A 361,783-nucleotide genomic window follows, 5' to 3' on the forward strand; every position below is an offset into this window, starting at 1 on the left:
TTTTTCCTCCTCACACCCTACACAAAAATGGCACACGGCTTCTATCGGCTTGCTGCGCTGGTCCGAGACGCTCAACGAAAAAGAGATGTGTAAGAACTGATAACCAGAACACTTTGTTAGCATTTATCGCTCTGGAATGTGCGGGTTGATTGAAGCCGAGGAAATCTTCGATTCAAAGTCCATTGGTTTTGTCGCGATATATGCGCCCGACCGTCACTCTGTATCTGCCATCTGTCTGAGGTTTTGCCGCAAATTGGCAACGTAGCGCTGATGGTCGCGTCCTTCGGCGTAGGTAGCATAGTATCCGAATGGGAGGCGCAGGCTGTCTTGCCCCAACCGAACCAGTTTACGTTCCCCCAACTCGGTGCCGGCAAGATGCAGCGGTGCCAGAACAACCCCAGTTCCTTGAACGGCGAGTTCGATACCGATCCCTGTGCCTGCGACTCTTAATCCTTTGGAACAATCTGGGTGTCGTGAAACACCGAAATGACGAAACCAGGCAGCCCATGTTGGGTATGAGCTGTAGGATTCCCCCCAATCCACATGAATCAACTTTGAATCAGGGACTGTTGTTAAGTCCTCTGCGAATCCCGGGGCGCACAAGGGTGCAACGTAATCGCGCACCAACTGTTGGCTGGTAAATCCATGACTCTGAATCGGGTGAAAAGATATACGCAGATCCACAGGCGTGCGCCTTGGATCAAACGGATCCGAGTCAATCTGTATCGAAACACCGATTTTGGGGTGGTCTTGTCGAAACCGTGCCACTGCCGGAACGACCAATCGTTCTGACAAAGATTGGATTGTGCTGACCACCAAGTGCGAACGCATGTCCTGTTCCAGGAAGCGTTCAGTAATCTCGGACAGTTGGGTCAGAGCTTGCGCCACCTGAGGATACAACATCTGACCGGCATCAGTTAAAGTCAGAGAATTGTTACCCCGTAAGAATAGCTTCTTCCCCATAAAGGTTTCAGCCTTTGCCACCTGGAGGCTAACAGCGGCTGATGTAACGCCAAGTTCGGAAGCGGCGGCGGTAAAGCCACCGCAGCGTGCGGTCGCTTCAAAGGCTTTGATTGCATTCAAGGGTGGTAACTTCATTCAATGCACTTAGCACAAGTAAAACTTTTGCAAAAGCAAGCATTACTAGGATCACATTCGGTCGGTTTTCGCAGTAGGTTGCCCGGGCTAAGCAAGGGAAAAGCGCATGGCACAGATGACAATCGAATATCTTGGCAAACCAGAGATTGACGCTCTGGCGCTCACAAATGACGAAATCCTGAATGCGGTTGAACAAGGCCTTGTTGCTGCGGGCAAAGGTCAGACCGTGATCGAACCTCGGATGCACCTGACACCCGACCCCAGCTTTAACGGTCATTTCAATGTGCTGCGTGGTTATGTTGCACTGCTGGATTACGCCGGGGTCAAGATTGTGGGCGATTTCGTTGACAACTACAAACAAGGGCTGCCCAGCGAACTCGCGTTGCTCAATTTATTCTGCCCGCGGACCGGTGCGCCGCGCGCCGTGATCGACGCAGCAGGTATTACCGATATGCGCACGGGCGCCTTGACGGCCTTGGGGGCCAAATGGCTGGGTCCAAAGAAGCCAAAGGTTTTGGGCCATCTGGGCGCACGAGGTACCTCGTACTGGAATGTTGCGCTGCTGGATCATCTTTTCGACTTTGAGGAAATCCGTGTTCATTCGCGCCGTCCTGAAAGCCGTGAAGCCTTTGCCGATAAGTTAAGCAAGGATTTGGGCAAGAGAATCGTGGTGACCGAAGACTGGGAGTCGTGCCTCAAAGATGCAGATATCATGATTGAGGCAACGCGCTTGAACGAACCGACACCGATGTTCGATCGGTCTTGGGTCAATAAGGGCGCCTTGGTGGTGCCTTATGGCACGATGAGTACTCTGCCGTTAAACTTTGTCGAAGGCATCGACAAATTCGTGATGGATGATCTGGGTCAGATGCGCGCTGGCCATCTGGGTGCGTTGCGGCCGCACATAGATGCAGGATTGATCACGGAAGAAAGCTTCTATGCCGAGATTGGCGAAATTGCAGCCGGACTTAAACCGGGGCGCGAAAGCGATGATGAGACGATCCTATTCTGGCATCGCGGCATGTCGACCAGCGATATCGCACTAGGCGCGGCCATCCTGGAAAAAGCACGCACCAAGGGCATTGTGCAAGATCTGGTGTATCGGAACGAATGATGTCACCCCTGAATTTGACCGGGGCCGGACTGGACCTTGAGGAACTGGCGCAAGCAGCTCGCGGGGATCGGTCAGTGGCGCTGTGCCCGGAAGGATTGGCGCGTATGGCGCGGTCGCGGGACCTGGTGGATCAGGTTATTGCGGACGGCGTGCCCGTCTATGGTGTGACCACCGGGCTCGGAGCACGCTCAACCGAGGCGTTGGATGCCGAAACACTGCAGGCGTTCTCAGAGCAAACCTTGCGTGGCCGGGCACAAGCAATGGGGCCGCCAGAGGCACCCGTGGTCTTACGCGCAGCCATGATCGTTCGCGCCAATACAATGCTAACCGGTCACAGCGGGGCGCAGCCACAAGTGGCTGAACATATCGTTGCTTGTCTCAATGCAGGTCTAACCCCGGTCGTTGGTCAAGTGGGATCAATCGGTGCAGCAGATCTGGTCTTTAATGCCACCTTGGGTCTTGCGCTGATCGGCGATGGCCGGATGCAGGATCGTTCAGGACAGATCGGTGACAGCGCCGAGATGATGCTGACCCATGGCATCTCTCCGCTGCAACTGGGGCCGCGCGACGGGCTGGCACTGGCCAATCATACCAGTTTCGTCGTTGGGGCGGGGGCACTGGCTATTCAGGCCGCAGATCGCGCATTCGAGGCGCTACAAACTGCTACGGCCCTAACGATGGAGGCGTACCGCGCCAATCTGACTCCGCTGGATGCGCGTGTACTTGGGGTTAAACCTTTGCCTGGGCAGGCAATTGCCGCCGTTGCTCTGGTGTCAAGGCTTGAAGGCAGTGCTTTGTGGAACAGCGCTAATGCACGCCGGTTGCAAGATCCCCTCTCCATTCGCAACGCTGTACAGATTCACGGTGCTTTGGCTCAGGCGCTTTCGACGGCAAAAGCGCTTATCCGGATCGAGCTGAACGGCGTCAGCGATAACCCGGTTGCACTGGTTGACGAGTCCCGGATTATCTCTGGCGGCAACTATTATTCGAGCGAATTGTGCCATGTAGTTGAAGGCGTCAGCCGAGCCTTTGTGCCCGTGGCAATGGCACAGCTGGCGCGAATTTCAAAACTGCTGAATCCGGTTTTCAGCGATCTGCCTGCCTTTCTTGCGCAGGAAAACAGTGGCTCGAACGGCTTTGCACCAGTGATGAAGCCGGCCGAGGCCTGGGCGGCAAAGCTTGTTCACGCGGCGCAGCCGGTGCCTATCTGGCCCAGTATCAATGCCAATGGGATCGAAGATTGCCTACCAAATACCCCGGTTGCCATCCGCGGGCTTGAAGCTGTCGTTGAATGTAGCCGACACCTGAGCGCCATCGAGCTGTTGATTGCAGGACGTGGAGTTGAGTTGCGCGGTTGCAGAACCGAAATCGCACCATTTCTGCGTGACGTGCTGGATAGTTTGCATTCCGTCGCCCCAGCTATGACAGAGGACCGATCAGTAAGCACTGATGTCGAACGGCTGGTGGTCGAGATTGAATATGGCAGCAACCTAGCCTTTTCTCACGATGGTACTTAGAGAACTGTCATCAGATAAGTACCTTATCTAGCTCTGACGCAAAACAAGGACTGAAGTCGCGGGATAAACTTCAAATAATTCGAACCCCTGAACGCAGCTTTGTGTAGGTTTCATAACTGAGTTGGCAGGGAAATTGTCCAGGCGCAGCACATGTCAGGATCTTCTGCGCTATGGGCTCAAAGTCGGCGCGAAAGTGGGCGGTGCTTTTGACGCATATGATCCGCGCGTCTTGTGGTTCCAAATTGAACAATCGAATTTGCGCCAGATCCAGACATTGATTTCGAATGCTGGTGACGATGACACAGATTTGCGTTGCGACCAGCCTTAATGCGACCGAGCGGCCCAGCGTAGCGATGCCACCCCCGTACATTTCTCCTGTATAATAGCACTGGCCGTCGCTCAGGTGATGCACACTCACACGCGCGTTGAAGGGGGTGTCGCCGGGACCTTTCCCGCCAATCTCGGCCACGAACTCTTCACCTTCGCCCAGCTCGTGAGCTTTGGCCGCAAGCTGTGGGTCATGCAGTAGCCCTAGAATGGTCGATGGCGTATTCCGGCGCACCAATTCGCGCAGCAGACCTGTTGTGTCGGCTGTTGCACCGGCGCCCGGATTGTCCTGCACATCCGCTATCACAACTGGCCCAATGCCACCGGTGGCTAGGGCCGCATCAACAGCGTCTTTTGGGTTTGGTAATGTGGTATCGAATGCGGTCTCAACTGCTTGCAACTTTGCAAGCATATGGGCAGCCATAGCCTCGGCATCGGAGCTAGAGGAACCATACGCCAGAACCGAGGGTCCACAATCGGGCGTGTCCGATGCTGTGAATCCCAAGGCGAGTTCCACAAGCTGCGCGCTTGATCCGTCGAATGCATCGAGCGCGGAGTATAGCGTTTTGGCAGGGGCAACCTCTGTATACTGGCAATGTAACGGGATCAGATAGGAGCCTTGCCGCCAAGCCTTCGCTGGCGGTCCGTTTGCAATGATATTGCGCAACATCGGAAATGCTCGTGCGCCAGTTTCTGCCATGTCGAGATGAGGGTAGGTTCTGAAAATGGTTATCGCATCCGAAAGATCTACCATTCGTTTTGAAACATTTGCGTGCATATCCAGGCTTGCAACAAGTGGTAGATCCGGTCCGATGACCTTTCTGATCCGCGCTAGCAATTCACCTTCGCCATCATCCCAGGACTCGGTAACCATCGCGCCATGCAGGTCCAGATAGACCCCGTCTAGCGGCGCCATTGTGGCAAGCGCATTTGTGATGTGACCGGTAATGCTGTCATAAGCATGATCTGTGACTTTGCCGCTTGGCTCAGCCGCGCACCACAGAATGGGTACTATTTCAGCACCTGCCGCTTCAGCGGATTTTGCGAAACCCGCAATGGGTAGGTTCATACCCTGCGTCTTGTCCAAAACATCCTGACCCCACAGCAATTCCGGCCAGCTGTCGGCCTGTTCAAAATCACTCAGCGTCGTTGGAGTGTCGACGAAGGTATTGGTTTCATGCTGAAATCCAGCAATTGCTATTCTCATAATGTACAGTCGACTATCAGGTTTGAACCAACGTCGTGTTCAGGATTTCACGCAGCTTATCCGCGACGACTTCGGGTTTGTGGCGCGTCATTGAAACATGCCCAAGACCTGGAATCTCGTGGAAAGCGCCGTTCATGGCTAGGTCAGAAACCACCTTGCACATGACCGGTGCCGTTTGAACATCTTCTGAGAACGCTACCACATGCATCGGAACCGGGCAGGTCTTCAGGGCTTCGCGGCAATCGAAGTCCAGACAGGCTTCCCACTGATCGATTGTGGCCTGAGGGTCGCGATCGCTGAAGCGTTCGGTATAAGACGCCTTGAGCTGTTCCCATAGTTGGGGCTCGTGCAAGGCTTTGGCAGGAAAGGCATAAACAGCATAGTGCGGGGCCAGAAAGTAATCGGGCAGGGTGATGCCATCTTTGCGCAGGTCGATTTCGGCTTGCATCCAGTCGCGGGTGAATCCGTCGATATACGCTGAAGTGCCCATTGGAATGGCAATCCGCACCTTTTCTGGAAAATCGATGGCGGTTTGTTGTGTAACCAATCCCCCCAGCGACAGGCCGCATACAGCGGCTTCTCCATCGGCGAACGCATCAATTACCGCGGCACAATCGGCTGCATAATCACTCATCTTCCAAGGGGGCGGAGGGGAAACGGTTTTGCCTGCGCCTCGTGGATCGTAAGTGATGCATCGATAGGTATCGGACAGGCGCGCGAACTGTTCCGAGTAGGCCTCGGCAGTCTGATCACCACCCGGCACAAATACTATGGCTGCCCCTTCACCTTCGGTGACCACACGCATTGTCACACCTCCAACCGAAAGTTGGTGGGTCTCAGCCCGCGGACCGAACTGCAAGAACGCTGACATTACTTCTCTCCTGTGATCATTTGACTGGTACCAAAACCATGGCTCGATATTTGTTGGGTATTTGGCGACTACATTCCGTTGCGCGGAATGACATGTGTTTTTTCTTCTTCAAATATGAGCTCGTTTCCTGACCACGCTTTCAGACGCGATATCAGATGAAACTCGGTCGGGGTCGCCTTCTGCTCTGAGTATGTCCAGATCTTTGCGGACCAGTCTTCACGGTCAAAGCCTGCGGTTTGTTCCATCGTGGCAACGGCAGAAAGTGGATCACTTGGATGGATCGTGTAGCGCCGATCGGAAACGTCACTGAGCACTGTACTGATTTCATCAAGGCGGAAATCACCCACGGGGCCAAAAACACCGCCATCAAGGAAAAACCTATGAGTCATTTCACCATTGGTGAGGTCGGTATGAACAGATCGCTCCATCGAGCCTGCTCTGACCTTCGTTTTGCGGGGCTTCGCTGTGGGCCGGGAGGGTTCGGGCAGCGCACGAGGCTCCGTAGTGTTATCAGTCTGGCTGCGGATTGGTAGTTTCAACCGCGATGACCCCGGTTGCACTGTCAGCGTGACGGGTTCAGGCGATGGCCAGAGGATGGGCCAATAGGCCGAGGCGATTTGCAGAACGATGCGATGATCGGGCATCACGCGGTAACCGGTTCCGTAGAGCGGGACTGTCACGGTCATTTCCTCGCCGGGCGTGATCGCCTGGGGATTTGTATCGCTGGTCCGGTGGTTCAGATTACAGAAGCCCCGAGATATCAGTGTTTGTTTGCCGTCTGGGGCTTCGTCGATCAGCAGCGCGGCCACAAAGCCCTGTTCGCGATCAGCTGAGAGTGTGATGTCCACTGAGGGCTGTCCTAATATATCCGTAGCCTTTGCAAGCGGCGCGGCTTTGAACTGCAGCGCTCCTCCGGCCTCGATCCGACAGTCTTCAGCCATATCGCCGGGAATGGCGAATGAACACATGTCTCCAGCAGAAGCCCCAAATGTCTGCGGCGAACATATGGACAGCGTCGGACCTGATTTGGATTCTGTGTCCAGTTCCCCGTCATTAAGCCAAAGCGTATGATCTTGTACATTTGGTGAGGGCCAACTGGCCTCTTGGACCCAATGCCCGTCTCGGTGCAAATGTGTGCCGGAAGGTGCCGCACTGTCTTGCATATAGAACCGCAGTGGCGGCTCATCCATCAATCCTGTGTCGATGCCTTTCAGATGGTGATCCCAAAACCGCAGGACCTCACCGACGAAATCGGCTTTGGGGCCCGGTATGCCTTCATGCGGGTACAGATGGGCCCAAGGTCCCATCAGGATCTTAACCGGTCCGCTGAGGTGTTCTGCGATCCTGAACGGTGTGTCGCGATACAAATCCATCCATCCGCCGAAGAAATATACTGGAATTTCGACATCAGCGTAGTTTTCGCAGATCGAACCTCGCCGCCACATTTCGTCATGGGTTTGGTGTTCCAGCCACATGGCTGGCCAGAACTCGGCCCCTTCCAGCCGCTCGCGCCACATATCGATCCAGCGGTCTGCACCGACGATCTGCGGGTCAGGCGGCATGGCATTGTAGAGCTGCATGATCGAGCCCCACCAGAAGTTGTCGTTGGCGAGACAACCGCCGTAGAAGTGGATATCTTCGCGCCAGCGGTCATCGGTGCCCATGACCGGCGCAATGGCCTTCAATGCAGGGGGGCGCTTGGCTGCGACTTGGAACGCATTATACGCCCCCCAGCTTTTTCCGAACATACCCACATTTCCATCACACCAATCCTGATCCGCGATCCACTGAATGATGTCATGGCCATCCTGCGTCTCTTGATGCGAATACTCGTCCTCGGCCACACCTTCACTGTCGCCATAGCCCCGGATATCAACGCGAATCGAGGCATACCCGGCGGCGGCGAAATGCGGATGCATGCTTTCGTCGCGCATCCGCGTGCGATCCCGGCGTCGATATGGGATATATTCAAGAATACAGGGCATTGGGTTGGTCTTTGCCTCTTCAGGCAACCACAACCGCGCGGCAAGTTTGGTTCCGTCAGGCATGGGAATCCAAACGGTTTCGATGACCTCAATTGGGCTCATGATGCTGCTCTTTCATTTAGTTCGGGTGGGCGGGCCCCGGGTTCTAGCGGGTAATTGCACGCAACGGCGCGTCCATCTGTAATCTGACGGTTTGGAGCGTCAACACTACAACGCGACTGCGCCCAGGGGCAGCGGGTATGGAACTCGCACCCTGATGGCCGGGCCAGCAATGACGGCACCTCAGCAGGCAAGGTGATCCGGTCATGGGTTTTGTCCGGGTCGGGTTCTGGATTGGCCGACAGAAGCGCGGCAGTGTAAGGGTGTTGCGGTGCGCCAAAGACGTCCTCGGTGTTTCCGGCTTCGACGAACCGACCCAGATACATCACGGCAGTCCGGTCAGCCACATGATGTACCACGTGCAGATTGTGGGTAATGATCACCATTGCGAGCCCAAGCCGCTCGCGTAGATCGTTCAGCAGATTCAGTACCTCGCCCTGAACGGATACATCCAGTCCGGCTGTAGGCTCGTCCGCGATGATCAGGGCCGGGTCCAGCGCGATAGCACGTGCGACGCCGACACGACGGGCTTGTCCGCCCGATAGCTGATGCGGAAAGCGCGAAGCGAAACTTGTGGGAAGCCCGACCAGCGTTAGCAGTCGCTCGGCCTCATCCCGAAGATTGCGGCCCTCAATGCCGTGGATACGAAAAGGCTCGGTCACCAGATCGCCGATGGTCATGCGGGGAGAGAGCGATCCTACGGGGTCCTGGAACATCATCGACATGCGCTTGCGCACCGGCTTCATCGCCTTGCGGTCCAGTTCGTCGATACGCTGATCCTCGAACGTTATTGTCCCGGCGCTGATCTCTTGCAGGCCATTTACGGCACGTGCAAGCGTCGTTTTGCCAGAACCGCTTTCACCCACAAGGGCAAAGGTCTCACCCCGGTTGACCTCAAAGCTGACCCCGGCCACGCCAAGGATCGCGCTTTTTCGTCCTAGCCCCCCGACCGGAAAAGAGACCTGAACATCTTCGACCTTGAGAATGGGCTCACTGCTCATGCCATCGCTCCGGTTTCTGCTGGGGTCTCCGCGACAAAGCAGCGGGCAATGTGACCGTCCCCGATATCCTTTTCGGGTGGGGGCGCCGAACATAAGTCACTGACGCGGTCGCATCGATTGGCGAAAATGCAACCCGCGGGCCGCGCCCTTAGGTCAGGTATTTCGCCTGGGATTGTTGGTAGGTTGCGGGTACGTTCGCTCTGTCTTGCGGGATCGCATTCCAGCAGTCGCGCCGTATAAGGATGCCGTGGGTCCTGAAAGATTTGCCGGACCGTGCCGCGCTCGACCACTTCTCCTGCATACATGACCACAACGTCGTCACAAAGCTCGGCTATGACGCCGAGATGGTGTGAGATGAACATGACCGAACAGCCGATCTTTTGTTGCAGATCCTTGAGCAGTTCGATCGTCGTCACTTCCAACGTTGCATCCAGTGCGGTCGTCGGCTCATCCGCGATTAACAAGGCGGGCTCCATCATCAGAGCCATGGCGATGGCGATCCGCTGCTTCATCCCACCTGAAAACTGGTGCGGATATCGTGCCAGTGCCGCGCGGGCGTCGGGAATGCGAACTAGTTCCAGCATCTCGACCGCGCGTTCCATCTTCTCCTCTTTCGACAGAGAAGAGCGATACTGGATATTTAACATCTGTTTACCCACCGAAATCACCGGGTTCAGCGCTCCCATCGGGTCTTGAAACACGGTCGCGATGCGCGGACCGCGCAGGTCGCGCATCCGCGACGGGGATAGGGTGGTCAGATCATCCTGCCCCTCAAACAAGATTGAACCGCTGTCGATACTACCATTGTCAGCCAGTAGGCCAAGAATGGCATTGATCAGCGTGGACTTGCCGCAGCCAGATTCGCCGACGATGCCAACGAACCGGTTCTCAGGGACATCGAAGCTGACGTTTTTCAACGCGTGCAGCGGCCCGGCCTCGGTCGAGAAGCTGACATTCAGGTTGTCAATACGCAGAGTGGTCATCAGCGTCCTTTCAGCCGGGGGTCGAATACGTCCCGCAGCGTCTCACCGAGGAATGTAAAGCCCAGTGTTGTGATGATGATCGGCACGCCGCCTGCGATCGCAATCCAGGCGGTGTCGCGAATATTGGTGAACCCGTCATTCAGGATCGATCCCCAGCTAGGGGTGGGCGGACGAACGCCGAGGCCCAGAAAGCTCATTCCCGCTTCGATGCCGATGACGACAGGAATGTCCATCGACGCAAGGATAACGAGCGGTCCGATCACGTTGGGCAGAATATGTACCCGCAGGATTCGGGCCGAAGAGGCGCCCATGCTTTGTGCGGCAGTGACATATTCCGAGGTCTTCAGAGCGATGGTCTGAGTCCGAATGATCCGTGCGTATCCGGGCACTGTGACCAGGACGACCACGACCATGACGGCAGTCAGCGACGGCCCCATCAGAGTGACCAGCGCAAGGGCCAGCATCACGGTCGGAAAGCTTTTCATCGCGTCAAAGATCAGGATCATCAGGTTGTCCAGCCAACGCGGCCCATAGCCCGCGATCAAACCCAGGATGATACCAATCACCAGCGAGACGGCGGTCGAGACCAGCGCAACGAACAGCGCGATGCGTCCGCCATATAGAACACGCGCAAACAGGTCGCGCCCCAATTGGTCGGTGCCCATCAGATGCTCACCGCTTGGGCCTTGAAAGCGGTCACGCGGGTTGATTTTTGTTGGGTCCCAGCCGGTCAACAGATCGGCAAACAAGGCGCCGAAGATGACGAAGAGCACAAGGAACAATCCCAACGCGCCGAGAGGCTCGCGCAGGATTTTGCGGATCGGACGCCAAAGCTCGGCCATGCGCCCGGGGGCGGGGTTAGAAACTGCTTCTGACACGAGGATCCAAAGCTCCGATGATGAGGTCTGCCAACAGATTGAGCAGAACGAACAGAACGGTTGTGATAAGGACGGTGCCCGTCACGATGGGGAAGTTACGGGTCAGGATGGCGTCATAGACCAGCTTGCCAACGCCGGGGCGTGCAAAGACGATCTCGGCAAACACGGCCGAGGACAGCATCTGACCGATACCAACGCCCAGTAGGGTCACCGTGGGCAGGATCGCAATCGACAGCGCATAGCGATATGTGATTGTTCGATCCGGCAGGCCAAAGGCACGCGCGGTGCGGATGTGGCTGGCCTCAAGCACTTCGAGCATCGAGGCACGAACCATGCGGGCGATATATCCGACCCAACCCAAGCCAACGGCCAGAGACGGCAAGATCAAGTGTGTGAGTTGATCGCCGAGATTGCCGGGTTCCCCGGCACCAATTGCGGGCAGCCAACGCAGTTCAACGGCGAAGATCAATAGCGCATAGATTGCGATCACAAACGAGGGCACTGCGATCACGGCCACGGAAAGGATGCCAACGATCCGGTCAGCCCAGCTGCCCCGGCTGACAGCCGCCCAGCAACCCAGCGGAATGCCCAGGGCCACCGACCACGTGATGCCGCCGACGATCAGGGCCAACGTGTATGGCAGCTGTTCGAACACAACGGTTGTGACGGGCCGGCCCGACAGAACTTCGTCGCCCAGATCACCGGTCCAGGCGCCGATGTAGAAATTCCAGAACTGAACCAGAACCGGCTGGTTCAGCCCCATTTTCTCGCGCAGGGCGGCGCGCATTTCCTCGGTCGCCCGAGGCCCCAGCGCAACCGAAGCCGGGTCGCCGGGGATCAGATAGATCATGCAAAACAGCAGGAACATGGCGACTGACACGATCGCAGCGGCCAGCCCGAGCCGTTTGAAGAAATAGCTTATCATAAGCGCCCCCTATAGGTGTGCGGGCGGCGCGTCGTACACCGCCCGTTTGCGTGGATCAGGCGGGTTTGAACTTTGGGAATAGCGGATCACCGTTTGGCTGCAAGCCCGGGCTTACCGTATCCTTGTGGATCAGCCCAACGACCTCATGCGTTAGGAAGACATAGCAGCCGCTTTCATCCATGAGACCCTGCATCTTCTTGTAGATCTCGTCGCGCTTGGCCGGATCGCTTTCCTGCAGGCCTTCCTCGTGCAGGGCCTTGTATTCGGCGTTGTCAAAGCGTTCCCAGTTCCAAACGCCAACCTGTTCCGGCGTGAACCAGACCGTTGCCCAGCTGGGGTCGGGGTTCATCGAGAAACGGCTGAGTACCAGCTGCAGATCCATGAAATAGTCGCCGTCCTTCGAGCCCAAAGTCCAGAAGGTACCACTGTCATTCTGCTTGATCTCGCAGGTGATGCCGACCTCGGCAAGATTGGCCTGAATGACCTGAGCTGCCGTTAGTCGTTCGGACTGGTTGAGGATGTCCAAGGTGACCGTCATGCCTTCTGCACCCGCTTCGGCCAGCAATGCGCGCGCCTTGTCAGGATCATAATCATAGGTCACGCTGTCCCGGCTGCCGGGCAGGCCCGGAGCGATGATGCCATTGCCCACGGCTGCGGCGCCGAAATAGGCGGCGTCAACCACGGTTTGCCTGTCAATCGCGTGCTGAATGGCGCGGCGGATGCGCACGTCTTTCAGCGCTTCGTTATCCTGGTTCATGCCCAGCCAGACATAGGCGAGCGAGGGTTTTTCTTCGACAACCGAGCCCGCAGGCGGATTTTCCTTGAGACGCGGCAGCGACGAAACAGAGGTCCAAGTGTAGTCCAGATCGCCGGCTTCAAAGCCAAGTTCGGCTGTCGCCGGGTCTTCGATCGGCAGAATGTGGATCTCTTCATACCCACCCGGCTCATACGCCCAATCCGGGTTGCGTTTCAGAACGGTTCTTTGCTTGGGGACCCATTCGGTCAGTATATACTGACCGGATTGCGCCACCGGTTCAGCCCCGATTTTACCCCCGATTTCTTCAAACGCCTTGCGCGAAACGATACAAGAGGCAGGTGTCGGCAGAGTGGTTGTCCACAGCGGTACGAACTTGTTCTTCAGATGGATCAGGCCCGATAGGGTGTCCTTGACCTCAACCTCTTTCAGGGCGCTCCAGTCGCCTGCATAGGGGCTTTCATTGGCGGGATCTGCGATCCGCTCGATAGAAAACTTGACGTCATCGGCGGTCATCTGACCAAAGCCGTCGGTGAAGCCGATCTTGTCGCGCAATTTGAAGGCGACGGTCAGATCGTCCAGCTGCTCGATGCTTTCGACGGCAACCGGACTCCAACCCCAAGTATCCCCGGGCTGAGACGCCACCATCGGCGCGAAAATCGAGCTGATGATATGGTCTTCGGGCAAAGACAGCCGGAAGGCAGGATCGAGGATTTGAAGGTCGCTATAGGACCGAACGGTCAGTATCTTTCCATCCGCGCTGACGGCCATATGCGGAAACGCAAGACTGGCCGCGCCAAGCGCACCGGCACCGGCCAGAACCGAACGGCGTGATACGTCGCCTTTGAACATTGAACTCATGAGATGACTCCCTGTTGTCATTCTTGTCGGATTATCCCGACGAGGTTGAGCGCAGGCCCTAGGCCCGCAGATTTAGCCGCCAGCAGATGCGCTTTTCTTCTTTTCTTTCTGTGGCAACGTTTCAGTGGCATCGGATTCCACATATTTCGGAATGATGACCGGTGAATTCACCCAAATCAGTCGTGCAGGCTTGTCCGAGACGTTGTTGATTGTGTGAACGATATCGCCAGGGATGCTGAAGCTGTCACCAGATCGAAGGGTGATAGTTTCATCCTCCAGTTTAAGCTCCAATTCCCCATCAACAATGATGCCATGCAGCTCGCCATCGCGGGAGGCGTACCTTTCGACCGACTGTTCTGAGTGGGGCAGGTATTCAGAGATGCCCAGATAAAATGCGCCACCGATAGAGCTGGAAAGCAGTTGGTCAGAATACCCGCTTTTTTCAACGGATTCGTCATACAGCAGATTCAAATTTCGACGATTTGTGTGGCGTACAACATGGTTGCGTTCGAGCCGCCCAGTACCCAGACGCCTATTGAAGAACCATTCTTCAGGGACAGCCAATGCATCCGCTATTTGTGAGACTTTACGTAATGAGGCGCTGACGGTACCCCGTTCGATCGCGCTGAGATGGCTGACAGAAACACCACTGATGCGCGCCAGTTCCGCAAGCGTCATCTGCCGTGTTTTGCGCAATTGACGCACTTCGGACCCAAAGGCCGCAAGGCTTTCTTCGGTTGCAGATTGATCAGACTTTTTAGCTGGTCCCTTGTTCACGAATTCCCCCGCTCAATCACGTGGCATACGGGATCATTACGTCAAGTTTTGTTTTCTGCAAGAATTTTTAATCATTTTTCTCGTGATACTATAGATAACTGCTGGCCGTTGAGGGTGGAGTGGCGCTTTTCACCACCTGATTCCAAAGCGCAAAGCATCGTAGATCGCCGCATGCGTGTTGCGGCAAGATACGGCATCTCCGATCCGATAAAGATCAAAGCGGCCTTCAGGGTTTTTCTGGGGAAACAGCGTACCATCACCACTGACCAGTGAGTCTTGATCAACTGCACCTAGATTGCGTGACAGGGGTTTGAGATCAAAATACAGGTCGTCCAATGGCAACGTCCCTTGATTGACAACCACTTGATCATATTGCCTGTTCTCGGTCAGGTCAGAATAATCCGTACCAATTGTGGCCTGCAGCTGATTTCCTGAACGCTCCAAAGCTGTCAAAGTTCTGGCAACGGTGAAGACGGTGCGGGTTTTTTGCAAGGCGCGCATGTAAGGCACCAAGTTCATCCCCATCACCTCGGGTGCAAAGCTGCGGTCACGGGTCATGATTTCGACCCTTGCACCGGCGGTCGCGATGACCTCTGCAGCCATGAGAGCTGGATGGTCGCCAGCATCATCATAGATCAGCACATTTTCACCCGGTGGCACATCGCCTGATAGGATATCCCAAGCGGAAATCGCTAGTTCATTGCCCGAATCAAGGATTGTTGTTTCTGGCAGCCCACCTGTTGCGATCACGACCATATCAGGCGACAGGGCGGTCACGTCCTCGATATCCGCGAACGTATTGAAATGGAACTGCACGTCACGCGCGGCGCACTGTGCCATACGCCAATCAATGATCCCGATCATCTCGGCCCGGCGCTTGGATTGCGCCGTCAGGCGTACCTGCCCTCCAGGCTCGGGGGCAGCTTCCAGGACTGTCAACTCGTGCCCGCGCTCTGCCGCGACCCGGGCAGCTTCCAACCCGCCGGGGCCTGCGCCGACAATGACTGCGCGACGTCGGGTTTTGGCGACCGGTATGACATGAGGCATCGATAATTCGCGCCCCGTCGCGGGGTTGTGAATGCACAGGGCCTCGCCAGCCTGATAGATGCGATCAAGGCAGTAGGTCGCGCCAACGCAAGGGCGGATGTCGTCTTCCTTTCCGGAATTGATTTTGCTCACGATCAAGGGATCAGCCATGTGCGCGCGGGTCATGCCGACCATATCCAGCAGGCCAGAGGCCACTGCGTGCCTAGCCGTTGCAACGTCCGGGATGCGGGCTGCATGGAAGGTCGGCATTCCGATCTCGGCTCGCACACGTCCAGCGAAATCCAAGTGCGGTGCGCTTTTCATTCCTTGGACTGGTATGACATCCGTCATTGCCGGATCGGTATGAATGCGCCCTCGAATGACGTTCAGAAAGTCTATCTGACCGCTGTCGCGCAGCCTTCGCGCGATCTCGAGCCCTTCTTCCTCGGTTATACCGCCTTGTTCGGCTTCATCTGCGGTGAAACGAACCCCGACAATGAAACCCGGACCAACACGGTCGCGGATCGCATCCAAAACCATGGTTCCAAAGCGCAGTCGGTTGTCGAGGCTCCCTCCGAACGGAGCATCCATAGTGTTCGTCAGCGGGGACCAGAACTGATCAAGCAGATGACCATAGGCCTGCAATTCGATCCCATCCAGACCAGCCGCTTGCATCCGTTCTGCGGCATCGGCGTAATCAACCACGATGCGCTCGAGATCGAAATCTTCAACCTTCTTTGGAAAGGCCCGATGCGCCGGTTCGCGATAGTGCGAAGAGGATACCGAGGGCAGCCAATCCCCTTTATTCCAGCCTGTGCGCCGACCCAGATGGGTCAGTTGGATCATCACGGCGCAGCCATGGGTATGACAGGCATCGGTAAGCTCGCCCATCCAGCGCACTACCTCATCCTTATAGGCGAGAATATTGTTGAACACGGGCGGGCTGTCTCGGCTAACGGTGGCCGATCCTGCCGTCATCGTCAGGGCGACACCTGCTTTCGCGCGCATTTCATGATAGGCGCGGTAACGCTCTTTGGGCATTCCGTCTTCGGGGTAGGCGGGTTCATGACTGGTTGTCATGATCCTGTTTTTCAGGGTCAGGTGTTTCAGTTGATAGGGCTGTAAGAGGGCATCGCGGCTCATGTTGAAGCTTCCCGATCCGAAGTCTGAGGCGCAGCTACATCCTTGGGTATCACGACCGGAGACACCGCCCATATCAAACGGCAAACCTGATCGGTCCGGTTCCGCGCATGATGAGGTATGCGCGCGTCAAAGCTATAGCTGTCTCCGGTGCGAAGCGTGATGAATTCATCGCCAATCCGCATCTCGAGTTCACCTTCCAGGACTAACCCGTGCTCTTCGCCCTCGTGCTTTTGAAGTCGCTCTTCCGGGCGCTCGGAATGGGGCGCATAGACTGCGAGGCCCATATAGAATTGTCCGCCGATCGAGCTGGAAAGAAGTTGGTCAGTATATCCTAACTCAGACGCGTCCTGACCATACAGCGTGTTAAGCGCGCGCCGGTTCTGAGCCCGAACGACAAATGCCTGTTCCATTGGGCCGGGCCCGGCACGGCGGGCAAAGAACCAATCGGGCGTAACACTTAGTGCGCTGGCAATGGCCTGTAAGACGTCAACTGACGGTTTCGACACGCCGCGTTCGATCGCAGACACGTGGCTGAGTGATATTCCGGCCTCTTCGCTGAGCTGTTTCAGCGTAAGTTGGCGTACTTTGCGCAGCTGCCGAACCTCGCTGCCTAACGAGGAGATTGCGGAGGGTAATGCGACGACATTGTCAGAAGGCATATTGCTCTCAGAGTTTGGATGAGCGGATGTTTGGCGCGAATAATGAAATCAGACTAGAATTTTAATGTCAAATTCTAATACAGATCGAATATTCTGACCCTATTGCAAGTTTGATATGAATTTGCAGAAGTGAAGCAGGCATAAAGTGCAAATAGCGGATCAACATGACAGACCAAGCCGTCTATCCCTTTGAAGTATCAGAGACCGACCATTTGTGGATCGAGATGCCGGACGGCGTGCGACTTGCCGCTCGGCTCTGGCGTCCGGCCACGCAAATGCCCGTGCCGGCGATCCTGGAATACATACCCTATCGTAAGTCTGACATGGTCCGCGCGCGCGACGAGCGGAACCATCCCTTTTTTGCAGCCCATGGATATGCCTGCATCCGCGTTGATATGCGAGGTTCTGGCGACAGCGAAGGGCATATGCCTGACATGTATGCCAAAGCTGAACTTGATGACGCGCGGCATGTCATCGAGTGGCTGGCCGCGCAATCCTGGTGCACTGGGCGCATCGGAATGTTTGGAACTTCATGGGGCGGGACTGCTGCTCTTCAGGCAAGTGTCAACGCACCTGAATCGCTAAAGGCGACGATAGCCGTTTGCGCCACGCATGATCGGTTTGAGGATGACATCCACTACATGGGTGGGTGCGTGTTGTCTGACACATTCGAATGGGGTGCAACGCTGCCCTCGATCCTAGCCTCGCCGCCGACGCCGAATGTAGGGGCAGGTTGGCAATCTCTTTGGAAAGAGAGGATCGAGAACCTCACCTTCCCGCTTGAGAATTGGCTGCGTGAAAGACACCGAGGAGAGTATTGGCGACACGGTTCTGTCATACATAATGCAGATTCACTTACCGTTCCGATCTTGTCGGTTGGCGGGTGGAGCGATCGCTACTCAAACTCGGTGATGTCTTTGTCTGATGCCCGGCCCGACCTGGTGTGGGGGGTGGTTGGCCCTTGGGGCCATCACTACCCCGACCATGGTACACCAGGGCCTGCGATCGGGTTTCAAGCATTGGCGCTTGAATGGTGGGATTATTGGTTGAAGACGGACAGGTCAGAAGCACCAAAATGGCCACGTCTGCGAACGTGGATGCGTGAATTCGATATACCCGTTGACACTTTGGACGAAAGGTCGGGGAATTGGGTTCAAAGCAACCCAGCGCGCGAAGAAACGGTGGTGAAAGACCTATCTCTGTGCGCATTTGAAACAGTAAACACCGAGACGCCTTGGAAAATTCCTGCAGATGCGACGGTGGGGCAATGTGCAGGAGATACAGGATATTTTGGTCGTATGGGCGGATTGCCGCTGGATCAAAACCCGGACGATAGCCGTTCTTTGGTTTTTGAAACCGCTCCATTGACCGAAGACTTGATAATCTACGGCTCGATTGTTGTTCGATTGAGCGGAAACGTTGGCGACCAGCCGGGCCAAATTATCGCCAGGCTTAATGATGTGAACCCCGACGGCATCGCCGCGCGCATCAGTTATGGCATTCGAAATCTGTCGCTCGACGATAACTTGGATCGTACCGAAACAGCGGCTGACAACGGCGAATTCGCCGCCGATATCAAGCTTCACTCGACCGCCTATCGCGTTCGAAAGGGGCACAGGTTGCGCCTTGCGTTGTCTTCATCCTACTGGCCTTTGGTCCACACGATTGCACGCACCGAAGACATCCTGCTGGATGGCGGCGTGCTGTCCATACCAAGTATGCAGCGCGAGCCTTCCGATCTGAAGAAATTGCTACCTCCGGTGCAGGATCTGCCAGCGCAAAAAAATCATGCAACTACTGCTGTAGGCGAACTGGAGCGTTGGACAGAGGATCTTGGTGGAGTGATCGAGATGGGTTGGAAGCAACCGCGGCTCGAAACAACGTATATTCAGACACAGACGGTATTCAGCTATGAAACCAGCATTATACATTCATTGGATATTTCGGGTTCGAAAGCGCAGGAGACGCGGGTTAAACACAGAATGATGTTTGAGCGGCCTGACGGGATTGCTGAGGTTTCCGTTGCCTTGCATGGGTGTTCTGTGGCTGGGGGCGTTACGGCCGATGCCGAGCTTACTGTTCTTTGGAACAGCCATCATTTCGCGACTAGACGTTGGAGCGTGCCCCGAGAGCCGGAAACAATCTCGCGGTTTCTATGAAGCGGTTTGTTGAGGTCTTCAACAGGCGGTGAAACCTCGTCCAGATCGACTTGTGAGTTAAGGTCGTTGCCTTTGCAATTCCTGCTAAAAATACTATCTACACCAGCAGTCCTGCTACCGGTCCCCTTACGCCCGCTTCTGTTGCTGTTCTCACCGCTGTTGCTATAGTTTGCAGGGGCGCTATCATCGCCTTTGGTATTGCGATTACTGCTGTTACTGGCATTGGCAGGGTTAGGCCGAGTAGCATTCGATGTTTGTTGGGCGAAATTGGACCGTTTGGAATTTACGGTGCCGGTTCGGGCAATCACAATGACGCTGACGTTTCTTTCATCGGGTTTCATAACCAGAAGGCAATTGCAAACCAGATCTGACTGAACGACGCGCACATCGACATACGTGCCGCCGAATGCTCTCTGGACACTATTGATGACCTGTTTCAGCCGGATCGTGCCACCTGTCAGGGTCACATTGAGTAGTTCAAATTGCTTGATCTCACGTATTTGGCCGATCGTTACATTGACATTAGGTTTGCCGGGAGTCTCGCAGCTAAGCGGCGTTCAAAGTGTACAGACGCTAGATCGTAGTCTATTCAATAGGCTTGGAGTTGCGTGAATATCATCTGAATCCACCCTGATGGTCGCAAGATCCCAGCAGAATAGATTGTTGGCCTAATAAGGAAACGATGACAGTGTTAGGGTTGAAAGAGGAATTTGCATAATGAGATTGGTTTCGCGGACAGAAAGACACGAGTTTATTTTGATTTAGCGATATTGATAATGATCTCGGTGCTGCTGAGCGCAGCGTTCACGGCGGGTTTTGCGCCACTGCACCAGAAATGCAACGTCTGTTCGGCCTCTGGCGCTTCAGGCATTTTGCACTGTTTTTTGCGCTAGTTCTTGTTGTGAATTATTTGCTGCTAAAGGCATTCGGGAAAAGAGAGTAGCAGCTGACCTTCCTTGGCTCAGTCTTGATGTGTGGCGTTTTCTATGGACTTTATTGAGATTGTTGGTCAAATCGGCTTTTTCAGCTGGGATACAGTTTTTTAGGACCATCTAATGAGGCGGTAAGTATCTGAGCTTCATTCAGACCCCGAATGTGGACAAGAAAATAGCTTCCTTTTAGGGTCTTGTAGTCATTTGGGGTGTGTCAAGCGAGCCAATCGAGTTCGACAATAAAACAGACGCGCTAGGATTCAGAAACGACTTTGACCCGCCTACAGTCCGTGTGGTTCTGATCGGCGACAACTTCATTCATGGGCCAATTATATCGCAGGATGATCTGATCAATGTCGCCCTGAGCAAGAATTCTGACGCGGATGTTGCACAGGCTGCCTTGCTTGGGTTAGCGCCGTAAGCCGCACAAGATGTGTTCTTAGGCTCCGGCATATCTCCAAAATGAAAGGTGATTACTCATTTTATTTTTTGGGGCAACGATCTCTTCGATTCATATTTTTTCTGAAAATCGGTTGGTCAAAGCACCTGTGACAGATTCTAGTGATCTTGACGAAGAACAATACCCGCCCCTCGAGAAAACACTATGGAAAGGCCTTCCCATTCTCACGGATTGTCAGCAGGGCTTAGCCTGTTTGAATATTTGCGAAATAGATGCGCAGCCTTACGCATTTGCATGGCCGACAAGGTTTGTCAGTGGTTTTGAAACTCAGTCGAAGGTAATCCCTAGCTCACTTGATAGATTCGTTGAGCAGATCGAAGAACAGGTTGGTGAACTGCTGGTTGTTTAAATCACATCAAAAATTGGGGCCTTGGCGCCGTATTGTATCTATCCGAAAGACGTTAAGCCAAAAAGACGAAAATGCGCATACCACGCCTTTGCGTGGTGATGAGTTGAATACATGGATTCAAAGCAGCATTATTCCGTTTCTCGATTTGACTGATGCACAGCGCGCGTAAACAAAAAAGGGAAGAAGTCCCGTGGTTTTGGGGAGATACTCCCTGTATTGAGCTCGGACACCATGTCGCTGCTGATGAGATTGCGAACTGGGAACATTTTAACCTTGCAATTGATCGTGCCGAAACTTCTGCTGCTGCAGATTAAAGTTGGGTTCATTTAGGAAGCTTGGCGGTTCAGAATTTTCTTTCTCGTGGGTACTATAGGTATGCCGGTGCTAGGGAGTGAGTTGACAAAGGCCGAGGTATAAGTTCACCTTAACAGAAGGGCCGTATCTGACCTTTGATCTTAAGTTTTGTTGTTGTGTAAATTGATGTGAGGGACAATGTCAGAACATTCGTCCAATACCGAGCCGAAGATGGGCTCGGACCGTTCTTTCGGATTAGTCTTCGCCTTTGTTTTTGCTGTCATCGCATTTTGGCCAGTTATCTTTGGGACTGGTGGTGTGCGAACATGGGCGCTGGTGATTTGCGCCGTATTTTTAGTTCTGGCATTTGCATCACCCAAGTTGTTGGCGCCATTGAACCGGGTCTGGTTCAAATTCGGTCTGCTTCTGGGATCGATCGTGGCACCTATCGTTATGCTCTTGATTTTCTTTTTGACGGTTGTGCCAATTGGTTTGTTGCGGCGCATGAGGAACCCTGATCCTTTGAAGCAGCGCATTGAGCCAGAAAAGAGCAGTTATTGGGTAGACCGTTCGGGCGAACACCCGCAATCATCAATGTTTAAGCAATACTGAATGTATTGTTCCGAGGAGGCCATTTAATGTCATTTGTTGCGGAACTATGGGAATTTCTTAAGGTACGGCGCAAGTTCTGGATGATCCCGATACTTGTGATGATGGTAATTCTAGGCGGGCTGCTTGTCTTGACGCAAGGCTCAGCGATCGCTCCCTTTATCTATACATTATTCTGATCGCAACGATCGGCAGAAAGAGCACAATTATGAATGCGATCCTTGGAATTTCGTCGTTCTATCACGATAGCGCGGCGGCTATGCTGGTTGATGGACAGGTCGTGGCAGCCGCGCAGGAAGAGCGCTTTACGCGAAAAAAACATGATGCCGGCTTTCCTGTGAATGCCATTGAATATGTGTTGCAAGAAGCAGGCTTGAGTCTTGATGACGTTGAAGGCGTGGCTTTTTATGACAAACCCTTTCTAAAGTTCGAGCGACTGATTGAAACCTATGTAGGCAATGCGCCCAGAGGATTTCGGTCATTTGCAGTCGCTATGCCGGTTTGGATCAAGGAGAAGCTGTTCCAGAAAACCCTTCTTCTGAGAGAGCTCAAGAATATCGATCCGGACGCCAACTTGGCGGACAAATTGATGTTTGCCGAACACCATATGAGCCACGCAGCGAGCGCATATTATCCATCTCCATTCGACGAAGCTGTAGTCCTGACGCTTGATGGTGTGGGAGAGTGGGCAACTACTACCGTGGGAATTGGTCGCGGGAAAGAGCTGGATATTGTAAAGGAAATTCACTTCCCTCACTCGCTCGGGCTCCTGTATTCTGCAGTCACTTATTATACGGGTTTCAAGGTCAACAGCGGCGAATACAAAGTCATGGGGCTTGCCCCGTACGGTGTTCCCAAATTCAAAGACATTATGCTGAAAGAGCTCGTCGATCTTAAACCCGATGGTTCTTTCCGATTGAACCAGACCTATTTTAATTATGCGACCGGTCTGACCATGACAAACCGCAAGTTCTCGGAACTTTTTGGGCGTGACGTCCGAGAGCCCGAAAGCGAGCGGCTTGATCAGTTCCACATGGACATGGCGGCTTCGGTTCAAGCAGTGACAGAAGAAATCGTGCTGACGATCGTCCGTCAGTTGGCAAACGAGTATCAGATCCCCAATCTCTGTATGGCAGGAGGTGTCGCACTGAACTGCGTAGCAAACGGCAAGATACTTAGGGACGGTGCGTTCAAAGACATCTGGATCCAACCTGCCGCCGGGGACGCAGGTGGTGCACTCGGCGCGGCAATGGCTGCGTGGCATCAGGAGTTCGGGCATGAACGCGTTCGACCGGCCGGAAAGCTTGACGCGATGAAAGGTGCCTATCTGGGCCCTGTTTACGAGCAGGATGATATAGAAAAACGCCTTCTGTCGGCAGGTGCAAAGTTCGTCACCGAGACCGAGGATGACATGATCGAGACCACTGCAACAGCGCTCTCCGACGGCAAGGCCGTTGGGTGGTTTAATGGTCGGATGGAATTTGGTCCCCGAGCGTTGGGTGGCCGCTCAATTCTGGGTGATCCACGTTCGGAGACAATGCAAAAAACGTTGAATCTCAAAGTTAAGTTCCGCGAGAGTTTCCGCCCTTTTGCGCCATCCGTCTTACGAGAAGATGTCGCGGATTGGTTTAATCTGGATTACGACAGCCCATACATGCTGCTGGTGGACCATGTGCAGGAGGCCAAACAGCAGAAGATGACCGAAGAGGAGGAAAACCTGTTCGGAATTGATAAACTAAACGTTAAAAGATCGGAAATTCCTGCAATCACTCATGTTGATTACTCGGCGCGCATTCAGACAGTTCATGCGGAAACCAACCCGTTGTACCATCGATTGATTTCCGCATTTAAGGACAAGACCGGGTGCCCTGTTGTGGTGAATACTTCGTTCAATGTGCGGGGCGAGCCCATCGTATGCACCCCTGAGGACGCGTTTCGTTGCTTTATGGGTACGGATCTGGATCTGCTGGTGGTAGGCCAGGCAGTGCTGAGAAAAGAAGAACAGGACATGAGCTTGCGCGAAGACTACAAGAACAAGTACGAGTTGGATTAAACCGCAATGAGATCAGCCCGCTGATCTGGCGCCATACCCAAGAGATCGCCCATGCATGACGTGGAGTAGTTGCCGCGTCCTCTGACAACCTTACGAAAATCGATAGAAGGAAATACCGGCGACAAAACCGTCGAGCTCGGCTCGGCTCGCATAGTGGTAAAGATCTATTGTGCCGTTGATGAACCCCGCGCCTTGGAAATTCAACGATGTGTTACACAGAACCCCTACGCCGGACACATCTTTGAAGGCTTTCAGCAGATCATAAAGTTTAGGATTTTGAGCGCCGGATACCGTTTGCACCCTAGCAGAGCCATCAGCGTACCTGACCGCCTTTAAGCGAGGGTCCTTGACGTCCATAAAGTGCATCATGTGAGGAGACTGCCCAGACCACTCAAAATGTTCGGATACATCTTCTTCCAGGCATACCGGAGAAATTGGGGCGTTATCATCACGCCCCTTTGCCCTATTCAACCGGGTGCGAATGTCTTCGCTGAAAGGCGCTGCCAGAATGGACCTGTTTCCCAGTGCTCTGGGGCCAATTTCACAATTTCCGGTGGCCCATCCGATTACCATGCCCTCGTTCAGTGCTTGGGCAATCTCGCGGAGATTAAGGTCTTTCACCGATACGTCATCGCTGTCAATCGGTTCGTCCTTGAAAGGCGGCCCAGCATAGACGGACCAATCCAGTTTGGCATTACCGGTATAGTGGCGCATCGCATCAACCGCCGTCCCGATCGCACTACCAGAGTCGCTTGTGCAGGGAGGAACAAAGACATGATCAAACAAATCGCTTTCCGTCCAGCGCGAGTTCCAGTCGCAATTCAATCCGCATCCACCGGACACCAGCAAAGGATAACCTTTTCGTAGATTTGCCTTTGCAAAATCATAAAAAGAACTGAATATTTTGTCGGAGGCCGCCGCGGCAAGATTTTCAAACCGCGCTGTATCAGTTCCAATATTGTAATAGTTGGATCCGTCGTAATCCGACTTCAAGAGCGCCTCAGGGTCCTCTTTTGCGAGAACACTATTGATAAGTTTAAGTGCCTCTTGATCGGCCTTGGCCTCATCTCCACGAGCGTTCGCGGTCATCATGCCGCCAGCATTCTTCTTTCCAAACCCGTTCATATTATCTGGGTGTTTCGGATCTGCCAGAGCATGAAAAAACGAAAATCGTCGCCCCGGATGGGACATAACCTGGCCGATGTGGTGCAGCTGCAGATTGCGGTCAATCTCATAGAATCCGCCGACGATGCCTTCCCAAACTAGAACATAACAGGGTTCGCCCTGTGGATACGGCGACATCGCGTATGCAGCCCAAATATGGGACCGCTCGTGCGTAGATGAATAATAGTCCAGTGTTTTACCAAAAAACGTTGTCTTCGCGAAATTCTCGGATCCTTTGCCTACACCCAAATAACCGGCACCTGAAGAATGCTCACGGCCTGAAACCAAGGTTGACCACCCGCTTAGCGCGATGACATCGGGAAGATCGTTGAACCAGTTTCCAGCTTGAATAAACGTATCAGGTGTAATCGCCGAGTTACTGGGAAAGCCCCCTTTCTCAGCCTCATACGAGAAAAGCAGATTTTGTTGGTTCGCATCTACGCCGACAATCGACCCGTCATGCCCCGGTTTGAATGAGAGAATCTTCAACTCTTAGAACCCCTTACAATTTATGGAACCGAATAAAATAAGTCATTGCACCAGAAAAACTCTAGTCATTAAGCATTGACCACTCAAGTGCTGTCCCTATTCCATAATATCTCTTTCGGTTTGCACTGAGATTTTTCTCTAATTCGGGGAATTCAGCGGGATTGGGTTGTCATAGGAGACATTCAGCGGGCACCGCCGCGTGTTAATCGCGTGCGTATCACGTTTAGGTTCCGATAAGATTTCAAGTTTTCCCTTTAGTATTTGAAGAATTGGCTTTGACCACCCCAACGCGAGTGTGACATAGGGCGAAATGGGACAGGCCACTTAAAGGCTATAAATAAGTATAAAAGTGATTACCCTGCACCAGACCATGGTATTTTGTGGAGTTATAAAGTGTTGAGAGTGGTAGTAGTGAACGGCTTGTTGATCGGGCTCGTTCTGATTGTTGCAGAGCTTTTGTTTGGTACTTGGTTTTCTGAAAAACATGCTATGCTCAAGTTTACCAAAGTTCGAAATTACGAAAACATACAAGACAACCCAATTCACGTCGGCAAACCCAGTATTAAGTACACCCGCGACGAATATGGCTTTCGAGGCTTGGATGGGGATGTCTCCAACATAGATATTCTGACAGTTGGCGGCTCGACAACCGATCAGAGATGGGTCGATGATTCTGAGACTTATCAAGCCGTCATGCGTGATCTGTTTGTGGAAGAGGGTATTGAAGTCTCGATCGCCAATGCCGGTATTGATGGTCAGTCAACATTTGGGCATATCGCCAATTTCACATCATGGTTCAATGAAATACCCGATCTCAAAGCGCGTTACGTGCTGTACTACATAGGAATAAACGATCTGCTAAAGTCTCAGCCGAGGGCTGAGTTCGATGTTGTCGCGATGGAAGAAAGCACCTACAACGCTCTGAAAGCGACGATCAAGGACAAGTCGATTTTGTATCAATTGTATAGAGTTGCAAAAGGTGCGTTTTCAGAGGATCCCGCTCTGAACGAATTGAACAGAGACAACATTGCCGATCATGAACCTCTTACAACTGAGCCGCTAATTTCTGCTCCATTGTCGGACGTCTTTCAGGTTCCACTGGAAGGTTATGCCGAACGAATAACTGAGCTTGACCGACTGACCCGTGAATTTGGCGCAGAGCCGATCTTTGTCACCCAAAGAAGTGCCCGATGGGATCGTCGCGATGGAGAGATCGTTGGTATCGCCGAGTACAAACCGGATTTTTTTGAACGGATCCGTTTGCAATTGCCAGAAGACTATCAGACGTTGAACGGTGTCGATTTCTATCTGTTAGAGCGTACTCTGGCGGACGCACAAATGAAGGTGTGTGAGCAACTGGGAGCGATCTGTATTAACTTGTTAGAGGAAATCGATTTTGACTTGGAAATGGATTTCTACGACCCGATCCATACAACAGCGTTAGGTTCTCGGGCTATAGGTGAATACCTTTTTGTCAGGCTCCACGATCTTGGCCTAGAGGGGTTGTAATCCACCGACTTATATGGCCGAAGGTTACTGCGATTAGGGATATCTTGACCTGCAGCAATTGACGGCACTGACGCATGTTTGTTCGCTGTGGGTTGACTCTGGTTAGGGTATTCTCGCCGCTCAGAATACAAGCATCCAAAACCTGACATGGGGGCGGACGGGTATATTTTCAATCGTCGATGAAGCTTACGATGTGCTTCGATGACCTTGTTCGGCGGTGTGGTTTTGTGTTCTTCGATAGGGTGGTTTTGATGCAAACTAAGGCAGAGACTGTCCGAAGGCGATCAAAGCCCTGGGCATTTGTTGGAAAGCTGCAACCGATAGTGCTTTTTGCGTCAAAGTGCGGAACACCTCTATTTAGCGCTCAGGCAACAAAAAGGCATTGTTGCGAGCATTGTTTGAAAACTTCCTCAACTCAATTGTCCGAGTTGGCGGATTGACCGAACGAAAGCCCGATCTGCTTCCATCAGCCATCGAAGCCAATCAAGCTCTGTCGTTTCCATTGTTTCGATATGAGAAACCAAATTGCCACGATGAACTATATTTGATCGTTTAGCTCATGTTATCGTTTTACAAGCGCATGCCGTTTCTGATACTTTAATTAGCAAGTTAGATAGTACGAGTTTAAAGGGTTACAGGGGATGCTGAGAAAGGCTTTGGCAGTTGCATCAGCAGTGTTTGTTCTGACGACAGGCGCTCAAGCTACCACGATAAATTTGACTGGTTCAAATGGCGGTGACCTAAGCGGAACCGGCACGCGGACTGCGACGTTTAATGTGGATGGCGTATCTGGCTCTGTGAGAGCTGGGTCAACCTATAACCGAGGAAGAACTGCCGTCATTACCGATGATCGCCATGGCATCGGTGTGAATAATGGACGTTACGGCGATAGCGACGATATCGACGGCGCAAACGGTAGCGACTGGCTGACCTTCAGATTTGATACGGCGGTTCGTTTGGTTTCCATAAGCTTTGGTCATTTTCTTCCGTATTCATTGGACTTCGACTGGAGCCAGGGTTTTCATTTGGACGACAATGATGATGCGTGGATTAATGTTCGCGGCGATGACGCGGGCTATACCAGCACCGATCAGCGGACGTACTTCTTTGGTGACGTGTTAACGACCGGCTTCTCGGTTCGGGCGTTCCAACGTAACGATGATTTCGTTGTTGCCAACTTCACGGTGTCCGCAGTTCCGCTGCCAGCTTCTGCGTTTTTACTGATTGCTGGGTTGGCCGGGCTTGGCTTGATGAAACGTAAGCGAGCTGCCTGATTTGACAAATTGGAGCAACGTGTGCTGCGTTCCTATTCAGTTCATGTTGCTCTGGAACAGATTTCAAAACAACTGATCGAATACGAGTGATACTTCTTGTCTATTGATGCGTTCAATAGGGCGCCAGCGCAGACGTTCATTGTTACGTTTGGTCGTAACTAGTTTATGTGTAAAGTTCAGTGCCGAATTTAGAGGAGCTGAGGTTGTCACCCTTGCGAGTGCTTTTGCCCCCTTGCGCATGTATTGCTCATACCGGAAAAAAGCGTAGTCGGCGCACATTCTAATGGATAGTTTTCTACTATGGATTTTGTGGCTCTAACGATCCCCGAGGTTAAACTGATTATTCCCAGACGTTTCGGGGATCACCGTGGTTTTTTCGAAGAAACTTACAACTGGGATGTGTTTTCTGCTGAGGGCATAGAAACCACCTTCGTTCAGGACAATCACTCAATTTCGCGCACCAAAGGCACAGTGCGCGGGCTTCATTTTCAAGCGCCCCCAAAAGCGCAGGCTAAGCTTATCCGCTGCGGACGTGGTCGACTGTTTGATGTTGCGGTCGACATAAGAAAGGGTTCGTTGACCTATGGTCACTGGGTTGGTGAAGAACTTAGCTTTGAAAATGGTCGGATGATGTTGATCCCAGAGGGTTTTGCCCATGGTTTTGTCACTTTGGAGCCCGACACAGAGATCGTCTATAAATGTTCTGATACCTACGCACCGGAAACCGAAGGTGCGGTTCGTTGGGATGACCCGGACCTCATGATCGAATGGCCGTTGGGTACGGCTGAGGTTAAACTGTCTGAAAAAGACAAATCAGCACCATGTTTCAGGGATATTGACAGCCCGTTTGCCAGCGGTGCAGCGCAATGAAGTTACTGGTAACCGGCGGTGCAGGTTTTATTGGTTCGGCGGTCGTTCGCCAGGCTATTGCGGCTGGCCACTCTGTCGTGAATGTCGACGCTCTCACCTATGCAGCATGTCTTGGGAATGTTGCTTCGGTCACTGATGCGCCCGGATATGCCTTTGAGAAGGCGGACATCTGCGATGCCGAGGCGATGTCGGCGATCTTAGAAAAACATCAACCAGATGCAGTTATGCACCTAGCGGCTGAAAGTCACGTTGATCGGTCGATCGATGGTCCTGCCGCCTTCGTTCAAACCAACGTGGTTGGAACCTATGTTCTGTTGGAAGCTGTTCGCGCCTATTGGTCGAAGGCTGGTCAACCTGATCACTTTCGGTTTCATCATATCTCAACCGATGAAGTATTTGGATCTCTCGGAGAGACTGGGTTCTTTTCCGAAGACAGCCCATATCAGCCTAATTCACCATATTCGGCGACCAAAGCGGGGTCGGATCACCTTGTTCGTGCCTGGAGCGAAACCTATGGCCTGCCCGTAGTGTTGACCAATTGTTCGAATAACTATGGCCCCTACCAGTTTCCAGAGAAGCTGATCCCAGTAGTGATCCTGAAGGCACTGGCTGGTGAACCAATTCCGATTTACGGCGCGGGGGACAACGTTCGCGACTGGCTGCATGTAGATGATCATGCCGAGGCGCTGCTACTGGTTCTGGCAAAAGGTAAACTAGGCCGCAGCTACAACATCGGCGGTGAAAATGAGATGACTAATCTTGAACTGGTCAAAATGCTGTGCTCGATACTTGACCGTTTGAAACCGAATAAAACGCCTTATGCCGATCTGATCACCTTTGTTGCCGACCGCCCTGGCCATGATCGGCGTTATGCCATCGATCCAACTCGGATCCGAGATGAGTTGAACTGGCGTCCGTCCCATACACCAGAAACCGGTTTGGAGCAGACGGTTAGCTGGTATTTGGACAATGGTGAATGGTTGCATGCATTGCAGTCGCGCAATGGCGTGGGTGAACGCCTCGGGGTTGCGAAATGAAAGCTTTGGTATTCGGCTATAGCGGGCAAGTTGCAACAGAGTTGCGAAGGCGTGCAGAGTTTCATGATGTTGAACTTGAGGCTTTGAACCGCTCTCGAGCGGACCTGTCTGTCCCAACGGTTTGCGCCGATATCGTCCGGAATACTGATGCGGATGTGATCATCAATGCCGCCGCTTACACAGAAGTCGATAAGGCAGAAGAAGAACAAGATTTGGCCCAGTTGATCAATGGGGATGCACCTGGTGCCATGGCGCGCGCTGCTGCCGACCGAAATCTGCCTTTTCTGCATATCTCAACGGATTATGTTTTTGACGGATCAGGGGAGGCTCCCCGGACCCCAGAGGACCCAACCCAACCTTTGGGTGTTTATGGCCAAACAAAGTTGGATGGTGAACGACAGATTGCCGAGGCAGGGGGCTGGTACTTCATTTTGCGCACAAGCTGGGTGTTTTCTGCACATGGGCGGAATTTCGTGAAAACTATTCTGCGACTGGCAGAAACGCGTGAAAGCTTAACAGTAGTTGCCGATCAGGTTGGTGGTCCAACATCGGCTGCTGATATTGCTGATACTCTGCTAAGAATGACCAAATTAGCATCGTCAGCAGAGGGTGGGAGATTTCACTATGCAGGCGCGCCCGATGTGAGTTGGGCCAATTTCGCGCGCGAGATTCTGACGCGCTCGAAGTCCAGGGTCAGAATCGATGATATACCCACCAAAGATTACCCTACGCTCGCGCCGCGACCCCTCAACTCACGTATGGATTGTTCAAGGCTCGAACAGATCTATCAGATCCTTCGGCCTGATTGGAAAGCCAGCTTGGCCGACGTTTTAAAGGAACTGAGCTCAGCGACGAGTTGAGTTTTGAAAGGAGAAGGCATGCAACGCAAAGGTATTCTTCTCGCAGGTGGATCGGGAACCCGTCTGTATCCGATTACTATGGCGGTTTCTAAACAGTTGCTGCCTATCTACGACAAACCGATGATCTTTTACCCCCTGAGCGTTCTTATGCTGACGGGCATCCGGGAAATTGCGGTGATTACCACTCCGCAGGACCAGGCGCAGTTCAAGAACCTTTTGGGTGACGGCAGTCAATATGGTCTAGAGCTTACTTGGATAACTCAGCCTTCCCCCGATGGATTGGCACAGGCATACACTCTGGCCGAAGATTTTTTGGATGGTGCTCCCTCTGCAATGATTCTGGGAGACAACATCTACTTTGGCCATGGCCTGCCGGATCTTTTGTTGGAGGCAAACTCTCAGAATGAGGGGGGGACAGTGTTTGCCTATCGGGTCGCCGATCCTGAGCGGTATGGTGTTGTTGATTTCGACGGGAAAAAAGCACGCAGCATAATCGAGAAACCAAGCATACCGCCATCAAACTACGCTGTTACTGGGCTCTATTTTCTCGACGGTAAAGCCCCACAGCGCGCTAGGCAGGTCAAACCCTCTGAACGGGGTGAATTAGAGATAACCTCTTTGCTTGAAATGTATCTTGAAGAAGGTTCGCTTGATGTTCAGACAATGGGTCGGGGTTTCGCTTGGCTTGATACAGGAACGCACGGCTCTTTGCTGGACGCGGGCAATTTTGTACGCACGCTAACAGACCGGCAGGGCATGCAGACAGGAAGTCTTGACGAAATCGCATGGTCGCAGGGGTGGATAGACGACGACGCATTGCAAACGAGGGCGCGCTTGTTCGCAAAATCGACTTACGGTGAGTACCTGAAACAGTTAATCGGCTGAACAAAAGCAAAGCTCGGTTTGGAAATACACATAAAACGGCGGCAGCTTTTTTAGCGCCCCGGAACTCCTGTACGCTTGTTTTTTTGTACAACATCCCAGACGACTTCTTGCATCAAAAGTGCTAGTTCCGGTGTTGGGCTTTGGGCGCGTTTCCCATCGTCTCTCATAAGTCTGTGGGGCAGACCAACAGGAGACTTCTGATAAATCACGGCGTAATGAGTAAGTGCAACAAGGTATGCGCCGTAGTCATTTAGGTGGATTTCATCCGAATACAGACTGTTGCGATCTGTAATTTGTCCAACGCCACCGCGTTTTTCTACCTCACGTGCGAATTGCGCCAGAACCTGGCCGGCTGGGATTAGATAGATTGGCTGAGGCTGATCTTCATAGGCCAGAGCGCGCCGCAGGATTTCTTTTTCCCAGTATCGGGCCAAGTCCTTGTCGAGCCGATCTAGCCAACCCTCCTCATCATCAATATGGTGCCAAGTTTCGTAGAAGTAGACGCGGGTCTGCGGATTCGAAGCCCGGCTCAGCTGAACCCATTTGTGCAAGTATTTTGCGCTATCGAAATATTTGATAGCGTCTCGTATTTCGACCATTTCGGTAAAGACAACGGTGTCATATTGCCCTGAAGAGATCGCTTCCCGGGCGTTGCTTAAATTAGCCGCAGCATTGCGCAATTCGAAACCATTAATGGTTACGTCAGGCTCCCAATGGGCTTTCATAGGCGTGCCCCAACCGAGTTGGCTGCTAAAATTATGTTCTCTACCCGCTAACTGCTGCAACATTACTGGCATAACCGGGCCGACCAGGCTGTGCCCAAGGTGAAAGACGCGCAAAGGGGTGGAAGGGGCAGGGGCCGGGGTTTCATAGAGTGCTTCAAACGCGTCGATATCTAGTGGATCGGCTAATCCGCCGCGTATTTCACCGAAGATGGCGGCAATGGTCAGCAATGCAAATGCTTGCAGATATCTTTTGGTCATGTTCGACACCTGTTTTCTTGAAATAAGGCCGAGGGTAGCTTGGACATACCTGAACACGTGAAGACGAAATCGTTAAGCTCTAAAGTTTTATAGCTAATATCCAGCTTTATGGTTCCGTTCCATGAGTGATAGGTCGCGCGTGATTTCAGGCACAATGGGAATGACAGTTCTATTGCGTCGAAATCGACCAATTCTCGAGTAATTGGATACAACGCTTTGTAAATACTCTCTTTTGTGCAGAATATTTTTTTAACGAGGAGCCCGCGGTTTTCGGGCAATTGGGTATCCAACCACCCCCTTTCCGAGTTGGTGCATATGACCTGTTCAAGATCGGCCTCCAGCGGTGTGTTTGGCTCAACGTCAATTCCGATACCCATCGTCGTGCTTCGACGCGCTACAACCGCAACACAAATCTCATCGCAGTGTGTAATTGATCCAACGAGGCCTTCGGGCCATATCGGACTACGATCCGTGGCCATCGGGATAGCCATAGCGGTAATATCCAAATCTCGCATCGCTGAGCGCGCAGCAGCACGACCCGCAGCAAATTCCGATATACGTTTGTTCAGGGCGCGCGATACCGCGGGCCTTTCTTCGGGGAATAGCTCATTTCCTGATGACCTTGGGTTAGTTACACCAACCCCATAGTCAGCACCAAGCAATTGACGAAGCTCCGCCTTTATCGCTGCAAGCTCCGTCATCCGGATCGTCTGCGTGCTCGCATTTCTCGACGACGAGCCATGGCGTCACTTCGGCTTCTAGCTTTTTCTGGGGCAGGTTGAGCAGGCACTACCTCGGCCGGTTTAGAACCGGTTTTCTTCTCGACCGTCTCAGCCAGAGCCGCAAGGGTTGGGAATCTAAAGATGTCCGTAATGCTGAGGCTGGGAACGTTCAGATCTTTCCGAATTTCTCGGTGCGCCTGTACTGCCAATAGGGAGTGCCCGCCGAGATCAAAGAAATTGTCCCGACCGCTGATATCGGAAACCCCCAGTATTTGTGACCAGATTGCTGCAATCTTCTGCGTAGCAGAACCACCTGAAACAGGCTCGGTTGCAGGTGGCGCAACACGCGGTTTCTGAGCTGCAGGCGCAGGGAGGGCTTTCCGATCAACCTTCCGGTTCGGCGTTAGCGGAAAACTGTCCAGAGTTACGAAATGCGTAGGCACCATATACTCGGGCAGTCTAGCCGACAGGGTCTGACGCAGTGCTTTGTCATTCACTGGCTGGTCGACGGTCATATATGCGGCCAATTGCACCAAACCCGGCGTATCTTCGCGAGCGATGACAACCGACTGCCGCACATCAGATTGCGCGTCGATCAGGCTCTCGATCTCACCCAGTTCGATACGATAACCGCGTAGCTTGATCTGATGATCGGCCCGACCCAAGAAATCGAGCTTTCCATCCGTCCGCCAGCGTACCAGATCTCCGGTGCGATAAAGTCGGGCATCCGGCGCGTCCGAGTACGGGTCGGGGACAAATTGTTCGGCGGTCAATTCTTCGCGTTGCCAATAGCCGCGGGTGACACCGGCACCGCCGATATACAGCTCTCCGGCCATGCCAATGGGGACAGGGTTCCTGCGGTCATCCAGCACATAGACCTGAGTATTTGCGATCGGGGTTCCGACATTGACTATGCCATCCGTCGCAGTTGCGGTTTCAGTTGTTGACCAAATCGTGGTTTCAGTTGGTCCGTACATATTTTCGATATGCGCAGGCGATAGCTGGTTGATTTGCTTGACCAGCGAACCGGGCAGAGCCTCGCCACCGATCATCATGTGTTTGATCTTTGACAAGGCAAAGCGTGCCTCGTCGCTCATCAAGATCATCTGCGCCATGCTTGGGGTACACTGTAGGTGGCTGACCTTGTGGCGGATGACCTGGGCGGCGATGGAATAGTCGTCCTCGGTCAGTTCTGTATCCTGATTGGACAGGCGTAGCACCTCGGCCAAAGGCTTCAGCCCTTCCATCACCTGATCCACCGAAATGCCATAGTCGATCAAACAGGCAATCTCATCAACGCCGATGCGTTTCAGCTCTTCGACGCGGCTTAAGCAGTCTTCGACCGTCCCGAACAGGCCGGAATCCTCGAAGTATCGCAAGAAGGCGAAATCAAGAATACCTTCCAATTCTTCGTCAGACAGGCTGCCAAGATCCAATTGGAACGGGTTCGAGACACCTTTGGGTTTCTTGAAAGCCGGGAATGCCCAAGCATATTGCTTGATCAGCCCAGCCGCCGAGCGAAGATAATCTTTCATCGGTTCGCGCGCGACTTCGCGCACCTCTTCGCGGTCTTGTCCGACGTAAGTGTGCAACATCAAGGTCACCGTATGATCGTCCGGATCATGGCCGGCTTCGCGCAAGGCAGCGTGATAAATACCGATCTTGTCAGCGACCTCCTGAACGCTTTGGCCCAGAAGGTGGGTCAGAACATTGGCCCCTATGGCCCCGGCTTCGCGCCATGTATCCGGGTTTCCGGCAGTAGTGACCCAAACAGGCAGCTTTTTAGAGACCGGTCGCGGCTGTGTGACTACACCGTGCAAATCCCCTGACTTTGTAGGGAACTCGACCTTTTCACCGGCCCAAAGCCGACGCAGAGTGTCGATCGCTTCGAGCATTGCGGGTTTGTTTTCCGGCGGCGTGTTTTCGGGGCGCAGTACAAAATCATCTGGCTGCCAGCCAGATGCGATAGCAAGCCCCGCGCGACCGTTGGTCAGGTTGTCGATTACCGCCCATTCTTCGGCGATGCGCGCGGTGTGATGAAGTGGCGCAACGCAGCTGCCCGCGCGCACTCCGATATTCTCGGTCACTGCGGCCACGGCTGCGCCCGTGACCGACGGATTGGGGTAGGGGCCACCAAATGCATGGAAATGGCGCTCGGGCGTCCAGACAGCGCAGAACCCGTTCTGATCTCCGAACTTCGCACCCTCAAGCAGCAGCTTGTACTTGTCGCGTCCGACGCCATCGTCGTTACCCCAGTAGAATAGGCTAAACTCCATCCCTTTGCCGGTAATGGATTTTCCGGGGGCCGCATCGCCCGCGACCAAAGCGCGGTTTTCGTCGTCACTAAGGACGATCTTGAAACCTCGCGCCAAGGTCCAGAATAATTCTAGCACCGAGATGTCGAAGGACAGGCTGGTCACCGCCAACCAAACTCCGGCCGGATCGTGGCTGATGCGGTCATCCATACCGGTGAAAAAATTCGACACGTTGCGATGCTCGACCATGACACCTTTTGGGCGTCCGGTTGAGCCAGAAGTATAGATCAGATAGGCAAGATTGGCCGGTGCCACTCCGCTGTCGATATTGCTGGTTTCAGCGGTTTCCAGTCGTGGATCTGTATCCAGCAATAATGCTTGTGCACCATGATCGGCCAAACTATCTGCCAACGCAGACTCAGACAAGACAACCTTCGCGCCGCTGTCTTCAAGATAAAGCGCAGTCCGATCCGCAGGATAAGCCGGGTCCATCGGCACATAAGCTCCGCCTGCCTTCAGAATGCCCAGCGCACCAATCAGCAGCAGCGGAGAGCGCTTGACATGCAATCCCACAAGCGTATCCGGACCTACACCCATCTCGCGGAGCACATGTGCGACCTGATTGGCCAATGCGTTTAGCTCGGAATAAGAAAAACTGAGGTTCTCAAAGACGAGAGCCGGCGCATCCGGCGTACGTTCAACCTGCGCTTCGAATTGCTGATGGACACAGTTGATCTTGTCGTAATCGACGGATGTAGAGTTCCAGTCTTGTAGGAGCTGCGCACGTTCCGTGTTGGGCAGAATTGGAAGTTCCGTAACCGACAAGGCTGCTTTGGCGGGATCGACAAGCGCGGCAAAGAGGCTCTCTAGTCTGGCAGCAAACAGATGCAGGGCCGTTTCAGAGATATGTCCGCTGTCGGCAAACAATATCGCTTGTCCACCGGAAACAGCCAGGGTCAGACTGGTGCCCGGAATAAGCCCAGCTGGGGTATCATTGGACAATCCAACCACTGGCGTCTGTAGGGCCTTCGCACCGGGCAACCGTGCTGGAAGATCGCAGGCAAACGGACCTAGACCTTGGGCGTTTTCAATACTCTTATCAAAGCTTGCTTGCGCTTCCGAGAACGATCCTTCCGCAATGAAACGTACCGGCACCCAACTGTTAAGGTAAGAAGTTGCAATTTTGAGGCGCAGTGCCAGATCAAGGGTGGGTGTATCCCCGAGGCGCGCCATGAGCGCTGCCAGGGCCGCCTTGATTGTGCTTTCTTCGAGGCCCTCCGGTATACGCAGCGCTTGCGACCGAGGAGCACCAGAAGATCCGGCGGAATTGATCAGGGGAATCTCGACAGGCTGCAACGCCTGTAGACGGTCACGCCAATCCAGCTCAGCCGATAAAGCGTCAGCGACATGTTTGTTGATTGAGGCCACCTGTTCAGCAGTCATGTCGGGCAAAGCGCTGCCGCCCTTCAGAATGTCGTCAATCGGTACAGGTTCGCCCAAGCCGTTGCGCAGATCGCTGATCTCAAGCGCGCCATCTCCGGTCGCCACAGTCACGCCTTCAGTGCTGCTTGCAAGGAATGTGCCGGGGGTCGCGTCGGTTTGCTGGTCGCTTACTTTTGCCTCGCCGACGAGCCAAATTTGGCCGTCTTGCTCGACCTTTGGTCGGCACAGTGGGTTCCAATAGTCGCCGTGATCCAATGCACGGACCAGTGCGGCCAGTTCATGCGCCGGTTTTGTAAAATCCAGCCGCGCCGCTGCCTCGGGGCGGTCGTTCTTGGCGAAATAACTACGCTGCGACAAATCCTGTGAGGCGGGGGGCTGACCTGTCTCCAGCGCCCGGATCACATCGCCAAAGCTTTCGATTGCTGCGCCGTAACACTTGGTGTTCAGGGTCAGGGCGGTCTCAGAATCGCTGATATCGAACAGCTTCTGAGCCACGATACCGCCCTCATCCACTCCGCCCGAGATCATGTGCCAGGTTATCCCGTGATGCGACTCGCCATTCAGGATCGCCCAAACCGGAGCGTTAAGGCCTGCATATCGCGGCAGAGGGCCGTCGTGGAAATTGACTGCACCCTTCTGGGCTTTGTCTAACAGTGCCTGGGGTAGCAGATCGAGATTGGCGATGCTGAGCATCCAATCAAACGATACTCCTTCGATACGATCTGGCAAATCCTGTCCAGGCACATGAAGTGGCAATGAATGAGACTTGGCCCATGTTTCAACATCCGGATTGCGGGTCGCCACACCCTGGATGTTGTGCCCCGCATCCAGCAACATTTCCCCACATTGAATGACAAGGGATTCGTGACCGATGAGAAAGGTGCTGAAAGACATTACTACTCTCCGATAACTGGCTTGGACAGGCTGTCGTTCCCTGCATCACGCGCGCGCGGGCGAAAGCAAGCGGTCATGTCATGCCAAGCCAGGGTTCGCAAAAAATAGGGTGGAACATCACTGCGCTTGCGCGTGATTAGACAGCGCAACCAGTGCAGAAAGCCGCCCGCCAGATGTACGCATGTGGCGCAGGCGGCATAGAACGCACCGTGGTTCTTTACAAAGTAATGTAGTCGAGAATCGAACCAGTACGTTGGTACCCGATCCCAGGTTTTCATGCCGGTTGAAACCGAGCCGATATGCATAACCTCACTGGGGCGCACATAGTCGGTGCGATGGCCCGCCAGCGCAGCACGACGGCACAGGTCGGTTTCCTCGAAATACAGAAAGAACTCTTCATCGAAGAGGCCGACCTCTTCCAATACGCTATGCCGCATCATCAGACTGGCCCCCGCCAGCCAATCAACTGGGCGCGTTTCAGGTGGCAGTGGAATAGGAACGATACGGTTCGCAAGAAGGCGTGTTATGGGCCCGAATTTGATCGCGCCCTCGAATTCGCTGGATATCGAGGGAAAGCGAAAGCTTGTCTGATGCGGATCACCGTCTTCGCCATGAATGTAGCTTCCTGCAAGCCCTGCCTCGGGCGTTGCCTCCAGATGATCCAAGAGCATGCAAATGGCGTCTGGCGCAGGGAAGGCGTCGGAGTTCAAGATGTAGACGTAATCGGGGTGTGTGCCATCTGATAAGCCTGCTCGGATGCCGACGTTATTGCCAGCGCCAAAACCACCATTGTGCCCAGACTGGATAACCCTGACACGGTTGTTCTGATCCCACCCCTGGCTTTGAACATGTGTGGACATGGCCTGGAAAGATCCATCTTGCGAGTCGTTGTCTATGACAACGATCTCTCCTGATATTCCGACCATCGCCGCTTGCGCGGCGGCGACTGATCGCAGTGTCATTTCCGGGGTTCTATAGTTCAGGATAACTGTTAGTAGTTTGGGCTGCGTCATGACTTCTCCGTCATATGCAATTTTCTGGCTGGCGTGCATGAGTTCGGTTTCACGAGGGATTGAACGTTTCAGCCTGAGCTTTGGTTTCAGGGCGAGCGTCGTCTCTCGCATAAGCGATATTGGACCAAGCTTTGTCTAAATTAGAATCCACTCGAAACCGAACAGGCGCACCTTCTAACCAGTAGGCGCCGAACTTGACGGAATTGCACACTATTGAACCATCCACAAACAAACGAACAAACAATCGAACTGGGTTTACTTTACGCGGGTGCGCGAAAATTACCAAACGAAAGTACCATCTCTCTGAGGCAATTTGGTGCGACGTTCGGATCCCGATTGCAATTGAAGTGCGAATAATGCACTTGCGGGTGTGATTTGCGGGCCGTTCAGGCTCAGGTTGTTATATCTAAATGGTGCAAACGTGATTGTAAGCTGGGCTTGAACAATGAGCGCTGCTGGCCGCTATTGAGCTGCCCTGATGGAGAATTGGGAGACGGGTTAATAAAGATCGTACCTCGCCAGAATCAAAGATGGCTAGCGAAGAATGATGCTGGATAGCAATTGATGACTTTATCAGCGTTCGATTGTGTTTCTAGGTTTATGTCCTATGACACTATCACGTTGTTCAATATGCACCTTGATTGATGGCGCAAATCTTAGTCCCCGGTCAAGTGCAGCATGCGTTTCTCGAACTCGCTCACGAAATCATGCGCTTTGGCAAACTTCAATGCGTTGTCGCACCTCGCTATGACCTCTTCGCGATCTTTGTCGATTTGTTGAAGAACCTGAACAATGCCCTGCCGTGATCCCATCGGCGAAACCCACCCCGCACCAGAAGCGTCGTTCAATGAAGCCCACATCTGATTGCCAAATCCAACCACTGCAAGGCCGCAACCCATATTTTCAAGATAAGAGCAGGACGGATCCGATTGGCGATGACAGCACAGATAGATGTCACTATTTGCGCGAACAAATGGTACAAGTTCTGTTTCGAAGTCTATGGGCGCGTGTAGGGTGACATGGGTATCAAGCCCATCGCGCGTGATGTCATTAGAGATTGCCGAGCGCAGGCCACCATCGCCAAAAATATCAAGATGGAAATTTAATCCGCGCGACGCCAACATCTTAGCTATGGGCAACAAATCATGTGCGCCCTTCATACGCTCTAGGCGACCCGAGTAGACAAGGCGCAATGGTTCACCCGAGCATAATCGTTTTGTGCGCTCCGCTACCTCCGAGTCGGTTGCAAAAAGCTCGGGCGTCATTCGGTTGTCGAGGTACAGAAGTGGATTTGCGTTCATTGAGCCATATGCCAATGACGCAGGGTATCCATTTGTTTGCAGCCCGTCGGCCTTTGCAACAAAGCGGCGGCGCTTGGGTTCTTGCTTTAAAAGCCAAAGAATTGTTCGGATACGCTTAAATGCGTTTTCGCTGCTATTCAACCAAGCAGCCTGTAGACGCGTTCGCAGCGTATATTCAATTGTTGCGAAGATTCTGGGATGAGACGGCAAGTCAGTGTCCACAATCCCCAAGCTGCTCGCATCGTCAATGCCACAATAAATTAAGTCATAACCCTCCAGGTGCTCTGCAGCAATCTCCTCATCCTGCCGCAGCACTTTGAGCCCAAACGGAAGGTCTGATGATACTTCTTGTGCGCCGAATGGAATGCTCTGTGCGCCTTCACGCAGCAGGCAGTCCATCTGGCCTGGCCAGTACCGGCACTGAGTCTCCATGCCAGACGTGAACTTGTGGTCAAGCAAGTATCCGGTTTCGGTTCTGATCACTGGCGCAGGTGCGACCATCAAGAGTCGTTGCATTTAGTTCCTGCCCGCTGCTTGCAAACCAAACTAATACGACTCTGGTTGAGTCGTCCGGATAACTATCTAATTTACAGGTAAGGTAATTGTTCAGTTGAGGTCCAGCAATGTTGAAAGTGGTCATTGGAGTTCTAGTGATAGCAAGTCTTGCGGCTGGTTTATATTATTGGAGGTTTTCGCAACCCGCGCCGTTGGAGCAGGAACGTTTTGATGCACTTTATAAGTCACCCGCTATTTCCCCTGAAACTCCGCTGAGAATCTTTCACCTTGGACATAGTCTGGTTGGACGAGATATGCCCGCGATGTTGCAGCAACTCGCCACCGAAGGTCACAACTATGATAGCCAGCTTGGCTGGGGTGCGTTCCTGAAGGCGCATTGGGATCCAGACACACCGATCAACGGATTTGAGCAGGAAAATGATCATCCGCGGTATCGTGACGTGCATGAGGCGATGGCATCCGGCGAATATCAGGCATTCGTTTTGACTGAAGCTGTCGAAATTCGCGATGCGATCAAGTACATGGACAGCCCGAAGATGTTACATAGCCTCGCGAATGAGGTAGAGGCCAACAATCCCACAGCGAATGTATATTTGTATGAGACCTGGCATCCGCTGGATGATCCTGAGGGTTGGTTGGAGCGATTGGACCGTGATCTGGGGCGGTACTGGGAAAAGGAAATACTCCGGCGTGCACTCAATTACCAAGAGGGTCAAAAGCCCATTTACGTAATCCCTGGTGGGCAGGTGATGGCGCGCTTTGTGCGCGCCATAGAAGACATTGGCGGCGTCGGGGACATCAGGAGCAGGGAAGACCTGTTCTCAGACCAGATTCACTTCAACGACTATGGCGCTTATTTAATGGCGTTGACTCATTACGCGGTCCTTTATCAATCTTCTCCGGTCGGATTACCGCATACCTTGTTGCGCGCTGATGGATCTGTTGCTGACGATGTGGGCCCTGAAGCCGCGCTTTTGATGCAGCAGACGGTTTGGGATGTCGTCACGACTTACGATAAGACCGGAGTGCCACAACTGAACTAACGTGCAGCGAGTGGTGTACTGATCGCGATTGCCTTGGCGATTCCCTGTTTTTTAGTCCAAGGGCGCATTGAGAATTTGACCACTGCATCGATTGTCCCGAATATTACGATAAAAGTTTTCTCGAAATGGCCGGTTAATGTGTGCTGTATTTGCCGGAATCAGCAAGAATTTGCGCATTGGTTAGCAGCTTCACGCTGACCGGACTCGCGGGATCGGCAAACTAACTCCTAAAAAAATATAACAATAACAGTATTTTAACTGTGTTGCACGTATAGGGTGTGCCTTCTCGACGACACAATTCGGCCATACGGGTTGCATACTTTTCTGACGATCTGCTTTCTATAGCCACGCACATCAACTAGAGCGAAAACCGAAACAATGACGATCCTAAAGTTTGCCTTTGTTAGATGCCGCTTCAGTAAAGATGGGTCTGTTCGCGAGTGCCACGAGGCTTTGAAATAGCTTTGGGGATGAATGTTTCAAATGCATACCAGTTGACTACCACTCTGGGTACAGCCTGCAAAATTCAGGTTGATGCCCACCACTCACAAACGAACAAGGGACCGTACCCCTCATGTCCTCAAAACGCAAAAGCTATACCGCCTATCTAGACTTCTTTAAAGGGAGTTCTAAGGCGAAGTTTGGAATTAAATCGTTGACGTCAGACTCCTCTGACTCAGCTCTAAGCCGCGAATTTTCTGTTACCGATAGTCGACCTGCTCAATTTGAAAGCACATCCACTTCATTTTCGAATTTCCTCGCGAAAGAAGAAGCGGTAGCGCCGCGCACGTTCTTTTTGAAATCTGATTGGTTTGGCAGCAACAAGTCGAGCATTTTCGATCGCTTTAGCGCCTTCAACTCTCGTTTCGACCGGACTTCTAGATGGGATCGTGAAGTCGAAGCCCCTGAAGATGATCAGCCTTCGTCGGACGCATCTGTAGCCGCGTCGGAACCAACCCCTGCACCGGTGCCTCAGCCCAAGCCGGAACCGACTCCTGAGCCCGAGCCACAGCCTGAGCCAGAACCGACTCCCGAGCCCGAGCCTCAGCCCAAGCCGGAACCGACCCCTGAGCCTGAGCCTCAGCCCGAACCGGAACCAACTCCTGAGCCACAGCCTGAGCCAGAACCGACTCCTGAGCCCGAGCCGGAACCGACCCCTGAGCCTCAGCCCGAACCGGAACCGACTCCTGAGCCGGAGCCTCAGCCCAAGCCGGAACCGACTCCTGAGCCTGAGCCACAGCCCGAACCGGAACCGACTCCTGAGCCCGAGCCTCAGCCCAAGCCGGAACCGACTCCTGAGCCTGAGCCTCAACCCGAGCCGGAACCGACCCCTGAGCCGGAGCCTCAGCCCAAGCCGGAACCGACTCCTGAGCCTGAGCCACAGCCCGAACCGGAACCGACTCCTGAGCCCGAGCCACAGCCTGAACCGGAACCGACTCCTGAGCCCGAGCCTCAGCCTGAGCCGGAACCGACTCCTGAGCCGGAGCCTCAGCCTGAGCCGGAGCCTCAGCCCAAGCCGGAACCGACTCCTGAGCCTGAGCCACAGCCCGAACCGGAACCGACTCCTGAGCCCGAGCCACAGCCTGAACCGGAACCGACTCCTGAGCCCGAGCCACAGCCTGAACCGGAACCGACTCCTGAGCCCGAGCCAGAACCGACTCCCGAGCCCGAGCCTCAGCCCGAGCCGACGCCTCCTCAGCAAAATACAGACTCATCAGATGGTGGTTCGGTTTCGACGGTTTCGACTGCTTCAGGGAACTATTCGGTATCCGGAGGTCGTGTCTCGACTCTGGAGGTTGCCAACCTTGATCAGGTGGCGAGCATCAGCATTATCGATGGTCCGTCCGCAGGAAATCTGACGGTAAATCCCGATAACACGATGGCTCTGGTCATGAGCATGGACAACGACTTCAGTGGTTCCATGAACATTGCCTATGAGGTCACATACAATGATGGAACGACACGGTCCTTCAACGACACGGTGAACGTGCTGCCGAGCACGCAAGGCAACGGTTGGGGCCATGGCACTGTCTACGCTTTGGAAGAAAGTGCCGATGGCAGCTTTGTTGTCGAAACCGGTGACAATCACCGCGACATCTTTGTCTCGGGAAGTGATAGCGCCCTTAGCGTCGCAGACATTGCTGCAAGGGAGGGGATCAGCCCCGGTGCCATCAACGGCCAATGGCTTGCCGCCCATCCCGAGTATGGTGGCACAGAGGGCATGGCCCTCACTGATGATGCAGCCAAGATGTTGTGGGATACAATCGCAGGCCAAGGATCCGCGCCATCATCGAACTGGTTGTTGTTCGAAAGAGGTTATGAGTATGACCTTGGCAATACCTTTGATCTGCGTGGTGCTTCGGGAGAGGACGAACTGCACCCAGTACACATCACTTCGTATGGTGTCGGCGACAAGCCGATCTTGCATAGTTCACTGTTCGCGTTCGCACAGTCCGGTCAGAACGTTGTAATCAGCGATATCGCACTGCATAAAGGGGCGACTCTCCTAGAGGCCACTAACATAATCTTCGAAAACGTTGACATCACAAATGACGGCTTCGGATTGATTGTTCAGGCGTCTGAAAATGTCACTGTTCGTGACAGCCTTATCTACGACTCTTATCAGGCTGCGCCTGAGGGAGGGGGAGCCTACTGGGCTGGAAATGAGTTTGCCTCAGGCCTTTACGTTGCCGATGTCGATGGTTTGTTGGTCGAAGGGAACGTGTTCGATCACAATGGCTGGGCAGATGATTATCGTTACGACCTGTCAGCGGATGGTGGTCGTCCGCCAAACATGTTCAGCCACAACGTTTATATCGATGCCAACAACGAAGATGTAACATTCCGCGACAACATCACCATGCGTGCTTCGGCCACCGGTGCTCAGCTTCGCAGCGGCGCATTCATCGAGGACAACGTTTTCCTCGACAATAACGTCGCGGCGAACTTCCATGGCGGCGATAGCTTTGGTGCCGGTAATGTTGGCAACTTCTCTTTGTTCGCTGACAACGTCATCACTTCGGCGGGGCACAAAACTTCAAGCTCTGATGCGCAAGGCGCTCTTTCGTTTGGTGTCGATACCCGTGGTAATCAATCCACTTTGCTGGATAACATTATCGCGCATTTGGCAGATCCGAACAATCCGGATGAAATCGCTGAAAAGACCGATGGTCAGAATGCTCTGACTATCGTGAACGAAGCACATTATGACGATACCATCATTCATAATTGGCTCGCATCAAGCGGTTATGGCACGAACAATGTGAATACAGACGGCCTTGATGAAGGGGTGCTGAATGCGACCACAATCCAGAACTTTGCACAGCAGGTTCTGGGTGATCCTAATGCCTCGATTGCCGATCTGGCTGAATATTTGCGTGCGCAAGCAAGCGGACAATTGGACGGATATGTAGACGCTGACCTAATCATCGCATTCTTCCAAGCCGGGTTTGGCTTGTCCGTAGCAGACCGTATAACGCCTGAAACGCTGCGGTTTGTACCAAACGACCTAGGCGACGGGATTCGCTGGGACAATCGCTTGAATTGGGACAGCGGAGATCTGCCTGGCACAATCGACGGAGACAGTGTTGATCTTGGCGGTAACTGGGTCGTTTATGGCGGCACAACACGCCTCGAGAACCTGGATTTCGGGAGCGGCGGTACATTGAACGTTGACAACGGTTACTTGCAGGTCAACGGGCAGACAACCGCTGGAGCTAATGGTGCCAACCTCAACATCGATGCTGCTGGCCAGGTTTGGTTAAACGGCTACGGTGGACCGGGTCTTCTGAATATCGATGTTGATGGCGGTCGGTTCGCAAACACAGGTGTGTTCAACGGCGACGTGAATGCAGATGTGTCAGACGGTCAGTTCCTGCTGGCAGCGGATGATGCCGACTTCATCCTCGGGGATGGAAGCCGATTGGAAATTGTTGGTAACGAAGCCCGCGTTGGTTTTGATGGTCAGAATGGAGGTGCAGGCGTTCTGTTGCTTGACGACGACGCAACGCTAGCCTTTGACGTCGAAAATGGTCAGCTTGGCACGATCGAAGAGTTCCGGTCGGGCGCGCTTGGCGATAATGTCGACGTTCGATCTGGTGTGAATCTCGGAAACGCTACTCTGGAACTTGACCTAAGCGGCTGGACCGGGTCTGCAACCAGTCATACACTGATTGATGTTGATGAGCTGATTGGTAGCTTTGAGGATCTCAACATCACAGGATTGGCCGACAATCGCGATGCCGAGGTCATAATCAACTATGATGATGATACGGTTACCTTGAATGTCACCGCCGGCAGTGGATCGCATACGATCCGTACTATTGGTGACGAAGATGATGCACAGTCTGATTCCGAGCTCTGGTCTGCCTTGAATGACGGGTATGGCATCTATTCGGACATGGGCTAAATAAAGGAACAGCGGGCGCAGCTCGAATTCGAGCAGCGCCCGTACTTTTGGTTGAATTGGGATCGCTCGTGATCCAGTTCAGGCACCGTTGATTGGACGCCGCTAGGCCTAGTAAGAGTCTGAAAACGATCCGCGATGTGGACTCGTCCCGTTTTAGTGCCGCCCCAAGTGCTCGTTTAGGCCACTTTGCGTGCGAATGCGACGGGGCTTTTCCTACCCAGTGCTGAGTGACGGCGGCTTGGATTGTAGAAGCCGTTGATGTATTCGAAGATGGCCATTTCAATATCCCGCCGCGTCGGTAACTTGATTGGGTTTTTCAATCAGGCGTTCCCGCAGGATTGCACGTTGGTCCCTGGAAGAGCGCAGGGATTGGGCGCTGGATCCAAATGTGGGCCCCAAATTTTATGCGATGAAATGTGGTCTAGAGACGCAAGACAGCTGATTAACTAGCGCGTAGCCCAGACTATTTGTATTCGATTAACCCAGCTCTTTCGCCCAGGAATCTGTTCCACCAGTACTTCATAGCACCCTGTGCTTCGGGGAATTTTCCTAGAACCAAAAAAAAGGCCCGACGCCAATCCCGATCACGCAGACCGAGTCTGATCACCTGCAACGGCCAAGCCAAAAACAAAAGCAGAGCCATTGGAGATACAATCAGAGTACCGAAAACAGCGACTACCGGTAATGCTGCTCCCCAAAACAAGGCCGAACGTGTTTCGCGGACTCCGTGAAATTCAGGCGCGGCGCCATGTAGTGCCGCCCCTTCTGCATAAGCATGTCCCGCTCTTTGGTTTCGCCTCCACCACTGTGATAGCGAATTAAGGGCCGCATCGTGGAGGGTCATTTCTGCATCCAATCGCCAGATTTTCCAACCCAGCGCGCGCAATCGCACGCATAGCTCCGGTTCTTCTCCAGCGATCAGTTCGGGATTGAATCCCCCGACTTTATCAAGCGCATCTATCCTCATCAGCGCGTCTCCCCCACATGCGCGGGTCTCACCAGTCTCCGTGTCCCACTCTTGATCGATAAGGGCGTTATATACAGATGCCTCCGGGAAACGTTCTCGTCTGCGACCGCAGACAACTGCCGTGTCCATATGGTCATCCAGAAACGCAGCAGCTTGTGCGATCCAATCTGGCCGCAATTCGCAATCGCCATCAATAAATTGCACGTAAGACAAATCGGACGAACACTCCTTGAGGCGCTGTAATCCAGAATTCCTGGCCCTCGCTGCGGTAAATGGGCGATCCAAGTCTAATACGACGACATCCGCCCCCATCATTTCCGCCGTCGTCTGAGAACCATCCGTTGAGCCGCTGTCGACATAGACGAGATAAGAGGCCTGAGGTTTGGCAGAAGTCAGGCAGCGAACAAGGCGATCCCCTTCATTGCGGCCAATAATCACAACGCCTATTTGATCGATGCTCGTCATTGAAACTACACCCGTGCCCGTCGCTTCTTGATAGCTAGGACCTTTGTTTGAGCCGTCGATGGATCATTGCTGACCAATTGTTCATTGGTCTGCGTAACTCGTCCCAACTCGATCCGGCCCCAGATCGCACCCGTCACAAACCAAGTCAGCGGTGTAACAGAGGCGTTGGGTAAAAGATCGACCAGATTTGCAGTCAAGATCAACATCAAGCCTGCTGTTTCTATGCCAAATTGTGCTTTGCGAAGCTTCAGAAAGGCAATGATAGCTGGCATACATAACAATCCGAATTCTGCCAGATATCGAATCCAACCACCTTGGCCAACGATAATGACCCAATAGCCATCGGTTACAACGCTGCCAATGCCCCGTTCATCATACAGCATGTTGCGTCCAAATGCGCCCCAGCCAAACAGTGGTCTTTCAAATGCTTTGGCGAGCAGTATGTCCTCGTTCAACAATCGAAATGATAGTGACCTGGCTCTTTCTGGATCAATACTCTCTGCCCAAGCCAAAAGGGTTTCCACTGGGACCCATCCCGCACTCCGTAAAGCGGGGTAGGTCAGTACAATGACTGATAGAACAGCGCAAACCATCAGTTGCTGCCTAACGCCGGTAAAGAGAGCGACTGGCAACAATACCAATGTAATCGCGAGCGCACCCAGGGATTTCGAAAGAAATAGCGTAAGCAACAGCCATAAGGTCAAGGCGAGATATCTGCGTCGCTTATCAGCTTCAACAACACGCGAAAGGCTTGCCGCAGCCAGGACTGTTGCGGAGAAGAATATTGAAAGTACCAGCCCGTGGCTAAGGAAAACCAGCGGTCTGAAACCGTCGCCACGTATGTGCTGAATAAACGCGTGGGGAAAGAAGCCATAGACCATATTGTTGAGCTGCGGCGACATCCGCACTTCAAACAGTGCCAGGAAGGAGTACACAAATCCTCCGACCACTAAGATGGTCAATAGCATCTTTTGTTGTTCGGGATGAGCCAGGCATCTCCGCCCCAATAAGAATGGTAGCAAACCTACGAGTATCGCAAGAATGGATGAAAGAGCATCATAAGGTCGCAATCCAGGCAGATAGAGGGGCCCAAACTGCAAGGGATCCCCATTGGTCATAACCGTCATAAATGCGCTGGCGATCAAAATAATAATCAAGATGCGCGGCAAGAGGCCTTGGGGAAACCAACCGGGTAACACGAAGTCACCGGGCTTTTTGGATGCAAAAAGCACCAATAGGAAAGCCGATAGTGCAGGGATCGAATGTTTTTCCAGTGTTGGGATAACGGGCAGATTGAAATACACGCGCTCGGGTAAAAATAGGTAACCGAAGATCAGTGTGATCGCGACAGCGCGCGCAAGACCAAACTTGGCAAATAATACCGCTACGACAACTGGGTAGATAAACAGAACGGTATTTGCGACTATCATGCCAGAAGGCTTTCAAAAATACCCCTTACAAGCAATGGCTTATCCAGTGTAGCTTGTGCCATTTCAAAATGCATTTGTCATAAGTGACAAGGCTGCCGGATTGGCCCATAGTGCGAAAACGATTATCGCGGAACCGACGATCAACAACGCTAAATCCAGCCAAGGGTACCATCCTCTGTATGGGCGAATGAAGTATACCAACAAGGGATAAAACAGCAATTCCACCAAAAACGGGGCGAGTATCGCACCGAGGATCGAGTACTTCTGAATCATGATTATGAGGAGGATAATCTTTGCGCCGGCGGCAAGAACAGTAAGAATGGTAAAGTCGCGAGAATTTCCGTTTGCGATCAGGATGTTTTTGTAGCCATCAAAGATCAGTGTCGGAATGAATGACAATGCAAGCAGAACAATCATTGGCCCTGCGGCATAGTAGCGTGGGTCATAGAGAAAAACGATAAGCGGCTCTCCGATGAGCGCCATTGCAGTAGTGACGGCCATAAAAACAGCGATCAACCCGAGGCGTGCCTGGCCTATACGCCGATAGTTGCTGTCACTATCGAGTGGGGGTCGTTGTTTGAACAAAGGTAAGAGAACTCGTGCGTTTACTTGCCCGTTCAACATCAATGGGAGACTTCCAAACAGATAGGCAATTGTAAAAATAGCAAGCTCGCTGAGGCTTACATATTTTCCCAGTACCAGCCGGTCACCTTGTTGTAACAGGTACCCGGCCACAGTGGAAATCAGGATAAACTTGCCGAAATGAAAGATCTCTAACACTGCGGGTTTGTCCCAATGCAACCTGTTGCGTCGACCGGGCAGAAACAGGTGTGTCAACAACGTGTTAAGGAATACCCCAATGAGAGAACCAATCACCAAAGCCCAAACTGATCTAAGCCACCAGGCAAAACAGATCATTATGATCGTACCCGTGATTTGACCCAACAGCTCCAACGTGATTATGCGCCCAAGTATGAGCCGTCTGCTGGCAAGCGAAAAATTTGTCGACCTGAACCCCGAGAAAACGGTGGTGAATGCCAGGACCGGCAATATTTGCAACATCTCTGGCTGTCCATAGAAGCTCGCCACCGGTGCTGCAATCACACAAGCCAGCACCCACAGCAAAACGCCACGTATGATCTGCATTGTCCAAGCGGTGTTTAAGTATGATTTCTTTTCGCCATTCGGACTTTGAATTATCGAGGGGTGGATTCCCATATCCGAGAAATTCTCGAGACCGATAACAACCACCTGCACCAAAGCCATCAACCCAAATGCCTCGGGGAACAGCAATCGGGTAAGGATCAAATTGGACGCAAGCCGGATCACTTGAGCACTGCCGAAGCCGAAAATGCTGAGCGCGGTGCCGCGTATTGCACGCGATTTCATTCCGTCTTCTGCCAGCAGTACCTTTAGTTTTGAAATCATTAATACATACTCGATTACGTCAGCTCCGATCCAACGCTGTGCTTAAAACCTTAAATTGGATATGAACACTAAAATGAGACAAATCTTGGTCGCCAAACGAAAGCTGAGATCCTCTTGCTTCAATGTATGCTACAATCTTTCGATGAGCTTGATCGGGATCGCTTGGGACTGATTGCAGATGCGAGACGTGCTTAATCTCCTCCAGGATGATATTCTTCTAGCCAGCTTTGAAACATCAACACGTTCCAAAGCTGCGGCCCCCAGTTGTGGCTGCCTTTGAGATGCTGGGCCCATAGCCTTCGGATGACGGATTGCTCAAAATAGCCTTCAGTTGCCAATCGATCCGAAGATAACAGGTTTTCAGCCCAGTCGCGCAAACCTCCGCGCAGCCACAAACCTATAGGGACTTCGAACCCCATCTTAGGGCGTTCAATAAGCTCGGGCGGCACATATTTATATAGCACCTGTCGCAACAGCCATTTCGACATGCCGTCGCGATGCTTGAACGATTCAGGTAGGCTCCAGACAAACTCTGCTATCCTATGGTCCAGCAATGGAGCCCTGCTTTCCAGTGATACGGCCATGGTCGCGCGGTCGACTTTGCACAAAATATCGTCGGGCATATAGGCCAACATGTCCAACTGCATCATCCGTTCCAACTCGCTCAATTCTCCGCAAGGTGGCAAATGATTCTTAAGGATGCTCGGCGGGCTGTCAGCGCCGATGACAGCGACATCAGGAAAACGCCAGACTGACACCATTTTGCGATGCAATTCTTCGGTCGATTGGCTGCGTGCATAGTTGGCCAGCCGATGCAGGCGTTGACCATTGGGCTCTTTTCCCTGAGGCGTTGAGCGGATCGGTTCGAGCAACCGATTGAGCACGACTTCAGGAATTGAACGAAGTGCACCGGCGCCCAATGACCTTAATGGGCTGGGTATGCCCCGCAGTGCTTTGATCAACTTTCTGCCGTGGACATAGCGGTCATACCCACAAAACAGTTCGTCCCCGCCATCCCCGGACAGCGCGACTGTCACATGTTGGCGCGCGAGCTCAGCCACTAGAAATGTCGGAATTTGAGAACTGTCAGCAAAGGGTTCATCATAGATTTTTGGCAATCGGGGAACAACATCGCGTAGGTCGGAATCGCCAACGTAAAGTTCGGTGTGGTGCGTTCCCAAATGATCGGCAACATCTTTGGCAAAACCGGCTTCGTTATATCTTGCTTCGTGAAAACCGATTGAGAATGTGTGTACGGGGACGTCTGATAGATGCTGCATCAGCCCCACAATCACTGAACTGTCGATGCCGCCAGACAGAAATGCACCGAGAGGCACATCTGACATCATTTGCTGACCCACTGCATCCAATAGCAGCGTATCTAGATGCTCGATGGCCGCGTCGTCATTGGGGGCGATGCCGCGCGGCGCAGAGGTGATACGCGCTCCATCCCAGTAGATTTTGCGTGATGGTTCCGGTTGATCGAGCGAGACTGTCAGCATTTCTCCAGGGCGCAACTTGTTAAGTCCCTGATATATCACCAAGTCTTCCGGGACATGACCATGGCGCAAGAAGGCGACGATGGCATCTCGTCGTATCGTCGGCTTGAAATGCGGATGGGCATGAAACGACTTCAGTTCCGAGCCGAACACAAACATTGCATCCCGACCTTGCCCATGCCAGCCATAGTAGAGTGGCTTTTCGCCAAGACGATCACGAACAAGAGTCAGTGTGCGTGCAATGCGGTCCCAAAGAGCGATGGCATACATGCCTTGCACCTTTGACAGTGTTTCCTCGACACCGAGCATGTCGAAGCCCGCCAACAATACTTCGGTGTCAGAGCTGCCACGCCAAGAAGGGGCATCACCCATCGCTTCCAGTTCAGAACGTAGTGTGCTGTAATTATAGATCTCGCCGTTGAATATGAGCTGATAGCGTCCCGAATGCGATGCCATGGGCTGTGCGCCTGAAGCGCTCAGATCGACAATAGCCAAGCGCAGATGACCAAGCGCTACACCGGCGTCTTCATCAATCCAATGGCCCTGACTGTCCGGGCCGCGATGCGCAATCGCCGCCATCATTGATGTCAGCCTTTGTTCGACCTCATTTCCTGGTGCATGCCCGGGGTACCAAAGGTAACCTGTAATGCCGCACATTCTTTAAATCCCTTCATTCTGCAAAGCGGATCAGCTGTTCCAACACCGCGCGCTTAAACCAAAAAAATAGTTCAGCCTATTCCGGAATAAAATGCGGAACATGGTCTTGCACCTGGATTAAAGCGTCCATCAATCGTGCCTCGGCCATGGCATCTGTTTCAGAGGGCGCAATCAAGGTGGTTAGTCGCACCAATCCACCATCGGTTCGTCCAGTCCGAACCCCATCTACAATTAGCCACATTTTGGCAGCAAAATCCCACGCGATACGTCGCCCTTTTTGTTCGAACCAGTAGATTACCATCATGCGGACTTCGCCGCGCTGAATAATTGCACGGTTGATATTGATATCCGTGATTTGGCCTAGTTCTGAGGCAATATTGGTGCGCTCCAACCAGGCGATTTCCCACCCTGCGCCGGGCAGACAAATTTCTGGCGAATGTACCCCACCAGAGCTTTGGTTGGCATACCAGGCCATGAAGAGGCCAATCCCAGGCTCATCTTTTTCGCCACGGCTAAGTGTTACGTTATGATAGTCATCAGCGGCTAGAAAAGCCTCTGTATCAGGATCAAGGCGGCGATGCGTTCCCACCTGTTGCCAGTCACCAAGCGTGGGTTGGAACGCAGCGAACCGTTCTCGTTCGGGAATTGAACCTTCACGATCGGGAAGAATCTCAAATACAGCGGTCGCTGCAAACACGATCAAAGTGGACAAGATAAGCGCTTTGGAAGGCTGCACCAGGCCAATTCGCATCGCCTGTGGTATCAGTCCATCGAAATCCAGTTCAAGCGCTTCTCTTAGGTGCGCATTGGGATTTTGGTAACGCATCATTACCCAGGTCACACCAAAGAGGATCACGATACAGGACAGGAAGATTACCCAACCTTCAAAAAAGTGGGTAAAACCTACCAACCACTCGGTCCCGAATTTCTGAGCCAATAACCCTGCAGCGGCAATACGGACCGAGTTCATCAGAACAGCTAGAGGTGCGGCTAACAACAGCAGTACTAGTTTCTGCCATTTAGGCCCTTTGTATAGCAGTGCAAAAATGTAGGAAAAACTCATGATCGGGAACAGGTAGCGCAGCCCAGAGCAAGCCTCTGCCACATGCAGTTTGAATGTTCCGAAATCGATTATGTTGCCTTCCAGAAAAACGGGCACTGCCAAGAAACCCAAAAACCAAACACCCAATTCCGATGAGATGAGCTGAAGCGAGGTTGAAAGCTTGAAATACAGCGTGTCGGGCAACGGTAACATAAACACCAAGTGTAAGACCGGAGGCCAGAAATGCCGCCCGGTGCTCCAACCGAAACTGATCAAAATCAAACCACCGACCCAAACAATCATTGCGTAGGCCACGACATCGGCGATGCCAGCCAGTTTGCCCAAAGCGCCGAGCGCGACAGCCAGAGCTATGACGGCCACTCCAGCCCAGCGATCACTAATATGTCCGGGACGCGGGGGGTAACTTTTGAGTTGGTGCAGAAACAGAAGGCCTGAAAGTACGGGAATTAGGGGACCGTGACTGTATTCAGGTAGCGCCCATGCGGTAAGCAGTGCGGAAAATCCGTCCGCAAAATACAGAATGGCAGCCAAAACAGATAGGACGAGCCAAAATACGCCCCAGCTGTTTAGTCTTCCAGCCTCTAAAACCGGCGAGGCCTGGTTACTGGCTACTGTCATCACTCACAATCCTACAACCGCAGAAGAAACCTTATCAGAACAAGCGGCACAATAATAATAAAGAAACCGCGAAAATCGTCCTTCGCAATCTTGTTAGTTATACTCGTCGAATTGCGTCAAAGACTGGCCTTGCAGCAATGCTTGGTAAATCCTTGCTGTATATTCTGCCTTGGCCTCCCACGTGAAACGCTTCGCCGCGTAAATCTGCGCATTTCGTGCCAATACAGCGTGTTCTTCTGGCTCTGCGAGGCAGCGTTCCATTGCGTCCCGATACCCAACGACCAGGCCATCAAGTTTTTGCAACGGTACGCGCACGCCACGATCCGCGCCGACCAGATCTCCAGGAGCACCATAGTCGGTTACAATGCAAACCATGCCGGATGCCATAGCTTCAATTACTACGCCAGCTCCAAGCTCTTTTATCGAAGGGAAAACAAAAACATCGCAACGGCGCATGAACTTAGCGACATCTTCTTGAGTCTTTCGTCCCTCAAATATCACCTGTTTCTGTGCGTCGTGCTTTTGAACAATGTCGCGCAGACGGCTTTCTTCAGGTCCGTCACCCACGATATGCAGAATGTGACCTTTCAAACGCCCAGAACTAACAAACGCTCGAACTGCTGCCTCTGTCACCTTTACCGGAACAAGCCGACCAGCGAACAAAAACCTTTTTGGCCCGGTTCCCGACAAAGGCGTTGACCGTTCTCGATTGTGAAACAATTCTGGATCAAATGCGACTTCGGGCAAAGATACGATACGATCTGCGGGCGCACGCGATACATCTTTGATCGTATGCTGAAACGAGGCGAGGATCGCGCTGCTCTTGCGGTAGGTTGACTTTGAAAAGGGCATATAGGGGTAAAGCGCACGCAGTTTGCTTGCATTTTCACCCTCGCGTTTTTGTTCGGCTGCAAATTCTGCTGGCCAGTTCAAACTGCCGTTAAGCGGTCCGACCACAAACGGTTGTTTGACTCTTCCTGCAATATAGGAAGGCAGGGCAGGTGACATCGGAGTGATGCGGTGAACTATATCAAACGAACCTGATTCCAGCTCCGATTTGAAGCGTTGCAATGCCATCCGCTCAAAAAAAATGTAAGGAAGATAAGCCATTATCTGATTGGTCGACCAAGCCCGCTCGGTACCGCCACGCAGTAGCGTAGATAGCTCTCCCATAGGTCGTGCTATCCAATCATTGTTGATGAATACGGTTCTGCCAACAATGTCTGCGGCTTTTTCAATGTTTTCTCGGTTGCGCTCGTGAGTAAGGATCGTGGCGTCGGTCACTTCTGCCAGCGCGCGCGCATACTTGTATCCGACAACGGGCAAAGAAGGCCATTCCGGGTTACAATCATCTGCAAGTACTAAAACCCTGGGGCGTTTCATAAAAAGTCCAGACGTCATAACATTCGATACTAAAAACAATGTTCGTTCTTTGATGCCGCGTGCAGTTATCAGAAGCAACCATTTTGCAGTTCTTCGCTGCCAAACTCTGGCAGAAGCCGCGCAAACTCAAACAGCGGTGTAATAGTGAAAATGCGGTAACGCTCAGATCGATATTGCTGATGCTTCATGCGCATCTCTCTGCAGTGAATTCTGCGAATGACGAACGGCTTTTTGGGAAAACCACAGAATGGGGCTTACGTGAATAGTCAAATTACGTATGGTTGGTGCCGGATTGTATTCAATCGGCCAGACCGCAAAGAGTTCTTCTGTAGCTGCTATTATGACCAACCCACGCTCATACGTCCTGATTTCACCTTGCCGGAACGAAGCCGCATTCATGCGTCGTACACTTGACAGTGTAATTACCCAATCTGCGCAGCCAACATTGTGGGTCATAATCGATGATGGATCCACGGATGAAACCCCTCAGATCTTGGCCGAATATGCTAGCCAACATGATTGGATCAAGGTTGTTACAAAGTCAGATCGCGGTCACCGTGCTGTCGGACCTGGGGTAATCGAGGCGTTCTATGTTGGGTTAGAGACCATTGACCTGCAGGATTATACATATCTGTGCAAGCTTGACCTCGATCTCGACTTGCCACCCCGGTATTTTGAAATTTTGATGGATCGACTAGAAGACACTCCACGGATTGGTACATGCTCTGGCAAGGCCTATTTTCAAAATTCCAAAGGCGAGATGGAAAGCGAGGGAATTACCGATGAAATGTCGTTGGGTATGACCAAGTTCTTTCTAATCCGGTGCTTTGAAGACATAGGTGGCTTTGTGCGTGAAGTGATGTGGGACGGTATCGATTGCCACAAAGCGCGTCAGCTAGGTTGGACGCCGCGCAGTTGGGATGATCCAGAATTGCGCTTTAATCATTTGCGCCCCATGGGATCCAGTCAAACCTCGATTTACGTTGGGCGGCGTAGGCATGGTTTTGGACAGTACTATATGGGCACGCACCCAGTCTTCATGATTGCGTCCGCGATAAACAAATCTCGGGTGCCGCCTTACATATTGGGTGGTGTCGCAATGCTCTGGGGTTACTTTGGCGCAATGTTGAGACGTGCTGAGCGGCACGACAATCCCGAACTTGTCAAATTTATTCGTGACTATCAGTGGAAAGCTCTGGCCAAGGGCAAGATGCGTGCCATTTCAGAGATCGAAAACGCGCGCGCCTCATTGTGGCGGGGTTGAATTGAGGGACAGATTTGCCGACCCTTCAATCACTCCATTTCAAGTGCGCCACGCGATGGAATTTGTGGACGCAATGCGCCAAAAAAGTCGTCAATGGCGGTATCCTGCATAGTAGGATCGTCGATAGCATCACCCAAAGCGGCGGAACCCGCTTGTGGCCTGAACATCGCGGTGGTGGCGTGCGGTGTGGCGGTATCGGTTTTTGTTGCTTGCCATTTGCTACGATAGCCTGCTTCGCGGGGGCGCCACAACACAGGTGATTGTTCAAGTGGTCCATCCGATTGCATGCCCACATTCGGCTGATAGATCAGATTGTTACGCGATATGATGTCCGTAAACTGCCCTGAGGCAGTGATTTCTGGAATTGCAAATGGACGCCCCAGAAAGTCTCCAGCGGACATTAGATTGACAAAGGTATTGTTGTAGACTCGGATCGGCGCAGAATAGGTTTCTGGTGGACCACCGGCTTCGTAGGTCATTTCGACAAACGCGAAGGGATCGATGGTTGTTGCGGTGCGCGCGGCCGCTGGAAACACGACGACATTGTTACGCACTGTCAGCGCCGCCATTTGCGAGCGTACTCCGCCCCAACTTTGGTGGTTCGCCAGTAAATAGCACTTTTCCAACAGTGCGTTTATCGGCCCCGGAGATAAACCAGCCGAAACGGTGTATTCTACGATCCCAGCGCCGCCTTCGAATGACGAAGCCTGAATGCTTGAGAAATAGCCGGGTTCGCCAGCTACGTTCTGCCGGATACATGGCTGGATGGATTGGTATGACCCAACCTTTGACCAGCCTATACGATTAAAGAAGTCGCAGTTGCTGATGATCAGGTTATCGCCAGTGTGAAAACGCAAAGGGCCCTGATTGTTGTGCTGGCCGTCTTGTGGTCCGCCAACGCCCGCCTCGGGGTGACAGACAATTCTTGTGCCGGTCAGCGCCAAGCCCACACCCACACCATAGAGTATGCCGTAACTGCGCCAATTGGTGATAATGCTGTCATTGAATACAACGAAGCGGTGCGCGATGTCCGGGTCGTTGTTGGAAGCATAGAACGCAATATCGAACCCATCGAAAGAACATCCGTCAAACAGCTGCAACAGCGGTGGTTTGTCGAAGTGGGTGAAAGCTGTGACATTTCTGCCGGACTCGGCAACTGAGTCCCACGGACCAAAAAAGTCTATGTTCTGCCAGACAAAATCCTTGTCTGCCCCATTGCCTCGGGTTGCTTTATCGTTCCAAGACAGGCCGTCATTCATCACGACGCGCGGCTTTTCAGCATCACCTTCACTGGCGACAACATGAGTTGAGGGCAAGCTGGACCCGCGATCCAGACCGTACCAGCGCCCAGCATAAGTAAAGGTCTCACCACGGTTCAGAACTATACGCTTCGGGCCTCTGTTATTGCCAGCGATGTTGTCTAAGGCTTCGTCCAAGCTGCGGGCGCGTTTGGAACCCGCAGGCGCCTTCGAAAAATCGGAGCTTGGGCTAACAAAGATCGTGTTTAAGCCTGGGAATGCGGTGTCTGGATCACCGATCGTGACTTCTAGGGTCGCTGTTGTACTAAGCCCGCTGGCAGCTTCAATGACCAGACAGGAAACGGTGTAGACACCTGGCGTTCGAAATGTGTGCGATACCTTCGGGCCATATCCGGTGCCGGAATCCTTGTGCGGATCCACTAGATTTTCAGGAGCACGGAACGGATAACTATCTCCGAAATCCCAGAAATAATACAGCATATGGTATTGGGGATTGTAAACTTGGCCTTCCTGTGGCCCAGGCGTATCAAACCCCGAAACGGTCACTTCCATCGAAATGGCATCCGGAGCAAGCCCTAACATTGATCGGCTAAAAACTTGAATTTGTGCAGTTACACTATCTGAACCGGTCACCATAACACCCGCTGCCTTGGCATGATTTCCACATTGCCTCGCGATATGGGATGCATCAAGCAAAAGTGGCTATGTGAAGCCATGATCAACCGTCGATCGCACCTTATCTGCCAGTTCTAACAATCTTGTTTCGAGTTGCCGGGACCGAGATATTCGTGACGACACTAATCAGTCGATCCGCTTCATATAGTAGCATGTTTCGTTTCCGATCTTGTCTGGCTGGGCCAACGGCTCGAAACCAGCGGCTCTCAGCCATCGCATCATGGATGCGCGTGTTGGATAGACCGGGCGCGACGTTGAAAACCCGCTACGGCTTCCAATGGTGCGACGGCCTAGTGCCATGTAACTCAATGTATTCAATATTGTTATGGTATAGTCTTTCAGATCGCCCTTACCGGTGAACACATCGCGGCTTGTGCTGTTCAGATACCCGGTAAGTGCGGCTCCGATCAGGATCAGTTCACCGCCCGGGCGCAGCACACGGGCAATCTCGCGAAGTGCAACCTTAATATCAAAATACTGATGTGCGGTGACCAGCAGAACCATATCAAGTGCATGGCCTTCAAAAGGGAGGGCCTCTGCGCCGCCTAGACGCGTTTCGATGGGGCTGATCCCATCACGTTGCCGAAGTATGTCCCCTAGCTGGGCATAGACTTCGACAGGTTCGACACCACACAGTTTTCCTGAGGAATTCACGAGAGACATCAAATTGGCACCCATGCCAGAGCCGACTTCGCACACGAATTTTCCTTCGAATACGCTTCGCGAAAGATGTGGCAACGCGTTCTCGAACGGTAACTCCCTGTCTCGATCACGCCAAAAAGAGTATTCGCGGCATGAATCGCTGACTAGGAAACCCAATGTCGTCTGCGCGCCGGTTACAGGATCGATCCAACCAAGCTCTGCAGCTTGGCGTTTGATTTCGATTGTGTCGGTCGAAGTGTCAACAGATATGCTCTTGTCTGCCATGAAGGCAATCAGGTTATCGGACCCTTCAGCCAGAAGCGCGGTTTTGGCGGCGCTCAATTGTTCTTCGTCTAGCCTCATTGGTTTGACCCTTATTAAATCGCCTTAACGACGTTTCAAGACAGCAAGGTTGTCTTCAGGTTGGTGAACAATAAGGGCAAAGCCTTCAGAAAATGCAGTGTTCTGGTCGGTGGGCTCGGTGACCCAGGTTGAAATTCCATGCCAGTCTGCCAGATATTCAATTTTGCTTTGGAGTACGTAGTCGAGAAAGTGACCCTTAGTAAGAATGGCTTGCAACGCGTCAGGATTAACTTTGCCATCCAGATTGATCGTTCGATCATGCCAGTATCCTAAAGTACCAGTTTGCACAGCGCCAACCCAAGTCTCGGGTGAAACATTTTCAGTAATCCAATCAACAACTTGAAAATGTCCCTGATCTTTAACGCCAGGTACAAGCAGTCGACCCAGCAAAGCAAAACACAGTAGCAGGCATAGCAAGCATAAACTACGCATTATTCGAAGCGTTTGATCTTGGATCAAAGAACTGATCAAGCTGTAGGTTACAGAAAAAGTTGCGACCATCAGGAATGGTGCCAACGGAGAAAGATATCGGCTCAAGAACCAACCCGCCCCGAAATAAAAGCCGTAATAGGCACTCATCAAGATCGAATAGACTAAGTAGGTGAGAACGATGTAACGAGCCACACCACCACGGCGCCAAGTTTGAATGATGAACATCGCGACGATGGCGATGACAAGTGTAGTCGCCGTAAGCTTGAACAGAAGTTGGGTTTGCAATGAGTTTGGAACCGGCAGCATTGGAAATGCATACTCGAAGAGCATGGCCGGCAGCAGGTTTACGTTTTTTGCGAAACCGCCACTCAACGCCTGAGCTGTGCCGCTGACAGGCACGATAGACCCAAAATTGACATAGTTATTTATCAGCCAAGGCGCGGCAATGAGTACGATGACCATACCTGAGAGGAAGATCGTTGCAAAAACTTTGACGAAGCGCTGCCGTGTGACGTGCAATTCGTAAAGGAACCAGATGGCGAACATGGGAAACAGTAGGAATATGGCATCGTTACGCGCCAGAAACGTAATGCCTCCGACCAAACCCAGCAGCAAAGACCAAAGCAGGCCTGCGTCATTCCCCAATTTCAGAACTTTATAGAAAATGACGAGGGTCAGCGTCAGCATGACTGTATATAGCCCGGTCTCCAAGCCGTTCATCGTGTGCTGCAGGAGTGTTGGGCTGGCGAACCAAAGGGCGGCTAGCATCCATGGCCAGATCCAGTTGTCATCTTGCCGTGCCAATACAAGGCGAAAGAATGCTCTAGTCGTAAAGATCCCGGCGATGGCAATGGCTGCCGAGATAAGCTGCACCCCGGCGACACCCAGAACTTTGTTGCCGTCGGTCAAGAGGAAGGGAACGGCAAACAGGAATGTGGCCAGCGGCTGGACACCATTTGATGCAATTGTGCCGTCTGAAACAGACATACCAAGACCAATCGCCATGTTGCGGGCAATCGTTAACATTAGATAGCCGTCTTCGGTCATAAACGCTTGCCGCAGCACTATCGGTCCCAGAGTGACTGGGTAGATCCGATATAAAACTGCCAACGCGATGCTGACCAAAATTAACCGAAAGACGGTTTTTTCTGAGAACACAACCATATCCAAATCTTACCGTTGCAAAGTCAGTCTTCAGTACCCCAAACTATTGGGTAATGTGGTGTAAAATAGTGTTCTACACCTCGACCAATCAAAATAATCCCTAACCGCGACCTAGATGCCTACAAGGCGCAATTTCAGCCGCTCTAACAAATCGTATCGACCAACACCAATTCGTGGCAAGGCCTGTCTGGGAGTATCGGAGTAAACGAGGCGATCTTCCAAAATAGTGGCTGATGCAAACCCCATCGTGTCGAGTAAACTCATCAGGGCGTTGGTGTAGTTCCCGTTGGGATAAGCAAAGTGGCTAGTTTCCTTTCCTGTCCATTTTCTGAGTAAGTCCCTAGATTTAGCGACACTGACCTGCGCATCTGAGATAGAGAGTTGATCTAACAGTTCATGACCGTGGCTATGCGCTCCGATGGTGACGCGAGGATCAGAGGCCAAGGCTTGAAGTTGAGCAACAGACATAGGTTGCAACGGTACGAAGTCATTTTGTCCGTCACCAACCTGCGTTGAAACCTGATCAGCCAAGGCGTCTCGGATTTCTGTTGGCGCTTGCTTGATGGCCTCAAGCACAGCACCGATCTGATGCCATCTTGGTTTTCCGGTCCCTGGCCCAATCACCCATGATCCGATTCCTTCCAGCGCTATATCCAGCTGTTCAGCACCTTGAAGGTCATTCATGACACGATCAAACCAATAGGGTTTCCCGCCTAAGATATGTTCGGTCGCGACATAGACGGTGACCGGCAAATCCTGAGATTGAACAATCGGCAACAAATGCTTGATTAACCCAATCTCGCCATCATCAAACGTTAAGACCACGCGCGGGCGTGTACCTGATTGAGCAGGTGATAGTGCATCATCTATCGATACAATGTCATAGCTTTGACGCAGCATATTAATCTGTGCGCAGAAATCGCTTATTCGCAACGCTACCCACGCATCCAGCTTGTCCGAGTCGGGCCTAAGCGTGTGATAACACAAGATTGTAACTGGATTCTGCCGCAACGCTTGATGCTTTAGAATTGTATAGACGGGTGGTGCTGTGAGGCATTGAAGCCCAACTGTCTTTATTGCTGATTTCACAAAGCACCCTCCGCAAAAAGGGTTCTCAATCGCGTCGCTTCGTTCATCGCGTCGTGGCGTTGACGGACACGATCAAAGCCGTCGCACCCCATGGCCATTGCCGCATCGGCGGGCAGTTCCGCACAGGCCTTCATCGCAGTCGCAAGATCATCGACTTGTCCGGCGGGTACCAACCAACCGGTCTTTCCATCTTGTACCAGTTCAGGAATACCTGCGATGTAGGTAGAGACGACTGGACGGCGTTCCGCCATAGCTTCCATAATTACCACAGGCAATCCTTCGATGAAGCTGGGATGGACCAATGCTCGGGCCGCTCGAAGCTCTGCCTGCACCTGTTTGGATGTGACCCAACCGGTTATCCGAACTTTGCCTTCAAGGCCAAGTTTCGAGATAGTCATTTCGATCTCAGATCGCATAGGGCCGTCGCCAGCAAGTACGAGGCTTGCGTCTGGATGCGTTTCCAGCAGTTTAGCAAAGGCCTCAAGCAACACGAGATGACCTTTTTCTGGGCTGAAGCGTCCAACGCTCAGAAACAGAGGACGATCAGGGATCGGCATCGGGGTGCTCTCGAAGGCCGTCGGGGCTAGCCCGCAATGGACAACGTGCACTTTTGGCCAAAGCGCGTGTGGAATATGAAGTTTAATCTGGCTGCTAATGTAGGCACAGGACGCCATGATGGCGTGCGCATCCTTGCACTTTAGTGGCAGTGCATGATGCTTTGGGTCTTCAAATACTTCAGACCCATGGATCGTAAAGCTATATTCGGGTCCACCCATGGCATGTATGATGGCCGCGATCTCGGCAGAATTTGTACCAAAGTGGGCGTGCAGATGGGTGACGTCGCTGCCTTTGAGCCAGCGCAAAACCTTGCATGCATGTGCCAAGTACACGACATGGTAGGGCCACGCACGTTCGCTTTTTCTGGCCATGCCTAGTGCAAGCCGCAATCCGCGCAGGCATCGAACCGGATGCCTCGCAGCGAAACCAGCCGCGCCAATCATTAATCGCGCAAGCCCATCTTTGAGGGTGAAACGCGTATTTTCAAGTTCCGCGTGGTCGAGCGGATCAACCAGATCGCTATCCCACCCTCTCAGAGCATAGCGGTGGATGGTCACGCCCTGGTCCTCAAGTGCATTAATCTCGCGGCGGATGAACGTATGGCTGATTGCTGGGTAGTGGTTGATTAAATATGCGACTTGCATCCTAGGCGTGCCTCGACAACCAATACCGTTCCGCGTCCGGTAAACTCAAAAAACAAAACAATATGCTATTACTACTCAGTGGAAGTATTAACAGAGGCGCACTCTGTCGCCAACAGCCGGGATGATCGATCAGCAAGCAATCTTACTCGCCGCGATCAAATGCTCGGTGCGCTGATCCATGGTATTTTCAAAACAGTGTTCAGATGCAAAATCTCTTGCGCGCCTTGCATGAGCGACTATTTCATCCCGATTGTTGCTTAATGCTGCAACCTTGTGGGCCAATGCTTGGATGTCCCCGGTTGGGACTGTCCAGCCGCTACCAGAGGTTTCGGCAATAGTGCATAGTGCTTCATTGTCGAACCCGACCATCGGCAATCCGCATGACATCGTTTCAGGATAAGTACTTGATGGATCACCCTGTGGGTGAGGACATATGGACAGATCCACTTTGTCTTTTAGGGTCGGCAACCATTGCGTTCGAAAGTCCAATGCACCGTTTAGTGCAACCTGTTCTGACAGACCGAGACGCTGGATTTCTGCATCCAGGAACTGCGTCATTGGTCCGCTGCCATAAATATCGAGCGTGAACGGAGTGCCGGTTTGCTTCAGGGCAAGCGCAAAAGCCGGCAAATAATTTACACCCTTCATTGCGATCAGCCTACCGCCGAATGCAAGGCGGAGCGGACGCTGTTTCGTTAGTCGCGTCGCTCGTTCCGAAAGTTCCAATTCAGATACAATTTCAGATGATCGCACCCTATTGTCCCAAAATACCATCGCGAATCGACTGTCGGCCGAGTAGGCGTCATAGACAGGAAGACCGCTACATTGCAGCCCCGCGGCCCGAGCCACCATGGCGCGGCGCGTGCGCGTGGCTTTTCGTAGCCAGCGTTTTTTGCGCCAGCGGCGCCATAAGCTTGGTGTCTCCGCATCAGCGATCTGAAGTTCAGTTTGGGGTGAATACTCGGCCCAAAAGACTAACGGCACTCCAATTTGATCACAGACCTTAGTCAAGCGATGTTCGAATGGAGAGAGAAAGGTGAAGACAACCGCGGCGTCCGCCAGCCTGGCAGCCAGCTGATCGAGGTTCGAAGGGCGGATTTCTATGGGGGTGATTGGATCATCTGGAAAGAACTCTTGGTGATCCATATCGTCCGTAGCATCTGCGCTGATCTCAACAAGAGATGTCACTCGACCCGGCCATCTGGCCGCGAATTCGGCAACACCTTCCATGTATTTCCGGGTCAGTATGTAGCCGCCACCAGACCCAAGTTGTGCTTTCAAAGGTGGCAAGATGACGAGTTCAGTCATAGGGCGGCAGATACGTCCAACAGCGCTTTGATCTCTTCGCCAATAAATGTGTCTGAAAGCAGAGCCATATCGGGATGAGAGGGAAAATTCAGCACCCGATCATAAAGCAAATTCGTGCTTGGGCATGAAAGTAGCGGGAAATATTGTCGATTGACATCTATCAGGCGCTGTTTACGTTCATCGAGACCTTCGACAGAATCTGGAAAGACGATTGGCAAGCTGCTCGTCACCGGCGCGTCTTCCGGGTCGAGTAATGGGTATAGGTTAAATTCTGCAAATAATGCTGCAATACGTGCCCTCTGCTCTCGATAACGTACTTCCCAACTCGAAACACTCTGAAGCCGTGCGATCTGAAACGCGCACGCTATGTCAGAGAGCTTGGCATTGTTGAACCAGTGCGAGGGGTTGCCAGTTGCAGGACCATAACTCATGAGATCTCTCAATCCTGCAGAGCACTCACGGGGCACGATCATTAGTCCGCCTTCACCAACCCCATAAGGTTTGGTCTGGTGCAGGCTAAATACTTGCCAGGGCCAGTTCGGGACCTTGCGGGCGATTCCGGCGGCATTGTCAATTAGCAGCGGCTTTCCTGTTTTTTCAGAAAATTGACACAGCGCGTCAAAATCCGTGCACATGCCGAAAGGATTGATAGCGATGATCCCGTCGTAGCTGTCCGTGGGTTGGGCGGCCAACTCTTTGATGTCCAAAACCCCGCGTTTGTCGCAATCCAAGCACGTCATATCGGAGAAATAGCCACGGCCAAGATTCTTGAAGCTGTAACTCGGCCCGATCCAACGCAGTTTCGTGACACCAGCTTCTGACGCCATATGGCGTGCCATTAGCTCAAGCCCGATCCCAGCATTGGCGCAAGGCACAACCGCGATGTCTTCGCCAAGCTGCATATGTTCTAGGTATTCATCGGCAAGGCGTTTGCAGAGCGGGCCGAAATTGGCCCAGTGATTTGCGGCCTCACACTCAGCCAACAAATCAGACACAAGCGCCATGTCAGGCCTCTTGTTTTCTATGAAACGTACCGATGGGGATGTGCCGGATTGATAGTGAGTTAATGCATTCAACAAACGAACACCTAATGGAGGATTGCAAAACTATCTTAAAATTATGAGCGTTGAGCCCCGATGGCGTCAATAGTGCGAAGTAAATGGATTAGTGCAGGTTGATCATTTCGGTCCAAATATGGACCACAAAGTAAGGTTTGAAAACGAGCTGCGCATCGATGAAATAACTCAAATATTATGTGCGATTGCTATCCTCATTCTGCAAAAACAGCTAAGTCTGCTGGAGATTTGTATGGTTTCAAACTGATTTCAGTTTGAGGCCTGCAGTGTACCGCAGGAGGCCAGCTGCATTCGACCAGATCCAACTTACCCCCAAGACGGTTACTAGGGTCGCCAAGCAAACTCGCGGCCAATCGAGAAGAACGCCAGTGGACTTGTGGCGCGACCCAGCCCGTCCTCGTCTCGGATACGGTAGTTCAAGCCGGCGTTAAGGATCCATTCCGATTCAAGCTCATAGCTATATATCGCATTTAAATCGGTGCGTTCAACGCGAGGATCGACGGCGGTATCATCGGTAAGAACCTGTGTCGCCGAAAGTCCGAGCCGCGAAGAAGGACCGAGGCCCAATATATAGATGATGTCCAGAACATATTCGTCCCGAAACACATCGTCGTCAGTTATAGCGACATCCCGATTGAAGAAAACCCGGAGTTCGTTCTCTCCGAAGACCTGCTCGTATTGTAGTGATCCAATCGGCTCGGTTTTTCCTCCATCGGTATGAGCAACACCCAAAGTTGCGGAAAATGTCCCGCCAAGAACTTCTCTGCTGCGACCGACCCAAGCTCGGTTTAGGCGCCCGGCCGTTGCGAGTTCGGATTCCAGATCGAACGTTGCGCTGCCGTTTGCCAAGTCGTGCTCTATACCAAAGTTTCCGATTGGCCCGGTGGTCTGCCTATCACCCGATATTTCACGGCGATCATCGATATCCGTGTAGCCAAGCCCAAATTCCAGGCGAGTAAGCGCAGTAAATTCATGAGACAGGCCGACTACAATGTCTTTAGTTCGCCGGTCCCGCTGGTCTGCGTCATCTTCTTGGAAACGTTCCGCGCTAGCGTCGATTGTAGCAGCGGTTGTAGGACTCAATTGAAAGCTAACACCGGCCCCTCCACTAACCGTGCTGTTGTCGAAAAGGGTCGGACTTGTTTGGTCGATATACCTTAGGTCCTGTGTATCTACGCGAAAATAATACCCGATCAGATCCTGCCGGCCGAAATCCATTTGGAAAGCCAGATTGTATTCCCTGCGCGTACCGTCACCAACCAGATCCGGGAAATCGGACGGGATGCGCAGTACTCCGTCGTCATCGATGAATGTACGCAAGGATCGCGAAAATCCGATATCATAACTTGAGAAATCAGCACCAAAGTCTAGCCCGGCGTTGGCACCTTCGCGAATGTAGCTGAAATCGAAAATGGAGTCGCCTAAGTCAAACTCATTGTCCCTGTCGGGCAAATCGGACCAGCGCAGGGCTGTCACGGCGTCAAGACTTAAACTCTGAATCGGAGTTTCGCTGGATAGTCCAAACGACAAGATCGTCGACGCAATTGTGCCATGCCCTTCTTCGGGGACATCGAGAGATAGATTTTCACCAGATTCAATGCGTTGAGCAATTCCCAAAGTCATTTGGGGACCACCGGGGTCCAAGTCTACGCCTTGAGCGTGGGATTGACTGCCGAGATTTGCGACTAGGCAAACGGTGCCAAGAAACACCGGTGGCAGAACAAACTTTGGTCTCACTGCTTCGCCCCTTTGTCGGCGTTATTCGAACAAGCGCCGTTGTGGGATTACGATTACGTCACCATTGACCAGCTTTGTCGATCCGCCTGTTCCCGTCCCGTCTAACATCGCATCGTAATTGAACTGGTATACCGATTCTTTACCTGATTTGTCGGTGCGTCGCAGCATTATCCGTTTTGTGGCCGCAAACCGAGAAAACCCGCCCATTTCCCCAAAGAACTGGAGAAGTGTGGTCCCACGTACCGGGGTATACCTGCCAGGAGACCCGGCTTCGCCGATCACGTAGACATCAATTGTGGTCGGCGGCAGTGGTTCTAGCGGAACGTTGAGGGCGCCCAAGGAAACATAAACATTTGGTGGGGACGCAAAATTTGGGGTCAGCAATCGAGTTAGCTCTTCACCGATCTGCTCGACACTTCGCCCCCCGGCGCGAAGAGAACCCGCAAGCGGCACGTTGATTCGTCCATCCGGGCGCACCAACACCTCACGGTTCAAGCTCTCGTCCTCAAGAACTTCGATGCGCAACGTGTCTCCCGACTGAATGCGATAATCCTGGGCCTCTGCCTTGGCAGCTATAGCTCCGACAACGACTGAAACAATTAGCCCGAAAATAGATCTCATAGCCTACTCTTTCGATTATCCTTTAGTTTTCTCGGCCGTCTACAGAACATTTAACAACCCGTACCGTCATATTTTGCCTCGCATTGGCAAAGAAAGCTACGTTTTCTTCCAGCTTTTTGAGTGTTTACATTTCATTAGCGGAATTTGGGCAACTAAGGGGGTTGGAGCGTTACCTCTGGTTGTTAACGATTTGGGCATGATTACGCCGTATTTGTGCTTTTAGTTCGCCTTATTGGCGAATTAGCGTTACAGTCGGAGAAATCTTTGGATACTATTGATGCTATGATGGCTGGGCTAATTTTGATGGGAATGCTTGTAGGGGCGCTTTTTAGCGGCTTAGCCTTCGCTTCGGGCATGTCGATTATCGCCGCCTTTGCAATCTACGCGGGAGTAGGCGTCATATGTATACTGAGCATCGTAGCTTTCGCTTACGCTCGTGAGCTTTTGATATCTCGTGCTTCATCCGAACAACACACAACTCAACACGTTAGCTAGTTGGGTCATATATCAAGGCTAGAGCAGCTTCTTCGACTGGTTACACGTGGGATCTGCTCACATGTTTTGACGCGTGCAAAAGCGATCCCAAGATAGACGCGATGTTAGGGTTTTTGCCGGATTTCAGCGGCTGCCGTAAAAAGTTTCATTTGCGTTTTGCAATGTCGTTCAGCAGCTCTTTTGCTCTGGCTTCCTGGGGCAACATGTGCTGCTCGGAAAGTTCAATCGCTTTGGTCAAGGAGTCGCGAGCTTCGCCATTGCGACCAAGCGCCCAATAAACTTCCCCAAGATGGTAAAGTGCCTGCGGATTACCCGGCAAACCAGCAACTGCGCTTTGAAGGTATGCCAGCGCTTCTGTGTTGTTGCCGCGGCGGTAAGCAATCCAGCCATAAGTTTCCTGAAAGGCGGGCTCTTCTAGTCCCCGCAACCGCCTCGTAACGGTGTGCGCGCGATCAAAACTTTCTTCGTCTTCTCGATGCGTTGCAAGCAGGCTGCCAAGATTATTGGCGATAATCAGGCTGTCTGAATTGTCAGCATAAAGCGTTTCGTAGATCTCGATTGCACCTTCGTAGTCCTTCAATCGCTCTAGCTGCTGGGCCCGCATCAGTCGAGGGAGTTCCAAGCTTGGCTCAGCTGCGGATACCGTGTCGATCAATCTCGCCAATTCTTCTTCTTGCTTCTGAGCGACCAGAATTTGGCCGAGTTCGAGAAGAGAGTTCTGGTCGTTGGGCGATTGCTCCAGCAACCCGCGATATATGGTTTCCGCTTGTTCAAATTCATCACCTGCCACGTTGATGCGAGCGCTTTGGAGCCGCAAGTTCGGGTTCTCCGGATCGCTCTCCAGTCGTTCACTCAAAAGGCTACGAGCAGCTTCTAAGTCGTCGTTCTGAACAAGAACATCGATCAGCTTCGCAACCGCTGTGGTGTTGTTAGCATCATCTTCGATAAGCTTGCTTAGAAGCGCGACAGTATCCTGAACCCGGTTTTGTTGAAGCAAAGTGGCGACCTCGATTTGATCGGCGGATGCCAGTGCGGCTGGTCGTTCTTGCGCGCGTAACTGCCAAAGAACACGCGTAACACCATTCCAGTTCTGTTGTTGCAACCGTGTTTCCGCGAGAGTCACGAGTAAATCGATGTTGTTGGGCGCAAATTGCAGCGCGTCAACAATCACGCTTTCAGCAAGGTCAATACGTCCAACTCGAATCAAGAAATCGGCATAGCGTAAGGATTCTCTTGCTGCTTGCGCAGAAGCTTCAACAGCGAGTGCGTAACGCTCGCCAGCCAGTTCCCGCGCGCCGGCACGCTCGTGCGCTCTGCCCATCAGAACCATGATGTCAAGATCTCGGGGGGCGCTAGCCTGAGCGGTACGCAGTGTAAGCACAGCGTCGTCTGTCAAGTCGTTCTCAATTTGCCATGCCGCACGCATTTTCAAAGCTTCAACATGACCAGGTGATGCCAATAGAGCGTCGTCTATGAGCGCCTTCGCTTCATCAGCATTGCCAATACTCACATACATCCGCGCAAGGTTCACTTTGAGTGACGCCGAGGCCTCGGAAGAATCTTCTTTATCCAAGAGCTCTTTCATTGTTGCGATTGCGGGCGCGGTATCTCCTTCTTCAAAATCCAAGGCGGCGCGGGTCGCATGATATGAATCGTTTTCAGGGTCCGCCGCGATCAGGCTTTCCAGTTCAACCCGCGCGCGCGCAGCACCTTGAGTGCGCCAAAGGAAGTTTACGACTCCAAGGAATTCGCCTGTTCCCGCATCTGGGGCAGAGGCCAGATCACGCAAAAAAGCCTCTGCGCCAGCAACATCGTCTTGTCCAATATACCAAGAAAGCAGCGCATCTCGCGAATCTTGATCATCTGGAAAGCGCTCAGTCATAGTTCTTAGCAGCTCACCCACTCCGTGCGTGTCATTTTGCTCGGATCGCAAGCGCAATTGAACCACAAACAACTGGTAGTCATCAGGATGATGAGAAAGGGCTGTTTCGATATTTTGCAATGCAAGGTCGTAGTCGGCCGCAGTAATCGCGTGGTCAATCACCAGCCGCCATGCCAGTCTGTCTGACGGAACTTCCTTCAATCGGTCTTTTGCGGCGTTCAGGGGGCTGCTTAGTGCGGAAATGTCATCAGACTGGATTGCCTCTCGGTATTTCAAGGCAGCTTGCAAGAATACGGCATCAGCATTTTGAGGGTCTAATTCGAAGGCTTTTCGCCCGTGTAGGAACGCCGTCTCCCAGTCACCGAACTCAAGTGACATACGCGCTAAGGCAATTCGGGCATCCAGAAGGTCGGGGAACTGCTCAACAACTTGCGTATATTGGTTTCGAGCTGCATCTGTTTCCCCCTGGCGTTCCAGGGTCTTGGCTAACAGAAGTCTGCCGCCCTTATGCTGATCGTTGTACTTGATTACGTTACGCAGCTCGATCAGCGCGCGGTCTACATCGCCTTCTTCAAGCAGATCGAGTGCGGATACGAAGTGACGCTCTGCTCGAGTTTCCGAGTCTTCGCAGCCTACAAGTATCAGGAGAGAGCAGATTGCCAAAAATGGCAACAAAAGCAGACTTCGTGGCATTTCCAACCTTCAGCAAAGCGTCCTCGCAGAGGAACTCGGTTCACAAAATGCTACAGCGCATAGAGCTTAGTAACCAGTTCCGCGAAAGACGACACCGGCAGTGGCGTACATAATGCTCAAGTCCGTTTTCAGAGACAAGCGTTGGAAATAAGTTGCGTCAAAGTCGGCTCGGCTGGCAAAGCTGCTGTCGTTTCTGTCTGAAACCTGCCAAAGACCCGTAATACCCGGGCGCATCTCATAATACGCGGTGCCAGGGTACAGCCCTTGCTGATTTGGCATCATGGGACGCGGCCCCACAAGACTCATGTCGCCTTTCAGCACATTGATCAGCTGTGGCAGCTCATCCAACGAGGTTTTCCGCAACACGCGACCAAGCAATGTGATGCGCGGATCATTCTTGAGCTTTTGTGTCTCGTCCCATTCTTTTCGCGCAACAGGGTTTTGGGACAGATAGCTTTCGAGCTTGGCGCTGGCGTCAGGGACCATGGTGCGCAATTTCCACATGGTGAAATGTTTGCCTTCACGTCCCACGCGTTGCTGCTTGAAGAAAGGGTCACCACCACCGAGCGCCAAAAGCGCAGCCAAAATCACAACCAATGGAACTACGATCGGTAGAGCTAGCAGCACAAACACTATGTCCAAGCTGCGCTTGGCCACATCTTTGTAAAAACAGGCAGCATCTCTGGAAATCACGTCCGAGCTATGCGCTGTGCGTATCGACTGAATTTTATACGGGGCTTGATTGTACCGAACGGTCATTGTTTAACAATTCACTCTTTAACCAAGACCTTGAAATCGGTCTTATTTACTCACAAACACCCTCTGAAGAGGGCACTACACCACGCAAGCTGCTAAGAAAGATTAAGGCAGAATTGTGCCGGCAGCCTTATTTGCACCGTCACTCTAACACTATCTTAACGGCTAGTGCAAACCTCTAAGGAAAAAATTGCACCTTGGTGGGGTCAATGATCCGCTACATGCGCGATTGTTTCGGAAATGAGGATGACCATTTGGCGAAAGGCTGTGTTCAGTGCCGTCAGCTCCTCTTGGTTAGAATAAGTTTATGTCGTACCTCGCCTGATGATGAAGGGTCTTTTCAATTAGTTACCTAGTTCACTGTGGTTAGGCGGGAAAACTGCGATACTTGTATGCGAGTTAAGGTGGTTTTGGGTGCGAAAGGAGGAATCGCCTGAGATTTTCGGTGCTTGGGCGAGGTACAGTCCTGACAGTGAAACAGAAATGTTTTATTCTGTGAGTGTTGGGATCGGTTGCACCGGTATTACATGATGATCAATCTACTGTGACCGAAGTATGTACTTTGTTAGGCATAACGCTCTAGGTCCAACAGGTGACGACGATTGAAAGGTGCAGGGCCACTTGATGGTTCAGCCGCCGCCATCATTGTAGTATTCGGTGTTGGATATCAAACTTGGGCCTTATCTGGCAGAAGTACAAATGCAGGCTGGCTTGCTCGTGCCATAAGAAAGACAAGAATCTAGTACAAGGATCAGGGCAACGGGCCTCTTCAAGTAGTAAAGAATACGTGGTTTGCCGAGAGTTGGCGGAACTAACACAAGTAAATGAGTACCAAAAGTTGAATATTAGCCCAACAAATACGACAGGCGAGTCAAACCCGCGAAGCTCGCTTGACATTTATACCGCTCACTTCGGACTGAGTGAGCGACCTTTCTCTTTGTTGCCTGATCCCGAGTTTCTGTTCTGGTCCAAGACACACCTGCAAGCCTATACGATGCTGGAATATGGCATTCTAACTCGTGCGCCAATCACATTGATAACCGGTGAAGTAGGGGCCGGGAAAACGACACTCCTGCAACATCTTCTGAATTCGATTGGTGGAGATGTAAAAATCGGCCTGATCTCGAATGCACATGGTGATCGGGGAGAGTTGCTGCGTTGGGTTTTAATGTCGCTCGATCAACAGGCTCCGGCTGATGCAACATATGTTGATTTATTTGCTGCGTTCCAACAGTACCTGATCGATGAATATGCCAAGGGGCGCAGGGTTATTCTGATCTTTGACGAAGCACAGAATCTGAGCTCTGAGTCTCTTGAAGAGTTAAGGATGTTCACGAATATCAATTCCAACAAAGACGAGTTGTTGCAATTGGTTCTTGTAGGGCAGCCCGAATTGCAGGACGTTATTCGTCGCCCTGAGATGCGGCAGTTCGCACAGCGTGTGGCGTCAAGCTTTCATCTACGGGCCATGGATAAGAAAAATGTGCGAAAATACATCGGCCACCGACTGCAAGTAGCAGGCGCCGAACGCAATATTTTCAGCCCGGGTGCAACTGACTATATCTATGAACTTACGGGAGGTGTTCCGCGTTTGGTCAATCAACTCTGCGATCTAGCGATGGTTTACGCCTTTACACGGGGCCGGAAAGGTGTCGTGCGACACACCATTGAACTGGTCGTTGCCGATGGTGCATTTTTTGCAGCCAGTTTAACGAGTCAAGCAAGTGGGCAAATGCCATGATGGGTGAGTTGCGGTTCTATTCTTCGTTGGTTTTGCGACGATTGCCTTTGCTGCTTTTTGTTGTGGTTTGCTGCACGACTGCCGGGTTGATTTTTGCTTTTACTTTGCCGCCAGTCTACAAGGCACAGTCTCGGCTGGTGGTCGAATCTCCACAGATTCCCGGAGAACTTGCGTCGACGACGGTGCAGGCCAGTGTTGTAGAAATCTTAGAAGTTATTCAGCAAAGGCTGCTAACTCGAGTGAATCTGTTGGATTTGTCTCGCCGATACGGTATCCACGCCAGCCAACCGAACCTCAGACCAGACGAAATCGTGGATGACATGCGTGCACGCATTGAGATTCACCTGCCGTTGGATACTCGTAATAGGGCTTCCTTTGTTAATGTTTCATTTGCCGCGCCTACCGGTGAAATGTCGGCGCAGGTTACCAACGATCTTGTGACCCAGATATTGCAAGAAAATGTGGCCATGCGCACAGGCGTCGCAGGACAGACATTGAATTTCTTTGTTCAGGAGGTCGCGCGACTGGATTCGGAACTGGCAGATCAGGGCGCAAAAATCCTTGAATTCAAAGAAGCGCACAGTGAAGCATTGCCCGACAGTTTAGAGTATCGCAGGAACCGTCAATCGTCGTTGCAGGAAAGATTACTGCAGCTTGATCGTGAGTTATCCGGACTACGGGACCGACGCGCGCGTTTGGTCGAAATCTATGAACGCACCGGCCGAGCCGATCTGGCCGGAGAAAGCCTGTCCCCCGAGCAGCGTCGCTTGCGGCAGCTACAAGATGAAAGGGCGTCGGCGCTTGCGATATATTCTTCGGATCACCCGCGTGTAAAGTCACTGGATGGCCAAATTGCAGCGATGGAAGCTGCCAACATAAAGCTTGGGCTTGGTACGGAGACAGCTCCAAACTTTACTGCTTTCGAGCTACAGGTCGCCGATATAGATGGCCAAATTGAATTTATCGAAGAGCAGAAGGCGATACTCAACAACGAACTGGATGAGTTGGCCAAGTCAATTGATGCCACCCCTACAAATTCGATTGCATTGGGAACGCTTGAGCGCGACTACGAGAATTTGCGGCTTCAATATGCACAAGCGACGGCCAGTTTGGCAGAGGCGCGCACGGGCGACCAGATTGAAGCTCAATCGAGAGGTCAGCGTATTACAGTGACCGAGCAAGCAGTCGTCCCAAGCGGTCCAACCGAGCCGAACCGAAAGATGATCGCGGCGCTCGGCTTTGTTGGTGGGGTGGGGCTTGCCGGCGCAATATTCCTTTTGTTGGACGCTTTGAACAACACAGTGAGAAGACCGACCGACCTTGTTTCGCGACTTGGAGCTCCAGCCTTCGGGACGGTCCCTTACATCCAGACCAGAGGTGAAGTTATCGCACGTCGCAGCCTTGTTGCGGCCAGCTTGATCCTCCCGTTTGTTGGAATTGGGATCGGGTTGTACCTGGTGCACGAATACTATTTGCCGCTTGATCTTGTCCTCAAGAAGGTCACAGAAAGGCTGGGGTTCGATTCTCTGCTTGACCGCTTGAATCTGGGTTGACGGGAAACGCGCTATGGAACGTATACAATCTGCTATCCAGAAAGCACGAGAGGCTCGAAACATCAACGAGGAACCTGAGGTCAAAAGAGCCTCTCCTTCTGAAGTGGTTTTGGGTAAGAAAGGACAAACCCGCACTCCCTCGGATCATCAGATTTGGGCTGATCTGTCACAAATTCAGTTGTCTACCGACCATTTACATCGTGAGCGCATCGTAACTGATCGGGTTTGTGATGAGGGTGCACCTTTCGACGTTCTGCGAACTCGTCTCATGCATCATCTTCGTGAAAATGATTGGCGGCGCGTCGCGATCACTTCACCGGGTTCCGCCTGTGGCAAGACAACGTTATGTTTGAACCTGGCATTCAGTTTTGATCGTCAGCGTGACGTCAAAACAATGTTGATAGATTTTGATATGCGGCGTCCAAGCGTGGATAAAATCCTAGGACAGCCTGGACAGCGAAATTTTGCGCGCGCTCTCGAAGGGAAAGACGCACCTGAAAAGCATTTGCTTTGCAAAGATGGTAAACTGGCATTTGCAACAAACACCAAGCCAGTACGTGATTCCGCCGAACTCTTGCAAGATAAGGCTTCAGCTCAGATTATTGACCAGTTGGAAGCGCGGTATGATCCAAACGTTATGTTGTTTGATACACCGCCGATGTTGGCGTGCGATGATACCTATGCGTTCTTGGATCAGATCGACTGTGTTCTGTTGGTTGCTGCGGCGGAACGCACAACCGCAGAGGAATTAGAGAAATGTCAGAGAGAAATTGAGGCGCGGACAAACTTTCTGGGCGTTGTTCTGAACAAATGTCGTTATCTTGATAAGTCAGATAGTTATGGCTATTGAGCTTTGGTATCCGTCAGACTGAGCGCTGTTTGCGCAAGTGAATTATCGACAATGGCTACTTTCAAAACAAAGGAAGCTCGACAAGCAGACTAAATTAGCTCACTTGTTTAAAGGACGGCGAGAACTTGGAGTAGCAACGAGCGCCGCAAGATCTCGTTTGGCCATCGTGCGCAGATAACCAGGTGCGAAACCTCGGTCTTTGCCAGTCAGTTTGCACCTTAAATTGTGTAAACCACCACAAAATATGTGCAACAGAGTCGCTGTCATCGCATAGCTTCTTCCGTGGTTTTTGGTAAAATAATGAAACCGGCTATCGTACCAATAATCAGGTGGCTTGGCCCATGTCTTCATGCCGGTCGAGACCGATCCGATATGCATAACCACACTGTCGGGGACAAAGGCAATGTCGTAATCAGCTGCGCGCACCCTGCGGCACAAATCTGTTTCTTCGAAATAGAGAAAGAAAGTTTCATCAAACAGCCCGATTTGATCAAGCACCTGTTGTCTCATCATCAAGCTAGCGCCTGAAAGCCAATCCACATTTGTTGTTGTGTCTAGGGTTTCGATGGGGACACGGTATCTATCCAAAAGCTTCGTAACTGGTCCAAAGCAGATTGCCCTTTCGACTTCGCTGAAAAGCGAGGGGAACCTAAATGTCGATGTATGACGTTCTCCGTCTTCAGTTTGCATATAGCTGCCTGCAAATCCGGTTTTTGGGTTTGCCACCAGGTGGTTGTACAGGACTTTGATTGCATTGGGCTCCGGGAAGGCATCAGAATTCAGTACATATACAAAGTCCGGTCGGCTGCCATCTGACATTCCTGCATTTATGCCGACATTGTTACCGGCGCCGTATCCGCCATTGCGACCAGATTGAACGACGCGCGTGCAGTCCCAGCCCTTAGTCAAGACATGTTCTTGCATGAACTCGAATGAACCGTCACTGCTGTCGTTGTCTACGATGACAATTTCACCGGGCATACCGCGCATTGCAACGCGCGCCGCCTCAGTGGCCCTGAGCGTCATGTTGGCCGTTTTGTAGTTTAATACGATTGTGAGGAGTTTCGGATCAGGCATCGGTGCTTTGGTTCTATGCTATGATTACTCCGCTGCATCCTGGAAACGAATTGAGTTTCGTGCAGGCTCGTTAGCCTTTTCAAGGTAGCGTTTGATCCGGGCAGCCAACACCCGCACATTCGGCTCTAAAACCATGCTGTCGTGATCTCCGGGAACCTCGAACACCTCGATGTTAGGCGCATGCTTGGTCCAATCGTTATCATCATACAGATAGTTGCGATATTCACTCACCAACCGACCACCGACGACCCATTTCGGAACCAGTGGCGGCCGGAACAACGCCAGTTGCCCGTTCCACGGCTTAACCTGATAGGTGCCGACACTTTCTAGGAATGCGTCTTGGATGGCGGCATTGTGGAATTGCTGCCCTTCCTCGAATATTTCTTCATTATCTTGCCTATTGCCCAATGCACGATCAATTCGTCGCTTGAACCAGTTAACAGCAAAGCCAGGCCCGCCTTCTTGCAGATTCATCAGCTTTATCTTTATGTTATCAGATCGGTCTACCGGCGGGCGTATTGGAAGAGGTGTATCCAGCAAGACGATTGCCGATACTTCTTCTCCTGCTGCCGTCAGCTGCTGTGCAATCTCATAGGCAGTTATTCCACCGCCGGAGAATCCGCCGACCAAGTACGGTCCAGTGGGCTGTACCTGACGCATTTCCGCGATGTAGTCTCTTGCGGCCGCTTCGATAGATCTGTGGGGTTCTTCGTCACCGAATAATCCACGTGCCTGTAGACCGTAGAATGGTCGGTCATTACCGACAAGATGTGCCAGATGTCGTAGATTGAGCACGTTCCCGAACATGCCTGCAACTAGGAAAAACGGAGTCTTGGTTCCTCCTTCGCCACTGTGCATCGGCACCAGATGTGTAAAGCGCCGTTCCGGAGCTTTGGGTTGTTCACTATCGGTTGCCTCTTGGCTTTCATCGCCATGAACACCCTGTGCGGCAATGAGCTCTGCACATTTCCGGATGGTGGGTGCTTCGAATAATACTGAGATTGGAAAATCCACCTGATACGCCTTGCGAATCTGCGCGAACAACCGAACGGCTATCAATGAGTGGCCACCAAGATCGAAGAAACTATCTTCGACCCCAATTTGGTCGACACCCAACAGGTCTTCCCAAAAGTCCGCGAGCCGTTCTTCAATCGCGTTTCCGGGGGCGACATAGTCGCTGTCGAGTTGGGGCCTTTCGAATTTTTGCCCATCGTCACCGTCTTCGCTGCTTGTTTGCCCGGCCTGAGCGATCAGACCATTCAAATCAAGCGACGAGAGGATGATCTGATTTTCTTTAGACCCCAAAGCGGCAAAGAACAAATCAGCACCTTCTTCAGATTTTATGCCTTGTGAAAGGTTATGCCTTAGCCGTTCTTCAGCAAGAGATAGCGGCCGGGAAGCTTCATCTTCTGTTGTCGTAACAGCATCAGACGCAGTCTCGGCCAAATTTGCAAATCCGGTCAAACTCTCCATGCGGCGGATAGAAAAGTCGGAAATTTCGACGCAAACTGTTCCATCTGGTGCTGCAATAGTAATGTCAAAACTGGCGATCTCGGCATCTGATCGATTGTTGCCGCTGTTGCGAACCCAACTGACTACCTCGGATGGCAGAGCGCCGAGAACTTTCACGGAACGATACGACACCGGCACCCACAGGTGCTCACCTTCGTAGTCGCTGATCAATTGCATTGCCCAACCAGTTGCCAGATCCATCATGCCTGGGTGCAAAAGATAGCCGTCTCGGCTATCTTCTTTGGCGACATCCGGCAGGCGCAAAAACGCAAGTCCTTCGTTATTTCCATAGGCTGTTGATTGTAAGGTTCTCCAACGCGGTCCAAACTTCAGATGAACTTCCTGAGGTGCGCTGATCCATCCCAGTTCGCCAGCTTCCAGTCGTTTTCCACAACGTTCTTCGATTGCCGCAATGTCTAGCGGCGGAATAGCGTCAAAGGCGAGCATGGATAGACCTGCTTGCGCGTTGACTTCGAAATGCCCGTCAGCGCCACTTTCCACCAAAAAGTCGTATCCTGCATCACTGCGAGGCAGAGTAACGCGGATTTCGCGGGATTCGTTATCTGGCACGGCAAGAGGGCGGAGGAAATAAAGATCCTTGATCTCGAACGCGGATTTTTCTCCGAGTGCGCGCAATGTTTGCGTGGCGAGTTCTAAATAGCCAGTCCCGGGAACCAAAGCATCGCCGGCCTTTGTCCGGTGATCGTTCAGAAACCAGCGTTCGGAGGCACGGTAAGTCGCTGTAAACTGGCGGTTGCCATTATTGTCGAAGCTAGCCTTGTCCAGCATCGACAGCCCGGCGTCTGTAACAGGTGGTGGAGTGTGAGAACCTGTGCGAGTTTCCATGGCGTCGGCGGCCATCCCAACATCAGCCCAAATACCCCAATTGATAGACAGAACGCGGGTCTTGTCGTCCTGGCGAGACTTCGCATACGCGTTTAGAAACTCGTTTGCCGCAACATAATCTACTTGCCCTATAGGTGCGGTGGCCGTCGAACTTGAAGAAAACAAAATCAACCAATCAAGGGCCCCGTCAGGAAACACTTTCTCCAGAACTTGGGTGCCATGAATTTTGGGTGCAAATACATCCTCTATGCTGGTGGCATCCTTGGCCAATATGGGGCCATCATCGATGTGACCTGCCGCGTGAACAACACCTGATACTGGCCCTAGCTCTGCTTCGACCTGCTTCCGCGCCGCTTCCATATCTTCAACGTTCGAGACATCTGCTGCGACCGGAAGGACACGTCCACCCATCGCTTCCAACCGACGAATTGCTGAAATACGACGAGCGACTGACGAATTTGGAACGGAATTGGCAAGAATATCGTCCCAACGGTCGCGGTCTGGTAAGCCGCCGCGCGATAGCAGAGCCACTTTGGCCTTGCAGCGCGATATCAGAGCTTCCGCCAACGTTAAGCCTATGCCGCCAAAACCACCTGTGATCAGATAGACACCGCCGTCTCTGAGCGTCGGCAGAGCGTCTGGTGCTTCGTCGATTGTCGTAGGCTTATATGTTAGCGAGTACCGTCTGCCATTGCGAACTAGCGCCGTTCCGTTGCTGGGTTCAGCAAGCGCTTCTTCGAGGATATGTTCAACCAACTGCTCAGTTCTGTTGGTGTCGATTGAGTGCTTGTCGTCGCGGGCGGCTATATCCAGATCCAGCGTAGCAACAGTAAGATTGCTGAATTCCCTGGGTATGACCCGGGCGGGGCCCGCGATAGTAGCTTTTTCGGGATGAGGCAATTCTTCATTCCGACGCTGAGCCGCCCCCGAACTGAGCACACAAATGTGGATGTCATCGGGTAAATCTTCACCACCGATCGCCTGTGCAAGAAAGAAGAGGCTATAAAAGCCTTGTTCCTGCACCCGGTGAAAGAAGCTTGAACCTGGGCGGAAGCTTTCGTCACCGGTTATCATCCAGCCGTGGAGGATCCGATTGGGTACCATATTCCGCGCGTTCAAATCCGAGATAAGCGCATCATAGCTCTCGCGACCGCGTTCAGGCGCGATGATGTACTGCTTATCTCCAACCCGCGCGAAGGTGTCACCTGGGGTGACTGTGACAACAGTATGCCCTGCAGAGCGGAGTCTATCGGTCGCCTTTTCGACTAATCCGGTATCGTCCACAAATGCCAGCCAGGTTAGTTGCGGTGCTTCCGAAAGGTCACCGGTAACATCTACGTCGCACTCTGCGTAGCGCGGTAGCCATGTTGGTCGGAAGCCCCACTCAGTGGGGTCTTCATTTCTGATTAGCCATTGGTTTTCATCTTCTGCGGCGTTCTTTCCGGGTTCAATGAAGTATGGCGATTGTTGAAAGGCGTAAGTCGGGAGCGGAACATGGCGCCGACGCGCGTCTCCCCAGATTTGGCCCCAGTCAAATGTACCGCCCACGGCCCAAATACGCCCAAGCATCGCAAGGAAGTAAGTATCATCTGCAATGTCATCATTTGGATGGCGCAAGCTGGAGATGACCTGATTAGCGGTCACTTTATCGTGCTGACCTGCGAGCGATGATAGCGCTTTGCCTGGGCCGACTTCTATGAACACGCGTTCGTTTTGCTGTGCCAGAGTTGTCAGGCAGTCGGCAAAGTGGACTGTGCCGCGTAGATGTTGGACCCAATATTCCGGATCCATAGCCTGCTCATCTGTAATGTATTCGCCAGTCCGATTTGAAGTAAACGGAATTTGTGGTGGGGAAAGGTTGATAGACCGCAGGTAGTCTCCAAATGTCTGCAGGATCGGCTCAAGCATGTGAGAATGGGCTGCGATATTTATGGGTATTCGCTGGCACTCAATTTCTTTCGCCTTAAGGCGGGCCTCCAAATCATCCAGAGCGGCCTGCGGTCCTGTCGCAACGCTCAAATTCGGCGCGTTTACGGCCCCCAAATCTAGATCTTCGCCTAGCAAAGGTTCGAGTTGGCTGGCCGGCAGAGCGATTGATAACATGCCGCCTGCGGGTACTGTGTCAAATAGCTTGCCACGTAGATGAACAAGGCCAATGCAATCTTCAAACGACATGACACCAGCCAAACATGCGGCGGTGTTTTCACCCATTGAATGGCCAACCAGTGCGCTTGGCTCCACCCCCCAAGCTTTCCAAAGCTGAGCCAAGGCAAATTCGGTGATCATGATCAGCGGCAGTTGCACGGATGGTTGCTTTAGTGCTGCCTCTGCCGAGGCATGATCATCTGGCTCAGGCAGCCACAATGCGCGGATGTCATATTCCAGTTTCGGTTGCAGAATCTCGAGCCCTTTGTCCATCCACTCTGCAAAGACCGGCTCGGTCTCATAAAGGTCGCGCGCCATCCCAGCATATTGTGCGCCACCACCTGGGAACATAAACACGTAATCCGGCTCGCTTCCGACGATGGAATGAGTGAACGCGCGCCTTGGGTCACTGTTTTCCAATTGCTCTGCGGCGTCTTCGTGGGATTCGGCGACAATAACGCGACGTCGCTCGAAGGCGCGACGACCCTTTTGCAGTGTCCAAGCGACATCAGCGAGGTCTTGATCGGCGTGCTCGCGCAGGTGGGCGGCCAAGCGTTTCGAATTTGCATCAAGCGCGCCCTTGGTCCGCCCCGATATTGTAAGTATTTGAAACGGCCAGTCTGACGAACTTGATTCTACAATCTGGGGGGCTTCTTCCAACACAACATGTGCGTTGGTCCCACCCACGCCCAAAGAGTTTACCGCCGCGCGGCGCGGGCCTTTCTTTGAAGTCCAATCAGTGAGCCGGTTATTGACCTGAAAGGGCGATGTTTCGAAATCGATTGCTGGATTAGGCTTTTCATATCCCAGCGAAGCTGGAATCTGTTTTTGGTGTAGGGACAGTGCGGTCTTGATCAGGCTTGCCGCGCCCGCCGCGGTATCCAAGTGACCGATGTTTGTTTTGACGGAACCGATTTTACAGAATCCCACTTCTTGAGTGGTTTGGCTGAATGCTTCGGTTAGAGCGGTAACTTCAATTGGGTCGCCAAGATAGGTTCCGGTGCCGTGACACTCAACATAGTCAATCGTATCAGCAGTTATGCCTGCAAGATCATAAGCCTCAGCGATGGCTGCAGCTTGCCCGTCCACCGATGGCGCAAGATATCCTGCTTTTGCTGCACCATCGTTGTTGACGGCCGATCCCTTTATTACAGCCCAGATGTGATCTCCGTCCTCGATTGCGTCCTGAAGACGACGGAGAACGACAACAGCCGCGCCTGAGCCGAATACTGTGCCTTCGGCCCGGTGGTCGAAAGCGTGGCAATGGCCATCGGGCGACAATACTTCGCCTTCTTTATAGATGTATCCGCGATCTTGCGGCAACTCGATGGTGACACCGCCAGCCAGGGCCGTATCACACTCTCCGGTCAGCAACGCCTGGGCGGCATAGTGCGTTGCAACCAGTGACGTCGAGCACGCAGTCTGAAGATTTACAGACGGGCCTTTGAGATCAAGGATATGGCTGAGACGGGTTGAAAGAAAATCCTTGTCGTTACCAGTATGGCGGAGCAGGAACATCCCAACATTGTCGACCAGATCGCGATTAGAGCAGACATTGAAATAGAAATAGCTGCCCATGCCGCAGCCAGCAAAGACACCTATGGGCCCCTTGGTGTGCTCTGGCATATGCCCGGCATTCTCAAGCGCTTCCCATGATACCTCAAGAAAGCGGCGGTGCTGGGGGTCCATGATTGCAGCTTCTTTAGGTGACAGCCCAAAGAACTCAGCATCAAAATTTTGAAAATTCTGCAGCGGTGCCGCTGCTGGCACATAGTCAGGGCGGTTCAATCGATAGGCTGCTTCGCCGGCATTCAACAGCTCTTCTCGGCTGTAGTGCCGGATCGATTCTATGCCTGCCCGAAGGTTCCGCCAATAATCCTGTATGTTGTCGGCACCAGGCAGATGGGCGGCCATGCCAACAATCGCAATATCATTTTCGGACGCAGGGTTCTCAGGTTTGGTATTCATAAAACAACCAGATCGATAACATAAACAACTTAGTTTGATTTAAGGGCATTATGGCGCGAAGTCATGCTCATTCTATGAGGATACACGAAAACTCGTTGGAAATGTGGCCTACATCTAGTTTTGGCGGCATATTTGAAGTGATCTTTCATTCCGCGGGTGTTGCGGGTCGGACCTGGCAATGGGGCTGGCGGTGGATCTAGGCACGCGTTTTGCTCTTTGTCTTCAGCGCCGTCTGATTGATCTCAGGTAGTTTTCGATCACCGCCGAAAGGAATATGGCGTTCGTGGATATTACCAGCCAGTCGAATGGCAGTCGGAACCTAACGCGTGTAAAAAACAATGCATAGGCAAGTCCGGCAGCTATCCAAAGTCCAAGAAACAGAGCTTCCAGTGGCTTCATCGGATAATGTCTTATCATGAATAAACGGCACAATAGTGGGCCTACGATCAATGCCATCCAGGCGCTAAAAAGGATGATCTCGCGCGCACCGACAGGGATCGAAGATGCCCCACCCTCAAGCACTTTGTCCGACATCAGTTGGTTGCTGAAATGGAACCAATGTAAGAATTTCCCCAGATACCGTTGAGCGAATCGCGTTGGATCAGCGGCGATCTCGTCGAATGCGGCCTTGGTCATGATGTCATTGCGTTCGGCGTCACTCTTGCCGGTGATCTCAGTGTAAACGTATTCAGGGAAACGCACGTTGAGACTTGTATTCCAGCGCGCATTTGCGGTGTTACCAGCTAACAAATTGTACCCAGAGCTTGTCGCGACCGGGATGAATGTATCAAACGTGAGCCAATTGCGCAGAGTCCAGCACCCGACCATAGATCCGGATACCAATCCGAAGATCAGAATCGCCAGGAACCATTTGCGCGACAGGTATACGATCCACAGAACAAAAACAGGAGTGACCAATAAGACGATTGGGATTGTCAGAACCAGTCCGCCGAAGGCCATCCCACCGAATACCAGTGGTTTAAGCCACTGGCCATCGCGCAACCCATCGAGAAACCACAGGGTTAGGACAAGCATGAATCCTGCAAGTGTCTGAGGGTACAGGGTAGTTGATGTGTATATCACAACCGGCCAAACAGAGATCATAGCGACGGCAAGCAGCCCGGCGAAGGCGCTTGTATGGCGTCGTACAAGCTGAAAAATCATAATGAGGCCTAATCCGACGAGAGCTGCGTTCGCCAACCTCGCCTCGACCAGATCCGCACCAAATGCCGCAAATGGGGTCAAAAAGAATACCAAGCCTGGGGCTCGATAAGCATCGGGTTGTCCTGGTTCAACTGCGAAGATGCCGGTTGTTGCCAGATTGTGTGCTGTCGCTAGAAAATCGGGTTCATCAGCTGATCGGACAACATCACCCGTATGGATGATCAGTATCCAGCAGACGGCAGTAACGAAGCCGGCTAAAGCGTAGGCGATTGAAGCCTCTCTTCCTTCAGTTTGATCTTTAAACCAAGACAACACAATCAACACTCAGACTCCCGAATACTCAAATCGAATTGGACTTATACAAAAATTCAACAGTTTGGCACCGCCTATATGCAGAGAATTCTCGTCTGAATCAGTGCAGTCAATATAAACACGCAAGCAGGACTCGTTTCCTAGGCAGTTGCATGTCCAACGAGCACACTTTTTGGCATCTGCGAATGATAGGAGTTGCCAAGTTTGAACGGTGCGTTGAGTGAAAATTCAGAGGGGGAAAAGCCGACAGGAGCAGCGTACTGAGCCTTGTGCATTTGACTGATCGACGTTGACAGACGTGTGAATGCAGTGAAGGCTTCAGAGATTGAAGTTGTTTCTTACTAGTGTGGTGGTGCCAGTTGTGTTTGGGCGTAGTTCACAGTTATTTCTGTTTGTCTCTGTCGTGGTGACAGTTTTGGGGTCGGTTCTGACTTGGTCAATATTCAAGCCTTCGACCGGTTTCGACGATGCCAATATTACGATGAATTTTGCTCAGAACATCGCTAATGGCGAAGGATATGTATACTACGTTGGCGGTGAATTGGTTGAAGGATCGTCCTCAGCGCTTTGGACGTTCATCAATACTGTTCTCTATTTGGTCTTTGACGATATTGAGGTTCCACTCTCCATTCTAGGCGCGCTGATAAGCGCCACGACAATTCAAATCTCGATACTGATCTCGTGGCAAATTCTTCGAAACAGTAGTTTCCAAGAACCTGCTTTTGCCGGGCTGACAGGTGTCGCGTTTTTGTTTTTTCCTTCCTACTTTGCCTACATGGTTTGGAGTCTGATGGATATCGGACTATTCATTCTTCTTGTTTGCGCAATGATCTACTGCCAGACGTTGGTGTTGCAATCAGCGGCAAGCAGGAGCACCCGACTGTTTTTCATCGTCTTTGCAGCACTCCTGAGCGCTGCAAGGCCCGAGGGCGTAGCATTTGCAATCAGCCTGAGTATTCTTCTGTGGCTAGGCCTGTTGTATCAAAGGCGACATGGCTTGTACCACGTCGCTTTTGGTGGGATTCTGTTTGCTATCCTCACAGTATCTGGCCTTACTATTTTACGCCTTTGGTATTTCGGGCAGCCTTTGCCAAATACATTTTATGCAAAAGTTTCAACCAGCTACGGAAGTCAACTATTGGAAGGCGTAAAATACTCGATCAATTACTTCTACGATTTTGCCAATATAGCGTTGGTTTCCTTATTTTTACTTTCCATTTCTGTTTTGCCCCGCAAGCAGGAAACTTCGTTGCTTTGGATGACCAGCCTCGCATGTGGCCTTTGCGCGTTTGCAATCTATTCGGGTTTAGGTGGTGACCACTTCGGCTCATTCAGGTTCTACCAGGTGCTTACCCCTGTTTTGCTGCCTTGGGCGGTTGCTGCGGTGGTAATGAGCTATGAGAAATTCGCGCCGCAAACAACTGGATGGCGTAGCGTTGTGGGGTTTGCAGCTGCGGTCATAGTTTTGGTTGCTGCGTGGGGGCAGTTCAAGCAAACAAAAGGGGGCCTGGATGTTGATTTCAGTATTGCGCAAGCCGGACGTGATATGGGCAATATTTTGAATGAGTTTGATCCATTGCCGTCCGTAGGGATCCTGACCGCCGGGGGTATATCGATGACCTATGAGGGGGAAATTTATGACTTGTTAGGCCTGAATTGGGTTGAAATGGCCCATAGCAACCGGTCTGCCATGCGGGTTAAAAACAACAGTGGGTTCAGCGAAGTAGTATTTTGGAACAATACGCCTGACATAATCCTGCCTGAAATCAGGGACTGTAACCAGCCTGCGATGAACTATGAATGGGTCATGGATGATGTCGTCGCGTCCGAGCGGTTCAGCGAAATGTACAGCTACGAATGCTACAAAGGTCTAACATTCTATAAGAAGAAAGATGTTGCTCTTCCGAGCAAGCTATGAGCGGGTGGATTTAGCCATGAAGTTGTACCCCTTGTATCCGGTGGGGTCGTCTAGCTCAAAGTGACTTATCTCAAATAGTTTGCCGTCTTCATCTATGTTGAAGACATTGTACCCATTTGCCGCCAGCATCGCCCAGATTTCTTCTGCAGCGAGCCTTTGGTTTTTACATACATCGTCGGGAAGAAAGGTGCGTTCCTCTCCTGTGAAGTTCGGCATTACTTCAAAGAATAGAGTGGGTTTGGACTTTGTGATGGTCTTCTTAAGTCCGCGCAGAACCTGCAACTCAGCGCCTTCTACATCAATCTTTATTATCGCAGGATCATCAATGTTCAGCTCGGAGAGCAGGGTGTCACCATTCCGCGTTTGTACGTATTCCACACCTTGGTGTGCTCGACCATGTGAGCCACGAACCAGTGAGGCCATCTCGTCAAATGCTGCGTCCGAATAAAACTCTGCGATTTGATCACTTTCGGACAAGGCTATCGGCAGCACATGGCAGCCTCGTAAGTCATTGTCGTTTATAAATGTTTCGATCAGATGACAGCAAGCCAATTGCGGCTCAAATCCAAAATACTCCCTCTCCTGATCCACTTCCAAAACTTTAAGAAGTGTCTGGCCGACATTTGCGCCGACGTCTACAAACTGGCCTGGTCGCGACTCCAGAGCTTCTTTGATCAGTGGGCGAAGCGTTGCTTCATGCTGAATTCCAGCGCCCCCTAATCGGTTGGCAATGTAGCCTCTAAGTTTGTAGTCCTTTGTTCCTAATTTCAGCGGATAGCCAAACTGGTGGCGAAGATTTAGTATGTGATGAGACAGCCTTTGCAACATAAGGCAGAGTGCTCCTTCTCAATGATTGCTCGACACGTTCCTGGCTGAACAAAGTCAATTTCGTTGGGATTGACCGTACAATATTACAGGTCAAGAATCTAACGGCCCTGCTGGTTTGGCAAGCGACATGCGGTGCGGGGCAGGTCGAGTATCATTTGTGGATTGAGGCCAAAAACACAATGAACATGCTTGTTATTGTCAAATTTGAATGCTCGTTTAAGAACTGCGCAAAGGCTTTGAAATTACTGCCTTAGAAATACACATTGGGGCAAAAATAGATGTATTGTTGCGCATCAGGAAACGTCAATCGGAGCGTGAACTGTCCTGCAGCCTGAATAATCAATCTGTGAAGTGTCGGCCTCCAAAGATGCATTCGGTGCGAGTTATCTAGATATCGCCCTTAATGTCATGCTGATATTTGAAACTAAGCAGGCCCCGGTTGATCCTAAACTGCACCGAATTGTGTCACAGTTGGAACAAACTTTTGCGGCAAAGTTGTGTGTGCAGTCCTATACAACTAAAAGGAACGCACATTAGATGCTAAGGCGATTTTGTAGTTATTTTGTTTTGTTCGTATCCGGGGTGGATGGAGAATGATTTATGAGTGATGCATTGGCAGAAAATCAAAGCAGACCAATGCTGGTCGTAGACCTAGACGGAACCCTGCTGCGTTCCGATATGCTGTATGAAACGTTCTGGCGCGCATTTGGCCGTAGCTGGCAAAATCTGTTTCGCGCCGCGCGCTCGTTGATGGGCGGAAGGGCTGCTCTGAAGCGCAGGCTTGCTGCAGATGGGGATATCGACGTTAGCACTCTGCCTTATGATCCTGAGGTTATTTCTTACATCAAGAATTGGAGAGGTCACGGCGGTCAGGCCGCTCTTGTGACAGCAAGCGATGAACAGATTGCGAAGAGTATTGGCGAATATCTTGGCATCTTTGATGAGGTTCATGGTTCTGACGGAACACTGAATCTGAAGGGCACAAAGAAAGCCGAATTTTTAAAGGAACGCTTCGCGCACGAAGGTTTCGCGTATATGGGAGACGCCAAAGCGGATCTGCCGGTTTGGTCCGAAGCCAAGCGCGCCATCACTGTCAATGTTCCCGGTGCTTTGCGCGGACAGGTCGACACTTTGGCATCAGAAGTGGAACATTTGACCACGTCACCTACATCGATCAAACCATATATCAAAGCGCTGCGACCGCATCAGTGGTTGAAGAACATCCTGATTTTTCTTCCCATGCTGGCAGCTCACCAATACGACGCAATTACGTTCTTTCAGTCATTTCTGGCGTTCATTGCGTTTTCGATGATTGCTTCTGCAGGCTACGTCTTTAATGATCTGCTGGATCTGGAAGCAGATCGAATGCATCCTCGCAAGTGCAAGCGACCATTTGCTTCCGGCGCGTTGCCGATAGCCCATGGCACCTGGCTTGCAGCAGGATTGTTGATAACGGGATTTGTAATTGCCGGCAGTCTGAGCCTTATGTTGTTATTGACGTTGTTGGCATATTTCGCTGCAACGATGGCGTATTCTCTGGACTTAAAACGCCGAACTATCGTGGATATCTGTACGCTTGCGATCTTGTACACAATGAGGCTTGCCGCAGGTGGAGTAGCAACTGGATTGTCGCTTTCGGTCTGGTTGTTGGCATTCTCAATTTTCTTTTTCTTGTCGCTGGCTGCAGTCAAAAGGCAGGCTGAGCTCATAGATACGGCCAAGCGTGGTAAGCTTGGCGCAAGCGGACGTGGATACATTGTTGATGATCTTTCAATCATCAGTCAGGTGGCGATATCAGCAGGATTTGTGTCTGTTCTCGTGATGGCGCTTTATGTAAATTCCCCGGTTGTTGTCTCGCTTTACAAGCATCCTGAGGCACTTTGGGGTGTCTGTCTGATATTGTTGTACTGGATTACACGGATCGTCATGATCACGCATCGTGGACATATGCACGATGACCCCGTGGTGTTTGCAGCAAGAGATCGTGTCAGCCTGATTTGCGGCGCAGCCATATTGATTTGCGCCTTAGGAGGCGCGTTCTTATGAACTTGACGACGCTTATTGTGCGGTATTCGGCATTCGCTGTAATCGCAACAGTTGCCAATCTCGCTGTCCAGCGGCTGGTCCTGACAGGCGGGACTTCGACAGCCATGTTCATGATGGCTGTCGGGGCCGGGACTATCGTGGGCCTTGTTGTCAAGTATGTGCTCGATAAGCGTTGGATATTTATGTGCACAGCGTCGGGGGTTGCAGCCCACAGCAGGAAATTTGGGCTCTATACCGTTATGGGGATCGTGACAACGGCGATCTTTTGGGGAACGGAGAGCGCGTTCTGGTTTATCTGGAAGACGGATCTCATGCGCGAAACCGGAGCGGTTCTAGGTCTGTGCGTCGGTTATGTCGTCAAATACAACCTGGATCGTCGCTTTGTTTTCACAGATTCGGCCCTCGGCCCGGAGGCTCGTGCATGAAACTGACCGGTTGGGGCAGGTACCCCACTGTCGAAACACAGTTGGCAACACCGGCATCCGAATCGGAACTGGCCGATGCCGTGTCAGTCGGTAACGTTATTGCGCGCGGAAATGGGCGAGCCTATGGGGATAGCGCCATCTCGTCCCGACTGACGCTTGATATGAGCAAGTTCAACCACATGATTGCCTTTGATGATCAAAACGGTGTGCTTGTGGCAGAAGCGGGTGTTCTATTGGCGGACATCATTGCAGCATTTTTGCCGCGCGGATGGTTTCCTTTGGTTACGCCTGGAACCAAATTCGTAACACTTGGCGGCATGATTGCTGCAGATGTTCACGGAAAAAACCACCACAAAGAAGGCTCGATGGCTGCATGTGTGGAATGGTTGGATGTCATGGATTCAAGCGGAAATGTGAAAAGATGCTCTGCCGCCGAGAATGCAGCTGTGTTTTCCTGGATACCTGGTGCCATGGGGTTGACCGGGATTATTTTGCGCGCTGCCATTCGTCTCAAAAGGGTAAGGACCGGCTGGATTAGTCAAACTACAATCCCTGCGCCGAACCTCACCTCAGCGATGGATGCTTTTGAGGAGGCTCAAGACAGCACATACTCTGTGGCCTGGATCGATTGCTTGCAATCCGGTGATGCGTTGGGGCGGTCGCTTGTGATGTTGGGAGAGCATGCAACACCTGAGCTTCTGACCGAACGCCAAGCACGCGATCGGTTTGCACTAACGCCTAAGTCGCAAAAACGACTTCCATTTGATTTCCCTGGTTTTCTGCTATCGAGCCATGTCGTTAAGGCGTTCAACGCGGCATATTATTGGAAAGGCACTCGTGGTTCACGGACCAGACTTGTCGACTGGGACAGCTACTTTTATCCGCTTGATTCAATCCTAGATTGGAACCGAGCCTATGGACGACGCGGGTTTCTGCAGTTCCAATGCGCACTGCCATTGGAGAGTTCCAAGGAAGGGCTGCAGACGCTTTTAGGCGCGATCGCCAATTCTGGTGGTGGTTCATTCCTGGCGGTTCTCAAACGGTTTGGACCGGAAAGCGGCAAATTTTCCTTTCCGATGCTGGGCTACACGTTGGCTTTGGATTTTCCAGCAAACGCCAAGAACCTAAAGCTGCTGACAGAGCTCGACGCGATCACGATCGATTATGGTGGTCGGTTCTATCTGGCAAAAGATGCGCGCATGACTGCAGATGTCCTGCGCCGAAGTGATACCCGCGTGCCCGACTTCTTGGATACACGCTCCACATTCAAAGCCGACGGAGTATTTTGCTCGGCCCAATCTGAAAGGTTATCCATATGAATACGGGTCCGGTTCTGATCCTTGGCGCGAGATCCGATATCGGGCTCGCTGTTGCCCATAAATTTGCGGCTTTGGGGCATTCGGTTCAATTGGCAGCGCGAAATGTCGAAAACCTCAACAAAGCGAAGACTGATCTCGAAGTGCGCTATCAAGTTGCGGCCACGTTGCACGAATTTGATGCGTTGGATATCGAAAACTATTCGAACTTTCTAGACGGTCTTCCTGACTTGCCAGACATAGCCATTACGGTGGTTGGCTATATGGGGGACCAATCCGAAAATGAATCCGATATGGCGGCTGCCGTATTGGTGATGCGGAGCAACTATGAAGGCCCGGCAAGCATATTGGCTGCTCTCGCCAATCGATTTGAAGAGCGTGGGGCAGGTACATTGGTCGGGATAAGCTCGGTCGCCGGCGATAGGGGCAGGGCCAGCAACTACGTCTATGGATCGGCAAAGGCGGGGTTCACCGCATTTCTTTCCGGACTTCGCAATCGTTTGGCCAAGAAGAATGTTCATGTGGTCACTGTTCTGCCCGGTTTTGTCGCGACACAGATGACTGCCAATATGGACTTGCCCAAAGCATTGACTGCGCAACCCGAAGAAGTGGCGAACAAAATAGCGTCTGCAGTGTCGTCCGGGCGCAATGTGATTTATGTTCGGCCAATTTGGTGGTTCATTATGACCATCATCCGCAACATACCGGAAAGTGTGTTCAAGAAGACCAAAATTTGATCGTCGCTAGTATCTTTTGAAAACAACGTTTTACGGACAATGTGTTAATGAGTGAGAAAATCAAAATTGCTGTTGTCGGCCTTGGCAAGATGGGTCTTTCGCATTTCTCGATGGTGAATGCCCATCCAAAGGCGGACACTGTTGCCTGCGATGGCACAGGCTTCATGGTGGATGTGCTAAGCAAGAACCTCTCGACCAAGATTTACAAAAACTATGATGATCTTTTGGACAAAGAAGTTCTTGATGCGGTAGTCATTGCCACACCCTCGCGATTGCATGCCTCAATGGTGCAAACGGCCTTGGACAAGGGAATCAACGTATTTTGCGAAAAGCCGTTTTGTCTGAACTGGGCTGACAGTCAGCGGCTTACCGATTTGGCGGCTGAGAAAAACCTGATCGCGCAAGTCGGGTATCATTATCGGTATGTTGGTGCATTCCAGGAGATGAAGCGCCTGATAGATGCTGGCGCGATTGGTCGCATCACCCATGTTTTGGCCGAGGCCTATGGTCCCGTTGTACTACGCCCCAAACGTACCACATGGCGCACCGATAAGGCCGAGGGCGGTGGTTGTCTGTATGACTATGCAGCTCATCCGCTCAATCTGTTGAATTGGTTCTTTGGCGCTCCGGATATGGTCATGGGCTCATATCTTGGGCAGATATTTTCGGAAAGTACAGATGACGAAGTGTTTTCCACGCTGCGCTGGAACGATGGTCCGACGGCCCAACTGTCAGTGAACTGGTCAGATGAAAGCCATCGGAAAATGTCGACCAAGATCAGCTTGATTGGGACTAATGGTCGTCTCTACGCCGACCGGCAAGAATGCCAAGTTTATTTGCGCAAGCCAGTCGAGGGTCTAGAGGGCTACGACGCAGGATGGACCGTCAAATACACAACCGAGTTGACAGAAGACAGATGGTTTTATCTGAGAGGTGAAGAGTACTCTGCCCAACTCGATGATTTTATCGAAACCGTCGCCGCGGGCGGGACCAGGGCAGTCCAAAATGACTTTGCCTCAGCGACGGCCACAGACAAAACCATGGCAATGATTGTTGAGAATGCCGAGACCGGGCTTTCGGTCGGTGAAGCCAGAGCTATGGCACCACAATCTATGAAGAAACGCAGCTGGTTTGGGCGCTGAGGAGATGGTGATGGAAAAACTTCTTTTTGGCGATAACCAGTTTTTTGGTATCAATCACATGTCCGAAGAAAAAGCGCGTGCGCAAGCGATGCGGTTTCAAAAAACGGACGCCATAATGAATGTGTTAGATACGGCGTATGATGCCGGCATCAACACCTTCATGTGTACCACGCATGATCGCATTGGTGCCATCGCACGCCGCGTAAGGGATGATCCGGCACGCTATTCCTCGTTTAAGTTCTACCCTTGTATGCCCTATGCCCACAAATACGCTAACGCCGTAACCGAGTTTGGCATGGTTGGTGCATTGAAGGAATTCATGCCCAAGGACGGATTGCTCGCGACTGCACTGACCGGCACCAAAGCGCTCGCGACAAAGGAAATTGACGGGATAGCGAAGGTGCTGATCGACATGGAAATGAAGATGTTCGCGGGTACTAAAGCCCCGGTTGTCTTCATTCAGAATGTGTTCACGGACCTTTTGCTTGGAATGGGTTTCACGCGCGCCTTCAAGATATTTGATGAACATATCCGGGAAAATTATGGGGCTGAACCTGCCTATATCACAATGAATATGCCGATGTTGCTTGAGGCGCTTGAAAAAGAGGGCATCAATCGGCCAATTATCTGTTCCAACATCAATAAAATCGGGTTTCGCATGTCCGGCGGATTGGATGCATATCTCGACGCGTTGAAATCTGGGCGTGTCCGGGCCGTGGCAATGTCCGTCTACGCTAGTGGTGCAATCCCCGCCGACGAGGCAATCCATTGGATTAGTGAACTACCCGGTGTCGAGAGTATTGTCTTTGGCGCGTCTTCCAAGGCCAACATTCTTGGAACCAAGAGCCTCGTTGATCAATACATGAGTGAGACGGCTTAATGACCGACGGGATCAACAAAGCGGATCTTAAAAGAGTCCCTATGCTGAACGCCTATGTCCATGACCTGGCGATGGACGACTTGGTGGCGAATTTCACCGAAGGGGCGATGCTGACATTGCATGTCGATATGATCATGAAATTGCAACAAGACCGTGAGTTTTATGACATCATCGACGAGTTCGACGTCATTACGTGTGATAGTCAGATCATGTATTTTGCGACGAAGTGGCTTGGGACCCCGGTGCAGGAACGTGTTTCAGGATCGGATTATTTTCCCAAGTTCTACATGCATCACAAAGACAATCCTGACATAAAGGTGTTTCTGTGTGGCGGCAAACCCGGCATCGCAGAAAAAGCTGCTCAAAAAATCAATGCCAAGACCGGTCGCGAGTTCATTGTCGGAACTGACTCTCCGGCATTTGATTTTGACCGTAATCCAGATGAAATCGAGCGTATGATCTCGGTGATCAATGAGTCAGGTGCGACGGTTTGCTTGGTTGGGCTTGCGGGTGGTCGCCAGGAAAAATTCATAATGAAGTATCGCGACAGAATGCCGGGTGTTCGGCTCTGGCTACCTTTGGGTGGTACGATTGACTATGAAAGCGGCGGTTTCGCGCGCCCTCCGGTGTGGATAACCGAGTGGGGTCTTGAATGGTTATACCGTTTGATAAAAGAGCCGCGCGCAAGATTTCATCGCTACATCGTGCACGAGCCTCCATTCTTATGGGCGGTGCTAAAGCAACGAATGGGTTGGTATAAAGACCCGTTTGCTCAATAGGTTTCGAATCTAGCGAGATGACAAGGAATATGGTGGAATGCGTGTCCTGTTGACCGGTGGTGCCGGATATATCGGTAGCCATACATTACTAAAGTTGCTGCAAGACGGTAGCGATGTTTTGGCTCTGGATAATTTCTCTAACAGTTCGCCTGAAGTGTTGCGCCGGGTTCAGAAGCTTACCAACGCGAATTTTGAAACGCGCGTTGGCGATTATTGCGTTCCTGATGTGCTTGACGAGGTCTTTCAAGAGTTTCGCCCCGACGCAGTCATACATTTTGCAGGTTTGAAAGCGGTTGGTGAATCCAACGAAAAACCGCTGAAATACTATGCGCAGAACGTTTCAGGCAGCATAAACCTTCTGGATTGTATGCAGCGACATGGTTGCGAAAACATAGTATTTTCATCATCTGCCACCGTTTATGGTGAGGCGCAGTATCTCCCCTACGATGAAAATCATCCCCTAAATCCCATCAACCCGTATGGACGAACAAAATACTTCATAGAAGAAATCATTCGCGACTGGGTTGCCTCACGACCACAAGCGAGCGCTGTTCTCTTGCGGTATTTCAATCCCGTCGGGGCAGATGAATCCGGTGATATCGGCGAGGATCCTCGCACGATTCCGAACAACCTGCTGCCGTATATCTCTCAGGTGGCTGTTGGCAGGCTGAAGGCGCTTAGTATATTTGGCGATGACTATGAAACCCGGGATGGTACGGGCGAGCGCGATTATATTCACATTGATGACCTGGCTGATGCGCATTTGGCTGCCGTCAAATATGCGCTCAAGAACAAGGGTTGCGAGGCCATCAATGTAGGAACCGGAACTGGTTATACTGTGCTGGAAATGGTGAAGGCATTTGAAGCTGCCTCGGGTAAAGAGATTGCGTATCAAATCGCAGAAAGGCGCCATGGGGACGTGGCGCGCAGTTTTGCCGATGTTTCAAAAGCCCAAAAACTGCTTGGCTGGAGCGCACAGCGGGGCCTGACAGAGATATGTCGAACGGCCTGGCATTGGCAATCGAAGAACCCATCAGGTTTTGAGAGCCAATAGATTTGGATTGCGCCACCGTTTTCTGATCGAATGTGCACCGAAGAGATTCAGGGCAAAGTACAGCTGAATCTCGTAAGGGATATTGAGTTTGCGCCGCGATGATCGGACAGCTAGTCGTCAAAGCTTTGTTCGCGCGTCTAGGCACATTAGCGCAGAAGGCCAGCGGCGCGGTGCTCGCTTTCCATATCAGAAAATGGAGTTCAGCAAACTACGCTGTCAAAGCTTTGACCCCTCTTTGCGACAACACCAAACCGCCAGATTGAACCAGAAAATCAACGATTTCGCCAATTCCTTGCCTATGGCGAAGCGAAGAGAAGACAAAGGGTTTTCCGTTGCGCATTCTATTCGCGTCGCGCTCCATCACTTCAAGCGATGCGCCAACATGTGGTGCCAAATCGGTTTTGTTGATGATCAGGATGTCAGATTTGGTTATGGCAGGTCCGCCTTTACGGGGGATTTCCTCTCCGGCGGCCACATCGATTACATAGATTGTCAAGTCAGCAAGTTCTGGGCTGAAAGTGGCGGACAAGTTGTCGCCGCCACTCTCGATCAGAACAAGATCCAGATCTGGATGGCGCACTTGCATCTCGGCGACAGCTGCAAGATTGATGGAGGCGTCTTCGCGAATTGCCGTGTGTGGGCAGCCACCGGTTTCAACGCCGATGATCCTGTCCTGAGGCAAGACCTGCATACGCATCAAGGCTTCTGCATCCTCCTGCGTATAAATGTCATTGGTGATGACGCCCATCGAGCAGGCATCGCGCAAGATTTCGGCTAATGCGGCGGTAAGGGTGGTTTTTCCGGCCCCAACCGGGCCTCCAATACCTACACGAAGGGGGCCGTTCATGCTGCTCATGTTCTGAAAATCCTTGAATATTGAGTTTCGTGTTGCATCGATGCGATATCGGTCAAAAAGGCGGTGGAACTCAGGTCATCCAGATCGGCAGTTTGGGCCAATTCAGCGATGCGGGCGCATCGAGGGGTCAAATCCCGGATCAGGTTTTGGGCCTCGGTCTGTCCCAGCGGGACCAACCTAGTCGCGCACGCAACCAGATTGCTGACAAACCCTTGTAGAAACAGCTTTGTCGTCAACAAAAGTGGAATGTCCTGCAGCCGCGCGGCGCGACCAAGTGAAACGGGATACGTGGATGCTCCTAGATCCAAGCCCCAGACATCGCTTGTTACAGTCCCGAATGCTTGACCCAGATTATTGGTCTCCATCAGACGTTCTGATGAGGCGCAGAAAGCCCGCGCCGTGGCATCGACATGGGACAATTCCACGGCATTCCGGGCCAGATAGGCGGCAACAAGAAACAGTGCGTCGTTCCAGCCCGAGCCATTTTCCAACACTTCCAAAACCCAGTCTGCAGTCGCGTCCGCGTTTGTAACGGATCCGTTTTCAATCGCTGCTTCTAGGCCGTGAGAATAGGCAAATCCTCCGACGGGGTAAGCTGGCGATAACCACTGGGCCAGTGTGAGGATATGGGCGTCAGTGTGCGTGGCCATGGGTCCTGCCGTGGCCATAGGCGCCACCTTCGGGCGTAAAGGGTTCAATAACCTTCGAAATCTCAGCACCCAACTTGTTGAGCATATCTTGAATAACGTGATCGCGTTGGATCAACAATCTTTGGGACTCGACCTGACAAGGCGTGTGCCGGTTACCGATATGCCACGCTAGTCGAGGCAGGTTCTCCCCGCGGATCTCCAGCAGTTCTTCGGCCGCTGCGATGATTTCGATCTCACGCCCGTCCTCCAAAATCAGCACTCCACCGTGGTTGAGCGACTGAGTTTGCGCCAGATCGACAAGAAACGCCTCACCTTCATCGGTGGCCAGCATCTTGCGGCGCAGGAAACGACCGTCATAGTCCAATGAAACCTGAGCATATGCCTGCGCGTGATGATGATCGTGATAGATGCGCGCGGTTTTGATCGCGGTGGTCATCGTTGGCCTCCTAGTTTCAGAACATAAAATAGCGCTGCGCCATCGGCAGCACTTCGGCGGGTTGGCAGGTCAGCAGCTCGCCATCTGCGCGAACCTCGTATGTTTCGGGGTCCACCTCGACATGGGGGGTGGCATTGTTCAGCAACAAATCCTGCTTGCCGATATTCCGCGTGTCGCGGACGGTAACCGTCTGTTTAGCCAGGCCGAGCGTTTCCCCAATGCCATCGGCTTTTGCGGCCTCAGACACAAAGGTGATCGCCGAGTTTTCAACTGAGCGGCCATAGGCACCAAACATCGGGCGGCTATAGACCGGTTGAGGCGTTGGGATTGAGGCGTTTGGATCCCCCATCTGTGCGCACGCAATAGTACCGCCTAACAAGACCATTTCGGGCTTGACCCCGAAAAAGGCCGGGTTCCACAGTACAAGGTCTGCGCGTTTGCCTTCCTCAACGCTGCCTATTTCATGGCTAAGCCCATGCGCGATCGCCGGATTGATCGTATACTTGGCGATGTACCTGCGAACCCGCAGGTTGTCATTCTCGCCGGTTTCGTCGGGCAGGCGTCCACGCTGTTTCTTCATTTTGTCCGCAGTCTGCCAGGTGCGGATCAGAACCTCGCCGACACGTCCCATGGCCTGACTGTCTGATGCGATGATCGAGAAGGCGCCCATATCATGCAGGATATCTTCGGCGGCGATAGTCTCGCGCCGGATACGGCTTTCGGCAAACGCAACATCCTCGGGGATGGATTTGTCGAGGTGGTGGCAGACCATCAGCATGTCCAGATGCTCTTCAACCGTGTTTACGGTGAAGGGTCGTGTTGGGTTGGTCGACGATGGCAGAACGTGGTTTTCGCCGCAGATCTTGATAATGTCGGGGGCGTGTCCTCCGCCCGCACCTTCTGTGTGAAAGGCGTGAATGGTACGGCCCTTCATGGCGGCAACTGTGTGTTCAACGAACCCGGATTCATTCAGCGTATCGGTGTGGATCATGACCTGCACGTCCATCGCATCGGCCACCGACAGGCAGCAATCAATTGCGGCAGGGGTTGTGCCCCAATCTTCATGCAGTTTCAGCGCGCAAGCCCCAGCCGCAACCTGTTCTTCAAGCGCTGCAGGCAACGAAGCGTTCCCTTTGCCCGCGAAGGCGAGGTTCATTGGAAAGGCGTCTGCAGCCTGCAGCATCCGTCCGATATGCCAAGGGCCGGGTGTGCAAGTGGTCGCCAGTGTACCATGGGCGGGACCGGTACCACCACCAAGCATGGTGGTCAGTCCTGAATGCAGGGCATCTTCGATTTGTTGCGGGCAGATAAAGTGAATGTGGCTATCAAAACCCCCGGCCGTCAGGATACGCCCTTCACCGGCAATGATTTCGGTGCCCGGGCCGATAGTGATGTCGACACCAGATTGTGTGTCCGGATTTCCGGCCTTGCCAATCTTGGCGATCCGTCCGTCTTTCAGTCCGACATCCGCTTTATAGATCCCAGAGTGATCGACGATCAGCGCGTTAGTGATAACTGTATCTACCGCCCCTTCGGCGCGCGTGACCTGTGACTGCCCCATCCCGTCACGGATTACCTTGCCACCACCGAATTTGACCTCTTCGCCATAGGTCGTCAGATCGCGCTCGACCTCAATTATCAGATCAGTATCGGCCAGCCGCAGTTTGTCGCCCGTCGTGGGGCCGAACATCGCGGCATAATCCGAGCGATTGATAGTGGCTGGCATTAGAGTGCTCCCATGATCTGCTGATTGAAACCGAACACTCGGCGATTACCCCCGATCGGGATCAGCGTGACCTCGCGGCTTTGACCCGGTTCAAAGCGCACCGCGGTGCCCGGCGCGATATCAAGGCGTCGCCCGCGCGCCTCTGTGCGGTCGAATTCCAGAGCTGGGTTTGTTTCCGCGAAGTGATAATGCGAGCCCACCTGGATTGGGCGATCGCCGGTATTGGCCACCATCAGCGTTACCGTCTGGGCATCTGAGTTCAGGGTGATCTCACCCACGCCCGGAAACAACTCTCCCGGAATCATTTTGGTAGCTTCGAGATCACTGCAATCGCCAGTAGCACAATGGCCCCCAGACCGACCGCAAGCAGCGCATAGTCCGTGCCATGAGCGTGCAGATGTGTGCCGGTGTGGGCCGAGGCAGGTCCTGCGAGAACAAACGCTGGAAATAGCATACGGTTCATTTACGTACTCCTTGATAGATTAGCGAATGGGGTTGTGGACGGTGACAAGTTTTGTCCCGTCTGGGAAGGTTGCCTCGACTTGCACCTCATGGATCATCTCGGGGATGCCTTCCATGCATTGGTCGCGCGTAATGACCTCGGCACCAGCCTGCATCATGTCAGCGACCGAACGACCATCGCGCGCGCCCTCAATCACTGCGTCCGTGATCAGGGCGATGGCTTCGGGGTGGTTCAGCTTGACCCCCCGAGACAGCCGCTTCCGGGCGACTTCAGCGGCCATAGCGACCATCAGTTTGTCTTTTTCACGAGGTGTCAGGTTCATCTCAAAGCATCCAGCATCGGGGCAAATTGTCGTTGTTCAACAGGCGCAAAACCGGGATCAGTTCGCAGCGCAGAAGAAAGCTGTCTTTGGCCAGAATGCGAATGACCATCAGATCACGTTGGACCAGACTGGCTCCGGCTGTGTCTGGCAGCATTTGGCGAATGGTATGCAACTGGCCCTCTGCAGCCGAAGAGGCAAAAACGACCAACGCCATCGCCCCAGCCCCATTTGCGCAATGCGGCTTGGATAGCCGTTCATTGAGGTTGCCGGAGAATCTGATCGTGTCCAGAAAGGCAAGCTGTCCGTTGCACCAAACCTCAATCCGGTCGCGCAGTCGGACGTCGGTCAGCGTCTCTCCCATGGCCGAGCGTCCAAAGATCAGGGGCTCAACCAAAAGCATCTCGGCACCGGCTGACACCTCAACTCTTAGACGCCGGTCCAATGCGCTTCCGTCGAACAAAATCGTTTCTTGCGGCAACCAGTTCATTCGTGCATCCGGCGCAACAACCAAGTGGTTGGTAACCTGCCCAAAGGCCCCGGGCTGCGATTTGTAGGCCCGTTCGCAAGCCTGCGTCGTAAGCGACAGAGAAGTTGCTTCTGAAGCCGTGGCTGAGAACCGGAAAGCGTCTCCACCTGTCACGCCCCCCGCTGTATTCAACAAAACGGCCTCGAGATTGTTCGAACTGTTTCTGGGAAACAGGCACTTCAGTGACCCTGATTGCCGGAAATTGTCCAAAACTGATCGCTCACCCAGCAGTTTTGTACTGAGATTCACCGCCCCCGCCGCGCGCGGCGGCTTGTGGTGTTCGACGACAGATATGGTTGGAATCTGTGTAATAGTGCACCCGCAAACAGACTTTCTGTGCACTTTGTCTCCCAGTTGCAGGGCCGGAACACTATTATGTGTTGCCGCAGACTTGCGAGTTTCCGCATCAATTGATCAGATTTTAATCACACACCTAAGTGTTGGTCTAAAAAATGGGCAGAAACAGCCGAAGACCAGAATTGGCTATCCAGCAGGTTGCCAAGATTGCTGCGATGCAGAAACCGTATGTGTGCCCGCCGCGGAGACGACCCGGGGGTGTGTGACGGCTGCGCGAATTGGACCTCGGACACAACCGCCACACGGAACGCAACAACAGTTGCGGGGATCAGGTAGAAGAAGAATGCGTCACGACGCAAGCCCTCTCTCCCGGCCCCGTCAGGAGAATGACATGACCTCTCTCAAATCCTCGCTCGCCGGATCGGTTGTATTTGCTGCCATGGCCACCGCTGCGCTTTCAGCGGAAGACACCATCAAAGTGGGTGTTCTGCACTCGCTATCGGGCACGATGGCGATTTCGGAAACCACTCTGAAAGATACAATGCTGATGTTGATCGATCAGCAAAACGCCAAGGGTGGATTGCTTGGGAAACAACTTGAGGCCGTTGTTGTCGACCCTGCATCTGACTGGCCGCTGTTTGCCGAAAAAGCGCGCGAACTGCTTACAGTGCACGAGGTTGACGTCATCTTTGGCAACTGGACTTCAGTAAGCCGCAAGTCGGTCCTGCCGGTTATTGAAGAGTTGAATGGCCTCCTGTTCTATCCGGTTCAGTATGAGGGCGAAGAATCCTCAAAGAACGTGTTTTACACGGGGGCAGCCCCGAACCAGCAGGCGATCCCCGCCACTGATTACTTCCTGGACGAGCTGGGTGTTGAGAAATTCGCGCTGCTTGGCACTGACTATGTCTACCCTCGCACCACCAACAACATTCTGGAAAGCTACCTGACGCAAAAGGGCGTCGCGGATGACGATATCTTCGTAAACTATACCCCGTTCGGCCATTCCGACTGGTCCAAAATCGTTGCTGACGTTGTCGCGCTGGGTGCTGACGGCAAAAAGGTTGGCGTGATCTCGACCATCAATGGTGACGCGAATATCGGTTTCTATAAAGAGCTGGCCGCCACTGGCGTTTCGGCTGATGACATTCCTGTCGTGGCCTTCTCGGTCGGCGAGGAAGAGTTGTCGGGTCTCGACACCACTAACTTGGTCGGTCATCTGGCCGCGTGGAACTACTTCCAGTCGGCGGATACCGAAGCTAATGCTGAATTCGTTGACACTTGGAAAGCCACCATGGGTGACGAGCGTGTGACCAACGACCCGATGGAAGCGCATTACATCGGCTTCAATATGTGGGTCAACGCGGCGACCGAGGCCGGATCGACCAAAGTCGATGACGTCCGCGCGGCGATGTATGGGCAGGAGTTTCCGAACCTGACCGGTGGCACTGCAGTCATGCTGCCGAACCACCACCTCGCCAAGCCGGTTCTGATCGGTGAAATTCAGGAAGACGGTCAGTTCGACATCATCAGCGAGACCGAAGTTGTGCCGGGCGACGCCTGGACTGACTTCCTGCCGGAATCGGCAGTCTTGATATCGGATTGGAAAGAACTGGGCTGCGGTATGTACAACACTGAGACCGAGACCTGCGTTCAGACACTGTCGAACTACTAAACGACATGCAAGGCGGGTGTAATGCCCGCCTTGCCCTAAAGACACCTCGGATTTCACCATATGTTACGACTATTCCTTGTGGGCCTCGCATTCCTGTGCGCCTGCCTGACCGCCAACGCGCAACAGGGCGGTCTGCAACCGATCCTACAAGAGCATCAAGAGATCATCGCCAAAAGCGCACGCAAGACGATTGGACCCGCGATTGATGCGATTGCCTCCAGTGGGTTGCCTCAGGCGCAAGTGATGCTTGAGACATGGGCTGCCAAGAACATGTGGATGCGCAAGTCAGACGGCTTGTTCTTTGCCGGCAAGAAGGGTGAAGGAAGGTCTTATGAGCTAACTGATTTCGATACCGGAGAGGTTGTCGGCACGTTTGAGAAGTCCGATCTGAAGCAATTGAAACCCAATAGCGGCATTCGCGCGATGATCGGAACTGCTCTGGTGCAGTTCCAACTGACTGATCCAGACCGCGCTCGGCGGCTGGCCGCTTTGCAATCCATCCAACGCGATCCCGAACGGGCCTTGCTGGAGCCTTTACGAGCGTCGATTGCCGATGAACCCGAGGCGGACCTGAAAGCCCAGAAACAACGCCTCGAACGGCTGCTGACGATTGGATATGACGCCGATACCACGGCGCGCGTGGCCGCGATTAAGCAAATGTCTGACGATCTTGGCGTCGACGTCCGTGGCGCGTTGAACCCACTGATCGCTACGATGCGACAGGCGGCAGCCGAACTTCCATCTGCTGCGAATATCGCTGCCGTATTGGAGCCGGGTTCCAGCGAATTGTCGCGCGATGAAGCCTATAACTTGCTGGTCACTGATGATCTAGCATCCCCGCAGGTTCCACCAGATGATATCCGAGCAGCTCTTGCGGCCAATATTGAGGGTGGCCGCGTTGGTGACATCCCGGTCGCGCAACTGAATACGGACGCCGCGCGCGCTCGGGCCTATGCGGCTTTGGCCGAGGCCGGTGTTGTACCCGCCTTGGTGACCGAGGCCGACATAGATACGGCACTGGCTGAACATGTGTTCTTTGATATCTACACCGAGCCCTCACCCGAAGTGACCGCTGCCGCAGTGCTGGCACTGGAACAGATCGAGTTGAAGGTCGGCCTGAACCAAACCCTCGATCTAACGCTGGACGCAATTTCTCTGGCCTCGATCTATTTCCTTGCCGCCATCGGTCTGGCCATCACCTTTGGTGTGATGGGCGTCATTAACATGGCCCATGGCGAGTTCATTATGATGGGTGCCTACACCGGTTACGTCGTACAACAGTTCATCTCCGACCACACGCTTTCGATCATCGTTGCCATCCCGATGGCTTTTGCCGTCACTTTCGCAATGGGTGTCGCGATGGAGCGGCTGGTGATCCGTTGGTTGTATTCACGCCCACTGGAGACTCTGCTGGCGACGTTTGGCATCTCGATCGCATTGCAACAGCTGGCCAAGAACATTTTCGGCACGCAGGCGCGCCCGCTGACCGCGCCGGGCTGGCTGGATGGGGCCTGGGTGCTGAACGATGTGGTCTCGATCAGTTATATCCGTATCGCGATCTTTGTGCTGGCGATGATCTTTCTGGGGCTGTTTCTGTACATCATGAAACGCACCCGGCTGGGGCTTGAGATGCGCGCTGTGACCCAGAATCCACGCATGGCCGGGTCGATGGGGATCAACCCGGAGCGGGTGAATATGCTGACATTCGGGCTGGGTTCGGGTATCGCCGGGATTGCCGGGGTCGCGATTGGTCTGTTCGCCAAAGTCACCTCGGACCTGGGCAGCGATTACATCGTGCAGAGCTTCATGACGGTCGTCGTCGGTGGTGTCGGCAACATCTGGGGTGCTCTGGCGGGCGCGGGTATGATCGGTTTTCTGCAGAAAGGGATCGAATGGGCCAACCCTTCGAACACCCTGGCCGCGCAAACCTATATGATCGTTTTCATCATCATTTTCATTCAGTTCCGGCCAAGAGGCATCATCGCCCTCAAAGGTCGCGCGGCGGGGGATTGAGCCATGGAACGCAGTTTTGTCGCCAAATATCCATCCGTGCTGGTCTTTCTGGCCATCCTGTCCCTGTTCACTTTGGGCGTGACCGTCCTGTCCGAAGGGTTCGGGATCGGTGTGATCTCGACCAGCTTCGTCAAAACGCTAGGCAAAACCTTGTGCCTTTGTCTGATCGCGGTGGCGATGGATCTGGTCTGGGGGTTCACCGGCATCCTGTCTCTGGGTCATTTCGCCTTTTTCGGGTTGGGCGGGTACATGATTGGCATGTGGTTGATGTACGAGCGCACGCGCCTGATAGTGGTCGAGTCACTATCGCAAGCCGAAATCCCACCCACACCTTCCGAGGTCGTGGACTCTATCGGCACACAGATTTTCGGCGTCGTCGGGTCATCAGAATTTCCATTTATCTGGGTCTTCTCGGACAGCCTGTTCCTGCAACTGGCGCTGGTGGTACTGGTGCCGGGTCTTCTGGCGCTATTCTTCGGATGGCTCGCCTTCCGAAGCCGAGTGACGGGCGTGTACCTGTCGATCCTTACCCAAGCGATGACCTTGGCGCTGGCCCTGTACCTGTTCCAGAATGACAGCGGCTTACGCGGCAATAATGGCTTATCTGGCTTGCAGAACCTGCCGGGTGTCACAGCCTCGCAGGATGTGGTGTCGGTCTGGTTCCTCTGGGCCTCGGCGCTAGCCTTGGGGCTGGGCTATATGCTGGCTGCGTGGATCGTATCAGGCAAGTTCGGCTCAGTCATTCGTGGTATTCGCGACAACGAGGCACGGGTGCGGTTCCTCGGATATTCGGTCGAGGTCTACAAGCTGGCCGTGTTCACTTTGACAGGCTGTATTGCTGCCATCGCGGGGGCGCTCTATTACCCACAGGCGGGCATCATCAACCCCGAAGAAATGGCGCCCATCGCGTCGATCTATCTGGCCGTTTGGGTTGCCATCGGCGGGCGTGGTCGACTGTACGGCGCGGTCATAGGTGCAGCTTTCGTCAGCCTGCTGAGCACGTGGTTCACCGGCGGGCAGGCCCCCGATATCCCGTTAGGCTTTTATACGATCAAATGGGTCGACTGGTGGCAGGTCCTGCTGGGCGTGTCATTTGTGCTAGTCACTCTGTTCGCCCCGCAGGGCATCGGAGGCCTTTTCGATCTCTGGACCAATCGCCGCGCGCCGCAGCGCCACGGTGCGGACCTTGGGCCTGACGATGGGGCGCTGCGCGAGAAGGAGGCCACCGAATGAGCACTTTGTTAGAAGTCAGTGGTGTATCTGTCACGTTCGACGGTTTTCGTGCCATCAACAACCTGTCGTTCCAGATTGGTAATGCGGAACTTCGTGCCGTGATTGGGCCCAATGGGGCAGGCAAGACGACTTTCATGGACATCGTCACCGGCAAGACCCGACCCGACGACGGCCACGTGATCTGGGGCGAGAAATCCATATCGTTGCTACGAATGAGCGAGGCGAAAATTGCACAGATAGGCATCGGCAGGAAATTTCAGAAACCGACAGTGTTCGAAGACCAGACTGTGCAGGAAAACCTGCTGATGGCTCTTAAAAACAAGCGCGGTTGGCTCGGGGTTCTGTTTTATCGTCCGTCAGCGGAGGATCTGAAGCAGGTTGAGGAGTTGGCTGCAGAGATCGGGCTGAAGGAGGAGTTGAATCGCAAATCCGGTGAACTCAGCCACGGTCAGAAGCAGTGGTTGGAAATAGGGATGTTATTGGCACAAGAACCCCGCCTGTTGCTGGTCGACGAACCTGCCGCCGGGATGACGCCACAAGAACGCGAACATACGACCGACCTGCTGGTGCAGGCCGCCAAGACCCGCGCCGTGGTTGTGGTGGAACACGACATGGAATTTGTCCGCCGCCTGAACTGCAAGGTCACGGTCCTACACGAAGGATCGGTTTTGGCAGAGGGTTCACTGGATCACGTCACTTCAAATCAAGACGTCATCGACGTTTATCTAGGACGCTAAGCGATGCTGAAACTGACCAACCTGACCCTGCATTATGGGCATTCGCAAATCCTTAACGGCATTTCGATGGAGGCCGCGACCGGAGAGGTGACTTGCGTGATGGGAACCAATGGTGTTGGGAAAACCAGCTTGATGAAAGCGATATCGGGAACGCATCCACGCTCGGGTGGTGACATCTCGCTGAACGGAGAAAGCTTACCCCGATTATCCGCACACCAGATGGCATGGAAAGGCGTCGCCTATGTTCCGCAGGGTCGGGAAATATTTCCATTGCTCTCGGTACGTGAAAACCTGGAAACCGGTTTTGCTTGTCTGCCATCTGACGAACACTTCATCCCGGATGAGATTTTTGATTTGTTCCCTGTCCTCAAGAAGATGCACAACCGTCGCGGGGGTGATCTTTCCGGCGGGCAACAGCAGCAACTTGCGATTGCGCGCGCGCTGATTACAAAGCCCAGGCTTTTGCTGTTGGACGAACCCACAGAAGGCATTCAGCCCAACATCATCCAACAAATAGGTGAGGTGATACGGCATCTGAGAACAAGCGGCGAAATGGCAATTGTCCTAGTCGAACAGTATTTCGATTTTGCATATGATCTTGCCGACCGTCTTGTCGTGCTGCGCAGGGGCGAAGTCATTGCAAACGATATCCGCGCAAATCTGACTCGTGATGAGGCTTTGCAGGCCGTATCAGTTTAGAACTTAATGCGGCCGTTCAGTATCGTCGTAGCCCAGTTTACCAATATGGATGCTGAGCATTTGCTAAGAAAAGCAGGCGCGTTGTCGGGGGCAATTAGATCAGTTGCCGCCCTGAACGATTGCATCAAAGCGATCAAACCGATTGCTTGCGGTCTTCCAGAACAAGATCGCTACATTTCTCACCAATCATGATCGAGGGTGCATTGGTATTCCCGCTGATGATGTCAGGCATGATCGAGGCGTCTGCTACGCGCAAACCGGCAATCCCGTGAACGCGAAGTCGCGGATCCACCACCGCCATGTCATCGATACCCATTTTGCAGGTCGACGTCGGGTGGTAAATTGTCTGAGCCAAATCGCGTGCCGTTTCAAGGTGTTCTTCGTCTGTTTCGACCCGACCTTCGGGAACATGTTCGCGCACAATGAAAGGCGACAGCGCCTTGGTTTTAGTCATGGCGCGCGCGAATTTGACGGCACGGATCGCGCAGAGTTGGTCTGCTGTCGCGGACAGATAGTTTGGCACAATTTTCGGATAAACATGCGCGTCCGGAGACGAGACGTGAATATGACCCCGGCTTTCGGGGCGTAGCTGACAAACGGAGGATGTGAAACCCGAGAACGGATGCATTTCAATCCCGGGCTTGTCGGCCGAAAGTGGTTGGAAATGGAATTGAATGTCTGGAGTGTCCAGCCCTTCCATCGACTTGGCAAATATAGCGACCTGAGACGCGCCAAGGCTCATCGGCCCCGTCCGGCGCAGGGCGTATTCGATGCCGATACCTGCACGGTTGATCAAGTTGTTGATCGCATCATTCAAGGTCGGCACGTTGACTTCGTAAACCAGTCGTATCTGCAGGTGATCTTGGAGGTTCTCGCCGACACCTAGCAGTTCATGGCGGGTCTCGATCCCAGCTGCTTGCAACACCTCGGGGTTGCCAATGCCCGAGATTTCAAGAAGTTGCGGTGAGCCGATTGCCCCGGCCGACAAAATGACTTCTCCACCCGGATTCAGCAATGCCTTCTGCGGGGTGCCTTTCCGGTCATAGGCAATGCCTGTCACAGTCCGGGGTTCATCGGTCGCGAATAACAAACCCTTTGCGTGGGCGTGGGTTTCGATGTCGAGGTTGTTCCGGCTGTCCTTGATTGGCGTCAAAAATGCTTTGGCCGATGAGCAACGGAATCCACCCTTTGCTGTTTGATGAAAATACCCCGCGCCCTCTTGAGTGTTCCCGTTATAATCGTCGGTTCGTGGCACACCCATTTCGACTGCGGCATCGATGAACGCTTCTGAGATCTTGGATTTGGCGCGGATCAGCGAAACGGCCAGTTCGCCGTCCTTGCCATGTAGGTCAGAGTCGGATTCTTCGTGGCTTTCTGATCGCTTGAACAGTGGTAACACGTCATCCCAGGACCAACCGGTGTTACCCATTTGGGCCCAACGGCTATAGTCCTCCTTCTGCCCGCGTACATAGAGCAACCCATTGATCGAGGACGAACCGCCCAACACTTTGCCGCGCGGCCAATCAAGCGAGCGATTGTTCAAGCCGGGATCGGGTTCAGACTTATAGCACCAGTCCGTTTTGGGATTGTGGAGCGTTTTGAAATATCCAACCGGAATATGGATCCAGGGGTTCAAATCTCTACCGCCTGCTTCCAGTAGCAAGACACGGATATTGGGATCGGCAGACAGCCTGTTCGCGATCACGCATCCGGCAGAACCTGCACCTACGATGATGTAGTCATACGACATTTCTGAAACCGAATTTTTGGCAGTGGGAGCGTTGAGAGAAACGCAGGTTTTCTGCGAGGCGAGACCGTATTCGACACTTTAGTCTGTGAATGGAAAAGCCTAAGAAGACAGAAGCGCCCGTTATCTCCATTTCGGTCCCTCATCATTTGAGTCGAAAAACATCTATACAATTTGAGTCTTTTAAGCTAGCTTTTTTGATACTAAACGTCTCATTTTTTGCTATCAGGGAGGTAAGCAATGGAGATCGGTAAGAAACTGAGCGGTATTTCGCGTCGGGATTTTTTCCGGGTCGCAGGCCGCTATGGCATGAGTTCCACTTTGTTGGCGGCAGGAGGTTTCGGGGGCGCGATGAGCCTCGCAAATCTGGCTCAAGCTGCTGAATCAACTTACGAAAAACGGTTCTCGAAAGAAGCCAAGCACACGCTGAAATTTGGTGCCTCGGGCTTCAACACACGAAATCTGCTCATCGAGCGTGCCGGTGCGATCGAATTCGCGCGTGATCTTGAAGAACGCACTGACGGAGAGATTCGCATTGAGTTCATTGGCGACAACCAGATCTGCGGCCAGCTGAGCTGTGTTGAGAAAACCCAGCAGGGTATCGTCGACATCTACGCAGCCTCGACGCAGAACTCAGCCGGTGGCGCGCCGTATCTGAACGTCTTGGACTACGCTTATATGTTCCCCAGCCGCGCGGCTCAGTATCACTTCTTCTATAGCCCCGAAAGCCAGCGCATTCTGCGCGAGCCTTTGGAAAAACGGCACGGGCTGAAGTTCCTGTTTACGCACTGTGAACTGCGTGGCCTGCAGATGGGTTCGACATTCTCTGACAAGCCGACGGTCACCAAGCTGGAAGAGCTGTTCGGCACGAAAAACCGCGTGACAGGGACACAGCTTGGCCGCATTGCAATGCAGCTGCTGAACCTGAACCCGGTGCCCGTGGCTTGGGAAGAGACACTGGACGCACTGAAAACCGGTTTGATTGATGGTGCAGAAACCTGGGCCTCGGCCGTGGCATATGCCAACATGGCGCCTGTTGTGTCACAATCTGTGAACCTCAAGTTCTTCTGCGGAACCGAACATACGTCAATGTCGGCCAAAGTCTTTGATGGGCTGAGCGGTGAATTGCAGGATGCGGTTATGGAATCCTCATATTTCACGCAAGCTCTGATTCAGGGCGCAAACGAAGCGGCGCTGTTGAATACAGTTGGTTTCTCGGAGCCGCAGCTTCCGGATACGATCTTCGCTGAAAACGGCGTACGTCCGGCCTTCCTGCCGGATGATCAGATCAAACTGGCCGAAGAAATGTGCGCTCCGAATTACAATCCAGAACCTTGGGCACAGTGGCGTGAGCGTCTGAACAAATGGGCTGGTGGCATCGATACCTACCAGGAAATCTACGACATTGCGCGAGAAATCCCTGCAGATACACTGCCGGAAAACGTCGAACCGCGCCGTTGGTGGAAGTCCTAAGATAGCGGATAATTTGGGCGGTCTTGGATCAGGACCGCCCGAATTAACACAAGAAGACGAGATGGGAGGGAAGGTGCAATGTCTCTTTGGGCAGACATCGGTACGATTTTTGGTGCATTTCTGAGTCAGGATTCGTTTGAGATTCAATCCGCCTTACAATCAAATGCTGCCTGGGTGGTCGGTGCGGTGGTTGCTGCGATCGGCGGACTTGCAGTGTTGGCTCTGTATCGTGCCTCACCATTCATCGAGCGCCACCTTGAGCGATCGGTGATGGTCTATTCCTATCTGGCCATCGCACTGATCATCTTTTGGGGGGTCATTGATCGCTTTGTCTTTAATGACCAAGAGCCTTGGTCCACCACAATTCCTCCGCTTCTGTTCATGGTCATGGCTTGGTTTGGGGCGTCTTACAACGTAAGACTGCGCACGCACCTTAGCTTCAGTGAATTTCGCACCGCCATGCCGCGCGGCGGGCAATTGGCATGTCTGTTCCTGGACGCGATATTATGGTTCATCTTCGCCGTCATTATCATCGTTACGACCTCACGTTTGGTGGCCCTTTCGGCCTCAAACTTTCAGATCGTTCTGGGCACCGACAATGTCATGCAGTGGTGGTTTTTGCTGGCCGCGCCGTTGTCGTTTTTTCTGATGGTAGGGCGTGTGTTCCAGAACCTCGCGGATGATCTTCACAATTGGAGAACGGGCGAACCGCTCATCAAACAAGCTGTGATTGGGGCAGACTGATGGCAGATGGAACTTTGGTTACGCTGATCTCTTTAGGGGTCACCTTTTTATTCATGCTGGGGGTCCCAGTCTTCCTGGTCATTGGGTACTGGGTGATTGGCTGCTCGTTCGTTCTGGGCCTGACGCTGGACAATATGGGCGCGGAGTTGTTGAACGTGTTCAACAAGGGCTTTGCCCTGCTTGCAATGCCGCTGTTCATCCTGACCGGCGACCTGATCAACAAATCCGGTATCGCGCGGCGACTGAGCGATTTCGCCTATGCCTGTCTTGGCTGGATACGCGGCGGCTTGGCAATGGCGTCGCTGGGGGCCTGCGGTCTGTTCGCTGCAATCTCGGGGTCAAACTCTGCTACTACAGCGACGATCGGATCGATGTTGCACCCCGAGATGGTCAAGGGTGGTTATGATGAGAGGTTCAGTGCAGCGACAGCGGCTGCAGGTGGTACCGTGGGGATCATCATCCCGCCTTCGATTATCTTCATCGTTTACGGGTTCCTCATGAACCTGCCGATTTCCGAATTATTCGTGGCTGGCATTTTGCCTGGGGCACTGATGGTCATGGGTATGCAACTGGCATGCTGGATCATCTGCCGCATGAATGGCTGGGGCCACCTGATCCCGCTGCAACTGAACCGCATTCTGAAAACCGCATTCGGTGCATGGCTGGGTTTCTTCGCCATCGGTCTGGTTTTGTGGGGAATCTACACGGGCAAATTCTCACCGACCGAGGCGGCTGGTGTAACCGTCGGGTTCTGTGTCATTGCCGGTCTGGTCAGCTATCCGATCAACCGGATCATGGGCGCGCGGAACGACATTCCACCAACCGAGAAAAGCTTTGCCGAGATGTTCGTGGTCGAAGGGTTTACTATCCCCGAGATACCCTCGATCGTTATCCGTTCGGCTCAGATCACCGGCATTCTCGCACCGCTGATTGCCGTATCGGTGGTGATGCAGCAAATCCTGTCTCTGCTTGGTGCACAGCAAACAATTGGGGATTTCGTAACGTCGATGGGCGGATACTATGCTGTTCTGTTCACGTCGATGGTGATTGTCTTCTTTTCAGGCATGGTGCTTGAGAGCCTTCCGGTGACCATCATCCTTGCTCCGATCCTTGCACCAATTGCGGCCTCGGTCGGGATTGATCCGATCCATTTCTCGGTGATCTTCCTTGTGGGGGCATCCATCGGCTTTATCACGCCACCTTATGGTCTGAACCTCTATGTCGCTTCTGGCGTAACCGGAGTGCCGTATTTCCGACTGTTGCGGTATACGGTTCCTTATCTGGCTGCGTTGCTGTCCGTCTGGATAATGGTTTCGCTGGTACCCGATCTGGCCTTGATCCTGCTGCCAAATAACTAGAATGTGGCAGGATGGCCGAGCTAGATGCACAAGACAAAGAAACACAGATCCCGACAAACCTGCGCCTGTTGCTGATCCTGGAAGAGGTCGCAAAACGTGGCGCAGCCGTCAAACCGTCAGACCTGATTGATGCATTGGGTCTGGCGAAACCAACCGTACATCGGTTGCTGCAGACAGCCGAAGCCGAGGGTTTCCTCCAACGCGATCTGGACGGGCGTTCATATGGTCCAGGCCGACGTTTGCGACAGCTTGCGGTTAACACCATCTCGACCGAGCATCTTCGTATTGCACGTTTGGCGATCTTGCGCAGTGTCGCTGACGAAGTCGGCGAGACCTGCAACCTGGCGATCCCGGACCGGGAAGGAATGATCTATCTCGACAGGGTCGAGACCAAGTGGCCGCTCAGAATCCAGCTGCCGATCGGCACTCAGGTACCGTTTCATTGTACAGCCAGCGGCAAGATGTACTTATCTACATTAAGGCCAAAGACATTGAACGGCTTTTTGTCCGCAGGACGGCTTACCCCCCAGACAGAGCGCAGTTTGACAGATCCCGAAGCCCTGCGAGCCGAGCTAAGACAAGTCCTTGCGAATTCCTATTCAACGGATGACGAGGAATTCATGCCTGGTATGGTCGCAATCGCCGTACCGGTTTTGGACGGGCATGACCGATTGGCAGCAACGCTTTCTATTCATGCACCGGTACAACGTCACTCTGTCGAAAGCTTGTTGACGCATCTAGAACTGCTACGAGACGGTGCTGAGAAATTATCCAATATCATCGTCAGCTGATTTTTTTTGATGAGCTTTTTGAGCGACGCTCACTGAACTTTAAAGTGCCGATCTGGCATCCGCCTGCGACGGGATGAATTTGATTCAACCCGATCGTGAGGTTTTCATTTTTGGATTCGCGCCGCTGCTGAAACAAGGATGGGAAAAGGAGAAATCGCGATGCGGACAGGTGGACAGGTTCTGATCGACATGCTGAGGATTAACGGCGTCGAAGCCATTTTCGGCGTTCCCGGCGAAAGCTATTTGGCCGCGTTGGATGCGCTGCATGATTGCTCGAATACGTTGAAATACTATACCACCCGGCAAGAAGGTGGCGCGGCATTCATGGCGGCGGCCTATTCGGATGCCACCGGCAAACCCGGGGTGTGTTTCGTTACACGTGGGCCGGGGGTCACCAACGCCTCAATTGGGGTGCACACTGCACAGCAGGGCTCGACCCCTCTGATTCTGCTGATCGGCCAAATCCCACGCGCGCATCGCGATAAGGAAGCGTTTCAAGAGGTCGATTACCGCCGCTTTCTGGGCCATATGGTCAAATGGGTGGCCGAAATCGATGACCCGGCCCGCATCCCTGAATATGTGAACCGCGCATTCCGCACGGCGCTGTCCGGTCGTCCCGGGCCAGTGGCACTAGCGTTGCCCGAGGATATGCTGGCTGAATTGACCGACACCGCCGATCTACCGCAGGTGAAACTGACCCCCACAGCGCCTACGCATGCGGACTTAGAACAAGTGATCGAGCTTCTCGCCAAGGCAGAGCGCCCGCTGTTGCTGTTGGGCGGGACTTGTTGGACCAAAGAAGGGCAGGCTGCTGCAATTCGGTTTGCCGAAGATCACGGGCTTCCAGTTGCAGTTGGTTTCCGTCGTCAGGGTCTATTTCCACATGATCATCCGAACTACATCGGCAACTTGGGATTTGGTGGCAACCCAATGCCGAACGCGTATGCAAAAACCGCTGATCTGGTAATTGCGTTGGGTGCACGGTTGAATGACGGTACTACGCTGAAGTTCAGCCTCATCAATTCTCCGCAACCGAATTGCGAATTGATCCATATTCTACCGGGGGCCGAGGATTTGGGGCGGCTGTATCAAGCCGATCTTCCAATATTGGCTGATCCGAGCGAGGCGGCGAAATCTCTGGCACTGCTACCGGTTGCAAAGCGTCATTCCACTGCAGATGCACGTGCCGAATATGAGGCGATGCGTGATCTGCCAGTACAGCGTGGCCCAGTAGACATGGCCGAAGTGATGCGCGTTATCAACACCACCTTGCCACCCGAGACGACGATGACCACCGGCGCAGGCAATGCCGCCGACTGGCCCAATATCCACTATCACTATCGTCAGTTTCTGGGCGCTCTGGCTCCGATCTCGGGTGCGATGGGGATGGGTGTACCAGCGGCTGTTGCGGCAAAGGTTGCGCGCCCTTTCGCGCCAGCCGTCTATATTGCCGGGGATGGTGATTTTCTTATGAACGGGCAAGAGTTGGCGACGGCAGTGCAATACGGGCTCGATCCGGTTTTCATCATTGTCGACAACGGCATGTATGGCACCATTCGTGGAAATCAGGAACGCAAGCACCCCGGTCGTGTTTCCGGCACTAGGTTGAAGAACCCCGATTTTTCGGTTGTGGCGCAGGGCTATGGCGCACATGGTGAACGGGTGGAAACCACTGCTGAATTTGCCCCTGCCTTGGAACGCGCTTTGACTTCGGGCAAAGCGTCGGTCATCCACATTCTTGTTGGGCCCGAGAGCCTGGGTCCAAATCAAACACTAGCTGATCTTGCGGAGGCGTCGTGATGCTGTCTCAACTGGTTGATGCGTTGCCACCATCACCGATCATTGGTGTGTTCAACAAAGCGTTTGAAATGCGCCAGTCCGGTGCTGACCTCATAGACTTCTCGGTTGGTGAGCCAGATTTTGACACACCTGCCCATATTTGCGAGGCTGGAATCGCGGCGATCCGTGCCGGGGATACGCGTTACACTCCGACCGATGGCAAAGGGTCCGTAAAGGCAGCTGTGATCGAGAAGTTTCAACGCGACAATGGACTGACCTTTGCACCTTCTGAAATCATCGTGTGCTCCGGGGCCAAACCGCTATTAGCTGCAGCCATTCAGGCGGTATTGAATCCGGGGGATGAGATGATTTTGCCAGTACCGCTCTGGGCATCTCATGTTGGAATGGTGCAGGCCGTGGGTGGAACGCCAATGCTGGTGGATACGGCAGAAACATCGTTCAAATTGACCCCCTCGGCGCTGGAAGAGGCGATAACACCCAAGACCCGGCTTTTGATGATCTGCTCTCCGTCCAATCCGACCGGAGCGGTTTATTCGGCGGTTGAGCTGGAAGCCTTGGCAGCAGTTCTGCGGCGGCATCCTCAGGTCAACGTCATCTCGGATGATCTCTATGAGCATATTATTTTCGACGGGGCAGAATTCGCGACTCTGGCGGCCGTAGCACCCGATCTGCGTGACCGGATTCTTACCGTCAATGGTGTTTCAAAATCTTATGCAATGACCGGCTGGCGAATTGGATTTGCGGGCGGTCCCAATTGGTGGACCGCAGGTATCCGGAGTCTGTTCAGCCAGACCAATGGTGGACCGTGTTCCATCAGTCAGGCAGCAACGGTTGCTGCGCTGACGGGACCGCAGGACTTTCTGAAACAGTGGTGTGATACCTATCAACGCCGTCGCGATATTGCATTTACCGAGTTATCTGAAATCGAAGGTCTGGCTACGCAAACACCGGGGGGCGCGTTCTATCTTATGCCAAATTGTGGCGCGTTGCTGGGCCGCACTACGCCTGACGGTCATAAACTTAAAAGTTCGACTGACTTTGCGGCCTATCTGCTGGAACATGGCGCAGTTGTAGTACCCGGACCGGGCTTCTCGTGCGATCCGTTCTTCCGCATGTCGATCGCAACGTCCGAGGCGAACATCGTCGAAGGGATCAAACGTATGAAATCTGCTGTGGAGAGGTTGGTCTGATGGCCCCAAAGTTTGATCAGTTCGCATCTGAATTGACCTACGGAGATCTGCCAGAAGCCGCCTTGTGGAATCTGCGTCGGTCCTTTGTCGATACAATGGGTGTCGCGGCTGTCGGGTCGACGACCGAACTGTCAGGCATTGCACGCCGTGTTGCACCCATGATTTTTGGCTCTGGCACATCCGGGTCGGCAAAAATGCTGATGGATGGGCGCGGGGTCAGCCCTGTTGGCGCGGCCATGGCGGGGGCATTCACCGTTGACAGTATCGACGCCCATGACGGTACGACGCCATGTAAGGGGCATGCAGGATCGGCTGTTTTTCCCGCGCTGATCGCCATGACGCAGGCACATGGCGCAAATATTGACGGTAAGCGGTTCGCTGAACTGCTGGCGACAGCTTATGAGGTTTCGTATCGCGCGGGGCTTGTTCAGCATGCTACCTGCGCCGACTATCACACCTCGGGTGCCTGGACTGCGGTGGGAGTCGCCGCAGCGGGTGCCAAGCTTTTGGGCGGCGATGCAGATCAAATCCGGCAAGCAGCCGGGATTGGGGAATATCACGGCCCGCGCAGCCAGATGATGCGTTGCATTGATCACCCGACCATGTTGCGTGACGGAGTTGGCTGGGGTGCGCCATCCGGTGTGACAGCCGCTTATCTGGCGATGGAAGGGTTTACCGGTGCCCCGGCGCTGACATGCGAGAGCGAGCAGGGGGCCGAATACTGGGCTGATCTTGGCGCCGGTTGGCGACTGATTGACCACACGCATTATAAGGCCTACCCCTGCTGCCGTTGGGCCCATCCCTCGTTGGATTCCGTTCGGGACATGATGCAGCAACACGGCTTCACCCACGAGCAAGTGGATAGTGTTGAGATCCGCACATTCCACTATGCCACACGCCTAGCCGGGCGTGAGCCACAAAACCCCGATGAATTCAGCTATGCGATCGCATTCCCCGTCGCCGCAATGATTGTTCGGGGCCAGGTCGGTGTCGAAGAGCTAAGCAAACAAGCACTTCAAGACCCGGACATCTTGCGCGTCAGCCGCTCTATCAAGCTGATCGACGACCCTGAGATGACCCGCATCAGCACCGAAAAACGCTGGGCTCAGGTGACGATCACGTTAAAGGACGGCCGCAAGATTGAGGGCGCTCCGCGCACACCTCGCGGAGATGCCGATATGCCGCTAAGTGATCAGCAGATCACGGACAAATTCTACCTTTTGGCTGAACCAGTTCTGGGCAGCGCGCGGGCCCGGGAAATTCACGAATTATCCTCTGGATTCGATCATCTGAGCATATCCGAACTGCGGCATCTGCTGGATCTTTGCACCAATAGCACATGAGCCCTAAGGACTGGGATGGGTGGATAAACTGCATTAGTCTTTACGCAATACGCGTTTCCGGAGATACAGATGTCACGCAAGATCCCGCCCTTTGCCGCAATCCGGGCGTTTGAGGCTGTTGTCCGCTTGGGCCGCAATGTGGAAGCTGCTCAAGAACTGAACATCAGCGCCTCGGCCGTTAGCCATCAGATACGGTCGCTGGAAGCATTTGTTGGTGCGCCGCTTTTGAAACGCCGCGCAAACCAGACCGCAGAATTGACCGAAGAAGGCAAAGTGATCTTCGAACCCGTCCGTCAGGCGCTGGACACGCTTGATGAGACATTTGCCCGATATACCGCTGACAAAAACGACCAGACGGTTTCGGTCCACATGTTCCAGTCACTCGCCAACATGTGGTTTATCCCGAAACTGCCGCATCTGCGCGAAGCCGCACCAGAAGTAACGGTTAACGTTGTCACCATGCCCGAGGAAATCTCGCTCAGCGGCAGCGAAGTTGATATGGCCATCGTCTTTGCAGACAAGCCTCCGCAAGACGCCCGGTGTATCAAACTGTTTGATGAAGTGATTCAGCCGGTTTGTTCTCCGCAGTATCTCGCCGCAAGGGGATCGGTCCCTCAGCCCGAAGAAATGGTGTCAGAGCCGCTGATCCGAAGCCGACACCACGCAAATGAATGGGATCGATGGTTCTCTGCCGTCGGGTTGAGCCAGGTTTCATGGAAACCGATCGCCGAGATGGATAATCGCTCGAACACATTGCAGGCGGCCCACAGCGGTTTGGGTTGGGCAATGGATCGCCGCCCGTTCGGAGAGGGAAGTCGACGCAAAGGGCAGCTTGTTGCACCGTTCGAGTTGAGCTTGCCAACCGGCAACGCCTATTATCTTCTGACCTCCTACCGCGCAGACGGATCCCGCGCGGTGACCCAGTTCCGCAATTGGCTGCTGCGTATTTGTGCCAAAGAATTCCTGCCCAGCTAACCCTCTGAAAAAATTGTTCTGAGAGGGAGATCGGGCCGCGGTGATCTTGTAAGAACCTAGAGCACCGTGGCAAACTGTGCTGGGCTTATTGATTGGTTTTGGCGCGCTCACTGACCAGAACGGGAAGGTTCTCGTTCCCCAGTTTTGCCCGCAGATTGGTGCGCACAAAGGTAATATGTGCAATCACAGCCGGTAGGAACGGTCCGGTAGACGGCAACGATCTCAGCAGGCAGCAAGGTTGGCAGCTCTGCCAGGGAGCTGGAGTAAGACGATTAATCCAGAACTGAACGATGGGGATGGAACTGTGCAGAAACGGTATCCCGGTTGCCAATTGCGACGTTAGTTTCCTTGCGCGATACTAGATGAAATTAGGATGAAACTCAGCAAAGGATCTCGATCCAACCAAGCGGCTACAGCCGCAATTCTAATTTGGCTGCAAGGTATCCGCTATACGCATAACGGGTTCTCGATAAAACACGGTGCTGTGTTGATAGCGCTCACTATATCATCATCGTGAAACAATCATTTTGAGGTATTCAAATGCTGAACGGTGAATACAAAGCGATGTCGAACGATGAACTCAATCGGGTGATTTTAGAAGCTCATCAGATGCGCAGCGAGCATATCAACTCTTTGGTTTTTAATGGCTTGCACACCTTTGCAAAAGCGTTCCGCCATGTGTTTGGCCGTGCTCAGACAACCTGAGCATCGGCTGTACTTTTTCACATCCTAAACGCTTGATGCGCAATCTGACCCAAGTTGTCGAGGTCGGATGGATATCTGAGCCACAATCACGCGGCTATATTCTTGCTTGGGTCGCCTGACGGTCAAGTGTGATCTCGGCTATTTGGTTTAGTGCCCTTTTTGGGGGAGCTGCGGCAGAGTCTGCGCGCTTACCTTAATTTCCTGCGACACTTATAGTCGCCTCAATCCCCGTCGCGATATCACATTGTCGAGTTCGCCAAAAGCTCAATGCTTTGAGTGAATATCATTCATCAAGAATGGAAAATAATGGAATTGAGCTAAATTTAAGCCCTCCATAAGATGCGCAAAAATGAACTTTGCCGAGGGCGCTCTCATGAGGCGTACAAGAACCAAACGGGGTGTCAAATCAACCACCCCTCAAATGACAGCTCCACCAATTGGTGGACACTTTATGCCGCTGGATGATGCCAAGCTTAGGCATATAACTGATACGGCCTTTGACATTCTGGCTCGGATCGGTGTTTCGGGTGCGCCCAATGATATCCGTGAGTTGGCGCTGGAAAACGGGGCGACCGAACGCGAAGATGGGCGCATAGTCTTCTCGCGCGATCTTGTTGAGGATGTGATTGCAAAGGCCTGTAAACGGGTTGAATTGCCAGGGTTTGTTCGCGACCGGGGCATCGAGGTCGGCGGCGGTCGGGTTCATATCGGGACGGGTGGTGCCGCTGTACAGATATTGGATGCTGCCACGAATTCGTTTCGCGACAGCACCTTGCAGGACCTCTACGATCTGATGCGCATCGTCGACGCAAGTGACAGCATCCATTATTCGTTGCGCCCGGTTGTGGCGCGGGATCTCGAAGACCCGCTGACGCTGGACATCAACACGGCCTTCGCCGCGATGAAGGCAACGTCAAAACCCATCGGCACAAGTTTCTTTGAGCCCGCCAACGTTGCGCCTGTGATCGAGATGTTCGACGAAGCCCTGGGTGGAGAAGGCAGTTTCAAAACTCAGCCTTTCTGTTTTGCTTCGGTTTGCCATGTGGTGCCTCCATTGACGCTGGCCGAGGAAGCCTGTGGCGTGATGCGCGAATGTGTTCGGCTGGGCATGCCGCTGCAAATTTGTTCGGCGGCGCAGGCAGGGGCGACCAGCCCGGCGTCACTGGCGGGGGCCTTGGCGCAAGGTCTGGCAGAGTCGCTGGCGGGTCTTGTTCTGGTCAACATGATGCAGCCGGGTTTCCCCTGTATCCTGGCCTTTCTGCCTTTCATTTCGGATCTTCGGACCGGGGCCATGACCGGCGGTTCTGGTGAAGCCGCGGTCGCAAACGCGGCGGCTGCGCAGTTGTTGCTGAACCTGGGCCTGCCCTCAACCGTTTCCGCAGGGATGACAGATGCCAAGACGGCGGATGCGCAATCCGGATATGAAAAGGGTTACACCATCGCGCTGGCAGCCCAAGGCGGTGCGGACATGATCAATTTGTCGGTGGGAATGCTGGGTTCGATCATGGCTGCCAGCAGGGAAGCTTTGGTGATCGACAACGATATGTGTGGAGCCATCCTGCGCACCGTGCGTGGTGTCGAGATGTTTGAGGGCTCTATTGATCTGGACATGATTGAAGAGGTTGTCACGGGTGAAGGTCACTACTTGGGCACGGCACAGACGCTGGACCTGATGACCAAGGAATATGTCTATCCAACTCTGGGCGATCGCCAAAGCGTCAATGACTGGTTGGAAAGCGGTGCGCAGACGGTTTGGGATCGCGCCATCGCTCGCGTAGCCGAGATCGAGGCTCAACCTGCACCGTCGCACCTGCCCGCTGAAATTGAGGCCGCGCTGCGTGCGCGCCTGCCCATTCATCTGAAAGCCTGAACGTATGAAAAGCCAAGCCAAAGTCGTGATCATCGGAGGCGGCGCCGTTGGTGTGTCGACCCTTTATCACCTCGCCAAAGCAGGTGTGACCGACACCTTGTTGATCGAAAAGAACGAACTGACCAGCGGTTCGACATGGCATGCCGCGGGAAATATCCCGACCTATGCCAACAGCTGGGGCGGAATGCGTGCGGGCAACTATGCGTGGCGGCTGTACAAGGATCTGGCCGACGAAGTCGACTACCCGATCACGTATCGCCACACCGGCGCATTCTGGCCCGCACACACGCCCGAGCGTATGGACCTGTTCCGTCACCTTGTCGGAATCTCCAAGGGCCTGGGATATGACATGGCGATGCTGACCCCGTCCGAAATGGATGACATGCATCCCTATTTCAGCTCGGGTGACAGCATCATCGGGGGGATACTTGACCCTTATGAAGGTGATGTGGACCCTTCGCAACTGACTCAGGCATTGGCCAAGGGGGCTCGGGATCTTGGCGCAACGATTGCGCGGTTCACAAAAGTCACCGGCATTGAGCGTCGTGCCTCGGGTGAGTGGGAGGTTCAGACCGACAAGGGCAATGTGGTCTGTGACATCGTTATCAACGCAGGTGGTTATTACGGCCGTCAGGTGGGTGAGATGGTCGGGCAGAAGCTGCCCGTCGTCACCCTGGAGCACCAGTATCTAGTCACAGAAAGCCTGCCCGAGCTTGAGGCCAATCCCGAGAACTTCCCGCTCGTCCGTGACCCGGACATCATGTATTACTTGCGACGCGAACGGAACGGTCTGCTGCTGGGGTCTTACGGCCATGAAGGCCGCCCTGCATGGTTGGACGGAATGCCTGATTGCTTTGCCAACCAACTCTATCCCGATAGCGTCGATGATATTGCCGAAATCCTTGAGGCCGCGCTGGATCATGTCCCTCTGTTGGGTGAGGCCGGTGTAAGCCGGTTTGTAAACGGCCCGATCCCGTACAGCCCCGATGGCGCACCGCTCTGTGGTCCGGCGTTCGGCTTGCCGAATTTCTACCACGCCTGCTGTTTTCCGGTCGGCATCACGCATTCCGCTGCAGCGGCAAAAACCCTGACCGAATGGATCACCCAAGGTGAAACCGAATGGGATATGTCCTTCTGGGATCCGCGTCGCTTTGGCGAAGAATGGGCAACGTTTGACTATACCGTGAAACGCTCAAGTGAGCTCTATGAGCATCAATATGCCATTCCTTATCCGCACCGCCTGTGGAAAGCAGGCCGCCCGGTTCAGACCACGCCGCTTTATGACACGCTCAAGTCCAAGGGCGCTGTTTTCGGGCAGGTCGCCGGTTGGGAACGCGCCTTTTGGTTCCAAACGGACAGCGTCAAGGATGATGGCCAGCTCAGCTTTCACCACGAGGTCTGGCATGATGCGGTCAAGGCCGAGTGCGAAGGGGTGCGCGACAATGTCGGCGTGATGGATCACGGCGGCTTCACCCGGTACGAGGTCGAAGGTCCGGGTGCGACCGCGTTCCTTGATCAGGTGTTTTGCGGTGCCATGCCATCCGTTGGTCGGGTCAAACTGTCTTACATGCTGACGCCCAAGGGAAAAATCTGGTCCGAAGCCACAATCGCGCGGCTGGATGAGAACAAATACTTGCTGTGCGGCCCGACGCTGGCCGATCAACGCGATCACGACTGGATGTCGCAATTTCTGCCAGATGCCGGCGTCTCTTTGACCCGGGGGTCCGATTTCGACGCGGCACTGATGGTGATGGGCCCGAAATCACGCGACGTGCTGCAACCGTTGACCGACGATGATCTGTCAAAAGACGCCGCGCCGTGGATGTCCGTGCGTGAGATCACGATTGCCGGTGCCCCTGTGATCGCCCTGCGCGTCTCGTATGTGGGTGAGCTGGGATGGGAGCTGCACATGCGCAGCGCCGATCTGGTTTCCGTCTACTCAGCCATCATGGAGCAAGGCGCAGATCACGGTATGGTCGAGTTCGGGTCCTATGGGCTGAACGCTATGCGGCTTGAAAAAGGCTATCACGGCTGGGGCGCGGATTTTGGCATCGAATACACTGCCTTTGACGCGGGACTTGACCGGTTCGTCAGCAAGAAGAAAGACAGTTTTGTTGGGCAAAACGCGTTCCTGACGCAGGCTGAGCAACCGAAAGACTATCACTTTACAGCTTTCGTCTTGGACGGCCACGGAGCTGACGCTCTGTCTTCGGACCCGATCTGCCGCGATGGCAAGCCTGTGGGCTATGTCAGTTCTGGTGGCACCGGGTTCCGGATCGGAAAACGCATTGCCCTTGGGTACCTGACCGAAGCCGCACAGCCCGGCGACGTGTATCAGATCGAGGTGCTGGGCGAGCCGATCAACGCGACGGTGGCGACGGTTCCGTTCTATGACCCGGAAAACGAACGCTTGCGGGGTTGAGAACGATGGCGAAATCCCTACCTAGCGACGTACAGGTCGCCATTATCGGCGGCGGGATTGTCGGCTGTGCCACCGCATACCACCTTGCAAAAGCTGGCTGGTCGGTCGCTTTGCTTGAACGCAAAAAGCTGACCTCGGGCACCACCTGGCATGCGGCTGGATTGGTCAGTGAAACGCAAGGCGTACCGGTCATGTCGGCGCTGGCCAAATATGGCCTTGATCTGATGGAAAGCCTTGAGGATGAGACCGGTCAGAACACCGGCTTCAAGCGCAATGGTTCGATGACTGTTGCGCTGACCGACGCCCGCATGGAGGAGCTGCGCCGCAAGGTCGACTATGCCCATGGTTGCGGGTTGCGCGCGCAAGAGATCAGCCTGTCCGAAGCACAGGATCGCTGGTCGCTGCTGTCGATAGACGGCGCAAAAGGTGCGTTCTGGTTCCCGGGTGACGGCTATACCAACCCGATCGACACGACCATGGCGCTGGCCAAAGGTGCGCGCATGAACGGGGCGCAGATCTTTGAGGATACGAAAGTCACCCGCGTTGTGATGGAACAAGGCCGTGCAATAGGGGTTGAAACCACCGAAGGGCTGGTGCGCGCTGAACATGTTGTCAACGCAACCGGTATGTGGGCGCGCGAGTTTGGTCTGACCCATGGCGTGCAGATTCCACTGCATTACACGAACCACTACTACGTCGTGACTGACCCGATTGAGGGCGTGACCGGTGAATTGCCCGTGCTTCGGGTGATGGACGAATATGCCTACTATAAGGAAGATGCGGGCAAGCTGCTGATTGGCTGTTCCGAACCGAACGCCACCCCGTGGCTGCCGGAAAACGGGTTGCCGGACAGTTTCGAATTTGACGAGCTGCCCTGCGATGAAGAACACCTTTACCCGATCCTGGAAGCCGCCATGGAACGTGTTCCGGTTCTGGCTGAATCGGGTATCCGCAAATTCTTTAATGGGCCCGAGTGCTTTACCCCCGACACCAAACACTATCTGGGACCGGTCCCGGATGTGACTGGGTACTGGGTTGCGGTCGGCTTCAACTCGACCGGGATTCAGAACGGACCCGGGGCGGGCAAAGCGCTGGCCGAATGGATCATGGCCGGTCACATGACCATGGACCTGACCGATGTTGACAGCCGCCGCATCGTACCGGGCCTGAATGCACGCAGCTACACGGCGACCAAGGCGGCGGAAACGCTTGGCCATGCATACGCGATGCACTGGCCCTATCTGCGTAAAATTGAGGCCCGAGGCCTGCGCCGCACACCCTACTACACGCACTTGCGCGACGCAGGCGCGCAGTTCGGCAGCGCCAATGGCTGGGAACGCCCGCTGTATTACGGTCGCGAGATGACCGACGGGTTCGGACGTGAACCGTGGTTCGACGACTGGCAGGCCGAGCATCAGGCGATGCGGTCTGATCTGGGCTGTATTGACCTGACATTTGGCCGGTTCATCGTGGACGGACCGAATGCCGAGGTGCACATGCAGCGGCTTTGCGGGGCCAACATGGCCGTTGATCCCGGCGCGCTGATCTATACGCATATGTTCAACGCGCTAGGCGGGATTGAGGCTGACGTGACTGTCGCGCGCCTGAGCGAAACGCGTTACATGGTGATGGCCTCTGCGGGGGCAGAACCGCAGACTGAGTTTTGGTTGAAGACCCAGTTGGCGAGTACCGCGATTTCGGTGGTCAACGTGACGTCTGCCGAGGCCACACTCGCGCTTATGGGTCCCCGCGCACGGAACTTCCTGGCAGGTTTGACAGATGCCGACCTGTCAAATGACGCGTTCCCGTTTGGATCGTGGCAGACACTGCATGTCGGCCATGCTCCGGTCCGGGCGCAGCGCATTACCTACGTGGGTGAGCTCGGGTGGGAACTACACATCCCTGCAGAATTCGCCCAGCAGGTTTTCGAAACCATAATGGCCGCAGCAAAGCCGCCCCGCCTATGCGGAGGCATGGCGGTAGACTCCTGCCGGATCGAAAAAGGCTTCCGCCACTGGGGGCATGATATCGGCCCCTTTGATAGCCCTGTCGACAGCGGGCTGACTTTCGCGTGTGATTTCTCGACGGATTTCACCGGCAGAGAAGCGATCGAAGCGCGTAAATCGGCTGGTGCTGCCAGCCGTTTGCTCAGCTTCCGCCTTGAAGACCCAGATGCACTGGTCTTTGGAAAAGAACCCATTCTTTTCGGAGATCAAATTGTCGGACGCCTGACTTCGGCCAGCTATGGTTGGGCTGTTGGTGGCGCGATTGGCATGGGTTACATTACGCGACCCGAAGGTATGTCACTTAGCGAACTCGCCGCGTGTCGTTATCAGATCAAAGTGGTTGGTCGGTCGGTGACTGCACAGGCAAGCCTGCGTGCGCTTTATGATCCTGACAATTCCAGAATGCGGAATTGACCCGCAGATCATGAAATGCAGGGCAGGGCGGAGCTCAGGCTCCGCTCTGCTCTATATGAGGTGAGACGCCAAATTGTCGTCGATAAAGTCGAGAGAAATGACTGGCGGTAGCGAACCCGCAAGCTAATGCCACATCAATGACACGCATATCAGTTTGTTGTAGCAGCCTGCGCGCCCGGTACAGCCTGAGCTCGGTCATATAGTTCTTGGGCGTGCTGCCAACATATCGCGCAAAGAGCCGTTCAAGCTGTCGCGTTGAAATGCCGACCTCATCGGCGATCATCGATGTTGGCAAAGGGTTTTCCAGACTGTCCTGCATGACCGCCACAGCCTTAGAAAGTTTCTTGTTCCGATGCGGCAATCGGCAAAGATCAGTCATAGTTTGGCGGCTGTTACCTGGCCGCATCGAAGAACACAAAAGGTGATCAGCGACCTGATTTGAGGTTTGCGTGTCAGACCTTTCGCGGATCAAAGCTGAAAACAGATCGAGCGTCGCGGCGCCACCACCACATGAGATGATGTTGCTTTCATCTTCATAAATCGTGCAAACAGGGTCCAGTTTCTGGAAACTCTCCTGAATCACGGGCTGCAAACGCCAGTGTGTGCTGATCCGTCCTTTGTCCATTAGACCAATTCGGACCAGGAACAAAGCACCGCCCCCCAAGCCGCACAAGCGCGCTCCAGTCCGCTTCGCCTTGCGCACCCACGCTGCGACTTTTTCGGAGGGCGCTGCCCGCAGCGAATCCAACGGCCCGCAAATCACGATGCAATCGTCCCGGCGCACTTCAGGCAGTGCGCTTTCAACCGCGACCATCATCCCCGACGAGGACTGAACCGGATCGCTGTTTTCGCTAACGATAGCCCAATGAAAGATTGGCTCGTCTCTGGCGGTGTTGGCAGCGGACAGCGAGTCAATGCCAGCCCCCAGATCCAACGCCGAGAAGCCGGGCATCACCACGAAGACGAACCGATGCCTGATGGCTCGATTATCCTCGGTGGCGATGTAGTCTTCTTGTGAACGAACCAATCCCATCAGAATGAACTGCCCAGCCTTAAATCAGCCATCAGGGCCCAGCACTTTGATCGCACCCAGAAGGCGGGCGATCTCTTGCTCGGTGTTGTAGTGACAGAACGAGATACGGATACAATCAGGCAGACCCAAAGGATCAAGCACGTTGCCAGAGTAATGATCCGCCTTGCGCGTATGTGTTCGGATGCCCTGCTGGTTCAAAATCTCGACTACATCTTCCGAGGCTTTACCATCGACTACAATCGACACCAGTCCCTCGCGCGCGGGATTGTCGCAACCGGCCAGGATGGTGACATGCGCCATATCGCGCAGCCCGGGCAAGTTGCCGGTGCCGTTGATCGCCGCGTTCGTCAGATGCGTTTCATAGGCGTGGATCGCACGGCCTGCGGCCTCGATACGTTTTCTTGGGTCGGTCTCATCCGAAACCTCACCGCCCAGCCAGTCGAAATAGGACACCACGTCCGAAACAGTTGCATAGGACCCGGTATCGCGGGTGCCGAATTCCCACCCCGCTACAGGGGCATTGATCAGCATGTCGTGCGGTGTGATACTTAGCCGATCAGAAATCCAGGCGATGCCATACCCGTGGCGTGAGAACACCTTGTAAGGTGAGATCGCATAGCCATCGACATTGTAGGCGTCCAAATCCAGCTGCCCATGGGCGGCGTGCTGAATACCGTCAACGATGATCATGCAATCCGGGGCCACGGCCCGGATCGCAGCCGAAATGGCTGCAACATCCATGCCCATACCGGTCACGGGAGACGCATGCAGGATTGTCGCCACCGCTACATCCGGGGTCATCAAGGCGGCGTAGTCTGCGGCGGTGACGAGTCCGATTTCGTCATTATGCACAACGTTCACATACTCCAACCCAGCAATCTCGGCCCAACGCTGTGCAGCCGAACGTGTGGCTGGATGTTCGATCGAAGAGCCGATGACCTTGGCACCCTTCGGCGCAGCTAGGCAAGCGGTGCGGATCATGCGAAACAGCAATTCGGTGCCGCTCTCGCCCGCAAAGAACTGCCCGCTCGTGGCATTCATGAAAACGGCCAGATCTTGCTTGGCTTTGTTGATCACATTCTGTGTACCCTGACCCGCAGGGTTGATACGCCCCGGATTGTCTGGGATCGCCGCATAAAAGGCCGAGGTTTCGGCGACGGACTTCAACGTGAGCGCCCCACCGGCATTTTCAAAAAAGATACGCTCACCCTGAAAGGGGCAAGTGTCGACATGGGCGAACCGGTCGCGGATGGCGTCGATAAGGGCAGGATTATCTTGGATCATTGGTCAGTCCTGTAAGTTGTCAGAGCGCGCGGCTCACGATCGTGCGGCAAAGCTCGGCCACCGCGATATGACTTTGGCGGGGAAAGCCGTCGACACTGTCATCGACGATCCCGTGGGTTGAATTGATCAGGCCGTTTGCGACCATCGTGTCCAGCAACAACGCCTCGCGTTCGGGCGTATGCAGAAGTTTTGTGTTCCCTGCACGCGCGGCCATTGCCGCAACAATCGCCGTGCAGCCCCAATTCGAACAGGCGGCCGTGACCAGAACATCGCAGCTGGTAACCGCGCCAATTCCGCCACCGCATCTGCATTGGCACTTATCACCGTAGGGCACGTACGCCTTTACGTGATCTGCGACCTTGCCCATGCCGATCTCATTGCCACCATCACCGACAGCAACGACAGGAATGCCGCGTTCCAGCGCCAGATCGAACAGAATGTCGACACGCGCACGCCCCATGCCATAGTCGATCCCACGCATGGAGTGGTAAACGCCGAATTCGTTCCGTCCGACCCGCTCGGTTGAGAACAATAGGTCGGGGTTCAACTCAGTAAGCAGTGTTTCGGCCTGTTCCCGACCGCCTTCGTCATCCGTGGCGTAGGGCAACATCACAATCGTGGCGAGGCTTTTGTCAGCCTTGGCAATCTGGGCTTGCTCCAGCGTGACGGGAAATAGCCCTGCCGCCTGACAGGTGCTTTGAATGGCAGGCAGAAGCGTTTCTTCACACAGCATCACGCAGGTTACGTTACGGGCCAGAACCAGCGCCCTTGCGATCGCCGCCGCGCCCGAGGGCCCGTCATTTTCGCCCAACTGGGGCGTTATCCAGGCGCGTGAAACCGATCCGGTGGTCAACACCACCGTCCCGTCCTCGGGTACCGCCATCAGCGCGTCCGCTGCTGCACCGACCAGCGAACCGCCCTGCAAGGCGCGGGCTGCTTCGAACAGGTGTTCGACCCCACGCTCGCCCATGTCAATGTTCACCAGCTGGTCCAGCCGGTTGTCCAGCCTTGTGATCAGAGCCGTATCGGCCATTCAAACTTCTCCAAACAGCGTTGCCGCTGCCCACTGCTTGTCATTCAGGTGGGCTGCAGTCTTTCGCATTGCCGACATTAAGCAGTCTGCCACCGCCATAGCGCCCCCAGCGCGGGCCACTGCGCCCGAGGTTGGCTTTAGGCGGATCGACACGCGCCCGCCCGGTTGGCCATGAGTGTTGACTGTCACGATCCCCTTGTCCCGAAGCATGAGCATCCCAATCGCGGCGGTTACTTCGGCGGGCACCAGGTCGGTGCTATTCGTGCCGGCCATCGCCAGTACGGTCTCTAAAACGTCCTGCTCATCGATCTTTGGTCCTAGCGCCGAGCGTGTGACGCAACCCGCGCCCAGTGCAGCCTCTAGTGCGTCGGCTAAATCCTGACCGTCCTGTGCCTCTTGCAACAACAAATCGGGTGTGAACCCTTGCAGGCTGCGCATGGCGCCGACCGCGATGGGCGCGCGTGCCTCCATTCCCAATTCGCTGGCTTTGGCCTGAACGGGAACCAGCGCCTTGGGGTCGCCGCAAAGCACACCCGCGCGTGGTCCGGACAACCCCGCTTTGTCGGCGTTGGTGATCACCAAATCGGCACCAAAGGACAACGACGCGCCCCCGCCATGCAGAACCGGGCGGAAACGCGCACCATAGGCGTCATCCAGAAATACGACGCAATCTGCAGCTTGCCCCGCGGCGACAGCATCGCGAATGAGCGTATCGTCCAGCATCGATAGTTCTGACGTGACCGGCGTGATCACGAACAGCGCTGGCTTTTCTTCTGCCAATGCGCGCTTTACCGATTCCAGATCGTGCTCTTCACGCACCGGAACGTCAGCCAACCGTGCACCACGCAGCACCGAGGCGTGGCTTCGGTCTCCGGCGGCTACCAGTGATAGCACTGGTTTCTGTGCAGAATGAGCCAATATGGTCGCCACGATCCCGGCGCTGGTGCGGTTGACTACTGCTGCCGCCTCGTGTCCTTGCCCACCCAGATGGGCGATAGCAGCTTGGCGTAGCTCTTCGCCAAACAATCCCGGCCCGATCCATTCTTCGCACAGCACGCTCAGGTCGTCCGGCGTGGCGGGATAGAACCGGAGGTTTCCTGTGCAGATCGCGATTTTTTCGATACCTTCGCGGGCCACGAAATCCGCAGCAACGCGACCTGCCTGGGCCAGCCTGCGCACCTCATCCGCCGAGCTTTTCAGCAGTGTTCCGCGCGCATATCCGACCGAAGGATCGAGGGTGTTTCCAAAGCGATCCGTGTTCACACGCCGCCCTCGATATTGATCGTGACGCATTTGCGGTAGGTATAGGCCTCAAGCGCGCCTTCAATGGAATACTCGCTGCCGGTTCCCGATTGCTTGGTGCCGCCGTACGACATGCCGGGGATCTGACCGCCACCCTGATTGACTTGAATCCAGCCCGCGTCAATGGCGCGCGTCAGACGCGTGATGCGGCTGACGTCGTGGGTGAACAGGAAAGCTGCCAACCCATAATGGGTGTCGTTTGCCATCGCGATCACTTCTTCCTCGGTCTCAAACGGGATGGCGACCATGACGGGGCCAAACACTTCTTCTCGGGAGATACGCCAGCTATTGTCGACACCAGTGATGATGGTCGGGTTCGGGCAAAAGCCAGCGGGATCTTCAGCGGGAGTTTCGCCGATTAGAAAGCGAGCACCCTGCGCCTCTGCCTCGGCCACATAGGAGCGGATTTCGCCATAACGCTCGGCATTAACCACGGCGCCCATGTCAACATCCGGGTCCAGCGCATCGCCTACCTTCAACGCCGCCGATTTCTCGGCCACTTTGGGCATCAGTGTGTCCCAGATATCCTTGTGCACGAACAGGCGAGATCCTGCGGTGCAGCTTTGCCCCTGGCGCGCAAATCGCATCGCGTTTGCAACCTGCTGCGCGGTACTGTCCAGCCGTCCATCTGCAATCGCATCCGGGAAGACGATGGTTGGGGACTTGCCGCCCAGTTCCAGTGTCAGCTTGGCGATCCGGTCCGCTGTGGCTTTGCCAATCAGCTTGCCCACTTCGCTTGATCCGGTGAACGACACTTTGTCAACGCCGGGATGCGCCACCAAAGCTGCTCCGGCCTCTTCGCCCAGACCGGTGACAACATTGAAGACACCCGGCGGTAACAATCCATCTGCCAACTCTGTCAGTTTCAAGATCGCCAATGGGGCGTCTTCGGCAGGCTTAAGAACCAAGCAATTGCCAGTCGCCAGCGCCATCGAAATTTTCACCGCACCCAACTGCAGGGGCGAGTTCCATGGGATGATCGAACCTACCACTCCATGCGGTTCTCGGGTGGTATAGCTGAACAGGCCGGGACCTAAAGGCAGAGTTTCGCCTTTTTGTTCAACGGCGACGCCGCCGTAGTACTTCAATACGCCAGCTGCCCCCATGGCCTCGCCACGCGATTGGGTCTTGATCGCATTGCCGCTTTCGGCTGCAAGGACACGCGCGATTTCTTCAGCATTTTCTTCCAGACGACGGCCCAGTTCGGTCAGCAGCTTGCCGCGCTCGCTCGCGGCCAGTGCGCGCCAGGCGGGCAAAGCGGCCCGGGCGGAGTCAACGGCCAAATTCACTTCGGTAGAGGTGCCGCGGCCGATTTCGCAAATCGGTGCACGGCGCGACGGATTCTCGACCACCAGCCGTCCTTCTGGCCAGTGCCAGGCCCCATTGATATAGCTTCCGGCCAAACCTGCATCGGGCAGTTTAGGTTCTAGATATGTAGTCATCCCGGTTCTCCTCGGCAGGTTTTGGGCGTTCCAGAAATAGAGCGCGCCGCCTTGAGGAACTTAGGCGACGCAGGGATCGGATGAGAGCTGAGCCCGACCCCGAATTACTGATCAGATCTTGGCGCGAACGACTTCCCATGCGTCATCCAAGGCACCTTTGAAGCGTTCTGTCGCGATGTCGATCTCATCTTCATTGATGATCAGAGGCGGCATAAAGCTGATGCGATCTCCGATCGCTCGCAGGTATAATCCCCGATCATGGGCGAAGTTCTGCACAAGCTCACCAACTTTCCAAGAAGGATCGAACGGTTCACGGGTTTTTGCATCTTTCATTAGCTCAAACCCACAGAACAGCCCGACGCCGCGCACTTCGGCCACAAGCGGGTGGTCGGCCATGGCGTGGCATTTTTTCAGGAAGCGGGTCGACACCCTGCGGACATGGCCAATCAGGTCGATTTCGTTGTAAATATCCAGCGCCTCAAGCCCAACGGCGGCCCCCACCGGATGACCGGCATAGGTGTAGCCGTGGCCGAACGTGCCGACCTCATCCGAGTTTTTCATCATGTCCGCGTACATCTCGTCCTTGAACATCAAAGCAGAGATTGGGAAGAACGCAGCCGAGAGAGCCTTGGCGCATGAGATCATGTCGGGCTCAAGGCCCCAGGTTTGAGAGCCCCACATGTTGCCAGTGCGGCCAAACCCGCAGACCACCTCGTCGGCCAGGAACTTGATGTCGTATTTGCGCAGAACCGCTTGCATTTCCTTCCAGTAGCCTTCTGGCGGCATCAGCGCGCCGCCACCCGAGATCGCGGGTTCGGCAAAGAAAGCAGCCACTGTTTCGGGGCCTTCGGCAAGGATCAATTCCTCAAACTTGGCCGCCATCCGGGCCGAGAACTCTTCCTCGCTCTCGCCATCGATGTGAAAGCGGTAATAGTTCGGCAGTTCGGTATGTTTGAATTCGGGCAAGGGCAGGCCGAACTTGGCATGCATATGTGGCTGGCCCGACAATGAAACGGTTGCGATGGTGTTGCCGTGATAGCCACGTACCCGACCAATGATCTTGCGGCGGTTCGGCTCACCGCGTGCGGTGTTGGTGTACCACAGCAGCTTGATCGCGGTATCGTTGGCCTCAGACCCTGAGCACTGGAACATCACGCGGTTCATTTGCACGGGTGCCATTCCAATCAGCCGTTCACCCAATTCGGCGACACGCGGATGAGACCGGTTGTAGAAAGTCGGGGCGAAAGGCAACACATCCATCTGCCGTTTGGCCGCATTGGAAAGCCGTTCGTTGTGATACCCCAACGAGACGCAGCCTAGGCCAGAGAATCCATCGATGATCTCGCGCCCCTCGCTGTCATAGATAAAGACCCCTTTGCCGTGGGTGATCATGGTTGGGCCTTGTTCTGAGTGCTGACGCAAATTCGACTGAGGATGCACATGATGTGCCTTGTCCTGTTCGATCGCGCGTTTCGCGTCTACATTCATTGGGGATCCTCCAAGTCAAAACCTTGCGCGATATCACATTCATATTGACTGAATTTCAATTTCGAAGTTTTTTCAGTTTCGTGAATCTTATTCAGCCTAGAAATCATGAAACCACTGCTCGACCTACGCCATCTTCAACTCATACAAGCCATCATTGAAACCGGCAGGATCACCGATGCCGCCAAAAAGTTGGGCGTGACGCCCTCGGCGTTGTCACATCGTCTGCGCGAAGCCGAGCGCAGGCTTGATGTTCCGCTGTTCACGCGGATGCATAAGAAGCTGCGCAGAACCCCGGCTGCCGATTACATGGCACTGGTAGCCGAGCGCATTTTGACCGACCTGAGCCGCGCCGAAGATGATGTGAGGCGGATGAACGCCAATGTTCAGCATGTTGTTCGTCTTTCGGTCGAGGCTTATAGCAACTATCGCTGGTTGCCGTCCTTCATCAAATTCGTGAAGTCGCGCACCGAAGGGATCGACATACAAATCATGGCCGGTGCACGCAGTGATCCGTTGCATGGTTTGCTCAACCGTCATCTTGATATTGCGGTCATGTCGGGGACAATTGCGCAAGCTGGGATCAGCAGCATGAAGCTGTTTGAGGACCCGCTGCTATATATCATGCCACCGACCCACCGGTTAGCGGATCGTGAATATGTTGAGGGCACGGATATCGTTGGCGAGCCGTTCATCACCTATACCAAGATCCCCGAACCGGATCGTGAGTTTGCGTTGCTGTTCCGACCGACCGACAGCTATCCCAAATGGGCCGCTACAGTTGAATTGCCCGAAGCGATCGTAGAACTTGTTGCTTCGGATCTAGGCACAAGCGTCCTTTCAAGCTGGGCTATTCAATCAGCACTAAACGAAGGCAGAATTGTCGGAAGTCGCGTTACAAAGGATGGTATCTCAGTCCCGTGGAGCGCGGTCCTGCGTACCGAGGACGAGGAGGAAGATGATCCTATATTCCAGATCGCCCAACTGCTTACTGAATGGTGCCATATGCCCAACAGCGGATTTCATGTGTTTTAGGTCCTTTGAGCCTTGATGCGCGAAATCAAGGCAAAGCAGGTGCCAGCGGACAACTTTGGCGACTGCAATCACACTTTAAGGTGCAGGCCAACACTCAAGCTTTCTGTTACCGCAACATATCCTGCGCTTCTTTAGCCGTCAGCGGCTGGGGGCGTTCGCATGTCGTTGTGGTTTCAACCCAAGCCCTGATTTCGCCAGCGGCCAAAACAGATGTCATGACGTCGACTGCATGAATGGCCAAGTCAAGATTGCAGCGATGTGCGCGATTTTGGGCAATGGCCTGAACCATATCCGCGAGGCCAGCTGTACGGTAGTTGGCTTGTACGACATCACCATGCGCCTCATTGGGAACAGAAAAGGGGTGCTCGAAGGGTGCCGCAGGATTTAGCTTTCTGTCCTTTTCGGTAACCAACAACTCTCCCCCAAAGAAATTCGGGTCAGGTACCTGCAGCGTTCCGCCAGAGCCGTACAGTTCCATGTTCGGATGTGAGTTTGCCCAGACATCCCAGCTGGCCCCCAAGGTCACGATGGCGCCGTTCTCGAATTCCAGAAGCGCGTGGATATTCGTTGGTGTGTTCACCGGGATTTCTTCACCACTGCGCGCGCCGTTACGGATTGTGCGCGTGGCAAAGCTGGCGGCGGTCATGGCGCAAACGGCTTTGACCGGGCCGATCAGTTGGATCAGGTTGGTGATGTAGTAGGGGCCAAGATCAAGGATTGGACCTGCGCCGGGTTGGAAAAAGAAGTCCGGGTTGGGATGCCAATGTTCCATGCCGCGTGACATGACATGGCATGTTCCGCCAATCACGCGCCCAATTTGGCCATCATCAATCACCTTGCGAGCCTGTTGATGGGCGCCTCCCAGAAAAGTGTCAGGGGCCGATCCGACCCGCAGCCCTTTATGTTTGACGAGCGCGCGCAGCGCTTTGCCCTGATCCAAACTAAGCACCAACGGTTTCTCGGAATAGGCGTGTTTTCCAGCTTCGAGGATGCGCTTGGTCAGAGCGAAATGCGCCTCAGGGACCGTCAGGTTTACAATGACGTCGATATCAGATGCAGCCAGCAGCCCATCGACCGTTTCCGCACGGACATTAAACTCTGACGCTCGCACCTTTGCCGCGTCCATGTTGATATCTGCAACTGCTCGGACCTCGAGCCCTTTGAACAGAGGCGCAAATTTGAGGTAGGTCGTAGAGATATTGCCGCAGCCAATAATGCCGACTCCAAGATTGGTCATGATCTGTCCTTAAAGAGATTGCACGGTCGCCAATGATCGCGACGCAAAGCGTTGGTGGTCGTTGGGGTTGTCATGCTCGATGACGTACCGAGATACATCAGCTTCCTGCAGCGCACGATGGATAGCGGCCCAGTCCATGACCCCATAGCCCACATCTGCCCAGCCGTCCTCATCAAGGCAGTCCCCATGCGGGGCGAGGTCCTTGATATGTACGGAATGAATCTGATCGGCATAGGTTTGGATAACCTCAATCGGGTTCAGACCTGCGCGCATGACCCAGCCCAAATCAAGTTCCAACTTCAGATGGGGAGAAGCAACTGCAATGATGTCCAGCGGTGTTACGCCATCACCTAGATCGACCAACTCAAAATCGTGATTGTGCCAGCCAAACTTAATTCCGGCCTCTTGCAGGTGTTGGCCAGCGGCAGCGAGGCGCATGGCGAAGGCTTCCCATCCAGCATGATCTGTCGGACGATCATTGGCCTCAAGATACGGAGCGAACATGGCTTCGGCTCTAACAGTATGAGCCAGGTTGATCGCTGTGTCCGGGTCTTGTTCAAGATCGGCGAGGCCGTAGTGAAGAGTAGGCATAGTCAGCCCAGCCATTGAGAGTTCTTCGGTAAGCTCAGATGTTTCAGAAAACAGAGCGCCATAACCTTCAACTTCCATAAATCCAGTTGCTCTGAGCATGGCTAGGGTGTCCAGCAAGGGCCAGCCCCGAGAGCTATAAAGCTGATAAGAAATAGCAGGCATGTTCTGTCCTTTCATCTTTTGAGGATCACAGGCGCATCTCAGAGAATGTATCAAAAAGAGGCTCGTGAGGCACCGAAACCAAGCTGAAGGCAGTCGCCCTTGCTCACGCGGCTTAGCCTGTTCATGCGCAAACTCGTTTTACATGAACCGGTGTGTCTGATCCCGGTTTTTCGACGACCTGAACTTTGACGGAATGAAGCGAATGTACGTTACTGAGCCTCCCCAATTGAACTGGTCCAATGTTATGTTTCGGAAACCTAGGACCACGAATGGCAAACAAGCGACCGAGGCCCGAAGAGATTATCTCGAAGTTACGGCAGGTTGAAGTTCTATGCCAAGATCAGCCAAGCGGAGTTTTGATGACACTGGCGCTTGACATCAAATGAGCTACAGGCACGGGTTCCGCTAATTCGTAAGTCAATGAATCAGGTCATCGGTCGTAACGAAATGCAGGTTTTTCCCGCCGACTCTGCGCCTTTCACACAATCTCGCGCGTGTGCCAGACGTTCTTCGTCGTCAGGTAGTTGTACAACCCTTCGGTGCCGCCTTCGCGCCCGTAGCCGCTTGATTTCACGCCCCCGAAAGGTGTCTCGGGCAGCGAAGCCTCAAGTGTGTTGATCGAAAAATTGCCAACCTCGACCTCGTCGATCATCCGGTCGATATAGTCGGCCCGATTGGTCATGCCATAGCCTGCAAGGCCATAAGGTACGGAATTCGCCTCGGCAATCGCTTCATCCAGATTGGCAACCGGGTTCAGGACTGCAATGGGACCAAACGGCTCTTCCTGCATGATCCTTGCGGATTTGGGCACATTGGCCAGAACTGTCGGCTGGAAAAAATACCCCTTGTCACCAAGACGAGAGCCGCCGGTCAAAAGCTGAGCCCCTTTTGCAACAGCATCTTTGACCAAAGCCGTTAACACGGGTATTCGGCGATCATTGGCAGTCGGCCCCATTTCGACACCATCCTCAATGCCGTTGCCGACAACGGTCGCTGCCGCGCGTTCAACGAACTTCGTCTTGAATTCCTCAAAAATGCTTTCGTGCACAAAGAAACGGGTCGGGGACGTGCAGACTTGGCCCGTATTGCGCATTTTTCGGATCGCACCGCTGACAGCCGCTTTTTCAATGTCTACGTCCTCGCAAACTATGACCGGTGCATGCCCGCCCAACTCCATAAGCACGCGCGTGTCATGTTGCGCGGCAATCCCGGTCAGATGACGGCCCACTGTAGTTGATCCGGTTAACGCAACAAGTTTCACAGAAGGCTGCGGGATTAGGAATTCTGAAATCTCGGAAGGCACACCAAAGACAAGGTTCAAAACCCCGGCTGGCAGCCCCGCGTCCTCGAAGGCGCGAACGATGTGAACGGCACCGCCAGGGGTCTCTTCGGCAGCTTTGAGGATGACCGAACATCCTGATGCAAGGGCGCCCGCGACTTTTCGTGCGGGTTGGCTCATCGGGAAATTCCACGGCGAGAATGCAGTGACGACACCGATAGGCTGATGATGGACCGACAGCTTTGAACCATGCGCGGCTGGAATTACGCGGCCGTATGTTCGCATTGCCTCACCAGCGTCCCATTCAAAAAATTCAGCGCCACGGATAACCTCAAGCCGAGCTTGGGATAGGGGTTTGCCATGCTCTGCCGTAATGGTCTGGGCGATTTCCTCTTGTCGGTCCCGCATCAAAGATGCCGCCTTGAGAATTAGGTCGGATCGATCCCGGGGCGAGGTTTGACGCCAAATCTTCAAACCTTTCTCGGCTGCGGCCAGCGCATCCTGCAGATCGTTTTGGCTGGCGCATGGAAGCCTTCCCAGCTCTTCCTCAGTTGCCGGATTAACCACTGAAATATCGCGGGATGCATTGCGCCATTTGCCGTCGATATACAGGTTGAGATCGGGATACATATGCATACGCCTTTAGTACAGTACGGTTCGAATAGGGACAGGATCAGCGCCAACGTTCAACTGATATCTGGGAAAGCAGGTATTGAGAAATATGATACCGCTGACCCAAGCGGAGGCCCTGTTGTGTCAGGCGTTGATCGTGCGTGCCACCGACTTGAGAATTGCAAGAAACGCCGCGCTGGCTGGCGAAAGCGAGTCCTCGCCCCGGTGGGTCACGCCCACTGGCCCTGATCCGAAGGGTGGCGCCCAATTCAGTTGCGCCAATAGGTTCCGTTCGATGTCGAGCGCAGCGACATGTGCAGGCATGAGGCCGATGAAGTCATGCGCCCGCAGAAGCGATCGGTTTGCAAGATAAGACACCGATTCAATCGAGACAGCGGGATTGGTCTGCCCGGTTTTTAAGAAAAACTGATCGGCCTGCCGCCTCAGGGTCGTCTCAGCCGGGGGCAAAATCCAGCCGAATTCCATCATGTCTTCGAGAACGACGCTATCAACCTCATTCAAGGGATGGTGCGGGCCGACAACTGCAATCACACGCTCATCGTATAGCTTCAGTTGCTCAGTCTTGGCGCGGTGGCGAAAACTGGGCAGACGTCCAAGCACCATATCGATCTCACCAGACGCTAGCGCGGGCATCAAAGCTTGGTTGGTGCCCTCAACAATCTTTACGGTAACATTTGGGCGTTCAATCAATAGTCGTTCGACGGCCATTGGCAGCAGATTGGTTGATGCAGCCAGCAGAGTTCCGATGACGATCCGCCCCGCATTACCCTCGTTCAGATCATCCAACTCCTGCGCCGCGCTTGAGACCTGTGCGAAAATGAGCTTGCCATGCCGGATCAGAGTTTCACCATAAACCGTTGGGATAACACCCCGGTTGTTGCGCTCAAAGAGCTTGACTTCAAAATCGACTTCCAGGTCTTGGATCATCTTTGTTGCGGCGGGTTGCGAGATCCCAAGATCGCGGGCTGCATTCTGAATGCTGCCTTGCTCGCCCACTGCGATTAACAGGCGTAGCTGTCGAAGCTTGATCCGAGACAGTGCTCGGTCGAGAATGCGAGTATGTTTCGCGCCCATCGGTTAGTCCCTATCCGGTGATTGGAGACTGCAAGCGCCGGATCGCGGCGACTGCGCTCATGGCGGCAAGGGCCGAGCTTTTGGGATTGTCTGGTAAGGCACGCCCTTCGACCCTGAATGAAAACGATCCAAATGAACCAAACGCCGATACCTCATGTATGTTTGCGGTTAACGAGGGATCAGCGATCAACTGTACCCTGGTCTGCTCAAATCCAATTCCAGCTAATGCAACCGCTGCTGCCACATTCGCATTTTTAGGGTAAGTAATTGCCGCATCACGGGCATTGCCTTCGAAATGGACCGCCGCTGATGTCATGGCACTCAAATCCAAGCAATTTTCGGCCGGCGAACCGATCCAACCTTGTGGAGATTTACGCCCGGTATAGGTCACGGATTCCAGTCCGCCAACCTGCGCAGCACGTAAGCAATCCAAGGCACCGATGGCACCGCTGGCCAAATGCAATTGGCTGCCACCGCTCTTCGCTGAGGATTCGAGGGCTGCATAGAGCTGATCATCAGCCAGTGCGCCTAGCGAAACGGTGACCAGATCTATCCCTCGTCGCAGAATGTCCGGCCCGTGTTGAGCCAATGCAGCATGTCCCGCACAGTCGATCATCAAATCAATATCTGCAGGGATCATCGAAGCCTCTGTAACGCGGAGATTGCCGTTGTCGCTGGATCTATTCCGGCGCATCAGAGCGACATGGACCGAGCTTAAATGCGCGCGCACATAATGGGCGATTGCCCCGTCACCTATTATCCCGATCTTCATCACCACTCCTGTTTTGATATATTCCATATACAGAACTCAAGGGGCTCCGATATAGAATATTGAGATAGCTATATAAGCCCAAATCGATTGGCATTAGAAAAGCCTTAAGGTCTTTTCGGGGCAAACCGACTGCTGAGGCAACCTGATGCAATACAAAAAGCACGAAGCAAAAGCCTATGCGCGCGAAACGATGCGCGGGATCTGGGCTGCCGCGTTGAATCCGTTCAACGATGACGGGTCGATGAACGAGGAAGGCCTGCGCAGCAACATTCGCCATTGGATAGATGATCTTGGGATAAAGGGCCTGTTCATCGCTGGGAAACAGGGTGAGTTCTGGTCCATGTCGTTGGATGAGCGCAAGCGCAATATGACCATCGCGGTCGAAGAATGTGCAGGCAAAGCCGGTACAATCATGTCGATCTCGGATCAAAGCGTCAGCACCGTTCTGGAGCTTGGTCGCCACGCGCAGGATTGTGGTGCCGATTATGTTGTGGTCCATGCGCCCATGTTGAGCTTTTGCCATGATCGGGATGAGGTTTTGTATAATTATTACAAATATCTCTGTGATCGCTTGGATATTGGAATCGCAATGTGGAGCCATCCCGACAGCGGTTACTTGATGCAGCCGGAAACCTGCGCCCGGATCGCGGAATTGCCAAACATCATGGCGATAAAATATTCAGTCCCACGCGAGATGTATGCCCGTTTGACGCGGATGGCAGGAGATAAGATACTGGTATCGACCTCGCTTGAAGATGACTGGCTGGACAATATCGAAGAACTGGGTTGGCAGCTGTACCTATGCTCTTCACCGCCATACCAGATTCAGACCAAGAACGATCAACGTATGAACGAATATACCGAACTGGCCTTTGCCGGTAAGTTTGGTCAAGCCCGCAAGGTGCGCGATAGTCTGGATCCGGTCCGCGCAGCGATTAGATCGACCAAGCCCGGCGGAAAACCAACCGCGCATGGAAAATACTGGCAGGACCTTTTGGGTCAGATCGGGGCGCGCGTACGCCATCCCATGCTGGAATTGTCCAAGGCTGAAAAGGCCGCCACCTCGGCAGCGTTTGAAACCTGCGGCTTACGGCTTTGATACCGTTCTAAGGGCAGGACAATCAATTTGCCTGTCCATTTCATGCCGATGGTTGCGCGGACCCGCGATCAGACACACTCACGATCCGCGATATCGAGCGTTCGATCCAGAATCTCCAACCCTATCATCAGATCATCTTCGCTGATGTTGAGCGGCGGGGTCAGGCGGATCACGTTTGAATAGAACGATAGGTAAAGCCCTTCGTTCATTGCAAAGCTCATCATGTCGCTCATCGGTTTGGCTTCTGCGCCTTTGGCGGCAAACGGCACCAGCGGTTCGCGGGAAACGCGGTTCTTGACCAGTTCGATGCCGTTGAACATACCTTTACCGCGAATATCCCCGATCGAAGGGTGTTTCTCAGCCAAATCATGCAGCTCTGCGCGCATCTTTTCCCCCATCGCGGCGGCATGGGCGAGCGTGCCTTCTTCTTGCATGGCGCGGATCGCGGCAACGCCAGATGCGCAGGCTAGCGGATGGCCGGCATAGGTCAGCCCCCCGGGCAGAGGGGTGTCGCGCAGCCAGTCATGCAGCTCGGTACTGACGGACATGGTGCCAAGCGGCACGTAACCCGAGTTGATGCCCTTGGCTGAGGTTATGATATCTGGCTGCACGCCCCAGTGATCCACGGCGAACCATTTCCCGGTCCGGCCAAACCCGGCCATGACCTCATCCGCGATCAGCAGGATGCCGTATTTCTCGCAGGTTGCCTTTATCGACTGTAAATAACCGTCGGGTGGCACGATGATCCCGTTGGTACCAACAATAGGTTCCAGAATAACTGCGGCCACGGTGTTGGGGTTTTCATACATCAGGATTTCTTCAAGATGCGGCCCACCTTGGGCGACCGGGCAATGGGCGGGGTCTTTGTGGCCTGTTGGCAGGCGATAGACATAAGGGTCAAGCATCCGAACGACGCCCGGCATATCGGCGCGGGTCAGATGGTGGCGCGGGTCGCCAGTAAGCGACAGCGTGCCACCGGTTGCTCCGTGATAGGAACGGTAGCGGGCGATGATCTTTGTCCGACCGGTGTAATGCCGCGCCAAACGGATCGCTGTTTCATTGGCGGCGGACCCTCCGGTTGTAAAAAAGGTTGATGAGATGTTGGCGGGCGTGATCTCGGTCATGATTGCCGCCAGTTCTGAGCGCACATCCGAGCCCATGGCCGGTCCGATATAGCAAAGCTTGTCCGCCTGATCCTTGATCGCTTGTACGATCTTGGGGTGCTGATGACCCATATTGGCGTTCACCAATTGGGACTGGAAATCGAGGTAACGCTTGCCATCGCTGTCCCAGAACCAACTGCCCTGAGCGCCGGTTATAACGCGCGGGCGGCTGCCCTGTTTGGACCAGCTTTGCAGATAATGATCCGCGTGCATGTCTTTGACCCATTCTGGATCATGGGAGGGGTAGGCGTTGCTGAAGTCTTCCATAACAGGCCTCTTGGCGTGCGGGGTTTGGATCAATCGATGATGGTGGCGGGTTGGCCCAAGGCGTCGGCATCAGGAGTGACACCAAGGCCCGGGCCTTCGGGTGGGGCAATGCGACCGTTGCGGCGGCAGGGGACATTCGCATCGAGGCGCGGCCCAACATAGTGGGACAGATCGCAGGTATTCATGATGCCACGCGCTGGGGTCGACGCGGCAAGATGCAAGACGGCTGCGGTGGTTATATCGCTGCCCCAAGTGTCCTCGATGCACATCTGCGTGCCTAGTGAAAGGCAGAGATCGCGGATTTGGCGCATCGCCGAAAGGCCGCCCATCTTCGACAGTTTCAGCGCAGCGGCATCCATGCAGCCAGCGCGGTGTCCTGCCAGTACCGAATGAATGTCACAGGCACTTTCATCCAGCTTCATCGGCAGGCCCGTTGCAGCACGAACATGCGCGCATTCCTCGATCGTGGCGCAGGGTTGTTCCAGCATTATGTCCAGATGCGAGACAGCGCGGCCAACTCGTGTGGCAATCAGCGTATCTGACCCGCAATTCCAGTCTCCATAAACCAACGGGCCATTTCCGACGGCCTCGCGCACCTGAATCAAACGAGCAACGTCGGCTTCCCAGTTGTCATCTGCACCCAGCTTCACCTGAAACTGTCGCATGCCCTGATCGAAGGCATCGCGCGCAATGCGGGCCATCTCATCCGGTGCGATACAGGTGATCGAATGATACAGCGGCATATCCGCAACCGCCCGTCCGCCGAGCAAAGCATACAGCGGTAGTCCCGCTGCCTGTGCCGTCAGATCCCAAAGCGCTGTATCAATGGCTGACTTGGCGTAGCCATGCCCGTTCAGATGCTTGTTGAGGCGCTCCATCAGGGCTTCGGGGCCAACGGGGTCGGCACCGATAAGTACGGGTGCCATCTCTTCAAGCGCCGGAACCACGCCTTTGGCATAAGCGGGCAAATAATGCGGGATCGGACATACCTCACCCCAGCCCGATGCGCCGGTATCGGTATCCAAACGAACAACCACCGAAACCGTCGTATCGCAGGTCTTGCCCTCGGCCATGTAATAGGTGTCATGCGAGGTCAGCGGGACTTCCCAGGCGGTGATGCGGGTAATCTTCATCAGGCGGTTTCCATCAGGCGCAGGATTCGTAGGTTGCGACAGGTGGGCCAAGGCTGTCAAAGTCCGGCGTCACCCCAAGCCCCGGAGTATCTGTGGCATAGAGCTTTCCGTCACGCACTGTAGGGCCACCGATCCCGGTGTTACGGGTACTGTAGTTCATCAGATCGGTCGAGTTGATTAGCATCTCTTGGGGTGTCGAGGCCGCAAAATGGGCGACAGCAGCGGTGGTGATCTGCCCGCCCCAAGTGTCCTCGGATACGACGGGAATACCGTGGTCAATCAGGAAATCGCGCACTCGTCGGGCCTTGGACAGGCCGCCAAGGTTTGAAATCTTCAAACAGCAAATTTCGGCACCCCGATCGTTCACGATGCGCCGGGCCATTTCGATCCCGGTCACACATTCATCCAGCTTCATCGGCTGCTCGGCCACGCGGCGCACCTGCTGGCACTCGTCATAGCTGTGGCAGGGTTGTTCGAGGATATAGTCCAGATCGCGGGTTGCGCTGGCCACGCGGATGGCGTTGTCAACGCGCCAACCCTGATTGGCATCTGCCATCGCCTTTTCACCGGGCTGCAGCAGGGGCACGCCTTCGCGGATACGGTCGATATCGGTCACCCAGTCTCCACCTACCTTGATCTGGAACTGCCGGTATCCCGCTGCGCGGTGCTGCTCCATCTCGGCGATGGTTTCTTCCAGGACAGGCTTTTGCGGCACAACCCGGTACATCGGCGCACCATCGGTGAGTTTGCCGCCCATCAGCATCCAGACAGGTTGTCCGGTGGACTGCCCCAGAATATCCCAACACGCTGCATCAAAGGGCGCTTTGGCGTAGCCGTGACCTTGAACGGTGTTATCCATCAACCGTTCGATCTTGGACAGCTGGCGGGGATCTTCCCCCAGCAAGCGCGGGGCGGCGAGGCGGGCAAAGGCCTCGACCCCTTCGGAATGGGCGATCATGTAGTTCTCACCGCAAGGGGCAAACTCACCGCATCCTTGCAGGCCTGCATCCGTATCGATCACCACAACTGATGACATCGACGTTGTGATCGCGTTACCCGCGCCCCAGCCGTATGATCCGCCGACATAGGGCAGGGGGGTCTTAAATACACGGATGCGGGTTATCTTCATGGTGTCACCATAGGGCTTCCGCGATGGCCGATGCTCTGGTTTTCAGATCACGCCAATTCATGAACGGCATCCGTGCGTGGGCGTTCGGATTTCGGATCATAGGCCGCTTCGCCGAGGATACGCCCCTTGCGCGGTACGCCGGCGACAATAACCTCGACCTCTGTGCCCGGAACATTCACCTTTGGCTTGACGAAGGCGAAGGCGAGGATTTTGCCGACGCTGTGGCCATAGGCGACCGAGGCTGTTGCGCCGACAACCTCGCCATTGATCCGAATAGCCTCACCGCCATGACCATCTTCGAGCCCATCCGGTTCGATTTCCAGATAAGCGCATATCCATGGCATCTCGCCCGCTTCAGCCTGAGCGGCGCTAGCACGCGTTGCTTCGACACCCAGATACTCTTTATCCAGCTTGTAGAACCGGCCCACATTGGCCTCGGGCAACGTGACCTCATTGGTCAACTCGCCCGCTCCGGGGAAGGCTTTTTCCATGCGCAAGCTGTTCATCGCAAACGAGCCGTAGTTCTCGATGCCATGTTCTTCACCCGCAGCCCATAGTGCGTTGTAGACGTCAACACAGGCTTCATCCGGCATGTGGAATTCCCAGCCCAGTTCGCCCGCATAGGACATGCGGAAGGTCCAGATCTTGTGCCCCGCAATGGTGATTTCCTGAGCCGACAGCCAGCGGAACCCGGCGTTGGACAGGTCTGCGTCGGTGCATCTGGCCAGTACCTCGCGGGATTTTGGCCCGTTCAGGGACAAAGCCGACCAATCTTCCGAGAGCGTTTTGACAAAGACGGTCTCTCCCGCGAGGTTCTGGTTCAGGTGATCGACAAGGCGTTGTTCGAAGAAGGCGGCACATACAAGGTAGAACCGATCTTCAGCCATGCGAACGATGGTCGTCTCAAGCTCGATCCTGCCTCGGCGATTCAAAAAGTGGGTCAGCGTGATCGAGCCGTTTTTCTGCGGCATCCTGTTGGCCGTCAGTCGGTCAAGATAGGCATAGGCGTCGGGGCCTGAAACTTCGACCTTGGTAAAGGCGGTCACGTCCATGATGCCGACCCGCTCGCGCACGGCATGGCATTCCAGCGCAACCATGTCGAAGACTTCGTTGCGGCGGAACGAATAGTGGTCACGCTGTTCAACACCATTGCGCGCGAACCAGCGGGGGCGTTCGTGGCCAAAAACCTCTTCATAGACCGCGCCCTTTTCCTTGAGGATTTCATAAAGCGGCGAGGGTTTGATCGGACGCCCTGCAAGGCGGTTAAAATGCGGAAAGGGAATCTCGTGCCGCAGCTTGTAATCCTCATGCGCCTTGATGACCTGCCAGTCTTTCCTGGCATAGCTGCCAAAGCGGCGCGGATCATAGTCGCGCATGTTGATATCGGCAGCACCGTGCACCATCCATTTGGCCAGCTCACGGGTCAGACCAGGCCCCCATCCGATGCCGATCTGTGTGCCGCAGCAACACCAGTAGTTCTTGACGCCCGGCGCGGGGCCGACCATCGGGTTGCCATCTGGCGGATGGCTGATTGCACCATGGACCTCGCGGGTGATGCCCAGTTCCGCAAAGATCGGCATGCGTTCTAACGAGTTTTCCAACCATGGCATGACGCGGTCATAATCCGCCTCGAACAGCCAGTTTTCGTACTCCCATGGGCATTCATCGTGCCAGACAGAGTTCGAGTTCTCTTTTTCGTAGATCCCGATTAGGCCCTTGTTCTGTTCCATGCGGATATAGCCCGAGACCATCTTGTCATCGCGGATCACCGGCAGCTCGGTCTTCAGGTCTTTGAATTCCGGCACGTCTTCGGTGACGAAGTAGTGATGGGTCATTGAGGTCATGGGCAGCTGCAGATTCGACCATTCGCCCATCTGACGGGCATATGTGCCACCGGCGTTAACCACATGTTCGCAGGTGATGATACCTTGCTCGGTTTCCACCACCCATTCGCCAGCATCATTTTGGGTGATGTTAGTCGCGCGGCAGTGGCGAAAAATCTTCACACCATTCTGTCGGGCACCAGCGGCCATGGCCATGGTCACGTTCGAAGGGTCGACGTGGCCGTCATCTGGCGTGTAAAGAGCGCCAATGACACCGTCGAGGTTATAGTATGGGTGCTTTTCTGCAATGAAATCAGGCCCGACCAGCTCGATGTTGAAGCCCAGCGCGCGGCCAACCGACAAAGTGTGGCGCAGCCAGTCCATCTCATCCTCTGTGTAGGCGAGGCGGAAAGAACCGCAGCCGTGCCAAGTGACCGCCTGACCGGTTTCTTCTTCAAGCGTCTTGGAATAGAGGCCGATGTTATAGTCAACCATTTTGCCCAGCCCATATGAACTGGTGGAATGGGTTATCTGACCCGCCGCATGCCAAGTGGAACCTGAGGTTAGTTCTGCCTTTTCCAGCAGCACTGTGTCTTCACCCCAGCCTTCATGGCCCAGGTGATAGGCCAGTCCGCAGCCCATGACGCCTCCGCCGACAATGACGACCTTTGCGCGTGCAGGCAGTTCCTTCTTAGACATCGCAAACTTCCTGTTCCCGAGACATGGATTTCTGTGGACTTCCTATTGCTACATATGTACCAAAGTCAATAAGAAATGGCACAAATGTACATACCGAGGTAAGCGATGCGCGGTACAGATGTTTCGGATGGAGTTCTGGCCCGTACGGATGCTACGAATCCTGAAGCGATCTTTTTGCCTGAATCGGGAGGAACAAATATGAATGCCCCTCTGACCCATTCGCTGGAGGCGCGATACTATACCGACCCTGACATCTTCGACAAAGAGATGAACGGCTTGTTATTCAGAACCTGGCAATACGCAGGTCATTCGGCGGATATCCCGAACATAGGTGACTATTTTGCCTTTGAGATTGCAGGCCAAAACCTGTTTGCCATTCGTGGGCGCGACAACATTATCCGGACTTTCTACAATGTATGTCAGCATCGCGCGCATGAGATGGTGACCGGAACCGGCAATACGCGCGTTGTGGTCTGCCCATATCATCAATGGACCTATGAGCTGACCGGTGGTCTGCGTGCGGGTCCGAATATCAAAAGCGTGCCCGGATTTGACCGCGAAAAAATCTGCCTGACTGAAGTGCGAACCGAAGATTTCCTTGGGTTCATTTTTGTCAATCTCGACAATGACGCTGCCCCGATGGATGAATGGTACCCCCGCGTCCGGGACGAACTGTCAGAATTTGTGCCAAACATCAACGAGCTGGCGCCTCTGGAATGGGTCGAGATTCCTGAAAACTGTAATTGGAAGGTATCGATCGAGAACTATTCGGAATGCTACCATTGCCCGACAAATCATCCGACCTTTGCCGAAGGCGTTATCAAGCCGGAAACCTATGACATTCAGCCTGATGCGAGCGGCGGCTATGTGCTGCGTCACACGACCGAATGCCAAAGCCTCGACAAGATGACATATCCGGTCGATCTGAAAAGCAATAAACACGCGGGCGACTATCAAAGTTGGTTCCTGTGGCCGATGTTTTCGTTCCAATGCTATCCCGGCAATGTGCTGAATACCTATCACTGGCGGGCCAGTTCTGTGGACACCTGTACCGTCTGGCGTGGCTGGTACACCGAAGGCGGCCATGAAAGCGACGTGATCCGGGGCCTTGCTGTGCAGGATCGAGAAACCACTGTGGCCGAAGATATCCGGTTGGTAGAATCCGTGCATCGCGGCCTGAAGTCCAAGGGATACAAGCCTGGCCCCTTGGTGTTGGATCCGGCCTGCGGCGTGATGAGCGAGCATTCTGTCGCAAAGCTCCAGCAGTGGATGCGTGAGGCCGTCGAATAATATCCGAAGAATTAGGTCAGCCTTCGCACAACCCGTTGGGCAAGGGGGAGTGGCCTCGCAATACATCGAACAAGGACCGACCAACGTGTAAGTCGGTCGTATCATCTAGGGAGAAATAAATGGACGACAATCTGTTTGAAACAGGCTTGAGACAACGGAAATCAACGCTTGGCGATGAGTATGTTGAGAAAAATCTGGCCGCTGCGGATGATTTCACCCGTCCATTCCAAGAAGCTATGACCGCCTGGTGCTGGGGCTTCGGCTGGGGGGATGATACGATAGATCCCAAAACGCGCTCGATGATGAACCTGGCCATGATCGGGGCGCTTGGCAAAATGCATGAGTGGGAGATTCATTGCAACGGTGCCCTGAATAATGGCGTTAGCAAAGAAGAAATCCAATCGATCATCCACGTGATCGGTATCTATTGTGGGGTTCCGCAGTCGCTAGAATGTTTCCGTGTCGCGCGCAAAGTGTTGACCGAACGCGGTCTGCTGGCTTGATCTAAGAAAGCTGACAATTAAAGGGCGCAACCGAATTTCAGGTTGCGCATCCGCTGTTCGCGCGAACAGCGGTCTAATCGTCTAGGCTGGGTCTGGCACTTCACCCTGCCAATGCTCACCCATCGCTACAATGCATGAGGTGCCATTGGCGTAGTTCTGGACAATCATCCAATCGCCGCTTGTGCGTGTGACCCAAACTTCCAGCATCGTTTCGGGATCGCGCAGGCCCATGCCTTGGCGTTCGGCCCCTAATACTTGCTTCAATGTCTGGGCCATGCGTGTGCTGTCATCGCAATTGACATCCGACATTTGTGCATGCGTGGTCGTGGGGACTACGAGGCACATAAGAAGCGCGCTGATAAGAAGACGGGTCATATGTGAAGGCTAGTCCTTTCTCTGACTAAGCGTAACAGTTTTATGACGTCCTGTGGATAAAATTTGCTCGAAACTCGGCGAGATCAACCGCCTGCCAGAGAAACAGGCAACCACCGGGCCTGTCACAAATCTTTCGTTCAGATGTAATGGAACCGATTCAAAAGCGTCACGCAGCTTTTGTTTTGACCTTTTATCCGCCTCGCAACGATGGGGGCGATATGCTGAGAATTGAGAAGCTGACCAAACAGTTTGGCGACAAGCGGGCCGTGGATTCGGCGAATATCAATGTCGACAAACCAACCATGATCGGGATTATCGGTCGTTCCGGGGCTGGCAAATCCACGCTTTTGCGCATGGTCAATCGCCTAAGTGATGCGACCACCGGCGCCATCACCTTTGAAGACCAAGAAATCACGGCGCTGAAAGGCGCGGCCAAGCGCGAATGGCAATCGCGCTGTGCGATGATCTTCCAGCAGTTCAACCTTGTACCGCGCATGGATGTTGTCTCGAACGTTTTGCATGGCACACTGAACAGACGCTCGACCTTTTCGACCATGTTCAATCTGTACCCGCGCTCGGACATACATCAGGCGATTGAAATTCTGGACCGGCTGGGCATCGCGGAACAGGCGCCCAAGCGGGCCGAGGCATTGTCAGGTGGTCAGCAGCAACGTGTCGCGATCGCGCGCGCGCTGATGCAAGACCCAAAGATCATTCTTGCGGATGAGCCTATCGCCTCGCTTGACCCAATGAATGCGCAGGTTGTGATGCAGTCGCTGCGGGCCATTCACGAAGAAGACGGTCGCATGGTCATTGCCAATCTGCATACGCTGGATACCGCTCGCCGCTATTGCGACCGGGTCATCGGAATGCGTGATGGTCGGATCGTCTTCGACGGCACGCCTGCGCAGCTGACAACGGGCGTGGCACGCGACATTTACGGCGCAGGCGCGGATTTTTCCGAGGCCGCGACCTCGACTGAGATCGAAACACTGGACAGGCCAGAAGTCCGCGAAGCGGAAGCCTACGTCTGAGCCAGTTTCCACCCGCGTCTGTCGCGGGCCACCTTCATCTAACCGAACGGAGAGAATGATGAAAAAGACCCTCGCACTGGCGCTTGCCGCCTCTACAGCCCTGAGCACCACCGCTTTGGCCGAAGAAATCACCGAATTTCGCATCGGCCTTCTTGGCGGAGAAAACGCACAGGACCGCGTGAATAGTTATCAATGTTTGGCTGACTACGCCTCGGAAGCACTGGGTGTTCCGGTCAAAATCTTTACCCCTGCTGACTACAATGGCGTCATTCAGGGTCTGCTGGGCGGATCGCTTGACATGTCCTGGCTTGGTGCGTCCTCTTACGCCGCGACCTATCTGCAAGACCCCGAAGCGGTTGAGCCTGTTCTGGTCAAAGTCAACGTTGATGGCTCGATCGGGTATCATTCCATCGGCTTTGCGCGCAAAGACAGCGGTGTCACCTCGCTGGACGACATGGAAGGCAAAGTCTTTGGGTTCGGCGATCCGAACTCAACCTCGGGTTATCTGATCCCTTCGATCGAGATTCCTCAGTACAAAGATGGCATCACCATGGAGTCCGGCGAGTATTTCGGTGAAGTGAAATTTACCGGCGGGCACGAGCAAACCATTGTTGCCGTGAACAATGGCGACATTGACGGTGGTGTGACCTGGGCCGACGGTCAGGGCAACTGGGAAGATGGCTACAACTCAGGTGCTCTGCGCAAAGCAGTTGATGCCGGTCTTGTCGACATGAACGACCTGGTACAAATCTGGAAATCCGAAGTTATTCCAGAGGGTCCGGTTGTTCTGCGCAAGGCTCTGCCTGCCGAGGTCAAGGCCACAATGACCGAGCTGATCGACAACCTGTACGAAAACGATCCCGAATGTTCGTATGGTGTTTTTGCAGGTGACAATCTGGGCGCGCAGCCAGTGACCCATGACACCTACATTTCCATTGTCGAGGCCCGTAAAGCCAAAATTGGCGGCTAAGCCAAATCAATGACGTTTCCGGCAGCCCTGTCCCGGGCTGCCGGAACTTGTTTATCCGGGGTCGGAATGTCAGACATATCACTCAGCAGCGCGCCACACAGCGTTGAGAACATTCAATCCAGCTATATGGCGCAGGTGCAAAGGCGCAGGCTCTATGGAGGTCTGACGCTGTTGATTTTTTGCGTGTTGATGGTGTCAGGCTTCAACATTGCCGACGCACGAAATGCGGGTGGTTTCTGGGACGGTATCCACAGTGTGTTCGACTACCCAAGTGATGTCCTCTCGGAGGCTTGGGAAAAGCGGGCCGATCTGCCTAGCCTGATGCTGAAGTATTTCCCGGCGCTGGTCGAGACAGTGAATATTGCGGCCGTTTCCACATTGATTGGAGCCATCGGCGGCTTGTTTCTGTCGCTCCTTGGCACGCGTGGGCTGGCGAAATGGCCCCGTTTGATCCCGGTCTTCCGGCGCATCTCGGATATCATGCGCGCCGTGCCGGAAATCGTCATCGCGCTTGTTCTGATCTTTGTCCTCGGCGGCGGACCGGTTCCGGCGATGATCGCCATCTCAATCCACACCGCTGGGGCGCTTGGCAAGATGTTCTCGGAAGTGTCCGAAAACGCTGATCTGAAGCCCGTTGAGGGATTGGCCTCGACCGGGGCGACTTGGTCAAAACAGATGATGCTGGGCATCCTTCCACAGGTGGCACCAAACTATATCAGCTATGCACTGCTGCGCTTTGAGATCAATATCCGGGCTTCTGCCATCCTCGGTTTCGTCGGCGCAGGCGGTTTGGGATACGAACTGCGTAACGCTATGGCTTGGGGACCCGGGCGCTTTGATGAGGCGGGCGCGATTTTCATCCTGCTGTTCAGCACGATCGTATTCTTTGATCAGGTGTCCAGCCGCTTCCGCAACCGTCTGACCGAGGGGCAGGGCCAATGACTGCAATTGAATTGAACTTCGGGCTCGACGGGGCCAAGCTTGAAGCTGAACGGCGCTTTCAGCGCAAACGAATGATCGGATTTGGCATTCCCGCCGTGATCCTGTTGTACCTCACCTATATCTTCTTTGCCTTTGATCTGCCGGGGCTGGCGCAGCGTGCCAATCTTGAAAATGCAGTTACACTCGCTTCGGACAGTTGGTCACACAAGGTGCACGTCACGCGCGACAATCGGTCTGGCGAGGTAACCTATGCTGTCGAGGGTGAGCGCAAGGGCACTTATCCCAAAGGTCAGCGCCCTGATTGGGTGTCCGGTGACGAAGTGATCACAATCGATTTGGGGCACAACCACGTCGTGCGCTTTCTGTCGGACAACCGGACCGAGGTTCAAGTTCCCGACTTCCCGTTGATCAAGGTGCAGGCAGAAGGGCGTCGCTTGACCACCAATTTGCCCACAGATCTGCCCAACTGGATCTCGGCCTCTGATCGGCGTGTCGCGATCACCACGCCTGAAGGTCGGATCACTCTGACCGGTGCCCGATCCGAAGTGTTCAACTATTTCCCCGGATGGGAGCTGTTCTGGTTCACGCTCGACAGCCCTTATTACGGTTATGGATTTGGGGAAATCTTGTTTGGTGCGCAGATTGATCCAACCCGTTCGAACTTCGCAGGCGCAATCTCGGATTGGTGGAACAATGCGATGTGGCGGCACAAGGATGTGGCCTGGGCGATTGGTGAGACAATTCTGATGGCATTTCTGGGCACAATGGGCGCTGCGATGATCGCGCTGCCTTTGGCCTTTCTTGCCGCCAAACGCTTCTCACCTGTTATGCTGCTTCGCGCTGCGACGCGCCGTCTGTTTGACTTTGTACGGGGTGTGGATGCCCTGATCTGGACCGTGGTTCTGGCGCGGGCCTTTGGCCCGGGACCGCTGACAGGCGCCCTGGCGATATTGATCACCGACACGGGTACGTTTGGCAAAATCTTCTCGGAAGCGTTGGAGAATGTAGATCAGAAGCAGATCGAAGGGGTGTCTTCAACCGGGGCTAAACCACTGCAGCGTTATCGGTTCGGTGTAATTCCGCAGGTCGTTCCGGTGTTGCTTGCCCAGATTCTCTATTTCCTCGAATCCAATACCCGTTCGGCAACGATCATCGGCGCGATCACTGGCGGTGGCATCGGACTGATGCTGACGCAAGCGATTCAGACCCAGAAAGACTGGGAAGAGGTCGCCTATTACATCGTCCTGATCATCATCATGGTGATGTTCATGGACTGGTTCTCGGGCTGGTTGCGGGGCAAGCTTATCGGACGGAAAGACTGATGGCGCGGCTTGCGGCGGAACAGCCCTTTCTTCACCCGGATTGTGAGATCACCGACTGCAGGTTTGGGGCCTATGTCGAGATCGGCAAAGGCAGCCGCGTCGCGCATTCAGAACTAGGCGACTATAGCTATTGCGATCGGTATGCTGACATCGCCAATGCGCAGATCGGAAAGTTCGCGAATATCGCCGCCTTTTCGCGGATCGGCGCTACGGATCATCCGCTTCACACCGCTTCTTGCCATCATTTTCTGTATCGCTCTAGCGACTACTGGGATGATGCAGATCGGGATGAGGCGTTTTTTGATCACCGCAAATCCCGTATCGTAACAATAGGTCACGATACATGGATCGGTGCAGGTGCAATGATCAAGCCTGAGGTCACGCTTGGTGATGGGGCCGTAGTGGCCGCAGGCGCACTGGTGACCAAAGATGTAGACCCCTACACAATTGTCGCGGGCGTCCCAGCCAATCCCCTCCGCCTACGCCAGCCGCGCGACCTTGCGGAACGGTTGATCGCGCTGGCTTGGTGGGACTGGTCGCATGACAGGCTGCGCACAGCGCTCGATGATTTCCGTACGCTGGCTGCCGAGGCGTTTTTAGAGAAATACGAGCCTTAGCTTTCAAGCGTCAGTGTTACTCGGTCTCCAACAAACCAGGTTCGGCCAAATTCGACCGGTTGGCCCTGTTCGTCGACATTCACGCCTGACGATCTGAGAAGCGGGTCTCCTTCTGTAACCTGCAAGTGCAGCGCCTGAGTGGCAGTTGCCCGAGTGGCGGTCAGCCGGGTTGAGGCCCTTGTATAGTCGGTAACACCTGACCTGCTTAATGCCTCGGTCACGCTGCGGGTATCTTGCAGTGCGGCGCTGATCCCGGGCAGCCGCTTCAGGGGAAACATGCTTTCGAACACGGCGATGGGATGCCCGTCCGCAAGAGAAAGGCCATGATAGGCACAAATTTGATCGCCGGGTGACAGGGCCATAGCGCGGGCCTCGCCTTCGGTCGCCGCGCGTTCTTCAACATTAAGCACCTGTTTTTCCGGCTGACGGCCAGCAGCAATGAGGTTTTCATGGAACCGAACCCGTGCGCCGATGGGGTAATCGGTGGGCGTGGCTGCAACAAAAGCACCTGCACCACGGCGGGTTCGGATCAAGCCTTCATCGACAAGGGCCGAGATGCCGTGGCGCACCGTGTGGCGGTTCACGCCAAACCGCTCGGCCAGCGCCGCCTCGGTTGGCAGTTTGTCTCCGGGGCGATAGCGCGCTTCTGCCAGGTCACTGCGCAGGGCGTCGGCGATGGCCTTCCAGATCGGGGTTTTGATGGGGGTGTCACGCAAGTTTCACAAAATTCCTCTGTCGCGGATCGGTAAATATGATAAGATATGTATAGTTGTATAGTATATGGAAAAGTTGTCGAGATGAAAGACACTTTTGATGAAAACGCCGACCGAAAGGCTTGGATGGGGCTACTGGCCAAAGCGCCAGACGGCCGCGTTGCTGCCCTGTTGGATGCGGCAATGACCCGCCCCGATTTCAAATGGCTGCGTGCGCCAGAGATCGGCAGCACCATGGTCCGTGGCCGCGCAGGCGGGACCGGAGCGCCGTTCAATTTGGGTGAAATGACCGTGACGCGCTGTGCTCTGACGTTGGAAACGGGTGAAGTTGGGCATGCCTATATTCAGGGTCGCCGCAAGGATGACGCCGAAGCCGCCGCGCTGGTTGATGCATTGATGCAGACGGAGGCGGCGGATCATTTGCGCGCCAAGTTGCTGGCCCCACTGCAGGACGAGTTGATCGGGGCAAAGACTGCCCGCGCTGCCAAAGCCGCTGCCACCAAGGTCGATTTCTTTACAATGGTAAGAGGAGAGGATTGATGCAGTCAGAAACCCTGACCGGCGGTTTCACCGATCCCGCAATCCAATCCGCCCACGCCTTTCGCAGCGTGATGGAAGCAATGGCGCGCCCCGGCGCAGTGCAAGAGGTTTCCGGCGCGGTTCCTCCTGCCCCGTTATCACCTGCGGCGGGGGCTGTGTTGTTGACGCTTTGCGACACCGAGACGCCCGTTTATCTGGCCGGTGCTTTGGATTGCGACGCCGTGCGTAGTTGGCTTGCCTTCCACACCGGCGCGCCGTTGACCGGCCCATCACACTGTATGTTTGCGGTTGGGGCTTGGCCGGATTTGGGGCCGCTGAGCGCATACCCAATCGGGACGTCAGAATATCCGGATCGCTCTGCCACGTTGATCGTGGAATGCTCTGAACTCGCCGCTTCCGGGGCAACCCTAGCGGGTCCGGGCATCAGGGAAAAAGCCGCTCTTTCATTGCCCGAGCTTGAGGCGTTTCAGCAGAATCGAATGCTATTTCCCCTGGGGCTCGACTTCATCTTCACGAATGGCAACCACCTGGCAGCTCTGCCAAGAACGACCGAGGTGTCCTGATGTATGTTGCAGTAAAAGGCGGCGAGCGTGCGATTGAAAATGCGCATGCGTGGCTTGCCGAGGAACGCCGTGGTGATACCTCGGTCGCCGAGCTGAGTATTGCGCAAATCCGCGAACAGCTGAGCCTTGCGGTTAATCGTGTCATGGCCGAAGGTTCGCTGTTCGATCCTGATCTGGCCGCGCTAGCGATCAAGCAGGCGCGCGGGGATCTGATCGAGGCGATCTTCCTAATCCGCGCCTATCGCACGACGTTGCCGCGCTTTGGCACATCCGAGCCCGTCGATACCGGCGCAATGGCCTGTGACCGGCGCATCTCGGCAACCTTCAAAGACTTGCCGGGCGGACAGGTGCTGGGGCCGACCTTCGACTACACGCACCGATTGCTGGATTTCAAACTGGCCGCCGATGGTGAGGTGCCCGAAGCCCCCGTTCGCGAAGCCGAGCCGGGCGATGTGCCCCACGTCACGGATTTTCTCAATCGCGAAGGTCTGATTGAGGAGGCACCGCATGACGATGCGCCGCCACCTGATCTGACCCGAGAGCCGCTTGAAATGCCCGCCGATCGCGCTTTGCGCCTGCAAGCCCTGACCCGCTCGGACGAAGGTTTTACCCTTGGTCTGGCCTATTCCACGCAACGCGGATACGCGCGTAATCATGCCTTTGTCGGTGAATTGCGGATCGGATCCGTGCCGGTTGAAATGGAGATCCCCGAACTGGGATTCGCCATCGAAATTGGTGAAGTCGTTCTGACCGAATGCGAAACGGTCAACCAGTTCACGGGATCGAAAACCGAGCCACCGCAGTTCACCCGAGGCTACGGGCTTGTGTTTGGTCAGACGGAACGCAAAGCTATCTCGATGGCCTTGGTGGATCGCGCATTGCGCTGGGAAGAACTGGGTGAGGACAATGTAGGCGCACCTGCTCAGGATGCCGAGTTTGTCCTCTATCACGCGGACAATATTCAGGCGACGGGCTTTCTGGAGCATATCAAGCTGCCGCACTACGTCGATTTCCAGTCTGAGCTGGAGCTGGTGCGCAAACTGCGGCGCGAGGCTGGCGCGGATCAAGTGCAGGAGGCTGCGGAATGAACGCCTATAACTTTGCTTATCTGGACGAACAGACCAAGCGGATGATCCGCCGTGCAATCCTGAAAGGTCTTGCGATCCCGGGCTATCAGGTGCCATTTGCCTCGCGCGAAATGCCCATGCCTTATGGCTGGGGTACGGGCGGTGTGCAGGTCTCGGCGGCTGTGTTGACCCCCGATGACACCTTTAAAGTGATCGATCAGGGCTCGGACGATACCACAAACGCGGTCTCGATCCGCACCTTCTTTGAGCGCACTGCCGGGGTGGAGACGACCACGGCGACCAGCGAGGCGTCGGTCATCCAGACCCGCCACCGTATCCCCGAGGAGCCGCTGAGCGAGGGACAAATCCTTGTCTATCAGGTCCCGATCCCCGAACCCTTGCGGTTTCTCGAACCGCGTGAGAGTGAAACCCGCAAGATGCACAGCCTTGAAGAATACGGGCTGATGCATGTGAAGCTGTACGAAGACATTAGTCGTCACGGGCATATCGCGACCTCTTATGCTTATCCGGTGAAGGTTGAAGGCCGCTATGTTATGGACCCGTCGCCGATCCCGAAATTCGATAACCCAAAGCTTGGTGACATGGCTGCGATCCAGCTGTTTGGAGCGGGGCGTGAGCAACGGATCTATGCACTGCCGCCCTATACGCAGGTTGTCTCGCTGGATTTCGAGGATCACCCATTTGAAGCGTCCAAGGCCCAACACGCCTGCAGCTTGTGCGGAGCCGAGGACAGCTATCTCGACGAGGTGATCATCGACGACGCGGGCGGGCGGATGTTTGTCTGCTCGGACACCGACTATTGCGAGGCGCGCCAGGCGGCGGGCCACAAAGGAAAGGACGCCGCATGACACCTTTGCTGTCTGTTCGGGGCATCACAAAGCGCTATGGCCCGCATATTGGCTGTGCCGATGTGTCATTCGACCTCTATCCTGGTGAGGTCATGGGGATCGTTGGCGAAAGCGGGTCAGGTAAGTCGACACTGCTGAATTGCATGGCCGGGCATCTGACTCCGGATGCCGGAGAGGTTGTGTTCGAAACACGCGCAAATGGTCCGCAGGACACCGTAACGATGTCCGAGCCCGAGCGTCGGATGCTGAGCCGCACCGATTGGGCCTTTGTCCACCAACATGCCCGCGACGGGTTGCGCATGGGCGTCAGCGCCGGGGGCAATGTGGGTGAACGGCTGATGGCCGTCGGGGAACGTCACTATGGCGACATTCGCGGCAAGGCCACGGATTGGTTGCAACGGGTCGAGATTGACGCGGCCCGCGTGGATGATCGCCCGACAACATTCTCTGGCGGGATGCAGCAGCGTCTGCAGATCGCGCGCAATCTGGTGACCGGGCCGCGGCTGGTGTTCATGGACGAACCGACCGGAGGACTGGACGTGTCTGTTCAGGCAAGGCTGCTCGACCTGTTGCGCGGATTGGTGCGTGATATGGGCCTGTCGGCTATCATCGTCACGCATGATCTGGCCGTGGTGCGCCTGCTGGCGGATCGTCTGATGGTGATGAAATCGGGCCGCGTGGTCGAGGCAGGCCTGACCGATCAGGTGCTGGATGACCCACAGCATGCCTACAGCCAACTTCTTGTCAGTTCCGTTTTGCAGGTGTGAGCAATGATTGAGCTTAACAACGTCTCAAAAACCTTCACCCTTCACAATCAGGGCGCGGCCGTGATCGAGGTGCTGAGCGATGTTTCTTTCTCGGTCTCTCCGGGCGAGTGCGTCGCACTGACGGGTGCGTCTGGGGCGGGAAAGTCCACATTGATGCGCATGATCTACGGCAATTATCTGGCCCGAAGCGGGGAAATTCGCATCGGTGATGTGGATATCGTGAAGGCTGAACCACGATCTGTCATTGCCCTGCGCCGCGAGGTTCTGGGCTATGTCAGCCAGTTCCTGCGTGTGGTGCCGCGCGTGCCCACAGTTGATGTGGTGGCCGAGCCTTTGCGGGCAGTGGGCGTCTCTGCCGCTGACGCGAAGGCGCGTGCTGAAGCCTTATTGCAGCAATTAAACATTCCCGAGCGTCTCTGGACCCTTTCGCCGACTACCTTCTCGGGTGGTGAACAGCAGCGCGTCAACATCGCGCGCGGCTTTGCCCATTCTTATCCTGCGATGCTGTTGGATGAGCCGACGGCCAGCCTGGATGCGGCCAATCGCGAGGTTGTTCTGCAACTCATCGAAGAGGCAAAGGCGCGCGGCGCGGCAATCATTGGCATCTTCCACGACGAAGCGGCTCGTGCGCGCGTTTGTGATCGCGAAATCGACGCCAGCCAATTTGCCCCCGAGGTCGCGGCATGAAACAGGGGCGCCTCATCGCCGTTGTTGGCCCGTCGGGGGTTGGCAAAGACAGCGTGATGCTGGCGCTTTGTGACGTGTTGCCCGATCTGCATCTAGTGCGCCGCGTCATCACTCGGGCGCCGGAGTTGGGCGGAGAAGACTATGACGCCGTCGGGCCTACCGAATTTGAGAAGATGGCGGCGAACGGTGCCTTTGCGGTGCATTGGCGCGCGCATGGCTTGCGCTACGGGATACCGTTTACCGTCAAGGACCGGTTAAGTGATGGAGCAGACTGTCTGGTGAATTTCTCCCGAAAGGCTCTGCTTGATGCCGCTGAGAAATTCCCGCGCTTCACCGTCTTGAATATCACCGCAAGGCCGGAAACCCTTGCGCGTCGTCTGGCGGCACGCGGGCGCGAAAGCGAAAGCGAGATTGCAAAGCGGCTGGCACAGGCAGAGAAACCTTTGCCCGAAGGGTTGGACGTGATCACGATTTCCAACGATGGCCCGCTGGCCGAAACGGTTGCACGCGCCGGCGAGGCGCTTCAACCTGAAAGCGTGTATCGATGAATAAGCTCGAACCGCCCATCCGTGCGCTCGCCGCACAACGCAATCTGGTCGATGACGAAGGGCGCAGGCAGGACGGGCAATTGGCTGTGCAGGATGTCAGCCCATGCTGCGATATCGCACTTGGGCAACCGACCTGTCAGCGTCATGTGAAACCGGAACTCGTCCATCACATAAGGGTAGCCCCATTCGGTCAGCAGCTCGTCCTGACGCGGGCTAAGCCTCGCACCGCGACGCCGCTCAAGCTCTGCCTTGCTGGGCGGGGCGCGAAATGGGTCAAGATCACGCACACAGGCCGCCGCAACCCGCTGCAAATCGCCGAGATCACCCTTTGGGGTCAAAGCCAGAAACCGGCCCAACGGCGTCAGGCTCAGCCCTTCGCAAATGGCAGGCGAAAGGCCAGCGGCAAGCTTGGATGCCGCCGCTTTCAGAGCTTCAAGCGTGAAACCCTCGGCCAGTCGAAAAGGCGGTTTCAGCGTTCCGTGAAAACCATATTTGCGCGGTGTCATGGTGGCGTCATGCAAATCGGGCAGATCGGGTTGAGGCAACTCGCAACCCTGAACAACATCCCACCCCAGCCAGTGCGCGCCGAATTGTTCCAAAGGCCCTTCGGGCGGCACATAGTAAACTGCAAATCGAGAGTATGACATGAATTCCCCTTTTCCCGCGCCCTCTTTGGCAAAGGCTTGTGACAGCGATATGTCAGGCGATTTGTGCCTTGCGAATGCCCAGTTAGTACTGCCCGATCGGGTAGTAACGGGTTCAATCACAATCGAACAGGGGGTGATTACCGAACTGGCCGAAGGCGACCGCGTTCCTACAGGTGCCATCGATTGTGGCGGCGACTACGTGCTTCCCGGCCTGGTCGAACTGCATACCGACAACGTCGAACGCCACATCGAGCCACGACCCGAAGTTGACTGGCCCCATCTACCGGCCCTGATCGCGCATGATGGTGAGTTGGCTTCGACCGGCATAACAACTGTGTTCGACGCGATGCGCGTGGGATCGATCCACAGCGGGAAAGGGCGTTATATCGACTATGCCCGTAAATTGGCGGACGAATTGCTGGCTGCACGTGCCCAAGGTTATTTCAAAATCAGTCATTTCCTTCACCTGCGCGCGGAAATCTGTTCAGAGACTTTGCTGGACGAGTTGGCGAACTTTGGACCGGAAGATCGGGTTGGCATCGTAAGTCTGATGGACCACACTCCGGGTCAGCGCCAGTTCCGCGATCTTACAGCATTAAAAACCTATGTCGCCAAGAAGCGCGGGATGAATGACGAAGAATTTGCCGCGCATGTCGAGAATCTGCGCGGCCTGCAAGAGCGTTTCGGGGAAAAGCACGAAGCAGGCGCTGTAGTCGAAGCCGGACGCTTGGGCGCGACGCTGGCCAGTCATGACGACACCACCGCACAACATGTCACAAAGTCGGCCCAGAACGGTGTAGGATTTGCCGAGTTTCCAACGACGTTTGAGGCGGCTGAAGCCTGCCGGGCCAACAATATTGCTGTCATGATGGGTGGGCCAAACCTGATCCGTGGCGGCTCGCATTCGGGCAATGTCGCAGCAGAAGAATTGGCCAAAGCAGACCTCCTGGATATCGTATCGTCTGATTATGTGCCGTCTGCTTTGTTGTTATCGGCATTTCACCTTGCCGACATCTGGGGTGATCTGCCGCGCGCGGTGGCCACCGTAACGCGCAACCCGGCACAGTCGGTGGGCCTTGATGATCGCGGGGCATTGAAGGTCGGGTGGCGCGGCGATGTACTGCGGGTGCGTCGTGTTGAGCAATCACCGCTTTTGCGTGGTGTCTGGAGTCAGGGTTCCAAGGTAGGGTGATCGCTGCCCAGGCAATCCGATAAAGTTAGCGAAATCCAATCCTTACGCGGACTGGGGCAAGTTCTGTCGGCTTCGGAATGCAGGCGCTCTGCAAGATTCAACCGGCAAAAAGCAGGTTGTCTTTCGCAAGCTGTACAGATTCAAGACGTCTGAGTTCATCCAGCGCCCGGCTTTGGTCTCCCGTTCTTGCGAGCGCTGCATTGTAGGCCCGCAATACAGAGCGTGGCCGCCAAGGGAGTGCAGCCTGCGAAACCCAACTCCGCAAGATTGGTGGAAGACGGTCGAACTCTTGCATCGGGTTTTCGTTGCGCCGCCGTTTCCTGAGTTTCGTCTGACCAAGGTTGCGGCCCATCATTCGGCCTCATCTAGTTCAAAGATAGGATCGAGGACGAGAACCAGACGCGTTTCGCCTTTGCCCGCGATCGGTGGCGAGCGATGGAGCATGCTTGCCGCGGGCGCTTCAGGCCACAATGTGCCGCGCATGATCATGGGGGCTCCGGTTGCGACGGTGAACACGCGCTTGGGCTCTTCGCCTCTGGCGGCGATGCCATATTGGGTCCCTGTGCCTCGATAGGTGCAGATCAGGCGCGCATGAATAGCGTCGATATGAAACTTCCGGCAGGCGTTTGTATCGATCACATCCAGACGCACTCGCAAATAGGGTGCATGCATAATCTTGGCGAAGCGTTTGGCCAGATCAGAGATATCATTTTCCAGCCAACGCCGTTCGGCAGAGGCACTCATGCCGGCAATATCGCACACATGTTGGACTGCTTCCGGAACTGCGGTAGGGCGCAAAATTAGCCGCGCTTTCGGCAACTCAGCAGGGTCTAGACCATCAATCCACGCGCGAAATCTGGGTTCTAGCTGACGTCGCCAGATCATCGCGGCCTGTCCAGGTGTTTGGATCCCGCTCAGCCCTTCTGCGGAGTCGGCGATGCCTACACCTTCTGCAGTTTTTTGGACCTCTGCTTGGGCGTAGATCATGCGGCATCCTCCACCCGGCGCCACAATGGGAACGGATCGGGCAGATCAAGCGGCAGCGCGTCTGGTCCGGGCGCTTGGGCCTCGGACAATAAACAAGCGTCCAGTCGGGATTTCAAAGTCGGCCAATCAATCCCTGCGCCAATAAAGACAATCTCTTGCCGCCTGTCGCCCCAAGGCTCTGCCCAATGCTGTTTAATGTAGTTCATCGCGGACGCATGATCAGGCCAGCGCGATTCAGGGACCGAGGCCCACCATGTTCCAATCGGCTGAACGCTGGACAGCGCGCCCGCAAGCGAGAACTCGGCCACCCATTCTGGACGTGTTGCGATCCAGAAATGCCCTTTCGATCGGATCACACCCGGCAGGTCGCCATTCAGCAGCGCCAGAATTTTTTCGGGCTCAAAAGGCTGTCGTGCTCGATAGACGTAAGAGGAAACTCCGTATTCTTCCGTTTCCGGCACGTGATCGGCGAAACCATAAAGTTCTTTTGCCCACATCGGGTGTTCATGGGCACGTTCGAAATCAAATAGGCCAGTGTCCAGAATGACCTCGCTGGCGACCTCGGAATGGTTGGTTTCGGTGATCTTTGCGTCTGCGTTCAGGCTGCGGATGATCTTACGTGCGGCATCTGTGCGTTCCGGCCCCGCATCATTGATCTTGTTGAGGATCACGACATCCGCAAACTCAATTTGGTCGGTCAGAAGATGGACAAGTGTACGCTCATCCTCTTCTCCCATCGTCTCGCCGCGGTCGCTTAGGAAATCATGGCTTGAGAAGTCATTCAGCAGGTTCACCGCGTCGACCACCGTGACCATGGTGTCAAGACGCGCAACGTCTGACAAGCTCTCACCGTATTCATCCCGGAAATCAAACGTCGCAGCGACCGGTAGGGGCTCTGATATTCCGGTGGATTCAATCAACAAATAGTCGAAGCGCCTTTCTGTTGCTAGCCGCTTTACCTCATCAAGCAGGTCGTCCCGTAGCGTGCAGCAGATGCAGCCATTCGACATTTCAACAAGCGTTTCGTCCGTGCGGCTAAGTTCAGTTTCGGCGCGCACCAGATCGGCATCGATATTCACTTCGGACATATCATTGACGATGACAGCAACGCGGCGTCCTTCGCGATTGTTCAGGACGCGGTTCAGAAGGGTGGTTTTACCAGCTCCAAGAAAGCCGGACAGGACAGTTACGGGAAGACGGGTATCAGTCATGGCTCAGAACACTTCTTCTTTGGTGACTGTTTCGGGTTGATGAGCACGCAGCATATCGAGGCTGCGCTGCAGTTCGGGTCGGCTAAGATCGCGGGCAATGACCACAATGCGCGAGCGTCGGTCATCACCAGACCAGTTCTTCATCGGCATTGGCGGGTCGAATATGTGCTGCACTCCGTGAAACACGAACGGGACCTCAATGTCTTCGAGGAACACGATCCCTTTGACTCGCAAGATATCAGGCCCACGAAGTGCGACCAGCGTGTTCAACCAGTTGTCGAAGACTGTATCTTTGAGCGGTTCTTCGAGCACGATTGAGGCAGACCCAATCCGGGCATCATGAGGGGCGGGTGCGAATACCTCGGCTTTGGGCTTGGACAGGCGCGAGAGGTTTGCCAGCGGGTCGGTCGCGGGCTTATTTGCCGGAGTTGTCCAGTCAATCACGTTCTGTCGGGTTGCAGTCTTGCGAAGGCCGCTGAGCCCCCAAAGCTTTAGGGGATCGAACTTTCCCGCGACCGGTCGTTCAATCCGTGCCGTGGGGTTCAGTTCGCTCAACCGACTTGAAAACGCCTCGGTCGCTGAGGCCGAGACCAAATCGGTTTTGCTGAGAAGGATCAGATCAGCCATCGCAACTTGTGACACCGCCTCGAACTGCGCATCCAAGGTCTCGGGCCCGTTTGCAGCGTCGACAACAGTGACCAGTCCATCCAAGCGCGTAGTGCAGTCCAATTCAGGATCAACAAGAAGCGTTTGCAGGATGGGGCCGGGATCAGCAAGTCCTGTGGTCTCAATCACGATCCGATCAAACTGCAAAAGCCCGTCGTCGCGGCGCTCGATAAGATCAGCGATTGTTCCGGCCAAATCGCCGCGAATTGAGCAGCACAGACAGCCGGATTGCATCAGAACGACTTCATCCTCGACGGATTCAATTAGGTCGTGGTCCAATCCGGCCTCGCCGAATTCATTCACAATGACCGCGATATTGCCTGCAGAGGTTTCCGAGAGAACGGCGTTCAACAGGGTGGTTTTTCCGGCACCAAGAAAGCCCGTCAGAATAGTGACAGGTATCCGCCGGTCTTTGGTTTGGTCATCGCCATACGCTGCTTGAGAGATCACTGGCCGCTCCTGTAGTCATTATGTAATATCATAACATTCAGGAGAATAGGAAGACAAGCTGTTCCGTTCAAGATTGCGGCTTTGTATGAGCATTAAGCGTCCGGTCTGGACCCGGTCGACACATCGTGCAGACCGGGCCTTTAGTGAGGTTAGAAACACTCTGACAGCGTCTTGGCCATGTAGCGGATGAGTTGCGGGTAGAGATCAGCACCGGGTTCCAGATTTGAACCCAGCGGGTCAATCACACCGGTATTGGCTTCAGTTCCATCCAACACGACCTCGACAATTCCCGGATTGAATTGCGGCTCGGCCAATACGCAATCCACACCTTCACCGCGAATGCGGGCCTGAATTTCTGCAATACGCGCCGGGCTTGGGTCTGATGCGTCGCCGATGGAGATGGCACCTGAGGCCGGGAAATCAAAGGCATCTTCGAAATACTGATAGGCGTCGTGGAATACAATAAAGCTTCCACCTTTGACCGGTTCCAGGGTTTCGGCCACTTCTGCTGACAAAGCGGCCATCTCTTCGCGCGCGGCGGCTGCATTCGCAAAATAAGCACCGGCATTGTCCGGGTCAGCTGCAGAAAGCTGCGCTGCGATCGTGTTCAACCAGATTTCCGCATTGGCAGGTGAAAGCCAGGCATGAGGATCATGGTCGCCATGCGCGTGGCCCTCATGATCGTCATGTCCAGCATGGTCATCATGATCGTCGTGATCATGGTCGTCGTGGTCGGCATGATCATCGTGGTCATGCTCGTCCGCGTGCGCATGTGCTTCGTCATGATTGTGATCATCATGCTCTTTGTCTTCAGCATGCTCCTCATGATCATCGTCTTTTGCATGATCATCATGGTCATCGTGATCGTGCCCTTCGTCCTCAGCATGGTCGTTATCGTCATGATCCTCATGCCCATGCTCATCGTGATCGTCATGATCATGCGCCTCGAACAACGCATTTTCACGGAAATCAAGAAGAACAGTTCCGTCCGATTCCAGCAACGCCGTGACGGTTGCGCCGTCGCTGAGCGTTTCAATTGCTCCTTCCATCCACGGCGTCAGATCTTCGCCAATCCAGAACACCAGATCAGCCTCCTGCAGTGCGGCAGCTTCCGAAGGGCGCAGGCTATATTCATGAGGTGAGGCGCCAGGCTGCACAATCAGGTCGGGCGTTCCAACACCCTCCATCACGCGGGCGACCAGTGAATGTACCGGCGCGATGTCAACCGCAACTTTGGGAGCATCCGCCATGGCGGTTCCACCCATCAATGCAGCGGTAATCGATAGTGGGAGCAGCTTTCTGGACATCAGACCCTCTGTGTGATTTCATAACGTTACGAGCGACATATATGATATGGAATAACATGACAAGTGAGACCTACCCCATTCCGGTTGACGAAGATGCACCGATCGGGTTTCAGGAGCACGACCACACGAATTGCGTTGATACGGCGCTGGCCACTGCAGAGGCGCAGTGCAAGGAAGAAGGCCTGCGCCTGACCCCTGTGCGGCGAAAAGTTCTTGAGATGCTATTGCAAGACCACAAAGCCCTTGGCGCTTACGCAATTCTAGATCGCTTGCGCGATGCCGGTTTCGGGTCTCAACCGCCGGTGGCGTATCGCGCGCTTGATTTCCTTGTTCAAAACGGGTTCGTCCACAAGATTGAGCGGTTGAACGCGTTTGTTGCCTGCTCTCATCCTGGGGCATCCCATTCACCAGCCTTTATGATCTGCAGAAAATGCGATGCTGTTGCTGAAGCCCAGTCAGCACCGGCTAAAGGTGTCTTGGGCGAGGCTGCGCGCGCGGCGGGTTTCGAAATCGAACGAACCGTTGTAGAAGCCGAGGGACTCTGCCCAGACTGCACCGAGAAGGCGTAGACATGACCCTGATCACCGTTGAGAACCTCAGCGTGCGTTATGGCACGAATACCGTTCTGCGCCATGTCGACATGACGATTGAGGCTGGTGAGATCGTTACGATTGTAGGCCCGAACGGATCGGGCAAGACCAGCCTGCTGCGTGCCATCATCGGTGCGACCAAGCCATCGGTCGGATTGGTTTCGTTGAAACCTGGGCTGAAGATTGGGTATGTGCCGCAGAAGCTGCACATCGATCCAACCCTGCCAATCTCGGTCGAAAGATTCATGCGCCTGACCGACCGTGTATCGAGGCAGCAATGCGTGGAAGCGCTTGAAACCGCGGGGGTGCCAGATCTGTTGAAACGCCAGATGTCGCAATTATCTGGCGGCCAGTTTCAGCGCGTTTTGCTGGCCCGCGCCCTGATTAACAGACCTGATGTCCTGTTGTTGGATGAGGCAACTCAGGGCCTCGACCAACCCGGATCAGCGGCGTTTTATCATCAGATCGAAGAGGTCCGACGCGAGACCGGCTGTGCCATCGTGATGATCAGCCATGAATTGCACGTCGTCATGAGCGCATCTGACAGGGTGATCTGTCTCAATGGCCATGTGTGTTGCCAGGGTTCGCCCGCCGTTGTGGCCTCGGCCCCGGAATACCGTGCCTTGTTTGGAACAGGAACCGGGGGTGCACTGGCCCTCTATCGACATGATCACGACCATGATCATGATCACGCTGAACATTCTCAGGAAGCCGCCGAATAATGCTTGACGATTTCATGATGCGCGCAACGCTTGCTGGTGTTGGCGTTGCTTTTGCGGCGGCTCCTCTTGGATGTTTTGTAGTCTGGCGACGAATGGCCTATTTCGGGGATGCCACAGCGCATGCCGCGATCCTTGGCGTTGCCTTGTCGCTAACGTTTCAGATGTCAGTCTTCACTGGGGCGCTGGCCGTTGCACTTGCAATGGCGCTGACCGTGACGCTGTTGTCCCGACGGGGCTACGCGATGGATACGCTTCTGGGCGTAATGGCGCATTCCGCGCTTGCTTTCGGTCTTGTCGCGGTCTCTTTCTTGTCGGGTGTTCGCATCGACCTGATGGCATATCTCTTTGGGGATATCCTTGCAGTCTCGCGCACCGATCTGGTTGTAATCTGGGGTGGCGCAGGGCTTGTCGTAGGGCTTATCACTTGGCGTTGGTCGCAGCTTTTGACGGCGACAATGAATGAAGAACTGGCTTATGCCAGCGGTTTCGACCCCAAACGAGAGCAATTGATACTTACACTATCCCTTGCGGTAACCGTCGCGGTGGCAATCAAAGTTGTGGGTGTTCTTCTGATCGCTGCGATGCTGATCATTCCGGCTGCGGCCGCGCGCAGTTTGGCGCGGTCACCTGAGTCGATGGCTTTGATTGCAGCGGCGATCGGTGCGTTTTCTGTAGCGGCAGGGCTAAGGGCCGCTTACGTATTTGACACGCCAGCCGGCCCATCCATTGTCTGTGTGGCAGCTGTATTGTTCGCATGTCTCAGCCTGATCGGATGGCAATCGCGCAAGGGAATTTAGGGCTTAAGCACGCCGCTGACCCAATGCGCAATATCTAGAAGGTGAAAATCTCCGCCACGAGGGGCTATGAGTTGCACGCCCAGGGGAAGCCCAGCCTGATCCGTGCCGAAGGGGATAGCTACAGTGGGGACTTGCAGCAAGTTCCACATGCGCGAATACAGCGGATCACCCGTTGCTTCCAAACCTCGCGGAGCCGGACCAGCCGCAGATGGCACCAGCAAAGCGTCAACGTCTCGGAACAACTGATCCAGGATTGCGATTGCTCGATCCCGCGTCGCCAAGGCTTGGTGATAGTCCGCTTCGCTGATCTGTTGACCCGCAACCAACAAGGCGAAGAATTGTTGGCTGATTGAGGGCTCACCGATTTCGAACTCCTTCTCACGCAGCCGGGCGGCTTCAAAGCTCATCACAGTGTGATGGGCCGCCGTGAGCTTTTCAAAAATCTGAGGATGGCTCACCTCCCCCGTCTCTGCCCCTGCGGCGGCTAGTGCGGCCAAAGCGCGGGTGCAGGTGTCGCGCATTTCGATCGAACCGTCTGCCCAATGCGGACCCCGCATCAGGCTGACTCGGGGCAATCTATCCTCGAATTGTGGTTCGGGCGGAGGATCGATACCACGCAATACCGCGTCAGCGAGCGCTAGATCACGCGGGTCTCGGGCCAGAACGCCCAATGTATCCAGACTTTGCGATAGCCCCATGACTCCATCCAGCGGGTAGCCGTGGATCGTTGGCCGAAATCCATAAACGCCACAGTAGGCGGCTGGACGGATTAAGGAAGCAGCCGTCTGGGATCCAAATGCCAGTGGGGACATGAAATCTGCGACGGCCGCAGCGGAACCCGATGAGGACCCGCCCGGTGTGTGGTTCGTATTATGCGGGTTGGCTGTCTTGCCGGGGCGGAAATAGGCGAATTCCGTGGTGACCGTTTTGCCCAAGGGAATCGCGCCCGCGTCCAGAAAGGCCTGCACGCAGGCGGCAGTTTGATCTGGTTGGCGATCCCAGTACAAATCGCTACCCCAGCCGGTCGGCATGTCATCGGTATCGATAATGTCCTTGATGGCAAAAGGTACACCATGCAGCGGCCCTCGATCACGCTGTTTGTCCGCGAGCCGCGCTCGTTCCATGGCCCGTTCAGCATCCAGATATTGGAAAGCTCCGACCTGGGCTTCTCTCAACGCGATGCGATCCAAATGTGCTTGCATGACCTCCGAAGGTTTAACCACGCCCTGTTTGATGAGCTGGGCAAGGTCTGAGGCGCTGAGCTGGTTCAGCTTATTCATGCTCCAAAGCTCGTATGGCGTCTGCGAACGGATCAACTGGCATGTCATAAATACCGCCACCCAATCGACCCGCTTGACCCAGCCGGTCAAGGATTCCAAGGCCAATCATCGGACCTGAACCTTGGGCCATTGCGCCGCGCGCGGTCGAGCCCAGCTTCACGTCAAGGGCCTGAAAATAAGGGTGTTCGCCAACCGAGAGGCTTTGTGTTCGCGCCCCTGCGTTGCCGGGCAGATAGGCGCCCAGCCCCTTCTTCTGTTCGGGGCTTAGATCGATGGCCATTGCACCCAGACCAAATGCCTCAACCACGGCACTGTCGCCGATGGCACCAAGCGCCCGGTCTGCGGGCAAATCGGTGTCGAATTTCCCTTTTGGAGGCGTCGCCGGGATTGAGAACCAGCGCCCTGGAAGGCCTGAAATCTGGATGCCAACCTCGCGCCCGTTGCCGCCTGCCGCGGTCACAAAGCTGGAACCCTCGACCCCCTCGGCCAGCTTCATCATGATCTTGGTGGCCGCCAACCACAGGTTGAGAAACAGTGACGGCGATTGCGCCATGAACTCTAGCACGTCGTCATCTTGGATACGGGCGGGTGAGCGATCCATTAGCTCTTCAATCAGCGCATTGGTGGCGACGGGGGTGCGCCCATGGCAATCGTCCCCACCGATCAGGCCTTGAACAGCCAACGGCACCAAGGCGATGCCCTCGGCCAATCCGTTCTGCAAAACCTCCAGAAACCGCGTGTTCAACCATCCGATATGGTTCAATACCGCATCGGACCTCAGCCCCAAGCGTAAGGAAGGCCGCGCGCCACCATTGATCGGAGTGAAAACCCGGTTCTGACCGCGCCATGCATCATAAACGGTGTGCAATGGCATATTCGCCGAAACCACGGCCGCCAACGGTGTAACCACATCATGATCCTGTGCAGGGCGCAGAATAATTTCACCGGCTCTGATCATCGCTTCGGCTTGATCAAAGTCTTTGGCCAGACCATCCCAAACAGCCGCGACACAGGCCGAGTTCAGAATCGGCGCTGTCACATCCTCAGGCGTGGCAAAGGCAGGGCCCGCATGCAACAGGACATTTTCGGGTAAGCCGAATGCATCAGCGGCAGTATCGAACCGATTCCAAACCGGCTGTGTCACCATGGCTCGGTCAAACGCCAGCCGATCAGCGGGATGCAGGGTCATGACCCCTCCGGCGGGATGATCCAGGTTTCTGAGAAATACAAGAAGGCCGTCGTGGTCTCATACCCGGCCTGAACCCGTGTCCCCAACTTGCCCGGCAGCGCCCGGCCATTAACGATGATCTGTGCCGAACGGGCAGGGACCAGCAGCGAGAACATGTTCTGCTCACCCGAGGCGACCTCATGCGGTGAAAGCTCCAGCGCGTGGGGCGGTTCAAAACCTTCCCAGACAAGCTCGATCGTCAAGGTGCCGCCCGAGATGGTTTCGGTATAGCGATGGCTCATCGGATCACCGGATGAACGCACCGCCAGAGCGCCAATTTCAGGCAGGGTGGCAAAGGCTGGCGCAGTTGCGAACGCAGCGAGCTTGCTGATGAAATTCTGTTTCAAAAACGTTGTCAGTTCGGGGTTGTCACTGAGAATGACATTTGGTGCTTCCGGCGGTCCTTCAATCTGATTGGGGGAGCCATATAGCAGCAGCACCTGCCCTTGTCCCACTGGAGACCAAGCGACGCGGAAGAACAAAGCCATTGCGCTGAAATTGTCGTCCTCATCCTTCAAAAGGATGCCGGGGTTTTCGCCGGTCCAATCGACAATCCCGGGTGTGATCGGTTCATTCAGAGGCATTGCGTATCCTCCTGCGGCGTGACCCATGTTTCAGAGAATGCGAGGAAAGCGGTGCTCATCTTTCGGCCAAAGAACTGCCGATCCGCCACCCGGCCGCGTAGGGCAGTGCCGTTGATTCTGACTTGGGCTTTCTTGGCTTCGAGGAAGACCGAATACATCTCATGCTCTTTGGTGGCCGAATTTTCTTTGGTCACTTCAACCGGTAAGGGCGGCCCCATGTCTTCCCAGATCATCTCAAGGGTCACACCCGAACCGCGCAGGGTTTCCGAATAGCGTGTCTTCAGATCGCCGGGGCGCTTTTCGACACTGTCACAATCCAACCAGCTCATCGCATTCAGGCCGGGTTTGCCAACAAAAGTAGGCATTTTGCTAACCCATCCATCGACAATCCACCGCATCATGCGCTGGTTATCCGTCATGATCAGGTTTGGCACATGTGGCCAGCCGCGCGCTTCGTCCGGAGCACCCAAAACGATCGCGGCGTTCCCGCGCCCGTAGGGGGACAGAACGACGCGGAAGAACAATGCCAGCGTGTCATAATGTTCCTGATCGGGGCTTTGTTTGAGGTAAATACCGGGGTTTTCACCCGACCATTCGACCCGTCCGGGGTTGTGAGGAATGCGGCCTGTCATGCCCAACTTGCCTCATATGCCTTCAGAGCATCTTCGATAAAGGCGCGGCGCTCATGTCCCTGAAGATGATCTCCGGATTTCAGTATTTCCGCCACTTTGAATGAGACTTCCTTCTGCAATGCGCCATCGTCACGGTTTTCTTGCAAGGGGATTTTCAGCACCGTATCACCAGCATAGGTCGGGATGATTCCGTCGAAATTGTCGGTTGGCTGCGCAGGGGATTTCCCGTCCTGTAACGCCCGGATTGCATTGCGCAGCATTCTGCGCGCTTTCGCCACGCCCCGATCTGTAAATGACAGGTTCTCGCGCGCGTGAATGTTGATTGGTCCCTGGCTGACCCACGCATCGTAATCCCCGGGATCACGTTGGCGCATCTCATAGGGACGATCTGGCCCCTGGCCGTAGAAATCGGTCGTGCCATACCCGACTTCATCGCGATTGGTCATGCCGCGTGGGTCATCATTGAACCGTTCCTCGCGGAAATGGCGCCACGCGATGACCATGGTGTTCGTGTCGTCAATTGGCGTGATCCAGCGGGTCAATCCGCCCCGGCCAAAGTATCGAGAGCGATCCGGGATCGGGAAATGCCCTCCGTTCTGAGTAAACGAGGGTAACATATGATCATGCACGCGGACCCAGATGAAATTACCATCTCTTCGCACATTGGTGTAAAAATCTCCGGTCTGGCTTTCGTGAAACTCGATCATCGGCATGTGCGCGAATGCTTCGTGAAACTGCACGCGCGCTGCTTTGGTATGCAGATAGACCACATGGAACGGGTCCCAGGCGTTTTCCATCACCTGCAGCCAGTTGCAGGGCGATTTTATCAGATAGGGTACAAGTTCATCGCCGTCATCGTCGAACGTATCCATGACCGGGAAGGGCGGGATGCTGTCTGTCGGCCCCATATATGCAAAAGCCAACCCTTTGTATTCAATGATTGGATAGGCGCCCAGACAAGCTTTCTTTTTGACCTGAGACGCGGGCGGTTCGCAGGGCGTTTCCAGAACAGTTCCATCCAAGCCATATTTCCAGCCATGGTACGAACAGCGAATGCCGCCCTCTTCGACGATGCCAAATTCAAGGCTCATGTTACGATGACAGCAATGTAGATGCGTGCAGCCCAGCCGCCCATGTTTCTTTTCCCGGAACAGCACAAGATCTTCACCCAGAATTCGAATGCGATAAGGCAGATCGCCAATCTGATCTGTCATTGCAACCGGCATCCAGAACCGCCGCAGATACTCACCACACGGGGTGCCGGGGCCAACTTCGGTTAGTTCCGGATCGTGCTGCTGTGACCAGACGCTTTGCTGATCGTGACCCCGGAAGTTCCCTTCTGGGGTTGCGAAGGAACCGTGTTCAACCGGTTTGCTCATCCATTACCTCCACTTTTGCAGAATGTCTGTGTCCCGCCTTTCGAGGAGACCCGATCACCGCTAGCGCCGAGCACGACGCCACCTTTCAAATCATGACATCAATGTATTCATAACGCCGCACACATGTCAAAAAGTTATAATAGGATGGATGGGTATTTGGTGCGGAACAACGGGCTGAAACGTTAATATGGCCTTGGGCCGAGGCGTATGCACCCGCCATTACGGAAACGGATCAGGAACGGGCGCGGTGCCAGTCCAGATGGACTTTGCCTGTAAGTAGTCCTTGATCGCGTCCGGCCCTAATTCGCGTCCATATCCTGACAGCTTTACGCCGCCAATCGGGCTGCCGGGATCGACGCTGCGATAGTGGTTGATATAGACTGTGCCGGACAAGATGGCCCCGGCCACCCGCGCGCCTGTGGCTGAATCCGCTGTCCAGACTCCAGCGGCCAAGCCATAATCACTGTCATTGGCAAGATCGATTGCTTGGCCTTCGGATTCGAATGTGGTGATGGCCAGAACCGGGCCGAACACTTCTTCGTGCCAGATCTGCATATCCCGAGTGACCTGATCAAAAATAGTTGGGCCAACATAATATCCTGAACGACCCGCCGCTGTTTCAACGCCATCAAGCAGACAAATTGCACCTTCTGCCTTCGCCTGCGCAATCATCTCGGTGACTTTACGCAGATGCGGCTGGTTCGCCAGCGGCGCGATCTGAGTGGTTGGATCCATCGGATCGCCCAACTTTAGCGCCCGGGCACGATTCAGCAATCGTGATACAAACCTGTCTTTGATCGAGGCCTCGACGATCAACCGCGACCCAGCAACGCAGGTTTGCCCATTCGATAGAAAGATCCCCGACATCACGCCGTTTACAGCGTTCTCAAGATCGCAGTCTGCAAACACAATCTGCGGGGATTTTCCGCCTAGCTCGAGCGTGGTGGGAGTAACGTGACACGAAGCTGCTTCAGCCACTTTGCGCCCACCAGCGTCTGAGCCTGTGAAGCTTACTTTGCGAGTCAATGGATGCCGCACCAATGCCTCTCCAACTTCATGGCCCAGTCCGGTTACGACGTTCAATACTCCGGGCGGTAGTCCAGCCTCAGTCATCAACCGCGCAAATTCGAGGGTCGAGGCCGACGCCATTTCAGAGGGTTTCACAACCACTGTGTTGCCGGCAGCTAAGGCCGGGGCGAGCTTCCATGCAAGGATCATGAGGGGGGAGTTCCACGGTGTAATGGCGACCACCACGCCATAGGGCAGCCAATGCCCTGTGCTCGTCACGCCGGGGGTGGCGTTGTTTTGTTTTACGGGGGCAAGTGCGCGTACCTCGGACGCAAAATGGCGATACCAACTGTGCAATCCAGAAAACTGGCCGCGCACTTCGGTGATTCGTTTGCCGTTGTACCGGATTTCTGGTTCAACCAGCTCTTCCCAGCGCTCCTGCAGCGTTTCAGCCAACCTATCAAGCATATCAGCACGCCCCGCCGAGCCCAGATCTGTCCACGGACCGTTGCGGAATGCGTGGTCAGCATCGCGGATCGCTGCATCGGCTTCTGCCGCGCCACATCGGGCGATGCGGCTCCATTCCCGGCCATCTGCCGGATTAATGCTGGCGATCGTATCGCCCTGCCAAGGAAGAAATCTGCCCGAGATAAATGGAGTATATGTTCGCATCTAATTGCTGTCTGTTACGTCCTGTGCAACCAGCGCTAAAAGGTCGCCACGCCGCACCATGCCGCGATTGCCATGCGCCAGCACAAAGCCGCTATTGGTGAATTTCTGTTCAAGCGCCGACCTGCCCGGATCGTCAGCAAAGCGTAGATATCCGGCAAGATCGCCCGCTTGCACCTCTTGGCCCGCTGATACACATCGATCAAACAACCCGTCTGCTGGGGCGTAGAGTGAATCAAGAGGCGAAGTGATTTCGACCTGACGCGCCGACGTCGGGGCGGGGAGGGTTTCATCAAGTATCCCCAAATACGTCAGACAGCGCAGTAGCCCGGCTTCTGCGGCGTTCACGATTTCAGGGGTCACATTGCCGCCGCCGCCCAGTTCAGTCGCGATCATTGGCACCCCCGCGCGGGCGGCGGCCGAATTGACCGAGCGATTGTCGTTGTGCTCACCCAGCATCCAGATCAGAGGGAGTCCAAACGTATTTGCTAGATCAATGTTCGCTTGGGTCAGGCCAGCGTCCGCACATCGCGATGCCAGAGCACAAGGCGCAAAGACCGAGGCTTTTCCCCCTGAATGCAGGTCAATTGCTGCATCTGCGCGCGGCAGAACTACGGTTTCGACAAAATGGGCGATCATCGCAGTGGGGCCACCATTCGGATCGCCAGGAAAGGCGCGATTCAGGTTTTGCCCGTCCAGCGGCGAAACTCGCGAAGATATTGCCAGCGCGGGGGCATTCAGCGCAGGCATCAAGATAACCTGCCCAGACAATTGTTCCGGTTTCAACTTCTCGGCCAACCGCAGAATTGCCGCCGGACCTTCAAACTCATCCCCATGTGTTCCGCCCAGGATCAAAACTGTGGGCCCCTCTGATCCGCGCAAACTGAGGATCGGGATGGGATGATAGCCAAGTGGTATAGAATTATCCGACCATTTCAGCATCACATCCCCCGCATGTAGGCCAGGCGAGTCCAGATCGATTGTTAACTGAAGTCTGCTTTTTTGCGAGGTTTGCGTTTCGGCCATGACAGTCCGTATTGCTGAAGAACGCAGCCTTTGTAGCATAATATTATTGCAAGTGTTATGAAAATATATGATCAATATGTGATATAAAGTTGATAACCGAAGCGAACGACAAGCCCCGGGGAATCCAATGGTCGTAGCCCGAGCGAAAATGGGAATAGAAAATATTGCACCGCATATGAAAAGCTCGGTGATTGAGGGGTGTACGCCTGCGTCCATTCTATTGAACTCGAATGAAAGTGCCTTTGGTCCCAGCCCAACTGCGCGTGCGGCAGCGCGGGCCGCGATGAGCGATATCGAGCGATATCTTGAGAATCCCGACAAAATTCTTGCACCTGCCATCGGTGCGCATTTCGGCCTTGATCCTTCGTTGATTACAACCGGGCAAGGGTCGGATGACTTATTGGCACGCCTGGCCCGGGCTTATCTGGGCCCGGGGACCGAGCTGATACGCAGCGCAAATGGCTATCTGAAAGTGCCAAACTATGCGTATGCCAACGATGCTAACGTGATCTCGGTGCCAGATGATATGTATAAGCCTTCAGTTGATCGGATGATTGCGGCGCTGACGGATAAAACGCGTATCGTGTATCTGGCCAATCCCGAAAACCCGGCTGGAACCTACCTTAGCGGGGCCGAAGTGCGACGATTGTACGCCGCGCTTCCAGGCAACGTATTGCTGGTGATCGATGCGGCATATGAAGAATATGTTGATGCTGAAGATTACGAACCTGCACACAGGTTGGTGGAAGACGCCAGCAACGTTGTCATGTGCCGAACGTTTTCAAAAATCTATGGCCTAGCGGGCGCACGAGTCGGATGGTTATTCGGACCATCGGACGTTGTTGATACAGCCCGCCGGATTGCTCTGACCTTTCCGGTTGCATCATCTTCTGCAGCCGCAGCCATCGCAGCTCTTGATGACCGGGTGCACACGCAATTTGTGTACGAGGCCAATCGTAGGGGACGTAATTGGATTACTTCAGAATTGCAGGCCTTAGGTTTGCCGATTGTGCCCAGCCAAACAAACTTTCTGCTGGTTCATTTTCCCGATCCAGAAAAGTCAGCCGAAGCGGTTGAACGGTTCCTGCGCCTAAAGGGAATCGCCGTGCGCCGCTTCGCATCACCTGCCTACAAGGACTATATCCGTATCACTATTGGCCAATCTCATGAGCTAACTGCGGTAAGGGATGGCATTGCCGAGTTTCTGGAGGGCGCAGAATAATGGGCGCGGCGATCCATCCGGCAAGTGATGCAGCCGCCATCGCTCATCCGTCAGGTGTGGAAATCATCGCGCGGATCAAAGCCTCGGGTATCCGAGAGATTGTTGCGCTGCCTGACATAGTGACCAGCGACGGGTTGCTCTGGCCGATCTCAAATGACCCCGAATTTCGACTGACGCGTATCTGCAAAGAGGATGAAGGTGTCAGCATCTGTGCGGCAATGTCCTATAACGGAACCCGTGCCTTGCTGATGATGCAGCAGACAGGACTGATGGATTCACTGAATGCCATCCGTGCAATTGGTATGGATTATGAACTGCCTGTCGTGATGATGGTTGGGTTGCAGGGAAAGGAACCTGATGTCCATCCTGATCAATCTGCGTCTTATGGAGTGCGGATCATCCGTCCTGTGCTGGATGCGATGGCGATATCGCATTCGCTGATCGAAGAGCCTGAAGATATTGAACATATTCCTCAGGCAGTTGCGGCGGCCTATGCCGGGTCACACCCTCATATCTTTCTGATTGGCCGCACTCCGGAGGTTCAATGATCATAGATCGCGACACCGCGCTGAGCGCGTTGATCCCACATGTCCGCGAACGTGATATCGTGGTCGCCGTGTATCAAAGCTGTTTTGACTGGCTGCACCTGAATCCACGTGACCTGAATTATGTGGCTGTTGGGGCGATGGGGCAGGCGAGTTCGCATGGGCTGGGTTTGGCTCTGGCCAATCCGGATCGGAGGGTGATCGTGCTGGATGGGGATGGCAGCCTGCTGATGAATCTGGGTTCACTGGTCACGATTGCCGCCGCCAGCCCGGCCAATCTGTATCATTTTGTGGCGACGAACCGTGTGTATGAGGTAAATGGCTCACACCCACTGCCCGGTGCCGACCGAGTTGATTTTGTCGGCTTCGCCCGCTCAGCCGGGTATGTCGGATCGCAGGGTTTCAGCGAGTTGGACCTGTTCAAAGATGCGTTGCCTCACATATTGGCTACGCCTGGTCCGCAATTTATCTCAATGGAGGTTCGGGCGGGAAAACCTTATCCGCGTGATTATGGCTATATTCATAGCGCGGAGGCCCGGCAGACGTTTCGAACAGCGCTCAATCAGAGCTGAGCGTTTCTTTTGCAAGGTTTAGAAAGATCTGCGCGACCGTCGAAAGGGGCCTGTTTTTTGACCAAAAGAGAACTGTTTGAAAGTTCAACGGCGCGGCAAATGGGCGGGTGATACACCCCGGGATCATTCCCGAATGCCCTTTTGACATACCAACAATCGAAACGCCAAGCCCACGCGCAACCAACCGGCAGACACCGTCGGTTGTGCGGGTCTCATATTTCATGCTGCGCGATATGGACTTGGCCTCGAAAAAGCGGTCAACTTCAAACCGGAAACGCGACGATCCCATGTAGGAGACATAGCTTTCATCGGCCAGATCACGCGCTTGAATAACCGCTTTGTCAGTCAGCCGATGCCCTTCTGGCAGAACACAGTGCACATCATCATCCGCTAGCATCAGGCTGTCGAAGGAGGGGTTTGATGGAATGCTTGATGTAATCCCAAAGTCATAATTCTGCGACACCAGCCATTCGACGGAATCATCGTTGGCCTCAAATTCGAGCCGGGCCATGGCTTCTGGACAGGCAGAGGCAAAGGCGCGGATCAGATCCGGGGCCAGTTCCGAAGCAAAGGCTGGTGTGGTCACCAAACTAAGCCGCGCATGGCCAAAGTTACCAATCGCCTGTGCCGCTTGCTTGATATGCTCCATGCCGCTGACTGCCTGGCGCACTTCTTCAACCAGAAGGCGCGCCTCGTCCGTTGGGACAAGCACCCGGCCAGAGCGTTGGAATAAGGCAAATCCAACTTCGGCTTCTAGATCGGACAGCAGACGGCTAACCGCAGGCTGCGAAATGCCCAGCATGGTCGCGGCTTCCGTCACGGTCCCGGTGGACACGACGGTTCGGAAAGCATCGACCTGTCGGAAGGTAATCTTCATGTCAAAGGTATTTCCATTACCGAGCATCTTTCGCAAGTTGTTTTAAGCACCACGGTCTTGGCAGTGCCAACGTAATCGAAATCGTTGCACCCACGCCGCTTCAATGTGGGCGTGTTGATACGGTAATAAACTCTATTTCATCCGATAGGATTTCTCGGACCCCGTGTGGAAGCTTTGCATCAAAGCTAAGTGTGTCACCTGCCGACATCGGAAACTCTTCGGTTCCACAGCCATACGTCGCATTCCCCTCGATCATATAGATAAAGACGTAACCTTCATGCTGATAGTTCGGCAGCGTATTTTGGTCTTGTTTTGATATGCGGATTCGAGCGGACTGAAATGACCCGCTGGGCCCGCTGTGCTTACCCAATAGAGAATAGTCATGTGCGTGATCTTGTGTAATCCGACGCGAGGGCAGGCCTGTGCCTGACGGCACATGATGCACATCTGCCGCCGTGTCTGTATGACTGAACAACGCCATCAATGAGACCGAAAGCGCATCTGACAAAGCGTGCAAAGTGCCGAGTGAAGGCGACACGTGACCGTTTTCGATCCGGCTGATCATGGGGGCAGACACTTTTGCCTGGGCGGCAAGCTCGGTGACAGTGAGGTTCCGCTCTTGCCGTAATCGCTGCAAGGTGCGCCCGATCTCAAGCTCTGGTTCTGATTTCTTGTCCTGCATAGGGCCGCTTTGAAGCTACATCATATGTATAAACTTAGCTGTGGCCTGAATCGCGGATTAAGGAAAGCAGGTTCTGAGTAAAATTGCCTCATCACATTGGTGCCAATCTGCGCCAATGTGATGGGCGCTGTTGTATCGATCCCTATTTTCCCTTCCAGACCGGTTCGCGTTTTTCGGCGAAGGCCTTTGCCCCTTCAAGCTGATCCTCGCTGGAATAGAGAATATCAACCGTGCGCAGCTTTCGATTGGTTATACGATTCATTGCGTCCTGGAACTTGCTGTCTTCGGCATCGCGCACGACCTCTTTTATGGCTGCATAAACAAGCGGCGGGCCAGATGCGAGCAATCTCGCCAGCTCCCAAGCACGATTCATCAATTGATCGGCGGGCAGGATTTCATTGACCAAACCCCAGCGGTGGCCCTCTTCGGCATCAAACCAACGTCCGGTCAACAAAAGCTCCATGGCAATTTGATAAGGGATGCGCTTGGGCAGCTTGACGCTTGCCGCATCCGCAACAGTGCCTGACCGGATTTCAGGCAGGGCGAAGGTTGCATGTTCGGCGGCCAGGATCATATCGGCTGAGATAGCAAGTTCCAGCCCGCCGCCGCAGGCGATCCCATTGATCGCGGCGATCACCGGCTTGTTCAGATCACGCAGCTCTTGCAGACCACCGAATCCACCAACGCCATAGTCCCCGTCAACCGCGTCACCATCGGCGGCGGCCTTCAGATCCCAGCCGGGGCAAAAGAACTTCTCGCCCGCGCCGGTCAGAATGGCGACGCGCAGCTCGGGATCATCGCGAAACTCGGCAAACACTTGCCCCATGATGCGGCTGGTTGCCAGATCGATCGCGTTGGCCTTGGGCCGGTCCAGTGTCACCTCAAGGATTGCACCGTCGCGGCGGGTCTTGATCGGGTCCATATGTCAGGCCTTTCTGATAAGGGCGTCCACTGCAACCGCCTTGGTCGGCGTGCAGAGAAGCGGGTTGATTTCGACCTCTCCGAGCGTATCGGCATGTTGCACGACATAGCTCTGAACGGCCAGAACAGCATTGATAATTTCATCCAGATCAGCCGCTGGCTGACCACGATAGCCAGATAGAAGAGGTGCGATTTTCAGCGCGCCAAGCGCCTCGCGAATGTCGTCCGAGGTCGCCGGGATCAGCAGCGATGCGGTATCGCGCAATATCTCGGTCAGGACGCCACCCGCGCCGAGGGTCAGAACAAACCCATGGGCGGGATCGCGCACAACACCGACCAGCAGTTCGGCCACGGCATCGGTGACCATCTCTTCGATGAGAATCTCGTCGGTTCCAATCTCTGCCGCAACTTTCGCCACATCAGAGGCCGGCACACCCAATCTCACTGCGGCATGCTCAGACTTGTGGGCAAGACCAACGCCTTTGACGGCGAATGGGGCCTCCATCTCGTGGGCGGCCTGAATCGCATCTTCTGCGCAAAGGATCGAACGGTTCCGAGGTACACGCAAACCATGTCCAACCAGCGCCTGTTTGGCTTCCGCTTCGGTCAAAGTGCGGTTGGCTTCTTGCCCGCCCGGCAAGCAAAGTTGGTCCGTTGCTGGCGGCGCGATCTGAGCCGCCGCACGTATGGCGGCAAGCGCTTCGCGTAGGCCCATAAACGGTACTACTCCACCCGCCATCAAAGCTTGCGCAACATCGTCGGGCAGCAACTCGGGCAGGGTAGAGGCCACGGCAAAGCGCGCATCTGTCTCTTCTCGCACCTTTAGGGCTGCGCGCGTCGCACAAGCCCAATCCGTTGAATCGGTGGTTGGGTAATCCACGATCGAAATGGTCAGATCGATGTCTTCCCCGGTCATCCCGGCCCAGGCTTTCGCCATCGCTTCTTCATCGCGCCAGATATATGTGTGATAGTCCAGCGGGTTGTTCAGCGCGACCATCGGACCAAGCGCGTCCCGCAGTTGGGTTTGTTTGTCTTTGGTCAGCTTCGGAAATGTAAGCCCGGTGCCCACCGCCATGTCTGCGACTAGACTGGCTTCACCACCTGAACAGCTGATCGAAGCAATATTGGTGCCTGACAGTGGTCCACAACAATGCAGCAGCTTCAGTGTTTCCAGAAACTCAGGCAGGGAAGACAAGCGCGGGATGCCGAGTCGATTCAATAACGCTTGCGCACCCGCATCGCTGCCCGCCAGTGACGCTGTATGTGAAACCGTTGCCGCTTGCGCCTGTTCGGACACACCAACCTTGAGCGCGATCAGGGGAACTCCTTTTTCATAGGCCTTGGCAGCCAGAGTTTCCCATTCGCGGATATCCTTGAATCCTTCGATATGCAGACCAACCGCCGTGACCCGCGAGTCATCGATCAACGCCATCGCAATCTCGGCCTGGCTGGTCTGCGCCATGTTCCCGCAGGCCACCATATAGGCAATTGGCAGAGCACGTCGCTGCATCGTCAGGTTGATTGAGATGTTCGAGCTTTGGGTCAGAATGGCAACGCCGCGATCCACGCGCGACGCCCCATGCTGGTCGGGCCACAACAGCGCACCGTCCAGCGCATTGATAAAGCCATAGCAGTTCGGCCCAAGAATGGGCATGCTTCCTGCTGCCTTGATCAGCTCGGATTGCAGGTCTCCACCCGTCTCGTCCTCAGCCACAGCTTCCGAAAAGCCTGAGGCAAAGCAAACTGCCCCGCCGCTGCCCATGCCCGACAGAACCCGAACCGCCTCAAGCGTCGCGTGGCGGTTGATGCCAACAAAGGCCGCATCCGGAGCCGAAGGCAGGTCTGCTAACCGTGCATAGGCTTTGTGACCGGCGATTTCATCCGCTTTGGGATGCACGGGCCAAATCTTCCCCGCATAGCCCATACGTTCAGATTGCAAAACAATCTGTTGGCACCATGTGCCACCGCCGATCACGGCGATGGAGCTTGGTCGCAGAAGGCGAGAGATGTCTTTGTTCATTGACGCCTCAGGCACCCAGAGGCCGCAGCAGATCGCGGCTGATAATATGACGTTGGATTTCGCTGGTGCCATCCCAGATGCGCTCAACCCGGGCATCGCGCCAGAACCGCTCGATCGGGAAGTCATCCATCAGACCCATACCGCCATATATCTGCAACGTCGTGTCCGTTACCCGCGCCAGCATTTCAGAGGCGTACAGTTTGGCCGAAGCAATTTCACGGTTCGATGGCAGGTTCTGGTCCAGACGCCACGCGGCTGACAGGGTTAACCAGTCGGCGGCGTCAATTTCGGTGATCATGTCCGCGATTTGAAAGCTGACGCCCTGGAACTTACCAATCGGCTGGCCGAACTGCTTACGCTCAGCCGCATAATTCAACGCATAGTCAAAACAGCGTCGCGCCCGTCCTACCGAGAAGGCGGCAACTGTTAGGCGTGTCGCATAAAGCCATTCGTTCATTACTGCGAAACCGCCGTCGACCTCGCCCAAAACCTGCGCATCTGGCAGGCGGCAATTGTCGAAGTACAGAATATAATTCTTGTATCCTTTGTGGCTGACCGAATTATACCCCTCGCGCACTTCAAAGCCCGGCGTGCCGCGATCTACAAGGAATGTGGTGATGCGTTTCTTTGGGCCTTTCGGGGTCTCGTCCACTCCGGTCGCGATGAACACGATAAAGAAATCTGCGTGCTCTGCGCCTGAAATGAAGTGCTTTGATCCGTTGACGACCCAGTCGCCGCCATCCTTTACGGCCTGACATTTCATTCCCCGCACGTCCGAGCCCGCATCCGGTTCGGTCATCGCAAGTGCGTCCATCTTCTCGCCGCGCACGGCCGGCAACAGATAGCGTTCGCGCTGCTCGTCGTTGCATGCCATCAGGATATTCTGTGGGCGACCGAAGAAATGGGTCAAAGCCATCGAACCGCGACCAAGCTCACGCTCGACCAGAGTGAAATCGAGGTGGGACAGACCCGCACCGCCGACCTCTTCAGGGAAGTTGCAGGCATAAAACCCGAGATCGATACATTTCCGCTTGATCTCTTCGCCCAGTTCCAGCGGCACCTGACCGGTCCGTTCAACCTCGGCCTCGTGCGGATAGATTTCATTCTCGACAAAGCTGCGCACGGTCGAGACGATCATATCCTGTTCTTCAGATAAGCCAAATTGCATAGCGCGGATTCCCTAGATGTCTGAATGGGAAGGAAACCGCATTGTTCGCGCATTTGACATGCGGTATTCGTGAATTATCGTGCAGGATTAGAATAAATTGACTCAGACCTATAACTTTTTGCTGTTCGACGGGTTCTCGAACCTATGCCTTGCCAACATGGTCGAGCCGCTGCGCGCCGCGAACACTTTGGCGGGTCAGTATCTATATGCTTGGCAGTTCTATTCGCCGGATGGCGCGCCTGTTCAAAGCTCCAGTGGACTGCAAGTGGCACCTCAGGGTGCGATGAGGGATGCGGCGGGTGATACGCTGATCGTCATGCCGTCATACGGATTTCTGGAGCATTCCGTCTCTGATACGCTGCGTGCTTTGCGTCGGGTTGCTACCCGACATTCCCGGCTGGCAGGTCTGGATACCGGAAGCTGGTTGCTTGCTGATGCTGGCCTGCTCGAGGGGCATCGCGCAACCATTCATTGGGATGAACTTTCGCGGTTCGAAGAGGCATTTCCAGATGTCGAGGTGGTTCAAGAACGCTTCGTGATCGATCGTAAGCGCATCACGTGCTCGGGCGCTATGGCCGCATACGATCTGGCCGCAGCGCTGATCCTCGCGGATCATGGGCCATTGCTGTCAATGGAGGTCGCCCATCTTCTGATGAACCGTGGTGAGCCAAACTCTGCTTCGCCGCAGATTAAATCCGAAGACAGGTTGGTGAACCGGGTACTTGACCTGATGCAGAACACCTTGGACGCCCCACTTTTGATCAAGGACATAGCGCGACAGCTGGGCTGTTCGCAAAAGACCGTTGAAATTCGCGTGCTGGCCGAGATGGGCGTAACACCGCAGGCGCTCTATCGTCGATTGCGTCTGAACCTTGCGCGTAAGTTGGCCGTCGAAACGCAACAATCCGTCGCCGAAATTGCCAGCCGCTGCGGGTACGAAAACCCAAGCGCCATGACGCGGGCGTTTCGGGCGCAGTTCGGGCAACCTCCGACAGCGTTTCGCAGCCGAAGTTAGCTGCGCACGCGCGACAAGTCCGGGTCATAAGGGGACGGCGCGATCACTTCGACGCCGACCAACTCACCACACAAATCAAGCTGCATCTTGCTACCAAGTTCCGAAACGTCCGGGTCCACAAAGCCATAGGCGAGGTTCGTTCCGGTCCGATGGCCCCATTCGCCCGACGTAATTGTACCAACGACCTTGCCCTCCGACATCAACGAAGCACCCCCATGCGCAGGCGCTTTGGCCGTGTCGAGCTTCAGGCTCACCAGTTTCTTTTTCGGGCCGTTTTCATGGCGTTTCATCAATGCGTCCCGGCCCACGAAATTGCCCTTTTCCAGTTTCACGAACCGATCCAAACCCGTCTCAAACGGATCAAATTCAGTGAGCAGGTCAGCCTTCCAATGCAGGAAGCCCTTTTCCATTCGCATGGAGTCGACGGCACGAGCACCGAACAGCTTCATGTCATAAGCTTCACCCGCCTTTCGCAATGCAAGATAGGCGGAATAGAGCGAAGCATTTGGGACGTGGATCTCGAAAGCCAACTCCCCTGAGAAGCTGATGTTCAGAACAGTTGCCGGTGCGAAACCGACAAAGCACTCACGTACCGAGAGCCATGGAAAGGCGTCTCGCGACCAATCTCCTCGGGCGCAGGCTGACAGCACGTCGCGGGATTTGGGCCCGGACAGAATCAATATTGTCTGATCATTGGTGAGCGGCCGGATTTGCACATCTTCGCCTCCGCGCAGATGTGCCTGTAACCAGTCCATGTCGTGATACTCACTGGCCGCTGCTGAGCCGTACCAGACCCGCGCCGGGCCGCGATCGCTGGCGGGCAGGTTGGCGATTGTGGCCTCAGCTTTGATCATGCCGTGGTGGTTCAGCAGATAACCAAGGCCAACCCGCCCGTCGCGCTTCGTCACTGCGCCGCACATCATCCGCTCCAGAAATGCGTGCCGGTCGGCCCCGGTTATTTCCAACCGATTGAAGCCGTTGACCTCGGCCAGACCGACGCTGCTTTGCAGGTTTCCGATCTCTGCCGCTACGACATCAAAGGTTTCATCAAAATCGAAGCTTAAGGATGGATGAAAGTCTGGGGCGGGCTTGATGTAGTCAACCCGCTCCCAGCCGTTGACCACAGTGAACTCAGCCCCTTCGGCGGCGAGTATCGGGGTTAACGGAGTGGTTTTTGCAGGCCGACCAGCGGGCCGGTGTTCGTGCGGAAAGTGGAAGCGGAATTCGTTCTGATAGTCTTCAATGGCTTTCAGCGCGGTCAGTTCCACATTGGTGTGGCCCGTGAACCGGCGCGGATCAAGGCACCAGGTGTCATAGCAGGCTTCGCCGTGAACAATCTGCTGTGCCAGCAACCAGCCATGGCCACCACCTTCGCCCAGACCCGCGCGCAGGCCGATGATACAGAAGGCGTTGCGCTTGCCGGGGATCGGCCCGACCAAAGGTGCGCCGTCAATTGTGTAAGTAATCGGCCCGTTTACGACGGTGTGGATGCCGACCTCCATTAGCGCGGGCATACGGGCAAACGCGCCTTCCAGCACGTCCGTCACACGGTCCAGATCATCGGGGCAAAGCGCGTTGACAAAGTTCGGGTCAATCCCGTCCATGCCCCAGGTTTTGCAATCCTGTTCGTAGAACCCGACCAGCAACCCGTTCTTTTCCTGTCGGCAGTAATAGTCACTGATCGGGCAGCGCAACAGGGGCATCCGGTGTCCGGCGTCTCGGATCGCGGCAATCTCTTCGGTCAGGAAATACTGATGCTCCATCGAGGCAACAGGATGATGCACCCCCATCATCGCGCCCACCTCGTTGACCCTATAGCCACAGGCATTGACCACGATATCGCAGTCGATGTCGCCATGTTCCGTGTGCACCGTCCATGTGTCGTCTTTATGCTGGGTCAGCGCTGAAACCGGAGTATTGCGATAAACTTCTGCCCCGGCCTTTCGCGCACGCCGCGCCAACGCCTGACACAGCTGAGCCGGATCGATGTCGCCATCCAATGGATCCCAGAGGCCACCCAGCAAGTTGTCCGTCGAAATCAGCGGGTGTCGGCGCGCGCATTCTTCGGCATCGATAACTTCAAAATGCACATCCATGCCGCGCGCCATTGAGGTAAAGTGGTGATACCCCTGCATCTGCTCAGGCGTATTGGCAAGTCGGATTCCTCCATCTCCGTGGTGGTAGTTGATCGGATAATCCGGGTCTTCAGCCAGTTCCTTGTACAGGTTGATCGAGTGGGCCTTTAGCCCGACCATGGTCTGGTTCATGCCGAAATTGGTCACCTGCGCGGCCGAATGCCAGGTTGTACCACTGGTCAGCTCATTGCGTTCGACAAGTACAACATCGGTCCATCCTTCTTGGGTCAGATGGTACAACGTTGAACAACCGGCGATACCGCCGCCAATGACGACAACCTTGGTGCGCGATTTCATGAAGAATCCTCCGGCTCGTTTGCATGGGATTAGCCTGTTCCACGAAGCCGACCACAAGGGGCGATGCATTAGTGGCAACTTATCGAAAATAAAAACTCAATATCTCGTATTAATTCGAATGCGATTGAAACCCACGATGAGCGTTCGGTTGTATTGGCAAGCCAGATACGGTTGGAGGATCACAGATGGCGGCGCCGCAGGCGAAACGATCCGGTCGAAAGGGACGCCTTGCACAGCGGGCTAAGAAGCCCGCGCTTGACCCTTGCCCACCCGGTCAGCCCGGTGGCACCTACAAACCGCTGACAGAATTTGAGCTGGAGCGAATTTACGGCACAGCGCTGGACCTGCTTGAGAAGCTCGGGATCGGCGAGGTGCCGGATCGCCTGCGCGACGATCTGCTGGCGGTTGGGGCGCAGGAGAGTAGGGAAGGAAGGATAGTATTCCCGCCTCAGCTTGTTGAGCAGGCCATTGATCAGGCTGCCAAAACATTCGTTCTGCATGGGCGAGATCCAGCCCGATCCATCGAGGTTGGTGGCAATCGTGTCTATTTCGGAACCGGTGGGGCGGCGGTTCAAACGCTTGATCTGCAAAGAGGCATCTATCGGCCCTCCACCTTGCAAGACCTGCATGATTTCACCCGCCTTCAAGACGTATTGCAAAATGTCAGCTGGTTCACTCGCTGTTGTGTAGCAACGGACCTAGAAGAACCGTTCGATCTGGATGTGAACACCGTTTATGCGCTGTTGAAAAACACCACAAAACCCACGGCAACGTCGTTCACAATAGCTGAGCATGTTGCGCCGATTGTTGAGATGCTTGACATCGCGGCCGGAGGTCCCGGTGAATTCGCAAGGCGCCCATTCATGAAGGCACATATCAGCCCCGTGATTTCTCCGATGCGATATGGCGAGGATGCGGTGGATGTGGTCTATGCCTGCATCGAACATAATATCCCGATCTCTTGTATCACCGCCGCGCAGGCTGGCGCGACTGCCCCAGCGACGTTGGCAGGTTTTCTTGCACAATCACTTGCTGAAACACTGGCCAGTCTGGTGATGGTCCACGCAATTCAGCCCGGGTTTCCAATGATCTTTTCGAACTGGCCTTTGGTCATTGACCTTCGAACCGGCGCATTCTCGGGCGGCAGCGGAGAGACTGCGGTGCTGAACGCTGCATCCGCCCAGTTGTCCAACTGGCTTGGACTGCCCTCGGGCGTGGCGTGTTCCATGAGTGATGCCAAAGCCATCGATGCCCAATACGGGATGGAAAAGGGCCTGACCTCAATGGCGGCAGCGCTGGCGGGCGGCAATTTGATCTACGAAAGCTCAGGCATGACAGCATCATTGCTGGGGGCAAGCTTCGAGGCATTTGTTTTGGATGATGAGATGCACTCTCACACCTACCGCGCGTTGCGAGGCATTGAAGTGACAGAGGACAATCTGGGCTTTGATGCGATCTGCGAAGCGGTGCTGGGCGAGGGGCATTTTCTGGGCGGTCAGCATACCTTTGCTGCAATGGAGCGGGATTACTTCTATCCTTCACTTGCGGACAGGGATGAGCCCCGAACCTGGGCGGAAAACGGTGGGCAGGATGCCTGGACCCGCGCACGTTATCGGGCCCAAGAAATTTTGCAAACGCATACGCCTGCATATCTAACTGATGAACAGGACCGGCAAATCCGGGATCGCTTCAACATTCTTTGAAGGCTGACCGATTGCTACTCGACCAACTTGAAACTGTCCGCAAGCCACGGAATATCAGCGTGCAGCGGGGCGATGATACGGTCACTGATCAGAGATCGGGTTTTGGTATCAACAAGCTCGATCACCGACCTTGAACAATCCGGCGTCGCGACCAACGCCAAAGTACGAGCAAAGCTTTTGCCCGGAAACGGGTGCACGCGCAGCTTTGATTGAAAACGTTTTGCCCGAGAGTACAGCAGCGGAGTCGTGATGGTCCATCCTGCCCCGGCAGACACCATCGACATCATCGTCTGGTTATTGCTGCATTCGAATCTTTGAGAGGCTGAAATGCCCATCCGGCGTAGTTGCGATTCAATCTGGCGCGCGATGTACAAGTTGCTTGAGTATCGCAAGAAGGGCAGCTTGGTTCGCCCCTCTACAATATCTGCCAGCGACTCGTCACTCACCTTGGGCAAAGCGATGACGAACGGATCGCGCAGCAAGGGACGATCTTGCAGATCGCGCATGCGTTCACTGGGCGTGGTGGAAATTCCCAAATCCAACTGTCGGTCACGCAGCATGTCGATAATCGCGTGGCTGGAATCCGTGTGGTACATGAAATCGCAAGCAGGCATGCTTGCGAACAGATAAACCGCAAGCTCGGGAATGATGTCGCTGTCGAAATCCTCGATCGTACCAAAACGCAGGTAACTGGCCTCGGTTATGCTGCCTGCGGATGCCTCGGCCTTGGCTTTTCGGATCAGGTGCAGTGCATCATCAATATTGCGCAGGAAGGCCCTGCCTTTCGGGGTTAGAACCATTGGCCTGCGCGTGTGATTGAACAACTCAACGCCCAGATGATCTTCGAGATTGCGCAGGTGATGCGACACGGTGCTAATCGTCAGACCGGTTTCTTTTGAGGCCGCTTGTAGCGATCCTTTCTGCGCGCATATCTGAAACAGCTCCAGCCATTTGAGGCTGAGGTCCTTCGGAGCAGGGTGACGCGGCATACAAGTTCTTTCTCAGTATCAGGAGCGTTTCCCGTCAACTTACGTAAATGTTGAGAACTTTGATAATAGAAACTCGGAATTCTCAACCAATCGCCGACTATTCAGGCCTCAGAGTTCTCCAAAAAGCCGCGCGCGGTTTGTGCTGCGTCTGCGATATGGCTCTCTACCGCTTGCCGCGCATTGGTCGGATCACCGCTGAGGATGGCATCATGGATGGCGGTCATGTGGCTCATCCCCGAGCGCTCTCGATTTTGGGCAGCAAGAGTCAACGCGCGCAGGCGGCTGATCCGGCCGTTCAGGCGTTGCACGATATCCCAGGCGATGCTGTGCCCGGCCTGTTGAAAAATCAATTCATAGAAACGGGTTGTGGCCTGCAGCAGGTTCGACCATTCAGTGTCGTTTTGTGCGGCGCCCACCGCCTTAAGCGCCCGACCCAGATCTTTTTCGAACCCTTTTTCGTACGTTTGTGCACAGGACGCGGCGGCTGAGCCCTCTAATTGTAGGCGTATCTCGTAGATTTGCCGCGCTTGATCCCAACTAAGTGTCGCGACGATCGGCCCACGATTAGGGATAATCTCAACCAACCCTTCGGCTTCCAGAAACCGAATTGTCTCACGTATGACTGTGCGACTGACGCCCAGTTGATCGCAAAGCGGGCGTTCGACCAGCCGCTCTCCCGGGGCAAAATGCCCTGCGATGATCGCTTCGCGCAGGCGTGCCTGCACAATATCCCGCAAAGTTTGCGGGGCTTTTTCAATCCTTTGCAGGGCGGGGTCTGTCTTTGTCATCAACGCTTTCATATCTCCGGCATTGGTTGGGAACAAGTATGATTGACTTATGGTATGATGGTATACCATATTCCTGATCGAAAGTTCTCCAAAGGAATCGCAATGCCCGCCGAAATTCGAAAAACGCTTTTGCATGTCGAAGACACTCTGATCGAGGGTGGCAAGGTTGCGGACACACCGCTGAAACTGATTGCCGCAATGGCGGTGCTTCGGAACCCATGGGCTGCTCAGGGGTTTGTCGAAGATCTTGGCCCAGCAATCCGAGATTGCGCACCCGGTCTGGGCGAGTTGCTGACCGGGATGATACTTGATGCGGCAGGTGGTGGTGACCAGGTGGAGGCCTATGGCAAATCCGCGATTGTTGGCCTGAACGGCGAGGTCGAGCATGCATCGGCCTTGATCCATACGCTGCATTTCGGGAATCACTATCGAAAAGCAGTGGGTGCCAAATCCTACCTTTCCTTCTGCAATACGCGCGGCCCGGCCAATGCGCCGCTGCTGATCCCGCTGATGGATAAGCATGATGGTGGGCGTCGCTCTCACTACCTTACGATCCAAACGTCGGTTGCGGATGCACCTGCGGCGGACGAGATCCTGATTGCTCTGGGCGCATCGATCGGCGGGCGTCCCCACCATCGGATCGGGGATCGCTATAAAGACATCAAGGAATTGGGCCATGACGTTGAGAACCCTGCGGCTGTCTAAGCCCGGCCAAACAGTTGCGTTCAGAGAGGCGGGCAACGGGCCTCCCGTTCTAATGATCCATGGCGTTGGAATGCGATCTGCGGCTTGGGGGCCTCAGTTCGATGCGTTGAGCAGACATTACCATGTGATCGCAGTTGACTTGCCGGGACATGGAGGGAGCGACCGCCTGCCATCCGGAAGCCAACTGCCGGATTTTGTCGACTGGCTGCATGATGTCGTCCACGCCCTGAAACTGGGTCCTGTCGCGCTCATCGGTCATTCGATGGGGTCTTTGATTGCTGCAGGTTTTGCGGTGGAATTCCCGGGCGAAACCAGCCGCGCCGCCCTGTTGAATGGCGTTCATTGCCGCGATGCCTCTGCGCGCGCAGCAGTTGTCAAACGCGCCAACGATATCTGCGCGGGTCGGATCGATCTGGAAACACCCTTATCTCGCTGGTTTGGTGACTCCCCGCGCGAGCTCGCGGCCCGCACGCAGGTTGCGGAGTGGCTTGGTGCGGTAGATCACGAAGGCTATGCCATCGCCTATAATGCTTTTGCACAAGGTGATGCGACTTACTCCAGCAAGATGAACCGGATTTCGTGCCCGTTTCTTGCACTTACCGGTGATGGAGATCCGAATTCCACCCCGGCGATGTCAGAAGCAATGGCCGCTGTCGTTCAGAATGGTCGGGCTGTTGTGGTCCAGGGCCATCGGCATATGGTGAACCTGACCGCACCCGAACTGGTTACGGCGCATCTGGTTGAATGGCTCGGCCAGCCAGCCGAAGAAAGGATCGCGCAATGAGCTCAATTGATCCCCGCGCGTTGCGCAATGCATTCGGTGTGTTCATGACAGGTGTCACGGTGGTGACATCGCATGATGTCCAAGGTCGCCCGATCGGATTTACCGCTAATTCTTTCACTTCTGTTTCGCTTGACCCGCCGCTTGTTCTAGTTTGCCTCGCCAACAGTTCAAAGAACTATGATGCACTGATTGCCGCCGACGGGTTTGCCGTAAATATCCTCTCAGAAACTCAGATCGAAGTGTCCAATACATTCGCCCGGCCTGCCGAGGACCGGTTTGCAAGCGTCAAATGGCGACAAGGGCCGGCAGGGTCACCACTGATCGACGGCTCGTCGGCCTGGTTCGACTGCGCCATGCACAAAACGGTGGAGGCCGGAGATCACGTGATCCTGATCGGCGAGGTCAAAGCCTTTGACAACACTCCATCGCCCGGCCTTGGATACGTCCGCGGGGCTTATCTGACACCAGCAACAGCCGCAGGTGCCTTGACACAGGATACCGGCCTGATCGTCTCAGCGTTGATCGAGCGCGCCGGCGAGGTGCTGCTGATCGATGTCGGTGAAGGTGCGTTTGCATTGCCCGATGCAAAGGTCGGATCAGAGGGCGTATCAGCGGCGTTGAGCAAGCTGATCGAGTCCACCGGTCTGACCGCAGAACCCGGCTTTGTTTATTCGGTCTACGAGGATGCAGAGAAAAGGCGTCAACACATCGCATTCCTGTGTCAGGCCGCTGATGGTGAGCCCACGAAGGGCACATTTGTCCCGCTCGACGTCGCATCCTTTGGCACTGTATCCGACTCTGCAACCCGAACCATGCTTGAACGATTGTCCGAGGAAAACCGGTTGGGAGATTTCGGCATTTATTACGGCGACAAAAACAGCGGCGAAGTTCGCCCCGTCACACGAGGAGGTTACTGACATGCGGTTTTCGCTTTTCGTTCATATGGAGCGCACCTCACCCGATCAGGACCAGCAGGAACTGTATGAGAGCTTTGTCGCCCTGGCCAAGATTGCTGACGCGGGTGGCATGCATGCGGTCTGGACGGGCGAACATCACGGGATGGATTTCACCATTTCGCCGAATCCGTTTCTGAACCTGATTGATCTGGCGCGCCAAACAACCAATGTGCGGCTGGGAACCGGTACCATTATCGCCCCATTCTGGCACCCGATCCGGCTGGCCGGAGAGGCCGCGATGACCGACATGATCACGAATGGTCGTCTGGATCTGGGCATCGCGCGCGGCGCGTACAGCTATGAATACGAGCGGATGGTGCCGGGTCTGGATGCGTGGGAGGCTGGTCAGCGCATGCGCGAGCTTGTTCCGGCGTTGCGCGGTCTTTGGGAAGGTAACTATGCGCTTGAGGGGGAATTCCATTCGTTTCCGGCCACCACCTCTTCGCCCAAACCCCTACAACAAAACGGGCCCCCAATCTGGGTCGCTGCGCGCGATCCCAACAGTCATGAGTTTGCGGTCTCGAACGGTTGCCATGTACAGGTCACTCCACTGTGGCAGGGTGATGAAGAGATCACTCGGTTGATGGATACGTTCAACGCCGCCTGCGCCAAATTCCCGAGCGTTCCACGCCCTGAAATCATGCTGCTGAACCATACTTATATTGCCGCGGATGAAGCAGATGCCCGCCGTGCGGCCGAAGAGATCAACCGCTTTTATTGCTATTTCGGTGCGTGGTTCAAAAACGAGCGCCCAGTGTCGCAGGGTCTGATCCAAACGCTGAGCGATAAAGACATCGCCAACCACCCCTTCTATTCGCCCGAGGCGATGATCCGGGATAACGTGATCGCCACGCCTGACAAAGCAATCGAACGCATCAAGGGCTATCGCGATCTTGGATATGACGAATATTCTTTCTGGATCGACAGCGGGATGAGCTTTGAGCGCAAGAAAGCCTCGCTTGAGCGTTTCATTTCGGACGTCATGCCCGCCTTCGCCTAAGGAGAGACTATGCGGCAGTTTCAGCACTATATCGGCGGCGCGTTTTCGGACGGGGCTGCTCAGTTCGACAGCATCGATCCAGCGACGGGTACCGCATGGGCGAAGATGCCCGAAGCAAGAACCGACGATGTGAATGCCGCGGTCAACGCCGCACGTTCGGCACTGTCTGCGCCCGATTGGGCGAATATGACGGCGACGGCGCGTGGCAAGCTGCTGTATCGGCTGGCCGATCTGGTGGCCGAGAACGCTCAGACCCTAGCCGAACTTGAAACGCGCGATACCGGCAAAATCATACGCGAAACATCCGCTCAGATCGCGTATGTTGCGGATTATTATCGCTATTATGCAGGGCTGGCGGACAAGATCGAAGGGGCATACTTGCCGATCGACAAGCCGGATATGGAAGTTTGGCTGCGCCGCGAACCGGTCGGCGTGGTGGCCGCAGTGGTGCCATGGAATTCGCAACTGTTCCTGTCTGCCGTCAAGATTGGACCCGCGTTGGCCGCGGGCTGTACGGTTGTCCTGAAAGCCTCGGAAGACGGCCCGGCCCCGATGTTGGAGTTTGCGCGTATCTTCGATCAGGCAGGCTTTCCACCTGGAGTTTTGAATGTCATCACCGGCTTTGGGCCGGAATGCGGAGCTGTTCTGACCAGCCATCCGGATGTCGATCATGTCGCCTTCACCGGCGGTCCGGATACGGCGCGGCACATCGTGCGCAACTCGGCGGAAAACCTTGCGTCGACGTCGCTGGAACTGGGTGGAAAATCCCCGTTCATTGTTTTCGAAGATGCCCATATCGAAAGTGCCGTAAACGCTCAGATATCGGGAATCTTCGCCGCGACCGGTCAAAGCTGCGTCGCTGGATCGCGGCTGGTGATCGCCGACAAGATCAAGAACGAGTTTCTGACCCGGCTTACGGAAAAAGCGGGTGAGATCGTGATCGGTGCGCCTGACGACCCCCAGACAGAGGTCGGACCGCTGTGTACCCAAGCCCAGTTGGCGACGGCCACGGAACTGGTTGCAGAATCTATCGCTGCGGGAGCCAACGTGATAATCGGCGGACAGCCTTTGGGCCGCGACGGGAATTATTTCCCACCAACCATCATCGATTGCACGGATGCGCCAGATGCGCCTTGCCTGACGCGTGAAGCCTTTGGCCCGATCCTTTCGGTTGCCAGTTTCAAAACTGAAGCGCAGGCGGTTCAGATCGCCAATGACACTGCATTTGGACTGGCGTCTGGTGTCTTTACCAAAGACCTGACCCGTGCCCATCGCATGATCCGGAACCTGCGGGCAGGGATCGTATGGGTTAACACCTATCGGGCGGTCAGTCCGATTGCTCCGTTCGGCGGCCATGGACTATCTGGACACGGGCGCGAGGGGGGTTTACAGGCGGCGCTAGATTACACGCGGGTCAAGTCGGTCTGGCTTCGTACCAGCGACGACCCGATCCCCGATCCATTCGTTATGCGGTGAAACCAGCTTTTTTCAACTGTTGTCCAAGATTAGCACACTTTGGACAACCGCATCTCTGCCGCACGCGCGTGGCCTTCCATGCCTTCCATGCGGCTAATCCTGGCGGTGCGTTCTGCAAGCTCATACGAAGCTTGTGGGGTGCAGCGCTGCCATGTCACCGTTTTGGTGAACTTGTGCACGGACAATCCGCCGGTATATCGGGCCGCCCCGCTTGTTGGCAAGACATGATTTGGCCCAGAGGTCTTGTCACCGAATGGAACCGTTGTCTCGGCACCCAGAAACAGTGACCCGTAGGCTGACAGCCGATTTAGCCACCAATCCAAGTCTTCAGCGATCACCTGCAGATGCTCGGGCGCGTAGTCATCGGCCACTTTTGCGGCCTCTTCGCGCGTATCGCACAGGATGACCTCGGCCCTGTCGCGCCATGCTGTGCGCGCTGCTGTGGCGTTCGGCTCGGGGAGCATATTGATCAGCGCATCAGACCGCGCAATGACACCTCGGGCGAGCGTTTTGTCGGTGCTGACCAACCAGACCGGGCTATCAACGCCGTGCTCAGCCTGGCTAACCAGATCCCAGGCGACGGTTTCGATCGAAGCGGTATGATCTGCAATAACAAGTGAATCCGTGGGGCCGGCAAACATATCAATGCCGACCTTGCCGAACAGCATACGTTTGGCTTCAGCGACGTAGGAGTTTCCGGGGCCCACAAGAATGTCGGCAGGGCGCGCACCGAACATGCCGTGGGCCATCGCGGCAATCCCTTGTACGCCTCCCAGGTTCAGGATTAGGTCCGCGCCACTTAGGTCCATCGCATAAATGATTGCATCAGGGATGCCTGTGCCGGGGCGCGGAGGTGAAACCGCAGTGATATGGGGCACCCCGGCCACTTTCGCCGTTGTGATCGTCATCAACGCACTTGCGATGTGGCTATAGCGACCGCCGGGAACATAACACCCAGCGCTGGAGACGGGGATCTGCTTTTGTCCTGCAATCAGGCCCGGGATGACCTCAATTTCGCACTCGCTGATCGTTGTCATCTGCGCTTCGGCAAAGCGTCGGATATTTGCATGGGCAAAGCGAATATCGTCTTTGACTTGTTCAGGCACGCGCGCACAGGCGGCCTGGCGTTCTTCATCAGACAGAACGAAGTCTCCGTTCCAGCCATCGAGCTTTCCGGCATAGCGTCGAACGGCATCTTCACCCTCACGCTCGATATTGGACAGCATGATCGCGACGATATCGCGGATGTCCGAATTCTCGGCATCGGGCCGGGGCAGGGCGGTTTTCAGATATGTGACGGCCATGGGTAACCTCAACGCGTCAGAGAATGGGTGTGGATGGCGTCAGCCAGAACGTCAACCGTGTCGATGATTGGAACGGTTTGGGGCAAGTCGCGGGTTAGCAAAGAGAACTCGGAACAGGCCACAAACAAAAGCTTGGCACCCTGCGCCGACAGCGCTTTTGCTGCGTCAGAAATTGTGCGAAGCGCTGTGCCGGTCGGCCCCTGCGCCTTGATATGCCGGATCGTGCCGAGCATTCGGTCTTCATCCTCGGGCCACACCGGTTCAAACCCCGCGCGATTAAGGGAAGAGTTGAATACGCCCACCCTGCGCAGCGCTGGTGACGCCAGGATTCCGACCCGACTGCCGGCAGGCAAGTGTTGTGCCGCTTGGTCTACGGACAGGTCGACCATATTCAGAAAAGGAATCGCGACGGCCTCTTCGATTTGCGCCGCATAGTGATGCGCCGTGTTGCAGGGCATGGCCAGCGCAGTTGCCCCAGATTGTTCAAGCCCACGCGCCATTTCGGTCAGAACCGGCCCCGGATCAGCCCCAGTACCTTCGATCAAATGTGCGATGCGGGAAGGCACCTGTGGGTTCATGTCGATCAGCAACGGCAAGTGATCAGCGTCGTCTTTCGCCTGAACAGTGGCGAGAACGCGCTGCTGCAACAGGATTGTCGCCTCAGGGCCCATCCCGCCCAATATGCCGGTTACGCGCGGTTTCATGCAAAGACCTGCTGTTTGCTCTCGCTGCCGCTTTACAGATTGACCCAGCGATCAGCGTGATCGAAGGCGAAATCATAGCCGAACAGACCGACGGAGCCACCAGTATGCAGAAACACGACCCGCTCATCCTTGAACGTGCCTTTGCGCGCTAGATCAATTAAACCTGCGGCCCCTTTTGCGGAATAGACTGGATCGAGCAGAATTCCTTCAAGCTCGGCGAACATGCGGATGGCTTCAATCCCGCTTTCTGTTGGCAGGCCATAGCCGTCGCCGACATAATCGGTGTTAGCCATCACATCTTCGCGCTCCACCACGCCCGGGCAACCGAGTTTCTCGGCGGTTTTACAGGCCAGATCATAGACCATCTGCTCTTGCTTGGGTTGCGGTGCGCGGGTGCCGATGCCCAGCACCGGAATTCCTGTGTTCATGGCGCAAAGCCCTGTAACCAGCCCGGCCTGCGTCCCCGACGAACCTGTGGCATGCACCACGCGGTCGATCTTTAGGTCGGCATTGTTTGCCTGGCTCACCAACTCCAAAGCGCAATTCACATAACCAAGCGCACCGGTCGGGTTCGATCCTCCGCCGGGGATCACATAGACATTGTGGCCTTCTGCGCGCTTTTTCTCGGCTGCCCGCTCCATCTCGGCAGGCATGTCGTGGCCACCGGGAAATTTCTCGGTGGTTGCACCATGCAGGTGGTCCAGAAGGACGTTGCCGTTGTTGTTGTAATTGGAGTTGTTATAGCTTGTCCGGTCTTCCAGAAGGATGTGGCACTTCAGGCCTAGCCGGGCGGCAAAAGCGGCGGTTTGTCGGGCGTGGTTCGATTGGGTCGCACCTTGGGTCATCACCATGTCCGCGCCCTGAGCCTGTGCTTCTCCGAACAGGAACTCCAACTTGCGGGTCTTGTTGCCCCCCGTCGACATACCTGTGCAGTCGTCTCGCTTGATCCACAAATCAATACCCAGCGCCTCGGACAGGCGATCCATCCGTTCGAGCGGTGTGGGCAGATGGGCAAGAAAAACGCGCGGGAATCGAGAAAGATGCATCAAGCTATCCTGATCTGGACCCAGCACTTGGTTTAAGACCGACGCGTCATCCCTGGCTGGACACAACGCGGGTTGCCGGGTTGGTTTCTGGTTTCGGAATGCCGCCTGAAGTCACACGGCAAAGTTAAGTCTAATCACAGCAATCACTGCCTATCGGTCAAGCACCCTGAGATCGGTTTCGAAAAAGCCGGAAAATAACTTCGAATTTGCCCACAAGCGTTTCATCCATCATACCGGAGGCGCGGCTATGGTTCGGAAGTCTTCGGTAAGCCACGGAAACCGCGATATCATTGGTTCGGTCACATGCTGGCGGATCAGGTCCTGCAGCGTGTTGTGGATCAACCGGGTGGTTGATGACGGATACACATTGGTTGTGAACAACGAGACGGTGCGCGCAAAACTTTTGCCCGGGAATGGCAAGGCGCGCGTGTTTTCGTGGAAACGCCGCGCGCGGTAATAGCTTGCGGCGGTTGTGATCGTCCACCCGCTGCCCCCGGCGACGAGTCCGATAATGGATTGGTTGCATTCAAGTTCGAATCGGTTGGGTAAATTGATCTTGCTGCGCGTCAGTTGAATCTCAATGAGCTTGCCGATGATGTGATCTCGAGAATATCGCAAGAGCGGTAGGGTGTTTTTTGGATTGATCAGATCTTCGACAGGGCCGTCATATGAGGGCGGCAGAATGACGATAAAGGGATCGCGAAGAAGCGGAAACTCCACCAATCCTTCGACATTTCCAGAGGGTCGGGTGGCGACGCCAGCATCCAGCTTTTGAGACTGCAATTTGTCGAGTATCTCGTGGCTGGGGCGTGTGAAGTGGCGAAAACTGCACCGTGGCAAGCTTGCCGAAAGGTGTCGAAACAGATCAGGGGCGACACGACTATCGAAATCGTCGATGAGGCCAAGGCGAAGATCCGTTGCGTGTTGCCAACTGCCAGACCTCAGCTCGGCCTCGCCGCGTTTCAGAGACATCAAACCTTCGTGCACATGGCGCGAGAAAACAGTGCCCGCCGGGGTCAAACCCATTGGCCTGCGTCCGTGGTCCACCAGATCCACATCCAATGCCTTTTCGAGGCTGCGTAAGTGGTTGGAAACAGTACTGATTGACAGTCCGGTCTCGGCTGAAACTTTCTGGATTGATCCCAATTTGGAAATCAGCTGGAATACTTCGAGCCATCTGAGACTAAGCGATTTGTTTGACACTGGATTCTCCCCACATGCCACGCATACCATAAGCTAAAAGCGAAACAAAGTTTCGGTTTTTGCGTAACTAGTATTTTGATTTACTAATTTGGCTCGCAATGATTATGGTTTTTTCACTGTTCCAGTGCTCGAACCACAGTAAAGTCGGATGCACGGAACCAGCAGGGAGAAAATAGTAAAAATGATCAAAAAATATCTGCTCACCACGGCCTTCGCCGGGACCGCAGCCATTACCGCCACTCAAGCCGCTGCGCTTGATGAGCTTACAGTTGCATATTTCCTCGAATGGCCGATGCCGTTCCAATATGCAAAAGCAAATGGCACCTACGAAGAAGAGCTTGGGGTCAAGATCAACTGGGTGTCCTTCGACACCGGAACTGCAATGTCTGCAGCAATGGCTTCGGGTGACGTTCAGATCGCAGTCAGTCAGGGTGTGCCGCCTTTCGTTGTGACAACTTCGGCGGGTCAGGACATTCAGATTGTCGATGTGGCCGTCAGCTATTCAGACAATGACAACTGCGTCGTTGCTGAAGCTCTTGAAATCGATAAGACCAATGCTGGCGAACTGAACGGCAAGAAGGTCGGTGTTCCGATCGGTACTGCCGCGCATTATGGTTTCCTGTCGCAGATGGGCCATTTTGGTGTCGATGTAGGCTCGATGGAAATCGTTGACATGGCTCCGGCTGATGGTGCAGCGGCGTTCGCCCAGGGCAACCTCGATATGGTCTGCGGATGGGGTGGTGCGCTGCGTCGTATGACCGATCATGGCAACATCCTTCTGACCGGTGCCGAAAAAGAAGAGATCGGTATCCTGGTGTTCGACGTGACAAGTGCGCCGGCCAGCTTCATTGAAGAAGAGCCCGAGCTTCTGTCCAAGTTCCTGAAGGTAACTGCGGATGCAAACGCCAAGTGGAACGCAGGCGACGCCAAAGATGAGATGCTGCCGGTAATTGCGAAAGATGCTGGTATGGATCCCGCGGATGCTGAGGCCACAATTGCCACGTTCACCTTCCCATCGGTTGATGATCAGCTGTCTGACAAATGGCTGGGCGGTGGCGCACAAGAGTTCATGAAGGGCGTCGCAAACGTGTTCGTGTCGGCAGGCAGCATCGAATCCGCACTGGATTCATACGATGGCGCCGTCAACGCCGCTCCGCTGACAGCTGCAAGCAACTAATACAATCAGAACATTTCATGAGATCGGCCCCAGGGCGGGCCGGTCGTCAGCTATGAAAGCAGGAAGGAGGCAGGATGCCTGAACTGGACATCGTAGATTTGTCCATGCGCTTTGACTTGCCCAACGGCTCCTCAGTACAGGCCCTTCAGGATGTATCGCTGAGCCTCAAAGAAGGTGAGTTGATGTCCGTGCTCGGCCCGTCGGGCTGTGGTAAAACAACGTTGCTGAACATCGTTGCGGGATTTCTGGCGCCGACATCTGGTAAGATTGAACTAAACGGCCACCTGGTCAAAGGCCCCGATGCTGAACGCGGAATGGTGTTCCAGAAGGGCGCTTTGTTTGAATGGATGAATGTGCGCGAAAATGTTGAGTTCGGCCCGCGCATGAAAGGCATGCCAAAAGCAGAACGAGATCAAATCTCTGATCATCTGCTTGAGGTTGTTGGACTTCAGGATTTCAAAGACAAGGCAGTGTATGAGCTGTCCGGCGGGATGCAACAGCGTGTCGCCTTGGCGCGGTGTCTGGCCAATGAGCCGGACGTTATCCTGATGGATGAGCCCTTGGGTGCACTGGATGCTCTGACCCGTGAGAAGATGCAGGGCCTTGTCCTGAAGCTTTGGAAAGAAACGGGCAAGACGATCATTCTGATCACCCACTCGGTCGAAGAGGCTTTGTTGCTGGGCGAACGACTGATCGTCATGGCCCCCAGACCTGGGCGCATTCACCGCGAATACAATCTGCCATTTGCCGAGCGAGGCGTGAATGCAGACCTGCGAGATGTGAAGAAATCCGAAGGTTTCGCAGAAAAAAGAGATGAGATTCTCTCGATGATCTGGGAGATGGAAGAAGAGATTATGGGTCGAACGGAGCAGGCATCATGATTGTACTCCTCTTTTATATCGGCCTGTTCGGTGGTGCGTTTTTCATCGTCTACGCACTGCGGCGTGGCCTTCAATCGCGTCAGGATTTCACCAGCCTGAAAACTGTGACCTTTGGTGACGAAAGTGCCGTACGCGCAGACAGGGCGGCATCGATCATCTCAGTTCTTGTGATCTTTGTGATCTGGGCGGCGTTCACCGGCTCTAAGCTGTTTCCGATCCACGTCCCTGGGCCGTTTGTCGGTGATACGCAATTCACCTACACGCTTGAGAATGCGGACGGAAGCACGGATGAGGCAACAATCTTTGTTCGCGTTCCAGCCTTCGGTGAAGAAGCAGAGAAGTTCGAGGTTGAACCCGGCAGCGGGTTTGCCAAGGACGACGCCGTCGCTGCTGCGGCGGGCCGCTCTTCGACGATCCTGTTCGACAAGAATGATGACGCCAAGCGCAACGAAGGCGCCAAGATCGTCGCGATTAACGGTACACCCATCGGTGAAGGCCAAAAGGTCGACACAGGTGACGGCACTGTAACGTTGACCGGAAAAGGTGCGATCAGTTTCACCCCGAAACAGGGTCTGCAGATGAACCCCATCTGGCTTCCTGCACCAGAAACCGTTGTTGCTCGGTTCTTCGAGATCGCCAGCGAGGGTTACCAGAACTTCTCACTCTGGGAGCATTTGGGCTGGTCGCTGCTGCGCGTAATTGCCGGGTTCATCGCCGGTGCGCTTGTGGGCATCCCGTTGGGCTATGCAATGGGCTTGTCTGGCTGGTTCCGTGGCTGGTTCGATCCGATTGTCGAGTTTATGCGCCCGGTTCCACCCTTGGCGCTGATCCCACTGGTGATCATTTGGTTCGGCATCTGGGAAACTGGTAAAATCGTTCTGCTGTTCCTCGCGGCGCTTTGGATCATGACAATTGCAGCACGGGCTGGTGTATCAGGTGTGAATATCTCGAAAATCCATGCGGCTTACTCGCTGGGGGCGTCGAAATGGCAGATCATGCGTCATGTGATCGTTCCTAATTCACTGCCTGAAATCTTCACCGGCGCGCGTGTGGCCATGGGGGTTTGCTGGGGCACGGTTGTTGCGGCAGAACTGGTTGCCGCACAAAAAGGGGCCGGGATGATGATCATCGCTGCGTCCAAATTCCAGCTGACCGATATCGTTATCATGGGGATCGTTCTGATCGGGGTGATCGGCTATGGCATCGATATCCTGATGCGTAAGGCCGAGAACTGGCTTGTCCCATGGAAGGGCCGGAGCTGATAGGTTTTTAAAACACGGCGAAAACAAATTGGCCCCCGAGCAATCTCGGGGGCCTTTTTTGTCTGCATAGCGAATAGCCGGTGCTTTACCTGTCGGCTGTTCAAGTTTGAACGCAGCATCAAAGCATCAAAGCATCAAAGCATCAATGCTAAGCGTACGTAGCGTTCAAAGTTCCTCGGCCCAAGGTGGGTTCGCCCCGGCGCATGATACGGTAACGGCCGCAACTTTAGCGCCGAACGTTAAAGCGTCGCGCAGACTGTTCTCTGACAAGCTGCGCAGGTTGGGTTTGCTGAGATGACCAGCTTGGCTGAGCGCCGCCAATACACCTGCATTGAACGTATCCCCTGCACCAACGGTGTCCACGACGTCAACCTTTTGAACGGGGACAGACACCTCGGACCCATCTGACAGATAACCCGTCGCGCCGTCGCCCCCTTTGGTTACGATCACAACCGCCGGGCCGGCTTGAAGCAGCAAAGGGATTTTCTCGGCATGGCTTTCAGGCCCCGGGATGATCCAATCCAGATCTTCATCTGAAACTTTGACAATATCAGTCTGCGCAATCATGTGGTTGAGGCGCGTGCGATAACGGGTCTGGTCTTTGATAAACCCGGGACGAATATTTGGATCCAGCATCACGGCGCGATCAGACCCATGGCGCTCAAGCAGGGACGCATATGCATCGGCGCAGGGTTCGCAAGCCAGACTGATCCCACCAAAATATAAGGCAGAAACACCCGGCAGTTGATCCGGCATATCCTCGGGCCGAAGCATTCGTCCTGCCGTATTCTCGTCCACAAAACTGTAGGTGGCATGACCGTCCTGCAGCTGAACAAAGGCAAGCGTAGTCGGACGATCCGAGCGGATTACATGCGAGGTTGCAACATGGCTGATTTGCAATGCGGCGATCAGCTGCTCGCCAAACATATCCGTCGAGAGCCCGGACAATAGTCCGGGTTGTGCCCCCAAACGCCCCAATGCGATTGCGGTGTTGAAGATCGCACCACCGGAATGCGGCACAAACCCATTTGCACCAGAAACCGTAGGCTCGGCGATCATGTCGATCAGAGCTTCTCCACAGCACAGGATCATCGTGTTATCCCTCGATTGTTCAGAAAACGCGCGATGCAGCTACCGTGCGAGCGCATTCTTGCAGAAATTGTTAGCGCCAACAATACCGAATTCATCTTGCTCTGACACATACAAATTCATCGATTGGCGCAGCTCATCAAACCGACCGCCAGCGTTGAAGGCACGCAGAAAATCCTGACCAAACAACCAGCGGTTCTTTTCGGCGACGCCACCAACCAGAAATACACCGCCTGTCGGCATCAGCGCGACGGCAAGATCTCCCATGACGGCACCAAGGTGCTCGGTGAACATTCGGGCTGCTTTAACGGCGCAGGGATCCGAGCCGTCTTGTGCATCTTGCAGAATATCTTTTGCCGGACGCTTGGCGACATCGTTCAGACCTTCGGCCATCCCAATCGCTTGATAGAGAACCGGCAGGCCCGTACCGCTTAGGAACATCTCAGCTTCGATAACGAGGGTGTCGTCGAAAAAACACTCGGGCACAATCCGGCGAGCGGCTCTAAAAACCTCAACCTCATCCAGATGGCGCGGCGACAATCCAACATGTCCACCTTCCCCCGAAACGGTATGAAAGTGACCTTCAGAAAATAGCAGGGCACCTACACCAAGCCCCGTTCCCGGGCCGACAACCAGCCGTGTCCCAAGCGGTGGCGATGCAGCGCCCTGCAGAACCTCAATATCTTTGTCAGTGATTTCAGCGACCGACCAAGCAGCGGCGGTAAAGTCGTTGATAACATAGGTGTGGTGTGCGCCCGTAGCTTTGGCCAGAGCATCCTCGGACAGATCAAGATTGGCATTCGTTAGACGAATAGTGCCATTCTTTACGGGACCTGCACCCGCAGCGACAACGGCGCGCGGCCGGGTGCCGATCTCGTCACACAGATCATGCAAAGCATCTTGCAGATCGCTGACTGTGCCGGTGGGATGTTTGCGCAGATCGGTCAGTTCACCTTCGGTCACGACACCCAGTCTCGTGTTGGTGCCACCGATATCGGCGACAAGGTTCCAATGTGCGTGCAGCCCTTCTTTTGGCCGAACCCAAGGTGCAGGCTGATCACCACGACTTAGAACCGGGCGCAGCGCCTTGATTGAGTTGGTTTGCTCGGAATGAACAAAAACGCCTTGAATCAAGCCGTCTTGGGCAAGGGCGGCGTGCACGGTTTCCAGGCCATGGGTTAAGCCCCGTTCAGTATCTGAATTCACAGTTGCAAAAACTGGAATTGACTGCGCGTGTTTACGCACTGTGCGCAGTACCGAGCCGAATTCAATGCCTTCCGCATTGGTTATGCTGAGCCAATCGACAGGCTCTGCAATGATTGCAAAGTCATCCGTCCAGTTATCAGGAAGGTTTTCTCCCAGCCGATCCAGAAGTTGCTTAGGGTATTGCTTGCTGAAAACTGCTTCCAAGAGATCTGATTCAAGCTCGGCACCAAGATTGCTCATTCCATAGCTCCGCATCTCTTGTCGAGCAAAGCCTTGAGCGAGAAACTGATGATGAAGACTACGCACTTCGGTGCGTGAATCTCCGTTGCTGTCGAAGGCCAGTTTAGAGGTCGAAATCCTGAATATGCGATCACCCGTCCGGGCAACGATTGCTTCGGCAAAACGCGCGAAATGACCCGCCACCTTTCGATTTCGCCAACCCCCGATGTCGACCAGTTCGGCGGGAAGCACCGCGTGATCCAGTATGACAAAGGGACGCATGTTCTGCGCCAAAATCTGGTCAATCTGCCGCTCATAGCGATCCAGCGCAGCCAAATCAGGAGTGCGTCCGTCTGGCAGAATGTCGGCCCAACGGATCGAAATGCGGTACATGTCCAACCCCAAGGCCATTTCGGCAGGGACGATCGCCCCAAAAAGGAAGCCATCGGGAAAGTCTGAACGGGTGTATTTCATTGTCGCAACCTGTAGGAGCCATGACCTGCGTCACGCCCTCTATCAGGTTATGTTAGCGGTATCTAGATTAAGGTTAATATGAGTCACGCTTCCTAAAGAGAACGTCACAACCATCAATCTGCAGGTCGTTCCATGAAACGGAATGCGCATTGTAGTTGATCAAGACTTCGTGCGACTGCGTCTCGCGTCGTCTCAGCCCGGCAGGCATCGGATACAGTTTCATACCGATTTCATGTGCAGCCATCGCAACGACACGATCCCAAAGCTCTTCATCCGGGAAACCCGCCAGATACCAAAGCCCGGAGTCCGCCTGCAGAGCTGGTGTGCCATCAGCGAACGACAACAGTGTTTTGGCTTCGCCCGATAGGCGCTCGACCCAGTGTTCCGCATTGCCACCGCCATCGACGGCACGGACCACATTGGGCGGCAGGGTTTCGACAAGATCCACATGCGTATCAAGACCTGCAAGGCCAGGACGTCCATTGTGAGGGATCTCAAAGTCTTCGGTGATCGCTCCACTACGCGGTCCTAGAACCGCCAGATCGCAACCCTCTAACAACCGCTGTTCAAGGTCACCCAATACGGCCAAACCCGGTGCAAGGATCAAACCATAACGTTCTTTGCCGACCTCTGTAGGGGGAACCATATCCACCGATAGCCCGGCACGGCGTAGAGCGCGATAGGCCGAGAACACCAGCCTGAAATAGTTAAATCCAGCGCCATGAGGCAGAGCAGCCCACGCCCATACCGACGCATAGTCAAATACGATTGCAGCTTGGGCACGCACGGATTGAACCTCGCCCAATGCAGCTATATCGTCCGCGGCCCGGCGAGCCTCGGCCAGTCCCGGTGCATCGTGCCCATGAGGAGTCAGCAGACCAGCATGCATTTGTTCCTGCCCAAAGGGTGCTTGCCGCCAGCGGAAATAGCTGACCACTTCGGCCCCATGCGCGACCGCTTCAAGCGTCCATAACCGGACCATACCCGGTAGTGGGGCCGGGTTGTATGGGGCCCAATTCACGGGGCCGGGCTGTTGTTCCATCACCCACCAGCGACCCCGACCAACAGCGCGGTAGAGGTCATGGTGAAATGCCTGCATGTCAGGATCACCCTGTTGCAAGAACGCGGTCTTATGCGCCTCATCCGCTTCCAGACGATCCGATAGGAACCCGATCGGATAGCTGTCCCACGTGGCGATATTCAGGTCTTTGCCGACATCGAAATGATCGAACTCCAACACGCGGCCCATGTAATTATGTAGCAGCGGAGCATCCGTTAGCGGGCGTAGTTCGTCGACCTGAGCCTTGTTGAACGCTACGACCTGATCCGAACCAAAGCGGCGAAACGCAAGAACATGCGCCGGGTTTGGCTCGGTCACTGTCTGGTTCGGCAGTTCGATCTGATCGAAGCTGTTATACTCCATCGACCAAAACACATTTCCCCAGGCGGTATTAAGCGCCTCTATCGAACCGTATCGGTCTGATAACCAGCCGCGAAATGCTTTCAGAGCCGCGTCACTGTAGCTGATCGTCGTATCATGGCAGCCATATTCATTATCGATCTGCCAGGCAGCGATATGCGGATTGCCACCATACCGCTGTCCCATGATCCGGGCGATCCGCTTGCATTCGTCGATATAGCCCTCGTGACTAAAGCAATAGTGCCTGCGAGAGCCAAACTTGCGCGGATCGCCATTTGCATCCACGGCAAGCATGTCGGGATACTTGTCCAGCATCCAGCGCGTCGGTGTGGTCGTGGGGGTTCCCAGAACGATTTTCAGGCCCGCACCGCCCAATGTCTCGATCGCGCGATCCAACCAATCAAACTGCAGATCACCTGGAGAGGGTTCCATCCGGCTCCAGGCGAATTCCCCGATCCTGACCCAGGACAGACCGGTTTCGATCATGCGCGCCGCATCTTTGGCCCAGTTTTCCTCTGGCCAATGTTCGGGGTAATAGCAGACCCCAAGTTCTGGTGTCATAGTATTACTCTGTGCTCCGCTTGACCTTGCCCGATATTGTGCACAGCAAAGGTCATACCATTTGAAGGCGTGTGTGTAAGCGTGTCTGCATCAAGTCCCTGCCGGGCGGTAGTGCAGAAAAGCGTGGTCAGATCGTCCCCGCCGAAGCTTGGGCAGGAGGTATGCAAGGCGCCAAATTCGACGGCCCTTAGGAATTGGCCACTTGGTGAATAAGACGCAACGCGGCTCGCACCCCACTGGGCAATCCAGATATTGCCGTCGCCGTCGACGACAGCTCCATCCGGGTTCAAGCCGTCGCTTTGTAAATCAAGGAAAACGGCGGTTTCACCGATAGGCCAGCCAGTCGCACCGTCCAGCTCCCAGCGCATGACCTGTTTGGTGACGGTATCGCTGTAATAGGCGCAGGATCGATCCTGAGCAAAGCAGATCGCGTTTGAGATGGTTACATCTCGGACCAAGCGCCGAAGCTCCCCTTGCCAATATCGATAAATCGACCCGGCACCGGCTTCTGCGTTTTTTCCCATGGTGCCAATCCAGAACCCGCCCCAAGGATCGGCGCGGCCATCATTGGATCGGGTCACCGGATTGTCGGCCTCGAGAGGTACAATCAAATCCATGGAGTGGCTTTCCAGCCCAAACCGCCAAAGTCCGGTTTCCGATGCGATCAGCAAAGTGTCGCGATCGACCCATCCGGCGGCTGAGACATGTTCGTCAAACGCCCATTCCCTTGCACTGCTGCCTTCTAGGGACATCAGCCGCTTGTTAAGAATGTCGAACCAGAACAGCTGATTGCGCTCGGGATGCCACAACGGCCCCTCACCCAACTCACAAGGGCGGTCATCATAGATGTGGCTCATTTCACCGCCTTTTCATAGGCGGCCACGATTTGCTGGGCATGGTTCGATACTGCGTCGACCGACATACCCGGTTTATAAAGCGCGGACCCTATGCCAAAGCCATCAGCACTGGCTTTGATCCATTGATCAAAATTCTCAGGACCCGCACCGCCGACAGCATAAATCTGGCTGCCCGTCGGCAGAATTGGACGCATCGCGGCTAATCCGGCGGGTCCAGCCATCGATCCCGGAAACAGTTTCAACCCAGTTGCCCCTGCCTGCAGGGCGGTGAAGGCTTCGGTCGGGGTGAAAACACCCGGCCAGCTTTGCAGCCCAAGCGCGACAGTGCGTTCGATCACCGAAACATCGCAATTTGGCGACACGATCAGTTTGCCCCCGACCTCAGCGACTGCCTCAACCTGTTCCGAGGTCAGCACGGTGCCGGCACCGACCAGCGCGCTTTCTCCGATCTCGGAGGTGAGTATACGGATACTCTCCAATGGATCGGGCGAGTTGAGCGGAACTTCAATTCTGTCAATGCCCGCTTGCAGCAGGGCGCGTCCGACCCGGGATGCTTCGGCGGGTGTCAAGCCACGCAAGATGGCAATTATAGGACGGCTCATGCGGTTTGCCTCGTCAGTGTTCGGGCCTGTGCCAGCCCTGCAAGGGTTGTGGCAGTAGCGTCGGCGGTTTCGACCAGCGCGCCTTGCTGCTGCAACGCCGCCCCATAGGCCTTGGTCAACCCTTCCGAGCCTATTATTGCCAGTTGTTGACCCAACCAATAGGGCCGTGATGCAGCTAGTTCAGCGCCAATCAGAATTCCTGAAAGGCGTGCACTTGCGGTGCTCTTGTCTTGGCCGTGCAGCAGGTCCGCCGCGCGAAGGCCAAACAACCGTGCAGCAAGTTGCTCGGGTTTTGACAGCGCGTCAGCCACAGCATCGGAAAAAGCATCGTCATCCCAACCTTCATCAATCGAATGACGCAAGACGGATTGCCCGCGCAGCAGATCAAACATCTCGCCGGTCATGAAAGTGCGGAAACTGACGACCTCGCCTGCGCTGATCTGCACCCACTTGGTATGAGTGCCGGGCAGACAGATGACGCCGTCCCAATTTTGATGGGTACTGAGAAACCCGGCGATCTGTGTTTCTTCCCCACGCATAACATCGGGGGGGGAGTTTTGTTTCAACCCGGGCACCACGAAGGCCCTGATGCGCGGATCGGTGTTGGGCACACGGAACGGGACAACCGGGATCGGCTTGGAAGGAACCGCAGAATACGGGGCCTCGACCCAACCCTGTCGCGCGCCGACCATGCCACAGGCGATCACGTCCACCGGATACCCGGGCAGCCAGTCTTCGACCAGAGCCAGCAGGGCTGCCTGAAAATCCCCACCTGCAGTGCGCGACATGCCGTCCTGAGAAGAAGCTTGAGCGACTGCGCGGTCTCCTTGCATGGCCCAGGCGCGCAGATGCGATGTTCCCCAATCAACGGCGATCCAATCGACATTCATAGCGTCACCCCGTTCCTACAACGCCGCCATCGACCACCATGCATTGCCCGGTCATCGCACGGCTTGCGTTTGAGGCAAGGAACAGGGTCGGCGCGATCATGTCTTCGGGCGTCAAGTGCTCTTTCAGGCACTGGCGATCCATATGCGCCGCCAGGTCTTCGGGTGTGGCCCACATGTCCAGCTGCTTCTGGGTCAGGACCCATCCCGGAGCCAGCGCGTTGACGCGGATGTTCTGCGGCCCAAGCTCGCGCGCCAACGACCTTGTCATACCGGTGATCGCGGCGTTTGAACTTGTGTAGATCGGATAACCCGCATTTCCCATCATGTAGCTGATCGAACTGAAATTGATGATTGAACCGCCGTGGTCTTTCATCTGGCGGGCTGCTTCCTGACAAGCGAAGTAATAAGCTTTAAGGTTCACCTCGATCATCCAGTCCCAGAAATCAGTCGTGGTTTCTTCCAGCGAATGGCGCTTGTCATTGGCCGCATTGTTGACCAGCACTTTGATCGGCCCATGCGCTTCGGCGGCTTTGGCCATGGTGGCATGCAACAGCTCGGTATCCGTCATATCCCCCTGAAGGAACAAAGGTGCGCGCCCATGCTTGTCTCGCATCTCATCGACGAAAGCTCCTGCATCGGAACGACCGATAAAGGCAACGTTTGCGCCTTGGCCCATAAACCCGTCGGTCAGCGCGGCACCGACGCCAGACCCGCCGCCAGTAATGTAGATGGAAGCGCCGTTCAGGTCGGGAAAGATAGCAGGATGATCCATCAGTGGCTCTCTCTGGTCACAAGGCGGGTATCTTTGCCGACCAGAAAATCAAGATCAGCGCCCTGATCGGCCTGCAATACGTGGTCGATATAAAGCTTCGCATACCCGCGTGTGTAATGTGGATCGTCCGGTTGCCACAGGGCGCGGCGGGCGTCCAGTTCCTTTTCATCAACCAGCAGTTCCAGCTCGCCCTTGCTGGCGGACACACGAATGCGGTCACCGGTTTTGACCAGGGCCAGCGTGCCACCTGCCTGCGCCTCGGGGCTGACATGCAAGATGACGGTTCCGAAGGCTGTGCCTGACATGCGCGCATCTGAGATGCGGATCATGTCGCGTACGCCTTCTTTGACCAGCTTCGCCGGGATTGGCATGTTCCCAACTTCGGGCATACCTGGATAGCCTTTGGGGCCGCAGCCTTTGAGGACCAGAATAGTCTCAGGTGTCACCGGCAGGTCGTCGCGATCGATGTTGGCTTTCAGATCTTCGATGCTTTCAAAGACATACGCTTCTGCTTCAGTTTCCAGCAGCGAATCCGTGGCTGCCGAAGGCTTCACGATGGCCCCGTTTGGTGCGAGGTTGCCGCGCAGAACCCGTAGGCCTGCGGCGGGTTTGACGGGATCGTCGAAGGGGCGGATGACGTCTGCGTTGAAACACTCAGCCCCTTCGTAATGGGCCGAGATATCCTTGTTCAAAACTGTTTTCGCCGGTCGCAGGAAAGGCTTTAGTTCGTTCAGAACCACAGGCACACCGCCTGCATAGCAGAAATCCTCCATCAGATATTTGCCCGAAGGCATACAGTTGACCAGCAGAGGTATTTCTGACCCGATTTCAAAATCCTTCAACGTCAGGTCGACGCCCACGCGACCTGCCAGCGCCAGAAGGTGGACCACTGCATTTGTTGAACCTCCGACGGCTGCATTGGCAAGGATGGCGTTTTCTAAGGCTTCCTTGGTAAGGATGTCCGAGGGCTTGAGGTCTTCGTCCACCATCTCGACAATGCGCTTACCGGTCAGATGCGCCAGTGCCATGCGACGGGCATCAACGGCGGGAAGGGCGGCATTGGTGGGCAGGCTCATGCCCATAGCTTCGACCAGCGAGGCCATGGTGCTGGCCGTGCCCATGGTCATGCAAACGCCTGCGCTGCGCGACATGCCGGATTCGGCGTTCATGAAGTCCTGCAGGGTCATTTCTCCTGCACGAACGGCCTCAGAAAACTTCCAGACGTCAGTGCCCGACCCGATATCCTGACCGCGATACTTGCCGTTGAGCATGGGGCCAGAGCTGACCACGATAGACGGCAAATCGACCGAGGCCGCTCCCATCAATTGACCCGGTGTAGTCTTGTCGCAGCCGCCCAAAAGGACAACGCCATCAATGCCATAAGCGCGGATGGATTCTTCGACATCCATCGCCAGCAGGTTGCGAAACAGCATCGCCGTTGGCTTCATCTGCGTTTCACCCAGCGACATCACCGGGAATTCCACAGGGAACCCTCCGGCCTCCCAAACACCGCGTTTCACGCCCTCGGCGAGATCGCGCAGGCCCGAGTTGCACGGGGTCAGTTCGGACCAGGTGTTGCAGATGCCGATGATGGGGCGCCCGTCGAAAGCATGGTCTGGAAAGCCCTGGTTTTTCATCCAAGACCGGTGAATGAACCCGTCCTTGTCGAGTTTTCCGTACCAATGCTGTGAACGGCGTTTTTTGGTCATTTTTGGCTCTGTCTGTCTTGCTGACGTTGGAATTGAGTATTTTTGAAAAGAAGAAGATCAGGCGGCGCGGGCCGGCCGGCACCAATCGGGCAGCCAGTCGCCATGGGCGGAAAGAAGATCGGTAACGAGGCTGCGAATTTGGCGCAGATCCAACTCGGCCGCAGTATGGGGATCCATCATTGCGGCGTGATAGATGTATTCGGGGTTCTCTTCGGTCAGCGCACGAACCGTTAGCTCTTGTACGTTGATCTGGGTCCGCATCAGCGCGATCAGTTGTGGCGGGATATCCGTGACCACGGAAGGTTGGACGCCATTCGAGTCAACCAGACAAGGCGTTTCAACCACGGCACCCAATGGCAGTTGGGGAATCTGACCCGTATTCGGCAAGTTGCCATAAGCCGCGTATGGGGTGTCTGTTACGACTGCGTTCATCAAGTCAGCAGCAAATTCGTGGCTTCGAGTGACCTCGATGTCGCGACCATCGGTTAGAGTTTTGGCCTGCTCTTTCCAGTTGGCCACCTGCTCGACACAGCGGGTCGGATATTCATCCAGCGGAATGCTGAACTGTTCGATCAGATCATTGCGACCGTCTTTGATGAACCAAGGAACGTATTCCGCAAAATGCTCGGAACTTTCGGTGCAGAAGTATCCCAAATGGTCCATTACCTCATAGCGCACTTTGTTCGGGCAGCGCGGCATGAGCAGCGGAGGCTTGGGCAAGTGCCCGGCGCCATAGCCCTGACGCAGAGCGGGATAAAGATCGCGGCCCTCATGCTCAAGCTTTAGGAAGAACGCGACGTGGTTGATGCCTGCGACTTTGTAGCGAATATCTGCCTTAGGCAGGTCCAGATCATGCGCCAGTTCCTCAACCGTATTCTGGACAGAATGGCACAGACCCACATGTTTCAGCGCTGGGAAGCGCTCGGCCAGTGCCCAAGTGTTGATCGCCATCGGGTTTACGTATTGTAACAGCGTCGCATCAGGGCAGAGTTGCATCATGTCCTGCGCGACGCCCCACAGGACCGGCACGGTGCGCAAACCGCGCATGATGCCACCCACGCCCAGCGTATCAGCGATAGTTTGGCGCAGGCCGTACTGCTTTGGGATTTCGAAATCGGTCACCGTGCAGGGTTCATATCCGCCAACCTGAAAGGCCGTGATCACGAAATCAGCGCCATCCAGAGCGGAACGACGATCCGTGTGGGTCGAGACCGTCGCGCCAGCGCCGACTGAGCGGATCATAGCCTTGGCCACGGCCTCACTTTCGGCCAAGCGTACCGGATCGATATCCATCAATGCAAAGTGGCTATCAGCCAGTGCAGGGGTGAGCAGGGCATCGCCCACGATATTCTGCATGAAGATCGTGGAACCCGCACCTACAAAGGTGATCTTTGTCATGAGGTAAACCTCTGGTTTGACGTTATTTTACGGCACCGAGGGTCAGGCCCGCGATGAAGTGTTTCTGCATCAGAAAAAACATGGCCACAGGCGGCAGGGCTGCCACGATAGAACCGGCACTCATCAATTGATAGGCGGCGCGGAATTGCGCGTTAAAGCTGGTTATCCCTGCCGTGACAGGTTGGCTTTCGGCCCCTTGGGTCAGCACAACGGCCCAGAAATAGTCGTTCCAGATGAAGGTGAAGATCAGCACGCTGAGTGCGGCAATCGCAGGCTTCATCAAGGGCAGAACGACATACCAGAAGATCCGCCATTCGCTTATGCCTTCGACCCGTGCGGCCTCGATCAACTCGAAAGGCAGGGCGCGGATAAAGTTTCGCATAAAGAGCGTGCAGAAGCCGGTCTGGAACGCAATATGGAACAGCACAAGACCGGTTTTAGTGTTATAGAGGCCCAACTCGAGCGTCAGGTCACGCACAGGTACCATCAGGATCTGGAAGGGCACGAAGTTGCCTGCCACAAACATGAAGAAGATCCAGAGGTTCGATTTGAATTTGTAGATCCCCAACGCAAACCCGGTCATACAGCTAAGCGCCACGGCACCGATCACAGTTGGGACGGTGATCAGGAACGAGTTCAGCAGGTACCGCGGCATATCCGAGTTAAAGAAAACTTGCCCGTAGTTGAACGCGCCTTCAAAGCTGGACGGCATGCCCCAGTAGTTTGCGTTGGTGAAATCCGCCGCTGGTTTGACCGAGAACAATGCGACCGCCAGCAAGGGTCCAAGCCAAAGCAGCAGGGCCACCGGTAACATTGCCTGATAGGTGATCTGGGCCGCGCGGGGTTGTTTTTCGATGGGTTTGGGAAACATCTCAGTGCCCTCTTTCTTCGCGGTACATCGACCACAGGAAGTAGGCGATGAAGCAGAGCATGATCAGGAACAGGATCACAGCGATAGCGGCGCCATATCCCATGCGGAAACCGTATTCGGACAGGGCGACCTCGAACATGTAATAGGCCAGCACGCGAGACGACCCGAAAGGCCCGCCTTGGGTCATGATCGAGATCAGGTCAAAGCTGCGCAGAGCGCCGATAATGGTAACGACGAAGGCGATGAAGGTCGCAGGGCGCAGTTGCGGCAAGATAATGTGCCACAGCATTCTGCCACCTTTGGCACCATCCAGCCGTCCTGCCTCGATCTGTTCAGGGTCCACGGCGTTCAGGCCGGTGAGATAGAGAATCATGCAATAGGCCGTCTGCGGCCAAAGGCCTGCAAAGATAATGCCATATGTGACGAAGCGTTCGTCACCCAACACATTTAGTGGGCCCATTCCAAACAGGCCTAGAAATTCGTTCAGCAAGCCAAAGGTCGGATCATAAAACCACGTGAAAACCAGGCCCACAACGACCTGAGAAATCACAAAGGGGAAGAAAAACAGCGATTTATAGAGGCGGATGCCCCAGACAGTCTGGTTCAGGAATAATGCGATAAACAAGCCAGCAGGGATCGCGGCCAGATATAGGATCAACCAGATCAGGTTGTTTTTCAGTGAGATATAGAATGCGTCCCGATCGACCCATTCCCAATAAAGGTCTTCGTAGTTGCGAAAGCCCACATATTCAGCCGCGCCCAAGCCGTCCCATTCATAAAGAGACAGATTGAAGGACTGAAAAACTGGGATGATCACATAGACCATGAAAAACAAAAGACCCGGGGCCAGAAACAACCACGGCGCGATACGTTGTTGGTTCCTGTGGAACCAGCTTTCTTGTTCTTGGACATCGGCGATTGTGGTCATATCGGTTTCCCGGGTGAAGGTGTGGCGGACTAATTACCGCCCTAAATTATACGGTGAAGTAGGCCGGGTTTTCGCCCGGCCCGTTCATGATCAGTTGTCGTAGATACGCTCGCGCGCACGTTCCAGCTTGGCGAGAATCTTGTCCGCGTTGTCCGGCTTGACCATAAACTCCTGGAAGCCTTCCATGGACGCTTTGGCCATTTCTGCCGGAGCGTCACGGTCCCAGAACTGGGCAACACCACCTGGGCTGTTGGACGACAGCATCGCAAAGCCCTGCTGCAGGAACTTATCGTCATCCACAGAAGATTGTGCGTTTACTGGAAGTTGACCGAGGTTTGCACCGTTGTTGATCTCGGTCTGCTCGTCTGCGGAAACCACGAAGCGCAAGAACTCACGCGCGGCTTCTTTGTTCGAGGCGTTGGCCGGGATATGGAACGTATCGGTTGGTGCATCTTCCGCCAGTTCAACATCGGGATTGATGGCAACAAACTGATAGAAGTCCAACTGGTCATCTGTCAGGCCTGCCTCGCGCAGCGGAGCCACGGCGAAGTTGCCCATCAGATAGGCGGCGGCTTCACCATTGACCATGAAGGGCAGTGCTTCTTGCCAGCTATAGGTCTGGTGGTTGTCGATGAAGGCACCCATGTCGATCAGTTGCTTCCAGTTGGCAAAGGTCTGCTTGACCCGATCGTCTTCCCAGCTGATCTCACCATTGGCGAGTTGGTTGTGGAAGTCGTAGCCGTTGGTGCGCATGTTCAGATAGTCAAACCAACCACCAGCGGTCCAAAGGAACTTGGTCCCGATAGTATAGCAGGCGCGTCCCGAATCGACGATCTTCTGACAGTTGGCCAGTTCCTCTTCCCAAGTGGTCGGCTCGGTCAGGCCCAGTTCATCAAAGATGTCTTTGCGATAATAAACACCCCACTGATAATAGGTGTAGGGTACGCCCCACTGCTTGCCATCGATGGTCATCGCACCTTTGGTGGATGCCAGATTGTCGGCGATCTCAGGCTCTGCCCACAGGTCCGATACGTCTTCGAACAGACCCGCCTCGACATATGGTTTCATCCGGTTGGCGGCGTACCAGGTTGCCACATCCGGTGTGTCCGCTGTGAGGAAGTTGCGAATCTGGGTTTTGTAGGCCTCGCGGTCGATCACGGTGGTTTCGATTTCCAAGCCGGGATGCTCGGCCGCGAATCGATCGATCATTGCTTCCATCGTCGCGCGCGGCGCCGGGTTGGATGTATCGAGAAAGATTCGCAACTCGCCGGTCAGCTCGGCTGCAACGGGCGCAGCAAGTGCCACACTGGCAGCCAGAGCCGCCGCTGTGCGCTTGAACATGGAATGCATGGTTTCCTCCCTTAAGCTTCCAAAATGGTTCCAAATATTGAAACCTTGTTTTATATATTGAAAACTACACATCGACTCGGCTAGTCTTGTCAAGACCCTCGTGTCCAAGGCCGGGGGAAAGTGGAGGAGAATGGGCACCCGTGGCAGGTGACGGAACAATAGGCAAAGCATGTGATGTGCTGGAGCAGGTCGCTGCGTTTGAGCGTCCTGTGAGATTTGGTGAGTTGCTGGAATGCAGCGAGTTTCCCAAAGCGACGCTATACCGGTTTCTTCAATCGCTGACTAATCAAGGGATGTTGTATTACGAACCGGAACGTCAGACTTATTCTCCGGGGATGCGGCTGGTAAGGCTGGCGCATTCGGCGTGGACCCAAAGCTCGCTGGCGCCCATTGCACGACCCTTCTTGGACGTGCTCAGCGCCGAGACCGGGGAAACAGTGCATTTGGCGCAGCTTGATTCCGGGCAGGTGCTTTACGTGGATAAACGCAATGCTCAACGTCCGGTCGAGATGTTTTCAGAGGCCGGTAAGGTCGGTCCGGCCTATTGTACCGGCGTTGGCAAAGCGATGATGGCGTATCTGGACGAGGCACAGCTGGAAAAGATTGTCTCGCAACAAAGTTTCCATCGGTTCACCGACAAAACCTTGGCGTCAGAAAAGGCATTGCGGGCTGACCTCGCGCTGATCCGAAGCCGGGGTTACGCCGTTGATGATGAAGAGCATGAGCCCGGCATCATCTGCATCGCGTGTCCGATTTTGACCACCGGGGGGCGCATGCTGGGCGCGCTTTCGGTGACGGGGTCCACCGGGCGAATGAATTTCGAGCAGTTGCAATCTTGGGTGCCGCGCGTTCGGCGCGTCGCTGAACAGATTGGTACAGAAGCACAGGCATGGCGGTTCCCTGAGGGCCAACAGAATAGGATGCAAGCAACATGACAGGTGTAACCCTGAAAGGCGCGATCAAGCGGTATGGTCAGACTCAGGTCATCCACGGCATTGATCTGCAGATTGAAGATGGCGAGTTCTGTGTGTTCGTTGGCCCGTCGGGCTGCGGCAAGTCTACGCTATTGCGGATGATCGCGGGTCTTGAGGAAACTTCGGATGGTGAAATTCATATCGGTGCACGCGAAGTCACGCATGTGGATCCGGCCAAGCGTGGAGTGGCGATGGTGTTTCAGACCTACGCGCTCTATCCCCATATGACGGTGGCCGAGAATATGGGTTTTGGTCTGCGGATGAACGGTGTTGCCAAGGCCGAGATTGATCAGAAGGTTCAGGAAGCGTCGAACATACTGAAACTCGACCAGTATCTGAAACGCAAACCCAAAGCGTTGTCCGGTGGTCAGCGTCAGCGGGTGGCGATCGGACGTGCTATCGTGCGTGGCCCCGAAGTGTTCCTGTTTGACGAGCCACTTTCGAACCTTGACGCGGAATTGCGTGTTGAAATGCGGGTCGAGATTGCGCGACTTCATCAAGAAATTGGCGCAACGATGATCTATGTTACGCATGATCAGGTTGAGGCAATGACCATGGCCGACAAGATCGTTGTCTTGCGCGATGGCAGGATCGAGCAGGTAGGCGCCCCCATGGACCTGTATCGCGACCCCGACAATAAGTTCGTAGCAGGCTTCATTGGTTCGCCGGCAATGAACTTTCTAGAGTGCGATGTCGTTGACGGAATGGTGCGGCACCCTGCGCTAACCGACTCGATCCCTGTCACTGAAAGTGTTCCGAGTGGGGCAACGAAGGTGACGCTCGGGATTCGACCCGAGCATATTCAAGTGGATCGAAACGGTGATGCCTGTACGGTCGATCTGACAGAAGCGCTTGGCGGTGTATCCTATTCGTATCTGCTGACGCCAAATGGCGATAAGCTGATTGTGGAAGAGCGGGAGGACCAACGCAGTACCACCGGTGAACGTATCGGGCTTTCGATCCGTCCTGAACGGGCGATGCTTTTTGATCCTGAATCGGGTCAGCGTCTGCGTTAAGTCTTGCCAGAGGCGATCAATTTTGGATGACTGCGCATAAACCGGCTGTTTTCGAGGAGGCCCGATGCGCAGCTCCAAAACCATCCATGTGATCTCGGCTCATGCCGAAGGCGAAGTGGGCGACGTCATTGTCGGAGGTGTCACTCCGCCCCCTGGGGAAACGGTTTGGGACCAGAGGACCTTTATCGCCGAGGACCAGACCCTGCGGGATTTCATGCTGAATGAACCCCGCGGCGGTGTTTTTCGCCATGTGAATCTGCTGGTGCCACCCAAAAACCCTGAAGCTGACGCGGCCTTTATCATTATGGAACCTGAAGACACGCCGCCCATGTCCGGGTCTAATTCTATCTGTGTCTCTACTGTCTTGCTGGATAGCGGCATACTTCCGATGCGCGAGCCTGAAAGCCGTCTGACCTTGGAAGCGCCCGGTGGGCTCGTCCGCGTCCGCGCCGAATGCTGCAATGGCAAGGCCGAACGTATCTTTGTGCAGAACGTTCCAAGTTTCGTCGACAAACTCGATGCCCGGATCGAGGTCGAAGGGATCGGGACACTGCGGGTGGATACCGCATTTGGTGGCGACAGTTTCGTAATCGTAGATGCCGCCGATTTGGGGTTTTCTCTGACGCCAGATGAAGGTGCCGATCTGGCAAGGACCGGAGCACGGATTACTGACGCCGCCAATGCGCAGCTTGGCTTCAATCATCCCACCAAAGATTGGAACCACATTTCATTCTGCCAGATCGCAGGCCCGCTGGATCGGCAGGGCGACGTCCTCACAGGTCGCAATACCGTCGCCATCAAGCCGGGTAAGCTGGATCGTTCTCCCTGCGGCACCGGCGCATCGGCCCGGATGGCCGTTTTGCTGGCCAAAGGAGAGATGACGTTGACCGACCGCTACCATGCGCGGTCGGTTATCGACAGTGAATTCCGCTGTCGTATCGTTGATCAGTTTGATCTGAACGGTCGCGTGGCGATCACGCCGGAAATATCGGGCCGAGGTTGGATTACGGGTACACACCAGCATATGCTAGACCCCGATGACCCATGGCCCGGCGGCTATCGCCTGAGCGATACTTGGGGGGCTTAAGCCGGGGTCAAGCTTTGGCGCTTTATTCAGCTATCAAGGCTGAACATCAGCCGTGCCGTAACGGGCACGGTACGGGTGATGCTGGGCAGCTGCGCCAGTTCCATCAATTTGTCGACGCCTGCAGAAACGCCCGCATCCTCGGTGCTGATGAAAACCATGTCGTTGGTTGACACCATGACCGCGTCTTCGGCCACGCGCAGGATGAACATGTCGGTGTAGAACTCTACTTCGGTTCCTGCCAGAGCCAGTTTTGCATCCACCTCAACCGTGTTGCTGGCACCCACGTCCAGCTTGGAGACCTCGTCCATGTCAATTTCCGCAGTCAAGGTCGCGGTCGGGGCTTTGCGGAACACATATTCGATCATCCTTTCATTGCGGATGTCGATATTCGTTTCAACCGAAGACAAATCGATATCGATCTCGACCTTACCGTCGCCGCTGACATGGCCCGAGAGGTTGGTAAAGGAATTGACCTCGCCCACATCATCAATTTTGACCGTTCCATAGGCCAGATGAGAGGCGTCGGGGTTCAATGTCCAATCTGCGGCCAGTACCGGACCTGCAACAAAAGCCGACGCAATCGTGATTGATTTGAGCAGAAGTTTCATTTCATTCCTCCAGAGTCTATGACAGTTCTGACCAAGCGGACCCGGTCCCATGTCAAATCAAACACGCACAGATCGCGAATTATTCGATGAGTGTTGAAATGAGCAGCGAACAAGCCGTACGCGGCGCGATCCAGACCCATTCAAAACGGGTCTGGCGGTTTGGGTTGGCGCTGTCAGGGGCCTCGGATATAGCGGACGATCTTATGCAGGCAACGGCCCTGCGGGCGTTGGAGAAACACCACCAGGTCACATCACATGAGCGACTGGATAGCTGGCTGATGACGATCTGCCGCTCAATCTGGCTGAACGAGATACGGGCGCGGTCGGTGCGCAAGGCCCAGGCATTGTCGGTGACCCCTGAGGCAGAGCTGGTCGCAAGTGGTCCTGATTCAGAAACGAATATTTTCGCCGCTCAGGTGTTTACCCAAGTGATGCAACTGCCAGAGGCGCAGCGCGAAACGGTTATGCTTGTGTTTGTTGAAGGCTACAGCTACCGCGAAGCAGCAGCTATGCTGGACGTTCCCATCGGCACGATCATGAGCCGGCTGTCCAATGCCCGGCAGAAACTGAAAACCGTAATGCAGCACGATGCGGACAGCGCAGTGCGACGGAGTGGCAAATGAAGTTTTCCGACGAAACACTTCTGGCCTATCTGGAAGGCAGCCTTGCTGAGGCCGAAGCCCGCGCCATCGAAGATGCGGTAGCGGAAGATGCTGTGCTTGAATCCCGCTTGATGGCATTGGATCCCTTCGCCCCGGTTGTGCAGCAGGTTTTCAAAGACGTTCCAGTTGAGGCGCCGTCGGTCGATCTGCTCGAACCTACCGCCGCACCATCCAGTGCCGGGCCTCTGCGTCTGCTAGCGGTCGCCGCATCAGTTGCCGTTATCGCGGTGTCTGCAACTTTCTGGGCAACGAGGCCCGAGGCACTGGGATGGGCCGAACAAGCCGCGATCTACCAATCCCTTTATTCACCGGACACAATCGCAAATCTGGACAATTCTCAGCAAAGCCTGGATGCACAGTTTGCCCGGGCCGAAGCCAAGCTGGGGCGGTCGCTGAATCGCGATGTTCTGGAGAATCTGCCGGGCCTTGATCTGAAACGCGCTCAGGTACTTTCATTCAACGGTAAGCCGCTGGTGCAGGTTGTGTTCGCAGATGCTCAGGGGAACCCGCTCGCGTTTTGTGTGATACGGCAGGGGCCCGCGGCGCCGTCCAAAGATGTGAATCTCGCGGTCCTTAGTGGTCTCGCAACTGCGACATGGGCCAAGGATGGCTATGGCTACATGCTGTTGGGCGGCGATGCGCAGACGGATTTGAGCGGTGAGCTGGACGTTCTGACCGAGGCGTTTACCGGCTGATCCTGAGGATGCCGGAAAACCACTTGTGAACTGCGGCAAATGTCCGAAGAATACAAGACATGAAGCCGAACCCTCAGATACCGGACCCCGATGATGAGGCCTTGGACGAAGGGCCGCGCAGCATCTACGATACCGATCCGCCCGAAGATGAGGATTTATGGTTCCTCCCGCCTTCTAACGAGGATGAACCCGAAGAATTCTTGCCCTCGGTATCCAGGCCTGATCAGAGTATGCTGTTTGATCCAAGGGACTGGCGTGCAGCCCAGAGCGAACTGTCCGCCGAGCTTGCCGATCTGGCCGTGACCTTTGGCGCACTGGATGAACGGTTGCGTGCGGGCCCCAAGGGTTGGGGCCACCGGCTGGCTTTAATGGAAGTATCAGATTTGGGCTGGTGGACGGGCGATCGGATCAGCGTCGATCGGCTCGCGCTTTGGACCGGTTTGCGGATCGGGGCGACCAGTGACGATGTGCAGGCGCTCTACCGGGCTGGATGGGCCGTTCGTCGGTTATCTGCGGGTGCGGGTCCATCTGAGGGTGGGTGGGACGCTGGGTTGACAGCGTTTCTTGACCGTCAGGCGCAAGGGATCGAGGACGTGCCCGAGGCAATTATCGATCTGGCGGAAACGATGCGAAATGTAGCTGGTTTACACCCGGTGACCCAGTCCGCAATCGGATTTCATGCGTGGCGCGCGTTGTCTCCGGGCATTGGACAAGACACCGAAGCCGCCGTAATCGCGGCCCGCCATGCCGCCACAATGGGCCGAGGTGGAGCATTGTTCATGCCGCTTTCTTTGTCCGGCCCCGGTGCGCTGCGCGGGGCAGGTGCGCTAGACGAAAAGCTCTCGGCCTGGATCAGGGGTGCGGGCCAGGCATCCCTTGCCGCCCTGTTACATCTGGATCGGATCAGCGCGTGGGAAGACCGCGCCTGTGAGGCCATATCGGATCTAAGCGGTCGGACGCCGCCCGTTTTGATCGACGCGCTGACCGCTTGGCCTATGGTATCTACTCCCTTGGCCGAGGAACTGACCCAAGCCTCGCGCGCAGCGGCGCAGCGCAATCTGGACAAGCTTAGCGATAGGGGGTTAATCCGCGAAGTGACGGGTCAGGGCCGATATCGGGTTTGGACAGCAGCCCTGTAACCCGTTGGCTTGCATTCGGTCGGGTCTTGCTGTTTTTGGAGGAACAAGCAGGCGAAACTGATCCATCGGGGCACAATCATGAGCAACACGGCACTGATCACCGGCATAACGGGTCAGGATGGCTCTTATCTGGCCGAGCTTTTGCTCGCCAAAGGTTATGAGGTTCACGGTATCAAACGCCGGGCGTCATCGTTCAACACGCAGCGGATCGACCATATCTATCAGGACCCGCATGAACCGGACCCCAGATTGCATCTGCACTATGGCGACCTCAGCGACACATCAAACTTGACGCGGATAATTCAGGAAGTGCAGCCAGACGAGATCTATAACCTCGGAGCGCAATCCCATGTGGCAGTGAGTTTTGAATCGCCTGAATACACCGCGGATGTGGATGGTCTGGGCACTCTACGTCTGCTCGAAGCGATCCGGTTTTTGGGGCTTGAGGGCAAGACGCGGTTCTATCAGGCATCAACCTCGGAACTTTATGGTCTGGTACAGGAAACTCCGCAGCGCGAGACGACGCCTTTTCACCCCCGTTCACCCTATGGGGTCGCCAAGCTGTATTCCTATTGGATCACAGTAAATTACCGCGAAGCCTACGGGATGTACGCCTGCAACGGTATCCTGTTCAACCACGAAAGCCCCCGGCGTGGCGAGACCTTTGTGACACGTAAGATCACGCGGGGCCTCGCAAATATCGCGCAGGGATTGGATGATTGTCTGCACATGGGCAATATCGACAGCCTGCGCGACTGGGGGCACGCCCGTGACTATGTGAAGATGCAGTGGCTGATGCTGCAACAAGACACGCCTGAGGACTTTGTGATCGCGACTGGCCAGCAATATTCCGTGCGCCAGTTCATCGAGTGGTCTGCCAGCGAGTTGGGGATCATGTTAGAGTTTTCGGGCGAAGGCGTCGACGAAGTCGCTATTGTCCGCGAGGTAATCGGGGACAAGTCACCGGCCTTGAAAGCCGGGGACATCGTGATGCGTATTAACCCCCGATACTTCCGTCCAGCCGAGGTGGATTCGTTGCTGGGTGATCCGTCCAAAGCCAAGCAGAAACTTGGCTGGGAACCCGAGACGTCCGTGCAGGATTTGTGCGCCGAGATGGTGGCCGAGGATCTTGAAGTCGCACGGCGCAACGCACTGCTTAGGGAACACGGGCTTGCAGCACCTCTAACGCGGGAAAACGGCTGATATGGCTGGGACACGCAGAGTCTACGTGGCAGGTCATCGCGGTATGGTCGGCAGCGCGATTCTGCGAAAACTGCAGCAGCGGCAGCAAGCGGGTGAAGGCATTGAATTAATCACACGCGCGCGGGCCGAATTGGATCTGACCGATCAGGTTCAGGTTCAAAATTTTATGCACTTGGAACAACCCGAAATTGTGATCCTGGCCGCAGCGCGCGTTGGCGGCATCCATGCAAACAACACCCATCCGGCGGATTTCATCTACGAAAACCTGATGATCGAATGCAACGTGATCCATCAGGCGTTTTCCGCAGGCGTAAATCGGCTGCTGCAACTTGGAAGTTCTTGCATCTATCCACGCAAAACCACCCAACCAATGCGTGAAGACGCGCTTCTAAGCGGTCCGTTAGAGCCGACGAACGAACCCTACGCCATCGCTAAGATCGCCGGGATCAAATTGTGTGAGAGCTACAACCGTCAACATGGTGTCGACTATCGATCTGTCATGCCAACCAACCTTTATGGCCCCGGCGACAATTTTCACCCTGCAAACAGCCATGTACTACCCGCTCTGATCCGCCGCTTTCACGAGGCGAAACGTGACGGGCTTGAGGAAGTTGCGATCTGGGGAACCGGAACACCCCGGCGAGAGTTCCTGCATGTCGACGACATGGCCAAAGCGGCACTGTTCGTGCTGGACCTTCCGCGCGGCACCTATGATGCCAATACACAACCGATGCTAAGCCACATCAATGTTGGCACGGGCCAGGATATTTCGATCGCGGAACTGGCCGCAACTGTGGCCCGTATCACCGGCTTCACTGGCCGGGTCAGTTATGACCCGGACAAACCGGATGGTACGATGCAGAAATTAATGGATGTATCCCGGCTGACCAATATGGGTTGGACAGCCAGCATTGGACTGGAGGAGGGGATACGTCAGACCTATGCATGGTTCCTGGAGCAATCGGAAACCGGTTTGCGTGCGAAATAACCGTTCGGGAGATGCCCCGAACGGTCTCGTGGCTCAGAACCAGCGGCCAATTGCGATTACTGTGGGTGCTAACTGGGTCGCATCTGAGGAGTGCGCCATGACTTGATAGGCGACCTGTGTTTCTGAAGGTGCGGCGAACCCGATAAATCGCTCGATCCCACCACCATTCCCGCTGAGGGCAGGGGGTGACCCGGTGGCAAAGGCGATCGGTAAATCCCATGTTGCGGCTCCACTGGTGAACAAACTGCCAGTTGCGGTGGTGCAGTCCACAGTACTGAGGGTCGCGGTACAAATCTGGGTCCCATCAGCAAACCGCGTAAAGTCGCCATTTGCGTTGCTACCCCTCTCGATCACCGCCCCACTGGGGGCGCCGTTGTTTTCAGAAACTGAGCCCAGCACATTGCCGGGCCCATAGCCGTAATCCGCTCGCATCAAGCGACCTGAAGTGGTGTCATCCGCACTGCTTTGCACGGCCGCTCCGCTGGCGATGCCGGTTGCTGCGTCGAACCGCAGCGCCTCGGACCAGTTTCCGCCGTCCGGCGAGACTTTGATCGAAAAATCCGTATTGCCTGACAGACCCATCTCAGCATGACCGGTCCAGTTTGACTGAAATAGTAACGAAGCGGTCTCACCAGCGCTGGCCTTGTTGATCTTAAGTTGGTGCCCATTGCCTTCGTGGGTCAGCAAAGTGGCTGGACTGCGCACAGCAAGACGGTTCGTACTGTCCGAACCGGTTGAAATTCCGATCCCGGCAAGATTTTGTGTGTTGACTGGAGGGTCGATCCACACCGATCCGTCCCAGACTCTCAATAATCCTGCGCTTTGGTCCCAGACTCTCCAACCTACGTTCGGGGCCAGAAAATGCCAACCATTGTCCAACCAGGCCGCCAACTTACCATCCTGTCCGCTCCACAGTCCCGTCGGGGCCGCACCAAGCGCGTGCGCTTCGCCCTGTTCAGGTGCAGCAGGCGGGATCGTCGCATCGATCGAAACAACACTCAGTTGCACAATTAAATCCAAGGCCCGCAGGGCCTCATTGTGCGTCACGTGTTTTTGGGCCTGAGCAGGTTGTAAATAAGGGAGATTCAAACGAGGCGAATTTTGTGGCACGGGCATCCTCCTGTGGTGTCGGTCCGACAATGATTGCGCGCCACCCTGCCGTGATCCGCGTAAATCTCGCCTGACCGAAGCGAACGCCCGGGTTTCTTTTCGTTAGTGTTTTAGTTCGATGAATGGCTGGCACCTGCTCAGACAGCAGCCGCCATCAAGTATTGGCAAACTCAGATGGTTTCTGAGCACAAAGTTCAGTCGCGCGCATAGACATCTTCGTAGCGAATGATGTCATCTTCACCCAGGTAGGTCCCGGTTTGCACCTCGATCAACACCATGGGCACTTTACCAGGGTTAACCATCCGATGCACTGCGCCCAAGGGCACGTAGACCGATTGGTTCTCTGAAACGAGTTGAACTTTGTCATCGATCGTCACCTCGGCAGTCCCTTCCACCACAATCCAATGTTCGGATCGGTGATGATGAGACTGAAGGCTGAGCGACGCACCGGGATGAACGTGGATACGCTTGACCTGAAACCGATCCCCGATGACCAGGCTTTCGAACCAGCCCCACGGACGGTGATCAACGGGCAGAGATTCAGCCTGTTTTGCGCCCTTTGCTTTCAAGGCCGAGACCGCTTGTTTGACATCCTGCGCCCGGTCCATGCTGGCGACAAGAACCGCATCCGGCATTGCGACCGTAATCACATTTTCCAACCCCATCGCGACAACCTCTTGCGCGGGGGATTCCGAACGCACAAGCACGTTGCGGCAATCGATTGCAGTCACCTCTCCTGCGGTCGCAACACCGTTGGTATCAGGCGCGCTCAACTCTTGCACCGCAGACCAGCTGCCAACATCGGACCAACCGGCGCCATAAGGTACGACACTGAGATTGCTGGATTTTTCCATAACCGCATAGTCGATCGAGATATCCTGAACGGTCTCCCATGCCTTTGGATCAAGCCGGAGAAAACCCAGATCGGATTGCGCTTCGTCAACCGCTTTTTTGACGGGAGCCAAGAGGTCATGGGCGTGTTGATCAAATGCTGCAAGGATATCGCGAACCGCAAACAGGAATATTCCGGAATTCCAAAGGTAGCTTCCATCGGCGACCATTTCCTTGGCGCTGTCCAGACCAGGCTTTTCAACGAAGCGGTCAAGCGGCACCGAAGCACCCGAAGCATCAGGTGCCTGCCGAAGTTTCAGATAACCATATCCGGTCTCAGGCCGGTCCGGTGTAATCCCGAAAGTCACAAGGTCGCCACTCTTGCCGATTGTGCGCATCCCTTCGGCGACGGCTGCGTGAAAGGCTTGGGTGTCTGGAATGACGTGATCCGATGCCGCCACAAGCATTATCGCATCAGAATCAATCGAAGAAAGGTGCAGGGCAGCAGCCAAAACCGCCGGGGCAGTATTACGACCTTCCGGTTCGATAAGGATTGAACCGGGATCAATCCCGATTTCCATCAACTGCTCGGGCACAACAAAGCGGAAAGCTTCGTTGGTCAGGATCATGGGCTTGGCGTAAGGCGCATCGTCAGGGCCTCGCAGCCGATCCGCACATTGTTGCAACAGGCTGGTTTCACCGATCAGGGGTACAAACTGCTTTGGATAGCTTTTGCGCGATAACGGCCAAAGCCGTGTACCGGACCCACCACATAGAATTACAGGATAGACCTTGCTCACGATACCCGCCTTTTCTGAAGCACTCAAAACAAACTAAAACACGCTGATCAGACGATACAATTCGGGCTATTGTGCGGCCCGATCTGAAACAACAATGTCATGTAAGTATTGGTTCAGATCGTCGCGCAGATCATCCCTGGCTAAAGCGAATGAAACCGTTGCTTGCAAAAAGCCGGCTTTCGAGCCGCAATCGAACCTCTGACCGTCGAATTTGTATCCAAAAACAGGTACGCCGTTCTGAATATCTTCGGCAATCGCGTCGGTTAACTGGATTTCTCCGCCACTGCCTTTCTTCTTTTGGTTCAAATTATATAGAACCGAAGGCCCCAAAATATAACGGCCGATGACCGCTAGATTAGACGGCGCCTCCTCAGGCTTTGGCTTTTCCACCATTCCTTTGGCTCGGACAACAGTGCCAACATTTTGGCCCGTATCCAAAATGCCATAGGAACTCGTTTTTTCCTGTGGAACCTCCATCGCGGCAACCATGTTGCCACCTGTTTCCTCATAAGCCTCAACCATTTGTTGCAAGCAGGGCTTGTCGGCGGCAATCACATCATCGGGCAACATCACGGCAAAGGGCTCATCACCGATCAACCGACGTGCGCACCAAACAGCGTGCCCCAGTCCCAACGCCTTGTGCTGGCGAATATAGGCAATCGCGCCGCTTTCCATATTTGTCGCGTTCAATACCTCAAGCAGGTCGTCTTTGCCCTTGGATTTCAGGTCTTGTTCCAAAACGAGATTGTGGTCGAAATAGTCTTCAAGCGCTGATTTCCCACGCGATGTCACAAATATAAACTCGGTGATACCAGCGGCACGCGCCTCATCAATGGCGTATTGAACCAAGGGACGGTCGACCAATGTCATGATTTCCTTTGGCACCGATTTTGTCGCCGGAAGAAACCGTGTACCCATGCCCGCAACGGGGAAAATCGCCTTGGTGACCTTGCGTACCATACTACCTCACAAATTCTGTATATTGTCGACGCCTTTTGGAGATGCCGAAGCCCTCACATAAGACCAAAATACCTATCAATCAATCTCACCCGGCAGGTCTGCCGTGGCTTGCAGAAATTTGCCACTAACTTAAGGGCAGAGTCAAAACGAAACATGACTGAGCTTAAGCGCCCAATACATTGCTCGGGCGGCCATGCATTCCATGTTGACCAACTTGCACCCCGAAGACCGGGGTGCAATGCCTCAAGCATTCGCCATTATGGCTTCCAAAGGATCGTGCTCTGCGACGAAATGGTCCGGGGCTACCTCGCTGAGCTTGGGAACATAGCTTGTTTCGCCCTGTGTCAGCCTGCTAGGCAGGAATCGCAACGCCGCCTTGGGATCCATCGGGGACGGCAATTCTCCGGGCAATTTAAGCCGTTGGCGGCTGCGTTCGACATCCGGATCAGGGATCGGAACGGCTGAGATCAAGGATTTGGTATAGGGATGGATCGGTTCGGAACAGATCACCTCACCATCGCCCAACTCGACGATGCGGCCCAGGTACAGAACCATGATCCGGTTTGATACAGCGCGCACCACCGAGAGATCATGGCTGATAAAGATCATCGACAGGCCGAACTCTTGTTGCAATTCGCGCAACAATCCAACGATCTGGGCCTGAATGGACACGTCTAGGGCCGAGACTGCTTCATCGCATATGATCAGCTTTGGCTTGTTGATCATGGCGCGTGCGATTCCCACGCGCTGATTTTGCCCACCCGACAGTTCGTGCGGGTATCTGTTGATCATATTGGCTGGTAAGCCAACGCGCTCCATCATCGCGGCAACCAGTTCCTTGCGCTCGCGTTCAGTCAGGTCCGGGCGATAGGTTTTCAAAGGTTCCGCGATGGAGGCCGAGATTGTCATCCGTGGATCAAGGCTTGCCAACGGGTCTTGGAACACGATCTGCAAATCCTTGCGGTATTTGTTTAGCTCAGCGCGTTTCAGTCCGACGATTGGGGTGCCCAGCCAACTGACGTTTCCACCGCTGGGCTCAATCAATTGCAAAACGGCGCGCGCCAATGTGGATTTGCCGCAACCAGATTCACCGACAACGCCCAGAGTTTCACCCTTGCGAATATCGAAGCTGACACCATCGACGGCCTTCAAGGGCACCTTGCGCCCGAACAGGCCACCTGAGACATGGATCGGGAAATGAACCTTGACGTCATCTACTTTCAGCAACGGCTCTTCCACTTGGGGCAAAGCTTTGGGTGCATTACCGGCGTCGATGCGTGGCATCGCCGCCAGCAGCGTGAGGGTATAGTCATGCTGGGGCGCTCGGAAGATTTCGCGCGTGTCCCCGGCCTCGACAAATTCGCCCATGCGCATGACCTGAATATTGTCACACATGCGTGCGACCACGCCCATGTCGTGGGTGATCAGCGCAATCGCCGTACCTTCGTCCTCTTGTAACCGCACCATCAGGTCCAGAATATCCGCCTGTACGGTTACATCCAGCGCGGTCGTTGGCTCATCCGCGATCAGCAGTTTGGGATTACACAGCATCGACATCGCGATCATCACGCGCTGACGCATACCGCCGGACAGTTCGTGCGGATACTGATCCAACCTCCGTGCCGCTTCGGGAATGCGCACGCGGTTGAGCCAGTCAAGGCAGCGTTGGCGGGCAGCCGAGCCTTGCAGGCCCTCATGCACCTGCAACACTTCGCGCATCTGCTGACCAACCCGCAGATGTGGGGTCAGCGCAGTCAGCGGATCCTGAAAAATCATGCCAACATCAGAGCCGCGGATCTTGTTAATCTTATTCACGGGCAAATTCAGGATTTCTTGCCCATTCATCATTGCGGAACCATTCGCGTGGCCCGCAGGTGGCAAAAGCCCCATCGCGGCCATAAACGTTTGGCTTTTGCCGGAACCACTTTCACCAACGATGCCGAGGCATTCACCTGGGTTGATATTGAAACTGATGCCTTTCACGGCCTCAACCACACCATCGGGCGTATCAAATCGGACGTTCAGGTCCTTCACGGAAAACAGGCTCATATCAGCGATCCTTCGGGTCCAGAGCGTCGCGCAACCCGTCACCGATGAAGAACATGGTGATGATGATGGCGACATAGAAAGTGAGTGGGAACATCAGCTGCCAAAGCGTGCCATACGCCATGGTACCAGCCCCTTCGGCAATCAGGCGACCTAACGACGTATAGGGTTCCGAGATTCCGAGACCGAGGAACGAGATGAAGCTTTCCGTCAGGATCATCTCAGGCACCAGCAGCGAGGCATACACGATCACGACGCCCAACAGGTTAGGCAGGATGTGGCGGTACATAATGGTGAACTCGCTGACGCCAGCAGCACGGGCGGCCTCGATAAACTCGCGGTTCTTCAGGGTCAGGGTTTGCCCCCGAACAATCCGCGCCATCGTCAGCCAACCGACTGCGCCCAAGGCGATGAACAGCATAAAGAAGGACCGTCCTGCCACGACCAGCAGCAGAATGATGATCAGTGTTGCCGGTATCGCCAGAAGGATATCTACGAACCGCATCATGGCGCTGTCGGTGCGCCCGCCGATATAGCCGGCGGTGATGCCATAGCAGGTGCCGACGATCAGAGCAGTTGCAGCCCCAATCAGACCAACCAGAAGCGAGGTGGTCGTGGCCTGAATGACGCGGCTGTAAAGATCGCGCCCCAGATCATCGACGCCGAAATAGTGACCGGATTCGATGGATGGCATTCCCATGCCGCGCACGTCACCCATAACGTTCCAATCGATCTCTTCATTGTTCCAGACCGCAAAATATGGCCCAAAAATCGTGAACAACACGATCAGAGCCAGAATGAAAACGCTGGCCATTGCGGCCTTGTTGCGGACAAAACGCATCCGTGCGTCCTGCCAAAGCGAGCGACCCTGAATGACCGTGTAATCGGTGATTTCCTCGGCCAGATGGGCAGCTTTTTGTGATTTTCCAAGCATTGCCTGCCCCTCAGTAACGGATTTTTGGATCGAACCAGGCATAAGCCAGGTCAGTCAGAAGGTTCACAACCACGGTCAGCGCGCCATAAAGGATGGTGACCCCTAACAGCACCGCATAATCTCGCGACAGGGCGGAACCCACATAGGCCTGCCCCAATCCACCGGTCGAGAAATAGATGTCGACAAAAACCGAACCGGTCAGGACGTAGACGAAAACCGGTCCGAGATACGAGACAACGGGCAGCAAAGTTGGCTTAAGCGCATGGCGCCAGATCACGGTTCTTGTCGGCAATCCTTTTGCCCGCGCGGTGCGAATGAAGTTCGAGTTCAGAACCTCCAGCATTGACGACCGTGTGATCCTTGCGATCGAGCCCATGTAGGACGTCGCCAATGCGATGACCGGCATGACCAGATACTGCCACTGGCCACCATGCCAACCTCCACCCGGCAGCCATCCAAGCCAAAGTGTGAAGGTCAGGATCAGGATCGGGCCCATGATGAAGTTCGGAAGGGCCTGTGCGGCAATACCCAGACCCACCGCGAAATAGTCGATCCAGCTGTTGTGCTTAATCGCAGCGGCAATTCCCAGCGCGACGCCAACGCACGTTGCCATCAGAAAGGACAGCGATCCATAGGTCAGCGAGATTGGGAAACCCTGCGCGATGATGTCATTGACGTCCCTGTCTTTGAATTTGAAGGACGGTCCGAAATCAAAATGCACGACGATGTTGTATAGATAGTCCCAAAGCTGTTTCCACAGCGGTTGATCCAGCCCGTACCGCGCCTCGATATTGGCCAGAACCTGCGGCGGCAATGGCCGTTCCGAGGTGAAGGGCCCGCCGGGCGCAACATGCATCAGGAAAAAACAGGCGACGATCAATAACAGGATCGTCGGAATGGCGACAAGCAGTCGCCGAACACTATAGGCAAGCATTTGATGCCCCCCGTATTTATTGGCCTTGCCCCGGTGAACCCGGGACAAGGCGAGGTTCAATGACGATTATTCGGCGATCTTGTAGAGATTCTTCGAATACCAATTCTGCTCGACGTTGTTCACCGGCCAGTTCCCCACGTCACTGTCCATCATGTAAACACCGGCATAGTGGTAGATCGGAATGACAGGCGTTTCCTGCGCAATGATGCGCTCAACTTCGGTATAGAGAGGCGCAGGATCGTCCGAAGTTTTGGCCTCGGCCAGCAATTCGTCTACGCGGGCGTTATTGTATTTACCGTCGTTGTAGCCGGAATCTGATTGCAGCAGATCCAGGAAGGTCGATGCTTCGTTGTAATCCCCGCACCATGCGCCACGGGCCAGTTCGAAGTTCTGATTGCCACGCTCTTCCAGAAAGACTTTCCACTCCATGTTCGCCAGTTCGGCGTTAACGCCCAGCTTTTGCTTCCACATCTGGCTCAGAGCGACCGCAACCTTTTTATGTGCTTCGGACGTGTTGTAGACCATTTCGAAGCTCAGCGGATTGTCGGGGCCATAACCAGCATTGGCCAGCAACTCTTTGGCCAGCTCATCGCGCTCGGCCTGAGACATTGAAGTCATTTCAACTTCTGGCGCAGTAAAGTCAGCTGTTGCCTCTGGTGCAAATGTGTAAGCCTCAGGCTGACCACCGGCCATAACTTTTTCCGTGATGATCGCACGATCAACGGCCAGGGACAGCGCCTGTCGCACATTCGGGTCTTTGAAGGCTTCGGGGCCACTATCTGAGACGTTGAAAGTGTAGTAATAGTTACAAAGGCGCGGGAAGCTGATGGCTTCTTCCGGGTGCTCTTCCTTTAGGCGCGGATACTGACCCGCAGGAATTTCGGTGCGGTCTAGCTCGCCAGCCAAATAACGCGTCAGTGCGACGTTTTCGTCATTGATGACCAGAGAGACGACTTTGTCGATGATGGTATTGTCGTTGTCCCAGTACATCTCGTTACGCTCACGCACAGAGCGTTCTTGCGGCAGGTGCTCGGTCAGTACATAAGCGCCGTTCGAGACGATGTTTCCAGGCTTGGTCCACGCATCACCAAATTCCTCAATCACTTTCTGCGGCGCAGGGAAAGTTGTCGAGTGTGTGGTCATCTGCGGAAAATAGGGCAGGGGGGCGCTCAGCCGGACTTCCAGTGTTTTGTCGTCGACTGCCTTAACACCCAAATCGTCAACCGACTTCTCGCCCGCGATGATCTCGGCAGCGTTTTCGATCGACATGAGTTCCATGAACCACGCATAGGGCGACGAAAGTTCGGGATCGACGGCACGTTTCCAAGCATAAACAAAGTCGCCTGCAGTTACCGGATCACCATTCGACCACTTCGCCTCATCGCGCAGGGTAAAGGTGTACACGTCTTTGGTATCATTGACTGAGAATTCGGTGGCGACACCGGGTACAAGGTTGCCGTCTTCATCCTGGTTCATCAGGCCTTCAAACAGGTCGCGTACAATTTCGGCGCCCGATACATCTTCGACAACCTGCGGGTCTACTGAGCTGTGCTCATCTAGAATTCGGTAGGTGAAGGTTTGATCGTCAGCCAGCGCTTCCCCGGTCTTTGGATGCGTGCCCGCTGCGATTGCGGTGCCTGCGATGATGGTTGAGGACAGCAGTCCCGCCAATGAGGTTCGGATAATTTTGTTCATGTGATTACTCCCATTTTATGTGGTTTACGGCATCCAGACCGCATCAGCGGTGAACGCTCGTCTGCCATTATGTCTCCGGCATTTGTCAGGACTTGACCTTGATCTAGATCGCATCAGGATAGAGTATTTTTACTCTCTTCAATCAGGCAATGTCGGAGATCCGAGTGCGAAAGTCATCTTTCACTGCCTAAGAACCTGTCAGTTTTGGAGCAAAGGTAAAAGGGTTTGCAGTTGGTGATGGCCACAAAGGTTGAATTGCACTGTAACCCGCAGGGCTGTAGAAATTTTATTTTGAAACACTTCGCGCCGGTGACATTTTCGTGAAATTCGAGATATCACCAAAGATGAATATGTTGTGATCGATACGCGTATTTGGCGAATCACTTCATGCGCTACGGCTTTAAAACGGCTTTCAAAGCGGCATCGGGAAAGCAGGTAGGTGCGCGGCCAGATGCCTCTTGCCAGCGCCCGATTGAGCGTCGGGTTTTATATCCTGGAAGGCCATCGACACCACCGACGTCATGGCCCTGTTGAACAAGCGCCTGCTGCATGCTGGCGACATCCGAACGGTAGAGGTTCCCGACATCGCCCCAACGACCGCGAAAGTCGCCGACTCCATATTGAATGCGATCACCCACATGGCCCACAAACAGCGCGTAGAGGTCGCTGGTGTTATAGTCCTTGAGGACATAGAAATTGGGCGTCACGATAAAGGCTGGACCGCTGCGCCCGGCGGGCATCATCAGATAACCCTGGGCGTTGAGTTCGTGCGCCGGAAAGGGCCTGCCTGAAACGCGACTGACGCCCATAGCGACCCAATCGCTGATCAAACGCCCCTGATCTGGGCCCTCCAGTGCGCAAGAAACCGCTGTCGGAACTCTGACTTCGAACCCCCAATCACGGCCTGTCACCCATCCGTGCTCGTCTAGATATGTTCCGATCGAAGCAATCGTATCAGCGGGCGAGCCCCAAATGTCAGCCCGACCATCGCCGTCACCATCACGCGCATAGGTCAGAAAATTTGTGGGCATGAACTGGGGCTGACCCAGTGCACCTGCCCAGCTGCTTTTCAGGGCGTGGCCGTGATCGGACTCGGCGATCTGCAATGCGGCAATCAGTTCAGCGGTGAAATAATCCGCCCGCGTGCTCATGAACCCTTTGGTGCCCAGCACCTGAAACGCATTGTGGCGGATCGGGACCTGACCATAGCCGCTCTCGCGTCCCCAAATAGCTAGAATGATACGGGCAGGAACGCCTGTTTCAGCCTCGACTCGGGTCAGCGTATCTGCATGACGTTTCGCCATCTTGCGCCCAACCGACGCGGCACCCTGAACTGATCCCGCAGTGAAATATCGCCCTGGTGATCCGAATTCGGCCTGGCGTTGGTGCTTGGGTGTCTTTTTTGGGCTTCCCGGGGGAACCAAATCCGGAAGGTCCCAGTTCAAAGTCACTCCATTGAAGGCGCGGTGGAATGTGTGTTTAGAAACGCCCTTGGCCTTTGCCTTTGGCCAGACGGTTTGTTCCAGCCAACTTTGGAACTGACGCTCGACTGCAGCGCGATCCTGCGCAAGCGAGGGCGGTGCGAGACAAAGCAGGGTGAAGAAAGCAAGAACCAAACGCATACAATCGGTCTCGCGCGCGCAAGACCTTATGTCAACAGCAGCCCGTCGGGGCGGTATTGCGAAAGTCCTTGAGAAATTCCGTGACTCTGCCGATAGTTGCCGGGAACCCCCGTCGTAAGAGGATCAACAGGCGTGACCTTTTCCCGGATGTCAGTCATCACAATGCTCACCTCGGTGACGCTGATTGTCTTGTTGCTGATGGCTCACCCTGTCGAGGCAAGCGACAGCTTCATGGATCCCCAGGGCCCTATTGCAGCGGTGCAAAAGACGCATCTTCTGCTTGCGACCGCACTGATCCTGATTGCTGTGATACCCGTTCTGGTTCTGGTGCCCTTGATCGCCCTTCGCTACCGCCGTCGTAAGGGTGGGCACGCGGCCTACACACCGCACTGGGATTTTTCCGCAAAGCTTGAATTTCTGATGTGGGGCGTTCCTGTGGTGATCGTGATGATCTTGTCCTTTTACCTCTGGAAAGCGACGCATCGCCTTGATCCCTATTCCGCGCCATTCGGTGATGAGCCAGCCCTGAACGTGCAGGTGGTTGGTCTCGATTGGAAATGGCTGTTCATCTATCCAGATCACGGCATCGCCACGGTGGGAGAGCTAGGCATACCAATCAAAAAGCAAGTTGCGATGACGCTGACCACAGACACTGTGATGCAATCTTTCTTGATCCCGGCGCTGGCAGGGCAGATCTATGCCATGCCTGGCATGACAACTCAGCTACATGTGGTAGCTGACGTGCCCAAGACGATGCAGGGAGAGAACACGCAGTACAATGGCCGGGGTTTCACCAAACAGAAGTTCCTGACGCAGGCCATGGCTCCTGAAGATTTTGAAGCTTGGGTCGCAAGTGTCAAAACGCACGGCATTCCGTTGACCGAAGATACTTATCAGACGCTGGCCAGGCGCACCGATCGGGATGAAGTTCAGGCGGCATTGGGCACCGAGCTCATGCCATTGAATGCGCTCTATTTCACACTGGAAGAGGGCGACTTGTTCCAATCAATCTTGCATCGTTATCACAGCGGAGAACCTCTGCCATTAGACCAGCAACCGGGGACGGTTGAATACGGGCAGGAGGTAAGCGAATGACGACTCCAGAGACCGGTTTCTTTGGCCGTTTGAGCTGGGATGCATTTCCCATCGCAGGTCTGATCCAGAACCCAGGTGCAAATGAAATCATCGCAAATGCGGCTGCCGCAATTGTGATTGTGGGCGTTGTGGCCGTGGTTGGTATCCTGACGTGGTTCCGGCTGTGGGGGCCTCTCTGGCGGGATTGGTTAACCAGTGCTGATCATAAGAAGATCGGCATCATGTATATCGTCTTCGCGATCGTCATGCTGGCACGAGGTGTGCTGGAAGGTGTGGTGATGCGCGCCCAGCAAGCAGCAGGGCCGGGGGACGGATTTCTGGAACCTGAACATTTTGCAGAACTGTTCAGCACCCATGGCACTATCATGGTGTTCTTCGTGGCGGTTCCATTCGTCTTTGGTGTCGCAAACTATGTGATCCCGCTGATGATCGGCGCTCGCGACGTGGCCTTTCCGGTGATGAACCAGATCGGGCTTGGCTTGACTGTCTCGGCCGGGCTGATGCTGATGATTTCGCTTGTGGTGGGCGAATTCTCAACAGGTGGTTGGACCGCATATCCGCCCTATACCGGGGCCGCGTTCAATCCCGGCGTTGGGCCGGATTACTGGATCTGGGCCATCGTGGTCTCGGGCGTGGGTACCACGCTGACCGGCATCAACTTTGCCGTCACGATCTACAAGCTGCGCGCACCGGGGATGAAGTTCATGCGGCTGCCCATGTATTGCTGGACGATCATCTGCAGTTCGATTCTGATCATCTTTGCCATGCCCCCCCTTGGCGTAGCTGCATTGTTGCTGGCCGCTGACCGATATCTCGATTTCCACTTCTTCACCAATGACCTTGGTGGCAACATGATGAACTATGCCAACCTGTTCTGGCTGTTTGGCCACCCCGAAGTCTACCTGCTGGTCCTGCCCGCCTACGGCATTTATTCCGAGGTTTTTGCCACCTTCTCGGCCAAGCGGCTCTATGGCTACAACTCACTGGTCATCGCAACGATGTCGATTGCGGTCATGTCCTTCACCGTCTGGTTGCATCATTTCTTTACCATGGGGCAAAGCGCGCTGATCAACGCGGTATTCGGGATTGCCACGATGCTGATCGCGATCCCGACCGGGGTGAAGGTCTATGACTGGATGGCGACGCTCTATCGTGGTCGCATTCGATTCTCGGTTCCGATGCTTTACAGCCTCGCGTTTCTGATGCTGTTCGTCATTGGCGGGCTCAGCGGAGTGGTTCTCGCCAACCCAACTGTAGACTATCAAGTGCACAACACCCTGTTCCTTGTTGCGCATTTCCACAATGCGCTGCTGCCGGGCGTACTGTTCGGACTGCTCGCCGCATATAACTATTGGTTCCCCAAGGCTTTCGGGTTCCGACTGAATGAGTTTTGGGGCCGCGTCTCGGTGTTCTGTTGGACCGTTGGGTTTCTGTTGACCTTCATGCCGCTTTATTTCGTTGGCCTCATGGGGATGCCCCGCCGATCGTTCAGTTGGGAAGACCCGAGCTTTCACCCTTATATGATCACCGCTGTCATCGGGGCTTTGGTGATTACCTGTGGTCTGTTCTCGGTTCTGATCCAACTTTGGGTCAGCATCCGCGATCGCAATCAGTCTCGCGCCCCTGTAGGCGATCCGTGGGATGGGCGCACGCTGGAATGGTCGATCCCGTCGCCTCCGCCACCATATAACTTCGCCATCATCCCGCAGGTCACAGATCGCGATGATTTTGCTGCCGCTAAGGAACGTGGTCAGGCCTATCCCGATCCTGAAGCCTATGAAGATATCGAGATGCCACGAAACACCGGTATTGGTTTCATCCTTTGCGTGCTTAGCGGCGTCTGGATGTTCGCTTTGGTCTGGTGGGTTTGGTGGCTGGCCATCGTAATGACCATCGCGATAGTCCTCGCTATTATCATCTGGAGTTTCGACACAAGCTCCGAAATCATCATCCCCGCCGAAGAGGTCCGCAAGGATCACGAGGCGTGGCTGGCGTTGGTTCACAGCACCGCCGCCGTGGATCGCGATCATGAAAGCGCGCCGGAAAATCGCGGCCTCGCCCGCCCGGATATGGAGGCTGTGACATGAGGCGCGCACCCAAGCACAGCTATCCGGGGATCAACCTCGGCGAAGATCACGCAAGCGCCCACAAAGCGTCCGAAGTTGTCACCTTTGGTTTCTGGGTCTTCTTGATGAGCGATCTGGTCTATTTCGGCCTGATGTTCGCGATCTATATCACCATGATTGATGCACAGGCCGGAGGTCCCGGCCCACATGAACTGTTCGATCTGAAAAGCATCTTTGCCCAGACCCTTATTCTGTTGACCAGCAGCCTGACCGTCGGACTGGCAATGCTCGCGCTGAAATACAACCTCCCACGAGCACGGATCGTGATATGGTTTGGAGTGACCTTGGTCTTGGGCCTCAGCTTCCTTGTTATGGAAATCCGCGATTTCATGAACATGGCGGCCCAGGGCGGCATTCCACAGCGCAGCGGGTTTTTGTCGGCCTATTATGGGCTCGTTCCGCTGCACGGGTTGCACGTTGCTGCAGGATGTCTGTGGCTGATCGTGCTGGGCATTCAGCTAAGGGTGTTTGGCCTGACCGATCTTTTGATGTCTCGCATGGTAAGGCTTGCGCTGTTCTGGCACTTCCTCGATCTGATATGGATCGGCATAATTACCATCGTCTATTTCGGAGGGCTGGCCTATGGATAAGCGATCCGAGATGCATAAACGTGAACGGCGGCGCTATGTGATCGGCTACGGTGGTTCGCTGTTGCTGACATTGATCGTTTTCGCCCTTGCACATCAGTTCGGGATCGAAACCCCGGGTGTCTATATGGCCATCGGCCTATTGGGGCTTGCGCAATTGGTCGTGCAACTGGTCTATTTCCTGCATATTGATCGCCGTCGCAGCAGTCGTGAGGATCTTGATCTGATCCTGTTCTCGACACTTGTTCTGCTGATAATTATCGGCGGCACCGTCTGGATTCTGGGCAATCTGGCCATACGGATGCACATGCACGTGATGTAACCCTTGAAGGAGCGCTGCTGATGAAACGCTTAAAAGCAGTAGCCGTCGCTGGAATTATTGCTGCGATTGCGGTGGGCCTATTGCTGTATTGGCGGCATGAAGAGCGCTATCCATCGACCAATGATGCGTACATTGGGGCCAATATCATTTATGTGGCTGCGCAGGTGACCGGGCAGGTATCAAACGTCGCGGTGATCGAGAACCAGCCGGTCAAGACAGGTGATTTGCTGTTCACAATTGATCCGACACAGTTCAAATCTTCGGTCGATCAGGCCCAGGCTAATCTGGATAGCGCCATTCAGCAGGCCGAGTCTTTCTCGCACCAGATCACCGCAGCGCAGGCCGCCGTCGAAAGCACCTCTTCGTTCTACGATACTGCGCAGAGTAATCTTGAACGCGCCCGAGCCTTATTTTCGGACGGAGATCTGGCTCAGGCTTCGCTGGATCAAACCACCTCGGAATTCGCGCAGGCTTCGGCCCGATTGACCACCGCCAGATCCGAGCTTTCCGCGTTGCAAAGTGGTCTCGCGGCCCGGCAGGACAATGTGTTGTCTTCACAGGCTGCTTTAGAGATCGCGCAGGCCGATCTTGCCTGGACCAAAGTCTACGCCGCGGCCGATGGCTGGATTGCGAATCTGGCTCTGCGGCCAGGTTCGTCTGTTTCGGCCAATGCACCGCTGTTTTCCATCGTCGAGTCGTCTGAGTGGTGGGTGGACGCCAATTTCAAGGAAACATCGCTGACCCGCATTCGCCCGGGTCAGTCCGTCACCGTGCAAGTCGATATGCTTCCGGGGACAACCCTGACCGGCAAAGTCGCTTCTATCGGCCGCGGCTCGGGTGATACGTTTTCTTTGCTACCGTCCGAAAACTCCAGCGGCAACTGGGTAAAGGTCACCCGAAGGTTCCCGGTGCGGATTGAGCTTGGTCCCACTGACGCACTGCTTCGCGTCGGCGGCAGCAGCAAGGTCATAGTGGATACCACCGGAACCGATCAATGACCGAACCAGGCCACATCAATCGTGTGATTGTCGTGGCCGTTGTGCTCAGCGCCATACTCGAGGTTTTGGACAGCACTATTGTCAACGTTGCATTGCCACATATCCAGGCGGCGTTTGGGGCTACCACCGATCAGGCGACATGGATATTGACCAGCTATATCGTCTCGGCTGTAGTGGTTATGCCGCTAACCGGGTTTGTCGCGCGTCGCGTCGGACGGCGTCGGCTGATCCTGACCGCCGTCACAGGTTTTGCAACCATGTCTGTCATGTGTGGTCTGTCATGGAGCCTAGAGACCATCGTCGCGTTTCGCGTTGCACAGGGCATGTTCGGCGCGTTCCTGATCCCGCTATCTCAGTCCATCTTGTTCGATGCGTTCCCACGTGAGAAACGGGGGCAGGCAATGGCGGTTTTCGGCCTCGGTGTCGTGGTTGCACCTGTTTTGGGCCCCACTGTAGGCGCGGTATTGACCGAGTATTTCTCGTGGCGAATGGTGTTCTTTGTTAATCTTCCTGTCGCTGCAATGGCCCTGCTGCTATTGGCTGGCGAACTGCCCGATGACGAGACCGAGAACGTAGGTATCGATTGGAAAGGGCTGGCGCTGCTGGCGATTGGTATTGGCTGCCTGCAATTTGTGCTTGATCAGGGTGAGACGAAAGATTGGCTCTCTTCTCGCATCATCCAAGTCGCACTGATTGCGTCGATCATGGGTGCTGTGGGCTTCTTTGTACATGCACTGACATCCCGGAACTCGGTCGTTGATCTGCGGCTTTTTGCGGATCGCAATTTTGCCTTGTGCAATCTGATCATCGCGGGTTTTGCGATCTCTTTGTTTGGCGGTATCGCCATCCTTCCAACCTTTGTGCAAAACTTACTCGACTATCCGGTCATCGAGTCCGGTCATCTGTTCATACCGCGCGGCATCGCAGCAGGCGCTTCCATGGTATTGACGGGCGCTGTTCTGGTCACTCGGTTTGATCCGCGAGTTTTGGCAGGACTGGGGATGCTTCTGACTGCGGCCGGAAATTTCATGGTTGGGATGCTCAACCTGAATGCAGGGTTCTGGCAATTGGCATGGCCAGGTTTTGTCAGCGGCCTAGGGATGGGATTGGTCTTTGTGCCAATGTCGATTTTGGCATTCGAAAGCATCAGCAAGGCCCGACAGGACGAAGCCTCGGGCCTGTTCAATGTAACAAGACAGCTGGGATCATCAGTGGGTATCTCGTTGGTTGGCACTTGGGTCGTGCGGGGCTTGCAGACCAATACTGCAGCGCTGAGCCAGAATGTGACGCCCTATAATCCCGCAGCACAGGCTTACCTTGCCCCGCTCGGACTGACACCCGAAAGCGCAGAAGGCGCCGCTATTCTGGGGCAGGAGATTTCCCGGCAGGCCGAGATGATTTCATACCTCACAGTGTTTAACAATCTTGGACTGCTTGCCTTGGCGACGATCCCGTTGCTGTTCTTCTGCCGTGCCCCGAAGCCTGATCAAAGGGCCGCGGCCCCTGTACATTAGCGTGTCAAAACAAGACCCAGCCAGAGCGCGGACCAGCACAGAACGAGGCTGAGAATGATATTTCCAGCGGCATAAACGATTGTCCGCTCGCGATGCAGCTGCAGTGACTGATAGGCAAAGCTTGAAAACGTGGTGAAGCCGCCGCAAAACCCAAAAACAAGGCGTTTTTCCTGTTCACCCATTTCAGCCGAACCGCCTAAATAGCCGATCCACAGCCCAAGCAGAAGACTGCCCAGAACATTCACGATCAGTGTTGCGTAGGGTAGGTCATGCGTCACCCGAAGCGTCAGCCAATGCCGCAATACTGCCCCCAACCCTCCGCCCAAAGCGAACATGGCGTGTAGATACAGGGCCGTCATTGCTGGGTTTCCCGGAATTGGCGTCGCCCCAGCGCTTCGCCCAGAACCGCTGCGGCGAGGCCGAATGCAATTTCGGCACTTACGGCGATAATTACGAACCAATTTCCAGTTTCTGCAAGTCGTTCCAACTCGGCAACGAACGAAGAAAAGGTAGACAATCCGCCGCAAAACCCGACGGCACCCAGATGCAGAACGTGCGCATGAATCCGTTTACGAATGGCATAGAGCCAACCAAGAATAAAACAGGCTACGATATTGATGCCAAACGTTGCTGTGAGGAACGGAGCACCGGGGATTTCTAACGAAAAGAGCTCTCTTAGCAACGATCCGGCAGCGCCGCCAACAAAGACGGCTGAGTACATGAGCGCGCGATGACTGAATGCAGGGGCTGAATTTGACACTGCGACTATCCCTGCGTTGACCGGTCTTCCCACGGCATACAGATTGCGATTGTGCGGATCAACCGGCCTTGCTGACCCAAAGGTTGCGCTTGTTTGAAACGCAAGGGCTTGCGCATTCAGACCAATCTGTTCCACGCTCTGAATGAAGGTTCGGGTCATGGACCTGTAACCGATCAAGGCCACGCTGTTTCGGCGCTACTCAGGGAAGCATAAAATGATTGTTCGCAGGCTTTATTATATCCTCAGCTATGTTTGCCTCCCGCTGACTTTGCTTTGGGGTTTTTACTGGCCTCCTGCCCATTGGCTGCTGATCATTCTGATCCCCTACGCGATCATCGGTCTCTACGATATGCTGACCACCAAGCATAACGTGCTGAACAACTATCCGGTTCTGGGGCACTTCCGCTATATGCTGGAGTTTGTCAGTCCTGAGATCCGGCAATATTTCGTTGAAACCAACGAAAGCGGGCGGCCTTTTAATCGGATCATCCGCAGCCTGGTTTATTCCCGCGCCAAGGGGCAGGTTGATACTCAGGCGTTTGGTACCCAATACGACATCATGACCGTGGGTTATCACCGCGCCGATCATTCGCTGGCCCCCAAGCACGTTGAAGAGAGCGAAGAGCGGGTGATGCTGGGGGGACCGCAGTGTGACAAGCCCTACGATGCTTCGCGCCTGAATGTATCCGCGATGAGTTTCGGTGCGCTCAGCGCCAATGCGATCCGCGCTTTGAATGGCGGCGCAAAAGATGGCGGTTTTGCGCATAACACGGGCGAGGGCGGGCTTTCGCCCCACCATCTGGCCGAAGGTGGTGACATCATCTGGCAGATCGGCACAGGGTATTTTGGTTGCCGCACAACAGATGGCGGGTTCGATAAGGATCTGTTTGCTGAAAAAGCCAGGAAAGACGTCGTCAAAGCGATTGAGATCAAGCTATCGCAGGGGGCGAAGCCGTCTCATGGCGGAGTTCTTCCGGCTGCTAAGGTCGATGAAGAAATCGCCGAGATTCGCGGAGTTCCGGTGCATCAGGATGTGATTTCTCCACCCATCCATTCAGCTTTTGATGGGCCGACGGGGTTGATGCACTTCGTCCAACATCTGCGCGAGATGTCTGGTGGCAAGCCCGTGGGTTTCAAACTGTGCATCGGGCGCCGGTCCGAATTTATGGCCATCTGCAAAGCGATGCTGGAAACTGAAATCCTGCCCGATTTCATCACGGTGGATGGCGCAGAAGGGGGGACAGGCGCTGCCCCTGTCGAGTTTACCAACCGCTTAGGAATGCCTCTGAATGAGGCCCTGATTTTTGTGAACAATTGCCTGCGCGGCGTAGGTCTCCGGGACAAGATACGCGTGATCAGCTCAGGCAAGGTTGCGACCGGGTTCGATATGGTCGAGAAATTCGCTTTGGGTGCGGACATGTGTAACGCAGCGCGGGCGATGATGTTTGCAGTGGGGTGTATTCAAGCGTTGCATTGTAACACCAACCGTTGCCCCTCGGGCGTGGCGACACAGGACCCGATCCGTGGTCGTGCGGTAAACGTGCCCCAAAAACGGCAACGCGTGCACCGGTTCCATGATGCGACATTAGAAAGCTTCCGCGAAATACTGGGGGCTATGGGCAAAGAAAAAGTATCGGACTTGCGGCCTGCCGACATCCGTCGTCGCACAGCAGATGAACAAGAGCGCTCTTATGCCGAACTCTACAATTTCTTGGATGATGGGGCATTGTTGGCCAAGAAGATTCCGGAAGAATTCGCTGCAGACTGGCAAGCTGCTTCGGCCAGCCAGTTCTAGCGCCACCTAGCTTGGGTTTGACCGCGGATTATTGAGCGTGTGGGTGTGGATTCTACGAATGCTCCATTCAACTGCATCCCGCATGGTCTTACCCAAGGCGACATCAAAGGCCTCCACCAGATCATCGGTCTGATCGCTGGTTGCTTGCACAGCTTCCTGAAAAGAGCTGGAGGCGATGATCTTGTCCTCGTATTCATCGATGATCTTGATATTTATGCGAACCTCTACGCGAACTGTCTTCGAGTTCTCGGTTTCGCTGATGACAATCCCTTGAAACTCTCGCAGATCAGGCGCGATCACATAATCCGCACGTAGGCCGACTGTCGAGCGCCCAACGGCGGCAACTTTGCCCGAATTCTCATAGCTTTCGACCATCAAGGCCTGCACAATCAGCGGTGCGCGATCAACCCAGCGGGCTCGGGGCAGATATTGAACCTGCAACAAGGTCGGTTGCACGGCGATTTGGTCGGTGTTTACCGCAGCCGTCGCCGTGGGTTCTTCGACAACGATCTGTTTTTGGATACGCGGCAAAGACGTAGAAAACGTGCTTTTAGGTGTCAGCAAATACAGGTCGTTCGGCTTGGACGCTTGCCGGAGCGTCCCAAGGCCAGTGCAACCCGTCAGAGCAGCCAATACCAGAGTGAAAGCTAAGGTCCGTATCATTGACGAAACTCCGATGCTTGGGTGCCTAACAAAAAGCGGGCCGGGTCACGTTCAACCTTGTCGACCAACCGATCGAGACTGATGACCAGACGTTGCGATTCCTCGATGAACCGGATGAATTGGGGCAAGCCGACGCGCAAGAAATCCGAGACCTGACGCCGGTTATCCTGAACGACGCCATCAATGGTTGCCAACAAATCTGAAGCCGATTTCGAAGCGCTGAGGACATCGTCAGAGATTTCGTCGATCTTTTGGGTGATATTCGAGACGGTTTCCGCCACCTGATTGGCCGCCTTGCTCACTTCCTCTGCGACCGGAGAGATATCTTCGTCCATCACGCGGTTGGCCGAGTCGAACGCTCTCTCTGCCGAAGCAAGCGCCCCTTTTGCCGAATCCATGGTCGATGTAACTGATTCAAGAGTGGTGTTTGCGTTCAAAACAGTTTCGCTGATCACGCCAAGCGTGACGCTGCCCTCATCCGACAATTGAGTCAGCCTCTCAGCAAGGATTGAGCCACGTTCGATAAAGGGCCTAAGATCTTCCTGAATCACCCTTTCAGCACTGGCAATGGCGTTGTTTGCAGTCTCCAGCGTTGTTTTGGCGGTGTCCGAAGTCTCTTTGATGCTCTTTAGCGTGTCAGTTCCAGTGCTGAATGTCGTTTCGGCAGTATTCGCCAAAGTATCCAACCTCTTGGTAAATTCGCCGACGTCTTTGGCCGCTCCGCCCAGATCAGACGAGAGCGATTGGAAATCCGTCAGAGTTTTATCCAGTTTACCTGACGCGTCCGCCAGATTGGTCAGGATATCCGAAACGGCCTTGCGGTTTTTGTCATCGACAACGGAATTGAGATTTTCCAACAGCGTGACAGCCTTTTCCAGCACCTCTGGCGCTCCTTCCAGCAAGGACTGGATCGAGCTGCGTTTGCTTGGGATAACGCTGTTCTGGGCCAGCTTTTCTGCAGTCGGAGACCCGCCGGAAAGCTCTACATAGGCCACCCCGGTTACGCCTAGAGATTGCAACTGCGCAATGGTTTCCTTTGTCACCGGAATATCGGCGTCAACTTCAAGTCGCACCCGCACTTTAGAGGGATCATCTTCATCCAAATTAAGTGAAATAACCTGGCCGACCGGCAAGCCATTGTAGTTCACACCGCCCGCTGCTGAAAGGCCCGAAACATTGTCGAAAAGCACATCATAATAGGCGTATTGCCGGGTCACTTCGAATTTGGCGAGCCATAGAAAGAACCCGAAGGCTCCCAGAATGCCCGCCAAGGTAAACGCACCGATCAGGATATAATTCGCTCGGGTCTCCATCGCCTCTACCTGTCCTGCCCCTTCTGCTGGGCCGCGCGGGCGCGGGGGCCTGTGAAATATTCCTGAACCCAAGGATGATCGACCTTGGTCATCTCTTCTATCGGACCTTCAACCAGCACACGCTTTTCCGCAAGTACCGCGATGCGGTTACAAATGGCATAAAGACTGTCCAGATCATGGGTCACCATGAATACGGTCAGCCCCAGCGCATGCTGAAGCTCTCCGATCAGGTCATCATAGGCTGCAGCCCCGATTGGGTCCAATCCAGCGGTTGGCTCATCCAGAAACACGATCTCGGGGTCCAGCGACAAGGCACGGGCCAAGGCCGCACGTTTGCGCATCCCGCCGGATAACTCGGATGGAAACTTGCTGCAGCTTAGCTGAGGCAGGCCAACCAGACTGATCTTGAGGCCCCCAAGCGCGGCCATCAGTTTTTCGCTGATACCAGTATGTTCGCGCAGCGGCGCCATCACGTTCTGCAGCACGGTCAGCGAAGAGAACAGCGCCCCGTCCTGAAACGCGACACCCCAGCTTTTTTCGATCCGCTGACGCTCTTCTTCCGGGCCGTTGAGAACATCGACGCCCAAAACCTCAATACTACCGGATTTTGGTTTGTTCAGGCCTACGATCGTGCGCAGCAGGACCGATTTCCCGGTGCCCGAGCCACCAACAACACCCAGTACCTCACCTCTCCAGACATCGAGGTTAAGGTTGTCGTGTACCACCTGCTCGCCGAATTGGTTGGTCAGATTGCGTACCCGAATAACGGCTTCGCGTTTGGTGTCGGATTGCGGTTTGTCTGTTAGCGGGGTTCCGTCCATGTCAGACCCCCAACTCTGAGAAGAAGATCGAAAACAGGGCGTCGATGGCGATGACCATAAAGATAGATTGCACCACCGAGGCCGTCGTGCGCTGACCAACGCTTTCGGATGACCCTTTGACTTGCATGGCCTGCCAGCAGGCGATGACACCTATCACCAGCGCGAAAAACGGTGCCTTGATCATTCCGACCGCCAGTTGTGCGACACCGGTATTTTCCTTCAGCCGGGTCAAGAACATGCCCGGGCTGACGCCAAGGTCGATCCAACTCATCAACGCGCCGCCGATCAGGCCCGCCATGTCGGCGACAAAACCCAGGATCGGCAACATGATCAGAAGCGCCAGAACGCGGGGAATGACCAGCACTTCAATTGGGTCCAGCCCCAGCGTCCGCATCGCATCGATCTCTTCCTGCACCTTCATCGACCCGATCGAGGCCGTAAACGCCGACCCGGACCGGCCCGCGACGATGATCGCGGTCAGCAAGATGCCCAGCTCACGCAGGATCGAGATCGAGATCAGCTCGACCACAAAGATCTCAGCACCAAACTGTTTCAACTGCGTTGCACCCTGAAAGGCCAGAACGACGCCGATTAGGAAGCCCATCAAGGAAACGATCGGCAGCGCCTTGAAGCCGACCTGTTCCATTTGTGACACCAACGCCGCACGACGCAGCCGCCATGGCATGATCAAGGTCCGAACCAACCGATGCAACGTGAGGCCCAGAAAGCCGATGATCGACAGGGTGTCTTGCCACGCACCAAAGGTCTTTTGCCCGACCCGAGCCACCCAGTTGATGAGACCACGGGGCGGAAGTTCTTCTCCGGTTTTTTCGGGAATGTTCTGCGATACCGTCTCGATCAACGAAGAATGCGCTGGTTCTAACCCGTCGAATCTGACCTGAACGCCAGCCGATCCAAGGCGTTGCACCAGATTGGCAACAAGCCAGGCGCCTCCAGTATCCAACGCCTCGACCTGAGACATGTCGACAGTCGTATCTTCTCCATCAGGTTTGAGAGCCGCGAAATCCCGCTCGACACGATCGAGGGATTGCGTCCGCAAATCTCCCGCAATCCGTATACAAACGCCGGTTGCGTTGGTCTCAGAAATAATCGTCGGCCGTGTCATAGCGGTATGTGATGGCAAACGACGGGTACCTGCAATGGAATTGTTCAAAGAAGCCGGTATTTTGCGGAAACGCATTGCGATGGTGCGACAGTGGCCATCTCTGTCTGGAGTCTTGTTGATGTCGAGCGGCCGTGCGATGCGAGAATTGTTACTATAGCGATCTTGTCCCGCTGGTCAGAGGCAGCAAAGCATCGAAGGCGGCGATTAATCGCCACAGTTGTTAATATTCAGATAATTATAGACAATTACTGTTCTTGCGTTATCGTGAGGCCTAAGTTTTCCTGTTGTGGTTGAATTATTCGAGCATGCGGCTTGGTCGGTTTGCGTACTAGTATTTCAAGGCGTTTGGCCTTGTCACCGACTCTTGCCTCGGATGCCTGTTAGGCCCAGATTGAGAGGTGATAAAATGGTCGATTGGCTGGTGAACATTCTTCAAACCTACCCTGAGTTGGCGGTGTTCCTGTCCATCGGCATCGGATTTCTCGTTGGGCCTTGGAAGCTAATGGGATTCAGCCTGGGTACGGTCACAGCAACGTTGCTGGCGGCGGTTGTGATCGGACAGGCCCAAATCGATATCGACTCGGCAGTCAAATCGACCTTCTTCATCTTGTTCATCTTTGCCGTAGGCTACGGTGTAGGACCACAATTCATCCGTGGTCTGAAAGCCGATGGCGCGCGCGAAGTCTTTTTTGCGCTCAGCGTGCTGGCCCTTTGCCTGATAATCCCGATCATTGCAGCCAAGGTGGCAGGGCTAGAGCTTGGCTATGCCGCCGGTCTCTATGCCGGATCGCAAACGATTTCGGCGGCGATTGGTGTAGCCACTGACCAAATCGGTCAGTTGGGCCTGTCGGCAGAACAGGCCAAGACCTACGCCAACCAGATCCCGGTGGCCTATGCGGTCACCTATATTTACGGCACCATCGGTTCGGCCATCATTCTGGCCAAGATCGGCCCACGCCTGATTGGCGTTGATCTGGTCGCCGCCTGTAAGGAATACGAGGCCAAGCTGGGTGGAAGCGCCGCAGTCGAAACCGGTGATGGCATCGTCTCGGCCTATCGCGCGATTGAAGCGCGGGCCTTTGAGATACCTGAAGGCAGCGATCTGCTTGGGCAACCGGTCAAGGATTTGATGCCCGGTGTACGCATCTATGCTGAACGCCTCAGGCGTGATGGACAGACTATAGAAGTTGATGACAACACCATATTGCAAGCTGGGGATGTGGTGATGTTCTCAGGCCGCCGCTCTGATTTGGTAGGACTGCTTGAGAAAAATTTGACCGAGGCTGATGCGCCAGAACTGTTGAGCATCCCTTCGGAAAAGCTGGATGTGCTGATCACCAGCAAAGAAGTACACAACAAAACACTCGAAGAGCTAAGCAAACTGTCAATGGCGCGGGGCATCTATGTTACAAAGTTGATGCGCAATATGCAGGATCTGCCTCTGCTGCCGGGTACGGTCGTGCATCGTGGTGACATCGTCACCATTCAAGGCAGCAAACGACACGTTGAAGCCGCCGTCGCCCGGATCGGCTATGCTGATCGCCCAGTAGACACAACTGATCTGGCCTTTGTGGGCTGGGGGATTTTCATCGGCGGCATCATCGGAACGCTGTCCGTCATGATGGGTGGCTTCCCGATCAGCCTCTCGACCACTGGCGGTGCACTGCTGGCCGGATTGGTGCTGGGCTGGCTGCGCACCGTACATCCGACCTTTGGGCGCATTCCAGGCCCAGCACTTTGGTTGATGAACACGCTGGGCCTGAACGTCTTTATCGCGGTGATCGGGATCACTGCCGGGCCGGGCTTTGTCGCCGGGCTCCAGCAGGCAGGTATTGCCCTCTTGCTATGGGGGATCGTTGCTACGTCACTGCCGATGATCTTCGCTGTTTATGTGGGGCACTACGTGTTCAAATTCCACCCGGCTATTCTATTTGGTGCCTGCGCAGGCGCGCGGACCACTACAGCTGCGCTGGGGATGATCCAGGAAGCCGCGCAAAGCCGCATTCCTGCGCTTGGCTATGGAATGCCGTACGCGATCGGGAACACTTTGCTAACCATCTTCGGGATGGTTGTTGTTTTGATCTTAAGCTGATTTGGAAAGGTTCATGTTATGGATAGAGTAACGCTGCACGATTACGAAGCACTCAGCCCGTTTCAGATCAAGGATGAGTTGATCAAGCTGGCATCGGCCGAAGCGCGAAAGGCCAACAGCGCTTTTCTGAACGCAGGTCGCGGCAATCCCAACTGGGTCGCCACTCGTCCGCGCGAGGCGTTCTTTGCCCTTGGTCAATTTGCGATTACCGAATCCAAACGTGTGATGAATCACCGTGCAGGATTAGGCGGAATGCCTGCGCAGAAGGATTGCCATGAACGGCTGCAAAGCTGGGCGTCTGACCATTCTGACACGCCGGGTGTGGATACGCTGCTAGAACTTGTGGCACATGCCATTTCCGCGTTTGACTTCGATGCAGATGAGTTTGTGCATGAGCTGACGGATTCGATCATCGGTGACAATTATCCGGTCCCCGACCGCATCCTGAAACACAACGCCACCATCGCCCATGAATATCTGATGTGGTCCATGTGTCGGGGGCACCGGCCTGATACACAATTTGATCTGTTTGCGGTCGAAGGTGGCACTGCAGCGATGTGTTACATCTTCAAATCGCTCAAGGCCAACCGTTTGCTGAACCCGGGTGACACGATTGCGCTGTGCACGCCGATCTTCACACCATATCTGGAAATGCCCGAGTTGGAGGATTACAGCCTTGAATCCGTCCATGTGGAAACCGATGAGGAGGATGGGTTTCAGCTAACCGACGCTGCGGTAGAACAGCTCAAAGACCCTAAGGTCAAGGCGTTATTTCTGGTCAATCCCGGCAATCCGTCTTCTGTTGCGCTAAGTACCGCATCACTGCACAAATTGGCGGATCTGGTGGAAAACCACCGCCCGGACCTGATCGTGCTGACGGATGACGTGTATGGAACTTTCGTACATGATTTCACCTCGGTCATGGGTCACCTGCCTCGCAATACGATTGGGGTTTATTCCTACTCGAAGTATTTCGGCTGTACTGGCTGGCGTCTTGGCGTGATCGCCGTTGCGCAAGACAACATCTTCGACCTCAAGCTGGCGGACCACCCGGATGAGATCAAGCAAGCATTGGATAAGCGCTATGGCACGCTTAGCCTCACGCCGCGTGATATTCGCTTTATTGACCGGCTGGTCGCCGACAGCCGCGATGTAGCCTTGAATCACACCGCCGGGCTATCGCTGCCCCAGCAGGTGATGATGACCCTGTTTTCCTTGAGCGAACTGGTTGACACCAAGAAAATCTACCAAACCGCTTGCATGGAACTGGTTCAGCGACGCTTTAGACTCCTGACCGAAGCTTTGGGGATCGAAGTACAAGCAGGGGAACATTACGACGCATATTACGGGATTATCGATTTCGAATACTGGCTACGGAAATACATCGGCGAGGATGTCGTGGCATGGGTCAAGCAGAATGTTCACCCGCTGGATATCGCGTTCAAACTGGCTGAGGACTATGGCATCGTCCTTTTGAACGGCAGCGGGTTTGACGCGCCAAGCTGGTCGGCGCGCGTATCGTTCGCCAACTTACCGGATGAGGCTTATTCGCAAATCGGAACAGCTGTTCGATCGGTCGCGCGCGGCTATGTTCAGGCCTACCGTTCCGCGAACAATATGCCGCTGCATGGGTAGCTAAATCTCCCTACACCTGTGCTTGAACTGGTGTTACCCATAAGCGCAGGGGAGGATGATTTTGGACATATCCGAACAGCGCATCAAGGCGATGACGACGGCTGGCCTGAACCTGATCGGGCAGGCACTGTCGATCTATGATAGCCAACTCCGTCTGGTGGTCAGCAATCTGCGGTTTCAGGAAATGTTTGGTTTGCCGGACGCATTGGTCGAACCGGGCGCCTTGTTTCGCGACACGATTCAATTTCTCGCGAGCCGAGGAGAATACGGCGCTGAAGGTAACGTTGACGAAATGGTTGAGATCCGGGTCGCGCAGGCTTTGGCATTTGAGCCGCACTATATGGAGCGCACCCGCCCCAATGGCCAGGTGATCTCGGTCGAAGGTGCGCCTTTGCCAAATGGAGGTTGGGTTGCTGTCTATACCGACATTACGCGAACCAAACAGGTCGAAGAGTTGTTGCGGGCCCGGTCGGAAGAATTGTCAGACCAACTGCTGAGCCGCGCCGAAGCGCTTTCCGCAACAAACCGAAAGCTAGAAGCGAGCATCACAGCGCTGGAAGAAACGAAGCGCCAGTTGACCGAGATCGAGGCGCGCACGCGAATGACGACCGAGATGATGCCGGCCCATATTGCGCATTTGGATGCTGATGGGCGTTACGATTACTCAAATCGCCGCCTCAGCTCGGTCATGCCCGGGCGGCCATCAGACATTTTGGGACTTCATATTTCGCAGGCTTTGGGATCATCGGCCTATGGCCGCGTGAAGCTGCATCTGGAGCAAGCTTATGGAGGGCAACCGTCGGTTTTCGAATTTACCGAGGATCAGGATTCGCGCCGCATCCGCGTGTCATTCACACCGGATAAGGCGGGGGGTGTTTATATCATGTCGGTGGACATCACCGAAGAAACCCAGGCCCGTGTTGCCCTTCAGCAAACACGGCGTCGGGCTATGGCTGCGCAGATGACCAGTGGACTTGCGCATGATTTCTCGAACTTGCTGACCATCATTCTCGGGATGCAGGCCCGCTTGGAGAAAATGGAATTACCGGCAGAGGCTGGCCAGCTCGTCTCGGCCACTCAGCAAACAGCGCGACGCGGTGGCCAATTGCTGAATCGCATCGCCGATATGACCGGCAATCGTACACCTCAGCCACAGGCAACCGATATGAGCGGATTGCTTGAGGATTTGCGTGTGCTCGCCACGCCTTCCTTGCCGCGGGGCGTGGGATTGTCAGTCGTGAATACGCTTCCCGACAATGCGTTGATGCTTGATCCCGGGATGGTACAGGACGCGTTGTTAAATCTGGTACTAAATGCACGGGATGCTTGCGGTGCTGCTGGTCAAATCACGATCACTGCGCATGCAATTGGGACAATTTGGGTTGAGATCACTGTATCCGATACAGGCCCGGGGTTTTCCTCGGAAGCCTTGGAAAAGGCGTTGAACCCATTCTTTACGACGAAAGGCAGCGATGGATCGGGACTGGGGCTGCCCATGGTCTTTGACACCGTCAAACTGGCCGGCGGTGATTTGAATTTACGGAACACGCCTTCGGGCGCTTCTGTTGTGATACGTTTGCCTTATCGTCCGGCGCCACAAACGCAGGCGGGTCTCGTACTGTTGGTTGAAGATAGTGATGAGCTACGTAGCCAGTTCCGGGATATGCTGGTCGAGTTGGGGTGCTCGGTGATCGAGGCAAGCTCGGCCGATGAGGCTTTAGCGTTAACTTCCGACATCAGCGATATCGCACTGGTGCTATCGGACATCAGGCTGGAAGGAAACAGAACTGGGATCGATATTGTCGACCGCTTGGACGGTGCGTTGCCCTGTATTCTAATGACATCGCTGCCGCTTTCTGATCCGCTGCATCATCGGGCGCTGACGCGCGCACCAGTTCTGAGCAAACCCTTCACGTCGTCACAATTGTCGGCGCTAATCCAAACCAAGGCCGCTTAGATGAAACAACCATTGGTGACCATCCTCGATGACGAACCAGAAATCCGCCGCATTTTGACTGACGCGTTGGAAGATGCCGGTTTCCGGACTCAAAGCTTTTCCCGTGCCCGTGAATTTGAGGCTTCACTGAAACGGGTTACGCCGGATCTGTGTCTGGTGGATTTGTCTTTGCCGGATACCGACGGGCTGGCTCTTGTGCATCGACTAGCGCTTGAACAAGGCGCCGCTGTCATAATTATCTCGGGCCGCGCCCAAGTGCAGGACCGCGTGACTGGGCTAGAGCTTGGGGCTGATGACTACATCACCAAACCCTTTGATCCTGCCGAAGTGATCGCTCGGGTCCGGGCGCGTCTGCGCTCGCCTGGGCCAGCGACGAAGAACTCGGATATTGCCACATTCAACGGCTGGACCGCGCATTTTGACCGGTATCTGCTGATCGATGTAGAAGGCATTGAAACCCCCTTCAGTCATGCCGAAGGTGAAGTTCTGCGCCTCTTCCTTGAAAGTCCCAAACGCCTGATCAGCCGTGCCCAAATGCAAGAAATGCTGGGTGGCGCGGCTGGTGATAGCTTTGACCGGGCTATGGATGTACGGATTTCCCGCTTGCGGACGAAGCTTGGAGAAGACCCGAAAAATCCACGACTTATCAAAACGATATATGGTGCCGGATACATCTTTCTTGGCGAAGTTTCATGGTCATAGATAGGAAACATCCCTACCTGGACTACCGATTGGTAGTTCGACAACGCCTTGCCTGCTATTCCGTCTTAGGTTCAACCTTCATTCGCGCAAAGCTTGATCCTTGATTTTCAGAACAGGTTGGATCAGGTAATCAAGCACTGATTTTCGACCCGACAAGATGTCGACATGAGCAATCATACCAGGAATGATTTCAGCTGCGACACCACCTGAATCCAGCATCGTGTTCGTGGTCTGAATTTCAACTATGAAAACCTCTTCTTCACTCCGCTCTGAACGCGTAATCGTGTCTGCCCCTATTCGGATGATTTCGCCATCCAGGCTGCCATAACGCGAGAAATCATACGCCGTAATCTTGATTTTAACCTTTTGCCCCGCGTGCAGGAAAGCGATGTCTTTGGGCTGGACATAAGCTTCGACCAACAAGCGGTCGCCCAAAGGCACAATTTCGATCAACTCCTCGCCACTTCTTGCCATCCCGCCAATCGTTGTCTGATGAATCCGGTTTACGACACCTCGAACCGGTGACCGGATTTGCGCCCGAGATACACGGTCGCGCAAGGCGGGCAGGGCAGGCTGCAGTGCAGCCAGTTCTGCCGAAACCAAGGCCAAATCCGTCAATGCAGCACTGCGAAAACGGCTGCGAGTGGCTCGGACCTTGTCATCAACCTCTTCAAGTCCAGCCTTCAATCGGCTGACGACTGCCTCGGCACGCACCTTGCGGCCCTTCCACTCCGCCTCGCTTCGGCGCAGGGCCAAAAGCGTTGTTGCAGGCTCCATTCTCTGTTCCACCAGTGGCACCATGATTGCCCGTTCTTCGGCCAAGACACTCAGCGTTTCTGTTGAAGTTACCTGGTCAACCAGGCCTTCTTCATACTCGCGTTGTCTCTGTTCGCGCTGTCTGGAGAGAATTGCAATTTCGGCTGACAGTTCCGTTTGTCGTCCGTGATACAAAGCTGTTTCAGACCGGACTACTTCCGGCGCACCCGTCATAAGCGTCTTGTCAAACTCAAGCTCAGTCCCGTCGATTTCGGCCTGTAATCGTTGCGCGCGCGCCATGAGCCCGTAGACGCGTTGTTGTTCCTGACTTAGCTCCTGCTCAATCTGGTTGGTATTGAGTTCCATCAGCAAAGTTCCAGCTTCAACCACCATACCTTCGCGAACTTGCACGGACTGCAAAACACCGGGTTCAGTCGCTTCGATGACTTGGATATCCCCAGACGGAACGATACGACCATCCGCCCTCACGACATCATCCAGTTCAGTAAAATGTGCCCAAATAACCGCGCTTGCCAGACATCCGAGGATCAGCAAGAGCAATAGCGACCCTCGTATTGGTGCCTTCCCCTGCATTTCGCGCGCAAGGCGCTCCAAATCAGGATGCTGCGACATTCAGACGACTCCCCGAGCTGCGCACTTGGCGTGTTAGGATGTTTTTAGCGCCATCCATAGCAACTTTGCCGTCTTCGATAACGATGACCCGATCGACCAATTCCAGTAGACTGGTCCGGTGCGTAACGATCACCATCGTTGTATCTGGTGTAGCTTCTTTCAGCCGATCAATAATTTCGGCTTCGGATTTGACGTCCATCGCGCTTGTAGGCTCATCCAGCAATAGGACAGGAGGGCGGCCAATGAGCGCACGGGCCAGCGCAATCGCCTGCCTCTGACCGCCGGAAAGACCTTCTCCACGCTCAGCGATCTGCTGGTCATAGCCACGCGGGTGCCGCGCGATGAAGTCTTCGACACCGGCGATACGTCCAGCATGGATCAGTTGGTCATCACGCGGGCGTACAGACCCGCTGGCGATATTGTCGCGTACCGTCCCAGAGAAAAGCCATACATCCTGCAAGACTGAACCAATATTTCGTCGCAAGTCCCCCGGATCAATCTGCCGTATATCAAGCCCGTCCAGCATCACGGATCCGACCCTCGGTTGGTAAAGCCCCAACAGCAGCCGAGCGATCGTGCTCTTGCCCGATCCGATCTGGCCAAGAACCGCTACTTTTTCGCCAGGCTCAATTGAAAAGGAAACACCTTTCAGCGCGTCATCGGATTGGTCAGGATAGGCAAAGTAGACGTTGTTAAATGTTATGCGCCCGGAAAATTCAGATCGGCTTATCCAGGACTGACCGGCAGGCCGTTCATTGCCAGCCTGCATCAACGCATTCAGATTGCGATAAGCGCTGCGGGCCTGATTGACACGTGTCAGGGTTTGCGCGAGCTGACCAAGCGGTGCCAGCGCGCGACCTGTAAGCATAACCGATGCAACAAGAGCGCCCATGCTTGTCTGACCGTCCGAAATCAGGAACACCCCGTAGAACACGATAATCACTTGTGCCGCCTGTTGCGTGAAGCCGGTCAGATTCAGAGCAATCTGAGTCACTGTTCTGCTGCGTGCTCCGTGGTTTGATTGGCGTTTGATGGCGCCTTCCCATCGCGCCCGCATCAGGCGCCCGGCTGAGGTCGTCTTGATGGTTTCCAGGCCAGACACCGCCTCAACCAAAACAGATTGTTTGGATTGACCTTCGGAAAAGCTTCGCTCTGCAAGACGTGACAGGATTGGCTGGACGGCCAATCCGCTCAGCAAGACAACAGGTACAGCAAGCGCCGGAACCACCGCTAGTGGCCCGCCGACCAAGTAGATCGTGAAAATAAACACGGCAATGAACGGAAGATCGACGACAGCGACAAGTGTCGCAGACGTGAAAAACTCGCGCAGTGTTTCGAATTCGCGAATTGTGCTGGCCATGGCACCGGTGGAGCCCGTGCGCGACGACATGCGTATATTCAACACCTGGTCAAAGACCCGTCGTCCCATGGACATATCCGCATTCTGACCAGCGCGATCAATGAAGCCTGCCCTCAGGAGTTTCAACGCGAAGTCGAAGATCAATGCCAAGCCAACCCCAAGAGTCAATGCAATCAGCGACTCGGTCGCTTCGTTTGGCAAGACCCGGTCATATACGACCATGATGAAGACCGATGTTGTAAGTCCCAATATGTTCGCCATCGCAGCGGCCAGTGCGACCTGAACATATGACCATCGGTTTGTGGCAAGGGCGGACCAAAACCAGTGCCCACCTTGTTCTGTCGTTGGGTCGGCTGCTACGTCTCGGTGCATTGCCCGAAATAGTAGCGCATAGCCTTTATACACCTTCGACAGATAGCTTTCGGCAACTTCGCCAATTCCGTCATCCAACGCTGGGTCAAAAACCAATAGGTCACCAGCGGGAGAGCGCCCACGATAGACAACTGCACGATCCCCTTCCAGCAGTAGAATCGCGGGGGCTAATGCCGCATCAAATGCTGACAGCTTGCGCGCTCCAAATCCGACCTGCAAGCCAACACGTTGTGCGGCGCTCATCGCATCACGAACGGTTACTTCACCTGCCTCGCCAGACTGTGCAGCATGTAATGCCGCCACAGTCAACGGTCGGTCAAGCACGGTGGCAACATGCAACATGCAGGCCTCTAAGTCGGTTAACTCAGCACGCTTTTTCCTCATAGCGACCCGTTCCAAGTGTTCAGCGTGATCCCAAGCAAATCCAGTATGTCCCCGGTTAGGCTCAGAGCAGCATAGTTCGTAAGGAAGAAGCTTTGTTCGGCCAGGATCAAGCGCTCCTGCGCGTTCACGTAGTCACGCTGCGCATCCAGAATCTCGATCAAACTTCGGCGCCCGATGGTAAATTGGGCCTGCGCTGCAGCGACACTATCGGCATTCGCTTTCACCGCGACCCGCGCCTCGCGGAGGCGTTCCGCACCTGCCTTTTGATCTGATCTGATAAAGCCAAGTTCACGGCCAATTTCACGGATCAGCAATTCGCGCTCTGCCTCGGCCTGATCGACTTGCGCCGCTGCGGCGGCAATAGCCGCGCGACGCTGTCCGGTGCTGTCCAGTTCATAGTTTACGGAAAGGTCGACACCAAAGTCAGCCTCATCAAAATCATCGTGATCTGCAAAAGCCGCAACGCGAATATCAGGTTGACGACGTGCTTGTGACGCAGCCCACTCCGCGCGGGCAGCGATCACCGTTGCATCCGCTCGCCGGACTTGAGGGCTGTCTAATACAATCTGCATATCACTTCGCTTGAGATTCGGAGCGGGTACCGGCGACGGCAAATCTCCTGGAGGTGTGCCAAAGACCTCTCGAAAGCGTGCCTCTGCGCGATCAACGCGTGCCTGCGCATCTGCGAATTGAGTTCGTGCGTCGGCGGTGCGCGACTGCGCCGTCAACAAATCCGCATTGGAACCAAGCCCTCCGGAGACGCGTTCTGTAATCTGCTGCGCAATGTCTTCATGAACAGCGACGTTTTGCCGTGTGATTTCCAAAAGCTCTCGTCGATCCAATACCAAGATGTAGGTTTCTATCGCTGCTAAAGCCGTGGCCGATGCAGCTTGTAATTGATTGCCCCGACTTTCAAAAACACGTGCGCGTGCGGCGGCCAGTGAGTTCGCCACAGCCCCCCCGTCATAGACAAGCTGGGAAACCCTTAGGTACGGAGATACCTCACCGTTGTTGGAATTCGTTTGAGTTGAGCGCGCATTTAATCCCAACGAGACTTGAGGCAGAAACGCACCGCTTGCAGCATCCTGATTTGCTTGCGCGATCCCCAACTGAGAGGCGCTGCCTGCCACGGTTGGGCTGGTCTTTACGGCCTGCCGCACTCGTTGACCAAAAACACTTTTAGTAAGGGTGCTCGAAGAAGCAACTGCATCCGCGCCAATAGAACCGGACGCAAAAGATGTTTCAACTTTGGACAGATCTGGTGTTGGTGCACATGCAGAAATCAATAGGGGCATAGCCAACAAACCCAAGACGCCGATCCCACGCTTAACCCATTGCATGGAGCACCTCGGCGTTGCTTTTGTTTTTCAGAACGTCTTCTGCAATCGCGTTCACAAACCCACCAAAGGTGTCATTTTGATTTTTAGTCTCCGAGATTGTCTGCTTCTGAACGCGATACAGCCAAGTGCAATGAGATAGAGACATTTGATGGGCATGAAGCAGCTGAAGCGCGCCGCTGGAAAGCAGGCTAAGCTTGAATGCCTCGGGCAACCGTTCTAGCCGTTTTGTGTCGATGCCCCACAAACCATCAGGTAAAGTGATTTCTTCCTGTCCAGTCAGCGGTTCAAAAAGCTCCATCTCTGCGATCAAAGCGCAGATTTTTGCTGTTTTGATCGCGGAGACATGGCGTGTTTGTAGAAAGCGCCGCACATCACAAAGATCCGGCGTCAACACACCATCTTTGGAAAAAAAGGGATCATCGCGCGTGTCATCTGTGACAAAACCTGAGTCCTCATCGACAAGAAGACGGCTCTGGGTGTTGCCGCTGGTACAAATTTCGGCTTGGAACGGAAAGCAACGCAACGCAGATGGAACGTAAGGTGCAAGCCAACGTCCGTTCTGGTCGATGAATGGCGAGTCCATCTCTGCGATGACGGAAAACAGTGCAACTGGTCCAAATCCTGATCGGTTCAGACGGAAGACAATCGGGAAGGCTGTCGCAATCTGGGGAACCTCCGCGATAACGATGGGGCATGCGTCCATATGTTCCGCGAAATGGTATGATGTGAAGCGCCGCCAGTATCGTGTCCGGTGGCGTTCGAGACTGACGGGGAATAGGCCGTTCTCTGCCATTTGATCCTCTTGTGCTGGGGTAGAGAGGCCACGGTTGCGGCCCCTCCTTAAATTGTGCTCGCTGTTCAGGCAGAGGCGCCAGTTGGGTCCGTGATCAGGATGTTGTCGGCGGTCAAACCACTCAGGTCTGACAGGCCGTCAAATTGTGCGATCGTTTCTACCGTTGCCGAGCTCGGACCAGAATAATCCACTTTGACAAGAAGGCTGTCAGTGCCGTCGGTTGCGAGCAGATACAATTCATCGCCCGTTTGTGCTCCATTCAGGTTCTCGGCTGCAGTGGCAATCGTGCTCTGGCTAAGGTCAGCCAGTGCCGTCTCTAGCCCGATGAACCCGGTATTGATGCCGATTGTATCGCCCGCCAAGAGCGTTTCGACACCAGATCCATCACCACGCAATGTTGCAGGATTCAGACCTTGGAACATCAATGCATCTGAAACATCGGCTGCAGAACCCAGCGTGAAGCCGCTGACACTGTCAACGCCATTTGCGGAAGGGCCTGCCTCAAAGACAACCACATCTCGACCCCCACCGGTCAAATCGATTGTATCATCGCCTTGACTGCCTCGGATGACGTCATCAACGTCCGAACCTGCAATAATATCGTCGCTACTCGTTCCGAGATGGAACTGCGATGGCCCTCCGTCTGGCGTTGTCATTGTCAGTACATTGGGCTGGGTCGCATCTTGGATCGTCATGGTGAATGTCACCACGGGCTGCGACAGATCCCCATAGCTTGTGGCAGCGCCTGCAAAACTGATTGCGGACGCTCCATTCGGATTGGCGAGAAAGAGGTTGAAGTCTGGGTTTTCAGTCTCGGAGCCTCCGTCATAAGTGGCCACCGATGGATCGAATCCCAGCTCAGCAGTAAAGGCCAGCCCGCTTGAGATATCGCGATCAGGGTCGGCGTATACCTCAAATGTTACTGTCGTCCCGCTGCGACCGGCCTCGACAATGGTATAAGTTGCAGGGACATGAGCGAACGCTTGCTGGGAAACAGGATCAGGGTCGCTACCGCCTGAAACAGAGGCCTGCGCAGCGATATCAAGGGTATCGCCAGCTTCGATTGCGGAAAAATTCGCTGCAGGAATGGATAGACTCCAACTGCCATCGGCCGCGACTGTGGCGGTCCCGAGTGAGGCTGAGTTAAGGGTGACGTCAACTGCTTGCCCGGTTGCCAATCCAATGGAACTTCCCGTTACCGTCAACCCGCTGCTTTGTGCATCGCTGAGCGAGACCGCTTCGTTAGCACCTAGTTGATCAATATAGAGAATTGGTCGAAAATCAGTTGTCAGTGTCGTAGTAGCATTGGTTGCCGGGTTTCCTGCTGCATCCTGAACTGAGGCAGCCACTGTAAAGCCGCTACTATCTGCCAATACTGCCAGATCAGCCGAAGGTACGTTTGTGCTCCAAGTCCCGCCTGAAACAACCGCCGTGTAGCTCTGGCCATTCAGGCTTACAGAGACAGTCTGCCCATCCTCTGCGTTCGTTGTCCCCGATATGCTGAGATTGGAACCCTGTTCGATAATATCCAAGACCGATCCAACCGAAAGCGGATCCAACGCGAGGGTTGGCGCCGTGAGATCGGTTCCAAAGCTGGTTGTCGCGGCGTTGGTGTTACCTGCCGCATCCGCTATCGAAGCGTTCACATCATAGGTTTGACCGTCTTGCAGACTGCTCAAATTGGCGGCCGTCGCTGTGTAGGCCCAGGTTCCACTATTGACGGTTGCGGTGCCGGCGACCAAGACGCCACCGCCAGATTGAATGATTTGAACGTTAACTTGCGTACCGTCAGCAGCATCCGAGCTTCCGGATACGGTCAAATCAGTCGCTTGCTCGGCCAAATTTACCACGGCCCCATCCGACAATGATGTAATCGCGATAGCAGGGGCGGTGAAATCGGTATTAAAACTTCCTGTTGCTTGAGGCGCAGGATTACCTGCTGCATCAGCAATATCCGCTGTCACGGTGATCGTGGACCCGTCTGCCAACGCTGCCAGATCGGCCGCAGGGACAGTCACTGTCCATCCCCCGCCTGCCGCCTGTGCAGAGTAGGTTTGACCGTTCAGGTCTACTGTAACTGTCTGACCATCCTCGGCAGAGGTGGAGCCTGTTACGGTCAGATCAGTCCCGCGTTCCGCCGCATTCATTACGGCCCCATCCGAGAAGCTGTAAATGCTCAGAGACGGAGCTGAAACATCTTTGGAGAAGCCAACGCTGGCTTGTGGGGCCACAAGACCGTCCGCATCTGTCACATCCGCAGTAATGCTAAAATCACCACCATCGGAAAGTGCCGCGAGATCGGCTGTCGGGATAGTCACACTCCAACCGCCACCTGAGACCGACGCAGTGTAGGTCTGACCGTCCAGAGTCACGGTAACTTGCTGTCCGTCAGTCACGTTTCCGGTGGTGCCGCTTACCGTCAGGTCCGAGCCCGCTTCGACGGCGTTCAAGGCAGACCCTACTGGCAGTGGTGCGATAGCGATTGAGGGGCCTGTTAGGTCAACCGGTACGGATACCGAGATAGGTGTCGCCTGATTACCTGCAGCATCGCTGACCGATACGGCGACAGAGGCGGGTACACCCGTTGCCAAGCCCGACAGATCGGCATTGGGAATGGTCACAGACCAAAGGCCTCCAGTCACCGAGCCCAGATAGTTCTGACCTTCGAATGACACTGTAACCACCTGACCATTTTCGGCGGTGGACGTACCTGTCAGGATGAGATCACCAACCAAATCTGCCAGATCGATGGAGCCTCCCCCTACCGGATTGAGCGTAAGACCGGGGGCGGTCAGATCGATGTCAAAACTGTCACTGGCCTGAGTTGCCGGATTGCCTGCCCGATCCGACACATCTGCTGTTACCGATACGTTGGACGCGTCCATAAGGGCGGCAAGGTCAGCCGCAGGGACTGTGACGCTCCAACCTCCACCTGAAACCGTGCCGCTATAGGTCTGACCACCCATAGTCACAGTCACGGTTTGCCCATTCTCTGCGTCCGTAGTGCCTGATATCTCAAGGTTTTCTGCTTGCTCTGCGGCATTCATGACTGCACCGGCAGAGAAGCCAGTGATTGCAATGGTCGGCGGCACGGTATCTACATCGAACCGGGCCGTATCAGCGGACAATTCCACACCGTTGCCATCAAGATAGCGCACCGAAACGTCCGATATCCCCTGCGACAAACCGGAAGCCTCAGCCTGTGTCAGCGAGACGCTCCAACTTCCGTCGCCTGCTGGGACAGCCGTTTTGGTGATCGGACCTATGGTGACCTCAACCGTATTGGTCCCGTCCGGCACTGTTGTCTGGCTGCTGACATTGTTAAGCGCATTTGATTGCAGCTCAGCCAGATTAAGGCTGGGTGGTCTTGGCGGTTGAGGCACAGTTTCGATTTCATTGCCACCATCATCATCATCGTCACCACCTCCGCCGCCTCCGCCGCCAGCGGCGGCGCCAGCTATTCCAAGCCCACCCAATGCCAGCCCGGCACCGCTGATTCCGCCCGAAGCAGCGGTTGCACCAGCGGCCTCAGCCCCCGCACTAAATTGAGCAATCTCTCCGACCACATCGTCAGCGACCAGGATTGTACCGTTTTCCAGAACCTGAACATTTTCGGCAGCAACGACGATCGTCCGACCATCCGTCAGTTTCAATTGAACGTCGCCGTTCGAAAGTAGCTTGGCTGACCGCACGCCGGGAAGTGACTCGGCAAATTGATACGAGGCGAGCTGTTCATCGGTAGCCTGTGCAAGGGCGGGCAGCGCCAACAGTGTTGAGCCAAGACCGCCAGCAATCCCGCTCCCGGCCCAACGCTTGAGCTTCTTGTCGATCCATTTTCGGATATTGCGCTTGCGCGGTTCGTCGGGCTGGCCCTTTACAATCGATTTGTTGGCCGAAACGGTATCTTTGGTCATTTTGCCCTCTCACAAGTCAGACGCCTTTGGGCGCGTTGCGCTGTTTCCGGTCCGAAACTATTCATCGGTGTTGTGATCAGATTTACCGTGCGACCGAACCGAAAAATTTGAGTTAATCTGAAACTGAAGTCCTTGTTTTCACCACATTTCTGCTCTGGTTCAGGCCTGGGCATCGTTTAATCCTGTTTTTGTTGCCAGGGGTGGCAGGGGGTAACGGGCGATGATGCTTCAATTCGAAAGAGTGGTTGCAACGGGGACCGCAGCGCTCGATTCAGGTATCGGCGATACGGCTTTAAAAACGTTTAACGGTGAAACGTATCTTTACAGCGTGATGGGCACCGGCGGCGGGATCGTCTCTTGGCAATTAGTGGAAAACGCTGCTCCGCAGGAGCAGGATCAGCAGTACTTCGACGCGTCGATTGCGCATCAGGTTGGTCGAAGCGGGGTTCCGATCCAGCTGGCAGGAAGTGATCAGCTAGTTTTAGATGTTGATACTGCTACCGGCCTAATCGGATATGATCTGAACCCCGATGGCACTTTCGGGACGCTTCAGGAAACAGGAGTTCTGTCGGGTGGAGGTGACATCTCTGCAGCCGTACAGATGTCGATCGGGATCGGCGATCTTCTTACATTGGCGCATGAAGATACCAACCAGATCGGAACTTACATCATCAACGCCGACGGTTCGCTAAGTCTGGCAGATAGCATTGGTATAAGCGCGGATGCTCTGCACTCGGTTCAGTCAGGTTCGAATAAATTTGTCATTGCCGTCGACACGGCGGGTAGTACGGTCTCTTCCTATCAAGTCGATCAAAGCAGCGGCGCTTTGTCGGCGGTCACTGGCAACGATGGCATTCAAACACTCGGAATCAACTCGCCAGCCGCGATCGAAGCTTTTCAGGCCTATGGACAATCCTGGATCATAGTGGCCGGGTCGGGCAGCAACTCACTCAGTGTGATGGAGCTGAGCAGTACAGGACAGCTGATACCAACAAACCATGTCCTCGATTCGCTGTATACTCGGTTTGCCTCGGTACAAGATTTGTCGGTTGTTCAGGTCAACGGCAGGGTGTTCGTCGTGGCCGGTGGCGGGGATGACGGGATCACTCTGTTCACCATGACCCCGGACGGGCAACTCATCCATATGGATAGTTTTGCCGATACGTTGGAAAGCGGCTTGCAGAATGTTCAAACAATCAGCATTGCGCATATTGGCGATGAATTGCAGATTTTCGCAGCCTCACAGCAGGATGCAGGCCTTACGCAGCTTAGTGTGTCGCTTGCCGAACTTGGAGAAGTTACAGAAGGGTTTGGGACCATAACGGGAACCGCGCAAGATGACATGCTGAAAGGGGGAATATTGGACTCAACCTTGAATGGTGGGGCAGGGGACGACATTCTGATTACGGGTACGAGTACCACGACTTTGACCGGCGGCGCCGGAGACGACATCTTTGTTATTCGCCAAAGCAGCGGGCCAACTGTAATCACGGATTTCCAAGCCGGTAGCGACCGGTTGGATTTGTCCAACTATCCTTTTCTCCGTACGCCTGCTCAGCTGGAATTCACTTCAACCATCCAAGGCGCCCAAATCGTCTATCGGGGTGAAACAATCGAACTTGTCTCGGATACCGGAGATTCGCTGACAAGCGCGCAAGTTTTTGGAGCAGGATTCGTTGGGCCAGACCACATCCCGGTGGATCTGGGCAGTGGACCAGACAACAATTCCTCCGATGGGTTGGCCGGAACATTCACGCTAAACTCGGCCTCATCAAATCCAGCACTAAGTGATGCCGAAATCCGGTTCACCCCTGACGGAGGTTTGGCAGTCGTAGCCCAGGCCAATGCGCAAGGTGAGTTCGACCTTGACATACCTGACGGATCATTTCCCGGTCATCTGGACCTCATCAAATCTTACTCGGCCGCAAGCCGAGAGATTACGGCGCTGGACGCATTGCAGGTGTTGCGGATGTCGGTCGGTCTCGACCCTACGTGGGGTCCGGCAGAGGCCGAAAACTTCATTGCAGCCGACATCACCCGCGATGGGTCCGTGAACGCATTGGATGCGCTGGCGATCCTTCAAGTCGCCGTTGGTCAACCCACCGAGCATGATGCAGAATGGATATTTCTGGACGCTAATGCAGATCTGTCCGGGATTTCACGAAACAATGTCACGTATGAAACCGGAGCAGAGGTCACGATAGTCGATGGGGAACTATCGTTAGACATGACCTCGATATTGTTAGGAAACCTCGAGGCGGTCTAAGCTAGTTCACTTAGACCTGGCTATTCCCTAAATGCGCGATAGAAATAATCAGCCAGGGGTTTGACTAGATAAGACAGCGGAGTCCGCTCGTCCGTTTTGATCATGGCTTCGACAGGCATGCCTGGCAACAATTCCTGTCCATTCAAGCGCTCCAGTTGTCCGTCATCGGGAACGACTTCGGTGCGATAGAATGTAAAACCGCTGGTCTCATCTGTGAAGGTATCCGCTGAAACGTTGATTACATGACCGTTCAACTCGGGCGTATCACGCTGATTGAAAGCCGGAAAGCGCAGGGCAACCTCCTGGCCGCGATGCAATTGATCCACATGTAGTGCGTCGACGCGCGCAGCAATCAGCAGGGGTGTATCCTGTGGCACCAAGTACATCATCGGTTCACCCGGCTGGATCACCGACTGGATAGCAAAGACCTGGCTATCGTAAACAGTGCCTGCCACGGGCGCACGGATGTCAAGACGCGACAATCGCTCGGTCAATGACAGACGACGTTCAGCAAGTTCCACGGCACGGGACTGTACGTCCCGAAGCTCGGTTATGGCTTCTTCACGTCGTGTGGCCTGCAATTCAACGATCTGAATCTCGGTTGTAGCAATCTGCCCCGTCAACCGTGCCACAGTGGATTCGAGGCTGCCTATCTGACCTGTGAGATTTGCCTCCTCTCTTTGCAGGGCCGAAACACGGCTGGCCTGGGTCAGACCACGATCAAGCAGACCTTGCTGGTCCTTGAGTTCTGTTCTGATCAACTCAACCTGAGTGTTCAGTGACGTCAGCTGCGCTTGCGTTCCTTCAATCTCATTTTGAATTTGGATCTTCTGCTTGCCCAACTGGTCAATTTGCTGAGTCAACGTGTCGAGCCTTGCGTCGAACAAGCGCTGCTGGCCTTCCAACAGATCATCATCGACAGACTCACGCGCTTTCAGTTCCTGCAGACTTTGCGCAAGCGCGTCGGCGTCCGCACCGTCTCGCTCAGCTTCCAATCGGGCTTTGCGTGCCAGCAGTTCGAAGAGTTGCGATTCAACAATTGTGTTTTCCGAGGCCAAAAAAGTGTCGTCGAGCCTCAGCATCATGTCCCCACGCGCAACAGCGTCTCCATCACGCACGAAAATTTCGCCTACGACCCCACCATCTGGATGTTCGATGACCTGGCGATTGCTCTGAACTTCGACGACACCTTGCGAAATAATCGCGCCGGCCAGTTCAGTTCGGACGCTCCATAGACCCAGGCCCAATACCAATACGGCCAAAGCCAAAAGGCCCACGAATGCCGGAGCTTTGATGCTCCAAACAGGACGAGAACTCTTTTTGGACATTATTCACCCACCTTATTCAGGTGCCGTTTGATGACATTGGCGTTTTGCACCATTGTGTTCAGAACCTCATCACGACCACCGGATTTCACGATCTGGCCCTTTTCAACCACGACAAGATCATCGCACTCCGAAATTGCCTGCGGCCGGTGCGTCATGATTATTGTAGATTTGCCCGCTTTTTTGAGTTCACGTACAGCGTTGTTCAAAGCAAGAGTACCGTCCGCGTCGAGCGCCGAGTTCGGTTCATCCAAGATCAGCAGAACCGGATTGCCATAAAGCGCACGCGCCAATGCAATCCGCTGTTTTTGCCCGCCGGAGAGTTGGCTATCGTTTCCCTCGAGAAAGGTATCGTACCCTTTCTCAAGGCCTAGAATCAGATCATGCGCATTGGCCGTTTTTGCCGCGGCAACAACAGCTTCGGGATCAGGTGTCTGGGACATCCGCGCGATATTTTCCGCGACGGTTCCATTAAACAAAGTTACTTGCTGGGGCAGATATCCTATGTGCTGTCCAAGGTCGTCAGGGTCGTATTGATCCAGTGTCGCCCCATCCAGTCGAATTTCCCCGGCAGCCGGAGACCACAATCCCAAGAGGGCCTTTGCAAGTGTCGTTTTCCCCGAACCACTTTTTCCAATTACGCCAAGCGCTGTGCCCGGGCGTAATTCAAGTGCTGCATTTCGTAGCGTAGGCGTCTTGGACCCCGGCGGAATGACGGTCAGACCTTTCGCCACAAGATGTGCCTTAGGAACCGGCAGTTTTGTTCGAGGGGTTTCCGGAGGTGTAGAATCAAGAAATTGGTTCAAATTAATCCACGCAGTCCGCGCACGCTCGACCATTGACCATTGACCGACAGCCATTTCGACAGGTGCCAATGCGCGACCTAGCAGAATTGTACCGGCAATCATCGCTCCGGGCGTCAACTCGTTGCGTAGTACAAGCAAAGCCCCGAGCGCCAACATGGCAGATTGCAGAAACAATCGGATCGACTTGGTCAATGACGTGAAACTGCCTGTCCAGTCACTTGCAGATATTGATTGCGACAACGCTTCACCGCGCTGCTTCAGCCACCTTTGTGACACATCCTCTTGCATGCCCTGCGACCGAACGACCTCGGCAGCCTGTCTCGCATGCTCGGAAAATGCATTCGCTTTGGCTGAGGCAACTTGCGCGTCCGCCACTTTGCGATGCGTCAAAGCCTGGTTCAACAATGCGATCACAACCAACAATGTGCCCCCTGCGACCGCTAACCAGCCTAGCAACGGATGAAACAGGAAGATCGCGGCCAGAAAAACCGGGGTCCAGGGTATATCCATAACGGCCAGCAAAACTGGCGATGCACATAATGAGCGGATAGATTCGAGATCACGCAAAGCAGTTGCAGGTGCCGATCTGACCTGTGGGAACAACGCCCGCCGCATCGTCCCCTCGAATACCCGCTCGTCCAGCGACGATTGGAACCGAGCCCCGAAACGGGCGACTATTCTGCCCCGCGCGTAGTCCAACATCGCCATCAAGGCATAAAGTAGCGCCACTAACAAAAACAACGCCGAAAGCGTCTCAACCGAACGGGATCCAAGTACGCGGTCATAGACCTGCAGCATGAATAGCGGTCCGGTCAGCATAAGGAGATTGACAAAGACGCTAAACAAGAAAGCCAACGCAAGGAAACTATTCCCCTGATTACGTACCTTTCGCAGCTCGTGGCGCTGAGGCGGTGTATTGCGATTCTTCAAGCTCACGCTTTTTAGCCCTTGATTGCTCACAAATGGAACTCGTCAGAAGCCAATCTTCTTTTAACCGAAGGCGGCCTGACATTTGCCGTGACTATATCCACGTGCCCAAAGAGGAACAACGTGAGTTTCGCAAGCTCCCAATTGTTTAAGCGGTGAATGCACCCACAACGGGTGAAGAATGGCAGGAAAGTGCCGATAATTGTTAGGTGGCAGCGCCAACTCAAAAGTGTCGGTTGAGGTTAATTCATTCTAACAACGCAGAGCTGAACGGATTCTGTAATTAACCAGATCGCAATCTAGAATCTGCCCGTGTGTCTCAAACACCTGGTATCTCGCAAATATCTAGTGGGTGGAGATGCGCTCCACACACCATCGTTGCGTGCTCGGATTCAGCAATTCTAAACCCGACAAAAATATCTATGCACGGACGATATGTTGTTCCGTCGTGCGGAATTTCCCACGGGTATCGATCAGGAGTTTTGAGTGCTCTTTGATTAAAGCATAATCAAACGCATCGTGATTTGTCGCCAGAACGACGGCGTCCTGTTCCGCCAGAATTTCTGGAGTTAGCGTCACTGATGACAGCTCGAAGAAGTGTTCCCGCATCGCTGGGAACTCTGGCACATGGGGGTCCGAGTAGCTGAGATCACCTCCATTGTCCCGAATCAACTCCATTAGGGTGACCGAGGGGCTTTCGCGCATGTCGTCGACATTTTTCTTATATGCGATGCCCAAAACCATGATCTTGCTTCCGCGAACCGCCTTGCGTTGTTCATTCAAAGCATTGGCAAGTTTGCCGAACACATATTCCGGCATCGCCGTGTTGACTTCACCCGCCAATTCGATGAACCGCGTATTGATGCCATATTCACGGGCCTTCCAGGTCAAATAGAACGGATCGATCGGAATGCAGTGCCCACCAAGGCCAGGACCTGGATAGTACGGAGTAAATCCAAAAGGTTTCGTTGCCGCTGCATCGATAACTTCAAAGATATCGATGCCCATCCTGTCAGCGACAATTTTCATCTCATTGACGAGGCCAATGTTGACCGCGCGGTGAATGTTTTCCAAAAGTTTGGTCATTTCTGCCGTCTCGGTCGAACTCACCGGAACAAGCCTATCAATCGCTTGCTCATAAAGCGCGATACCCGCTTTCAGACAGGCGTCGGTGTGTCCCCCCACAACTTTCGGGATCGTGCTTGTGGTAAAGTCCGGGTTCGCAGGGTCTTCGCGCTCGGGTGAGTAGACGGCAAAAAGGTCCTCACCAACCTTAAGCCCATTTTTTTCAAGTCGCGGCAAAACCTCTTCTTTGGTCGTGCCAGGATACGTCGTGCTTTCGAGAGCGATCACCTGACCCGGGCGCAGATGATCAGCGATCTGATCGCAGGTATCAGTAACAAAACTAAGATCAGGCTCGCGATATTTGTTCAAGGGTGTTGGCACGCACAGCATAATGCCATCAGCCTCAGCGATACGTGAGAAATCAGTGGTAGCTTCGAACCCGTTCTGTTTCGCTTCTGCGATGCGGGCATCATCGATATGCTCAATTGAACTATGGCCCGAGTTCAGGTCCTGCACTTTAGTGGCATCCAGATCGAAGCCGATGACACGATATCCAATCTCGGAATATCTTAGCGCCAGCGGTTGCCCGACATATCCCAGCCCTACAATGCCAATCACCGCCTGCTTCTCGGAGAGCTTTGTTAGCAGGTTGTTTAGTGATGTCTGTTTCATGAGAAATAGCTCTTTAACTGTATCTGCCGGGAAAGATGGTTGTAACTCGAATGTGAGTTCGCGTCTCTACTAGTCGCTTCAACGAAAAAGGCAATGGGTATTTGCTCGGCCAGAGGACATGGACGGCACTTAGGTCTCAATTGGCACCAGACATCCAACAGTGCTTTGGCTTCAAGAATTCGCGTGGTATGTTCTGCAACCTTATGTTAGCGCGGTGTCAAAACAACACTCGGATGGAGCTACCGTGAAAATCGCAGTCGTAGTTGGCGCTCGCCCTCAGTTTATCAAATTGGCACCGGTGAGTAAGGCGCTTCGCTCGCTGCCCGGAATGACCGAGATTCTAATCCATACGGGGCAGCATTACGATGATTCAATGTCAGGTGTTTTTTTTGACGAACTAGAAATAGCAAAACCCGACATCAACCTCTCGGTGAAATCAGCCGGTCATGGCGCTATGACCGGCTTGATGATGCAAAAGCTCGAACCCGTGATCCAAGACTATGAACCAGATGCACTTTTGGTATTTGGTGACACAAATTCTACATTGGCAGGAGCTCTAGTAGCTTCAAAGCTCCATATCCCTGTTGCTCATGTCGAGGCGGGATTGCGCTCATTCAATCGAAAGATGCCTGAGGAAACGAACAGGGTGCTGACGGATCACGTTTCTGACCTATTGTTCACGACATCGGCTGATGCGATCGCGAATCTACGAAGAGAGAATATCCCAGAAGACAAAATCTTTGGAGTCGGTGACGTAATGTACGATGCCGCCCTGCACTTCGGTGAAAGGGCAGGACAGAAGTCAACAATTATGAATGAGATTGGGGTCAACCCGAAAGGCTTTATATTAGCCACGGTTCACCGCGCTGAGAACACGGATTCCCCGGCGGTATTATCAAATATTGTGGATGGTCTTGAGGCTGTTGCAAGGCACCACCCGGTAGTCTTGCCGTTACATCCTCGTACAGCGGTGAGGTTAAAAGATATTGGACGTCAGTTCGAACATGTTCGGACAATAGAACCGGTCGGTTATTTGGACATGGTCGCCCTAGAAAGCAATGCGATGCTGGTGGCCACGGACTCCGGCGGGGTACAAAAAGAAGCATATTTCTACGGCGTCCCATGCGTCACGCTGCGTACTGAAACCGAATGGGTCGAACTCGTGGAAAGCGGATGGAATCGCATTGCCCCGCCCTTGGAAGGGGATATCGAGCATATGATTCTAAGTGCTATTGGGACAACTGGGAAACAAGAGAAGATCTACGGTGACGGGTCTGCATCTCAACAAATAGCCCAGATTCTGACCTCACGCGTCTAAATACCACGGTAAAGCGCTTCTAGTTTCTTGGCTTGTGCTGGCCAGCTGTAGGAATCCCAGAGTTTTCTCTTGTTCTCAGGAGTCAACGTGTATCGTTCAGGATAGTCCAAGACCTCCCGAATAGCTTCCGCTATACTTTGGGGGTCTGTTTCGTCCATTGCTCGCCCGAAACCCAAAGACTCGGCGAATCGGCGCATTTCTGGAAGATTTGAAACACAAATTGGGACTCCCGCAAATGCCGCCTCAAAAAGCTTGTTTGGCATTGCATAGCGGTGATTTAGCGATACGTCTTGAAAAGGGCAAATTGCCAAGTCCGCTGTACTAATCGCGATCGGCACATCCGGAGCAGATACAGGCGGGAGCAAGGTGATCCGGTCATCCACACCTAGCTCACGAGCCACTTTCATAAACCACTTGTCATTTCGCTGGTGTCGCGGGCCCATTGTCGCCAACTTAACACCTGGTAGATGAACAAGGGCCTCTAGCACTTTGTCCAAACCCCGGTGTGACATCTGAATACCGCCCGTAAAAATCACCAAAGGTGTTTCATCTGCAACTTTCGCCTGAGCTCGAATCGAAAGCTGAGCCAAAGCCTGGCATTTGCGTCTTTCCATGTATTCGACATCGATTTCTGGGGCATTGAGTATCAGGGTTGGCTGGTCCCTGAAGCGCTCGGCATACAAGTCCGCAATCGACGACGATACTGTAATCATGTGGTCAACAAGTGGAAGGCAATCATCTTCGAGCTTTTCCGCAAAGTTTGACCCATCTGTCGGGTTCTTCGTCGCGCGAGCCGGTTCATACTCATGCGCGTCGTATACAAGCCTGGCCTGAAACTGTCTTGCAAGGACCACACCAGCCGGGAGACAATAAATGTCATGAGCGTGGATGACATCAGGGGTTTCATTAAAGTCAATATGGCTGATATTTTCCGCAAATATCAGTGAACTAAGCTGATAAAGCTCCCGGAACTTCTCTCTTACCTCCCGAGCGCTCGGACTAAGTGACTTTAGCTTTTGTGAGGCTTCACCGAATCCATGCTGGAATCTAGATTTCCAAAGAAGTCGTTTGTGAGCAAACTTTCTCTTGCGCCGCTCTCTGCCATCATGGGTTTTATAGTACATCGGATCAAGCATTTGCACTTCTTCGTCCGTGAAGCACGCACTGAACCAAGCTTTGAGTTCATTCAAATTCGCTGCAGCCTCGACATAAGGCTTTACCCGCAGTTCCACCTCACTCGATACACGTTCGAGAAAGAAAAAACGCTGCAACATATCTTCACTGATGTGCTCAGGCGATTGCCAGTTAAAGCGAGTGACTCTGATACCATCAATATCGTCTTCTTGTGGCAATCCGCCCGGCCAATCACAAAAGATGCGAACTTTGTGACCTGCCGCGTGCAGCGCACGCGCTTCCTTCAGTACTCGCGCGTCTGCAGTTATCTCATGGTAAGTTAGACAGAAAATAGTTTTCCGATATTCGCTGGGGGTGCCTGACATGAAGCAAAGACCAATCTAGCTTTAACAATTCTGGTCTGCTCTAACAGAGGATGATATGGGTTTCCAGCGCGATCGAACAGCCCTCTTCTATTGACTTCCCGGAAAATATCTTGGATGCGCAAAGGTAATTTTTGAGCACGTGGGACGCATGAAATGAGCAACTTTGCACTTGTTGGAACTGCCGGATACATCGCTCCGCGCCACATGAAGGCGATAACGGATACTGGTAATACTTTGCTGGCAGCTCTGGATACGAGTGACTCGGTCGGCATAATCGACAGCCATTTTCCGGATGCTCATTTCTTCACCGAGTTTGAACGTTTTGACCGCTATGTGGATTTGTTACGGCGCAGTGACACAGGCAAGGTCGACTATGTCTCGATTTGCTCGCCAAACTACCTCCATGACAGCCACATGCGGTTTGCGCTTCGGTCAGGTGCTGATGCGATCTGTGAAAAGCCACTTGTCCTGAACCCCGAAGATATCGATGGCCTCGAGATGATCGAGAAAGCGACAGGTCAGACGGTTAACACCATTCTGCAGTTGCGGGTTCATCCCTCGATCATTGCGCTGCGCGAAAAAATTCAAAATAGCCCCAAGGACACCAAGTATGAGGTCGATCTGACGTACATCACGTCGCGCGGGCGCTGGTATCTGGAAAGTTGGAAAGGGGATGTGCGCAAATCCGGCGGTATTGCGACCAACATTGGTGTGCATTTCTTTGACATGCTGCATTTTCTGTTCGGTGATCTGCAGGAAAACCGGGTTCACATGAATGCCCCCACAAAGGCCGCCGGGTATCTGGAGTTCGAGCACGCTCGGTGCCGTTGGTTCTTGTCTCTGGATATCAATGACGTTCCCGCTGAAGCACGAGAGAACGGGGCCAGGACATATCGATCGATTACAATCGATGGCGAAGAGATAGAGTTCTCTGGCGGTTTCGCTGATCTGCACACGCGCAGCTACGAAGAGATCCTGAATGGGAACGGCTTCGGTCTGAATGAAAATCGTCCGGCGATTTCAATGGTCAGCCATATTCGCAATGCACCGATTGAAACCAGCAAAGGCGAGCAGCACCCGAAGCTGAAGACCGGCAATTCTTAGCTGTTTAGCGTCACTCGGTTTGCTGGCCATGTGAATATCGGCGCATACAGAATGGCTTGAATAGGAATTCACGCAGTGTTTGTTTGCACGGGTGGCCTGAGCCGAACGAGTTTAGGTTAAGTAATGGCTTTGAATGCAGTACTCCTGTGCTGAGCTTCCTGGAATAAAGGGCGTCCGAAGAAACATGCAGTTTATTGACCTTGCAGAACAACAAAAGCGCATCAAAGATCAGTTGGACGCGCGCATGGCAAATGTGCTGGCGCACGGGAAGTACATTCTCGGCCCCGAGGTTGCCGAGCTGGAAGAACGACTGACGGCGTTCACGGGCGCAAAGTACTGCATCACCTGTGCCAACGGGACGGATGCGTTGCAGATCGCCCTTATGGCGGTAGAGGTTGGGCCGGGGGACGAGGTCATCACGCCCGGATTTTCTTACATCGCGACAGCCGAGGCGGTCAGATTATTGGGCGCGGTGCCGGTTTATGTCGATATCGACCCGAGCAGCTATAATCTGGATCCCAGCAAGCTGGATGCCGCGATCACACCGAGAACGAAAGCCATTATTCCCGTATCGCTTTATGGTCAGCCCGCTGACTTTGAACGCATAAACGAAGTTGCCTCAAAGCACGGCCTGCCAGTGATTGAAGATGGTGCGCAGAGCTTTGGGGGATCATTGCACGGAAAGCGGTCCGGGAACCTGTCTACGATCTCGTGCACCAGTTTTTTCCCGTCTAAACCGCTTGGATGCTATGGAGATGGTGGGGCTATCTTTACCTCGGATGAGGGCCTAAGCGTTGTTCTTCGCCAGATTGCGCGACACGGACAAGACCGGCGCTATCACCACATCAGGGTAGGTGTGAACAGCCGTCTCGATACACTTCAAGCGGCCATTCTGCTCAGCAAGCTCGACATATTCGACGATGAGTTGGAACTGCGAAACACCGTCGCTGATCGATACAAGTCGCTGCTCAAAGGGACCAACATCGCAGCGCCAACGCTGATGGAGGGGGCCACCAGCGCGTGGGCGCAATACACAGTTCGCGTTGATAACCGTGACGATGTGCAAATCAAGCTCAAAGAAGCAGGCGTTCCAACTGCTGTGCACTATCCACTGCCGTTAAATAAGCAACCCGCCGTATCTGACCCCAACGCAGATCTTCCTGCGGGGGATCAGGCTGCCGCGACCGTTATCAGCCTGCCGATGCACCCGTATTTGCAGGCAAACACGCAGGAAAAGATCATCGCGGCCTTGAAGCAAGCGATCTGATCATTGCTGCAATTCTTGTTGTCTTCCCGAAGCGTCGCACCCTTAAGGTGAGGCCAATGCGCAGGGCCTATTTCCCGTAATAGTCGCGGTACCAGTCAACAAAAGCCTGAATTCCGTCTTTGATGTCTGTCTTGGGGCGATAACCGGTTAGTCGTTGCAGCAATTCGGCATTGGCCCAAGTCGCGGGGACGTCGCCCTTTTGCATTTCCATGTAGTTTCGGACAGCAGGCTTGCCGAGACTATCCTCGATCGCATCGATGAAATCCAACAAACGCACTTTGTCTGAATTCCCAATATTTACAATGCGATAAGGCGCGACCGGGCTCAGGCTGTCGCCCTCAGCGATATCCTTGGAAGACCCGGGCCGTACCGGCACGACATCGATCAGCAAAGAGATCGCGCGCACCAAATCATCCACATAGGTGAAGTCGCGATACATGTCCCCATGGTTGTAAATATCGATCGGACGATCTGAGAGGATCGCGTCCGTAAATTTGAAGAATGCAAGGTCTGGGCGCCCCCATGGTCCATAGACCGTGAAGAAGCGGAACATGGTTGTCGGAATATTCCAAAGGTGTGCATAAGAATGCCCCATGGCCTCGTTGGCCTTTTTGGTTGCGGCATACATCGTAAGCTGATGATCGGCTTTTTCACACTCGTCAAATGGCATGTCAGGGTTCGCGCCGTAAATCGACGAGGTAGAAGCCATCAGCAAATGCTGTACCTTGTGGCGACGCGCCGCTTCCATCACGTTGAAGGTTCCGACAACATTGCTTTCGACATAGGCGCGTGGGTTTTCGAGGCTGTACCGAACGCCAGCCTGTGCCGCGAGGTGGATGATCACATCCGGCTCAAAAGCATCAGCGATTTGGTCGAACTTGGCCGTATCCTCCAACATGCCTTCATCACAGGTGAAGTTTTGATTCTCCAACAGCAATGCATGCCGGCTCTGCTTGAGACGGACATCATAGTAGTCCGTCATCCCGTCATAGCCGTGTACACGATTCCCGTTTTCAAGCAAAAGTTTGGCAAGATGAAAGCCGATAAATCCGGCGGTACCTGTAATCAGAACCTTTTGCATGAGGTTACTTCCTTGTCTTGCCGGGGTTGGCGTGTGCGTTCAGGAGACATATGACGCCTATGGCACAAGGGCTCAAGCGATCATTTTCTGGCTGATCACCCAATGGCGACAAAGCCTGATTGCTGATTGCGGCGGCTAGGTCAACTGGGCCAGGGGAGTGAGTAGGTTTTTACATTCGTAAAGAACTTCATAGCCTCAATGACTCCTTCTTTGACACCGTTGCCAGAGTCCTTAATGCCACCGAAAGGAGACATCTCGATACGATATCCAGGTTGCTCCCAGATGTTGCAGGTGCCTACGTTCAGGCCATTTACAAAGGCAATGGCTCGGCTCAGGTCGTTGGTGCAGACGCCGGAGGATAAGCCAAATTCAGTAGAGTTCGAGATGCGCATAACCTCTTGATCATCATCAGGAACGCGAAGGATCGGGATTACGGGACCGAAGGTTTCCTCTCGCACCAACTCACTGTCGTGGGGAACCTCATCGACTACAATCGGAGGAAGCAGCGCACCTTTACGGCCGGGGTGGTAGAGGATCTTGGCGCCTGCTTTGGCAGCCTTGTAAACGCGGCCCTCGATCAACTCCGCAGCTTTGTCATGGATCACGCAACCCAGTTCGGTTTCGGGGTCCTGCGGATCTCCGAATCTGATCTTCTTGGCTTTTTCCAGAACCAGCGGGACAAACTGGTCAGCCACGCTTTCTTGAACCAGAATGCGCTTGATCGCAGTACAACGTTGACCGGAGTTTCCAATTGCGCCCGCCACAGCGATACCCGCCGCTTTGTCCAGATCAGCGTCGGACAGGTCATTCAGAACGATCAGAGGATCGTTACCACCCAACTCCAGCGCTTGGCGCTTATAACCCGCCATTTTCGCAATCATCTTACCCACCGGAACGCTACCGGTGAATGTGATTATATCGATGTTCTCATTCGAGATCATCTCATCGCCAATATCCTGCGGCCAGCCCGTGACAACCTGAAACATCTCGGGCGGTAGCCCCGCTTCGTATAAGATATCCGCCAACGTTAGTGCGGTCAGGGGCGTAAGTTCCGTGGGCTTGCAGACCATGCAATTGTTGGTGGCAATCGATGGTGCGATTTTATGGGCGACCATGTTCAGAGGGTGATTGAATGGAGTAATCGCGCTGATGGCATTCACCCGCTCACGCATGGTGAAAATCTTGCGCGCCTTGCCGTTTTGCGTCAGGTCACACGAAAATATCTCACCATCATCCTTCAGCGCCTCGGCGGCGGCGAATTGAAAGACATCCTGCGCGCGTCTAGTCTCGTAAACGGCATGCTGGTGGCAAATCCCAAGCTCAAGAACCAACCATTTGGCCAGATAGTCTCGCCGCTCACTGACCAACTGACCCGCGCGCTGCAGAATCTGGCTGCGCTCATATCGCGTCAGGTTAGGTTCGTAGTCGGCGGCGATCTCAAAAGCGCGCCGCGCGTGTTCTGCCTGCCCAGCAGGTGCATGACCCACAACCTCATTAGTATAGGGATAGTGAACCGGGATGGTCTGATCTGTGAAAACGATTTCACCCCCGATGCGCATTCCTTCATTACGAATTTCAGCAGCCTCCATACTGAAAACCACCCAGTGAATTGGGGCCTCTCATCGGTCCATCACTCTGAAAAAACATCAAACGCCTTCAACGCCTTGGCGCTGTAGGCGTAAGATGGTCCACCTCCCATATAGGTGGCCATGGCCAAAGCTTCGCACAGTTCGTCTCGGGTCGCGCCGAGCCTCACCAGGGATCGGACATGAAAGCCAATGCAGCTGTCGCAGTGGGTGGCGACTGCTATTCCAAGCGCCATGAATTCTTTGGTTTTCTCGCTCAGCGCGCCATCTGTTTTGGCGGCTTTGCCCATGATCCCAAATCCACGCACGGTTTCCGGCACTTCTTTGGAGAACGCACCGATATTGGCCTCAGTCTCGGCCATAAAGTCTTTCCAATCCATCTTGTGCTCCTTATCCGCGTTCATCCGCACCCATGCGGCGTTCCAGCCAGCGCACACCAGCGCTGATGATCAGAACCAGCACCAGATACTCGAAGATCAACAATGTATAAATCTCAAGCGGGCGGTATTCCGTCACAACAAGTTCGTTGGCGCGTCGCGTTAGTTCTTGCATGCCGATGACGCTGGCAAACGCGCTCATCTTCACGATGTAGATGAATTGGTTGGCCAATGGGGGCAAAATACGTCGGATGGCCTGAGGCAGGATCACATATCGCATGGTTTGATAGTAGTTCAGACCAATCGTCTGAGCCGCTTCGCTTTGGCCTTTGGCGATGGATTGAATACCGGCGCGATAGATTTCGGCGGTAAAGGCGCTGTCCGATATCGCAAGCGTGATAATCGCGCCCCAAAATGGATCAATCGGAGTGTTCATACCCATCGATTGGAAGACGATCGGCAGGCCGTAGAAAACCCAAAACAGCATCGGTAACAAAGGGATCGAACGGATAAACTCGACATAAACCCGGTTCACCAGCCGCCAGCCGCGTTTTTCGGACAGGCCGGGCAGGGCAACGAGCAATCCGATAGCAATCGACATGACAGCCGCGATCAGAGAAATCTGAATCGTCGCCCCCATGCCTGAAACCAGAAATTTGATGTTGGTCCAGCCTGAGGCTGTGGTCGGATCGATGACGTACCAACCCCAGGTTTGGGACGACGAACAACCCGCGATCAGCAAGAGCAGCGGGAAGAAGAGAAGTGTTTTTTTCATCGGACCCAACTCAGTGCTGCAGAATCTGGCTCAGAAATTTCTGACACCGTTCAGATTGTGGATTGGTGAAGAAATGCTCGGGCTTGCCTTGTTCGACAATCTCACCTGCATCCATGAAAACCATTTTGTCGGCCACTTTCCTGGCAAAACCCATCTCATGGGTGACCACGACCATGGTCATGCCTTCGTCGGCCAATTCAACCATCACATCCAGCACCTCGGAAATCATCTCAGGGTCCAGCGCTGAAGTGGGCTCGTCAAACAACAACACCCGCGGCTCCATACACAGCGAGCGCGCGATGGCCACGCGCTGCTGCTGCCCGCCAGACAGTTGTATGGGCCGCTTTTCGGCCTGATCGGGTATGTGAACCCGCTCAAGATAATGGCGCGCTTTGTCTTCAGCCTCTTTCCGGCTCAACCCGCGCGCCTTGATCGGGCCGAGGGTTAGGTTTTCAAGCACTGTCAGATGCGGAAACAGATTGAACTGCTGAAACACCATTCCAACCTCTGATCGGATGGTAGCGGCGGATTTGGCATCGTCGGTCAGCTCGACCCCATCAATACGGATGGTACCTTTCTGGTGCCTCTCAAGCTGGTTGATGCATCGGACGACAGTTGATTTGCCCGACCCGGAAGGACCGCAGATCACGATCTTTTCACCGCTTTCGATTGTCAGATTGATGTCCTTGAGCACATGGAATGTGCCATACCACTTGTTTACGTCGACAAGCTCGATCGCGGCGTCTGGCATCTGATGGCCTGCCTCTGATTACTACGAGTTAATTAGTTGCTTGAGGTTATCTTTGTCTTTACGCTTAAATCAAGAAGCAATGTCCTACAAATAAAGCCTAACGCCACCAACGGGAGAATTATATGAAACGTTTTGTGAAAGCCGCAGCCGCCGCTGCACTTGGACTTGTGATCAGTAGCGCGGCACAGGCGCAATCAGCGCTGAATGAAATTCTCGATAGCGGTGTGATGAAGGTTGGTACAACCGGTGACTGGAATCCGATGTCTCTGCGCGATCCTGCAACCAACAGTTACAAAGGGTACGATATCGACATCATGAACGCGCTGGCCGCAGACCTGGGTGTCGAGGTTGAATATGTACCGACCGACTGGAAAACGTTGGTTAATGGCGTGGTTGCGGGTAAGTACCACATTACCGGTTCAGCCTCGATTTCACCGCCGCGCATGAAGGTTGCGGGATTTTCCGACAGCTATATCGCCGTTGAGCTTTTTCCTTACACAACCAAGGACAAGGCCGACAAATTTGACGGCTATGACTCCATCAACAAGCCGGACGTGAAAGTCGCAACCACTCTGGGCACAACCTTTGAAAAGCGTGTGCGCGAATGGTTCCCGGATGCCGATATCAAGGTGGTCGAAGCGCCTGCACGCGGTTTTCAGGAAGTCCTGGCGGGGCGCGCAGATGTATTCATAACGTCGAACATCGAAGGCTCGACCCTTGAGGAGAAGTTTCCGGTTGTTCGCGTCAAAAACGCAGGGCCCCGGTCGCCGTCCCCAATCGCAATGCTTTTGCCGCAAAATGATCAGGTCTGGATCAACTACGTGAACAACTGGATCGAGGTGAAAAAAGCGCAAGGCTTCTTTGACGAGAACCGGGAACGGTGGGGTCTCTGATCTGACGCACCATCGGCTTAAGCGATCATGAAGGATTTCCGCGCGATGAAGCTTGAGCACATGACTTGGTACGAGGTTGACACTCGTATCAATGCCGGTGCGGCCGTGTTGCTGCCCGTCGGTTCGACCGAGCAGCACGGCCCGATGGGTCGCATAGGCACAGACACGATTTGTGCCGAAGCCATATCGCTTGCTGCTGCCAAGCAATGCGATGGGATTGTCGCTCCGGCACTGGCTTATACGCCGGCACCATTCAACACTGGGTTTCCAGGCACGGTTTCCATTTCGACCGAAACGTTCCGAACCGTCGCGCAAGAAGTGATACAAGGTTTGCTGAAGCAAGGCTTCAAAGGCGTATTCGCGGTAAACGGACACGGGGCCAACCTAGAACCCCTTCGGCAAATCCAGAATGTGGTTTCGGCTGGCCAGTTGCTTATCCGTAGCTGGTGGGAGCCGGAACCCGTGAATGCCTTGCGGCAACAGCTCTATGGGGATTGGGAGGGGATGCACGCAACCCCTTCTGAAATCGCAATCACCCAGTCATTGCTTGGAGCTTTGCCAGCCAATCAGGCCGTTGAACCGCCCCAAAAGCTAAGTGCCGAATACATACGTGCGCATGCCGGGGATCGTCATGGTCCGCCAGCCGAGCACCGCGCCGCCTTTCCGGATGGCCGGGTCGGGTCACATTCAGCCCTAGCCACCCCTGAAGATGGAGAGCGCTTGTTAGCAACAACGGCGGCGGCAATCGCTGCCGAGTTTCGAGCATTTGAACAGGGTTTGTGATTTCAAAGCTCTGATTTGCGCAGTCCCTAATCTAGTCGGTACCCACACCAAGCCCTTTAGTTGACAGGTCGTCAAGTTTTGGCATCAGACGCAGCAATTCTTGCGCGTATTCGGTCTTGGGATTGGCAAACAGATCGCTGGTCTCTTGAACCTCGACAATTTGACCCTGTTTCATCACCGCAACCCGGTCGCACATCTGACGCACCACTGGGAGGTCATGGCTGATAAACAGCATCGTCAGGCCGAGATGCTCTTGCAAATCCTTCAGGATGTTCAGAATTTGCGCCTGGATCGAGACATCCAGCGCGCTGGTGGGTTCATCGCAAATAAGGAAACGCGGCTGCGTTGCCAGCGCACGGGCAATCGAAATTCGTTGCCTCTGGCCACCTGAAAACTCATGCGGATATTTTAGCCCTGCCTCATGCCCCAGCCCGACTTGATCCAGCAGTTCATCAACGCGCCGCTTGATATCTGTGCCGCTCATCAACCGGTGGTGGCGGATTGGCTCGGCCACGATCTCGTCCACCCGCATACGCGGGTTGAGTGAGGAATACGGGTCTTGAAAGATCATCTGGATGTTCTTGCGATAAGCATCCTGAACGGCTCGATTACTTAAATCGCTGACCAGTTGTCCATCAAAGGTTATGGTGCCGCCATCTACCGGATAGAGCCCCGCAATCATCCGCGCGACTGTGGACTTGCCCGAGCCTGACTCGCCTACCACGCCAAAGACCTCACCCGCCTGTATGTCAAAGCTGACGTCATCAACGGCGGTAAAGTAAGTCCGGTCCCAGGGCAGCAGCCCTTTGCGCAGCAGGAACTTCTTGGTCAGGTTTCGGATTTCAAAAACCGGCTTGCTGGCGTCGTTAGTCACCTTGGGCCAGTGACGGGCCATATCTTCGATGGCGAAACGAGTCTCGCGCCCGCCATAGCTGATCTGCGGGAAGCGATGCAGCTTCAACGTCGGACGCGGCACCGCTGCGATCAGAGACTTGGTGTATTCGTGTTGCGGCTCGCCCATCACCTGCGCCGTGGTCCCGCTTTCGACCACTTTACCTGCATACATCACAGTCACTTTGTCCGTTGTGTCGGCAATGACACCCATGTCGTGGGTGATCAGGATGACACCCACCTGTCGCTCTTGTGCCAGTTCTTTGATCAGGTCCAAAATCTGCGCCTGAACTGAAACATCCAATGCAGTGGTCGGCTCATCCGCGATGATCACATCCGGTTCGGTACACAGGGCAAGTGCAATCACCACGCGCTGTCGCATTCCGCCCGAGAACTGGTGTGGGTATTGATCCAAACGTGTGTCAGGGTCGGGGATGCCCACGCGATCGATCAGGTCACGGGCGCGTTTGCCCGCCTCGGCGTCTGTACCGCCGAGATGAGCCTGGATCGTTTCAACCAGTTGCTCGCGCACCGTGAAAAGCGGGTTCAGCGAGGTCAGCGGATCCTGAAAGATCATCGAGATCTTCTTGCCGCGCAGCCCGCGCATCGCCTCGGCGTCAATCCCGCTGATCTGATCGCCGCCCAGCTTAATCTGGCCGCTTGCGATACGGCCGGGGCGTTCCAACAGGCCCATAACGGCGGCACCGATGGTTGACTTGCCCGCCCCGGATTCCCCGACAAGCCCGTGAATTTCACCGGGTTCAACAGACAGGCTGGCGTGATCCACCGCAGTGAACAGCTGACGGCGGGTTGGAAACTCAACGGTGAGGTCTTGGATGGTCAAAAGGCTCATGAAATCACCGCAGTTTTGGGTTCAGCGCGTCGCGCAACCAGTCGCCCAGAAGGTTTACCGAAAGGGCGAGTGCCAGCAGCGTGCAGGCTGGGAAGAAGAGAATCCACCACTCACCCGAGAACAGGAAGCCCTGACCGATGCGGATCAGCGTTCCCAGCGAGGGCTGCGTCGGGGGAGCGCCAACGCCCAAAAAGCTAAGCGTGGCTTCGGCAATGATGGCCAGCGCCAGCGAGATCGTTGCAATGACCAGAACCGGGCTGAGCACATTAGGCAGGATGTGGCGGAACATGATCGGGAACGAACCGCGCCCGATCAGGCGGGCGGCCTGCACATATTCCTTGTTTTTCTCAACCAGAGCAGCACCACGGACGACCCGTGCGAACTGCACCCAATCCGACAGCGCAATCGCGATGATCAAAACGTAAATTGCCATCTCATCACGATATTCCGGCGGAGTGATCCCCTTGGCGATGCCAAAGATCAACATGGCGACAAGAATGGCCGGAAAGGTCAACTGAACATCGGCGATCCGCATGATCAGTGTCTCGATCCAGCCACCGAAATAGGCCGCGACCAACCCAAGGATCACACCTATGATCAGCGCCAGTAGAACCGCAGAAGTACCGACAAACAATGAGATGCGCAGGCCATAAAGAATGGTCGAAAACACATCTCGCCCTTGATCATCCGTACCCAGCAGAAACGTTTCCTGCGTAAATGCATTCGGCGTGCCCGGAGGCGTAAACCCGTTCATCAAGTTCAGCGTCGCCGGGTCGAACGGGTTATACGGTGCAATTAACGGAGCAAAGATCGCGGCCAGCACCAAAACCACAACAACCAAAGACGCGATCACAGCCACTGGCGAATGCCGGAATGACCACGCAAAATCGCTGTCCCAGAATTTGGCCATGCGCGATTTGGGCGTGGCTTTCGGAGTTTCCATCGTATCGGTCATGTGGCCCTCGCGTCGACACGCAGGCGCGGGTCAATGGCATAGTAGAGAAGATCGACAATCAGGTTGATCGTCACAAACATCACCGAAATCAGCATCAGATACGCTGCCATAACCGGGATATCGACGAATTGGATTGCGTTGATGAACAGCAGGCCTACACCAGGCCACTGGAACACAGTCTCTGTAATGATCGCAAAGGCGATGATCGACCCCAATTGCAAACCTGTGATAGTGATCACCGGCACCAGAGTATTTTTTAACGCATGGCGGAAGTTGATCACGCGGTCCGACAACCCTCGTGCGCGCGCAAAGCGGACGTAGTCGGCGCGCAAAACCTCAAGCATCTCGGATCGTACCAGGCGCATGATCAATGTCATTTGATATAGACCCAGCGTAATAGCGGGCAATATCAGCGCCTTAAGACCCGAAGCGGTTAGAAAACCAGTGGACCAATTGCCAATCATAACGGTCTCGCCCCTCCCGAAGCTTGGCAAGAGATCAAGCTCGACCGAGAAGATATAGATTAGCAAAATCCCTATGAGGAAGGTTGGTAATGACACTCCGATCAGGGATACGGTCATGATCACATTCGCTGCAATCCCTTGTCGTCGGATCGCGGTGAAGACGCCAAGGGCAATGCCCATTGTGATGGCCAGAAAACCGGACACAAACGCCAGTTCCAGCGTGGCTGGGGCACGTTCCACCAGGATCGTCGAAACGGGTCGTCCCTGCCGATACGACACACCAAAATTGCCCTGGACGGCGCCTTGCAGGAACTTAGCATATTGCACCACAAAAGGCTGATCCAGCCCAAGCTCGGTCCGCAGGCGGTCGATATCAGCCTGCGTGCGCTCTTGCCCCAGCATGTTGTCGATCGGATCGCCAACAAAGCGAAACATCGAGAATGCCACCAAACCCACGACCAGCAAAACGATGATGGATTGGAACATCCGTCGGACGATATATGCGAACATTTGTTTTCCCCATTGGTGGGTCTGTCTATGCGTTCCCCGACCGGATGGTCAAGCAATCTCGGCTGTGCGGAGCGGTCCAATCAACATCCGGACCTAACGGCACGATGCCCAGCGGGTTGCGCAGCTCGGACGGAGAGAAATAGCCCTGCTTGTAGATGTCGAATTTCACCGTTTCCGCGATGCCGGGCAGAGCGTAAATCTCACGCGCATAGCCCCAAAGATTGGGGTAATCGATCAAACGGCGTAGATTGCATTTGAACGCATAGTGATACGCCACATCAAAACGGGTGAGCGTCGGGAACAGGCGCAGGTCCGCTTCGGTCAGAGTGTCACCGCAGAGATAGCGGTGGCTGGCCAAGTGCGCTTCGATCTCATCAAGCGTGGCGAAGACATCGCGGAACCCGGCCTCATAGGCCTCTTGCGTTCGGGCAAATCCTGCGCGGTAGACGCCGTTGTTGAGGCGCGCGTAGATTTTCTCATTCCAGGCATTGATCTGGTCCAGCTTTTCACGCGGCGCAAGATCGGGACCGTAGTCCGGCAAACTACCAAGCATACGCACCAGATCAGCGGATTCGTTTGAGACGGCCTTGTCGTGAACCCGATCCCAAAGCAGCGGCACAGTGATCCGCCCTGTATAAGCAGGAGACACGCGAGCATAGGCGTGATGCAGCGCAGTCGCACCATAGGCCGCATCCGCACCCTCCGCATAGACCCAGCCATCTGCTGTACGCCGCGGTTCGGCATAGGCGACCGAAATTAGTTCGTGCAGACCTTTGATTGCGCGCACCAAGAGAACCCGATGTGCCCAAGGGCAATTCCATGCCGCATAAAGGTGAAACCGTCCCGGTTCCAACGCAGCCTCTGGTAACGTATTGCGAATGGTCGAGGCCTGACGGCGAAATTCGCCGTCAAGCGTGCTGTCCGGTGCCGGGTCTTCGCTGTGGTAGACACCGGCAATCATCAGGCCCATGACTTAGTTCACCGTCACCCAGCGCAGTAGAAAGAAGTTATCCGGGCGCTGCGTCAGTTCGACATTATCGCGCGTCCCCCAGACCAGCGGCTGGACATACATCGGCACATAGACATGTTCATCCTGATAGATCTGAGTGACCTCATCCAACATGGCCTGACGCTTCGCCTGATCCAGCTCGGACTGAATCATTGGCAGCAGCTCATCGACCCGCGCGTTTGAGAACCCGCCGAAATTCCAGCTGCCCAGCTTCTTCTCTTCGTTTGGAGTCGCGACGAGGAAGCGGACCGGATGTTCGGCGTCGAACGTACCCGGGCTCCAACCCAGCAGGTACATATCGTAGTTGTCCTCACGCAGCTCTGGCCAATAGTTCCGGACGGGCATTGCATCCAGTTCGGCAGTGATACCGATCTGCGCAAGCATGCCAACGACCGCCTGACAGACGGCCTCATCATTCAGGTAACGGTCATTGGGGCATTTCAGCCCAAACGAGAACCCGTCAGCATAGCCAGCCTCGGCCAGCAAAGCCTTGGCGGCCTCGACGTCAAATGCGGGGCGTTCCGAATTGGCTTCGGAGAACCCACTCATCGCAGGGCTAACGAGTTGAGAGGCGGGTTCGGCATTGCCGCGCATAATCGTGGCCAAAATCGCATCCACATTGACGGCTTGAGCAACCGCCTGACGCACACGCGCATCGCGGAAGGGGTTCGGTTTGCCCGCATCATCGGTGTATTTCAAGGCCTCGGCCTCATGGTCAAACCCCAGCATAATCACGCGGGCCTCAATGCCCTGAATGACGTCAACTTCACCGTTTTGCTGAAGCCGCGCCACGTCCTGAATCGGAACTGGATTGATCATATCAACATCACCCGACAGAAGCGCAGCAACCGCAGTCGCTGGGTTCTGGATCGGGTTGAATTCTGCGCGGGTGATGTTGTGTTCCACATCTCCCCACCAGCTCTCAAAGGGTTCCAACACGGTTTTCAAGCCCGGCTCACGCTCGGTGACTTTGAATGCTCCGGTACCATTGGCGTTGATGGTGGCGTAGTTGCCTGTTTCTTTGTCAGGGACCAACGCGTCGTTGGCCTCGGTCCAGCCCTGATCCATGATCATCCAGTTGGCAATCGACGACGGGAACAGAGGGTTCGGTGCGGTGGTCATGATATCGACAGTATAGTCATCAACCACGATGACATCGCTGACAGGGGCAAACCAACTGCGGGTATCTGCTGCCTCGCCCGAAGCGCGCTGATAGCTGAACAACACGTCCTGCGCGTCAAAGCTGCTGCCATCATGGAAGGTCACACCCTCACGCAGTTTAAAGCGCCAGCCCTCGCCGTCACCAACTGGTTCCCAACTGACGGCCAGAGCGGGTTCAACGCTCATGTCCTTGCCACGGCGGACCAGACCCTCGTAGACGTTGTTCAGGAACCCTAAGACGGGGGCTGAGTTGACCGCGTGCGGGTCCATTGTTTGCGGATCGGTGGTTGAGGCCCATTTGAAATCGGCGGCCTGCGCGGTACTGGCAAGCAACATGGCCAGACCAATGGCACTTTTTCTGAGGATCATGGTGAATTCTCCCTGTTAGCGCTGAAACAATCCCGCTTTTTCGCCACCACGTAAAGCGGTTCTCAAATTGAGATCACAGGTCTGTTACTGAAAGCAGGAAAAAAACAGGGCGCGAGATCGCGCCCTGCTTGATGTGCTACGTGATGATTTAGTTCATCTCAAAGTATTTGATCTTGGGCGAGTCTTCAGGCTCGACAATGGTGCCCACACCCGACTTCATACCCCAGTTCAGCACCTGATGGTGGATCGGGATATACAGTTGCTCATCCTGCACAACCTGCCAGATTTCCGCAATCTGCTGATCGCGCGCAGGTAGGTCGGTTTCCGAAGCCAACGCTTGAATTTTGGCATCCAGATCCGGGTTGCTGTACCGGGTGGCATTCCACGATCCGTATTTCTCACCCTTGGTGTGGACGAGGAAATTGAAGATGTATTCTGAGTCATAGGTCGGAACACCCCAACCCAGCATGTAGAAATCTGTCTCGAGATTGGACAGCAGCGGGAAGTGTTGGGCCTTGGGTTTGGCGTCGAGGTTCACAGTAATGCCGATCTGAGCCAGCATCCCCACGGCCGCCTGACAGATCGCCTCGTCATTGATGTAGCGGTCATTCGGGCAGTTCAGCGTCAGCGAAAAGCCGTCGGGATAACCTGCCTCGGCCATCAGCGCCTTGGCCCCTTCGATATCCGTGGAGGATGATGCATCCATATCCGCATCCCAACCATTAACAAAGGGCGGCGAGATCATGCCCGCAGGGGCTGATTGGCCCCGCATCACAACTTGCTTGATTGCATCGCGATTGATCGCTTTCGACATCGCCTGACGCACCCGAACATCCGCTAGCGGGTTGGCACCCTCAACACTGTCCGAGCCCAGGTCAGCATCGCCCATGTTCATGCCAAAGAAGATCACCCGGTTCTGAGGTGCGGTACGCACATCCAGACCATCAGTTCCAGCGACGCGCTGAAGGTCTTGAACAGGCACGTCCTGAATGAAATCAACTTCGCCCGACAGCAGGGCAGCAACACGAGTCGCGGCGTTCTGGATCGGGGTATAGATGATCTCGGTCACCTGAAGCGGGAACTCGTCTTTGCCCCAATAGTTTTCGTTGGCGGTCAGAACGGTTTTTACATCAGGTTCGCGGCTGACCAGCTTATAGGGGCCGGTGCCATTCGCGTTCTTGGCTGCAAATGTATCCTCACCACCCTCATAGTCCTGAACTTTGACCGCGTTGTTCGCTTCGGCCCACCCCTTGTCCATCATGAACATGTTGGTCAGGTTATTGGGCATGATCGGGTTTGGGCCATCGGTCTCGATCTCAACCGTGTATTTATCCGGCGCGCGCACCTCTTTCACCGAGGCCAGCAGCTCTTTGTAATCAGAATCCGGCGTCATCGCACGGTTCAACGAAAAAACAACGTCTTCGCTGTCAAATTCTGCACCGTCATGAAAGCTGACGCCCTCACGCAGCTTGAACACCCAAACGTTCGGGTTTTCTTCCGACGGTGCCCATTCGGTTGCCAATGACGGCACAAGCGCACCAGAATGGTCGCGCATGACCAGGGTTTCCATGATCTGGTGCGCAAAGGTCGAAGTCGGACCTTCGTTCTGTGCATGTGGATCAAGTGTCAGCGCGTCACCAGCACGCGCCCAACGCAGCGTCTCCGCCGAAGCGCCCGCCGCAATCATCGCCGTAGCGCTGGCGGCAAGCATTAGTGTTTTGAATGACATAAGTCGTCTCCCCATTTTTTTGTTGTGCCCGCATTTTCATGCGGTTGGCCAAATTTTCAGCCATCATGGGTCAGCATCATCCAGATCATTCCCCAAGTTGCAACACCCGAATGTTAGCGCCCCGCCAGATGGTCAAAACCACCAAGCCAACGATAGTCCGAAAGATGCAATGGGTCGCATGAATGACAGGGTCGCACCCTGCCTCTAAATCTCCATGAATGAAGATGACTATCGTTTGTTGTAAGCATCTCTGAGAGCGTCACCAAATGCGCTGCTTTGGGCGCTGTGCCCACCGCGATCTCGCTTGGTTGCTTTTGACTTCGCCGGTCGTGCTGGTTTTCCGTTACCACGCATTGCTTTGTCCTCGCGGGCCGAGGCACCGCCGTCTTTACGCATCGACAGCCCGATGCGTTTGCGCGGCACATCGACCTCAACCACCGTCACTTTCACAACCTGACCGGTTTTGACCACCTCGTGCGGATCTTTCACAAACCGGTCAGCCAGTTGACTGACATGAACCAACCCGTCCTGATGCACACCGATATCAACGAACGCACCGAAGGCGGCAACGTTGGTTACGGTTCCTTCCAGAACCATGCCGGGTTTCAGGTCTGTGATCTCTTCGACACCATCAGTAAACGACGCCGTTTTGAAACTTGGGCGCGGGTCTCGGCCCGGTTTTTCCAGCTCAGTGAAGATGTCTCGCACTGTTGGCAAACCAAAGGTCTCGTTCACGAACTGTTCGGCGCGCAGGCCTTTCAAGGCACCGTCATGCCCCATGATCTGGCGGATATCACGCCCGCAGGCAGCAACCACGCGGCGCGCGACATCATAGGCCTCGGGATGAACCGAGGAGGCATCCAGAGGCTCTGAACCGTCGCGTATTCTCAGGAAACCCGCACATTGCTCAAAAGCGCGCGGACCGAGGCGAGCGACCTTCAGCAAGTCCTTGCGAGACGCAAAGGCGCCATGGATATCTCGGTGCGTGACGATCGACTCGGCCAGACCCGGGCCCAAGCCCGAGACGTGCGAGAGCAGGGGGGCCGAAGCCGTATTCAGATCAACCCCTACGGCATTCACCACATCTTCGATTACTGACTCCAGCGATTGCGACAGCCGGTGCTGATCAACGTCGTGTTGATACTGGCCAACGCCGATGCTCTTAGGTTCGATCTTGACCAATTCGGCCAAAGGGTCTTGCAGTCGACGGGCGATTGAGACCGCTCCACGAAGCGAGACGTCAAGGTCGGGGAACTCGCGCGCGGCAAGCTCTGAGGCAGAGTAAACCGAAGCGCCCGCTTCGGACACAACGACTTTGGTCGGCGCTTTGACGGTTTTTGGCAGCAGCGACAGCGTATCGGCCACCAAACGCTCGGTCTCGCGGCTTGCCGTGCCGTTGCCGATGGCGATCAGCTCAATCTTGTGGGCCGCGATTAGGTTCAGGATCGCGGCCTGCGCACCGCGCAGATCATTCTTGGGCTGAAACGGATAGAGGGTATCCGTCGCAACCACTTTGCCCGTCGCATCCACCACGGCTGCTTTAACCCCAGTACGAATGCCGGGATCGAGTCCAAGAGTTGGACGCGCCCCCGCCGGTGCCGCAAACAGCAGGTCTTTAAGGTTACGCGAAAATACCTGGATTGCTTCCTCCTGCGCGCGGCTGCGTAGGTCGGCCATCAGCTCCACCATCATCGAAAGTGAAAGCTTAACCCGCCACGTCCAGCCCGCGACCTTTCGTAGCCATTTGTCGCCCGGCCCGTCACCACGCGTATTCAGATGGGCCGCGACCATGGCTTCTGCCCGCGCAGCCCCGGTTTCATGCTCCGGTGCGATGTCAAGCGTTACGATACCTTCCTTTGAGGCACGCAACATCGCGAGCGCCCGGTGCGACGGGGTTTTGGACCAAAGTTCTGTGTGATCAAAGTAATCACTGAATTTGGCACCTTCCTGCTCCTTACCTTCGACCACCTTCGCGCTCAGCAACGCTTCGCGTTGCATGAAATTGCGCAGTTCACCCAACAAAGCGGCATTCTCTGTCAGCCGTTCCGTGATGATGTCCCGCGCGCCGTGCAGCGCGTCTTTGACGGTGGAAACGGCTTCCTTAACATACCCCTCTGCCAGTGCCTCTGGTTCCGCCAATCGGTTAGAAAGAATGGCGTCGGCCAGAGGCTCCAACCCGTTCTCACGGGCAATCATCGCCTTCGTTCGGCGTTTGGGCTTGTAGGGCAAATAAATGTCTTCCAACTGCGCCTTGGTCTCGGCCTGCGCAATCGACTTCACCAGATCATCTGTCAGCTTACCCTGATCCTTGATCGAGGCCACAATCGACTCACGCCGTGCCTCAAGCTCGCGCAGATAGGTCAGGCGGTCAGACAGGGTACGCAACTGGGTGTCATCAAGCCCGCCGGTCACTTCCTTACGATAGCGTGCAACAAACGGCACAGTCGCGCCTTCGTCCAGCAACCTGACCGCAGCCCCAACCTGTTCCGGACGGGCGTTAATCTCGGTGGCAATGGTGCGGGCGATACGGTCCAAAGTGGCCTCCTGACATGCGGTTGGAAGATTGTCTTAGCCACCGACGCGGGCGAGGGGAAGGGCCGCACAGCAAAAAGCTGTTCTGCACAAAAACTGCACGACCGCTACGCGATGATCTGCACCTGCCAAAGCCAGACAAAGCCTACATAAACAAGGAGCAGTAATATGGGACAGTTCATCGTGCGCGGCGTACCCGCGACGGTTTTGCAGGACAGCTGGTGGCTGGATGCACCCGGCAATGAACCAAGCCAAGGTGCCGACAAGACAGAGCAGCGCAATAGACACGCCGTCATTGGCATGGTCGTTCTGATCGTACTCGCAGACGTTTTATTCTTTGATCATGCTCTAGGTATTTCTTTAGCAGTTTTTGCTTTGGTGGTTGCCGTCGTCGTATGTGTTTTGTTGCGCCGCCGCGCTGGCCTCTCAGGGCCTGCAATCCTCTTGTTGCTTAGCGTATTGCCCGCGGTTGAGTATGTTCAGGCTCTATCCGTGGCATTCTTGTTGGCAGGGTCGGCTATTGCACTGTGCTGGGCGGCGACAGGAACACACCAAAGTGCATCGCTCCGACGCTTATTGGCGATTTATCCCCTGCTGGCTATGCGTCATGCGATTAACGCTTTCCAAATCGGCCCGACCACCAAGCACGATGATCGCATAGTAACTCGTATTCTGCGCGACTGGGGTTTCCCAGTTGGAGGCGGGTTGATCCTTGTGTCTCTGATGGCCACTGCCAACCCGGTCTTATCCGAGCGGATTGATCAAATATGGCGGTTTGAACTTCGGCCTGAACGGCTTTTGTTCTGGCTTGGAGCAGCCATCGCAATCTGGCCTATTCTGGCTGTTGCGACACAGCCGGAGTTAATTGCACCCCGGATTGGCCCCAAGCGGGCACGTGACTGGTCGGCCTTTGGTTTGAATGCTCAATCCGTTGCGAATGCCCTGATCTTGTTCAACCTGCTACTGGCTGTCCAAACCGGGATGGACATGTTTATTCTCTGGGGCTATGCGGGCTTGCCTGACGGGATGAGCTACGCTGAATACGCACATCGCGGGGCCTATCCACTTTTAGCAACGGCCTTACTGGCAGGAGCCTTCGCTCTGGTTGCGCGGCCTTTTCTGACCGAGCGACGTGGGTTGACAAGATGGATGATGCTGTGGCTTGCGCAGAATGTTCTGCTGGTGATCTCGTCCCTGATGCGTCTGTCGCTTTACGTTGAGACATATGGGCTGACTTATCTGCGCATTCACGCCGTCATTTGGATGGTGCTGGTTGTTATAGGCTTGTGCATGACCGGCTGGCAAATACTGCTGGGCAAATCGAACCGCTGGCTGCTGCTGCGATCAGCAGGGCTGGGTATCGGTGTGCTTTATGCGTGTTGTTTTGTGAATTTCGCGGCCTTGATTGCCCGCTGGAATCTTGAGCACCCGGTGCGGTTCGACATCTACTACGCGTGCCAATTGAACCAAATGGCAGCTGCTGAGTTGCAGAAAGATCAAAGGCTTCAGGACTGCGCGCCCCCCCCGGTCATCGACAATTGGAGGAATTGGGGCTTTCGCGCGGAACGGGTGATCCGTAATCTGTCCACTGAACCTATGCCGGAGAAGGTTGATGAAAATCCTCGTCGTGGATGACGATCCCCGCCTGCGCGAGCTGGTTTCGATCACGCTGGAACGTGCCGGATACCAGACGATCACCGCACGCGATGGTCAGATCGCGCTGACCCATGCCATGCGTGAGGCACCTAATCTGGTCGTTCTGGATGTGGGTCTGCCCGAGATTGACGGGCTTGAAGTTTGCCGCCGCCTGCGAGCGCGTTCGGACGTTCCGATCCTGTTCTTGACCGCACGCGATGACGAGATTGATCGCGTTCTGGGCTTGGAATTGGGGGCAGATGACTATGTCACAAAACCCTTCAGCCCTCGTGAGCTGGTGGCGCGGATCAAGGCCATCTTGAAACGCAGCAAGGCGGGTGGTGTTGAATTACTCCTGCGGCATGGTCCGGTTGAAATGGATGTCTCGGCGCATTCGGTCCGGGTCGACGGCAACGCGCTTGCTTTGACCGCTACCGAATTATCGATCTTGCGCCGGCTGATGCAGACGCCCGCGGCCATCGTATCGCGACCGCAACTGGTTGATGCGATTTATGGAACGGGCAGTCCGGTGTCGGATAGAACACTGGATAGCCACTTGCGAAATCTACGGCGGAAGTTGGGCGATCAGGGTTGGGGCGGTGCCATCGAGACCGTGCACGGGATCGGGCTACGGATGGGTGCATGGCCGGGCTAAGGCGCAAATGGCGTCCATCTCTGGGGCTTGTTCTTGGCGGAGGTCTTGCGGGTACACTCGTCTTTTCCCTGCTGGGCTTGATTGCATTGCGCTATCTGGGACCTGAAATAGGGTTTCGAAATACTGCAGGCTTTCTGACGATCCTGATTGGATGCGCGACAGGCGTGCTTGGCTACTTGCTTGTTCGGCTTTTGTTGCGCCCAATCTCGGCGCTGGCAGTCTTTTCCGAAGCGGTCGAGCAAGGCCAAAGCGCCGAACCACCCGATCAATATGGAACGCAAGAGCTATCTCGTCTCGCAGGTTCGGTGTTGGGTATGGCGGATACATTGCAGCGGCGCGAGGCATCAATCCGTGTGTTCGCAGATCACGTCACACATGAGTTGAAAACACCCGTCACGGCCATCCGAGCAGCCAGCGAATTGCTGACCGAGGCCGACACGCTTTCTGATCAGGACCGCGAGTTATTGCAACAGATACTCGGCGCGAGCGACCAGATGCAGACACAGCTCGACGCTCTGAACCGTGTCGCGAAGGCGCGGATCCCCGAACACCATGGCGCAACCCTACTCAATGACCTTGCCGGTGAGTTACGAGCATCCTTCCCGGACCTGAACCTTGCGTTTCAAGGCGGGGATCAGACGTTGCCGTTGGCAGCCTCGGGTCTACGGATCGTCCTGAAGCAGCTACTGGACAATGCCCAACGTCACGGGGCAGGGCGGGTGACTTTAGCGGCAGGGCCCGGAACCTTGACGGTTCGCGACGATGGACCGGGCATTTCCGCGGGCAACCGGGATCGCATCTTCAATCCCTTTTTTACAACCACACGCGAGCGAGGAGGGACCGGCATGGGGCTAACCATCGCAGCAAGCCTTCTTGGTGCGCATGGCTGGCACATTGCGCTGGTCCCATCCGATACCGGAGCATTGTTCAAAATTGAGTTTCCGAGCGCCTTAAAACAGGGCGCTGCGCAATTCTAGCACCACCCGTGTCAATTTGCGCGGCGTAATACGATTGATCCCAAGCCATTCCTCATTTAAGGGAGGCCCTGTCAAATCAGAGTCACCCGTGGGGCGATTGCGTCTCGTTACGGCTCGGTGCCCAAGTCACGACGGCACACACTCTTGGATCGCACGCCCCTGAAAGGCTAAAAAAGGTAAGGGAATATGGCAGAAAAATCGAACTTCGACGTATTGTATACCATTGTAGACGAAGCGCCTGAATTGGCGAGCGCCTCGTTCCTGCCCATCATCCGCAAGTTTGCGTCAGCCGCTGGCGTCAGTGTTGGAACCAAGGATATTTCTCTGGCCGGGCGCATCATTGCCACCTTTCCTGAGAACTTGACAGACGAACAGCGCATCACCGATGATCTGGCGGCACTGGGTGAGTTGGTGAAAACACCAGATGCGAATGTCATCAAACTGCCCAACATTTCGGCGTCAGTGCCCCAGCTGGTGGCCGCCATCGAAGAGCTACAGTCACAGGGCTACGACATTCCGAACTACCCTGAAGAGCCTTCAACAGATGAGGAAAAGGCGATCCGTGCGCGGTATGATGCAATCAAAGGCTCGGCTGTGAACCCCGTTCTACGTGAAGGTAACAGCGATCGACGCGCCGCGCGGGCAGTAAAGAACTATGCCCAGAAGAACCCGCACTCGATGGGGGAATGGAGCGCAGACAGCAAAACCAAAGTTTCCTCGATGCCGGGCAATGACTTCTACGCCAACGAGAGATCCGCAACGATTACAGCGGCGCGGGCTGGCGATGCCAAGATTGAGTTTGTCGGCGAAGACGGAAGCGTTACGGTTTTGAAAGATGGCTGGCCCCTCGCTGAAGGCACCGTGGCGGACGCAACTTTCATGTCGGTCAAGGCGCTGTCATCTTTCCTGGCTGATGCCATCGAAGACACCAAGAAAGACGGCACCATGTTCTCGCTGCACATGAAGGCGACGATGATGAAGGTCAGCGACCCGATCATCTTTGGCTATGCGGTCAGGGCTTGGCTGGCACCGGTATTTGAGAAATTCGGTGCAGAACTGGATGCGTTGGGTGTAAATCCAAACTCTGGGCTGGGTGATTTGCTTGAGCGGGTTCAGGGCAATGCAGATATCGTTGCAGCGATCGACGCGATCAAAGGCGATCGCCCGTCGATGTACATGGTGGACTCGGATCGCGGCATCACCAACCTGCACGTCCCGTCAGATGTGATCATCGACGCCTCGATGCCAGCCGTTATCCGTGCCGGTGGCAAAGGTTGGGATGAGACCGGAGCCAAGGGCGACACCAACTGTGTGATCCCTGACCGCTGCTATGCGCCGGTTTATGATGAGGCCATCAACTTCTTCAAAGCCAATGGTGCGCTGAACCCAGCGACCGCAGGCGCCGTCGCAAACGTTGGCTTGATGGCGCAGAAAGCCGAAGAATACGGCTCGCACCCCTCAACGTTCGAAGCGCCTGCAGATGGTACTATCCGCATCGTACTGGCCAATGGTGAAACGCTGCATGAGCATGCGGTTGAAAAGGGTGATATCTGGCGCGCCTGCACCGTCAAAAAGGCCCCGATCGAGAACTGGATTCAGCTGGCGATGGACCGTCAACGCTTGACTGGTTCGGAAGCCATCTTCTGGCTGGATGCCAACCGTGCCCATGACGCTGAGCTGATCAAATACGTCAAACCGGCGCTTGAGGCTGCTGGTGTGGCCGACAAGTTCCTGATCATGGCCCCGCGCGAAGCGACGCGCCAGTCGCTAGAGACCATCACAGCAGGCATGGACAGCATTGCGATCACCGGAAACGTATTGCGGGACTACCTGACCGACCTGTTCCCGATCCTCGAATTGGGGACTTCGGCCAAGATGTTGTCGATCGTAAAACTGATGAATGGCGGCGGCCTGTTCGAGACCGGCGCGGGCGGCTCCGCCCCGAAGCACGTGCAGCAGTTGGTCGAAGAAAATCACCTGCGTTGGGACTCGATGGGCGAATTCTGCGCATTGGGTGAATCCCTGAATTTCCTTGCCGACAGCAAGGGCAACGCCAAAGCCGGTGTTCTTGGTGCTGCTGCAGAGGCTGCGACGCAGGGCATTCTGGATAACAACAAATCGCCCAGCCGCAAGGTCGGTCAGCCAGACAACCGCGATAGCCATTATTGGTTCGCCCGTTACTGGGCCGAGGCGTTGGCAGCACAATCTGATGATGCGGAACTTGCCGCCGAGTTTGCTCCGCTCGCAAAAGAGCTGGCAGATAAGGAAGAACAGATCCTGTCAGAGTTGGCGGCGGTACAGGGCGGACCGGCGGATCTGGGTGGCTACTACCACGCCGATCCGGCCAAAGTTGCAACCGTGATGCGCCCCAGTGCAACGTTGAACGCGCTTATCGGATAAGCTGCACTTCACCCAAAGTACCAAAGAAGAAACCGGCCTAAGCAGGCCGGTTTTTTTCCGCCCCAGAATAAGAAAAAGGCCGGCCCCCATAGCCAGCCTCTTTCTGAGTGAGTGGTGGGGCTTACGCCTCACCGGTGCAGTTAAGTTTATCCTACCCCTATTACTCGCGCTGAATATTGGGGGATTCCCGTAGAGAGGCCGATTTATTTGACGATTTATGTTATTTTTAACTTATATGTCTGCTTTTAATGGCTGAAACATCGATTTTGGCGGTTTTTCAGGTCCTGCCAGCTGATCGACGAGAACCACAGTGAAGACCGGGAACAGAAAAAAGGGCCGGTCAAAAGACCGGCCCCAAAGAATGGTCATATTGACCGAGGGATTAGTTGGACGCTGCGTTCAGCTTTTCGTTCTGCTCACGAAGACCGTCCGAGATAATCGCGTACCACTCGCCAGATTCGCGCATCTCGACCAGACCTTTGTTCATCATCGCGATGTATTCGCGCGCGAAGGGGTTGGTGCGGTGGGCCAGGAAGCTCATCGACGACAGCGTGGACACATAGGGGTTTTCGGCGATGTCTGCCGACGTAAGACCCATATCTGTCATTGTCGATGCGAACAGGTCCACTTCGAACGCGGCGACATCTGCGGTTCCGGTCAGAACGGCATCCAGGCATTCGCGGGCCGTGTTGGGTTGAATCACAGTTGTGTTGTTGCGGTTCAAGCCAACCTCTTCGAGAACAACCATGCTCCAGCCAGCCATGCGGCAGATCGTCGAGCCTTCGAGGTCCGCGAAATCAGTCGCGGCTGCATAGTCACTTTCAGGCAAAGTATAGAAGCCACCCACCACGTCGTAGACCGGCACAGAGGCTACGAACTGTGTGCAACGCATTTCGGTCTCTTCAGACCACTCGTAAGAGCGGTTGGTACAATCTGGGATCGTCCAAGCGATAGAGATATCGAACGCGCCAAGAGGCAGCAGGGTTTCAAGGTGTGAGCTCCAGTCATCAACAAAACTGACCGAGAAATCACGGCTGTTGCCGGCACGCTGAAGGCTGGTTGTCGCGATGCGCGTCATGATACCGCCACCGCTCAGGCTTTCGGTTGTGAAGGGCTCCCAACCGTTGCCAGCAACCAGCTTGATCGGCGGCGCGTATACGTTCGAGCGCTTAACGCTTGCTGCGCGTTGTTCTTCTGCAGCGATGAGCTCTTGCGCGCTTTGACCGTTTGGCAGGCTACCATCCTCACAAGGCAGGGCCAGAACCAGACCGGGTTCCAGCGAGCCCGGATTGGTGACCGCATTCCGGTTTGCGTTAAAGATCGGCTGATAGTTCGAGGTACCGTAGGCAGCGATCGCAATGGTCGCCAGCGTATCGCCGTCCTGAACGGTATAGTTGGAGCAGGCCTCTTGCGCGGCAGCCGCACCAGCGCTCAGGGCAGTGAAGGCTGATGCCGATAGTACTGCTTTCTTCAGATTCTTATTAAACATGTCCACTTCCTCCAGACGTTTGTTTTGTCAGGCCAACCAAGGCCTTAGCCATTTTCCATTTGATAGCGCAGCGCGGTCGAAACGATATCGCGCCATTCGCCGGATTGCTGCATGATTGCCAGACCCTGGTTGAGCGTCTCAAGGATCGCTTCCCCATCCGGATTATCTTTGTGGGTCATAACGTTAAGCGACTTTATCGCCGCCAGGTTGGGGTTTTCGATAATCTGATGTTCATAGCCCAAGCGTCCGATTGCCTCGACAGCCAGGTGGGCTTCGATCGCGACAATATCGGCTGAGCCATCCATGACTGCATGAAAGCAATCATCCGGTGACACCGGTCGCATCAAAGTTACTGCGGGCTCGTAAAGACCCACCGCATCCATATGCGACAGAGACCACCCTTCCGGACGGCAAATCGTTGTACCAGCAAAGTCTGCATAGGTCAGTGTCTGTTCGTATCCGGATCCGGCCTTCCCAAAGAAGGTATCCACAACTTCGTAGAAGGGGTTCGAGAAATTGTAGGTCTCGCAACGCGAACGGTCTTTTTCTGACAGAGCCTCAGCCTCTTCACAATTCGGGCGCGACCATGGGAAGGTTGCGTCAAAGGCAAGAGTTGGCATCAGCAGATCCAGATGCGACGACCAGTCATTGACGAACTGGATCTTATAGGCTTGCTCTGGTGCCGCGCGAAGCATCGCGGTTTCAACCAGATTGGTGTAGAGCCCGCGATTGGGCAGCGCCTCATCCGTAAATGGGGCGTAGTTGCTGCCTGTAATCATCAATATCTGACGGTCACGAACCTCGGGGCGCTCCCCAGCATCAGCGTTGCGGATCAGCGCCGCTCCTTCTGCCCGTGCTGCCTCGATCTCTTTCTTGGCTGCGGCTCGCGCCGCGATCACTGCATCCTCGCTGGCCTTCTTGGCTTCGGCCTCGGCGGCAGCAACGCGAGCTTCAGCTTGGGCGATAGCTCTCTGCGCACGTTCCTCAGCCGCTTTGACCAGTTCAGCGGCCATCTCAGCTGCCATGCGACCAGCTTCGGTATCCGGCAGCTGTGCGGTCCGTCCAATATCTTCAAGACAAGGGAAAGTCAGAATATCGCCAACACGGATGATGTTGGGGTTCGAGCCGATAACGTCCCGGTTTGCGTCATAGATAACCCGGTAGTCTTCTGTCGCGTAGACCGCGATTGCAAGCTCGCGCAAGCTGTCGCCGGGCTGGATTTCATAGGTCGAACATGCCTGTTGCGCCGAGGCCGCCCCTGTTGCAGCCGCAAGAGCCAGGCTGGATATGATAAGATGGTTTCTCATTTGGTCCTGTTTCACTGCCTTGTTTAAGCTTGTGCCGGTTTGACCACGGCGATTGAAATATTGTCCTGATCCGGGTCCGCCTTGGCATTCAGCGCCTGTAGCAAGGCGTCTGCAATATCGCGAGCGGGGGATTGGATATGCGTGCGCAGTAGGGATTCGATCTCGGAATCACTGAGATATTGAAGCCCATCACTGCCAAGGATCAGAACATCTCCGGCGACCAACGTCAGCGGCTGTTCTGGGCAATCCACCTTTGGAATCGCGGCACCCATGATGACCGAGGTCAGCTGATTGCGGTCTGGATGCGACTGCGCCTCTTCCACGCTAAGCAAACCCTGCTCTAGCTGTGCATCAATCATCGGCGCCAGCGAGTGGTCTTCGTTGATCTGCGTCATCGCATCGTTACGGAATAGGTAAAGCGGACTGTCGCCAATCGAAATCCAGAACACACGCTGATCCAACATCAGCATGCCCAGAAGGGTGGAGCCCAGATTGACCTCATTTTCCTCGCTATGGCTGGCCATGGCGGCATTGGCCTGCATTGCGGCCAACGGCAGAGCGTCGAGCAGAGCGCTCTCGGCAAGGTCGGGCCCATCCAACTGGGCATCCATTGCATCACGCCAGGCTGAAATGACCAACTGCGAAGCAACTTCGCCCGCTTCATGGCCACCCATCCCGTCCGCAACAACAACATAACCCGCGTCTGCTGAGTCGGAGACCCGCGCAGCAATCGCGTCTTCCTGCGAGGCGCGCTGACCCTGGTCCAGGATCAAAGCGATATCATATGCAGGGGTCGCCAGCATTAATCGGCATCCCGCCAGTCAAAGCCGTCATCACAGAATGCGGTGAAGCGGATCGAGGTTTCGCTGATCCGGATCAGGTCACCGCTGGACAAAGCAATGGTGCTTAGAACTGGCTTGCCGTTCAGCCGCACCAAGTTGGCCTTGCCGCCATGGCCCAGATAGCATTTCCGATCCTCAGGATCATATGCAATGACAGCGTGATTGCTGCGAGAGATCCCAGTGTCGCCGAAATCCAGCTGAATGGCCTGATCGTCATTCCGACCGATCTGCATCAGCCCTTCGGTCAAGGTGACTGCAGCACCCCGTCCTGGACCAGCCGTCACAACCAGCCAACCAACCGGGAATGTCTGTTGGGCAGCTTCTTTTTTCTCAACGGGCTCTGCCGTTTCCATGAGCTCCTGAACATGCGTGTCTGCACGCTCGAAGCCCAAAAATGTGGTCTTCACACGAGAGCGGCGATCCTCAGCAGGTGCAGGTGCAGGTGCAGGTTCGGGTACAGGTGCAGGTGCGACCACGGTTGGTTCCGGGGCGACATCAACAGGCTCCGGCTCAGGTGCAGGTGTGGGTTCTTCGACGATTTCCGCCTCGACCGGAGCTTCGGAAACAACTTCAGTTTCAACGGCTTCTGGTTCTGCAACGATGACTTCAGGTTCGTCGTCTTGAACCTCGTCTTCCGGGGTCAGATGAAGTGTGACAATCTGCTCGTCTTCTTCGACCTCTTGAACCTCAGCCACTTCTTCTTCGGTGACCTGATCTTCAATCTGGTCTTCCGTGAACTCGGGCATCGGTTCTTCTGGGATCAGTTCGTCTGCTTCCTCGTAGCTGTCCGAGCTAACGTTTCCGCCCGCAAGGGCTGCGCGCAAGGCATTGAAATCCGCGATCGGAGCGGGGCTTTCTGTTTCTGCCGTTTCCGCGACGGTTTCAGTTTCCACCGCATCTTCGTCTTTCGGTTTTCCGGCACCTTCTAGAAGCCGGCTCAGGGGGCTTTTGTATTTAAACATGGTGTCGTCACCTTCTTTGATTTCTGATGCGGGGCTTTTCCCACAGGACTGCTACAAACCGCTTCGCCTAAGGCGCAGGGCACTGATGAAGAGGAAACAGAGAAACATTTACGTCGCGACGGGCCGGTTCCCGACGGGATGACGCAATCGGCGGCACCCCCAGCAAACTGTAACTGGCGAAATTTACATGAACCGGGCGATCACTCCTGCGTTAGCTGCATGACCGCAGTATTTTCAGTTCCGTCGCGCAGTACATTTATGCGCGCTTCGGGTTCGTTCTGGGAAACCAGTTGAGCAAGGATGCCATCCAAACTCTCGGGTTCGTTGATCGTGGCACCAGTCCGGGTTTCACGCAGCAGCACGTCTCCCTGCTGCAGACTACCAGACCCTCCTTCCGGAACAGATGTGACAACGGTCTGCCACCCTGCATCACCGGCATGACGCACATCAAATGTATACCCGTTTGTGAGGCCGAAACTGCGGTGGGCGGGCAGTGCCAGCAATCCATTCTGCGCGCGCGTTTCACCCAAGCTGCGATAGCGGGCCGCAACACGGATGTACCCATCTGGGTCGACCGTGAAATTGTCCAGCACTTGCGATGCAAGCGTTGCATCCGCACGAATGGGCTCACCGTTCAGGGTAAAGATGGTAGCGCCACGCTCGACCCAATCACCGATTACCGACTTGTCTTGACCTGCATTCAAGCCATTGATGCCGATAGTATTCCCGGTCGAGCTGCGACGCTTGGACATCGAAAAGGGGATTTCAATGTCCCAGTGTCCAAATGCCACTTGGTTTTCTGCCAAGTTAATCGGTGTTGCGGTTTCGAGAGGTGCCACTGCCTCAGCTTCGGCAGGCGCGGCTGCCTCGGCCGTAGGCTCCGTGTCGTCGGGTTCCGCAACAGCAACTTCCTCAGTTTCCGGCGCTGGCGCAGAATCATCTGGCGCATCTTGTACCTGCTCGACAGGTTGGTCTTGCGCCACCTCTGGTTCTGATGCCAAAGCAACCACGGCCTGTTCCGGCTCTGTTACGGCTTCGGCAGTCTGCTCGACCGGTTCCGGCGCTGCTTCGACGGGCGCCGGAGTGGTCGGAGCCTCTGCAGTAACCGGAGTTGCCTCGGGCGATTTCTGATCGCCCGTCATCACAAAATATCCACCTCCGGCCAATGCTGCCAAAACAACTGCAATACCTGCGATCATTTTACCGCTGCCGCCTGAGCCACTTTTGACAACGGTGTCTACCGCAGTCGTTGCCTCATCCTGAGGGGTGAACTTGGCCAGATTGTCGTCGGGCTTTTCTTCGTGCCCGAGGGTCAGATCAGCGTTTCCAGCCAGAAGAGCTGTTACAACAGCCTCGGCATTTTCGCTTTCGGCTTTGATGCGCGCTTTCTCGGCCTCTTCGTCTTTGCGATCCATGCCCACAATGACTGAAACCGGACGATACGCGAAACTGTCGAACATCACATCGGGCCCACGGAACATGCGCAGCCACTCTAGTGCCGTTTGCAATCGATCAGTTGCGTGAACCTCCATCGCTTTGTCGATCGCTTCAAGGAAACCATCCGGATAGCCTTTGAAACGCCCGGCCAACGGGGTGTAAGGATCATCCTGGCCGTTGTTGAAAGCGTTCAGACGGGTCTGGCCATCAATTGGGCGTTCGCCACTGATCGCGTGATAGAGCGTCGCAGCCAGCACATAAAGGTCACTGCTTGGGCCTTGGTCTGCGCCACGCACATAGAACTCATGAGGGGAATACCCATCCTTGATCACCCGCAGTGTCAGCAAGGCCGCTGATTTGTTCGCCGCCTGCTCGCGCGCTGCGCCAAAGTCGATCAGAATGGGCTCACCATTTTCATCGATCAGGATATTGTCCGGCGAGATGTCGCGATGCAGCATGCCGCTTTGGTGAATGAACGACACCGCCGACAACATCTTTTCGGTGACTTGAATGATAAAGTCCGGGCCACTCTTGTTTTCAGGGTTCTCGACATAATCCAACAGGTCACAGCCGCGGATCAAATCCATTGCGATGTAAGCTGTGTTGTTATCTTCAAACACCTGATGCACATCAACGATGTTCGGATGCACCAGGCGCGCATGGTTGCGAGCTTCTTGAATAAAGAGATCAATGATCGCGCGCAGATCATCTTTGTGATCAGGATTGGCCGGTTCTACCAGATCTCCGTTCCGCTGGCACAGCGCACCTGGATAGCATTCCTTGATGACGACATCGCGTTCCAGACTATCGCGTGCGAGGTAAGTTATTCCAAACCCGCCATTGCTGAGAAACCGAAGAATTTCGTACTGACCGCGCAGCAGTTTTGCTTCGGGTTTCAGTCCTTCGATATGAGGTTCGTCGTGCGATGCATCGACTGCCTGGTTGTGGCTCATTTCTTCCCGCCCATATTACTCGTTTTTTGCGGTATAAATTACCAGGGCTTCGGCCCACGAACTCACAACCAAACACAACCGCAGGACACTTAAGACGGTTAGACGTTTCAAATTTGACTTTATTGGGGCCGCCTGATGGCTTCACTAAGGATCAAAAATACCTGAATCGCATATTTAGTATTCAAGGTTATTCCGATCACCATATATGGTGATCTTTTGATAATTTATTTGGATTCTATATCGCTGAAATACAAGCTTGGTCCACGAAATCGAAACAATAGCGGAGTGATTCCGATCCGTTCGAATCGCTGCAATGCGGCTCAATTAATGCGGGAAATGCTTAGGTACCGGTTTTGGAAGGTGCAGACGCGACCGAGCTACCAGCCCAGGCAAGATTGTCACCAAGCTGCGCAAGAATGCTTACCGCATCCTTCAAGGGCGCGTCGCCGCTTTCGAATTGCAGCAGCAAAAGCAGGTCTGTGGCCTTTTCAAACTCTGCCGGAATCCAGTCCGCCTCGGGATCAATTTCAGACCCAGACTCCAGTCTTTCGGCGAAGTCCTCGACGATTTCCTGACAGCTTTGCAGAAAGGCAGCCGGTTCGATATCCGAGCTTTCACGAAGATCGTTGTAGATACTTGCGATCGCGGCGAGCCAATCCTCAAGGATTGGATTGTCCAGGGGGGGAAGGGCGGATTCCAGGCTTGCCTGTACGGCCTTGGCGTCCGACTCTGCGTCATTTGCAGGGGCTTCACCAGTGAGGTCTTCCAGATAAGGCAAGAACCGTTCGGCCAAATCTCTTTGAGCAGCTTCCAGGTCGTGGCGGCGGTGATCAGACGCGACGCGCAAGACCTGTTCTGCAAGGTCTTGACCGCCGCATGTTTTCCAAAGCTCAAAATCAGGTTCGGGTTCTTGTTCCATCGCGCGAACGGCGACAGGAGTACCTATTGGTACGACCGCACGGAACAGATCGCCCTTTTCCTTGTTCAGACGCGCAATAACCCGATCCAGCGAATCTCGAACCGGAGGAAGATCAGCATGCGTCACTGCGAGCAGGCTATTATCGCGCAGTTTTTGCGGAACTTGTGACCAAAGGTGACGTTCTGTTTCACGCCAGGCGTTGGTGCCATTCGTGCACCAGATCGCGCAATCAACATAGTCCAGCAAGCTCAGAGTCTGTTTGTAAGTGTCATCCAAAGCACCCGCACCGGGCAGATCAAACAGCGAAATTTCCTGCAGGGCAGGGGTGTTCAACCCGACCGAAATGAAATCGGGTTCGTCCGCTGCCGCCTTTTCCAGCGCAATGCCAGAATAGACCTTGGGTTCCTTATCCCACCAGCCAACAGTGGTTTCCGGTGTCTCGGCATAGGCCACAATGACAAGGGGCAGCTTCAGATGTTGCGGCCCTGTGGGCAGGATATCAGCCCCCGCCAACATGTTGGCAAGACTTGACTTCCCAGCACCAAATTCCCCTGCAAAACCAATTGAAACCGCATTCGAAAGACGCTCGGCATAGGCCAGCGCACGGGCACGCATGTCATCAAGCTCTGCCGATGAGGGCGCGTTTTCGGTGACGGTCAGGAAACGCTCCAGCTGGCGCACTTCCTTCTCGGTTCCGGGGAATACAATCATTCTGCGGCCTCTGCCTGTCGATTATCCACGGGTGCGGTTCCATGTACCGCACCCAGTTCATCGCTTATACGACGTGCTTGGTCAACCGCACGTTGCGCTTCTGCGCGCGCATTCGACCCATCCGGGCCAGCCCGGTGTTCGAGATGCCCGGCCAGCAGCGCCAGATAGTGATCAAGAACAGTTTTCATCCGTTCTGCCAGATCACTTCTGGCGGTATCCACCAGATCATCACCGATCATTTCAAATTCCTGAACAATCATCCGTTCGGCGCGGTTCAGGACACTGCGGCGCGAAATCAGTCGCGACAACCATGTCACGCGCAGCTCTACCGTGATGCCACGCGTCAACGCGCTTGTATCCGGTCGGAACCAGCGTACTGCACTTGTGTTCATGCGATTGTCTACCGGCTCTTGCCAACCTGGAAGGGCACGCAGGGCCGCATTGGTCTGCATATCAATCGCATAGAGTTCGCTGAGCATGCGCTGGCGTACGACTTGCGTTGCACCTTGGACAAGTTCACGCATCCGCTCGCGCAGCGGGGTGAAGTTCAGCTCAGTATCCCCATCTTTGGCCAGCAAGGGCGATTGACCATCCGGGCCACGCACCACGATCGAGACGGCCTCGGCGACAGTGTCATCCATAACGCCACGCAGGTTGGCCAGTACATCGTCCATGTCATTGGTGATGGATTTGGTTTTCTCGTCAACAAGCGCCCGCAATTCTGCGAGCGTTTTGTTGTTTTCCTCTACATCCGCTGTGTTCGGACCATCATTGTCCTCTACCGCGCGTAGCCGCGCTGTGCTGCGTTCCAGCTCACCCTGCGCAAAGCTGTTGAGGTGTTGCCAAGCAATGTTGAGTTGTTCTTGACGCGGTCCATCGGTCAAAGCCTTGGTCACATGGCGACGCAGATCCGGCAAGCCCGATGCTATCATCGCGGCAAAGCGCAAAACACCCTCACGGCTGATAGGGCCGGGGCCTTGCTTGATCTCTTCGACACCCTCAAGATATTGTTTCATCTGGTCAGGGTGGGCGCGCAGCCACGCCAAAATCTGATCATGATCAATGCCGGTTTCGTCGCCGGTCAACGCATAGTGGGCCCATTGGGCGCTGCCCATGAGAACGTCAATTTCTGAATTTCCAAGCGCTTGTTCGAGCCCGTCCAACACATCGGCACGCACCTTGGTTGCATCTTCGGCACCACCGCCCAACTCGTCCACGCGATTGATGAAAACCACGATCTGACCCAGCTCTAGCGCCTGCATCAAACGGAACAGTTTCAGGTCAGCCCGTGACAGAGCCTGATGCGCAGAAAGAACCACAACGAAGAAATCTGATTCCTTGAGATACTGGCGCGAGATTTCTTCGCGGATCAACAGCGGGTCATTGACGCCGGGCGTATCGGTAACTGTAACTGGATATGGGAAATGGCCGATATCAAAATAGACTTCGGCCTTGCGTGTGATATCGCTGTAGAGCCCCCGATCAGAGCCGGGATCAAATTGGCCTTCGTCCGTGGGATCGTCCCCGGCACACACATAGCGCGCCAGATCATCCGAATTCAGTTCGTCCAGATCGTGATTTTGACCAAGCAGGTGTTTATAGCTTTCACCCAAGCGCAGTTTGGCGCGCGTTTTCATCGCCTCAACCTGCTCTTCGATCATTTCGCGCTTATAGCTGTCCTCTTCATCAGGGAACATATTGCGCAGCTCTTCGCCTTCGGCGATCAGAGCCTGCCACTGGCTGTTATCGAAGAAATGAAACTCGGCACCCGAAGTTCGTCCCGAAGGATGGCCGAAATGCATGTCGGTGATAACGGTCGTCCAGGGATTAACATCCGAGGGAAGATATTCCGCCTGTCCAGTAAAGCCATTGATCAAACGTGACTTACCCGCCTTGATCTGGCCTACGAAAGCAATCGAAGGCTTGAGGTTCGACAGGTCGTCAATAATGCGCGAGATGAAATGACGTGTTTCGTCATTACTCATCCCATTCATATCTTCTGCGATGCGAATAAGTTCGCGGCGGTTTAATTCACTCATAAGATTTACCCTGGTAACTCATATTTTACATAATTTTGCAAAGTGGACACTATTTGGCAGGAAAGCGGTTATTCAGCGGCGCTTTTCAAGGTTTTCAGCAGGTTAACAACAGCACCTAGTTTACGGGCGTCATGAACGGCTGCAGCGGTTTCCTGGCCGTCGCGCAAAATGGCGATACCGGCCCCTTGCCCGCCTGTGGGGCGCATGACGATCAGTTGCGGCACAGACAAAGCATCAGAACCATCAGCTTGCCAACCAGAGAGATCCCGGGTGAACCGGTCCAGCAGATCCCTATCCGGGTGCAATGGCTGACCCTGAGCACAAAGCCCGTCCAATTCAGCTGCGTCTTCGGTTGCCCCTACCAATACACGCCCCAGCGCAAATCGGCCCGAGCCCTCAAAGAATTGTCTGGCAACGCCATCCGAATCCTGAGATGCAGCCGCAGGCTGGGGTTCAGGTTCAGGGGCAGGGTCGGGGACAAGGGACATGCGCGGTTCTTCCGGCAACTCAATCCGGGCGCAGGCCGCATCGACTTCGGAAAACGTGATGCCCACATCATCCGCTTCAAGCGTTGTATCAGGTCGTAAGGATACCAGCTCCAACGGACCGGGGGCCGTCGCGATGTCGGATACCAACTGGGCCAGCCGTTCGGTCAAGTTCTCGCGTGCTTCAGTTTCAAAATCCGGAACCGGGCCCGATACACAGCGAAATACATCCGTAATCCGAGAGCTGTTAACTTCGATGGCCAACACCGCGCCATCTGACGCCGTGAACTCAAGGCGGCGGGGCAAGATTGTCCCTCGGATGGCGCCAAGAACTTCATCCCGACGCATCTGCGCGCTGTTTCCAGTCAAGTGAACCGCCGGCGACAATCGCGCGACCGAAGACCGCCCGATCCCTTCGAGCATATCCAGTATTTCACTATCCATCATGCGTGACCCCCTCTGGTCCCGTCTAAACTGCGGCCGCTACCGGCCCGAGGCTGAGATGTGACTTCGTAAGTGCCAGCCCGATATTAGCACTGTCTCGGCAAATGTAGCACACCACGTGATCAGGATATTCCTGTGTCCTGAGAAAGATGTGCAGACGATCATTTGAAAACACCGCGATTTCCCCAAATCCCGGATGGTCCGTATCGTCGATATTTGCCGAGCGCAGAAGGTCTTCGATCCCTTTCGTCCCTCGACCTTTGAACAAATTGGCGACCGCAAGCGCAAGATTTTCAAGCGCATCTGCGCTGTCCTGATCTGATGCGTCGATCCCCAACAACATGCCTGTTTCCATGTCGATATACCCGGCTGCGATGCAGTCGGGTATTGTCTCGATGGCAGAAGCCAGAGCAGATTCAAGCGACATTCAGATGCCCACCCTGCGATTTAACCTAGATCGCATGCCATTCCGCTCCGCCGTTTTTACGAGCTTCGGGCACCGCGCGCGGCATCTCTTGGTTTCTTTTGGCGTCATGTTCCAGCGCTATCTGATCAAACTCGGTCAGGAACGCTGCAAAGGCGCTTTTGAGACCCTTCGCATCATCGGGAAGGTCTTGATGCGCGACGATTTCGCCCCACATTGCCGCCGCACTGAGAGGCGATTCAATGGGCTGATCCTCTTCAACCTCCGCCTTGTCATCAGTTGTTCCATTAATATCTTCGCCAGACAGCTCACCCGTCAACGACACGACGCGGCTTGGCTCCAATGAATTCGAATCCGGTTCCGGTTCGTATTCTTCGGCAGAGCTTTCTGACTGTTCTGCCAGCAGAGCGGTAATTGACGAGACAGAAACCTCGATGTCCGAGCTTTCTTCGGCCTCTGCCGGTGTTTCGGCCTCAGCTTCCGCAGATTCTACAGCCTCCGGCGCTTCTTCTTCTCCGATGACGATCAATTCAGCGTCGTCAGCATCATCTTCGTCATCGTCATCCATAAAGGCAAACTCATCCACGTCGGTGACGGGGTTCGCCAGCAGGTTCAGATCCAGCGGATTTTCTGCTTGATCCGAGAACAAGGCGCGCAGATCCTCGTCAGCAGGTTCCGCTTCGGTCGCCATTTCAGCGCGCATCCGCTCAGCTTCTTCTGCATTTATCCGTGCGTGTTCGGTTTCCTCAGCCCGACGCTCGACACGGGCAGGGCGTACCGGAAAACTTGTAATCACTTCGTTCTCGGGCGAAGAGTCACCCTCGATCGGCGTGACAAGCTTCAACGAAGCGTCGCTGCTTGTTTTTTCCGGCCGCGATGGTTGCACTTTGGGTGCATCAGACATGGATTTATCGATCTGATAGCGTGCCAGCATTTCTGCACGGCTGTCCATGATCTGCTCGGTGATCTCAAGGAAGCTATCGACCATCTTGCCGCCGCCACTGCGTGACCAAAGTTCAGCATCACCGGTTTTGTCACGTGCCAAAATGGCATCACGCGCCGAAAATAGGATTGTGCGATTGAACAAATGACCCGCCTCGCGGTTCACGCGTCGCAATACCTTCTGACGGTCCTTGTGGTTCAAGGCATCCGCCCGGGTCACCAGCAACAGCGACTTGTGCTGCAACCGTTCAGGGAGCGAAACCCAGGTCGCACGTTCCGTCTCGCGCCAGGCTTGTGTTGAGTGGGTGCACCACAAAACACCATTGGCCTGACCGACAGCGCGTTGCCAGACATCCGTCGAGATCTTCGGGTCCGAAATACCTGGCGTGTCAATCAGGTCGACTGCTTCCAGAATATCGGCCTGAAGAAAGATGCGAACGAATTGAGCGTCATTGACGCCAACCTGTTCAAGCTGATCCAGCTCGATGTTCTGGGTACTTCCGTCATGGCGTTTGACATAGGCGGGCCGATTGCCCCAGCTGAACCAGATCGGCGGCAACTGGGTTGCGGTGACCTGTGTCGGCAGAGCCTGCTTGCGAAGCAGGAAGTTCATCAACGTCGATTTGCCTGCACTGAATTCCCCCATAAGCGCAAACACAGGTTTGCGGCGGGACCACTGCTCGATGCGGTTCCAGGCCTTGGGAGAGACGAAGCGGGTTTGTGATTCTTTTATCATAACTCTTCTTATGCTGCTTCGTTACTAAGGTCTTTCAGGATGTCGCCCAGAATATCATCACGCGATTTCTGTGGCTTCTGCTCGCTCAGCTGTGCTGCTGCCCTGTCGGGTGACTGCGATATGCTGAGCAAAGTATCTTTCTGTTCGGCCATAAAGTCGGTCAGCGTGGCGCGCACATTTTCTAAGACGGCGGCGATCTGATTTTCCTCAATGTCCTTGGTGATCGAGTTTGCCTCGGACGCGATCAGACGTGTGTAGTCCGCGGCATAGGCTTCAAACCCCTTGCGACGTTGCCACCAACGACGCCACCAAGTGCTTTGCAGATCGAGCGCGATGGTGCGCCCGATACCCAGTGGTGGCGGGACGCGCGGCACGATGGGCGCTTCGATACTGAATTCACCCAGATGATTGCCCAGCAGTTTCTGGTACAGCGCCTCAACATCCGCAGCCGCAGCTGAATAAAGTGCGCCGGCATCCTTTCGCATGGATCGCGCAAAGCTAAAGTAAGCCGCCTTTTGCAGAGTACGCAGACCAGCCGGATCATATTGCCAAGTTCCCTGCTCGCCGTTCTGTTCCAAGTGTGAAATCAGCGAATCCGTCGCGCGTTTGACGAAATTGGCCTCGGCGGATGTCAGTCGCTCCAATACTTTGTCACGCAGCCTGGTTGTCAGCTCCGAGACTTTCTTTTCATATTCTGAAGACACCTTGGCGATTGCCTCTTCAGGTGAGGCACCATCCAGATCCCGAACAATGCCGTCCGAGTTTGAGAGCGTCTTGGCCACTGCCGTCGCCCTGATCTGGCTGGCGATGTTGCGCGCACGATGGCGGACACGATCCAGCAAGCGCGTTCCCGCACCCTCAGCGATCCGCTCATTCATGGCGAGCAACAAATCTGGCAGCCCCGACAGCGCCCAAATTTTATCCAGCGACGCAGCTTGATCGCCAAACCCGGCAGCGAGGTAGAACGTATTCAGAGCTTCGCGCGATTCTTCGGTCAGAATATCCGGGTTTCCGGTCAACGCGGCCTCGGCCCAAAGCGCACTGCCAAACACGACGCTAGTATTGGTGTCGATGTTGTTCTGTTTCAGCGTATCCTGAATTCGGTCTCGGATCTCAGGCACTTGAGTGACCGGATCAGACAGCTCATCAATGCGGTTCACGAACAGGATGATCTGACGGTTTTCGAACTGCGCGATGATCCGCATCAGCGCCATATCCATGGTGGTTAGCGCCTGGCTGGCGGCCAGCACGACAACGCAAACCTCTGACCCTCGCAGACTGCGCAGGGTAATCTGTTCGCGAACCATAAAGGTATCGTTCACACCCGGCGTATCGCAGAGTTTAAGCGAGATTGGATATTGCGGGATATCCATGTAAAGCTCGGCAGACTTCGTGACGTCTGCAAACCGACCCGTTTTGGGGTCGATATCCGGGTCGTCCTCATCCCCGAGGCAGACATACCGCTGAATCAGTTCATCGTCGAAGTAGTCATACTGATGGCTTTGTCCGAGGATCAGATCAAAATGTTTACCAAGTCTTTCTTCGGATTTGGCTTTCATTTCTCCGATCTGACGACGAATATCATCCATTTCATCATCAGCGCCTGCGCGGTTGGCCAACTCACCCAGACGACCGCCACCAACCATAAGGTTGTCCCATTCTTCTTGCTCAAAGAACGTGAACTTGGACCTAGTATCGCCCTCGGTCCTTGTATTGATATTCAGGGTGGTCACCACAGATGTCCACGGGTTTACATCCGAGGGCAACAGGTTCGGTCGCCCTGACAAAATGTTCACAATCGATGATTTGCCCGCTTTCACCTGCCCGACCAGCGTGATGCTGGCGGTGAAGTGTTCCATTTTGGTCTTAAGCGCAGCAAGCCGAGCGGAAGAACGCGCATCCGCCACCTCTGTCAATTGGTCGATCTGCGTCGTCAGCGAGGTCATGGCCTCTGTCATTTCGGACAGAGCCTCGTTTCCTACAGACAGAAGGTGGTCGTTACGCGCCATGGTCAGCCTCCGGTACCAGTTGCAGCGATGTGGTCCCCTGCCCCGTCAGGCAGGCACGCAAGCGTGTCGATTCGTGCGATCAGGTCCAATGCGTTGCCGAGAATCGCAGCCTCGGTTCTTGGAGAGATCGATTCATACGCAAAGGAATCAGCCAGCACTTCGATCGAGCTGAAGCCTTCACCGTTCTCCAGACAGGCCACGCGTCGACCGGTCGGGAAATCTTCGGATTTGTTGGCAGGCAGCGGCATGCGAGCATTGGCCAGCAAGTAACGATTGCCCGAGTGTGTTCTGAGTGCGACGCCGAAACCCGTACCAGGATGCTGGCGGTTCAGGGTTTTCAGTTCGCCAATAAAGCTCTCGCGGGCAAGACTGACAGCGTCTTGCTCGGAAGCAGCGGATTTGATCTGGTTGGTCACGATAGAGACCCTTGTTCTGGAGTTGAGCAGAAACTCGCACGGTGCCCGAGGGCAAAAAGACTCATTAACTCCTGCGCCCAATCAATTACGATTACCGCGGTGTTATTTTGACGCGAATAGGATATTTTGACGTTTGAATTGTGGCGCAATTATGGTGCGGCCCCATGGAAAAGCCTCAACCCTAGATAGAAAACCGCTTACGCATTCGAACATTCAACGAATACAAGCGGGCTGAAAATTTTTCGAATCGCCAGACGAATGACTGCACGATCGCCGCCGCAGGCTTCTTCTATGCCTCTGTATTTTATTGAGAATACTGATAATCCTGACTTAGAACGAACCGGCGAAGATCCACGCTTGTCCACGCGCCCGGCACGGATGAGAAATTTATCAAAACCAATCTGGCATACTCACAGGATTCAACTGCTCAACGTATGAGAGATAAATCGTATGGCCAAGCGCAGCCCCAGTGTTCTCCATTTGGAAACAAAAAACCGGACTGAAAATTGAGGTCTAAAAAGTGCAGCGACTAGGTAAATACTCCACTTAACCTCCATCAATTCCCCAATCCTTCAAGATTGCCAGACCCTTCGACAGCTAAGCATGTCTGGATCGCGTTGGTAGCAGCAGGGAACTGAGCGCCTCAAAGCTGCACCCGATTGTTTCCTTTTCTGGGTCAATATTCTTCTATCTTTGGCAATTTTACCTCTCGCACTCGCTCGAAAGCTTTGCTATTCAGCGCGTCGTCGTGATGCTTCGGCATCTGACTGCGGGTGTGGCGAAATTGGTAGACGCACCAGATTTAGGTTCTGGCGCCGCAAGGCGTGGGGGTTCAAGTCCCTCCACCCGCACCAACACTTTCTTGTAGTTCTAGGTTGGCTATTGGCGTTGTTGTTTACACGCCGTAGCGGGCCATGAACATGTCGACGGCCTGTAATGCGACCTCGTCAATTTCTTGCTGGCTAAAGTTATTCTGGATACCAAACGCAGCACGAACCCAGAGCCTGACTTTGCACAACTCAGAGAATTGTTCGGCTGCAATGTTTACGTCTTCTACCGCCAACTCTCCTTTGGCGACTGCCTTGCTCAGGTATTCCGCCATCTGGCGCTGGCCGTTCTGAGGCCCTGCATCGTAAAACGCCCTGCCAAGCTCTGGGAACCTATCGCGCTCGGCCACGCAGATGCGGAAAACCTGCTGCGCAAAATCTGAGACGAGAAAGGCGGTAAGCTGCGTGGCGGCAATGGTCAGGACCTCACGCACTGGTTTGGTCTCGTCGATCATTGCCAGAACACGCTCGGACATCAGCCGACACTCGGTTTGCGCAACCTCAGTAAATAGCAGGCGCTTGTCAGGAAAATAGCTGTATAGCGTCGCTTTCGAGACACCCGCAGCGCGCGCAATATCGTCGACGCTTGCGCCTTCAAACCCGTCCGCCATAAACACTTCTCGAGCCCCGCGCAAGACCTGGTCAAATTTCCGGCCAGTACGCAGAATGGTGGCGGTTTGGGTCATGATGTCTCCTGAAAGTGATATCCTGCAACACTATAAACCGTTCGGTTCAGTTTCAACGCTTTTCGCCCCCATCAAGTTTTTATCACAGTGTTGCGGCTGCAACTGCGCGATGCGAGACATTGGTCTTGAGACCTTAGGCATCCGTGCTAACACATTGTCATGGTCGAGATATTTCTGCGCACCCTACCCTTTTTTGCAATCATCGGTCTGGGCTACTTGGCTGGGCGCAGTCGCTTTTTTCCACCCGAAGCGACAGCATATCTTACCAAATTTGTGTTTTTCTTTGCCTTATCGGCGATGCTGTTTCGCTTTGCGGCCACTTTGCCTTTTGCCGAAATCTTCAACGGTCGCTTGGTGATCGGGTACTTGATCGGCACAGCAGGTGTTTATGCCATTGCAACTATAGTTGCCTATTTGCGTGAGCTGGATATCCCTACCGCTGCGGTCGAGGCCCAGTGTGCGGCTATCGGAAATGTGGGCTTTCTAGGCCTACCCATGCTTGCGCTTCTGTTCACCGAAGCTGCCATAGGCCCAGTCATGCTGGTTCTGACCGTTGATCTGGTCGTGTTCTCATCGTTGATCGTGATCTTGATTAACGGAGGCCGGGATGGTCGGCTTAGTTTTGGGACTGTGCACTTGATCAGCATTGGCTTGCTGAAAAACCCGATGATCCTTTCAATATCTGCTGGCTTGATCTGGTCCGCGTTAGAGGTGCCCGTCCCCGCCCCGTTGAATGATTTTCTGACCATACTGGGCGGCGCTGCCACGCCAGGGGCGCTGTTTGCGATTGGCGCATCACTGGCGGACAAATCAGCTGAACGGATTCAAATTGCGGGCTGGCTAAGCTTTTGCAAACTGGTTCTGCATCCATTCTTCGTGGCTCTTGCGGTGATTTGGCTGATCCCGGTCAGCGCATTCCCGGCGATGGTCGCAATTGCGGCGGCGTCACTTCCGGTGGCGGGGAATGTCTATATTCTGGCTGCCCATTATGGCGTGGCGGCACAACGTGCGTCCGCCGCAATATTGTTCTCAACTATGATCAGCATTTTGACTGTTCCGTTTGTGATCGGCTGGTTCAGCGAGTTTTGATCCTCATCCTCTTGGAAAATTGCGCATACCGGTGATGCCCGCACTTTACGCCGACGCTGACGGACGTTAGCCATGGCGCAGACACAACGTGAGGATCAGCGCGATGGAAACCCTTTCAGAATATGCCTGTTTTGGTGGTGTGCAAGGCGTCTATCGCCATGCGTCCTCGGCTTGCAAATGTGACATGACATTCGGCCTTTTCCTTCCGGTCGAGGCCAAGGACGGCCCTGTTCCGGTTCTTTGGTATCTATCTGGTTTGACCTGCACCCATGAAAACGCAATGACCAAAGCCGGGGCGCAAGGCTGGGCGGCCGAGCAAGGTATCGCGCTGGTGTTTCCCGACACATCGCCGCGTGGCGAAGGTGTGGCCGATCACGAAGATTACGACCTTGGTCAAGGCGCCGGGTTCTATGTAAATGCTACACAGGAACCTTGGGCCCCTCATTTCAACATGTGGGACTATGTTGCCGAGGAATTACCCACGCTGTTGGCTGAGAATTTTGCAATCGATGCAGACCGTCAGGCGATCACCGGGCATTCTATGGGCGGACACGGCGCGTTGACACTGGCGATGAACCTGCCTGGGCGCTACCGGTCAGTATCGGCCTTTTCCCCGATCTCGAACCCGATGAGGGCCGATTGGGGCCGCAAACAACTCAGGGCCTATCTCGGCGACGATGAAGCGGTATGGGCGAAACATGATGCGTCCGCGATGATGAAAAGCTCCGGCTTCGATGGCCCTGTGCTGATTGACACTGGTGCAAATGACCAGTTCATGGATTTGCTGCGCCCCGAGGCGCTGGCACAGGCCATAGCCGAACGCCGTCAGCAGGCAACCTATCGCCTACAGCCCGGCTATGATCACTCATACTATTTCGTGTCCACGTTCATGGAGGATCACATCTCGTTCCATGCCGAAGCGCTGTACGGGGATTGATGCATGAGCAAATATGACTATGACCTGATCATCATCGGCTCGGGCCCTTCAGGGCGTGCGGCGGCAATTCAGGCCGGAAAGCTTCAGCGACGAGTACTGGTGATTGACCGCAAAGACCGTTTTGGCGGCGTCTCGGTCCATACCGGCACGATCCCCTCAAAAACTTTGCGCGAGACCGTGCTGAACCTGTCGGGCTGGCGCGAGCGCAGTTTTTATGGGCGTTCCTACCGGGTCAAAGATCAGATTCGGGCCGAGGATCTGAAGGCGCGGCTGCACATGACACTCGATCACGAGGTCGATGTGTTGGAACATCAGTTCAACCGCAACCATGTTGAAACGCTGAACGGGCTCGCAACGTTCACAGGGCCACACGAGGTAGAGGTTGCGACCGATGCAGGTGAAACCACGCGCCTGACGGCAGCCAAATTCCTGATTGCGACAGGCACCAAGACCTACCGTCCCGATTACGTGCCATTCAACGGCAAAACCGTTGTCGATGGGGATGACTTCCTTGAAATGGAGGAAATCCCGCGCTCGCTTTGCGTGATCGGTGCGGGGGTGATCGGTGTTGAATATGCCACCATGTTCTCGGCGCTTGATGTCCGGGTTACGTTGATCGAACCGCGCGAGACATTTCTGGATTTTATCGACAAGACACTGATCCATGATTTCACACATCAGATCCGGGAAAATGGCGTCGATCTACGATTGGGATCGGCCGTCGAGAAAATCGAAGATGCAGGCGGCCATGTCGAGGTGACGCTGGACAACGGACGTCATGTGCGGGCAGAGATGCTGTTGTTTGCGGCTGGACGCATGGGCGCTACCTCAGCCCTTAATCTTGACGCGGTTGGTATTGAAACAGACCACCGCAATCGGATCAGTGTCGACCGCAAGACCTATCAAACCTCGGTGCCGCATATCTATGCGACCGGAGACGTCATCGGGCATCCGTCGCTGGCATCAACGTCGTTGCAACAAGGGCGGGTCGCGGCCTGTCATGCGCTTGAGACTCCAACGCTGCCGGAAAGTCCCTGGTATCCGTATGGGATCTATTCCGTGCCCGAAATCTCAACTTGCGGGATGTCCGAGGAAGAGCTGCAGGAGCGTGGTATCCCCTATGAGGTCGGCGTGGCTCGGTTTCGCGAAACCTCGCGTGGGCATATCATGGGGCTCGAACATGGCATGTTAAAGATGCTGTTCTCGCTCAAGACCCGCCGGGTTCTGGGGGTGCAGATTGTCGGCGAGGGAGCAACCGAGTTGATCCATATCGCGCAGGCGGTGCTGAACCTGAAAGGCACGGTGGATTATTTCGTGCAGAACACGTTCAACTATCCCACCTTGGCAGAAGCCTACAAAATCGCGGGGCTGGACGCGTTTAACCGGATGCCCATCCCCGACGAATTCAAGGTCCGAAAATCGGCGCCAAAGGCCAAACCCACCGCAAAGGCCAAAGAGGCGTGACGACGCTTTACATCGATGGCGACGCCTGTCCGGTAAAAACCGAGGCCGAGCGGGTCGCGATGCGGCACAAAGTGCCGATGGTTCTGGTCTCGAATGGAGGATTGCGGCCCTCGGCCAACCCATTGGTGCAAGTGGTAATCGTCGCCGCAGGAGCGGATGAGGCAGATAAGTGGATCGCCGAACGCTGCGGCACCAGTGATATCGTCGTAACGTCTGACATACCTCTGGCCGCCAAGTGTGTCGAGGCCAAAGCACGCGTGCTGCGCCCCAATGGCGAGGCTTTCACTGCGGCCAATATTGGCCAGCAACTGGCCATGCGCGATCTGATGGCTGACCTTCGTGCCGCAAACCCGCTTGGATCTGGCGGCGGCGGCAAGCCATTTTCCAAAGCAGACCGGTCGCGATTTCTGGACGCTCTGGAACGGGAAATACGTGCAGCTTTGCGCGGGTAGTGCTCCCGCCTGTCAGAGACGCATCTAAGATGCGCATCTTCCCATTGGGCCGGGCATCGCGTACCGCGCTGCGATTGGCGCTTGCATCTATTGTAAGCACTTGGTTCATACGGCGTTGATTGATGAAAAATGGAACATAAGCATGGCCATCGAAGCTGTTGTATTTGATATCGGAAACGTACTGATCGAATGGCAACCCGAGCGTTATTATGATCGCGTGATCGGAGAGGATCGTCGCCGCGCCATGTTTGCCGAGGTCGACCTGCATGGGATGAATGATCTGGTGGATCAGGGACATCATTTCACGGATACAATTTACGAATGGGCCGAGAAATACCCAGAGTGGCGTGATGAAATCCGAATGTGGCACGACAATTGGATTGAGCTAGCTGCGCCCGAAATCCCGCATTCAGCGCGGCTGTTGCGAGCGCTCCGCGTTAACAAGGTTCCGGTTTTTGCCTTGACCAATTTTGGGGTGCAGAATTTCGACTATGCGACCACTGTCTATCCGTTTTTGAACGAATTTGATCGTCTCTATGTCTCGGGCCGGATGAAAGCGGTGAAGCCACATGCGCCGATCTATGAAATGGTAGAAGCCGATTGCGGCATCGATCCAATCGCCTTGCTATTTGCTGATGACAGGATCGAAAACCTTGAGGCGGCTCAGGCGCGCGGATGGCAAACCCATCATTTTACCGACCCTAAGGGCTGGGCCGATCGGTTGGTATCGGAGGGGCTGTTGACCAGAGAAGAGGCCACTTAGGTCAGGCCGCTGCGCCAGTTGGCGCACGGTTTTCGCGGATGGGAAGATGAATGATGGCGCTGAATGCTCCGATAGCGACACCGATCCACCACACCATAGTATAATCACCAAATTGATCATACATACGTCCGCCCAGCCATATCCCCATGAAACTGCCGATTTGATGGCTGAGGAAGACGATCCCGTACAGCGTGCCCATGTACCGGACACCATAAAGATGCGCGACAAGGCCTGATGTCAGTGGAATAGTCGCCAACCATAACGAGCCCATCACCAGTGAGAATGCAATAACGGTCAAGGGTGTTATCGGGAACACGATAAAGGCCGCTGCGGCAAGTGTCCGGCCCGTATATACCGCTGCAAGCAGATATTTCTTTGGAAAGTAGTTTCCTGCCCAGCCCGCCAGAAGCGTTCCCCCAATATTGGCCAACCCAATTAATGAAATGGCAATTGCGCCTAGGGCTGATGTTGTCGTGATGCCCATGGAATACAGCAGGCCCCCGGGCTGGATCGGGCCACACATTTCAGTGACGAATGCCGGGAAGTGGGCGGTGATAAATCCCAACTGATAACCGCAGCTGAAGAAGCCAATCGCAATCAGAGAATAAGATGGATCGCGTAACGCTTTGGCCAGAATTTGCCCCATGCTTTCCTCTAACGCGACCTTGCTGACTGGCTGGGGTGCGCGCATGAAAGGCATGGTTAGTATCAGCGCAAGAATGGCCACTGCGAAGACAAGGAACACCTGCTGCCAGGGCAGAAATGTCAGCAACCATTCGGCCGTGGGCGCGCCTATAACTTGACCAAAACTGCCCGCCGCCGTCACAACCGCCAATGACATAGATCGGTTCGCATCGGTCGACGCGCGGCCAACAACCGCGAGAACAACACCAAAACCTGTTCCGGCGATCCCGAACCCCACAAGCCACGCATACATCTGATGCTCAAAGGGTGTGACGGACCAAGCTGACAGGACCATGCCCGCCGTATAGGTCAGCGCACCTAGAATAATGGCCCGACGGTCCCCTATCTTTTCTGCGATGGCTCCGAATATCGGTTGCCCGATGCCCCACGCTAAATTCTGAATGGCAATCGCCATTGAGAATTCTGTTCGCAACCATCCGAACTCGTCCGCGATGGGGATCTGAAACACGCCAAACGACGCGCGCACCGCAAAGCTGACGGTGATAACAATGCAGCCGACGATTAGGATCGGGTTCAGTAGGCGAGTGGTTTGGGGCATCAAGGCTCCGGTAATTGGTATTGGAAGATTTAACGGCACGCCACCGTGCGTCAATTCAGGAGTTTTGCGATACCAGTTCAGCAAATTTGATGTGTCTGCAAAAAAGGTTTCTTTTCAACCTACGAGCCGGGCGGTATGGCTCAAACTATGACGGATTTGATTTCGCATTATGAAGATCGTATCGCCGACAGGACATTGACCCGGGACGATGCGCAAGAGGCTGTCCTGCCCCGGTTTGATCGAATTCGCGCAGCACTGGCAGAACCGGTTAAGCGCGGGTTTTTCCGCAAGGCACCGCCACCGCCCCAAGGCTTGTATCTTTGGGGTGGCGTTGGGCGTGGCAAGTCGATGCTGATGGACATGTTTGTTGAGACGCTGGGTGATATCCCTGCACGCCGAGTCCATTTCCACGCGTTCATGCAGGAAATACACACAGGGCTACACAAAGCACGAGAGGATGGCGTCGAAGATGCACTGGCACCGGTAGCAGAGGCTGTCATCAAGTCTGTACGTGTGCTGGCCTTTGACGAAATGCAGATCACCGACATCACAGACGCAATGATCGTAGGCCGGCTGTTTGACCTACTGCATCAGGGTGGGGTTGTTGTCGTGACGACTTCAAACCGGCACCCTGATGACCTTTATAAAGACGGGCTGAACCGGCAGCTTTTTCTGCCCTTCATCCAGCACATCAAAGAGCATCTTGAGGTGTGGGAACTGGTGTCGCCCACGGATTATCGGCAGAATCGGCTTGAAGGCTCGCCGGTGTATTTCTCCCCGATCGGACCCGAAGCCCGCGAGAAAATCCGCGCCGTTTGGACTGATTTATCTGGTGGGCCAGCCGAACCGCTGGCCTTGCAGATCAAAGGCCGCGAGGTTGTGCTGCCCGCCTTTCGCAATGGCGTAGCGCGGGCGTCATTTTACGATCTGTGTGGGCGGATGCTGGGGCCCGGGGACTATCTGGCTATCGCAGACGCATTGAAGGTGCTTGTGCTTGAGGATATCCCGCGTCTGTCACGTAACAACTTCAATGAAGCCAAGCGCTTTGTTACCCTTATCGATGCGCTCTATGAGGCCAAGGTGCGGCTGATATGTTCTGCCGCCGCCGAACCAGAGATGCTGTATGTCGAAGGGGAAGGCACGTTTGAATTCGAGCGTACAGCTTCACGGCTGCGCGAGATGCAGGACAAGGAATGGGGCGAATAGGGGCTCTGCCCCCGTCTAGCCCTGATCGGGCTGGCCTCCCCCGGGATATTTTTGGCCAGATGAAGAATCAGGCGTTTTCTCGGAGGATATTTCCCGCGAGATAAAGCGATCCGCAGATCAAAACCCGCGCGTTTGGTGTCTGAGCGGTGATCGCTGCCAGTGCATCTGCGACACTGTCGGCTGTCGTCGCAGCCAGGTTCACCTTGGCAGCGGCTGTGGCCGTTTCTTCGGCGCTCAACGTGTTCTGCTCACCTGGGATCGAAACAGCCGTAAGACTGTCGGCCTTTTGAGCCAGTGGTGCGAGATAGCCGGTGACGTCTTTGGTATTCAACATCCCGCAAATCATATGCGTGGGCCGCTCTGGCAATGAGGCCAACACATCCGCCAGCGCGATGCCTGCCGCAGCATTGTGACCGCCATCCAGCCAGAGTTCAGCCTGCGGGGCCTGTTCAACCAGAGGGCCGGTTTTAAGCCGTTGCATACGCGCGGGCCATTCCGCCTTGGTAACTGCGGCCTCATAGGCGTCATCGCCCATTTGCAGGTGGCGTAACACGGCCAAGGCAGCACCTGCGTTTTCAATCTGATGAGCCCCCAAAAGATTTGGCATCGGCAGATCGCGCAATCCGGTTTCGTCCTGATAAACCAGTCGTCCGTTTTCCGTATGCACGTGCCAGTGCTGCCCGTGGACCATCAGCGGTGCACCCAGACGGGCAGCGGTATATTCGATAACCTCTAGCGCTTCGTCCTGTTGAGGGCCAACAATACAAGGAACACCCGGCTTGATGATCCCTGCTTTTTCAGCGGCTATCTTTCCCAACGTGTTGCCAAGAAATTGTTCATGGTCGATCGATACCGGGGTGATCACCGTCAATTCGGGCTGCTCGATCACATTGGTGGCGTCCAGACGTCCACCCAAGCCGACTTCGAGCAAAGTATAGTCAGCCTTTGCGCGTGAGAATGCGAGCAAAGCGGCGCAGGTTGTGATCTCGAAATATGTGATGTTCTCACCACCGTTGGCGGCGTAGCACTCATCCAGAACGGCGGTCAGGTCTGGCTCGGAAATCAACTCACCGCCCAGTCGAATCCGTTCGTGAAACCGCGCCAGATGGGGCGAGGTGTAAGCATGGACCGAGCGCCCCGCCCCCTCTAACCCTGCCCGGATCATGGCCTGGGTTGACCCTTTGCCATTGGTTCCAGCAATATGAATGACCGGAGGCAATTTGGTCTGTGGATTGTCCAATGCCGCCAGCAAACGCCACACCCGATCCAAGGTCAGATCAATGATCTTGGGGTGTAACGCCATCATCCGATCGAGGATGACATCCGAAGTTTGAGTGGTCATTTTTCGACCGCGCCCTCGGCGGGCGTTTCTTTGGTGCCTTCTTCCGGTTTAGGCGCTGGCAGATCGCCTTTGACCGCAGGTGGTTGGTTCATCAGCATCCGGGTGATGGTGATCAACTCTTCTCGCATCTCAGTACGCTTGGTCACGCGGTCGAGCATACCGTGGTCCAGCAGATACTCGGCACGCTGGAAGCCCTCAGGCAATTTTTCGCGAATGGTCTGTTCGATCACGCGGGGACCAGCAAAACAGATCAAAGCATTGGGTTCGGAAATGTGGACGTCCCCCAACATGGCATACGATGCGGTCACTCCGCCGGTGGTCGGATGGGTCAGCACGACGATGTAGGGCAGGTTTGCCTCTTTGAGCATTTCAACCGCGACAGTCGTCCGGGGCATCTGCATCAGGCTCAGAATGCCTTCCTGCATTCGTGCACCACCAGCGGCCGAGAACAGGACGAGAGGGCGTTTCAGCTTTACCGCCTCTTGTGCTGCGGCAATGATCGCATTGCCCACATACATGCCCATCGACCCGCCCATGAACGAGAAATCCTGAGCGGCCGCGACAATCGGGGTGCGCCCAATCTCACCAACAGCGACCAACATCGCTTCTTGCTCGCCGGTCTTTTTCTGGGCTGCTTTCATGCGGTCGGGGTATTTTTTCTGGTCCCGAAACTGCAGAGGATCATCTTTGGGGGCGGGAACATCTACTTCTGAGAAGATGCCGCCGTCAAACAGATGCGTGAACCTGTCGCGCGGCGTGATTGCCATGTGATGGCCACACTGAGTGCAGACATTCTGGTTCTCTGCAAGTTCGCGGTGGAACAGCATGGTTCCGCACTCATCACACTTGTGCCAAAGATTTTCGGGCACTTCGCGGCGCGAGAAGATCGAGTTGATCCGGGGGCGGACGTAGTTTGTGATCCAGTTCATGTCGGAACCTTGATAATGCGGCGTTGACGTCAAATAAGACGCAATGCGGGGAAATGCAATCAGCGCCTGAGGACCAATCGTGCCGTCAGCCAAGCGACAATCATCAGCGCAAAGTCAACGAGCAGCCAGGGCCTTAGGGCATCGGCATCCGATGCGTCATAAGGCAGATGATACAGCGCCAGACCACTCAGACTGTCGGGCAAGGAAATGACAAGCAGCGCTGCAAAATTATTAAGAAAATGCAAAGCGATAGCCGGTCCCAGGGTTCCGGCCCTCGCCGTGATATCAGCTGTCAATAGCCCGAAGGCCAGCGCCCAAATTGCAACCAGTGTTGCATTGTCACCAACTGTGCCGGGGCTGTAATGCCCTGCAGCAAACAAAATCGAAGGCAGACCCATCCAAATCAATGGAGATCTGAATCGCGCGGCAAGGCTTTGCTGCATGTAGCCTCGAAACAAAATTTCCTCGGCACTCGTTTGAACCAGAACTGCAAAGGCGGATAACGGCAGCAAGAGCAGCCATGTGGATAAAGCCAGGTTTGCAACCAATGGGGCGCCCAGATCATATGGCGGCAACACGAATATGACGGCGCTTAGCAAAACCAATGCCCGAAGGACCTGCCAAAACTGCCTTATCGTTAAAGATTGTTCTCCGAGTATCGAGACAAGTGATCGATGCTGAAACAGTCTTGCACCCAGCATCACACCAAGAGTGGCAAATACAAAGCTGGAGAGAACGACGAGAAGTGCTGTAGGTGACGAACCCGTCAGAAACGCGGTCGCTGACCCCGGTGTGCTGATATTGGCGACAATGGCGAACAGCGCCGCATTGAGCACCACCACGACCACTGCAACCACCGCGAGACCTGCAAGCAGTCGCCAAATCTGGGGATATCGACGAGCGTCGCCAATCAGCCGTTGATGGCTCTCATAGGCGCTTCGCCTTTGCTCAACGTGCATCGCCGTGCTCGGCACCGATGGCAGGCATATCCTCTCCGATCGGAGTGCTGCGGTCACGCAAACGCTCGGACACGGTGGTCAGATAGCCTGCGACCGTTTCAAGAAGCCGCACTGCGACACCTGCGTCACTTTCGATGACAGCTCGAAGCTCTTCCGCACCAATCCGCAAGAATGAACAATCCGTAAGAGCCACCAGGTCCAATTGCCGAGGTTCATTAGTGATGATCGCAAGATCCCCAATCAGCCGCCCGGGTTCGACCGTCGAGATCGAACGCATTTCGCCATGTTCATCCATCCAGTTTAGACTGGCCTGACCTGAGATACAAAGATATGCCGCATCAGGCGCTTGTCCGCGCGCGAAAATGGTTTGCCCGGCTGCCGCCTCGTACCATTGGGCTGAGAACGCCAGAAGACGTTGGTTGCGGCCATCCACCCGCGAAAATAGCTCGTTCGATGAGATGATCTTGAGCTTTCTGCTCAGATCGTCAGGACCTTCGTCCTCGACTTCGGAAGACACGCGCGAAACGCCATCAATGCGACCGTCTTTGATTTCGACAAACAGATCATAGGCTTCGGGATGGGCAAAGTGATCTTCCATGAAGATCATGATCGAGTCCGGCAACAACTCGCGCAGTTTCAGGCGGGTACGCAATCTGCTTTCGGAATCGTGGCTGGCCAATGCCTTGTCGAGGATCAGGATGTCAGGGCGTTTGATCCCGGCGCGCGAGAAAGCCGCACGCTCCTGGAACACTGTTGGCAGGTTGTTGCCGCCCAAGCCGGAAGGAAGGTCATAGATAATTGCTGCTGCCCTACGGCGCAGCCCGGCTTCGTTCAGGACTTCGGCCACAAGATCTTCGATTTCTTCCGCATGAGCGCCCGCCATGATCGATACACGGCCATATAGTGCGTTCTCCATCGCTGTAAGACGCGGCACATAGACACCCGGCGATACCGCCACGAACATCGTGCCCATGGCGCTCCTCAGCCTTTCAGCCTGGCTGCGGCGAATCGAGAGGATTTTGTCCTTGTACTCTTCCGGGAAACTGGGGCCGATTTGTTCGGCTGTCAGCATGAATGGGACGGTTAACAGCAGCGCTCGTTCCTGATCACCAATTGAATCATCGCCCTTGGATTTGCGGCGCTCCTCGATATCGAGGAGGCGATGATACATATCCTTCGACATGCCGAGCCGCAGGAACAGCGGGTGGTCAGCCCCATCCCGGCCAAAGGTCTGGTTCAGCGTTTCCAACACAGCCTCTGCGATGCCAAGCGCATCGTCGTCCAATTCATTGGCCTTCAGCAGTGATAGGAAACGCCCATCCCCGGCAAGGATATCGGGCGCAATGTCATGGGTCGGAGACGCGAACAGCAGGTTGCCTCCCAGTGGTACTGCCGGGTTGAACTGATCCGGATCGAACCGATAGACATATTGATCCAATCCCCGCTCTTGAAGACGTGTTGCGACCGTATCTCTGAGATTGACGATCTCTTGCGCCAAAACCGGGTGCACCTCGGGGTCGAACTGCGATCGCAACGTGCGACGGAACATGAACTCATCAATGCCCATAGCTTCGACAAGTTGGAACCACCAGTCGCGAATATCTTCAATGTCGTCGAGACCAGCCAAACTTGGGTCAATCCACTCATCTGACAAGGAATCGGGGGGATTGCCTGCGCGAACGGCTTCGATCTGGCGACGTGTCGGAACCCTCAGCGCCTCAACCTCGTGCTGCGGATGCGTACGCAATGGCATCAAAAGGTTGTCCCCTAGTGTGCCGTCAAACAGATAGGGCCGCGAATAGGCATAGCCAATGCGCGCGGCGATCACCGCTTGATGCAGATCGTTCAGATTGTGGCCTGCCATCAAAACGTCGCCCTGAACCGGCAACACTTCGCGCGTCAACAGTTGTGCGAGCGCGCTGCGCTCGGATGCGTGTTTTGACTGAATGGCAACCCGTGCACCTTGGGGGATCGTCAGATCAATGTCTTCGAGTATGGTTTTGCCATCATCGTCACGAACCGTCACGTTGCGCAGCTCGATATCGCCTGTCAGATGCGGGATGCTTTCGGGGACACCTTCGAACAGGTGTTCAGGTATCATGTCTGACGGGGCAAACCGTTCGGTCACAATCTCCCAACGCAGCGACATATCTTGCACCTGGTTGTAATAGGTCAAAAGATCCTTCCACGGGCCGCTAAGATCCTTGTAAGCCCCCAGCGCCGCCACCAGCGCCCCAACAGTTACCTCGCCGGTGATCGCAAGATAGCCACCCACTGAATAAAACAGGAATGGTGTCATCTGAGTGATCAGATTGTTGAGGAACTTCATAAAAAACTTCTTGTTGTAGATCTTGAAACGGATCTCGAACAAGGTTCCCAGGCGATGGCTAAACTGCGCTAGGCGATAACGCCACCCGCCATTGGTGCGCAGATCGCTGATCCCGGCTGCACTTTCGCCAATCTCCGAGCTCAGCCGACGGACTTCCTGAATACGATCTTTGTTCAACAAGTTAATCTGGCGCTGCAGTTTGGGGATGAGCCAGGCCTGCAAAGGGATCAGCGCAATACTGGCCAGCCCGAACCACACGCTTTGCATGAACAGAAAGGTAACTATCGTCATCATTTGGCCGAACTGAAACACTGGCTGTGCAATGGCATCGCCCATCAGACCGCCCATTGGCTCGGCCTCGGATGTGATCATCGATACCAGCTCACCCTGACTGGTAGTGGCAAAGTATGATTTCGGAAAGCGCATCGAACGGCTGATTAGGGTATAGCGCAACCGTCGCAGCATTCGCTCGGCCAGAACGCCTTTCATGGTGTTGATGCGCATCTTCATCAAACCGCTGGCGATGACGGTCGCCAAAAACGCGAAACAGAGAATCAGCAGGTATTGAATCTGACTCACAGTAAATCCGAACACCGTCACAGTGTCAGCCGGTGCACCGATCGCGTCATTGATTATCTGCTTGGGCAGCTCCAGCGAAGCGTAAAGGAATGGAAAGGAGAATACTGTTAGCAACAGCAAAACCATCTGCTGTTTCTTCGAATGCTTCCAAATGAACGAAAATAGGGTGGGTTCCATTCCCCTGCCTCGTAATGAACCTGTATGATGTTGAGACAACTGCTGATTGCCAGAGCGCTGACGGTAAGCCTCAGCACGCCCTATTGCAAGAATGGCGGCCGCTAGCAAAGCAGAAACCAGTCATACACAAGATCACATTTATGAATCGAGAAGAAATATCCGCTATTCAGGTACGAGTGATTTGTCCCCTGCCCCGACTTTGACTAAAGAGGGGCAGTCTTGAAAGATGAGGCGATGGGCAAATATCTGGACCGGTATATTCAGCACAAATCACTGGGGCGTTGGCGGCGTGCCGCACAGCGGTCCGATCAGATCGCATTGCCAGAATTGCGCCGTCAGCGCGATGAAGCACGGCAATTGCGTGGGCAGCTTGAGCAGGTGATCCAAAAGGCTGATGGCCGACTGACAAAACCTCTGATCGGGGCGAGTCAGTTTTCAAGACCTTTGGGAACAGACTGGTCATGGCGCCCTGACCTTTGGCGTACACCGTTGACCAGGCGGGGCATTGCTCCGGCTTCGCGCAAGGCAAGGATGGATGCGCAAGTCACGTTGTTTCATGATTGCAGCCAAGCCGATATCGGGATGCAGCAAATCCGAAACCGACGCGACAAGGATTTGGCTCCTTTCAGCATGGTCGTCGAAGCATTTGATTTTACAGGATCTTTCTTATCTCTTTCGGTCGATCTGCCCACTGAAGCAGCCACCAGACTAACGCGTCAGCATCTAGTGCGCGTTGAGACGATGATCGAATGTGAACGCCCCACCGTCCTATTCGCCCGCCTCAACATTCAGCATGGCCCCAATGCAGAACAGGTGCTGCGCGAACTTGATCTATCAGCGCCATCGACCGCAGTAGATTTTGATCTGGCCCATCTAGATCTGAATGAGCGTCGCATCGAAAAACTTTGGCTGGATCTGATCATAGAGGAACCTAGGATGAACCGCGTTGTGTTTCGCGATCTGACGTTCTGCCGCTATCATCGGGCCGATTTGTAAAGGGCACATCATGACACAAATCTCCCTGACCCCGATCCGTTTTGAAAACGCATTGTGGGAAGGCCATGTGACCAGCGACAGCCTTCCACAGATCGAGGTGTCGTACCTTGGTCGCCCCCTTCCCGATGTTGAGCTAGCGCCCGATCAAGATGGCTGGGCCTTGCGCATTCCTGTGCCTGCCGTTGCTCTATCAGAAGGTGTTCACTGCATACTGATCCGCGACGAAACTACGGGACAGAAACTGAGCGATTTCACAATCATCGCGGGTTCACCCGCCGCAGATGATCTGAGGGCCGAAGTCGCGTTACTGCGTGCCGAGCTGGATATGCTAAAGCGCGCCTTTCGCCGCTCTCAGGTCTCTTAAGACGTATCCTGATAGCCGGATCGGCAGACTTCTCTCTATCTTTTCAGATCCATACATGCATCAATGGATGCGTCTGTGGATCGCAAAAGCATCATAAAAGTCATCGCGTTGATGGTGACCGGCTTCGGAATCGGGATCGATTTTACCGGAGCCTTGTTGCTGGTCCCTGCCATCGAAAACAGCTTTGATGCGGACATCACCAGTACCCAGTGGGTATTGAATATATACGCCCTGTTCTTTGCCATGACGATGGTGGCCGGGGGTCGATTGGGTGACATGTATGGTCACCGCAAAATGATGATCATTGGATTGTCGATATTCCTCTCGGCATCGGTCCTGTGCTTCCTCTCTCCTGGATTGGATTACCTGATCGGCGCTCGGGCCTTGCAAGGGATCGGAGCAGGCTGTGTCTGGCCTTGTACATTGGCCTTCGGCGCCACCAAGGTCTCAAAAGAGGAACATCGCGCGCTGGTGATGGGGCTGATACTGGCCGGTGTCACAACAGGGAATGTTTTTGGCCCAATGATTAGCGGAGCAGTCGTTAATTTGGGCGATTGGCGCTTGTTTTTCCTCGCCAATGTGGTGTTTTCAAGCGTTTCGATGGCAACGGCGATCCTCTTGATGGAGCGTGAAACCGAGCACAAGAAGGGCGAGCATATCGATTTTGCCGGGATGGCTATCTTGTCTTTTGCCGTTCTGCTGCTCCTTTACGGATTGGACGTTGGGGCTGATTGGGGGTGGACTTCGCTGCCGCTGCTTGCGTTGTTTTTTGTCAGCGCGGTGCTTTTCTTTCTTTTTCCGAGGGTCGAAAAGAGAGTCAAAGAACCATTACTGCTGCCCCAGCTGATGCAGAACCGCGAATTTCTGATCACACTAGGGCTCAACATGTTCAATGTGTCCGCCGCGTTTGTTGGGCTGCTGTACTTCCCGCAGTACATGCAAAAAGTATTAGGCTGGTCTGTTTTCCAATCGGCTCTCGGGTTGGCACCTTTGACCGTATTGTTGGCGGTTGGCTCAATCGTATCGGGCACCTTGTATAATGATTTTGGGCCCAAGCGATTGCTCTTCTGGGGATATGTGTGCGCCACGGTAGGCGCGGCGAGTGTGGTCGTGATGCCCGCTGGCACAGGGTATCTTCAGATCCTGCCCGGAATGGCTTTGATTGGGTTGGGGGCAACACTCACTGTCGGCCCTTCGGGAACCGCAGCGGTATGTGCCGTCAAACCCGAACGCGCCGGGCTGGTGGGTGGACTGAGCTTTATGACCCATCTGGTCTATGGCGCAATTGCCGTCGCCTGCGCCACAGCGGTTATGTACGTATCAAGCCTATCAAGCCTGAAAACGCGCCTTGCCGCCGAGGGCATCAATATGTCCGAGGCGGATCAGAAAGCGATCAATGGCGGCACATTGACAACTAAGTCCGCACAAGCAGTGCTTGAAAAATTGAGTTCCGCCGAAGTTGAAAAGGTTCACGCCGCAATTGCGGCAGCCTTTGATGCCGGCATGAACATGGCTTTTGTCTTTGCAACAGTCTCGGTTGCGGCTGGTATCGCTCTTGCCCTGATGCTGGACGAGAAAAAGCTGCACAAGGTCGAGGGGTAGGCCGAACTTGGTTGGTATTGGGGCCGCGATAAGCGACCCCAAAGCCGTTATTGAGAAGGCCCGACCGGATTAAAGGCTGACAGGCCTTTGAGAATATCGATGGCGTATGCCAGTTGATAATCCTCTTCCCGCAACTCAGCCGTTGCTTCGGCTTTGGCGCGATCCTCTTCGATTTGACGAATCTCATCTTCGCTGAGGCTGTCATTGTTCAGGCTACCGCGCAGATCAGCTTCGGACCGTGCGGGCGTGTTTGTATCTTCCGCTTCCTCATCAGCCGGAGTGTTGCGCGGCTGTTCGACGATGATGTCAGGGCTGACACCAAGCGCCTGAATCGAACGACCTGACGGAGTGTAATAGCGAGAGGTTGTAAGACGCATCGCCCCATCACCCCGGAGCGGCATGACCGTCTGGACCGAACCTTTACCAAAGCTCTTGGTGCCAACCACAATGGCGCGGTGATGATCTTGCAATGCGCCCGCGACGATTTCAGACGCAGAGGCCGAACCGCCGTTGATCAACACGACAATTGGTTTGCCACCCGTCAAATCACCAGGCGTTGCGTTGAACCGCTCGCCGTCTTCGGGATTACGGCCACGGGTCGAAACGATCTCACCCTCGTCCAGAAACGCATCAGAAACCTTGATGGCCTGTGTCAACAGACCGCCAGGATTGTTACGCAAGTCCAGAACCACGCCGTTGACATTTTCGATGCCTCCGGCCTCTTCGATCTGCTCTTCCAACCCTTCCTTGAGGTTCGGATAGGTCTGATCGTTGAAGGTGGTGACGCGCAGCACAACGCTAGTGCCTTCGGTACGCGCGCGGACCGCAGTCAGTTTGATCGTATCGCGGACGATGGTTACGTCGAACGGCTCTTGCTCACCTTCTCGGACGACGGTGATCACGATCTCTGAACCAACCGGGCCCCGCATCAGGTCCACGGCTTTATCCAAGGTCAGCCCCAGAATGCTTTCGCCATCGACATGCGTGATGAAATCACCCGCTTCGATCCCGGCTGCATCCGCAGGGGTATCATCGATGGGCGAGACAACTTTGACAAATCCCTCTTCCTGCGTGACCTCGATTCCAAGCCCACCGAACTCACCGCGTGTCTGCACACGCATCTGCTCGGCATCATCTGGCGAAAGGTAGCTGGAATGCGGATCAAGCGAGGTCAACATCCCGTCAATCGCAGCCTCGATCAGCTCATCGGTTTCAACTTCTTCGACATACTGGGCGCGGATACGTTCGAATATGTCGCCAAACAGATCCAGCTGCTCATAAACACTCGCTTTGTTTTCCGCCTCTTGTGCCAGCAGAGGGCCCGCGATCTGAGTTGTTGCAACGATCCCTGCCACGGTGCCGGCCAGTCCGGCCATCACAAATTTCTTCATACTCGTTTATCCATCCTTGTCAGTCCGGAACCATTCGTCCGGGTCCACTGGGCTGTTGTCTTGTCTTACCTCTATATAGAGCGTTTCTGACCAATCAGTTCCAGTGCCTTCACCGCTTGTTGACATAATAGCGCCGATTTGCGGGGTTTCACCCGGCATTAAACCCACTGGCATGCCTTCGGGGATCACCTCTCCGGTCTTTCCGTACACCTCTTGCAGGCCTGAAAATACGAACAACAATCCGGGCTGAGGTTCAAGGATCACGAGATTCCCAAGATCCAATAGGGGTCCACGATAGCGGATCGTTGCGGCAGTGGGTGATGTGACGAGGGCGCGGGGCCGTGTGCCTAGCACAAGTCCGGGGCGGGTCACCCCCGCTGCATCCGTTTCGCCCGCACCGTGAAGCAAGACCCCTTGTGCAGGCAACGTGATCTGACCTTTTTGACCCGAGACATTTGCATTGGTCCCTTCAATCTCACCATCTGAAATCTCAGACAGCCCGCTTGCAAACCCATCCAGCGTTTCGGTCGAAGATATCAGGATCGCCGTACGCACGGGATCTTCTACAAACCGCTGCGGCAGATCAGTTCGATCCGCAATCGCCTCGCTCAGTTGCGTGCGCGCATCCTGCACGCCGGTCAATCCTTCGGTCAGCGTATTGGCGGCGCTTTGTTGCAGTTGCCGCAGTGTCTGAACTTCTCGCAGGTCATCGGCCAAGGATTGTGCCCGTGCGTTCAGGCCCGGAGTGACCTCGGACAACATCATGCCGGTGCGCGCAGCCCCCAAGGGTCCAGAGGGGTGCAGCATCAATACCGGAGGCGCAGTGGTTTCGATCGTCTGTAGTACGCCTAACAACTGTGCCACTTCCTGTTCCCGCACCTGCAATTCGGCGGTCAGTTGGGCCTCACGCAAGGCCGCGCGGCGCAGGCCGTCGCGCATCGCCGTCAGACCCGCTTCATAAGCTTGGATCGTCTGGGTCAGCGCCTGAACCCGGTCGCGCGCGCCATCGGCTTCGGTCAATGCAATCGAGGCTTGCTCGAGCATCTCAGCCGCCTCTAGTGCTGCCGCCGAAGGACTGGTTTGAGCGATGGTGGGCGCTGACCATAACAACGCAGCAGCAAAGAGCGCGCGAAACTTCATGTCAGCAAGGTTTCCCCTGTCATTTCTGTGGGTTTCGGTAATTCCATCAATTGCAACAACGTTGGTGCAAGATCGGCCAAGCGCCCGTCGCGCAGGCCTGCGCCTTCAGGGCCGCCCACAAGAACAACGGGTACGGGGTTCAGCGTGTGCGCGGTATGGGGCCCACCTGTTTCCGGATCGACCATCATTTCACAATTGCCGTGATCTGCGGTCACAATCATTGCACCACCAACCTCTTTCAAAGCCGCAACAACCTGGCCCAAGCCTTGATCAACGGCCTCACAAGCTGCAATCGCCGCCTGCAGATCACCTGTGTGCCCAACCATGTCCGGGTTGGCGTAGTTGGTGACAATCAAATCATATCCGTCATGGATCGCTTCGACGAATTTTTCGGTCACCTCGGCCGACGACATTTCGGGTTGCAAATCATACGTCGCCACCTTGGGCGACTTGGGCATAAAGCGATCTTCGCCGCCCTCGGGTTGCTCTTTTCCTCCGTTCAGGAAGAAGGTGACATGCGGATACTTCTCGGTTTCAGCCAGCCGGAATTGGCGCAAGCCCTGTTTGGCGACCCATTCACCCAGCGTGTTCACGATATCCCGTTTGGGAAACACCGTCGTCATATAGTCGTTGTGCCCATCAGAGTATTCGACCATGCCAAGCAGCGCGGATAGCCGTGGACGTGGCCCAGTGTTGAAATCTGCAAAACCGGGTTCTCCGATCGCACGCAGGATTTCACGAGCGCGATCAGCGCGGAAATTCAGACAATAGAAGCCGTCACCGTCCTTGATGCCTTCGTAACCGCTCAGCACCGTGGGCGCGATAAACTCGTCAATCTCGGACTGGTTATAGGCGTGATCAACGGCCTCATGTGCCGAGGCAACGGCGCGCCCTTGTCCCTTGACTATCGCGCCATAGGCCTCGGACACACGCTCCCACCGATTGTCACGGTCCATCGCAAAATAGCGCCCACAAACGGTGACGATCTTTGCCCCATCGGGCAGTCGATCTTCCAACTCAGCGACGTAGGTAAAGGCAGATTTCGGTGCCACATCGCGGCCGTCGGTGATAGCGTGCAAAGCCACTGGGACACCGGCATCGGTGATTGCCTTGGCGGCCGCCACAATATGATCGAGATGTCCGTGTACTCCGCCGTCCGAAACCAACCCCATCAAATGGGCTGTGCCGCCAGTCGCGTTTAACTTCGCGATGAAATCCTGCAGCGCATCGTTGTCAAAAAACGAGCCGTCTTCGATGGCCAGGTCAATCTGACCCAAATCCATCGCAACCACACGCCCTGCCCCGATATTGGTGTGACCAACCTCGGAATTGCCCATCTGACCGCTAGGCAGACCCACATCTGGCCCGTGAGTGACCAACTGTGCATGAGGGCCCTTGGCCATCAGGGCATCGAAGGTTGGGGTATTGGCCAGATAGGGCGCGTTGGCTCTGGTGTCGTCGGACAAGCCCCAACCATCCAGGATGCACAAAACGACGGGTTTGGGGGCGGTCATGAATGCTCTCCGATTGCGGCCTCGCCATCTTCTACCCCCTGCCCGAGCAAGGTTGAACCGTCTTTTACGGCGGTAAGGCAGAATTAATCTGACTTGTAGTCCCCAAAGGGTCGCGCCTTGCGGTTGCGATATTTCACGGTCAACTCAAGCGGCATGTCGTTTTCATCATAGATACCGATCACGATACCGGTTCCACCGCTGGAGCCACGCATGTTCAGCAATTGCTTCTCAGATCGAGTTGTCCGCTGTGACGGGCGCCGCGTCCAGGCGAAGAGGTGGTCGTACATCTCGGCGATGACATCTGCGTGTTCGGCGCTGTCGCCCACGTCTATCAGCTCATCCGGATCGTTTTCCAGATCGAACAAAAGCGGGCGAAAGCCCCCTTCGCAATGGATCAGTTTCCACTTTTTGTTCGCGACCATGAACATCACTGCGTCCCGAACCGATACATTCAGTGTCTGAGCAATCGGGGATGCAGAATAGTCGTATTCGCAGATCGCCACATTGCGCGGCGTGCTGTCGGTCTGACGGTGTAATATCGGCAGCAACGAGTGCCCTTCGAGAATGTGACCGGCAGGTTCCCCGCCTGCAACCTCAAGAAATGTCGGGGCCAGATCGATGGATTCGACCAAGGCATCACAGGTAGAGCCGCGCGTGACATCGGCTTCGGGCGATGGATCATAGATGATCAGCGGCATTTTCGTTGAGGCGTCGTGGAAAAAGGTCTTTTCTCCCATCCAGTGATCGCCCAGAAAATCCCCATGATCCGAGGTTAGCACGATCATGGTATCCTGCATCCGCCCGCTCTGCTCCATCCAGTCAAACAGCCGTCCCATTTGGTCATCGGCCTGTTTGATGAGGCCCATATAAGCCGGGATCACAGCCTCTCGCACGTCCTGACGCGAAAAGGTCTGGCCAATCTTGGTGTCCATAAACGCCTTTAGAACCGGATGCGCATTCTGGCGCTCAGCCTCTGACCGGACCACGGGCAAGACATGCTCGGGCCCATACATCGAGGCATAGGGTTCAGGCACAATGTAAGGCCAATGCGGCTTGATATAGCTTAGGTGACAGCACCAAGGGTCGTCGTGACTTTCCATGAACTCCATGCCACGGGTGGTCAGATAGGGTGTTTCACTATCTTCCTCGGCAATATTCGCGGCTTCAGACGAGTTCTTCAGGAACCAACCCGAAAGAACACTGCCATCTGCATCCAGCCCCGAGTTGGCAAAGTCGTGCCAAGGATTATCGCTCTCGTAGCCTTTGTCTTTCAGATATTCGTTGTACTTCTTGGCTCCGTCGGGATCGTAGAAACCATCCGGCCCCTCTGCCCGCAACCCGTCGTCGCGTTCGAACACGTCGAACCCGCATTCGGCCACACGCGCGCCAATGACACTATCAGGCTCCAACCCCAGTCGTGCCATACCTTCGGCATCCGCTGCCATATGCGTTTTGCCGACAAGCCAACAATCCATTCCCGCTTTTCGCAGGTGATCACCCAGAGTGATCTCTCCTACTTTCAGCGGAATATTGTTCCACGATGCGCCGTGCGAATGCACATAGCGACCCGTATAGGTCGACATACGAGAGCTGCCGCAGATCGGCGATTGAATATAGGCCCGCGTAAAGCGCACCCCCATCGAAGCGAGCCGATCAATATTCGGTGTATGAAGATGCGGATGTCCGTAGCAGCTGAGGTAATCCCAGCGCAATTGGTCGAACATGATGAAGAGGATGTTCTTGGCTTTGCTCATGCCAAGAGGGGTACCCTAGCCTTCCATCTGTTGCAGCATCTTTTTTGCACGCTTGCACTGCAACTGGTCGCGTAACGGGCTGTTCGGATCGATATCTTTCTGACAAACCACGCATTTATCCGCACCCGAGATCGCGTTAAGGCCACCACAGCTGCCTTTGATGGTTTTACCCATCAGCATCACACCCAGCGCCATGCCGACCATGACGATCAACAACAGCAAAAAGGCCAGAATAAAGGTGCTCATTGCGATTCCCAGCGGTCAGTTGGTCCCCAGCGCATCTTTGAATGCGCTGCTTTGTACGGTGATATAGGCTTCTTCCCCGCTTGTCACATCCCGCGAGATGAAGAACACGGCAAGTTTATGCTCTTCGGCCAGTTCCAGACCCTTTTCCTGACCCAAGGCCAGCATCGCCGTTGCCCACGCATCTGCCATCATGGCGTTTTCCGCCAGCACGGTGACCGAGGTGGTCCGGTGTGTGATCGGGCGACCGGTGGTCGGATCAATGATGTGCGAATAGCGAATGCCATCTTGTTCGAAAAAATTCTTGTAATCGCCCGAAGTTGCCATACCCAGATCGTCCAGTGGTACGATCATCTGAATGGCCTGAGCATCAGCTTCCGGCTTTTCGATTCCGATCCGCCAGCTTTCGCCTTTGTCGTTTTCACCCATGGCCACCAGATCGCCGCCGATCTCGACCATATAGTTTTCGACACCAGCTTCGCGGAGCTGAGCGGCCACCGCATCGATCCCATAACCTTTGGCGATGGCCGATAAGTTGATCCCAACACCCGCCTGAGACTTGCTTAAGGTCCCCGCACCGCGATCCAACGTTAGCAACCGCGATTGCCCCACTTGCCCAAGCGCCGTCGTGATCTCATCATCAGCTGGAACCGGATCCTCGGGCTTGCGCGGTCCGAAGCCCCACAATTCGATTAGCGGGCCAAGGGTGACGTCAAACGTCCCACCGGATTTCTCGTGCACGTCATTTGCGGCCTCAATCACAAATGCGAACTCATCTGATACTTGCATAGGATCAGTGCTGTCAGATGCCGAGAAGGTCGAAACCTCAGAATTTGGGTCCCAATTGGACATCTTGGCATTGACTTGCGCCAGAGTCTCTTGAACTGCCTCACCCAGCGCAGCTTCGTCCAGATCATCGCCGATGGCAGTGATGTTGAACGTGGTCCCCATCGTCTCACCAGATAGCCGCACCACGACTGGTTCCTTGTCGAACAGGCAGGCCGAAACAAACAGCATCGAGGCCAGTGCAATCAATGGGCGCATGTGGCGATCTCCTGGGAGTGGTCTTACCCGGCATATGCCAGTGACCCTGTTCAAAGTCAAACCAACCTCAGATCTTGAGCGGTAAAAAAGCCAGCGCAATAAGTCCAATGGCGGCAGGTACACCAAACAACCACGCACGTCTTTGCCACCCTTCTGGCTGCTGTTTCCAAGCCATGCGAAAATTGTGACCACATACAACAACCGCAAAGAAGATAAGCGCGGCGACGGGCGGGGTCAGGTACAGGTTGCTCACAGGCAAGGAACTCCTTGTAAAATGGTCAAGTTACGCCGGTTTTCGAAATTGTACCCTATACAGGACCAGTCCCTACGGTAAGGTGGAAGACAAGAACGCTATCGGCGAAAGAGGAGACCGACCATGGCCCCAAGCTCTTACCAGCCCCCCACCCGCGGCGACAAGGCCGAGTCGACCAATCGCAGCCAATCGGTTGAGACCAATCTGTCGCATACCCAGACAACGGTTGCGAAACTGTTGGACGGAAAAGGCGACGCGGTTTTCTCGGTACGACCTAACGATACGATTCATTCGGTTGTGGATATTCTGCGCGAAAAACGCATCGGGGCGGTCGTGGTGACCGACCAGAACGGAACCCTGCAGGGCATCCTTTCTGAACGTGACATTGTGCGCCGCATGGCGGAAACGCCGGGTCAGACCCTGCCTCAATCAGTCGCTGATCTTATGACCACAGAAGTCAAAACCTGCAGCCCCGAAGACTATCTGAATGACGTGCTGAAAACCATGACGGAAGGTCGATTCCGGCATATGCCTGTGCTGAGTGATGGCAATCTGCGCGGGGTGATTACCATCGGCGATGTGGTTCATTTCCGGTTGAAAGAGCTGGAATATGAAGCGCTCAGAATGAAGCAAATGATCGTCGGCTAAGACCTAAGCTGTAGTTCTTTCAATGCCGGTGCGACTGGTCGATATGAATTGAACAGAGCCCGGCGAGATGTCCGCCGCTGTCAGCCGATCCGTGACAAAAGCGCCTGTATCAATTGAAACGACATTGCGCTCGATCTGTGGCCTGTCCACAATCGTATGGCCGTGTACCACCCATTGTCCGTCCTTCCGACGTTTCTTGCGGAATTGTGGATGCCCCCAAAGGCACGTCCTTTCCTGTTGCCTGTCAATCGGCTGCGCCGGATCAAGTGCGGCATGAACAACCGTTACATTGCCGCTCGTCCAGGTCGTTGGTCGGTCTTGCAGCCACTCCAACAACGGCTCGCCCATTGCCTGGCGAAGCTCGATCGCTACTTTTGTTGGGTCGGACAGGTCGATCTCGGCGAGGCCGAATGAGGCCAGTGTTTGCGCACCGCCATTGTGGAACCAAACACGCTCAAACCTGATTGGATCATCAAGAAAGCCAAGCAACATGTCCTCATGGTTTCCCTCCAGGCATGTCGCGTTCTTGTCCGAACTTGTTTCCAGGTGGTGCAATTGTCGCAAAACCTGCGCACTGTGCACACCCCGATCAACGTAGTCACCCACAAACACCAAGGGGCAATCATCATCCAGCGCAGAAAGTAGCTGCTGAAACAGATCAAGCCTGCCGTGGATGTCCCCAATCGCATAAAATCTTTCGGCAGGCGCGAGCAACGACAAATCCGCTGACGGGTCGGGCGGGGTGCCCGGCGCAATAAGCCTTTTGATCCATCCGGTTAACATATGCCCCACAGCCTATAGGTGTAATATCGAAGTGGTATCCATAAGACTTCGGCAACTGGTAACTGTTGCCTGACCAACCACAAAAGATCGGCTCCAGTAACTGGAGCCGATCGATAATACTTACCCGCCGAAATCGTCGAGCATGATGTCTTCTCGGTCCACGCCCATGTCCAGCAGCATATTGATAACCGACTGGTTCATGATTGGCGGACCACACATGTAGTACTCGCAATCTTCCGGCGCGGGGTGGTTCTTGAGGTATTCTTCGAACAGAACGTTATGGATAAAGCCGGTGTAGCCTTTCCAGTCATCCTCAGGCTGCGCGTCGGACAGTGCCACATGCCATTCGAAATTTTCGAACTCTTTCGCCAGGTTGTCGAAATCTTCGACAAAGAACATCTCTTTTTTCGAGCGCGCACCATACCAAAAACTGATCTTGCGGTTGCGGTTTTCAAGGCGCTTGAGCTGATCAAAGATGTGGCTGCGCATTGGGGCCATACCGGCGCCACCGCCGATGAAGACCATCTCTTTCTCGGTCTCGCGGGCGAAGAATTCGCCGAAGGGGCCAGAGATGGTCACCTTGTCGCCAGGCTTTAGGTTGAAGATGTAAGACGACATCTGACCCGGAGGGATGCCCTCGGACCCCGGAGGCGGCGAGGCCACGCGGACGTTCAGCATGATCATACCTTTTTCATCCGGGTAGTTGGCCATGGAATAGGCACGTTCGATCGGTTCAGCGACGACGGATTTGTACTGCCACAGATTGAAGCGATCCCAATCCTCGCGGTACTCCTCTTCGACGTCGAAGTCGGTATAGGCCAACTGGTGCGCAGGCGCTTCGATCTGGATGTAGCCACCGGCGCGGAAGTTCACGTCCTCACCTTCGGGGAGGTCCAGCGTCAGGGCCTTGATGAAGGTCGCTACGTTCTCGTTCGAACGTACCGTGCATTCCCATTTTTTGACGCCGAAGACCTCTTCCGGAACCTCGATGTCCATATCCTGTTTAACAGCAACCTGACAGGACAGCCGGTCGCCGCAAGACGCCTCGCGCTTGGTAATGTGGCTTTCCTCAGTCGGCAGGATCGACCCGCCGCCGGAATGCACCCGCACGCGACATTGTGCACAGGTACCACCGCCACCGCAGGCGGACGGCACGAAGAGTTTCTCTGCCGCCAACGTTTGCAGCAGCTTACCACCTGCAGGAACCGAAATGGTTTTCTCACCATTGATGGTGATATTCACATTGCCGGTCGACACCAGCTTGGATCGCGCCGCCATGATGATGGCAACCAAGGCCAGAACGATGACGGTAAAAAGGGCGACGCCTAGGGTAAAGGTCTCCATTCCGCCCTCCTTACAGTTTCACACCAGAGAAGGACATGAAGGCCATCGCCATCAGTCCAGCGGTGATGAAGGTGATGCCAAGCCCCTGCAGTCCGTCAGGAATGTCCGAATATTTCAGCTTTTCGCGCACACCCGCCATCGCCGTGATCGCCAGCGCCCAGCCAAAACCGGAAGACAGACCATAAGTCGCCGCTTCGGCAAAATTGTAGTCGCGTTCGACCATGAACAGCGAGCCACCTAGAATGGCGCAGTTCACCGTGATCAAAGGCAGGAAGATCCCCAGCGCATTGTAGAGCGGCGGGAAGTACTTATCGAGCACCATCTCAAGGATCTGAACCATCGCTGCGATCACGCCGATATATGAAATCAGACCAAGGAAGGTCAGGTCCACATCCGGGAACCCGGCCCAGGCGAGCGCACCCGGTTTCAGCAAGTAATTCAGCAGCAGATTGTTGGCAGGCACGGTGATGGCCTGCACCACCATGACCGAAATCCCCAGACCCAGTGCAGTCGAAATCTTCTTCGACACGGCGATGAATGTACACATCCCCAGAAAGAAGCTCAGCGCAAGGTTTTCGACAAAGATGGCCTTTACGGCCAGTGAGATTAGACCTTCCATCAGTGGGCCTCTACCTGCTGAATTTTGTACTCACGCTCTTCCACTTGGTTTGGCTTCCATGTGCGGAAGGCCCAGATTATCAGACCAATGATGAAGAACGCCGACGGGGGCAGCAGCAACATGCCGTTGGGCACATACCAGCCGCCGTTGTTGACGGTCTCCAGAATGGTGACGCCAAACAGCGAACCTGCGCCGAAGAGCTCACGAATGAAGCCGACCAACAGCAGGATCAGGCCATAGCCCATGCCGTTGCCCATTCCGTCGATGAAAGACGCGACCGGAGGGTTTTTCATGGCAAACGCTTCGGCCCGGCCCATCACGATACAATTGGTGATGATCAGGCCCACAAAGACCGACAGGGTTTTCGAAATCTCAAATGCATAAGCCTTGAGGATCTGGTCCACCAGGATCACCAGCGAAGCGATGATCACCATCTGCACGATAATCCGGATCGAGCCGGGAATCTGGTTGCGCAGGCATGAGATGAAGAAGGACGAGAACGAGGTCACGAAAATCACCGCCAGCGCCATCACCATCGATACCTGCAGAGACGAGGTTACCGCCAACGCAGAACAGATGCCCAGCACCTGCAGTGTGATCGGGTTATTGTCGACAAGCGGGTCGACCAGCATCTCTTTCTTGGTCTGGGCCATCAAATCTCTCCTGCTTGCAGTTTGGCCAGGAACGGAGCGTAGCCCGCATCGCCCATCCAGAATTTCACCAGGTTGTCCACACCAACCGAGGTCAGCGTGGCGCCAGCCAGCGCATCGACATAGAAGTCAGGCCCGGCTGCAGGCTGCGACTTGGCAACGGTGATCTGCAGATCGCCCGCATCGTCACGCAGCTTTTTGCCGTTCCACAGCGCCCTCCAGCGGGGGTTGTCCACCTCAGCACCCAAACCGGGCGTCTCGCCGTGCTGATAGAACTGTAGGCCAAAGATATCGTTGCCGTTGTTTTCTAGTGCGATGAAACCATAAAGCGTCGACCATAGACCGTATCCGTGCAGCGGCAGGATTACCTTATCCAGCGCACCTGCATCATCACGCAGCAGGTAGATCACGCGGTACTTCGACTTACGGCCGATCCCGGCAGGATCGTCGTCAAGTGCAACGCTCAGGTCTGGATCACTGGCAGCAGCGATATCATCAAAAGTGGCTGGGTCGAACTGATCGTCGACAAACTCCCCCGTAGACAGCTCCAGCACATGTGGCTCGAACGCTGCAAAGGCCTCGGTCACGTCGATGCCGCGCTCATAGACGCCTGCCACCTGCAAAACGTTGATCTGTTTGTCTTTCAACGCGTTTGCTTCTTGCACCGGTCGCAAGCTCACCGCTGCTGCGGAGACAACCATGGAGGCGACTAGACAGACGGCCACCGCGATGATGATCGTTTTGCCGACCGAATCCGGTGAAGCTGCCAGAAACTTGGCAATCGCGCCCTTGGGTTCGTTGGATTGCGTATCAGACATGGCGACGCGCCCTCCGTTTGATGTTGGCCTGAACGACGAAATAATCGATCAACGGCGCAAAGACGTTTCCGAACAAGATTGCCAGCATCATGCCTTCGGGGAAAGCGGGGTTAATGACGCGGATCATCACAACCATGATACCGATCAATGCGCCGTAGATGTAGCGGCCCATGTTGGTATGGCTGGCCGAAACGGGCTCGGTAACCATAAAGGCCAAACCAAAGGCATAACCGCCCAGTACGATGTGCCAGTACCACGGCATTGCAAACATCGGGTTGGTGTCGGACCCGACCAAGTTAAGCAACAGCGTGAAACCAATCGTGCCAGCAAGACAACCTACGATAAGGCGGTAATTGGCGATTTTGGTCATCAACAGGAAAGCCAGGCCGATCATACAAGCCAGCGTCGAAGTCTCACCAAAGCTGCCCTGAATTTGGCCGAAGAAGGCATTGGCCCAGGTGATCCCGTCGGCCGCCAGCGCCTGAACACCCTCAGCTGCGGTGATCCCTAACGCAGTCGCACCCGAGAAGCCGTCCACCGGCGTCCAGACTGAATCCCCGGACATCTGTGCGGGATAGGCGAAATACAGGAAGGCACGCCCCACCAATGCAGGGTTCAGGAAATTCTTACCCGTACCGCCAAACACTTCCTTACCAATCACCACACCGAAGATGATCCCCAAAGCGACCTGCCACAAGGGCGCAGTCGCAGGCATGATCAGTGTGTAAAGCATTGAAGTTACAAGGAAACCCTCGTTGACCTCATGACCCCGAACAGTGGCAAAGATGACTTCGAAAATACCGCCTGCAACCAGTGTGGTGATATAGATCGGGAGGAAATACATCATCCCATGCATCACATTCGCGAAAATGCTGTCAGGGTTCAGCGAAATGCCGAACATCTGCAGGATCGCGATCCGCCAACCCGTTGCCGAGTCCGGCCCCAGCGCGGCGATGGCCGAGTTCGCCTGATACCCCGTGTTGTACATCCCCCATAGGATACAAGGGATCGTGGCGATCACGACGTAGGTCATGATACGCTTCATATCCACATAAGACCGTGCATGCGGCGCGACGGTCGTGACGGTTTTCGGAGTGTAGATAAAGCTTTCAACCATCTCGTAGATGGGGAAATACTTCTCGTACTTGCCGCCCTTGGTAAAGTTCGGCTCAATCCGATCGAAGAAGCTGCGCAAACCCATGTGGATCAGCCCTCCTTTTCAATCTTGGTCAGGCAGTCGCGCAGCGCCAGCCCGTATTCATATTTTGCCGGGCAGGCAAAGCCCACCAGTCCCAGATCCTCTTCGTCCAGCTCGAGCGCACCCAATGCCTGCGCGGTATCGGTGTCCATCACCAAGAGCGCCCGCAGCAGTTGTGTCGGCAGATAATCCTGCGGCATAAGCTCCTCGAACACACCCGTCGGAACCATAGCTCGGCGACCACCATTCAGGTTCGAGGTGAATGCATAGAGCTTTTTGGCAAAGGCTGATCCCAGAACAGGCTGTACCGCATATTTCGAAGGCATCGGAAGAATCCAGCCCAGCGTGTGCTGATCATGATCTTCGCGAATGATGCTGATCTGACGCGCAAAACGGCCCAAATAGGCGGTCGGACCGTCCGCGTGCTGCCCCGACAAGATCGAGCCCGAGATGATCCTTGCGATTCCATCGACGTTCACTTCATCCCGGGTCAGATCATCGGTCGATGCGCCCATCACAGTGCGGATCAGGCGCGGCTGACGAGCCCCCGGCCCAGACAGAGCAATCACGATGTTCGAATCCAGATGACCGGTTTGCATCAGGTGACCGATCGCAATCACGTCCTGATAGCCAACTGTCCAAACCTGCTTGTCGCCCGCCAGTGGTTCAAGAAAGTGAATATGGGTTCCGGCAAGGCCCGAAGGGTGCGGCCCGGAAAATGCAGCCGCTTCAACTCCAGGCAGATCAGCGCCTGGGATCGAAGCTCCCTCTTGCTGGCAGAGATAAGTCTTGCCTTCGGTCAGTTCTGAGACGGCTGCGAGGCCTGCTGCAAACGCGTCGCCCGCGTCCGAAATAATCAATGCCGCATCACCGGCCAGCGGATCGCTGTCCATTGCGGTCACGAAAATTGCTGCAGGCTTGGTGCCAGGATCAGGCATCTTTGAATAAGGCCGCGTCCGGAAAGAGGTCCACAATCCTGCGGCGCACAGTTTGGTCGTAACACCCTCGGCGCTTTCAGAATCTCCGGTGCCCGAAAAATCCAGGCCCAGGTCGTTGGCATCCGAGACCTCGATCACCACACTCTGCAGGACCCGGCGCGCGCCGCGATTGATCGCCACGACCTTCCCGGTCAGCGGCGCAACCATCATCGCATCAGGCGCATCCTTGTGGCAGAACAGCGGCGTTCCGCGCTGAACCTTGTCACCTTCCTGCACCAGCATCCGGGGTTTCAGGCCAAGATAATCGCCTCCCAACACACCAACGCTGGAAAACTCAGGCCCTGGTTGGATCTTCTGCTCAGGTGCGCCTTCAACTGGCAGATCCAACCCCTTTTTTAGTTTGAAAGTTTGCATGTCGCTACGTTCTTCCAGGCCTCTGTACTGCGCTTGCTGCTGGTCATCTTACAATGGTGCCAAGAAATAACACGAAATTTCCGATCAGCCCGGGCGCAAAAGCGCCAAAAACCGACCAGAATCCGCAAGCGTAATTCCGATCACGGACCCTTTACGCGGGGATGCGGGCAAACGCAAACCTGTTACCGCCCAATCTTGAGATGGATTGTCACTTTCTTATGAGTTTGTTGCGCTTCGAATGCTGCGCTTGCCCAAATTGCGTTCGCACCTGCTGGCTTTCCGGTGTAAGCAGCGGAAATGGAAGACAACAATGATTTCGAAATTTTCCTGATCGCCACGCCTGGACTGGAAGCACCTCTGTGCCAGGAAGCAAGCGAACGGGGATTTTCAGGCGCACGTGTTGTAGCGGGCGGTGTCGTTTGCCGTGGCGGTTGGCCCGAAGTTTGGCGCGCCAATCTTTTGCTGCGCGGTGCCAACAAAGTCCTGGTTCGGTTGGGCAGCTTCCCCGCAGTGCATCTGGCACAGCTGGACAAACGAGCCCGAAAGTTTCCGTGGGCAGATTATCTGAGGACGGACGTTCCAACCAAGGTCGAAGCAACCAGCCGCAAATCACGTATCTACCACGCTAGGGCCGCACGACAGCGGATTGAACGGGCAATATCCGAGACGCTGGGCGCACCAATCTCAGCCGAAGGCAAACTACGCGTTTTACTTCGAATCGAAAAAGACATCTGCACTCTATCGATCGACAGCTCGGGTGAGCCACTGCACAAACGCGGCCACAAGCCCGCTGTCGCCAAAGCTCCGATGCGCGAAACGATGGCGGCCATGTTCCTTCGCGAATGCGGATTTGACGGGTCTGAACCGGTACTGGACCCGATGTGTGGCTCTGGCACGTTTGTCATAGAAGCCGCCGAGATAGCCCTTGGCTTGCCACCAGGCCGCTCACGCCATTTTGCGTTTGAAGAAATGGTTGGGTTTGATCAGGCTGCCTGGCAAAGAATTCGTGCCCAAGCACAACCAAATGAGACCGACCTGAAGTTTCTTGGCTCGGATCGAAACACCGGGGCAATTGAGGCGTCGCTTTCCAACGCAAAACACGCAAAAGTCGATCAATATACCCGATTTCAGCATTGTGCAGTCAGCGACATCAAACCCCCCCCAGGTCCTGCGGGTTTGGTCATTGTAAACCCACCCTATGGCGCACGTATTGGCGACGAAAAACGTTTGCGCTCGCTCTATGGCAGCTTGGGTAAAGTTCTGATGAGCCGATTTAAAGGATGGCGAGTGGGCATCGTCACAACCTCATCCGGACTTGCCCGCGCGACGCGATTGCCGTTGCTGTCCCCCGGACCAATCGTCGACCACGGAGGCACAAAAATTCGTTTGTATCGGACGGATCCGCTGGCGTGATCGACGGCTAGAACACGCGTCTCAAAGCGCAGCGCACATATGACCAAAACCCAACGTGTTAATGTTGGCCTCGCCCAGAATCCCCCTTGCGTATCCAAAAGACCAAGTATAGATCACCCGCCACGGTCGGAGTGTAGCTCAGCCTGGTAGAGCACTGTCTTCGGGAGGCAGGGGTCGGAGGTTCGAATCCTCTCACTCCGACCAATTATTACAATATTTACAATGGGTTGGTTCGCGCTCTTAGCTGCGAATTAGTACTATATTTCGCTCGGGCAGCACCGGGGCAGCACAAGTCCTGCAGTCCATTAATGTGCTTTACATTCCGAACAGCCAAGGGAATCTACTTCCCTGGTGTTATTGGCTACGGCTAAGCTGTTTCGCCAAAAGCGCAGCGGCCGAAAGATCAACGGAACTATCGTCATCTTTAATGATGCCGTCTTGAGTTGGTCGAAACAGAGCAGCAAAGACGATTGCCTCATTGTCGGCACCCGCGGTTTTACCTTCTGTCATTGCCAAGTAAGCCTCTGAGAACGCGCGCTTCTCCTCCGCATCAAGAGAAAGATGGCGTTCACTCAGATAAATCCGGTATTGCAGTCGAATAACCCACAACACCAACGACATTACCAATAGCAACCCTGCGATCGTAAGCGGTCCTTTGGCAGAAAAACCCCTTGTACAATCGGCAGGATCAACCGGGCTACACGACACGGCAACAAAACTCTGTGCGATGTAATCGCCGTATGCCCATGGCACTATGGCCGCCGCGAAGATAGCGATCAGCGCAACTGAGCAAAATGCAATAAGCGCTCGACGAGCGTTTTTAGCATGCTCTTTGGAGCGCCCTTCCCACAACTTCACAGGGGCTCGAAGTCTGAGTTGCGAGTAAAATAAGTCCTTCAATCGATGGAATTCTGCTTCGTAGTTCGTCAGTTGTTCATCATTGGCGCGTTTTGCCATCATCTGGTGCACACGAAATTCTTTGAACGCCTCATCTCGATCCAACTCGAACTCTGAAAGATCATCCAAGAATTGACGTCGATGCCTTCGCTCACGATTGAGAAAGATGCGCTCGATCCGCTTTGCGCGGGTTGAAATGTTCTCTCGGCAAATCTCTAGTTCTTTTTCGTGAGCAGAATTGATCTTTTGAGCCGCCTCAACCTCCTCATTAAGGGCTTCGCTCTGGTTCTCAGCTCGGCGCATTGCGCCGGCAAGGCGCTGGGAAGTCTCGTTCCTAAAGGGTAGAGCTTCTGCCGCAAATGCCGCAGTTACGAGTTCCTCGCCGTACTTTACGCTTCTTGCGATCTGTCCTTTTCCGTTCGCGGAGATAGCCATCTGGCGGGCAGCAAACCAAAGAAAGACGCTCAGCGCTTCCGTAGAGCGCTGATTGCTAACTAACCCTAAGAGTAGACGGCCTTCTAGCGAGATTGAGGGAGGTGGAAGTGCAATCCCGTGATAGCTTTTATGGTCCTGCTTGCTCTCGAAGATTTCAGGGTCGCCCAGACTATCGATCAATTGCTGAAACGAGTTGGCGATCTGCTCGCCCGAAACTGTGCCACCATCATATCCCTGGACAGCACTAAGCAGGGGGTGTGTTTCCAACAGATTTAGAAAACCCGAGTATGCTTCTGCTTCGGATTCCAGGTACTTTCTCATAGCTGCCATCGAAGAGAAATTCGCATCTGATAAATCGTCAGGATAGTGAATTGAATACTTTTTTATGGTCATCAGGTTTCTGCGCTACTTATGACTGTAGTCTAAAGTCGACTCTGGTTATCGCACCAAGGACAAGTCTCTCACTGAACCCAAAAGCAAAGATTATAAGAAAAAGAGCAGACATCTTGTTGCCAATATCGATGAGTCCTAAAGACATAATACAAAGTCCGATGAGACCTGATAACGCGCCGATCAATGGCCTGACGAGTGTCGATGAGAGGCTCGTAAAGAGATCTGGGATTTTTCTGCCCGAGGAAAAACTCATCATAGAACTCAGTGTCGCGCCGAGAGCACCCAATAGCGCGATCATCCACAGAGGTCTAAATACTGCCTCACTACCCGCCTGTGCGATTACCGCGCATTTTGAGAGACGTGTTTCGGCATCCGAAATGTGGGCACAATAATCCTTGAAAAAGTACAATATTGCCACAGTTCCTAGCCCAAGCAGGATAGCCAATACTGCCAACATGAAGCTTAGCCTAGACTTGCTTATGAATTGGGCTTCTACGTGATTGTCGCGGATCTGCAGAGCGGACTCAAGGTAAGCAACGGACGTCTTCCTGTCACTCTCTTCGAGGGCTTGTTTCGCGATATTCAGATTTTCTGAGATAAACTCTTTGAGCTCTTCAAACTGAGGCGTTTCAATCTCACCTTGCAATACACTAATCTGGGCGGCCATTTCCTCGGGCGACTGCAATCCTACAAAAATCTGCCTCGCATCATGCAAAGCAAACATCGCGTGGTTGTTGTTTTCCAGGCTTAGACCGCGCCGGGCTTCATCGATAGCGGCCCTTACAGCCATTATCCTATTCGCAACCTCGGGATTTGCTTGAGGATCTACTTCTGCAAGATCGAGCCGCCCAGCCAGAGTTTCAATCTGATGTGAAAGAAATCTGCGGCGGGGTTTCTCACTGAAATTGAATCGCCGTTTTAGCCAAGTCCAAAAAGCCGTTGCATCTGAATCTTCGTATGGTCGGCGGCAAGTGAAGCGCTTCTGAGCCAGAGGTTTTTCGTCATTCAAATCAGAGATCTCACTACTTCGTTGCCCGTTAGAAAAGGTAATTGCAGGAAGACGGGCCTATTCCTCTAGAAACTTATCAATCTAACTGTTGGTAGTATAAGCCAACCCTCCTAGAGGGCCCAATGTTAAAAAGCATTCTCTACTAAAAACTCAACTCAATGCAAACACTTGGACTCCGGATCATGCGTGCGAGCAGATATCGAAGTCTTTGGCCTTGCCAGCGCGCTATCAAAGTCGAATAGACCGTACATGTGCATGTTATGGATATTGTGCAAAATGTTCTGGAGAACGTGAGACACAGCCAACGCGTTAGAAACGTTCCACGGAGCCCGACGGGATTCAACCTTCGTTGAATGGTCCAAAAGACCCTCCAGCGCATCGAAGCCACTGTTAACGAGATGCGTAGCCAGAAGCCTTGGGTATCGTGTCAGAACGTTGCGCCGCGCAAGTGCGACTTCCCGCCTGAGCAACCATTCGTGTGGCACACTTTCTGGGCGCTTAGCCATCATCGTACGGATCTCAAAAAACGCATGTCCGAGATCGTAGATCGAAAGGCTGAACTGCATAGCTCCACTGGTCTCGTCGATTTCGCTTGCGTTGAACGTGTGAAGCCACATCAATGCAGTCTCTGCCCTTTTCTCTGCCGACCGATTGAACGACTCTTCGTTCGCAAAAAACATCTGCTCGCCCCTTTCGGCTGTTCGCTCTTGGCGAATCATTCGCAGATGAAAATTTGGAGAAAAATAGTGAAGTTTGAGGAGGTTTCTCGAACCCAAAAGCAGCATTTGAAGCCGTAGCTCCGTACATCTTAATTTTGGTTATATCTCGGGTGCAATCCGCGGCGTTTCAATTGATCGATATATTCTCGTATCCGTTTGTATGCCTGTCCGTATGCTTCCATTTTTTCTGACTCGTTTTGACCTAGCCCGACGGGATTTATCACAGGCCAGTATTCCACATCGACATGATAAAATCTTGTTAGATCAAGTGCGAGGCGCTGCGCGCTCGGACTAAGTGCTACAATCAAAGTAAAGGACTGGAGATCGTCACCCCATAGTTGCATGTCGTCCATAGTTTTTGGTCGAATGTGTGAAACATCAATCTCGAACTCCTTGCACACTGCTATTGCAGATTCATCAATCTCGGGGCCAACTGAGACACCGCAAGAAGTTGAATAGATTTTTTCATCCAATACTTCAGTAGCCAAACCCTCCGCAATAACCGAAAGAGCTGTATTATCGTCGCAAACGAATAAAATCGCCGCATCATAAATTGAACTGTCAAAAGGTTCGCGCGCGCGTGCGATTTGTTCCAAAGATCGCGGTGTGTGTTGTTCAGTAAGGTTCAACCGTCTAATTGCTTCAAGGTTCAAGTTGTCGCTAAAAAAGACGCCATCGAATGTAATCCCAAAAGTGGACAAATACAGCTTAATTTCGCTCGAAATTCCTACAAACATAACAGCTGGGAGTTTCCCGAGAGGATCGTGAATAACGACTTTTGCTTGCATCCTACCCGCCCGAGTACTTGTTCCGACTGAGTAGTTCATCAAAGCTAGTTTGCGGTGAGGCTCTGAAATAACACGGCACATTTTGCGGTAAATTTGGTCAACCAGCACCCGAACCCAAGCGTTAGAGCCTCGTTCTCCAAGGCGTTTGATAATAGTGCTTTTGACCTTATAGGCAGTACCTTCGGACAGACGAATGTTCGCATTGAGCGCAGCGTCGATGAAGCTAAGTGGTGCGTAGTCCAAGACTTCGTTTACATCAGTAACTATCTCGTTCCAAATTTCAGATGCGTTTCCAATTAGCGTCCTTGACTTAGTAAGAAAAACATACTTTTGCTTTGAACCTACATCCATTCGGTATCGCTGATCGATCGTAACTTCCGAAAATTCTTGCGGCTGGAAAGGAACGAAATCTACAACATTTTGTTGATGATCTACTTTTGATGCATAGAGAGTGTTAGTTTGTTCGGGCAATCCATAGAGTGGGAGCGCGAAGCCAAATGAGAACTGAGACTCATACCCTATCAATTGGAAGTTAAACATCGCTATTCACCAGTTTCAAATAGGCGACTTCGAACTATGCTATTAATTTCTTCATGGAAATCTTGGGGTAAGCTATTTGGGTGCCAATTATAAACCTCGAAATCAATCCCAAGTTGTTGAATCTTCTGGAGTACCTGTACGTTCTCTCCTCTCTCGTCTTCCAAAAACTGCTTCGGAAATACCGCGAATTTGAGATTGTTTTTCAGTGGCACGTGAATCTTATAGGCTATTTCAATGGAGGAAGCTCTCAAATCTGGACGATTGCTCCCCTTTGTTGCGAGCCGCGCAATCGCAAGAAAGCTCTGCGCATGTGCGTCCCAGTTAGGTGTATCTTCATGAATTTTTGATCTTAGTTCTCCGTCGAAATACTCTTTCGGTGTTTCGTAGGCCCAAAAAATGTGATCCCTCGCAGCTGCTAGCGAGGGCTTCAACGCATAATCCTCTAAGAAGATGTATGGACTTGCTGCGTCGTCAAATGCGCCAGCATAAGCGCCTCCCGTATCAAAAGGATATATGTGGTACGGTTCGGGTAACAGTGATGCGTCCAGCATGAACACTACTGGGAAGTAGTCCAGAAGCGAGTGTTTTTCGTAGCTACCTTTCACTTTGTATGCTGGTCGAAGGGCAAAAAAGTAAGATAGTTCCTCTTCAAAAACGGGACAATAGCTGGCATTGATAAGCTCTTGTCTGAGTATTTCTCTAGCCCATCCGACTGATGTAACATGGGCTATCATCATTTTCAGATCGTTTCGAGTGTTCGGGCGATCTCGAAGCCCGTAATCATTGTCACCCAGTGTTCTTCGTTTAATTCCTGACATTCTTTCCTATGAATCTCTGCAGGCTTAAATAATACTTTTCGGCACCAAAAAAATATTAAACAGGTATTATCCCCCAGTGCAATCAGGTGATTTCAAGAGCTTAGAGGACGGCTCAAAATAGTCTTAACCTATGTAAGTACGTCTCGAAAGTACCAGCGCCGCACATTTTTCTACGCGGCCGGTGCGCAGGCTTTCGGCGCAAATTTGGTCTATACCCCAGGGGGCGGGGTCCGAATTTCCCGGGCCCCGCACGCTGCCAGAGAAGCCAGAGCCTCTTAGACTTTGGTCAATTCCAGCGCCAAGATGCGCTCGAATGCGGCTCAGATCAACAAAGCGATCAATCGACCGAAGCAGGTGATCTTGGGGAATGTGGTTCTCCAATGAGAACTCATAAAACAGCGACGATTGCGCTTCCTGTCTCTGTCCCAACATCGCTCAATCCTCCCACCCATTGGAAGAATTGAATCAGCAGTTCATGCATCGATCAAGGAAGAGTTTTTCAACAAAATATCCGCTTAGCGGTCGTTCGCGAATAATGCGCTGAAACTAGTTAGCTTCAATTCAAGGGATATTCTCATAACGCTCACCACGAAACAGGAGCGTGCGATAAGACTTTGATGTCGTTGAACAATGTTGGAGACGCGGACAAGGGAGCCGTCCTATTTCCTAAGCACACGTCCGTAGATTTGGCGATGCACCTTTTGCCAAGCGTTGCTCGAAGGCTATTTGAGAGGTCCTTATGATTGCCCGATGGGTAAGTGGTAGAGATTTGATTGGCCAATGATAAGAACTGCAGATCATTTGATAGACTATTGCGATCAATCTTGTGAATTTCTGCAGTATTTGAACTTCTGGAAAAAGGTATCTTACCTCAAAACCAATTTTTGGGGGCAACATGTGCCGTTTTCTAGCCTGGATAGGCAGTCCGAGATACCTTGATGAATTGGTGCTGAACCAGGAACAGTCGCTCGTCGATCAAAGCCGGAACGCCATTATTGGGAAGACGCCCATTAACGCAGACGGATTTGGCTTGGCTTGGTATTCCCAAAGACAAGAGCCCTGTTTCTATAAAGATACCAATCCGGCTTGGTCAGACGCAAATTTGAAGCAACTTGCACATCACACTCAGTCAAGGTTGTTTCTGGCTCACGTGCGCGCATCAACCGGTACAGCGACGTCTCGTAACAACTGCCACCCATTCGGAATGGATCAATGGTGTTTCATGCATAATGGTCAAGCGGGAGGTCATGAAGAAATCCGTCAACAGCTCGACGGTATGATCCCCGCAAGCCACTATATCCATCGTCTTGGTGCCACCGAAAGCGAAGCAATATTTCTAATTGCACATGGCGAAGGTTTGGACACTGATCCAGTCGGTGCGATGAGTCGTGCTGTGTTGCAAGTGGAAGCTCTGTCCAGAAAGAATGGAACGGCTCCTTTCATGAGATTCGCTGCGTGTTGGTCCAACGGAAAGAAGCTTTTCGCTGCACGCTATGCGTCGGATCGATTTGCTCCAAGTCTATACTATAGGAAGGGAAATAACGGCGTAATTGTTTCATCAGAACCCTTGGATGCCGAGAAAAGCATGTGGTTTGAAATAAGACCCGGTTCGGCCTTTGAAACTGACGGCCTTGGTGTGGTGACATCCCCGTTTTTGGAAAGAGCTGCACAAGGTAAGTCTGACGCCGCTTAGTACAAACTCGCGAAGAATTTGGAAGAAGGTGACCTTGAAGTAAGGGAGCGCACTCGTGCATGGTTTGTAAAAACCTCGAACCGTTTTATTGGGGTTCCTGACGTAGCTATCGTGTTTGAGATGTGTTTTCACTCCCATCGGGCATCGCTGGACGCATGGGACTACGTAAAAAAGCGGACCGAACCGCTGAACGGTTTGCACGTCGCAATGAACAAACAGGTTCAAGAAACCCATTTTGTTTTGTTACATGAGGTAGGACCGGACGCTGTTTAGTTGGGGAAATAATGATTACATGCTTTATTCAATATGAGATTATTCCCGGAAAACTTACAGAGTTCGAAGCATATGCCCGTTCTTGGATCGCGCTTGTTGATCGCTTTGGCGGAAAGCACCATGGGTACCTTTCGCCCCATGAGGGGCCCAGCGATTTTGCCACAGCATCCTTTTCTTTCCAAAGCCTAGCTAAATACGCGAGCTACCGGCAAAAAATCGAGACAGACGAAGAGTGCCAGGCCGTCTTCAGATTTGCTCATGAGACTGGGTGCATCAAACGCCACGTCCGATTTTTTATGTGCCCTATGTTTGAGAGGGACACGAATGCTGCAAAAGACTTTGGACAAGTAACCAATCAAACTCGACGGTTTAATTGCAGATCACGCCGCATGAATCTGACATTCGAACGCCTCGCAGATAAGACTTTCTGAGAGCTCGTCTTGAGCGACGTAGTACCTCGTTCAAATAGCCGCTTTTAGGTCGCGATTCAGTGCCAGTTCAAACTGAGCAGCCTCATCTGACTGGTCCAATTTGATTGTTAGTGCATCATCGGCCTGTGATCCATCGGGATGATGGTTTCCGGCGCTGGCGGGCGATAGCCCAGTGCACTGTGGGGGCGTTTTGTGTTGTAGTGTTTCCTCCATTGCTCGATCAGAATTTGAGCTTCGCGTAGGTTGTAGAAGATTT

Annotated in this window: 296 protein-coding genes, 2 tRNA genes and 1 pseudogene; 121 read left to right on the plus strand and 178 right to left on the minus strand. The window is 54.6% G+C overall.

Annotated features, from left to right (window positions below; translation table 11 throughout):
* Positions 1 to 213 precede the first annotated feature (213 nt).
* Entirely contained in the window at positions 214 to 1,098 is an 885-nt protein-coding gene (locus ACR0B3_RS11180) for a LysR substrate-binding domain-containing protein (protein ID WP_480809129.1), read from the minus strand.
* A 106-nt stretch (positions 1,099 to 1,204) separates the two neighbouring features.
* On the opposite strand from ACR0B3_RS11180, the gene ACR0B3_RS11185 reads away from it, so the two are divergent.
* Positions 1,205 to 2,212, plus strand: a complete 1,008-nt coding sequence (locus ACR0B3_RS11185) for an ornithine cyclodeaminase family protein (protein ID WP_480809130.1) — start codon at positions 1,205 to 1,207, stop codon at positions 2,210 to 2,212.
* Positions 2,212 to 3,729: an aromatic amino acid lyase gene (locus ACR0B3_RS11190; protein WP_480809131.1), complete on the plus strand. Its 1,518-nt coding sequence runs from the start codon at positions 2,212 to 2,214 to the stop codon at positions 3,727 to 3,729. Before ACR0B3_RS11185 ends, ACR0B3_RS11190 begins: the two co-directional genes overlap by 1 nt.
* Positions 3,730 to 3,799: 70 nt before the next feature.
* Here ACR0B3_RS11190 and ACR0B3_RS11195 read toward each other — a convergent pair whose 3' ends face one another.
* The 11 genes from ACR0B3_RS11195 to ACR0B3_RS11245 all read right to left on the minus strand — a co-directional run bounded on the left by ACR0B3_RS11195 (position 3,800) and on the right by ACR0B3_RS11245 (position 17,225).
* Positions 3,800 to 5,263, minus strand: coding sequence for a M81 family metallopeptidase (locus tag ACR0B3_RS11195; protein WP_480809132.1), 1,464 nt, complete (start codon positions 5,261 to 5,263; stop codon positions 3,800 to 3,802).
* Positions 5,264 to 5,279: 16 nt separating this feature from the next.
* Entirely contained in the window at positions 5,280 to 6,134 is an 855-nt protein-coding gene (locus ACR0B3_RS11200) for an alpha/beta fold hydrolase (RefSeq protein WP_480809133.1), read from the minus strand.
* Between the two features lie 68 nt (positions 6,135 to 6,202).
* Positions 6,203 to 8,221, minus strand: coding sequence for a CocE/NonD family hydrolase (locus ACR0B3_RS11205; RefSeq protein ID WP_480809134.1), 2,019 nt, complete (start codon positions 8,219 to 8,221; stop codon positions 6,203 to 6,205).
* Complete coding sequence (locus tag ACR0B3_RS11210; protein ID WP_480809135.1) at positions 8,218 to 9,219, minus strand: ABC transporter ATP-binding protein; 1,002 nt, start codon at positions 9,217 to 9,219, stop codon at positions 8,218 to 8,220. Before ACR0B3_RS11210 ends, ACR0B3_RS11205 begins: the two co-directional genes overlap by 4 nt.
* Complete coding sequence (locus ACR0B3_RS11215) at positions 9,216 to 10,202, minus strand: ABC transporter ATP-binding protein (RefSeq protein ID WP_480809136.1); 987 nt, start codon at positions 10,200 to 10,202, stop codon at positions 9,216 to 9,218. Before ACR0B3_RS11215 ends, ACR0B3_RS11210 begins: the two co-directional genes overlap by 4 nt.
* Positions 10,202 to 11,080, minus strand: a complete 879-nt coding sequence (locus ACR0B3_RS11220) for an ABC transporter permease (RefSeq protein ID WP_480809137.1) — start codon at positions 11,078 to 11,080, stop codon at positions 10,202 to 10,204. The genes ACR0B3_RS11215 and ACR0B3_RS11220 overlap by 1 nt, the downstream gene beginning before the upstream one ends.
* Complete coding sequence (locus ACR0B3_RS11225) at positions 11,061 to 12,005, minus strand: ABC transporter permease (protein WP_170685507.1); 945 nt, start codon at positions 12,003 to 12,005, stop codon at positions 11,061 to 11,063. Before ACR0B3_RS11225 ends, ACR0B3_RS11220 begins: the two co-directional genes overlap by 20 nt.
* Before the next feature lie 55 nt (positions 12,006 to 12,060).
* The gene (locus ACR0B3_RS11230; RefSeq protein WP_480809138.1) at positions 12,061 to 13,620 is read right to left on the minus strand and encodes an ABC transporter substrate-binding protein; all 1,560 of its coding nucleotides are present in this window, start codon (positions 13,618 to 13,620) and stop codon (positions 12,061 to 12,063) included.
* Positions 13,621 to 13,692: 72 nt separating this feature from the next.
* Complete coding sequence (locus ACR0B3_RS11235) at positions 13,693 to 14,397, minus strand: helix-turn-helix domain-containing protein (RefSeq protein ID WP_480809139.1); 705 nt, start codon at positions 14,395 to 14,397, stop codon at positions 13,693 to 13,695.
* A 129-nt stretch (positions 14,398 to 14,526) separates the two neighbouring features.
* A complete protein-coding gene (locus ACR0B3_RS11240) occupies positions 14,527 to 16,566 on the minus strand; it encodes an oxidoreductase (RefSeq protein ID WP_480809140.1) in 2,040 nt (679 codons plus the stop codon).
* Positions 16,563 to 17,225 carry a helix-turn-helix domain-containing protein gene (locus ACR0B3_RS11245; protein WP_480809141.1) on the minus strand — a complete coding sequence of 221 codons (663 nt, stop codon included), beginning with the start codon at positions 17,223 to 17,225 and terminating at the stop codon, positions 16,563 to 16,565. The genes ACR0B3_RS11240 and ACR0B3_RS11245 overlap by 4 nt, the downstream gene beginning before the upstream one ends.
* A gap of 164 nt (positions 17,226 to 17,389) precedes the next feature.
* Here ACR0B3_RS11245 and ACR0B3_RS11250 point away from each other — a divergent pair, with 164 nt between their 5' ends.
* The 4 genes from ACR0B3_RS11250 (at position 17,390) to ACR0B3_RS11265 (ending at position 24,081) form a co-directional block, all read left to right on the plus strand.
* Positions 17,390 to 19,384, plus strand: a complete 1,995-nt coding sequence (locus ACR0B3_RS11250; RefSeq protein WP_480809142.1) for a CocE/NonD family hydrolase — start codon at positions 17,390 to 17,392, stop codon at positions 19,382 to 19,384.
* A 2,233-nt stretch (positions 19,385 to 21,617) separates the two neighbouring features.
* Positions 21,618 to 22,031, plus strand: a complete 414-nt coding sequence (locus ACR0B3_RS11255; protein WP_480809143.1) for an SxtJ family membrane protein — start codon at positions 21,618 to 21,620, stop codon at positions 22,029 to 22,031.
* Positions 22,032 to 22,057: 26 nt separating this feature from the next.
* Positions 22,058 to 22,207, plus strand: coding sequence for a DUF5989 family protein (locus ACR0B3_RS11260; RefSeq protein ID WP_480809144.1), 150 nt, complete (start codon positions 22,058 to 22,060; stop codon positions 22,205 to 22,207).
* A 29-nt stretch (positions 22,208 to 22,236) separates the two neighbouring features.
* Positions 22,237 to 24,081, plus strand: coding sequence for a carbamoyltransferase family protein (locus ACR0B3_RS11265; protein WP_480809145.1), 1,845 nt, complete (start codon positions 22,237 to 22,239; stop codon positions 24,079 to 24,081).
* A 90-nt stretch (positions 24,082 to 24,171) separates the two neighbouring features.
* On the opposite strand, the gene ACR0B3_RS11270 is transcribed toward ACR0B3_RS11265, so the two are convergent.
* On the minus strand, positions 24,172 to 25,533 hold the full coding sequence (locus ACR0B3_RS11270) for a carbamoyltransferase C-terminal domain-containing protein (protein WP_480809146.1): 1,362 nt from the start codon (positions 25,531 to 25,533) through the stop codon (positions 24,172 to 24,174).
* Positions 25,534 to 26,145: 612 nt separating this feature from the next.
* Between ACR0B3_RS11270 and ACR0B3_RS11275 the strand changes: the two genes are divergently transcribed.
* The 6 genes from ACR0B3_RS11275 to rfbA all read left to right on the plus strand — a co-directional run bounded on the left by ACR0B3_RS11275 (position 26,146) and on the right by rfbA (position 32,169).
* On the plus strand, positions 26,146 to 27,243 hold the full coding sequence (locus tag ACR0B3_RS11275) for a hypothetical protein (protein WP_480809147.1): 1,098 nt from the start codon (positions 26,146 to 26,148) through the stop codon (positions 27,241 to 27,243).
* A gap of 641 nt (positions 27,244 to 27,884) precedes the next feature.
* Entirely contained in the window at positions 27,885 to 28,517 is a 633-nt protein-coding gene (locus ACR0B3_RS11280) for a VPLPA-CTERM sorting domain-containing protein (RefSeq protein ID WP_480809148.1), read from the plus strand.
* Between the two features lie 300 nt (positions 28,518 to 28,817).
* A complete protein-coding gene (gene rfbC, locus ACR0B3_RS11285; RefSeq protein WP_480809149.1) occupies positions 28,818 to 29,387 on the plus strand; it encodes a dTDP-4-dehydrorhamnose 3,5-epimerase in 570 nt (189 codons plus the stop codon).
* Positions 29,384 to 30,424 carry a dTDP-glucose 4,6-dehydratase gene (gene rfbB, locus ACR0B3_RS11290; RefSeq protein ID WP_480809150.1) on the plus strand — a complete coding sequence of 347 codons (1,041 nt, stop codon included), beginning with the start codon at positions 29,384 to 29,386 and terminating at the stop codon, positions 30,422 to 30,424. Before rfbC ends, rfbB begins: the two co-directional genes overlap by 4 nt.
* Positions 30,421 to 31,284, plus strand: a complete 864-nt coding sequence (gene rfbD / locus ACR0B3_RS11295) for a dTDP-4-dehydrorhamnose reductase (protein ID WP_480809151.1) — start codon at positions 30,421 to 30,423, stop codon at positions 31,282 to 31,284. The genes rfbB and rfbD overlap by 4 nt, the downstream gene beginning before the upstream one ends.
* A gap of 18 nt (positions 31,285 to 31,302) precedes the next feature.
* Positions 31,303 to 32,169 carry a glucose-1-phosphate thymidylyltransferase RfbA gene (gene rfbA, locus ACR0B3_RS11300; protein WP_480809152.1) on the plus strand — a complete coding sequence of 289 codons (867 nt, stop codon included), beginning with the start codon at positions 31,303 to 31,305 and terminating at the stop codon, positions 32,167 to 32,169.
* Between the two features lie 50 nt (positions 32,170 to 32,219).
* On the opposite strand, the gene ACR0B3_RS11305 is transcribed toward rfbA, so the two are convergent.
* The 5 genes from ACR0B3_RS11305 to ACR0B3_RS11325 form a co-directional block, all read right to left on the minus strand.
* Positions 32,220 to 33,152 (minus strand): hypothetical protein, encoded by a 933-nt coding sequence (locus ACR0B3_RS11305; protein ID WP_480809153.1) that lies wholly within the window; start codon positions 33,150 to 33,152, stop codon positions 32,220 to 32,222.
* Complete coding sequence (locus ACR0B3_RS11310; protein WP_480809154.1) at positions 33,149 to 33,853, minus strand: 4'-phosphopantetheinyl transferase family protein; 705 nt, start codon at positions 33,851 to 33,853, stop codon at positions 33,149 to 33,151. Before ACR0B3_RS11310 ends, ACR0B3_RS11305 begins: the two co-directional genes overlap by 4 nt.
* The gene (locus tag ACR0B3_RS11315; protein WP_480809155.1) at positions 33,850 to 38,466 is read right to left on the minus strand and encodes a MupA/Atu3671 family FMN-dependent luciferase-like monooxygenase; all 4,617 of its coding nucleotides are present in this window, start codon (positions 38,464 to 38,466) and stop codon (positions 33,850 to 33,852) included. Before ACR0B3_RS11315 ends, ACR0B3_RS11310 begins: the two co-directional genes overlap by 4 nt.
* A 2-nt stretch (positions 38,467 to 38,468) precedes the next feature.
* Positions 38,469 to 39,479: a glycosyltransferase family 2 protein gene (locus tag ACR0B3_RS11320; RefSeq protein ID WP_480809156.1), complete on the minus strand. Its 1,011-nt coding sequence runs from the start codon at positions 39,477 to 39,479 to the stop codon at positions 38,469 to 38,471.
* A gap of 656 nt (positions 39,480 to 40,135) precedes the next feature.
* The gene (locus tag ACR0B3_RS11325; RefSeq protein WP_480809157.1) at positions 40,136 to 41,179 is read right to left on the minus strand and encodes a glycosyltransferase; all 1,044 of its coding nucleotides are present in this window, start codon (positions 41,177 to 41,179) and stop codon (positions 40,136 to 40,138) included.
* A gap of 410 nt (positions 41,180 to 41,589) precedes the next feature.
* Here ACR0B3_RS11325 and ACR0B3_RS11330 point away from each other — a divergent pair, with 410 nt between their 5' ends.
* Positions 41,590 to 42,339: a hypothetical protein gene (locus ACR0B3_RS11330; protein ID WP_480809158.1), complete on the plus strand. Its 750-nt coding sequence runs from the start codon at positions 41,590 to 41,592 to the stop codon at positions 42,337 to 42,339.
* A gap of 878 nt (positions 42,340 to 43,217) precedes the next feature.
* Here the strand turns inward: ACR0B3_RS11330 and ACR0B3_RS11335 are convergent.
* Positions 43,218 to 44,054: a hypothetical protein gene (locus ACR0B3_RS11335; protein ID WP_480809159.1), complete on the minus strand. Its 837-nt coding sequence runs from the start codon at positions 44,052 to 44,054 to the stop codon at positions 43,218 to 43,220.
* 182 nt (positions 44,055 to 44,236) lie between these two features.
* Between ACR0B3_RS11335 and ACR0B3_RS11340 the strand changes: the two genes are divergently transcribed.
* The gene (locus ACR0B3_RS11340) at positions 44,237 to 46,747 is read left to right on the plus strand and encodes a right-handed parallel beta-helix repeat-containing protein (protein ID WP_480809160.1); all 2,511 of its coding nucleotides are present in this window, start codon (positions 44,237 to 44,239) and stop codon (positions 46,745 to 46,747) included.
* Between the two features lie 176 nt (positions 46,748 to 46,923).
* Here ACR0B3_RS11340 and ACR0B3_RS11345 read toward each other — a convergent pair.
* The 7 genes and pseudogenes from ACR0B3_RS11345 to ACR0B3_RS11375 all read right to left on the minus strand — a co-directional run.
* A pseudogene (locus ACR0B3_RS11345) lies at positions 46,924 to 47,043 on the minus strand (IS3 family transposase); the annotation flags it as partial.
* A gap of 167 nt (positions 47,044 to 47,210) precedes the next feature.
* On the minus strand, positions 47,211 to 48,179 hold the full coding sequence (locus tag ACR0B3_RS11350; protein WP_480809161.1) for a glycosyltransferase family 2 protein: 969 nt from the start codon (positions 48,177 to 48,179) through the stop codon (positions 47,211 to 47,213).
* Between the two features lie 5 nt (positions 48,180 to 48,184).
* Entirely contained in the window at positions 48,185 to 49,609 is a 1,425-nt protein-coding gene (locus tag ACR0B3_RS11355; RefSeq protein ID WP_480809162.1) for a hypothetical protein, read from the minus strand.
* A 63-nt stretch (positions 49,610 to 49,672) separates the two neighbouring features.
* A complete protein-coding gene (locus tag ACR0B3_RS11360; protein WP_480809163.1) occupies positions 49,673 to 51,037 on the minus strand; it encodes an oligosaccharide flippase family protein in 1,365 nt (454 codons plus the stop codon).
* Between the two features lie 191 nt (positions 51,038 to 51,228).
* Positions 51,229 to 53,193 carry an asparagine synthase (glutamine-hydrolyzing) gene (gene asnB / locus ACR0B3_RS11365; protein ID WP_480809164.1) on the minus strand — a complete coding sequence of 655 codons (1,965 nt, stop codon included), beginning with the start codon at positions 53,191 to 53,193 and terminating at the stop codon, positions 51,229 to 51,231.
* A 76-nt stretch (positions 53,194 to 53,269) separates the two neighbouring features.
* Positions 53,270 to 54,874, minus strand: a complete 1,605-nt coding sequence (xrtD, locus tag ACR0B3_RS11370; protein WP_480809399.1) for a VPLPA-CTERM-specific exosortase XrtD — start codon at positions 54,872 to 54,874, stop codon at positions 53,270 to 53,272.
* Between the two features lie 93 nt (positions 54,875 to 54,967).
* On the minus strand, positions 54,968 to 56,296 hold the full coding sequence (locus ACR0B3_RS11375) for a glycosyltransferase family 4 protein (protein ID WP_480809165.1): 1,329 nt from the start codon (positions 56,294 to 56,296) through the stop codon (positions 54,968 to 54,970).
* Positions 56,297 to 56,597: 301 nt separating this feature from the next.
* On the opposite strand from ACR0B3_RS11375, the gene ACR0B3_RS11380 reads away from it, so the two are divergent.
* The gene (locus ACR0B3_RS11380; RefSeq protein ID WP_480809166.1) at positions 56,598 to 57,521 is read left to right on the plus strand and encodes a glycosyltransferase family 2 protein; all 924 of its coding nucleotides are present in this window, start codon (positions 56,598 to 56,600) and stop codon (positions 57,519 to 57,521) included.
* Between the two features lie 29 nt (positions 57,522 to 57,550).
* Here the strand turns inward: ACR0B3_RS11380 and ACR0B3_RS11385 are convergent, their stop codons facing one another.
* The 11 genes from ACR0B3_RS11385 to ACR0B3_RS11435 all read right to left on the minus strand — a co-directional run bounded on the left by ACR0B3_RS11385 (position 57,551) and on the right by ACR0B3_RS11435 (position 72,918).
* A complete protein-coding gene (locus tag ACR0B3_RS11385; RefSeq protein WP_480809167.1) occupies positions 57,551 to 59,332 on the minus strand; it encodes a PKD domain-containing protein in 1,782 nt (593 codons plus the stop codon).
* A gap of 249 nt (positions 59,333 to 59,581) precedes the next feature.
* Positions 59,582 to 60,460: a class I SAM-dependent methyltransferase gene (locus ACR0B3_RS11390; RefSeq protein ID WP_480809168.1), complete on the minus strand. Its 879-nt coding sequence runs from the start codon at positions 60,458 to 60,460 to the stop codon at positions 59,582 to 59,584.
* A 24-nt stretch (positions 60,461 to 60,484) separates the two neighbouring features.
* Entirely contained in the window at positions 60,485 to 62,056 is a 1,572-nt protein-coding gene (locus ACR0B3_RS11395) for a hypothetical protein (protein WP_480809169.1), read from the minus strand.
* 111 nt (positions 62,057 to 62,167) lie between these two features.
* A complete protein-coding gene (locus tag ACR0B3_RS11400) occupies positions 62,168 to 63,145 on the minus strand; it encodes a polysaccharide deacetylase family protein (protein ID WP_480809170.1) in 978 nt (325 codons plus the stop codon).
* The gene (locus ACR0B3_RS11405) at positions 63,142 to 64,347 is read right to left on the minus strand and encodes a glycosyltransferase (protein WP_480809171.1); all 1,206 of its coding nucleotides are present in this window, start codon (positions 64,345 to 64,347) and stop codon (positions 63,142 to 63,144) included. Before ACR0B3_RS11405 ends, ACR0B3_RS11400 begins: the two co-directional genes overlap by 4 nt.
* A 129-nt stretch (positions 64,348 to 64,476) precedes the next feature.
* A complete protein-coding gene (locus ACR0B3_RS11410; RefSeq protein ID WP_480809172.1) occupies positions 64,477 to 65,655 on the minus strand; it encodes a glycosyltransferase in 1,179 nt (392 codons plus the stop codon).
* Positions 65,652 to 66,659: a DegT/DnrJ/EryC1/StrS family aminotransferase gene (locus ACR0B3_RS11415; RefSeq protein WP_480809173.1), complete on the minus strand. Its 1,008-nt coding sequence runs from the start codon at positions 66,657 to 66,659 to the stop codon at positions 65,652 to 65,654. Before ACR0B3_RS11415 ends, ACR0B3_RS11410 begins: the two co-directional genes overlap by 4 nt.
* A 396-nt stretch (positions 66,660 to 67,055) precedes the next feature.
* Positions 67,056 to 68,354: a hypothetical protein gene (locus ACR0B3_RS11420; RefSeq protein ID WP_480809174.1), complete on the minus strand. Its 1,299-nt coding sequence runs from the start codon at positions 68,352 to 68,354 to the stop codon at positions 67,056 to 67,058.
* 135 nt (positions 68,355 to 68,489) lie between these two features.
* Positions 68,490 to 69,089, minus strand: a complete 600-nt coding sequence (locus ACR0B3_RS11425; protein WP_480809175.1) for a polysaccharide biosynthesis/export family protein — start codon at positions 69,087 to 69,089, stop codon at positions 68,490 to 68,492.
* A gap of 640 nt (positions 69,090 to 69,729) precedes the next feature.
* On the minus strand, positions 69,730 to 72,159 hold the full coding sequence (locus ACR0B3_RS11430) for a tetratricopeptide repeat protein (RefSeq protein ID WP_480809176.1): 2,430 nt from the start codon (positions 72,157 to 72,159) through the stop codon (positions 69,730 to 69,732).
* A 66-nt stretch (positions 72,160 to 72,225) separates the two neighbouring features.
* Entirely contained in the window at positions 72,226 to 72,918 is a 693-nt protein-coding gene (locus ACR0B3_RS11435; protein ID WP_480809177.1) for a sugar transferase, read from the minus strand.
* A gap of 670 nt (positions 72,919 to 73,588) precedes the next feature.
* Here ACR0B3_RS11435 and ACR0B3_RS11440 point away from each other — a divergent pair.
* Genes ACR0B3_RS11440 through ACR0B3_RS11450 form a run of 3 tightly spaced genes read left to right on the plus strand, consistent with a single transcriptional unit; the run spans position 73,589 to position 77,059 of the window.
* Positions 73,589 to 74,656: an ExeA family protein gene (locus ACR0B3_RS11440; protein WP_480809178.1), complete on the plus strand. Its 1,068-nt coding sequence runs from the start codon at positions 73,589 to 73,591 to the stop codon at positions 74,654 to 74,656.
* The gene (locus tag ACR0B3_RS11445; RefSeq protein ID WP_480809179.1) at positions 74,653 to 76,209 is read left to right on the plus strand and encodes a GumC family protein; all 1,557 of its coding nucleotides are present in this window, start codon (positions 74,653 to 74,655) and stop codon (positions 76,207 to 76,209) included. Before ACR0B3_RS11440 ends, ACR0B3_RS11445 begins: the two co-directional genes overlap by 4 nt.
* A 13-nt stretch (positions 76,210 to 76,222) precedes the next feature.
* The gene (locus ACR0B3_RS11450; RefSeq protein ID WP_480809180.1) at positions 76,223 to 77,059 is read left to right on the plus strand and encodes a CpsD/CapB family tyrosine-protein kinase; all 837 of its coding nucleotides are present in this window, start codon (positions 76,223 to 76,225) and stop codon (positions 77,057 to 77,059) included.
* 99 nt (positions 77,060 to 77,158) lie between these two features.
* On the opposite strand, the gene ACR0B3_RS11455 is transcribed toward ACR0B3_RS11450, so the two are convergent.
* The 3 genes from ACR0B3_RS11455 to ACR0B3_RS11465 all read right to left on the minus strand — a co-directional run bounded on the left by ACR0B3_RS11455 (position 77,159) and on the right by ACR0B3_RS11465 (position 86,095).
* The gene (locus ACR0B3_RS11455; protein WP_480809181.1) at positions 77,159 to 78,136 is read right to left on the minus strand and encodes a glycosyltransferase family 2 protein; all 978 of its coding nucleotides are present in this window, start codon (positions 78,134 to 78,136) and stop codon (positions 77,159 to 77,161) included.
* Between the two features lie 24 nt (positions 78,137 to 78,160).
* On the minus strand, positions 78,161 to 84,607 hold the full coding sequence (locus ACR0B3_RS11460) for an SDR family NAD(P)-dependent oxidoreductase (protein WP_480809182.1): 6,447 nt from the start codon (positions 84,605 to 84,607) through the stop codon (positions 78,161 to 78,163).
* Positions 84,608 to 84,829: 222 nt separating this feature from the next.
* Positions 84,830 to 86,095, minus strand: coding sequence for an ArnT family glycosyltransferase (locus tag ACR0B3_RS11465; RefSeq protein WP_480809183.1), 1,266 nt, complete (start codon positions 86,093 to 86,095; stop codon positions 84,830 to 84,832).
* Between the two features lie 313 nt (positions 86,096 to 86,408).
* Here ACR0B3_RS11465 and ACR0B3_RS11470 point away from each other — a divergent pair, with 313 nt between their 5' ends.
* Complete coding sequence (locus ACR0B3_RS11470) at positions 86,409 to 88,001, plus strand: hypothetical protein (protein WP_480809184.1); 1,593 nt, start codon at positions 86,409 to 86,411, stop codon at positions 87,999 to 88,001.
* Here ACR0B3_RS11470 and ACR0B3_RS11475 read toward each other — a convergent pair.
* On the minus strand, positions 87,996 to 88,829 hold the full coding sequence (locus ACR0B3_RS11475; protein ID WP_480809185.1) for an FkbM family methyltransferase: 834 nt from the start codon (positions 88,827 to 88,829) through the stop codon (positions 87,996 to 87,998). The two genes, ACR0B3_RS11470 and ACR0B3_RS11475, sit on opposite strands and share 6 nt — an antisense overlap.
* A 600-nt stretch (positions 88,830 to 89,429) precedes the next feature.
* Between ACR0B3_RS11475 and ACR0B3_RS11480 the strand changes: the two genes are divergently transcribed.
* Genes ACR0B3_RS11480 through galE form a run of 8 tightly spaced genes read left to right on the plus strand, consistent with a single transcriptional unit; the run spans position 89,430 to position 97,208 of the window.
* Positions 89,430 to 90,875 (plus strand): UbiA family prenyltransferase, encoded by a 1,446-nt coding sequence (locus tag ACR0B3_RS11480; RefSeq protein WP_480809186.1) that lies wholly within the window; start codon positions 89,430 to 89,432, stop codon positions 90,873 to 90,875.
* Positions 90,872 to 91,300, plus strand: a complete 429-nt coding sequence (locus ACR0B3_RS11485; RefSeq protein ID WP_480809187.1) for a GtrA family protein — start codon at positions 90,872 to 90,874, stop codon at positions 91,298 to 91,300. The genes ACR0B3_RS11480 and ACR0B3_RS11485 overlap by 4 nt, the downstream gene beginning before the upstream one ends.
* On the plus strand, positions 91,297 to 92,619 hold the full coding sequence (locus tag ACR0B3_RS11490; RefSeq protein ID WP_480809188.1) for an FAD-binding oxidoreductase: 1,323 nt from the start codon (positions 91,297 to 91,299) through the stop codon (positions 92,617 to 92,619). Before ACR0B3_RS11485 ends, ACR0B3_RS11490 begins: the two co-directional genes overlap by 4 nt.
* Positions 92,616 to 93,353, plus strand: a complete 738-nt coding sequence (locus tag ACR0B3_RS11495; protein ID WP_480809189.1) for an SDR family oxidoreductase — start codon at positions 92,616 to 92,618, stop codon at positions 93,351 to 93,353. Before ACR0B3_RS11490 ends, ACR0B3_RS11495 begins: the two co-directional genes overlap by 4 nt.
* 47 nt (positions 93,354 to 93,400) lie before the next feature.
* Positions 93,401 to 94,495, plus strand: a complete 1,095-nt coding sequence (locus tag ACR0B3_RS11500) for a Gfo/Idh/MocA family protein (protein WP_480809190.1) — start codon at positions 93,401 to 93,403, stop codon at positions 94,493 to 94,495.
* A gap of 10 nt (positions 94,496 to 94,505) precedes the next feature.
* Positions 94,506 to 95,375, plus strand: a complete 870-nt coding sequence (locus ACR0B3_RS11505; protein WP_480809191.1) for a hypothetical protein — start codon at positions 94,506 to 94,508, stop codon at positions 95,373 to 95,375.
* On the plus strand, positions 95,375 to 96,154 hold the full coding sequence (locus ACR0B3_RS11510) for a WecB/TagA/CpsF family glycosyltransferase (RefSeq protein ID WP_480809192.1): 780 nt from the start codon (positions 95,375 to 95,377) through the stop codon (positions 96,152 to 96,154). Before ACR0B3_RS11505 ends, ACR0B3_RS11510 begins: the two co-directional genes overlap by 1 nt.
* A gap of 37 nt (positions 96,155 to 96,191) precedes the next feature.
* The gene (galE, locus tag ACR0B3_RS11515; RefSeq protein WP_480809193.1) at positions 96,192 to 97,208 is read left to right on the plus strand and encodes a UDP-glucose 4-epimerase GalE; all 1,017 of its coding nucleotides are present in this window, start codon (positions 96,192 to 96,194) and stop codon (positions 97,206 to 97,208) included.
* A 208-nt stretch (positions 97,209 to 97,416) separates the two neighbouring features.
* Here the strand turns inward: galE and ureG are convergent, their stop codons facing one another.
* Genes ureG through ACR0B3_RS11555 form a run of 8 tightly spaced genes read right to left on the minus strand, consistent with a single transcriptional unit; the run spans position 97,417 to position 102,436 of the window.
* Positions 97,417 to 98,064: an urease accessory protein UreG gene (gene ureG / locus ACR0B3_RS11520; RefSeq protein WP_480809194.1), complete on the minus strand. Its 648-nt coding sequence runs from the start codon at positions 98,062 to 98,064 to the stop codon at positions 97,417 to 97,419.
* Positions 98,061 to 98,732 (minus strand): urease accessory protein UreF, encoded by a 672-nt coding sequence (locus ACR0B3_RS11525; RefSeq protein WP_480809195.1) that lies wholly within the window; start codon positions 98,730 to 98,732, stop codon positions 98,061 to 98,063. Before ACR0B3_RS11525 ends, ureG begins: the two co-directional genes overlap by 4 nt.
* Entirely contained in the window at positions 98,698 to 99,150 is a 453-nt protein-coding gene (locus ACR0B3_RS11530; protein ID WP_480809196.1) for an urease accessory protein UreE, read from the minus strand. Before ACR0B3_RS11530 ends, ACR0B3_RS11525 begins: the two co-directional genes overlap by 35 nt.
* A gap of 16 nt (positions 99,151 to 99,166) precedes the next feature.
* Entirely contained in the window at positions 99,167 to 100,876 is a 1,710-nt protein-coding gene (gene ureC, locus ACR0B3_RS11535) for an urease subunit alpha (RefSeq protein ID WP_480809197.1), read from the minus strand.
* A complete protein-coding gene (locus ACR0B3_RS11540) occupies positions 100,876 to 101,181 on the minus strand; it encodes an urease subunit beta (protein ID WP_480809198.1) in 306 nt (101 codons plus the stop codon). Before ACR0B3_RS11540 ends, ureC begins: the two co-directional genes overlap by 1 nt.
* A complete protein-coding gene (locus ACR0B3_RS11545) occupies positions 101,178 to 101,339 on the minus strand; it encodes a peptidase M23 (RefSeq protein ID WP_480809199.1) in 162 nt (53 codons plus the stop codon). Before ACR0B3_RS11545 ends, ACR0B3_RS11540 begins: the two co-directional genes overlap by 4 nt.
* A gap of 19 nt (positions 101,340 to 101,358) precedes the next feature.
* Positions 101,359 to 101,661 carry an urease subunit gamma gene (locus ACR0B3_RS11550; protein WP_480809200.1) on the minus strand — a complete coding sequence of 101 codons (303 nt, stop codon included), beginning with the start codon at positions 101,659 to 101,661 and terminating at the stop codon, positions 101,359 to 101,361.
* 1 nt (position 101,662) lies between these two features.
* The gene (locus ACR0B3_RS11555; protein WP_480809201.1) at positions 101,663 to 102,436 is read right to left on the minus strand and encodes an urease accessory protein UreD; all 774 of its coding nucleotides are present in this window, start codon (positions 102,434 to 102,436) and stop codon (positions 101,663 to 101,665) included.
* Between the two features lie 439 nt (positions 102,437 to 102,875).
* On the opposite strand from ACR0B3_RS11555, the gene urtA reads away from it, so the two are divergent.
* Genes urtA through urtE form a run of 5 tightly spaced genes read left to right on the plus strand, consistent with a single transcriptional unit; the run spans position 102,876 to position 108,838 of the window.
* Positions 102,876 to 104,156 (plus strand): urea ABC transporter substrate-binding protein, encoded by a 1,281-nt coding sequence (gene urtA / locus ACR0B3_RS11560; RefSeq protein WP_480809202.1) that lies wholly within the window; start codon positions 102,876 to 102,878, stop codon positions 104,154 to 104,156.
* Positions 104,157 to 104,216: 60 nt separating this feature from the next.
* Positions 104,217 to 106,169, plus strand: a complete 1,953-nt coding sequence (gene urtB / locus ACR0B3_RS11565; RefSeq protein ID WP_480809203.1) for an urea ABC transporter permease subunit UrtB — start codon at positions 104,217 to 104,219, stop codon at positions 106,167 to 106,169.
* Positions 106,170 to 106,172: 3 nt separating this feature from the next.
* A complete protein-coding gene (gene urtC / locus ACR0B3_RS11570; RefSeq protein WP_480809204.1) occupies positions 106,173 to 107,402 on the plus strand; it encodes an urea ABC transporter permease subunit UrtC in 1,230 nt (409 codons plus the stop codon).
* Positions 107,399 to 108,139 (plus strand): urea ABC transporter ATP-binding protein UrtD, encoded by a 741-nt coding sequence (gene urtD, locus ACR0B3_RS11575; protein ID WP_480809205.1) that lies wholly within the window; start codon positions 107,399 to 107,401, stop codon positions 108,137 to 108,139. Before urtC ends, urtD begins: the two co-directional genes overlap by 4 nt.
* A gap of 3 nt (positions 108,140 to 108,142) precedes the next feature.
* Positions 108,143 to 108,838: an urea ABC transporter ATP-binding subunit UrtE gene (gene urtE, locus ACR0B3_RS11580; protein ID WP_480809206.1), complete on the plus strand. Its 696-nt coding sequence runs from the start codon at positions 108,143 to 108,145 to the stop codon at positions 108,836 to 108,838.
* Between the two features lie 133 nt (positions 108,839 to 108,971).
* On the opposite strand, the gene ACR0B3_RS11585 is transcribed toward urtE, so the two are convergent.
* Entirely contained in the window at positions 108,972 to 110,588 is a 1,617-nt protein-coding gene (locus tag ACR0B3_RS11585; protein ID WP_480809207.1) for a GMC family oxidoreductase, read from the minus strand.
* 237 nt (positions 110,589 to 110,825) lie between these two features.
* Between ACR0B3_RS11585 and ACR0B3_RS11590 the strand changes: the two genes are divergently transcribed.
* The 12 genes from ACR0B3_RS11590 to ACR0B3_RS11645 all read left to right on the plus strand — a co-directional run bounded on the left by ACR0B3_RS11590 (position 110,826) and on the right by ACR0B3_RS11645 (position 127,676).
* A complete protein-coding gene (locus tag ACR0B3_RS11590; protein ID WP_170687649.1) occupies positions 110,826 to 112,058 on the plus strand; it encodes a TRAP transporter substrate-binding protein in 1,233 nt (410 codons plus the stop codon).
* A 78-nt stretch (positions 112,059 to 112,136) separates the two neighbouring features.
* Positions 112,137 to 112,802: a TRAP transporter small permease subunit gene (locus ACR0B3_RS11595; RefSeq protein ID WP_170687650.1), complete on the plus strand. Its 666-nt coding sequence runs from the start codon at positions 112,137 to 112,139 to the stop codon at positions 112,800 to 112,802.
* The gene (locus ACR0B3_RS11600) at positions 112,802 to 114,160 is read left to right on the plus strand and encodes a TRAP transporter large permease (RefSeq protein ID WP_170687651.1); all 1,359 of its coding nucleotides are present in this window, start codon (positions 112,802 to 112,804) and stop codon (positions 114,158 to 114,160) included. Before ACR0B3_RS11595 ends, ACR0B3_RS11600 begins: the two co-directional genes overlap by 1 nt.
* An 11-nt stretch (positions 114,161 to 114,171) precedes the next feature.
* Complete coding sequence (locus tag ACR0B3_RS11605) at positions 114,172 to 114,951, plus strand: IclR family transcriptional regulator (protein ID WP_480809208.1); 780 nt, start codon at positions 114,172 to 114,174, stop codon at positions 114,949 to 114,951.
* 159 nt (positions 114,952 to 115,110) lie between these two features.
* Positions 115,111 to 116,751 carry a thiamine pyrophosphate-dependent enzyme gene (locus ACR0B3_RS11610; protein ID WP_480809209.1) on the plus strand — a complete coding sequence of 547 codons (1,641 nt, stop codon included), beginning with the start codon at positions 115,111 to 115,113 and terminating at the stop codon, positions 116,749 to 116,751.
* Positions 116,751 to 117,941, plus strand: a complete 1,191-nt coding sequence (locus ACR0B3_RS11615; RefSeq protein WP_480809210.1) for a pyridoxal phosphate-dependent aminotransferase — start codon at positions 116,751 to 116,753, stop codon at positions 117,939 to 117,941. The genes ACR0B3_RS11610 and ACR0B3_RS11615 overlap by 1 nt, the downstream gene beginning before the upstream one ends.
* Complete coding sequence (locus tag ACR0B3_RS11620; RefSeq protein ID WP_480809211.1) at positions 117,941 to 119,284, plus strand: MmgE/PrpD family protein; 1,344 nt, start codon at positions 117,941 to 117,943, stop codon at positions 119,282 to 119,284. Before ACR0B3_RS11615 ends, ACR0B3_RS11620 begins: the two co-directional genes overlap by 1 nt.
* Before the next feature lie 69 nt (positions 119,285 to 119,353).
* A complete protein-coding gene (locus ACR0B3_RS11625; RefSeq protein ID WP_480809212.1) occupies positions 119,354 to 120,259 on the plus strand; it encodes a LysR substrate-binding domain-containing protein in 906 nt (301 codons plus the stop codon).
* Between the two features lie 540 nt (positions 120,260 to 120,799).
* The gene (locus ACR0B3_RS11630) at positions 120,800 to 120,964 is read left to right on the plus strand and encodes an RSP_7527 family protein (RefSeq protein WP_480809213.1); all 165 of its coding nucleotides are present in this window, start codon (positions 120,800 to 120,802) and stop codon (positions 120,962 to 120,964) included.
* A 373-nt stretch (positions 120,965 to 121,337) separates the two neighbouring features.
* The gene (locus tag ACR0B3_RS11635) at positions 121,338 to 122,834 is read left to right on the plus strand and encodes a trimethylamine methyltransferase family protein (protein WP_480809214.1); all 1,497 of its coding nucleotides are present in this window, start codon (positions 121,338 to 121,340) and stop codon (positions 122,832 to 122,834) included.
* Positions 122,835 to 122,838: 4 nt separating this feature from the next.
* The gene (locus tag ACR0B3_RS11640) at positions 122,839 to 125,256 is read left to right on the plus strand and encodes a GcvT family protein (protein ID WP_480809215.1); all 2,418 of its coding nucleotides are present in this window, start codon (positions 122,839 to 122,841) and stop codon (positions 125,254 to 125,256) included.
* A 5-nt stretch (positions 125,257 to 125,261) separates the two neighbouring features.
* Positions 125,262 to 127,676 (plus strand): GcvT family protein, encoded by a 2,415-nt coding sequence (locus ACR0B3_RS11645; protein WP_480809216.1) that lies wholly within the window; start codon positions 125,262 to 125,264, stop codon positions 127,674 to 127,676.
* Positions 127,677 to 127,710: 34 nt separating this feature from the next.
* Here the strand turns inward: ACR0B3_RS11645 and ACR0B3_RS11650 are convergent, their stop codons facing one another.
* The 6 genes from ACR0B3_RS11650 to ACR0B3_RS11675 form a co-directional block, all read right to left on the minus strand.
* Positions 127,711 to 128,709 carry a GlxA family transcriptional regulator gene (locus tag ACR0B3_RS11650; protein WP_480809217.1) on the minus strand — a complete coding sequence of 333 codons (999 nt, stop codon included), beginning with the start codon at positions 128,707 to 128,709 and terminating at the stop codon, positions 127,711 to 127,713.
* A 24-nt stretch (positions 128,710 to 128,733) separates the two neighbouring features.
* Positions 128,734 to 129,993: an aminotransferase class V-fold PLP-dependent enzyme gene (locus ACR0B3_RS11655; RefSeq protein WP_480809218.1), complete on the minus strand. Its 1,260-nt coding sequence runs from the start codon at positions 129,991 to 129,993 to the stop codon at positions 128,734 to 128,736.
* A 19-nt stretch (positions 129,994 to 130,012) separates the two neighbouring features.
* On the minus strand, positions 130,013 to 131,026 hold the full coding sequence (locus ACR0B3_RS11660) for a glutamate cyclase domain-containing protein (protein WP_480809219.1): 1,014 nt from the start codon (positions 131,024 to 131,026) through the stop codon (positions 130,013 to 130,015).
* Complete coding sequence (locus tag ACR0B3_RS11665) at positions 131,027 to 132,289, minus strand: PLP-dependent aminotransferase family protein (RefSeq protein WP_480809220.1); 1,263 nt, start codon at positions 132,287 to 132,289, stop codon at positions 131,027 to 131,029.
* The gene (locus ACR0B3_RS11670; RefSeq protein ID WP_480809221.1) at positions 132,286 to 133,770 is read right to left on the minus strand and encodes an aldehyde dehydrogenase family protein; all 1,485 of its coding nucleotides are present in this window, start codon (positions 133,768 to 133,770) and stop codon (positions 132,286 to 132,288) included. The genes ACR0B3_RS11665 and ACR0B3_RS11670 overlap by 4 nt, the downstream gene beginning before the upstream one ends.
* A 111-nt stretch (positions 133,771 to 133,881) precedes the next feature.
* Positions 133,882 to 135,258 carry an aminotransferase gene (locus tag ACR0B3_RS11675; protein ID WP_480809222.1) on the minus strand — a complete coding sequence of 459 codons (1,377 nt, stop codon included), beginning with the start codon at positions 135,256 to 135,258 and terminating at the stop codon, positions 133,882 to 133,884.
* 105 nt (positions 135,259 to 135,363) lie between these two features.
* Here ACR0B3_RS11675 and ACR0B3_RS11680 point away from each other — a divergent pair, with 105 nt between their 5' ends.
* Positions 135,364 to 136,290: a LysR family transcriptional regulator gene (locus ACR0B3_RS11680; RefSeq protein WP_170759714.1), complete on the plus strand. Its 927-nt coding sequence runs from the start codon at positions 135,364 to 135,366 to the stop codon at positions 136,288 to 136,290.
* A gap of 106 nt (positions 136,291 to 136,396) precedes the next feature.
* Here the strand turns inward: ACR0B3_RS11680 and ACR0B3_RS11685 are convergent, their stop codons facing one another.
* The 5 genes from ACR0B3_RS11685 to ACR0B3_RS11705 all read right to left on the minus strand — a co-directional run bounded on the left by ACR0B3_RS11685 (position 136,397) and on the right by ACR0B3_RS11705 (position 142,038).
* On the minus strand, positions 136,397 to 137,527 hold the full coding sequence (locus ACR0B3_RS11685; protein ID WP_480809223.1) for a Gfo/Idh/MocA family protein: 1,131 nt from the start codon (positions 137,525 to 137,527) through the stop codon (positions 136,397 to 136,399).
* Positions 137,528 to 137,536: 9 nt separating this feature from the next.
* Complete coding sequence (locus tag ACR0B3_RS11690; RefSeq protein WP_480809224.1) at positions 137,537 to 138,280, minus strand: sugar phosphate isomerase/epimerase family protein; 744 nt, start codon at positions 138,278 to 138,280, stop codon at positions 137,537 to 137,539.
* Between the two features lie 478 nt (positions 138,281 to 138,758).
* Positions 138,759 to 140,189, minus strand: coding sequence for an NAD-dependent succinate-semialdehyde dehydrogenase (locus tag ACR0B3_RS11695; protein ID WP_480809225.1), 1,431 nt, complete (start codon positions 140,187 to 140,189; stop codon positions 138,759 to 138,761).
* 126 nt (positions 140,190 to 140,315) lie between these two features.
* A complete protein-coding gene (locus tag ACR0B3_RS11700) occupies positions 140,316 to 141,266 on the minus strand; it encodes a LysR substrate-binding domain-containing protein (protein ID WP_480809226.1) in 951 nt (316 codons plus the stop codon).
* 10 nt (positions 141,267 to 141,276) lie between these two features.
* A complete protein-coding gene (locus ACR0B3_RS11705) occupies positions 141,277 to 142,038 on the minus strand; it encodes an aspartate dehydrogenase (protein WP_480809227.1) in 762 nt (253 codons plus the stop codon).
* 145 nt (positions 142,039 to 142,183) lie between these two features.
* Here ACR0B3_RS11705 and ACR0B3_RS11710 point away from each other — a divergent pair, with 145 nt between their 5' ends.
* Positions 142,184 to 143,137, plus strand: a complete 954-nt coding sequence (locus ACR0B3_RS11710) for a dihydrodipicolinate synthase family protein (RefSeq protein WP_480809228.1) — start codon at positions 142,184 to 142,186, stop codon at positions 143,135 to 143,137.
* Between the two features lie 68 nt (positions 143,138 to 143,205).
* On the opposite strand, the gene ACR0B3_RS11715 is transcribed toward ACR0B3_RS11710, so the two are convergent.
* Genes ACR0B3_RS11715 through ACR0B3_RS11730 form a run of 4 tightly spaced genes read right to left on the minus strand, consistent with a single transcriptional unit; the run spans position 143,206 to position 149,351 of the window.
* Positions 143,206 to 144,567 (minus strand): aminotransferase class III-fold pyridoxal phosphate-dependent enzyme, encoded by a 1,362-nt coding sequence (locus ACR0B3_RS11715; protein WP_480809229.1) that lies wholly within the window; start codon positions 144,565 to 144,567, stop codon positions 143,206 to 143,208.
* Between the two features lie 29 nt (positions 144,568 to 144,596).
* Positions 144,597 to 145,700 (minus strand): mandelate racemase/muconate lactonizing enzyme family protein, encoded by a 1,104-nt coding sequence (locus tag ACR0B3_RS11720; protein ID WP_480809230.1) that lies wholly within the window; start codon positions 145,698 to 145,700, stop codon positions 144,597 to 144,599.
* Positions 145,701 to 145,713: 13 nt separating this feature from the next.
* Positions 145,714 to 146,829, minus strand: coding sequence for a mandelate racemase/muconate lactonizing enzyme family protein (locus ACR0B3_RS11725; RefSeq protein ID WP_480809231.1), 1,116 nt, complete (start codon positions 146,827 to 146,829; stop codon positions 145,714 to 145,716).
* Between the two features lie 47 nt (positions 146,830 to 146,876).
* Positions 146,877 to 149,351, minus strand: coding sequence for an FAD-dependent oxidoreductase (locus tag ACR0B3_RS11730; protein ID WP_480809232.1), 2,475 nt, complete (start codon positions 149,349 to 149,351; stop codon positions 146,877 to 146,879).
* A 198-nt stretch (positions 149,352 to 149,549) separates the two neighbouring features.
* Between ACR0B3_RS11730 and ACR0B3_RS11735 the strand changes: the two genes are divergently transcribed.
* A complete protein-coding gene (locus ACR0B3_RS11735; RefSeq protein WP_480809233.1) occupies positions 149,550 to 150,641 on the plus strand; it encodes an aromatic ring-hydroxylating oxygenase subunit alpha in 1,092 nt (363 codons plus the stop codon).
* Between the two features lie 119 nt (positions 150,642 to 150,760).
* Complete coding sequence (locus ACR0B3_RS11740; protein ID WP_480809234.1) at positions 150,761 to 151,144, plus strand: carboxymuconolactone decarboxylase family protein; 384 nt, start codon at positions 150,761 to 150,763, stop codon at positions 151,142 to 151,144.
* A gap of 81 nt (positions 151,145 to 151,225) precedes the next feature.
* Here ACR0B3_RS11740 and ACR0B3_RS11745 read toward each other — a convergent pair whose 3' ends face one another.
* On the minus strand, positions 151,226 to 151,519 hold the full coding sequence (locus tag ACR0B3_RS11745; protein ID WP_480809235.1) for a hypothetical protein: 294 nt from the start codon (positions 151,517 to 151,519) through the stop codon (positions 151,226 to 151,228).
* A gap of 218 nt (positions 151,520 to 151,737) precedes the next feature.
* Here ACR0B3_RS11745 and phnC point away from each other — a divergent pair, with 218 nt between their 5' ends.
* The 5 genes from phnC (at position 151,738) to ACR0B3_RS11770 (ending at position 156,404) form a co-directional block, all read left to right on the plus strand.
* A complete protein-coding gene (phnC, locus tag ACR0B3_RS11750) occupies positions 151,738 to 152,553 on the plus strand; it encodes a phosphonate ABC transporter ATP-binding protein (RefSeq protein ID WP_480809236.1) in 816 nt (271 codons plus the stop codon).
* 58 nt (positions 152,554 to 152,611) lie between these two features.
* On the plus strand, positions 152,612 to 153,523 hold the full coding sequence (phnD, locus tag ACR0B3_RS11755) for a phosphonate ABC transporter substrate-binding protein (RefSeq protein ID WP_170723248.1): 912 nt from the start codon (positions 152,612 to 152,614) through the stop codon (positions 153,521 to 153,523).
* Positions 153,524 to 153,589: 66 nt separating this feature from the next.
* Positions 153,590 to 154,465 carry a phosphonate ABC transporter, permease protein PhnE gene (phnE, locus tag ACR0B3_RS11760; RefSeq protein ID WP_480809237.1) on the plus strand — a complete coding sequence of 292 codons (876 nt, stop codon included), beginning with the start codon at positions 153,590 to 153,592 and terminating at the stop codon, positions 154,463 to 154,465.
* Positions 154,462 to 155,787, plus strand: a complete 1,326-nt coding sequence (phnE, locus tag ACR0B3_RS11765; protein WP_480809238.1) for a phosphonate ABC transporter, permease protein PhnE — start codon at positions 154,462 to 154,464, stop codon at positions 155,785 to 155,787. Before phnE (ACR0B3_RS11760) ends, phnE (ACR0B3_RS11765) begins: the two co-directional genes overlap by 4 nt.
* Positions 155,787 to 156,404: a DapH/DapD/GlmU-related protein gene (locus tag ACR0B3_RS11770; protein ID WP_480809239.1), complete on the plus strand. Its 618-nt coding sequence runs from the start codon at positions 155,787 to 155,789 to the stop codon at positions 156,402 to 156,404. The genes phnE (ACR0B3_RS11765) and ACR0B3_RS11770 overlap by 1 nt, the downstream gene beginning before the upstream one ends.
* Here ACR0B3_RS11770 and phnF read toward each other — a convergent pair.
* Positions 156,401 to 157,120 (minus strand): phosphonate metabolism transcriptional regulator PhnF, encoded by a 720-nt coding sequence (gene phnF, locus ACR0B3_RS11775; protein ID WP_480809240.1) that lies wholly within the window; start codon positions 157,118 to 157,120, stop codon positions 156,401 to 156,403. The two genes, ACR0B3_RS11770 and phnF, sit on opposite strands and share 4 nt — an antisense overlap.
* A gap of 81 nt (positions 157,121 to 157,201) precedes the next feature.
* Between phnF and phnG the strand changes: the two genes are divergently transcribed.
* The 7 genes from phnG to phnN are packed head-to-tail and all read left to right on the plus strand — an operon-like array spanning position 157,202 to position 162,158.
* Complete coding sequence (gene phnG / locus ACR0B3_RS11780) at positions 157,202 to 157,657, plus strand: phosphonate C-P lyase system protein PhnG (protein ID WP_480809241.1); 456 nt, start codon at positions 157,202 to 157,204, stop codon at positions 157,655 to 157,657.
* The gene (gene phnH, locus ACR0B3_RS11785; protein WP_480809242.1) at positions 157,657 to 158,220 is read left to right on the plus strand and encodes a phosphonate C-P lyase system protein PhnH; all 564 of its coding nucleotides are present in this window, start codon (positions 157,657 to 157,659) and stop codon (positions 158,218 to 158,220) included. Before phnG ends, phnH begins: the two co-directional genes overlap by 1 nt.
* Positions 158,220 to 159,308 carry a carbon-phosphorus lyase complex subunit gene (locus ACR0B3_RS11790; RefSeq protein WP_480809243.1) on the plus strand — a complete coding sequence of 363 codons (1,089 nt, stop codon included), beginning with the start codon at positions 158,220 to 158,222 and terminating at the stop codon, positions 159,306 to 159,308. The genes phnH and ACR0B3_RS11790 overlap by 1 nt, the downstream gene beginning before the upstream one ends.
* A complete protein-coding gene (locus tag ACR0B3_RS11795) occupies positions 159,305 to 160,156 on the plus strand; it encodes an alpha-D-ribose 1-methylphosphonate 5-phosphate C-P-lyase PhnJ (RefSeq protein ID WP_480809244.1) in 852 nt (283 codons plus the stop codon). The genes ACR0B3_RS11790 and ACR0B3_RS11795 overlap by 4 nt, the downstream gene beginning before the upstream one ends.
* Entirely contained in the window at positions 160,153 to 160,923 is a 771-nt protein-coding gene (phnK, locus tag ACR0B3_RS11800) for a phosphonate C-P lyase system protein PhnK (RefSeq protein WP_480809245.1), read from the plus strand. The genes ACR0B3_RS11795 and phnK overlap by 4 nt, the downstream gene beginning before the upstream one ends.
* 3 nt (positions 160,924 to 160,926) lie before the next feature.
* On the plus strand, positions 160,927 to 161,610 hold the full coding sequence (phnL, locus tag ACR0B3_RS11805) for a phosphonate C-P lyase system protein PhnL (RefSeq protein ID WP_480809246.1): 684 nt from the start codon (positions 160,927 to 160,929) through the stop codon (positions 161,608 to 161,610).
* Complete coding sequence (gene phnN, locus ACR0B3_RS11810) at positions 161,607 to 162,158, plus strand: phosphonate metabolism protein/1,5-bisphosphokinase (PRPP-forming) PhnN (RefSeq protein WP_480809247.1); 552 nt, start codon at positions 161,607 to 161,609, stop codon at positions 162,156 to 162,158. The genes phnL and phnN overlap by 4 nt, the downstream gene beginning before the upstream one ends.
* Here the strand turns inward: phnN and ACR0B3_RS11815 are convergent.
* Positions 162,134 to 162,805: a DUF1045 domain-containing protein gene (locus tag ACR0B3_RS11815; RefSeq protein ID WP_480809248.1), complete on the minus strand. Its 672-nt coding sequence runs from the start codon at positions 162,803 to 162,805 to the stop codon at positions 162,134 to 162,136. The two genes, phnN and ACR0B3_RS11815, sit on opposite strands and share 25 nt — an antisense overlap.
* On the opposite strand from ACR0B3_RS11815, the gene ACR0B3_RS11820 reads away from it, so the two are divergent.
* On the plus strand, positions 162,804 to 163,997 hold the full coding sequence (locus ACR0B3_RS11820) for an alpha-D-ribose 1-methylphosphonate 5-triphosphate diphosphatase (RefSeq protein ID WP_480809249.1): 1,194 nt from the start codon (positions 162,804 to 162,806) through the stop codon (positions 163,995 to 163,997). The two genes, ACR0B3_RS11815 and ACR0B3_RS11820, sit on opposite strands and share 2 nt — an antisense overlap.
* Before the next feature lie 97 nt (positions 163,998 to 164,094).
* Here the strand turns inward: ACR0B3_RS11820 and ACR0B3_RS11825 are convergent, their stop codons facing one another.
* The 5 genes from ACR0B3_RS11825 to ACR0B3_RS11845 all read right to left on the minus strand — a co-directional run bounded on the left by ACR0B3_RS11825 (position 164,095) and on the right by ACR0B3_RS11845 (position 168,618).
* On the minus strand, positions 164,095 to 164,352 hold the full coding sequence (locus ACR0B3_RS11825) for a DUF6525 family protein (protein WP_480809250.1): 258 nt from the start codon (positions 164,350 to 164,352) through the stop codon (positions 164,095 to 164,097).
* The gene (locus ACR0B3_RS11830) at positions 164,349 to 164,984 is read right to left on the minus strand and encodes a DUF1826 domain-containing protein (protein ID WP_480809251.1); all 636 of its coding nucleotides are present in this window, start codon (positions 164,982 to 164,984) and stop codon (positions 164,349 to 164,351) included. The genes ACR0B3_RS11825 and ACR0B3_RS11830 overlap by 4 nt, the downstream gene beginning before the upstream one ends.
* Complete coding sequence (locus ACR0B3_RS11835) at positions 164,981 to 166,195, minus strand: GTP-binding protein (protein WP_480809252.1); 1,215 nt, start codon at positions 166,193 to 166,195, stop codon at positions 164,981 to 164,983. The genes ACR0B3_RS11830 and ACR0B3_RS11835 overlap by 4 nt, the downstream gene beginning before the upstream one ends.
* 3 nt (positions 166,196 to 166,198) lie before the next feature.
* Positions 166,199 to 167,311 carry a CobW family GTP-binding protein gene (locus ACR0B3_RS11840; protein WP_480809253.1) on the minus strand — a complete coding sequence of 371 codons (1,113 nt, stop codon included), beginning with the start codon at positions 167,309 to 167,311 and terminating at the stop codon, positions 166,199 to 166,201.
* 149 nt (positions 167,312 to 167,460) lie between these two features.
* Positions 167,461 to 168,618 (minus strand): zinc ABC transporter substrate-binding protein, encoded by a 1,158-nt coding sequence (locus tag ACR0B3_RS11845; protein WP_480809254.1) that lies wholly within the window; start codon positions 168,616 to 168,618, stop codon positions 167,461 to 167,463.
* 56 nt (positions 168,619 to 168,674) lie between these two features.
* Between ACR0B3_RS11845 and ACR0B3_RS11850 the strand changes: the two genes are divergently transcribed.
* Genes ACR0B3_RS11850 through ACR0B3_RS11860 form a run of 3 tightly spaced genes read left to right on the plus strand, consistent with a single transcriptional unit; the run spans position 168,675 to position 170,727 of the window.
* Positions 168,675 to 169,187 (plus strand): transcriptional repressor, encoded by a 513-nt coding sequence (locus ACR0B3_RS11850; protein WP_480809255.1) that lies wholly within the window; start codon positions 168,675 to 168,677, stop codon positions 169,185 to 169,187.
* Positions 169,188 to 169,189: 2 nt separating this feature from the next.
* Positions 169,190 to 169,930, plus strand: a complete 741-nt coding sequence (locus ACR0B3_RS11855; RefSeq protein WP_480809256.1) for a metal ABC transporter ATP-binding protein — start codon at positions 169,190 to 169,192, stop codon at positions 169,928 to 169,930.
* Entirely contained in the window at positions 169,930 to 170,727 is a 798-nt protein-coding gene (locus ACR0B3_RS11860; protein ID WP_480809257.1) for a metal ABC transporter permease, read from the plus strand. The genes ACR0B3_RS11855 and ACR0B3_RS11860 overlap by 1 nt, the downstream gene beginning before the upstream one ends.
* Here ACR0B3_RS11860 and ACR0B3_RS11865 read toward each other — a convergent pair.
* From ACR0B3_RS11865 to ACR0B3_RS11895, 7 genes are all read right to left on the minus strand, one after another.
* On the minus strand, positions 170,724 to 172,007 hold the full coding sequence (locus ACR0B3_RS11865) for an amidase (protein ID WP_480809258.1): 1,284 nt from the start codon (positions 172,005 to 172,007) through the stop codon (positions 170,724 to 170,726). The genes ACR0B3_RS11860 and ACR0B3_RS11865 overlap by 4 nt on opposite strands.
* Positions 172,000 to 173,196, minus strand: coding sequence for a YlbE family protein (locus ACR0B3_RS11870; RefSeq protein ID WP_480809259.1), 1,197 nt, complete (start codon positions 173,194 to 173,196; stop codon positions 172,000 to 172,002). The genes ACR0B3_RS11865 and ACR0B3_RS11870 overlap by 8 nt, the downstream gene beginning before the upstream one ends.
* A complete protein-coding gene (locus ACR0B3_RS11875) occupies positions 173,193 to 173,819 on the minus strand; it encodes a hypothetical protein (protein WP_480809260.1) in 627 nt (208 codons plus the stop codon). The genes ACR0B3_RS11870 and ACR0B3_RS11875 overlap by 4 nt, the downstream gene beginning before the upstream one ends.
* On the minus strand, positions 173,810 to 174,451 hold the full coding sequence (locus ACR0B3_RS11880; protein ID WP_480809261.1) for a hypothetical protein: 642 nt from the start codon (positions 174,449 to 174,451) through the stop codon (positions 173,810 to 173,812). The genes ACR0B3_RS11875 and ACR0B3_RS11880 overlap by 10 nt, the downstream gene beginning before the upstream one ends.
* Complete coding sequence (locus tag ACR0B3_RS11885; RefSeq protein WP_480809262.1) at positions 174,448 to 175,830, minus strand: Rieske 2Fe-2S domain-containing protein; 1,383 nt, start codon at positions 175,828 to 175,830, stop codon at positions 174,448 to 174,450. The genes ACR0B3_RS11880 and ACR0B3_RS11885 overlap by 4 nt, the downstream gene beginning before the upstream one ends.
* Positions 175,831 to 176,049: 219 nt before the next feature.
* Positions 176,050 to 177,510, minus strand: coding sequence for an aldehyde dehydrogenase (locus tag ACR0B3_RS11890; protein WP_480809263.1), 1,461 nt, complete (start codon positions 177,508 to 177,510; stop codon positions 176,050 to 176,052).
* Positions 177,511 to 178,449 (minus strand): succinylglutamate desuccinylase/aspartoacylase family protein, encoded by a 939-nt coding sequence (locus tag ACR0B3_RS11895; RefSeq protein WP_480809264.1) that lies wholly within the window; start codon positions 178,447 to 178,449, stop codon positions 177,511 to 177,513.
* Between the two features lie 211 nt (positions 178,450 to 178,660).
* Here ACR0B3_RS11895 and ACR0B3_RS11900 point away from each other — a divergent pair, with 211 nt between their 5' ends.
* Genes ACR0B3_RS11900 through ACR0B3_RS11910 form a run of 3 tightly spaced genes read left to right on the plus strand, consistent with a single transcriptional unit; the run spans position 178,661 to position 180,872 of the window.
* Positions 178,661 to 179,755 (plus strand): pyridoxal phosphate-dependent aminotransferase, encoded by a 1,095-nt coding sequence (locus tag ACR0B3_RS11900; protein WP_480809265.1) that lies wholly within the window; start codon positions 178,661 to 178,663, stop codon positions 179,753 to 179,755.
* Positions 179,755 to 180,303: a decarboxylase gene (locus ACR0B3_RS11905; RefSeq protein ID WP_170723274.1), complete on the plus strand. Its 549-nt coding sequence runs from the start codon at positions 179,755 to 179,757 to the stop codon at positions 180,301 to 180,303. Before ACR0B3_RS11900 ends, ACR0B3_RS11905 begins: the two co-directional genes overlap by 1 nt.
* Positions 180,300 to 180,872, plus strand: coding sequence for a thiamine pyrophosphate-dependent enzyme (locus ACR0B3_RS11910; RefSeq protein ID WP_480809266.1), 573 nt, complete (start codon positions 180,300 to 180,302; stop codon positions 180,870 to 180,872). The genes ACR0B3_RS11905 and ACR0B3_RS11910 overlap by 4 nt, the downstream gene beginning before the upstream one ends.
* Here ACR0B3_RS11910 and ACR0B3_RS11915 read toward each other — a convergent pair.
* From ACR0B3_RS11915 to ACR0B3_RS11935, 5 genes are all read right to left on the minus strand, one after another.
* Positions 180,859 to 181,749, minus strand: coding sequence for a LysR substrate-binding domain-containing protein (locus ACR0B3_RS11915; RefSeq protein ID WP_480809267.1), 891 nt, complete (start codon positions 181,747 to 181,749; stop codon positions 180,859 to 180,861). The genes ACR0B3_RS11910 and ACR0B3_RS11915 overlap by 14 nt on opposite strands.
* Positions 181,750 to 181,849: 100 nt before the next feature.
* Entirely contained in the window at positions 181,850 to 182,431 is a 582-nt protein-coding gene (locus ACR0B3_RS11920; protein WP_480809268.1) for a helix-turn-helix domain-containing protein, read from the minus strand.
* A gap of 142 nt (positions 182,432 to 182,573) precedes the next feature.
* On the minus strand, positions 182,574 to 183,353 hold the full coding sequence (locus tag ACR0B3_RS11925) for a carnitinyl-CoA dehydratase (protein WP_480809269.1): 780 nt from the start codon (positions 183,351 to 183,353) through the stop codon (positions 182,574 to 182,576).
* A gap of 3 nt (positions 183,354 to 183,356) precedes the next feature.
* Positions 183,357 to 185,372, minus strand: coding sequence for an acetate--CoA ligase family protein (locus ACR0B3_RS11930; protein ID WP_480809270.1), 2,016 nt, complete (start codon positions 185,370 to 185,372; stop codon positions 183,357 to 183,359).
* 7 nt (positions 185,373 to 185,379) lie between these two features.
* Complete coding sequence (locus ACR0B3_RS11935; RefSeq protein WP_480809271.1) at positions 185,380 to 186,540, minus strand: acyl-CoA dehydrogenase family protein; 1,161 nt, start codon at positions 186,538 to 186,540, stop codon at positions 185,380 to 185,382.
* Between the two features lie 97 nt (positions 186,541 to 186,637).
* On the opposite strand from ACR0B3_RS11935, the gene ACR0B3_RS11940 reads away from it, so the two are divergent.
* A complete protein-coding gene (locus ACR0B3_RS11940; protein ID WP_480809272.1) occupies positions 186,638 to 187,555 on the plus strand; it encodes a GlxA family transcriptional regulator in 918 nt (305 codons plus the stop codon).
* Here ACR0B3_RS11940 and ACR0B3_RS11945 read toward each other — a convergent pair.
* Complete coding sequence (locus ACR0B3_RS11945; protein WP_480809273.1) at positions 187,552 to 189,987, minus strand: GcvT family protein; 2,436 nt, start codon at positions 189,985 to 189,987, stop codon at positions 187,552 to 187,554. The two genes, ACR0B3_RS11940 and ACR0B3_RS11945, sit on opposite strands and share 4 nt — an antisense overlap.
* Before the next feature lie 185 nt (positions 189,988 to 190,172).
* Between ACR0B3_RS11945 and ACR0B3_RS11950 the strand changes: the two genes are divergently transcribed.
* Positions 190,173 to 191,690: a trimethylamine methyltransferase family protein gene (locus tag ACR0B3_RS11950; RefSeq protein WP_480809274.1), complete on the plus strand. Its 1,518-nt coding sequence runs from the start codon at positions 190,173 to 190,175 to the stop codon at positions 191,688 to 191,690.
* Between the two features lie 14 nt (positions 191,691 to 191,704).
* Here ACR0B3_RS11950 and ACR0B3_RS11955 read toward each other — a convergent pair whose 3' ends face one another.
* Both ACR0B3_RS11955 and ACR0B3_RS11960 read right to left on the minus strand, forming a co-directional pair.
* A complete protein-coding gene (locus ACR0B3_RS11955) occupies positions 191,705 to 192,679 on the minus strand; it encodes a LysR family transcriptional regulator (RefSeq protein WP_170759813.1) in 975 nt (324 codons plus the stop codon).
* 101 nt (positions 192,680 to 192,780) lie between these two features.
* Entirely contained in the window at positions 192,781 to 193,467 is a 687-nt protein-coding gene (locus tag ACR0B3_RS11960) for a GntR family transcriptional regulator (RefSeq protein WP_480809275.1), read from the minus strand.
* A gap of 102 nt (positions 193,468 to 193,569) precedes the next feature.
* Here ACR0B3_RS11960 and ACR0B3_RS11965 point away from each other — a divergent pair, with 102 nt between their 5' ends.
* From ACR0B3_RS11965 to ACR0B3_RS11985, 5 genes are read left to right on the plus strand one after another with little or no spacing between them, the layout of a single operon-like run.
* Positions 193,570 to 194,172 carry an amino acid synthesis family protein gene (locus ACR0B3_RS11965; RefSeq protein WP_480809276.1) on the plus strand — a complete coding sequence of 201 codons (603 nt, stop codon included), beginning with the start codon at positions 193,570 to 193,572 and terminating at the stop codon, positions 194,170 to 194,172.
* Positions 194,144 to 194,956: an alpha/beta fold hydrolase gene (locus ACR0B3_RS11970; RefSeq protein ID WP_480809277.1), complete on the plus strand. Its 813-nt coding sequence runs from the start codon at positions 194,144 to 194,146 to the stop codon at positions 194,954 to 194,956. Before ACR0B3_RS11965 ends, ACR0B3_RS11970 begins: the two co-directional genes overlap by 29 nt.
* Positions 194,953 to 195,873, plus strand: a complete 921-nt coding sequence (locus ACR0B3_RS11975; RefSeq protein WP_480809278.1) for a flavin reductase — start codon at positions 194,953 to 194,955, stop codon at positions 195,871 to 195,873. Before ACR0B3_RS11970 ends, ACR0B3_RS11975 begins: the two co-directional genes overlap by 4 nt.
* Position 195,874: 1 nt before the next feature.
* Complete coding sequence (locus ACR0B3_RS11980) at positions 195,875 to 196,912, plus strand: LLM class flavin-dependent oxidoreductase (protein ID WP_480809279.1); 1,038 nt, start codon at positions 195,875 to 195,877, stop codon at positions 196,910 to 196,912.
* 9 nt (positions 196,913 to 196,921) lie between these two features.
* A complete protein-coding gene (locus tag ACR0B3_RS11985) occupies positions 196,922 to 198,388 on the plus strand; it encodes an aldehyde dehydrogenase (RefSeq protein WP_480809280.1) in 1,467 nt (488 codons plus the stop codon).
* Between the two features lie 29 nt (positions 198,389 to 198,417).
* On the opposite strand, the gene hisD is transcribed toward ACR0B3_RS11985, so the two are convergent.
* The 4 genes from hisD to ACR0B3_RS12005 all read right to left on the minus strand — a co-directional run bounded on the left by hisD (position 198,418) and on the right by ACR0B3_RS12005 (position 202,645).
* Positions 198,418 to 199,692 (minus strand): histidinol dehydrogenase, encoded by a 1,275-nt coding sequence (hisD, locus tag ACR0B3_RS11990; protein WP_480809281.1) that lies wholly within the window; start codon positions 199,690 to 199,692, stop codon positions 198,418 to 198,420.
* Positions 199,693 to 199,700: 8 nt separating this feature from the next.
* Entirely contained in the window at positions 199,701 to 200,396 is a 696-nt protein-coding gene (gene cuyB, locus ACR0B3_RS11995; RefSeq protein WP_480809282.1) for a cysteate racemase, read from the minus strand.
* 32 nt (positions 200,397 to 200,428) lie between these two features.
* A complete protein-coding gene (gene cuyA / locus ACR0B3_RS12000) occupies positions 200,429 to 201,442 on the minus strand; it encodes a D-cysteate sulfo-lyase (protein ID WP_170723292.1) in 1,014 nt (337 codons plus the stop codon).
* A 228-nt stretch (positions 201,443 to 201,670) separates the two neighbouring features.
* Positions 201,671 to 202,645: a LysR family transcriptional regulator gene (locus tag ACR0B3_RS12005; protein WP_480809283.1), complete on the minus strand. Its 975-nt coding sequence runs from the start codon at positions 202,643 to 202,645 to the stop codon at positions 201,671 to 201,673.
* A gap of 181 nt (positions 202,646 to 202,826) precedes the next feature.
* On the opposite strand from ACR0B3_RS12005, the gene ACR0B3_RS12010 reads away from it, so the two are divergent.
* The 3 genes from ACR0B3_RS12010 to ACR0B3_RS12020 all read left to right on the plus strand — a co-directional run bounded on the left by ACR0B3_RS12010 (position 202,827) and on the right by ACR0B3_RS12020 (position 205,965).
* Complete coding sequence (locus tag ACR0B3_RS12010) at positions 202,827 to 203,822, plus strand: taurine ABC transporter substrate-binding protein (protein ID WP_480809284.1); 996 nt, start codon at positions 202,827 to 202,829, stop codon at positions 203,820 to 203,822.
* Positions 203,823 to 203,896: 74 nt separating this feature from the next.
* Positions 203,897 to 204,703, plus strand: a complete 807-nt coding sequence (locus tag ACR0B3_RS12015) for an ABC transporter ATP-binding protein (RefSeq protein ID WP_170685594.1) — start codon at positions 203,897 to 203,899, stop codon at positions 204,701 to 204,703.
* Positions 204,700 to 205,965 (plus strand): ABC transporter permease subunit, encoded by a 1,266-nt coding sequence (locus ACR0B3_RS12020; protein ID WP_170759828.1) that lies wholly within the window; start codon positions 204,700 to 204,702, stop codon positions 205,963 to 205,965. The genes ACR0B3_RS12015 and ACR0B3_RS12020 overlap by 4 nt, the downstream gene beginning before the upstream one ends.
* A 165-nt stretch (positions 205,966 to 206,130) precedes the next feature.
* On the opposite strand, the gene ACR0B3_RS12025 is transcribed toward ACR0B3_RS12020, so the two are convergent.
* The 12 genes from ACR0B3_RS12025 to ACR0B3_RS12080 form a co-directional block, all read right to left on the minus strand.
* On the minus strand, positions 206,131 to 207,057 hold the full coding sequence (locus ACR0B3_RS12025; RefSeq protein WP_480809285.1) for a carbohydrate kinase family protein: 927 nt from the start codon (positions 207,055 to 207,057) through the stop codon (positions 206,131 to 206,133).
* A 39-nt stretch (positions 207,058 to 207,096) separates the two neighbouring features.
* Complete coding sequence (locus ACR0B3_RS12030) at positions 207,097 to 208,953, minus strand: family 1 glycosylhydrolase (RefSeq protein ID WP_480809286.1); 1,857 nt, start codon at positions 208,951 to 208,953, stop codon at positions 207,097 to 207,099.
* Positions 208,954 to 209,026: 73 nt separating this feature from the next.
* Positions 209,027 to 210,934 (minus strand): beta-galactosidase, encoded by a 1,908-nt coding sequence (locus ACR0B3_RS12035; RefSeq protein WP_480809287.1) that lies wholly within the window; start codon positions 210,932 to 210,934, stop codon positions 209,027 to 209,029.
* Positions 210,931 to 211,791 carry an SMP-30/gluconolactonase/LRE family protein gene (locus ACR0B3_RS12040; protein ID WP_480809288.1) on the minus strand — a complete coding sequence of 287 codons (861 nt, stop codon included), beginning with the start codon at positions 211,789 to 211,791 and terminating at the stop codon, positions 210,931 to 210,933. The genes ACR0B3_RS12035 and ACR0B3_RS12040 overlap by 4 nt, the downstream gene beginning before the upstream one ends.
* Positions 211,788 to 212,393 carry a 2-dehydro-3-deoxy-6-phosphogalactonate aldolase gene (locus ACR0B3_RS12045; RefSeq protein ID WP_480809289.1) on the minus strand — a complete coding sequence of 202 codons (606 nt, stop codon included), beginning with the start codon at positions 212,391 to 212,393 and terminating at the stop codon, positions 211,788 to 211,790. The genes ACR0B3_RS12040 and ACR0B3_RS12045 overlap by 4 nt, the downstream gene beginning before the upstream one ends.
* Positions 212,390 to 213,283, minus strand: coding sequence for a 2-dehydro-3-deoxygalactonokinase (locus ACR0B3_RS12050; protein WP_480809290.1), 894 nt, complete (start codon positions 213,281 to 213,283; stop codon positions 212,390 to 212,392). The genes ACR0B3_RS12045 and ACR0B3_RS12050 overlap by 4 nt, the downstream gene beginning before the upstream one ends.
* 4 nt (positions 213,284 to 213,287) lie before the next feature.
* Complete coding sequence (locus ACR0B3_RS12055) at positions 213,288 to 214,055, minus strand: SDR family NAD(P)-dependent oxidoreductase (protein ID WP_480809291.1); 768 nt, start codon at positions 214,053 to 214,055, stop codon at positions 213,288 to 213,290.
* Positions 214,055 to 215,764 (minus strand): IlvD/Edd family dehydratase, encoded by a 1,710-nt coding sequence (locus ACR0B3_RS12060; RefSeq protein ID WP_480809292.1) that lies wholly within the window; start codon positions 215,762 to 215,764, stop codon positions 214,055 to 214,057. Before ACR0B3_RS12060 ends, ACR0B3_RS12055 begins: the two co-directional genes overlap by 1 nt.
* A gap of 57 nt (positions 215,765 to 215,821) precedes the next feature.
* On the minus strand, positions 215,822 to 217,162 hold the full coding sequence (gene melA, locus ACR0B3_RS12065; protein ID WP_480809293.1) for an alpha-galactosidase: 1,341 nt from the start codon (positions 217,160 to 217,162) through the stop codon (positions 215,822 to 215,824).
* A gap of 22 nt (positions 217,163 to 217,184) precedes the next feature.
* Positions 217,185 to 218,033 carry a carbohydrate ABC transporter permease gene (locus ACR0B3_RS12070; RefSeq protein ID WP_170685605.1) on the minus strand — a complete coding sequence of 283 codons (849 nt, stop codon included), beginning with the start codon at positions 218,031 to 218,033 and terminating at the stop codon, positions 217,185 to 217,187.
* Between the two features lies 1 nt (position 218,034).
* Positions 218,035 to 218,961: a carbohydrate ABC transporter permease gene (locus ACR0B3_RS12075; protein ID WP_170685606.1), complete on the minus strand. Its 927-nt coding sequence runs from the start codon at positions 218,959 to 218,961 to the stop codon at positions 218,035 to 218,037.
* Positions 218,962 to 219,051: 90 nt separating this feature from the next.
* Positions 219,052 to 220,311 (minus strand): ABC transporter substrate-binding protein, encoded by a 1,260-nt coding sequence (locus ACR0B3_RS12080; RefSeq protein WP_170723306.1) that lies wholly within the window; start codon positions 220,309 to 220,311, stop codon positions 219,052 to 219,054.
* A 140-nt stretch (positions 220,312 to 220,451) separates the two neighbouring features.
* Here ACR0B3_RS12080 and ACR0B3_RS12085 point away from each other — a divergent pair, with 140 nt between their 5' ends.
* From ACR0B3_RS12085 to ACR0B3_RS12095, 3 genes are all read left to right on the plus strand, one after another.
* A complete protein-coding gene (locus ACR0B3_RS12085; protein ID WP_480809294.1) occupies positions 220,452 to 221,246 on the plus strand; it encodes an IclR family transcriptional regulator in 795 nt (264 codons plus the stop codon).
* Complete coding sequence (locus tag ACR0B3_RS12090; RefSeq protein ID WP_480809295.1) at positions 221,243 to 222,301, plus strand: ABC transporter ATP-binding protein; 1,059 nt, start codon at positions 221,243 to 221,245, stop codon at positions 222,299 to 222,301. Before ACR0B3_RS12085 ends, ACR0B3_RS12090 begins: the two co-directional genes overlap by 4 nt.
* 64 nt (positions 222,302 to 222,365) lie before the next feature.
* Positions 222,366 to 223,388 carry a trans-3-hydroxy-L-proline dehydratase gene (locus ACR0B3_RS12095; RefSeq protein ID WP_480809296.1) on the plus strand — a complete coding sequence of 341 codons (1,023 nt, stop codon included), beginning with the start codon at positions 222,366 to 222,368 and terminating at the stop codon, positions 223,386 to 223,388.
* 26 nt (positions 223,389 to 223,414) lie between these two features.
* On the opposite strand, the gene ACR0B3_RS12100 is transcribed toward ACR0B3_RS12095, so the two are convergent.
* Positions 223,415 to 223,996 carry a YceI family protein gene (locus ACR0B3_RS12100; protein ID WP_480809297.1) on the minus strand — a complete coding sequence of 194 codons (582 nt, stop codon included), beginning with the start codon at positions 223,994 to 223,996 and terminating at the stop codon, positions 223,415 to 223,417.
* Between the two features lie 98 nt (positions 223,997 to 224,094).
* Between ACR0B3_RS12100 and ACR0B3_RS12105 the strand changes: the two genes are divergently transcribed.
* From ACR0B3_RS12105 to fcl, 5 genes are all read left to right on the plus strand, one after another.
* Positions 224,095 to 224,619, plus strand: a complete 525-nt coding sequence (locus tag ACR0B3_RS12105) for an RNA polymerase sigma factor (protein WP_480809298.1) — start codon at positions 224,095 to 224,097, stop codon at positions 224,617 to 224,619.
* Positions 224,616 to 225,353, plus strand: a complete 738-nt coding sequence (locus ACR0B3_RS12110; protein ID WP_480809299.1) for a hypothetical protein — start codon at positions 224,616 to 224,618, stop codon at positions 225,351 to 225,353. The genes ACR0B3_RS12105 and ACR0B3_RS12110 overlap by 4 nt, the downstream gene beginning before the upstream one ends.
* Before the next feature lie 59 nt (positions 225,354 to 225,412).
* Complete coding sequence (locus ACR0B3_RS12115; protein WP_480809300.1) at positions 225,413 to 226,492, plus strand: helix-turn-helix domain-containing protein; 1,080 nt, start codon at positions 225,413 to 225,415, stop codon at positions 226,490 to 226,492.
* Positions 226,493 to 226,570: 78 nt separating this feature from the next.
* The gene (gmd, locus tag ACR0B3_RS12120) at positions 226,571 to 227,695 is read left to right on the plus strand and encodes a GDP-mannose 4,6-dehydratase (protein WP_480809301.1); all 1,125 of its coding nucleotides are present in this window, start codon (positions 226,571 to 226,573) and stop codon (positions 227,693 to 227,695) included.
* Position 227,696: 1 nt separating this feature from the next.
* Positions 227,697 to 228,683 carry a GDP-L-fucose synthase gene (gene fcl, locus ACR0B3_RS12125; RefSeq protein ID WP_480809302.1) on the plus strand — a complete coding sequence of 329 codons (987 nt, stop codon included), beginning with the start codon at positions 227,697 to 227,699 and terminating at the stop codon, positions 228,681 to 228,683.
* A 33-nt stretch (positions 228,684 to 228,716) separates the two neighbouring features.
* Here fcl and ACR0B3_RS12130 read toward each other — a convergent pair whose 3' ends face one another.
* The 8 genes from ACR0B3_RS12130 to ACR0B3_RS12165 form a co-directional block, all read right to left on the minus strand.
* On the minus strand, positions 228,717 to 229,799 hold the full coding sequence (locus ACR0B3_RS12130; protein ID WP_480809303.1) for a DUF2793 domain-containing protein: 1,083 nt from the start codon (positions 229,797 to 229,799) through the stop codon (positions 228,717 to 228,719).
* Between the two features lie 188 nt (positions 229,800 to 229,987).
* The gene (locus ACR0B3_RS12135) at positions 229,988 to 231,424 is read right to left on the minus strand and encodes a mannose-1-phosphate guanylyltransferase/mannose-6-phosphate isomerase (protein ID WP_480809304.1); all 1,437 of its coding nucleotides are present in this window, start codon (positions 231,422 to 231,424) and stop codon (positions 229,988 to 229,990) included.
* Positions 231,425 to 231,490: 66 nt separating this feature from the next.
* The gene (galU, locus tag ACR0B3_RS12140) at positions 231,491 to 232,384 is read right to left on the minus strand and encodes a UTP--glucose-1-phosphate uridylyltransferase GalU (protein ID WP_480809305.1); all 894 of its coding nucleotides are present in this window, start codon (positions 232,382 to 232,384) and stop codon (positions 231,491 to 231,493) included.
* A gap of 243 nt (positions 232,385 to 232,627) precedes the next feature.
* Positions 232,628 to 234,433 (minus strand): ABC transporter ATP-binding protein, encoded by a 1,806-nt coding sequence (locus tag ACR0B3_RS12145; protein WP_480809306.1) that lies wholly within the window; start codon positions 234,431 to 234,433, stop codon positions 232,628 to 232,630.
* Position 234,434: 1 nt separating this feature from the next.
* Positions 234,435 to 235,364, minus strand: a complete 930-nt coding sequence (locus tag ACR0B3_RS12150; protein ID WP_170685620.1) for an ABC transporter permease subunit — start codon at positions 235,362 to 235,364, stop codon at positions 234,435 to 234,437.
* 10 nt (positions 235,365 to 235,374) lie between these two features.
* A complete protein-coding gene (gene oppB / locus ACR0B3_RS12155; RefSeq protein ID WP_480809307.1) occupies positions 235,375 to 236,298 on the minus strand; it encodes an oligopeptide ABC transporter permease OppB in 924 nt (307 codons plus the stop codon).
* A gap of 66 nt (positions 236,299 to 236,364) precedes the next feature.
* Entirely contained in the window at positions 236,365 to 237,993 is a 1,629-nt protein-coding gene (locus ACR0B3_RS12160; RefSeq protein WP_480809308.1) for a peptide ABC transporter substrate-binding protein, read from the minus strand.
* 392 nt (positions 237,994 to 238,385) lie between these two features.
* Positions 238,386 to 239,615 carry a lytic murein transglycosylase gene (locus ACR0B3_RS12165; protein ID WP_480809309.1) on the minus strand — a complete coding sequence of 410 codons (1,230 nt, stop codon included), beginning with the start codon at positions 239,613 to 239,615 and terminating at the stop codon, positions 238,386 to 238,388.
* Between the two features lie 132 nt (positions 239,616 to 239,747).
* On the opposite strand from ACR0B3_RS12165, the gene ACR0B3_RS12170 reads away from it, so the two are divergent.
* The 6 genes from ACR0B3_RS12170 to ACR0B3_RS12195 are packed head-to-tail and all read left to right on the plus strand — an operon-like array spanning position 239,748 to position 246,257.
* On the plus strand, positions 239,748 to 240,710 hold the full coding sequence (locus ACR0B3_RS12170) for a cytochrome ubiquinol oxidase subunit II (RefSeq protein WP_480809310.1): 963 nt from the start codon (positions 239,748 to 239,750) through the stop codon (positions 240,708 to 240,710).
* Positions 240,707 to 242,797 carry a cbb3-type cytochrome c oxidase subunit I gene (locus tag ACR0B3_RS12175; protein ID WP_480809311.1) on the plus strand — a complete coding sequence of 697 codons (2,091 nt, stop codon included), beginning with the start codon at positions 240,707 to 240,709 and terminating at the stop codon, positions 242,795 to 242,797. Before ACR0B3_RS12170 ends, ACR0B3_RS12175 begins: the two co-directional genes overlap by 4 nt.
* Complete coding sequence (locus tag ACR0B3_RS12180) at positions 242,794 to 243,426, plus strand: cytochrome c oxidase subunit 3 (protein WP_480809312.1); 633 nt, start codon at positions 242,794 to 242,796, stop codon at positions 243,424 to 243,426. The genes ACR0B3_RS12175 and ACR0B3_RS12180 overlap by 4 nt, the downstream gene beginning before the upstream one ends.
* Entirely contained in the window at positions 243,419 to 243,745 is a 327-nt protein-coding gene (locus ACR0B3_RS12185) for a cytochrome o ubiquinol oxidase subunit IV (RefSeq protein WP_480809313.1), read from the plus strand. Before ACR0B3_RS12180 ends, ACR0B3_RS12185 begins: the two co-directional genes overlap by 8 nt.
* Before the next feature lie 20 nt (positions 243,746 to 243,765).
* Complete coding sequence (locus ACR0B3_RS12190; RefSeq protein WP_480809314.1) at positions 243,766 to 244,743, plus strand: HlyD family secretion protein; 978 nt, start codon at positions 243,766 to 243,768, stop codon at positions 244,741 to 244,743.
* Positions 244,740 to 246,257, plus strand: coding sequence for a DHA2 family efflux MFS transporter permease subunit (locus ACR0B3_RS12195; protein WP_480809315.1), 1,518 nt, complete (start codon positions 244,740 to 244,742; stop codon positions 246,255 to 246,257). Before ACR0B3_RS12190 ends, ACR0B3_RS12195 begins: the two co-directional genes overlap by 4 nt.
* Here the strand turns inward: ACR0B3_RS12195 and crcB are convergent.
* Both crcB and ACR0B3_RS12205 read right to left on the minus strand, forming a co-directional pair.
* Positions 246,254 to 246,616, minus strand: a complete 363-nt coding sequence (crcB, locus tag ACR0B3_RS12200; RefSeq protein WP_480809316.1) for a fluoride efflux transporter CrcB — start codon at positions 246,614 to 246,616, stop codon at positions 246,254 to 246,256. The two genes, ACR0B3_RS12195 and crcB, sit on opposite strands and share 4 nt — an antisense overlap.
* A complete protein-coding gene (locus ACR0B3_RS12205; protein WP_480809317.1) occupies positions 246,613 to 247,176 on the minus strand; it encodes a fluoride efflux transporter FluC in 564 nt (187 codons plus the stop codon). The genes crcB and ACR0B3_RS12205 overlap by 4 nt, the downstream gene beginning before the upstream one ends.
* A 55-nt stretch (positions 247,177 to 247,231) precedes the next feature.
* Between ACR0B3_RS12205 and ACR0B3_RS12210 the strand changes: the two genes are divergently transcribed.
* On the plus strand, positions 247,232 to 248,812 hold the full coding sequence (locus ACR0B3_RS12210; protein WP_480809318.1) for an FMN-binding glutamate synthase family protein: 1,581 nt from the start codon (positions 247,232 to 247,234) through the stop codon (positions 248,810 to 248,812).
* 6 nt (positions 248,813 to 248,818) lie between these two features.
* On the opposite strand, the gene ACR0B3_RS12215 is transcribed toward ACR0B3_RS12210, so the two are convergent.
* Genes ACR0B3_RS12215 through ACR0B3_RS12230 form a run of 4 tightly spaced genes read right to left on the minus strand, consistent with a single transcriptional unit; the run spans position 248,819 to position 252,735 of the window.
* Positions 248,819 to 249,475, minus strand: coding sequence for an ABC-type transport auxiliary lipoprotein family protein (locus tag ACR0B3_RS12215; protein WP_480809319.1), 657 nt, complete (start codon positions 249,473 to 249,475; stop codon positions 248,819 to 248,821).
* Positions 249,472 to 250,788: an MlaD family protein gene (locus ACR0B3_RS12220; protein ID WP_480809320.1), complete on the minus strand. Its 1,317-nt coding sequence runs from the start codon at positions 250,786 to 250,788 to the stop codon at positions 249,472 to 249,474. Before ACR0B3_RS12220 ends, ACR0B3_RS12215 begins: the two co-directional genes overlap by 4 nt.
* Before the next feature lie 5 nt (positions 250,789 to 250,793).
* Positions 250,794 to 251,609: an ABC transporter ATP-binding protein gene (locus ACR0B3_RS12225; RefSeq protein WP_170723328.1), complete on the minus strand. Its 816-nt coding sequence runs from the start codon at positions 251,607 to 251,609 to the stop codon at positions 250,794 to 250,796.
* 1 nt (position 251,610) lies between these two features.
* On the minus strand, positions 251,611 to 252,735 hold the full coding sequence (locus ACR0B3_RS12230) for an ABC transporter permease (RefSeq protein ID WP_480809321.1): 1,125 nt from the start codon (positions 252,733 to 252,735) through the stop codon (positions 251,611 to 251,613).
* 406 nt (positions 252,736 to 253,141) lie between these two features.
* Between ACR0B3_RS12230 and aspT the strand changes: the two genes are divergently transcribed.
* From aspT to ACR0B3_RS12250, 4 genes are read left to right on the plus strand one after another with little or no spacing between them, the layout of a single operon-like run.
* Positions 253,142 to 254,827: an aspartate-alanine antiporter gene (gene aspT / locus ACR0B3_RS12235; RefSeq protein WP_480809322.1), complete on the plus strand. Its 1,686-nt coding sequence runs from the start codon at positions 253,142 to 253,144 to the stop codon at positions 254,825 to 254,827.
* 18 nt (positions 254,828 to 254,845) lie between these two features.
* The gene (locus ACR0B3_RS12240) at positions 254,846 to 256,462 is read left to right on the plus strand and encodes a bifunctional aspartate transaminase/aspartate 4-decarboxylase (protein ID WP_480809323.1); all 1,617 of its coding nucleotides are present in this window, start codon (positions 254,846 to 254,848) and stop codon (positions 256,460 to 256,462) included.
* 55 nt (positions 256,463 to 256,517) lie between these two features.
* Entirely contained in the window at positions 256,518 to 258,419 is a 1,902-nt protein-coding gene (locus ACR0B3_RS12245) for a PAS-domain containing protein (RefSeq protein WP_480809324.1), read from the plus strand.
* Entirely contained in the window at positions 258,420 to 259,121 is a 702-nt protein-coding gene (locus tag ACR0B3_RS12250; protein WP_480809325.1) for a response regulator transcription factor, read from the plus strand. It abuts the gene before it with no gap.
* Between the two features lie 78 nt (positions 259,122 to 259,199).
* Here the strand turns inward: ACR0B3_RS12250 and ACR0B3_RS12255 are convergent, their stop codons facing one another.
* From ACR0B3_RS12255 to ACR0B3_RS12275, 5 genes are all read right to left on the minus strand, one after another.
* The gene (locus tag ACR0B3_RS12255; protein WP_480809326.1) at positions 259,200 to 260,510 is read right to left on the minus strand and encodes an HlyD family type I secretion periplasmic adaptor subunit; all 1,311 of its coding nucleotides are present in this window, start codon (positions 260,508 to 260,510) and stop codon (positions 259,200 to 259,202) included.
* Positions 260,494 to 262,584 carry a type I secretion system permease/ATPase gene (locus tag ACR0B3_RS12260; protein WP_480809327.1) on the minus strand — a complete coding sequence of 697 codons (2,091 nt, stop codon included), beginning with the start codon at positions 262,582 to 262,584 and terminating at the stop codon, positions 260,494 to 260,496. The genes ACR0B3_RS12255 and ACR0B3_RS12260 overlap by 17 nt, the downstream gene beginning before the upstream one ends.
* Positions 262,585 to 262,622: 38 nt before the next feature.
* Entirely contained in the window at positions 262,623 to 263,786 is a 1,164-nt protein-coding gene (locus tag ACR0B3_RS12265) for a TolC family protein (protein ID WP_480809328.1), read from the minus strand.
* Positions 263,787 to 263,952: 166 nt separating this feature from the next.
* Complete coding sequence (locus ACR0B3_RS12270) at positions 263,953 to 264,759, minus strand: SapC family protein (RefSeq protein WP_480809329.1); 807 nt, start codon at positions 264,757 to 264,759, stop codon at positions 263,953 to 263,955.
* Positions 264,760 to 264,824: 65 nt separating this feature from the next.
* Positions 264,825 to 268,673, minus strand: a complete 3,849-nt coding sequence (locus ACR0B3_RS12275; RefSeq protein ID WP_480809330.1) for a beta strand repeat-containing protein — start codon at positions 268,671 to 268,673, stop codon at positions 264,825 to 264,827.
* Between the two features lie 220 nt (positions 268,674 to 268,893).
* On the opposite strand from ACR0B3_RS12275, the gene ACR0B3_RS12280 reads away from it, so the two are divergent.
* Complete coding sequence (locus ACR0B3_RS12280) at positions 268,894 to 270,939, plus strand: M10 family metallopeptidase C-terminal domain-containing protein (RefSeq protein ID WP_480809331.1); 2,046 nt, start codon at positions 268,894 to 268,896, stop codon at positions 270,937 to 270,939.
* A 20-nt stretch (positions 270,940 to 270,959) separates the two neighbouring features.
* Here the strand turns inward: ACR0B3_RS12280 and ACR0B3_RS12285 are convergent, their stop codons facing one another.
* The 3 genes from ACR0B3_RS12285 to ACR0B3_RS12295 all read right to left on the minus strand — a co-directional run bounded on the left by ACR0B3_RS12285 (position 270,960) and on the right by ACR0B3_RS12295 (position 275,734).
* Positions 270,960 to 272,267 (minus strand): HlyD family type I secretion periplasmic adaptor subunit, encoded by a 1,308-nt coding sequence (locus ACR0B3_RS12285; RefSeq protein ID WP_480809332.1) that lies wholly within the window; start codon positions 272,265 to 272,267, stop codon positions 270,960 to 270,962.
* Positions 272,267 to 274,006, minus strand: coding sequence for a type I secretion system permease/ATPase (locus ACR0B3_RS12290; RefSeq protein ID WP_480809333.1), 1,740 nt, complete (start codon positions 274,004 to 274,006; stop codon positions 272,267 to 272,269). Before ACR0B3_RS12290 ends, ACR0B3_RS12285 begins: the two co-directional genes overlap by 1 nt.
* A gap of 411 nt (positions 274,007 to 274,417) precedes the next feature.
* Complete coding sequence (locus tag ACR0B3_RS12295) at positions 274,418 to 275,734, minus strand: nucleotide sugar dehydrogenase (RefSeq protein ID WP_480809334.1); 1,317 nt, start codon at positions 275,732 to 275,734, stop codon at positions 274,418 to 274,420.
* A 244-nt stretch (positions 275,735 to 275,978) separates the two neighbouring features.
* On the opposite strand from ACR0B3_RS12295, the gene wecB reads away from it, so the two are divergent.
* The gene (gene wecB, locus ACR0B3_RS12300; protein WP_480809335.1) at positions 275,979 to 277,052 is read left to right on the plus strand and encodes a non-hydrolyzing UDP-N-acetylglucosamine 2-epimerase; all 1,074 of its coding nucleotides are present in this window, start codon (positions 275,979 to 275,981) and stop codon (positions 277,050 to 277,052) included.
* Here the strand turns inward: wecB and ACR0B3_RS12305 are convergent.
* The gene (locus ACR0B3_RS12305; protein WP_480809336.1) at positions 277,049 to 278,551 is read right to left on the minus strand and encodes a glycosyltransferase; all 1,503 of its coding nucleotides are present in this window, start codon (positions 278,549 to 278,551) and stop codon (positions 277,049 to 277,051) included. The genes wecB and ACR0B3_RS12305 overlap by 4 nt on opposite strands.
* A gap of 153 nt (positions 278,552 to 278,704) precedes the next feature.
* Between ACR0B3_RS12305 and ACR0B3_RS12310 the strand changes: the two genes are divergently transcribed.
* Both ACR0B3_RS12310 and ACR0B3_RS12315 read left to right on the plus strand, forming a co-directional pair.
* On the plus strand, positions 278,705 to 279,655 hold the full coding sequence (locus ACR0B3_RS12310) for a Gfo/Idh/MocA family protein (protein ID WP_480809337.1): 951 nt from the start codon (positions 278,705 to 278,707) through the stop codon (positions 279,653 to 279,655).
* A 184-nt stretch (positions 279,656 to 279,839) separates the two neighbouring features.
* A complete protein-coding gene (locus ACR0B3_RS12315) occupies positions 279,840 to 280,922 on the plus strand; it encodes a DegT/DnrJ/EryC1/StrS family aminotransferase (protein WP_480809338.1) in 1,083 nt (360 codons plus the stop codon).
* A 67-nt stretch (positions 280,923 to 280,989) separates the two neighbouring features.
* Here ACR0B3_RS12315 and ACR0B3_RS12320 read toward each other — a convergent pair whose 3' ends face one another.
* The 5 genes from ACR0B3_RS12320 to ACR0B3_RS12340 form a co-directional block, all read right to left on the minus strand.
* Positions 280,990 to 282,003, minus strand: a complete 1,014-nt coding sequence (locus ACR0B3_RS12320; protein ID WP_480809339.1) for an NAD-dependent epimerase/dehydratase family protein — start codon at positions 282,001 to 282,003, stop codon at positions 280,990 to 280,992.
* A gap of 140 nt (positions 282,004 to 282,143) precedes the next feature.
* Positions 282,144 to 283,592, minus strand: a complete 1,449-nt coding sequence (gene phnY / locus ACR0B3_RS12325) for a phosphonoacetaldehyde dehydrogenase (RefSeq protein ID WP_480809340.1) — start codon at positions 283,590 to 283,592, stop codon at positions 282,144 to 282,146.
* Positions 283,593 to 283,633: 41 nt separating this feature from the next.
* Complete coding sequence (locus ACR0B3_RS12330) at positions 283,634 to 283,969, minus strand: carboxymuconolactone decarboxylase family protein (RefSeq protein ID WP_480809341.1); 336 nt, start codon at positions 283,967 to 283,969, stop codon at positions 283,634 to 283,636.
* Positions 283,970 to 283,979: 10 nt separating this feature from the next.
* Positions 283,980 to 284,741: an amino acid ABC transporter permease gene (locus ACR0B3_RS12335; RefSeq protein ID WP_480809342.1), complete on the minus strand. Its 762-nt coding sequence runs from the start codon at positions 284,739 to 284,741 to the stop codon at positions 283,980 to 283,982.
* A 10-nt stretch (positions 284,742 to 284,751) separates the two neighbouring features.
* Positions 284,752 to 285,492 (minus strand): amino acid ABC transporter ATP-binding protein, encoded by a 741-nt coding sequence (locus ACR0B3_RS12340; protein WP_480809343.1) that lies wholly within the window; start codon positions 285,490 to 285,492, stop codon positions 284,752 to 284,754.
* 122 nt (positions 285,493 to 285,614) lie between these two features.
* On the opposite strand from ACR0B3_RS12340, the gene ACR0B3_RS12345 reads away from it, so the two are divergent.
* On the plus strand, positions 285,615 to 286,385 hold the full coding sequence (locus ACR0B3_RS12345) for a transporter substrate-binding domain-containing protein (protein WP_170685654.1): 771 nt from the start codon (positions 285,615 to 285,617) through the stop codon (positions 286,383 to 286,385).
* Between the two features lie 27 nt (positions 286,386 to 286,412).
* Positions 286,413 to 287,168 carry a creatininase family protein gene (locus tag ACR0B3_RS12350; protein ID WP_480809344.1) on the plus strand — a complete coding sequence of 252 codons (756 nt, stop codon included), beginning with the start codon at positions 286,413 to 286,415 and terminating at the stop codon, positions 287,166 to 287,168.
* 31 nt (positions 287,169 to 287,199) lie between these two features.
* Here the strand turns inward: ACR0B3_RS12350 and ACR0B3_RS12355 are convergent, their stop codons facing one another.
* The 7 genes from ACR0B3_RS12355 to ACR0B3_RS12385 all read right to left on the minus strand — a co-directional run bounded on the left by ACR0B3_RS12355 (position 287,200) and on the right by ACR0B3_RS12385 (position 297,644).
* Positions 287,200 to 288,912 (minus strand): ABC transporter ATP-binding protein, encoded by a 1,713-nt coding sequence (locus ACR0B3_RS12355; RefSeq protein ID WP_480809345.1) that lies wholly within the window; start codon positions 288,910 to 288,912, stop codon positions 287,200 to 287,202.
* Between the two features lie 4 nt (positions 288,913 to 288,916).
* A complete protein-coding gene (locus tag ACR0B3_RS12360; protein WP_480809346.1) occupies positions 288,917 to 289,867 on the minus strand; it encodes an ABC transporter permease in 951 nt (316 codons plus the stop codon).
* Positions 289,864 to 290,841: an ABC transporter permease gene (locus ACR0B3_RS12365; RefSeq protein ID WP_170685658.1), complete on the minus strand. Its 978-nt coding sequence runs from the start codon at positions 290,839 to 290,841 to the stop codon at positions 289,864 to 289,866. The genes ACR0B3_RS12360 and ACR0B3_RS12365 overlap by 4 nt, the downstream gene beginning before the upstream one ends.
* A 25-nt stretch (positions 290,842 to 290,866) precedes the next feature.
* Positions 290,867 to 291,811, minus strand: coding sequence for a glutathione S-transferase family protein (locus tag ACR0B3_RS12370; protein ID WP_480809347.1), 945 nt, complete (start codon positions 291,809 to 291,811; stop codon positions 290,867 to 290,869).
* 3 nt (positions 291,812 to 291,814) lie between these two features.
* Complete coding sequence (locus tag ACR0B3_RS12375) at positions 291,815 to 293,380, minus strand: ABC transporter substrate-binding protein (protein ID WP_480809348.1); 1,566 nt, start codon at positions 293,378 to 293,380, stop codon at positions 291,815 to 291,817.
* 148 nt (positions 293,381 to 293,528) lie between these two features.
* Positions 293,529 to 295,109, minus strand: a complete 1,581-nt coding sequence (locus ACR0B3_RS12380; RefSeq protein WP_480809349.1) for an ABC transporter substrate-binding protein — start codon at positions 295,107 to 295,109, stop codon at positions 293,529 to 293,531.
* 228 nt (positions 295,110 to 295,337) lie between these two features.
* On the minus strand, positions 295,338 to 297,644 hold the full coding sequence (locus ACR0B3_RS12385) for a Tex family protein (protein ID WP_480809350.1): 2,307 nt from the start codon (positions 297,642 to 297,644) through the stop codon (positions 295,338 to 295,340).
* Positions 297,645 to 297,809: 165 nt separating this feature from the next.
* Here ACR0B3_RS12385 and ACR0B3_RS12390 point away from each other — a divergent pair, with 165 nt between their 5' ends.
* From ACR0B3_RS12390 to ACR0B3_RS12405, 4 genes are all read left to right on the plus strand, one after another.
* Positions 297,810 to 299,276 carry a DUF4153 domain-containing protein gene (locus ACR0B3_RS12390; RefSeq protein ID WP_480809351.1) on the plus strand — a complete coding sequence of 489 codons (1,467 nt, stop codon included), beginning with the start codon at positions 297,810 to 297,812 and terminating at the stop codon, positions 299,274 to 299,276.
* A complete protein-coding gene (locus ACR0B3_RS12395) occupies positions 299,254 to 299,931 on the plus strand; it encodes a response regulator transcription factor (RefSeq protein WP_480809352.1) in 678 nt (225 codons plus the stop codon). The genes ACR0B3_RS12390 and ACR0B3_RS12395 overlap by 23 nt, the downstream gene beginning before the upstream one ends.
* A complete protein-coding gene (locus ACR0B3_RS12400; protein WP_480809353.1) occupies positions 299,919 to 300,908 on the plus strand; it encodes a sensor histidine kinase in 990 nt (329 codons plus the stop codon). Before ACR0B3_RS12395 ends, ACR0B3_RS12400 begins: the two co-directional genes overlap by 13 nt.
* Before the next feature lie 186 nt (positions 300,909 to 301,094).
* Positions 301,095 to 303,308 (plus strand): NADP-dependent isocitrate dehydrogenase, encoded by a 2,214-nt coding sequence (locus ACR0B3_RS12405; RefSeq protein WP_480809354.1) that lies wholly within the window; start codon positions 301,095 to 301,097, stop codon positions 303,306 to 303,308.
* Between the two features lie 382 nt (positions 303,309 to 303,690).
* Here the strand turns inward: ACR0B3_RS12405 and ACR0B3_RS12410 are convergent, their stop codons facing one another.
* The 12 genes from ACR0B3_RS12410 to ACR0B3_RS12465 all read right to left on the minus strand — a co-directional run bounded on the left by ACR0B3_RS12410 (position 303,691) and on the right by ACR0B3_RS12465 (position 319,423).
* The gene (locus ACR0B3_RS12410; RefSeq protein WP_480809355.1) at positions 303,691 to 304,797 is read right to left on the minus strand and encodes a peptidoglycan-binding protein LysM; all 1,107 of its coding nucleotides are present in this window, start codon (positions 304,795 to 304,797) and stop codon (positions 303,691 to 303,693) included.
* A gap of 44 nt (positions 304,798 to 304,841) precedes the next feature.
* Entirely contained in the window at positions 304,842 to 306,104 is a 1,263-nt protein-coding gene (locus ACR0B3_RS12415; protein WP_480809356.1) for a peptidoglycan-binding protein LysM, read from the minus strand.
* Positions 306,105 to 306,127: 23 nt separating this feature from the next.
* A complete protein-coding gene (locus ACR0B3_RS12420) occupies positions 306,128 to 306,907 on the minus strand; it encodes a PP2C family protein-serine/threonine phosphatase (protein WP_480809357.1) in 780 nt (259 codons plus the stop codon).
* A complete protein-coding gene (locus ACR0B3_RS12425; RefSeq protein ID WP_480809358.1) occupies positions 306,907 to 307,908 on the minus strand; it encodes an FHA domain-containing protein in 1,002 nt (333 codons plus the stop codon). Before ACR0B3_RS12425 ends, ACR0B3_RS12420 begins: the two co-directional genes overlap by 1 nt.
* Positions 307,909 to 308,108: 200 nt before the next feature.
* Entirely contained in the window at positions 308,109 to 310,298 is a 2,190-nt protein-coding gene (locus ACR0B3_RS12430) for a serine/threonine protein kinase (RefSeq protein WP_480809359.1), read from the minus strand.
* Between the two features lie 340 nt (positions 310,299 to 310,638).
* Positions 310,639 to 311,928 (minus strand): dynamin family protein, encoded by a 1,290-nt coding sequence (locus tag ACR0B3_RS12435; protein ID WP_480809360.1) that lies wholly within the window; start codon positions 311,926 to 311,928, stop codon positions 310,639 to 310,641.
* Positions 311,925 to 313,967, minus strand: a complete 2,043-nt coding sequence (locus ACR0B3_RS12440; RefSeq protein ID WP_480809361.1) for a dynamin family protein — start codon at positions 313,965 to 313,967, stop codon at positions 311,925 to 311,927. The genes ACR0B3_RS12435 and ACR0B3_RS12440 overlap by 4 nt, the downstream gene beginning before the upstream one ends.
* Positions 313,968 to 314,035: 68 nt before the next feature.
* Positions 314,036 to 314,899 carry a hypothetical protein gene (locus ACR0B3_RS12445; RefSeq protein ID WP_480809362.1) on the minus strand — a complete coding sequence of 288 codons (864 nt, stop codon included), beginning with the start codon at positions 314,897 to 314,899 and terminating at the stop codon, positions 314,036 to 314,038.
* 22 nt (positions 314,900 to 314,921) lie between these two features.
* On the minus strand, positions 314,922 to 315,323 hold the full coding sequence (locus ACR0B3_RS12450; protein WP_480809363.1) for a hypothetical protein: 402 nt from the start codon (positions 315,321 to 315,323) through the stop codon (positions 314,922 to 314,924).
* Positions 315,324 to 315,348: 25 nt separating this feature from the next.
* Positions 315,349 to 316,998, minus strand: a complete 1,650-nt coding sequence (locus ACR0B3_RS12455; protein WP_480809364.1) for a dynamin family protein — start codon at positions 316,996 to 316,998, stop codon at positions 315,349 to 315,351.
* Between the two features lie 8 nt (positions 316,999 to 317,006).
* A complete protein-coding gene (locus tag ACR0B3_RS12460) occupies positions 317,007 to 319,007 on the minus strand; it encodes a dynamin family protein (RefSeq protein WP_480809365.1) in 2,001 nt (666 codons plus the stop codon).
* A 2-nt stretch (positions 319,008 to 319,009) separates the two neighbouring features.
* Complete coding sequence (locus ACR0B3_RS12465; RefSeq protein WP_170685678.1) at positions 319,010 to 319,423, minus strand: hypothetical protein; 414 nt, start codon at positions 319,421 to 319,423, stop codon at positions 319,010 to 319,012.
* Between the two features lie 769 nt (positions 319,424 to 320,192).
* Here ACR0B3_RS12465 and ACR0B3_RS12470 point away from each other — a divergent pair.
* Positions 320,193 to 320,277 (plus strand) — tRNA-Leu (locus ACR0B3_RS12470).
* 41 nt (positions 320,278 to 320,318) lie between these two features.
* On the opposite strand, the gene ACR0B3_RS12475 is transcribed toward ACR0B3_RS12470, so the two are convergent.
* Entirely contained in the window at positions 320,319 to 320,936 is a 618-nt protein-coding gene (locus ACR0B3_RS12475) for a TetR/AcrR family transcriptional regulator (protein WP_480809366.1), read from the minus strand.
* A gap of 159 nt (positions 320,937 to 321,095) precedes the next feature.
* Between ACR0B3_RS12475 and ACR0B3_RS12480 the strand changes: the two genes are divergently transcribed.
* The 5 genes from ACR0B3_RS12480 to ACR0B3_RS12500 all read left to right on the plus strand — a co-directional run bounded on the left by ACR0B3_RS12480 (position 321,096) and on the right by ACR0B3_RS12500 (position 325,641).
* Positions 321,096 to 322,025 (plus strand): AEC family transporter, encoded by a 930-nt coding sequence (locus ACR0B3_RS12480; RefSeq protein WP_480809367.1) that lies wholly within the window; start codon positions 321,096 to 321,098, stop codon positions 322,023 to 322,025.
* A gap of 103 nt (positions 322,026 to 322,128) precedes the next feature.
* On the plus strand, positions 322,129 to 322,962 hold the full coding sequence (gene fghA / locus ACR0B3_RS12485) for an S-formylglutathione hydrolase (protein ID WP_480809368.1): 834 nt from the start codon (positions 322,129 to 322,131) through the stop codon (positions 322,960 to 322,962).
* Between the two features lie 3 nt (positions 322,963 to 322,965).
* Entirely contained in the window at positions 322,966 to 324,426 is a 1,461-nt protein-coding gene (sthA, locus tag ACR0B3_RS12490) for a Si-specific NAD(P)(+) transhydrogenase (protein WP_480809369.1), read from the plus strand.
* A complete protein-coding gene (locus ACR0B3_RS12495; protein ID WP_480809370.1) occupies positions 324,423 to 324,878 on the plus strand; it encodes a YaiI/YqxD family protein in 456 nt (151 codons plus the stop codon). The genes sthA and ACR0B3_RS12495 overlap by 4 nt, the downstream gene beginning before the upstream one ends.
* Before the next feature lie 142 nt (positions 324,879 to 325,020).
* Positions 325,021 to 325,641 (plus strand): HAD family hydrolase, encoded by a 621-nt coding sequence (locus ACR0B3_RS12500; protein WP_480809371.1) that lies wholly within the window; start codon positions 325,021 to 325,023, stop codon positions 325,639 to 325,641.
* A 1-nt stretch (position 325,642) separates the two neighbouring features.
* Here ACR0B3_RS12500 and ACR0B3_RS12505 read toward each other — a convergent pair whose 3' ends face one another.
* Positions 325,643 to 326,884 carry an MFS transporter gene (locus ACR0B3_RS12505; protein WP_480809372.1) on the minus strand — a complete coding sequence of 414 codons (1,242 nt, stop codon included), beginning with the start codon at positions 326,882 to 326,884 and terminating at the stop codon, positions 325,643 to 325,645.
* A 147-nt stretch (positions 326,885 to 327,031) separates the two neighbouring features.
* On the opposite strand from ACR0B3_RS12505, the gene zapE reads away from it, so the two are divergent.
* On the plus strand, positions 327,032 to 328,090 hold the full coding sequence (gene zapE / locus ACR0B3_RS12510) for a cell division protein ZapE (RefSeq protein WP_480809373.1): 1,059 nt from the start codon (positions 327,032 to 327,034) through the stop codon (positions 328,088 to 328,090).
* A gap of 67 nt (positions 328,091 to 328,157) precedes the next feature.
* On the opposite strand, the gene ACR0B3_RS12515 is transcribed toward zapE, so the two are convergent.
* The 4 genes from ACR0B3_RS12515 to ACR0B3_RS12530 are packed head-to-tail and all read right to left on the minus strand — an operon-like array spanning position 328,158 to position 334,405.
* Entirely contained in the window at positions 328,158 to 329,432 is a 1,275-nt protein-coding gene (locus ACR0B3_RS12515) for a bifunctional folylpolyglutamate synthase/dihydrofolate synthase (protein WP_480809374.1), read from the minus strand.
* Entirely contained in the window at positions 329,429 to 330,361 is a 933-nt protein-coding gene (gene accD, locus ACR0B3_RS12520) for an acetyl-CoA carboxylase, carboxyltransferase subunit beta (protein ID WP_170685703.1), read from the minus strand. The genes ACR0B3_RS12515 and accD overlap by 4 nt, the downstream gene beginning before the upstream one ends.
* Positions 330,362 to 330,420: 59 nt before the next feature.
* Entirely contained in the window at positions 330,421 to 331,320 is a 900-nt protein-coding gene (locus ACR0B3_RS12525; RefSeq protein WP_480809375.1) for a CPBP family intramembrane glutamic endopeptidase, read from the minus strand.
* On the minus strand, positions 331,310 to 334,405 hold the full coding sequence (locus tag ACR0B3_RS12530; protein ID WP_480809376.1) for an ABC transporter transmembrane domain-containing protein: 3,096 nt from the start codon (positions 334,403 to 334,405) through the stop codon (positions 331,310 to 331,312). The genes ACR0B3_RS12525 and ACR0B3_RS12530 overlap by 11 nt, the downstream gene beginning before the upstream one ends.
* 234 nt (positions 334,406 to 334,639) lie before the next feature.
* On the opposite strand from ACR0B3_RS12530, the gene ACR0B3_RS12535 reads away from it, so the two are divergent.
* The 3 genes from ACR0B3_RS12535 (at position 334,640) to ACR0B3_RS12545 (ending at position 337,367) form a co-directional block, all read left to right on the plus strand.
* Complete coding sequence (locus ACR0B3_RS12535; RefSeq protein WP_480809377.1) at positions 334,640 to 335,401, plus strand: DUF6478 family protein; 762 nt, start codon at positions 334,640 to 334,642, stop codon at positions 335,399 to 335,401.
* A gap of 10 nt (positions 335,402 to 335,411) precedes the next feature.
* Positions 335,412 to 335,765, plus strand: a complete 354-nt coding sequence (locus ACR0B3_RS12540) for a hypothetical protein (protein ID WP_480809378.1) — start codon at positions 335,412 to 335,414, stop codon at positions 335,763 to 335,765.
* Positions 335,766 to 335,840: 75 nt separating this feature from the next.
* Positions 335,841 to 337,367 (plus strand): MFS transporter, encoded by a 1,527-nt coding sequence (locus ACR0B3_RS12545; RefSeq protein WP_480809379.1) that lies wholly within the window; start codon positions 335,841 to 335,843, stop codon positions 337,365 to 337,367.
* A 47-nt stretch (positions 337,368 to 337,414) separates the two neighbouring features.
* Here the strand turns inward: ACR0B3_RS12545 and ACR0B3_RS12550 are convergent, their stop codons facing one another.
* The 7 genes from ACR0B3_RS12550 to ACR0B3_RS12580 all read right to left on the minus strand — a co-directional run bounded on the left by ACR0B3_RS12550 (position 337,415) and on the right by ACR0B3_RS12580 (position 344,706).
* Positions 337,415 to 338,758, minus strand: a complete 1,344-nt coding sequence (locus tag ACR0B3_RS12550; RefSeq protein ID WP_480809380.1) for a S41 family peptidase — start codon at positions 338,756 to 338,758, stop codon at positions 337,415 to 337,417.
* Between the two features lie 6 nt (positions 338,759 to 338,764).
* Complete coding sequence (locus tag ACR0B3_RS12555; protein ID WP_480809381.1) at positions 338,765 to 339,898, minus strand: murein hydrolase activator EnvC family protein; 1,134 nt, start codon at positions 339,896 to 339,898, stop codon at positions 338,765 to 338,767.
* On the minus strand, positions 339,895 to 341,412 hold the full coding sequence (gene gpmI, locus ACR0B3_RS12560) for a 2,3-bisphosphoglycerate-independent phosphoglycerate mutase (protein WP_480809382.1): 1,518 nt from the start codon (positions 341,410 to 341,412) through the stop codon (positions 339,895 to 339,897). Before gpmI ends, ACR0B3_RS12555 begins: the two co-directional genes overlap by 4 nt.
* A gap of 83 nt (positions 341,413 to 341,495) precedes the next feature.
* Positions 341,496 to 343,166, minus strand: coding sequence for a sulfatase-like hydrolase/transferase (locus tag ACR0B3_RS12565; protein WP_480809383.1), 1,671 nt, complete (start codon positions 343,164 to 343,166; stop codon positions 341,496 to 341,498).
* 15 nt (positions 343,167 to 343,181) lie between these two features.
* Positions 343,182 to 343,412 carry a (Na+)-NQR maturation NqrM gene (gene nqrM / locus ACR0B3_RS12570; RefSeq protein ID WP_480809384.1) on the minus strand — a complete coding sequence of 77 codons (231 nt, stop codon included), beginning with the start codon at positions 343,410 to 343,412 and terminating at the stop codon, positions 343,182 to 343,184.
* Between the two features lie 15 nt (positions 343,413 to 343,427).
* Positions 343,428 to 344,453, minus strand: a complete 1,026-nt coding sequence (locus tag ACR0B3_RS12575) for an FAD:protein FMN transferase (RefSeq protein ID WP_480809385.1) — start codon at positions 344,451 to 344,453, stop codon at positions 343,428 to 343,430.
* A 67-nt stretch (positions 344,454 to 344,520) separates the two neighbouring features.
* A complete protein-coding gene (locus ACR0B3_RS12580) occupies positions 344,521 to 344,706 on the minus strand; it encodes a hypothetical protein (RefSeq protein ID WP_170685714.1) in 186 nt (61 codons plus the stop codon).
* Between the two features lie 123 nt (positions 344,707 to 344,829).
* Between ACR0B3_RS12580 and ACR0B3_RS12585 the strand changes: the two genes are divergently transcribed.
* The gene (locus ACR0B3_RS12585) at positions 344,830 to 345,354 is read left to right on the plus strand and encodes a CBS domain-containing protein (RefSeq protein ID WP_480809386.1); all 525 of its coding nucleotides are present in this window, start codon (positions 344,830 to 344,832) and stop codon (positions 345,352 to 345,354) included.
* Positions 345,355 to 345,357: 3 nt separating this feature from the next.
* On the opposite strand, the gene ACR0B3_RS12590 is transcribed toward ACR0B3_RS12585, so the two are convergent.
* The 7 genes from ACR0B3_RS12590 to ACR0B3_RS12620 form a co-directional block, all read right to left on the minus strand.
* Positions 345,358 to 346,137: a metallophosphoesterase family protein gene (locus tag ACR0B3_RS12590; protein ID WP_480809387.1), complete on the minus strand. Its 780-nt coding sequence runs from the start codon at positions 346,135 to 346,137 to the stop codon at positions 345,358 to 345,360.
* A 120-nt stretch (positions 346,138 to 346,257) separates the two neighbouring features.
* Positions 346,258 to 347,481: an NADH:ubiquinone reductase (Na(+)-transporting) subunit F gene (gene nqrF / locus ACR0B3_RS12595; protein WP_480809388.1), complete on the minus strand. Its 1,224-nt coding sequence runs from the start codon at positions 347,479 to 347,481 to the stop codon at positions 346,258 to 346,260.
* Between the two features lie 10 nt (positions 347,482 to 347,491).
* Entirely contained in the window at positions 347,492 to 348,100 is a 609-nt protein-coding gene (gene nqrE, locus ACR0B3_RS12600; RefSeq protein WP_050603817.1) for an NADH:ubiquinone reductase (Na(+)-transporting) subunit E, read from the minus strand.
* Entirely contained in the window at positions 348,100 to 348,753 is a 654-nt protein-coding gene (locus ACR0B3_RS12605; RefSeq protein WP_170685718.1) for an NADH:ubiquinone reductase (Na(+)-transporting) subunit D, read from the minus strand. The genes nqrE and ACR0B3_RS12605 overlap by 1 nt, the downstream gene beginning before the upstream one ends.
* On the minus strand, positions 348,753 to 349,568 hold the full coding sequence (locus tag ACR0B3_RS12610; protein WP_480809389.1) for a Na(+)-translocating NADH-quinone reductase subunit C: 816 nt from the start codon (positions 349,566 to 349,568) through the stop codon (positions 348,753 to 348,755). Before ACR0B3_RS12610 ends, ACR0B3_RS12605 begins: the two co-directional genes overlap by 1 nt.
* Positions 349,561 to 350,769 carry an NADH:ubiquinone reductase (Na(+)-transporting) subunit B gene (locus ACR0B3_RS12615; protein ID WP_170723393.1) on the minus strand — a complete coding sequence of 403 codons (1,209 nt, stop codon included), beginning with the start codon at positions 350,767 to 350,769 and terminating at the stop codon, positions 349,561 to 349,563. The genes ACR0B3_RS12610 and ACR0B3_RS12615 overlap by 8 nt, the downstream gene beginning before the upstream one ends.
* 5 nt (positions 350,770 to 350,774) lie before the next feature.
* The gene (locus ACR0B3_RS12620; protein ID WP_480809390.1) at positions 350,775 to 352,118 is read right to left on the minus strand and encodes a Na(+)-translocating NADH-quinone reductase subunit A; all 1,344 of its coding nucleotides are present in this window, start codon (positions 352,116 to 352,118) and stop codon (positions 350,775 to 350,777) included.
* Positions 352,119 to 352,415: 297 nt separating this feature from the next.
* On the opposite strand from ACR0B3_RS12620, the gene ACR0B3_RS12625 reads away from it, so the two are divergent.
* On the plus strand, positions 352,416 to 353,531 hold the full coding sequence (locus ACR0B3_RS12625; protein WP_480809391.1) for a THUMP domain-containing class I SAM-dependent RNA methyltransferase: 1,116 nt from the start codon (positions 352,416 to 352,418) through the stop codon (positions 353,529 to 353,531).
* 127 nt (positions 353,532 to 353,658) lie between these two features.
* Positions 353,659 to 353,735, plus strand: a tRNA-Pro gene (locus ACR0B3_RS12630).
* Positions 353,736 to 353,885: 150 nt separating this feature from the next.
* On the opposite strand, the gene ACR0B3_RS12635 is transcribed toward ACR0B3_RS12630, so the two are convergent.
* The 5 genes from ACR0B3_RS12635 to ACR0B3_RS12655 form a co-directional block, all read right to left on the minus strand.
* Positions 353,886 to 355,256 (minus strand): DUF6161 domain-containing protein, encoded by a 1,371-nt coding sequence (locus ACR0B3_RS12635; RefSeq protein WP_480809392.1) that lies wholly within the window; start codon positions 355,254 to 355,256, stop codon positions 353,886 to 353,888.
* A 16-nt stretch (positions 355,257 to 355,272) separates the two neighbouring features.
* Positions 355,273 to 356,265, minus strand: a complete 993-nt coding sequence (locus ACR0B3_RS12640; RefSeq protein ID WP_480809393.1) for a hypothetical protein — start codon at positions 356,263 to 356,265, stop codon at positions 355,273 to 355,275.
* A 155-nt stretch (positions 356,266 to 356,420) separates the two neighbouring features.
* Complete coding sequence (locus ACR0B3_RS12645; RefSeq protein ID WP_480809394.1) at positions 356,421 to 357,050, minus strand: hypothetical protein; 630 nt, start codon at positions 357,048 to 357,050, stop codon at positions 356,421 to 356,423.
* A 23-nt stretch (positions 357,051 to 357,073) separates the two neighbouring features.
* On the minus strand, positions 357,074 to 358,312 hold the full coding sequence (locus tag ACR0B3_RS12650; protein WP_480809395.1) for an arsenate-mycothiol transferase ArsC: 1,239 nt from the start codon (positions 358,310 to 358,312) through the stop codon (positions 357,074 to 357,076).
* Positions 358,313 to 358,314: 2 nt separating this feature from the next.
* Entirely contained in the window at positions 358,315 to 359,130 is an 816-nt protein-coding gene (locus tag ACR0B3_RS12655; RefSeq protein ID WP_480809396.1) for a hypothetical protein, read from the minus strand.
* A gap of 895 nt (positions 359,131 to 360,025) precedes the next feature.
* Here ACR0B3_RS12655 and ACR0B3_RS12660 point away from each other — a divergent pair.
* Both ACR0B3_RS12660 and ACR0B3_RS12665 read left to right on the plus strand, forming a co-directional pair.
* Complete coding sequence (locus ACR0B3_RS12660; RefSeq protein ID WP_480809397.1) at positions 360,026 to 360,823, plus strand: class II glutamine amidotransferase; 798 nt, start codon at positions 360,026 to 360,028, stop codon at positions 360,821 to 360,823.
* A 284-nt stretch (positions 360,824 to 361,107) separates the two neighbouring features.
* On the plus strand, positions 361,108 to 361,527 hold the full coding sequence (locus ACR0B3_RS12665) for an NIPSNAP family protein (RefSeq protein WP_480809398.1): 420 nt from the start codon (positions 361,108 to 361,110) through the stop codon (positions 361,525 to 361,527).
* Between the two features lie 107 nt (positions 361,528 to 361,634).
* Here ACR0B3_RS12665 and ACR0B3_RS12670 read toward each other — a convergent pair.
* A partial coding sequence (locus ACR0B3_RS12670; protein WP_480809400.1) for an integrase core domain-containing protein occupies positions 361,635 to 361,783 on the minus strand: 149 nt, incomplete at its 5' end.

Source organism: Ruegeria sp. CE9 (assembly GCF_056537425.1).

Coding starts and splice junctions, on each gene's coding strand:
- ACR0B3_RS11180 (WP_480809129.1), bottom strand. CDS start 1,098: ATGAAGTTACCACCCTTGAATGCAATCAAAGCCTTTGAAGCGACCGCA.
- ACR0B3_RS11185 (WP_480809130.1), top strand. CDS start 1,205: ATGGCACAGATGACAATCGAATATCTTGGCAAACCAGAGATTGACGCT.
- ACR0B3_RS11190 (WP_480809131.1), top strand. CDS start 2,212: ATGTCACCCCTGAATTTGACCGGGGCCGGACTGGACCTTGAGGAACTG.
- ACR0B3_RS11195 (WP_480809132.1), bottom strand. CDS start 5,263: ATGAGAATAGCAATTGCTGGATTTCAGCATGAAACCAATACCTTCGTC.
- ACR0B3_RS11200 (WP_480809133.1), bottom strand. CDS start 6,134: ATGTCAGCGTTCTTGCAGTTCGGTCCGCGGGCTGAGACCCACCAACTT.
- ACR0B3_RS11205 (WP_480809134.1), bottom strand. CDS start 8,221: ATGAGCCCAATTGAGGTCATCGAAACCGTTTGGATTCCCATGCCTGAC.
- ACR0B3_RS11210 (WP_480809135.1), bottom strand. CDS start 9,219: ATGAGCAGTGAGCCCATTCTCAAGGTCGAAGATGTTCAGGTCTCTTTT.
- ACR0B3_RS11215 (WP_480809136.1), bottom strand. CDS start 10,202: ATGACCACTCTGCGTATTGACAACCTGAATGTCAGCTTCTCGACCGAG.
- ACR0B3_RS11225 (WP_170685507.1), bottom strand. CDS start 12,005: ATGATAAGCTATTTCTTCAAACGGCTCGGGCTGGCCGCTGCGATCGTG.
- ACR0B3_RS11230 (WP_480809138.1), bottom strand. CDS start 13,620: ATGAGTTCAATGTTCAAAGGCGACGTATCACGCCGTTCGGTTCTGGCC.
- ACR0B3_RS11240 (WP_480809140.1), bottom strand. CDS start 16,566: ATGAGCCGCGATGCCCTCTTACAGCCCTATCAACTGAAACACCTGACC.
- ACR0B3_RS11245 (WP_480809141.1), bottom strand. CDS start 17,225: ATGCCTTCTGACAATGTCGTCGCATTACCCTCCGCAATCTCCTCGTTA.
- ACR0B3_RS11250 (WP_480809142.1), top strand. CDS start 17,390: ATGACAGACCAAGCCGTCTATCCCTTTGAAGTATCAGAGACCGACCAT.
- ACR0B3_RS11255 (WP_480809143.1), top strand. CDS start 21,618: ATGTCAGAACATTCGTCCAATACCGAGCCGAAGATGGGCTCGGACCGT.
- ACR0B3_RS11260 (WP_480809144.1), top strand. CDS start 22,058: ATGTCATTTGTTGCGGAACTATGGGAATTTCTTAAGGTACGGCGCAAG.
- ACR0B3_RS11265 (WP_480809145.1), top strand. CDS start 22,237: ATGAATGCGATCCTTGGAATTTCGTCGTTCTATCACGATAGCGCGGCG.
- ACR0B3_RS11280 (WP_480809148.1), top strand. CDS start 27,885: ATGCTGAGAAAGGCTTTGGCAGTTGCATCAGCAGTGTTTGTTCTGACG.
- rfbC (WP_480809149.1), top strand. CDS start 28,818: ATGGATTTTGTGGCTCTAACGATCCCCGAGGTTAAACTGATTATTCCC.
- rfbB (WP_480809150.1), top strand. CDS start 29,384: ATGAAGTTACTGGTAACCGGCGGTGCAGGTTTTATTGGTTCGGCGGTC.
- rfbD (WP_480809151.1), top strand. CDS start 30,421: ATGAAAGCTTTGGTATTCGGCTATAGCGGGCAAGTTGCAACAGAGTTG.
- rfbA (WP_480809152.1), top strand. CDS start 31,303: ATGCAACGCAAAGGTATTCTTCTCGCAGGTGGATCGGGAACCCGTCTG.
- ACR0B3_RS11305 (WP_480809153.1), bottom strand. CDS start 33,152: ATGACCAAAAGATATCTGCAAGCATTTGCATTGCTGACCATTGCCGCC.
- ACR0B3_RS11310 (WP_480809154.1), bottom strand. CDS start 33,853: ATGACGGAGCTTGCAGCGATAAAGGCGGAGCTTCGTCAATTGCTTGGT.
- ACR0B3_RS11315 (WP_480809155.1), bottom strand. CDS start 38,466: ATGTCTTTCAGCACCTTTCTCATCGGTCACGAATCCCTTGTCATTCAA.
- ACR0B3_RS11320 (WP_480809156.1), bottom strand. CDS start 39,479: ATGACGCAGCCCAAACTACTAACAGTTATCCTGAACTATAGAACCCCG.
- ACR0B3_RS11325 (WP_480809157.1), bottom strand. CDS start 41,179: ATGGACTGCCTGCTGCGTGAAGGCGCACAGAGCATTCCATTCGGCGCA.
- ACR0B3_RS11330 (WP_480809158.1), top strand. CDS start 41,590: ATGCCCGCGATGTTGCAGCAACTCGCCACCGAAGGTCACAACTATGAT.
- ACR0B3_RS11335 (WP_480809159.1), bottom strand. CDS start 44,054: ATGAGTCTGTATTTTGCTGAGGAGGCGTCGGCTCGGGCTGAGGCTCGG.
- ACR0B3_RS11340 (WP_480809160.1), top strand. CDS start 44,237: ATGGACAACGACTTCAGTGGTTCCATGAACATTGCCTATGAGGTCACA.
- ACR0B3_RS11350 (WP_480809161.1), bottom strand. CDS start 48,179: ATGACGAGCATCGATCAAATAGGCGTTGTGATTATTGGCCGCAATGAA.
- ACR0B3_RS11355 (WP_480809162.1), bottom strand. CDS start 49,609: ATGATAGTCGCAAATACCGTTCTGTTTATCTACCCAGTTGTCGTAGCG.
- ACR0B3_RS11360 (WP_480809163.1), bottom strand. CDS start 51,037: ATGATTTCAAAACTAAAGGTACTGCTGGCAGAAGACGGAATGAAATCG.
- asnB (WP_480809164.1), bottom strand. CDS start 53,193: ATGTGCGGCATTACAGGTTACCTTTGGTACCCCGGGCATGCACCAGGA.
- xrtD (WP_480809399.1), bottom strand. CDS start 54,874: ATGACAGTAGCCAGTAACCAGGCCTCGCCGGTTTTAGAGGCTGGAAGA.
- ACR0B3_RS11380 (WP_480809166.1), top strand. CDS start 56,598: ATGACCAACCCACGCTCATACGTCCTGATTTCACCTTGCCGGAACGAA.
- ACR0B3_RS11385 (WP_480809167.1), bottom strand. CDS start 59,332: ATGGAAGTGACCGTTTCGGGGTTTGATACGCCTGGGCCACAGGAAGGC.
- ACR0B3_RS11390 (WP_480809168.1), bottom strand. CDS start 60,460: ATGAGGCTAGACGAAGAACAATTGAGCGCCGCCAAAACCGCGCTTCTG.
- ACR0B3_RS11395 (WP_480809169.1), bottom strand. CDS start 62,056: ATGGTTGTGTTCTCAGAAAAAACCGTCTTTCGGTTAATTTTGGTCAGC.
- ACR0B3_RS11405 (WP_480809171.1), bottom strand. CDS start 64,347: ATGCAAGTCGCATATTTAATCAACCACTACCCAGCAATCAGCCATACG.
- ACR0B3_RS11410 (WP_480809172.1), bottom strand. CDS start 65,655: ATGACTGAACTCGTCATCTTGCCACCTTTGAAAGCACAACTTGGGTCT.
- ACR0B3_RS11415 (WP_480809173.1), bottom strand. CDS start 66,659: ATGGCGCTTGTGTCTGATTTGTTGGCTGAGTGTGAGGCCGCAAATCAC.
- ACR0B3_RS11420 (WP_480809174.1), bottom strand. CDS start 68,354: ATGACTTTGGGAATTGCTCAACGCATTGAATCTGGTGAAAATCTATCT.
- ACR0B3_RS11425 (WP_480809175.1), bottom strand. CDS start 69,089: ATGAGATCTATTTTCGGGCTAATTGTTTCAGTCGTTGTCGGAGCTATA.
- ACR0B3_RS11430 (WP_480809176.1), bottom strand. CDS start 72,159: ATGCCACGAAGTCTGCTTTTGTTGCCATTTTTGGCAATCTGCTCTCTC.
- ACR0B3_RS11435 (WP_480809177.1), bottom strand. CDS start 72,918: ATGACCGTTCGGTACAATCAAGCCCCGTATAAAATTCAGTCGATACGC.
- ACR0B3_RS11445 (WP_480809179.1), top strand. CDS start 74,653: ATGATGGGTGAGTTGCGGTTCTATTCTTCGTTGGTTTTGCGACGATTG.
- ACR0B3_RS11450 (WP_480809180.1), top strand. CDS start 76,223: ATGGAACGTATACAATCTGCTATCCAGAAAGCACGAGAGGCTCGAAAC.
- ACR0B3_RS11455 (WP_480809181.1), bottom strand. CDS start 78,136: ATGCCTGATCCGAAACTCCTCACAATCGTATTAAACTACAAAACGGCC.
- ACR0B3_RS11460 (WP_480809182.1), bottom strand. CDS start 84,607: ATGAATACCAAACCTGAGAACCCTGCGTCCGAAAATGATATTGCGATT.
- ACR0B3_RS11475 (WP_480809185.1), bottom strand. CDS start 88,829: ATGTTGCAAAGGCTGTCTCATCACATACTAAATCTTCGCCACCAGTTT.
- ACR0B3_RS11480 (WP_480809186.1), top strand. CDS start 89,430: ATGAGTGATGCATTGGCAGAAAATCAAAGCAGACCAATGCTGGTCGTA.
- ACR0B3_RS11485 (WP_480809187.1), top strand. CDS start 90,872: ATGAACTTGACGACGCTTATTGTGCGGTATTCGGCATTCGCTGTAATC.
- ACR0B3_RS11490 (WP_480809188.1), top strand. CDS start 91,297: ATGAAACTGACCGGTTGGGGCAGGTACCCCACTGTCGAAACACAGTTG.
- ACR0B3_RS11495 (WP_480809189.1), top strand. CDS start 92,616: ATGAATACGGGTCCGGTTCTGATCCTTGGCGCGAGATCCGATATCGGG.
- ACR0B3_RS11500 (WP_480809190.1), top strand. CDS start 93,401: ATGAGTGAGAAAATCAAAATTGCTGTTGTCGGCCTTGGCAAGATGGGT.
- ACR0B3_RS11505 (WP_480809191.1), top strand. CDS start 94,506: ATGGAAAAACTTCTTTTTGGCGATAACCAGTTTTTTGGTATCAATCAC.
- ACR0B3_RS11510 (WP_480809192.1), top strand. CDS start 95,375: ATGACCGACGGGATCAACAAAGCGGATCTTAAAAGAGTCCCTATGCTG.
- galE (WP_480809193.1), top strand. CDS start 96,192: ATGCGTGTCCTGTTGACCGGTGGTGCCGGATATATCGGTAGCCATACA.
- ureG (WP_480809194.1), bottom strand. CDS start 98,064: ATGAGCAGCATGAACGGCCCCCTTCGTGTAGGTATTGGAGGCCCGGTT.
- ACR0B3_RS11525 (WP_480809195.1), bottom strand. CDS start 98,732: ATGGCCACGGCAGGACCCATGGCCACGCACACTGACGCCCATATCCTC.
- ACR0B3_RS11530 (WP_480809196.1), bottom strand. CDS start 99,150: ATGACCACCGCGATCAAAACCGCGCGCATCTATCACGATCATCATCAC.
- ureC (WP_480809197.1), bottom strand. CDS start 100,876: ATGCCAGCCACTATCAATCGCTCGGATTATGCCGCGATGTTCGGCCCC.
- ACR0B3_RS11540 (WP_480809198.1), bottom strand. CDS start 101,181: ATGATTCCGGGAGAGTTGTTTCCGGGCGTGGGTGAGATCACCCTGAAC.
- ACR0B3_RS11545 (WP_480809199.1), bottom strand. CDS start 101,339: ATGAACCGTATGCTATTTCCAGCGTTTGTTCTCGCAGGACCTGCCTCG.
- ACR0B3_RS11550 (WP_480809200.1), bottom strand. CDS start 101,661: ATGAACCTGACACCTCGTGAAAAAGACAAACTGATGGTCGCTATGGCC.
- urtA (WP_480809202.1), top strand. CDS start 102,876: ATGACCTCTCTCAAATCCTCGCTCGCCGGATCGGTTGTATTTGCTGCC.
- urtB (WP_480809203.1), top strand. CDS start 104,217: ATGTTACGACTATTCCTTGTGGGCCTCGCATTCCTGTGCGCCTGCCTG.
- urtC (WP_480809204.1), top strand. CDS start 106,173: ATGGAACGCAGTTTTGTCGCCAAATATCCATCCGTGCTGGTCTTTCTG.
- urtD (WP_480809205.1), top strand. CDS start 107,399: ATGAGCACTTTGTTAGAAGTCAGTGGTGTATCTGTCACGTTCGACGGT.
- urtE (WP_480809206.1), top strand. CDS start 108,143: ATGCTGAAACTGACCAACCTGACCCTGCATTATGGGCATTCGCAAATC.
- ACR0B3_RS11585 (WP_480809207.1), bottom strand. CDS start 110,588: ATGTCGTATGACTACATCATCGTAGGTGCAGGTTCTGCCGGATGCGTG.
- ACR0B3_RS11590 (WP_170687649.1), top strand. CDS start 110,826: ATGGAGATCGGTAAGAAACTGAGCGGTATTTCGCGTCGGGATTTTTTC.
- ACR0B3_RS11595 (WP_170687650.1), top strand. CDS start 112,137: ATGTCTCTTTGGGCAGACATCGGTACGATTTTTGGTGCATTTCTGAGT.
- ACR0B3_RS11600 (WP_170687651.1), top strand. CDS start 112,802: ATGGCAGATGGAACTTTGGTTACGCTGATCTCTTTAGGGGTCACCTTT.
- ACR0B3_RS11605 (WP_480809208.1), top strand. CDS start 114,172: ATGGCCGAGCTAGATGCACAAGACAAAGAAACACAGATCCCGACAAAC.
- ACR0B3_RS11610 (WP_480809209.1), top strand. CDS start 115,111: ATGCGGACAGGTGGACAGGTTCTGATCGACATGCTGAGGATTAACGGC.
- ACR0B3_RS11615 (WP_480809210.1), top strand. CDS start 116,751: ATGCTGTCTCAACTGGTTGATGCGTTGCCACCATCACCGATCATTGGT.
- ACR0B3_RS11620 (WP_480809211.1), top strand. CDS start 117,941: ATGGCCCCAAAGTTTGATCAGTTCGCATCTGAATTGACCTACGGAGAT.
- ACR0B3_RS11625 (WP_480809212.1), top strand. CDS start 119,354: ATGTCACGCAAGATCCCGCCCTTTGCCGCAATCCGGGCGTTTGAGGCT.
- ACR0B3_RS11630 (WP_480809213.1), top strand. CDS start 120,800: ATGCTGAACGGTGAATACAAAGCGATGTCGAACGATGAACTCAATCGG.
- ACR0B3_RS11635 (WP_480809214.1), top strand. CDS start 121,338: ATGAGGCGTACAAGAACCAAACGGGGTGTCAAATCAACCACCCCTCAA.
- ACR0B3_RS11640 (WP_480809215.1), top strand. CDS start 122,839: ATGAAAAGCCAAGCCAAAGTCGTGATCATCGGAGGCGGCGCCGTTGGT.
- ACR0B3_RS11645 (WP_480809216.1), top strand. CDS start 125,262: ATGGCGAAATCCCTACCTAGCGACGTACAGGTCGCCATTATCGGCGGC.
- ACR0B3_RS11650 (WP_480809217.1), bottom strand. CDS start 128,709: ATGGGATTGGTTCGTTCACAAGAAGACTACATCGCCACCGAGGATAAT.
- ACR0B3_RS11655 (WP_480809218.1), bottom strand. CDS start 129,993: ATGATCCAAGATAATCCTGCCCTTATCGACGCCATCCGCGACCGGTTC.
- ACR0B3_RS11660 (WP_480809219.1), bottom strand. CDS start 131,026: ATGGCCGATACGGCTCTGATCACAAGGCTGGACAACCGGCTGGACCAG.
- ACR0B3_RS11670 (WP_480809221.1), bottom strand. CDS start 133,770: ATGACTACATATCTAGAACCTAAACTGCCCGATGCAGGTTTGGCCGGA.
- ACR0B3_RS11675 (WP_480809222.1), bottom strand. CDS start 135,258: ATGAATGTAGACGCGAAACGCGCGATCGAACAGGACAAGGCACATCAT.
- ACR0B3_RS11680 (WP_170759714.1), top strand. CDS start 135,364: ATGAAACCACTGCTCGACCTACGCCATCTTCAACTCATACAAGCCATC.
- ACR0B3_RS11685 (WP_480809223.1), bottom strand. CDS start 137,527: ATGACCAATCTTGGAGTCGGCATTATTGGCTGCGGCAATATCTCTACG.
- ACR0B3_RS11690 (WP_480809224.1), bottom strand. CDS start 138,280: ATGCCTGCTATTTCTTATCAGCTTTATAGCTCTCGGGGCTGGCCCTTG.
- ACR0B3_RS11695 (WP_480809225.1), bottom strand. CDS start 140,189: ATGTATCCCGATCTCAACCTGTATATCGACGGCAAATGGCGCAATGCA.
- ACR0B3_RS11700 (WP_480809226.1), bottom strand. CDS start 141,266: ATGGGCGCGAAACATACTCGCATTCTCGACCGAGCACTGTCTCGGATC.
- ACR0B3_RS11705 (WP_480809227.1), bottom strand. CDS start 142,038: ATGAAGATCGGGATAATAGGTGACGGGGCAATCGCCCATTATGTGCGC.
- ACR0B3_RS11710 (WP_480809228.1), top strand. CDS start 142,184: ATGCAATACAAAAAGCACGAAGCAAAAGCCTATGCGCGCGAAACGATG.
- ACR0B3_RS11715 (WP_480809229.1), bottom strand. CDS start 144,567: ATGGAAGACTTCAGCAACGCCTACCCCTCCCATGATCCAGAATGGGTC.
- ACR0B3_RS11720 (WP_480809230.1), bottom strand. CDS start 145,700: ATGAAGATTACCCGCATCACCGCCTGGGAAGTCCCGCTGACCTCGCAT.
- ACR0B3_RS11725 (WP_480809231.1), bottom strand. CDS start 146,829: ATGAAGATAACCCGCATCCGTGTATTTAAGACCCCCCTGCCCTATGTC.
- ACR0B3_RS11730 (WP_480809232.1), bottom strand. CDS start 149,351: ATGTCTAAGAAGGAACTGCCTGCACGCGCAAAGGTCGTCATTGTCGGC.
- ACR0B3_RS11735 (WP_480809233.1), top strand. CDS start 149,550: ATGAATGCCCCTCTGACCCATTCGCTGGAGGCGCGATACTATACCGAC.
- ACR0B3_RS11740 (WP_480809234.1), top strand. CDS start 150,761: ATGGACGACAATCTGTTTGAAACAGGCTTGAGACAACGGAAATCAACG.
- ACR0B3_RS11745 (WP_480809235.1), bottom strand. CDS start 151,519: ATGACCCGTCTTCTTATCAGCGCGCTTCTTATGTGCCTCGTAGTCCCC.
- phnC (WP_480809236.1), top strand. CDS start 151,738: ATGCTGAGAATTGAGAAGCTGACCAAACAGTTTGGCGACAAGCGGGCC.
- phnD (WP_170723248.1), top strand. CDS start 152,612: ATGAAAAAGACCCTCGCACTGGCGCTTGCCGCCTCTACAGCCCTGAGC.
- phnE (WP_480809237.1), top strand. CDS start 153,590: ATGTCAGACATATCACTCAGCAGCGCGCCACACAGCGTTGAGAACATT.
- phnE (WP_480809238.1), top strand. CDS start 154,462: ATGACTGCAATTGAATTGAACTTCGGGCTCGACGGGGCCAAGCTTGAA.
- ACR0B3_RS11770 (WP_480809239.1), top strand. CDS start 155,787: ATGGCGCGGCTTGCGGCGGAACAGCCCTTTCTTCACCCGGATTGTGAG.
- phnG (WP_480809241.1), top strand. CDS start 157,202: ATGAAAGACACTTTTGATGAAAACGCCGACCGAAAGGCTTGGATGGGG.
- phnH (WP_480809242.1), top strand. CDS start 157,657: ATGCAGTCAGAAACCCTGACCGGCGGTTTCACCGATCCCGCAATCCAA.
- ACR0B3_RS11790 (WP_480809243.1), top strand. CDS start 158,220: ATGTATGTTGCAGTAAAAGGCGGCGAGCGTGCGATTGAAAATGCGCAT.
- ACR0B3_RS11795 (WP_480809244.1), top strand. CDS start 159,305: ATGAACGCCTATAACTTTGCTTATCTGGACGAACAGACCAAGCGGATG.
- phnK (WP_480809245.1), top strand. CDS start 160,153: ATGACACCTTTGCTGTCTGTTCGGGGCATCACAAAGCGCTATGGCCCG.
- phnL (WP_480809246.1), top strand. CDS start 160,927: ATGATTGAGCTTAACAACGTCTCAAAAACCTTCACCCTTCACAATCAG.
- phnN (WP_480809247.1), top strand. CDS start 161,607: ATGAAACAGGGGCGCCTCATCGCCGTTGTTGGCCCGTCGGGGGTTGGC.
- ACR0B3_RS11820 (WP_480809249.1), top strand. CDS start 162,804: ATGAATTCCCCTTTTCCCGCGCCCTCTTTGGCAAAGGCTTGTGACAGC.
- ACR0B3_RS11815 (WP_480809248.1), bottom strand. CDS start 162,805: ATGTCATACTCTCGATTTGCAGTTTACTATGTGCCGCCCGAAGGGCCT.
- ACR0B3_RS11825 (WP_480809250.1), bottom strand. CDS start 164,352: ATGATGGGCCGCAACCTTGGTCAGACGAAACTCAGGAAACGGCGGCGC.
- ACR0B3_RS11830 (WP_480809251.1), bottom strand. CDS start 164,984: ATGATCTACGCCCAAGCAGAGGTCCAAAAAACTGCAGAAGGTGTAGGC.
- ACR0B3_RS11835 (WP_480809252.1), bottom strand. CDS start 166,195: ATGACTGATACCCGTCTTCCCGTAACTGTCCTGTCCGGCTTTCTTGGA.
- ACR0B3_RS11845 (WP_480809254.1), bottom strand. CDS start 168,618: ATGTCCAGAAAGCTGCTCCCACTATCGATTACCGCTGCATTGATGGGT.
- ACR0B3_RS11850 (WP_480809255.1), top strand. CDS start 168,675: ATGACAAGTGAGACCTACCCCATTCCGGTTGACGAAGATGCACCGATC.
- ACR0B3_RS11855 (WP_480809256.1), top strand. CDS start 169,190: ATGACCCTGATCACCGTTGAGAACCTCAGCGTGCGTTATGGCACGAAT.
- ACR0B3_RS11860 (WP_480809257.1), top strand. CDS start 169,930: ATGCTTGACGATTTCATGATGCGCGCAACGCTTGCTGGTGTTGGCGTT.
- ACR0B3_RS11865 (WP_480809258.1), bottom strand. CDS start 172,007: ATGAATAAGCTGAACCAGCTCAGCGCCTCAGACCTTGCCCAGCTCATC.
- ACR0B3_RS11870 (WP_480809259.1), bottom strand. CDS start 173,196: ATGACCCTGCATCCCGCTGATCGGCTGGCGTTTGACCGAGCCATGGTG.
- ACR0B3_RS11875 (WP_480809260.1), bottom strand. CDS start 173,819: ATGCCTCTGAATGAACCGATCACACCCGGGATTGTCGATTGGACCGGC.
- ACR0B3_RS11880 (WP_480809261.1), bottom strand. CDS start 174,451: ATGACAGGCCGCATTCCTCACAACCCCGGACGGGTCGAATGGTCGGGT.
- ACR0B3_RS11885 (WP_480809262.1), bottom strand. CDS start 175,830: ATGAGCAAACCGGTTGAACACGGTTCCTTCGCAACCCCAGAAGGGAAC.
- ACR0B3_RS11890 (WP_480809263.1), bottom strand. CDS start 177,510: ATGCGAACATATACTCCATTTATCTCGGGCAGATTTCTTCCTTGGCAG.
- ACR0B3_RS11895 (WP_480809264.1), bottom strand. CDS start 178,449: ATGCTGAAATGGTCGGATAATTCTATACCACTTGGCTATCATCCCATC.
- ACR0B3_RS11900 (WP_480809265.1), top strand. CDS start 178,661: ATGGTCGTAGCCCGAGCGAAAATGGGAATAGAAAATATTGCACCGCAT.
- ACR0B3_RS11905 (WP_170723274.1), top strand. CDS start 179,755: ATGGGCGCGGCGATCCATCCGGCAAGTGATGCAGCCGCCATCGCTCAT.
- ACR0B3_RS11910 (WP_480809266.1), top strand. CDS start 180,300: ATGATCATAGATCGCGACACCGCGCTGAGCGCGTTGATCCCACATGTC.
- ACR0B3_RS11915 (WP_480809267.1), bottom strand. CDS start 181,749: ATGAAGATTACCTTCCGACAGGTCGATGCTTTCCGAACCGTCGTGTCC.
- ACR0B3_RS11920 (WP_480809268.1), bottom strand. CDS start 182,431: ATGCAGGACAAGAAATCAGAACCAGAGCTTGAGATCGGGCGCACCTTG.
- ACR0B3_RS11925 (WP_480809269.1), bottom strand. CDS start 183,353: ATGGACCCGATCAAGACCCGCCGCGACGGTGCAATCCTTGAGGTGACA.
- ACR0B3_RS11930 (WP_480809270.1), bottom strand. CDS start 185,372: ATGAACAAAGACATCTCTCGCCTTCTGCGACCAAGCTCCATCGCCGTG.
- ACR0B3_RS11935 (WP_480809271.1), bottom strand. CDS start 186,540: ATGCAATTTGGCTTATCTGAAGAACAGGATATGATCGTCTCGACCGTG.
- ACR0B3_RS11945 (WP_480809273.1), bottom strand. CDS start 189,987: ATGAAATCGCGCACCAAGGTTGTCGTCATTGGCGGCGGTATCGCCGGT.
- ACR0B3_RS11950 (WP_480809274.1), top strand. CDS start 190,173: ATGGCGGCGCCGCAGGCGAAACGATCCGGTCGAAAGGGACGCCTTGCA.
- ACR0B3_RS11955 (WP_170759813.1), bottom strand. CDS start 192,679: ATGCCGCGTCACCCTGCTCCGAAGGACCTCAGCCTCAAATGGCTGGAG.
- ACR0B3_RS11960 (WP_480809275.1), bottom strand. CDS start 193,467: ATGACAAAGACAGACCCCGCCCTGCAAAGGATTGAAAAAGCCCCGCAA.
- ACR0B3_RS11965 (WP_480809276.1), top strand. CDS start 193,570: ATGCCCGCCGAAATTCGAAAAACGCTTTTGCATGTCGAAGACACTCTG.
- ACR0B3_RS11970 (WP_480809277.1), top strand. CDS start 194,144: ATGACGTTGAGAACCCTGCGGCTGTCTAAGCCCGGCCAAACAGTTGCG.
- ACR0B3_RS11975 (WP_480809278.1), top strand. CDS start 194,953: ATGAGCTCAATTGATCCCCGCGCGTTGCGCAATGCATTCGGTGTGTTC.
- ACR0B3_RS11980 (WP_480809279.1), top strand. CDS start 195,875: ATGCGGTTTTCGCTTTTCGTTCATATGGAGCGCACCTCACCCGATCAG.
- ACR0B3_RS11985 (WP_480809280.1), top strand. CDS start 196,922: ATGCGGCAGTTTCAGCACTATATCGGCGGCGCGTTTTCGGACGGGGCT.
- hisD (WP_480809281.1), bottom strand. CDS start 199,692: ATGGCCGTCACATATCTGAAAACCGCCCTGCCCCGGCCCGATGCCGAG.
- cuyB (WP_480809282.1), bottom strand. CDS start 200,396: ATGAAACCGCGCGTAACCGGCATATTGGGCGGGATGGGCCCTGAGGCG.
- cuyA (WP_170723292.1), bottom strand. CDS start 201,442: ATGCATCTTTCTCGATTCCCGCGCGTTTTTCTTGCCCATCTGCCCACA.
- ACR0B3_RS12010 (WP_480809284.1), top strand. CDS start 202,827: ATGATCAAAAAATATCTGCTCACCACGGCCTTCGCCGGGACCGCAGCC.
- ACR0B3_RS12015 (WP_170685594.1), top strand. CDS start 203,897: ATGCCTGAACTGGACATCGTAGATTTGTCCATGCGCTTTGACTTGCCC.
- ACR0B3_RS12020 (WP_170759828.1), top strand. CDS start 204,700: ATGATTGTACTCCTCTTTTATATCGGCCTGTTCGGTGGTGCGTTTTTC.
- ACR0B3_RS12025 (WP_480809285.1), bottom strand. CDS start 207,057: ATGATCCTGTGCTGTGGAGAAGCTCTGATCGACATGATCGCCGAGCCT.
- ACR0B3_RS12030 (WP_480809286.1), bottom strand. CDS start 208,953: ATGAAATACACCCGTTCAGACTTTCCCGATGGCTTCCTTTTTGGGGCG.
- ACR0B3_RS12035 (WP_480809287.1), bottom strand. CDS start 210,934: ATGACACCAGAACTTGGGGTCTGCTATTACCCCGAACATTGGCCAGAG.
- ACR0B3_RS12040 (WP_480809288.1), bottom strand. CDS start 211,791: ATGAGCCACATCTATGATGACCGCCCTTGTGAGTTGGGTGAGGGGCCG.
- ACR0B3_RS12045 (WP_480809289.1), bottom strand. CDS start 212,393: ATGAGCCGTCCTATAATTGCCATCTTGCGTGGCTTGACACCCGCCGAA.
- ACR0B3_RS12050 (WP_480809290.1), bottom strand. CDS start 213,283: ATGAATGTCGATTGGATCGCCGTTGATTGGGGAACATCGCATCTGCGC.
- ACR0B3_RS12055 (WP_480809291.1), bottom strand. CDS start 214,055: ATGGATCATCCTGCTATCTTTCCCGACCTGAACGGCGCTTCCATCTAC.
- ACR0B3_RS12060 (WP_480809292.1), bottom strand. CDS start 215,764: ATGACCAAAAAACGCCGTTCACAGCATTGGTACGGAAAACTCGACAAG.
- melA (WP_480809293.1), bottom strand. CDS start 217,162: ATGACAAAGATCACCTTTGTAGGTGCGGGTTCCACGATCTTCATGCAG.
- ACR0B3_RS12070 (WP_170685605.1), bottom strand. CDS start 218,033: ATGTTTCCCAAACCCATCGAAAAACAACCCCGCGCGGCCCAGATCACC.
- ACR0B3_RS12075 (WP_170685606.1), bottom strand. CDS start 218,961: ATGACCACAATCGCCGATGTCCAAGAACAAGAAAGCTGGTTCCACAGG.
- ACR0B3_RS12080 (WP_170723306.1), bottom strand. CDS start 220,311: ATGCATTCCATGTTCAAGCGCACAGCGGCGGCTCTGGCTGCCAGTGTG.
- ACR0B3_RS12090 (WP_480809295.1), top strand. CDS start 221,243: ATGACAGGTGTAACCCTGAAAGGCGCGATCAAGCGGTATGGTCAGACT.
- ACR0B3_RS12095 (WP_480809296.1), top strand. CDS start 222,366: ATGCGCAGCTCCAAAACCATCCATGTGATCTCGGCTCATGCCGAAGGC.
- ACR0B3_RS12100 (WP_480809297.1), bottom strand. CDS start 223,996: ATGAAACTTCTGCTCAAATCAATCACGATTGCGTCGGCTTTTGTTGCA.
- ACR0B3_RS12105 (WP_480809298.1), top strand. CDS start 224,095: ATGAGCAGCGAACAAGCCGTACGCGGCGCGATCCAGACCCATTCAAAA.
- ACR0B3_RS12110 (WP_480809299.1), top strand. CDS start 224,616: ATGAAGTTTTCCGACGAAACACTTCTGGCCTATCTGGAAGGCAGCCTT.
- ACR0B3_RS12115 (WP_480809300.1), top strand. CDS start 225,413: ATGAAGCCGAACCCTCAGATACCGGACCCCGATGATGAGGCCTTGGAC.
- gmd (WP_480809301.1), top strand. CDS start 226,571: ATGAGCAACACGGCACTGATCACCGGCATAACGGGTCAGGATGGCTCT.
- fcl (WP_480809302.1), top strand. CDS start 227,697: ATGGCTGGGACACGCAGAGTCTACGTGGCAGGTCATCGCGGTATGGTC.
- ACR0B3_RS12130 (WP_480809303.1), bottom strand. CDS start 229,799: ATGCCCGTGCCACAAAATTCGCCTCGTTTGAATCTCCCTTATTTACAA.
- galU (WP_480809305.1), bottom strand. CDS start 232,384: ATGGTACGCAAGGTCACCAAGGCGATTTTCCCCGTTGCGGGCATGGGT.
- ACR0B3_RS12145 (WP_480809306.1), bottom strand. CDS start 234,433: ATGAGCCTGTTTTCCGTGAAGGACCTGAACGTCCGATTTGATACGCCC.
- ACR0B3_RS12150 (WP_170685620.1), bottom strand. CDS start 235,364: ATGCTTGGAAAATCACAAAAAGCTGCCCATCTGGCCGAGGAAATCACC.
- oppB (WP_480809307.1), bottom strand. CDS start 236,298: ATGCTTGCCTATAGTGTTCGGCGACTGCTTGTCGCCATTCCGACGATC.
- ACR0B3_RS12160 (WP_480809308.1), bottom strand. CDS start 237,993: ATGAACAAAATTATCCGAACCTCATTGGCGGGACTGCTGTCCTCAACC.
- ACR0B3_RS12165 (WP_480809309.1), bottom strand. CDS start 239,615: ATGCGTTTGGTTCTTGCTTTCTTCACCCTGCTTTGTCTCGCACCGCCC.
- ACR0B3_RS12175 (WP_480809311.1), top strand. CDS start 240,707: ATGACGACTCCAGAGACCGGTTTCTTTGGCCGTTTGAGCTGGGATGCA.
- ACR0B3_RS12180 (WP_480809312.1), top strand. CDS start 242,794: ATGAGGCGCGCACCCAAGCACAGCTATCCGGGGATCAACCTCGGCGAA.
- ACR0B3_RS12185 (WP_480809313.1), top strand. CDS start 243,419: ATGGATAAGCGATCCGAGATGCATAAACGTGAACGGCGGCGCTATGTG.
- ACR0B3_RS12190 (WP_480809314.1), top strand. CDS start 243,766: ATGAAACGCTTAAAAGCAGTAGCCGTCGCTGGAATTATTGCTGCGATT.
- ACR0B3_RS12195 (WP_480809315.1), top strand. CDS start 244,740: ATGACCGAACCAGGCCACATCAATCGTGTGATTGTCGTGGCCGTTGTG.
- crcB (WP_480809316.1), bottom strand. CDS start 246,616: ATGACGGCCCTGTATCTACACGCCATGTTCGCTTTGGGCGGAGGGTTG.
- ACR0B3_RS12205 (WP_480809317.1), bottom strand. CDS start 247,176: ATGACCCGAACCTTCATTCAGAGCGTGGAACAGATTGGTCTGAATGCG.
- ACR0B3_RS12210 (WP_480809318.1), top strand. CDS start 247,232: ATGATTGTTCGCAGGCTTTATTATATCCTCAGCTATGTTTGCCTCCCG.
- ACR0B3_RS12215 (WP_480809319.1), bottom strand. CDS start 249,475: ATGATACGGACCTTAGCTTTCACTCTGGTATTGGCTGCTCTGACGGGT.
- ACR0B3_RS12220 (WP_480809320.1), bottom strand. CDS start 250,788: ATGGAGACCCGAGCGAATTATATCCTGATCGGTGCGTTTACCTTGGCG.
- ACR0B3_RS12225 (WP_170723328.1), bottom strand. CDS start 251,609: ATGGACGGAACCCCGCTAACAGACAAACCGCAATCCGACACCAAACGC.
- ACR0B3_RS12230 (WP_480809321.1), bottom strand. CDS start 252,735: ATGACACGGCCGACGATTATTTCTGAGACCAACGCAACCGGCGTTTGT.
- aspT (WP_480809322.1), top strand. CDS start 253,142: ATGGTCGATTGGCTGGTGAACATTCTTCAAACCTACCCTGAGTTGGCG.
- ACR0B3_RS12240 (WP_480809323.1), top strand. CDS start 254,846: ATGGATAGAGTAACGCTGCACGATTACGAAGCACTCAGCCCGTTTCAG.
- ACR0B3_RS12245 (WP_480809324.1), top strand. CDS start 256,518: ATGATTTTGGACATATCCGAACAGCGCATCAAGGCGATGACGACGGCT.
- ACR0B3_RS12250 (WP_480809325.1), top strand. CDS start 258,420: ATGAAACAACCATTGGTGACCATCCTCGATGACGAACCAGAAATCCGC.
- ACR0B3_RS12255 (WP_480809326.1), bottom strand. CDS start 260,510: ATGTCGCAGCATCCTGATTTGGAGCGCCTTGCGCGCGAAATGCAGGGG.
- ACR0B3_RS12260 (WP_480809327.1), bottom strand. CDS start 262,584: ATGTTGCATGTTGCCACCGTGCTTGACCGACCGTTGACTGTGGCGGCA.
- ACR0B3_RS12270 (WP_480809329.1), bottom strand. CDS start 264,759: ATGGCAGAGAACGGCCTATTCCCCGTCAGTCTCGAACGCCACCGGACA.
- ACR0B3_RS12275 (WP_480809330.1), bottom strand. CDS start 268,673: ATGACCAAAGATACCGTTTCGGCCAACAAATCGATTGTAAAGGGCCAG.
- ACR0B3_RS12280 (WP_480809331.1), top strand. CDS start 268,894: ATGATGCTTCAATTCGAAAGAGTGGTTGCAACGGGGACCGCAGCGCTC.
- ACR0B3_RS12285 (WP_480809332.1), bottom strand. CDS start 272,267: ATGTCCAAAAAGAGTTCTCGTCCTGTTTGGAGCATCAAAGCTCCGGCA.
- ACR0B3_RS12295 (WP_480809334.1), bottom strand. CDS start 275,734: ATGAAACAGACATCACTAAACAACCTGCTAACAAAGCTCTCCGAGAAG.
- ACR0B3_RS12305 (WP_480809336.1), bottom strand. CDS start 278,551: ATGTCAGGCACCCCCAGCGAATATCGGAAAACTATTTTCTGTCTAACT.
- ACR0B3_RS12310 (WP_480809337.1), top strand. CDS start 278,705: ATGAGCAACTTTGCACTTGTTGGAACTGCCGGATACATCGCTCCGCGC.
- ACR0B3_RS12315 (WP_480809338.1), top strand. CDS start 279,840: ATGCAGTTTATTGACCTTGCAGAACAACAAAAGCGCATCAAAGATCAG.
- ACR0B3_RS12320 (WP_480809339.1), bottom strand. CDS start 282,003: ATGCAAAAGGTTCTGATTACAGGTACCGCCGGATTTATCGGCTTTCAT.
- phnY (WP_480809340.1), bottom strand. CDS start 283,592: ATGGAGGCTGCTGAAATTCGTAATGAAGGAATGCGCATCGGGGGTGAA.
- ACR0B3_RS12330 (WP_480809341.1), bottom strand. CDS start 283,969: ATGGATTGGAAAGACTTTATGGCCGAGACTGAGGCCAATATCGGTGCG.
- ACR0B3_RS12335 (WP_480809342.1), bottom strand. CDS start 284,741: ATGAAAAAAACACTTCTCTTCTTCCCGCTGCTCTTGCTGATCGCGGGT.
- ACR0B3_RS12340 (WP_480809343.1), bottom strand. CDS start 285,492: ATGCCAGACGCCGCGATCGAGCTTGTCGACGTAAACAAGTGGTATGGC.
- ACR0B3_RS12345 (WP_170685654.1), top strand. CDS start 285,615: ATGAAACGTTTTGTGAAAGCCGCAGCCGCCGCTGCACTTGGACTTGTG.
- ACR0B3_RS12350 (WP_480809344.1), top strand. CDS start 286,413: ATGAAGGATTTCCGCGCGATGAAGCTTGAGCACATGACTTGGTACGAG.
- ACR0B3_RS12355 (WP_480809345.1), bottom strand. CDS start 288,912: ATGAGCCTTTTGACCATCCAAGACCTCACCGTTGAGTTTCCAACCCGC.
- ACR0B3_RS12360 (WP_480809346.1), bottom strand. CDS start 289,867: ATGACCGATACGATGGAAACTCCGAAAGCCACGCCCAAATCGCGCATG.
- ACR0B3_RS12365 (WP_170685658.1), bottom strand. CDS start 290,841: ATGTTCGCATATATCGTCCGACGGATGTTCCAATCCATCATCGTTTTG.
- ACR0B3_RS12370 (WP_480809347.1), bottom strand. CDS start 291,811: ATGGGCCTGATGATTGCCGGTGTCTACCACAGCGAAGACCCGGCACCG.
- ACR0B3_RS12375 (WP_480809348.1), bottom strand. CDS start 293,380: ATGATCCTCAGAAAAAGTGCCATTGGTCTGGCCATGTTGCTTGCCAGT.
- ACR0B3_RS12380 (WP_480809349.1), bottom strand. CDS start 295,109: ATGTCATTCAAAACACTAATGCTTGCCGCCAGCGCTACGGCGATGATT.
- ACR0B3_RS12390 (WP_480809351.1), top strand. CDS start 297,810: ATGGGACAGTTCATCGTGCGCGGCGTACCCGCGACGGTTTTGCAGGAC.
- ACR0B3_RS12395 (WP_480809352.1), top strand. CDS start 299,254: ATGAAAATCCTCGTCGTGGATGACGATCCCCGCCTGCGCGAGCTGGTT.
- ACR0B3_RS12400 (WP_480809353.1), top strand. CDS start 299,919: ATGGCCGGGCTAAGGCGCAAATGGCGTCCATCTCTGGGGCTTGTTCTT.
- ACR0B3_RS12405 (WP_480809354.1), top strand. CDS start 301,095: ATGGCAGAAAAATCGAACTTCGACGTATTGTATACCATTGTAGACGAA.
- ACR0B3_RS12410 (WP_480809355.1), bottom strand. CDS start 304,797: ATGTTTAATAAGAATCTGAAGAAAGCAGTACTATCGGCATCAGCCTTC.
- ACR0B3_RS12415 (WP_480809356.1), bottom strand. CDS start 306,104: ATGAGAAACCATCTTATCATATCCAGCCTGGCTCTTGCGGCTGCAACA.
- ACR0B3_RS12420 (WP_480809357.1), bottom strand. CDS start 306,907: ATGCTGGCGACCCCTGCATATGATATCGCTTTGATCCTGGACCAGGGT.
- ACR0B3_RS12425 (WP_480809358.1), bottom strand. CDS start 307,908: ATGTTTAAATACAAAAGCCCCCTGAGCCGGCTTCTAGAAGGTGCCGGA.
- ACR0B3_RS12430 (WP_480809359.1), bottom strand. CDS start 310,298: ATGAGCCACAACCAGGCAGTCGATGCATCGCACGACGAACCTCATATC.
- ACR0B3_RS12435 (WP_480809360.1), bottom strand. CDS start 311,928: ATGATTGTATTCCCCGGAACCGAGAAGGAAGTGCGCCAGCTGGAGCGT.
- ACR0B3_RS12440 (WP_480809361.1), bottom strand. CDS start 313,967: ATGAGTGAATTAAACCGCCGCGAACTTATTCGCATCGCAGAAGATATG.
- ACR0B3_RS12445 (WP_480809362.1), bottom strand. CDS start 314,899: ATGATGGATAGTGAAATACTGGATATGCTCGAAGGGATCGGGCGGTCT.
- ACR0B3_RS12450 (WP_480809363.1), bottom strand. CDS start 315,323: ATGTCGCTTGAATCTGCTCTGGCTTCTGCCATCGAGACAATACCCGAC.
- ACR0B3_RS12455 (WP_480809364.1), bottom strand. CDS start 316,998: ATGATAAAAGAATCACAAACCCGCTTCGTCTCTCCCAAGGCCTGGAAC.
- ACR0B3_RS12460 (WP_480809365.1), bottom strand. CDS start 319,007: ATGGCGCGTAACGACCACCTTCTGTCTGTAGGAAACGAGGCTCTGTCC.
- ACR0B3_RS12475 (WP_480809366.1), bottom strand. CDS start 320,936: ATGACCCAAACCGCCACCATTCTGCGTACTGGCCGGAAATTTGACCAG.
- ACR0B3_RS12480 (WP_480809367.1), top strand. CDS start 321,096: ATGGTCGAGATATTTCTGCGCACCCTACCCTTTTTTGCAATCATCGGT.
- fghA (WP_480809368.1), top strand. CDS start 322,129: ATGGAAACCCTTTCAGAATATGCCTGTTTTGGTGGTGTGCAAGGCGTC.
- sthA (WP_480809369.1), top strand. CDS start 322,966: ATGAGCAAATATGACTATGACCTGATCATCATCGGCTCGGGCCCTTCA.
- ACR0B3_RS12500 (WP_480809371.1), top strand. CDS start 325,021: ATGGCCATCGAAGCTGTTGTATTTGATATCGGAAACGTACTGATCGAA.
- ACR0B3_RS12505 (WP_480809372.1), bottom strand. CDS start 326,884: ATGCCCCAAACCACTCGCCTACTGAACCCGATCCTAATCGTCGGCTGC.
- zapE (WP_480809373.1), top strand. CDS start 327,032: ATGACGGATTTGATTTCGCATTATGAAGATCGTATCGCCGACAGGACA.
- ACR0B3_RS12515 (WP_480809374.1), bottom strand. CDS start 329,432: ATGACCACTCAAACTTCGGATGTCATCCTCGATCGGATGATGGCGTTA.
- accD (WP_170685703.1), bottom strand. CDS start 330,361: ATGAACTGGATCACAAACTACGTCCGCCCCCGGATCAACTCGATCTTC.
- ACR0B3_RS12525 (WP_480809375.1), bottom strand. CDS start 331,320: ATGCACGTTGAGCAAAGGCGAAGCGCCTATGAGAGCCATCAACGGCTG.
- ACR0B3_RS12530 (WP_480809376.1), bottom strand. CDS start 334,405: ATGGAACCCACCCTATTTTCGTTCATTTGGAAGCATTCGAAGAAACAG.
- ACR0B3_RS12535 (WP_480809377.1), top strand. CDS start 334,640: ATGGGCAAATATCTGGACCGGTATATTCAGCACAAATCACTGGGGCGT.
- ACR0B3_RS12540 (WP_480809378.1), top strand. CDS start 335,412: ATGACACAAATCTCCCTGACCCCGATCCGTTTTGAAAACGCATTGTGG.
- ACR0B3_RS12550 (WP_480809380.1), bottom strand. CDS start 338,758: ATGAAGAAATTTGTGATGGCCGGACTGGCCGGCACCGTGGCAGGGATC.
- ACR0B3_RS12555 (WP_480809381.1), bottom strand. CDS start 339,898: ATGAAGTTTCGCGCGCTCTTTGCTGCTGCGTTGTTATGGTCAGCGCCC.
- gpmI (WP_480809382.1), bottom strand. CDS start 341,412: ATGACCGCCCCCAAACCCGTCGTTTTGTGCATCCTGGATGGTTGGGGC.
- ACR0B3_RS12565 (WP_480809383.1), bottom strand. CDS start 343,166: ATGAGCAAAGCCAAGAACATCCTCTTCATCATGTTCGACCAATTGCGC.
- nqrM (WP_480809384.1), bottom strand. CDS start 343,412: ATGAGCACCTTTATTCTGGCCTTTTTGCTGTTGTTGATCGTCATGGTC.
- ACR0B3_RS12575 (WP_480809385.1), bottom strand. CDS start 344,453: ATGCGCCCATTGATTGCACTGGCCTCGATGCTGTTTGTTTCGGCCTGC.
- ACR0B3_RS12585 (WP_480809386.1), top strand. CDS start 344,830: ATGGCCCCAAGCTCTTACCAGCCCCCCACCCGCGGCGACAAGGCCGAG.
- ACR0B3_RS12590 (WP_480809387.1), bottom strand. CDS start 346,137: ATGTTAACCGGATGGATCAAAAGGCTTATTGCGCCGGGCACCCCGCCC.
- nqrF (WP_480809388.1), bottom strand. CDS start 347,481: ATGGAGACCTTTACCCTAGGCGTCGCCCTTTTTACCGTCATCGTTCTG.
- nqrE (WP_050603817.1), bottom strand. CDS start 348,100: ATGGAAGGTCTAATCTCACTGGCCGTAAAGGCCATCTTTGTCGAAAAC.
- ACR0B3_RS12605 (WP_170685718.1), bottom strand. CDS start 348,753: ATGGCCCAGACCAAGAAAGAGATGCTGGTCGACCCGCTTGTCGACAAT.
- ACR0B3_RS12610 (WP_480809389.1), bottom strand. CDS start 349,568: ATGTCTGATACGCAATCCAACGAACCCAAGGGCGCGATTGCCAAGTTT.
- ACR0B3_RS12615 (WP_170723393.1), bottom strand. CDS start 350,769: ATGGGTTTGCGCAGCTTCTTCGATCGGATTGAGCCGAACTTTACCAAG.
- ACR0B3_RS12620 (WP_480809390.1), bottom strand. CDS start 352,118: ATGCAAACTTTCAAACTAAAAAAGGGGTTGGATCTGCCAGTTGAAGGC.
- ACR0B3_RS12625 (WP_480809391.1), top strand. CDS start 352,416: ATGGAAGACAACAATGATTTCGAAATTTTCCTGATCGCCACGCCTGGA.
- ACR0B3_RS12635 (WP_480809392.1), bottom strand. CDS start 355,256: ATGACCATAAAAAAGTATTCAATTCACTATCCTGACGATTTATCAGAT.
- ACR0B3_RS12645 (WP_480809394.1), bottom strand. CDS start 357,050: ATGCTGCTTTTGGGTTCGAGAAACCTCCTCAAACTTCACTATTTTTCT.
- ACR0B3_RS12650 (WP_480809395.1), bottom strand. CDS start 358,312: ATGTTTAACTTCCAATTGATAGGGTATGAGTCTCAGTTCTCATTTGGC.
- ACR0B3_RS12655 (WP_480809396.1), bottom strand. CDS start 359,130: ATGTCAGGAATTAAACGAAGAACACTGGGTGACAATGATTACGGGCTT.
- ACR0B3_RS12660 (WP_480809397.1), top strand. CDS start 360,026: ATGTGCCGTTTTCTAGCCTGGATAGGCAGTCCGAGATACCTTGATGAA.
- ACR0B3_RS12665 (WP_480809398.1), top strand. CDS start 361,108: ATGATTACATGCTTTATTCAATATGAGATTATTCCCGGAAAACTTACA.